At 63.9% G+C, this 406,482-nt stretch carries 372 protein-coding genes, 1 tRNA gene, 1 other RNA gene, 2 pseudogenes and 1 riboswitch; of the genes and pseudogenes, 204 read left to right on the forward strand and 172 right to left on the reverse strand.

Features of this window, described 5'->3' with window-relative positions; genetic code table 11:
* Positions 1-246: 246 nt before the first annotated feature.
* The 5 genes from DEH80_RS05775 to DEH80_RS05800 all read right to left on the reverse strand — a co-directional run bounded on the left by DEH80_RS05775 (position 247) and on the right by DEH80_RS05800 (position 5,119).
* Positions 247-426, reverse strand: a complete 180-nt coding sequence (locus DEH80_RS05775) for a DUF5615 family PIN-like protein (RefSeq protein ID WP_243412772.1) — start codon at positions 424-426, stop codon at positions 247-249.
* Between the two features lie 20 nt (positions 427-446).
* Positions 447-674: a DUF433 domain-containing protein gene (locus tag DEH80_RS05780; RefSeq protein ID WP_109719543.1), complete on the reverse strand. Its 228-nt coding sequence runs from the start codon at positions 672-674 to the stop codon at positions 447-449.
* Positions 674-1,039, reverse strand: coding sequence for a helix-turn-helix domain-containing protein (locus tag DEH80_RS05785; RefSeq protein WP_207774491.1), 366 nt, complete (start codon positions 1,037-1,039; stop codon positions 674-676). The genes DEH80_RS05780 and DEH80_RS05785 overlap by 1 nt, the downstream gene beginning before the upstream one ends.
* A 946-nt stretch (positions 1,040-1,985) precedes the next feature.
* On the reverse strand, positions 1,986-3,221 hold the full coding sequence (locus DEH80_RS05795; RefSeq protein WP_109719546.1) for a multifunctional CCA addition/repair protein: 1,236 nt from the start codon (positions 3,219-3,221) through the stop codon (positions 1,986-1,988).
* A complete protein-coding gene (locus DEH80_RS05800) occupies positions 3,218-5,119 on the reverse strand; it encodes a transglycosylase SLT domain-containing protein (protein WP_165831318.1) in 1,902 nt (633 codons plus the stop codon). The genes DEH80_RS05795 and DEH80_RS05800 overlap by 4 nt, the downstream gene beginning before the upstream one ends.
* Positions 5,120-5,247: 128 nt before the next feature.
* Between DEH80_RS05800 and DEH80_RS05805 the strand changes: the two genes are divergently transcribed.
* Positions 5,248-6,045, forward strand: a complete 798-nt coding sequence (locus DEH80_RS05805) for a sulfite exporter TauE/SafE family protein (RefSeq protein ID WP_207774492.1) — start codon at positions 5,248-5,250, stop codon at positions 6,043-6,045.
* Positions 6,046-6,176: 131 nt separating this feature from the next.
* Entirely contained in the window at positions 6,177-7,466 is a 1,290-nt protein-coding gene (locus tag DEH80_RS05810; protein WP_133249129.1) for a peptidoglycan-binding domain-containing protein, read from the forward strand.
* Between the two features lie 21 nt (positions 7,467-7,487).
* Here DEH80_RS05810 and DEH80_RS05815 read toward each other — a convergent pair whose 3' ends face one another.
* Complete coding sequence (locus tag DEH80_RS05815) at positions 7,488-7,895, reverse strand: DUF1499 domain-containing protein (RefSeq protein ID WP_109719550.1); 408 nt, start codon at positions 7,893-7,895, stop codon at positions 7,488-7,490.
* Positions 7,895-8,872 carry a hypothetical protein gene (locus tag DEH80_RS05820; RefSeq protein ID WP_109719551.1) on the reverse strand — a complete coding sequence of 326 codons (978 nt, stop codon included), beginning with the start codon at positions 8,870-8,872 and terminating at the stop codon, positions 7,895-7,897. Before DEH80_RS05820 ends, DEH80_RS05815 begins: the two co-directional genes overlap by 1 nt.
* A gap of 116 nt (positions 8,873-8,988) precedes the next feature.
* On the opposite strand from DEH80_RS05820, the gene DEH80_RS05825 reads away from it, so the two are divergent.
* Complete coding sequence (locus tag DEH80_RS05825) at positions 8,989-10,134, forward strand: glycoside hydrolase family 5 protein (RefSeq protein ID WP_165831319.1); 1,146 nt, start codon at positions 8,989-8,991, stop codon at positions 10,132-10,134.
* 35 nt (positions 10,135-10,169) lie between these two features.
* On the opposite strand, the gene DEH80_RS05830 is transcribed toward DEH80_RS05825, so the two are convergent.
* Positions 10,170-10,841: a GNAT family N-acetyltransferase gene (locus DEH80_RS05830; protein ID WP_109719553.1), complete on the reverse strand. Its 672-nt coding sequence runs from the start codon at positions 10,839-10,841 to the stop codon at positions 10,170-10,172.
* Positions 10,842-10,882: 41 nt separating this feature from the next.
* Between DEH80_RS05830 and DEH80_RS05835 the strand changes: the two genes are divergently transcribed.
* The 4 genes from DEH80_RS05835 (at position 10,883) to DEH80_RS05850 (ending at position 17,309) form a co-directional block, all read left to right on the forward strand.
* Positions 10,883-13,795, forward strand: coding sequence for a COG1470 family protein (locus DEH80_RS05835; protein ID WP_109719554.1), 2,913 nt, complete (start codon positions 10,883-10,885; stop codon positions 13,793-13,795).
* Between the two features lie 80 nt (positions 13,796-13,875).
* Complete coding sequence (locus DEH80_RS05840) at positions 13,876-15,144, forward strand: metal-dependent hydrolase family protein (protein ID WP_207774493.1); 1,269 nt, start codon at positions 13,876-13,878, stop codon at positions 15,142-15,144.
* 280 nt (positions 15,145-15,424) lie between these two features.
* Entirely contained in the window at positions 15,425-16,945 is a 1,521-nt protein-coding gene (locus tag DEH80_RS05845) for a SulP family inorganic anion transporter (RefSeq protein WP_109719556.1), read from the forward strand.
* Between the two features lie 34 nt (positions 16,946-16,979).
* Positions 16,980-17,309 carry a TfoX/Sxy family protein gene (locus DEH80_RS05850; RefSeq protein ID WP_109719557.1) on the forward strand — a complete coding sequence of 110 codons (330 nt, stop codon included), beginning with the start codon at positions 16,980-16,982 and terminating at the stop codon, positions 17,307-17,309.
* Here the strand turns inward: DEH80_RS05850 and DEH80_RS05855 are convergent.
* Together DEH80_RS05855 and typA are read right to left on the reverse strand one after the other, a co-directional pair.
* Positions 17,273-18,316, reverse strand: coding sequence for a sensor domain-containing diguanylate cyclase (locus DEH80_RS05855; protein WP_109719558.1), 1,044 nt, complete (start codon positions 18,314-18,316; stop codon positions 17,273-17,275). The genes DEH80_RS05850 and DEH80_RS05855 overlap by 37 nt on opposite strands.
* Positions 18,317-18,426: 110 nt before the next feature.
* The gene (typA, locus tag DEH80_RS05860; RefSeq protein ID WP_109719559.1) at positions 18,427-20,244 is read right to left on the reverse strand and encodes a translational GTPase TypA; all 1,818 of its coding nucleotides are present in this window, start codon (positions 20,242-20,244) and stop codon (positions 18,427-18,429) included.
* 153 nt (positions 20,245-20,397) lie between these two features.
* Here typA and DEH80_RS05865 point away from each other — a divergent pair, with 153 nt between their 5' ends.
* From DEH80_RS05865 to DEH80_RS05880, 4 genes are all read left to right on the forward strand, one after another.
* Entirely contained in the window at positions 20,398-21,129 is a 732-nt protein-coding gene (locus tag DEH80_RS05865) for a DUF4197 domain-containing protein (RefSeq protein WP_109719560.1), read from the forward strand.
* A 12-nt stretch (positions 21,130-21,141) separates the two neighbouring features.
* Positions 21,142-22,014, forward strand: coding sequence for a 4-hydroxybenzoate octaprenyltransferase (gene ubiA, locus DEH80_RS05870; RefSeq protein WP_109719871.1), 873 nt, complete (start codon positions 21,142-21,144; stop codon positions 22,012-22,014).
* A 289-nt stretch (positions 22,015-22,303) separates the two neighbouring features.
* The gene (locus DEH80_RS05875; protein ID WP_109719561.1) at positions 22,304-23,707 is read left to right on the forward strand and encodes a class I adenylate-forming enzyme family protein; all 1,404 of its coding nucleotides are present in this window, start codon (positions 22,304-22,306) and stop codon (positions 23,705-23,707) included.
* Positions 23,704-24,921, forward strand: coding sequence for an acyl carrier protein (locus DEH80_RS05880; protein WP_109719562.1), 1,218 nt, complete (start codon positions 23,704-23,706; stop codon positions 24,919-24,921). The genes DEH80_RS05875 and DEH80_RS05880 overlap by 4 nt, the downstream gene beginning before the upstream one ends.
* Positions 24,922-24,924: 3 nt before the next feature.
* On the opposite strand, the gene DEH80_RS05885 is transcribed toward DEH80_RS05880, so the two are convergent.
* The 4 genes from DEH80_RS05885 to DEH80_RS05900 all read right to left on the reverse strand — a co-directional run bounded on the left by DEH80_RS05885 (position 24,925) and on the right by DEH80_RS05900 (position 30,397).
* Positions 24,925-25,680 (reverse strand): class I SAM-dependent methyltransferase, encoded by a 756-nt coding sequence (locus DEH80_RS05885; protein ID WP_109719563.1) that lies wholly within the window; start codon positions 25,678-25,680, stop codon positions 24,925-24,927.
* The gene (locus tag DEH80_RS05890) at positions 25,670-26,434 is read right to left on the reverse strand and encodes an iron-containing redox enzyme family protein (RefSeq protein ID WP_109719564.1); all 765 of its coding nucleotides are present in this window, start codon (positions 26,432-26,434) and stop codon (positions 25,670-25,672) included. The genes DEH80_RS05885 and DEH80_RS05890 overlap by 11 nt, the downstream gene beginning before the upstream one ends.
* A gap of 108 nt (positions 26,435-26,542) precedes the next feature.
* Complete coding sequence (locus tag DEH80_RS05895; RefSeq protein WP_133249130.1) at positions 26,543-27,889, reverse strand: S8/S53 family peptidase; 1,347 nt, start codon at positions 27,887-27,889, stop codon at positions 26,543-26,545.
* Between the two features lie 435 nt (positions 27,890-28,324).
* Complete coding sequence (locus DEH80_RS05900) at positions 28,325-30,397, reverse strand: alpha/beta hydrolase family protein (protein ID WP_207774495.1); 2,073 nt, start codon at positions 30,395-30,397, stop codon at positions 28,325-28,327.
* A 183-nt stretch (positions 30,398-30,580) separates the two neighbouring features.
* Between DEH80_RS05900 and DEH80_RS05905 the strand changes: the two genes are divergently transcribed.
* On the forward strand, positions 30,581-32,182 hold the full coding sequence (locus DEH80_RS05905) for an AbgT family transporter (RefSeq protein WP_207774496.1): 1,602 nt from the start codon (positions 30,581-30,583) through the stop codon (positions 32,180-32,182).
* A 67-nt stretch (positions 32,183-32,249) separates the two neighbouring features.
* On the opposite strand, the gene DEH80_RS17300 is transcribed toward DEH80_RS05905, so the two are convergent.
* Complete coding sequence (locus DEH80_RS17300) at positions 32,250-32,441, reverse strand: phosphoribosyltransferase (RefSeq protein WP_165831320.1); 192 nt, start codon at positions 32,439-32,441, stop codon at positions 32,250-32,252.
* 605 nt (positions 32,442-33,046) lie between these two features.
* On the opposite strand from DEH80_RS17300, the gene bioB reads away from it, so the two are divergent.
* The 8 genes from bioB to DEH80_RS05950 all read left to right on the forward strand — a co-directional run bounded on the left by bioB (position 33,047) and on the right by DEH80_RS05950 (position 40,790).
* Positions 33,047-34,033 carry a biotin synthase BioB gene (gene bioB / locus DEH80_RS05915; protein ID WP_109719568.1) on the forward strand — a complete coding sequence of 329 codons (987 nt, stop codon included), beginning with the start codon at positions 33,047-33,049 and terminating at the stop codon, positions 34,031-34,033.
* Positions 34,018-35,175, forward strand: a complete 1,158-nt coding sequence (locus DEH80_RS05920; protein ID WP_109719569.1) for an aminotransferase class I/II-fold pyridoxal phosphate-dependent enzyme — start codon at positions 34,018-34,020, stop codon at positions 35,173-35,175. The genes bioB and DEH80_RS05920 overlap by 16 nt, the downstream gene beginning before the upstream one ends.
* Complete coding sequence (gene bioD / locus DEH80_RS05925) at positions 35,168-35,944, forward strand: dethiobiotin synthase (RefSeq protein WP_207774497.1); 777 nt, start codon at positions 35,168-35,170, stop codon at positions 35,942-35,944. The genes DEH80_RS05920 and bioD overlap by 8 nt, the downstream gene beginning before the upstream one ends.
* A complete protein-coding gene (locus DEH80_RS05930) occupies positions 35,829-36,416 on the forward strand; it encodes a DUF2244 domain-containing protein (RefSeq protein ID WP_109719571.1) in 588 nt (195 codons plus the stop codon). The genes bioD and DEH80_RS05930 overlap by 116 nt, the downstream gene beginning before the upstream one ends.
* Positions 36,413-37,591: a cytochrome c oxidase subunit II gene (gene coxB / locus DEH80_RS05935; RefSeq protein WP_109719572.1), complete on the forward strand. Its 1,179-nt coding sequence runs from the start codon at positions 36,413-36,415 to the stop codon at positions 37,589-37,591. The genes DEH80_RS05930 and coxB overlap by 4 nt, the downstream gene beginning before the upstream one ends.
* Positions 37,592-37,602: 11 nt before the next feature.
* On the forward strand, positions 37,603-39,243 hold the full coding sequence (gene ctaD, locus DEH80_RS05940) for a cytochrome c oxidase subunit I (protein WP_109719573.1): 1,641 nt from the start codon (positions 37,603-37,605) through the stop codon (positions 39,241-39,243).
* A gap of 114 nt (positions 39,244-39,357) precedes the next feature.
* Positions 39,358-39,915: a cytochrome c oxidase assembly protein gene (locus tag DEH80_RS05945; protein ID WP_207774498.1), complete on the forward strand. Its 558-nt coding sequence runs from the start codon at positions 39,358-39,360 to the stop codon at positions 39,913-39,915.
* 8 nt (positions 39,916-39,923) lie between these two features.
* Complete coding sequence (locus tag DEH80_RS05950) at positions 39,924-40,790, forward strand: cytochrome c oxidase subunit 3 (RefSeq protein WP_109719574.1); 867 nt, start codon at positions 39,924-39,926, stop codon at positions 40,788-40,790.
* 29 nt (positions 40,791-40,819) lie between these two features.
* On the opposite strand, the gene DEH80_RS05955 is transcribed toward DEH80_RS05950, so the two are convergent.
* Positions 40,820-41,065, reverse strand: a complete 246-nt coding sequence (locus DEH80_RS05955; protein WP_109719575.1) for a twin transmembrane helix small protein — start codon at positions 41,063-41,065, stop codon at positions 40,820-40,822.
* A gap of 15 nt (positions 41,066-41,080) precedes the next feature.
* Between DEH80_RS05955 and DEH80_RS05960 the strand changes: the two genes are divergently transcribed.
* Positions 41,081-41,776: an SURF1 family protein gene (locus DEH80_RS05960; protein ID WP_109719576.1), complete on the forward strand. Its 696-nt coding sequence runs from the start codon at positions 41,081-41,083 to the stop codon at positions 41,774-41,776.
* Positions 41,766-42,356, forward strand: a complete 591-nt coding sequence (locus DEH80_RS05965; RefSeq protein WP_109719577.1) for a redox-active disulfide-containing membrane protein — start codon at positions 41,766-41,768, stop codon at positions 42,354-42,356. Before DEH80_RS05960 ends, DEH80_RS05965 begins: the two co-directional genes overlap by 11 nt.
* 18 nt (positions 42,357-42,374) lie before the next feature.
* On the opposite strand, the gene DEH80_RS05970 is transcribed toward DEH80_RS05965, so the two are convergent.
* Positions 42,375-43,256 carry a DMT family transporter gene (locus DEH80_RS05970; RefSeq protein WP_109719578.1) on the reverse strand — a complete coding sequence of 294 codons (882 nt, stop codon included), beginning with the start codon at positions 43,254-43,256 and terminating at the stop codon, positions 42,375-42,377.
* A 186-nt stretch (positions 43,257-43,442) separates the two neighbouring features.
* Here DEH80_RS05970 and DEH80_RS05975 point away from each other — a divergent pair, with 186 nt between their 5' ends.
* On the forward strand, positions 43,443-44,435 hold the full coding sequence (locus tag DEH80_RS05975) for a COX15/CtaA family protein (RefSeq protein ID WP_109719579.1): 993 nt from the start codon (positions 43,443-43,445) through the stop codon (positions 44,433-44,435).
* Between the two features lie 5 nt (positions 44,436-44,440).
* Positions 44,441-45,346: a heme o synthase gene (gene cyoE / locus DEH80_RS05980; protein ID WP_109719580.1), complete on the forward strand. Its 906-nt coding sequence runs from the start codon at positions 44,441-44,443 to the stop codon at positions 45,344-45,346.
* Positions 45,347-45,636: 290 nt separating this feature from the next.
* On the opposite strand, the gene rpoH is transcribed toward cyoE, so the two are convergent.
* From rpoH to thiD, 7 genes are all read right to left on the reverse strand, one after another.
* Positions 45,637-46,503, reverse strand: coding sequence for an RNA polymerase sigma factor RpoH (rpoH, locus tag DEH80_RS05985; RefSeq protein WP_109719581.1), 867 nt, complete (start codon positions 46,501-46,503; stop codon positions 45,637-45,639).
* Positions 46,504-46,673: 170 nt separating this feature from the next.
* Positions 46,674-47,588 carry a permease-like cell division protein FtsX gene (gene ftsX / locus DEH80_RS05990; RefSeq protein ID WP_109719582.1) on the reverse strand — a complete coding sequence of 305 codons (915 nt, stop codon included), beginning with the start codon at positions 47,586-47,588 and terminating at the stop codon, positions 46,674-46,676.
* Positions 47,585-48,277 carry a cell division ATP-binding protein FtsE gene (gene ftsE, locus DEH80_RS05995; RefSeq protein WP_165831355.1) on the reverse strand — a complete coding sequence of 231 codons (693 nt, stop codon included), beginning with the start codon at positions 48,275-48,277 and terminating at the stop codon, positions 47,585-47,587. The genes ftsX and ftsE overlap by 4 nt, the downstream gene beginning before the upstream one ends.
* 50 nt (positions 48,278-48,327) lie before the next feature.
* Complete coding sequence (ftsY, locus tag DEH80_RS06000; protein ID WP_109719584.1) at positions 48,328-49,266, reverse strand: signal recognition particle-docking protein FtsY; 939 nt, start codon at positions 49,264-49,266, stop codon at positions 48,328-48,330.
* A complete protein-coding gene (gene hemL, locus DEH80_RS06005) occupies positions 49,263-50,537 on the reverse strand; it encodes a glutamate-1-semialdehyde 2,1-aminomutase (RefSeq protein WP_109719585.1) in 1,275 nt (424 codons plus the stop codon). The genes ftsY and hemL overlap by 4 nt, the downstream gene beginning before the upstream one ends.
* Positions 50,538-50,539: 2 nt before the next feature.
* Positions 50,540-51,145: a thiamine phosphate synthase gene (gene thiE, locus DEH80_RS06010; RefSeq protein WP_207774499.1), complete on the reverse strand. Its 606-nt coding sequence runs from the start codon at positions 51,143-51,145 to the stop codon at positions 50,540-50,542.
* 8 nt (positions 51,146-51,153) lie between these two features.
* A complete protein-coding gene (gene thiD / locus DEH80_RS06015; RefSeq protein WP_165831322.1) occupies positions 51,154-51,900 on the reverse strand; it encodes a bifunctional hydroxymethylpyrimidine kinase/phosphomethylpyrimidine kinase in 747 nt (248 codons plus the stop codon).
* A 501-nt stretch (positions 51,901-52,401) separates the two neighbouring features.
* Here thiD and DEH80_RS06020 point away from each other — a divergent pair.
* Together DEH80_RS06020 and DEH80_RS06025 are read left to right on the forward strand one after the other, a co-directional pair.
* Entirely contained in the window at positions 52,402-52,638 is a 237-nt protein-coding gene (locus DEH80_RS06020) for a hypothetical protein (protein WP_109719588.1), read from the forward strand.
* A complete protein-coding gene (locus tag DEH80_RS06025; protein WP_109719589.1) occupies positions 52,635-53,318 on the forward strand; it encodes a cyclic nucleotide-binding domain-containing protein in 684 nt (227 codons plus the stop codon). Before DEH80_RS06020 ends, DEH80_RS06025 begins: the two co-directional genes overlap by 4 nt.
* Here DEH80_RS06025 and DEH80_RS06030 read toward each other — a convergent pair.
* The 3 genes from DEH80_RS06030 to DEH80_RS06040 are packed head-to-tail and all read right to left on the reverse strand — an operon-like array spanning position 53,273 to position 57,038.
* Complete coding sequence (locus DEH80_RS06030) at positions 53,273-54,331, reverse strand: ABC transporter ATP-binding protein (protein WP_109719590.1); 1,059 nt, start codon at positions 54,329-54,331, stop codon at positions 53,273-53,275. The genes DEH80_RS06025 and DEH80_RS06030 overlap by 46 nt on opposite strands.
* The gene (locus DEH80_RS06035; RefSeq protein ID WP_109719591.1) at positions 54,315-55,982 is read right to left on the reverse strand and encodes an ABC transporter permease; all 1,668 of its coding nucleotides are present in this window, start codon (positions 55,980-55,982) and stop codon (positions 54,315-54,317) included. The genes DEH80_RS06030 and DEH80_RS06035 overlap by 17 nt, the downstream gene beginning before the upstream one ends.
* A 21-nt stretch (positions 55,983-56,003) precedes the next feature.
* Positions 56,004-57,038: an extracellular solute-binding protein gene (locus tag DEH80_RS06040; protein WP_109719592.1), complete on the reverse strand. Its 1,035-nt coding sequence runs from the start codon at positions 57,036-57,038 to the stop codon at positions 56,004-56,006.
* 252 nt (positions 57,039-57,290) lie between these two features.
* Between DEH80_RS06040 and DEH80_RS06045 the strand changes: the two genes are divergently transcribed.
* A complete protein-coding gene (locus tag DEH80_RS06045; protein ID WP_109719593.1) occupies positions 57,291-59,288 on the forward strand; it encodes a DUF7151 family protein in 1,998 nt (665 codons plus the stop codon).
* Between the two features lie 77 nt (positions 59,289-59,365).
* Here the strand turns inward: DEH80_RS06045 and DEH80_RS06050 are convergent, their stop codons facing one another.
* Positions 59,366-60,001, reverse strand: coding sequence for a hypothetical protein (locus tag DEH80_RS06050; RefSeq protein WP_109719594.1), 636 nt, complete (start codon positions 59,999-60,001; stop codon positions 59,366-59,368).
* Positions 60,002-60,192: 191 nt separating this feature from the next.
* Here DEH80_RS06050 and DEH80_RS06055 point away from each other — a divergent pair, with 191 nt between their 5' ends.
* Positions 60,193-62,187 carry a DUF7151 family protein gene (locus DEH80_RS06055; protein WP_109719595.1) on the forward strand — a complete coding sequence of 665 codons (1,995 nt, stop codon included), beginning with the start codon at positions 60,193-60,195 and terminating at the stop codon, positions 62,185-62,187.
* A 35-nt stretch (positions 62,188-62,222) separates the two neighbouring features.
* Here the strand turns inward: DEH80_RS06055 and DEH80_RS06060 are convergent, their stop codons facing one another.
* A complete protein-coding gene (locus DEH80_RS06060; protein ID WP_165831323.1) occupies positions 62,223-62,822 on the reverse strand; it encodes an LON peptidase substrate-binding domain-containing protein in 600 nt (199 codons plus the stop codon).
* 167 nt (positions 62,823-62,989) lie between these two features.
* On the opposite strand from DEH80_RS06060, the gene DEH80_RS06065 reads away from it, so the two are divergent.
* Positions 62,990-63,775, forward strand: coding sequence for a hypothetical protein (locus DEH80_RS06065; protein ID WP_165831324.1), 786 nt, complete (start codon positions 62,990-62,992; stop codon positions 63,773-63,775).
* Here the strand turns inward: DEH80_RS06065 and DEH80_RS06070 are convergent, their stop codons facing one another.
* Positions 63,776-64,276, reverse strand: coding sequence for a GNAT family N-acetyltransferase (locus tag DEH80_RS06070; RefSeq protein ID WP_109719874.1), 501 nt, complete (start codon positions 64,274-64,276; stop codon positions 63,776-63,778). It lies immediately after the preceding gene.
* Between the two features lie 37 nt (positions 64,277-64,313).
* Between DEH80_RS06070 and DEH80_RS06075 the strand changes: the two genes are divergently transcribed.
* Genes DEH80_RS06075 through tesB form a run of 4 tightly spaced genes read left to right on the forward strand, consistent with a single transcriptional unit; the run spans position 64,314 to position 68,374 of the window.
* Positions 64,314-64,817, forward strand: a complete 504-nt coding sequence (locus DEH80_RS06075) for a L,D-transpeptidase family protein (RefSeq protein ID WP_165831325.1) — start codon at positions 64,314-64,316, stop codon at positions 64,815-64,817.
* Positions 64,814-66,595 carry a monovalent cation:proton antiporter-2 (CPA2) family protein gene (locus DEH80_RS06080; protein WP_109719599.1) on the forward strand — a complete coding sequence of 594 codons (1,782 nt, stop codon included), beginning with the start codon at positions 64,814-64,816 and terminating at the stop codon, positions 66,593-66,595. Before DEH80_RS06075 ends, DEH80_RS06080 begins: the two co-directional genes overlap by 4 nt.
* A gap of 7 nt (positions 66,596-66,602) precedes the next feature.
* The gene (locus DEH80_RS06085) at positions 66,603-67,457 is read left to right on the forward strand and encodes an alpha/beta fold hydrolase (RefSeq protein ID WP_109719600.1); all 855 of its coding nucleotides are present in this window, start codon (positions 66,603-66,605) and stop codon (positions 67,455-67,457) included.
* Between the two features lie 41 nt (positions 67,458-67,498).
* Positions 67,499-68,374 carry an acyl-CoA thioesterase II gene (gene tesB / locus DEH80_RS06090; RefSeq protein WP_109719601.1) on the forward strand — a complete coding sequence of 292 codons (876 nt, stop codon included), beginning with the start codon at positions 67,499-67,501 and terminating at the stop codon, positions 68,372-68,374.
* A 31-nt stretch (positions 68,375-68,405) separates the two neighbouring features.
* Here tesB and DEH80_RS17740 read toward each other — a convergent pair.
* Positions 68,406-68,624: pseudogene (locus tag DEH80_RS17740) on the reverse strand (DUF167 domain-containing protein); the annotation flags it as partial.
* On the opposite strand from DEH80_RS17740, the gene purU reads away from it, so the two are divergent.
* Entirely contained in the window at positions 68,618-69,475 is an 858-nt protein-coding gene (gene purU / locus DEH80_RS06100; protein ID WP_109719602.1) for a formyltetrahydrofolate deformylase, read from the forward strand. The pseudogene DEH80_RS17740 and the gene purU overlap by 7 nt on opposite strands.
* On the opposite strand, the gene DEH80_RS06105 is transcribed toward purU, so the two are convergent.
* Positions 69,472-69,957, reverse strand: a complete 486-nt coding sequence (locus tag DEH80_RS06105; protein ID WP_133249134.1) for a YiiD C-terminal domain-containing protein — start codon at positions 69,955-69,957, stop codon at positions 69,472-69,474. The genes purU and DEH80_RS06105 overlap by 4 nt on opposite strands.
* Before the next feature lie 41 nt (positions 69,958-69,998).
* Positions 69,999-70,745 (reverse strand): SDR family NAD(P)-dependent oxidoreductase, encoded by a 747-nt coding sequence (locus tag DEH80_RS06110; protein ID WP_109719603.1) that lies wholly within the window; start codon positions 70,743-70,745, stop codon positions 69,999-70,001.
* Positions 70,746-70,903: 158 nt separating this feature from the next.
* Here DEH80_RS06110 and DEH80_RS06115 point away from each other — a divergent pair, with 158 nt between their 5' ends.
* The 5 genes from DEH80_RS06115 (at position 70,904) to DEH80_RS06135 (ending at position 78,100) form a co-directional block, all read left to right on the forward strand.
* Positions 70,904-71,662, forward strand: a complete 759-nt coding sequence (locus tag DEH80_RS06115) for a TorF family putative porin (RefSeq protein ID WP_133249135.1) — start codon at positions 70,904-70,906, stop codon at positions 71,660-71,662.
* Between the two features lie 151 nt (positions 71,663-71,813).
* Positions 71,814-72,401: an RNA polymerase sigma factor gene (locus DEH80_RS06120; protein WP_165831326.1), complete on the forward strand. Its 588-nt coding sequence runs from the start codon at positions 71,814-71,816 to the stop codon at positions 72,399-72,401.
* Positions 72,398-73,090 carry a zf-HC2 domain-containing protein gene (locus DEH80_RS06125; protein WP_109719606.1) on the forward strand — a complete coding sequence of 231 codons (693 nt, stop codon included), beginning with the start codon at positions 72,398-72,400 and terminating at the stop codon, positions 73,088-73,090. Before DEH80_RS06120 ends, DEH80_RS06125 begins: the two co-directional genes overlap by 4 nt.
* Entirely contained in the window at positions 73,087-74,391 is a 1,305-nt protein-coding gene (locus DEH80_RS06130) for a S8 family peptidase (RefSeq protein WP_109719607.1), read from the forward strand. Before DEH80_RS06125 ends, DEH80_RS06130 begins: the two co-directional genes overlap by 4 nt.
* Before the next feature lie 184 nt (positions 74,392-74,575).
* Positions 74,576-78,100, forward strand: coding sequence for a beta strand repeat-containing protein (locus DEH80_RS06135; RefSeq protein WP_133249136.1), 3,525 nt, complete (start codon positions 74,576-74,578; stop codon positions 78,098-78,100).
* 73 nt (positions 78,101-78,173) lie between these two features.
* On the opposite strand, the gene DEH80_RS06140 is transcribed toward DEH80_RS06135, so the two are convergent.
* From DEH80_RS06140 to DEH80_RS06155, 4 genes are read right to left on the reverse strand one after another with little or no spacing between them, the layout of a single operon-like run.
* Positions 78,174-79,163 carry a DUF4340 domain-containing protein gene (locus tag DEH80_RS06140; RefSeq protein WP_109719609.1) on the reverse strand — a complete coding sequence of 330 codons (990 nt, stop codon included), beginning with the start codon at positions 79,161-79,163 and terminating at the stop codon, positions 78,174-78,176.
* Complete coding sequence (locus DEH80_RS06145) at positions 79,160-81,010, reverse strand: Gldg family protein (RefSeq protein ID WP_109719610.1); 1,851 nt, start codon at positions 81,008-81,010, stop codon at positions 79,160-79,162. The genes DEH80_RS06140 and DEH80_RS06145 overlap by 4 nt, the downstream gene beginning before the upstream one ends.
* 1 nt (position 81,011) lies before the next feature.
* On the reverse strand, positions 81,012-81,746 hold the full coding sequence (locus tag DEH80_RS06150; RefSeq protein WP_109719611.1) for an ABC transporter permease subunit: 735 nt from the start codon (positions 81,744-81,746) through the stop codon (positions 81,012-81,014).
* Positions 81,746-82,660, reverse strand: coding sequence for an ABC transporter ATP-binding protein (locus DEH80_RS06155; RefSeq protein ID WP_109719612.1), 915 nt, complete (start codon positions 82,658-82,660; stop codon positions 81,746-81,748). Before DEH80_RS06155 ends, DEH80_RS06150 begins: the two co-directional genes overlap by 1 nt.
* Before the next feature lie 241 nt (positions 82,661-82,901).
* On the opposite strand from DEH80_RS06155, the gene DEH80_RS06160 reads away from it, so the two are divergent.
* From DEH80_RS06160 to DEH80_RS06170, 3 genes are read left to right on the forward strand one after another with little or no spacing between them, the layout of a single operon-like run.
* Positions 82,902-83,801 carry an SDR family oxidoreductase gene (locus DEH80_RS06160; RefSeq protein ID WP_243412759.1) on the forward strand — a complete coding sequence of 300 codons (900 nt, stop codon included), beginning with the start codon at positions 82,902-82,904 and terminating at the stop codon, positions 83,799-83,801.
* 6 nt (positions 83,802-83,807) lie between these two features.
* Positions 83,808-84,341, forward strand: coding sequence for a transcription elongation factor GreB (gene greB, locus DEH80_RS06165; RefSeq protein WP_109719613.1), 534 nt, complete (start codon positions 83,808-83,810; stop codon positions 84,339-84,341).
* Between the two features lie 42 nt (positions 84,342-84,383).
* Complete coding sequence (locus tag DEH80_RS06170) at positions 84,384-84,884, forward strand: hypothetical protein (protein ID WP_109719614.1); 501 nt, start codon at positions 84,384-84,386, stop codon at positions 84,882-84,884.
* Between the two features lie 25 nt (positions 84,885-84,909).
* Here the strand turns inward: DEH80_RS06170 and DEH80_RS06175 are convergent, their stop codons facing one another.
* A complete protein-coding gene (locus DEH80_RS06175) occupies positions 84,910-85,968 on the reverse strand; it encodes a PA0069 family radical SAM protein (protein WP_109719615.1) in 1,059 nt (352 codons plus the stop codon).
* Between the two features lie 444 nt (positions 85,969-86,412).
* On the opposite strand from DEH80_RS06175, the gene DEH80_RS06180 reads away from it, so the two are divergent.
* From DEH80_RS06180 to DEH80_RS06190, 3 genes are read left to right on the forward strand one after another with little or no spacing between them, the layout of a single operon-like run.
* Complete coding sequence (locus DEH80_RS06180; RefSeq protein ID WP_165831327.1) at positions 86,413-87,156, forward strand: glutathione S-transferase N-terminal domain-containing protein; 744 nt, start codon at positions 86,413-86,415, stop codon at positions 87,154-87,156.
* Positions 87,153-88,523 (forward strand): class II 3-deoxy-7-phosphoheptulonate synthase, encoded by a 1,371-nt coding sequence (locus DEH80_RS06185; protein ID WP_109719616.1) that lies wholly within the window; start codon positions 87,153-87,155, stop codon positions 88,521-88,523. The genes DEH80_RS06180 and DEH80_RS06185 overlap by 4 nt, the downstream gene beginning before the upstream one ends.
* Positions 88,523-88,708, forward strand: a complete 186-nt coding sequence (locus DEH80_RS06190; protein ID WP_109719617.1) for a hypothetical protein — start codon at positions 88,523-88,525, stop codon at positions 88,706-88,708. The genes DEH80_RS06185 and DEH80_RS06190 overlap by 1 nt, the downstream gene beginning before the upstream one ends.
* Positions 88,709-88,768: 60 nt before the next feature.
* Here the strand turns inward: DEH80_RS06190 and DEH80_RS06195 are convergent, their stop codons facing one another.
* The 3 genes from DEH80_RS06195 to DEH80_RS06205 are packed head-to-tail and all read right to left on the reverse strand — an operon-like array spanning position 88,769 to position 90,551.
* On the reverse strand, positions 88,769-89,116 hold the full coding sequence (locus DEH80_RS06195; protein ID WP_207774501.1) for a rhodanese-like domain-containing protein: 348 nt from the start codon (positions 89,114-89,116) through the stop codon (positions 88,769-88,771).
* Positions 89,117-89,156: 40 nt separating this feature from the next.
* The gene (locus tag DEH80_RS06200) at positions 89,157-89,933 is read right to left on the reverse strand and encodes an anti-sigma factor (protein ID WP_109719619.1); all 777 of its coding nucleotides are present in this window, start codon (positions 89,931-89,933) and stop codon (positions 89,157-89,159) included.
* A complete protein-coding gene (locus tag DEH80_RS06205) occupies positions 89,934-90,551 on the reverse strand; it encodes an RNA polymerase sigma factor (RefSeq protein ID WP_207774502.1) in 618 nt (205 codons plus the stop codon).
* A 132-nt stretch (positions 90,552-90,683) separates the two neighbouring features.
* Between DEH80_RS06205 and msrA the strand changes: the two genes are divergently transcribed.
* Positions 90,684-91,277, forward strand: coding sequence for a peptide-methionine (S)-S-oxide reductase MsrA (gene msrA / locus DEH80_RS06210; protein WP_109719621.1), 594 nt, complete (start codon positions 90,684-90,686; stop codon positions 91,275-91,277).
* Between the two features lie 249 nt (positions 91,278-91,526).
* Here msrA and DEH80_RS06215 read toward each other — a convergent pair whose 3' ends face one another.
* A complete protein-coding gene (locus tag DEH80_RS06215; RefSeq protein WP_207774503.1) occupies positions 91,527-91,985 on the reverse strand; it encodes a YHS domain-containing (seleno)protein in 459 nt (152 codons plus the stop codon).
* A 173-nt stretch (positions 91,986-92,158) separates the two neighbouring features.
* On the opposite strand from DEH80_RS06215, the gene DEH80_RS06220 reads away from it, so the two are divergent.
* The 5 genes from DEH80_RS06220 (at position 92,159) to DEH80_RS06240 (ending at position 100,031) form a co-directional block, all read left to right on the forward strand.
* Positions 92,159-93,316, forward strand: coding sequence for a tyrosine-type recombinase/integrase (locus tag DEH80_RS06220; RefSeq protein ID WP_109719622.1), 1,158 nt, complete (start codon positions 92,159-92,161; stop codon positions 93,314-93,316).
* Positions 93,309-94,925, forward strand: a complete 1,617-nt coding sequence (locus DEH80_RS06225; RefSeq protein ID WP_109719623.1) for a hypothetical protein — start codon at positions 93,309-93,311, stop codon at positions 94,923-94,925. Before DEH80_RS06220 ends, DEH80_RS06225 begins: the two co-directional genes overlap by 8 nt.
* Entirely contained in the window at positions 94,922-96,775 is a 1,854-nt protein-coding gene (locus tag DEH80_RS06230) for a tyrosine-type recombinase/integrase (RefSeq protein ID WP_109719624.1), read from the forward strand. Before DEH80_RS06225 ends, DEH80_RS06230 begins: the two co-directional genes overlap by 4 nt.
* Positions 96,762-97,199 carry a helix-turn-helix domain-containing protein gene (locus tag DEH80_RS06235; protein WP_109719625.1) on the forward strand — a complete coding sequence of 146 codons (438 nt, stop codon included), beginning with the start codon at positions 96,762-96,764 and terminating at the stop codon, positions 97,197-97,199. The genes DEH80_RS06230 and DEH80_RS06235 overlap by 14 nt, the downstream gene beginning before the upstream one ends.
* Positions 97,200-97,262: 63 nt before the next feature.
* Complete coding sequence (locus DEH80_RS06240) at positions 97,263-100,031, forward strand: M1 family metallopeptidase (protein WP_109719626.1); 2,769 nt, start codon at positions 97,263-97,265, stop codon at positions 100,029-100,031.
* Positions 100,032-100,207: 176 nt separating this feature from the next.
* Here the strand turns inward: DEH80_RS06240 and DEH80_RS06245 are convergent, their stop codons facing one another.
* Positions 100,208-101,188, reverse strand: a complete 981-nt coding sequence (locus DEH80_RS06245) for a hypothetical protein (protein ID WP_133249137.1) — start codon at positions 101,186-101,188, stop codon at positions 100,208-100,210.
* Between the two features lie 18 nt (positions 101,189-101,206).
* On the reverse strand, positions 101,207-102,208 hold the full coding sequence (locus tag DEH80_RS06250; RefSeq protein WP_133249138.1) for a hypothetical protein: 1,002 nt from the start codon (positions 102,206-102,208) through the stop codon (positions 101,207-101,209).
* 287 nt (positions 102,209-102,495) lie between these two features.
* On the opposite strand from DEH80_RS06250, the gene DEH80_RS06255 reads away from it, so the two are divergent.
* The gene (locus DEH80_RS06255; protein WP_109719629.1) at positions 102,496-102,942 is read left to right on the forward strand and encodes a hypothetical protein; all 447 of its coding nucleotides are present in this window, start codon (positions 102,496-102,498) and stop codon (positions 102,940-102,942) included.
* Between the two features lie 21 nt (positions 102,943-102,963).
* On the opposite strand, the gene fsa is transcribed toward DEH80_RS06255, so the two are convergent.
* Positions 102,964-103,608 carry a fructose-6-phosphate aldolase gene (gene fsa / locus DEH80_RS06260; protein WP_109719630.1) on the reverse strand — a complete coding sequence of 215 codons (645 nt, stop codon included), beginning with the start codon at positions 103,606-103,608 and terminating at the stop codon, positions 102,964-102,966.
* A 243-nt stretch (positions 103,609-103,851) separates the two neighbouring features.
* Here fsa and DEH80_RS06265 point away from each other — a divergent pair, with 243 nt between their 5' ends.
* A complete protein-coding gene (locus tag DEH80_RS06265; protein ID WP_133249139.1) occupies positions 103,852-104,526 on the forward strand; it encodes a DUF4097 family beta strand repeat-containing protein in 675 nt (224 codons plus the stop codon).
* Positions 104,527-104,564: 38 nt separating this feature from the next.
* Here the strand turns inward: DEH80_RS06265 and bfr are convergent, their stop codons facing one another.
* Complete coding sequence (bfr, locus tag DEH80_RS06270) at positions 104,565-105,065, reverse strand: bacterioferritin (protein WP_109719632.1); 501 nt, start codon at positions 105,063-105,065, stop codon at positions 104,565-104,567.
* Positions 105,066-105,337: 272 nt separating this feature from the next.
* Between bfr and DEH80_RS06275 the strand changes: the two genes are divergently transcribed.
* Positions 105,338-106,114 (forward strand): ferredoxin--NADP reductase, encoded by a 777-nt coding sequence (locus DEH80_RS06275; protein WP_109719633.1) that lies wholly within the window; start codon positions 105,338-105,340, stop codon positions 106,112-106,114.
* 51 nt (positions 106,115-106,165) lie between these two features.
* On the opposite strand, the gene DEH80_RS06280 is transcribed toward DEH80_RS06275, so the two are convergent.
* The 5 genes from DEH80_RS06280 to DEH80_RS06300 form a co-directional block, all read right to left on the reverse strand.
* A complete protein-coding gene (locus tag DEH80_RS06280; protein ID WP_109719634.1) occupies positions 106,166-106,948 on the reverse strand; it encodes a crotonase/enoyl-CoA hydratase family protein in 783 nt (260 codons plus the stop codon).
* Positions 106,945-107,358, reverse strand: a complete 414-nt coding sequence (locus DEH80_RS06285) for a VOC family protein (RefSeq protein ID WP_109719635.1) — start codon at positions 107,356-107,358, stop codon at positions 106,945-106,947. The genes DEH80_RS06280 and DEH80_RS06285 overlap by 4 nt, the downstream gene beginning before the upstream one ends.
* Positions 107,359-107,552: 194 nt before the next feature.
* Positions 107,553-109,997: a penicillin acylase family protein gene (locus DEH80_RS06290; protein WP_109719636.1), complete on the reverse strand. Its 2,445-nt coding sequence runs from the start codon at positions 109,995-109,997 to the stop codon at positions 107,553-107,555.
* Between the two features lie 30 nt (positions 109,998-110,027).
* Positions 110,028-110,954, reverse strand: a complete 927-nt coding sequence (locus tag DEH80_RS06295) for an SDR family oxidoreductase (protein ID WP_109719637.1) — start codon at positions 110,952-110,954, stop codon at positions 110,028-110,030.
* On the reverse strand, positions 110,954-112,273 hold the full coding sequence (locus DEH80_RS06300) for a flavin-containing monooxygenase (protein ID WP_109719638.1): 1,320 nt from the start codon (positions 112,271-112,273) through the stop codon (positions 110,954-110,956). The genes DEH80_RS06295 and DEH80_RS06300 overlap by 1 nt, the downstream gene beginning before the upstream one ends.
* A gap of 101 nt (positions 112,274-112,374) precedes the next feature.
* Here DEH80_RS06300 and DEH80_RS06305 point away from each other — a divergent pair, with 101 nt between their 5' ends.
* From DEH80_RS06305 to DEH80_RS06315, 3 genes are all read left to right on the forward strand, one after another.
* The gene (locus DEH80_RS06305) at positions 112,375-113,319 is read left to right on the forward strand and encodes an AraC family transcriptional regulator (protein ID WP_109719639.1); all 945 of its coding nucleotides are present in this window, start codon (positions 112,375-112,377) and stop codon (positions 113,317-113,319) included.
* Positions 113,320-113,460: 141 nt separating this feature from the next.
* Positions 113,461-116,010 carry a TonB-dependent receptor gene (locus DEH80_RS06310; protein WP_109719640.1) on the forward strand — a complete coding sequence of 850 codons (2,550 nt, stop codon included), beginning with the start codon at positions 113,461-113,463 and terminating at the stop codon, positions 116,008-116,010.
* Positions 116,004-117,155: a DUF819 family protein gene (locus DEH80_RS06315; protein WP_109719641.1), complete on the forward strand. Its 1,152-nt coding sequence runs from the start codon at positions 116,004-116,006 to the stop codon at positions 117,153-117,155. Before DEH80_RS06310 ends, DEH80_RS06315 begins: the two co-directional genes overlap by 7 nt.
* Here DEH80_RS06315 and DEH80_RS06320 read toward each other — a convergent pair.
* The 4 genes from DEH80_RS06320 to gltX are packed head-to-tail and all read right to left on the reverse strand — an operon-like array spanning position 117,152 to position 120,656.
* Positions 117,152-117,958 (reverse strand): SDR family NAD(P)-dependent oxidoreductase, encoded by an 807-nt coding sequence (locus tag DEH80_RS06320; RefSeq protein WP_109719642.1) that lies wholly within the window; start codon positions 117,956-117,958, stop codon positions 117,152-117,154. The genes DEH80_RS06315 and DEH80_RS06320 overlap by 4 nt on opposite strands.
* Before the next feature lie 51 nt (positions 117,959-118,009).
* Positions 118,010-118,420 carry a PaaI family thioesterase gene (locus DEH80_RS06325; RefSeq protein ID WP_109719643.1) on the reverse strand — a complete coding sequence of 137 codons (411 nt, stop codon included), beginning with the start codon at positions 118,418-118,420 and terminating at the stop codon, positions 118,010-118,012.
* On the reverse strand, positions 118,417-119,250 hold the full coding sequence (locus DEH80_RS06330; RefSeq protein WP_109719644.1) for a M23 family metallopeptidase: 834 nt from the start codon (positions 119,248-119,250) through the stop codon (positions 118,417-118,419). The genes DEH80_RS06325 and DEH80_RS06330 overlap by 4 nt, the downstream gene beginning before the upstream one ends.
* Positions 119,247-120,656 carry a glutamate--tRNA ligase gene (gltX, locus tag DEH80_RS06335; RefSeq protein WP_109719645.1) on the reverse strand — a complete coding sequence of 470 codons (1,410 nt, stop codon included), beginning with the start codon at positions 120,654-120,656 and terminating at the stop codon, positions 119,247-119,249. The genes DEH80_RS06330 and gltX overlap by 4 nt, the downstream gene beginning before the upstream one ends.
* Before the next feature lie 102 nt (positions 120,657-120,758).
* On the opposite strand from gltX, the gene DEH80_RS06340 reads away from it, so the two are divergent.
* The 7 genes from DEH80_RS06340 (at position 120,759) to DEH80_RS06370 (ending at position 128,625) form a co-directional block, all read left to right on the forward strand.
* Positions 120,759-121,595: a 6-carboxytetrahydropterin synthase gene (locus DEH80_RS06340; protein WP_109719646.1), complete on the forward strand. Its 837-nt coding sequence runs from the start codon at positions 120,759-120,761 to the stop codon at positions 121,593-121,595.
* Positions 121,596-121,776: 181 nt separating this feature from the next.
* On the forward strand, positions 121,777-124,386 hold the full coding sequence (locus DEH80_RS06345; RefSeq protein ID WP_165831328.1) for a DUF1592 domain-containing protein: 2,610 nt from the start codon (positions 121,777-121,779) through the stop codon (positions 124,384-124,386).
* Complete coding sequence (locus DEH80_RS06350) at positions 124,383-125,702, forward strand: DUF1552 domain-containing protein (RefSeq protein WP_109719648.1); 1,320 nt, start codon at positions 124,383-124,385, stop codon at positions 125,700-125,702. Before DEH80_RS06345 ends, DEH80_RS06350 begins: the two co-directional genes overlap by 4 nt.
* Positions 125,699-126,205: a TlpA family protein disulfide reductase gene (locus tag DEH80_RS06355; RefSeq protein ID WP_109719649.1), complete on the forward strand. Its 507-nt coding sequence runs from the start codon at positions 125,699-125,701 to the stop codon at positions 126,203-126,205. The genes DEH80_RS06350 and DEH80_RS06355 overlap by 4 nt, the downstream gene beginning before the upstream one ends.
* A complete protein-coding gene (locus tag DEH80_RS06360) occupies positions 126,205-126,432 on the forward strand; it encodes a DUF4266 domain-containing protein (protein ID WP_109719650.1) in 228 nt (75 codons plus the stop codon). The genes DEH80_RS06355 and DEH80_RS06360 overlap by 1 nt, the downstream gene beginning before the upstream one ends.
* A gap of 40 nt (positions 126,433-126,472) precedes the next feature.
* On the forward strand, positions 126,473-127,672 hold the full coding sequence (locus DEH80_RS06365) for a DUF3570 domain-containing protein (protein WP_165831329.1): 1,200 nt from the start codon (positions 126,473-126,475) through the stop codon (positions 127,670-127,672).
* A gap of 8 nt (positions 127,673-127,680) precedes the next feature.
* A complete protein-coding gene (locus DEH80_RS06370; protein WP_109719879.1) occupies positions 127,681-128,625 on the forward strand; it encodes an FAD:protein FMN transferase in 945 nt (314 codons plus the stop codon).
* On the opposite strand, the gene DEH80_RS06375 is transcribed toward DEH80_RS06370, so the two are convergent.
* The 16 genes from DEH80_RS06375 to DEH80_RS06450 all read right to left on the reverse strand — a co-directional run bounded on the left by DEH80_RS06375 (position 128,562) and on the right by DEH80_RS06450 (position 152,276).
* On the reverse strand, positions 128,562-130,154 hold the full coding sequence (locus tag DEH80_RS06375) for a CocE/NonD family hydrolase (protein ID WP_109719652.1): 1,593 nt from the start codon (positions 130,152-130,154) through the stop codon (positions 128,562-128,564). The genes DEH80_RS06370 and DEH80_RS06375 overlap by 64 nt on opposite strands.
* A 226-nt stretch (positions 130,155-130,380) precedes the next feature.
* On the reverse strand, positions 130,381-133,533 hold the full coding sequence (ileS, locus tag DEH80_RS06380; protein WP_109719653.1) for an isoleucine--tRNA ligase: 3,153 nt from the start codon (positions 133,531-133,533) through the stop codon (positions 130,381-130,383).
* A 102-nt stretch (positions 133,534-133,635) separates the two neighbouring features.
* Positions 133,636-134,571 carry a 1-acylglycerol-3-phosphate O-acyltransferase, YihG family gene (gene yihG / locus DEH80_RS06385; RefSeq protein ID WP_165831330.1) on the reverse strand — a complete coding sequence of 312 codons (936 nt, stop codon included), beginning with the start codon at positions 134,569-134,571 and terminating at the stop codon, positions 133,636-133,638.
* Complete coding sequence (hemE, locus tag DEH80_RS06390; protein WP_109719655.1) at positions 134,537-135,586, reverse strand: uroporphyrinogen decarboxylase; 1,050 nt, start codon at positions 135,584-135,586, stop codon at positions 134,537-134,539. Before hemE ends, yihG begins: the two co-directional genes overlap by 35 nt.
* Before the next feature lie 36 nt (positions 135,587-135,622).
* On the reverse strand, positions 135,623-136,348 hold the full coding sequence (gene pyrF, locus DEH80_RS06395) for an orotidine-5'-phosphate decarboxylase (RefSeq protein ID WP_109719656.1): 726 nt from the start codon (positions 136,346-136,348) through the stop codon (positions 135,623-135,625).
* 27 nt (positions 136,349-136,375) lie between these two features.
* Positions 136,376-137,788, reverse strand: coding sequence for an FAD-dependent oxidoreductase (locus DEH80_RS06400; protein ID WP_109719657.1), 1,413 nt, complete (start codon positions 137,786-137,788; stop codon positions 136,376-136,378).
* A 59-nt stretch (positions 137,789-137,847) separates the two neighbouring features.
* Positions 137,848-142,308, reverse strand: coding sequence for a glutamate synthase large subunit (gltB, locus tag DEH80_RS06405; RefSeq protein ID WP_109719658.1), 4,461 nt, complete (start codon positions 142,306-142,308; stop codon positions 137,848-137,850).
* Between the two features lie 201 nt (positions 142,309-142,509).
* Positions 142,510-143,655 (reverse strand): deoxyguanosinetriphosphate triphosphohydrolase, encoded by a 1,146-nt coding sequence (locus tag DEH80_RS06410; protein ID WP_109719659.1) that lies wholly within the window; start codon positions 143,653-143,655, stop codon positions 142,510-142,512.
* A 2-nt stretch (positions 143,656-143,657) separates the two neighbouring features.
* Positions 143,658-144,716, reverse strand: a complete 1,059-nt coding sequence (gene aroB / locus DEH80_RS06415; RefSeq protein WP_109719660.1) for a 3-dehydroquinate synthase — start codon at positions 144,714-144,716, stop codon at positions 143,658-143,660.
* Positions 144,713-145,255, reverse strand: a complete 543-nt coding sequence (gene aroK, locus DEH80_RS17690; RefSeq protein WP_109719661.1) for a shikimate kinase AroK — start codon at positions 145,253-145,255, stop codon at positions 144,713-144,715. Before aroK ends, aroB begins: the two co-directional genes overlap by 4 nt.
* A complete protein-coding gene (locus DEH80_RS06425; protein ID WP_109719662.1) occupies positions 145,255-147,264 on the reverse strand; it encodes an Ig-like domain-containing protein in 2,010 nt (669 codons plus the stop codon). The genes aroK and DEH80_RS06425 overlap by 1 nt, the downstream gene beginning before the upstream one ends.
* A gap of 80 nt (positions 147,265-147,344) precedes the next feature.
* On the reverse strand, positions 147,345-149,465 hold the full coding sequence (locus tag DEH80_RS06430) for a type IV pilus secretin PilQ (RefSeq protein ID WP_165831331.1): 2,121 nt from the start codon (positions 149,463-149,465) through the stop codon (positions 147,345-147,347).
* A 12-nt stretch (positions 149,466-149,477) separates the two neighbouring features.
* The gene (locus DEH80_RS06435; protein WP_207774507.1) at positions 149,478-149,999 is read right to left on the reverse strand and encodes a pilus assembly protein PilP; all 522 of its coding nucleotides are present in this window, start codon (positions 149,997-149,999) and stop codon (positions 149,478-149,480) included.
* Positions 149,996-150,634, reverse strand: coding sequence for a type IV pilus inner membrane component PilO (locus DEH80_RS06440; protein ID WP_207774508.1), 639 nt, complete (start codon positions 150,632-150,634; stop codon positions 149,996-149,998). The genes DEH80_RS06435 and DEH80_RS06440 overlap by 4 nt, the downstream gene beginning before the upstream one ends.
* Positions 150,631-151,203 (reverse strand): PilN domain-containing protein, encoded by a 573-nt coding sequence (locus tag DEH80_RS06445; RefSeq protein ID WP_109719663.1) that lies wholly within the window; start codon positions 151,201-151,203, stop codon positions 150,631-150,633. The genes DEH80_RS06440 and DEH80_RS06445 overlap by 4 nt, the downstream gene beginning before the upstream one ends.
* Entirely contained in the window at positions 151,200-152,276 is a 1,077-nt protein-coding gene (locus tag DEH80_RS06450) for a pilus assembly protein PilM (RefSeq protein ID WP_109719664.1), read from the reverse strand. The genes DEH80_RS06445 and DEH80_RS06450 overlap by 4 nt, the downstream gene beginning before the upstream one ends.
* A 163-nt stretch (positions 152,277-152,439) precedes the next feature.
* On the opposite strand from DEH80_RS06450, the gene DEH80_RS06455 reads away from it, so the two are divergent.
* Together DEH80_RS06455 and DEH80_RS06460 are read left to right on the forward strand one after the other, a co-directional pair.
* On the forward strand, positions 152,440-154,950 hold the full coding sequence (locus tag DEH80_RS06455; RefSeq protein WP_109719665.1) for a penicillin-binding protein 1A: 2,511 nt from the start codon (positions 152,440-152,442) through the stop codon (positions 154,948-154,950).
* A gap of 1 nt (position 154,951) precedes the next feature.
* The gene (locus tag DEH80_RS06460) at positions 154,952-155,554 is read left to right on the forward strand and encodes a hypothetical protein (protein WP_109719666.1); all 603 of its coding nucleotides are present in this window, start codon (positions 154,952-154,954) and stop codon (positions 155,552-155,554) included.
* Here DEH80_RS06460 and DEH80_RS06465 read toward each other — a convergent pair.
* Entirely contained in the window at positions 155,551-156,150 is a 600-nt protein-coding gene (locus DEH80_RS06465; RefSeq protein WP_109719667.1) for an anthranilate synthase component II, read from the reverse strand. The two genes, DEH80_RS06460 and DEH80_RS06465, sit on opposite strands and share 4 nt — an antisense overlap.
* A gap of 148 nt (positions 156,151-156,298) precedes the next feature.
* On the opposite strand from DEH80_RS06465, the gene DEH80_RS06470 reads away from it, so the two are divergent.
* Positions 156,299-156,826 carry a hypothetical protein gene (locus DEH80_RS06470; protein WP_133249140.1) on the forward strand — a complete coding sequence of 176 codons (528 nt, stop codon included), beginning with the start codon at positions 156,299-156,301 and terminating at the stop codon, positions 156,824-156,826.
* Between the two features lie 9 nt (positions 156,827-156,835).
* On the opposite strand, the gene DEH80_RS06475 is transcribed toward DEH80_RS06470, so the two are convergent.
* Complete coding sequence (locus DEH80_RS06475; protein ID WP_207774509.1) at positions 156,836-157,690, reverse strand: ion transporter; 855 nt, start codon at positions 157,688-157,690, stop codon at positions 156,836-156,838.
* 86 nt (positions 157,691-157,776) lie between these two features.
* On the opposite strand from DEH80_RS06475, the gene DEH80_RS06480 reads away from it, so the two are divergent.
* The gene (locus DEH80_RS06480) at positions 157,777-158,328 is read left to right on the forward strand and encodes an SH3 domain-containing protein (RefSeq protein ID WP_109719669.1); all 552 of its coding nucleotides are present in this window, start codon (positions 157,777-157,779) and stop codon (positions 158,326-158,328) included.
* Between the two features lie 6 nt (positions 158,329-158,334).
* Here DEH80_RS06480 and DEH80_RS06485 read toward each other — a convergent pair whose 3' ends face one another.
* From DEH80_RS06485 to DEH80_RS06500, 4 genes are all read right to left on the reverse strand, one after another.
* Entirely contained in the window at positions 158,335-158,889 is a 555-nt protein-coding gene (locus DEH80_RS06485; RefSeq protein WP_109719670.1) for a DJ-1 family glyoxalase III, read from the reverse strand.
* Positions 158,890-159,000: 111 nt separating this feature from the next.
* A complete protein-coding gene (locus DEH80_RS06490) occupies positions 159,001-160,344 on the reverse strand; it encodes an HmuY family protein (RefSeq protein ID WP_109719671.1) in 1,344 nt (447 codons plus the stop codon).
* Positions 160,344-162,245 carry a TonB-dependent receptor plug domain-containing protein gene (locus tag DEH80_RS06495; protein WP_109719672.1) on the reverse strand — a complete coding sequence of 634 codons (1,902 nt, stop codon included), beginning with the start codon at positions 162,243-162,245 and terminating at the stop codon, positions 160,344-160,346. The genes DEH80_RS06490 and DEH80_RS06495 overlap by 1 nt, the downstream gene beginning before the upstream one ends.
* Positions 162,242-162,973: a HugZ family pyridoxamine 5'-phosphate oxidase gene (locus tag DEH80_RS06500; RefSeq protein ID WP_109719673.1), complete on the reverse strand. Its 732-nt coding sequence runs from the start codon at positions 162,971-162,973 to the stop codon at positions 162,242-162,244. Before DEH80_RS06500 ends, DEH80_RS06495 begins: the two co-directional genes overlap by 4 nt.
* A gap of 129 nt (positions 162,974-163,102) precedes the next feature.
* Here DEH80_RS06500 and DEH80_RS06505 point away from each other — a divergent pair, with 129 nt between their 5' ends.
* The 10 genes from DEH80_RS06505 (at position 163,103) to DEH80_RS06555 (ending at position 173,681) form a co-directional block, all read left to right on the forward strand.
* Positions 163,103-163,996 carry a heme/hemin ABC transporter substrate-binding protein gene (locus DEH80_RS06505; RefSeq protein WP_165831332.1) on the forward strand — a complete coding sequence of 298 codons (894 nt, stop codon included), beginning with the start codon at positions 163,103-163,105 and terminating at the stop codon, positions 163,994-163,996.
* Complete coding sequence (locus DEH80_RS06510; RefSeq protein ID WP_109719675.1) at positions 163,996-165,033, forward strand: FecCD family ABC transporter permease; 1,038 nt, start codon at positions 163,996-163,998, stop codon at positions 165,031-165,033. The genes DEH80_RS06505 and DEH80_RS06510 overlap by 1 nt, the downstream gene beginning before the upstream one ends.
* Entirely contained in the window at positions 165,033-165,854 is an 822-nt protein-coding gene (locus tag DEH80_RS06515; RefSeq protein ID WP_109719676.1) for an ATP-binding cassette domain-containing protein, read from the forward strand. The genes DEH80_RS06510 and DEH80_RS06515 overlap by 1 nt, the downstream gene beginning before the upstream one ends.
* Positions 165,855-165,877: 23 nt before the next feature.
* On the forward strand, positions 165,878-166,675 hold the full coding sequence (locus DEH80_RS06520; protein ID WP_165831333.1) for an enoyl-CoA hydratase/isomerase family protein: 798 nt from the start codon (positions 165,878-165,880) through the stop codon (positions 166,673-166,675).
* 63 nt (positions 166,676-166,738) lie between these two features.
* Complete coding sequence (gene lipA, locus DEH80_RS06525) at positions 166,739-167,740, forward strand: lipoyl synthase (protein ID WP_109719677.1); 1,002 nt, start codon at positions 166,739-166,741, stop codon at positions 167,738-167,740.
* A gap of 81 nt (positions 167,741-167,821) precedes the next feature.
* A complete protein-coding gene (locus tag DEH80_RS06530; protein WP_109719678.1) occupies positions 167,822-168,793 on the forward strand; it encodes a mechanosensitive ion channel family protein in 972 nt (323 codons plus the stop codon).
* A 107-nt stretch (positions 168,794-168,900) separates the two neighbouring features.
* Complete coding sequence (locus tag DEH80_RS06535; protein ID WP_109719679.1) at positions 168,901-171,090, forward strand: dihydrolipoyl dehydrogenase family protein; 2,190 nt, start codon at positions 168,901-168,903, stop codon at positions 171,088-171,090.
* Positions 171,091-171,554: 464 nt separating this feature from the next.
* Entirely contained in the window at positions 171,555-171,803 is a 249-nt protein-coding gene (locus tag DEH80_RS06540; protein ID WP_133249141.1) for a hypothetical protein, read from the forward strand.
* 522 nt (positions 171,804-172,325) lie between these two features.
* On the forward strand, positions 172,326-172,685 hold the full coding sequence (locus tag DEH80_RS06550) for a hypothetical protein (RefSeq protein WP_109719682.1): 360 nt from the start codon (positions 172,326-172,328) through the stop codon (positions 172,683-172,685).
* Positions 172,686-172,820: 135 nt separating this feature from the next.
* A complete protein-coding gene (locus DEH80_RS06555) occupies positions 172,821-173,681 on the forward strand; it encodes a DUF2726 domain-containing protein (RefSeq protein WP_165831334.1) in 861 nt (286 codons plus the stop codon).
* A 311-nt stretch (positions 173,682-173,992) separates the two neighbouring features.
* Here the strand turns inward: DEH80_RS06555 and purT are convergent, their stop codons facing one another.
* Positions 173,993-175,213: a formate-dependent phosphoribosylglycinamide formyltransferase gene (gene purT, locus DEH80_RS06560; protein ID WP_109719684.1), complete on the reverse strand. Its 1,221-nt coding sequence runs from the start codon at positions 175,211-175,213 to the stop codon at positions 173,993-173,995.
* 143 nt (positions 175,214-175,356) lie between these two features.
* Between purT and DEH80_RS06565 the strand changes: the two genes are divergently transcribed.
* From DEH80_RS06565 to DEH80_RS06575, 3 genes are all read left to right on the forward strand, one after another.
* Entirely contained in the window at positions 175,357-176,466 is a 1,110-nt protein-coding gene (locus DEH80_RS06565; RefSeq protein ID WP_438938290.1) for an S-(hydroxymethyl)glutathione dehydrogenase/class III alcohol dehydrogenase, read from the forward strand.
* An 8-nt stretch (positions 176,467-176,474) separates the two neighbouring features.
* Positions 176,475-177,329 carry an S-formylglutathione hydrolase gene (fghA, locus tag DEH80_RS06570; protein ID WP_109719885.1) on the forward strand — a complete coding sequence of 285 codons (855 nt, stop codon included), beginning with the start codon at positions 176,475-176,477 and terminating at the stop codon, positions 177,327-177,329.
* Positions 177,330-177,532: 203 nt separating this feature from the next.
* A complete protein-coding gene (locus DEH80_RS06575) occupies positions 177,533-179,344 on the forward strand; it encodes a DEAD/DEAH box helicase (RefSeq protein WP_207774510.1) in 1,812 nt (603 codons plus the stop codon).
* Positions 179,345-179,406: 62 nt separating this feature from the next.
* On the opposite strand, the gene DEH80_RS06580 is transcribed toward DEH80_RS06575, so the two are convergent.
* Entirely contained in the window at positions 179,407-180,888 is a 1,482-nt protein-coding gene (locus tag DEH80_RS06580; RefSeq protein ID WP_165831335.1) for a sensor histidine kinase, read from the reverse strand.
* A 154-nt stretch (positions 180,889-181,042) separates the two neighbouring features.
* Here DEH80_RS06580 and DEH80_RS06585 point away from each other — a divergent pair, with 154 nt between their 5' ends.
* On the forward strand, positions 181,043-181,849 hold the full coding sequence (locus DEH80_RS06585) for a UDP-2,3-diacylglucosamine diphosphatase (protein WP_109719688.1): 807 nt from the start codon (positions 181,043-181,045) through the stop codon (positions 181,847-181,849).
* Between the two features lie 48 nt (positions 181,850-181,897).
* Positions 181,898-182,428 (forward strand): NUDIX hydrolase, encoded by a 531-nt coding sequence (locus DEH80_RS06590; RefSeq protein ID WP_109719689.1) that lies wholly within the window; start codon positions 181,898-181,900, stop codon positions 182,426-182,428.
* 18 nt (positions 182,429-182,446) lie between these two features.
* On the opposite strand, the gene DEH80_RS06595 is transcribed toward DEH80_RS06590, so the two are convergent.
* The 4 genes from DEH80_RS06595 to DEH80_RS06610 form a co-directional block, all read right to left on the reverse strand.
* Positions 182,447-183,115 (reverse strand): hypothetical protein, encoded by a 669-nt coding sequence (locus tag DEH80_RS06595; RefSeq protein ID WP_109719690.1) that lies wholly within the window; start codon positions 183,113-183,115, stop codon positions 182,447-182,449.
* Positions 183,115-184,410 carry an ammonium transporter gene (locus DEH80_RS06600; protein ID WP_207774511.1) on the reverse strand — a complete coding sequence of 432 codons (1,296 nt, stop codon included), beginning with the start codon at positions 184,408-184,410 and terminating at the stop codon, positions 183,115-183,117. Before DEH80_RS06600 ends, DEH80_RS06595 begins: the two co-directional genes overlap by 1 nt.
* Positions 184,411-184,713: 303 nt before the next feature.
* A complete protein-coding gene (locus tag DEH80_RS06605) occupies positions 184,714-185,559 on the reverse strand; it encodes a pirin family protein (RefSeq protein ID WP_109719691.1) in 846 nt (281 codons plus the stop codon).
* 35 nt (positions 185,560-185,594) lie between these two features.
* Entirely contained in the window at positions 185,595-186,197 is a 603-nt protein-coding gene (locus tag DEH80_RS06610) for an FMN-dependent NADH-azoreductase (protein ID WP_109719692.1), read from the reverse strand.
* Positions 186,198-186,301: 104 nt separating this feature from the next.
* Here DEH80_RS06610 and DEH80_RS06615 point away from each other — a divergent pair, with 104 nt between their 5' ends.
* From DEH80_RS06615 to DEH80_RS06645, 6 genes are all read left to right on the forward strand, one after another.
* Positions 186,302-187,231, forward strand: a complete 930-nt coding sequence (locus tag DEH80_RS06615; protein ID WP_207774512.1) for a LysR family transcriptional regulator — start codon at positions 186,302-186,304, stop codon at positions 187,229-187,231.
* Positions 187,232-187,329: 98 nt separating this feature from the next.
* A riboswitch (TPP riboswitch) is annotated at positions 187,330-187,422 on the forward strand.
* A 42-nt stretch (positions 187,423-187,464) separates the two neighbouring features.
* Positions 187,465-189,372: a phosphomethylpyrimidine synthase ThiC gene (gene thiC / locus DEH80_RS06620; RefSeq protein ID WP_109719694.1), complete on the forward strand. Its 1,908-nt coding sequence runs from the start codon at positions 187,465-187,467 to the stop codon at positions 189,370-189,372.
* 90 nt (positions 189,373-189,462) lie between these two features.
* Positions 189,463-190,254, forward strand: coding sequence for an SDR family NAD(P)-dependent oxidoreductase (locus DEH80_RS06625; RefSeq protein ID WP_109719695.1), 792 nt, complete (start codon positions 189,463-189,465; stop codon positions 190,252-190,254).
* 61 nt (positions 190,255-190,315) lie between these two features.
* The gene (locus tag DEH80_RS06630; protein WP_109719696.1) at positions 190,316-190,474 is read left to right on the forward strand and encodes a YqaE/Pmp3 family membrane protein; all 159 of its coding nucleotides are present in this window, start codon (positions 190,316-190,318) and stop codon (positions 190,472-190,474) included.
* 356 nt (positions 190,475-190,830) lie between these two features.
* Complete coding sequence (locus tag DEH80_RS06640) at positions 190,831-191,220, forward strand: hypothetical protein (protein ID WP_109719698.1); 390 nt, start codon at positions 190,831-190,833, stop codon at positions 191,218-191,220.
* 37 nt (positions 191,221-191,257) lie between these two features.
* Positions 191,258-192,319 (forward strand): AI-2E family transporter, encoded by a 1,062-nt coding sequence (locus DEH80_RS06645; protein ID WP_109719699.1) that lies wholly within the window; start codon positions 191,258-191,260, stop codon positions 192,317-192,319.
* Between the two features lie 60 nt (positions 192,320-192,379).
* Here DEH80_RS06645 and DEH80_RS06650 read toward each other — a convergent pair whose 3' ends face one another.
* Positions 192,380-192,871, reverse strand: a complete 492-nt coding sequence (locus DEH80_RS06650; protein ID WP_109719700.1) for an Mpo1 family 2-hydroxy fatty acid dioxygenase — start codon at positions 192,869-192,871, stop codon at positions 192,380-192,382.
* Positions 192,872-192,961: 90 nt separating this feature from the next.
* Between DEH80_RS06650 and DEH80_RS06655 the strand changes: the two genes are divergently transcribed.
* Entirely contained in the window at positions 192,962-193,684 is a 723-nt protein-coding gene (locus DEH80_RS06655) for a Crp/Fnr family transcriptional regulator (protein ID WP_109719701.1), read from the forward strand.
* Positions 193,685-193,693: 9 nt separating this feature from the next.
* On the opposite strand, the gene sbcB is transcribed toward DEH80_RS06655, so the two are convergent.
* On the reverse strand, positions 193,694-195,127 hold the full coding sequence (gene sbcB / locus DEH80_RS06660; protein ID WP_109719702.1) for an exodeoxyribonuclease I: 1,434 nt from the start codon (positions 195,125-195,127) through the stop codon (positions 193,694-193,696).
* A 179-nt stretch (positions 195,128-195,306) separates the two neighbouring features.
* On the opposite strand from sbcB, the gene DEH80_RS17305 reads away from it, so the two are divergent.
* Both DEH80_RS17305 and DEH80_RS06670 read left to right on the forward strand, forming a co-directional pair.
* A complete protein-coding gene (locus tag DEH80_RS17305; protein WP_165831336.1) occupies positions 195,307-195,570 on the forward strand; it encodes a ComEA family DNA-binding protein in 264 nt (87 codons plus the stop codon).
* A 120-nt stretch (positions 195,571-195,690) separates the two neighbouring features.
* A complete protein-coding gene (locus DEH80_RS06670) occupies positions 195,691-197,034 on the forward strand; it encodes an adenylate/guanylate cyclase domain-containing protein (protein WP_109719704.1) in 1,344 nt (447 codons plus the stop codon).
* Between the two features lie 29 nt (positions 197,035-197,063).
* Here DEH80_RS06670 and DEH80_RS06675 read toward each other — a convergent pair whose 3' ends face one another.
* Both DEH80_RS06675 and DEH80_RS06680 read right to left on the reverse strand, forming a co-directional pair.
* Positions 197,064-197,399 carry a TraR/DksA family transcriptional regulator gene (locus tag DEH80_RS06675; RefSeq protein ID WP_109719705.1) on the reverse strand — a complete coding sequence of 112 codons (336 nt, stop codon included), beginning with the start codon at positions 197,397-197,399 and terminating at the stop codon, positions 197,064-197,066.
* Complete coding sequence (locus DEH80_RS06680; RefSeq protein ID WP_109719706.1) at positions 197,396-199,297, reverse strand: ABC-F family ATP-binding cassette domain-containing protein; 1,902 nt, start codon at positions 199,295-199,297, stop codon at positions 197,396-197,398. Before DEH80_RS06680 ends, DEH80_RS06675 begins: the two co-directional genes overlap by 4 nt.
* A gap of 106 nt (positions 199,298-199,403) precedes the next feature.
* Here DEH80_RS06680 and gloB point away from each other — a divergent pair, with 106 nt between their 5' ends.
* The gene (gloB, locus tag DEH80_RS06685; protein ID WP_109719707.1) at positions 199,404-200,168 is read left to right on the forward strand and encodes a hydroxyacylglutathione hydrolase; all 765 of its coding nucleotides are present in this window, start codon (positions 199,404-199,406) and stop codon (positions 200,166-200,168) included.
* A gap of 66 nt (positions 200,169-200,234) precedes the next feature.
* A complete protein-coding gene (gene arsC, locus DEH80_RS06690; RefSeq protein WP_109719708.1) occupies positions 200,235-200,585 on the forward strand; it encodes an arsenate reductase (glutaredoxin) in 351 nt (116 codons plus the stop codon).
* A gap of 5 nt (positions 200,586-200,590) precedes the next feature.
* Here arsC and DEH80_RS06695 read toward each other — a convergent pair whose 3' ends face one another.
* The gene (locus DEH80_RS06695) at positions 200,591-201,934 is read right to left on the reverse strand and encodes an NAD(P)/FAD-dependent oxidoreductase (protein ID WP_165831337.1); all 1,344 of its coding nucleotides are present in this window, start codon (positions 201,932-201,934) and stop codon (positions 200,591-200,593) included.
* 220 nt (positions 201,935-202,154) lie between these two features.
* Here DEH80_RS06695 and DEH80_RS17125 point away from each other — a divergent pair, with 220 nt between their 5' ends.
* Together DEH80_RS17125 and DEH80_RS06705 are read left to right on the forward strand one after the other, a co-directional pair.
* Positions 202,155-203,210, forward strand: coding sequence for a sensor histidine kinase (locus DEH80_RS17125; protein WP_133249143.1), 1,056 nt, complete (start codon positions 202,155-202,157; stop codon positions 203,208-203,210).
* A 264-nt stretch (positions 203,211-203,474) separates the two neighbouring features.
* On the forward strand, positions 203,475-204,305 hold the full coding sequence (locus DEH80_RS06705; RefSeq protein ID WP_165831338.1) for a sensor histidine kinase: 831 nt from the start codon (positions 203,475-203,477) through the stop codon (positions 204,303-204,305).
* An 84-nt stretch (positions 204,306-204,389) separates the two neighbouring features.
* On the opposite strand, the gene ppa is transcribed toward DEH80_RS06705, so the two are convergent.
* Together ppa and DEH80_RS06715 are read right to left on the reverse strand one after the other, a co-directional pair.
* The gene (gene ppa, locus DEH80_RS06710) at positions 204,390-204,923 is read right to left on the reverse strand and encodes an inorganic diphosphatase (protein ID WP_109719711.1); all 534 of its coding nucleotides are present in this window, start codon (positions 204,921-204,923) and stop codon (positions 204,390-204,392) included.
* Between the two features lie 30 nt (positions 204,924-204,953).
* Positions 204,954-206,210: a 6-phosphofructokinase gene (locus tag DEH80_RS06715; protein ID WP_109719712.1), complete on the reverse strand. Its 1,257-nt coding sequence runs from the start codon at positions 206,208-206,210 to the stop codon at positions 204,954-204,956.
* Positions 206,211-206,517: 307 nt separating this feature from the next.
* Here DEH80_RS06715 and DEH80_RS06720 point away from each other — a divergent pair, with 307 nt between their 5' ends.
* Complete coding sequence (locus DEH80_RS06720) at positions 206,518-207,069, forward strand: adenylate kinase (RefSeq protein ID WP_109719713.1); 552 nt, start codon at positions 206,518-206,520, stop codon at positions 207,067-207,069.
* An 80-nt stretch (positions 207,070-207,149) separates the two neighbouring features.
* Here DEH80_RS06720 and rnd read toward each other — a convergent pair whose 3' ends face one another.
* The gene (rnd, locus tag DEH80_RS06725) at positions 207,150-208,316 is read right to left on the reverse strand and encodes a ribonuclease D (protein WP_109719714.1); all 1,167 of its coding nucleotides are present in this window, start codon (positions 208,314-208,316) and stop codon (positions 207,150-207,152) included.
* A gap of 70 nt (positions 208,317-208,386) precedes the next feature.
* Between rnd and DEH80_RS06730 the strand changes: the two genes are divergently transcribed.
* From DEH80_RS06730 to pmbA, 3 genes are read left to right on the forward strand one after another with little or no spacing between them, the layout of a single operon-like run.
* Complete coding sequence (locus tag DEH80_RS06730) at positions 208,387-208,920, forward strand: hypothetical protein (RefSeq protein ID WP_109719715.1); 534 nt, start codon at positions 208,387-208,389, stop codon at positions 208,918-208,920.
* A gap of 9 nt (positions 208,921-208,929) precedes the next feature.
* Positions 208,930-210,294: a UDP-N-acetylmuramate:L-alanyl-gamma-D-glutamyl-meso-diaminopimelate ligase gene (gene mpl / locus DEH80_RS06735; protein WP_109719716.1), complete on the forward strand. Its 1,365-nt coding sequence runs from the start codon at positions 208,930-208,932 to the stop codon at positions 210,292-210,294.
* Positions 210,291-211,652 (forward strand): metalloprotease PmbA, encoded by a 1,362-nt coding sequence (gene pmbA, locus DEH80_RS06740; protein WP_109719717.1) that lies wholly within the window; start codon positions 210,291-210,293, stop codon positions 211,650-211,652. Before mpl ends, pmbA begins: the two co-directional genes overlap by 4 nt.
* Positions 211,653-211,690: 38 nt before the next feature.
* Here the strand turns inward: pmbA and DEH80_RS06745 are convergent, their stop codons facing one another.
* Positions 211,691-212,311 carry a mechanosensitive ion channel family protein gene (locus tag DEH80_RS06745; protein WP_109719718.1) on the reverse strand — a complete coding sequence of 207 codons (621 nt, stop codon included), beginning with the start codon at positions 212,309-212,311 and terminating at the stop codon, positions 211,691-211,693.
* 93 nt (positions 212,312-212,404) lie between these two features.
* On the opposite strand from DEH80_RS06745, the gene msrB reads away from it, so the two are divergent.
* Positions 212,405-212,908: a peptide-methionine (R)-S-oxide reductase MsrB gene (gene msrB / locus DEH80_RS06750; protein ID WP_109719719.1), complete on the forward strand. Its 504-nt coding sequence runs from the start codon at positions 212,405-212,407 to the stop codon at positions 212,906-212,908.
* A gap of 3 nt (positions 212,909-212,911) precedes the next feature.
* Here the strand turns inward: msrB and mgtE are convergent, their stop codons facing one another.
* From mgtE to DEH80_RS06830, 16 genes are all read right to left on the reverse strand, one after another.
* Complete coding sequence (gene mgtE / locus DEH80_RS06755; RefSeq protein WP_109719720.1) at positions 212,912-214,270, reverse strand: magnesium transporter; 1,359 nt, start codon at positions 214,268-214,270, stop codon at positions 212,912-212,914.
* 119 nt (positions 214,271-214,389) lie between these two features.
* The gene (gene ptsP, locus DEH80_RS06760) at positions 214,390-216,120 is read right to left on the reverse strand and encodes a phosphoenolpyruvate--protein phosphotransferase (protein ID WP_109719721.1); all 1,731 of its coding nucleotides are present in this window, start codon (positions 216,118-216,120) and stop codon (positions 214,390-214,392) included.
* A 4-nt stretch (positions 216,121-216,124) separates the two neighbouring features.
* Complete coding sequence (locus tag DEH80_RS06765) at positions 216,125-216,394, reverse strand: HPr family phosphocarrier protein (protein ID WP_109719722.1); 270 nt, start codon at positions 216,392-216,394, stop codon at positions 216,125-216,127.
* Positions 216,395-216,406: 12 nt separating this feature from the next.
* Positions 216,407-216,802 (reverse strand): PTS sugar transporter subunit IIA, encoded by a 396-nt coding sequence (locus DEH80_RS06770; RefSeq protein ID WP_109719723.1) that lies wholly within the window; start codon positions 216,800-216,802, stop codon positions 216,407-216,409.
* Positions 216,799-217,653, reverse strand: coding sequence for an RNase adapter RapZ (rapZ, locus tag DEH80_RS06775; RefSeq protein ID WP_109719724.1), 855 nt, complete (start codon positions 217,651-217,653; stop codon positions 216,799-216,801). Before rapZ ends, DEH80_RS06770 begins: the two co-directional genes overlap by 4 nt.
* On the reverse strand, positions 217,644-218,123 hold the full coding sequence (locus DEH80_RS06780) for an HPr kinase/phosphorylase (protein WP_133249145.1): 480 nt from the start codon (positions 218,121-218,123) through the stop codon (positions 217,644-217,646). Before DEH80_RS06780 ends, rapZ begins: the two co-directional genes overlap by 10 nt.
* A 5-nt stretch (positions 218,124-218,128) precedes the next feature.
* Positions 218,129-218,593 (reverse strand): PTS sugar transporter subunit IIA, encoded by a 465-nt coding sequence (locus DEH80_RS06785; RefSeq protein ID WP_109719726.1) that lies wholly within the window; start codon positions 218,591-218,593, stop codon positions 218,129-218,131.
* A gap of 141 nt (positions 218,594-218,734) precedes the next feature.
* Positions 218,735-219,061: a ribosome hibernation-promoting factor, HPF/YfiA family gene (hpf, locus tag DEH80_RS06790; RefSeq protein WP_109719727.1), complete on the reverse strand. Its 327-nt coding sequence runs from the start codon at positions 219,059-219,061 to the stop codon at positions 218,735-218,737.
* Between the two features lie 57 nt (positions 219,062-219,118).
* The gene (locus DEH80_RS06795; RefSeq protein ID WP_109719728.1) at positions 219,119-220,537 is read right to left on the reverse strand and encodes an RNA polymerase factor sigma-54; all 1,419 of its coding nucleotides are present in this window, start codon (positions 220,535-220,537) and stop codon (positions 219,119-219,121) included.
* A gap of 178 nt (positions 220,538-220,715) precedes the next feature.
* Entirely contained in the window at positions 220,716-221,444 is a 729-nt protein-coding gene (gene lptB, locus DEH80_RS06800) for an LPS export ABC transporter ATP-binding protein (protein WP_109719729.1), read from the reverse strand.
* Complete coding sequence (gene lptA / locus DEH80_RS06805) at positions 221,441-221,935, reverse strand: lipopolysaccharide transport periplasmic protein LptA (protein WP_109719730.1); 495 nt, start codon at positions 221,933-221,935, stop codon at positions 221,441-221,443. The genes lptB and lptA overlap by 4 nt, the downstream gene beginning before the upstream one ends.
* Positions 221,928-222,485, reverse strand: coding sequence for an LPS export ABC transporter periplasmic protein LptC (gene lptC / locus DEH80_RS06810; RefSeq protein WP_165831339.1), 558 nt, complete (start codon positions 222,483-222,485; stop codon positions 221,928-221,930). The genes lptA and lptC overlap by 8 nt, the downstream gene beginning before the upstream one ends.
* Before the next feature lie 23 nt (positions 222,486-222,508).
* Positions 222,509-223,009: a KdsC family phosphatase gene (locus DEH80_RS06815; RefSeq protein WP_109719732.1), complete on the reverse strand. Its 501-nt coding sequence runs from the start codon at positions 223,007-223,009 to the stop codon at positions 222,509-222,511.
* The gene (locus tag DEH80_RS06820) at positions 223,002-223,982 is read right to left on the reverse strand and encodes a KpsF/GutQ family sugar-phosphate isomerase (RefSeq protein ID WP_109719733.1); all 981 of its coding nucleotides are present in this window, start codon (positions 223,980-223,982) and stop codon (positions 223,002-223,004) included. The genes DEH80_RS06815 and DEH80_RS06820 overlap by 8 nt, the downstream gene beginning before the upstream one ends.
* A gap of 4 nt (positions 223,983-223,986) precedes the next feature.
* Positions 223,987-224,946 (reverse strand): calcium/sodium antiporter, encoded by a 960-nt coding sequence (locus tag DEH80_RS06825; RefSeq protein WP_109719888.1) that lies wholly within the window; start codon positions 224,944-224,946, stop codon positions 223,987-223,989.
* A 348-nt stretch (positions 224,947-225,294) separates the two neighbouring features.
* Positions 225,295-226,728: a cryptochrome/photolyase family protein gene (locus tag DEH80_RS06830; RefSeq protein WP_109719734.1), complete on the reverse strand. Its 1,434-nt coding sequence runs from the start codon at positions 226,726-226,728 to the stop codon at positions 225,295-225,297.
* Between the two features lie 79 nt (positions 226,729-226,807).
* Between DEH80_RS06830 and DEH80_RS06835 the strand changes: the two genes are divergently transcribed.
* The 11 genes from DEH80_RS06835 (at position 226,808) to DEH80_RS06885 (ending at position 235,869) form a co-directional block, all read left to right on the forward strand.
* On the forward strand, positions 226,808-227,722 hold the full coding sequence (locus DEH80_RS06835) for an ABC transporter ATP-binding protein (protein WP_109719735.1): 915 nt from the start codon (positions 226,808-226,810) through the stop codon (positions 227,720-227,722).
* Positions 227,715-228,518 (forward strand): ABC transporter permease, encoded by an 804-nt coding sequence (locus tag DEH80_RS06840; protein WP_243412761.1) that lies wholly within the window; start codon positions 227,715-227,717, stop codon positions 228,516-228,518. The genes DEH80_RS06835 and DEH80_RS06840 overlap by 8 nt, the downstream gene beginning before the upstream one ends.
* A gap of 14 nt (positions 228,519-228,532) precedes the next feature.
* Positions 228,533-228,760: a BolA family protein gene (locus DEH80_RS06845; protein WP_109719737.1), complete on the forward strand. Its 228-nt coding sequence runs from the start codon at positions 228,533-228,535 to the stop codon at positions 228,758-228,760.
* A gap of 12 nt (positions 228,761-228,772) precedes the next feature.
* Positions 228,773-230,029 (forward strand): UDP-N-acetylglucosamine 1-carboxyvinyltransferase, encoded by a 1,257-nt coding sequence (murA, locus tag DEH80_RS06850; RefSeq protein ID WP_109719738.1) that lies wholly within the window; start codon positions 228,773-228,775, stop codon positions 230,027-230,029.
* Between the two features lie 27 nt (positions 230,030-230,056).
* On the forward strand, positions 230,057-230,686 hold the full coding sequence (hisG, locus tag DEH80_RS06855; protein ID WP_109719739.1) for an ATP phosphoribosyltransferase: 630 nt from the start codon (positions 230,057-230,059) through the stop codon (positions 230,684-230,686).
* Positions 230,676-231,983, forward strand: coding sequence for a histidinol dehydrogenase (gene hisD, locus DEH80_RS06860; protein WP_109719740.1), 1,308 nt, complete (start codon positions 230,676-230,678; stop codon positions 231,981-231,983). The genes hisG and hisD overlap by 11 nt, the downstream gene beginning before the upstream one ends.
* A gap of 186 nt (positions 231,984-232,169) precedes the next feature.
* On the forward strand, positions 232,170-232,763 hold the full coding sequence (gene petA, locus DEH80_RS06865; RefSeq protein WP_109719889.1) for a ubiquinol-cytochrome c reductase iron-sulfur subunit: 594 nt from the start codon (positions 232,170-232,172) through the stop codon (positions 232,761-232,763).
* A 2-nt stretch (positions 232,764-232,765) separates the two neighbouring features.
* Positions 232,766-234,010 (forward strand): cytochrome b, encoded by a 1,245-nt coding sequence (locus DEH80_RS06870; RefSeq protein WP_109719741.1) that lies wholly within the window; start codon positions 232,766-232,768, stop codon positions 234,008-234,010.
* A 1-nt stretch (position 234,011) separates the two neighbouring features.
* A complete protein-coding gene (locus DEH80_RS06875; RefSeq protein ID WP_109719890.1) occupies positions 234,012-234,776 on the forward strand; it encodes a cytochrome c1 in 765 nt (254 codons plus the stop codon).
* A gap of 8 nt (positions 234,777-234,784) precedes the next feature.
* Positions 234,785-235,429 carry a glutathione S-transferase C-terminal domain-containing protein gene (locus DEH80_RS06880; RefSeq protein ID WP_109719742.1) on the forward strand — a complete coding sequence of 215 codons (645 nt, stop codon included), beginning with the start codon at positions 234,785-234,787 and terminating at the stop codon, positions 235,427-235,429.
* Between the two features lie 8 nt (positions 235,430-235,437).
* On the forward strand, positions 235,438-235,869 hold the full coding sequence (locus tag DEH80_RS06885; protein WP_279323115.1) for a ClpXP protease specificity-enhancing factor: 432 nt from the start codon (positions 235,438-235,440) through the stop codon (positions 235,867-235,869).
* A gap of 45 nt (positions 235,870-235,914) precedes the next feature.
* Here the strand turns inward: DEH80_RS06885 and DEH80_RS06890 are convergent, their stop codons facing one another.
* The 3 genes from DEH80_RS06890 to DEH80_RS06900 are packed head-to-tail and all read right to left on the reverse strand — an operon-like array spanning position 235,915 to position 239,517.
* Positions 235,915-237,327 carry an FAD-binding oxidoreductase gene (locus DEH80_RS06890; RefSeq protein WP_109719743.1) on the reverse strand — a complete coding sequence of 471 codons (1,413 nt, stop codon included), beginning with the start codon at positions 237,325-237,327 and terminating at the stop codon, positions 235,915-235,917.
* Positions 237,317-237,682 (reverse strand): YraN family protein, encoded by a 366-nt coding sequence (locus tag DEH80_RS06895; protein WP_109719744.1) that lies wholly within the window; start codon positions 237,680-237,682, stop codon positions 237,317-237,319. Before DEH80_RS06895 ends, DEH80_RS06890 begins: the two co-directional genes overlap by 11 nt.
* The gene (locus tag DEH80_RS06900; RefSeq protein ID WP_109719745.1) at positions 237,679-239,517 is read right to left on the reverse strand and encodes a penicillin-binding protein activator; all 1,839 of its coding nucleotides are present in this window, start codon (positions 239,515-239,517) and stop codon (positions 237,679-237,681) included. Before DEH80_RS06900 ends, DEH80_RS06895 begins: the two co-directional genes overlap by 4 nt.
* A gap of 17 nt (positions 239,518-239,534) precedes the next feature.
* On the opposite strand from DEH80_RS06900, the gene rsmI reads away from it, so the two are divergent.
* The 19 genes from rsmI (at position 239,535) to lpxC (ending at position 259,857) form a co-directional block, all read left to right on the forward strand.
* Positions 239,535-240,395 carry a 16S rRNA (cytidine(1402)-2'-O)-methyltransferase gene (gene rsmI, locus DEH80_RS06905; RefSeq protein ID WP_109719746.1) on the forward strand — a complete coding sequence of 287 codons (861 nt, stop codon included), beginning with the start codon at positions 239,535-239,537 and terminating at the stop codon, positions 240,393-240,395.
* Between the two features lie 201 nt (positions 240,396-240,596).
* Positions 240,597-240,950, forward strand: an RNA gene (rnpB, locus tag DEH80_RS06910) — RNase P RNA component class A.
* Positions 240,951-241,306: 356 nt separating this feature from the next.
* On the forward strand, positions 241,307-241,762 hold the full coding sequence (gene mraZ, locus DEH80_RS06915; protein WP_109719747.1) for a division/cell wall cluster transcriptional repressor MraZ: 456 nt from the start codon (positions 241,307-241,309) through the stop codon (positions 241,760-241,762).
* A 37-nt stretch (positions 241,763-241,799) separates the two neighbouring features.
* Complete coding sequence (gene rsmH, locus DEH80_RS06920; protein WP_109719748.1) at positions 241,800-242,732, forward strand: 16S rRNA (cytosine(1402)-N(4))-methyltransferase RsmH; 933 nt, start codon at positions 241,800-241,802, stop codon at positions 242,730-242,732.
* A 3-nt stretch (positions 242,733-242,735) separates the two neighbouring features.
* Positions 242,736-243,002: a cell division protein FtsL gene (gene ftsL, locus DEH80_RS06925; protein WP_165831340.1), complete on the forward strand. Its 267-nt coding sequence runs from the start codon at positions 242,736-242,738 to the stop codon at positions 243,000-243,002.
* On the forward strand, positions 242,999-244,750 hold the full coding sequence (locus DEH80_RS06930) for a peptidoglycan D,D-transpeptidase FtsI family protein (RefSeq protein WP_109719749.1): 1,752 nt from the start codon (positions 242,999-243,001) through the stop codon (positions 244,748-244,750). Before ftsL ends, DEH80_RS06930 begins: the two co-directional genes overlap by 4 nt.
* A gap of 8 nt (positions 244,751-244,758) precedes the next feature.
* On the forward strand, positions 244,759-246,279 hold the full coding sequence (locus DEH80_RS06935; RefSeq protein ID WP_109719893.1) for a UDP-N-acetylmuramoyl-L-alanyl-D-glutamate--2,6-diaminopimelate ligase: 1,521 nt from the start codon (positions 244,759-244,761) through the stop codon (positions 246,277-246,279).
* The gene (locus DEH80_RS06940; protein ID WP_109719750.1) at positions 246,266-247,612 is read left to right on the forward strand and encodes a UDP-N-acetylmuramoyl-tripeptide--D-alanyl-D-alanine ligase; all 1,347 of its coding nucleotides are present in this window, start codon (positions 246,266-246,268) and stop codon (positions 247,610-247,612) included. The genes DEH80_RS06935 and DEH80_RS06940 overlap by 14 nt, the downstream gene beginning before the upstream one ends.
* On the forward strand, positions 247,612-248,694 hold the full coding sequence (mraY, locus tag DEH80_RS06945) for a phospho-N-acetylmuramoyl-pentapeptide-transferase (RefSeq protein ID WP_109719751.1): 1,083 nt from the start codon (positions 247,612-247,614) through the stop codon (positions 248,692-248,694). The genes DEH80_RS06940 and mraY overlap by 1 nt, the downstream gene beginning before the upstream one ends.
* Positions 248,691-250,022, forward strand: a complete 1,332-nt coding sequence (murD, locus tag DEH80_RS06950) for a UDP-N-acetylmuramoyl-L-alanine--D-glutamate ligase (protein ID WP_207774513.1) — start codon at positions 248,691-248,693, stop codon at positions 250,020-250,022. Before mraY ends, murD begins: the two co-directional genes overlap by 4 nt.
* Positions 250,010-251,194: a putative lipid II flippase FtsW gene (ftsW, locus tag DEH80_RS06955; RefSeq protein WP_243412763.1), complete on the forward strand. Its 1,185-nt coding sequence runs from the start codon at positions 250,010-250,012 to the stop codon at positions 251,192-251,194. Before murD ends, ftsW begins: the two co-directional genes overlap by 13 nt.
* On the forward strand, positions 251,191-252,255 hold the full coding sequence (gene murG, locus DEH80_RS06960; RefSeq protein ID WP_109719752.1) for an undecaprenyldiphospho-muramoylpentapeptide beta-N-acetylglucosaminyltransferase: 1,065 nt from the start codon (positions 251,191-251,193) through the stop codon (positions 252,253-252,255). Before ftsW ends, murG begins: the two co-directional genes overlap by 4 nt.
* On the forward strand, positions 252,252-253,676 hold the full coding sequence (gene murC / locus DEH80_RS06965; protein ID WP_109719753.1) for a UDP-N-acetylmuramate--L-alanine ligase: 1,425 nt from the start codon (positions 252,252-252,254) through the stop codon (positions 253,674-253,676). Before murG ends, murC begins: the two co-directional genes overlap by 4 nt.
* Positions 253,673-254,563, forward strand: coding sequence for a UDP-N-acetylmuramate dehydrogenase (gene murB, locus DEH80_RS06970; protein ID WP_109719754.1), 891 nt, complete (start codon positions 253,673-253,675; stop codon positions 254,561-254,563). Before murC ends, murB begins: the two co-directional genes overlap by 4 nt.
* On the forward strand, positions 254,560-255,504 hold the full coding sequence (locus DEH80_RS06975; protein WP_109719755.1) for a D-alanine--D-alanine ligase: 945 nt from the start codon (positions 254,560-254,562) through the stop codon (positions 255,502-255,504). Before murB ends, DEH80_RS06975 begins: the two co-directional genes overlap by 4 nt.
* Positions 255,501-256,250 carry a cell division protein FtsQ/DivIB gene (locus tag DEH80_RS06980; RefSeq protein WP_109719756.1) on the forward strand — a complete coding sequence of 250 codons (750 nt, stop codon included), beginning with the start codon at positions 255,501-255,503 and terminating at the stop codon, positions 256,248-256,250. Before DEH80_RS06975 ends, DEH80_RS06980 begins: the two co-directional genes overlap by 4 nt.
* A 4-nt stretch (positions 256,251-256,254) precedes the next feature.
* A complete protein-coding gene (ftsA, locus tag DEH80_RS06985) occupies positions 256,255-257,487 on the forward strand; it encodes a cell division protein FtsA (RefSeq protein WP_109719757.1) in 1,233 nt (410 codons plus the stop codon).
* 42 nt (positions 257,488-257,529) lie between these two features.
* Positions 257,530-258,684, forward strand: a complete 1,155-nt coding sequence (gene ftsZ, locus DEH80_RS06990) for a cell division protein FtsZ (protein ID WP_207774527.1) — start codon at positions 257,530-257,532, stop codon at positions 258,682-258,684.
* A gap of 252 nt (positions 258,685-258,936) precedes the next feature.
* Positions 258,937-259,857, forward strand: a complete 921-nt coding sequence (lpxC, locus tag DEH80_RS06995; RefSeq protein WP_109719759.1) for a UDP-3-O-acyl-N-acetylglucosamine deacetylase — start codon at positions 258,937-258,939, stop codon at positions 259,855-259,857.
* Here the strand turns inward: lpxC and DEH80_RS17790 are convergent.
* Positions 259,854-260,420, reverse strand: coding sequence for a DciA family protein (locus DEH80_RS17790; RefSeq protein ID WP_109719896.1), 567 nt, complete (start codon positions 260,418-260,420; stop codon positions 259,854-259,856). The genes lpxC and DEH80_RS17790 overlap by 4 nt on opposite strands.
* Here DEH80_RS17790 and DEH80_RS07005 point away from each other — a divergent pair.
* The 4 genes from DEH80_RS07005 (at position 260,311) to DEH80_RS07020 (ending at position 266,300) form a co-directional block, all read left to right on the forward strand.
* On the forward strand, positions 260,311-261,249 hold the full coding sequence (locus tag DEH80_RS07005; RefSeq protein WP_109719760.1) for a peptidoglycan DD-metalloendopeptidase family protein: 939 nt from the start codon (positions 260,311-260,313) through the stop codon (positions 261,247-261,249). The two genes, DEH80_RS17790 and DEH80_RS07005, sit on opposite strands and share 110 nt — an antisense overlap.
* Before the next feature lie 110 nt (positions 261,250-261,359).
* Positions 261,360-264,146: a preprotein translocase subunit SecA gene (gene secA / locus DEH80_RS07010; protein ID WP_109719761.1), complete on the forward strand. Its 2,787-nt coding sequence runs from the start codon at positions 261,360-261,362 to the stop codon at positions 264,144-264,146.
* A 4-nt stretch (positions 264,147-264,150) separates the two neighbouring features.
* Positions 264,151-265,368: a bifunctional glutamate N-acetyltransferase/amino-acid acetyltransferase ArgJ gene (gene argJ / locus DEH80_RS07015; RefSeq protein ID WP_109719762.1), complete on the forward strand. Its 1,218-nt coding sequence runs from the start codon at positions 264,151-264,153 to the stop codon at positions 265,366-265,368.
* Positions 265,368-266,300: a Nudix family hydrolase gene (locus tag DEH80_RS07020; RefSeq protein ID WP_109719763.1), complete on the forward strand. Its 933-nt coding sequence runs from the start codon at positions 265,368-265,370 to the stop codon at positions 266,298-266,300. Before argJ ends, DEH80_RS07020 begins: the two co-directional genes overlap by 1 nt.
* Here the strand turns inward: DEH80_RS07020 and DEH80_RS07025 are convergent.
* The 6 genes from DEH80_RS07025 to pilB all read right to left on the reverse strand — a co-directional run bounded on the left by DEH80_RS07025 (position 266,297) and on the right by pilB (position 271,861).
* Positions 266,297-266,488: a DNA gyrase inhibitor YacG gene (locus DEH80_RS07025; protein WP_109719764.1), complete on the reverse strand. Its 192-nt coding sequence runs from the start codon at positions 266,486-266,488 to the stop codon at positions 266,297-266,299. The two genes, DEH80_RS07020 and DEH80_RS07025, sit on opposite strands and share 4 nt — an antisense overlap.
* A 32-nt stretch (positions 266,489-266,520) precedes the next feature.
* Positions 266,521-267,309: a cell division protein ZapD gene (zapD, locus tag DEH80_RS07030; RefSeq protein ID WP_109719765.1), complete on the reverse strand. Its 789-nt coding sequence runs from the start codon at positions 267,307-267,309 to the stop codon at positions 266,521-266,523.
* Positions 267,310-267,371: 62 nt separating this feature from the next.
* Positions 267,372-267,992 carry a dephospho-CoA kinase gene (gene coaE / locus DEH80_RS07035; protein ID WP_109719766.1) on the reverse strand — a complete coding sequence of 207 codons (621 nt, stop codon included), beginning with the start codon at positions 267,990-267,992 and terminating at the stop codon, positions 267,372-267,374.
* Positions 267,989-268,858, reverse strand: a complete 870-nt coding sequence (locus tag DEH80_RS07040; protein ID WP_279323116.1) for a prepilin peptidase — start codon at positions 268,856-268,858, stop codon at positions 267,989-267,991. Before DEH80_RS07040 ends, coaE begins: the two co-directional genes overlap by 4 nt.
* 37 nt (positions 268,859-268,895) lie before the next feature.
* Positions 268,896-270,113 carry a type II secretion system F family protein gene (locus DEH80_RS07045; protein ID WP_109719768.1) on the reverse strand — a complete coding sequence of 406 codons (1,218 nt, stop codon included), beginning with the start codon at positions 270,111-270,113 and terminating at the stop codon, positions 268,896-268,898.
* A 20-nt stretch (positions 270,114-270,133) separates the two neighbouring features.
* Complete coding sequence (gene pilB / locus DEH80_RS07050; protein ID WP_243412765.1) at positions 270,134-271,861, reverse strand: type IV-A pilus assembly ATPase PilB; 1,728 nt, start codon at positions 271,859-271,861, stop codon at positions 270,134-270,136.
* Between the two features lie 227 nt (positions 271,862-272,088).
* Here pilB and DEH80_RS07055 point away from each other — a divergent pair, with 227 nt between their 5' ends.
* Positions 272,089-272,340, forward strand: a complete 252-nt coding sequence (locus DEH80_RS07055) for a ComEA family DNA-binding protein (protein WP_109719769.1) — start codon at positions 272,089-272,091, stop codon at positions 272,338-272,340.
* 53 nt (positions 272,341-272,393) lie between these two features.
* Here the strand turns inward: DEH80_RS07055 and DEH80_RS07060 are convergent, their stop codons facing one another.
* Together DEH80_RS07060 and ilvB are read right to left on the reverse strand one after the other, a co-directional pair.
* The gene (locus tag DEH80_RS07060; RefSeq protein ID WP_165831342.1) at positions 272,394-273,800 is read right to left on the reverse strand and encodes a penicillin-binding protein activator; all 1,407 of its coding nucleotides are present in this window, start codon (positions 273,798-273,800) and stop codon (positions 272,394-272,396) included.
* 19 nt (positions 273,801-273,819) lie between these two features.
* Complete coding sequence (gene ilvB, locus DEH80_RS07065) at positions 273,820-275,637, reverse strand: biosynthetic-type acetolactate synthase large subunit (protein WP_243412766.1); 1,818 nt, start codon at positions 275,635-275,637, stop codon at positions 273,820-273,822.
* 156 nt (positions 275,638-275,793) lie between these two features.
* Here ilvB and ilvN point away from each other — a divergent pair, with 156 nt between their 5' ends.
* The 7 genes from ilvN to rimI all read left to right on the forward strand — a co-directional run bounded on the left by ilvN (position 275,794) and on the right by rimI (position 282,154).
* Complete coding sequence (ilvN, locus tag DEH80_RS07070) at positions 275,794-276,300, forward strand: acetolactate synthase small subunit (protein ID WP_109719772.1); 507 nt, start codon at positions 275,794-275,796, stop codon at positions 276,298-276,300.
* Positions 276,301-276,341: 41 nt separating this feature from the next.
* Complete coding sequence (ilvC, locus tag DEH80_RS07075) at positions 276,342-277,355, forward strand: ketol-acid reductoisomerase (RefSeq protein ID WP_207774529.1); 1,014 nt, start codon at positions 276,342-276,344, stop codon at positions 277,353-277,355.
* Positions 277,356-277,406: 51 nt separating this feature from the next.
* Positions 277,407-278,042, forward strand: coding sequence for a phosphatidylserine decarboxylase (locus DEH80_RS07080; RefSeq protein ID WP_109719774.1), 636 nt, complete (start codon positions 277,407-277,409; stop codon positions 278,040-278,042).
* A complete protein-coding gene (locus tag DEH80_RS07085) occupies positions 278,039-278,824 on the forward strand; it encodes a CDP-alcohol phosphatidyltransferase family protein (protein WP_109719775.1) in 786 nt (261 codons plus the stop codon). Before DEH80_RS07080 ends, DEH80_RS07085 begins: the two co-directional genes overlap by 4 nt.
* A 300-nt stretch (positions 278,825-279,124) precedes the next feature.
* Positions 279,125-280,867, forward strand: a complete 1,743-nt coding sequence (gene leuA / locus DEH80_RS07090) for a 2-isopropylmalate synthase (RefSeq protein WP_438938288.1) — start codon at positions 279,125-279,127, stop codon at positions 280,865-280,867.
* A 10-nt stretch (positions 280,868-280,877) separates the two neighbouring features.
* The gene (locus tag DEH80_RS07095; RefSeq protein ID WP_207774514.1) at positions 280,878-281,684 is read left to right on the forward strand and encodes a uracil-DNA glycosylase; all 807 of its coding nucleotides are present in this window, start codon (positions 280,878-280,880) and stop codon (positions 281,682-281,684) included.
* The gene (rimI, locus tag DEH80_RS07100) at positions 281,681-282,154 is read left to right on the forward strand and encodes a ribosomal protein S18-alanine N-acetyltransferase (protein WP_109719776.1); all 474 of its coding nucleotides are present in this window, start codon (positions 281,681-281,683) and stop codon (positions 282,152-282,154) included. The genes DEH80_RS07095 and rimI overlap by 4 nt, the downstream gene beginning before the upstream one ends.
* 4 nt (positions 282,155-282,158) lie before the next feature.
* Here rimI and DEH80_RS07105 read toward each other — a convergent pair whose 3' ends face one another.
* Genes DEH80_RS07105 through ggt form a run of 3 tightly spaced genes read right to left on the reverse strand, consistent with a single transcriptional unit; the run spans position 282,159 to position 285,740 of the window.
* Positions 282,159-283,172 (reverse strand): hypothetical protein, encoded by a 1,014-nt coding sequence (locus DEH80_RS07105; protein ID WP_109719777.1) that lies wholly within the window; start codon positions 283,170-283,172, stop codon positions 282,159-282,161.
* On the reverse strand, positions 283,169-283,960 hold the full coding sequence (locus DEH80_RS07110; RefSeq protein ID WP_109719778.1) for an ion transporter: 792 nt from the start codon (positions 283,958-283,960) through the stop codon (positions 283,169-283,171). The genes DEH80_RS07105 and DEH80_RS07110 overlap by 4 nt, the downstream gene beginning before the upstream one ends.
* 16 nt (positions 283,961-283,976) lie before the next feature.
* Positions 283,977-285,740 (reverse strand): gamma-glutamyltransferase, encoded by a 1,764-nt coding sequence (ggt, locus tag DEH80_RS07115; protein ID WP_207774515.1) that lies wholly within the window; start codon positions 285,738-285,740, stop codon positions 283,977-283,979.
* A 164-nt stretch (positions 285,741-285,904) separates the two neighbouring features.
* Between ggt and DEH80_RS07120 the strand changes: the two genes are divergently transcribed.
* Positions 285,905-287,155, forward strand: coding sequence for a GGDEF domain-containing protein (locus tag DEH80_RS07120; protein ID WP_165831343.1), 1,251 nt, complete (start codon positions 285,905-285,907; stop codon positions 287,153-287,155).
* On the opposite strand, the gene DEH80_RS07125 is transcribed toward DEH80_RS07120, so the two are convergent.
* Positions 287,131-288,129, reverse strand: a complete 999-nt coding sequence (locus DEH80_RS07125) for a ketopantoate reductase family protein (RefSeq protein ID WP_109719780.1) — start codon at positions 288,127-288,129, stop codon at positions 287,131-287,133. The two genes, DEH80_RS07120 and DEH80_RS07125, sit on opposite strands and share 25 nt — an antisense overlap.
* 248 nt (positions 288,130-288,377) lie before the next feature.
* On the opposite strand from DEH80_RS07125, the gene DEH80_RS07130 reads away from it, so the two are divergent.
* From DEH80_RS07130 to DEH80_RS07160, 8 genes are all read left to right on the forward strand, one after another.
* The gene (locus tag DEH80_RS07130; protein ID WP_109719781.1) at positions 288,378-288,995 is read left to right on the forward strand and encodes an alpha/beta fold hydrolase; all 618 of its coding nucleotides are present in this window, start codon (positions 288,378-288,380) and stop codon (positions 288,993-288,995) included.
* Between the two features lie 18 nt (positions 288,996-289,013).
* Positions 289,014-289,157: a hypothetical protein gene (locus tag DEH80_RS17310; RefSeq protein WP_165831345.1), complete on the forward strand. Its 144-nt coding sequence runs from the start codon at positions 289,014-289,016 to the stop codon at positions 289,155-289,157.
* The gene (locus tag DEH80_RS07135) at positions 289,157-289,921 is read left to right on the forward strand and encodes a DUF3450 domain-containing protein (protein ID WP_109719782.1); all 765 of its coding nucleotides are present in this window, start codon (positions 289,157-289,159) and stop codon (positions 289,919-289,921) included. Before DEH80_RS17310 ends, DEH80_RS07135 begins: the two co-directional genes overlap by 1 nt.
* A complete protein-coding gene (locus DEH80_RS07140) occupies positions 289,918-291,261 on the forward strand; it encodes a MotA/TolQ/ExbB proton channel family protein (protein WP_109719783.1) in 1,344 nt (447 codons plus the stop codon). Before DEH80_RS07135 ends, DEH80_RS07140 begins: the two co-directional genes overlap by 4 nt.
* Positions 291,254-291,790: a MotA/TolQ/ExbB proton channel family protein gene (locus DEH80_RS07145; protein WP_243412767.1), complete on the forward strand. Its 537-nt coding sequence runs from the start codon at positions 291,254-291,256 to the stop codon at positions 291,788-291,790. Before DEH80_RS07140 ends, DEH80_RS07145 begins: the two co-directional genes overlap by 8 nt.
* Complete coding sequence (locus DEH80_RS07150; RefSeq protein WP_109719784.1) at positions 291,790-292,476, forward strand: energy transducer TonB; 687 nt, start codon at positions 291,790-291,792, stop codon at positions 292,474-292,476. Before DEH80_RS07145 ends, DEH80_RS07150 begins: the two co-directional genes overlap by 1 nt.
* 4 nt (positions 292,477-292,480) lie before the next feature.
* Positions 292,481-295,039 (forward strand): DUF1329 domain-containing protein, encoded by a 2,559-nt coding sequence (locus DEH80_RS07155; protein ID WP_109719785.1) that lies wholly within the window; start codon positions 292,481-292,483, stop codon positions 295,037-295,039.
* Between the two features lie 129 nt (positions 295,040-295,168).
* Positions 295,169-296,197: a GGDEF domain-containing protein gene (locus DEH80_RS07160; protein WP_109719786.1), complete on the forward strand. Its 1,029-nt coding sequence runs from the start codon at positions 295,169-295,171 to the stop codon at positions 296,195-296,197.
* 22 nt (positions 296,198-296,219) lie between these two features.
* Here the strand turns inward: DEH80_RS07160 and DEH80_RS07165 are convergent, their stop codons facing one another.
* Complete coding sequence (locus tag DEH80_RS07165; RefSeq protein ID WP_133249147.1) at positions 296,220-296,663, reverse strand: DUF6918 family protein; 444 nt, start codon at positions 296,661-296,663, stop codon at positions 296,220-296,222.
* 218 nt (positions 296,664-296,881) lie between these two features.
* Between DEH80_RS07165 and DEH80_RS07170 the strand changes: the two genes are divergently transcribed.
* From DEH80_RS07170 to DEH80_RS07180, 3 genes are read left to right on the forward strand one after another with little or no spacing between them, the layout of a single operon-like run.
* The gene (locus DEH80_RS07170) at positions 296,882-298,243 is read left to right on the forward strand and encodes an ABC1 kinase family protein (protein ID WP_243412768.1); all 1,362 of its coding nucleotides are present in this window, start codon (positions 296,882-296,884) and stop codon (positions 298,241-298,243) included.
* A 41-nt stretch (positions 298,244-298,284) separates the two neighbouring features.
* On the forward strand, positions 298,285-298,782 hold the full coding sequence (locus tag DEH80_RS07175) for a DUF2505 domain-containing protein (protein ID WP_109719789.1): 498 nt from the start codon (positions 298,285-298,287) through the stop codon (positions 298,780-298,782).
* 8 nt (positions 298,783-298,790) lie between these two features.
* Positions 298,791-299,012 carry a DUF2970 domain-containing protein gene (locus DEH80_RS07180; protein WP_109719902.1) on the forward strand — a complete coding sequence of 74 codons (222 nt, stop codon included), beginning with the start codon at positions 298,791-298,793 and terminating at the stop codon, positions 299,010-299,012.
* 12 nt (positions 299,013-299,024) lie between these two features.
* Here the strand turns inward: DEH80_RS07180 and mutS are convergent, their stop codons facing one another.
* Complete coding sequence (gene mutS / locus DEH80_RS07185; protein ID WP_109719903.1) at positions 299,025-301,583, reverse strand: DNA mismatch repair protein MutS; 2,559 nt, start codon at positions 301,581-301,583, stop codon at positions 299,025-299,027.
* Between the two features lie 186 nt (positions 301,584-301,769).
* On the opposite strand from mutS, the gene DEH80_RS07190 reads away from it, so the two are divergent.
* From DEH80_RS07190 to DEH80_RS07200, 3 genes are read left to right on the forward strand one after another with little or no spacing between them, the layout of a single operon-like run.
* The gene (locus DEH80_RS07190; RefSeq protein ID WP_109719904.1) at positions 301,770-302,282 is read left to right on the forward strand and encodes a CinA family protein; all 513 of its coding nucleotides are present in this window, start codon (positions 301,770-301,772) and stop codon (positions 302,280-302,282) included.
* A gap of 13 nt (positions 302,283-302,295) precedes the next feature.
* The gene (recA, locus tag DEH80_RS07195) at positions 302,296-303,327 is read left to right on the forward strand and encodes a recombinase RecA (RefSeq protein WP_109719790.1); all 1,032 of its coding nucleotides are present in this window, start codon (positions 302,296-302,298) and stop codon (positions 303,325-303,327) included.
* Between the two features lie 2 nt (positions 303,328-303,329).
* Positions 303,330-303,782: a regulatory protein RecX gene (locus DEH80_RS07200; protein WP_109719791.1), complete on the forward strand. Its 453-nt coding sequence runs from the start codon at positions 303,330-303,332 to the stop codon at positions 303,780-303,782.
* An 80-nt stretch (positions 303,783-303,862) separates the two neighbouring features.
* On the opposite strand, the gene DEH80_RS07205 is transcribed toward DEH80_RS07200, so the two are convergent.
* The 3 genes and pseudogenes from DEH80_RS07205 to DEH80_RS17560 form a co-directional block, all read right to left on the reverse strand.
* Entirely contained in the window at positions 303,863-304,543 is a 681-nt protein-coding gene (locus DEH80_RS07205) for an SEL1-like repeat protein (protein ID WP_243412770.1), read from the reverse strand.
* A gap of 90 nt (positions 304,544-304,633) precedes the next feature.
* Positions 304,634-304,780, reverse strand: a pseudogene (locus tag DEH80_RS17795) (energy transducer TonB); the annotation flags it as partial.
* Positions 304,716-305,432, reverse strand: a complete 717-nt coding sequence (locus tag DEH80_RS17560) for an SEL1-like repeat protein (protein ID WP_243412771.1) — start codon at positions 305,430-305,432, stop codon at positions 304,716-304,718. The gene DEH80_RS17560 and the pseudogene DEH80_RS17795, both read right to left, overlap by 65 nt.
* Here DEH80_RS17560 and alaS point away from each other — a divergent pair.
* The 4 genes from alaS (at position 305,431) to DEH80_RS07225 (ending at position 309,753) form a co-directional block, all read left to right on the forward strand.
* Positions 305,431-308,046: an alanine--tRNA ligase gene (alaS, locus tag DEH80_RS07210; RefSeq protein ID WP_207774516.1), complete on the forward strand. Its 2,616-nt coding sequence runs from the start codon at positions 305,431-305,433 to the stop codon at positions 308,044-308,046. The genes DEH80_RS17560 and alaS overlap by 2 nt on opposite strands.
* Positions 308,046-309,275, forward strand: a complete 1,230-nt coding sequence (locus tag DEH80_RS07215; protein ID WP_109719793.1) for an aspartate kinase — start codon at positions 308,046-308,048, stop codon at positions 309,273-309,275. The genes alaS and DEH80_RS07215 overlap by 1 nt, the downstream gene beginning before the upstream one ends.
* Positions 309,276-309,384: 109 nt before the next feature.
* Positions 309,385-309,576, forward strand: coding sequence for a carbon storage regulator CsrA (gene csrA, locus DEH80_RS07220; protein ID WP_109719794.1), 192 nt, complete (start codon positions 309,385-309,387; stop codon positions 309,574-309,576).
* Positions 309,577-309,660: 84 nt separating this feature from the next.
* A tRNA-Ser gene (locus DEH80_RS07225) sits at positions 309,661-309,753 on the forward strand.
* Positions 309,754-310,371: 618 nt separating this feature from the next.
* On the opposite strand, the gene DEH80_RS07230 is transcribed toward DEH80_RS07225, so the two are convergent.
* The 5 genes from DEH80_RS07230 to DEH80_RS07250 all read right to left on the reverse strand — a co-directional run bounded on the left by DEH80_RS07230 (position 310,372) and on the right by DEH80_RS07250 (position 317,418).
* Positions 310,372-311,364: a GGDEF domain-containing protein gene (locus DEH80_RS07230; protein ID WP_165831347.1), complete on the reverse strand. Its 993-nt coding sequence runs from the start codon at positions 311,362-311,364 to the stop codon at positions 310,372-310,374.
* Between the two features lie 254 nt (positions 311,365-311,618).
* On the reverse strand, positions 311,619-314,444 hold the full coding sequence (locus tag DEH80_RS07235; protein WP_109719796.1) for an ATP-binding protein: 2,826 nt from the start codon (positions 314,442-314,444) through the stop codon (positions 311,619-311,621).
* Between the two features lie 81 nt (positions 314,445-314,525).
* Complete coding sequence (locus tag DEH80_RS07240; protein WP_109719797.1) at positions 314,526-315,680, reverse strand: translocation/assembly module TamB domain-containing protein; 1,155 nt, start codon at positions 315,678-315,680, stop codon at positions 314,526-314,528.
* Complete coding sequence (locus DEH80_RS07245; protein ID WP_207774517.1) at positions 315,677-316,183, reverse strand: type 2 periplasmic-binding domain-containing protein; 507 nt, start codon at positions 316,181-316,183, stop codon at positions 315,677-315,679. Before DEH80_RS07245 ends, DEH80_RS07240 begins: the two co-directional genes overlap by 4 nt.
* Positions 316,177-317,418 carry an EAL domain-containing response regulator gene (locus DEH80_RS07250; RefSeq protein WP_109719798.1) on the reverse strand — a complete coding sequence of 414 codons (1,242 nt, stop codon included), beginning with the start codon at positions 317,416-317,418 and terminating at the stop codon, positions 316,177-316,179. Before DEH80_RS07250 ends, DEH80_RS07245 begins: the two co-directional genes overlap by 7 nt.
* Before the next feature lie 166 nt (positions 317,419-317,584).
* Here DEH80_RS07250 and DEH80_RS07255 point away from each other — a divergent pair, with 166 nt between their 5' ends.
* On the forward strand, positions 317,585-318,070 hold the full coding sequence (locus tag DEH80_RS07255; RefSeq protein ID WP_109719799.1) for a DUF456 domain-containing protein: 486 nt from the start codon (positions 317,585-317,587) through the stop codon (positions 318,068-318,070).
* Here DEH80_RS07255 and DEH80_RS07260 read toward each other — a convergent pair.
* Entirely contained in the window at positions 318,067-319,401 is a 1,335-nt protein-coding gene (locus DEH80_RS07260; RefSeq protein WP_109719800.1) for an ABC1 kinase family protein, read from the reverse strand. The two genes, DEH80_RS07255 and DEH80_RS07260, sit on opposite strands and share 4 nt — an antisense overlap.
* 169 nt (positions 319,402-319,570) lie before the next feature.
* Here DEH80_RS07260 and DEH80_RS07265 point away from each other — a divergent pair, with 169 nt between their 5' ends.
* The 7 genes from DEH80_RS07265 to DEH80_RS07295 all read left to right on the forward strand — a co-directional run bounded on the left by DEH80_RS07265 (position 319,571) and on the right by DEH80_RS07295 (position 326,828).
* Complete coding sequence (locus tag DEH80_RS07265) at positions 319,571-319,855, forward strand: DUF350 domain-containing protein (RefSeq protein ID WP_438938289.1); 285 nt, start codon at positions 319,571-319,573, stop codon at positions 319,853-319,855.
* A gap of 2 nt (positions 319,856-319,857) precedes the next feature.
* Complete coding sequence (locus tag DEH80_RS07270; protein WP_109719801.1) at positions 319,858-320,709, forward strand: transglutaminase domain-containing protein; 852 nt, start codon at positions 319,858-319,860, stop codon at positions 320,707-320,709.
* A 99-nt stretch (positions 320,710-320,808) separates the two neighbouring features.
* A complete protein-coding gene (locus DEH80_RS07275; protein ID WP_109719802.1) occupies positions 320,809-322,185 on the forward strand; it encodes a YfcC family protein in 1,377 nt (458 codons plus the stop codon).
* 36 nt (positions 322,186-322,221) lie between these two features.
* Positions 322,222-322,773, forward strand: a complete 552-nt coding sequence (locus DEH80_RS07280) for a DUF4287 domain-containing protein (protein ID WP_109719803.1) — start codon at positions 322,222-322,224, stop codon at positions 322,771-322,773.
* Positions 322,763-323,326, forward strand: coding sequence for a GNAT family N-acetyltransferase (locus tag DEH80_RS07285; protein WP_165831348.1), 564 nt, complete (start codon positions 322,763-322,765; stop codon positions 323,324-323,326). The genes DEH80_RS07280 and DEH80_RS07285 overlap by 11 nt, the downstream gene beginning before the upstream one ends.
* A 49-nt stretch (positions 323,327-323,375) precedes the next feature.
* On the forward strand, positions 323,376-324,350 hold the full coding sequence (locus tag DEH80_RS07290; protein ID WP_207774518.1) for an alpha/beta fold hydrolase: 975 nt from the start codon (positions 323,376-323,378) through the stop codon (positions 324,348-324,350).
* Positions 324,351-324,497: 147 nt separating this feature from the next.
* Positions 324,498-326,828, forward strand: a complete 2,331-nt coding sequence (locus DEH80_RS07295; protein ID WP_109719806.1) for a serine/threonine-protein kinase — start codon at positions 324,498-324,500, stop codon at positions 326,826-326,828.
* Between the two features lie 16 nt (positions 326,829-326,844).
* Here the strand turns inward: DEH80_RS07295 and DEH80_RS07300 are convergent, their stop codons facing one another.
* Both DEH80_RS07300 and DEH80_RS07305 read right to left on the reverse strand, forming a co-directional pair.
* Positions 326,845-328,071, reverse strand: a complete 1,227-nt coding sequence (locus tag DEH80_RS07300) for a hypothetical protein (RefSeq protein WP_109719807.1) — start codon at positions 328,069-328,071, stop codon at positions 326,845-326,847.
* Positions 328,068-328,541, reverse strand: a complete 474-nt coding sequence (locus DEH80_RS07305; protein WP_109719808.1) for a flavodoxin family protein — start codon at positions 328,539-328,541, stop codon at positions 328,068-328,070. The genes DEH80_RS07300 and DEH80_RS07305 overlap by 4 nt, the downstream gene beginning before the upstream one ends.
* A 149-nt stretch (positions 328,542-328,690) precedes the next feature.
* On the opposite strand from DEH80_RS07305, the gene DEH80_RS07310 reads away from it, so the two are divergent.
* Positions 328,691-330,556, forward strand: a complete 1,866-nt coding sequence (locus DEH80_RS07310; protein WP_109719809.1) for a DUF885 domain-containing protein — start codon at positions 328,691-328,693, stop codon at positions 330,554-330,556.
* Between the two features lie 93 nt (positions 330,557-330,649).
* Here the strand turns inward: DEH80_RS07310 and DEH80_RS07315 are convergent, their stop codons facing one another.
* On the reverse strand, positions 330,650-332,482 hold the full coding sequence (locus DEH80_RS07315; protein WP_165831349.1) for a S8 family serine peptidase: 1,833 nt from the start codon (positions 332,480-332,482) through the stop codon (positions 330,650-330,652).
* A gap of 299 nt (positions 332,483-332,781) precedes the next feature.
* Between DEH80_RS07315 and DEH80_RS07320 the strand changes: the two genes are divergently transcribed.
* Positions 332,782-333,747 (forward strand): class 1 fructose-bisphosphatase, encoded by a 966-nt coding sequence (locus tag DEH80_RS07320; protein WP_109719811.1) that lies wholly within the window; start codon positions 332,782-332,784, stop codon positions 333,745-333,747.
* A 27-nt stretch (positions 333,748-333,774) separates the two neighbouring features.
* On the opposite strand, the gene DEH80_RS07325 is transcribed toward DEH80_RS07320, so the two are convergent.
* Positions 333,775-334,278 (reverse strand): hypothetical protein, encoded by a 504-nt coding sequence (locus DEH80_RS07325; RefSeq protein ID WP_109719812.1) that lies wholly within the window; start codon positions 334,276-334,278, stop codon positions 333,775-333,777.
* 207 nt (positions 334,279-334,485) lie between these two features.
* Here DEH80_RS07325 and DEH80_RS07330 point away from each other — a divergent pair, with 207 nt between their 5' ends.
* On the forward strand, positions 334,486-335,175 hold the full coding sequence (locus DEH80_RS07330; protein ID WP_109719813.1) for a hypothetical protein: 690 nt from the start codon (positions 334,486-334,488) through the stop codon (positions 335,173-335,175).
* Positions 335,176-335,253: 78 nt separating this feature from the next.
* On the opposite strand, the gene DEH80_RS07335 is transcribed toward DEH80_RS07330, so the two are convergent.
* Positions 335,254-337,398: a S9 family peptidase gene (locus DEH80_RS07335; RefSeq protein WP_109719814.1), complete on the reverse strand. Its 2,145-nt coding sequence runs from the start codon at positions 337,396-337,398 to the stop codon at positions 335,254-335,256.
* A gap of 220 nt (positions 337,399-337,618) precedes the next feature.
* Here DEH80_RS07335 and DEH80_RS07340 point away from each other — a divergent pair, with 220 nt between their 5' ends.
* The gene (locus DEH80_RS07340) at positions 337,619-338,272 is read left to right on the forward strand and encodes a 1-acyl-sn-glycerol-3-phosphate acyltransferase (protein WP_109719908.1); all 654 of its coding nucleotides are present in this window, start codon (positions 337,619-337,621) and stop codon (positions 338,270-338,272) included.
* Between the two features lie 123 nt (positions 338,273-338,395).
* Complete coding sequence (locus DEH80_RS07345; RefSeq protein ID WP_109719815.1) at positions 338,396-340,915, forward strand: serine/threonine-protein kinase; 2,520 nt, start codon at positions 338,396-338,398, stop codon at positions 340,913-340,915.
* Here the strand turns inward: DEH80_RS07345 and DEH80_RS07350 are convergent.
* Positions 340,902-341,588, reverse strand: a complete 687-nt coding sequence (locus tag DEH80_RS07350; protein ID WP_133249148.1) for a lysoplasmalogenase — start codon at positions 341,586-341,588, stop codon at positions 340,902-340,904. The two genes, DEH80_RS07345 and DEH80_RS07350, sit on opposite strands and share 14 nt — an antisense overlap.
* 3 nt (positions 341,589-341,591) lie before the next feature.
* Positions 341,592-344,297 carry a DUF2339 domain-containing protein gene (locus DEH80_RS07355; RefSeq protein ID WP_109719817.1) on the reverse strand — a complete coding sequence of 902 codons (2,706 nt, stop codon included), beginning with the start codon at positions 344,295-344,297 and terminating at the stop codon, positions 341,592-341,594.
* Between the two features lie 127 nt (positions 344,298-344,424).
* On the opposite strand from DEH80_RS07355, the gene DEH80_RS07360 reads away from it, so the two are divergent.
* From DEH80_RS07360 to DEH80_RS07380, 5 genes are all read left to right on the forward strand, one after another.
* Positions 344,425-345,828: an amidohydrolase gene (locus DEH80_RS07360; protein ID WP_109719818.1), complete on the forward strand. Its 1,404-nt coding sequence runs from the start codon at positions 344,425-344,427 to the stop codon at positions 345,826-345,828.
* Complete coding sequence (locus tag DEH80_RS07365; protein WP_109719819.1) at positions 345,825-346,334, forward strand: peptide-methionine (S)-S-oxide reductase; 510 nt, start codon at positions 345,825-345,827, stop codon at positions 346,332-346,334. Before DEH80_RS07360 ends, DEH80_RS07365 begins: the two co-directional genes overlap by 4 nt.
* Positions 346,331-347,794 (forward strand): phospholipase D family protein, encoded by a 1,464-nt coding sequence (locus DEH80_RS07370; RefSeq protein ID WP_109719820.1) that lies wholly within the window; start codon positions 346,331-346,333, stop codon positions 347,792-347,794. Before DEH80_RS07365 ends, DEH80_RS07370 begins: the two co-directional genes overlap by 4 nt.
* A 442-nt stretch (positions 347,795-348,236) precedes the next feature.
* Positions 348,237-349,520 (forward strand): DNA cytosine methyltransferase, encoded by a 1,284-nt coding sequence (locus tag DEH80_RS07375; protein ID WP_109719821.1) that lies wholly within the window; start codon positions 348,237-348,239, stop codon positions 349,518-349,520.
* Positions 349,513-350,322, forward strand: a complete 810-nt coding sequence (locus DEH80_RS07380) for an endonuclease (RefSeq protein ID WP_109719822.1) — start codon at positions 349,513-349,515, stop codon at positions 350,320-350,322. Before DEH80_RS07375 ends, DEH80_RS07380 begins: the two co-directional genes overlap by 8 nt.
* Before the next feature lie 101 nt (positions 350,323-350,423).
* Here the strand turns inward: DEH80_RS07380 and DEH80_RS07385 are convergent, their stop codons facing one another.
* The 5 genes from DEH80_RS07385 to DEH80_RS07410 form a co-directional block, all read right to left on the reverse strand.
* Positions 350,424-351,650, reverse strand: a complete 1,227-nt coding sequence (locus DEH80_RS07385) for a P-II family nitrogen regulator (RefSeq protein ID WP_109719823.1) — start codon at positions 351,648-351,650, stop codon at positions 350,424-350,426.
* Positions 351,647-353,515, reverse strand: a complete 1,869-nt coding sequence (locus tag DEH80_RS17425; RefSeq protein ID WP_207774519.1) for a DUF1538 domain-containing protein — start codon at positions 353,513-353,515, stop codon at positions 351,647-351,649. Before DEH80_RS17425 ends, DEH80_RS07385 begins: the two co-directional genes overlap by 4 nt.
* A gap of 12 nt (positions 353,516-353,527) precedes the next feature.
* The gene (locus tag DEH80_RS07400) at positions 353,528-354,382 is read right to left on the reverse strand and encodes an SPFH domain-containing protein (protein ID WP_109719824.1); all 855 of its coding nucleotides are present in this window, start codon (positions 354,380-354,382) and stop codon (positions 353,528-353,530) included.
* Between the two features lie 73 nt (positions 354,383-354,455).
* Positions 354,456-355,001 carry a hypothetical protein gene (locus DEH80_RS07405; RefSeq protein WP_133249149.1) on the reverse strand — a complete coding sequence of 182 codons (546 nt, stop codon included), beginning with the start codon at positions 354,999-355,001 and terminating at the stop codon, positions 354,456-354,458.
* Positions 355,002-355,121: 120 nt separating this feature from the next.
* Positions 355,122-356,882, reverse strand: a complete 1,761-nt coding sequence (locus DEH80_RS07410) for an alkaline phosphatase D family protein (RefSeq protein ID WP_165831350.1) — start codon at positions 356,880-356,882, stop codon at positions 355,122-355,124.
* A 114-nt stretch (positions 356,883-356,996) separates the two neighbouring features.
* Between DEH80_RS07410 and DEH80_RS07415 the strand changes: the two genes are divergently transcribed.
* From DEH80_RS07415 to arsH, 4 genes are read left to right on the forward strand one after another with little or no spacing between them, the layout of a single operon-like run.
* Positions 356,997-357,329, forward strand: coding sequence for an ArsR/SmtB family transcription factor (locus tag DEH80_RS07415; protein ID WP_109719827.1), 333 nt, complete (start codon positions 356,997-356,999; stop codon positions 357,327-357,329).
* Complete coding sequence (arsB, locus tag DEH80_RS07420; RefSeq protein ID WP_279323117.1) at positions 357,326-358,408, forward strand: ACR3 family arsenite efflux transporter; 1,083 nt, start codon at positions 357,326-357,328, stop codon at positions 358,406-358,408. Before DEH80_RS07415 ends, arsB begins: the two co-directional genes overlap by 4 nt.
* Positions 358,405-358,863 (forward strand): arsenate reductase ArsC, encoded by a 459-nt coding sequence (locus DEH80_RS07425; protein WP_109719828.1) that lies wholly within the window; start codon positions 358,405-358,407, stop codon positions 358,861-358,863. Before arsB ends, DEH80_RS07425 begins: the two co-directional genes overlap by 4 nt.
* The gene (gene arsH, locus DEH80_RS07430) at positions 358,860-359,576 is read left to right on the forward strand and encodes an arsenical resistance protein ArsH (protein WP_109719829.1); all 717 of its coding nucleotides are present in this window, start codon (positions 358,860-358,862) and stop codon (positions 359,574-359,576) included. Before DEH80_RS07425 ends, arsH begins: the two co-directional genes overlap by 4 nt.
* On the opposite strand, the gene DEH80_RS07435 is transcribed toward arsH, so the two are convergent.
* The 3 genes from DEH80_RS07435 to DEH80_RS07445 all read right to left on the reverse strand — a co-directional run bounded on the left by DEH80_RS07435 (position 359,557) and on the right by DEH80_RS07445 (position 362,780).
* Positions 359,557-360,993 (reverse strand): DUF3336 domain-containing protein, encoded by a 1,437-nt coding sequence (locus tag DEH80_RS07435; protein ID WP_165831351.1) that lies wholly within the window; start codon positions 360,991-360,993, stop codon positions 359,557-359,559. The genes arsH and DEH80_RS07435 overlap by 20 nt on opposite strands.
* 198 nt (positions 360,994-361,191) lie before the next feature.
* On the reverse strand, positions 361,192-361,908 hold the full coding sequence (locus tag DEH80_RS07440) for a ZIP family metal transporter (protein ID WP_109719831.1): 717 nt from the start codon (positions 361,906-361,908) through the stop codon (positions 361,192-361,194).
* A complete protein-coding gene (locus tag DEH80_RS07445) occupies positions 361,908-362,780 on the reverse strand; it encodes an MBL fold metallo-hydrolase (RefSeq protein WP_109719832.1) in 873 nt (290 codons plus the stop codon). The genes DEH80_RS07440 and DEH80_RS07445 overlap by 1 nt, the downstream gene beginning before the upstream one ends.
* 223 nt (positions 362,781-363,003) lie before the next feature.
* Here DEH80_RS07445 and mdeB point away from each other — a divergent pair, with 223 nt between their 5' ends.
* Complete coding sequence (gene mdeB, locus DEH80_RS07450; RefSeq protein WP_330408661.1) at positions 363,004-365,661, forward strand: alpha-ketoglutarate dehydrogenase; 2,658 nt, start codon at positions 363,004-363,006, stop codon at positions 365,659-365,661.
* Between the two features lie 105 nt (positions 365,662-365,766).
* Positions 365,767-368,571, forward strand: coding sequence for a hypothetical protein (locus DEH80_RS07455; RefSeq protein WP_109719834.1), 2,805 nt, complete (start codon positions 365,767-365,769; stop codon positions 368,569-368,571).
* Positions 368,572-368,573: 2 nt separating this feature from the next.
* On the opposite strand, the gene DEH80_RS07460 is transcribed toward DEH80_RS07455, so the two are convergent.
* The 6 genes from DEH80_RS07460 to DEH80_RS07480 form a co-directional block, all read right to left on the reverse strand.
* Entirely contained in the window at positions 368,574-368,771 is a 198-nt protein-coding gene (locus DEH80_RS07460; protein ID WP_133249151.1) for a hypothetical protein, read from the reverse strand.
* Between the two features lie 103 nt (positions 368,772-368,874).
* Positions 368,875-369,609 (reverse strand): nitroreductase family protein, encoded by a 735-nt coding sequence (locus tag DEH80_RS07465; protein ID WP_109719836.1) that lies wholly within the window; start codon positions 369,607-369,609, stop codon positions 368,875-368,877.
* Positions 369,610-369,637: 28 nt separating this feature from the next.
* Complete coding sequence (locus DEH80_RS17315; protein WP_165831352.1) at positions 369,638-369,805, reverse strand: hypothetical protein; 168 nt, start codon at positions 369,803-369,805, stop codon at positions 369,638-369,640.
* Between the two features lie 93 nt (positions 369,806-369,898).
* A complete protein-coding gene (locus DEH80_RS07470; protein WP_109719837.1) occupies positions 369,899-370,801 on the reverse strand; it encodes a phosphatidylinositol-specific phospholipase C/glycerophosphodiester phosphodiesterase family protein in 903 nt (300 codons plus the stop codon).
* An 83-nt stretch (positions 370,802-370,884) separates the two neighbouring features.
* Complete coding sequence (locus DEH80_RS07475) at positions 370,885-371,883, reverse strand: SPM autocatalytic domain-containing protein (protein WP_109719838.1); 999 nt, start codon at positions 371,881-371,883, stop codon at positions 370,885-370,887.
* Positions 371,884-371,940: 57 nt separating this feature from the next.
* Positions 371,941-372,366, reverse strand: a complete 426-nt coding sequence (locus DEH80_RS07480) for a helix-turn-helix domain-containing protein (RefSeq protein ID WP_109719839.1) — start codon at positions 372,364-372,366, stop codon at positions 371,941-371,943.
* A gap of 66 nt (positions 372,367-372,432) precedes the next feature.
* On the opposite strand from DEH80_RS07480, the gene DEH80_RS07485 reads away from it, so the two are divergent.
* Complete coding sequence (locus DEH80_RS07485) at positions 372,433-373,272, forward strand: class I SAM-dependent methyltransferase (protein WP_109719840.1); 840 nt, start codon at positions 372,433-372,435, stop codon at positions 373,270-373,272.
* Positions 373,273-373,381: 109 nt separating this feature from the next.
* Positions 373,382-374,782 carry an alkaline phosphatase PhoX gene (locus DEH80_RS07490; RefSeq protein WP_165831353.1) on the forward strand — a complete coding sequence of 467 codons (1,401 nt, stop codon included), beginning with the start codon at positions 373,382-373,384 and terminating at the stop codon, positions 374,780-374,782.
* A gap of 50 nt (positions 374,783-374,832) precedes the next feature.
* On the opposite strand, the gene DEH80_RS07495 is transcribed toward DEH80_RS07490, so the two are convergent.
* From DEH80_RS07495 to DEH80_RS07505, 3 genes are all read right to left on the reverse strand, one after another.
* Positions 374,833-375,138, reverse strand: a complete 306-nt coding sequence (locus DEH80_RS07495; protein WP_207774520.1) for a winged helix-turn-helix domain-containing protein — start codon at positions 375,136-375,138, stop codon at positions 374,833-374,835.
* Entirely contained in the window at positions 375,135-375,683 is a 549-nt protein-coding gene (locus DEH80_RS07500; protein WP_109719842.1) for a hypothetical protein, read from the reverse strand. The genes DEH80_RS07495 and DEH80_RS07500 overlap by 4 nt, the downstream gene beginning before the upstream one ends.
* A 125-nt stretch (positions 375,684-375,808) precedes the next feature.
* Entirely contained in the window at positions 375,809-377,062 is a 1,254-nt protein-coding gene (locus DEH80_RS07505) for a hypothetical protein (protein WP_109719843.1), read from the reverse strand.
* A gap of 295 nt (positions 377,063-377,357) precedes the next feature.
* Between DEH80_RS07505 and styC the strand changes: the two genes are divergently transcribed.
* Together styC and DEH80_RS07515 are read left to right on the forward strand one after the other, a co-directional pair.
* On the forward strand, positions 377,358-377,840 hold the full coding sequence (gene styC / locus DEH80_RS07510; protein WP_133249152.1) for a styrene-oxide isomerase StyC: 483 nt from the start codon (positions 377,358-377,360) through the stop codon (positions 377,838-377,840).
* Complete coding sequence (locus DEH80_RS07515; protein ID WP_109719845.1) at positions 377,837-379,165, forward strand: NAD(P)-binding protein; 1,329 nt, start codon at positions 377,837-377,839, stop codon at positions 379,163-379,165. Before styC ends, DEH80_RS07515 begins: the two co-directional genes overlap by 4 nt.
* Position 379,166: 1 nt before the next feature.
* On the opposite strand, the gene DEH80_RS07520 is transcribed toward DEH80_RS07515, so the two are convergent.
* Positions 379,167-380,585: a M20/M25/M40 family metallo-hydrolase gene (locus DEH80_RS07520; RefSeq protein ID WP_109719846.1), complete on the reverse strand. Its 1,419-nt coding sequence runs from the start codon at positions 380,583-380,585 to the stop codon at positions 379,167-379,169.
* A 191-nt stretch (positions 380,586-380,776) separates the two neighbouring features.
* Here DEH80_RS07520 and DEH80_RS07525 point away from each other — a divergent pair, with 191 nt between their 5' ends.
* From DEH80_RS07525 to DEH80_RS07540, 4 genes are all read left to right on the forward strand, one after another.
* Complete coding sequence (locus DEH80_RS07525) at positions 380,777-382,408, forward strand: alkaline phosphatase PhoX (RefSeq protein ID WP_109719847.1); 1,632 nt, start codon at positions 380,777-380,779, stop codon at positions 382,406-382,408.
* A 38-nt stretch (positions 382,409-382,446) separates the two neighbouring features.
* The gene (locus tag DEH80_RS07530; protein WP_109719848.1) at positions 382,447-383,361 is read left to right on the forward strand and encodes a phosphatase PAP2 family protein; all 915 of its coding nucleotides are present in this window, start codon (positions 382,447-382,449) and stop codon (positions 383,359-383,361) included.
* A 72-nt stretch (positions 383,362-383,433) separates the two neighbouring features.
* Positions 383,434-383,751 (forward strand): DUF6122 family protein, encoded by a 318-nt coding sequence (locus tag DEH80_RS07535; RefSeq protein ID WP_109719849.1) that lies wholly within the window; start codon positions 383,434-383,436, stop codon positions 383,749-383,751.
* 47 nt (positions 383,752-383,798) lie between these two features.
* A complete protein-coding gene (locus DEH80_RS07540) occupies positions 383,799-384,158 on the forward strand; it encodes a hypothetical protein (RefSeq protein ID WP_109719850.1) in 360 nt (119 codons plus the stop codon).
* On the opposite strand, the gene DEH80_RS07545 is transcribed toward DEH80_RS07540, so the two are convergent.
* From DEH80_RS07545 to DEH80_RS07565, 5 genes are all read right to left on the reverse strand, one after another.
* Positions 384,134-384,682, reverse strand: coding sequence for a PaaI family thioesterase (locus DEH80_RS07545; RefSeq protein ID WP_109719851.1), 549 nt, complete (start codon positions 384,680-384,682; stop codon positions 384,134-384,136). The two genes, DEH80_RS07540 and DEH80_RS07545, sit on opposite strands and share 25 nt — an antisense overlap.
* A 124-nt stretch (positions 384,683-384,806) precedes the next feature.
* On the reverse strand, positions 384,807-385,109 hold the full coding sequence (locus DEH80_RS07550) for a hypothetical protein (RefSeq protein ID WP_133249153.1): 303 nt from the start codon (positions 385,107-385,109) through the stop codon (positions 384,807-384,809).
* A gap of 36 nt (positions 385,110-385,145) precedes the next feature.
* A complete protein-coding gene (locus tag DEH80_RS07555; protein WP_109719853.1) occupies positions 385,146-385,868 on the reverse strand; it encodes a crotonase/enoyl-CoA hydratase family protein in 723 nt (240 codons plus the stop codon).
* Positions 385,869-385,969: 101 nt separating this feature from the next.
* Positions 385,970-387,229 carry a hypothetical protein gene (locus DEH80_RS07560; protein ID WP_109719854.1) on the reverse strand — a complete coding sequence of 420 codons (1,260 nt, stop codon included), beginning with the start codon at positions 387,227-387,229 and terminating at the stop codon, positions 385,970-385,972.
* A 154-nt stretch (positions 387,230-387,383) separates the two neighbouring features.
* Positions 387,384-388,703 carry an NADH:flavin oxidoreductase/NADH oxidase family protein gene (locus tag DEH80_RS07565; protein ID WP_109719912.1) on the reverse strand — a complete coding sequence of 440 codons (1,320 nt, stop codon included), beginning with the start codon at positions 388,701-388,703 and terminating at the stop codon, positions 387,384-387,386.
* 487 nt (positions 388,704-389,190) lie between these two features.
* Between DEH80_RS07565 and DEH80_RS07570 the strand changes: the two genes are divergently transcribed.
* Positions 389,191-389,802: a pseudouridine synthase gene (locus tag DEH80_RS07570; protein WP_109719913.1), complete on the forward strand. Its 612-nt coding sequence runs from the start codon at positions 389,191-389,193 to the stop codon at positions 389,800-389,802.
* A gap of 88 nt (positions 389,803-389,890) precedes the next feature.
* On the opposite strand, the gene DEH80_RS07575 is transcribed toward DEH80_RS07570, so the two are convergent.
* A complete protein-coding gene (locus tag DEH80_RS07575) occupies positions 389,891-390,334 on the reverse strand; it encodes a YbjN domain-containing protein (RefSeq protein ID WP_207774521.1) in 444 nt (147 codons plus the stop codon).
* 317 nt (positions 390,335-390,651) lie between these two features.
* On the opposite strand from DEH80_RS07575, the gene DEH80_RS07580 reads away from it, so the two are divergent.
* Positions 390,652-392,979: a PKD domain-containing protein gene (locus DEH80_RS07580; protein ID WP_133249154.1), complete on the forward strand. Its 2,328-nt coding sequence runs from the start codon at positions 390,652-390,654 to the stop codon at positions 392,977-392,979.
* A gap of 206 nt (positions 392,980-393,185) precedes the next feature.
* Here the strand turns inward: DEH80_RS07580 and DEH80_RS07585 are convergent, their stop codons facing one another.
* A complete protein-coding gene (locus DEH80_RS07585; RefSeq protein ID WP_109719857.1) occupies positions 393,186-393,584 on the reverse strand; it encodes a DUF2237 family protein in 399 nt (132 codons plus the stop codon).
* A gap of 286 nt (positions 393,585-393,870) precedes the next feature.
* Positions 393,871-394,659 carry a hypothetical protein gene (locus DEH80_RS07590; protein WP_133249155.1) on the reverse strand — a complete coding sequence of 263 codons (789 nt, stop codon included), beginning with the start codon at positions 394,657-394,659 and terminating at the stop codon, positions 393,871-393,873.
* Between the two features lie 174 nt (positions 394,660-394,833).
* On the opposite strand from DEH80_RS07590, the gene DEH80_RS07595 reads away from it, so the two are divergent.
* Complete coding sequence (locus tag DEH80_RS07595; RefSeq protein WP_109719859.1) at positions 394,834-396,048, forward strand: hypothetical protein; 1,215 nt, start codon at positions 394,834-394,836, stop codon at positions 396,046-396,048.
* Between the two features lie 76 nt (positions 396,049-396,124).
* On the opposite strand, the gene DEH80_RS07600 is transcribed toward DEH80_RS07595, so the two are convergent.
* Positions 396,125-397,528 carry a hypothetical protein gene (locus DEH80_RS07600; protein WP_133249156.1) on the reverse strand — a complete coding sequence of 468 codons (1,404 nt, stop codon included), beginning with the start codon at positions 397,526-397,528 and terminating at the stop codon, positions 396,125-396,127.
* A 223-nt stretch (positions 397,529-397,751) separates the two neighbouring features.
* Between DEH80_RS07600 and DEH80_RS07605 the strand changes: the two genes are divergently transcribed.
* On the forward strand, positions 397,752-398,525 hold the full coding sequence (locus DEH80_RS07605) for an SDR family NAD(P)-dependent oxidoreductase (protein ID WP_109719861.1): 774 nt from the start codon (positions 397,752-397,754) through the stop codon (positions 398,523-398,525).
* Between the two features lie 111 nt (positions 398,526-398,636).
* Here DEH80_RS07605 and DEH80_RS07610 read toward each other — a convergent pair whose 3' ends face one another.
* Positions 398,637-399,422 carry a hypothetical protein gene (locus DEH80_RS07610; RefSeq protein WP_109719862.1) on the reverse strand — a complete coding sequence of 262 codons (786 nt, stop codon included), beginning with the start codon at positions 399,420-399,422 and terminating at the stop codon, positions 398,637-398,639.
* A gap of 132 nt (positions 399,423-399,554) precedes the next feature.
* Here DEH80_RS07610 and DEH80_RS07615 point away from each other — a divergent pair, with 132 nt between their 5' ends.
* Both DEH80_RS07615 and DEH80_RS07620 read left to right on the forward strand, forming a co-directional pair.
* On the forward strand, positions 399,555-400,694 hold the full coding sequence (locus DEH80_RS07615; RefSeq protein WP_109719863.1) for a sensor histidine kinase: 1,140 nt from the start codon (positions 399,555-399,557) through the stop codon (positions 400,692-400,694).
* Positions 400,691-401,338: a response regulator gene (locus tag DEH80_RS07620; protein WP_109719864.1), complete on the forward strand. Its 648-nt coding sequence runs from the start codon at positions 400,691-400,693 to the stop codon at positions 401,336-401,338. Before DEH80_RS07615 ends, DEH80_RS07620 begins: the two co-directional genes overlap by 4 nt.
* Before the next feature lie 46 nt (positions 401,339-401,384).
* On the opposite strand, the gene DEH80_RS07625 is transcribed toward DEH80_RS07620, so the two are convergent.
* Positions 401,385-401,894, reverse strand: a complete 510-nt coding sequence (locus tag DEH80_RS07625) for a Panacea domain-containing protein (protein ID WP_109719865.1) — start codon at positions 401,892-401,894, stop codon at positions 401,385-401,387.
* A gap of 218 nt (positions 401,895-402,112) precedes the next feature.
* Here DEH80_RS07625 and DEH80_RS07630 point away from each other — a divergent pair, with 218 nt between their 5' ends.
* Positions 402,113-402,811 carry a UPF0149 family protein gene (locus DEH80_RS07630; protein WP_109719866.1) on the forward strand — a complete coding sequence of 233 codons (699 nt, stop codon included), beginning with the start codon at positions 402,113-402,115 and terminating at the stop codon, positions 402,809-402,811.
* 149 nt (positions 402,812-402,960) lie between these two features.
* On the opposite strand, the gene DEH80_RS07635 is transcribed toward DEH80_RS07630, so the two are convergent.
* On the reverse strand, positions 402,961-403,887 hold the full coding sequence (locus tag DEH80_RS07635; protein WP_109719867.1) for a M14 family metallopeptidase: 927 nt from the start codon (positions 403,885-403,887) through the stop codon (positions 402,961-402,963).
* A gap of 236 nt (positions 403,888-404,123) precedes the next feature.
* Between DEH80_RS07635 and DEH80_RS07640 the strand changes: the two genes are divergently transcribed.
* The 3 genes from DEH80_RS07640 to DEH80_RS07650 all read left to right on the forward strand — a co-directional run bounded on the left by DEH80_RS07640 (position 404,124) and on the right by DEH80_RS07650 (position 405,914).
* Positions 404,124-405,134: an LpxL/LpxP family acyltransferase gene (locus DEH80_RS07640; RefSeq protein WP_279323119.1), complete on the forward strand. Its 1,011-nt coding sequence runs from the start codon at positions 404,124-404,126 to the stop codon at positions 405,132-405,134.
* A 223-nt stretch (positions 405,135-405,357) separates the two neighbouring features.
* Positions 405,358-405,639, forward strand: coding sequence for a type II toxin-antitoxin system RelE/ParE family toxin (locus DEH80_RS07645; RefSeq protein WP_109719869.1), 282 nt, complete (start codon positions 405,358-405,360; stop codon positions 405,637-405,639).
* Between the two features lie 14 nt (positions 405,640-405,653).
* The gene (locus tag DEH80_RS07650; protein ID WP_109719870.1) at positions 405,654-405,914 is read left to right on the forward strand and encodes a HigA family addiction module antitoxin; all 261 of its coding nucleotides are present in this window, start codon (positions 405,654-405,656) and stop codon (positions 405,912-405,914) included.
* The last annotated feature ends 568 nt before the right edge of the window (positions 405,915-406,482 follow it).

Below are 406,482 nucleotides of genomic sequence, written 5' to 3' on the forward strand. Positions count from 1 at the left end.
TCAGCCGGCGCTACATGAGTGCCGAAAGCCTGCAGGCCAATTGCAACGCCGATGACGGCGAGGCACTCTACCTACCGGCTGCATGAAGCCATGCCTCAGACTGCCAACGGGCTCGGTGGCTTCTTACACCACGTCCGGGGACACGACCGGTATTTGTTGCAGAGAGAGCAATAGGGGACAGACCAAGAGAGAGCAATAGGGGACAGACCACGTTTTCTGGAAGTGCTTTAAACCGTGGTCTGTCCCCTATTTCGCGTGGAAGTCCGAATCCAGCGTCACGATGGCAAAGCCGTTGTCCTTGGCGTACTGCCAGATCGCCCGATCATCGGCGGTATCCAGATTGAGCAGCGCTACCTGACTGGAGCCGGGAAACAGGGGCTCCAGGGCAGGCAGCATCCGGCGCGACAGATTCTGATCCAGCAGCACCTTCAACGAGGACTTTTCCTTTAGCTGCTGTGAATCGCCGTCAACTGATGCTCGCGCTTGGCCGCAAAGGCCAGGCAGGCGCGGATGTCCTCCACGGCCAACTCCGGATAGTCGGCCAGGATGTCGGCCTCGCTCATCCCCTGGGATAGCCAGTCCAGCACGTCATACACGGCGATGCGCAGGCCCCGGACGCAGGGCTTGCCGCCGCGCTTGCCGGGCTCGAGCGTGATGCGAGATTGATAGTCCATCAGGCTGCCTCCGCGCCGTTTTGGGCCAGTAATGGGAAGCGATTCTTGAGGTTCGCCAGGTCCAGAATTTTTTTGGCCAGATGCTCTTCCGGCTCGGTCAGATGATCCAGCGCCTCGAAGCGACGTAAGAATTCCCGATCCTGGATATTGATCGATGCCGGTTGGCCCTTGGCCTCGAAGGCTAGGTCGTCAAGCGTCACGTCGAACACCGCGGCCATCTTGATCAGCACCTCGGTGGGCGGCAGATTGCCCCCGCGCTCGTAGGCGAACACTTGTTTTTGATGCACCCCCACGCGCTCGCCCAACTCGACTTTTGACCAGCGGCGGTCTTGGCGTATCTGCCGAATCCGGTCAACAACTGGCATGGCGCTGCTCTCGGTCATCGAAAAGACAGTTTCGAACGCTCAACTCGCCATATTGCCTTCCTCCTGCTAGGCAGCGTAGCCCTCGACTATTAACGTGTCCAGCGTATCTCCTTAGGCTACACGCGACTCACTTTCTGCCCACCGGCAGGCCGCAGAGGGCAGCACATCGCCTGGATTGAAAGGTTGAAAGGTCGGGGGCAGCGTCGGCTAGCAATAGGGGACAGACCACGTTTTCTGGAAATGCTTTAAACCGTGGTCTGTCCCCTATTTCGGTAATTTCGATCTCGGCGTAAAGTTGCTTATCTTTCTATCTTGACGCCGGCCAATGAATAGTGCCCTGCAAGCACAGAAAAAAATACCGACCTAATAAAGTAAAGATAAAAAAGAAAGCTATACTCTTTTGGCGTCGAAACGGCTCCACTTCTCGTTACATACTGACCTTCAGATATGATGTTAAACGCATGATTCGCAAAATAAAGTGCCACCAGCAGAAAGAATATTTTTAGCGGAACGGCGTAACGCATTGCAATCTTGAACGACAGGATCTTCGTTTTCATTTTAATTGAGCTTCAAGCCTCATCCATGAAGGATTGGTATTCATAGTTCTTGGGGAGCTGGATCAGCGGGAGATTGACTGCCCTCGGCGGCCGAACTCAGAGAATCACGGACGACCGTGTCAGCCAACTCCAGCGGTAAAGGGGGGGCGCCCTTTACGTGGAAGTTGGCTCGGCGTCCCCCCTTGGCGATTCCGGCCAGCCCTGTAAGCCGGAAGTCAACGGGCACAGGAGTTTGTTCTAAAAACCGCACTCTGTCCCCTGTTCCTGCGGATTACCTTGTTCCTCTCGTGACGGCTTTCCCGCTGCCTACAGCCGTTGGTACTGGGCTTGGAGATTGAGATTGCGCGGTGTGGCGCACATGAGCGCCATGAACGGGCGCTGACCCGGGTTCAGCCTGCCGGATAGTCGGCACGCGCGGTTTCGATGGCCCGCTTGCGTCGACGGGACAGCTCTTGACCAAAGGCGGGCCCCTGGTGCCCGGCTTCGGCGATCTCCCGTGTGCTGACGCTGCTGGCGGCATCGAACATGGCGGCCAGGTAGGCCGCCTGCGGGTAGTCCCTGTCCTCGAAGCCGGTGCGGCCGCGTGCATCGGCTTCGCAGGCCTGCATGAACTGTTCGACCCGCTCCGGTCGGCGGAATGCATCAAGACGCTCTAATAGACGCAGAACGGTTTCGGGGCGTAGTTCGAGCGCGCGGTGGGCGTTGAGGTGTTCGCGTGTGACCAGGATAGCCAGGTCGCGGCAGCTGTTGGGAACCTTGAGGCGCTCGCAAAGTGCCCGCGTCAACGGGACGCCGGCGGCTTCGTGGCCGCGGTGGCTGGGCAGGATATCGGCCGGTGTGATGCCCTTGCCTAGATCGTGGCAAAGGGCTGCGAAGCGGACTTCCAACGGGTGGTCCAGCCGGGCGGACTGCGCCAGCACCATCATCAAATGGACGCCGCAGTCGATCTCCGGGTGGTGCTTCGGCGGTTGCGGCACACCGAACAGGGCGTCGACTTCTGGAAACAGCACGGCCAGGGCGCCGCAGTCCCGCAGCGTTTCGAAATAGCGCTGTGGTGCCGGTGACATCAGGGCGCGTCGAGTTTCTTGCCACAGCCGTTCGGCGGCCAGGGTGTCCAGTTCGCCGCTGGCGCTGAGCTGGCGCATGACCTCTCGCGTCTCGTCGGCCACTTGGAAGTCCCAGGGGGCGAGCTCCGCCATGAAGCGGGCGGCGCGCAGCACGCGTAGCGGGTCTTCTACAAACGCGGGCGACACATGCCGCAGGATGCGGGCCTGAAGATCGGCTTCGCCGCCATAGGGGTCGACACGCTGACCGTTCTGCGCCTGGGCAATGGCATTGACGGTGAAGTCGCGGCGGCGCAGGTCCTCTTCCAGTGTCACGTCGGGTGCGGCGTGAAATTCAAAGCCGTGGTACCCCCGACCGGACTTGCGCTCGGTGCGCGCCAGTGCGTACTCCTCCTGTGTCTCAGGATGGAGAAAGACGGGGAAATCCTTGCCAACGGGACGATAGCCCTGGGCCAACAGCGCCTCAGGTGTGCTGCCCACGACCACCCAGTCGCGCTCGTGCACCGGGCGGCCGAGCAGCGCGTCACGGACCGCGCCGCCGACCAGCCAGGTCTCAGTCACTCAGCAACCTCGGTCTCGGCTTCGATATCGCCCAGGCGCAGGCTCACACGCATCGGATGGCCGGTGCGCTGCCAATGGAACCCCGTGGCGTGCTTCAAGACTTTTTGGACATAGTCGCGCGTGGCATTGAACGGGATGTTCTCCGCCCAGATGGCAGTTTCGATGGGGTAGTCCGGCTTCCAGCGGTCGACCCGGTGCGGGCCGGCGTTATACGCCGCCGCAGCCAGCGCCAGGCTGCCGTCGTAGCGTTCCAGTAACTGCGCCAGATAGCGGGTGCCCAGTCGCAGATTGATATCCGGCGTGTAGAGATCATCGACCCCGCCGTAGCGCAGGCCGTCCTTGCGGGCGACTTCGCGGGCAGTGGCGGGCATGAGCTGCATCAATCCGCGAGCGCCGGCATAGGAGCGGGCATCGCGCGCGAACAAACTCTCCGAGCGGGTGATGGCCCAGATGTCCTCTGGGGTGATGCCGAATTCGCTGGCCAGGCGAATGACCTCGTTGCTGTAGGGCAGGGGGTAACGAACATCCAGGTCGGCCCAGTACTTCGACTGGGCCAGGGTGATGATGGCCTGTTCATGCCAGCCCCAGCCGTGGGCGACGAGGGCGGCCTGCATCAAATCCTTGCGCTGCAGGTCTTTGGTGACCGCCTTCCATTCCTGCCGTGCTTCACGTGGGCGGTCGATGAGCCACCACTCGCGTGCGCGCACGGTGCCGGCCAGGCGGCGGAATCGGGCCTGCGCATCGGCGTCTACCGGCGCGCGGACATGGTTCATGGCGTAGGGCAGATCGAGTTCATCGGCCGCCAGATAGCCGTAGTAGCTGCGGTCTTGCGCCACTTGACGGAACCGATTGCGCGCCTGGGCTGCGCGGCCGGTGGCGGCTTCGGCGCGGGCCAGCCAGTACTGCCAGGTTTCGGATTCGCGCTGGTCCTCGGGCATGTCGAGAATCCAGCGGCGTGCCTGGTCCCAGTCTTGATAATAAAGTGCCGAGCGGACGCGCCATTCGCGTGAGGACGGCCCCAGCGTGGACGTGGGCACGGAGCGGAACATCGGGATCGCGCGGGCATCGCGGTCGTAGGCCAGCCCCAGTGCGATGTCCCGTCGGGCACGGACAATGAGTGACTTGCGGTCTTCGAAGACCTGCGAGAAGGCGACAATCTCGTCCCAGGCGCGGGCCGAGTCGAAGCGGGACAGGCGGTTAAAGGCCTCGGCCACAATGGGTTCGTCAGCCTTCGGCAACCGGCCGCTGCGGATGACCTTGCCCAGGTATCGGGCAGAACCCTGACGCATTTCCAGCCAGCTGTTGGCAAAGGCCCGGGTGCTGTCCTTGGCCGGAAGTTGTTTGACCAGGTAGCGCACCAGCCCCGGCTGGCCGGCATCAATGGCCAGCATGATGCGCTTGCGCAGCATCTCGACGGTCAGCTCGCCCTCGTCTTCCAACCAGTCGAAAACCGGGTCGCAGGCGTCTGGCTGACTCTTACCCACCACGTATTGCGCCCGGGCATCGGCCAGCACGGCCGGCTTGGGCTCTAGGCGGATGCGGGCGTGCAGGTAGTGACAGTTGAGCGTGCCGCGCCGGGTGGGCTGGTAGTGCTGATGCAGGCGACCCCATTCTCCGCGCTTGGGCAGACTCATCAGCCAGTCGGCACGGAAATCATCGGCCAGCGGCAGATCACCATGGCGATCCAGCCAGTCGATAATGGCCAGATCGGTCGCATCGCCCGGACTTTTCCAGATCTGCCGGCGCAGCAGTTTTGACTCGAGATACGGGTAGAGCGGGTGCTCCTTGAGCCCGGTGGGCAGCGTTGTTCGCTCGCCTGACTCAATGGCCTCCAATGCTTGCGCAAAGGCTTGTCTGTCGGCATCGCTCACCGCCTGGGCGGTGAGGGGCAGCGCCATCGCGGTGGCCACGGCCACCCCAATCAGTCGCCGTATAAGCCGGTATTTCCGCGGACACGTCATAGACCATCGCTTGCCGCTGACCGGGGTGAACCGGATACTCGCGGCGGGTAAAGAGGGCGTCAATATTGCTCAGCATTCTACTGATCTATTTATTCATGGGTACCGTTGCAGGGGTGCTCGCGGGGCTGCTGGGTATCGGCGGCGGTGCTGTCCTCGTGCCCGGCCTGTTGGCCGTCTTTGCGTTGCAGGGCCTGGATGCACCGGCCATGGTGCACCAGGCCATCGCGACCTCGCTGGCCTGCGTGGTGTTCACCGCATTGTCGTCCATTCGCGCGCACCATCATCGTGGTTCGGTGGATTGGCCGTTGTTCCGGCGATTGGCCCCAGGCTTGTTAGTGGGGTCGCTGGCGGGTGCGTTCATTGCCGACCTGTTCGACGGATTGATGCTGCAGCGCATATTCGGTGTGGCGGCCTTGCTCATCGGTTTTCGCATGGTTGTCCAGCAGCGCCGCGCCGAGGGACGCTTCGCATTGCCGGGCGCCGTGGGTTTGAGCACAGCCGGCGGGTTGATCGGCAGTCTGTCGGCGCTCATCGGGATTGGCGGTGGGTCGCTGACGGTGCCGCTTCTATCCGCCTGTCGTGTGCAGATGGTGCGTGCGGTGGGCACGTCGGCAGCCTGCGGCTTGCCGATCGCCGTCGCGGGCGTGGCCGGTTATCTGGTGACCGGCTGGGCCGAACCGGGGCGACTGCCGCACAGCCTTGGTTATGTGCTGTGGCCTGCGGTGCTGGGCATTACCGCCGCCAGCATGCTGGCAGCGCCCTGGGGTGCACGGTTGGCGCACTGGTTGCCGGCGGCCATGCTCAAGCGTGGATTTGGCGTGTTGCTCTGTGTCATCGGCCTGCGCTTGGCGTTGGCGGGGTGATGCGAACGGGGGCACCCAGTGGCGTTAGTGCGGAACCTCTCGAAGATTCAATGTGTTGTGAACGCTCCGCCGTCCATCGACGGGCTCTGTAGACCTCGCTATAGTCCCCTCAAGTTCATGGAGAACCGCTGATGGCGCGCGTTGAGGCGAGAACAACCCGGTCCTGCCTGATGGTGGTGGGTGGACTGACTGCCAGCCTGCTGATGGGGTGTCAGACCACGGATGGCTGGGAACGTGATGCCTCCGAGTGGAGCGCGGTTGAGTCCGGCTACCCCACCTATGTCACCTCGCGTGATGTGGCCGATCGCTGGCAGCCATCCAATGCGGTGCCCCCACCCCCGGTCTACAACCCCCAGGGTACGGTGGAGGCCTATGAACGTCGCGCATTCCCGAACGAATCGGCAACCTCGGCGCCGGCATTTGAGCCGCAGACCTATGCTCGGCAGCAAGAGGCGCTGACAGCCCAGCGTCTGGCGGAGCAGCAGGCGATTCGTGCGCGCCAGGCGCGTCGCGATAGCTTCTTCGATCGACACCTGGCGGATGTGCCGCGTCAGGTCAGCCAGCCGAGCGCGCGGCCTGTCGGTTATCGCCGCGAAGACATTGTGCGCGAGCCGCGCATGGTCGCGAGTCAGACCGCCTCGACGCCGATTCTGCCGGCAGCAGATGCCGACCAGCGCTACTCCGTGACCGGAATTCCGCCGATGCCCACCGCCCGGGCGGGTGAGTGCTATGCGCTGGTGCGCAAGCCTGCGCGCTACCGCACGGTGAGTCGTCAGGTGGAGACTGCACCCGGCCACGAGCGGTTGGTGACGCAGCCGGCCCGAACCGTGACCGAGACGCAGCAGGTCGTGGTTCGTGAAGCTTACGAAGAGATGCGCACGGTACCGGCCCAGTTCCGCGACGTGACCGAACGCGTGCTGGTGCGTCCGGCGCGCATGGTTTGGAAGCGCGGACGTGGCCCGATCGAGCGGATTGATCACGCAACGGGCGAAATCATGTGTCTGGTGGAAGAGCCTGCCGAATACAGGACCGTGACCCGCCGGGTCATGGTGCAGCCGGCGCAGGTCCAGCGCGTGACGGTCCCAGCCGAGGTTCGCAATGTGCCGGTACAGCGGGTTGTGCAGCCTGCGCAGGCGCAGCGGGTGGCCGTGCCGCCCCAGTACGGCACGGTACAGACCGAGGAGTTGGTCGAACCGGCGCGGCTTGAATGGCGGCCCGTGCTCTGCGAAACCAACATGACCCCCGGCATGATCCAGCGCCTGCAGCAAGCGTTGCAGGCCCGTGGATTCAATCCAGGGCCCATCGATGGCGTGATTGGTCAGCGCACCATGGAGGCGGTGAATGCGTTTCAGCGCGCCAATGGTTTGCCGGTTGATCGCTACCTGAACATGGAGACCGTGCGCGCGCTCGGCATTGCCTGAGGCGGCAACGGGCAAGCCCCGTCAGTCGGTGTTGAGGTAGGCGTCGCGAATCGCCTCGATGCGCGAGCGATTAGCGCCGAGGTCGGAATAGCCCAGCCGCGAGCAGGAGCGTAGGTGGATCACGCCTTCCCCTGGAACCGGCAGGAATTCAACATCGTCGACAAAGCCGAGGAGACGCGTCGAGAACTCCGCGTGCAGATAGCCCGGTTGTTCGGTGATGAGTTCGGCGCCAGGCCACTCCAGTAGCAGATCGGTAATGCGGCGCATGCTGGCCTGCACTGATTCCCGGATCGGCAGTGGCGCAATGGTGTGGCGGCGGCTGGTTGATTGGGACGACACGCACTTCGGCGCACGCGGGCAGGCCGCCAATCGTCCGTCTTGCACGCCGAGATGGTCAGGGCGTGGGGCGGCGAGTCGCAGCAGGGGCATTAGCAATCTCTCCGGCGCATGCCCGGTCCGGACCGACGTGGGCCATGCTCGGTACACGTTGCTTCATCGCGATCGTCCTCGGCCAGATACCAGCGATCCGGTGCGCGCGTCGACAGCCGTAACTCCAGGGCCGCCGGGTCATATTGCGTGCTGTACGTCTGCGTCAGGTCGTCCGGTACCGCAAACCCCCGATCGACCGCCTCTGCCGGGACCGGTAGGCGCAGGGCCTGAAGGTCTTCAGGCGCCAATTGGGGCGTATTATCCGGGCCAAGGGCGGCAATCAGCACCCCGCGCGGCTGACCGTCGACGGACACCATGACCTCCGCCTGGCGGTAGGTGCGTGATGCGCCGCTGCTGGGCATCGGGGTGCTCAAGACCTCGGGCCAGGGCAGTTGATGTCTGCGCGTAACCGGCGGCGGTGCTGCGTCGAGCTCGGGTTCGAGGGCCAGGGTCGGCGCGGCCGGTGCCGGGGCAGGCGCCACGGCCAGCGGCTGGGTCTGGAACCCCGGTGCGCGATCAGGAATCGGTGCCAGGGCCGGCCTGCTCTCAGAGCGGCTAATGCCCGGGGTGCGATGCAGCGCCGTATCGACACCGGTTTGCATCAGCAGCTGGTTGCCCTGGATTTGCGCCCGCACGGCCGGCCGTAACTCATCCACCGGATAGAAAAAGCCCAGTTCCGGGACTGCGTCGCCGGGGCCGAAGCCGAGCCCGGCCAGACGCGCGCCTTCGCCGGAGACGAGAATGTCGTCGTTCGCCGTCATGATGACCTCGGCCTGCCCGCGCAGGCCACCGTTCATCACGATGTCCAGCACGGCATCCACGCGATGATCGCCGCGGCTCGCGGGCAGCATCGGTTGGGCCGGTTGTTCACGAACCGGCTGGTCCAGCGGCTCGTTCAGAATCAGATAACGCCAATCGGCGTGCGCAGGCATCGCAAGGACGGCCGCCGCACCTACAGCCAGGACGATTTGTTTCATGTAATTCAAGCGCTTCCAGCGTTGGATTGCAGTGTATCAGTCGTCTTGGCGGGATGTTGTGCACAATGCCGTGGAGTCGCAAACCCGTGTGTTGCTCCCCCGTCCCCAGGATTCGCATGCTCTTCCATCGTCCGCGTCGTTCACCTCATCGGTTCTGTCACTGGATTGTCCTGCTGCTGGGTGCCGCCTCGCTTGTTGGCTGCGACCGATGGCGCGCAGACACCGCGCCGTCGCCTGCCCTGGTCGCCGCGCTCGCCCAGGGTGTCAACCTGTCGCATTGGTGGACCGGGCCTGCGCCCAATGCGGTGATTCGCTCGGCCCATGCCATGAGCCCGCAGGATCTGGCGGCCGTCAGGGCGCAGGGGTTTGGGCATGTCCGCTTGCCCATCGAACCGATGCGCATCTTCGATCCGGCCCGCCCGTCCGTGCTGCTACAGGACCGGCTGTCGAATCTGCGAGCCGATCTTGATCGCATCATCGCGGCCGATCTGGCGGTTATTCTCGCCATTCAGATGGATTCAGCGGCCAAGCAACGGCTGTTCGCCAGTGGGGGAAAGGCCTCGGTGCTGGCTGCGCAATGGGCTCAGCTGGCCAGCCAACTGTCCGATCTGCCCGTTGACCGGCTGGTCTTCGAGATTCTGAACGAACCCGAAATCGACAACCCCTGGGCCTGGGCGCCGATGCAGCGGCAGTTGCTGGAGACCATTCGCGGCGAGGCGCCACGTCACACGGTATTGGTCAGCGGCGCGCATTATTCCGATCCGGTGGACCTGGCCATGCTGGCCCCGCTGCCGGATCGCAATGTGATCTACGGCTTTCATTTCTACACCCCGCACAATTTCACCCACCAGGGCGCGGACTGGGGTTGGGAGATGTGGCAACGGATGCGAGATTTGCCCTATCCCAGCTCGTTGGACGCGGTTGCAGATGCTGCCGAGCGAGCCGACCCCGGCGCGCGTCCGCATGTCGAACACTACGGCCGGCAGCGCTGGACCCGCGACAAACTGGCGGCTCAGATCGAACTGGTGGCGCAGTGGGCCGGGCAGTACGACCTGGTCGTGCAATGCACCGAATTCGGCGTGATCCAACAAGCACCGGCGTCCGATAGGGCCCGCTGGTTGCGCGACGCGCGCGGGCTGATCGAGGGCGCTGGTTTCGGCTGGACGGTGTGGGATCTCACCGGCACGTTTGCCATTGCCAACCGGGACCAGGGGCAGCTGCGATTCGATCCACAGGCGCTGGAGGCCTTGGCCGCCCGATAGCGACCTTCTGCAGGCGCGATCGGCGCGGGCGGAGCTTAGTCAGAGGGCAGCGTCCGCCCCCAGAACCGCATGGTCTTGTTCGTCGACTGCACATCGCCGATATCCGGCCAGGCGTAGCGGCATTGCAGCGGCAGCGGTCGGTAGCCCCGGTTCTCCCAGAATCGCTCGTTGCCGATGTAGTGGGCGGGTCTGGCCGGGTGGGCGGCCGGACGCTCGACCGCGCAGAACGTGCAGTGCTGCAGGCCCAACGACAGGGCATGCGACTCGCGCTCCGCAAAGAATCCCAGACCGAGCCCCTGGCCGCGATAGGCCGGCAGGACGACGGATTCGCCAAAGTACAGCCATTCGTCCAGCGGGTGTCCCGCCTGCTGAAACGGCGCCTGCATGTCGGGCTCGGCGGCAGCCAGGGGCAGGGCAGTCGACGCACCGACGATCTTGTCGTTGTCCCTGGCGACAAGTACCAGGGCCTCTGCACAGTCGAAGTAGGTGGTCAGGTAGCCGCGCTCATACAACAGGCTGCCGTCGTAGAGATACGGCCATTCCCGAAACACGCGGATGCGGATCTGCGCCAACTCATCAACGAGTTCGCGCGCATCCGGGCCGGCTAGCGATTGGATTTTCAGGCTGCTCACCGCGGTATTTTCGCCGACGGTGCCGTCATGGGCCAGCACCGATGTCCGGTTCAAGCCGCGGTTTACGCATGGCATGGTTAACCCTAATCGTTCGAGATCCAGCACGGAGCGCTTTGATGTTCATCTCTGCCGATACGCGATTCACCTGCGGCCTGATCACCATGGCCTCGCTTCTCGTCTCAGCCTGCGGGGGTGGCGGGGGCGTCTCGGTCGACGACGGGTCGGCTGGCGATGTGCTGGCAGCGCCTCTGGGCGTCGAGACGGCCTGTCCGGCATTGAGTCTGTCGACCGCCCAGGCCGTTCCGGGTGCCCGGATCGACATGTCCGGCCTGCCCGACACCATGGGCGAGGCCAGTATCCGCGTGCTGGGCGAGGATGACGCCGGAGCGTCCGTCGTGAGCGGCCTGCTGCTGACAAGCCAGGGCGACGGATCGGCCAGTTTTGTCGTGCCGCTGCATCCGGCAGGGACCGCCGACGGTGGTGATGTGGCGCTGGAACTGGGGGACGGGCTGATGCACTGCCCGCCGCAGCCATTCACGATCTTGCCGCTACCGCAGGCGCCGGCCGACTATGCGGAGACGGTGCAGGCCACCCTGGCCGACTGGGTGCGTGCCCAGATTCGCGCTCTGGGGCTGGACCCCGACACCCTGGCCGCTGCCGATGCTGATGACCTGTCGGTGCAGGAGCAGGCGCTACAGCTGGGGCTACAGTTTGCCGTCGATGCCGACCAGGACGGCTCCTTTGCGCAGCAGGCATCTGCCGAGTCCGCCGATGGGGACGATCTCTTCGAGCGCTTGCTGATGGCCTCCGGCCTGGAGGCCGAGCTGCAGGCGCAAACCGATGCCGCCAATGCTTTGACCGGGACCAAGCTGCGTCCGGCTGCACCGGTTTGGAAGCGCCACCGGCACGACGATCACAAGATGGAGTGCGGCAGCCTGGAGTTCCCGCCGCGCGATATCCAGATCAACTCGGCCGCAGAACTGGCCGCGCGCATGACGGCGGTGCGCAACAGCACCTCGCGACAGGTGCTGGGTACGCTGGGGACATTGTTCGGCTCCAGCGAAGTCGCCAATGTGGGCGGGACTGGCGGTGCCTTCGGTAAGGGCAATGCGGTGGTGTTTGTCGTCAACACCGTCAACGAGGCCCGGCTGGCCAGCGAGCCGCAAATTTTGGGCCGTATGACCGTCATGGCAGATACCGTGATGACCGAAGACCGTCCGGATACCTCGCCGGGCCAGTGGTCGGCCGAGATCACCGCAAACGGCCGCGCATTCAATCTGGCCAAGGCCAGTGCCCAGGGCATCATCCAGGCCTTGGGGCTGGTGCCGGGGCCGGTGGGCACGGCGGCCACGTTGGGTGGTTTCGCCTTTAGCAACCAGATCAACGCCGAACTGGACCGGGTCACCCAGGACAGTTGCTTCCGGGTGCGGGCGGCCGAGTATGGCCCGGTGGATGTGACCGATGAGCGCTACACGGAGGCGTCGCTGATCGGCTCGACCATCGCCTTTACGCGCCATGATGCCTATGTGCCGGCGGACATCGGCGCCACCGAGCTGCAGATCGACCTCAAGTCGGAGGCCTTTGGCTCGGCGCGGACCATCCGGGAGCTGACGACGGTCACCGTCCGGGAGCAGATCATATCGCTGCTCTCCTCGGTCACGGTTGTGGGGCAGCCGGGCGAGACCGTTGAAATTTCGGCCACCGTGGCCAATTCGGAAGATGATCCGGCCGCCTTTACCGCCGAGACGCTGGGTGGTCGTGGGACCATCACCAACCGCCGATTCGAGGGGGACTTCTTCACCGTCACCGTCGAGACACCGACCGAACGCGAGCGCTACCCGGTGCTCGTGAAGTTCGTCAGTCAGAACAAGACCGTGCCGGCGGGCACCCCGCTGCGTGAGTCCATCGCCGAAATCACCCTGGACCCGACTGTCGAGATCAGTCCGTCGGGGGCCTGTCTATTGCCGGGTGGCAATCTGGCGTTGGAGGCGACGCTCAATGGATTCGATGAAACCGAACAGGCCGTGACCTGGTCCGCATCGGCCGGGCAAATCGTCAACGCGCAGGATTTGACGGCCACCTACGAGGCGCCGGGGTCGACGCAGTCGGTCACGATTACGGTTCGGGCGGATGCAGATCCGTCGGTGGAGGACAGCATCACCGTGACCGTGGGCAGCAGCTGTATCAAGAAGGTCTGGTACCCGGCGGCGGCCGCGTCGATTGCCGGCAACGGCACTTACTCACCCGGTGGCGATGGGTGCCCGGAAGACAACCATGACGAAGACCAGACGATGGAGCTGCTGGTCAATGAAAACGACATTTACACGCCGCCTGATGTGCCCCCCGAAAACGCGTTGTGGGCCAATCGGTCCGAGGGGTTCTCGGCCACCTACGGGCATCAGTCGACACGCTATTCGGTGGATGACCGTGGCAACGACGATCCGTCGGACGATGTGTGTCGAAGCATCAGCCTGACCGGTGATGTGGATGCCGACGTCAATTATCAGGGGCAGTCGGATGGGACGCTGGCTGCATCGTTCAGCCTGACCGGCTCCGGCGAATGCGCAACCTACGCCCACGGCGAAGTGGAATGTGTGAGCCCCGGCCTGCAGCAGGGCTTGCATGGCGTGTTCTACACGAACATCACCGCCGAGACCGACATGCGGCTGCTGGGGGAACTGCGTTGCGAGAACTTCCAGGGCAATACCAGCCTGGGGCCGCTGAATATCGTCATGACGCGATTCGAGGAGGGCCAGACGCCCTTCGAGCCCAGCGAGCAGCGGGGCACGTCGATCCGGGATCGCAATGGCAATCTGCGCAGCCCGCAGTTGTTCTCCGCCCAATGCGGTACGGGTAGCCAGGTTATTCCCATCGATGTGCCATTCACGCTCGACGCCCCGGCGGGCACGGAGGATCTGATCGTGTTCAACATCACCGGGGCGGCCTTCTCGGCCCTGCAGGCGCCGGCCAATGGCCAGTTCTCGGTGGGCGGCGACATGGCGTTCTCGGTGCGGTTCGTCAACGAATAACGCCGACCGCCCCCGCCTGATCAGCGCAGGCGGGGGCGGGTCTGCGATACTCCGGGCCTCACCCGGATACGATGGTTGTCATGCGCAGACTGCTGCTGCTCACCCTGTTACTGCCCTCGCTGGCTTCGGCCGAGACCCTGTTTTGCGAGTCCATGCTCGACGTGCGGCGTGGCCGTTTGGTGGACCAGGTACTCGTGACCATTGATGCGGGACGGATCGCGTCGGTTGAGGTCGGCGCCGAGGCGGGTGATGCCCGCGTGCTGGAGGGTCTGACCTGCCTGCCGGGCCTGACCGACATGCACACCCATCTAACCGCGGAGTTCGGCCCCAGAACCTACCTGGAACGGTTCCAGCTCAACCCGGCGGATTATGCGTTTCGTTCGGCGGTCTACGCCGAGCGCACGCTCATGGCCGGGTTCACCACCGTGCGTGACCTGGGTGACAGCTACAACGTCTCCATCGCCCTCAAACAGGCGATTGCCCAGGGGCTGGTCACCGGGCCGCGTATTTTTACGGCAGGTAAATCGCTGGCCACCACGGGCGGGCACGCCGACCCCACCAATGGGATGCGGGCCGATCTGCAAGGTGACGCCGGTCCCAAGCAGGGGGTGATTAACGGTCCGGCGGATGCGCGAAAGGCCGTGCGCCAGCGCTACAAGGATGGGGCAGATCTGATCAAGATCACCGCGACCGGCGGTGTGTTGTCGGTGGCATCCAGCGGACAGAACGCCCAGTTCAGTGACGAGGAACTGGCTGCGATTATCGAGACGGCCAAGGACTACGGGTTCCACGTGGCCGCTCACGCCCACGGCACCGAGGGCATGAAGCGAGCGATCCGTGCAGGGGTGACCACGATCGAGCACGGCACCTACATGGATGACGAGACCATCGACTTATTCAAGCGCTACGGCGCCTGGTACGTGCCCACCATCATTGCGGGCAAGTGGGTGGAGGACAAGGCGCGTGTGGATGGCTTCTTCCCCGAAGTGGTCCGTCCGAAGGCGGCGGCGATCGGCCCGCTGATTCAGGACACCTTTGGCCGGGCCTACAAGGCCGGCGTCAAGATTGTCTTCGGGACCGATTCCGGGGTGTCCGCCCATGGGGACAATGCCTGGGAGTTCGTCTACATGGTCGCAGCCGGCATGCCGCCTGCCGAGGCGATTCGCTCCGCCACCCTCAGCCCGGCCATCGTGCTGGGCCGCGAGGACCAGCAGGGGGCGATTGAAGCCGGGCTGGTGGCCGACATCATCGCGGTGCCGGGCAACCCGCTGGAAGACGTGGGTCTGCTCAGGGATGTGCGTTTCGTCATGAAAGATGGCGTGATTTACAAATCGCCAGACGCCAGCTGATCGACAGCCGGTGGCGGCCCGCCGCTTCGGCGGGCTGGACGCTGCCCCAGCAATCACCGACAATGGTGCGGCGCACAATCGCGGCGTAACGTGCTCATCAGTTGAGACCCCCGCAGCCACGCAACGGTGGCTGTCCGGGCGGGTCCGGCATCGGATCGGACCAGTACGTGACGTCTTACAGGACGCCTTCGGACGGGGCGGCTTGTCCAATCATCCTGCGGCCGGGCGGTGACAGCTTCACCGGTCCGGCCTGCTGCTGTTTTTCTGCCGGGAGTCTGTCTTGCTCAACCTGTCGCCTGCCGATCTCAAAACCAATTTGCTCAGTGGTCTGACCGTCGCCTTGGCCATGGTGCCCGAGGCCATTGCCTTTGCCTTGATCGCCCAGGTGTCACCGCTCACCGGTCTCTACGCCGCCTTCATCGTGTCGCTGATCACCTCGGCCTTTGGCGGGCGCCCGGGCATGATCTCTGGCGCGACGGGCGCACTGGCTGTCGTGATGGTCGCCCTGGTGGTCGAGCACGGTGTCCAGTATCTGTTTGCAACCGTGGTGTTGATGGGGCTGCTGCAGTTGCTGTTTGCTGCCGCCCGGCTCGGTAAGTTCATTCGGATGGTGCCGCATCCGGTGATGCTTGGCTTCGTCAATGGTCTTGCCATCGTGATCTTTCTGGCGCAGTTCCAGCACTTCAAGGTGCCGGCCGCCGACGGGGGCACCACCTGGATGGCGACCGGGCCATTGCTGCTCATGGGGGGGCTGATCGCCCTGACCATGGCCATTATTTATTTGCTGCCCAAACTCACGCGAGCCGTGCCGGCCACGCTGGTGGCCATTGTTGTGACGTCGGTATTGGTGATTGGCGTGGGCATCGAAACCAAGACCGTGGGTGACCTGGGCTCCATCAAGGGCGGCCTGCCGGACTTCGCAATCCCGGCCGTCCCGATGACGTTGGAGACGCTTAAGATCATCTTCCCCTACGCGCTGATTCTCGCCTGCATCGGCCTGATCGAATCCCTGCTGACGCTGACGTTAATTGACGCCATGACGGACACGCGTGGTCGATCCAACCGTGAATGTGCTGCCCAGGGCGCGGCCAATGTGGTCACCGGCTTCTTTGGCGGCATGGGCGGCTGCGCGATGATCGGCCAGAGCATGATCAACGTGAACAATGGAGCGCTGCACCGGCTGTCGGGCATCGCCACCGCGCTGTTTTTGCTGTCGTTCATCCTCTTCGGATCGGCTTTGATCGAGCGTATTCCGCTGGCCGCCCTGATCGGCGTGATGTTCGTGGTGTCGGAAAAGACCTTTGAATGGGGCAGCTTCCGCCTGTTTGGCAAGGTGCCCAAGCCGGATGTCTTCGTCGGCCTGTTGGTCGCTGGGGTGACTGTGATTGCCGATCTGGCGATTGCCGTGATCGTCGGTGTGATCGTCTCGGCGCTGGTGTTTGCCTGGCAGCATGCCAAGCGCGTTCGGCTGTCCAGTTCAATTGCGCCCAATGGCCGCAAGATCTACGAGGTCGAGGGCACGCTGTTCTTCGCCTCGGTCACGACCTTTGCCGAACAGTTTTCGCCGTCGGATGATCCCGAAGAAGTGGAGATCGACTTCCGCGGTGCGCGGTTAATGGATCACTCCGCCATCGAGGCTGTCAATGCGCTGGCAGAACGCTATGACCGCGCCGGCAAGCGGCTGACGTTGCGCCACCTCAGTCCCGACTGTGTGCGACTGCTGGACAAGGCGCAGAAGATGATCGAGGTCGACTACAAGGAAGACCCGCGCTACTACGTGGCGGATGACGCGCTGGCGTGACAGGCTGGCGCTTGGCCGGTGAGCTGGGGATGGCGTGAGCGCGTTTGTCGATTACCTGCATGAAGTGTTCGCCGAGTTCGGCGCCATCCGCATGCGGCGCATGTTTGGCGGCTACGGCGTGTATCACGCTGATCGCATGTTTGCGCTCATCGCCGATGACACGCTGTATCTGAAAGTCGACGCGCAAACCCAGGCGGATTTCGACGCATTGGACCTACCCGCGTTCGAATTTGCACAGCGGGGTCGTGTGGTACAGATGTCCTATCGGCTGGCGCCAGATGAGATTTTCGATGATCCCCAGCTGGCCGCCGAGTGGGCGCGTCGAGCCTATGGCGCAGCGGTGCGCGCGTCGGGCACGGGTTGATCGATCAGAACCTTGACCGGCGCGAGCGCCCGATTGCGCCCGGCCTGCTTGGCTTCCCGCAGGGCGTGTTCGGCCTGCTGGATCAGGCCTTCATAGCCTTTTCGCAAATCCTGCTGCGTTTCGGCTATGGCGATTCCAGCGCTAACGGTGACCACGCCGAGTTCGGAGCCCGGATGCGGAATGGCCAATGCTGCGATGGCTTGTCGTGCGCGGTTGGCCAAACCTTCGGCCTCTACGCGGTGAGTCAGGGGCATGACGGCAACAAATTCCTCGCCACCATGACGGCCAAGCAGGTGTCGCTGTTCGCGGCTTTGCTGCTCCAGCGCCTCTGCCACCTGGCCGAGCACGGCATCCCCGGCAGCATGGCCATGCGCGTCGTTGAAGCTGTGAAAGTGGTCCATGTCGTAGAGCACTAACGCGACGGGCAGGCACTCTCGTAGCGAGCGTCGCCATTCATAGTTCACGATCTGCTCAAAATAGCGCCGGTTGAACAGGCCGGTTAGCGGGTCGGTGATCGATGCCGAGCGCATGACCAATTCGGCTTCGAGTACACCACGCAAATCCTCCATGGCTGCACGTTCCTGATCGCTAAGCGTGCGGGCGCGTCGGTCGATCGCGCAGATCGTCCCCACCTTGCGCCCCATGGGGGATCGGATCGGGATGCCGGCATAGAACCGAATGCCGGGGTCACCCGTGACCAGCGGGTTGTCGGCAAAGCGATCATCTTCCAAGGCGTTTTCGACGACCATGATGTCGTCCTGGAGAATGACGTGCCCGCAGAAGGAGATGTCCCGCCCGGTTTCACGGACGTCGAGACCCTGGATGGACTTGAAGAACTGGCGCTCGTTGTCCAGCACCGAGAATGCCGTGATCGGCACCTCGGTGATGGTTTGCAGCAGGCGGGTGATCTGCTCAAAGCTGGCCTCGACCGGCTCGGTCGTCAGCCGCAGTCGCTCCACGTCACCCTGACGAATCACCTCGTCGGTCGGTAGTTCGGGCTTTTGCACGGGCAGGCTCCGCGAACCGGATGGTCCGCCCCGGTCGCCGGGATCAATGAAATGTCCCGGTTTAGCGGCCGGAGCCCGCTAAACTTTAGTCGTGGTCTAGCCCTCGCGGTTTATCCCTCACGGCTGGCGCGCTTGCGCTCGTGCTCCTTCAGGTGGCGTTTGCGCAGGCGGACGCTCTCCGGCGTGACTTCGACCAGTTCATCGTCGTTGATCCACTCCAGCGCCTGTTCCAGCGAGAGCTTCATCGGCGGGGTGAGGATGATGTTTTCATCGGAGCCGGAGGCGCGCACGTTGGTGAGCTGCTTGCCCTTGAGTGGATTGACCACCAGGTCGTTGTCGCGGCTGTGCTCGCCGACGATTTGGCCTTCGTAAATCGTCTCGCCGGGTCCGATCATCATCCGGCCGCGTTCCTGCAGGTTGAACAGCGAATAGCCCAGCGACTTGCCGTCGCCATTGGAGATCATGGCGCCCTTGTGGCGCTGTCCGACGTTCTGGCCACTGGCCTCGTCGAAGTCATCGAACACGTGGTAGATCAGCCCGGTGCCGCTGGTCATCGACAGGAATTCGGTCTGGAAGCCGATCAGTCCGCGTGCCGGCATCCGGAATTCCAGGCGCACGCGGCCGGTGGCATCCGGCGTCATGTTCTGCATGCTGGCGCCACGTTCCTGCAGTGCCTGGATCACCGCGCCTTGGTGCTCGGATTCCACATCGACCGTCACCTGCTCCCAGGGCTCCACCGTCTTGCCATCGACTTCCCGGGTGATGACCTGCGGGCGTGAGACGGCCAGTTCGTAGCCTTCGCGGCGCATGTTCTCGATCAGGATGCCCAGATGCAGCTGGCCACGACCCGATACCTTGAACTTGTCGGGGTCGTTCATCTGCTCCACGCGCAAGGCCACGTTGTGCTTGAGTTCGCGCTCCAGACGATCCTTGATCTGGCGGCTGGTGACGAACTTGCCCTCGCGGCCGGCCAGCGGGCTCTTGTTGACCTCGAAGGTCATGCTCATGGTCGGCTCGTCCACCGCCAGTGCGGGCAGGGCCTCGGGATGATCCGGGTGGCAGAGCGTGTCGGAGATATCGAGTGTCTCCAGGCCGCTGAAGGCGATGATGTCACCGGCCGAGGCCTGTTCGGATTCCACGCGGTCCAGGCCCAGATAGGTCATCACCTGCAGCACGCGACCACGGCGTGACTTGCCGTGGCGGTCGATGACGACCACCGGGTTGCTGGGGGCGATGGAGCCACGCTGAATCCGGCCCACGCCGATGATGCCGACGTAGCTGTCGTAGTCCAGCGTGGTGACACGCATCTGGAACGGTCCGTCAGCGTCGACATCCGGTGGCGAGACCTTGTCCATGATGGTCTCGAACAGCGGCGTCATGTCGCCGTCGCGTGCGCCGTCGTCCAGGCTGGCATAGCCGTTGAGCGCGCTGGCGTAGACGATCGGGAAATCCAGCTGCTCGTCGGTGGCACCCAGCGAGTCGAACAGGTCAAACACCTGGTCGATCACCCAGTCGGGGCGGGCGCCGGGGCGGTCGATCTTGTTGACCACGACAATGGGCTTGAGGCCCAGCGCGAAGGCCTTTTGCGTCACGAAGCGCGTCTGGGGCATGGGCCCGTCGACCGCGTCGACCAGCAGCAGCACCGAGTCCACCATGGACAGCACACGCTCGACCTCGCCGCCGAAGTCGGCGTGTCCGGGCGTATCGACGATATTGATGCGGTTGTCGTTCCAGCGGATCGCGGTGTTCTTCGACAGAATCGTGATGCCGCGCTCGCGCTCCAGGTCGTTGGAATCCATGACCCGTTCGCGCTGTTCTCCGCGCTCGGCCAGGGTGCCGGATTGACGGAGAAGCTGATCAACCAGGGTGGTTTTACCGTGGTCGACGTGGGCGATGATCGCGATGTTGCGCAGATTGGCGACGGACATGGGGACAGGGGTGCAGACAGAAAGGCGCGCAATTCTAACGGTGTCGGCATCGGCGCGTACGATTTTGTTGCGTTGCGTCATGCCAAGCGGTTCTCGCCGCGTTCACCTGTTGCGGGGTAAGGTACGCCCGCTCCCCACAACCGAGGCTGGTCCATGCGCCTGATTTTCTGTCTTGTTCTTTCGTTGGTGGCCGGGACGGCCCAAGCAGGTTGGGCGGATTGGCTCAACGACCTGCTGGGCGGCGCTGATTCGGATGCTCCATCAGCGGCGGCTCCGCTAACGGCCGAGACGGCGGCCAAGGGCATTCGGGAGGCGCTGGCCGAGGGCACGCGGACAGCCGTGAACACCCTGGGCCAGACCAATGGCTTCTGGGGGAATGAGCAGGCGCGGATTCCACTGCCGCGCGGTGTTGAACGGCTGGGCGAAACGCTGACCAAGCTCGGTGCTGGCGATCTGGTCGACGAGTTTCACCTCACGCTGAATCGGGCGGCCGAGGCGGCGGTCCCCGAAGCGGCCGATTTGCTGGCCAGCGCCGTGCGACAAATGAGTGTGGCCGACGCCCTGGAGATCGTGCAGGGCACCGATGACGCGGCGACCCGTTACTTTCGAGCCAATGCTGGTGATGCGCTCTATCAAAAGCTGCATCCCATCGTGGTCAATGCCACACAACGTGTCGGCGTGACCCAGGACTACAAGGCCCTGGTGCAAAAGGCCGGGCCATTGATGGCCATGGCCGGGCAGGATGTGCCGGATTTAGATGATTACGTCACCTCGCAGGCGCTGGACGCCTTGTTCACCGAAATCGCGGCGGAGGAAAAGCGCATCCGCGACAATCCCGCGCAGCGGACAACCGACATTTTGCGAGAAGTCTTCGGTAGCAGCTAAACCTTTCCGATGATGCGTTTTGCCCGCCAAAAGCTGCTCGACTACGCCCTGCTCATGCGGCTGGATCGGCCCATCGGCATCTGGCTGCTGCTCTGGCCCACGCTGTGGGCCTTGTGGCTGGCGGCGGGCGGACCACCGGATCGCGATGTGCTGCTGATCTTTGTCGCCGGCGTGGTGTTGATGCGCTCTGCGGGCTGCATCATCAACGATGTGTCGGATCACGATATCGATCCGCATGTGCAGCGCACGGCCAATCGCCCCATCGCCGCCGGACGGGTGAGCCGGCGTGAGGGTGTCATGCTGTTTCTGCTGCTGGCGTTGGTGGCGTTTGCGCTGGTCTGGCAGACCAACTGGCTGACCATGCTGCTGTCTGTCCCTGCCGTGTTGATCGCCGCGTCCTACCCTTTGGCCAAGCGCTGGCATCACCTGCCCCAGGCGCATCTAGGCATTGCGTTCTCGTGGGGGATACCGATGGCCTTCGCGGCGCAAACCGGTACCGTGTCTTGGATCGCCTGGCCGCTGTTTCTGGCCAACCTGCTCTGGACCGTGGCCTACGACACCTTCTACGCCATGGCCGACCGCGAGGAAGACCTGAAAATTGGTGTGCGCTCCTCGGCGATTCTGTTCGGGCGGGCCGACCGGCTCGTGACCGGCCTGCTGCAGTTTGCCACGCTCTGGGTGTTGTTCATGCTAGGGCTGAGCCTGGATTACGGGCTGTTCTACAACCTGGGCTTGGCAGCGGCTGCGGCGATGGCGCTGCAACAGCAATGGCAGATTCGTCACCGCGAAGCGCCGGCCTGTTTTGCTGCCTTCCTGGCCAATCATCGCTTTGGCGCGGTGATTTTCGCGGGCTTGTTGCTGGAGACTTGGCCGGCAGCAGCCTAGCGCTGCATCTCGTAGTGGCTTGCGATAAAGCCCTGTTGGCGTACACGCTCGGATGCGCGCCAGCGCTGAACGGATCATTGCGCCAGCGACCGGTTCTGCCCAGAGCGCACGGTCGGCAGAACCCAGGCGACGGAGCGTCGATCCAGGGCCGGTTGAGCCCTCCGGCTGCTCGTGGATCGGTGCCCGAGGGCAGCCGCTTGTCCGTATTGGCTAGACTCATGCTGGGAGCGCGGTGCAGGGGAAGGGGCGTGCTGGAGTACGCGGTTCAAGCGATTGGGAGGCCGTTGCGATGACACGCGCGACGCATGGTTTGGTTGAACGCGTGTTGGAGGTCGCAGCGTCGGATCCCACAAGGCCGGCGCTGCTGTCGCTGGATCATGAGTGCTCGTATGGGGCGCTGGCCGAGCGGGTGGGTGCCTGCTGTCTGGCGCTGCGACATCGCGGGGTCCAGCCCGGGACGACCGTGGCGTTCCAGTGTGCCGACGAGTTTCCGCACCTGACGTTGAGTCTGGCCCTGATGGCGCTTGGGTGTCGACAGCTGGCGGTGGCGTCGCATGAGTCGGGACAGGCCGGGCAGTCGCTCGCCCTTCAAGCAGGTGCTTCGCTGTTCCTGCAGGACGGGGATGCCGTTGAACTGGCTGCTCACAACCCTGCCAGCCCCGCCTCGGGCGCACCGGCAAACGCCGGATGGCTTTATCTCAGCACATCCGGCACGACAGGACGGCCCAAGGTCGTGATGATGCAGGAGCAGGACCTGGTGGCCCAGGCACCTCGACACATCCTCGGGCCTCAGGAACGCTTTGCCTGCATGGCGTCGGTCGAGCACAACTTTGCCAAACGGCATCGGTTGTACTGCCTGGCGATGGGAGCGACCACGGTGTTCCTGCCGACGGATCGCAAACGGTTCGTGGACGCCTGTCTCTTACTTGGCGTGACCACACTGCATGTGTCCGTATTTCAGGCGCAGGAGCTATTGGGGCTCGATCAGGTGGCGCGGCTGCGCGGTATCCGGCTCAAGCTGGGCGGGTCTCATGCTTCACACGCCTTGCGCCAGGCATTGATCGAGCAGGTCACGCCCGCGCTCTACGCCGGATACGGGACCACAGAAACCGGCGCCATCGGTTTCGCCGAGCCCGACGAGCATGCATCCGCGTCGGTGGGCCGGCCGCTGCCGGGGCTGCAGGTGCAGATTGTGGATGCGCTGCGACAGCCCTTGCCGCAGGGCGAACGCGGTGAAGTTGCGGTCTGCGGTCAAGGCCTATTCCGGGGCTATCTGAACGAGCCGGAACTGACCCGACAGCAGTGCGAGGCCGGCTGGTTTTACACGGGCGATATCGGCGAACTCGATGCGAAGGGGCGTTTGACACTGAGCGGCCGCGCCGATGACATGTTTGTGTTCAACAGCATGAACATCTACCCGCAGGAGCTGGAAGCCGTGATTCGCGAGTTCCCGGGGGTGCAGGCTGCAGCGGTCTTTCCACGGCCTTCGGCAACGCATGGCGGGATTCCCGTTGCCCTTGTGGAGAGCGCAGACCCCGCACTGGACCTGAAAGCCTTGCGTCGGTTTGTTCAAGAGCGGGTTGGATTGCGATGCCCACGCCAGTTTTTGCGCGTTCATGACATTCCCCGGAACTCGGCCGGCAAGATTCGCCGAGAACGGTTATCGGTCATAGCTGGCGGCGGATCGCCATGAAGGTGCTGGCAATCCGGCAGACCATTGCCGAGGCGCTGGAATTCGCCAACGCACTCGAGCATGTCACCGCGCAGGATCTCGCGGCATTCGTGGCCGGCAGCCAGGCGTTGACCATCGAGCAGATCAGACTCGACAGTCTGGCCCGTATGGAACTGCTCATTGCGCTGGAGACGGAGCATGGGGTCGCGGTCACGCCCGCGGCGTTCGAGCGTTTCGAGAGTCTGGCCGCGCTGGCGGATGCCATCGCCACGGGAGCATTCGCAGCCGCGGCGTCGGTCTCGCCGGATGACCCGGCGCCATGGCGACAGGATCGGCGTCAGCCTCGCATCGCTCGACTCTATGAGCGACTGACCCGACACCCGCGGACGGCCAATCAGCTCAATCAGCTACATATTGCGCTGGAGAATCGGATCACCCCTGCGGAGCGCGATGGACTCTGGGCCGCGATGCGGTCTGCGGGCGCGGAGGCAGCGACCACTTGGCTGGAAGGCTTGTGCGAGCAAGCGGGTATTGCAGGCCAGGCGGCGACTGCTCCCGATTTCAGCCGGCAGTCACTTGGATGGGGGCTACGGCTTTATCAGGGGGGCGGAGACCCGGCCGACAAGGTGCTGATACTCGCATTCTCGACGCGGGGCGAGCGGCTGATGATGCCGATGCCGAGCCTGCTGCAACAGCTCGACAGCCAGCGCTTTGACCTGTTGCTGGTGCCGGACCGGAGCCGTTCGAGCTATGAGCGGGGATTGCCGCCGCTGGCCGAGTCCACGCAAACCCTGATTGAGTACTTGGCGCGTCTGCCGGTGTTGAAGGCTTATGGGTCGGTGCGATCAATGGGGTCTAGCGGAGGTGGATACGCCGCCCTGCTGGCGGCCGCGACCTTGGGCTTGGAGATGGGGGTTAGTTTCGCTGGCCGGTTTCCGGCCGGGCGTCACTGGCTCCGTTTGCAGCGTGTCTGGGCACTACGCCAGGCGCGCAGCCGATCCGGCGGAGCCCCGTTGCTCGCGGTATTCGGCGGCCCCAAGACGCGCGATCGCAAGTTTGCTCAGGCTTTCGTACGGGGTGTCGGTGCGCGGTCGCTTGCAATCGACTACGTGGAGGGCGAGGCAGGCCATCTCATCCTGGCCGAGGTGCTGGAGCGCGGTCATCTCGAAACGCTGATCGGGCAGACAATCTGCGCTGAGGCGAGCGCCCACTGGCCGGAGGCACTGCGGTTATAGCCGTCAGCGCTTGCGGATCCGCACGGCCAGATGAAGCGGGATGTCCTGCACGGGGCCGAAGAAATCCGAGTCTAGTGCCATGTGCTCCTGGCGCACACCAAGTTCTCGAATCTCCGGCAGGCAAGAGAAGCCCGCCTGACCGAGGGCCTCGAAATAGTGGCTCAAGGTCTTGTGGACCATTTGCACCGGGAGCCGGGTGCCATCGCGGCGCCAAATTTCACCCTGAAACTGGCGATCGGTCCCGGAGAAGTAGCCGGCATCCAGCGTGTCGAAATAAAACGGGGCCGCGTGCTGCGTGCGAATAAAGCCCAGTGCTGGGTGGGGGACCGAAAATACAAACGCGCCACCGTCGCGGAGTACGCGGTAGACCTCGGCAAATGAGGCTTGCATCTGCTCCGCCGTCAGGTAGTTGTACAAGAACACCGCAGTGACCAGGTCGAAGCCGGCACTGGGCACGCCGGTTAGCGCCACGGCATTGCCTTGTCGATACCGGATGCCTTGCCCGAGGCTGGCTTCCTGCTGCCGCGCGATGTCGACCATTTCGGCCGAGAGTTCGATGCCTAGCATGGAGCCAGCGCCACGTCGCATCAGTTCCCGGCTGCAGTAGCCTTCGCCGCAGCCCAGGTCCAGTACGTCCAGTGCCGTGACGTCTCCACAAAGCTCGAAGACTGCAGGGCGCCCGGTGAAATCCGACAAGCTGGATGGCTTGTTTCGCGCCCACTTGGCGGCGTTGTCATCGTACAGCGACCTAGTGTCCATGCTGGGTATCCTCGCCGATTTGCGCCCGCGCCAGCATCACGTCCCAGAACGCGACGCGCAGATTCAATGAAGAGAACACCCCAAAGCGGACGGCCTCCCGGACGTTGGGGGTGTCACTCAGTTCCTCGGTGATGGCGATCAGGTCCTGGGCGTGCTCGTCATCGCAGTCGATGTGCAGGGAAAAGAAAACATGGTGCTCTTCCGGAATCGTCGTGTGTTCTCTGATCCCCCGCAGAATGTAGCGATAAATGTCAGAAACGAGGAGTTCCGTGGCCAGGCCGATCGCGCCAAGTCCTACGCCTAACTGACTGGACTGACACTTTTGCAGAAACAGGTCGCGCCACACGCTGACGGTCGTCGTTGGCACGAACTGCGCCTCATCAGCAGCACTGACGCCAGTGGCGCGCCGGAATCGATCGAACAACACGGCGTGTGGCGTGTGCTGGCCGTCGACACCCGTCAACCCCTGCTCTTCCTGGAGGTTCTCCGTCAGGACATCGCGATGCCTTCGTTGTGGCAACGAATTGATCACGCCCTGCAAATAGCTGGTGAAGCCGGCGCTGTAGACGGCGTACTGCTGGGCAAAATCACGAACGGCAAAGGCCATGGACGGAAAATCGCCCGCCGCGAAGCGCTCTAGATACTCATGCCGCACCGCGACATGGGCCTTGGCCTCGTGGCGCAACGCAGCCACAAATTCGTTGGGAGAACCCCGATAAAGCAATTCGCGTGATGGAACCGATGGGCCGGCCATCCTGAGCTCCCCTGACGCAAGCCGAGCGGACAGTCTACAAGTTGGAGGCAGGCGAAATCGGCTGCAGTGCGTCCAGTCTCCGGTCAGGCCGCGACCGGGCGAAGCAGATCAGTCCGCGCTTGCCTGGCGCTCATCACAAAACCGGTACGGGTTCGGGGCGGGCACGACTTCTCCCGTTGCCTGTCCGCGCAGGTCGCCGTACGCCTGCCGGCGGCGCATCTGCTGCGCCATATAGTCGCAATAACCCGGGTCCTTGCTGCGTGTGGGTGACCCAAAACCAAGATGGGCCAGCGTTTCGTCCACCACGCCCTTGCTAGGTTCGGTGGTCAGGTGCCCCCACGCCAGTTGCAGCCAGGGTGCGACGGGATTGATCGGTAGTGCGCTGATAGGAAGAAAGTCGATTTCGGGTTCCGGGGCGACATAATCATCCGGGTCGTAATCCACGAATGCGGCTTCTTCCAGCGCGCGGCGCAGGTCCCAGTTGGTGATGCGCAGGTCACCCGCCACGACCATTGCGGGTGCATCGTCTCCAGCGCCCAGGTCGATTCCGCCGCGGTGGCCTACCTGGCGGCGGGCTTCGAGCAGCACTTTAGAGGCCAGGCCCGTGGCATGTGGTGTTGAAATACTCGTGCCGCCGATGGGCACCAATTCCGATTCGCAGTCGTTACAGAACGGCAGGGTGTCGGTGAATCCTGCGATGAAGTCCGGTAGCAGGGCGCCTGTGGACGACTGACCGTTGGCGGCTTCGTCGATGCCAGAGACGCCGATGGTCCACCAGCTGCCGGGACCACCCTGGTATTCCACCGGCACCAGGAAGTTGCCCGCAGCCTGGAACATCAGCTTGCCCAGCTCGACCACCGCCCGGTAGGCCCCCGTCTCGGTAATGGGCAGCCCCAGGTTGTAGCTGAAGGCCATCATATCGACTGCCGGGTGTTCCAGCGCGTAGGTCATTTCATGCGGCTCGGGCTCTGCGCAGGATTCCACGAATAGAATCACCGCTTCCGGATTGGCTTTGAGCACCGAGGCGCTGACGCCCGTGCCGTGTGGGCTCTTGTCCACGTCCGGTTGCAGCGGAACAAACGGTTCTTCACAAAAGGACACAGCCACCACATTGGTGCCTGTGAACCAGTACGGCGTGCCGTGTTCGACGCGGTCCCAGAACGCCGCATCAGCGACCTTGTCGGCGTCGATGTCACCGCTGCGGGTCAGGGTGACATGGTTGTCGGACGCGACGCCGAGTTCCATCAGGACCGCCGGGGTCACACTCGATGGCGCGACACCCGGGTAGATGCTGCTGTCGGCGTAGAAAAAGTCGTGGTAGAGGTTGATGGATGTGTCCACCACGGTGACAACCACGCGGGCGGGCTCGCCCGAGTCAGCGTCTTGTTCGCTGCAGGCAGACAGGATGAGGCCACAGGCAATGGCCAGCAGCGTGCGGAACGTTGAGTCGATCACGGTGAACCCCAAAAAAGAATCGTGCGTCGTCGGGCGTTGACCCAGTAGCAGGAAGTGATCCGGCAAAGGGCGGCCGCAGACAGGTTGCGGTGTCTATGTTTTTTATTGGATGCGCCTGCCCCGCTGGGGATCGTGGCCGACGCCTGGTCATTATGGCTGCCGAATGGCGGGGCGTCGACGGTTGGTGACGAGCCTTCATAGTGCGCATGCGGATTATTCGGCTCGCGGAAGGCCACTTTGCAGCGCTGCGCATGAGCAGCGAACCGTGTGCCCCGCGCGCATCACCCGAATCTGTCGGCATTCGGGTTACAACGCGCATCCATTGGGCCAGGCGATGAATGCCTTCAGGCTTGTTCCGCAAAACACGGCTGCCTGAGTTCGCAGTCGGGCCCAGCAATATCCAGCGCCGTGTCGCGTGTCAGGGCTTCCTGAATGTCAGGGCGCTTCGGCCGTCTCAGGCTGGGTGTCGTAACGGCTAAACCACCCCATGATGTTGTCGGTCTTGGCGATGAGCCGGCTGGGTCGGCTGGCGATGGAGTGGGGGGCTTCGGGAATGCGAATCAGCGCGGTATCAATTTTTCTGAACTTAAGCGCGGTGTAGAACTGTTCCGCCTCCCAGGTCGGGGTGCGCCAGTCCTGCTCGCCAACCATGACCAGCGTCGGGGTGGAGACGTTGCCGACCAGGCTGATGGGGGATCGCTCAAAGTAGGCTTGCGGGTTCTCCCAGGGGTCTTCCCGGATCCAGTGCCGCCACACATAGGCTGCGATATCGCCTGTGAGGGCCTCGGTGAACCAGTTGATCACGGGCTTGATGGTGGCGGCGGCCGCAAAGCGGTCGGTCTTGCCGACGATCCAGGCCGTGAGTACGCCGCCGCCCGAGCCGCCGGTGACAAACAGGCGCTGGGGATCGACATAGTTTTTTGCGATTACGGCGTCGACCACGCTCATCAAGTCGTCGTAGTCATACCCCGGATAAGCGCGGTCGATAGCCTGGGCGAAGGCCTCGCCGTAGCCGGTGGAGCCGCGCGGATTGGCCCAGACGGTGACGTAGCCTTCGGCCGCGTAGCGTTGGATCTCGGCCGCGAACGTCGGCCCGTACATGGTGTGGGGGCCACCGTGAATCTCCAGCAGCAGCGGGAAGCTGCCATCGGGTTTGAAGTCCGGCGGCCGCGCGATCCAGGCCTCGATGGTCTGGCCGTCGTGGTTGGACTCGACCTGGATCTCCTCGACGGTGGCCAGGTCCAGATACGGCAGTACATCGGCATTGAGGGCCGTCAAGGTACGGGTTTGGGTCCGCGGTCCGGTGACCGCAACATCGGCTGGCTTGTCGGGTGAAGCGACGGTGTAGGCGATGACGGGGCGGCCCGCTGTGGTCACGGAGAAGTCGCCACTGGCATAGGGGCGGCCAATGGAGGTGCCGCCCAGGTCATCGGCCACGACCTTGACCCGGCCGCGCAAGGAGATGTTCAGCAGCTCGATATGGCCGGCATTCTCTGCTTGCACGTAGAGGCTGCGGCCATCGGGCGCCCAGACGGTTTTGCCCATGGCCAGATCCAGGCCTGTCTTGAGTTCGCGCTGGTTGCTGCCGTCAGCGTCCATCAGGTACAGGCGATTCTGCTGGTAGGTCAGAACCGCGTCGTCAAAGCCTCGAAAGGCAATGGTCTGACCGTCGGGCGAGACGACGGGGGCAAAGTCGGGGCCATCGCGATCGGTGAACGCCGTGAGGCTGCCGTCGGCCAGGCGCAGGCGGTATAGCTCGCTCTCAATTGGATCCAGGTCGCGGTCCTCGGCCAGGTTGCCGCTGACGATGAGTGTTTCGTTGTCCAGCCAGGCCGGTTCGCCCAGGTCGGCTTGGCCGTGCGTCAGCTGACGCGGCGAACCGCCTTCGGCGGAGAGTACGAAAATCTGGTCCACACCCTCGTCGAGATAACCCTGGCCGTCGAAGCGGAAAGTCAGATCGTCGAATACGCGTACGGGCTGATTCCAATCGGCGCCCTCCGGTGCCTTGGGCGGCTTAGCAAAGCTTGGCGGCTCGCCGGGGACGAACAACGCAAAGGCGATGTGCTGGCCATCCGGGGACCACACGGGGCTTTGGGGTGCGCGCTCGAACTGGGCCAGCGAAAAACTTCGGCCGCTGTCCAGGTACAGCACGCGTAGTTCAGGCTTGCCGTCTGCGCTGCTGCGATAGAGCAGACGCTCGCCGTCCGGCGACCAGGCCGGGCTGCTGGCGGAGGCGCCGCCGGTGACCAGGGGACGGTGCGCGCCGCTGTCGAGGTCGATGATCCAGAGATCGCCGCGGTTTTGGTCGGCGCGTCGGTCCATGGAATGGCGCACATAGACGATGGAGTCGCCATCCGGTGAAATGCGTGGCGCGGCGGCGTACTCGATGTCGAAGACGCGCTCTGCGGTGAAGCGATTCAGGGCGGAGGCGGGTTCGTCGGCGGCACTGGCCAGCGGGGGCAGGCCGATGAGCAGCAAGGCGGCCACGACGTGAAATGCTCGATGCACGGAGAGTCTCTTCGCAAGGTTTGTCCCGGACTCTACCGCCTTCGCTGCGGGCCTGCGTGGCCGCGTGTCGCCGTTGCGAGGGTGGGTGCTGCTGCGGCGTCCGGGTCACCGACGCTTGCCGTCGCCGGTCAATTCCGCTCTGATGCCCCCATCGCAGGTGATTTAACAACAAGGGGCATGCGGGTGAGTCAGACCAAGACCGCAATGAATCAAAAGGGGTTTCTGGGGTTCGTGGAACGTGTGGGCAATGGCCTGCCCGACCCGGTTTTTATCTTCTTTTATCTAATCCTGATCCTGGTCGGGGTTTCCATCGTCTGTGCGCTGGCCGGGGTGACAGCGCCGCATCCGACGCTCACCACCGCCGACGGCAGTCCGCTGCTGTTGCAGGCACAAAGCCTGTTATCGGCCGAGAACATCCAGAAGCTCTGGGTGGAGATGCCGAAGACCTTCACCCACTTTCATCCGCTGGGCTACGTGCTGGTGGTGATGCTGGGTGCGGGTGTGGCCGAGCGCTCGGGGCTGTTTGCCAGCGGCATCCGGCAGGCTGTTCGCAATGCGCCCAAGGGCTTGTTGACGCCTGTGGTGGCGCTGGTTGCGATGTTGTCCAACCACGCGGCCGACGCCGGCTATGTGGTGATGATTCCGCTGGCAGCCATTATTTTCGCTGCGGCGGGGCGTCATCCCATGGCCGGTATCGCTGCGGCCTTCGCCGGTGTGTCGGGTGGCTTTTCGGCGAATATCTCTCCGGGGCAGCTCGATGCGTTGCTGTTCGGGATCACGGAGGCCGCCATGGACGCCTCACAGATCGACGCCGGGTGGTCGATGAACATCGCGGGCAACTGGTATTTCATTACCGCTTTGCTGGTGATTTATCTGCCGGTGATCTGGTGGGTGACCGACAAGGTGATCGAGCCCCGGCTGGGCGAGTGGACGCCCGCCGGCGACCAGGCGGCGGCCTATGGAGACGAGAGCGCACCGCTCACCGATGACGAGCGCAAGGGCCTGCGCTGGGCCGGCTATGCGATTCTGGGTGTCTGCCTGGTCTGGGCGCTGATGACATTCGGGCCCGGTACGCCGTTGCTGAACGATGAGGCCGCGGTGGACGGCCAGCCCTGGTATGTCACGGCGACGCCGTTCTTCCGGTCGCTGGTGGCGGGCTTTCTGGTGTTGTTCCTGGCCGCCGGCTGGGCCTATGGCGCGGCTGCCGGGACTATCAAGACCCATCGCGATCTGGTCGACATGATGTCCGAGGCGATGAAGGACATGGGGTACTACCTGGTGTTGGCCTTCGCAGCCGCGCATTTCGTGGCCATGTTTAACTGGTCAAACCTGGGCCTGATTACGGCGGTGCACGGTGCCGGGGCCATCGAATCCAGTGGGCTGCCGTTGCCGATCGCCCTGGGGTTGATCGTCATCTTCGCCGCCTTCCTGAACCTGTTCGTCGGGTCGGCCAGCGCCAAGTGGGCGCTGCTGGCGCCGGTGCTCGTGCCGATGCTGCTGCTGCTAGGCATCAGCCCGGAGGGTGCGACCGCAACCTACCGGGTCGGTGATGCAGCCACCAACATCATCTCGCCGCTAATGGTGTACTTCCCGCTGGTGCTGATTTTCGCCCAGCGTTGGCAAAAGGATTTCGGCATCGGCTCGCTGACCGCAATGATGATCCCGTATTCCATCTGGATGCTGATCACCGGTGTGCTGCTGGTCATGGGCTGGATTCTGTTCGGCTTGCCGCTGGGGCCGGGCGCGCCCATTGGCTTTGATCTGGGTGCGGTCACCGGCGGGTAGGCGCGGGGCCTGCCCGCGACCGGTAGCGCGTACCGACCTTGGTGGACGGCGATCCCGGTTGGTGGCGTCACTTGGACGCAGTGGTTGAGCTGTTTGCGTTCTGATCGCTGTCCGCATGAGGAGTCCGTGCGGCGGCAATGACCACCACATCCGCTGCGCCGGCTTGGTGCAGCGCATGGGCCAGGCTTGATGTGGTTGCCCCGGTGGTCACGACGTCATCGATCACGAACACTCGGGCGCCTTCGACGGTTTGATTCAAGGCAAACGCATTCCGCAAATTACGACGCCTGGCGGCGGCGTCGAGTCGGGTTTGCGCCGCGGTGGATCGGACACGCCTGACCCCATCTGGCACCAGGGTCCAGCCGCGGCGTCTGCACAGGGGGCGAGCAATTTCCAGCGCTTGGTTAAAGCCGCGTTCGCGGGTGCGCGCGGCATGGAGCGGGACGGGTATCGCAAGGTCCGGCGACCCGATGTCGGGCAAGGTTCGATGCAGCCAATCGGCGAGGCGGCGCCCCGCAGAGATGTCCTGCCGAAATTTTAGAGCCTGGATCGCGGTCGAGACCGGTGGGGCGTACAGCAATGGCGCCAGCACCCGATCAAACGCCGGCATCTGTGTCAGGCAATGAGCGCAGAACACCGGGCCTGACGGCGGGGTTGGAAAGGGCTCGGCGCAGCGGATACAGCCCCAGCGGTTCAGCGGTAGGTCGGCGAGACAGGCCGCGCATAGCGGCCCGGTGCTGCTGGGCCCCCGGCAAGTCTCACAACGGCGAAGCAGGGCGCCCGTCAACCTGCCTAGGCTGCGCAGGTTGACAGCATCCCATCTCGTCGCGAGCCTAGGCCGTCTCATTGGAGGAGTACCGCGACATGACGACCCTGCGTCACGACTGGACCGCCGACGAAGTCCATGCCTTGTTCGACCTGCCGTTTGCCGATCTCATGCATCGGGCGCAGACCGTTCACCGCGAGCATTTCGATGCCAACGCGGTGCAGCTGTCGACCTTGTTGTCGATCAAGACCGGGGCCTGTCCGGAGGATTGCAAGTACTGCCCGCAAAGCGTGCGCTACAACACCGGCCTCAAGACCGAAGCACTGATGGCGGTGGAGCAGGTTGAGCAGGCAGCGCGCACGGCCAAGGAAGCCGGCGCGACGCGATTCTGCATGGGCGCGGCCTGGCGCAGCCCCAAGGACCGCGATGTCGATACGCTGATCCAGATGATCGAAGCCGTGCGCAGCCAGGGGCTGGAAACCTGCATGACGCTCGGCATGTTGAGCGAATCCCAGGCTGAACGCCTGGCCGATGCCGGGCTGGATTACTACAACCACAATCTCGATACCTCCGAGGAACACTACGGGGAGATCATCGGCACCCGGACATACGATGACCGGTTGGAAACCCTGGAGAACGTGCGCAAGTCCGGCATGAAAGTGTGCTGCGGAGGCATCGTCGGGTTGGGCGAAACCCGACAGGATCGGGTGGGCCTGCTGCGTACGCTGGCGAATCTGGAGACCCATCCGGAATCGGTCCCCATCAATCAGCTGGTGGCCGTGCCCGGTACACCAATGGCCGATGCTGATCCGGTGGACCCCTTCGAATTTGTCCGCACGATTGCGGTGGCGCGCATCCTGATGCCGAGCTCGCATGTCCGCCTATCGGCCGGGCGCGAGTCGATGGATGATGCGCTGCAGGCCTTGTGCTTCCTCGCGGGCGCGAACTCGATTTTCTACGGCGAGCAATTGCTTACCACGGGCAATCCGGTCACCGACCGGGACCGTGCCCTCTTTGAACGCTTGGGTATCGAGCCGGAAGGGGCGCAGGCCGTGGAGCAGCGTCGGTCATGTCAGGCCGCCTGAATCACCGGGTCCGCGAGGCGCTCACGGCACTGCATCAGCGGGATCGCCATCGCCGGCGTCGGGTCATCGAGCCGGTCGGTCCGGGTTTGTCGCGCGTCGATGGACAGGTCTGCGTCAATTTCTGCAGCAACGACTACCTGGGGCTGGCCCAGGATCCGCGTCTGCAGGCGACCTGCGGCGCTGCCGGTTCTGGCGCCTCGGCGCTGGTGACTGGCTACAGTCCCGCTCACGCCGAGTTGGAGGCCGCGCTCGCCAACTGGCTGGGGCGCGACCGGGTCTTGCTGTTCCCGAGCGGGTTCTCCGCCAATGTCGGCTGTCTGGATGCCCTGTTGCGTCGCGGTGATCAGGCGGTTTGCGATGCCCTTAATCACGCGTCGCTGATTGACGGCGTGCGCCTGTCCGGCGCGACCAAGGCGATCTATCCGCATGCCGACGTGCAGGGCGCAGAGGCGCAGCTCAAAACGGCCCCTGAGGCCGTGAGCGCCCTCGTCACCGACAGCGTGTTCTCGATGGACGGGGATGTCGCGCCGCTGGAGGCTTTGGCCACGCTGGCACGGAGCCGGGACGCGCTGCTGTATGTGGATGATGCCCACGGTTTGGGCGTGCTAGGCGATGACGGCGCCGGCGTGGCCGCGCAGCATGGTCAGGACAGCATCCCGATGCTCATCGGCACTCTTGGCAAGTCGCTGGGGGCGGCGGGTGCTTTTGTGGCGGGCCCGGCGGAGTTGATCGACTACCTGGAGAATCGTGCGCGGACGCAGATCTACTCGACCGCCTGCCCGCCAGTGGCCGCGCAGGCGGCGCTGTCCGCGCTGCATATCGCCCGGGTCGAACCCTGGCGGCGCGAGCGCATTCGCGAGCTGATCACGCATTTGCATCAGTCACTGGCGGCAGCGGGGCTCCCCGTTCCGCAATCGCAGACTGCCATCCAGCCGATTGTGCTGGGTACGGACGCCAGTGCGCTGCGGGCCTCGCAGGATTTACAGGCGCGCGGATATCTCGTAACAGCGATTCGGCCACCCACCGTGCCCGAAGGCTCGGCGCGGCTGCGGATCACGTTGACGGCGGCTCACTCGAAGTCACAGGTCAGTGGCTTGGTGGAGGCGCTGGCCGATTCGCTGCTGGAGTCGCGCGTTGCCTGAGCCAATGGCGCTGCCCGGCGTTTTCATCACGGGCACCGATACCGAGATCGGCAAGACGGCGGTGACGGCCGCGTTGCTTCGCGATTACGCGGCGCGCGGTGTGGATGCGGTGGGCATGAAGCCGATTGCGGCTGGCGCCGACGAGACACCCGACGGTTGGCGCAACGAAGACGCGCTGGCCCTGCAGGCCGCATCGATGCCTGGCGTCGCCTACGAAGACATCAACCCCTGGTGTCTGCCACTGCCCATTGCGCCGGAGTTTGCCGCTCGCAGTGCGGGGGTGACCTTGAGCTGGCCACCGGTGCGCGATGCCTATGCTCGGTTGCGTGCCGGCGCGCAGCGGGTGTTAGTGGAAGGAGCGGGCGGTTGGCGATTACCGCTGAGCGCCGGTGCGGAGATGCCCGATTGGGTGGAGGCTGCGGGCTGGCCCGTCGTGCTCGTCGTCGGCATGCGTCTCGGCTGTCTCAATCACGCATTGCTCAGCGCGGAGTCGATTGCTCGTCGTGCGCCGTTGCTCGGGTGGATTGCCAATACACTGCCGCCCGTCCAACGCCGTCTGGAAGAGAATCTGGACTGTCTTCGGGCGCGAATGCCCGTGCCCTGCCTGGGTCAGCTGGGTTGCGGGCAGCAACGTCTGGCAACGAATTTGCTGGATGACGCCTTGTTCTGCTTTGCGCGGGAATCGTCGCATCGCATACAATCTGCGGCCGATTCGATGGAGCGCATCTGTCCGGAACCGCGCCGTGGAACCCTCCCCGAATCCATCTGAAACCCGATTCGTCATTCGTCCAAACGGATCCTTGAGCTGGGGACAGGCCATGACGTTCATGGTGTTCATCAGCACGGTTTCGCTGGGTATCGGATTGGCATTCGCATGGATGGGTTTTTGGGTCATCCTGCCGTTTGCCGGGCTGGAGTTGCTGGCGCTGGGCGCGGGTTTGTATGTCAGCCTGCGTGGGAATGATTACCGAGAGGTCGTCACGGTGTCCCAGGGGCGCGTCACCATCGAGTACGGACGAGTCGGCGATCCGGAGCGGATCGTCAGGGAATTTGCGCGCGCTTGGGCGCGCATTCGGCTGGAACCGCCGCAGGGCAAGACGGGACATGCCCGCTTACTGGTCGGTGCCAGCGGACAGTTTGTGGAACTGGGTCGTTGCCTGACCGACGCTGAGAAGCGCCGTTTGGGCCAGCGCCTGCAAAACGTACTGGCGACGCCGGTCGCTACGTGGAGAAGCGAATGAAACGAGCAGTTTGCGCGAGCCTTCTGGGTCTATTGCCCGGGTCAGCTCTGGCCTTGCAATGGAATATGCCGGAGGGCGTCACGGAAATCAGTCGCGAAGTCTATGGGCTTCACATGCTGATCTTCGGGATTTGCGTGGTCATCGGTATTGGCGTCTTCGGCGTCATGTTCTATTCCGTGTTCAAGCACCGGAAGAGTCTCGGTGCCAAGCCGGCCAATTTCCACGAAAGCACGACGGTCGAGATTGTCTGGACGCTCATCCCCTTCCTGATCCTGATCGGCATGGCGATTCCTGCTGCCGGGACACTGATCAAGATGGAAGATGCATCCAACGCCGAGATGACGGTCAAGATCACCGGCTATCAGTGGATGTGGGAGTACGAGTATCTCGATTCCGGCATCCACTTCTACTCGCGGCTGGATGCTGATTCAGACCGCGCGCGCCAGACCGGCGCCGGGGTGGATGTCTCTGCCGTGGACAACTACCTCTTGGAGGTGGACAACCGCGTCGTGCTGCCGGTGGGCAAGAAGATTCGCTTCCTGTTGACCGCGAACGACGTGCTGCATGCTTGGTGGGTGCCCGACCTGGCCGTCAAGAAGGATGCCGTGCCGGGTTTCGTGCGTGAGATGTGGACCAAGATCGACGAGCCGGGTGTTTACCGCGGTCAATGCGCCGAGTTGTGTGGCCGTGACCACGGTTTCATGCCCATCGTTGTCGAAGCGCTGCCGCAGGACGAGTATGACCAGTGGGTCGCAGCTCAAACCGGTGGTGCCACCACTGACGTGCCGGCTGACTCTGCAGCTGCCACGGCCGAGCCAACCGAGGTTGCAATGGCCGATGCGGCCGCTGCCGAGGCGGATGCGGAGCCCGCCGGTGATCTGAGCCAGGATGCGCTCATGACGGCCGGTGAGAAGGTCTACAAGAGCAACTGCACCGTCTGCCACAAGGATGCGGGCACCGGCATGCCGCCGGCCTTCCCGTCGTTGGTCGGCAGTCCCGTGGTGACCGGGGATCCGGCGACCCAGATTGCCCAGATCATCAGTGGTAAGAACGCCATGCCGCCTTTCGGGCACCTGTCCGATCAGGATATCGCGGCGGTCGTGACCTATACGCGTAACTCCTGGGGCAACGACACCGGTGTCGTTCAGCCCGCCGACGTCGCTGCCCAGCGCTAAGAGGACTCAAAATGACTGCATCTGTGGACCATCACGACGACCACCACGGCCCGGTCACGCTGAAGGACGGCTTCGGCAAGTGGGTCATGCGGTGGATTTCGACCACCAACCATAAGGACCTCGGGACGCTGTACCTGTGGTTCGCCTTCATCATGTTCTTCGTCGGCGGCGCCATGGCGCTGGTGATCCGCGCCGAACTGTTCGAGCCGGGCATGCAGTTTGTCCAGCCCGAGTTCTTCAATCAGATGACGGCAATGCACGCTCTCATCATGATTTTCGGCGCCGTCATGCCGGCGTTTGTCGGGCTTGCGAACTGGATGATCCCGATGATGATCGGCTGCTCCGATCTGGCGCTGCCCCGTGTCAACAACTGGGGCTTCTGGATTCTGCCGTTCGCATTCACCATCCTGCTGTCGACGTTGTTTGTCCCGGGCGGTGCGCCTGCAGCCGGGTGGACGATGTATCCGCCGCTGTCGCTGCAGACATCCAATGCGTTCCCGATGTTGATCTTCTCGGTCCATTTGATGGGGATTAGCTCGATCACGGGTGCCATCAACGTCGTGGTGACGATTCTGAACATGCGGGCGCCGGGCATGACCCTGCTCAAGATGCCGCTGTTCGTCTGGACCTGGCTGATTACGGCCTATCTGTTGATCGCGACCATGCCGGTGCTGGCTGGTGCCGTGACGATGCTGCTGACCGATAAGTACTTCGGCACCAGCTTCTTCTCGGCCTCTGGTGGCGGCGACCCGGTGATGTTCCAGCACATCTTCTGGTTCTTCGGGCACCCCGAGGTGTACATCCTGATTCTGCCGGCCTTCGGCATCGTCTCGACGATCATCCCGACCTTTGCCCGGAAGACCTTGTTTGGCTACGACTCCATGGTCTACGCCACGGCCTCGATTGCCTTCCTGTCGTTCATCGTGTGGGCCCACCACATGTTCACCGCAGGCATGCCGCTGGCCGCTGAGCTGTTCTTCATGTTCTCGACCATGCTGATCGCCGTGCCGACGGGCGTGAAGGTCTTCAACTGGGTGGCGACCATGTGGCGGGGCTCGATGACCTTCGAGACGCCGATGCTCTTCGCGATTGCCTTCGTGTTCTTGTTCACGATCGGCGGCTTCTCTGGGCTGATGCTGGCCATCGCGCCGGTGGACTTCCAGTACCACGACACCTACTTCGTGGTGGCGCATTTCCACTACGTGCTGGTTCCGGGTGCCGTCTTCGCCATCATGGCGGGCGTGTACTACTGGCTGCCGAAGTGGACTGGCGTCATGTACAGCGAAACCCTGGGCAAATGGCATTTCTGGCTGACGTCGATTTTCGTCAACGTGACGTTCTTCCCGATGCACTTTTCGGGTCTGGCCGGCATGCCCCGCCGTATTCCGGATTACGCCGTGCAGTTCGCCGATTTCAACATGTGGTCGTCGGTTGGCGCCTTTGGCTTCGGCTTTGCCCAGCTGATCTTCCTGTACATCGTGATCCAGTGCTGCCTGAAGAAGGGTGAGGCTGCCACGTCCCGTGTTTGGGAAGGTGCGCATGGCCTGGAGTGGACCGTGCCCTCGCCGGCGCCGTACCACACCTTTGAAGAGCCGCCGCTGGTCAGCGATGCAGAAATCACTGCGGTGCACGACGAGCCGGCCAAGGCCTGAGCGCATCGCCGTGAGTGATCGTCTGGCCAAAAAGAACATCATCACCGCACTGCTGCTCGCAGCGGTTGCGGTGGGGTTCTACGGCGCCTTCTTTCTCGTGATGAGCTAGCCTCGGTGACGGAGCAGCGAGATAACTCGACGGGCGCATCCTGGTGGCTGGCCGGCAAGTTGTTCGGCATTACGGCCGTGATGTTCGCGTTCGGCTTCGCGCTGGTGCCGTTGTACGAGGTGGTCTGTGAGATCACCGGATTTAACGGCCAGAACGAGGGGCTGACGCTGGTGTCCAGCGTCGAAGAGGCGCCGGTCGATGATCGCGTCGTGCGGGTGGAATTCCTGACCAGCGTGCACAGTGGCCTGGACTGGAGCTTCTCGTCCGAGCGCGATTCGATTGATGTGCACCCCGGTAAGCTCTATACGGTGACGTTTACCGCTGCGAATCACGAAGGGCGTGCCATGGTGGGCCAGGCACGGCCGAGCGTCGCACCGTGGCAGGCCGCCAAGCACCTGCGTAAGACAGAATGTTTTTGCTTTGACCAGCAGCCCATGGAGGCTGGCGAAGAGAAGTTAATGCCGGTTCGGTTCATGGTCGATCCGGAATTACCCGACTCGGTCGATACCGTGACCCTGTCGTATACGTTTTTTGAAGTTCAGGACGTCGCGCAAGCGAACTAGGGGAAGAGATGTCAGCTACCGCCTCTGCAGACCATTACTACGTGCCCGCGCCCAGCTGGTGGCCCTTCGCGATGACCGCAGGCATTTTCGCCCTGCTGCATGGCGTCTTCGGTTACCTCAACGGGTCGGGTTTCGTCACGATTCCGGTCATCATCGGCAGCATCATGCTGATCGCGATGATGGTGATCTGGTTCCGGGACATCATTCACGAGTCCGAATCTGGACTGTACAACCAGCAGGTGGATGCGACGTATCGTTGGGGTATGGGCTGGTTCATCTTCAGCGAGGTGATGTTCTTTGCCGCGTTCTTCGGCGCCCTGTACTACGCGCGGATGATCTCGGTGCCCTGGCTCTCGGGCGACTTGGTGCTGACCAACGAGTACCTGTGGAAGGGCTTTGAAGGTGGCTGGCCCACCAATGGGCCGGCGGCGCTGGGCGGCGAGTTTTCCACCATTCCTGCCTGGGGCATCCCGTTCCTCAATACATGCCTGCTGATCGCGTCGGGCTTCACGTTCGAAATCGCGCATCACGCACTGAAGGAAGACAAGCGCGGCAAGTGTCTTGCGGCCATGGTTGCGACCATTGCCTTGGGCCTCGTCTTCCTCTACTACCAGGCTGCTGAGTACGTGGAAGCCTACGGCCACCTGAACCTGACGCTGGAATCCGGCGTCTACGGGTCCACGTTCTTCATGTTGACCGGCTTCCACGGCATGCATGTGACGCTGGGCGTGATCATGCTCATCGTCATGGCCTTCCGCATCGCAAAGGGTCATTTCACCAAGGACAAGCACTTCGGTTTCGAAGCGGTTGGCTGGTACTGGCACTTTGTTGACGTGGTGTGGATCGGCCTATTTATCTTTGTCTACGTGGCCTGAGGCCGGGTAGATCACCGCAACAACGCCCGCTATGACGCGGGCGTTGTTGTCTGTGCCGCAGGTGGTGCATCCAGCGGCCCACCGTGGGGTTCGATCCACCCCATGAAGTAGGCCAGCACCAGGAACAGAATCAGGGTGATCTGCAACCCGACGCGCCAACTCAGGGCTTTGAACAGGTTGCGCGACGAAGTGCCACCTTCCTTCATCAGGAAGTAAAAACCCACCGCCAGTGATGTGACGATGGCCAGAAAAAACAGCGTCAGAATCCAGTTCATGCGCCGCAGTTTGACATGAAACTACGCCATGTCCTGATCGCTGTTCTGGTGCTGACGCTCTCGGCCATCATGATCAGCGCCTGCCTATGGCAGCTTCAGCGGGGGCTGGCTCGTAGTGCCCAGTTGGAGACGGATGCCGCGGTAGCGGACGCCGACCCAGCACCTATGTCCATCGGCGAGGTACCTGCGACGCAAGGCGATCAGCGTGTTCAGGTCCGGGGCGTCTTTGATGCTGAGCGACAGATTCTGCTGGATAACCAGACCCGTGATGGCCAGTTCGGCTATCGCGTCTGGACCGTCTTGCGAGACCAAGGCCAGGCGCTGCTCGTGGATCGCGGTTGGATTCCTGGGCGGGCCGACCGGCGCAGTCTGCCTGAGTGGATCACGCCTGCCGGCCCGGTGGTTCTCATTGGGCGCTGGGCTTCGCTGCCGCAAGCCGGTTGGGCGACCGCCGGCAATCCCTGCCCGGTGACGCGGTGGCCGGTGCGCCTGAACTACCCGAACCGTGACGACCTGCGCTGCTCGTTGGGGGAAGAGATCCAGCCGGGGCTGCTCCGCCTGGACCCGGCCTCCGATCACGGATTTGCACGATCGGTACAGTCCTACGGGCTGTCCCCGGAACGACACTACGGTTATGCCGGCCAGTGGGCTGGCTTAACCCTGGCGCTTTGGATATTGACCTGGATGGTTTGGAGACGTCGTGAGCGATAAACCCGTAAATCGTGGCCCGTTCCTGTTGCTGGTGGCCTTGTTCTTTGGGCCGATGGTGGTGGCTATGTGGCTTTACTTCGGGACGGATATACGGCCCAGCGGGCAGACGCACCATGGGCACTTGCTGGAGCCGGTCCGGCCCTTGCCGGCCGACACGCAGTGGCGTTCTCCGCAAGGCGAGATCGCCGATGAGCTCGAGGGTGACCTGTGGACCTTGCTGCAGTTCGTTCCCAGCCCCTGTGAGGATGCCTGTCAGAACGACCTGTACCGATCCAGGCAGGTGTGGCTGGCCTTGGACAGGCGGCGCACCCGGGTGCAGCGTATCGCGGTCGTGGCGGATGCAGAAGAGGCGCGGGCGCTGGCAGCGATTGCTGCCGACGCCGACCCCAACCTGAAGCTGCGCATCGTCGATAAGGCCGACCCGCTACGCGCTTTTCTTCGCGACCCGGCCCATGGGCCAGGCACGTTCTACGTGATCGACCCGATTGGCAACTGGGTGCTCTGGTACGACCGCGAGACGAACTTGCGAGATATCCACACCGACTTCAAGAAGCTGTTGCGTTTATCCAAGATCGGATAATCAGGCGCCGCTGTGTCCCTAGTTTGCGACGACGATGAGCACGCCGGCCGCCGCCACGATGCTGCCCAGCCATTGATGCGCGCGGAGTCGTTCCTTGAGGAACAGCGCCGCAAGAATCAGCACGAACACGGCCGAGGTTTCGTTGAGTACGGCGGCAATTGAGGCATCGGCGTACTTGTAGCCGGCCAGCCAAAGCAGCATGGCGACATAGGTACCCATGAAGGAAGCGGCCACCGTACGGGGCCAGGCGCGCGCTCGCCGGAACTCCTCGGTCACGGCCAGCAGTCGGCCTTGAACCAGCATGAGCAGGACCATGCTGGCCACGCCCCCGATGACGCGAATCTGAACCGCCCAGACGAAGGGATCGGACTCGAGCATGGGTTTGGCCATCACAATGCCCGTGGCCATCAAAGCCATGGCGGCAACCAGCGCGATCAGCCCCCGTTTGTCTGCAACCTGCTCCAAGGGGTGAGCGCGGCGCCAGTTGACCAACGTGACGCCCGCAAGCGTGACGGCCGCGCCCAGCCATTGCCAGGCGCTGAGCCGCTCTCCGAGAAACACGAAGGACAGCAGAATCACAAAGGGTGATAACAGCATGCTGCCAATGGCCGTGCGTGAGGGGCCCAGTGCGTTCAGCGCGCGAAAGAACAGGGTGTCGGCCAGTCCGATGCCGACAGCGCCAGACAGCAACAGAATGAGCCAGTGCTCCAGCTCGATCGCCGGCCAGTGCGAGCCGTGCGCAAACACAATGGTCGGCACCAGCAACACCAGCAACAGAACATTCTTGAATAGATTGAGCGAAAAGGGGCCCAGCTGCTGGCCCGAGAGTCGGAACAGGATGACCGCAACGCCCCAGGCAAAGGCGCTGGTCAACGCGAAGCTTTCACCGATTCCGATCATGTTCGGGCTGTGTGCAAGGGGCGCGTAGTCTAGGGCTTTGATGGCGCGGCTGCAGGTCTAGGCCGTGGGCCGAGGAGGGGGCGGTCTAATCGCCTACTCAATCGATGTTCGCTGCAACATTCCTGGCGCTGCAACGGTACAATACGCGGCCGCGCAATCCTCGGTCGTTTCAGGCCGCAAAGCCACATGTTTCGTCACCTGTCTGTTACTGCATTCGGGCTGTGCTTCTGCGTCGTCGTTCTGGGCGCTTTCGTCCGGCTGACTGATGCCGGCCTGGGCTGTCCCGACTGGCCGGGTTGTTACGGCCATCTCGACGTACCGTTGACCAGCGAAGAAGTTTCCGCCGCGAACGAAGCGTTCCCCGAGCGGCCCGTCGAGGCCGGCAAGGCTTGGAAGGAAATGATCCACCGCTACGCGGCGGCCATTCTGGGATTGCTGATTCTGGGTATGTCCCTGCTCTCGGCCATTAAGCGGCGCGGGCGCAAGCTGCCTCATGTGCTGCTCGGGCTGGTCATCTTTCAGGGCATTCTTGGCATGTGGACGGTGACCCTGCTGCTCAAGCCGCTGGTTGTGACGAGCCACTTGTTGGGCGGCATGACGATTCTGGCTTTGCTGGCATTGGTCAATCTCCGCGAGCGGGACTGGATGGCCGGTTGGCCCGTTCCCACGTCGAATCACATGCCCCACTTCGCCGTCGCAGCGCTTTGCATGGTGATCGTCCAGATTTTTCTTGGTGCCTGGACCAGCACCAATTACGCCGCGTTGGCCTGTGTTGACTTCCCGACCTGTCATGGCCGCTTCGTGCCCGAGATGGATTTTGCGCAGGGCTTCACGCTCTGGCGTGGCCTGGGGATTAACTACGAGTTCGGGGTGCTCGATGGCCCGGGACGCACGGCCATCCACTTCACCCATCGCGTGGGTGCGTTGTTGACGGCCATCATCGTGGGCGCGCTCATCGTCCGGCTGCTGCGCGAGTCGGGGGCCTCCAACCGTTGGCGCCGCATGGGGCTGGTATTGCTGGTTGCGCTGCTGACCCAGATCGGTATCGGCATCGCGACCGTCGTGTTCCACCTCCCGCTGGCCGTGGCCACGGCGCATAACGCCGGGGCAGCATTGTTACTATTGGTGATCGTTTCGATTAACTGGGCCGTCTTCAACAGCAGGCGGATCCGGCAGTGAGCAGTATGACCACCACCGCCACGCAGGCCGGTTTGTCCGATCGCCTCCATGACTACTACGAGCTCACCAAGCCTCGTGTCGTCATGTTGATCGTTTTTACGGCCATCGTCGGGATGTTTCTGGCGACGCCGGATCTACCGCCGTTGAATCTGTTTCTGCTCGGTACGCTGGGCATTGCGCTGTGCGCGGCCAGCGCCGCCGTGATCAATCAGGTGGTGGATCGGCAGATCGATGCGCGGATGGCGCGGACCAGTCAGCGGCCGATCGTGCAGGGGCATGTGGGCGTCGCCCAGGCCTATGCATTTGCTGCTGTGCTGGGTGTGCTGGGTGCTGCGGTCCTGGTGATCTGGGTGAACGCGCTCACCGCCTGGCTGACGTTGGCGTCCCTGGTCGGCTACGCGCTGGTCTACACCTTGTACCTCAAGCGGGCGACGCCGCAGAACATCGTGATCGGTGGTGCTTCGGGCGCGGCACCTCCCGTGTTGGGCTGGGTGGCTGTGACCGGCGAGATCCACGCACACGCGCTGCTGTTGTTCCTGATCATCTTCGTCTGGACGCCGCCCCATTTCTGGGCGCTGGCCATTGATCGCCGTGAAGATTACGCCAGGGCCGGCATTCCGATGCTGCCGGTGACGCATGGTGATCGGTATACCCGTTTGCAGATTCTCTGCTACACGGTGCTGTTGACGCTGGTCACCCTGTTGCCGTTTTTGACCGGCATGAGCGGTCTGGTGTATCTGATCGCCGTGCTGGGGCTAAACGGGGGCTTTCTCTGGTATGCCGTGCGGCTTTACACCACGCCGTCCTCGCCGTTGCCCATGCAGACATTCGGCTACTCCATCCTCTATCTGATGGGGTTGTTCACAGCGTTGCTGGTGGACCACTACGTGCCGATTCTCGTGCTGGGCTGAGAGCCGGCTCGGCACGCCCCGACGGCGGGGTTGTTGGTCTGAGTTTTTTTCTTGGGGCAGAAACAAACTGGCCTCCGCAATTGCGGAGGCCAAACAAGACTATCCCCAGTTATTATTATGAATTCATTGCCATGGCACTCGGCATTGCCGTCACGCGCCACTGAAGTTGCGTTGTCGCGACTTCGTCGCCAATGGGAACTTTTTACCGAAACTTGATGCCGGGCGCAACATTTTCTTTACGTGCACAAAAAACCCGGCATGAAGCCGGGCTTTTCGTAGGGTGTTGAGTCTCAGGCTGCGATGGCTTTGCGCAGTTTCTTAATAGCCGCTGCTTCGATTTGTCGGACGCGTTCTGCAGAGATGCCATAGACCTCTGCGAGTTCCTTGAGCCCGGTCTTGCTGTCTTCGGACAGCCAGCGCTGATTGAGGATGTCGCGGCTGCGCTCATCCAGATGTTCCAGTGCAGCAGCCAGCTGCTTGCGCTGGCGGGTGTCCCAGTCCGCGTTCTCCAGTGCAGTGGCCGGGTCGGCATCTTCCGAAGCGAGGTACTGTTCCGGCGCGTACGCCGTACCCTCTTCATCATCGCTGGCCGTCGCCGCAAACGAGACATCTTGCCCGGACAGCCGGCGCTCCATTTGCAGCACGGTTTCGGGTTTGACGCCCAGGTCTTCGGCAACCGCATTGACCTCTGCCTGGTTCATCCAACCCAGGCGTTTCTTGGAGCTGCGCAGGTTAAAGAACAACTTGCGCTGGGCCTTGGTGGTCGCGACCTTGACGATGCGCCAGTTGCGGAGAATGAACTCGTGAATCTCTGCCTTGATCCAGTGCACGGCAAAGGAGATGAGCCGAACGCCGACTTCTGGGTCGAAGCGCTTGACGGCCTTCATGAGGCCGATGTTGCCTTCCTGGATCAGGTCAGCCATCGGTAGGCCATAGCCCATGTAGCCGCGGGCAATGTGTACGACAAACCGCAGGTTGGACATGACCAACTGCTGCGCTGCGGAGAGGTCGCCATCATCGACATAAGCACGCGCAATCGCCCGCTCTTCCTCGGGCTCGAGGACGGGGATGCTGTTCACAGAATGGATGTAGGCATCCAGACTGCCTGTCAGCGGGACCAAATTGGCCTGATTTGAAAGCGCCAGAGCTTGCGTCATGGGGACCCTCCTTGCGGCCGATAAGTTTACCACGCTCACCAGGCTGCGAGCGTCGTTGAATACGGCTCTTCAGACGCTCGCGCGCGGTGAAAAGTTCCCGCCGAAACTGGGGGCTACAGGGCGAAATTCAAGAGCGGTTTGTAGCGACCTGGCCCGACAGCAGGGGGGGGCTAGCGCGGAACGATGGCACCGAGGTGGCGGGCGACGGTCCAGGCGGCGCCAAACCAGCCGAGTCCGATTCCCAGCACTAGCAGGAGCAGGCTGCGTCCGAACCCCAGTCCGCTGATGACGAAACTGGATTGATACAGCGCGGCCAGCTGCCCGGCGGGGCCTGCCATCAGACCCACGCCAATGCCCAGCAGGATCAGGGCCGTGACCCCACCCAGTAGGCCATACCAGAAGCCGGTATACAGAAACGGTCGCCGAACAAAGGCGTCCGACGCCCCGACGAGCTTCATGATCACAATCTCGTCCCGTCGATTCTCGATATCCAGGCGGATGGTATTGCCCACGGTGAGTACGACGGCAACGCCCAGCAGGCCCGCAATCAGTACCGCGGCGCGCTGCACCGTTGCCAGAATCGCAAACAGGCGATCCAGCCACTGATGATCGAGCTTCGCCTGGACGACATCAGGCAGATCACTGATCTCGCGCATGACGGCGTCAATCACCTCGGGTGACTGGGTGGTCTTGAACTGCACGACGATCACCGCGGGTAGCGGATTCTCTTCCAGCAGTTCAAGCGCTTCGCCGAAGCCGGACAGGGCCTGGAATTCCTCCAGGGCCTGCTGGCGGGAAATATATGTCGTGCCGCGAACACTCTCGCGAGCCCGAATTTCCGACGCGATCTGTCGGGCGCGCGACTCGTCGGTGCTGTCTGCAAGAAACAGTGATGCGTTTAGCGTGCCCTCCCAGCTGTAGCCGACGGCATTGATATTCTGAATGACCAGATGCAAGCCGGCCGGCAGGGCGAGCGTGATGCCGATGACCAGAACGGTGAGCCCGGTGGCAACCGGGCGTTGGTACAGCCGCCCGAGCGTAAACACCAGCGTCTGGGCATGGCGTTTGAAATACTCCGCAATCATGACGCGCCACCGGACTCGAACGGCGCGGCGGCCGCTCGATCCAGAACCTGGCCGCTTTGCAATGCGATCTCGCGGTAGGGCATCGAGCGGATCAGCTCCACATCATGCGTGGCGATGAGCAGGGAGACCCCCACTTCGTTGAAGCGCTGGAACAACTCCATGATCTCGGCCGACAGCGCCGGGTCGAGGTTGCCCGTGGGTTCGTCGGCGAGAATCAGCGGTGGTTTGGCCACGATGGCGCGGGCAATGCCCACCCGCTGCTGCTCGCCACCCGACAGCACCATCGGATACTGGCGTTCCTTGTCGAGCAGGCCCACCGTATCCAATGCTGCGCGTACACGTCGGGCAATGGTGTCGCGGGTTTCGCCGCGAATCACCAGTGGCAGTGCGACATTGTCGAACACCGTCCGGTCATTCAGCAGATTGAAGTTCTGGAAAATGACACCGACGTTGCGTCGGTACCGGGCCACCTGATGGCGTCTGACCTGGGCGATGTTCTGGTTGTTGACGACGACCTGCCCTCGGCTGGGTCGCTCGATGAGTGCGATCAACTTGAGCAGGGTGGATTTCCCGGCGCCGGAATGCCCGGTCAAAAAGGCCATCTCGCCCTGCTCCAGGGTGAGTGTCACGTCGTTCAACGCATCGTGACCGCCGGGATAGCGTTTGGAAACCCGGTGCAGGTAGACGATATCACCCATGTCGATTCATCCCTGAGCCTTCCTGGCGTCAGTGCCGAGCGCTAGGCGGCAGGTTCAAACAGCGCGTTGATGAAGCTCTGGGCGTTGAACTCGCCCAGATCCTCTGCGGACTCGCCCACGCCGACGAAGCGGATGGGCAAACCCAGTCGTTTGGCGATCGCAAAGACAATGCCGCCGCGCGCGGTCCCATCGAGCTTGGTCACGGTAATCCCGGTCAAACCCACGGCTTCGTGAAACTGAACCGCCTGATTAAGCGCATTGTTGCCGGTTGTCGCATCGACGACCAGCATCACTTCGTGGGGGGCGTAAGCATCATGCTTTTGCACCACGCGTTTGATCTTGCGCAGCTCTTCCATAAGGTGGCCCTGGGTGTGCAGCCGGCCGGCGGTATCGGCGATGATCACATCAATGCCGCGACCCTTAGCGGCCTGCACGGCGTCGAAAATCACCGATGCAGAATCGGCGTTCTGGCCCTGGGCGATAACCGGGACATTGTTTCGCTGGCCCCAGGTCTTGAGCTGTTCGACCGCCGCGGCGCGGAAGGTGTCGCCGGCAGCCAGCATCACCGATTTGCCTTCCTGTTGCAGGCGCCGCGCCAGCTTCCCGATAGTGGTGGTCTTGCCGGCGCCGTTCACCCCGACCATCAGGATGATGTAAGGCCGGATGAACTCGGGGATGTCCAGCGGCTGTGATACGGGCTCCAGCAGTCCACCCATGACGTTGGCAATCGCCTTACGCAACGCCTCTGCGTTGCGAATACGGCCTGCATTGGCTTCGGCACGCAGGTGGTCGACGATGGCCATCGTCGCCTCCACACCGACATCGGAGGTCAGCAGGCGGGTTTCAAGCTCTTCCAGGGCGTCGTCGTCCAGTCCCTGGCCGGGCAGCAGGTTGGCCAGATCGTAGGTGAGCCACGAATCACCTTTGTTGAGTTTGGCGCGTAGCCGGGTAACAAACCCGCCGCCGTTGTCTGCACTCATGCCGTCCACGCCTCGCGTGCGGCCTCGATGGTCTGGTCGATGTCATCGCGGCTGTGCGAGGCCGAAACGAATCCAGCCTCGAAGGCCGATGGTGCCAGGTAGACGCCGCGATCCAGCATGGCGTGGAAGAAGCGACCGAACCCGTCGGCATCGCAGGCCACCACGTCGTCATAGCTGCGGACCGGGCGGTCGGTCATATACAGGCCGAACATGCCGCCCTGCCAGTCGCCTCGCAACGCAACACCGGCCCCAGCGGCGTGGGTCACCAGACCCTGGACCAAGCGGCTGCTGCGTTCGCTGAGGTCATCGTAGAAGCCGGGCGCCTGCAGCAGTCGCAATGTGGCCAGACCTGCCGCCGTGGCCAGTGGATTGCCCGACAAGGTACCGGCCTGGTACACGGGTCCGGTCGGTGCCAATTGCTCCATCAGGTCGCGGCGACCGCCCAGCGCGCCGACCGGCAGCCCGCCGCCGATGACCTTGCCCAACGTGGTGAGGTCGGGGCGCACACCGTAAACCGCCTGGGCGCCGCCCAGGGCGACGCGAAATCCAGTCATGACCTCATCGAAAATCAGCACGCTGCCGTGGGCATCGCAAAGGGCGCGCAGCCCCTGAAGAAAGCCGTCGTCCGGTTTGACAAAATTCATGTTGCCGGCGATGGGCTCGACGATGATGCCGGCAATATCCTGGCCTCGCGCATCGAACAGTGCACGAACCGAGTCCAGGTCGTTATAAGTTGCGGTCAGCGTATGTTGGGCGATGTCTGCCGGAATGCCCGGTGAACTGGGCACGCCCAGCGTGAGCGCCCCGGACCCGGCCTTGACCAGCAGCGAGTCGGCATGGCCGTGGTAGTTGCCTTCGAACTTGACGATGGCGTCGCGGCCGGTCGCGCCCCGGGCCAGTCGGATCGCCGTCATCGTGGCCTCGGTCCCGGAATTGACCAGGCGGACCTGCTCCATCGAGGGTACGCAGGCACAGAGCTGCTCGGCCAGGTCGCATTCACGTTCGGTCGGCGCTCCGTAAGACAGGCCTCGGCCCGCCTGCTCACGGACGGCTTCAATCACCTCAGGGTGTGCGTGGCCAAGAATCATGGGCCCCCAGGAACCCACGTAGTCGATGTAGCGCTGGCCGTCGGCATCCCAGATATAGGCGCCGGCTGCGCGATCGATGAAGCGTGGCGTGCCGCCGACGCCCTTGAAGGCACGGACCGGAGAGTTCACGCCTCCGGGGATCACGCGCTGTGCGCGTTCGAACAGGGATTCGGATTGCGTCATGACTATCCCAGCAGGGCTTGAAGTGAGTGCACGGCTTGGGCTGGGTCCGGGGCGGCGAAAATGCCCTCCACGGATGCCAGCAAGTCGGCGCCATGCGTGACGAGTTGCGCTGCATTATCCACGGTGATGCCACCAATGGCCGCAACCGGGACCGGCAGGCGAGCCCGCGCGGCGGCAAGAATATCAGGCTGGGCTGGTGTGGCCGATGGCTTGGTGCGAGAGGGGAAGAACCGGCCGAAGGAGACATAGTCCGCACCGGCCTGTATGGCGGCTTCTGCCCGTGCCATATCCGCATAAACCGACACGCCGATGATGGCCTCGGGGCCCAGCGTGGCGCGGGCGTCGGCCACCTCGCCATCGTCCCGCCCCAGGTGGAGGCCGACGCCGAGCCGGCGCGCCAGCGGGATATCGTCATTAATGATCAGGGGCACACCGGCGCGGGCGCAGCATTGCTGTAGTTGCCGGGCCAAGGCCGGGTCGGGAGACGGTTTGGCCCGGTACTGAAGCAGGGCGGGCGCAGCGGACAAGATGGTTTCGCAGGTCGACAGCAGCTCGGCATCAGCCCAGCCGGTCGGGGTGATCGGATAAGCACCTCGGAGCCGGCGCATGGCGGCGTTCACCGGAATCGGCGGGGGATCGACTGGCCCTGTCCGGGACGCAGGGCGCTGGCCAGTGCGCGATCCACAAACTGTTGGGCGCCGAGTGCAGCCTCCGGGACCGAACGGCCCAATGCCAGGCCAGCGGCCAGGGCGGACGCCAGCGTGCAGCCCGTGCCATGAAACGACCCTGCGCGCCGCGGCCAGCGCGTGGTGACGGTCTCGGCGCCGATCAGGTGATTGCACACATCGTGGGTTGGCGCATCCCCTCCGGTGACCAGTGCCCATCGGGCGCCCAGCGCCACGAGGGCGTGCCCCGCAGTCGCTGGATCATCCTGTCCGGTGAGCGCCCGGGCTTCGGGTGTGTTTGGAGTGACAACCGTGGCCCGGGGAATCAGGGCATCGCGTAACACCGGTACCAGGTCGGCCTCCGCCAGCGAGCCGCCGCCGGATGCGACAAGTACCGGGTCCAGTACCACCGGGACGTCCTGCAGGCGGTCCAGCAAGGGCAGCAGCGCCTGCGCGCTGGCCGGGCTGGGCAGCAGGCCGATTTTGATGGCTTGCGGGGGGATGTCCGCCACCACGCGATCCAACTGTGCCAGGAGCTGATCGGCCGGGACTGGAAAGACCGCATAGGCGTTGGCCGTGTCCTGTTCCGTGATCGCGGAAATCGCCAGGGTGGGATGCGCGCCGCAGGCCGAGATGGTTTGAATGTCTGCGACCAGACCTGCGCCCCCGCTGGGATCGTGGCCCGAAATTACTAGCACGTTGGGCGTCATGGCGCGCAGTCTAGCACTAGTGTGCGGCTTGACTTATGCACAGTGTTGCGCTGCAACATGCAGGCGAGGCACCGCGCTGGTGCGCCCGTCTGTCGCCTTTGGGGTGGACAAAACTAACTTGTTGTTTTTACTTGGCCATTTCAGATTGGTTACAAGTTGACCGACGTGGAGGATTGCCTGAAAACAAGCCGGTTTCGGCCACTTGCTGAAGTTCTTTCCACACAGTTATCCACAGCTTCTGTGGGTAGCGCGGAAAATGTTCGTTGTAGCAGTGACTTAGCGCCGTTTTGTCAGGATTTACTTCGAGTTTGTGATGCAAGCGACTTCGCCCATCGGGTTCCACGGCGGTGCGCGGATCGCGCTGTGCTACCGTCGCGCCATGTCGCCGAACCCGTTGTCGTATTCGCATCCATCGCAGGGTCTACCGTCCAGGCAGCCCAGCGTCGTGGCTGATGGCGTCCAGGACTGATCCGGCCGGACCAGACCCGCATGCGTGAAACGCTCTTGATCGTCGGGCTCAGCCTGTTGATGCTTTCGGCTTGCGAGTTGGTCAGAGACGATGTCGCTCGGGCCGAGCGCAACTGTCAGCGCGCGCAGCAGGAGCAGGCCGATGCGCAGGAGAATGAGGGCGCGCCCTCGGCCCGCCGATGTGGCTTGATCCGCGCGACCTGTGACATGGATCGACGTGGCCCCGCCTGCCAGGCCTTGCTGGAGCGTTATCAGTGATTACGTTGGACAGCGTGTACGTCAATCTGGGCTACGGGCTGATGTTGTTGGCCCTGCTGGCCCGGGACATGCTCTGGCTGCGGGCAACCCTGATCGTGGCCCAATCCCTACTGTGCACCTATGCCCTGCATACGGGGGCGCCGAATGTCGCCGCATGGAACGCGTTGTTCGTGGCGATCAACATCATCCAGGTCATCCGAATTTTGATGGAACGCCGCAGGATTATCCTGGCCGAGCCCCTGGCATCCATCCATGCGCTGAACTTCGATGTGATGACCGTGCCGGAATTCCTGGGACTCTGGCGGCGCGCCGAGGAGTGCCGTGATGTCACGGGCGAGTTGCTGGCCGAAGGCGTCGCCAATGAGCGCCTGATTCTGCTGGTAGCTGGCCAGGTGCGGGTGCTGGTGCAGGATCAGGAGGTGGCGCGCCTGGGGCCCGGTCGGCTGGTCGCCGAAATGAGCTACCTGACCCAAGAGCCTACCTCGGCATCGGTGGTCGCGGACGAGCCGGTGACTTATCGAGCCTGGTCGCGCGACACGCTGGATCGCATCAAGCGCAACAGGCCGGCGCTTTGGAGCAAGTTGCAGGCCGCCATTGGTCGCGACCTGGTCCGTAAAATCCGACAGGTCGACGCTCAGGCCGGCACGGCTCCGGCATCCCGTGGAAATACGACTACGTGATCGGTGGCCATGCGAATCCCAATGGGTTCGCCGATTTGGTGATTGTGGTGGCTGGGCACCAGCGAGAGGATGCGGGCCCCACTGGGTAGTTCCAGCGTGTACAGGATCTGGGCGCCGCGGAAGGCCTTGCGCCTGACGATGGCCTGCTGCGGGCTGGCGTCATCGTGGATGATGTCGTCCGGCCGCAGGAGCACGTCCACCTCCTCGCTGGTCGCGCCGACACGTTCGCCGCGCAGGCGCCCCAGTTCGGTATCCACGCCATCGTTGTCCACCGGCCGTCCGGGGAGCAGCACCCCTTCACCGACAAAACGGGCGACGAAGCGATTCGCCGGTCGATGGTAGAGGTTGTACGGCGTGTCCCATTGCTGAATTTGTCCGGCCGACATCACGGCGATACGGTCAGCCACCGCGAAGGCCTCTAGCTGGTCGTGGGTCACCATCAGCGCAGTCATGCCCGCCGCCTTGAGAATTTCACGGACCTCTTGCGACAGCCGCTCTCGAAGCTCCGTGTCGAGGTTGGAGAACGGCTCATCCAGCAGAATCATCTGCGGTTCGGGCGCCAGCGAACGCGCCAGCGCCACGCGTTGGGCTTGTCCGCCCGATAGGGCATGGGGAAAGGCATCGGCGTAGGCGGCCAGCCCGACCAGTTCCAGTGCCCAGCGGATGCGTTGTTCGCGGCTGCGTTTATCCAGATGCCGGAGTCCGAAACCCACATTGCCGGCAACGCTGAGGTGGGGCAGCAGGGCATGGTCCTGGAACACCATGCCGATGCGGCGCTGCTCGGGTCGCATCATCTGTTCGCCGTCGGCCAGCAGATGGTTGCCGCTGGTAATCCGGCCGGTGTCCGGCTGCTCGAAACCCGCGATCAGACGAAGCAGCGTGGTCTTGCCGCAGCCGCTAGGTCCCAGCACACAGCCAATTTCGCCGGCCCCGAGTTCAAGGGTCACGTCGTGTAGCACTGGGGTCGCGCCGTAGCGCTTGTGAACTGCGGTCAGGCTAAGCGGCATGGGCATCGGCCAATGGTGTCAGGGCCGGTTCCTGTTGGCGCTGTGCCGGCTCGGAGCCGCGCACCAGCCAGAACACCGGTATCAGGCCTGCGAGCACGATGCTCAGCCCCGGCACGGCCGCGCGCGACCATTCGCCCTCGGCGGTCATTTCGAAGACACGGACGGCCAGCGTGTCCCAGCCATAAGGACGGGTCATGAGGGTCAGCGGCAACTCTTTCATGACGTCCACGAACACAAGGATGGCGGCGGTTACCAGGCTGCCGGAAATCATCGGTGCGTGCACCCGGCGCGCGATCTGCCAATTGTTGCAGCCCAGGCTGCGGGCCACGTCTTCCATGGCTGGCGACACGCGCATTAGCTGTCCTTCGATGGGGTGGGTGGCGACAGTCAGGAAGCGGGCGACGTAGCCTAGCAGGACCGTGGCCAGGCCCGTGTGCAGGGCGATACGCCACGGGCTGCCGACGGCTTCGACCGCGCTGGTCAGCGTCGCCGACAAGGCTGCAAGCGGCACGAACAATGCCACCGCCAGCACGGTGCCAGGAATTGCGTACCCTGCGGTGGCCGTGCGCCCCAACAGGCGAGTGCCGGGGCGGGGGTCTTGCCGCAGCACCCAGGCCAGGCCGAGGCCGAGCACCGTGAGCAGTCCGGCCGCCATGCCGGCCAGCATCAGTGAATGGGTGGCAAAGCCCAGCAGGCGGGCGTCCACGTCAGCCCGGTGGAGCCATGACCAACTGGCCAGCTGGGCCAGCGGGGCAGCAGCCCCTGCCAGCACCACCAGGCCGCAGGCCGCCGTGGCCGTCCAGCCGCGCCACCCGGCTAGCACTGTTCGGCGCGCGGCGCGCATGCTGGCATCGCCGACGTAGCGTTGGTCGCGTCGCTGTCGCCGTTCCAACGTGGCGACCACCAGCGCGATAGCGACCAATACGGCGGCTAGCGCCAGGGCACCATCCAGTGAGAACAGCGCGAACCAGCTCTGGTAGATGGCGGTGGTCAGCGTCCGGACATTGAATGCGGACACCGCGCCGAAGTCCGCGAGGGTTTCCATCATGACCAGCAATGCGCCGCCGGCGATCCAGGGCCGTGCCAGCGGCAGACCGATGCGCCAAAAGCCGCCGACCGGTCCAAGCCCAAGCGAGGCGGCGACCTCCAGTGCGCGCCGACCCTGCGACATGAATGCATTTCTGGCGAGCAGGAAAACGTATGGGTAAAGGCCCAGGCCCAGGACCAGGGCCGCACCTCCAACAGAGCGAATCGGCGGGACGTTGAAGTCCGCGCCCAGCCAAGCACGCAGACGAGTCGGGACCGGGCCCGCGTAGTCGAACCAGCCGATGTACACCGTGGCCAGCAGATAGCCGGGAATTGCGAGTGGCAGCACCAGCGCCGGGGTTAGCCAGCGCCGACCCGGGAACTCATACAGGCTGGTCAGCCAGGCGCAGGCGACGCCCAGCACCACCGCCAGACCCACGGTCATGACCACCAGTGCGGCCGTGGTCGGCAGCACCTGGGGAAGCATGGTCTGGCCCACAAACGCCCAGACCTGGGCATCCGGTTGCAGCAGCGAGAGCAGCATGGTGCCCAGCGCCGCCAGCACCGGCAGGGCGATCAGCGCGGTGAGTGGGTGGGCGGGCAAACGCCGCCGTCGCAGGCTCGTGGCCATGGAGGTCGCCGGTCCGGTTGCTTAGTGGTAGCCGACTCGCTCCATCAGCTTGACCGCGGCCGGCTGCAGTTTGCCCGCTTCCGACACATTGATGACATTGGGGACAAAGTCGCCCCAGGCCTTGACCAGCGGATCCGACGGCACGGCCGGGTTCGCGGGGTATTCGAGGTTTCCGTCGGCCAGAAGATCCTGTGCCTCCTGACCTGCCATCCATTCCAGAAACGCCCGGGCCGCCTCGAATTGGTCCGTGGCCGCGGTGATGCCGGCGCCGGACACATTGACGTGCACGCCGCGCAGCTCACCCAGTGACTCCGCCTGATTCGGCCAGAACAATGCCAGCGGGATGTCGGGATCCTGACGCTGTAGTCGCCCGAAATAATAGGTGTTCACGATGCCCACGTCGCACTGGCCGGCCAGGATCGCCTCCATGACGGCCGTGTCATTGGAATAGGGTTCGGCGGCCAGATTGTCGACCCAACTGCGCACCACGGCTTCGGTGGCCGGTTCGCCTTGGGCCGAGATCATCATCGCCACCAGTGACTGGTTGTAGACCTTTTGCGAGGTGCGCAAACACAGGCGGCCCTGCCAGGCCGGATCTCCCAACGCGGCGTAAGTGCTCAGCGCATCCGGGTCCACGCGTTCGGTGGAGTACACGATGGTGCGCGCCCGGACCGACAGCCCAAACCAGCGACCGTCCGGGTCCCGTAAATGGGCCGGAATCCGCTCGTCCATGACGTCGGACCGGGCTGGCTGCAGCAGGCCATCGTCAGCGGCTTTCCAGAGATTGCCGGCATCAACCGTGATGAGCAGATCGGCCGGGCTGTCGGCTCCTTCGCTGCGCATGCGCTGTAACAGCGGGCCTTCCTTGCCGGTAATGAACTGAATGGCTTGTCCGGTCTCCGCCGTGTATCGATCGAACAGCGGTTTGATCAATTGCTCATTGCGGGAGGAGTAGATGACCAGCGGGGCATCCGCACCGGTCTGGTCGGAGGATTTCGAGCAGGCGGACAACACAAGTCCGGTCGCAACCAGCAGCAAAGCGGAATGGCGCAGCATGTCGGAATTCAATTGAGAATGATTCTCATATCTTAAGGCATCACCGATCAACTCGCACGAATGGCGTCACCCCCAGCCGGTACTTCTCGCTCAAATCGCGACCTATCCCTCAAATGGCGTAGAGCGCAGCGTCGTAACCGTGCGCAATGTCCGGTTAGTGCAAGAAAGCTCGTCTTAACTGAGGCGGCCACCGACATAGAGGGACATAGGAATGCCCTGGGTGGCCGCGACATTTAATCAGGAGAGGGAATCATGATGATCGAAGTACACCGTCGAGTGCTCACCGGGCACCGCTGCTTGGCGGTCGCAGCGGCGACCGTGTTCATGGTGGGCTGTTCCAGCGACGATGACGCCGAAGCGCCTCCGGCCGAACTCACCGCAACCATTGCGACGATCGCGCAGGAGGATGCGCGCTGTGATTTTGGCGGTGCCATTGTGCGTCGGGGAACAGACACCAATCGCAACGGCACCCTGGACACCGACGAGGTCGAGGCCGAGGAGGTGGTCTGCAATGACTCGGCCGCCGATGCTGCGCCGGCCGCGTTGATCTCCTCTCTGGTTGCCGGTGATGCCATGCCGGGGCCGGGCGAATCCACCACGCTGACGGTGACCGCGGTCGATAGCGCAGGTGGAACGGCCGTGACTTACGCTTGGTCGAACGCGACCACGGAAACAGCGTTTGCCGAGACGTCTAACGTGCTGACGATCGAGATACCGGAAAGCGCCACGGTTGGAGACGAGATCACCTACCGCGTGACCGTGACGGATTCGGCCCAGGTGCAACAGATTCGCGACATCACGCTGACGGTCGGTGAGCCGGCCACAGCCCCGGTGACGACGGCGTCGACGACCAACCACCAGATTTTCCTACCGGAAGGACTCGAAGCGCCTACGGAGCAGCCGACGGGCGACTTCGACGGTGTCGTGTTTTTTGCGGGCGAGGGTTCCGTCGAGTCGCGCAAGCGGCGTTCGCTCCGTGATCTGGCCGGTTTCGGCGCGCAGCGTCGAGCACTTAGCCAGGCGTCCTCGCAATCGCAGGATGAATTCGACCAAATGCGTAACGCGATCAGTTCCGAAGCGGGTTATACGCTAACCAATATTTCCACCGCTTTGACCAATGCCTGTGCGGTTGGGCGTTTTTCACTGGAGTTGGACGCGGGAACCACCCCGACGGATCTGGTCAAAGCATTGCTGGAACTCGTTGGCCGGAGCACGGGTGAGGGAACGCTAGGCAATCTGCCCGAGTCGCTAGAGGACGAACTGGCGGCCCTGCTCTACGAGATGCGCCTGTCGGTGTGCTATTTCTCGCAAGAGGACGTGGTCGTCCTACTGTCGCTGGTGATCGACGACGTCGCCGATCTTTACGAGAACGTCAGCCGCGGTGTGACCGATGGCACCAATGTCGGCGACACCCAGTCCACGCGTGAGCAGCAGACGGATCAGTTCACGGGCACTGGGTCCGGTGGCCAGGCGGACTTCCTGTTCGTCATCGACAACAGCGGCAGTATGGGCAACGAGCAGGAGGCACTGTCCCAGGCAGCCGCCGAGTTCATCAACGTGATCACGAGTTCGGGCCTGGACTTCCAGATCGGAACGATCACCACGGACAGCCAGACGCTGCAAGGCCAAGGCTATACCAACGACACCAACCAGTTCGCGGCGGATGCCAGCCCGGGGACCGGTGGTAGCGGCACCGAATCCGGGGTGTACTTCGCCGAACGCTCGCTGTTGTCGACCGCGCTGGGTGATGCCGAGGACGGTAGCAGCACCACCGCGGGTTATCCGCGTGCCGGTGCCAGCCTGTCGGTGGTGATCATGAGCGACGAGCCAGATCAGTACTCCCGGTATGCTAGCTCGACGTTCGATGTCCAGAACAACCTGTTCGTCGATCGCAGCTACCCCGTCTACGCCATCATCAACGAGGGTAGTCCCGGTGACTATGACGACCTGGCGCTGGCCACCGGCGGTTCGACCGCAAGCATCGCTGATACCAGCCAGTTCCCGCCGATCATGAACGAGATCGCCCGCAACGCGGGAGGCGCTGCAAGCCTGTTCCAACTCTCCGAGGAGCCCATTTCCAGCACCATTGTCGTGGAGGTGGATGGAACGCGTGTCCAGGCCGATGGCATGGATGGCTGGCAGTACGTGGCCGGCAGTAACTCAATCGTGTTTCGCGGGTCGGCGGTGCCGGCCAGCGGCGCCGTGATTGATGTGACCTACCAGTACATCGCCGAAGCTGAAGCACGCTAAGCGGCGTGATCGACCGGGGCCCGGCTGTTGTGAAACGGCCGGGCCTTTTTGATTGGGGCGCTGGCGGCCGGGTGGGCTTATGCGGAGAGCTGGGCGCCTAACGCCTGGCCGTAGAGCATCAACGGCGGCAGCTGCAGCGGAATCAGTAATGCATCCCGGCGCTGCTCGTGGTGTGCGATGGAGTCGGGAAGGCAGAAGCGTGCGATCGCTGGCGCCAGCGCGGCCAGCGCTAACGCGGCCCAGGCGTCGGTGGACGGCCACAGCGAAACCGCAGCCCCGGGACTGATCCAATGAAACAACAAGGCCAACAGCAAGAACCCCTGGAGAGGCAGCACCGCGCCCGGCACACGTTCGAGTGTGGGGAGTAGCGGGAGCAGCATGGAGGCCGCAAAACCCAGATTCAGCAGATGCGACCAGCGCTCATCGGTCTGCAGCACGGCGGCCAGGGGCGGGGCTTGGGACAGGCCGAAGATAGCGGGATAGCCGAGCAGGATGAACGCCAGCACGCAGGCCGATCGTGCAAGAGGCAGCATCACGTGTTGAACGGACCAGGCCGCCCAACGCGGCTGGGCGAATTGCTGCAGCAGCCACGATTCGATGGAGACCAGTGCGAATAACAAGCCCAGGCATGTGATGACGGCCGTCCCCATGCGTGGATTATTGCGCAATGACGCCAGCGGGTGGCCCACCACCGTTCGTCGGTCTGCCAGCAAGATTGGCCCGACAACCGACGGCGGGACTTGATCCTTGCTTCAATCCGCAGGAGGCTGTTCGCTGCTTGACATCGCCCGCTTACGTAACAGTAGCCGTCGGATGGTTTTGGGGGCGCCTGCAGCAGCAGGGCTGCGACCAGGTGTCGGCCATCCGGAGCCTGCGGGCCGGGAATCAGACAGGGAGCATCAGCATGGACAGCAACGTGCAACGCGTCATTTGTCGCGCGGGATTGGGGGTCGGCTTGTCAGTCATGGGGCTGCTCGCCGGATGTAGCGAGTCGGAGGTCGACATCGTGGCCTTTGAACAACTGACGGCCGTGGCGGCGACCATTGCGCCGGAGGATCGGCGCTGCGCCTTTGGTGGCGCGGTGATCCAGACCGGCATTGATGACAACCGAAACGGCACGCTGGATACCGAAGAGGTCGATGACGCTCGGGTGTCCTGCAATACCAGCCTACCGTCCGGAGCCAGTCCGCTGATCTCGTCCTTTGTGGCCAGCAATGGCATGCCTGTGGCGGGTGAAACGGTGACGTTGACGGTGGGTGCCAGCGACAGCGCTGGCGGTTCGGCGCTGACCTACAGCTGGTTCAACGTGACGGAGCAACTGCTGCTGGCCGAGACCGGTGCGGCGCTGACCGTGGTCATTCCTGACACCGCCGAGGTCGGCGACACGATCGTCTACCAGGTCACGGTCACGGACAGTGCGCAGGTGGAGCAGATTCGGCGCATGACATTGGTCGTCAGCGAGACGGTTGTCCGGCCGGTCACCGCTGTGAGCACCGAATCACACCAGATCTTTCTGCCGGATGGCCTGGAAGCGCCGGTCGACCAGCCCACCGGCGACTTTGACGGTGTCGTGTTCTTTGCCGGAACCAACAGCCTGCCGGATGCGCAGAAGATGCGGTCGCCCCGCGACCTCGGTGGCTTTGCCGCGCAGCGTCGCAACTTTGGACGCGGATCGAATGCGCGATCTGAGCTAGACCAACTCCGCAATGTGGTCAGCACCCAGAATGGCTACTCACTGACCAACATCTCCACCGCGGTGACCCGGGCCTGTGCCGTGGGTCGGTTCGCATTGGATCTGGCAGACCCGGCCACACCGACATCGCTGACACGATCATTGGTTGAGCTCATCGGCCTGAACGCCGAGGGCGGACAGCTGACCGCTTTCCCCGCGCCGGTTGCCTCGGAGGGTGAATCCACGGCCTACGAGTTCCGCTTGTCTGTGTGCTTCTACTCGCCGGACGATGTCGTGGTGCTGGTGTCGACGGTCATCGACGAGGTCAAGCAACGCTATGAGGCCGTGACGCGTGGCGTCACCGACGGCACCAATGTCGGTACGGCCGAATCCACCCGCGCTGAGGCGGCTGACGAATTCGTCGGGAGCGGATCCGGCGGATTGGCAGACTTCCTGTTCGTCGTCGACAACTCCGGCAGCATGGGCAATGAACAGGCTGCGTTGTCGCAGGCGGCTGCCGACTTCATCAGCGTCATCACCGCATCGGGACTGGATTTCCGGATTGGCACCATCACCACCGACCGTCAGACCCTGCGCGGTCAGGGGTACACGGCAGACACGATGCAGTTCGAGCAGGACGCCGTGGCCGGTACCTCCGGGAGTGGCCGTGAGTCCGGCATTTACTGGGCGGAGCGTTCCCTGTTGTCCACCGCCCTGGGCGATGCCGAAGACGGTTCCAGCACCCTGGCAGGTTATCCGCGGGCCGGTGCCAGTTTGTCGGTGGTCATGCTGAGCGACGAGCCGGATCAGTACTCACGGTATGCTGGCACCGCGTTCGACCCGACCGACAATCTGTTCATCGACCGGTCGTATCCGGTGTACTCGATCATTAACGAAGGCAGTCCGGGGGACTATGACGACCTGGCATTGGCCACGGGCGGCTCCACGGCCAGCATCGCCGATACCAGCCAGTTCCCGGCGATCATGAATGCCATTGCCACCAATGCCGGCGGCGCTGCCAGTCTCTTTCAACTGGATGAAACGCCCATTTCCAGCACCCTTGTGGTGACCGTCGATGGGGTCGAAGTGCCCGAAGACGTCGACAACGGCTGGCAGTACGTGGCCGGTAGCAACAGCATCGTGTTCCGCGGCACGGCGGTGCCCGGTGAGGGCGCGGCGATTGTGGTGCGTTACCAGTACGTCGAGTCAGGCGAAGCGGCGGGCTAAGGTCCATGCAAGCGACGGCAGGCGCCCGCCTGCCGTCAGCTGCCCGGACGCGCCCGCACCATCTGCTGGACGAAGCAGGCAATCTGATGCAGCCGGGCGATGGGGTCTCGCAGCTCCAGGAGCTGTTGCTTGGCCGACCCGGGGATCGGCAATAGCTCCGTGAGTCGGCTGCCAACCCAGCGCGCGTTCTGTGGCTGCGGGGCATCCAGATCGAAAGGCGGGCCGAGCTCGGTCACCAGTTGCAGGGCGAGGTCGGCGAGGTGTTCATAGGATTCCGGAACCGCGCCGTCTGGCTCGTCGCCATAGGGCGCGGTATCACCCAGCCACAGACCGGCCCGGGTTTGATGCGGCGTCAGAATGCGTACGCGTTGCTGCCCTCGGCAAACAATGCCCAGAAACCCGTGGTCCAGCGCCTCAAAATCGATGATCTCGACATAGGTGCCGATCTCCTGGGGGCGGACGTCTCGCCCGGTTTCCTGGCCGGAGGCCGACAAGGTCACCACGAAGCCGGTGCCGCTGCGCATGCAGTCGCGCACCATGTCGTGATAGCGCGTCTCGAAGATGCGCAGGGGCAGAAGCCCACCCGGCATCACGAGCCCGGAGAGCGGGAATAGCGGAACGTCCGTGGTAACCAAGGCGCCGAGTCCCTCCAGCAGTAACCGCCGGCAGTGTAGAACGTGGGGCAGCACAACAGAAATGTCGCAAAGAGTCGAGTGAGCCGGGGCGGCTGCTGCGGGTTTCGTGACTTTTGAGCAGTCTTTGCCTAGCCTCTGAGCGAACCCTTCCTGAAGGATCCATCGGCATGAACCGCGTTGCCCTCGGCTGGCTCTGGTCAGCGTTGATTGTGGGCCTGACGGCTTGTGGCTCGAAGCCGGCAGAGCAGCCGCCACCGCTGTTTCCGGGCGTGCCGACATTTGAACTCGTCGCCGATGAATTCCCCATCGAAGCGCTGTTCGGCCCCGTTCCAGCGGCTCGTTTCTCAAAGCTGAGCTATTTGCAGGACATCGAATCGCCGGAACACCCGGTGCCAGTCGAACATCTGTTCGAGCTGGTGATTCGGCAGGGGGCCCGGGCGGGGATGCAGCGTGTTCGATCGGAGTACACCTTTGCGGATTCCAATCGCCACGCCATCGAGGAGTCGGTGCAGGTGGCTGACTTGTTCGACTTGTTCACCTACGCCTACACGCCCGAGACCGACACCGCTCCGGAAACCGTGACGCGCAGCTATGTTGCGGAGGTCTCGCAGGTCAGGGGCGTGCTATTCCCGCTGGCGGTGGGCAACCACCTGCAGTTCGAGGCCACGCGGCATTATCAGGTCGAGCGCGATGGTCAACGGGCCGAGGCCCAGACCCTGGAGTTTGCCTACGACCTGCGCGTGGACCGCCAGGTGGCGCCGGGCAACTACAGCGGCGTCGAGTTGCAAGAACCGGTTTGGGTGATTCAGCTGCTGGAGGTTGATCCCGATGGTGTGGAGCATCGTCGGGAGGCGCACTTCTCTGCCGAGGTCGGTATGCCCGTCTTCGACGCCCGCCGCCACGACAGAACCATTACCACCCGTCGCCTCGTGCGCTGGGAACGCGACGCCTGATCAAGACGGCGGCTGCCGCGACAGTGACAGCAGCATCCATCGGTCGCAGCCATGGTGGCCGGTTTGTCCAAGCGGCTGTTGCAGGGGCTGGAATCCAGCCGCGCGATAAAGCCTGCGCGCCGCGGTCATGCTCTCCAGCGTTTCCAGGTAGAGCTGGGCATAGCGCATGGCACGGGCTGCGGACAGACAGTGATCCAGTAAGGCGCGACCCACACCCTGGCCGCGGGCCGAGGCCCGCAGGTACATCTTGCGCAGCTCGGCCGTTTCGCGATCACCACCTGCCAGCGGTGCCACGCCTGCGCCCCCCAGCAGCTGCCCATCCCACTCGGCAACAAAGTAGGCATGGCGTGGTTGGGCATAAGCGCCAGCCAGCGCGCGGGTTTCGGGGTCCTGGCCGGCGAATCCGTCTCCGCAGGCGTCAAACTGCGCCAGCGTGGTCCAGATGATGTCCGCCATCTCGGTGTTGTCGGCGGGGGTGATCGGGCGAATTCGGGCGTCCATGCTGCGTCAGGGTTCGGCTCGGTGTGATAATGCCGTGATGCGTCCCACCATTCATATGCTGGCCCCTCTGGCCGTGTTGTTGGCGGTGCTCTGCTGGCCGCTTGAGGCGCAGGCAGACGCCCAGACCTGGCTGCAAATCGACAAGAGCGCCCGCACCTTGACGCTGTTCGAAGGCGAGCAGGCCGTGTTGGAGTATCCGATTGCATTGGGGCGCAATCCGATTGGTGCCAAGCAGCGGCAAGGCGATGGCAAGACGCCGGAAGGTCGTTACTTCATTCGCAGCCGCCTGCGCGCCAGCCGGTTTCACCTCGCATTGCAGGTGTCCTACCCCTCGCTGGCTGACCAGATGCTCGCTGATGCGCTGGGCGTGCCAGCCGGCGGACAAATCATGATCCACGGTGTCGGCCCGAACGCACCGCCGGCCGCCGCACATCACCCCCTGTCCGACTGGACCGATGGCTGCATCGCCGTGACGGATGCGCAGATCGAAGTGCTGTGGCAACGGGTGCCGGTGGGTACGCCCGTGGATATTCGCCCATGAATCTGCTCCATGACGCCGTGATTTTTCTGGCGGCTGCCGTCGTGGCCGTGCCGTTGGCCCGGCTGTTGGGTGTCGGAGCGGTCATCGGCTACCTCGCGGCCGGGGTGGTCATCGGGCCCGCCGTTCTGGGATTGGTCGGCGATGTGCGCGAGGTCATGCATTTCGCCGAGTTCGGTGTGGTGTTGCTGCTGTTCATCATCGGACTGGAGCTGCAACCAGCCCGGCTCTGGGCGCTGCGACGGCCGATTTTCGTGAACGGCTCGGCGCAGATTCTGATCTCTGCGCTGCCGATTGCAGCCGTGGCCTATCTGGTGGGTTTGCCCGCCACCCCGGCGATTCTGGTCGGCCTGGTGTTGGCGTTGTCATCCACCGCCTTTGCATTGCAGGTCTTGGCGGAACGCGAGGAGCTCACCACCCACCACGGGCGGGCGGCATTCGCCATCCTGCTCATGCAGGATTTGGCCGTCATTCCACTGCTGGCGGTGATTCCACTGTTCGCGCCCCATGGCGATCAGGGTTTCGACCCCATCGCCTTGCTGCGCACGGTGGCCGTCATTGCCGTTGTGATCGTGGGCGGGCGTTATTTGCTGCGCCCGGTGTTGCGGACGGTCTCCGCTGCACGCACCAACGAGATTTTCACGGCCATGGCTCTGTTGGTCGTGACCGGCACGGCGCTGGCCATGGAGTGGGCGGGACTGTCCATGGCGCTGGGGGCGTTCCTGGCCGGCGTGCTGTTGGCCGATTCGGAGTATCGCCACGCGCTGGAAGCCGATATCGAGCCATTCAAGGGCTTGCTGCTGGGGCTGTTCTTCATCTCGGTCGGCATGGGGGTCGATCTGGGGCTGTTGGTTGAGCAACCCGACGTCATTGTCGCGATTGCTCTGGCTCTGACCGCGGTCAAGGCAACCGTGTTGTGGCTGGTCGGCCGCGCGGCGGGGCTGGATCGACGCGGTGCGCGTAGCCTCGCCATCGCCTTGTCGCAGGGGGGGGAGTTCGCGTTCGTGCTGTTTGCCGTCATGGTCAACGAGGCGGTGCTTGCGCCGCAGATCGTCGATCCGCTGATCGTGGCGGTGACCCTGTCCATGGCGCTGACGCCGCTGCTGTTCCTGATGAACGACCGCTGGCTGCTGCGCTGGCTTCCGCCCACCCAGCGTCCCTTCGATCAGATTGCCAGCGAGCACCATCGCGTGGTGATCGCCGGATTCGGTCGGTTCGGCCAGATCATCGGTCGTGTGCTGCGTGCCCGCAATATTCCGTTTACCGCATTGGAGCTGGACGCCGATCACGTCGATTTCGTCCGCCGCTTCGGTAACCGCACCTACTACGGCGATGCGTCGCGCCCCGAACTCCTGCGCGCCGCCGGTGTTGAGCATGCCGATTTGTTCGTGCTGGCCGTGCAGGATGAGGCGGCCTCGCTGCGCATCGCCAAGGCGGTGCGCGATATGGCGCCGTCGCTGCGGATCATCGCCCGCGCCCGCAATCGCAGCCATGCCTACAAGCTGATGGAACTGGGCATCCGCGATGTGATGCGCGACACCTTTGACACCAGCGTCCGCGCCGCTGGCGAGGTGCTGCGCGGATTGGGCCTGTCCGAGGCCCAGGTGCGGTACACCACGGAGACCTTTGCCGAGATGGACGAGCAGCGTCTGTTCGAGGCGTTTGGCTCGCATGACGATCTGGACAAGATGATCGAGATGGCCCAGCAGTCGGCCGGCGAGCTGGAACGGCTGTTCGCCGAGGGCCACCCCAAGGATGGCAAACCACCGAAGAAAGGATGAGCCGATTATGAATCACTGGCCTGTACGCATGCTGGAGACCCAACGCGGTCGGCTGAGTCTGCGCGAGCGTCCAGGCAGCGGGCCTGCGGTCGTCTTTATCCACGGCTGGCCGGAGAGCAGCGCGACCTGGAGCCCGATCCTGCCGTTGCTGCCGGACGACTGGTGGGTGATTGCGCCGGATCTTCGGGGGTTGGGAGATGCCCCGCGCACACCGGAGCCCGCGGCCTATCGCAAGCATGCGTTGGCGCAGGATGTCCTCGCGCTACTCGATGCATTGGGCGTCGGCAGCTTCGATCTGGTGGGGCACGACTGGGGTGGGATTGTTGCCCAGGAAGTGGCGCTGGCCGCAGCCGACCGCGTGCGAACACTGGGCGTGTCCAATATCGCGATCATCAATAATCTGGAAACGAATCGGCGGATCGCGGCCAAGCCCAACCGCTACGTCTGGTACCAGCACTTCATGCAGTCGTCATTGCCCGAGGCGCTGATCCCGGGCAACGAGCGGGCGTTTCTGCAGGAATTTCTGCGGATGGAAGGCGGGCGCCGTTTTCCCGACGAACTGCTGGATGAATACAGCCGTTGTTATGCCATCCCGGGTACGCCGCGCAGCGCCGCTCAGCTCTACCGAACCTATCGCGACGACATCGCACGGTGGAGCGAGCTAAGCCAGCATCGCTTTTCCATGCCGGCCGCCTATCTGTATGGCGAGCTGGATGTGGTGATTACACCGGCTTATCTGGAGGGGGCCGAGGCCTGCTTTGAGGATTTGCAGATTCACCGCATGGATGCGGGACACTTCGTACAGGAAGAACAGCCGGAGGCCTTTGCAGCAGGCGTGCGCGCGCTGGTGGCGCGTGGCTAGTCCTGCCTGCTAATCGCGCAGAGCGGCTACAATCCCGCGCCATGAGTACCGTACTGCAAGATTTTCTCGACCTGTTGAACCTGGAGTACCTGGAAGACAACCTCTTCCGGGGTCAGTCCCGCGACCTGGGGGGGCGCAGCGTTTTCGGCGGCCAGGTGTTGGGCCAGTCACTGGTGGCGGCCACGCGCACGGTGAGCGAAGACCGCCCTCCGAACTCGCTGCATGCCTATTTTCTGCGGCCGGGGGACATGGAAGCGCCCATCGTCTACGACGTGGAGCGGTCCCGTGATGGCGGTTCGTTTAGCTGGCGGCGGGTTAAGGCCATTCAGCACGGCCAGCAGATCTTCTCGATGATGGCGTCATTTCATGTCGAGGAGCCCGGCCTGGCCCATCAGGCGAGCATGCCCGACGTGCCCATGCCCGAAGCGCTGGAAGACGAACAAAGCCTGCGCAAGCGCTGGCTGGAGGACTGTCCGGATCGGCTTCGTCGGGCCTTCTTGCGGGAATCCGCTTTCGAATTCCGTCCGGTGCGGCCGACCAATCCGCTGAATCCGGGCCAGGGTGAGCCGGCCCATTCGGTCTGGTTCCGTGCGTCCGGCACCTTGCCTGATGATCCGATGTTCCATCGCTGCGTACTGGCCTATGCCAGTGACTACAACCTGCTGATGACCGCGATGCTGCCGCACGGGCGTAGCTTCTTGCAGCCGAACATGATTGTCGCGAGTCTGGATCACGCCTTGTGGTTCCATCGCCCGCTGCGGGCCGATGAGTGGTTGCTGTACCACATGGAAAGTCCTAGCGCGCAGGATGCCCGCGGTCTGGCCCGCGGTCTGATCTTTGATCGGCAGGGGACGCTGGTGGCGACGGTGGCGCAGGAGGGACTGATGCGCGACACAACGCTGAAAGCCGGCGCGTGAGCGTGGCGCGATCGCCGGCCACCCGCAGCCGTTTTCGCACCGAACCCGCGCCCCGGGTCACCGTGACCTGGCTCGGCGGCACGTCCAGTGCCTCGGCTAGCAAACGACAAACCGCCCGGTTGGCCTGGCCGCGCTGCGGCGGGGCCGTCACCCGCAGTTTGAGCTGATCGCCCATCCAGCCATCGATCCGGTCGCGTGAGGCGCCCGGTGCGACCTTGACCCACAGTTCCAGGGATTCCTCTGATGTCATGCTCCGCCCGCCTTTTGATCCAGTGTGCCGACCAGCCGGGTATCGTGGCCGCCGTCACGCGATTCCTGTTTGAGCATGCCGCCAATGTGACCCACCTGGATCAGCATTCGACGGAGATGACCGGCGGTCGTTTCTATATGCGGGTCGAGTTCCAACTGCCCGACCTGGAACCACCCGATGCCCGGCTGCGGGCGGCTTTTGACGCCCAGGTCGGACAACCCTTTTCGATGCACTGGTCGATGATCGACGCCAGCGTGCGCAAGCGCATGGTCATTTTTGCGTCGCGCACCGAACACACCTTGCAGGAGTTGCTCTGGCGACAGGCCCGCGGCGATCTGGCTGTGGACATCCGGGCCGTCATCTCCAACCACGCCGAGACCGAGGAGCATGCCCGTCGGTTCGATGTGCCGTTCTGGCACATACCCGTCACGCCGGAGACCAAGGCTGAGGCCGAAGCCCAGGCACTGGAGGTGATCGGGGAGGAGACCGACCTGATTGTCCTGGCGCGGTACATGCAGATCCTGTCGCCTGCGCTGGTGGATCGCTTCCCCGAACGTATCATCAATATTCACCACAGCTTCTTGCCGGCTTTCGTCGGTGCCGACCCGTACCGGCAGGCCTACGAGCGCGGTGTGAAGCTGATCGGGGCCACGGCGCATTACGTTACCTCGGAGCTGGATCAGGGGCCGATCATCGAACAGGATGTCGCCCGCGTGACGCATCGTGATGCGGTCGACGACCTGCGGGCCATGGGCCGGGACATCGAACGTCGGGTGCTGGCGCGTGCCGTGCACTGGCATGTTGAGGACCGCGTCATCGTCTCCGGCCATCGGACCGTGGTGTTCCGCTAGCTGCGATCAGGCAGCCAGGCGGCATAGGCAGCGCGAAGCTGCACGGCGTCCGGGCAATCGTTGCTGCCCACTTGAATGTCCAGCGTCCACCGGGCCTTGCGCCCGGATTGCAGGTCCGCGCGCAGGCGCGCGATCGCCGGGTGCTCGCAGCGGACCTCGGCCATCAGGTCGCCCCGGACCGGCTGCCGAAACCGGGTCTGTACATCGAAGATCGCGCATTGCGCTGCCGCATCCACGCCCGCCGCAGTGCGCTGGGTCAACGCCCACCCGCACAACATGCCCAGCGCTGTCAGGCTGCCGGCGAACGCCGTCTGTTTGTCGTTCTGGTTGCGCGCCAGCGGTGCCGCGAGACGGACATGGTCTTGCGATAGGTGCAGGCAGTCCACGCCGATACCTTGCAGCGCCGGCATGTCCTGGCGCATGCGCGCCAGCAGGGCGCGCGTCTGTTCGTCCTCGTTCATCCAAAGCAGTGTAGGCAACACGTGGCTTGCTGCCGACCCGGGCTGGCGCGCGGAGCCGAGGCCTACCAGGGAATCGCAGCGCCATCCCAGGCGAAGAAGCGGCCGTTATCGTCGCGTGTCACCCCCGCCATAACGGTTAGCAACTGCTTGGCAGCGCGCGCGGGCTCGAACAACCGTTCCGGGGGCACGTTGGCCTGAAACGGCCGGGAGAGGGGCGTGTCGACGGTGCCCGGATGCAGGAGCACGCAGGTCGGATGGCGTCGTCGCCGCCCAAGCTCGATTGCGGCGGTCTTCCACAGCTGGTTGAGGGCGGCCTTGGACGCCCGGTAGCTGTACCAGCCGCCCAGGCGATTGTCCTCGATGCTGCCGACGCGCGCCGACAGCGCGGCGATGAGCGATGGCTCATCATGCGTCAGTAAGGGCAGCAGCGATTGCAGCAGCTGCAACGGGCCGATGGCATTGACCGCGAACGCCTGTTCTAGCGTCGAGGACTTGACCTGATCCAGTGACTTTTCCGGACCATGCGGTGGTTGATTTAGCAGGCCCGTGCAGATCACGACCAGGTGCAAGCGCGGACAATGAGCCGCAACGCTATTCGCCAGATGCTGGGCACTGTCGGGCTCCGCGAAATCGATGGGGTGCTGGGAGTCTGCTGACTCGCAGCGTGAATGTCGGCCGGCGACGGCCAAATGCTGACACTGGGCGTGGGCGTGCAATTGCTCCGCCAGCGCGTGACCAATACCACCGCCTCCAACCACCAGCGCATTGAACCGATCCGGCAGCTGACCAAATTCCAGCGGCTGTTCCATGGCGGGTATTCCTGCAAACCGAACGCGAGTGTCAGGCGGGCTGGGCCTGGTCAACCAGCGCTGTACAGCCACGGGTGGATGACAAACGCCGCTACGACGTTCACATTACCGGTCGCCGAATCCGGCGCACGCGCATCCCGAAGGTCACCCGGCAAGACATGCGATTACCTCTGATCTCCAACATCGTGCTGCTCACGGCGCTCTGCTGTTGCGGTGCTGGGTCGGCGGCGTTCGCCCACCCACCCGCGGTCATGGCATCGACGACACTGACCAGTGACTACGTGCTGCGCGGCACCAGCCAGAGCAGCGGCGAGCCGGCTTTGCAGGCCGGGTTGTCAGCAATCTGGCCGGCAGGGTGGACGGCAACGGTCTGGGGCTCGACCCTGGATACCTCGAATCTGCAGCCCGACACCGGGGACGGGCAGGGCTACGAGCTGGACCTGATGGTGGGCCTAGAGCGTCCGCTGGGGACTGATTGGCGCGGTTCACTGTTGCTGGGCCATTACCAGTACGTGGACACCGGACACCTGCTGGACTACGACCACACGGAAGTCAGCGGTTCGCTGGAATATCGCCAATGGCTGGCGTTGTCGGCCAGTTGGACGCCGGAGGCAACGGACCACACGTTCGAGCAGACGGCGTTGCTGCGCGGCAGTCGCTGGACGGCCGAGGTGCAGGTCGAGCAGGGTGTTGGCGACGGTGTTTGGGTGCATGCCGGGCTGGGCTACAACGCGGCGGGCAATGTGTCCGAAGTCCAGCATCTGTATGGCAGTGTCGGTGTGGGTCTGCAATGGCAGCGCACGGTGTTATCCGCCGCGATCATCGGCACCGACGCCCGGGCACGGGAGCGCTTTACTGACGGCCGCGCGGATACCCGTCTGGTGATGTCCATCAGCCAGGCTTGGCGCCTGCGCTAGGGGATTTCGAGGTCGTTGGCGTGAGCCTCGCTGCGCCAGTCGGCCGTTTGTGTCCCCGGTGGCGTGGCAGGCGGCTGTGAACCTTTTGCGACCGGGCCGGAATCAAGTCACAAGCGGCTTATGCAGGCCGGGTTACCAGGGGTGAGGCATCTTGGGCGGTAGCGGGCAGGCGGTACCACAAACAACGGACACGGCGCTGGAGGCCGAATTGCTGCGTCGTGTGGCCGCTCGGGATGAAGAGGCCTTCGAGGCGTTGTACCGCATTTATCACCGCCGACTCAGTCGATTCTTGATGCGACTGACGCCGGACTACGCGATCGCCGAGGAAGTGATTAACGACACCATGCATATTGTCTGGGACAAGGCGGAACAGTACGACGGACGCGCCAAGGTTTCGACCTGGATTTTCGGAATTGGCTATCGTCGTGGCCTCAAGGCGCTGGAGCGTCAGCGCACCCGAAATCGGTATGAGGAGGCCGCCGCGCGCGACCGGAGCACGATTAGCGAGCCGGTGGACGAGACCGCCCGAGAAGATGAGGGTCAGTGGATCGACCGGGGTCTGCAGCAGCTGTCCACCGAGCATCGCATGGCCTTGGAATTGGCCTATGTCGCCGGTCACTCCTGCGAGGAGATCGCTGCCATCGTGGGCTGTCCGGTGAACACGGTAAAGACGCGGCTCTTCCACGCCCGTAAGCGGCTTCGTGCGCGGTTGCCGAATGATGCGGGTGGGGGCTCATGACCCGCCTGCCGGAGGATCCGATGGAGCAATCCCGAACCCACGCCTGGGCCGAGGCGGCCATGACGGACTGGGTGAACGGTCGGATGGACGCAACGTCGGCTGATCGTATGCGTGCGCATCTGGCGCAATGCGCAGTGTGTCGCGCCGACGCGTTAATCGAAGAGCAGGTGCAGGCCCGCCTGTCGCGGCAGCCCGTTGTCGAGTACGCGCCGCAGGCGTCTTTTCGCAGGCTCATGGACCAGATTCACGCCGGTGAGCCGCCGGATTCGGATGCCAGCGCCGATACCAAGACCCCGCGCCCCCGTTCCCTGCGGCGCCGGGCGCGGCCTTGGCTGAGTCGGGTGGCCGCTGTCGCAGCGACGGTTCTGGTGACCGGCCTGTGGATTCAGCTGGCCTGGTCTCCGGCGCCGGAGTACCGGACGCTGACCAACACCCCGGCCGTTGAGAACAGCTTGCGATTGCAAGTCGTGTTCGCCGAGGGCGCCACCGCGGGCGATATTCGCGCTGCGCTGGGTGAGGTCAACGGGCGGATGATCGATGGTCCGGGCCCCAGCGGATTGTTTACGGTCACGCTTGCGTCTGCTGATGCCGAGGCATCCGTAGCCGATTGGCACGCTGCGGAGCAGCGGCTTCAGCAGCACCCGTCTGTCCGGTTTGTGGCCCTGGTGGGCGAGGCGGGGGCGCCATGATGCAGCGCCTGCTCCTGCTGGCAGGGCTGCTCCTGCTGGGTGGCTGCGTATCGCTGGCCGGTCATACGCCGCGAGGTGCGGCCACGCGCCTCGCCGATCCGGCGTCCATGCTGGTCGTCACGGTCGACAACCCCTTGGCGCCCGGTTCCGCCAGCGTCGGGAGTACGCCGCGGGGCTATGGCCTGTCGGGTGGCTATGCCGTCAGTCCCGTGGCCAGCCGGGCGATGGACGCACTCTCGCGCGAACATCGATTGGAGCTGGTCGACAGTTGGCCTATTCAAGCGCTGGGCGTGCATTGCGCGGTCTTCGCCTGGCGGGATGCGGTGTCCCGTGACGAGATGCTGCGCCGCCTGGCGGCGGATGCGCGCGTGGAATCGGTGCAGCCGCTGCAGGTCTTCCGGAACACTGCGCGCCCGGCGGTCGTCGGGGCCGCCGATCCACATCGCAGTCTGCAGCATGCCGCCGATAGCCTCGGGCTGGAGGCTGCTCATCGCTGGAGCCGCGGCGCCGGCGTACGCGTGGCCGTGGTCGACACCCAGGTGGATGCGAGCCACCCGGATCTGATCGGCCGCATCGCCCAGCGCATGGATTTGGTGGGGGAGGAGACCGTGGCTGCCGAGGCGCATGGCACGGCGGTCTCGGGCGTGATTGCAGCGCTGGGCGGCAATGGCGAAGGCATTTTGGGGATTGCCCCCGAGGCTGAGTTGCTGGGCTTACGCGCCTGCTGGGAACAAGGTGGCGGCTCCATCTGCAACAGTTTCACCCTGGCGCGGGCCTTGTCTGTGGCCCTGGATGCCAGCGTCGACATCGTCAACCTGAGCTTGGCTGGCCCTGCCGACCCCCTGCTCAGTCGTTTGCTGCGGCAACTGATCGTCCGGGGTGTGTTCGTGGTCGGTGCAGAGTCACCTTCCGACCCATCGGGGTTTCCCGGTGGCGTGCCTGGCGTGGCCGTGGCGCGCATGGCCGAGTCGGGTGTCCTGGCCGAAGGTGAGGTCTTGCCGGCGCCGGGGCGCAGCATCCTGACCACGCTTCCCGGTGGCCGCTACGCGTTCCTGGACGGGAGCTCGCTTGCCGCTGCGCATGTCAGCGGTGTGGCGGCGCTGGTCTTGTCCCAGCGGCCGGGGATGGCGCCGGCGGTTTTGCAGGCGACCCTGCAGGCCTCGGTTCGGCCGCCGCGTTCACCCGCCAATCGGGGCGATCCGGCCCGATCGCCCATGCTAAATGCCTGCGAGGCATTGGTCCGCGTCGATGTCGCGACAACCGATTGCCTGCGGCCGACACGGGTCGCGCAGCGTCCGTAATTCAACGCGTCGGGGTGTGGCGGCCTGGCCGTGGACACGGTTGTTGATTCTTGGATCAGGTTGTTAGGGTGATTGTGAGGGAAATTTAGACCAAAGCCCGCTCACCGCTGGTGTGCGGGTCTGCGGCGTTCGCGGGGGCGCGTCGTTCGTTATCTGTCTCAGAGAGGAACAAGGAGCGATCACCATGAAGACATCACATTTCCCAGAACGCATGGCGGGGCGACTCGCCTGCGTCGGGCTTGGCCTGATGATCCCGTTGGGGGCGGCCACTGCAACCGACTACGTTGTGGACTCCGAAGCCGACAATACCGATACCGACGGCGTGATCACGCTGCGTGAGGCGGTCTTGGCCGCCAATACCGATACGGCGGTCGGCGACGCACCGGCCGGTGAGGCCGACGGCGACACCATCACGTTTGACGGCGGCGATCCGCTGCTCGGCGGCGGTGTGGCAACCATCACCCTGGGGTCTCCGCTGGCGGTGACCGATGATGTCAGTATCGACGGCGAGTTGGATGCAATCACGGGTACGACCATCACCATCAGTGGTGGCGATGCGACCCAGCTCTTTGCGGTTGATACGGCCGCCTCCGTGGGGAGCGAGGCTGCGGTCACGTTCAGTAACGCCACCCTCACCGAAGCTGTGGCCGAGTCCGGCGCGGCATTGGACATTGCGGCCGGCGCGACGGTGACGCTAACGGCGGTGACCGTGTCCGAGAGTGAAACCACCGGCGCTGACGCCGGAGACGGCGGTGCGGTCCTCAACAACGGCACATTGACGATCGTCGACGGCGCGTTCACCAATAACGCCGCAAGCGGACTGGCGGGCAGCGGTGGTGCATTGCTGTCCAATGGTCAGCTCACCGTGACAGGCACCACGTTCACCGGCAACACGGCGAACAGGGCAGGCGGGGCTGTCGAGTTGGGCGGCAGTTCGACGAGCACGTTCTCCGGCGTGACGATGTCAGACAACTCGCACGTGGCGCCGAATCCTGGCAACGGGGGCGCGCTGCATGTCTCGGGCGCTGGCGACGTCACCCTCACCGGGGGGACGTACAGCAACAACACCGCGGGCAGCGAAGGCGGTGCCCTGTGGAACAGCATGGGCACCATGACCATCGACGGGGCAGCCTCGTTCACCGCGAATACAGCCGCAGGCAACGACGCGGATAATGGCGGCGGTGCGCTGTTCAACAACGGGGGTACCCTGAACGTCGAGGGGGCGACCATCGATGGCAACAGCGCCACCGGTGACGCCGGCTCCGGCGGCGGCCTCTTCAACAACGGCGGTGTCTTGACCGTGGCTTCGAGCACCGTGAGCAACAACACGGCGGCCCGCGCAGGCGGTGGCCTTGAAGACCGGGCTGTTGAGACGGCCACGACGGTCAATCTGTCTGCAGTCGATTTCACCGGCAACAGCGTGACGGGTATCGACGATGGCATGGGGACGATGACCGCTGGTAACGGCGGTGCCGTTCACATCAGCGGCAACGGGAGTTTTACGGCCTCCGGCGGCACGGTGTCCGGTAACACGGCCTTTGCCGAGGGTGGCGGCTTCTGGAACGGATCCGGCACGATGACACTGATCGGCGTCACCGTTGATGGCAACGCGGCAGAGGGTGACGACGCGACTAATGGTGGCGGCGGTTTGTTCAACGAAGGCGGTGTCATCTCGATGGACGACGCCACGGTGATCAGCAACAACACCGCGCTGGGCACCGCCGGCTCCGGTGGCGGCATCTTCAACAACGATGGGCGCATTGTCGCGGTGGGCACCACCATCACCGGCAATACGGCGAACCGTGCCGGCGGCGGGATCGAGGACAAGATACTTAATTCCACGCCCTCCGCAGACATGCCTTCGGTGCGCCTGACGGCTGTGACTCTGGACGGAAACGGTGCGGGCACCGACAACACGGGGGCGGTGCTGGCAACCGCCAATCCGGGTAATGGGGGCGGGCTGCACATCACCGGTCCGGGGTATGTCCTCGTCTCTAACGGGACGGTCTCGGGCAACTTTGCGGCGCTGGAAGGTGGTGGTTTGTGGAACAACACCGCGCCCAGCACCATCGGCGTCAGCGGTACCGTGTTCGATGGCAACATTGCCAATGGCGTCACCAGCGATTCCGTGGCGGTGGCCGGTGGCGGTGCCCTGTTCAACAAGGGCGGCGTCATGGCCGTGAGCAACGCCACCATCACCAACAATATGGCCGCCGGTGATCCCGGCGGTTCGGGTGGCGGCATTCTTAACCAGGGTGGTCAGCTGGCCGTAACCGCGACCACGTTCACGGGCAATACCGCCGTGCGTGCTGGCGGTGCGCTGGAAGACCGGTCGGTCGAGGGTGAATCCACGGTCAACCTGCTCGACGTCACCATGGATGCCAACGCGGTTGGGCCGACACCGGGTAACGGGGGCGCCGTCCATGTCACCGGTGAGAACAGCACGGTGACCATCGACCGGTCCCAGGTGTCGAACAACACCGCGGCCAACGAGGGTGGTGGCCTGTGGAATTTCGACAACTCGGTCATGCAGGTCTACAACTCGACCGTGTTTGCCAACGAGGCCTCGGGGACCGACGGGGGCGGGCTGTTCAACCGACCCAACGCCAATACCACCTTGCTCAACGTGACGGTGGCATCGAATTCCGCGGCCGGAAACGGTGGTGGCGTGTTCGTCAGCGACACGTCGACGGTTGCTGCGACCAATACGCTCATTGGCGACAACAGCGCCATGGCCGGTGCGGACGTCTTCGGCACGGTGGATGGCGGTGGCTACAACCTCGTCGAGGACACCTCGGATGCCACCATCAACGGGCCGTCCAACATCACGGGTCAGGATCCGGCATTGGATTCCGAAGGCTTGCAGGCCAACGGTGGACCGACCCAGACGGTGGCCTTGCAAGGCGCCAGCCCTGCCATTGATGCCGCCCTGGCCAGTGTTTGTGTCGGCCCGCAGATCAACGGGTTCGACCAGCGCGGTGTCACTGACATTCGCCCCTTTGATGGCGACGGTGACGGGACGGCCGACTGCGACATCGGCGCATTCGAGCTGAACAATGCACCGATCATGGCGGTGACGGCCACGGCGAATACCGATGTCAGTGTCCAGGCCGATGCCACCGGTGTGGTGGCGCTGGGCTACAGCCTGACCAACCAGTCCGACGAGACCGTGACCTACACCGGGTTTTCAGGCTCTCTGGGCGGCACCGGCGATTTCGACACGATTGCGGCGGCCTCCATCGTGCTGGATGCCAATGGTGATGGCGTCGTAGATGATGGCGAAACCACCATCGCCGGCTCCGTCAGTTTCGATGACAACGCCGGGACCTTCACGGCCAGCTTCGACACCGCACGTAGCCTGGACCCGGCCGCCGGCGAGAGCCTGATCGTGACCGTCGACTTTGGCACGTCAACCGCGTTGCTGGGCACGCAGATGCTGGCCGGTGGCGGACTGATGCTCATTGGCCTGGCCGGTTTGGGCGGCTTGTCGCGACGTCAACAGGGCTTGATCGCCGCGATCGCGACGGCAGCAGCATTGGCCGGTTGCGGGAATAGCTCGTCGAACTTTGCACCGGAACAGCCACCGGCCATGTTGACCTATTCGGTCACGCTGACGGCCGTGGCCGCGATTGGCAATGAGTCGGGCAGCCCGGCAGATATTGCGGGTCTGCCGCTTGCCGGGCCGGTGATCACCGTCGACAACCGCTAATTTCACGGGCGGACACAACAAAGCCGGGGTGGGCGACCACCCCGGCTTTTCTTTCGTCCGGACGCGGCGCCGTTTACGCGTCGTCGTCGGTCTCGATCAACAGTTCACGTTTGAGCGTGACATCGTTGAACTTGTAACCCTGTATTTCGAACACTCGACCGGCCACGCGTTCCGCGGCCTTGCGCAAGGCCTCATCCGCGTCATCACCGGCTTCGATGGTCAACCGGGCGAGTTTGCGCCCGTCCTGCTCAACCGCCTCGACCGTCACGACGCTGCCGTCGGCCAGCGTGTACCGCGCCTGTGTCCAGCCGGCCGTGGGCAGGGTTGCATCCGGTGGCAACACATCCTCCAGGCGCAGGTTTTGCAGTACCCGGCCGACACGGGCGAGATTGGCGCCCTTGGCCTGCTCGCCATCCGACAAGGCGTCTAGCGACCAGCTGTCGTCCTCGCGTCGCAGGCTGTAGTCCGGTGATTCGGCGGGCGCAACATCCACGCGAGTCACGTCATCCGGCGGGACATTGATCAGCGCCTTGGCCAGCCACTGCGTGGGGTCGGCGCTGGCGACCAGCACCCGGTCCGCCAACGCACTGGCCTCGCCGGCGATCAACCGGACATAACTGCCCCGCGGCTGGCTGGCCGTCTTGCCCAGGACCAGCCCGGCAATCTGATCGTCGCCGGCCCAGATCAGGATTTGCTTGTTGTCCGCCTCGCCGGTGCCGTAGTCCTGCACGCCCAGACGCTCGTACAGCGCGGGATTGCGGGTCTTTTCTTCCAGCACGGTGGCCTCGGACAGGTTGATCAGCAGTTCGCGAATCTTGCCGACATCTGCCGGGTAGCTGCGCTCGCCGACCTGCCAGCCAGCCTCCACCCGCTGCAGCGTGACCTGATCGTCCGCCTGCCCCTGGATCCGAACCCGGCTGATGTCGTTCAGGGCATCGCCCAACTGCGGTAGCAGCAAGGTGCCATTGTCGACCGCGCCGGGATGCCGGTCGTTGAGGATGACGGCGGTAAAGACGAGCAGGGCGGCCAGGGCCAGGCCGCCGAGAAACGTTGGCTTTTTCATGCGGCTCTCCTGTGGGCGCGACGCCAGCCGATGACCAGCGCGCCGAGGGCGAGCAACAACGGCACGAGGCCGATGTTGATGAACTTGAGGGTGGTTCCGAGCTGTTCGATGTCCTTGTTCAGCTCGTGCTGGACATCACGCAACTGTCGGCGGATGCGAACCTTCTCCTGACGGAACTGCTCGATGGCGTCCTGCTGTTCCGGTGTCAGGATGAAGGCATCGCCTTCACCGCCCTGGCTTTGCAACTCGGTGATCTTGCGTTCGGTGTCGCGCAGCGCGGCCTGCAGCTCACGCTCGGTTTCCAGATACCGGCCTTCGGCCTGGCGCTTGAGCTGCTCGACGACCTCGAAGGGTCGGGAGAAGCTGGCCCGTGCCCGAATGCCGATCAGGTCGGAAGAGCCCAGCAGATTGTCCACGGCGTTCACGACCAGGTCGCCATTGCTCGCGAAGGGCGTGGCCATGGTCTGGCCGAAGAAGTTCTGCACCTGCACCCACAGGTTGTCGCGCAAGACGTCGGTGTCGGCGACGACAACCAGGTTGATGGGGGCGTCCGACTGGCTGCGGTGGGCCTCGGGCTCAACCCCGGCTGGCGGCTGATCGCCAAATGCCGAAGGCGCCGGTCCGCGCAGGCGCACGGCCAGGTTGTAGCGCTCATCGTCTGGCGCGAATCCGCGCCGCAGGTCATTTGGATCCATGCCCGGCTGGATCCGGAACGCCGGAATCAGCGCCGATTCGGCGCTGCTCTGAATCAGCGGTGTGATTTCGAGTTCGGCGCTGTCGGAGATCTTCAGGGCGCCGGCGTAGCCAAAGTTCACGCTGTCCAGGCCCTGGGTGATGACGTCATCCTGGCTTAAGGACTCGCCACCCAGACCGATCAGGCCGAGATGGTAGGCCGGGGCGCCACTACGCGACTGGATGGCCAGCGCATTGGCGCCGTCACCCACCACCTGCTGTGGATCCATGGTCAGACCCCAGGGTTCGAGCAGCGTGGCCAGATCGGAACTGGTTGGTTTGGGATCATCCGCCATACCCATCGAACTTTGGGCTGCCGTTTCCGCGAAGGGATCGACGAAGACCAAGGTGCCGCCGCCGCCGAGCACGAACTGATCGATGGCATAAAGCAGTTCATCGGACAGGCCGGCCGGGTGCACGACCATCAGCGATTCGATGTCCTCCGGCAATGACTCCGCGCCAGCGTCGATTTCTTCAACCAGGAAGAACTGACGCAATTGGTCGAGCAGCATCCACTCCCGTCCCGGCTGCATGGTCTGCGGATTGAAGCTGCCGCCCATGTCCAGCCCGCTGATCAGGCCCAGCGTTGGCTTGAACTGTTGCGAGAGCTGGTAGATCAGCTTGGCCAGGTCGTACTCCAGCAACGATTCCTGGTTGAGCTGGAAGAACGGAATGACCTGGACCTCGTCCACCGAGTTGGTGCCGGCCAGGCCGAAGTACAGCGTTTCTCCAGCATCCAGCGGCACGCCCTGCAGACCGAACTCGGCCGCGCGATCCTCGGCCTCTGAGAACGGTTCCGGGTTGATCTCGGTCAGCCGGACCTTGTCGCCGCCGATGTCTTCCATCTCGCGCAGCATTTCACGCACGCGCGCGGCATAGGTGCTGATGGCCGGCACGTCGCTGGCGGCATCCCGCGAGTAGAAAAAGTACAGGTTAATGGGCTCGTCCAGGTCCCGAAGAATGTTCCGGGCCCCGTCGGACAGGGTGTAGAGCTTGTTTTCCGTGAGGTCCATCCGCACGCCGCCGAACAGCGTGTTGGCCAGCGCAATGATCGCGAGCGCGATCACTGCCACCAGCGCCAGACCCCAACGCGAGAAGAGCTTGGTCTGGTTCATGTTATTCCGCCTTCTTGAGGTCGATCAGAATCGCGCCGGCGACCAGCCAGGCTGCGATCACGACAATGAAGTAGATGACATCGTTGGCTGCCAGCACGCCCTTGCTAATCGCCTGGAAGTGCGACAGGAAGGACAGCGAGGACACCAACTCCACCAGGGCCACCGGAGCCCAGCCGGAGAAGGCATCGAGCACCAGCGGGAAGCCGGCCAGCGTGAACAGCAGGCAGACCACCAGCGTGGCCACGAAGGCGATGACCTGGTTCTTGGTCAATGCCGAGATGCAGGCCCCTACCGACAGATAAGCGCCGGCCATGAGCCAGCTGCCGATGTAGCTGGCGACGATCACGCCGTGGTCGGGGTCGCCGAGATAACTCACCGTGACCCACATCGGGAAGGTCAGCGCCAGGGCAATGCCCAGAAACGCCCAGGCCGCGAGGAACTTGCCCAGCACCGCCTGCCACATGGTCACCGGCAGGGTGAGCAGCAGCTCGATGGTGCCCGACTTGCGCTCTTCAGCCCATAGCCGCATCGCAATGGCCGGCACCAGCAGCAGATAGAGCCAGGGGTGGAAGGTGAAAAACGGCTGCAGATCAGCTTGACCGCGTTCGTAGAAGTTACCGAGGTAGAAGGTGAAGACCCCGGTCAGTGCCAGGTAGATCACGATAAAAACCACAGCCAACGGGGTTGCGAAATACGCGGCCAGCTCGCGCTGGAACAAGGTTTTGACGTGGTTCATTACGCGGCCTCCGTCAGCGAGCGGAACACATCATCCAGCCGTCCCGGTTCCTGGAAGATGGAGTCGGTCTGCCAGCCACGTTCGCGGGCCAGGCGATTCACCGGCTCGATAAGCTGGGCGCCGGGCTTGGGGAATACGGTGACGCGACCCGGGGCGGTGTCGACGTCGGCCACTTGGTCGAGCCCGCGTAGGGCCTCGGCCGCCTCGTCCGTGGCCTCCAGGTGCAGGGTGACCGCATGGTGGTAGCGGGAGCGGGCGCTGAGCTCCTCCGGCGTGCCGTCGAACAGCTTGCGGCCGCGGGCGATGAGCACCGCCCGGCTGCATACGGCCGGCACCTCTTCCAGGATGTGCGTGGACACGACAATCACCTTGTCCTTCGCCATCGACTGGATCAGCTTGCGCACCTCGTGCTTCTGGTTGGGGTCCAGGCCATCCGTGGGCTCATCGAGAATGAGCACCTGGGGGTCGTGCAGAATCGCCTGCGCAAGCCCCACGCGGCGCTTGTAGCCCTTGGACAAGGCTTCGATGGGACGGTCGACGACCGCCTGCAACTGGATGGTCTCGATGACCGACTCGATGCGACTGTCGATCTGACCGGGCGGCAATTCGCGGATCTTGGCGATAAAGCGCAGGAATTGACGCACGGTCATGTCACCGTAGGCGGGTGCGCCCTCGGGCAGATAGCCCAGCGCCCGCTTGGCTGCGACCGGATCGGTCTGGATGTCGTGACCGCAGATACTCGCGGTGCCTGACGTGGGTGTCAGAAAACCCGTGATCATCTTCATGGTGGTCGACTTGCCTGCCCCGTTCGGGCCCAGAAAACCGAGGACTTCCCCGGGCTGGACCTCAAACGACAAGTCGTCGACCGCAACCAGCGCACCAAAGCGCCGGCTCAGCGACTGAACATTCAGCATCCCTGTCTCACTCTTGTGTGTTGTCGAAAGGGCCGGCGCATGCACCGAGGCGCCGGTCGGTTCGAACGCGACCGGCCGACGGCCAGCACGCGTTGCAGCGCTGTTGGGGGCGCTGCACCCGGTTTTCAACCATCTGGCCGTTGCGAATGGTGGATTGGCCGCAACGGGTAGGTGCCCCCGGCCCGGGCTGAGCTACTCTTGGGACAGTGATTGCACCAAGACATTCAAGGAGACAAGACGCATGACCATGAGTACCGGCTCGCTTGCGGGCAAAACGCTATTCGTATCCGGCGCATCGCGGGGGATTGGCCTGGCCATCGCACTGCGAGCGGCCAAAGACGGCGCCAACGTCGCCATTGCCGCCAAGACCGACCAGCCCCACCCGAAGCTGCCGGGCACGATCCACACGGCCGCAGAGGAGATCGAGGCCGCGGGTGGCAAGGCGTTGCCGCTGGTTTGCGATATCCGCGACGAGGCGGCCGTGGAGGCCGCCGTGGCCAAGGCCGTGGAGGCGTTCGGCGGCATCGATATCTGTGTGAACAATGCCAGCGCCATCATGCTGACCGGCACGCTGGAAACGCCGATGAAGCGCTATGACCTGATGCACCAGATCAACGGCCGCGGCACCTATGTGGTGAGTCGCGCCTGTATTCCGCATCTCAAAAAGGCCGAGAACCCGCATGTGCTGAACCTGTCGCCCCCGCTGGACATGAATCCCAAGTGGTTTGCGCCGCACCCGGCCTATTCCATGGCCAAGTACACGATGAGCATCTACGCCATGGCCATGGCCGAGGAATTCAAGCGTGACGGCATCGCCTTCAACACGCTGTGGCCACGCACCGCGATTGCGACCGCTGCGGTGGCGAATCTGCTGGGCGGTGACCAGCTGGTCGCCAAAAGCCGCACGCCGGAGATCATGGCCGACGCGGCCCACGTCATTCTGACCAAGCCCTCGCGCGAGTTCACCGGCCAGCACTGCATGGATGACATCGTGCTGTACGAGGCCGGTGTTCGGGATTTCGCCGGGTATCAGGTCAACCCGGACGAGACCGAGCTGGCGCCGGACTTTTTCGTTCCGGACACCTTGCCACCGCCACCCGGATCGCTGCCGGGCCCCATGGGCGGTAAGCTGGGTCACTAGGTCGCTGTGGCCAGTCCCTACATCACCCCGCAAGGCCATGCGGCCCTGCGGGGTGAACTCGATCATCTGTGGCGGACCCGGCGGCCGGCCGTTGTTCGGGCGCTGGCGGCGGCGGCCGCCGAGGGTGATCGCTCGGAGAATGCCGAGTACATCTACCGCAAGAAGGAGCTGCGGGAGATTGATCGGCGCCTGCGCTATCTCACCAAGCGCATGGACGAACTCAAGGTGGTTGACCGGCTGCCGGATGACACGGGGCGCGTGTTTTTCGGTGCCTGGGTGCGGGTTGCCGACGAGGCCGGCGAGGAGCGGACCTATCGCATCGTCGGCGTGGATGAAGTCGCCCCCGGCGAGGGCTGGATTAGTGCCGATTCGCCGATGGCACGTGCGGTGCGCGGCAAGGCGGTTGATGATGTGGTGGTCGTCCAACTGCCTGCGGGGCCGGCAGAGTTTGAGATCGTCGAAATACACTACGCCGACCCGACTGGGGCGGTGGCAGCCGAGCCGCCATTTGAGAAAGAGCCCGGAACCATCCGGTCTTGACCCTTCAACGCCGCTCCACGTGAGCTTCCAGGGAGTCCGATCATGTCCGCGCCACAGCGCTACCTACCCGCTTTGCTGTCGATTTACATCGCCTTCGTGTTCATCCAGTCGCTGTTCTTCAAGTTCATTGACGCGCCGGAGACACAGTTGATCTTCGGAACACTGGATGCCTGGGCAGCCGGGGTATTCGGGGTCGAAGGGCTGTTCGCGCCCGGTGGTGTGTTCTCCGCCAAGGTGATCGGCTCGCTGGAGCTCGTTGCCGCCATCGCCTTGTTGCTGGGTTTATTCGTGCCTGGCCTGCGGATGCTCAATGCGCTGGGTGCGCTACTGGCGTTCTGCATCATCTCGGGGGCCATCTTCTTCCACCTGTTCACGCCGCTGGGCATTGTCGTGGGCGACGAGCAGGTGGCCGGTGTTCGTCAGGGCGAAGTCGCCACCGAGGGTGGGCTGCTGTTCTTCATGGCGGTCGGCGTCTGGATTGCTTCGGCGATTCTGATCGGCATGGGGCGAGACCGTCTGTTGTCGCTTATCGGCCGCAACTAGCCACCCGACCACACCCCTCAGGGCGTCAGAACAACGCCATTTGTTCCACCGGTGGGCGAAACTGGCCGCAGTCCAGACGGCCGCGTCGCTCGCGGTCCAGGCCATGGCGTCGACGGGCCAACTCGAACCGCTTGCGCAGCAGTTCGGCAAACGGGCCCTGGCCCGTCTGACGGCGGCCAAAGGCGGCATCGTAGGTCGCCCCACCATGCATCTGCCGCATGATCGACAACACATGCTGTGCCCGTTCCGGGCGGTGGGCATGCAGCCATTGTTCGAATAGCGGTGCCACTTCGCGTGGCAGGCGCAGCAGCACGTAACCCGCTTCGCTGGCGCCAGCGTCAGCGCTGGCCTGTAATACGGCTTCGATGTGGTGGTCGGTGAGTGCCGGAATGACGGGCGCAACCAGCACCCCGGTCGGCACACCGCGTTCGGTGAGCGCTCGGATCACCCGAATGCGCCGGGCCGGGTCGGCGGCGCGTGGTTCCAGCGTGCGCTTGAGTGAGCGATCCAGCGTCGGCACGCTCATCATCACGTGGACCAGATTGCGTTGCGCGAGCGCCTCTAACAGGTCCAGGTCCCGCAGGATCAAGGTGCCCTTGGTAACAATCGTCACCGGGTGTCGGCATTCGAGCAGGGTTTCCAGAATCTGGCGGGTGATGCGGAAACGCTTTTCGATGGGCTGGTACGGATCGGTATTCGTACCCAGGCCGATCGGCTTGCAGACATAGTTCGGGTGACTCAGTTCCTGGCGCAGCAGTTCGGCTGTTCTCGGCTTGTAGAACAGCCGGGATTCGAAATCCAGGCCGGGCGACAGGTCGAGATACGCATGCGTCGGTCGGGCAAAGCAGTAGATGCAGCCGTGCTCGCAACCCCGGTAGGGATTGATGGACTGGTCGAAGGGCACGTCTGGCGACTGGTTGTGTGACAGCACCGACTTGCTGAGATCAGGCTGAACAAGGGTGTCGACGCGTTCGACAACGGCCTCCTGCCACCAGCCGTCGGCCTCTGCCTGCACGGTCGATTGCCGATAACGACTGGCCTGGTTGGACAGCGCCCCCCGACCCTTGTATGCCCTGATGTCCATGAGGTAACTGTATAAATAAACAGTTATCGGCGCCAGTCATGGGCTGACCAACGGCCCTGCTGTTGGCGCCCCCTGCCGGGACGACGCCACGCGCCTGAGGACAGGCTTGCCTCGCGCTTGTATCGGAGCTTCCTGAAGGAAGCTCCGATTGATTCGCGCCGCCAAGTTGCTGCCTGCAAACAGGCCAGGCAAGGCGCGAGGAGCGAAGTTTGGTCATTCCAAATGAACGACGAGCAACGCAGTCTGGCCTGTTTGCAGGCGCAATCCTGACGGAACGGGCCGGTTTTCCCGCGATCCTGCGTTGTCGTTCGCTGACTTGGAATGACCAAGCGGCACTCACTCCGCCTGGGCTCGCGGGAAAACCGGCTCCGTCTTGGTGGTGCGAATCAATCAGTGCTTCCTTAAGATGGCGCCCCCGTTTCCCCAGGCTCCGGAGCCCGGCTTATGCGCGACATTCTCGGATCGGTACTGTCCAGCACCCTGGCTGGTTGGCGTGGCACCAGCGCCTTTGGCGTTCAGCGTCAGCCGGAGCAGTTGCTTGAGTTGTTCGAGTTCGAGGGATGCCCGTACTGCCGGCTGGTGCGCGAGGCGTTGACGGAAATGGACCTGGATGTGCTGATCCGGCCCTGTCCCAAGGGCGGGCAGCGCTTCCGCCCCCAGGTGAGCGAGCAGGGCGGCAAGGCGCAGTTTCCTTATCTGGTTGATCCCAACACCGGGACGGCCTTGTATGAATCCGACGCGATCATCCGCTACCTGGCCGAGACTTATGGCGCCCGCCGTCCTCGGGGCGGCGGTCACGGGTTACGGGTGCTGACCAGCCAGCTGGCCAGCCTGCCGCGGCTCACGCGCGGCCTGCGGGCCCGGGCATCGCAGCCGCCCGAGCAGCCGCTGGAACTGTATTCGTTTGAGTCCAGCCCCTATTCAAGGCCCGTGCGTGAACGACTGTGCGAGCTGGAACTGCCCTACATCCTGCGCAACATGGGCAAGGCGCAGAAGGCCGACATGGGGCCACCGATCGTCCGCCGGAAGTTTTATCCCGATGCCGGGATTCGGGGGCGGAATCGTCAGCGGATGCATGCCGAGACCGGCCGCCTGCAGGTGCCGTACCTGATCGATCCCAATACCGACACGCGGCTTTACGAGTCCGCTGACATTCTTCGCTACCTCAACGAGACCTACGCGCAATGAACGCTCCGCTTACTCCGGATTCCAGTCAGTGGTCGCCAACCTCGTGGACCGACTATCAGGCCGTGCAACAAGCCCAGTACCCGGATGCCGAGGCCCTTCAGGCCGTACTGGATCAGCTCAGTCACATGCCGCCGCTGGTCACCTCCTGGGAGATCATGGCGCTGCGCAAGCAGTTCGCCGATGCCGCGGCCGGTCGCAAGTTCGTGCTGCAGGGCGGCGATTGCGCCGAGAGTTTTGCCGACTGCACGCCAGACATCATCACCAACCGGCTCAAGGTGCTGCTGCAAATGAGCTTGGTGCTGGTGCACGGACTCAAGAAGCGCGTGGTCCGCGTCGGCCGTTTTGCGGGGCAGTACGCCAAACCGCGGTCGTCGGATCTGGAAACCCGTGACGGCGTGACGCTGCCCAGCTACCGGGGCGACATCATCAACGCGCCCGATTTCACCGAGGCGGCCCGCGTGCCCGATCCGCAGCGCTTGCTCACGGCGCATGCGCGTTCGGCCATGACGCTGAACTTCGTGCGAGGCCTCATCGATGGCGGCTTTGCCGATCTGCATCACCCGGAATACTGGGATTTGCAATGGGTGGAGCATGCGCCGCTGGCCAAGGAATACCAGCGCCGGGTTGATGCCATCGGCGATTCGCTGCGGTTTATGGAAACCCTGGCCGAACAGTCGATTAGCGAGCTGTCCCGTGTGGATTTCTTCACCAGTCATGAGGCTCTGCATCTGCCCTATGAGCAGGCGTCGACCCGGCGGGTGCCGCGCCAGCCGGGCTGGTACAACCTCTGTACCCACATGCCCTGGATTGGCAAGCGGACAGCGGACCTGAACGGGGCCCATGTCGAGTATTGCCGCGGTATCCAGAATCCGGTCGGGGTCAAAATCGGTCCGGGGATGGATGTGGCCTGGGTGCTGGGGCTGCTGGAGCGCCTGAACCCCGACAACATTCCCGGCAAGGTCGCCCTGATTCATCGCATGGGCGCAGAGGTCATCGCCAGCGAGCTACCGCCGATTCTGGAGGCCGTGCGCGACAGTGGCCGGTCGGTGTTATGGATGTGCGATCCCATGCACGGCAACACCGAATCCGTGGCAGGCGGCGTTAAGACCCGGCGTTTCGACAACATCCGCTCCGAACTGGATCAGGCCTTCGATCTGCATGCCGCAGCCGGAACCTATCTAGGCGGAGCCCATCTGGAACTCACCGGCGAAAACGTCACCGAGTGCATGGGCGGCGCTCGTGATCTAACGGAGACCGACCTGGCCCGGGCGTATCACACGACGGTCGACCCGCGGCTGAACTACGAACAGGCCCTGGAACTGGCCATGCTCATCGTCCACAAGCAGGCCTCGGTGGAGGCCGGCTGATGTCGGCTGCAGCCTGGGTGTTGATCGGGCTGGGTGTGTTCCTGGTCTGCGGGTTCGGATTCATCCTCAAGCGGGTGCGGCTGGCCCGTGAGCAGGAGGCGCGTGCGGACTGGAGCAAGGTGCGCGAGTGGCAGGATGATGAAGACGACGACTGGGGCCAGCCGCCGTCGGGCAAGGCGCCGTGATCTGGCTGTTTGGATTGCTGGCCGTCAGCCTGCTCGGCGCGGGGCTCTGGGTGCGTCGGCTTAACCGGCCGTCGGACCGGTCGTCGGCATCAGCGACTGCAGAGCGCGCCAACCGCCGTTGACGGACACGACGTTGCGGTAGCCCATCTGCGTGAGTGCGTCGGCCGCCAGCGCGGAGCGATAGCCGCCGCCGCAGTAAAGATAAAGCGGCGTTGAAAGGTCGGGATGCCGGGCTTCGATGTCGCGCTCGATCACGCCCTTGCCCAGATGTTCGGCGCCGGCCACATGTCCGGCGGCGTATTCATCGACCTCGCGAACGTCGAGGAGCACCGCGTCGGGTTGTTGCGACAGCTGTTGCGCGAGTTCGTCGGCCTCGATTTCTCGGATGCGTGTGCGGGCGGCGTCCACCAGCCGCAGAAACCCGGGGGCGTGCCGGACCAAGCCTGGCCTACGCGCCGACCTTGCCGACCATGGCAATCCGGCCTTGGTCGGAGACCACAACACCGCCAGGGCGTTCGACGGTAATGGCGAACAGCGTTGGCTGGCCGACCGGTAGCTTGGGATCAATGGGGATCACGACCTCGCCGGCTTCGTTCACATCGAAGACCCCGCCATCCACCGGGTGTTTCTCCCGGGTGCCGTCAAATATCCAGAGCTGGTACTGGGACTGGCTCGGGTCATTTGGCGCCAGATTGCGAATGGTCATGTAGCCGCGCTGATCAGCCTGACTCCAGACCACCGAGCCCTGCGCCTCGTCGCCGGCCGCCGGATCCTCCGTGCCGGCCAGCGCAAACTGCACGACCTCGGGGTCTTCTGCAGCCAGCTGATCCCGGAGCTCGGCCACGGTGGGCTCGGCCGGCACCGGTTCCGGTGCCTGCGGCCACCAGCCGGCGATCGCTGCAATCAGACAGGCCGCTGCTGCAAACCAGGCCAGACCTGCGCTTTGGCTGCGTGCCTGGGCGGATGGTTGCGGCGAGATCTGCGCCACGGTTGCGGGGGCTGGTTCGGCGGCCGGGAGCACGGCCTCGGCGCGGATGCGCTCGGCCAGATGCTCGGGCATGGGCTCGACGGACTGTTCACTCCGGGCCAGGTCGTAGGCTGCCGCCACGGCCTCCAGCTCCGCGAACTCGGGGTCATCGCGGTCCAGACGCAGACGCTCCTCGGCCGTGAGTTCGCCCGAAAGCGCTCTCAGCCAGAGGTCCATGTTGTCGTCAGACTGCGCCATCTACTTCGTTCCCGGCTCGTTGAGCCAGCCCTTGAGCCGCGTGAGCCCGCGCCGCATATGCGACTTGACGGTGCCCAGCGGCATGTCCAGTTTCTCCGCGATCTCGGCGTGGCTGTAGCCATAGACCACACCTAGATCGAGGGTTTCGCGCTCTTCGTCGCGCAAATCACCCAAACGGTCGCGGATGTATCCGGCTTCCGTACACAGCTCGGGGTTGGCATCGGCATGTGGGTTCTCGACCCCGGCCGCCGGCAACTCCTCTGCCGTGGGGTGCCGCGTTTCGGCCCGAAAACGGTCGATAATGCGGCGCTTGGCGATCATGGCGACGAAGACAGTCTCCGATCGCTTGGTCCGGTCGTATCGGGCAGCGGACTTCCACAATTCGAGAAAGACCTCCTGCACCGCATCTTCTGCGTCGGCCGGGCGCTTGAAATAGCGTCTTGCGATGGACCAGACCAGGCCGCCGTACTGCTCGATGCACGCATTGACGGCCGCGGAATCCCCGCGGGCGATGCGTTCGAGTACGGTAAGTTCGGCCGTCGGAGTGGACTGCATGACTGGATTGTTTCGGACCCGAGCGCTGCGCGCAAGCGCGGGGAGCGAAATCATCCCGGTCATTGCAATGTCCACCCGCGCCTCCGTGTCTAATCCCGTACGACCATCAAGTTCGTACCGGGCAAAGGCTTTGGATGCGTGGGAAGCGACCGGTTATCGGCGGGTCTACTCCATCCATCCCTCACGGAAAGCGTCATGACAGGATCGAAAATGGGGCTGCAAGCGCTTGTGCTGCTCGCGGCCATGGTGGTGTCTCCAGTGCAGGCCGAGCAGGCGATATTCGCCAGCGGCTGCTTCTGGTGTACCGAATCGGATTTCGAAAAGGTCGAGGGCGTGCGCGAGGCGGTGTCGGGCTATATCGGCGGAGCGGTTGAGAACCCCAGCTACGAGGCTGTCTCGACCGGGCGCACCGGGCATACCGAGGCGGTGCGTGTCGACTACGACCCGGCTGTGGTCTCCTACCAAACCCTGTTGGATGTGTACTGGCGCAACGTCGACCCCACGACCGATCAGGGCCAGTTCTGCGACAAGGGCTCGCAGTACCGACCGGGGATTTACCCGCTGAACGATGCCCAGATGGAGGCCGCGCTGGCCTCCAGGCAGGCGATTATCGACGCGGGCCGCGTCCAGCCCGTATTGGTGGAAATCGAACCCGCCACAACGTTCTACGTGGCCGAGGACCACCACCAGAACTACTACAAGACCCATACGCTGCGGTACCGCTATTACCGCTTCGCCTGCGGTCGTGATGCCCGGCTGAAAGAACTCTGGGGGGAGCCGCCGTCCTAAGGGCGCGCGGGCTCATTCCGGTCGCTCGGCGGGCTCCAGCTGGGCTGGACGGCCGGGTGCCTTCCCGATTGGACTGCGCCGACAACCTGTTGCTGGACAGATGTGCCGGTCGCGGCGCGCCGGACAGGACAGGGTCTTGGCCCATGGGCGGGCCACGAAGCCTGTGCATCCGTTCCGGTGCGCTGGCCTGCCTGCGCTGCAGGCCGGACTGCGCCGGCCGCAGCGATCCGTTGCTGACCTAGGCCTCGGTTAATCGTGGCCGATCTTGGGCCACTGGGCATCGGCCTGCTCAATGAATGCGGGCCGGCGTGCCTCCCACTTGGCCTGGATGGAGGCGTTGTAGTTGAGGTAGAGCTTGCCATCGACGATGGACCAGGCGTCCGGGTCGATCTTCACCAGGTCACCCTTGGCCACCGCATAGGCGCAATGGCCGCCGTACTGTGGTGCGTAGCGATCCGGCGTGGCTTCGAACAGTGCCTGGTGTTTGGCATTGGCGAATCGCCAGGTCGCGCCTTCCCAGGTCAGCGTGTGGTCCGGCGAGCCTTTGGTGGGCTGGCCCAGCGTGAAATAGGCCACCGGGTCATAGCCCTGGATGGCGACATCGCTGAACCAGCCGGTGTAGATCTTCTGCCCGGCGATGGCCGGCGTGAGCAGCATCAGACCTGCGGCCAGCAGCGCCCAGCGGGGCAGGCGGGAGACATTCGACATGGTGACCTCGTGGCTTGGATGTGGGGGATAAGACCGGGGCAAACCGGGTTTCTTGCTAGGGCGTCGTCCGGGCTGTCGGGTTCGGTACCATGCACCGCTGATCGCATTGTTGACCGAAGGGCATTGTCATGATTCCCGCCGGCATAAGTGATACCTGGTGTTAGATTGGTCGTATGGACCTCTTCTATAGCACCAGCAAGTTCAAGCTCAACGGCCAGAGCTACACAGGTTTCCCGATCCTGATCTCAGAGGAAGGGAAGGTCGTGGGAGAAGCTCTCGACTTCTGTATCACCTACCTGATCAAGCGTGGTCGGGTTGAATCGAAGAAGTCTTGGGTGACCTACGGGAAGGCGCTTTACCAGTTCTTCGGGTGGTGCGAAGCCAATGCCATCGATTGGCGAGATGTCGGCAATGACCGAGAGGCGACCATCTTGGCTGAGTTCCGAGACTGGAACCTGAGCGAAGAGGGTGGAAGTCTGGCGGCAAGGACGGTAAACGCTCGCATGCGGCTGCTGTGTGCGTTCTATCGCTACGCGGCAAATAAGGGCTGGGTTGCGTCTGTCCCGTATGACATGGAGACGATCACCGTGAGGCAGCCCAAGGGGTTCCTCGCCCATGTCGATGCCAGTGGTGGGGAGCGAGTGTCGGCAGACGTGATGCTGAAGACGCCGAGAACCTTGATCCGCGTGCTGACTAAGTATCAATCCCTGGACCTGTTGAACGCCATCAAGAACCCGACGCACAGACTGATGGTGCGATTGGGGCTGACGACCGGACTGCGCCGCGAGGAGCTGGCGACGTTCCCGTTGAAATACGTCATCAACCCCGTCACCTACACAAAGCATCGCTCATTCGTCCGGGTCAATCTTGATCCGAGGGACATGGTGATCAAACGGAATCAGCCGAGAGGGATCGATGTGCCGCGCACGGTTATGGAAGACCTGTGGCAATACGTGATCCATGAGCGGCACCAGTTAGAAAGCCTCTCTGGCCAGGCTCAGCCGACGCTCTTTCTGACGGCGGATGGCCTGCCCTATGCCAACGATGGCGCAGCGTTCCTGGGCATTGTGAAGCGGGCTGGTGAGATTGCTGGTATCCCCTACGTCAATGTCCATGTGCTGCGGCATACCTACGCGACACACACGCTGTACGCGATGATGAAATCCAAGGCTCAGACGCACGCACTGATGTATGTGCGCGACCGGTTGGGTCATGCGTCGGTGACCACGACCGAGAAGTACCTGCACTGCTTCTCCGAGTTGGAGGACGCGCTGATGAACGATTACCAGAACGAGATCGATGTCATCAGCCAGGAGGTCGCCTGTGGCTAAGAAGCCGTTGCGGTCATCCGCGTCCCGGCCCTCGAAAGCGGCCAACGACGACACGTTGGATCTCACCACCCTGCCGCCCGCGCAGACTGTGGTGCGGCTACCAGAGAACGCAAGCGCCTTTCGCAACCTCGACTTCGGCAGGTTTTACGGAACCGGCTGCGATGTCGTGGTGTATGCCTGTCAGCGGACGCTGGAACGCATGGCTGAGGGGAGCGCAAAGAGCGCTGGAAAGACGCTCAGCCCGGCGACCATTAGGTACTACTTCGGTAGCGGCCTGGCAGCCTTCCTGCCGCACTGCGCGACGATGGCTGCCGCGCTGGGGCGCGAGCTGCGGCTGGACGACATAGACCGCGACCTGATCGATCACTTCATTGCCGAGTTGCGGCAATCGGGGGGCACGCTCTCAACGCCGAAAAACCGGTACGCAGCGGCCAAATCGGTGCTGGTTGCCATGGGGCAGTCAGGCTGGATTACCCAAGACATCTTTCCCCGTAACCCCTTCCCGAACTCCAACCGATCGAAGAAGGGTCAGGCTGCACTCAGCGAACCCGAGCGCAAGGCCGTGCTGCGGGCGCTGAAAGCGGATATGCGGGACATCATCAAAGGCAGCGACCCGCTGACCAGTGAAGAGCTGAGCGTCTGTCTGCTGGCGATTGCGGCCCGCACAGGTCTCAATCCCACACCGGCACTGGAACTGCTAACGGATTGCCTGCAACCGCATCCGCTCAAGGCGGATCGCTATGTGCTGGTGAGCTATAAGCGGCGTGGCAACGCAACCCGCATCCAGAGCCTGCGTCGCTCGGCTGACATCGAGGCCATGGTGACGGCTCTGCCTGACGTCGCGCGGGTGATCGATCTTATCCGTGACCGCAATGCTGAGCCGCGTCAGAGTAGCCAGCACCCGTCGTCGCTGTTTGTATATGAATCGAGAGGCCTAAACACCGCCGGGGCGAAATCACGACTGTCGAATAACGTTCTCAGCCATGGAATCACCGCATTCTGCAAACGCCATGATCTGCGTGATGCGGACGGCAAGCCCCTGCGCCTGAACCTGATGCGCCTCCGCAAGACCTTCGAAAACCGCTTGTTTTCGCTCTCTGGCCAGGACCCATTCCTCACAGCAAAGCTCGGAGGGCATACCCCGAAGGTCTCCAACGACCACTACCTGGAGGCTCCGGAAACAGCCGAACGCGACTGGCACTTGATGGGCGAGATTCGTACCGAGCAGCTTTTGTCTCACGGCAAGGTCGCTCCGCTGCCCACACAGAACACGCCGGTGGCCCAGTGTCGGGACACCCTGACTGGAGAGCTTGCACCACAGAACGGCGAGCACTGTCAGCGGTTTCTGGCCTGCTTGCGCTGCAAGTCCTTCGTAGTGACCGGCGACGATTTGTACCGTGTCTTCAGCCTCTATTGGATGCTGGTTGGCATGCGACAGAGGATGGGAGCCAGTGCCTGGAAGCGGGTCTACGGACACATCATCCGTATCATCGACCGGGAAATCGCCCCGCAATTTGACGCCGAACTGGTGACCATTCAGCGTCAGCGCGCCAAGGCCGATCCGCACCCCTTCTGGCGCGATCCGGACCTTCTGGAGGGCGCCGCATGAACGAAGCCGCCTTCCGGGCAGAACAGCTCAAAGCCCTGAGGGGCGCTGAGAGCGGCGAACTCGCCGCCAACGCCGTCATTACTGGCTTTCGCCTCGACGACGGCAGCTATCACGTCCTAAGCCGCTATGGGGATCCGGTCTGGACCTTGCCCGACAGCCTCTTCGCGGCGGGGACCAAGGACAGCAAGAAGAAACTGAACTTCGAGCGGGTGCCGGCGGCCTTCCGGGTGACGATGCGAGCTTGTGTCGCGCGCTACATGCTGGTGGGGATTGAGGGGCGTGTCCGACCCAAGGGAGGGACGATCCGCAACTTCTTCGAGGGCACGTACTCCTATCTGGCTTGGCTCGATGAGCGAGGCATCAAGCGTCTAAGCAGCGCATCCCCGCTGATCGCACAGCAATATGTGGACTACTGCCGGGCGATCACACGCAAGGGCAAGGCTTTGTCGGCAGGCACTTTGATGGGGCGATATGTGGCTGTGGAGACCCTGCATTTTCTCAGCGGTCACACCGCCGACCCGATGCCCCATCCTTGGCCGGAGTCTTCGGCAAAGCACCTCGCAGGCCTGACGGGGCAGAACAACCCCCACCTTGCAGAAGCAAAGACCACCATCATCCCGGATGCGGTGTTGGGGCCGCTGTTTCAGGCCGCCGTGGAGTGGCTGGATCGGGCGGATGAGATTATCGACCGGCGGGATCAGATTGCGGCCTGGAAGGCACAGGGGAGGTCTTGGTACTACATCACGCCGCGACTCAAGCAGGCCGGCTGGACGAAAGGCTCGGTCAATGAGGCGGTACGACATCTGCAATCGGCCAGCATGGTCATCATCTTGGTCACCAGCGGAATTCGCGTCTCGGAACTCTGCTCACTGGAAATCGGGTGCGCCTACACCCAGGTCGGTGAGCACGGCGATCGATTCCACTGGGTGCGGGGTATCAGCTACAAGACGGGAGCTGGCCCTTGCGAATGGCTCGTCGCCGAACTAACCCATCGGGCGATTGCCGTGGCCGAGCGTGTGGCCGAGCCGCTGCGAGCTCGGCTCAAGGATTCCGTCGACGCGTTGCTCGCCGACAATCCGCGCGACCATGACATTACGCGGTTGAGCGAGCACGCCAAGCGGCTGTTTCTGGCTGTCCAAATGCGGAAGAACAATCGGGTCGGGACGCTTTCCAGCATTTCGGTCATTGATCGCCTCAATGCGTTTGCGGCCCAGTGTGGACTCGACTGGCACTTCGCACCCCACCAGTTTCGACGCACCTTTGCCGTGTATGCGGCGCACAGCGCGTTCGGTGACCTGCGCTATTTACGCGATCACTTCAAGCACTGGTCGTTGGACATGACCAGCCTGTACGCGATGAATCGGGAGCAGGACGCCGAACTCTACGATGAAGTGGGTTCTGCGGCGGTGAGCATCAAGACGGATCTCCTGGAACACTGGCTGGAGCCGGATGCGATCCTAGCCGGCGGTGCCTCCGAGCCGGTCCGAGCCTTCCGGGCCAAGAACGAAGCCGTAAAGACCGAGGCGGGCCGTGCCGAGATGGCCAAATCGGTCAGTCCACTGGTGAATATCCGCGCGACCGGTGTGGCGTGGTGTACCGCCGATACGGGCGGCTGCAACGGTGGCCAGGGCGCCGAGAAGACACGCTGTGGCGATTGCGGCAATGCGGTCATTGACGAATCCCGAAAGCCCATCTGGCAGGGCATCTATGCCCAACAGCTAGAACTGCGCGACCTGCCCGATATTGGCCCCGGTGGCCAGGAGCGCGTCGAGCGCGACATCGCACGATGCCGCAAGGTCCTGATCGACCTGGGCGCGGCTGAAGAGGAGCTTGACGATGTCGCAACCTGAGACGAATACACCAACGCGCGGCGAGCTGACCGCAAAAGCCATACGCCAAGCCATCCTGCGCATCCAACAGGGTCGCCCCAAGGTCGTCAAGGCGGGCCGCAAGCTGAGCATTAAATCCGTGGCTGAGGAGGCTGGCGTTAGCCGCGCGACAATTCACAACCTCCACCCTGGTCTGGCTGAGCGCATCCGTGAGGCGGGCAACAAGGACGTCAGGGCACAGCGGGACAAAAAGAACGCCGCACTGCGCGACCTAAGGGCCAAGTACACGGAGCTGCGGCAAGAGCACATCCGTGCCCGTGAACTCAATCAGGACATGGCCTCTGAAATGGCCACGCTGGAGGCTGAGAACCAGCGATTGCGCGCCATTGCGGAGAGCAAAAAAGTGGTCGTTTTCCCGTCGAAAAACTCGAAAAGTGATACATGATGGAAAGTCCTTCAATAACAATCACTTATCCATATATAACATGTTACCTAAGGACGTAATACCATGACGACCAAGATCGGGCCGGGGGGCGGCCCCTTTCGACTGGCTGGCGGGTTCGGCCTGGGGCTGCTGGTGGCCGGCTTGGTGGCCTGCGGGCAGGGCCAGCCGGAGGCGCCGGATACCGAGGTCGTGACCGATTGGGTGCAGCCGACCGCGGAGCTGCCGGTCCGTGAGCAAGACCTCCCGCTGGGGCAGCTCGGCGAAGCCGTGATTCCCACGCACTACGCGCTGGATCTCGAGATTGATCCGGTCCGCGATCAGTTTGCGGGGCGCGTCACCATCGACGTGCGGATCACCGAGCCGGTGGACCGGATTTACCTGCATGGCCGCGGCTTGCAGGTGTCCGCGGCAACACTGACCGCGGGACAAACGCGGATGACCGCAGACTATGCCCAGTTGCATGACAGCGGTGTGGCGTTGTTGACGCTGCCCGTGGCCGTGTCGGCCGGTCAGGCGCAACTCGAGCTGGAGTACCAGGCCGATTTCAGCACCACGCTGGACGGGCTCTACAAGGTCGTCGAAAACGACCGGGCCTATGCCTTCACTCAGTTCGAGGCGATTTCGGCGCGGCTGGCGTTTCCGGGATTCGATGAGCCCCGCTTCAAGGTGCCCTTTGACCTGGCCGTATCGGCCCGGCCCGGCGATGTGGTGATCACCAGCACGCCGGTGCGGCGCAGCGAAACCACCATCGACGGTGCAATTCGCCACGTCTTTGAAACCACGCCGCCGCTGCCCACCTATCTCATTGCGTTTGCGGTTGGCCCCTTCGACATGCGCGAGCCGGGGCCGCTACCCGCCAATGCGGTGCGCGATATTCCGCTGCCGTTTCGGGGCGTTGCAGCAGCTGGCAAGGGGCCGCAGCTGGCCTACGCGTTGGACGAAACCGAGGCGTTGTTGACACCGCTGGAAGCCTACTTCGGCAGTCCACATCCCTATCCCAAGCTGGACATCATCGCCGCGCCCGACTTTGCCTTTGGTGCGATGGAAAACGTGGGGGCCATCATCTACCGGGAGCAGTTGCTACTGCTGGATGCGCATGCCTCACTGGGGCAGCAGCGCAGCTTCGGCATGGTTCACGCCCATGAGCTAGCCCATCAATGGTTTGGCAATCTGGTCACACCGGCCTGGTGGGACGACATCTGGCTGAACGAGGCATTCGCGACCTGGATGGCCTACAAGGCCGCCGACGCCTGGCGGCCTGATCTGCTCCTGCCGCTGCAGGCCCAGCGCCGGGCGCTGGACACCATGGCCACGGATTCGCTGCAGTCCACCCGGCAGATTCGCCAGCCCATCACCTCCAACGACGACATCCTCAACGCCTTTGACGGCATCACCTACCGCAAAGGTGGGGCGGTGCTGTCGATGTTCGAGCGATTCGTGGGCGAGACAGCATTCCGCGATGGTGTCCGTCTGCACATGGAGCGCCATGCCCACGGTGTCGCGACAGCGGAAGACTTCATGCAGTCGATTGCCGATGGCAGCCAGAATCCGGATGTCGTGCCGGCGTTCCGTAGCTTCCTGGAACAGCCCGGTGTGCCGCTGATAGAAACCGGCCTGGACTGTGCGGACGACTCACCCACCCTGACGCTGCGGCAGTCGCGCTACCGCCCGCTGGGCTCTGCGATTGATGCCAATCGCCGCTGGCAGGTGCCGGTGTGTGTTGCGGCGCTAAGCGGCGACCAGCGCGAGCAGGTCTGTCATCTGTTGACCGAGCCGGACGCCTCGATCCCGCTGGGTCGCTGCCCCGAGGCCCTGCTGCCCAATGCCGGGGGTGCCGGCTACTACCGCTGGAGCCTGTCCGCCGAGGGCTGGACTGCTTTGCTTCAGCGCTTGGACCAGCTCACACCGGCCGAACAGCTGTCGCTCATCGACAGCCTCGATGCCGGCTTCCGCGCTGGCGTGGTCCCGTTTGATGTGCTGGCCAATGCGCTGCCCGTCTTGGCGCAGCAGCCAAACTACGAAGTGGCGACGCGGCTTAGCCAGGCCTGGGCCGAATACCAGTCGCAGCTGGTGGACGCGCCTGTACGGGCTGCGATGAAGGCGCGGCTGGCCTCGGTGCATGCTCCGCAATTGAGCGAGCAATTGGGGTTAGACCCCCGGCCGGACGAGTCTGCCAATACGGCGTCCCTGCGTGGCGCGCTGGCGCGCATTCTGGTCGAAGACGCCGATGCACCGGCCTTGCGAGCGCAGCTGGCCCAGCGCGCCGATGCCTATATCGGTCCATCCGATGGCGCCATGGATTTGGAAGCGCTCAGTGGTGATCTCATCGGGCCCGCGTTGCAGGCCGGTGTCATCGAGCGCGGGGCAGCCTTCGCACAACGGCTATGGCGTCGGTTTGACGCCAGCACGGATGCCATCCTGCGTCAGCGCATACTCAAGGCCTTGTCGCGGGCCCCCCAAGCCGATGTGGTGTCCGAGGTGCAGCGTCGCGCCTTGGGTGAGGGGCTGCGGAGCAATGAAGTCATCCAGGTGTTGCGTGAGCAGTTCGAGACCGCAGCAACGCGGGCCCAGGCCTGGGACTGGTTGCGCCAGGACTTCGAGGCGATTCGTGAACGTCTACCCGACTATGCCCAAGACCGTCTGGTCGAGACCGCCGAGCACTTCTGCTCCGAGTCACGACGGGCCGAGGTGGTTCGCTTCTTCGAACCCCGGGTGGATGACCTGATGGGTGCACCGCGGGCCTATGCGCAGACCCTGGAGCGCATCGATCTTTGCCTGGCTTTACGCGAGGCGCGGGCCGAGCAGATCGCAGCGGTGATGGCTGCGCGCTGAACTCGTTTGGGGTGAATCGTCGCGTCGCGCAAGGCCTGGCTCGACTCGCTGGATAAGGCGGCCGTTCGGTGCTTTCCTGGCACGCCTTGCGCGGCGGGCAGGATCACAACCCAGAGCCGGGCGAGTACAACGACGCCGGCCATGCACTCGGCCGGCGTCGCATGCAGCTGACGGGGCTAGCCGCCCGCCAACAGGCCGGAAGCCGGGGCGGCCGTATCGCCGACCAGCTGATCCAGCGGTAGCGGCGCTACGACAAACGCGTCGGTGAGGACCGGCCCGATGGCATTGGGCATGCCCTGGGTGGACCGCAGGGTGATGGCCCGCAGGCGCAGGGCATCCACCAGACCCAGGTCGCGAATCAGCTGACCGTGGAAACGCAGGGGAATCCAGTGCACGCCCGGTGACAAGACCTGGGCTGTCTGGGCAATGGCCTGCGGTTGCCCGGCCAGATCCGCCAGGCTGCCTTCCAGGTGGACACGGCCAGGGGCTGCAACCGTGGCCTCCGCCAGGACCACCAGGTGCCCGTCTTCAATGCGCTGCCTGAATTTGCCGGTGAGCTCGGCGGCCGGGTTGCTGTAGAGAAACCCGGTCGACCCCTTGCGAACGCTGCCGTCCGGCGCCGTGGCGGTGAGTCGCACCAACACGCTGCTGGCCTGGCCCAGCGGTGGGGCCTTGGTGGGGTCCAGCGTCAGCGCCGTGGTGAAGACCCCGTCACCGGCCACGGTATCCAGGCCCCGACCGCTGTCCGTGTAATCCAGACTGGCCAATGGCTGCCCGGCCTCGGTGACCAGTTCGGCCGTAATGGACCAGTCTCCGGTGGCCCCGCGCAGCTGATCCCAGGGAGATTGTTCGGTATCCAGCCAGGCTAGCTGTGCAAACAACTCAATGGTCTCGCCGGGTTGCGCCGCCACGGTAGAGGCCCAGGCCTGCAGGGCGGGTGCCTCACCGTTGGGACCACGGACCGACTGGATGCTGATCTCACGGGCGCTGAGGATGGGATCGCTGTCCACCTGTAGTGGTTGGGACCAGGCTGGATACCGGGCCTGCTCGGCGGCGCTGGCTGCCGCATGTGCAGCCAGGTCCGGCAGGGTGGCCGTCTGGGCGGATGCTGTGGCGGTCATGAGGCCGCCGGCTATCAAGCTTGCGATGATTCGCATGGATGTCTCCTGTGGCGGCTAGTAGAGGATGCTGACGAATTCGGCGGAGGTCATGCTGCTCTGAACCACGGTGTTCGGTGAACAGGCACTTCCGCTGCAGGTCCAGATGCCATCCGGGATCGACCGACGGGTGTCTGAATCCGAGGCGTCGCGGATGTCGGAATGGTTCTCATGGGCCGCATCCAGATTGAAGAAGCCCGAAACCTCCTGCTTGCTGCCGTTGCCGCAGGCATCGCTATTGTCATAGCTGGTTGTGGCCGAGCCGTTGCAGGCGTAGATCGACGCATACTGGACCACGCCGTCATCCTCGCCGGACAGGCAGGCGCTGGCGCCGAAGATCGCTTCATAACCACCGGTGAGATAGACGTTCTTGGCCGGGGCGCTGGAAAACGCGCGGACCTGCACGTCTTCGGAGGAGCGCAGCCAGTAGGTCGCCGTATCGCAGCTTTGAATCCAGCTGGCCGCCCAGTTACAGCCGCCACTGGATTGCCCGCAGACCGCATCGGCGCCTTCGGAGCCGCGATGGGCGCCGGACAGGCTGATGCTCAGGCTGATCCGGCTGGCGACGGTGTCGTAGGGGCCGTTGTAGTTGTAATTGGGGTCCGAGCTGTCGTTGTTGCCGAGGATGAAGTCCATCACCGTGTTGCCCATGGAGTGGGCCACGATCCAGAAGCTGCCTCCTTGGGCGTGGGTGGTGCCGCAGCTGTTGCCTCCGCCATCGGCCGTGCCGTTGGTTGCGGCGACAATCTCATTGGCGACATGGCCGGCCGCATCGGCATCCCAATAGGCCTGGGACCCGTTATAGCCCACCACGTAGTAGTCAGTCGCAAAGTTCTTGGTGGCCGTCTGGATGAAGTCATCGCTGCCGTTCTTCCAGTAATCGCGGGCAGCGGTCCAGCTGGTGAAGGTATTGGTATCGGTTTGTTTGCCGTGGATGAAGATCAGGCAGGGGGCGGCGAAGGCCTCCCAGCTCATGATCGATCCGCAGCACACAAGTAGTGCACCGAGCGTGCGTTTCATGTTGCCTCCATTCGTCTTCCATGAACGTCAACCCGCAAGGCTGACGGGGCGGCGGGGCATCCGCCGCCGCAGCCGTGGGATAGCACGACCACGCGAAGCCTGCGTGAACCCGGCAACGGTCTGTTGGGGCAGCTTGCCAAAGCCGCATCAAACGGGCGTTTTGTGCGCTGCGAGATGCTTTTGCAGTGCAAGGTCAGCCGATTAACGTGCGCAACGTCCTGATGAGCGGCCAGATTGTCTGGCGCGGATGTTGCAGCGCATCACGCCACGTATCCAGGGAGTGGATCATGGCGAAGCAGCCACGGATGACCGTTCGGGTGGGGTGGCGTGATCTGGTTGAATCGCAGCAACGCGGTTTGCTGTCGGCGATGAACAGTCTGGGCCCACAACTGGGCGCCGAGTTCGTGCCGGCCGGTGCGGCAGATGCCGACTTGCTCATCGTTGCGGCTGCCGCATCCGCACCGCCACCCGCGCAGGGTCGCCAGCAGCAGATCACCCTGGCTGATCGCAGAGACCAAGCCCGGGCTGATCTCGTGCGTCCGTTTCGCGTGGCCGAGCTCCGGTCCGTACTGGCAGCGGCCTTGGATCGCCTGCGTCAGGCCCCGCCGTCACCCGCGGCGCCGCGGATGTATCGCGGTGTGCCGGTGGAGTCGTCCGGGCGGGCTGCAGGCCGCGCCGAGGCGGATGAGCGGCCGCGCACCGGCCTGGTCTACCGCGGGTCCCGGGTGGGGTAGCCCGGAACCCGTCGTGCCGGCTTAGAGCCCGGCTTTTTTCCAGTCAGCCAGAAAGCGCTCCAGCCCGCTGTCTGTCAGCGGGTGGTTCAGCAGCTTGTCGAAGACTCCGGCCGGAATGGTGGCGGCGTCAGCGCCTGCCAGCGCAGCCTGGAGCAAATGCTCGGTGTGGCGGATGCTGGCGGCCAGCACCTTGGTTTCAAAGCCGTAGTTGTCGTAGACCTGTCGCAGATCGCGGATCAGGTCCATGCCCGCCTGACCGATGTCATCCAGGCGGCCAATGAACGGCGACACGTAAGTCGCGCCGGCCTTGGCTGCCAGCAAGCCCTGGACCGCCGAGAAGCACAGCGTGACGTTGGTCTTGATGCCGTCATCGGCCAGCGCCCGGCAGGTTTGCAGGCCGTCCCGGGTCAGCGGCAGCTTGACGACGACGTGCTCGTGCAGCGCGGCCAGTTCACGCGCCTGCTCCAGCATGGGTGCGGCATCGGTGGCCGTGACCTCGGCGCTCACCGGTCCACCGACGAGCTCGCAGATGGCGACGACGGTCTCGTGGAACGGACGCCCCGTCTTGGCAACCAGCGAGGGGTTGGTGGTGACGCCGTCTACCAGACCGCCGGCCACGCAGCGGCGCAACTCTTCGATATCCGCGGAGTCGATGAACAGTTCCATGCAGGCAAATTCGCGTGTGGGGGAGGCCTCGCATTGTAAGCGCATTGAACTGCGCGCGACGGTTCGTGCCGGTCAGCCATCCAGAGCGGTACACCGGGGAGATCACCAAATTTCGGTCAGACTGGCCGGAATCAGCAGGGGTTCATGCCTGGCTCGCGTCTAAGTATCTGAATTTCAAAGGGCGCGTGACTGGCATGCGCCGTGCGCAAGTGCCCGGTACCGATGACATGGGAGATGGTTGGAATGAATCAACGGAAGATGGGGCGCTGGGTTGGACTTTGCGCGTTGGTGCTGGCGACCTCCGCCTGTGCCGGCGTCGATGTGGAGCGGGTGAATGACCCCTCCGCCGACTTTGAGCTGATCAACGGCGCCATACGCATCGGGCCGAATAGCCAGGTGGGGTCGCTGGAGACCGTGAATGGTTCGATTGCCGTGGGCGACCGATGCCAGGTGAAGGGCATCGAAGTCGTCAACGGCGCGATCACCCTGGGTGATCATGTGGAGGCCGGTGATATCGAGTCAGTCAACGGCGGCATCACCGCAGGGGCCGCGCTGCGTGTGGACGCAGGGATCGAAAGCGTCAACGGTGACATCCAGCTTGGGCCGGGTGCCCGTGTACGCGGCGGAATCGAAACCGTGAACGGTCAGATCAGCTTCGAAAACGCCCGCATCGAGGGCGGTATCGAGACGGTGAATAGCTCGATCGACACCGGCGCGAACAGCGTCATCGTCGGCGATATCGTCTACGAGCGCCCTGAAGGCCAGCTTCGCAGCGTGCCGCGCCTGGTAATCGGGCCGGGCACACGGGTGGAAGGAGATGTGCGGCTGGATCGCGAGGTGGCAGTGAGCATCCACGAAACCGCCCGGATCACCGGCCGTATCAAGCGCGGCTGGCAACAGGCCGGCATTCAACTCTAGGGAAGAGAGGCGGCCGCTGGGCCGCCTCTTCACCGGATTTACATCGCCGGGTCGGTTTCCTGATTGGGGTCGGTTCCAACCTGGGACTGGGTGTAGTTCTGTTCCCCGAGTTTGCCGATTAGCGACAACTGCGTTTCCAGGAAGTCGATGTGCTCCTCTTCCGACTCGAGAATCCGCACAAACAGCTCGCGCGACACGTAGTCACCCACTTCTTCACAATGGGCAACCGCGTCTTTGTAGAGCGGATGGGCCTGCATCTCGATCTTGAGATCGCATTCCAGAATTTCCTGCACGGTCTCGCCGATGAATAGCTTGCCGAGATCTTGCAGATTGGGAAGGCCGCCGAGGAACAGGATGCGCTGGATCAGTGCATCGGCGTGCTTCATCTCGTCGATGGATTCCTCGTACTCCTTCTTGGCCAGCTCGTGGATGCCCCAGTCCTGCAACATGCGCGAGTGAAGGAAGTACTGATTGATTGCGGTCAGCTCGTTCTTCAGACCGGCGTTCAAGTATTCGATGACCTTGCTGTCGCCTTTCATGGCTATGCTCCTGTGGCCGGCACGTCCGGGCTGTTGATGTGAAGTGGGCGCGAGAATACGCCCCTAGCCGCCGCCCATCAAGCTAAGTTGCTGATTTTTCAGGACAATTTGAATGATTACCGGAAGCGTTCTCATTTGGCCTTACAGCGGCTGGCTGACCTGCATGTCAGGAAGCGTTTGATCCATATAACAAAAGTGGATGTTGCATTGCGGCAGGTGCTTGCCATCCCTATCGTCGCAGGCCCATTCAAGGCGCACAGGCGACAGACACCATGGCCGCAGTAGCTCCCGAAACCGTGCTCAGTGTTCATCACTGGAACGAGACCCTGTTCAGCTTCACCACCACACGCGACGAAGCCCTGCGCTTCCGCAACGGCCAATTCGTGATGGTCGGTATGGATGTCGAAGGCAAAAAGCTGCTGCGCGCCTACTCCATTGCCAGCGCCAACCATGAGGACTTTCTCGAGTTCTTCAGTATCAAGGTGCAGGATGGGCCGCTGACCAGTCGCCTGCAGCACCTAAAAGAAGGCGATCAGATTTATGTCAGTCGCAAGCCCACCGGCACCCTGGTGCTGGACGACCTGAACCCAGGCCGCCACCTGTGGTTGCTGGCCACGGGCACGGGCTTGGCCCCGTTCCTGAGCCTGATCAAGGATCCGGAAAGCTACGAGCGGTTCGAAAAGGTCATCGTCGTCCACGGGGTGCGCTACGAGAACGATCTGGCCTATCGCCATGTGCTCGAACATGAACTGCGCGAGCACGAATACCTGGGCGATCTGGTCGGCGATCAGCTCATCTACTACCCGACCGTGACGCGTGAGGACTTCCACAACCGTGGACGCATTACGGACCTGATCCGCAGCGACAAGTTGACGGATGACCTTGGCCTGGCGCCGATGAGCCCGGCGCATGACCGCGCCATGCTCTGCGGAAGTCCCGGCATGCTCAAGGACACGGCGTCGATTCTGGACGAACGTGGATTCACGATCTCGCCGGGAATCGGAGAGCGTGGGGACTATGTGATCGAACGCGCGTTTGTCGAAAAATAGGTACGGCGGGCGCGTGCACTCGAGCAGAGGCGACTACGCCCGCCGCCGCCCCTATCGGCCCTTGAACTCGGCCGGCCGGCGTTCCACGAACGATTGCACGCCCTCTTTGACATCGTCGGAGGCCATGATCGGCTTCAGGTCTGGCAGGAGTTGCTGGATGGCGGCCTGTTCCAGTGTGGCTTGCTGAATTCGCGCCGACACCAGTGTCTGACGGACGCCGAGCGGGGCCTGGGCCGCGATGGTTTCTGCGATCTCCATGGCGCGGTTAACCACCTGGTCGGGCTCGGCGATCTCCTGGATCAGCCCCATGCGCTGGGCTTCTTCCGGGCCGAACTCATCGCCGGTCAGCAGGTAGCGCATGGCATTGCCCCAGCCGATGTTCTGGATGAACCGGGTGGTGGCGCCGCAGACCGGGTAGATGCCGCGCTTGATCTCGATCTGGCCGAAGCGGGTGCCGGTGGCCGCCACACGAATATCGCCGGCGAGCATCAGCTCGATGCCGATGGTGTAGCAAATGCCGTGGATGGCGTAGACCAGCGGCTTGGAGACGCGACGGTCCGGGTGCAGACCCACGGGATCGCAAAGTCCTGCGTCGGGCTTCGGCCAGGCGCCAGAGGAGAACACCTCCTGCCAGTCGGTTAATTCCAGCCCTGCCGTGAAATGCTTGCCGTTGCCATAGACCACGGCGCAGCGTAGTTCGTCGTCCTGATCCAGTTCGGCAAAGGCTTCCGACAGCTCCCGCCACATGTCCAGATCGAAGGCGTTGTACTTGTCGGCGCGATCAAATCCGATCTTGAGGATGTGGCCAACGCGTTCGGTCGAAATTTTGCTCATGTGGTGTCTCCTGCTTGTTGTGTTTGAAGGGGATCGGCCTGGTACAGCGCGCAGACCGCACCCACCGGGTCCCGAATGACCGCGAATCGCGGGGCTTGCTCGGATTGTGCCGGCCGCAGCACTTCACCTCCATGGTCGAGGCAGGCACGGACCGCTGCATCCAGGTCAAGGACGTGGATGTAGATCAGCCACTGGGCCGGTAGACCCTGGTTTGGGGGGAGGTCGTGACAGATCCCGGCAACCGGGTCGGCGCCGGGCGGGCCCACGGCATAGTCCTGATGGTCGTCGACGGGGACCGCCTCGGCCTGCCAACCCACGACGGCTGCGTAAAAATCCTTAAGCGTGCCGGCGTTTGGGCCGGTTAGGTCGACCCAGCCAATGGTGCCGGGGCGTGCCGATGGCTTACTCATCAAGATGGTCCTGGCCCGTCAGAATGGCTGCCGGCAAGGCGTGACCGGCGGGGGAAGTCCTGGATTATTCGCGCCGCGAATAGATCAGCGTCTCCCTTGGCATTGTGGCGGTTCGTCCGGGTTTCTGCCACGTGCCTATCGTTGTTGCAGGGTGCTCGCGGTGATCGCTTGATCGCAACCCGCTGGGCTTCGGTCTACCGGCTGGCAGTGGGCAGCGTGAGCTCCAGCCTTTCGATGGCTTGTTCGCGAATCGCGGCCTGGCAAAACGGGACTTCCAGCCATTGTTTGTCGCCGTACAGCGCGGTTTGGTCGGCGTGGTAGGGCGAGCTGGGGTCGGGTGACTGCGCGTAGGTGGTGATCGTCGACACGCGGGGGCAGCCCTGTGGGGGGAAGCTCACGACCTGGGTATAGGTATTCCCATGGTAGGGGTTGGCATAGCCCACGGCCGGGTCCCAGTCGATATTCATGATGCTGTACGAGCCCATGCGATCGATGCCGCCATGTAGCGGATAGCGCCGGCCCGCACGTTCGATGAACTGATAGTCGCGCAGGCGGGCGTCGAGCGCGATGCCGGCGTCGTTCAGCTCGGTGACCGCATCAGCCAGGGCGGTTTGCACACTGGGGTGCAACGGGTTCAGCCCGCTGGGTGTGTCGATGGGCGCGTCCGGGTCGAAAGGCGTGAGAAACGCGTGCGTGCCGGGCAACCGGGTCTGGGTGGTGGTGCCGGAGGGCAGGGTCTGGCCTGTGAGTCGGCCGGCGATACGCCGGAACAGCAGGGCACCCGGCGCGTCCAGGTTGGTGGTCAGGTCCCAGGCGGCCAGGACGCTGCAGGCCTCGGAGACATCCACCGGTCCGGCGCTGCCGACCGCGATGCCCAGCGTGTTGCAGAGGCTGACCAGTTCATCCCGCCACAGCTCGCCCAGGTACTGGCGCGAGCCGAAGACCCAGTCCTTCATGATGTCATGGGTGAAGCCGACGCCGGGGTAGCCGTCGGTTCCCGCGAGGCGCTCGCGGATCATGGTCAGGCCCAGGCGTGTGCGCAGCCGCCGCTCCGTGCCTTCTTCGCCCAGAATCCGCGGAAAGCCGGTCAGCGGCTGGTCCGGATGGGTCAGCCAATGCGAATCATTCGAGTTGCTAACGTAGTCCGATCGAAACAACCGGGGCAACCGGTCCGGGCCGAGGATGCCGGGGGCAACCGCATCCGGGTCGTCATCCCAGGCGCAGTCCGATCGACTGCCGTCAAGTATGGGTAGGCCCAGCAGGGGAAACGAGACCAGTCCCGCGGCCGATCCGCAGGCGATGGCCTTGTCGTCCTCAACATTGGCGGCCACGGTGATGTCGCCGTAGAACGCCTCGCCCCCGCGATCGACGGCAATGGTGTTGGCCCAGGGAATGCCCTGCAGGGTATCGAGCAGCGATTCGAACTCGCGCACCGTCCGGACCTTTGCCAGGCGCACGAAGTGATTGAGGTAGCGCATGTTCTCGCGATTCGGATCGGCCAGTGCAAAGCCCAGTGCCGGCGTCCAGGCGAACACCGGCAGGCCGGCGATGTTCGTCACCATCGGGCCGAAACGGGTGGTGTAGAGCGTGCGGTTGATCGTGGTGAGACGGCCGTCGGCCTGTCGGGCTTCCACCGTGAGTGGCCAGGCCTGCATCGGTTCGACCGCGCCGTCGATGACAGTGCTGTACGGACCGGCCAGGGTCAGCTGATAGGGCGTGAACCGAAAAGCCGACGAGGTCGTATGCGACCAGGCCACATCGCGGTTGGTGCCGATCACGATGAACGGCAGGCCCAGAAAGCTGGTACCGGACAGCTCCGCCTCGCCGGGGATACGAAAGCTTGCCTGATAGAAGATGCCGGAGTCGTTGTAGGTCTGGTGCGGGTTGCCCATTAGTATGGGGATGCCGTCCGCGCTGGCCTCGGTGCCGATGGCCACGGCATTGCTGGCCATGTGTCCACCGGGCTGCCAGTCACCGGCCTGGCGCAATCCCGCTATCACCGCCGGCAAGTCGCCGGCACTGGCTTCGGCCACGGGCGCCGCGCCACCAATCCCGTCCACAGACGGTGCCGAACCCGCGAAGATGGCCAGCGTGTAGGCCATGCGAAACACGTCGTCTGTGGTGATCGGCTTGACCCAGTCGGCGCCACGACATGCGGGGTCACTGAGCTGGTCGACGCCGGTGTCCTCCAGGTAGCGGTTATAGCCGGCCACATGCCCGGCGAACAGGTCTCGAATTTCTGGCCCCGGCCCCAGAGGCGGCGGTTGGGCAGCCAGGCGTTCCACCGTCCCTTGGGCGCGAATCAGCTGGAAGAAGAAATCGCTGTTGAGGTTGTTGAAGGTAAAGCCGTTGGCGGGGAACGGGAAATCCGCATCGGCGCCGAAGTGCCGTGATCGCTCGCCTGCCGCGGTGATGTAGAACTCGGCGATCCGGCAAATCGCATCCTTGGCGGCGACGTAGCCATAGCCATAACCCAGGCCAAACCAGTCGGCGGCCTCGATATGCGGCACGCCGCCTGCGGTCCGGGTCACGCTGACCGTGCCGGTGGCTGCGCCGTCCTCGGCAACCTGCGATGCGCCGTTGCAGGCGGCCAGCACCGTGCTGGTCAGCAGGAGGAGCAAACAGCGGGGTGACAACATTGGAGCCTCCCTCAGGCCTGCGCAGTGCTGCTAGCGCTCGGCCCGCTGGTGGTCGCGCCAGTGCAGAAAGGCCTCGCGCGATGACTTGGCGGGCACGTAGCCGAATGCGTCTTTGAGCCGCTGGTTGTCCAGCACCGGCCGGAACTGGATGAACTTGATCTGCTCCGGGGCATAGCGGCTCAGACCCAGGCGGTGACCGATGATCAGCCCCGCCTTGATCAGCGGTAGCGGCAGCTTGAGTACGGGCTTGCCCAGCAATGCGCCCAACTCATCCATGGTCAGGCAGCCATCGCCCGCGACGTTGAACTGGCCGCCATGACCGGTTTCCACGCCGTGGCGAATAATCCCGACGAGGTCCTGGTCCCAGATGAAGACGAACGGCGAGTCATAGCCACGTATCGCAAGCAGGCGCTTCTTCTCGAACAAATTGGTGATGAGATTGCGCGTGCCGGACCCGATCACCGTGCCGACCCGCAGCACCAGCTGGGTCAGTTCGGGATGGGCTTGCCGGTACTCGGCCAGTAATTCCTCGACCTGGCGCTTGTGATCGGCATAGGGCATTTCAACATTGCCGCGTAGTGGATCGGTCTCGGAAATCCATGCCGGGTTGTCGGCGTAATACCCATAGGCTGCGCCGCTGCTGGTCACGGTTAGGTGCTGCACGCCGCCCGCCAGGCAGGCATCGAGCACGTTGCGGGTGCCATTGACGTCGATGTCGTAGTCGCGGGCGCGGTCACCACTGAATTCCAGCACGGCCGCCAGATGGATGACATGGGTGATCTGCTGGTCGATCACCAGGTCCCGCAGCGCCGGATTGCGGATGTCCATGGCGCGCAGGTCGAACCCGGCGTCGCTGTCGCTGCGCAGATCAATGCCGATGACGTGATGCTGCTCGGCGAGCTGTCGGGCCACCTGACGGCCGATGTAGCCGCCAGCGCCGGTGATCAGAATGTTCATCAAGCCGCCTTGGCCGGCAGGTCGGCTCGCAAGGCATCGATATGGCGGGTGAGCACTTTGTTATAGACCTGTTTGTTGACGTAGTAGGCCATGCGGTCGAGCTTGAGATAGGCGTAGCCGCCATCCAGCCGTTCCCCGGCCTGTTCCGCCTTGGCCTGCTGCAGCCGCCGTGCTGATGCGGCCCCGTTGTGCAGTTGCCGGATATACAACGCAACCAGCTCGGCCTGGCGACTGCGCGCCTCCCAGCCCAGCCCGGTGGCTTCGACCATGCCCATCATGAACACATTGTCCGAGTGGGGGTGGAAGCAATTGAGGTAGAGCTCGGGTGCTGCCCCGGTCCAGTTCAACTCGGCCGCGTCGATGAAGGGGTAGTGCAGCTTGTAGCCGGTGGCCTGGACGATGAGGTCGTACTCGCCGCTGTTGCCGTCCTCAAAGGTCACGGTGAGCCCCTGGCAATGCCGAACGTCCTTGCGCACAGTGACATCCCCATGGCCGGCGTAGTGCAGCAACAGCGAATTCAACACCGGGTGGGATTCGTAGAGCTTGTAGTCGGGGTCGGGCAACCCGTAGTCGGAAGGTTTGCCGACCAGGGCCTTGATCACGGCGCCATCGATAAACTGCTTGATTGGCCGGGGCAGGGCGATCTGGCCGGCGCCGAGGGTGTCGATCGGCCGGCCCAGCACGAACTTGGGCAGAAAGTGGTAGCCGCGACGCAGCGACATGTCCACGCTCTTGGCGTGGTGCACGGCATCGACCGCAATGTCGGCCCCCGAGTTGCCACAGCCGATGATCAGGACGCGCTGGCCCGCGAAGTCGCGGGCGGTCTTGTACTCGCTGGAGTGCATGACACGGCCGGCGAATGCTCCGGGCAGTTCGGGCTGGTTGGGTTCGTGCAAGGTGCCATTGCAGAGCATGAGGCCGGCAAACTCCCGCGTCTGCTCCTGGCCCTTGCACCGCGTGGTGATCAGCCAGGGGGCATCGGGGGCCGGGTGTTGACGCTCGGCGCGTACGACTTCGGTGTCGAATTCGAAATGCGGGTACAGCTCGAAATGTCGGGCGTAGTCCTGGAAGTAGCGTTTGAGTTCGCTGTGATGCGGGTACTCGGCCACGTCGTCGGCCATCGGGAATTCCTTGAATTCCGTCATGCGTTTGGACGAGATCAGGTGGGCCGACTCGTACATCGTGCTGGTCGGACTGTCGGCATCCCACAGCCCCCCGACATCATGGTGGATTTCGAAGCCGATGAAGGGCAGGCCGAGCTTCTGGAGATTGCGGGCCATGCTCAACCCCGTGGGGCCGGCCCCGATGATGGCGTACATTAGTGGCAATGAATCTGCGCGAATGTGGGGGAGCCTAGATTACGCGCCGACACGGCCTGGCTCCCGAGCCATTCGGGACAGCACACGAACAAATCAGGACCATGACCGAGCCAACTGTCACCCGGCGATTCAGCCAGGCCCTGCTGGAGGCAGCCACGCGGCTGGGCATCCATCTGCCTGCGCTGGCCGCAGGCGAGGAGCGCATTCGGCTGGATGTGCACGACGCGCTCTGGGCCCAGCTTGCCGCCGCCAGCGATGACCCGCTCATCGGCTTGCAGCTGGCGCTGCACCTGCAGGTCGGGCACCTCGACGTCGCCGGCCTGCTGTTGATGAGTTGCGAGACCTTAGGCGAGGCACTGGAGCTGTATACCGAGTACCACCCCATTGTCAGTCAGGGTGGCGAGGTCTGGTTTCATCCCGCCGGGTCGCAGATGGCACTTTGCTATGCCGGCCACTACGAGGTGTGTCGCGAAGCACGGGCCGAGATGTCGCTGGCCTGCGCCATGCACATCGCGCGCTGGTGTACGGGGGATCAGTTCGAGGCCTCGGCCGTGGAGTTTCGTCATGCCCCCCGTGATGCAGTGAGTCGCTACGGCGAGTTGCTGGGTTGCGAGGTGCATTTCGAGGCCCCCGAGGACCGGGTGTTGTTCTCTCAGGACTTGTTGTCGCGCCCGCTGATCCAAGCCAACCCGGCGCTGCGCGATCAGCTACGAGAATTGGCTGACCAGTCCTTGGCCCGGTTGGGCGATCGTAGTTTTGCCGCCACGGTGGCCGAGACCGTGCAACGGCATCCACAGGCCGGCAAGGAAGAAATTGCCGGGTTGCTGGCCATGAGCGGTCGGCACCTCAATCGCAAACTGGCGGATGAGGGCTTCTCGTTCAAACAACTGCGCGACCGTGAACTGCAGGCGCTGGCCTGTCGCGCCTTGGAACGCGGCGACAAGATCGCAGGGATTTCAGCCGAGCTAGGGTTTTCGGACGAGAGTTCCTTTAGTCGCAGCTTCCGGCGATGGACCGGCATGTCGCCGTCGCAGTACCGCGAATGAGGCCGGCGTCCCGTTCGGTCAAGCGATTGGCCCGAAGGGTCATGCCACATGGCGGCGGTACTCGGTAGCGTGACCTGCTGGGGCGGGCCATCCGTCGTGCAGCGCGGGGAATGACATGACAACCAGCCGATCCTGGGGGCGTTGCTGGTACTCGGCTTGCTGCTGGCCTGGCCGGCTGCAGCCCAGGATGACGAACTCGACTTTCTGTTCGGCGACGCCATCGAAGACGAATCACCATCCGAGCCGTCGGACACGGAGGCCTCCGAGGAAGCCGAAGGCCAGAACAGCGATGCGGGTTCGGACAAGGCCGCAGAGGATCCGGACGCCGCATCGGAGCTGGAGACCATCCCCGTGGCCCCAACGACCGCAGCCCGCGAGTCGACCAGACCGCCGCGTCGGACCATCGAGGAGATCGTGGTCACGGCGCAGAAAACCGAGCAAAGCCTGAGCGATGTGCCCGTGTCTGTGACGGCGCTGCAGGGCGACTTTATCCAGAACAATGCGGTGGGTGATCTGACCGAGGCCTCCACCTACGTGCCCAACGTGCGTGTCGAATCGACCAGCCCGACCTCGCCACAGGTCTTCATCCGCGGCTTCGGGACCAACACCTTCAATCCCAGCTTCGAGCCCTCGGTCGGACTGGTCCAGGATGATGTGTTCTTCGCCCGGGGGTCGTATTTCACCGAATCGATGTTCGATTTGGCGCGGATCGAGGTACTACGCGGCCCGCAGGGCACGCTGTTCGGCAAAAACACCATTGCCGGCGTGTTCAACATTGTCACCCGGGGCGCGCCGGCCTCGGGGGCGGAGGCCAATCTGCGATACACGCGCAACGAGTTCGGAAACGAGCGTGTGGAGGGCGGGGTGGGCGGCCGTTTCGGAGACGCTTTGGGTGTTCGGCTCGCGGTGCTGGAAGATCACCGCGAGGGCCGGCTGCACAACACGCTACTGAATCGGCTGGAGGATCGGTCCAGAAAATCTGCGCAGCGGTTGCGTCTGGACTATTTCACCGACGCTGACCTGGAACTGGGCTTGACGGCGCAGCGCACCGAGACCAAGGTCAATTTCTGGCCGCGACAGCTCTACCAGCTGGACGCCGACACGGCCGGCTACCTGGCGAATTTCGATCCGCAGATCGAGGGCAATCCATACGACTTTCAGACCAGTTTCGACATTCCGGGCGTCATGAATATCGACTCGTGGACGGTCTCGGGCACCGCCGCCAAGGACCTGGGCCCGGTGCTCGGGTTGGAGGCGCTGGATACCACGCTGGTGCTGGCCAGTTCGCGCATGGGCATCACCCAGTTTCAGGACCTGGATACCTCCCCCGCCGACCTGATTCGCCTGTTCGGCGATGCCGAGAACTACACTCAGCATTCCGTTGAATGGCGGTTTACCGGCCTGGGGGCTGCGCCGTTTGGCTGGGGGCAGGGCAGCGAATTCGTCGCCGGGCTGTACGCCCTGCAGGCGGACTACCGCATCGACACGGGCATTGAGGCCGGTGAGGATCTGGCGTCTTACGCGGCATCGGATGCCGGCCTGACGCTGATTAGCAGCGGGGCCATTTCGGGTATTCCGTTTGCCGGCGCCGGTACGGCATCCGGGGCGCTGGGGCCGCTGCTCGGTCCCCTGACCGCCGGTGTCGTTGACCGGGATCGCTACACCTTCGACTTCACCCAGCGCACCCGGACCTACGCGGTGTTCGGCCAGCTGACCTGGGACCTGAACGCGCACTGGTCGATCACGCCGGGTCTACGCCTGAATCACGAGCGCAAGAGCATCGATTCCATCGGCCGGAGCAGCTGCCGTAGCAAGCCGGTGACTCAGCAGTGTCTCGTCCAGCTGATCGTCGGTGCCAATGACTACCAGTTCAATGGTCTCAAACGTGACGAGACCAATCTGTCGCCAAAGCTGTCCGTGCTGTACCGCTTCGATCGTGATGTCAGCCTGTTCGCCACCTGGGCACGGGGCTATAAGAGCGGGGGTGCCAATGCCATCTCGTTTACTGGCGAAGACCTCGAGTACGGAGCGGAAACCGCCACCTCTGTGGAACTGGGCATCAAGAGTCATTGGTTTGGGCGCACGCTTAGCCTCAATGCCACGGCCTACCGGATGGATTTCGATGACTTGCAGGTCTTGGCGTTCAACGGTGTGTTCTTTGATGTGACCAACGCCGGGTCGGCGTATTCCACGGGCGTGGAGCTGGACTCCCAGTGGCTCACGCCCTATCAGCCGCTCAGCATCAACACCTCAGTGGGCTTTCTGGAGGCGCGCTACAAGGCGTACGCCAATGCCCCGGCGCCGGTAGATCAGGGGTTGGACGCACGCCAGGATCTTGCCGGCAAGACGCTGGCGTTTGCGCCGCGCTGGTCGGCCACGCTGAGTCCAACATTGGAGTACCCATTGGGTGGCCTGAATCTGACGCTGGGGCTGAATGCACGCCACCAGGGTGACCAGTACACCGACACCGACCTGGACCCGGCCACCCGCGTTGAGGCGCATACGATTTATTCGGCACGCGTCGGTCTGGGATCAGCCGCCAGCAGTTGGACCGTCAACCTGGGCTGCAAGAACATTACGGATGAGCGCGTGCTCAACCAGGCGCTGGATACGGCGCTGTTTCCCGGCGTGTTTCTGGCGAATCAGCAACCTGGCCGCACGCTTTACGCCAGCCTGAACCTGCAGTGTTAGCGCCCGATACGGTCACCGATGGCATGTGGCTGGTCGCCCAGCTCGGGTTCTTGCTGGGGGTGCCGGCCTGGCTGGCCTGGGCAGAATCGCGGGTTCGCCTGGTCGCGACGTTAAGCCCGGTTGTGCTCTGTTATGCCAGTGGCATTCTGGCGGCGCAGCTACCGGGGCTGCGCTTCGATGCCGGTCTGGCAGGCGGGCTCGTCGCCGCCTCGGTGTTGCTGGCCATTCCCATGCTGCTGTTCCCCGCCGACCTGCGGCAGTGGGCGCGCCTGGCCCGGAGTACCGTGCTGTCCTTTCTGCTGGCCGTGGTGGCGGTTTGCCTCAGTTCGACACTGGTGTTTCTGTGGCTGGGTCGCCATGTGCCGGCCGCAGCCGATGTCTCGGGCATGCTGGCCGCGTTATATACCGGCGGTTCACCCAATATGAATGCGGTTGCGCTGGCTCGCGGTGTCGATGCTGAGACCTTGCTGCTGGTCAACGGAGCCGATGTCATGCTGGGCAGCGTGTTCCTGCTGTTTCTGATGACAGCGGCCAAGCCGTTGCTCGGTCGCTGGTTCCCGGCATTTCAGGCCGTGGGTCCGCGGGCGATGCCGCCGGTTTCGGAGGACCAAGACGTCCGGGCGGGGCCCTGGACTCTGGCCGCCGGTCCGGTGCTGTTGTCGCTGGGTCTCGGCGGCCTCGCGGCTGCCCTGTCCTGGTGGCTGTTCGGAGAGCTGGTCGAAGCATTGATCATCCTGCTGATCACCAGTCTGGCCATCGTCTGCAGTCTGGTCCCTGCGGTGCGTCGCCTGCCGCGGAGTTACGAGACCGGGCAGTACCTGCTGCTGGTGTTCTGCATCACCATCGGTACCCAGGCAGATCTGGCGTACATGCTGCAGGCGGGGTCCGTGGTGTTGTTGTACTGCGGGATGGTGCTGGTGCTGGCAGTGGGCCTGCATTGGCTGGTGGCGCGTCTGTGTCGGATTGATGTCGACACGCTGCTGATCACGTCCACGGCCGCGTACTTCGGTCCGCCCTTTGTAGGGCCGATTGCCAAGGTGCTGGGCAATCGTGAGGTGGTGGTCTCTGGCATGACAGCCGGCGCCTTCGGCCTGGCGCTGGGTAACTACCTGGGCCTGTCGCTGGCCCGGCTGCTAGGTGGCTAGCGCGCGATTTCGCTGGCAAAGCGTTTGCGGACGCTGCGCAGATACTGCCGTGGCCAGATGCGCCACAACACACTCCCCAGCTGGGAGATCCGATCACCGAAAATCCAGGGGCGTCCGCCCTCCATCGCCTGGAGGATGCGCTCGGCCATCCAGTCGGCCCCGCGCATCTTGCCGACCATCGAGCGTCGGTGTGAGGCCGGCTTGCCGTCAGGCCCCAGCGCGTTGTGCTCGATGGGGGTGTCCAGAAAGCTCGGATAAACATTGAGGACACGAACGCCGCGCGGCTCCATCTCCAGGCGCAGCACTTCGAAGAACTGGGCCATTGCGGCCTTGGCTGCGCAGTAAGCGGCCCGCCCGGGCACCGGCATCCAGCTGGCCATGGAGCCCACATTGACGATGATGCCGCGAGCCTCTTCCAGCATCGGCAGGCAGTGGTGGGTCAGCGCCACGGGCGCCTGCCAGTCCACGGCCATGACCCGGTCGAACACGTCCAGCTGCGTGCTGCGGACCGGCGAGCGATGGGTAATACCGGCATTGTTGATCAGGCAGTCCAGGCGCCCGGCCTGCTGCTCGACGATCTGGACGACGTCACGACGAAACGTGGCCTGCGTGAGGTCGCCGCAACAGGTGATGACCCGCTGGGACGCTCCCAGCTCGCGCTCCCGCGTGGCCAGCAGTTCGGCGTTCATGTCCACCAGCACCACGGTGTCGCCACGGCTGTACAGGCGCTGGGTGATCTCCCAGCCCAGACCACTGGCAGCGCCGGTAATCAGGGAGACGAAGGGGGTGGACTCGGCGGTCATGGTCGGACTCCGACAGGGCAGGACATCGGCCCAAGCGTACCCGACGGTCGCCTAGGCCAGTGTCGGCGTGATGATGCTCTTGGTGACACGGGCCGTGGCGACCAGCTTGCCGCCCGATTCCACGCTGACATCCAGAAAGCAGATAGCCCGGCCCAGGCGCCTGATTTCGGACTGCACCGTCACGGTTTGTCCGCTGGGCACGGGACGCAGCACCGAGACGTGCAGGTCGTGAGTCACGGCTTCCTGATTAGGTGCCAATTTGCTGAGCAGGCCGGCGTAGGCACAGACATCGGCCAGGGTGTAGATCACCCCACCATGCAGCATGCCCGCCGGGTTAATCGTCAACCCATCGGCGGTGAATTCCAGTCGGCCGCAGCCGTCCTCGGCCTGGATATCCCGCACGCCCAGGCTTTGGTGCAGCGGGTGATGAATCACCGATTGCAGGCGAGCGTCGAGGCTCACGAAGCCGGCTCGTCGCGCCTGGGCAGCAGCAACTGCGGATCGATGCGCACCTTGCCCCAGTTCATCGACCAGTGCAGGTGGGGGCCGGTGGCCCGACCGGTGGCGCCGACCTTGGCAATCGGATCGCCTTGCTCCACGACATCGCCCTCGGCGACCAGCGTGTCGGAGAGGTGGATGAACGTGCTGGTAATGCCATGGCCGTGATCGACGATGAGCGTACCGCCGGTGAAGTACATATCGGGATGCCAAAGCGTGACCACACCCCCAGCGGGTGCCCGCACCAGCGTGCCGGTGGCCCCGGCGATATCCAGGCCGGAATGCGGCGACTTGGGTGTGCCGTTGAGGATCCGCTGGCTGCCGAACACGCCGGTGACGATGCCATCCACCGGCCAGATGAAGGCCTGGGTGAACTCGGTGCGCGCCGACTCCTGGCCCCGGGCTTCGCGAATCTGGACCACGTCACGCCAGATGCGGTCCTGCACCTCCTGTGAACGCGGCGGTGTGACCTTGTCCTGTGGCAGGCCGTCGATGCGCTGGACGTTGAAGCTGCGCTCGGCCACGGGCAGCGTGAGCTCGGCGGCCTGGCCCTTGGCATCGGTGGCGCGGAGCGTCACCTGGCCTTCGTAGGCACGGGCCACGGCAAAGACGAAGGCGCCTTCCGCGCTCACGGGCAGTGTCTGGCCGTTCATTGTGACGGTGGCACCTGCGGTGGTCTGGCCGCGCACCATGGCGCCTTGGGTCACGGTGTCGCGCACCGACAGCGTCGGCGCTGCCCAGGCCGGCAGCAGCGCCGCCAAGCCCAGTACCAGGGCCAGTCCTTGCCGGATCATGCGGCGTCCCGCGCGGCCAGGAACTCGATGGCCCGGGCGATGCGAGTTTCGGTTTGCTCGCGACCCAGCAGTTCCAGCGTCTCGTCGATGGGAGGAGAAACCGCATCGCCAGACACCGCCACGCGGATGGGCTGGGCCACCTTGCCCAGGCCCAGTTCGCGGCGCTCGGCCACGCCATGGACCACGGCATGGGCGGCGGCGCCGGTCCATTCCGGCAGGGCCTTAAACCCTTCCAGCAAATCGGTGAGCACGGCCTGGGCCTCACCTTTGAACCACTTCTTGACCGCCTTGTCGGCATAGGCCGTCGGCGCCTCATAGAAAAAGCGGCTTTTCTCGGTCATCTCAACCAGCGTCTTGCAGCGCTCGCGCTGGGACTCGATCACGGCGATGGGGTTCGGCCCCTGGGACAGGTCGATGCCGGCCTGGTCCAGATGCCACTGCCAGTGCTTCAGCACCTGGGCCGGGTCCATGGTTTGCAGGTGCTGGTGGTTGATCCAGATCAGTTTGCTTGGGTTAAAGGCGCCGGCCCCTTTCTGTACCTGTTCGATGCGGAAATGCTCCAGCATCTGCTCGCGGGTAAAGACTTCCTGATCCCCGTGTGACCAGCCCAGGCGCACCAGGTAGTTGAGCAGGGCCTCGGGCAGGTAGCCCTCGTCGCGGTAGCTCATGACACCGACAGCGCCATGGCGCTTGGATAGGCGTTTGCCGTCTTCACCCAGAATCATCGGCACGTGGGCGTAGACCGGCACCGTCGCGCCCAACGCCTCCAGAATCTGGATCTGGCGCGGGGTGTTGTTCACATGGTCGTCGCCGCGAATCACGTGGCTAATGCCCATTTCATAGTCGTCGACGACCACGGTGAAGTTGTAGGTCGGCGTGCCGTCTCCGCGCGCGATGATCAGATCATCCAGTTCTTTGTTCTGGAACACGACCCGGCCTTTGATGAGGTCATCAAAGGCGGTTTCGCCATCGTCCGGCGAACGGAAACGCACCACCGGGTCCACGCCTGGCACGGGGTCCTGGCGATGGCGGCAACGGCCGTCGTACATCGGCTTGCGTCCAGCGGCGCGGGCTTCCTCGCGCATGGCCTCCAGCTCCTCCTTGCTGCAATAGCAGTGGTAGGCGTGGCCGCTGTCCAGCAGTTGTTGCGTCAGGGCCTTGTAGCGATCGAACCGAGCGGTCTGGAATACCGGCGCCTCGTCGGCTTCCAGGCCCAGCCAGGCCATGCCGTCGAGAATGGCCTGCACCGATTCGTCGGTGGAACGCTCACGGTCCGTGTCTTCGATGCGCAGCACGAAGCGGCCGCCTTGTTGGCGCGCGTACAACCAGGAGTACAGCGCGGTGCGGGCGCCGCCGATGTGGAGGTAGCCGGTCGGAGAGGGGGCAAAGCGAGTCGTGACGGACATGGCGTGAGATCAAGGGGGAGTAGCGGGCGCGTAGTGTACCAACGCGTTGACGCGCGCAGGCGTCGGCGCGAGGCTGTGCGCCCCCACCTGCGATGCAATGCCATGGCCACGCTGTTTGTCGAGCAACTTGCCAATCTCGATTTTGCCCTGCTGGACCCCGAGCGCGGGCTGGTTGGCGAAACCTATTTGATGGATCTGGAGCTGTCCGGCGAACTGGATGCCCAGGGCATGGTGCTGGACTTTGGCCGGGTCAAGCGAGAAGTCCGGGCGGCCGCAGAGGCGCTGGTCGATCACAAGCTGCTGATCCCCGCGGCACACCCCGCGCTCGACATCCAGCCGGGGCAGGTCGTGCTGGGACTGGTGGGCGGCGGCGAGATCGAGGTCTGCTCACCGGATATCGCGTTCTGTCGCCTGCCGGCCATGGCCGTGACGGTGGAGACCGTTGCTGACGCCGTGTCGGCTGCCGTGCGTGCCGTGGTGCCGGATAATGTTGACGCCGTGCGCGTGCGGTTGCAGCCGGAGGCCATTGATGGTGCGTACTACCACTATTGTCACGGTTTGCGGAAACATGACGGAGATTGTCAGCGCATCGCCCACGGGCATCGCTCCCGGCTGGCCATCACCCGGGCTGGCGAGCGCGACGCGGCGCTGGAAGCTCAATGGGCCGAACGCTGGAACAACCGGTTTCTCGCCACCGTGGACGATGAATTGCCGGCACAGCGACCGGGGCATCGTCGGTTCGGTTACGACGCGCCGCAGGGCCGATTCGAGATCGAGCTGCCTGAGGCACGGATTGACGTGATCCCGGGCGATACCACGGTGGAATGTCTGGCGGCTTACATGGCCAGAACACTGGCCGCGCAGCAGGGGCAGACGATGACGGTGCGCGCCTACGAGGGCCTGCGCAAGGGCGCGTTGGCCTCGGCCGAGCCTGCCTAGGCTGAGACCCTGCGCGGGCCGGGTGGTGGTAGCCCGCCGATAACTGGCCCGGCTTTTGCCGACTGTTTACGTAAAATTTACTGAACGGCCCGGTCAGGGCTGATTCATCGTGATTGGGGAACGCGTAATGCAGGGGTGCCACTTCAACGGGTCAGTCGGCCTTAAAGGCGGTCGCTGGCTTTTGCTCTTCTGTCTGCTGCCGCTGGCAGTGGCCTGCAGTGGTGATTACTCCGGCGAAGCCGATCCGGTCTCTGACGTCGCTGACCCGGTGGGCGGTGGCACAGGCGATGGCGCCGCGAACGATGGCAGCGGTGCGGGCGACGGCGGCGACACAGGCGATAGTGGCACGACTGATCCCGGTGAGGTCGGTGGCGATGACGGGGCCTCAGGTGCGGGACCGGATCTCGACAATGGCAAGCGCCAGTACACACAGCACTGCGCCAACTGCCATGGCGACCGCGGCGAAGGCGGTATCGGCCCGGCGATGACGCCGGCCCAGTGTCCGACCTGCGTGGCACTGGAAACGCTCATCCCCGAGATCCACGACAACATGCCCTCGAGCAATCCGTCGCGCTGTATCGACGCCTGCGCCGAAGACGTGGCGCAGTACATCTGGGAGGGCTTCCCGGAAGACACCAGCGGCGGCGCGGTGGGTGATGGTCAGGGCGGCAGTGGCTCGGGCGACGCCGGTGGTGATGCGGGCGGGGGTGGCGGTGACGCCGGTGGTGATGCGGGCGGCGAGCCAGGGGGCGATACCGGTTCAGGTGACGGCTCCGGCGATGGCGCGGGCGACGACGGGTCTGGCCAGGATGGCACCGGCACCGGCGACGGCGGTGATGGGGGCGAAACCGCGCCAGAGCCGACCTGTTCAGTGGAGATGCGTTTCCAGAGCAACTGGAATGTGGGTTTTGTCACCGAGGTGATCATCCGCAACTTCAGCGGTGCGCCCATCGATGGCTGGGAGGTGGCCTTTACCTTCGACAACGGCCAGCAGATCACCAACGCCTGGAACACCGACCTGGTCCAGTCCGGCGCCGGCGTGTCGGCCCGGCATGTCGACTACAACAGCCAGATCGATGACGGTGCCGAGACCACGTTCGGATTTCAGGGCGAGCACGGCGGCACCAATGACATGCCCAGCGATGTGCGCTTGATTGCCGAGGGTTGCATCACGGCCAACAACAGCGCGGAGCAGGACACAGGCGACGGCGGTCAGGGAGCCGATCCAGGTGACGGCGGCGGCGAGCCCTTGGCCTGTGCCGACAACCCGGGTGCAAGCCGCGTGCTGCGTTTGCTGACGCGCCGTGAGTACAGTCGCAGCATCACCGACCTGACCGGACTGACCACCGATTTCACGGCTGATTTTCCGGTCGAGGCGCGCGTGTCCGGCTATGACAACAATGCGCATGTGGCGGTGGTGACCAGCCGCCATGTCGATCAATATCTTGCCGCCGGCGCGGTCGTGGCGGAGCAGGCCGTTGCCCAGCGTCAAGGCGCGTTGCTGGAGGGCTGCAGCAGTGGGGATGCCTGCCTGCATGCGTTTATCGACCGCTTTGGACGGCGGGCCTTCCGGCGACCGCTGACGACAGCCGAGCGGGATGCCTATCGTGACCTCAACCGCGACGAGCTCACCGGCGGCGACTTCGACACGGCCATGGAACTCATCATCCAGGCCATCCTGACATCGCCGAATTTCCTGTACCGGGCCGAGATCGGTACCGCCGCGGGCAATGGCGTTTACCTGCTGAGCGACTACGAAATCGCCACGGCCATGTCCTACCTGCTGTGGGGCAGCACCCCGGACGATGCGCTACTCCAGGCGGCCGAGGAGGGCAGTTTGTCGACATCATCGGGTCGGCTGGCGCAGGCCGAGCGGCTATTGCAGGACGCACGCGCGCGCGAACAGGTGGCCGATTTTGCCGAACAGTGGATGGGGGCCTATCAGATTCTTGAGCAGTTCAAGGACGAGGAGATCTACCCCCGTTTCAACGATACCGTCCGGGAATCCATGGCCGAGGAGTTCACGCGCTTCGTGACCCACGTGGTGTTTGATTCGGCCGCCGGCACCCTGGATGAGTTGTACACCGCCGACTACGCATTTCTGAACGGCGTGCTGCGGGAGTTCTACCGGCAGCCCGGTTCGACCTCCGACCCCGCGTTCAGCCAACAGACGGTCACCGACGGCACCCGTGGGGGCATTTTGTCCACCGGCGCACTGCTGGCCAGTCACGCGCATTCCAACGAATCCTCGCCGATCAAGCGCGGCGTGTTCGTGCGTGAGCGTCTGCTGTGCCAGGACCTGCCCGACCCCCCTCAGGACGTGGACACCACGCCGCCGGGCCTGGACCCCAGCCTGACCACCCGCGAGCGGTTCCGGCAGCACACGGATGATCCGAACTGCGCGGGCTGTCACCAGTACATCGACGGCATCGGTTTCGGGTTCGAGCGTTACGACGGCGTGGGTGACTACCGCTCCACCGAAAATGGTCAGAACGTCGACGATTCCGGTGAGGTCGTGGACATCGAGGGTTTCCGCACCGGGACCAATGACCCGTTCTTTGGTACGCGCCAGCTGGGCACGCTGTTGGCCAACAGCCCGGCCGCCCAGGACTGCGCCGTCACCCAGTACTACCGCTACGCCCGCGGATACGCGGAGGGCGAGGCCGACGCCTGTGTGCTGGAAGACCTCACCCAGTCCTTCCGCGACAGCGGTTTTGATCTCAGGACGATGCTGATGGACTTGATCGCACATCCCAGTTTCGTGCGCCGCACTGCCGGAGGTGACGCATGATCCGGCGTCCGGTGTCCCGCCGCGGCTTTCTGCGTGGCATGGCACAGGCCGGCGCGGCCCTGCCATTGTCTGCGCTGCTACATCGCTCTGCGCTGGCTGCAGAGGGCGGTGGCGTGCCGCGGGCGCTATTCGTATTCATTCCCGACGGCTGTGCGCCGGAGCTGTGGCATCCCAGTGGGGACACTTACAACTTCACGCTGCCGCGCATGACTGACCCGCTAGAATCGGTGCGTCAGCACTGCGTGTTCCTCAGCGGACTGAACATGTACTCCGGTGGATCGACGCATGAGGGCGGGGTGGCCAAGGTGCTCACCGCCACCGGGGACATCTCCATGGATGTGTTCATCGGCCAGTACTTCAAGGATCAGACGCCACATGCGTCCATCCATCTGGGCGTGGCCTCGAATCATCAGAACGGCTCCGGCTACATGTCCTACCTGGGTTCGGGGCAGCCGATTTCACCGGAGGACAACCCGTTGTCGGCCTACGAGCGGATGTTTGGTCCCCCCGGCGGGGTCGAGGACATCGAGAATCGCCGCAAGCTGTCGGTGCTGGACGCCGCCATGGGTGACCTCAATACTCTGCAGACCCGCCTGGGCCAGGCGCAGCGCCAGAAGCTGGAACTGCATATGGAATCACTGCGTGAGGTGGAGAACCGGATTCTCGCCGCCGACCAGGCGGGTGCCGGGGCCTGTTCCCAGCCGGATTGGAACCGCGAAGGCTGGACCATCCCCGAGGGGTATAACAGCTACCCGAAGTATCACGATCGGGATGATCAGTTCGCCACCGTTGGCAAGTTGCAGATGGACCTCGCCGTGCAGGCGCTCAGCTGCGACATGACGCGCAGCCTGTCGCTGCAGTGGTCGCACCCGGTTAGCCCCACGCATTTGCAACCGGAGACCGGTGCTTCGCAGCGGCATCATGATTCCTCGCATTTCGACGCCAGCAACCTGGCCTCGGCCGAGAATTTCGTGCTCTACAAGCGCTGGTTCACCGAGCAGTTTGCGTACTTGCTGCGTGAACTCGATGCGCAACCGGAGGGTGACGGGACGCTGCTCGACAACACCGTGATCTTCCTGTGTTCTGAGCTGGGTCACTCCTCGCGGCATGACCATCGCAATATGCCGTTTGTGCTGGCGGGTCGCGCCGGTGGTCTGGAGACCGGCCGGGCACTGGATTATTCCTCGGCGCACAATGGCGACGGCGAGACGCATGCCAAACTGCTGGTGTCGATTGCCAACGCGGTGGGCATCCCCATCAACAGTTTCGGATACACCGGCCACGGAGACGGGCCGTTGCAGGGGCTATACGCATGACACGATGGATCTTCGCGGTAATGGGCTTGCTGGGGGCGGTGACCGCCAGCGCGGTGGAGCTGGGTCAGGTGGCGCCCGAGACCCGCGGCGAACGGCTGCTTTACGACCAGACGCTGGATCTGGCGGATCTGCGCGGCAAGACCGTTTTGCTGGATTTTTGGGCGTCGTGGTGCGGGCCCTGCAAGCAGTCGCTGCCCATGCTCGATCAGCTGCGCAGTGACCTGGTGGCTGGCGGCTATCCCGATCTGTTCGAGATTGTCGCCGTGAATCTGGATGAGAACCCCGAGGCGGCACGCCGGTTTCTCAAGCGCTATCCCGTGAGCTATCCGGTGATCACCGACCCGGAGGCCAGCCTGGCCGCGGTTTATAAGATTCCGACGATGCCGACCTCGTTCATCATCAATCCGCAGGGCGTGGTGACCTGGCGGCACGAGGGCTTTCGTCCGTCGGAGATATCGGAGATTCGCAAGCAACTGGTCCAGACCATGAACGGGCAGCCCTGATGCGGTCGCGGTACACCACCGGCGTGACGCTCATGGCAGCCCTGTTCATGCTGGCTGGCTGTTCGGTGACTCCCCTCAAACCCTGGGAGCGAGGGCATCTGGCCGAGCCGACCATGGCCTGGGAACCCGATCCACTGGCGGCGCAGCTGGAATCGCATGTCTATTTCAGCAAGGAAGCCTCCACCGGCGGTGCCAGCGTCGGTGGCGGCGGTTGCGGATGCAATTAGCCGGGCGCCAGCCTGCTCGCGGGAACCGGAGACTCCCAGGATGACCGATCAGAAAAAACGCCCCGGCAGTGCCGCCCTCCAGGCCCTGACCGCGGCGGCAATGACCCTGCCGGCCTACCAGGCTGCGGCGGCCACCCGTGACGAGACCACCCGCGTGTCCTTGCGGACGGCCCTTTACGACGAGGCCGAACTGGACCCGGCGCAGGTGTCTTCCGACACCACCGAGCGCTATGACATCGAGGTGGGCCAGTTTCGTGCCAGCGCCCCGCTGGGCGAGCACTTTGCCGTGGCGCTGGATGTGGCCTACGAAACCATGTCCGGGGCCTCGCCCTGGTTTGTGCAGCCGGATGCCGATGGCCGCCCGGTGCAGGTCATGAGCGGCGCAACCATTGACGACGCGAGGACGGACATCCTGCTGTCGCTGTCCCGGTATAACGAAGCCGGGCGGCGGGTTTCGTTGTCGCTGGGGCAGTCCACAGAGAATGACTACGAGTCCCACAACCTGGGGCTGGAGGTCGAGTGGGAGGATGCTGACAAGATGACCGCCTACACCCTGGGGGGTGGCGTCTCATCCGATCGCATTACGCCCACGGATGCGCAGACCCGTTTCCCCAGTCGGCCCGACGATGAGGACAAGCAGTCGATGACAGTGCTGGGGGGCATCTCCCAGATTCTCGGGCCCAAGACCGTGATTCAGACGGCGTTGTCCGTCAGCTATCTGGACGGTTACCTGTCCGACCCCTACAAGCTGGTCTCGGTCGAGGACGACCTGCGTCAGGACGCGCGGCCCGACGGCCGATGGACGGCTGCCTGGACCACCCGGCTGCGTCGGCGGTATGCCGGCGTTGGCGCCACGGCGCACCTGGATTATCGGCTTTACGGTGACGACTGGAACGTGGTGTCGCACACGCTGTCGTTGGCCTGGTACCAGGGCGTCGGCGAGCGGCTGACGCTGACGCCCAGCCTGCGCTACTACAGCCAGAGCCAGGCTTTTTTCTACCAGCCCTTCTTCCGTGCCCGCCGGGACGACAACCTGTATTCCAGCGACTACCGGCTGTCGCCCTATGGGGCCGTGACCCTGGGCTTGTCCGGCGAATATCGCTGGGAGCAGCTCAGCCTGACGGCGAGCTTCGAGCGCTACGACAGCAGCGGCGACTATGCAGTGGGCTCCGTGGTCACCGAGAACCCGGGGCTGGTCGATTTCACGGTGCTCGCGGTCGGTTTGCAGTACGCATTCTGAGCGTGACCATGCAGGCCGTGGAGTTTCACGCCATGGGCTGTCCCTGCAAGGTGCAGGCGCAGACCCAGGCGGCCTGTGACGCCGCCCGGCGGGTCGTGGACGACCTCGAGGCCCGGTATTCCCGTTATCGCCCCGACAGCCTGTTGTCAGCGGCCAATCGCTCAGCCGGCGCCCCCCAGGGGTGGAAGGCCGACCCGGAAACCGCGCGCTTGTTGGACTTTGCCCAGGCGGCCTACGAGCAAAGCGAGGGCGGCTTTGACATCACGGCCGGCGTGCTGCGTCGGGTCTGGGATTTTCGCAGCGGGCGCCTGCCCACGCCGGATGCAGTCCGAGCCTGTCTGGGTGATGTTGGCTGGAGCCGCGTGGGTTGGGATGGGGACACCCTGCGCTTGCCGGCCGGCATGGAGCTGGACTTTGGCGGTTTTGTGAAGGAGTACGCCGCGGATGCGGCGGCAGCCGCCGCGCGTGCGGCTGGCGCCCGGCATGGGCTGGTCGACCTGGGGGGAGACCTGGCCGTCATCGGGCCGGATGACAGGGGCGCGCCGTGGCAGGTCGGTATTCGCGATCCCCTGGGCAGCACGCAGCCTGTGGCCCGTATCGCGCTGGGACAGGGCGGGCTTGCCAGTAGCGGCATGTATGAGCGCTGCATCCGCGTTGGTGATCGCGTCTACGGGCATGTACTCGACCCCCGCACCGGCTGGCCCCCCGAAGAGGGCCTGGCGGCCGTGTCGGTCCAGGCCGAGAGCTGTCTGATCGCCGGCATTGCGGCCACCGTGGCGCTGGTGCATGGCGCGCAGGCAGGGCAGCGTTGGCTGGACCAGCTGGGCCTGCCTTATGTGACGGTGGATCGGTCGGGCCGACGCCGGTTCGGGCCGGCGTCGGCCTCGGATCAGGGCGCGGGTGCGGCGGGTCCAATCAACGGCAGCGAGAGCGTGCCTTCGACATTGACCTGACCGACCAGCCCCGAGGAGCCCGCATACTGGTCGAGTACGCCGCCCTGGACCGTCAGCAGCAGCTCATCGCCCTCCGCCAGCCGCGCGAACACGCCGTTCAGTTCGATGCTGAACGCGCCGTAGCCGCGCACGGGGCGATACTGGTTTTGCAGGACGACGTCTGTCCCCTCACTGCGCTTGGTCAGCGACAGGAAGAAAATCGGATCGCCCACGCCGGCGTCGCCCAGCAGCGGATCGGTCACCGTGATGTCCAACCGCGGGATGCCGGCGACGACATCGCCGCCCGGCGGCGCCGTATACACCGAGACATGGATGGGGCTGAGCCCCCCGACTTCGCCGGTGGTCACACTCATGGTCTCCAGGGCCACATCGGTGCCGCCGACGCTGACCGCGTTCACCACCACCGCATCGTCACCTGAGCCGCCGAGCATCAGGCAGATCGGCGGAACGAAATCCGCGACATTGGCGCGGCCGTACAGTTTCTCTTCGAACCAGGCGAAGGTGGCGTCCGCACGTTCGATGTCGCCGCAGTGGTCGCCGCCATCGCCATTGTCCACGCCATGGCCCTGGGCCTTGGTGAACAGGCGAACATCGCCGCCCTGCTCGGAGAGACAGCGAAAGTTGTGATAGGCGTCGTTGAAGTTGAACAACGTGTCCTGGGCGCTCTGGGTGATGAAGGCATCGATTGCCGTCAGCCCGCCGGGCGCGGTAAAGGCGTTGTCGCCGTTGCAGTGTGAGGCCGGGCTGTTCTGGTACAGCAGCGCCAGATTGTCCTCACTCAGCATGTTCAGGGTCAGGCCCTCCAGCAGGCCCTGGTTGACCTGGGCATCCTGGGTGTTGGGGGGTAGATTCCCGCCTGCCGACAGCAGCGTGGCCCAGAACGACTTAAAGACGTTGCCCGAGAACAGGCTGTACCGCAGATCATGCCAGGTGATGTCAGGGGCGATGGCATCCAGACGGTGCTTGGCGTCGATGGCGTAGATCAACAGTTGGTAGCCACCGCCGTAACTGCCGCCGATGGCACCGATTAAGGGGTTGCCCTTGCCCAGGCCGGTGTCCAGACCCGTCGGGTCATAGGCCAGCCAATCCAGATTGGCTTCGGCCCAGTCGAGCACCTGCAGCAGGTCTTGGCCCTCCAGGGCCGGATCCAGAATTCGGATGGTGCCGCCGGACTCGTTGTGACCGCGTTCGTCGATGCTGATGACGCCGTAACCGGCATTGAGCAAACGGCCCATGAGGCTGTCATCGCCCGGGCGGGTGGTTTGACGCGAGCCGCCATAGCCGTGGCTATGCAGGATGAGCGGGTAGGTGGCGCCCTCGGTCACGGTCGTCGGTTCGATGAGCGTGATGGCAATGGCTTCGCCATCCACCGCTGAATCAAGGACGATTTGCTCGACGACACCATCGCGGGTTTCGCCGCCGCCGTTGACCGGTCCGGGCGCGTCTCCGCCGCCTCCGCTGCTTCCGCAGGCCGTGAGCAAGCCACCCAGCAATAGTCCGCCGAGCCGAAGATAAGTCGGATAGTTCATGTCTCCCCCAAGGTCAGCCGGGTCACGCCCGGTCGTTATCACAAGCCGGATTGTTGCGGCTTTATGACAGCTTGTGGCGCCGTGGGACGTGGCGACCAGACGACAGGCCGTCACGGCCGCGTGGTCGGTCGGGCGTCGTCAATCGGCTGGGCGGCGGCAGGTCGCAGCGCCCTGCATCAGGAACGCCGCTGCGCACGGTCTCTGCGAAGCAGCGGCGGCTGGTGCATCAAAGCCGCGTGACGTCCAATGTCAGTGTTGCGCCATCCAGGTCGAAGGACTCGCTGATCGCCGCGTCGACATCCCCCGGGGCAAGCTCGGTTGCCAGGGTTTCCCGGGCAATCCAGTCTCCGTGGGTCTCCAGGGCTTCGGCCAGAACGCCATCGGCCTGCCAGCGCACCCGAATGCGGTCGGTAACGGCGAAATCGGCTTGCTTGCGCAGATTCTGGATGCGGTTGATGACCTCGCGGGCCAGGCCCTTGGCACGCAGCTCCGGCGTCATGGTGGTATCCACGGCGACGGTGATGCTGCCTTCACGCAGTGCGGCCCAGCCCTCGGCGCCCTGGGTTTCGATGATCAGGTCGTCGCCAGCCAGTTCAAAGGCTTGACCACCGAGCTCCACGGTAATCGGCTGTCCGTCGGCGGCGGCGTTGATCTGTGACTCATCGAGTTGCTGGATCAGGCCGGCCAGCTGCTTCATCTGCTTGCCGGCCCGCTTGCCCAGGACACGGAAGTTGGGCTTGACCGTCCGCTGGATGAGCTCAGAGCGGCCGTCCACATAGTCCAGCGCCTCGACGTTGACCTCATCGAGGATGAGGTCACGCACCTGCTCGATGGCCTCGCGTTCGACGCCCGGTTCCAGCACAACCGAGACCTGTGCCAGCGGCTGGCGGACATTGAGCTTGTGGGTGTTGCGCAGCGCCAGCGTCGTCGAGACGATCGTGCGCGCCAGTGCCATGCGGTGTTCCAGCGCCGGGTCGATCTCGGCCTGCTGGGGCTCGGGGAAATCGGCCAGATGCACGGAACTGGCCGCCGAGTCATCGGCGAGCAGGGCCTGATGCAGCCAGTCGGCGTAGAACGGGGCGATGGGGGCCATCAGCCGGGCAATGCCCAGCAACACGGCATGCGTGGTCTGGTAGGCCGCACGCTTGTCTTGGTCCGAGATGCCGGTGTCTTTCTTGCCGGCCCAGAACACCGGTCGTGAGCGGCGGATGTACCAATTGGACAGAGCATCGACCAACGACTCGATGGCCCGGGCCGCCCGGGTCGGGTTGTAGGCATCGAGCGCCTCGATCACCTCGGCAGTCGTGCTGTGCAGGCGCGACAGCATCCAGCGGTCCAGTTCCCGACGCTCGGCGACGGGGACCGGGTCGGCTGTCGGGTCGATGCCATCGATGTTGGCGTAACTGGCGAAGAAGCTGTAGACGTTGGTCACCGTCATGAACAGCTTGCGCCGGGTTTCGACAATGCCGGCGTCCGCGTACTTGGTGCTGTCCCAGGGGGGCGAGGCCGCCATCAGATACCAGCGCACGGCATCGGCGCCATGCTGGTCCAGGGCCTCGAAGGGGTCGACCGTATTGCCCTTGGACTTGGACATCTTCTCGCCCTTGGCGTCCAGCAGCAGGCCGTTGACGACCACGTTCTTGTAGGCCACCGAGTCCATCACCAGGGTGGCGATGGCGTGCAGGGTGTAGAACCAGCCGCGGGTCTGGTCCAGGCCTTCGGCGATGAAGTCCGCCGGGAAATTGCGTTCGAACGCGTCCTTGTTCTCGAACGGATAGTGCCACTGGGCGAAGGGCATGGCGCCCGAGTCGAACCAGACGTCGATGATTTCCGGAACACGGCGCATGGTGCCGCCCTGGCCATCCGGCCAGGTGATGTCGTCAACAAACGGGCGATGCAGGTCCAGAGCCTCGTCGCCCGGCCAGGCGTCGCCGGCCTTGGCCTTGAGTTCTTCGATGGAGCCGATCATCTCGACCTGCTCGGGGTCCCGGTCGGAGACCCAGATGGGCAATGGGGTGCCCCAGAAGCGATGGCGGGACAAGGCCCAGTCGACATTGTTCTTCAGCCACTCGCCAAATCGGCCGCGGCCGACATGTTCGGGCTGCCAACCGATGTGCTCGTTCAGCTCGACCAGCCGCTGCTTGACGGCGGTGGTGCGGACAAACCAGCTCTCCACCGGGTAGCTCATCAACGGCGTGCCGCGCCGCCAGTCATGCGGATAGTTGTGCAGATACTGGTCCCGCTTGAAGAGCAGGCCGCGTTCTTTCAGGTCCCGGCAAATCGGCTTGTCGGCATCCTTGAACCAGAGGCCACCGACCAGCGGGATGTCGTCCTCAAAATGGCCATCGCGACGGATCGGGTTGACCATGTCCACACCGAGACGGCGAGCGGTCTCGAAGTCATCGGCGCCGAAGGCTGGCGCGGTGTGCACAATGCCGGTGCCATCTTCGGTGGTCACGTAGTCAGCCGTCGCCACCACGTGGGCGCCGGGATGGCCGACGTAGTGATCGAAAGGAGGGGTATAGCGGGTGCCGGCCAGGGCCTCCCCGGTCATGCGCTCCAGCACCTCGAAGTCTTCGCCCAGCACCTGGGCGGCCAGGGCTTCGGCGACGATGTACCGTCCAGATTCGGTTTGTGCCTTGACGTAGGTGATGCTGGGGCCAACGGCCAGCAGCAGGTTGGAGATCAAGGTCCAGGGCGTGGTGGTCCAGGCGAGAAACGCCGTGCCGGGGTCATCGACCAGCGGGAAAGCGGCGATGACGGCGGGGTCAGCCACTTCCTTGTAGCCAAGGCTGACCTCATGGCTGGATAGCACGGTGCCGGTGCCGGGCGAGTACCAGTGAATCTTATGACCCTTGTAGATCAGGCCCTTGTCCCATAGCTGCTTGAGCAGCCACCACACCGATTCGATGTAGTGGTTGTCGTAGGTGACGTAGGGGTTGTCCAGATCGACCCAATAGGCCATACGCTGGGTGAGCGTGTTCCACAGCTCGGTGTACTCGCCGACGCTGTTCTTGCAGGCGGCGTTGTACTCGGCAATGCCATAGGCCTCGATGTCTTCGCGGGACTTCAGACCCAGCTTCTTTTCGACCTCGATCTCCACGGGCAGGCCGTGGGTGTCCCAGCCGGCCTTGCGGTCGACGCGGTAGCCGCGCATGGCCTTATAGCGACAGAACGTGTCCTTAATCGTGCGCGCCAGCACATGGTGCACTCCGGGACGGCCATTGGCCGTTGGCGGACCTTCGTAGAACGTGAAGGTTGGGGCATCAGCCCGTTGCTCGATGGAACGCTGGAAGATCTGCTCGCGGGACCACCAATCGAGGCGCTCGGCCTCCATGGCCTGGTGATCGAGTTGTCGGACTTCAGGAAAGCGGGTCATGGGCATGCGGGCCATTCTCTGGAGCGTGGTGCACCGAGGCCAGGAACCTGTGGCGCCGATGCTGCGGCGCGTGAGTATAACCAACGCCGGCCCGCTGCCTGCCTAGGGCGGCAGTTCACGGCGCATCGCAGCGATGTCGGCGTCTTTCTCGTCCCACAGTCCATTGATCCAGGCCTCGGCGCGCTGGCGTGAATCGGGGTCTTCCATCGCAAGCCCGGCCGGGACCGGACGCAGACGCATGCGGATGAGCACAGGCTGCTCCGCGCCGGTAAGAAACCGCCAAAAGCCGGGCCCCTCGGGCGTGGGATAGACCACCGTGGTGTCGATGACGCCGGCCAGTTGGTCGCCCATCGCCGACATGACGTAATGAATGCCGCCTGCCCGGGGGCGGAGCAGGTGTTGCCACGGAGACTGCTGCGCCTGATGGCGGGCGCGGGACAGTCGCGTGCCCTCGACATAGTTGATGATGGTGACCGGCGTGTTCCGGTAGCGCTCACAGGCCTTGCGGGCGGTGTCCAGGTCGCGCTGCGCCAGTGCGGGGTTGGCGGCCCGCTGGCGAGAGGAGTAGCGGCGCATGAACGGGAAGTCCATCGCCCAACAGGCGAAGCCGATGATGGGAAACCACAGCAGCTCGCGTTTAAGGAAAAACCGCGGAAACGGAATACGGCGATGGTGGAGGATGAGCAGATAGACGATGTCCACCCAGGACTGGTGGTTGCAGATCAGCAGGTACGTCCGGTCCTGGTGCAACGCACCGTCGACCTCCAGCCGGTAGCCCCCGACGCGCATCCAGTGCAGCAACCGTCCCAGCCCCCCGGAGAACAGGCCCACGACCCGGTCCATGCGTCCGGCTGTCCATCGACGAATCGGCTCGAAAGGCAGGGCCAGCTTGATCAGCGCGAAGGGCAGTAGCAGCCCGAAGCAACCGACCAGCCAGAGAACGGCCAGGGTCAGCGTGACGGCGGCGGTGAGTTGCAGGCGCAGGACCTGCAGCGGCCCGGGGTCAGGCCGATTCGAACGGGTGGCCGTGGACGGCATTGACCAGCTTGGCGACCGCATCCGGACGAATGTCCGGTGTGATGCCGTGCCCCAGGTTAAAGACATGACCCGGCTGTGGGCCGAAGGCGTCCAGCGTGCGGGCCACCTCGCGTTCGATCACGTGATTGTCGGCACGCAAGATGCCCGGGTCCAGATTGCCTTGCAGCGCGACGCGGTGGCCGACTCGGCGTCGGGCGTCGGCCGGATCGCAGCACCAGTCCAGGCCCAGGGCATCCGCGCCGGCGTCGGCGATCTGCTCCAACCAGGGTGCGCCCCCCTTGGTGAAGAGGATGACGGGCGCATCCTCAGGGCCGCGGTCTAGGCCAGCGACGATGCGCTGCATGGGCTCCAGCGACCAGCGCCGGTACGCGTCGTAGGACAACGAACCGCCCCAGGTGTCGAAGATTTGTACGGCCTGCGCCCCGGCAGCGATTTGGGCGTTGAGATAAAGCGTGATGGACTCGACCAGAATATCCAGTAAATGCGCCATCGCATCCGGCCGGTCATAGGCGAGGGTCTTGATGCGGGCAAAGTCGCGCGAACCCTGGCCCTCGACCATGTAGCAGGCCAGTGTCCAGGGGCTGCCGGCAAAGCCGATGAGGGGTGTGCGACCGTCCAGCGTCTTGCGGATCAGGCGCACGGCATCCATCACATAGCCAAGATCATCCTCGGGGTCGGGAACGCCCAGTGCCTGAATAGCGCTGAGATCGCGTACCGGCCGATCAAAGCGGGGGCCCTGTTTTTCCACCAGCGACAAGCCCAGGCCCATGGCATCCGGAATCGTCAGGATGTCGGAGAACAAGATGGCCGCGTCGAGTTCGAATCGCCGTAGCGGCTGCATGGTGACTTCGCAGGCCAGCTCCGGCGTTTTGCACAGGGTAAGAAAGTCCCCAGCTTCGGCACGGGTGGCGCGGTACTCGGGCAGATAGCGTCCGGCCTGACGCATGATCCAGACGGGCGTGGTGTCCACGGGCTGGCGACGCAGCGCGCGGATAAAGCGGTGAGGAGAGTCCATGACGGGAGTCTAAAAGCTTGGGGGCGGTCGCGTCACTCAGGCTGCGCGTTCGGCCAGTCCCTGTTCGATCTCCGCCACGATTGCGCGGGCGGCGGCGGCGGGGTCGGCGGCATCGCGAATCGGTCGCCCGACCACGATATGGCTGGCGCCGGCCGCAATGGCGGCAGCCGGTGTCATCACCCGTTTCTGATCACCGTCGCCTACCGCGTTGGTCGCCGGACGGATGCCCGGGGTCACGGCCAACGCCTGCGGGCCGAGTGCCGCGCGGACGCGTCGGACTTCATGCCCCGAGCAGACCACGCCGTCCAGGCCGGCGTCACGGGCGCGGCGCGCATGCCGCAGGACCAGTTCATCGACCGGTGTGTTGATGCCCAGATCGGCGAGGTCGGCCTGGTCCAGGCTGGTCAGCGCAGTGACGGCAACGACCTGCAGCTCGGCACCGCTGGCCTCGGCGGCGGCCTCCAGCATGGCCTGCTGGCCGGCATGGATGGTCAGCAGGTTGGCGCCGGAATCGGCCAGCCGGCTGACCGCACGGCCGACCGTGGCCGGAATATCGTGCAGCTTGAGGTCACAGAACACCTGGTGACCCTGTTCGCGTAACCAGGCCACCAGATCGAAGTAGCCGGGGTCCATCGCCAGTTCCAGGCCAACCTTGTAGTAGCCGGCCGCGCCGTCCAGCGATGCAACCAACCCGCGCGCGGAGGCCGCGTTGGGTAGGTCCAGCGCAACAATCAGCCGCTGGCGGGCGGTGGTTTCGGTCATGGGGCTCGTCTCGGCTGGGCCAGGCGCCTAGACGCCCAGGTATTCGCAAATCGCGTCGGCGGCCTGACGTCCCTCGAACACGGCCGTGACCACCAGGTCGGAGCCGCGGACCATGTCGCCACCGGCAAAGACCTTGGCATTGTCCGTCTGGAAGACATGACCCTCACCGGCGCGCTTGACCTGCACCCGGCCATCGTCGTGGATGCCGATTTGATGATCGGTGAACCACTCGGCGGGATTGGGACGAAAACCGAAGGCGATGATCACGCGATCAGCCTCGATGACTTCCTCGGTGCCGGGGACCGGCTCGGGGCTGCGGCGGCCGCGGTTGTCCGGCGCACCCAACTGGGTCTGCACGACCTTCACGCCTTCGACACGGCCGTCGCCGACAATCTCGATGGGCTGGCGGTTGAACAGGAACTGCACGCCTTCTTCCTTGGCGTTGGCCACCTCGCGGCGGGAGCCGGGCATGTTGTCCTCATCGCGGCGATAGGCACAGAGGACACGCTCGGCACCCTGGCGAACCGCCGTCCGATTGCAGTCCATGGCCGTGTCGCCGCCGCCAAGCACGACGACTTTCTGACCTGCCATGTCGATGAACTCGCTGGGATGATCTTCCAACGCCAGTTCGCGGTTAATGTTGGAGACCAGATAGGGCAGCGCGTCGTACACGCCTTCCAGGTCTTCACCGGGGAACCCACCCTTCATGTAGGTGTAGGTGCCCATGCCCAGAAACACGGCGTCATACTCATCAAGCAGCGACTGGAAGGGCAGGTCTTTGCCGATTTCGACGCCGAGGCGGAATTCCACGCCCATGCCTTCCAATATCGTGCGGCGATTGCGCACCACCTCTTTTTCCAGCTTGAAGGGCGGGATACCGAAGGTCAGCAAGCCGCCGATCTCGTCGTACTTGTCGAAGACCACGGCCTGCACGCCGTTACGGGCGAGCACATCGGCGCAGCCCAGGCCGGCCGGTCCGGCCCCGACGATGGCGACGCGTTTGCCCGTGGCCACCACCTGGGACATGTCCGGGCGCCAGCCCTGCTTGAAGGCCTCGTCGGAGATGTACTTTTCGACATTGCCGATGGTGACAGCGCCGAACCCGTCATTGAGGGTGCAGGCACCCTCGCAGAGCCGGTCCTGCGGACAGACGCGCCCGCAGACTTCGGGCAGGGAGTTGGTCTTATGAGATAGCTCCGCCGCTTCGAACAGGTTGCCTTCCTCAACCAGCTTGAGCCAGTTGGGAATGTAGTTGTGGACCGGACACTTCCATTCGCAGTAGGGGTTGCCACAGGACAGGCAGCGCCCGGCCTGCTGGGCTGCGGATTCGGCATCGAAACTGGCGTAAATCTCGCGGAAGTCCTTGATCCGGACTTCCACCGAGGTCTTGGCCGGGTCGTGGCGCGGCACATCCAGGAATTGCGTGGTGTTCTTACCCATTTACTGGCCCTTGCAGGGGTGGTCGGCCCGCCCGAAGGCGGGCATGGGGGCGCCTGAAATCAGGCGGCCTGGCGGATGGCGTCGAGCAGATCGCCGATATCGATGGCCTTGGGCTTGATCAGCCAGAAACGGCCAACCCAGTCTCGCCAGTCGTCGAGAATTTCGGCACCCCACTGGCTGCCCGTCACCTTGACGTAGTCGGCAATCAGGTCGCGCACGTAATGCCGATGCCCTTCCATGTGTTCGGCAACCAGCCGGTGTATATCGATGAGCTCGTGATTGTAGCGGTCGACGAAGTGGCGATCGCGATCCAGCACATAGGCGAATCCTCCGGTCATCCCGGCGCCAAAGTTCACGCCCGTCGACCCCAGCACGCAGACCACGCCGCCGGTCATGTACTCGCAGCCGTGGTCGCCACAGCCTTCCACCACGGCCAGGGCGCCGGAGTTGCGCACGGCAAAGCGTTCACCAGCGCGGCCGGCCGCGTAGAGCGTGCCGCCGGTGGCGCCGTAGAGGCAGGTGTTGCCGATGATCGTCGTGTCCTGGGTCTTGAAGGCGCTCTTTTCAGGGGGACGGATGGTGATCCGGCCACCGGCCATGCCCTTGCCCACGTAATCGTTGGCGTCGCCAATCAAATCCAGATGCAGGCCGCCGGCATTCCAGACGCCGAAGCTCTGACCGGCCGTGCCGTTCAGCTCGATGGTGATGGGTGCGTCAACCATGCCCTCGTTGCCGTAGCGGCGGGCAATCTCGCCCGACAGCCGCGCACCGATGGAGCGGTGGTAATTGGCAATCCGGAACGGAAAACGCCCGCCCGACTTGGATTCGATGGCCGGCAGGCAGGTCTGCACCATTTCTTCGGCCAGCTCACCCTTGTCGTAGGGCTCGTTACGGGGTTCGACACAAATATGCGTGCGCGGATCGGCCAGGCTGTCCACCGACAGAATGGGGGACAGGTCCAGCTTGTTCTGCTTGGGGGTGCGGCCCGGGTCGATGTCGAGCAGATCGCTGCGACCGATCAGTTCCTCGACCGAGCGAGCCCCCAGGGCCGCCAGCTGTTGGCGGACATCTTCGGCGATGAAGCGGAAGAAATTCTCCACCATCTCCGGCAGGCCGATGAAGTGCTTGAGTCGCAGCACCTTGTTCTGCGTGGCCACGCCGGTGGCGCAGTTGTTCAGATGGCAGATACGCAGGTACTTACAGCCCAGTGCGACCATGGGGCCGGTGCCAAAGCCGAAGGATTCAGCGCCCAGCATCGCGGCCTTGATGACGTCGGAACCGATTTTAAGCCCGCCATCGGTTTGCAGACGCACTCGGCCACGCAGGTCGTTCATGCGCAGCGTCTGGTGGGTTTCTGCCAGGCCCAGTTCCCATGGTGTGCCGGCGTAGCGCACCGAGGTGAGCGGGCTGGCGCCGGTGCCACCGTCGTAGCCGGAGATGGTGATCAGGTCGGCATAGGCCTTGGCCACACCGGCCGCAATCGTGCCGACACCCGGGCCGGAAACCAGCTTGACCGACACCAGCGCGTCAGGGTTGACCTGCTTGAGGTCAAAGATGAGCTGCGCCAGATCCTCGATCGAATAGATGTCGTGATGGGGCGGCGGGGAGATCAGCGCGACGCCAGGCTTGGAGTAGCGCAGCTTGGCAATCATCTGGTTGACCTTGTGGCCCGGCAACTGGCCACCCTCACCGGGCTTGGCTCCCTGCGCCACCTTGATCTGCAGCACCTCGGCATTGACCAGGTAGTGCGGGGTGACGCCAAAGCGGCCCGAGGCAACCTGCTTGATCTTGGACATGCGCTCGGTGCCGTAGCGAGAGGGGTCTTCGCCGCCTTCGCCAGAGTTGGAGCGACCGCCCAGCCGGTTCATCGCGATGGCCAGGGCTTCGTGGGCCTCGGGCGACAGCGCGCCCAGGCTCATGCCAGCGGAGTCGAAGCGTCGGACAATGGCCGAGACCGGCTCGACATCCTCCAGCGGAATCGGCTCGCCCAGCGGCTTGATCTTGAACAGATCGCGCAGCACGGCGGGTGGTCGTGCACTGACCTGGTCCACGTATTCCTGATAGTCGGCAAAGTCGCCGGACTTGACCGCCTTTTGCAGCGTGAACACGACATCCGGGTTGTAGGCGTGGTATTCGCCGCCGTGGATGTACTTGAGCAAACCACCCTGGACCAATGGCTTGCGCGGGTTACGGGCCAGTCGATCCAGCTCGACCGTCTCCTGCTCGATATCGGAGAACGCGGTGCCCTGCACACGGCTGACGGTGCCGGGGAAGCAGCGCTGCACGATCTCGTCCGATAGGCCGACAATCTCGAACAACTGCGCGCCGCGGTAGCTGGCAATCGTCGAGATGCCCATCTTGGACATGATCTTGTAAAGGCCCTTGTTAATGCCCTTGCGGAAGGCCCGGCCCAGGTCGGCGCGTTCACGGTCGCGAATCTCGCCGGTGCGCAGCATGTCGAACAGGCACTCATAGGCCAGATAGGGATGCACACAAGACGCCCCGAAGCCGATCAGGCAGGCGAAATGATGCGAGTCCCGGGCCGTGGCTGTGTCGACAATGATGTTGGCGTCGGTGCGCAGGCTTTCACGGACCAGTGCGTGATGGACGGCGCCGGTGGCCATCAGGGCATGGACCGGCAGCTCACCGGGCGTCAGGCCACGATCGGTGAGAACGACCACCACCTTGCCGCCGCGGACGGCCTCGACGGCCTCGTGCGTGATGCGGTTGATGGCGGCAGCCAGGCCCTCGTCTTCGGTCCAGGCCAGTCGAATACGTACGTTGGCATAGGCCGGATCTTCCAGCGCCAACAACTGTTCGTACTTGCCGGTGGACAGTACGGGGGAGTCCACCAGCAGGCGTTTGGCGCGGTCTGGTGTTTCCTCGAACACGCTGCGTTCGGCGCCCAGGCAAGACTCCAACGACATGACGATCTGCTCACGTAGCGGATCGATCGGCGGATTGGTGACCTGCGCAAACTGCTGGCGGAAGTAGTCGTATAGCGAGCGATGCTGCTGTGACAACACCGGGAAGGGGGTGTCATCGCCCATGGAGCCCACGGCCTCTTGGCCGGCCTCGGCCAGCGGGCGCAAGACCTGGTCGCGCTCTTCAAAGGTGACCTGGAACAGCTTCTGGTAGGTCGCTAGTTCGGTACGGTCGAAGAACGACCAGGGGTCGGTCTCCGTGAGCTTGGACTCGATCCGGCGAACGCCGTGCTTCAGCCACTGCTTGTAGGGGTGGCGGCCAGCCAGCTCGCGGTCGATGTCGTCGGGGTAGAGCACGCGGCCGGTTTGGGTATCGACGGCCAGCATCTGGCCTGGGCGCAGTCGGCCCTTTTCGACGACATCCTCAGGTGCGTAGTCATAGACGCCGATCTCGGACGCCAACGTGATGACGCGGTCCTTGGTGATCACGTAGCGCGCGGGACGCAGGCCGTTCCGGTCGGTGCCGCAGGCCGCGTAGCGGCCATCGGTCATCACCAGGCCGGCCGGGCCATCCCAGGGCTCCATATGCATGGAGTTGTATTCGTAGAACGCGCGCAGGTCGGGGTTCATCAACTCGACGTTCTGCCAGGCGGGCGGGACCATCACGCGCGCGGCGGCAAAGATGTCCATGCCACCGGCCAGCAGCACTTCCAGCATGTTATCCAGCGACTGCGAGTCCGAGCCGTCCATTGTGACCAGCGGCATCAGCTCTTCGATGTTCTCGAGGTCGCCGCTTTCGAACTTGCGCGCCCGCGCCACCGACCAGTTGCGGTTGCCGCGGATGGTGTTGATCTCGCCGTTGTGCGCCAGGAAGCGGAACGGCTGTGCCAGCGGCCAGCGCGGCAGCGTATTGGTCGAAAAGCGCTGGTGGAATACGCAGACGGACGAGGCCAGGCGCTCGTCGTTCAGGTCCTTGTAGAACACCGGCAGGTAGGCCGGCATGACCAGGCCCTTGTACAGCAGAATCCGGCAGGACAGCGTGGTGACGTAGAAATCCGGGTCGATGTCTGCAATCGCCTTCTCGGCCGCGCGGCGGGCGCGGAACAGGGCGAGTTCGAACTGGAAGATGTGCCAGTCGTCCGGTGCCGTGACGAACACCTGCTCGATGCGCGGCTTGGTCAGCCGGGCCTGGTCGCCGAGGGCCGACTCGTCCACCGGCACCTCGCGCCAGCCGGCCAGCGTCAGGCCTCGGGCCTCCAGCGCCTCAGCCAGCTGGCGGCGGGACTGCTCGGCAACCGCCTCATCCTGCGAAAGGAAGATATTGCCGACGGCGTAATCGCCCTGGCCCAGGGCGATGCCCTGTTCTTCGGCGACTGCGCGCAGAAAGCCGTCGGGCTTTTTCATCAGCAGGCCGCAGCCGTCACCGGACTTGCCGTCGGCAGCCACGGCGCCGCGATGGGTTAGACGAGCAAGTGCGCTAATCGCCGTTTGAACGAGCCAGTGGCTGGGTTGGTCGTCAATCTGGGCGATGAGGCCAAAACCGCAGTTGTCACGCTCAAATTCCGGGCGGTAGAGCCCTTGCTGTGTCATTGCCATACGCAACGCCTGTCCGTGAGGGAGGCACTCCAAGCGGCCGCAGGCGGTTGGCGCTGCAGCCGGTGAGGGCGCTCGTCGAGTATTTGCCGCAGTGCGGCATGCGGACCAGCCATTATAGAAACGGGCCCATGACCGTCAAACGAAGCCCCGTTGCGCAAGGGTTTCCTGCGCCATTTGTGACGCACTGCCGCAAAATTCGGCCTAGCGCAGCCGTCGGGGGTCGAACAGGCGGTCGTACTCGTCCAGGGCGTATCGATCGGTCATGCCGGCGATGTAGTCGGCAATCAGGCGAGCGCGGGTTCTGCGTTCGAGATCTGCCTGCTCGCCGGGGACGCGGTCCGAAAACTTCGGTGGTAGTAGCTTGGGGTCAGCCAGAAACGCGTCGAACAAGGCCTTGATCACCCGGCGCGCCTTGCTGGTGATGCGATAGACCTGATGGTGGCTGTAGAGGTTTTGATAGAGGAACCGCTTGAGTTCGGTGTTCAGGCGCCGGGCCTCCGGGCTGAAGCTGATGAGCGGCTGGCCGGCCTGGCGGACGGCATCGACACTCTTGGGCCCCAGCGCGTCCAGTGCAGCTTGGCTGGTCTCGATCACGTCCAGCACCAGGTAGTTGATCATGCGCCGGATCACTTCATGGCGGATCTGCTTGGGCGTGAGCGATTGATAGCTGTTCATAACCTCGTGGTAGAAACGCGCAAACAACGGCACGTCGACCAGTTGGTCCAGGGTCAGCAATCCCGCGCGCAAGCCGTCGTCGATGTCATGGTTGTTATAGGCAATTTCATCCGAGAGATTGGCGAGCTGGGCTTCCAGCGATGGAAACGAGCCGTCGAGAAAACGCTGGCCCACATCCCCGAGCCGTTTCGCTTTGGCCCGTGTGCAGTGTTTGAGGATGCCCTCGCGGGTTTCGAAGGTCAGGTTCAGCCCCTGAAAGGCGGCGTACTTGTTCTCCAGGACATCGACCACGCGCAGCGACTGAATGTTGTGCTCGAAACCGCCGTAGGGCTTCATGCATTCGTTCAGCGCATCCTGGCCCGCATGGCCGAAGGCGGTGTGACCCAAATCATGGGCCAGCGATATGGCTTCCACCAAGTCCTCGTTCAGCCGCAGTGAGCGCGCCAGCGTCCGCGCGATCTGGGCGACTTCGACGGAATGGGTCAGCCGGGTTCGGAAGAGGTCGCCTTCGTGATTGACGAAGACCTGGGTCTTGTACTCCAGGCGGCGGAAGGCGGCGCAGTGGACAATTCGATCCCGGTCGCGCTGGTATTCCGTTCGATTCGGAGAGCGGGTCTCGCTGACGCGCCGGCCGCGGCTGGTTTCACAACTCGCTGCGTAGGGCGCCAGCATGCTCAGGTCGCGGCCAGCAGGGTTTCGCGCAGGGGCTCAGGTGGCACGTCGCTGGTGATCAGGGCCTGTCCAAGCGGCTTGAGCAGCACCAACCTCAGGCGGTTGTTCAGCACCTTCTTGTCCCGTTGCATCAGGGCGATGAACTGGTCGACCGGGATGTCCGGCGATCGTGTCGGCAGGTCCAGAGCCTGAAGCAGCTTGGACAGCCGCGTCACGTCATGCTGGCTCGTCCAGCCCAGCCGGTGAGACAAATCGGCGGCCATGACCATGCCGATGGCCACCGCCTCGCCGTGCAGCACGGTGCCGTAGCCGCTGGCCGTCTCGATGGCGTGCCCAAAGGTGTGGCCCAGGTTAAGCAGCGCGCGCTGGCCTTGCTCGCGTTCGTCGGCCGCCACGATGCGGGCTTTTGCGGCGCAGCAGCGTTCGACGGTTTCGCTGAGCACGGCGTGATCGCGCGCACGTAGAGCGGCGACCCGGACTTCTAGCCAGGCCAGGAAATCGAGGTCGCCCAATGCGGCATATTTCACCACCTCGGCCAATCCGGCCGCGTATTCCCGGTCGGGTAGCGTCGCGAGCAGGCTGAGGTCGGCCAGCACCTGTCGCGGTTGGTGGAAGGCGCCTATCAGATTCTTGCCGGCGGGGTGGTTTACGCCGGTTTTGCCCCCGACGGAGGAGTCGACCATGGACAGCAGCGTGGTCGGAATCTGGATGAAGTCGATCCCACGGTGATAGACCGCGGCGGCAAAACCCGCCAGATCGCCGATCACCCCGCCACCGAGGGCAATGATTAAGGCATCGCGGTGGAACCCGCCGTCTGCGAGTGCATCGAGGATCACCGCAGCAGACTCCAACGTCTTGTGGGCCTCGCCATCTGGAAGAATGCAGGTGGCCGTCTCGTCGGGCAGCTGGGCAAGCAGGGTCTGCAGGTGCAGCGGTGCGATGGTGTCGTTACTGACGACCAGGCAGCGCTGACCCCGGGTGTCGATGTGCGCCAGTACGTCAGGGCCGATGGCGATGGGGTAGCTGCGGTCTCCGAGTTCCACCTGCAGAGTGCGGGTCATAGCGCGGTCTGGCTTGTATTGAGGTGACGGTGGATGTCCTGGGCCACGGCCTTGGCGGCCCGGCCTCGGGTTTCCACGATGAGGTCCGCGATCTCCCGGTACAGCGGGTCGCGGGTCTGGAACAGCGTGGTCAAGGTCTGTTTGCGATTGCCGGCGTTGAGCAGCGGGCGCCCCTGGCTGTTGCGTGTTCGCTGCAACTGCTGTTCCAGCGTGGCATGTAGATAAATCACATAGCCGCGGCTTGCGAGACAAGCCCGGTTGTCATCCATGAGCACCGAGCCACCGCCTGTGGCGAGGACAATGTCGTCGCGCTGCGTCAGCCGGTCGATCATCTTCGCTTCGCGGCGGCGAAATCCGGCTTCCCCTTCAATCTCGAAGATATAGGGGATATCGACACCGCAGCAGGCTTCGATCTCGTGGTCGCTGTCGACAAATTCCAACGCTCGCAGACGCGCCAGGCGCCGGCCGATCGTGGTCTTGCCGGCGCCCGGTGGTCCGACCAGAAAGATCCGGGTCAGCTGCGCGCTGTCCTGTGTCATCAGTCCTCGGGCGGGGCTACGATCTCGATACGCCGGGTGCTGCAGACCTGTCCGTTGTCGGAGCCATCGGCCGCGATGCGGCGCACACAGGCCTGGACGTCGACTTCACGAATCTCGTCGGCGCCCAGTGGCGGGTTGAATGTCGGCACGAAATAACGCGAGGTGGCAACGCCGCTGGCATTGGTGGTGCCGCCACCGGGGAACACCCGTTCATTCGGGTTGCCCGCATTGGCGGCTGAGGTGATGGTAAACGTCACCTGGGCGCCATCAATCGGCTGGAAGGCATTGTTCCGAACCTCGAATGTCAGCGTCGCCGTCCGCTGGTTGCCGGCATCATCAGGCGAGGTCAGCACCCGTAGCGGTGCCTGCAAATCCACGCAGTTGCGACCGTCGCTTGTTGTCGTGCAGACCTCGTCCTGGAACTGGACGCCCGTGCTGGCCTCAAGCTGCGGATTCGGGTCATTGGCGCATTCGCGATTGTCTTCAGCAATGATGGTGACGAAGCCCGAGCGGTCGGAGTACACGGCGTGGGGGCGCTCGAACACGCCGTTGGCGACTCGGGCGCGGCGTGTCTGGCTGGCCGTCACCGGGTCGTTGTTGATGATCAGTCCAAAGGACGTGCCCGAGGCGCCATCAAACTGCGCGGTGAGGTCGACGCAGCCGGTGACCCCGGCGCCGCTGCCATCTCGCCAGTCGATCTCCAGGTTGACCGCATTGTTCGGGCCCACCAAGGCACCTTCACCGAACTCGGGGTCGGTGAAGCTGAAGGTGTCGGCTTGGACCTGGACCTCGATGCTGTCGGTGCACTGCGCGCCGGTTTCATTACAGAGCGCGAGCGCAGTTGCATCGTTGGCCGTGGCGACGGTGGCGGTCAGGTCGACCGTCTGCGCCGTATTCCCCGAGGCCGCTGGTTCGAAACCGAAGCGCACGACTCCGAAATCATCGGTGACCCCGCGCAGGCCCTCGCTATTGGTCTGAACGGTGAAGCTGCCATCGTCGCTGCTGCTGAGATCGACCTTGACATCGGGTAGCGCGGAGACCGTCTCGTTGCCGTCGGCATCTTCCTGGACCTGCTCAACCGTGGCGGTGTAGCCCGATTGCGTCGTGCCGGCCGGGACCGAGGTCGGGCCGCGCAAGGTAATCCGGGCATAGGGGTCCGGCGGGCCAGGGAGCACGAACAGGGTGTACTCACGTTCGGTGGTGCCACCGGCGGATGAGCCGAAGACCGTCAGCGTGTCTGCGGTGCGTGCATTGACCGTGCTGGGGGCCAGATAATCGAAGACAGCGGTGCCATCGAGCAGGGTTTCCTGGTCGGTTTGGCGGATCACCGAATCGGTGAGTGAAGTCTGGACCTCGACATTGGCACCACGGACCGGCTGTGTCGTGCCGTCGCAGTTTCCGGTCGATGTCACCGTGACCAGAAACTCAGAAGCCAGCTCGCCGGCCTGGACTTCCAGGGAGCCGCTGGGAATCCGGTTGCCGCTGGCCGTATTGATGGGGCCCTGGACCCGCACCGTGGGTGCTTGTTGGGCCGGAACCCGGACCGAGAGTGCATCCTCGCCGCGAACTTCGTCATCGACGACGGCCGTGCCTTCCAGGGAGACGCTGATTTCGGTGCGAATCTCGGTGGGGGCACGATAGGTAAACACCATCTCGCCGTCTTCGTCCGTGTTGGCGCCGCCCACCCGCTGGCGGCCATCGGGCGCCGTGGCGGTAATCGTGCCCGCGGGCTCGTCACCCACCGATGGCTCGATGAGCACAAAGACGTCGGAGACGGGGTCGCCTTGTTCTGTCGTCAGCAATGCCGTGAACGGCTCGCTGGTGGCGCCAGCTGAAACGCAGGTGGGCCCGTCGAGCGTCAGCACGTAGTCGGCGTCCGGATCCACGCCACCGCTGTCCTGCTGGTTCAGCAGGCCTCCGGTGGGTGTGTCGTCGGAGCAGGCCGCCAGAATGGGCAGCAAGGCGATGGCCAGCAGGCCACGCAGGCGCGGGATTGTGTTGTCTGTCATGCCGGCCTTATATCACGTTGGCCGCCGGATCGCGTGCAAAACCCCCAGGAAGCGAAGGGCCCGCTGATGCGGGCCCCGGCTTAGTCGACCTGCAGGGATTCGGTGACGATCTTCGGCGTGATGAAGATCAGGAGTTCGCGCTTGGTCGACACGTTGCGCTTGTTACGGAACAGGGCGCCCAGCACGGGAATATCACCCAGCAGCGGGACTTTGGTCACGAGCTGGTTGGTGGTCTGTTCGTAAATGCCGCCCAGCACCACGGTCTCACCGTTCTCGACCAGCACCTGGGTATTGACCTTGCGGGTGTCGATCGACGGGATGGTGCCACCCAGTACGTTCGCGACCTGCTGGCCGACGCTGTCTGAATTCACCGCCAGGTCCATCACCACGCGTTCATCCGGTGTGATCTGTGGCGTGACGGTTAGCGACAGCACGGCTTTCTTGAACGAGATAGAAGTCGCGCCGCTGGAGGTGGATTCCTGGAAGGGAATCTCCACACCTTGCTCGATGGAGGCCTGCTTGGCGTTGGCCGTGATCACGCGCGGTGAGGAGATGACCTCGCCCCGGCCCTCGGCCTGCAGGGCCGACAATTCCAGATCCACCAGGTAGTCGGATCCAAGAATGGCCAGCGCAAAGCTGCCCGCTGCGCCGGACACCGGCAGGCTGACATTGAAGCGATCCTGCAGGGCGCCCAGCTGGACCGGGAAGCCTGGCGTGGTGTCGGTGAAGTCGTTGACGGTGACGTCGGTGGATTCCAGGCTGCCAGAAGAGCTGATCAGGCCATTGTCGCCATTGGTGGCGACCACCGATGTGCCGAAGCGTGTGCCGATTTCCTTGGTGAAATCCGAGTTGGCGATGACGATGCGCGACTCGATCAGCACCTGACGAACTGGAATATCCAGGCGCTCGATCAAGTTGCGGATTTCGCCCAGCTTTTCGCGGGTTTCGTTGATCAGCAGGGTGTTGGTGCGCTCGTCGACGCTCACGCGGCCCCGCTCGCTGAGCAGCGAGGTGGATTCCGAGGTCAGCAGCGCGGCAATGTCGCCCGCTTTGGCGTAGTTGATCTGCACGATCTCCGACCGCAGCGGCGCGAGTTGCTCTTTCTGCGCCTGGGCTTCCAGCTCGACCCGTTCGCGCTCGGCCAATTCCTGGATGGGCGCGACAAGGATGACGTTGCCTTCCTCACGCATGCCCAGACCCTTGGTACGCAGGATGATGTCCAGCGCCTGGTCGTAGGGAACGTTCTGCAGTCGCAGTGCGATGTCGCCAGAGACCGTGTCGCTAACCACCATGTTCACGCCGGCGACATCCGCGATGATCTGCAGCAGCGCGCGAATATCGACGCTCTGGAACGACAGGGAAATGCGCTCGCCGGTGTACTGCGGTTTGTCCCGCTCACGCTGTTCGATTTCGGCGACGGTCAGCGGCTGCAGTTCCAACGTGAAGACGTTGCCGGACTGGTAAGCCACCTGCTCGAAATCACTGCTGCTGATTGGGGAGACGACGATGCGTGCATGAATGCCTTCCTGCTGGGCATCGATGTACTTCACCGGCGTGGCGAAATCGAGCACGTCCAGGCGGCGCGCAAATCGATCCGGCAGTCGCGTGTTCTTGAACTCGGCGATGATGCGGCCGCCTTCCTCACGAACATCGACGGGCGTCTTGGGGTCTGTCAGCGAGACGATGACGCGGCCCTGGCCGGTTTCGCCGCGTCGGAAGTCGATATTGGTGATTTCCGGCTTGGGCGCAGCTGGCGCGCGGCTGCTCGACGCGCTGCGTGCGCGGGCCGCTTCCGGACGGCCGGCCAGTTCCACAATGATTTGCGAGCCGCGGGTGTCGACCGTGTAGGGCACCAGCTGATCCAGTTCGACCACGACACGGGTGCGGCCGCGGGCCTCGGCTGTGGCGACGCTGGAGACCTGGCCGATGTTGACCTTCTGGTAGCGCTCCGCCATGGCACTGCGGGTGTCGGCAAGATCCAGCGACAACCTGGCCGGCGTTTCCACGGTGAAGGTGCGCGGATCAGGGGCCGGTTCCGACAAGGTCAGCACGATGCGGACCGCGTCGCCGGGCAGGGCGGTAAAGCTGACGTCCTGCAGGGCGCGCGTCGGCCCCTGGGCCATCGCGGTCACCGCGGAGAGCATGAGTGCAACGCCGACGCTCAGGCGGGACGCAAATCGTTTGTTGGCAAATCGAGCCATCTTGCCCACTCCCTAGTTTTCGCTGAGCGCGATCGACGCTGAACGTTTCATGTACCCGCCGAATCCGTCAGGGATAATTTCTTCGAGCTTCACTTCGGCCTCGCTGATGCCGGTGATCTTGCCGTAGTTCTGACCCATGTAGTTGCCCACCGAAACACGGTGAACAATACCGTCTGGGGCACGGATCAGTGCGTAGGTTGCCCGGGCTGTTGTCAGCGTTCCGACCATGCGGAGGCTGTCCAGCGGGAATTCTTCCAATGCTTCGCGATTGCGATTGGCATCCGGGCGGATGCTGTTTTCGGGGCTCGGCCCACTCGGGGCTTCCTGCACCTGCGGCGTGAACGGATCGCGCCGCTCCCCGGGAATATATTCGAAGGGCTCGTACTGCCGGATCTGCGGGATCGGCTCCACCACGGTCGAGGTCCGGGACTTCACTTCATCGATGTAGGCGCGCAGATCGGAATTGTCACGGCTACAGGCGGCCAGGAGCAGGGCGCTAACGACCAGGGCCGTGGGGTGCAGAATTCGCATCATTGCCCCGCCTCGTCGTCTTCATCGAGATAGCGGAAGGTTTTGGCCAACGCCTGCATCCGCAATTCGCCGGGGGCTTCGTTGCCCCGGTTGCGGCGATTACCCCCTGCAGCCGGGCGAATTTCCACCTGATCGATGGTCACGATGCGGGGCAGGGCGGCGACGCCGGAGACGAAACTGCCCATCTCGTGATAAGTGCCGACCACCGTGATCTTGTTGGGGATCTCGGCGTAGAACTCCTTGGTGATCTCGCCCTGCGGCTGGAACAGCTCTTCTTCCAGGCCGCTGGCCACACGGGTCTGCGAAATATCATTCAGCAGGTTGGCAACCTCGGTGCGGTTGGGCAGCTGTCGCAGCATCGCTCCGAATGAACGGCGCATTTCCTCCAGCTGGGCCTTGTAGGCATCCAGATTGGCGATCTTGCGCTGCTTGGTCTCGAAGGTTTCGCGCAGCTGGGTTTCCTGTTGCTCGACCTTCTCCAATTCCGCGAACTTGGGTTTGACCAGATACCAGGTGCCGGCGCCGATGATGGCGGCCATGATCAGGATGATCGCACCGGTGCGAGCGTAGCCAGGCCATGCGCCCGGGTTGTTCGGATCCAGGCCCTGGAGTTCGTCAAATATCTCGCGTGCGTTCAAGAGTCCTCCTCCTGATCGCCGTTGCGCCGGGTGTTTTTGACCTGCAGCGTGAAGTCGCTCGCGCGGCCCGCCCCGCCCTCACCTGCGCGGGTCTTGATGACCACCAGTCGCGGTTGGGCGAACCACTCCGAAGCTTCGAGATTCTTCATGTAGGTGGACACACGGCCGTTGGATTCAGCAACCCCTTCAATGGTCGTGGACTGCCCCTGCTGTCGGATCAGCGTCAGGAAGACACCGTCAGGCAGGGTGTTCACGATTTCGTCGAAGAAGTGGACGGTTTGCGACCGGCTGGCCTGCAACTCCTCGATGATGCGCATGCGTGCCAGCAGATTGGCCTTGACGCGCTCCAGCTCCTCGATCTCCTTGATCTTGCGATCAATGGCCTTGATCTCGGCCTTGAGCATGTCGTTGCGCTGTGTTTGATGGTCAATGGCGCTGTCCATGAACTTCATGCCACCGAACACCGCCAGGGCCGCCACCAGCACACCTGCAATTGCGCCCTGGGCAAACTGCTTCTTGAGCCGTTCGCGCCGTTCTTCGCGCCAGTCGAGTAGGTTGATCTGCTTCATCGCGTATCAAACGCCCGCAGGGCCAGGCCACAGGCCAGCAGCATGCTGGTCGCATCGCGTTCGACCAACTGTGGCTTGGCCTTGGACAAGACGGTCATGTCCGCGAATGGCTGGGCGATGACAACGGGAATATCCAGGCGCTGACTAATCGTCTGGTCCACGTTCGGAATGGCAGCGCAGCCACCGGCCAACATGATCTGGTCGATTTGCTGCGCCTCGCCAGATGAGGCAAAGAAGAACTGCAGGCCGCGATCGATCTGCTGGGCCATGTCCTCAATAAACGGGGCGAGAACGGACTCGGCATAGTCCTCCGGCAAATTGCCGAAGCGCTTGGCCTTGCCGGCTTCCTCCCAGGACATGCCGTAGTGACGCATGATGTCCTCGGTGAGCTGACGGCCACCGAATTGTTGATCCCGGGTGTGAACCACCTCGCCATCCTGCAGCACCAGCGTCGACATGCCGCTGGAGCCGATGTCGACCACGGCGATGGTGCGGCCGCGGCCCTGATCCGGCATCTGCGGGGTCAGGACTTCGCAGGCGTTTTCGAGTACGAAGGCCTCGATGTCGACAATGGCGGGTGTGAGCCCACCCATCTCCAGCACGGTGATCCGCGACTCGACCGTGTCGCGCCGGCAGGCGGCCAACAGCACGTCGACCGTGTCTTCGCTGTGTTCCGTGGGGCCGAGCACCTGGAAGTCCAGGTTCACATCCTCGATGGAGTAGGGGATGTACTGGTCGGCCTCGACCTTGATCTGTTCTTCCATGTCGGATTCGGACAAGGCCGCCGACATGGTGATGTTCTTGGTGATGACCGATGAGCCAGCCACCGCAACTGCGGCGCGCTTGGTCTTGGTGCCCGCGCGTTGCACCGCCTTGGCAATGGCCTCGCCGACGGCTTCGGGTTCGTTGATCTGCTTGTCGACCACGGCGGCCGGCGGCAGTCCCTCAACGGCAAAGGCCGAGACTTCGTATCGCGTGCCGGAGCGACGCAGCTCCAGCAGCTTGATCGCGCTCGAACTGATGTCGATGCCCAAGAGGGGTTCGGGGCCGCGGCCCAAGAGCTTGTCTAGCATCCCCATGTATACTGTGCGCTAGAGCACACCCCCCTTTTGTAGGCGTTCCACCCGACCGTCTGCGACAGGCGAGACAGCTTCGTAACTATAGCCCAGTGTGACTCGGAATCAACAATAAGATACGAGCACAAATACTTGATCCAACGCCCAAACCCTGCGCTCCATGTCTCAAGCTGACGGCTCGCCAAAACGACGTTCGCGTCGAATCATCCTGATTTGTCTGTCGATACTCACCGGCTTAGGGCTGATAGGTGCTCTGGCGGCGATAGGCGGTTTCTACGCCTTGGGTGCCTACTACAAGCCGGGTTTGCCAACCGTGTCCGGTCTTGAGGATCTGGAACTGCAGGTGCCGCTGCGCATTTACACCGCCGATGGTGTCCTCATGCGTGAATATGGTGCCGAGCGGCGGGCGCCCCTGTCCTATGAGCAGCTGCCACAATCGCTGATCGAAGCGGTGCTGGCCGCAGAGGACGATCGCTTCTTCGAGCACCCCGGCGTGGACTGGCAGGGGCTGCTGCGCGCGGTTTGGGTGCTGGCGACGACCGGTGAGAAATCGCAGGGGGGCAGCACGATTACCATGCAGCTGGCCCGCAACTTCTTCCTGACATCCGAGCGAACCTACGAGCGCAAGCTGCGCGAGATTTACCTGGCGCTGGAAATCGAGAAGCAGTTGAGCAAGGAGGAGATTCTCGAGCGCTACCTCAACAAGATCTTCCTCGGGAACCGGGCCTACGGCGTGGGCGCGGCCGCAGAGGTTTACTACGGCAAGCCGGCCGCAGAACTGAACCTGGCCCAGTCGGCCATGATCGCGGGCCTGCCCAAGGCACCATCCAGCTACAACCCCATCGCCAACCCGGAACGTGCGCTGATCCGCCGGAACTACGTGCTGCGCCGCATGCGTGAGCTGGGCTATATCAATGCCAGCCAGTTCGATGCCGCCGTGTCCGCACCGGTCACCGCCGAACTGGCCCGGGGATTGGGCGAGATCGACGCCGACTACGTGGCGGAAATGCTGCGGGCCGACATGGTCGAGCGCTACGGCGACAAGGCCTACACCGGTGGGTTCCACGTGCGCAGCACGCTGGACTCAGGTTTGCAGCGGGCGGCGGATCGGGCGCTCAAGACGGCGTTGCTGGCGTATGACCAGCGGCATGGCTATCGCGGCCCCGAGGCCCGAACCGGTTTCGATCAGGACACCGACTGGGCCGATGCGGACGTCGACCTGGCCTGGCGCGAGCAGCTGCGCGATCTGCCGACCATCCGCGGGCTGCCCAAGGCGGTCGTGCTGGGCTGGGAAGAGGGGGCGCTCAATGTCCGGACGCTGGAGCTGGGCGATCAACAGATCACCGCCGAAGGACTGGAGTGGGCAGACCTAAAGGCCGGCAATCGCCCGTCGGTGGGCGACGTGATTCGTATGGAATCGGTCACCACGGATCAGGGGCACAAGATCTGGCGTCTGGCCCAGATTCCCCAGGTGCAGGGCGCCTTTGTCGCGCTGGACCCGGTGACGGGAGAGGTCAAGGCCATGGTCGGTGGCTTCGACTATTTCCTGGGTAAGTTCAATCGTGCGGTCCAGGCACAGCGTCAGCCTGGATCGGCCTTCAAGCCGCTGTTGTACTCGGCGGCCTTGGCCAATGGCATGACCCCGGCTACGGTCATTAACGACGCGCCCGTGGTCTTTGACGACCCTGCGCTCGAGGACACCTGGCGACCGGAAAACTACACGGGCCGGTTCTACGGTCCGACGCGCATGCGCGAGGCCTTGGTCAATTCACGCAACCTGGTGTCCATCCGACTGTTGCGGCAAGTGGGTATTGATGCCGCGCGTGATCACATCAGTGCCTTCGGCCTGCCCAAGGACCGGCTGCCGCGTGACCTGTCTCTGGCGTTGGGCAGTGCCGTGCTGTCGCCGCTGGAGCTGGCGCGGGCGTACGCGGTGTTTGCCAATGGCGGGTACCTCATTGATCCCTTCTGGCTGGATGCGATTGAGTCGGCGACGGGTGAACCAATCGCCATGCCACCGCGGCGTATCGGCTGCAGCCAGTGTCCGGCGTTGGACGAGGCGGAGCCGGCGGTACCGATCACCGCCGATGCGGGGCAGGAGCGGATGCTGTTCGGTGAACAATCGCCAGAGGACCCGCTGCCGGGCGGGCCTGGTGTGGATGAGCCGATTCTTCGGCCCGCCCCCCAGGTGATTGATGCGCAGAACGCCTGGCTGATGACCAGCATGATGCAGGATGTGGTAGCCCGTGGCACCGCGCGGCGCGCCCGGTCGCTGGGTCGCAGCGATCTGGCGGGCAAGACCGGCACCACCAATGACGAAAACGATGCCTGGTTTGCCGGGTACAACGCCCATCTGGTCGGGGTGGCCTGGATCGGGTTCGATCAAATGCGCCCCTTGGGTCGTGGCGAGGCGGGTGGCCGGGCCGCCTTGCCGATGTGGATCGACTTCATGCAAACCGCACTGGATGGTGTGCCGCCGTCTACGCAGGAACGCCCCCCGGGCCTGGTCACCGTGCGCATTGACCCGGCCACCGGAGAGCTGGCGACCTATGGCACCGAGGATGCGGTGTTTGAGACCTTCCCGGCCGACCTGGTGCCCAAGGCGCCGGATCACTACTCCGATTGGTCGCGGCCCAAAGGTGATTCCAAGAGCGTCGAAGACCTGTTCTGACATGCCTCCGGTCGACCGCGCGCGAGCGGCGCTGGCCAACGAGGCCGCCCGCATCATTTGTGAAACCGGCTTAAAGGACTACCGGCTGGCCAAGGAAAAGGCCGCCGAGACGTTGCCGGCGGAAGCCGCGGCTGGCATGCCTCGCAATATCGATGTTCGAGATGCGGTGCTCGCGTATCAGCAGGTTTTTGGCGGTGCCGCGTTCGAGCAACAACTGGCCGAACTGCGGCGCAAGGCGATTCGGGTCATGCGGTGGCTGGCCGAGTTCCGGCCGCGTCTGGTGGGCGGCGTGTTGACGGGCGCTATCGGACTGGAGCCGCGCCAGCACGATATCCAGCTACACCTGTTCGCCGATGCGGTGGAGGAACTGGATATCCACTTTCTGAATCACGGTATCGAATTCGATACCGGTGCGGTGCGCTTGCAGGTGCGCCGCGGTGTCTACGAGGAACGGCCGGTCTGCGAGTTCGAATTCGATGGCACACCGGTGGCCGCAACCGTCTTCTCCGAGCGGGCGGGGCGCCAGCCGCCGATCTCTTCAGTGGACGATGCGCCGATTCGTCGCGCGACGATCAAGGACATCGAGCGGCTGCTCGCGTCCTAGGCCGCCACCGGCGCTGTCTGCATGGCCAGGAAATTGCGCAGCAGATCATGACCATGCGCGGTGAGAATGGATTCGGGATGGAACTGCACGCCTTCCAGCGGGAGTTCGCGATGTCGCAGTCCCATGATCTCGTCCACGCTGCCATCGGCGTGACTCGTCCAGGCGGTGACTTCCAGGCAGTCGGGCAGGCCGTCGCGGTCCACGACCAGCGAGTGATAGCGCGTGGCTTCGTAGGGTGACGGCAGGTCGCTAAAGACGCCCACCCCGGTGTGGTGCACCGGCGAGGTCTTGCCATGCATGACCTGCCGGGCACGGATCACCCGACCACCGTAGACCTGGCCGATGCATTGATGCCCCAGGCAGACCCCGAGGATGGGTAACACGCCGGCATAACGTCGGATCACATCCATCGACACGCCGGCTTCATTCGGGGTACAGGGGCCGGGCGAAATCATGATGTGCGTCGGCGCCAGGCCCTCGATCTCGTCCACCGTGATCTCGTCATTGCGACGCACCACGACGTCTGCACCCAGTTCACCCAGGTACTGGACCAGGTTGTAGGTGAACGAGTCGTAGTTGTCGATCATCAGGATCATGGACGGTCCGGGGCAGCAGCTGCGACAGGGCCGCGCATTATGGGACAAGCCTGCGCGCGCGGCGAGCATTCACCTTGGCCTTGTCTGGGCAGCGGCCGACTCGCACACTATGCGTCTGGCAGCGGCCGCTGCCACGGGAGGAAAGATCATGGATTTGTTGTCCTGGTTCGGGCGCGGGGGCCGGCTTGTTGCTGGCAACCGGCGACGAGCTGCGAATGAAGAATTGGCGGAACATTTTCGTCAATGCGCCACGCTGGAACTGCTGCATGAGCTCGCCGCGCGCGATCTCGGCCGTGCCGATCGCATTGATCTGACGCACGACTGGGCGCATTTGGCCGCCAAGACAACGCTGCGTCAGGGCGACTTTGCGGCGGCTGCCGGCGTGCTGGTCAAGCGACGCTGCTTGCGTCATGTGGGCGAGGGCATGTTCGAGTTCACGATCTCGGACAACGGCATGGCGGCGCTGGCCTGCTTGCAAAGCGGCGACCGCATCGGACTCGAGGCCATCGTCGGACCGGTGGCTGAACTGGATCCTGCCCGTCGTGCCTCCGCATCACCGGAAACCACCGACGCCCAACGCGCGTTGCAGACCGATCTGGCGCGCGAGTTCGCCGCCGGCTTCGACAGTGTCAGCGAAGCCTCGCGCATCACCTGGCAGACAGACGCTGTCGGCTAGCCGGTCCGGCTAATCGGAGGGCAGTGCCGGCTTGTCGTTGCGCTCTTCGGCGTGTTCACCAGCGGCCATTAATCGGGCCTCCAGCGCATCGATACGCGCCATGAACCGGGCTTCCAAGGCCGCCATGTGCTCGCGGCGGTGGTCTTCGCTGTCGGCCTCGATGGACGACACGATGACCCCGATGAACATGTTCAGCACCGCAAAGCTGGTGATCACGATAAACGGAACGAAGAAGGTCCAGGCCATCGGATACTCGGCCAGAATGGGCCGGACGATGCCGTTGCTCCAGGACTCCAGCGTCATGATCTGGAACAGGCTGTACAGCGACCGGCCCAGCGTGCCGAAGTAGGCCGGGAAATCCTGGCCGAACACTTCGGTGGCAATCACGGCCCCCACGTAGAAGATCAGCCCCAGCAGCAGCACGACCGACCCCATGCCAGGCAATGCACCCAACAGGCTCTGAACCGTCTGCCGCAGGCTGGGCACCACACTGATTAACCGCAGCACGCGGAACAGGCGCAAGGTGCGTAGCACCGACAGCGGCCCCGAGGCCGGCAGGTAGCAAATCGCCACCACGCTGAAGTCGAACCAGAACCAGGGGTCACGCAGCGATGCCTGCGGAATCACCAGCAGTCGCAACGCGATCTCGACCGTGAAAATCGCCAGCGCAATTTGGTCCAGTCGGCCAAGCCAGTCGCCCCAGCGCGTGTTCAGCGTGGTGCTGGTTTGCATGCCAAGGGTCACGGCATTGACGATGATGACCGCGATGATGAAGCGGCTGAAGGCTTCACTGGTTACAAGGTGGCGCAGCCGGGCAATCATGGTGAGTTGGGCCAGGGATTCGGGGCGCGGATTGTTGCCCATTCCGGCAGTTGGTGCATCACGGCATGAGTCGCGGGCAGGCTTCGGGTAGGCTGCTGCTTCAACTTTTGGGGAGGCGTCATCGCGCCATGCATCCAGTCATTCTGATTCTGCTGGCCGCTGTCGTTATCGCGGCGGTTCTTGGCCTGGCATCAATGGCCCGCGGGCCTGCGGGCGAACCCGACGAGGCGCGCATGCGCCGTTTGCTGGTGACGGGGCTGGCCATTCTGCTTGCGATTAACGTCGCCATGGCGGGGTTTGGCTGGTTCACGGTGGTCAATTCCGATGAGACCGACACGTTCAGCACCCTCGCGAACCAGGAGGACGTGCTGGACCGTCTGGCCGTGCTGGAGCTGCGCTTGCAGGCACTGGAGTCGACGGTCTCCTCCGGCGACAGCGCGCCGGCTCAGGGTGATCGGATCGTCGATGCCCTGGACAGTGTCATCGTTCGCCGTAGCCCTGGCGGCGATGTGCTGACGCGCCTGTCTGGTGGCACGGGTATCGATGTGTCCTACTGCATGTCGCGCCGGGAGGCCGGTCAGTACTGGTGTGAAATCCGCACGCCTGAGGGCGACACCGGCTGGGTGCCGCGTACGCTGATCGAACCTCCGCCGGCCTTGTCGGGCGCGCGCGGCGGCTGATTGCGCTCAGGCCGCAAGCATTTGCTGACCGATTTGTTCGGCCGATTCAGCGCTGACCAACGCACCGACCAGGGCCAGCCCGAAAGCGATGGCCGTGCCGGGTCCCTGGCTGGTAATCAGTTGACCGTCGCGCACGACCGGCTCGTCCAGCCAGGTGCCTGAACTGATGCGCTCGGCAAAGGCCGGGTAGCAAGTCACGCGCTTGCGGGCCAGCAGGCCGCTGGGTTCCAGCGCCACCGCAGGGGCCGCGCAGATGGCGCCCAGCACACGGCCGGCGTCCAGTTGTTCGCGGGCCATGTCCATCAGCATGTCGCAGTTGCCGAGTGTTTCGGCGCCGGGCATGCCGCCGGGCAGGGCAATGGCATCGAAGAGCTGGTCCCTGCATGCGTCGATGAGCATATCGGCCTCGATGCGAGTGCCGCGTGCCGCCGTGACCTGCGGGCGACCTGGCATCACGCTGGCCACGGTGACATCGATCTCGGCGCGGCGTAGCACGTCGATGATCGATACGGTCTCAATATCTTCACTGCCATCGGCAATGGCAACCAGTGCAGTCGGCATGGGGGCTCCGTGCGTTCAGTGGCCCTACGACGCTAACAGCCTGAGTCTGTCTGACAAGCCCGCCCGTGCTCCCACGGGCAGGCTGTCGACCGCGTGTTCCGGATGCGCAGCTTAGTTCAGCGGCGCGAACTCAAAGCTGGGGTGTGCCGATGACCCCGCGTCGTCGTAATAGCTGAGCATGCGGAACTTGAAGAACAGGCCTTGCCGGTCTCGCACCACATACACCACGTCGCGCGGTGAGATGTGATGCACGCCGTCGCCATCGTCACAGAACCCGGAGTAGTAGTACCAGCCGAAGTCGCCATTGATGTTGCCGCAGGCCGCGGTGCCGGTGTTCTCGGCTGGTGGGTAGGTGACAAAGGCCAGGGCGTCGTCGGTGTCCTCATGCCACTCGGCATCGGCCGGGACGGTCACCACCGTCGACCAATCTGCCCCGGCCATGTCGTGCAGGGCTGCGGTCGCCGTGCCCGAAGCGCCGCCGTTGAGCTGGATGTCCGTGCGCTTAAACGCCAGGTCCCAGGTGGCGTCGTCACCGGGGTTGACCGGCTCCACCTGCAGCGCGTTACCCAGGTCGATGTACACCCAAGCGTCCTCTGCCGTGGCGTCCACGTCACCGCGCTGTCCATCTGCAGTGGGCGAGAAGCTGGCGGCACCCAGCGGGACCACGCCGTCGGCATCGTCGTTGCAGGCGGTGCCGGGAATTTCCAACAGGTCGAACTGTGGGTGGCCGCGCTCGCCATCGGCGTTGGTGTAGCCGGTCATCCGCAGCTTGAAGTAGCGACATTCGACGCTGCGCACCACGTAGGCCACGTTGGTCCTGGCGGTGACGACCGAACCGGCGACAAACCCGCTGTAATGGAACCAGCCGTAGTCCCCCTCTCCCGTGGCCGGGTTGGCCTGGCTATCGGCTTCGGGTTGCGTGGTCATGACGTAGTCCGAGACAAAGCCACCGGTGATTGGGTCGCTGTCGTCAGTCACATAGTCCACGGCTGTGGGCGGCGGGGCGCCGACCACCGATTCCCAGGGGTAGACGGTTCCGGCGTCTGTCTTGTCCGGATACACCACAACTTCTTTGCCGCTGGGCGGAGCGCCAGAGGTCCCGCCATTGAGCCGAATGTCCGACCCCTGTAGCGCGATGTCCCAGGCAGCGCTGGCTTCCGGGTCCTCCGGGTCGACCTGGGTTTGAGTGTCCAGGTCGAGGTAGACCCAGTCGTCACCCGTGGCGTCGACGGCGGCGCTGTAGAACGCGCCATTGGCGACGAAACTCACGGCATCTCCGCCCGGTCCGGGAAGTTCGACCGCGGGCAGCTCGGGCGTCTGGGCGTTGTCGGTGGGCGCCTGCAGATCATCGGCACAGCCCGTGATCAGACTGATCGTCAGCAGCGCCGCCAGGGCGATGGCGGGGGGCGGGAAGGCCCGCTGGCTGCGGTCATGGGTGGTATGGGGTTGGGGCATTAGAAATCCCTCCTCAGTTCGAGGTAGACGGTGCGGGGTGGGATGGGCAGAAAGCGGGAGTCGCCTTCGTCGAACAAATTCTTGATGCCAGTGGCCAGGTGCAGTGGAGCCCAAGTACGCCACTCCACGCGGGCGTCCAGCAGCGTATAGGCCGCGGCTGTCCCGGCTGCGGTGGGCGGGCCGCCGGAATCCACGTCCACTTGGAAGCGCCGGGTGCTGGTCCACGCGCCACGCAGGCCCAGCGCATAGCGATGCCGGTCCAGGTAGAGCGCCAGATTGGCCCGGTGGCGTGGCCGGCCGCTTAGCGATTCGCCAGTATCGCGGTCTTCGCTGTGCAAATAGCCATAGCCGGCGCGGACCTGCAGGCTGGGCCACGGGCGCCACTGGGCCTGCACATCGGCACCCGTCAGCCTTGCGCGGGCCACATTGCGGTAGCTGTAAATCGTCGGAGGGCCGGGCTCCACCAGCACCAATTCGATCAGGTCGTCCACGCGGTTATGATAGGCCGTTAGCGCCAGGCTGGTGCTGGGGCTGGGCAGCCAGGTGCTGCCGATGTTCAGGCCACGGCTACGCTCGGGCAGCAGGTCGGGATTGCCGTCGACCCGATAACCCACGGCCGTGTTCTCGAAGCGCAGCAACAGCTGCTTAAAGTCCGGGGCCCGGTAACCATGGCCGTAGCCCAGGCGTAGCAGCCAGTGCTGGGTGACATCCATCCGGGCCGCCAACTTGGGCGACCATTGATCGCCAAACAACGAATCCCGGTCGTAGCGCAGTCCGGGGACCAGCGTGAGCACGCCATCGAACAAGGCCAGATCATCCTGCAGAAACAGGGCCTGGCGGTCGCGCTCACCGTCGCCCTCCAGACGGTCGGCTTCCAGCGTTTCGATTTGATGCTCCAGGCCCACCGTGATCAGGTGCCGGCCAGACAGGTGATCGATCTGGAGGCCGAGTTGACCGATCTGGTCCAGGGTTTGCTCGTCGGTGTGATCGTCGCCGTTCTGCTGAATCTGCAGATACTGGTCGAAGTAGCGCTGGTACCCCAGGTCGACGCGCAGGTCGGTGTGCCCACCCAGACGCAGCCGTGGCGTCAGCTGCAGCCGGGCCTCCTCGATGCGCTTAATGGTGTCGTAGCGGCTGCCTCCGGTTCCGCCGTCCAGGCGTTGGGTGTCATCCAGGGAGTAGGCGCCATAGAGGCCTAGCGAAGCGCGCTCGGTGGCCTGCCAGTCCAGCGTGCCGGAGGCGTAACGACTCACACCATCCACGCCGTCTTCTCCGGCGGAGTCGGCGTCCAAATCATAGGTACGCAATCGGCTATAGCCGGCGGTGATCGTCGTGCCAAGCTGCTCGCCGCGCCATCCTCCAAAGGCGAAGAGGTCGCCCTGGTGACGGTCATCGACACGCACTGACGCGACGCCGCCCGTCTCGGGCTCCCGCGTGATGATGTTGATCACACCGCCCAGCGCATCCGAGCCGTAAAGCGCCGAGCTGGGGCCTTTGACGATCTCGATGCGCTGGATCTGCGCAACGCGCAGGCGGGTCAGGTCGATGGCACCGTTAATCCGGCCGATGACGCGCTGGCCATTGATCAGGATCAGCACGTGCTCGGAGGCCAGCCCCTGCATTTCGATGCGGGTGCCGCGACCGGCCTGCCGGCTGACATAGACACCCCCCTCGCGTTCCAGCAGCTCTGCGACATCGCGGGCGCCGCTGCGACGGATATCGGTGTCGGTGATGAGCTGCACATCCACCGGACTGTCGCTGACCCGGTGCTCCGTGCGCGTGCCGGTGATGACCACCGGCTCCAGCGTCTGGACCGTGTCAGGCGTGGGTGGGGCCGCCCAAGCGGCGGGCAGACAGCCCAGCAGCCCCAGCGACCACGTGGCTGCAGGGTGGCGGGTCATGCGCAGGCCTCGGCCTGGGGAGACCAGTACGTCGCCTGGCACATGGCGATGGTGGCTTGGCGCAGCTCATCGAGGTTGGTGACGGGCGTGTTGAATGGCAGGCGGTGGATCCGGTGGCCCAGGCGAAGATAAAGCGCCTCGCCGTCGGCGCCGGCCATGACCGGGTCGGCATCGGATTCCGGCAGGCCGGCGTGGCGGCAGTAACTGCGCAAGGCCGCCTGGTGATCGGCGTTCATGTGCTGCACCGCGCGTGACTCATCTGCCCAGCTCAGCGGATTGGGTCGGATCACTGTGGCCGGATCGAACCAGTGAATCTTTCCGAAGCCACCGATGTAGCGCAGCCGGACCGGGCGCAGGCGCCAAAACGCGAAATCATGGGCCTTGTGGTAGCTCCTCGCGTCGGGAAAAAACGCGAAGTAGCGCTCGCCGATGGCGGCGTCTTCCGCTGGCAGCGGCTCGGCGTCCGCCAGCAGGCACAGACGTCCGGCGGCCTGAACGTCATCGCTCGCCGGTTCGGTCACCGTGAGCGAACACCGCACGTCGGCCTGTACGTTGCGCGTGTGCTGCGCAATCGAAGAAATCAGGATGAGCGGACAGCCGTTAGCGTCCAGCACGAATGGCGTCACCGAGCCCAGCGGATAGCCGGGCTGAGCCACGCTATGCGTGGCGAGCACGCCGTGGGTTGAGCGGGCGAGCAGGGTGCGGGCGGCGAGCGCAGCATCAGACATGACGATGAATTCCTTTTGCGATGACGGTTCACGGCGGCAGGCCTCTGCCGCAGGTGGCGGTCCGACTTGCCGGGCCGCTACTGGACGCGTAACTTAATGCGAACTATTCGCATTTACAAATCGAAGTCCATGAATCCATCCTCGCTTCTGTTGCTCCGCCGCAGACGGCTGCGCCTGCCCCCCGATCGATGGATGCTGGCCCTGCTGGCGGTGGTGTTGTGCATCACTGCCTTGGGCCATGCACCGCCCGCCTCAGCCGCCGGGACCCGGCTGGTGACGATTGGCGGTGCCGTGACCGAAACCGTTTTCGCATTGGGCGCCGGATCGCAGGTCGTGGCTGTCGACACCAGCAGCACCTATCCGGACGCGGCCCAGCAGCGCCCCAAGGTGGGATACGCCCGCACCCTGGCCGCCGAAGGGATCCTGGCCATGCGTCCTGATGTAGTGCTGGCTGCGGCGCATGCGGGCCCGGAGACCGTCTTCACGCAGCTGGCTGCCGCGGGTATCGAGGTCATCCGCGTCGCTGATCCGCGTAGCCCGGATCAAGCCCTGCAGATGATCGATCAGCTGGCAGAGGTCTTGGGGCGCCCGGATGCCGGCGCGCAACTTCGCAGCCGGCTACAGCAGCAGCTCGATCGCCTGGGCGCCACCGCGTTTCCCGCAGAACGCGGGCTGGTGGTGATGGGCGGGCAGGGTGGTCAGCTGCTGGTTGCCGGCCAGACCACCGCAGCCGATGCCATGCTTGGGCTTGTGGGTTTGCCCAATGCCGCCGCCGCGCTGCCGGGGTATCGGCCGGTCGGCGATGAGGGGCTGCTGACGATGACGCCGACCATCGTCATCGTGCCCGACCACGCGCTGGCGGCGCTGGGCGGGCTGGAGGGACTTCGGTCGCGCCCGGCGCTGGTCGGTCTCGACGGATCGCGGTTCATCGTGATGGAGAGCCTCCTGTTGCTGGGGATGGGCCCGCGTCTGGGCGAGGCGGTGCAATCCCTGGCCGCCGCAATCACCCGCACGCAGCCCTGATGGCCACGTTCACCCGTGAACGCCACCGCGGCCTGATCCTGCTGGCGCTGGCCGGCCTGCTGGTCTGCACGGTCCTTAGCAGTCTGGCGCTGGGGCCGTTGTCGATTCCACTGGCGCACACGCTGGATATCACCGCCAGCCTGATCGGCCTGGGCTCGACGACTGCGCCTGCCTACGAGCTTGCGACCATCGAAGCCATTCGCCTGCCCCGGACCCTCACGGCATTGGTCACCGGCGCTGCGCTGGCCGGCGGCGGTGCGGTCTTGCAGGGGTTGACCCGCAACCCGTTGGTGGAACCTGCGCTGATCGGAATTTCCAGCGGTGCGGCGCTGGGGGCGGCACTGGCCATTGTCATGGGTCTGGCCGGCTGGTTGCTGCCGCCCACAGCCTTTGTCGGCGGGCTACTGGCGGCGGTGGCCGTGTTTCAACTTGCGCGGGTCGATGGGCGGATGTCCGCAGCCACGCTGTTACTGGGCGGCGTGGCGATTAATGCGCTAACCGCTGCGCTGCTGGGGCTGATGATTTACGCCGCAGATGATCAGCAGCTACGCACGCTGACATTCTGGATGTTCGGCAGCCTGGCCCGAACAGATGGCGCGGCCCTGCAATGGATGGTGCCGGTGGTGCTGGGCTGCTGCGTCATGATGTGGCGTGAACATCGCGCGTTGGATGCCTTGGCCCTGGGGGATCGCGTGGCGGGCCACCTGGGTGTGAGCGCCGACCGCGTGAGGGGGAGGCTGCTGGCCGTCACGGTGCTCGCCGTGGGTGTTGTGGTGTCTCACACAGGGGTGATCGCATTCGTGGGGCTGGTGGTGCCGCATCTGGTCCGGCTGCTGCTGGGCGCGCATCACCGGCATGTCATTCTGGCCAGCCTGCTGCTGGGCGCCGGATTAACCGCAGCAGCCGATACCACCGCCCGGCTGCTGGTGGCGCCGGCCGAGCTGCCCATTGGGGTCGTCACCTCACTGGTGGGGGCGCCCGTGTTCATCGCATTGCTGGTCTGGCGTCGCCGCGACCATGCGCAGGCACCGGTCTGATGCTCAGCACCCATCATCTGCATCGTCGTGATGCCGGGCACAACCGCCTGCAGGGGATTGATGTGCAATTCGCCCCCGGCCGGTTGCATGGATTGATCGGCCCCAACGGCAGCGGCAAAAGCAGTCTGCTGGCGGCGCTGGCCGGCGATTTGTCGTCCACCGAAGGCCGCGTGGCCTGGCTGGGGCAGGATCTGTCGCACCTGGCGCCTCGACACCTGGCTCGCCTGCGCGCCGTGCTGCCGCAGCAGTTGCCGGCCTCGCTGCCGTATCGGGTGTCGGATGTGCTCGCGCTGGGACGCCTGCCCTATGCCGGCGAAGCGCGCCAGACGCGTGCGACCGCAGTGCGTGCCGCGGCCGAGCAAACCGAACTGCAGCCCCTCTTGGCGCGTCGTTACGATGCGCTGTCCGGTGGCCAGCAGGCGCGGGTGCAACTGGCTCGGGTGCTGGTGCAATTGCACGGGCAGCCGGCGCCGGGGCTGCTCTTGCTCGACGAGCCCACCGCCTATTTTGATCCGCGATGGCAGCATGCCTGTCTGGCGCTTGCCCAGGCGCAGGCACGTGCCGGACATGTGGTGATCTGCGTGCTGCACGATCTCAATCTGGCCAGCCAGTACGCCGACCGCCTGCATTTGATGGATGGTGGCCGGCTGCGTCAGTCCGGGGCGCCGGAGGCTGTGCTGAACAGCCCCTGGCTGGATCGAGCCTACGACATGGCATTCGACCGGGTCGCCGATCCGCAGCACCCCGCAGGGGTCATGTTGCGCGGTCGCCCGGACTTTGCGTTCGCCCAGGCCGCCCACCAGAATGGCGCCCAGTTCTGATTCCTATTTCGATGGAGACGTGCATGAGCGATGACCTGCTGGTCGAGAAAAAAGGCGCCATTGCCTGGCTGACCTTTAATACCCCCAAGAGCCGGAATGCGTTGTCCGATGCCATGGTCGAGATTGGCACCGCCGCGCTGGATGATCTGGCCAACGACCCGGCCATCCGTGTCGTGGCCTTACAGGGTGCCGAAGGCAACTTCATGGCCGGCGGCAACCTCAAGTCGTTTGCCACCACGTTTGCCAAGCCACCGGCCGAGCGCCGTGAGGGTTTTGCAGAGACCATCGGCGCCTTCCATGTGTTCATGGACAAGCTCCGCAATTTTCCGAAGCCGTTGATCGCCTGTGTCGAGGGCGCCTGCGCCGGTGCGGGCGTGTCGTTCATGATGGTTGCGGACATGGCCGTGGCCAAGCAGAGCGCCTTTTTCACGCTGGCCTATATCAATATCGGCACCAGCCCGGACGGGGGCAGCACGTTCCACCTGCCGCGCATTGTCGGCGTCCGCAAGGCCAAGGAAATCGCCATGCTGGGTGATCGCTTCGATGCCGAGACAGCGCGCGACTGGAATCTCGTGAATTTCGTCTACGCCGACGACGAGTACGAGGCCCAGCGCGATGCCCTGCTGGCGCGTATCGCCCGGGGGCCGACCGCAGCTATCGCCAAGACCAAGGGGCTGATCAACCAGAGCTTCGAGTCGGATCTGCCCACCCAGTTGGCCAGCGAACAGACCTGTTTTGCCGATTCGTCGATCACGGCCGATTTTTCGGAAGGCATCACGGCCTTCATCGAAAAGCGCAAGCCCGAGTTCAAGGGCGAATAGGCCAGTGCCGGCCCGGGTGCGCAGCCCTGCAAGCGCCCGGGCCGGAGGCGTACACTTGCGCCCATGAGCGATTTCAAAGGCATTCCTGTCGTCACCAGCGGCAGCAAGTACCGCACCGAGCAGGGTTTCACGGCCATCAAGGATGGCATCAAGCAGCGCGCCAGCGAGGTCGAGCGACCGCCGCGGATGCGCAAGCCCTCGTGGATTAAGGCCAAGCTGCCATCGGGCGCGGGCTATAACGCAGTCAAGCAGAACGTGGATGAGCATCGGCTGGCCACGGTCTGCGAAGAATCCAAATGCCCGAATATCGGGGAGTGCTGGAGCCACGGCACCGCCACGATCATGTTGATGGGCGAAGTCTGCACCCGGGCCTGTCGCTTCTGCTCGGTCAACACCGGTAACCCGCGCGGCTGGCTGGATGCCGACGAGCCCAAGAATTCGGCCGAATCCGTCCGACTGATGAATCTGCGTTACATCGTGCTGACTTCGGTGGATCGCGATGATCTGGCCGATGGCGGCGCCGCCCACTATGCGGCCTGCATCCGCGAGATTCTGCGGGTCAATCCTGAGGTCAACGTCGAGGCCCTGACCCCGGACTTTTCCGGCAGCCACGCCGCCGTCGAGACCGTGGTGGATTCCGGCCTGCATGTGTTTGCCCAGAACGTGGAAACCGTGCGCCGGCTGACGCACCCGGTACGTGACGCCCGCGCGAGCTATGAACGCACGCTGGATGTGCTGGCCCACGCCAAGCGTCACCGCCCAGACGTGATCACCAAGACCAGCCTGATGGTGGGTCTGGGTGAGACCGAGGACGAGCTTCTCGAAACCATGGATGACCTGCGGGCCATCGATGTGGACATCGTCACCTTTGGTCAGTACCTGCAGCCCACACCCAATCACCTGGCCATCGAGCGCTTCGTCACCCCCGACGAATTCGCCCGCTACCGCGAGGCCGGGCTGGCCAAGGGCTTTATGGAGGTCGTCTCCGGCCCGCTGGTGCGCTCCAGTTACCGCGCGGACCGGGTGTTCGAGCAGAACAACGTCGGGTTGCCCGCGGCCTCCTAAGGCGGCTGCACGAACGGGCGGGTGGATCAGGATGATCCCGTCGCCCGGGAACCCTGAACAACTCAGACCATCGGACTGCACATGGATGTGATTCAAGACCTGATTGAGGCCATTAGCTGGGATGTGATCATCGGCACCTCAGTGCGGGTGCTGCTGATACTGCTGCTGGGCTTTGCCCTGATGTCGGCCTTGCGCCTGGTGCTGGGCAAGCTGGAAACCCGGCTTATCGCCCAGAGCAAGAACAGCGGCGAAACCCCGGGTGAGGCGACCAAACGCGTCGAAACCCTGATCCGGCTGGTGAGGCAGGGCATCCGCGTGGTGCTATGGCTCACCATTTTGCTGGTGGTGCTCAAGGAGATCGGCGTGGATGTCGCGCCCATTCTGGCCAGCGCCGGCGTGGTGGGGCTGGCGGTGGGTTTCGGGGCGCAAAACCTCGTCCGCGACGTGATTTCTGGCTTTTTCTTCATCATGGAGAACCAGGTGCGCGTGGGCGATGTGGCCATCGTCAACGGCACGGGCGGGCTGGTCGAGCGCATGAATTTTCGCACCATCACCCTGCGTGACCTGGGTGGAGCCGTGCACGTGTTCCCCAACGGCACGGTTAACACGCTCTCAAACCTGACCCGCGACTGGTCGGCCTACCTGATGGACATCGGCGTGGCCTATAAGGAAGACCCCGATCATGTCATCGACATCATGCGGCGGGTGGGTGCCGAGCTGCGCGAAGACCCGGTGCTGGGCCGACACATGCTGGGTGATATCGAGGTGTTCGGCGTGGACAAGCTGGGCGACTCCGCAGTGATCATCAAGGCGCGGATTCGCACGCTGCCCATTCGGCAATGGGACGTGGGTCGCGAGTATCTCAAGCGGCTTAAGCGCGCCTTCGACGAGGCTGGCGTGGAGATCCCGTTCCCGCATCGCACCTTGTACTTTGGCGAGGCCAGCAAGCCGATTGCACTGGAACTGGCCGAGCGGGCGCGGCAGCAGCGTGAAGACTGGACGCAGGGCGGGCAACGCACGGCCCCGGCCGACAACGTCGATACCGACGGCTAGTCGGGGGCGGGTTTGCACCTGCTGGTGCAGGCCAAAACGCGAAACCCTGTGAAGGCTCTGACATGATGCCGGTCTAGTCTTGTCTCAACGTCTTGCTGGAGCCTCGCATGTCGCGCGCCCGTCTCATCCTGCTGCTGGTGGTGATTGCCGCCGTCGTGGCGTTCTTCGCTCTCGACCTGGGGCGGTTCTTCTCGCTGGAATCGATTAAGGCGCAGCAGGCGCAAATCGATGCGCTCTACCAAGCCAACCCCTGGGTGACGGCGCTGGGTTTTCTGGCGGTTTATATCGCCGTGACCGCGTTGTCGTTGCCGGGCGCAGCCATTCTCACGTTGACGGCGGGTGCCATCTTCGGCCTGGGCCTGGGCACGGTGCTGGCCTCGATTGCATCGACCACCGGCGCCACGCTGGCCTTTCTGATCGCGCGCTTCCTGCTACGCGACACCGTGCAGTCCAAGTACGGCAAGCGGCTGGAGGCCATTAACCGCGGCGTCGAGAAAGATGGGGCCTTCTACCTGTTCGGCCTGCGCCTGGTGCCGGCATTTCCGTTTTTCGTCATCAACCTGGCCATGGGGCTCACGCCGATCAAGACGGTGACCTTTGCCGTAGTGAGTTGGGCGGGGATGCTGGCCGGCACGGTGGTCTACGTGAACGCCGGTACGCAGCTGTCCCAGATCTCCAGCCTGGGGGATATCGCCTCTCCGGGACTCATCGGCTCTTTTGTGCTGCTGGGTGTCTTCCCGCTCATCGCCAAAAAAGTCATGGACTGGATCAAGGCCCGGCGCGTTTACAAGGGCTGGGAGCGGCCGGGGCGCTACGACCGCAATCTTGTCGTGATCGGTGGGGGCGCAGCGGGCCTGGTCAGTGCCTACATTGGCGCGGTCACACGAGCCAAGGTCACGCTCATCGAGAAGCACAAAATGGGTGGCGATTGTCTGAACTACGGCTGTGTGCCCTCCAAGGCCGTGCTGCGCTCGGCCAAGCTGCTGTCGCACATGGCCCGCTCGCAGGAATTCGGCATCCGCAAGGCCGAGGCCGAGGTCGACTTCGCCGAAATCATGGAGCGCGTGCAGCAGGTCATCACCGACATCGAGCCGCATGACTCACCCGAGCGCTATGAGTCCATGGGGGTGGAAGTGATCGAAGGCGCCGCGAACATCACCTCACCCTGGTCGGTGGAGGTCAACGGCCGCACGCTAACCACCCGCTCTATCATCATCGCGGCCGGGGCCGAGCCGCTGGTGCCGCCCATCCCCGGTCTGGATCAAGTGGACTACCTGACCTCCGACACCGTGTGGACCCTGCGTGAGCTGCCGCAGCGGCTGGTCGTGCTGGGTGGTGGGCCCATTGGTTCGGAGCTGTCGCAGGCCTTTGCGAGATTGGGCTCCAAGGTCACCCAGGTTGAGATGGCCGACCGCATCATGGGCAAGGAAGACCCGGATGTGTCCGACGCCGTCACCGCACGATTCAAAGCCGAAGGCATCGACGTCCGCACCGGCCACACCGGCAAGGGCGTGGACGTCGAGGACGGCCAAGCCTACCTGCGGGTGCAAACGCCGGACGGCAGCGAAGAGCGCATCGCCTTCGATCGCATCCTGCTGGCGCTGGGCCGCAAGGCGCGACTTTCCGGCTACGGGTTGGAGACCCTCGGCATCGAGGCAGACCGCACCATCCTCGCCGACGAATTCCTGCAGACCAAGTACCCCAACATCTACGTGGCGGGCGACGTGGCTGGTCCCTACCAGTTCACACATACGGCCTCGCATATGGCCTGGTATGCGGCGGTCAACGCCTTGTTCGGTCAGTTCAAGCGGTTCCGGGTGGATTACTCAGTGGTGCCCTGGGCCACCTTCACCGACCCCGAAGTGGCGCATGTTGGCCACAACGAAACCTCGGCACGTGAGGCCGGAATCGAGTTTGAGGTGACCACCTACGGTATCGACGACCTCGACCGGGCCATCGCCGACTCCGAGGCCCATGGTTTTGTCAAAGTGCTCACCGTGCCCGGCAAAGACAAAATTCTGGGTGTCACCATCGTCGGCGAACACGCCGCAGAACTGCTAGCTGAATACACCCTGGCCATGCGCCACGGCCTGGGGCTCAACAAAATCATGGGCACCATCCACGTTTACCCGACCCTGTCAGAAGCCAACAAATACGCCGCCGGCCAGTGGAAAAACACCCACAAACCCGAAACCGTGCTGCGTTGGGTCGAGCGTTTCCACGACTGGCGCCGCAAAGGCGGCGGCGACGACCGGCCCTCGGTCACCGAGGTGCAGGCAAAGCAGACGCCACACTGAATGCCCGCGACACGGACGAAAAGATGCCCGCTCATGCCATGTTCTCAGAGAGGCGGTTCCTGAAATATCACAACTGACCGGCGATGAGCATTGAAGTGAGTTTCTAACATTCGCGGCAGAACGAACCGATCTACACCACGTGTTATCGTCCTCGTGATGATGACGGAGCCACCATGCAAGTCGATGCCGTTACGTTCGGAAAATCGGTTGTCTGGAAACCTTTGCACAAGATGCAGGCCATGAGTCAAGCAACAGTAGACCGGCATTCGGGCGCTCTCGGTGAGGTTCGCCAGATTAGGCGGCCTAAGCCCAATATTTGCGTTGATTCCGGGCAGAGACTCGTGGCTATCAACTCAATAAGTGATTGTTTTAACGAGGGAAGGTCCGACGTCCAGCAGGCCCGCGTTGGTGGATTAGGTGGCCTCTGTCCATCCAATAAGCGTTAGAACCCTAAGGAAGAATCAGTGGCACACCCGTCCCTATTTAAGAGTGTCCTCTTCGGTTACGTAGTGGGCGCTGGCGCGTTCTTTCTGCCGCTGTGGCTGCTCTTTGCCATGCCATCTATGGCTCAACAGGCCGACATTGGCTGGGCGAAGGCAATAGGCACGGCCGCATTGATACCGGTCATCCTCATCTTCCAAGGCATTATCCTCGGCGGCATCGTCAAGTTCGGCTGGTGGATCATCCGTAAGGTGCAGAGATCACCCTCATGAGCGTTGTAGTTCTAACAAGCAGTTCCAGCCGACAAATTCGCGCTGCGCGCGACTTCGCGGCTGAGCTGCGGCGTTAGGCACCCATGAACGGAACTGACAAGTTCAATCTCTACCCGATGGCAGTGCTCGTTGTCGCTGCAAGAACGTCTACTCTACATATATCTTGGTTACTGCTCGTGATCGGTGGTCCAATGGTGTATTTCAACAATACGTTGTCTCTCATGGGGAAGCTCGTCGTAGTCCTCATCGTATTTATAGCCATCTGGGTCTGCTACTTTCTTCTATGCTGGGCATTTCATCGCCGGAGTCTCCGCAAGGAGGAAAACCTTGCTGCATACCAGGCGCTAAGCGTTACGGAACGCGGACATCAGCTCGGTTCGTGGCTCGAGGATTGGTGACACTGAATGCCTAACAAGTGGTTCCAGGCGACAAAATTTTGCTGCGCGAAAATTTCGTGCCTGAACCACGGCGTTATGCGCCAACCCAGCAATCCAGAGCCGTCTCAAAAGCTAGGAGAAATATATGTCAGATTCAGTCTCAACCTTCTTTGAAGCATGGCAAATCGAAGATGCCAATGCTCGAAAAGAGAAAATTACTGCCGCTGTATCAGAAGGCATCAAGTATGACGACCCTCGCACGCCGGAGACCATTACGGGCATCGAGGCATTAAGCGACTATGACGGCATGTTCAGTGCAAACGCTCCGGGCTGGTCAGCCAAAGTCGTCAAAAGCGACACCATCGGTGGCATCACAAGAAGCACAGTTGCTTTTGGCGGGAAAGGCCCTGATGGAACGGAGCAAGTGCAACTGGGGCAGTATTATTCGGAAACGGAAGGTGGTCTAGTTTCGCGCTTTGTGGGATTTGTCGGCACCGGCGAGTAGCAATAGTCGCTGTTGCAGCTACACATGGCGCATAACAAGTGCATGGAGAGGGACGTTTTTTCCGCTACGCGCTTCGCGCTCCACTCCAATAACGCCCCTCATGCACGGCGTTAGGCGTCAATGGGCGATAGTGCAATGTTGAAGCAGCTGCTAAATCTACCGGAATCAGTTACAGACCAACGGCTCCGAGAAATCTGCGACGATTTCGATGCCACGGTATACCCGAAGGTTCGAGTTGCTGATGTGCTGCCGATTGAGAAAAGCGGCATAGACAATGAGCAGTATCGCTACGCCCTTCAGGCACATTTTGATTTTGTTGTTGCCGATTCGAAGGCACATCCTCTATTCGTAGTCGAGTTCGATGGAAGCTCACACTCAGAGCCAGACGCAAAACGCCGAGATCGACTCAAGAACGCGCTGTGGGAACGATTCAATGTTCCAATTTTGCGGATCAATCGCCGTTACTTGAGTGACAAATTCTCCGATTGGGACTTATTGCGCTGGTTCGCCACTGTGTTTTTCGTGAAACGGTCGTGGGATGAAGATGTTGAGTCGGGCCGTATCCCCCCGGAGGATTCGGTTTTTGATCCTGCATTCGTTTCGGTTCGAACGAAATCAGGTTACCTCGGCCTTGATCTGGAGCGAGGCGCATGGGCAGAGTTTGGGCGTCTCTCTCAAGCTCAGAAAATCCCATGGCATATTCCAAATTGGATTACGGCCCGAGACACTGAAGGGGTTCTAAGGGCCATCGCCTGGATGCCTGTATCAAATGATGAAGCTGTCGTTGCTGAGACGGCAATGCACCCCCACAATCTAGGTGACTGGGTTCAATTTGCAGTCCGGGGCATTGTCCTAACCCACCTAATGAAAAATCTAACGCAGGTGCTCGAAGGAAAAGACGTCGCAAGGCCGCGCGAGGAGATCGTGGGTCGCGCCCGAGAATTCGAATCAGCACATACCGTTATCATGGCCTTCGGCTTGGTGGAGCCTAAGTGATTGTAAACATGGTAGAAAAGACGCCTAACAAATCGTATATGGACTCCTCCCGCAACCGGGCAGTCGAAGACGTCTAGATCGAGGCGATAGAGGTGCGGTTGCGGTCGTATATTCGGCCTGTTGATGGGCTCTTACGGCCCTGGCCTTCATGGAAATCCGCATCGAGTCGTGCCACACGCTGCAGCTGCAACTGAGCTTCTCGCTCTGATTTGTTACCGGCATCTAGACCCGTTTCGCCATGATCACTGTCTTTTCCAATTAATAGGCGACAGACCCCAATTTCGAGCTTGAAGCACGCTGACCAGCGCGTACTACTGGCCTGCCGGCTTCGCCTGCACCGCGTCGCGCACTTTCATCGCACGGGCCTTGACCTCATCCAGCCGGTCGATCGAGGTGCCCAGGGCTAAGGCGACGCCCATACGGCGACGGCCGTTGACGCCGGGCTTGCCGAATAAGCGCAGTTGGGTGCCGGGTGTGGCGAGTGCATCGCCTGCGCCTTCGAACACCGGGGCGCCAAGTTCGCCTTCGACGAGCACGGCGGCCGAGGCTGCGGGCCCGAGCTGCTGTATGGCGGGGATAGGCTGTCCGAGGATGGCACGCACATGCAGCGCGAACTGGCTGAGATCCTGCGAGACCATGGTGACCATCCCGGTGTCATGCGGTCGGGGCGAGACTTCCGAGAACCAGACCTGGTCGCCTTTGACGAACAGCTCTACGCCGAATACGCCGTAGCCTTCCAGGGCATTGGTGATGGATTCAGCGATGGCCTCGGCACGTGACTGGGCCATGACGGTCATTTTCTGCGGCTGCCAGGATTCGCGGTAGTCGCCGTCTTCCTGACGGTGGCCAATCGGGGCACAGAAGCTGGTGCCGCCGGCATGGCGCACGGTTAGCAGGGTGATCTCGTAGTCGAAATCGACAAAGCCTTCGACGATGACGCGGCCGGCACCACTCCGGCCACCATCCTGGGAATACGTCCACGCGGCTTCGATGTCGGCTTCGCTGCGGATGACGCTCTGGCCCTTGCCGGAGCTGCTCATCACCGGCTTGATCACGCAGGGTGTGCCCAAGATCGCGACGGCATCGCGCACCTCGGCCAGCGTGTTGGCGAAGCGGTACGGTGAGGTGGGCAGCTGCAAGGCTTCGGCGGCCAGGCAGCGGATGCCTTCGCGGTCCATCGTGAGGTTGGCGGCGCGCGCCGTGGGCACGACATTCCAGCCTTCCTTCTCGAGCTTGATCAACTCACCGGTGGCGATGGCCTCGATTTCCGGGACGATGTAATCCGGTTTCTCGGCTTCGATGACCGCGCGCAGCATGACCGGGTCGAGCATGTTGATGACGCGGGCGCGGTCGGCCACCTGCATGGCCGGCGCGTTGGCGTAGCCGTCGACCGCGATGACTTCCAGTCCGAGTCGCTGCGCCTCGATGGCGACTTCTTTGCCCAGCTCTCCGCTGCCCAGCAGCAGCAGGCGTGTCGCATGCGGCGTGAACGGCGTGCCGATGCGATCCCCAGATGTTGATTTCCCCGTCATGGTCTTGCGCCAAGTGCTGTTGTGATTGCGGCGCAATGTAGCAAGAGCGGTGGGGGGTTGTCCGTTGCGGCTGTGGAGTGCTTGTGAACTCGCTAGACTCGGACGCCATCAGACGAACATAAGGAAGAAGCCCCATGGATGTGATCAAGACCCGAGCGGCCGTGGCCTGGGAAGCGGGCAAGCCGCTCAGCATCGAGACCGTCGATCTGCAGCCCCCGCAGGCCGGCGAGGTGCTGGTCCGGTTGGTGGCGACGGGGGTTTGTCACACCGATGCCTTCACCCTGTCCGGCGCCGATCCTGAGGGGATCTTCCCGTCGATTCTGGGTCACGAGGGCGGCGGTGTGGTCGAGGCCGTGGGCGAGGGCGTTACTCGCGTGGCCGTGGGCGACCACGTGATTCCGCTGTACACACCGGAATGCGGTGAGTGCAAGTTCTGCACCTCGGGCAAGACCAATCTGTGCCAGGCGATTCGCGCCACGCAGGGCAAGGGGCTCATGCCCGACGGCACGTCGCGGTTTTCCATCGACGGCCAGCCGATCTACCACTACATGGGCACGTCGACATTCTCCGAGCACACGGTATTGCCGGAGATTGCGCTGGCCAAGATCAGCAAGGATGCGCCGCTGGAAAAGGTTTGCCTGCTTGGCTGCGGCGTCACCACCGGCATGGGGGCGGTGATGAACACGGCCAAGGTGCAGCCCGGTGACACGGTGGCCATCTTTGGGCTGGGCGGCATCGGTTTGTCGGCCATCATCGGCGCCACCATGGCCAAGGCCGGGCGAATCATTGCCATCGATATCAACACGTCGAAGTTCCCCATCGCGCAGCAGCTGGGGGCCACCGATGTGGTGAATCCCAAGGACTTCGACAAGCCGATTCAGGAGGTCATCGTCGATATGACCGATGGCGGGGTCGATTACTCCTTCGAGTGCATTGGCAACGTGGATGTGATGCGCTCGGCGCTGGAGTGCTGCCATAAGGGCTGGGGCGAGTCGGTCATCATCGGCGTGGCCGGCGCAGGTGAAGAAATCTCCACACGACCCTTCCAGCTGGTGACCGGGCGCGTGTGGCGGGGCACGGCCTTTGGCGGCGTCAAGGGCGCCACCGAGCTGCCGGGTTATGTGCAGCGGTATCTGGATGGCGAATTCGAGCTGGACACCTTCATTACTCACACCATGCCGCTGGATGAGATCAACACCGCCTTCGACTTGATGCATGAGGGCAAGTCGATCCGCACGGTGATTCACTACTGATGGCGACGATGGACCGCATAGAGACCAAGCTGGTCTTCGGCGGCGAGCAGCGCCGATACCAGCATGACGCGGCGACCACCCAATGCCGCATGACGTTCTCGGTGTACCTGCCGCCGCAGGTCGCCGAGCGCAAGGTGCCGGTGCTGTACTGGCTATCGGGGCTGACCTGCACCGACGAAAACTTTTCGACCAAGGCCGGGGCGCAGCGTGTGGCTGCTCAGCTGGGTATGGCGCTGGTCATGCCCGACACCAGCCCGCGGGGCGAGGGCGTGCCCGATGATCCCGAAGGTGCTTACGACTTCGGGCTGGGGGCGGGCTTTTATCTCAACGCCACCCAGGCGCCGTGGTCCACGCATTACCGCATGTATGACTACGTGGTCGAGGAATTGCCGGCGCTGGTGGAGTCGACCTTGCCGCTAGACGGCCGGCGTGCAATTGCCGGGCACTCCATGGGTGGGCATGGCGCGTTGATGATCGCCCTGCGCAATCCGGATCGCTACATCTCCACCTCGGCGTTCTCGCCGATCGTCAATCCGGCGGGCGTGCCCTGGGGGCGCAAGGCGCTGGGGCGGTATCTGGGTGAGGACCCGGCGGCCTGGGCGGCCTACGACACCGTCGCGCTGGTCCAGCAAACCGAACATCATCTGCCGCTGTTGGTGGATCAGGGCACGGCCGACCAGTTTCTGGAAGAGCAGCTCAAGACCGATCGGCTGGAGGCCGCCTGCGAATCGTCGGGGTATCCGGCAATGATTCGCATGCACGGTGGCTACGATCACAGCTACTACTTCATCGCCAGCTTTATCGAAGACCACCTGCGCTTTCACTACGCGGCGATCACGGCGGGGCAGACGCCGCCGGATTGAGACTCGGCGCGGTGTCGGTCAGGCACCGCCGGTCTCGTCCTAGGGGTCGTCTGGCGTCATTTCACCTGCTGGCAGGCCAAATCGCCTATACTAGGCGGTTCCCCGCGGGATCTGCGCAGCAGCGCTGCCTGCGGAATTGGCGCAGTCGTCGCCCTTTTCGAATGTGTCCCCTGCATTCGCGTTTTCACTCCCCGGAATCCCGCTTGAACACTGAATCTCCCGCGTCAGGCTTTGCCGCGCTTGGTCTTGCCGACGCCATTCTCCAGACCGTATCCGCCCTCGGGTACGAAGAACCCTCGCCGATCCAGGCCCAGGCCATCCCTTATTTGCTGGATGGCCGGGATGTGCTGGGCATGGCCCAGACCGGCACCGGCAAGACGGCGGCATTTGCGCTGCCCCTGCTGACCATGCTGTCGCAGGAGTACGAGGCCGGTCGGCGCTCGCCCTCCGCCTTGGTGCTGGCACCCACCCGCGAGCTGGCTCAGCAGGTGGCCGAGGCGTTTACGACCTACGCCAAGGGGCTGCCCGGCTGCCGCGTGGTTTCGGTCTACGGCGGCTCGCCTTACCCGCCGCAAACCCGTGCCCTGCGCGCGGGTGTGGATATTGTGGTCGGCACGCCCGGACGGGTGATGGACCATATGCGCAAAGGCACGCTGGATGTCTCGCACCTGAAGATGCTGGTGTTGGACGAAGCGGACGAGATGTTGCGCATGGGCTTCATCGACGACGTGGAATGGGTGTTGTCGCACACCCCGGATGACCGTCAGATCGCCTTGTTTTCGGCCACCATGCCGCGGCCGATTGCCCGCATTGCGGCCGAGCATCTGGTCAACCCGGCGGAGGTGCGCGTCAAGCAAGCCACCGCCACGGCCACCACGATTGCCCAGCGCTACGTGCTGGTGCATGCCGGCCAGAAGGCCGAGCTGCTGGCGCGTCTGCTCGAAACCGAAGCCGTGGATGCGGCCATGGTGTTCGTGCGCACCAAGGCTGCGACGACCGAAGTAGCCGATTTTCTGCGTGGGCGCGGTATTGCGGCCGAGGCGCTTAGCGGTGACCTCAGCCAGGAGCAGCGCGAGCAAACGGTGCAGCGGCTCAAGGATTCGCGCATTCATGTTGTCGTGGCCACCGATGTTGCCGCACGCGGTCTGGATGTCGAGCGCATCAGCCACGTCTTTAACTACGACATGCCGGGCGACCCCGAGGTGTATGTGCATCGCATCGGGCGCACGGGCCGGGCAGGACGCGAGGGCGCGGCGATTCTGTTCGTCCAGCCGCGTGAGCAGCGCATGCTCAAGCTGATCGGTAAGGTCACGCGCAGCAGTGTCGAAGCCATGGAGATGCCCTCGATCGAGGCGGTGAATGCGATTCGCCTCAACCGCCTGAGCGAGCGCTTGGCCGCCCATGCCGCTGCGGGGCTGGATCGATACAACGAATTGTTGGAGACCGTGGCCGAGCGCACCGGCCTGGATGCCCCCGCACTGGCGGCCGCACTTTGCGCCGAGCTGAACCAGGGGCAGCCGTTCTTGCTCAGCGAGTCAGAAGCCATCAAGGCACCACGGGCCTCGGCTGACAGGGACCGTGCAGGCAAGCGGGGTGAGCGTCTGGCACGCGGGCAGCAGGCGGTTCCGGCCGGCTATCGTCGTTACTGGATCGCCGTGGGTCGCGAACACGGCGTCAAACCGGGGAACGTCGTGGGTGCGATCGCCAATGAGGCGGGCATTGAGGCCGGCAATATCGGTCGCGTTGAACTGCGTGAGCGATTCTCCGTGGTCGACCTGCCGGAGGGAATGCCGGCCGACATCTTCCAGCACCTCAAGGGTGTTTGGGTCTGCGGGCAGAAACTGTCGATTCGCGAGTTCGAGGAACGCCCCAGCGGCGCGCCGAAGCCGCATCGCAAGGGTGGCGCGCCATCTGGTGGCAAGCGCAAGCCGGGGGGCAAGCCGCCCAAGCGCAACAAATCCGCCGGTGGCAAGCCGGCCGGCGGCAAGCGCAAAGGCAAGCCTAAGACGGGCTAGGGAAACACCGATCTATTCGCGCCGCCAAGACGAAGCCGGTTTTCCCGCGAGCCTAGGCGGCGTCAGGCCGCCGGAAGGTCGATGAAAAAGGTCGTGCCCTGTCCCGGCGTGGACTCGGCCCAGATCCGGCCATCATGCAATTCGACGATCTTCTGGCTGATGGCCAGGCCGATGCCGGTGCCGGGGTATTCCTCGGTGCCGTGCAGGCGACGAAACATCTTGAAGACGGATTCAAGCTGATTGGGCGCGATGCCGATGCCGTTGTCTTGCACGCGTAGCACCAGCCGAGCCGCGCCCGAGGGCTCCGAATCGATGGTGACGCGCGGCTGGGCGCCCGGGGCCTGAAACTTAATCCCATTGGCGATCAGGTTTTGCAGCAGCTGAGTCAGCAGCGCCTCGTCACCGTCCACCTCCGCCTGGCTGTCGCAATGCACCTCGGCATTGGCTTCGTCCAGCGTGCTTTGCAGCTGGAGCTTGGCGTGGTTGACCAGCGTGGCCACGGGCAGGGCCTTGCGCTTGAGGGGCGTGCGATTGACTCGCGACAGTTCCAGCAATCCGTCGATCAAGGCCTGCATGCGGCGGGCGCACTCGTCGACCATGCCGAACAGCTCCTGATCTTCCGGGGTGCTGGCCTTGGCCAGTTTGCGTTGCAGGAGCTGATTAAAGCCGACGATGTTGCGTAGCGGGGCCTGCAGGTCATGCGAGGCCACGGATGCAAACTGCTCCAGCTGCACGTTGCTGGCCTTGAGCGTCTGCGCGTACTCCTTGAGCTTGCGTTCGTCCTGCTTGCGGGCGCTGATGTCGCGCACCGCGGCTGTGGCAAACAGGCCGTCGTCGGTTTCCAGCGGAGACAGGCTGATCTCAATCGGGAATTCCGAACCGTTCTTGCGGCGCCCGCTGAGTTCCAGACCCGCCCCCATCTCGCGCACCTTGGGCCCGCCGAAGTAATGGTCACGGTGCGCCGCGTGGGCTTGGCGCAAACGCTCGGGGATGAGTATCTCGACGGGGCGGCCGATCATGGCTTCCCGTTGGTAGCCAAACAACCGCACCGCCTGGGCATTGACCAGCGCGATCTTGCCCTCGCTGTCGATGATTACCATGGCGTCGGGCGCGGCTTCCAGCAGATCACGGAATTGCCGCTGTGCCTTGCGCCGCGCCGTGGCGTCGCGAATCGCAGCCGCCGCGAACAGGCCGCGCGGTGTGTCCAGCGGACTCAGGCTGATCTCGATCGGAAATTCCGTTCCATCCTTGCGACGGCCGCTGAGGTCCAGGTTGGCCCCCATCTCCCGCACCTTGGGCTCTCCGAAATAGGCGTCGCGGGCAATGGCATGCCCCTCACGGAGCTGGTCGGGGACCAGCTCCTCCACCGGCTTGCCGAGTAGCTCTTCGCGGGCGTAACCGAACAGTCGCTCGGTCTGGCGGTTGACGAGGATGATGCGGCCTTCGCTGTCGATGACCACGAAGGCATCGGGTGCGCGCTCGACAATCTGGCGAAACCAGACCAGTTCGAGTTCCTCAGTCCATTGGGGTTGTTCAGCGCTCATCGCATGCTTGGCCTGGCCAGATGGGTCGTCGGGTGGTGATCGAGCTGAAGCCAGCACGGTAACCCCTGTCACCGAAGCATCACCACCCTGTCGTAAGAATGTCATGTCTGGGGGTAAAGCTTCCGTGATGCCATTTTCTGGAACGGTGCCTCCCATGGCCGACACGCCCCGTACGCATTACCGCACCATCTTTATTTCCGACGTGCATTTGGGCACGGCGGGTTGTCAGGCCGAGAAGCTCACGCGGTTTCTCAAAGGCGCGACCTGCGATGACCTGTACTTGGTCGGCGACATCGTGGATGGCTGGAAGCTTAAGAAGCAGTTCTTCTGGCCGCAGGAGCACACCAATGTGGTGCGCAAGATCCTCACCAAGTCCAAGCGTGGTACGCGGGTGCACTATGTCACCGGCAATCACGACGAGTTTCTGCGCAAGTTTGTCGACTATCGACTGACGCTGGGCAACATCCGGGTGGTGAACGAGGCCGTGCATGAGACCGCCGATGGGCGTCGCCTGCTGATTCTCCACGGTGACTTGTTCGATGTCATCACGCGCTACCACCGCACCATCGCGCTGGCGGGCGATGTTGCGTACGAGGCGCTCATCGCCTCGAACCGCTACATCAATTTCTTCCGCCGCAAGTTCGGGCTGGGCTACTGGTCGCTGTCGAACTTCGCCAAGCACACGACCAAACGCTTTGTGAATCTGATCTCCAGCTTTGAGGATTCCGTGGCGCATGAGTGCCGCAAGCGTGGGTTCGACGGGATCGTCTGCGGGCATATTCACCACGCTGAAATTCGCGACATCGACGGTGTGACCTACTACAACACGGGTGACTGGGTGGAATCCTGCACGGCCCTGGTCGAACACGCGGACGGTCGCATGGAGATTCTTGATTTTTCCTCCGACACGGACCGGCGTAGCGACAAGGTCACGCCCATTCGTGCCGCCGCCGTCGGGTAGGCACCGTCACGGCCGCGAGGCGGACGGCCCAGGATTTATACTGGGTGCATGACCAACACCACACCTGAAGTCCTGTATGCGGGGCGCTATCTGAGGCTGGTTCGCGACGGGCGCTGGGAGTTTGTGCAGCGCGTGATTGCACCCCAGGGCGCCGTGCAGGTGATCGCCGTGACGGCCGAGCCCGCGCTCGTACTGGTCGAGCAGTTTCGCCCTCCCGTGGGCGGGCGCGTCATCGAACTGCCGGCGGGCTTAATCGACGGCGATGGCGGTCCCGACGAAACGGCCGAGGCGACAGCCATTCGCGAATTGGAGGAAGAGACCGGGTTTCGCTGCGCGCGCGTGCGCCAGGTGCACCGCGGGCCGACCTCGCCGGGTAGTTCCAACGAGTTCAATACGTTCTTCGTGGCCGAAGAGCTGGAGCGTGTCAGTGCCGGGGGCGGTCTGGACAGCGAGGACATCACCGTCCACTGCGTGCCGCTTGCCGAGGCGCCGTCCTGGCTGGCGGCGCGACAGGCCGAGGGCCTGTGGGTCGATCCACGGGTATTCATGGGGCTGTACTGGGCCAACACCGGGCCATGACCACGCCCCTTTGAGGGCTTAGAGAAACTGCCGGGGCGAGAATAGCTTGGCGGCGGGCAGCGCCTCGGCCACCTCGATGCCATCGAGCAGCATGCGATCTGCTGCGACCGGACCTGCGGCCTTGCAGGCGGCCTCGTACACCGCCTGGGCCAGCATCTGCATCCGCGCCGTATTGCCCCATTGCACGCTGGCAGACACGCTGCCGCGCATCGCAATGGTCGCGACGGCATCACCCAGCATGGCCGGCAGCTTGCGTGAATCCACGGCCAGTCGCAGCGCGGCGAGAAATGGCTGGCTGACCTGCGGGCCTAATTCGCGCAGGGCATCGCCATAGTGCTGGACCAGGCGCATGAACACGATTTCGGCCGGCGTGCCATCGAGCTGCGGCCGCGCGGCAGGGCTGGGCCGGGTCGTGGCGGCACGTGCGGCTTGGGCCACGGAACCCGCTGCGGCTTGAATCATGCCGCGGTACAGCTCCAGGCGCAGGCCGTGGCGGGCCTTGGATTCCAATGCCTGCACGGCTTCAATCGCATTGACGAACTCGATAATCGGCACCGATTTGCGGCCCGCGTACTGGCGATCCCACAACTCCAGAGCGCGCTGAATGCCAGGTTCATCAATCTGCGAGCTGAGCACCTGCCGGATCACGGCGCGTTCGCGGGCGTGCCGGTCTGTCACCGCCGCCACTAGGACCGGGCTCCGGCGTGGGGCAGGTCTGACTGAAACTCTGGATAGCCAACCTCGGCATGTTCGGTGTAATCCAGGCCGCGCTGCTCGTGCACCGGCTCGGCGCGCAGGGGCATGACCCAGCCAATGACCATGAAGCAAAGCCAGGCCAGTGGGAACGCCCAAAGAAAGGCTGCGCCGATGCCCAGCAACTGGACGACGATGACGTCGATCCGGAAGAGGCCGTCGACATGAAAAAGGCCGGCGGCCAGGGTGCCCCAAGCGCCACAGAAACCATGCACGGGGATGGCGCCGACCACGTCATCGACACGTAGCCGCAGCAGCAGGTCAGCGCCGAACACCGCCACCGGCGCGGCGACGAAGCCGGTCAGCACCGCAAAGCCGGGAGACATGGAGCCGCAGCCGGCGGTAATGGCCACCAGGCCCGCCAGCGCACCGTTTACCGAGGTGGTAATCAAGACGGGCCGGCGCAGCACGGCGAGCAGCAGCATCGTGCCGACCACACCGGCCGCAGCCGCGAGGTTCGTGTTCAGCAGGACCGGTCCGATGCTGGCGTCAGCAGCCAGCGTGCTGCCGCCGTTAAAGCCGAACCAGCCCAGCCACAGGATGAAAACGCCCAAGGCAACGCTGGGCAGGCTGTGCCCCGGAATGGGGCGTACGCTGCCATCCGACCCGAAGCGTCCCAGCCGCGGTCCCAGCACCAGCGCGGCGGCCAGCGCGCACCAACCGCCCACCGAGTGCACGACGGTCGAGCCGGCGAAGTCGATGAATCCACGCGCGGCCAACCAGCCGCTGCCTTCGAAGGCGCTACCCCAGACCCAGCTGCCATAGACGGGGTAGATCACCCCGGTGATGGCGACGGCGCCGATGGCATAGGGCGCAAAGCGCATGCGCTCGGCCACGGTGCCCGAGACGATGGTCGCTGCAGTCGCGGCAAACATCATTTGAAAGACCAGAAATCCGGATTCGCCGCCCGTGAGCGCATCGGGTACGAAATGCGATGCACCGAACCAGCCGGTGGTGTTGTCGCCGAACATCAGCCCGAACCCGATGGCCCAGAATGCGAGTACGCCAACACAGAGGTCGGCGTAGTTCTTCATGATGACGTTGACGCTGTTCTTGCCCCGGACCAGCCCTCCCTCCAGCAGGGCAAACCCGGCCTGCATGAAGAACACCAGGGCTGCACTGACACAGACCCAGATCAGATCTGCGGGGTCGGTCAGCAGATCCTGCGCATGGACGGAATGGGGCATGCACAGCATGCCGACGAACAGCAGACGCTTTCCTGTGCTCAACGTGCAACTCCTTTGCTGGCGTTGCCCGGCGGCATGCGCCGCAGGCCACGCAAAGGCGGCGCAGGTCCAAGCGGTGTCGAGGTCCTCCGGGGCTCCGTCACCCCCGGCTCCAGTGGCCTCTGGAGCCGGGGGATCAGAAGACCGATCAGCCAATCCCCGGTTGTTGGCTGCTCCCCTGGGTCGGCGTCCTTTGCGACCTGCGAAGGACGCCGACCGCACCGCGGCCTGTGCCGCGATTTCCCCGAGCGATGTTGCTCGGGTCCAGGGAACGCAATACCGGGGCCAAGTGCTCAGCCCGTGGGTTCAGGCGGCCAGCGTGCCGTCCCGGTAGTCACGCAGCGCCTGCTCGATTTCCTCACGGGTGTTCATGACGAACGGCCCATACTGGACCACAGGCTCGCCCAGTGGCCGTGCTGCCAGCACCAGCATGCGTACGCCACTGTCGCCAGCGTGCACCCGCAGCATGTCACCTGGGCCGAGCAGGCCGGCTGCGCGGTTGGGCACGGACTCACCGCCGATCTCTGCCTGGCCTTCGTAGGCGTAGACAAAGGCGTTGTGTCCGGCGGGTAGCGACACGTCAGCCGAGGTCCCGGCGTCCAGTTGCAGGTCCAACATCGTGGGTTCGGTGCCGTCGCGCTGCACGGGGCCGTCCAGTGTGCCGGAGGCGTCATGCCAGTGACCGGCGATGACCCGCACCCGTCCACCGGCCAATGTCCGCTCGGGGATTGCCGTGGCGGCAATGTCTCGATAATCCGCCGGTTGCATCTTCAGCCGGGCGGGCAGGTTGATCCATAGCTGGAACCCCCGCATGCGACCCTCGCGCTGCTGCGGCATTTCCGAGTGGATGATGCCGCGGGCAGCCGTCATCCACTGCACGTCACCGGGTCCGAGGTCGCCTGTATTGCCCAGATGGTCCTGGTGCTGCATATGGCCGTCGAGCATGTAGGTCACGGTCTCGAAGCCGCGATGGGGGTGTGCGGGGAAGCCGGCGAGGTAATCGTCCGGGTTGTCAGAGAAGAACTCATCCAGCATGAGAAACGGGTCGTGACGCAGCATCTGGCTGGCGCCCAGGCTACGTCGCAGCTTAACCCCCGCACCATCCGATGCCGGCACTGCGGGGATGACTTGGGTCAGCGTGCGTTCGTTCATGGTCTGGCCTCCTGTCGTCGGGTGGCGCGCTGCTGCTAGGCCGCCAGCTGCGCGATGGTCTGCTCGGCATCCTGCAGGGCTTTGGCGCGGTGATCCGGACCCATCGCCAAGCCTTCGGCATAGACGAAAGACACCTCATCGATCCCCAGGAATCCGAGAAAGTCCTGGACGTAACGCGTCTGTGTATCACGCTCGGTGCCGGCGTAGCGGCCGCCTCGCGTGGCGAGTACGAAGGCACGCTTGCCGGTGAGCAGGCCTTCGGGTCCTTGCTCGGTATAGCGAAAGGTGATGCCGGCCCGCGCGACATGGTCGAAGTACGCCTTCAACGTGGACGGGATGCCGAAGTTGTACATCGGCAACGCCAACACCAGCACATCGCTGGCCTGTAGCTCGGCGATCAAAGCATCGGACTCGGCGACATCGGCTGCCTGTTCCGGGCTGCGTTCTGCGGCAGGGGTTGCGAAGGCAGCAAAGCGCTCGGCCGTCAGGTGCGGAACGGGATCAGTCGCCAAGTCACGGGACACCACCGTGGCCGAACCATGGCTTCGCTGCCACTGTTCGATGAATCGTTCTGCCAGCTGGGATGACTGGGCGGAATCGGAGTGGAGGCTGGCTGCGATGGAGAGAATCTGTGTCATGTCGAGCTCCGTTGACTGGGATGCTCTGCATTAAACAATCATAAAAACAAATTAAAAAGCGCAAAAATATCGGTTAAATTATCTAAAAATTAGATGATATGAGCATGGCAAGAATCTCGCTGGAGCAGTGGCGCGCCCTTGTGGCGGTGGTCGAGGCTGGAGGGTATGCACAGGCGGCCGAGCGCTTGCACAAGAGCCAGTCGTCCGTGAGTTATGCGGTCCAAAAGCTGGAGCGCAGCCTGAACGTCCAGGTCTTTCGCGCGGAAGGCCGTAAGGCGCAACTCACCGAGGTTGGCGCGGCATTGTTGCAGCGGGCCAAGGCTTTGCTGGACGACGCCGAACAGTTAGAGCACGGTGCCCAACAGCTGGCTGCGGGCATCGAGCCCGTGCTGGAACTGGCCGTGGAGATCCTGTTTCCAACCTGGCTGTTGCTGCAGTGCCTGGAAGCTTTTGCCGAGGCGTACCCCAAAACGCATGTTGAGCTACACGAGACCGTGCTCGGCGGCACCGACGAAGCGATTCTGGCGCGCCGAGTCGATCTGGCCATCTCGCCCCGGGTTCCGGTGGGCTTCGCGGGTCAGCCTCTGCTACCCGTCCGATTCATTCCGGTCGCCCACCCGGACCATCCCCTGCACCGGCTGAATCGCGCTTTGACCTTCCGTGACCTGCGGCAGCACCGCCAGCTGGTGATCCGTGATTCGGGCAGCGACCGCGATCGCGACAGTGGTGCGTGGCTAGGTGCCGATCAGCGCTGGACCGTGAGCAATAAGGCGACCTCGATTCAGGCGGTACGCACGGGGCTGGGGTTTGCGTGGTTTGCCGAACACATCATTCAGCCCGAACTGCAGAGCGGCGACCTACGCCCGCTTCCGATGCGGCCGGGCCATGAACGTGAAGCAACGCTTTATTTGATCCTGCCAGATGGCGACTTCGCCGGCCCGGGGGCCACGGCGTTGGCAGAGATCATCCGCCAGCGTTCGACAACTTGTAGCGCCGCACCCGAATCGCCGCCGCCCGACTCGGCGAGGCGGTGACATCGGGCGGCAGGTCCGCGACGCTGACCCGCAAGGGTCATGCTGTGGCGGGTCGCCTGCGGTGCTTCGCCCCTGCGTACAGTTCACGTAAGCTAGCCGGGACGTCCCAGGGGTGCCGGATTCCGGCTGAGAGAGTCCCTTGGAACCTGAACCGGATTGTGCCGGCGTAGGGAGCGGACGAGGCGCGAGATCCCATCGTGCCCGGTCGCTCGCGGTGCCGGCGAGGAGCCCCCATGAGCGCCACGACCAAGACCATTGCCATCGACATTGCCGAGAATGCACGCCGCGTTCGCGACGAGATGCGCGCCCCGTTCACCAAATCGCAGAAGATCTACGTGGAGGGTGAGCAGCCCGGCGTGCGTGTGCCCATGCGTGAGATTCATTGCTCGCCCACTCGGACCGAGGCCGGGCTGGAGCCGAACCCCTCGGTGACGGTGTATGACACGTCGGGGCCTTACCAGGACCCGGATGTTGAGATTGATCTGTTGGCCGGTCTGCCCGCGTTGCGCGCTGGCTGGATTGAGGCACGCGCCGACACCGAGCAGCTTGATGGGCCGAGTTCCGAATTTGGGCAGCATCGTGCGGCCGACCCGGCCACGGCCGATCTGCGCTTCGGACATATTCGTCCACCTCGCAAGGCGAGCGATGGCGCCAACGTGACGCAAATGCACTACGCCAAGCGGGGCATCGTCACGCCTGAGATGGAGTTCGTCGCCATCCGCGAGAACGCCAGACTCGCCGAGCTACGGGCCGAGTATGAGGCGGCGGGGTATCTCCGGCGTCAACATGCAGGGCAGGGTTTCGGTGCCCGGCTGCCGGCGGAGGTGACGCCGGAGTTCGTGCGCGATGAGATCGCCGCCGGTCGCGCGATCATCCCGAACAACATCAATCACCCGGAATCCGAGCCGATGATCATCGGGCGCAATTTCCGTGTGAAGATCAACGCCAATATCGGCAACTCGGCGGTGACCTCGTCGATTTCCGAGGAAGTCGAGAAGATGGTCTGGGCCACGCGCTGGGGCGCGGATACGGTCATGGACCTGTCCACCGGCAAGCACATCCACGAGACCCGCGAGTGGATTGTTCGCAACTCGCCGGTGCCCATCGGAACCGTGCCGATCTACCAGGCGCTGGAAAAGGTCGATGGCAAGGCGGAGGACCTGACCTGGGAATTGTTCCGCGACACGCTGATCGAGCAGGCGGAGCAGGGCGTGGATTACTTCACCATCCATGCGGGTGTTCGGCTGGCGTATGTGCCGATGACGGCGGACCGGCTCACCGGCATTGTGTCGCGTGGAGGGTCGATCATGGCCAAGTGGTGCCTGGCGCATCATCAGGAGTCGTTCCTCTACACCCATTTCGAGGACATCTGCGAAATCATGAAGGCCTATGACGTGGCGTTTTCGCTGGGTGACGGACTGCGTCCCGGCTGCCTGTCGGATGCCAATGATGCGGCTCAATTCGCCGAGCTCGAAACCCTGGGCGAGCTGACCAAGATTGCCTGGGAGCACGATTGCCAGGTGATGATCGAAGGACCAGGCCATGTGCCCATGCAGCTGATCAAGGAGAACATGGACAAGGAGCTGCGTGACTGCTTCGAGGCACCGTTCTATACGCTGGGGCCGCTGGTGACCGACATCGCGCCAGGCTATGACCACATCACCTCGGGTATTGGTGCCGCGCAGATCGGTTGGTATGGCACGGCCATGCTCTGCTATGTCACGCCGAAGGAACATCTGGGTCTGCCGGACAAAAACGACGTGCGCGATGGCCTGGTCACCTACAAGATCGCGGCCCACGCGGCCGATCTGGCCAAGGGTCATCCGGGTGCCCAGGTGCGTGATAACGCGCTGTCCAAGGCCCGCTTCGAGTTCCGCTGGGAGGACCAGTTCAACCTGGGCCTGGACCCGGAAAAGGCCAAGGAATTCCACGACGAGACCCTGCCCAAGGACTCCGCCAAGGTCGCACATTTTTGCTCGATGTGTGGCCCGCACTTCTGCTCCATGAAGATCACCCAGGATGTCCGGGACTACGCGGCCAAACAGGGCATCGAAGCCATTCCGGTGGCGGTGGAGACTGGCATGGAGGAAAAGGCGCGGGAGTTCCGCGAGCAGGGCGGCGAGGTGTATCGACCCGCCTGACAGGTTCGCAGGCGCGTCCGTCTCTGGTCGGGGGAATTCTTGGCCTGAGGACTGTCTGACCGTGTAGTACCGCAATCACGGAGCAGGCCAATGCGAATACAACTGGAAGGCAAGACCGCCATCGTGACGGGTTCGACCAAGGGCATCGGACTGGCCACCGCCAAAGCCTTGGCCGCGGCTGGCGCCAAGGTAGTGATCAACGGTCGGACACGGGACGCCGTGCGAGCCGCCGAGCAAGCCGTGGCCGAAGCGGTGCATGGGGCCTGTCTCGATGGTGTTGAGGCCGACCTGTCCACGGCGCAGGGATGCCAGGCGCTGGTCGCCGCCCAACCGGTGTGTGACATTCTCGTCAACAACGTGGGCGTGTTCGGCCCCCAGGACTTTTTCGATATCCCCGACGAGGAATGGTCACGTTTCTTCGAGACCAACGTGTTGTCGGGGGTTCGTCTGGCCCGCGCCTACGCGTCTGGAATGGCCGAGCGCCGATGGGGGCGGATCGTGTTTCTGGGGTCGGAGTCGGCCTTCAATATCCCGGCCGACATGATTCACTACGGCATGACCAAGACCGCTTGTGTGTCGGTGGCTCGCGGCCTGGCCAAGCGGCTGGCCGGTACCGGCGTGACGGTGAATTCGGTATTGCCGGGACCCACCTTGTCCGACGGGGTGCGGGCCATGATGGCGGAGGCCTTTGAAGACAGTGGTCAGACCATCGCAGAGCAGGGCGCTGAGTTCGTGATGCAGCAACGGCCCACGTCGATTATTCAGCGGGCCGCAACCGTGGATGAAGTCGCCAACATGATCGTTTACGCCTGCTCGCCGCAGGCGTCGGCGACCACTGGCGCGGCTTTGCGGGTCGATGGCGGTATTGTCGATTCGTTATGACTAACCGGTTCGGGTGTCCGCCGGATGACTGGACCCCATTGTTGTCGTCGAGGTGCATGACATGGACGTGATTCGCATACTGCTCGCCATCATCCTGCCGCCGGTGGGTGTGTTTCTGCAGGTCGGGATCGGCCTGCACTTCTGGCTGAACATTTTGCTGACGATTCTTGGCTATGTGCCGGGCATCATCCACGCGGTGTGGGTCATCGTGAAGAAATAGGGGGTGCCCCCGCCACCGCCTGGGCGGCGGGGGGCTTGCCTAGAGGCTTTGACGCTGCGCGCCGTGGCGGCCCTCTTCGATCTCCTCGCGCCTTGTCTGGCCTGTTTGCAGGCAGCAACTTGGCGGCGCGAATAGCTCAGTGCTTCCTTAACTCAACTTGTTCGAAACCGTCGGTGGCAAGAATGGCGACCGGTTTGTCTGGCACATGGGCCATAAGGTCCTCCTCAATGGGTTCGAATTGCGCGCGTCCGATCACGGCCGCGCCAATCTTGCGACAGGCGAGCCTGGGTGGTGTTCCGCCGAGTTCGTGTCATCCCATGGTCCCGCCGGAGCGGTGGACGTGTTGGAATAGGCCCATGAGTGATCACGCCTCCTCTTCAGAGAACAGCCGATCGGCCATCGAGCGACGCTTGGCCACACGGCGCAAGCGTGCCCGGGCCATGGAGCGGGCGCGGGCTCGTAGCACGCACATCATCTTCGTATTGATCGTGGGTGCGGGCCTGTTGATGGTAGCGCCGCGCTATCCGGGCATATTGGTGTTGATCGCGCCGCCGTTTGCCATCGTGCTGGCCTGGTTGATCGGTTCGGGTGTCTGGCGGCTGGGGCCGCTGCGACGGGCCTACATGCGTCGGTTCACGCAGCCGCCGGGGTTTTGGGTCAGCTTGCTGCTTGGCGTGGCGCTCATGGCCGTGCCCATCGGCTGGTGGGTGGCGCTGAGCATGGCTCCGCCCGATACCGCATGGTGAAGCACATTCCGCGGCATCTGGCCGGGGGCGCGTGCTGATGTCGCGCTCATCCGCAGCCGCCCGACCGCGCGCCTCCCGGGTCGAGATCGCCTTATTGGTGATTCTGCTCGTCGGCTGTGTTTATTGGGGGCGCTCGGTGCTGCTGCCGATTGTGCTGGCCCTGCTGCTAAATGTGACCTTGCGTCCGGTGGTGGCGGCCCTTCGACGCTTTCATCTGCCGCAGCCTGCCGCCGCTGCCCTCGTGGTCATGTCGCTGTTGGGCCTGGTCGGGTTATTTGCCTGGGCCGCCTACGACCCTGTGCTGCAGTGGCTGGAGCAGGCTCCGAAGTCGATTGCCGAGTTGCGAACGCAGGCACGCGCGCAGGGGGATTTCTCCGAGGTGGAGAAAGCCAGGGAGGCCGTGGAGCAAATGGCCGGCAATGGGCCGACGTCCGAGGGCCCGACCATCGTCCGGCAGGCCGATGCCACGGCGGCGGCGCGGCTGACCGAAGCGGCCAAGACCGGCGTGGCGACCACCGGCATCACCCTGATTCTGCTGTACGTCTTGCTAGCCACAGGCGATTTGATGCTGCGCAAAACCGTCCAGCTAGCCTCTGGCTTTGCGGCGCAGCGCCGTATTGTCATGACCGCCCGCGCCCTGGAAATCCAGTTGGCCCGCTATCTGGGCACCATGGTGCTGCTGAATCTGGGCGTGGCCTTGACGGTCTGCGCCGGGCTGGCGCTGGCTGGATTCGAAGACCCCATCTTGTGGGGCATGGTGGCCGGTCTGCTGCGGTTCATCCCGTATGTGGGCAACCTCATCGTGCTAGCCATCCTGCTCACCCTCGGCGTGCTGGCCTACGAGCCGCTGTGGCAGATGGTGGCACCGCCGGTGGTCTATCTGGCATTCATCACCATCTACGGTAATGTCTTCGAGCTGTTCGTTCACGGGCGTCGATTGGCGCTCAACCCGGTGATGCTTTTCGTCTTCGTGCTGTTCTGGGGCACGGTTTGGGGCATTCCCGGTGCGCTCATTGCCGTGCCATTGCTGGCCGCGACCAAGGTCGTGGCCGAACAGACACCAGCCTGGGCTCCGCTGGGCCGTTTTATTCGCGCCTAAGCAAGTGGACAGCACGGACCGGCCTGCGGCCAGTCCGTGCCTGGGGGCAGACTGCCGTGGTCAGGCCTGATGGCTGACGCGCCGGTTGCCCAGGGCGCGGTAGACCTTTTCCATGACGAACAGCGGGCCGATCAACAGAAACACCAGATCTTCGGCAAAGGACGGCTTGGCGCTTTCCACTTCGTGGCCGTAGAACTGCAGCGCCCAGGCGGCGATCCACAGGCCAGCGCAGACAGCGGCCAACAGCCAGCCGGCGCCACCCAGCGCCAGGATGCCCACGACTGACAGGGCGAACCAACCGGTCATGACCAGCGCGCTGCGCACCGACAACTTGAGGTAGAACCCGAAGGCCAGCAAACCACCCACGGTGGCGACGTTGACGTACTCGGCGACCTCTAGGGGCAGGCCCAACCATCGGCCGATCTGCAGGCACCAGAGCAGGCCTAGCGTCGAGAACACGATGACGGGAACACAGATCATGTGGATGAGCTGATTGGTCGGGTGCTGATGGTCGCGGCTGTAGGCGGCGAGAAACTCGCTTTGGCTGCGCATGGTCGTCTCCTGGTGATGAACTATGCTGGTTAGTGTGACGGCCTCGGGCGGCAAACTCTGTCGCGCGGATGACAGTTGGGAGGACTTTTCATGCGTCTGGACAAGCAGGCCGCGACGCGATTGATCGAGGCCAGCGAATGGTTTCGTGAGCTACCGCCGGCGGTGGTGCAACAACTGGTGGCATTGGCCCGGGTGCGGCCCGTGGCCGACGGCGAACGGCTGTTTGCACGCGGCGATGAAGCCGACGGCTTCTACGGCGTTATGCAAGGGCAGGTGCGGATCAGCAGTCTGGGTGCGGATGGCCGAGAGCTGCTGGTGGCCGTATTTGAGCCGGGCGCGTGGTTTGGTGAGATTTCGATGTTCGATGACCTGCCACGAACGCATGACGCCACGGCACAAGGCGATGCCGAGCTGCTGCTCATCCCCAAGCTGTCATTCCGACAGCTGTTGGACGATGACCCATCGCTTTATCCGCATTTCATGCGCATGTTGTGTCGCAAACTGCGGCGCAGCTTTGGCTATATCGATAGCGCGGCCTTTCTCCCGCTCAAGGGGCGCTTGGCGTACCGGCTGGTGGAGTTGGTGGATCTACATGGCCAGCCGCAGCCGGATGGTGCCATCACCATCGGCCTGCATCTGCCACAGGAGGAACTGGCCAGGATGATCAGCGCCACGCGGCCCAGCGTGTCGCGGGTGCTCAAGGCGCTGGAGGCCGAAGGCAGTATTGCACTGGCCTACGGCCGGGTGTCGGTTCTGGATCTACCCCGTTTGCGCGCGTTGGCCGATGGTGAAGACGCCGACTCATCGGTTTAGGGCCTGCGCTCAGAGGGTGGCGCGCAGCTGCTGTCCCCAGGCTGACAGGTCATCGAGCAATGCCAGTTTGTCCGGTTCGGATGCCAGGCCCGGCCGCAGCGCGGCAATGGCGGCGTCGTACGCGTCCAGGCTGAGGCCTCCATCGGGCGCGAATTCCAAGCGGTTGCTGCGAAACTGGTTCCACTCGTCGCGTTCGGCCTCGTTCAGCGACTCCGGGTAGTAGCGTCCCCGATAGCGCAGCAGCAGTTCATGCAGGCGCTTGTCGCGGAACGGCAGCTCCAAACCATCGAATTCTGCAGGCGCCGTCCGCAGGATCTGTTGGCAGAGCCGTCGGTCGTCGTCATCGACAAAGCCACCGTAGAGGTCTTGCTCCGGGTCGCCCGGGGCATCGAACTCGGCCATGGCAAACGCCGTGGACACCTTGTCGGCCACGATGTCCAGCGATTCGGCCAGGCGCTTCCAGTGTCGGCGGCATTGTTCCAGATCTAACTGAAGGCGCTCGGCCTGCGCAGGCTTCAGCGTATTCACCGGCACCAGTACAGGGGCGCGGTTGATGTGAATGCCCTTGAGCGCGATCCGATCGATGTCTTCGGGCAGGTCGGCCTGTGGCGTGAAGATGCGCTCATGGACATCGACGGCCGACAGTTCGATCAAGGCCTCGGGATCGTGGCGCAGGTCGTAGACCAGCACCGCGTTCTTGTTGGTCGGGTGCGGGCAAATGGGCATGACCAGACTCAGGCAGCCCTGGTCGGCCGGAAACTTTTCCGACACATGCAACACCGGCACATGCCGGTCCAGGTCGAGCTGGGCCTTGGCCGAGGCCTTGTCCCGGTGGGTCCAGACGAAGTCGTAGAGCCGCGGCTGGCGCGCGCGGATCAGGGCCGCCAGAGCGATGGTTGCGCGCACGTCAGAGACCGCATCGTGGGCGCGCTGTTGCTCCAGGCCATTGGCGGCCGCCAGATGTTCCAGCTTGAAACTGGGGGTGCCGTCGTCGCGGCGCGGCCATTCAATGCCGTCCGGACGCAGCGCGTAAGTCAGCCGCACCATGTCGATGATGTCCCAGCGGGCGCAGCCATTGCGCCACTCGCGGGCGTAAGGGTCGTGAAAATTGCGCCAGGCCGTATGTCGGGTGACCTCGTCGTCAAAGCGCAGGCTGTTGTAGCCCACGCCGATGGTGTCGGCCTGGCCCAGCTCGTTCAGCACGGCTTCGATGAAGGCGGGTTCGGGCAGCCCCCGGGTCTCGGCCTGCTGGGGCGTGATGCCGGTGATCAGGCAGGCTTCGGGGCTGGGTGGCATGTCCATCGGTGGCTGGCAGAACAGCTCGATGGGCTCTCCAATGGGGTTGAAGTCGAGATCGGTGCGAATGGCCGCGAACTGGGCGGGCCGGTCGTAACGCGGGTTCACCCCGAAGGTTTCGTAGTCGTGCCACAGAAAGCTGGTCATGGGTCTAGAAGAAGCACTGATTGGGTCGCACCACCCAGACGGCGGCGGTTTTCGCGCAAGCCTACGTGGTTGCCAGTTCACTTGGAATGATCATGAGCGGCCAGCGCCAACGGCCCATGTCCGGTTTTGCGCTGGAATCTCGTTCTTGCTCAAACATGCTCAGGAGACGGACGTCCTCAATGAACCCGATGCGATCAGGTCTTGTCCTGCTGTTCGCGGCGCTGCTGTTCAGCACGGCGCAGGCGGGCGCTGTCAACATCAACACGGCGGATGCGCAGACCATCAGCCGCGAACTCGACGGGGTCAGCAAGCCGCTGGCCCAGCGGATCATCCAGCATCGCGAGCAGCACGGCCCGTTTCGCTCGGCGCAGGACCTGAGTCAGGTGCCCTACGTCGGCGATGCCTTGTTGCAGCGTAATCAGGCCAACATTCTCTACGACTAATCGCCGGCGGCGTTGCCGTGCCGGGCCTGTGAATGGTTGCGCTGACAAACCGGGGCCGGCAGCCCGGCAACAGGCAGCCACCGGGCGCTCGGGTATGCTGGCGACTGGTTCGGAGGTCGCATGTATCCCCAGACGCGTTACGCACAGTCCCACGGCGGGGATGTCGCCTACCAGGTCATCGGCGAGGGGCCGGTGGACCTGCTCTACTGCGGCGGCCTGCTATCGCATCTTGAGCTGGTCTGGGACTACCCGGAGGCCGAACGCTACCTGATGCGGATGGCGGCCTTCGCCCGCGTGATTCTGATGGACCGCCGCGGCGTCGGGATCTCCGAGGCCCTGCCCAGTGGCGCGTTGCCTTCACTGGACGACTGGTCGGACGACCTGCTGGCAGTGCTGGATGACGTGGGTTCCACCCAGGCGGCAATCTTCGTGGAGCGCGATGCCGCGGCATTGGGGATGACGCTGGCCGCGCGGCACCCCGAGCGCGTCCGCGCGCTGGTGTTAGGCAATGCCACCGCCTGTCTTCTGGCCGATCAGGACTTTCCGGATGGTTTGCCGGCTGAGGCTGTGGATCAGCTCATCGCGATGATTCACGCCGACTGGGGAACCGATGAACTCAGCGGGCGCGCATTGCCCAGCCGGCGCGAGGGCGATCAACGCTTCGCCCAGAAAGCCGCACGGTTTCAGCGGTCGGCCGCCACGCCGGCCACCGCCGCGGCGCAGTCTGCCTATTTCGCCCGTTGTGATCTCCGTGAGCTGCTGCCGCAGGTGCATTGCCCCACCCTGATCGTCCACCACCGCGACTACGCCGTGTTGTCGCCTGCTCACGCTCATTACCTGCGCGACCATTTACCCAATGCCGAGCTGTTGATGCTCGATGGGGGTGACGCCTTTTTCCTGTACCAGGGCGGAGATGCCGTGCTGCGTCGGGTCGAGTCCTTTCTCACCGGGCGGGCGCATCAGTTGCAGCGAGACCGGGTGCTGCAAACCGTATTGTTCGTCGATATCGTCCGATCCACCGAGACAGCCAGCGAGTTGGGTGACGCCGAATGGCGCAACCGGCTCGACAACTTTCACGCCATCGTCGAGCAGGAGCTGGAGCGCCACGGCGCGCGTCTGGTGGATGTTTCGGGCGACGGTGTGTTTGCCACGCTGTCCGGCCCGACGCCCGGCATTGCCTGCGCCCGGGCCGTACGCGATGCGGTCAGGCAGATTGATCTCGACGTGCGGGCGGGGCTGCATTGTGGCGAGTGTGAGGTGTCTGACGATGCCGTCAGGGGGCTGACGGTCCACATCGGCGCGCGGATTGCCGCCGAGGCGGCGCCCGGCGAGGTCTGGGTATCGCGCACCGTGCGTGATCTGGTTGTGGGGTCAGGGCTGATCTTTCGCCATCGCGGGCCCAAGCGGCTCAAGGGCGTGCCCGGTGTGTGGCGGCTGTTCCGGGTGGAGGAAGACGCCGAGTAGTGGTCTTTGGTGATTGCTCGGCCGGCCGCTTATTCAGCGCAGTTGATGCAGTGGGTGGCACCTGGCTGGGCCAGCAGCCGCGCCGCGGCAATGGCTTGATCGCAGTCCACGCAACGCCCGAAGTCGGCCTGGTCGATGCGGGCTAAGGCCCGTCGAATCGCGGTCTGCTGGTTGAGCAGCCGTTGCAGCGCCGCCTGATTCATCGCCTGGGCTTGCAGGGCATCCATCCGCGACAGCCGCCCCTGGCGGCTTTGATCCAGCTCCACCGTGCGCGCACTGGCTTTGGCGGCCCTGAGTTCGGCGTCCAATTCGGTCAGTCGTTCGCCTAGGCGGGCACGCAAACGCTCGCGTTCGTCCGGGGTCATGCCGGGGCGTCTTGCGCCTCCAACGCCTCGGCGGCTTCCATCCACTGGGCTTCGGCTTGGTCCAGCGCATCGCGGGCATCCTGCCGTTTGCGCGCCAACCGTCGGGCGCGGTCGGGCTCGTCCTGATAAAGCGCCGCATCCCCCAGGCTCTCGTCGAGATCGGCCAGCTCACGCTGTAACCGGGCCATGGTTTCTTCGGCCCGGCGGAGTTGCTGGCGCAGCGGTTTGGACAGGGCGCGACGTTGGGCCGCCAGGGCACGACGGTCGGCATCACTGGGTGGTGCCTCGATCGTGGCGGGGGCGTCGGCCGTCTTGCGCGCCTCGTCGCTGGCACCGCTGCGTAGCCAACGGGCGTATTCGTCGAGATCGCCCTTGAATTCGGATTGCCGGCCGTGGGCGATGAGCCACAGCAAATCGCAGGTGGCCGCGACCAGGTGGCGGTCATGCGAGACCAGCACCATGGCGCCTTCAAATCCCTGCAAGGCCACCTCCAATGCGTGGCGCATATCCAGGTCGAGGTGGTTGGTCGGCTCGTCGAGCAGCAGCAGGTTGGGTTGCTGGTAGACGATGCGGGCCAGACAAAGCCGGGCTTTTTCTCCCCCGGAGAACGGGCCGACGGGTTCGAGCACGCGGTCGCCCCTGAAGTCGAAACCGCCGAGAAAGTTACGCAACGCTTGGGTGCTGGCCTTGGGATCGTCGCGCTGTAGGTGCAGCAGTGGGCTGGCCTCCATGTCGAGCTGGTCCACCTGGTGCTGTGCGAAATAGCCGATACGCAGGTACTGATGGCGTTGCACGCTGCCGGTGGACTGTACCGGGCCGTCACACAGCAGATTGATCAACGTGGATTTGCCGGCTCCGTTGCGGCCCAGCAGCCCGATGCGGTCGCCCGGATGGATGTCCAGTTTGAGTCCCGACAACACAGGTGCATCGCCGTAGCCAACGCTGGCCTGGTCGATGCGGATCAGCGGTGAGGGCATGCGCTCGGGCTTGGGGAACGAGAAGGCGAATGGCGAGTCCCAGTGCGCTGGCTCGGACACCTGCATACGCTCCATCTGCTTGAGCCGGCTCTGGGCCTGCTTGGCCTTGGACGCCTTGGCCTTGAAGCGGTCCACAAACTGCTGCATGTGTGCCCGTTGTTTTTCCTGGGCCGCATGGGCGGCCGCCTGCTGCATGCGCTGCTGTGCCAACGTGGCTTCGAAGGTCGAGTAATTGCCGGTGAACAGCGTGGCCTGCTGGCCTTGTAGATGCACGGTATGGGTGCAGGTGGCGTCGAGAAATTCGCGGTCGTGGGAGATGACCAGCAGGGTGCCGGCATAGGCTCGCAGCCACTCCTGCAGCCAGAACACCGCATCCAGATCCAGGTGGTTGGTCGGTTCGTCGAGCAGCAGCAGGTCGGAGCGGCACATCAGTGCCCGACCCAGATGCAGGCGCATCTGCCAGCCGCCGGAGAAGGCGCTGATCGGATTGCGGATGACGTCGGCATCGAAGCCCAGGCCATCCAATAGCCGGGCGGCGCGTGACTCGGCAGCGTAGCCATCCACTGCGTGCATGCGTTCATGCGCGGTTGCAATGGCCTGGACGTCGCCAGCCGCCTCGGCAGCGGCCACCTCGGATTGCACCGCACGAAGCTCCTGGTCTCCATCGAGCACGTAGTCCAGCGCCGAGCGACTGCGGTCGGCGATTTCCTGCCGCACCGTGGCGATCGTGACACCGGAAGGGACCTGGACCTCGCCGGCGTCGGCGTCGATCTCCCCGAGAATCAGCGCGAAGAGACTGGATTTTCCGGTCCCATTGCGGCCGACGATGCCCACGCGCTGGCCCGCTGAAATCATCAGCGAGACGTCGTCGAGCAGTTTGCGAGGGCCGCGACGCAGCGCGACCTGATTAAGGGTTATCACGATAGAAGCCTGGCTGAGCGGGTGGCGCGCTGGGCGCCCGACAGGATTATACGGGCGGCAACGGGCGCGCTAGCATCGCACCCTCGCTTCAACGAAGACGCTCACCATGCTGCAAGTCCACCAGTTTCCTTGTCTGTCCGACAACTATGGATTTCTGATTCGGGATGAGGCGACCGGGGTCGTGGCCTGTGTAGATACGCCGGACGCTCATGCGATTGCTCGCCAGCTCGATGACCTAGGCTGGTCGCTGGATATGATTCTCAATACGCATTGGCACCCCGATCATGTGGGAGGGAATCAGGCGCTTAAAGCACGGTTCGACTGCGAGATCATCGGTCCTGCCGGCGAGCGTGACCGCATTCCGGGCCTGGACCGCATCGTGGGTGAGGGTGATGGCGTACAGGTTGGCGAGAGCCAGGCCGAAGTCCTGCACACGCCGGGACATACCCTGGGACACATCGTTTATCACTTCGTCGATCAGCAGCTGGCCTTCGTGGGCGACACCTTGTTCGCCATGGGCTGCGGGCGGCTGTTCGAAGGCACCGCGGAACAGATGTGGGATTCGCTCAGCCGGCTGCGGCAGTGGCCGACGGAGACCGTGATCTACTGCGCCCACGAATACACGCAGGCCAATGCAAGGTTTGCGCTGAGCGTCGATGGCCAGAACGCCGCATTGCGTCGTCGAGCCGAAGAGGTTGATACGCGCCGGGCTGCTGATGAGGCGACCGTGCCGACGAACCTGGCGCTGGAATGTGCCACCAATCCCTTCCTGCGCGCTGACGATGCCGGCTTGCAATCGGCGCTGGACATGCCCGGTGCGCCGCCGGCCAGCGTCTTTGCCGAACTGCGCCGACGCAAAGATGTGTTTTAGGAAAGCCCTGATATCGACCACCTGCGGCGGCTACACTGCGCCGCAAATCCAATCCTGAATACCCCCATGCCGCTGACGATTTACCACAATCCCCGCTGTTCAAAGAGTCGCCAGACGCTGGAGCGCATCGAAGCCGCCGGGCAGTCACCGACGGTGATTCGGTACCTGGAGACCCCGCCGGACGTCGCGACGCTGCGTGCGCTGGTCCAGCGATTGGGCGTGCCTGTCACGGACCTGATTCGCTTCAAGGAGGCCTTGGCCAAGGAATTGGGCCTGGCGGCCGGCGACGACCGCAGTGCCGACGCGTGGCTGGCCCTGTTGGCCGAGCACCCCCGGCTACTGGAGCGACCGATTGTCGACGACGGCGAGCGCGCCGTGATCGGACGCCCGCCGGAAAACGTCGACGCGTTGCTGTAATCCGCCTATTTGCTAGACGGCAGCTTCACCTGGTGCTTGGCCTGGATGTCTGCGGTCTTGGGGGGATTGCCGGTAATCAGGCGGTCGGCCGAGGTGCCGAAGAAGCGTGACAGCCACTGAATCGTGACGGTCATGCGCTGATCGGGCTCGATAAGCGACGCGATATGCACCAGCGACCAAACCAGCCAGGCAAACGCGCCCTTGACCTTCCAGCCGAAGATCTCGCCGACACAGCGGTAGCGGGCAATAATCGCCATCGAACCCTTGTCCAGATACTTGAAGGGTTTCGGTGGCTTGCCCTTGGCTTGCCGCTTGAGCAGCTTGGCCACGTAGCGGCCTTGCTGCATGGCCACAGGCGCCAGGCCGGGGAGCGAGCCGCCCTTGCCATCCGGCGCGCAGGCCAGATCACCAATCACGTGAATATTGGGATGCGACGGCATCCGTAGCTGTTCGTCCACCACCAGGCGGCCGCGCGGGTCGGTTTCACCTTGTGTGCGTGCGGCCAGCGTGCGGCCGAACTGCGACAGCGTGACCCCCGCCGCCCACAGGACATTGCGGGTCTCGATGGTTTCGGTCTCGCCATTCTTGTGCCTGAGCCTGACGGCCTCGGCCGTGATGTCGTCGGCCATGGCCTGTGTCCGGACCTCGACGTTCAGCTCTTCGAGCATGCGTTTGGCGGCATCGCGCAAACTGTTGTCGTATGGCGGCAGGATGTTGTCCGCGCCCTCGACCAGAATCACGCGGGCGTCACGCGGATCAATCTGGCGGAAATTGCCGACCATCACCCGCTGGGTCAGATCGCCCAGCGCCCCGGCCAACTCCACGCCGGTGGGTCCGCCGCCAACGATGACAAAGGTCAGCAGCTGTCGGCGCAACGCCGGATCGCTGGTTTTCTCCGCTTCCTCGAAGGCGCGGAACAGCCGGTGGCGCATTTCCAGGGCGTGTTCCACCGTCTTGAGGCCGGGGGCGTGTTCACGCCAGTGGTCATTGCCGAAGTACTGGTGTTTGACGCCGGTGGCGGCGATTAGCGTGTCGTAGGGGGCCTCGCCTCCCTCGTAGTACACGATCTGCCGGTCGACATCGATGTCATAAACCGTGCCCAGCAACGTACGAACATTGGCGTACTTGCGCAGGACCACACGTTGCTGTGTCGAGATGTCCCCGACCGTGAGCGTGCCGGTAGCGACCTGGTACAGCAGGGGCTGGAACAGGTGAAAATTACGCTTGTCCAGCAGCGTGACGTCGTAGCCGCTGCGGCCCAAAGCCTGCGCGGCGAATAGACCCCCGAATCCTCCTCCCACAATGACGACACGGTGTTTCTGGACTGCAATGGGTTCGGATTGCGGCATGAATGTGACCTCCAATGTCTCAATGTTGCGGCGCAGCATCCTAGCATGGGCGACTTGACGCGAATTTCAGATCCTCGCGGGTTCGGCCATACGGGCGGGTCAATCGATCCCTCCGTTCGTCGGGCTTGGGCGAATGCTGCACCGCGATTTCACCTTTCGTTCCCCAGGGCCGGCATACGGTGGTACCGCAACGTATCCGTTTGGGTACGAGGAGGACAGCATGACGACAATGCTCAGGATCAACGGCTCGGCCCAGGGCGAGTTGCTTGATCAAGCGGTGATGGAGCAGTGGGGGCTCGAGCTTCCGAGTTCCGGTCATGACGCGCATTTCGGAGCACAAGGTCGCGGTCAGCCCGGCGCGGTGCTCCGGTACTCGGCTCGATTGGGTGAGCAGATGCAGGCGCAGCGGTTACTGCGCTCGAGCGCGCTGGAGGCGGGACAGGTGCTGATCGACACGGGGCGGCAAGTCGCGGCCACGGGTGAGCGGGTGGCGGCGACCCTGGAACGGGTTCGCGCGGCCAGGCGCGGGTTTCAAGCACCGGACGAGACGGTGGGGCTACTGCCATCGGTGTTGGCCCATGACCTGAAGTCGCCCATCGTGACGCTGGCGGGCTACATGGCCTATTTGCGGAAACACGAGCACGCGCAATTGAGTGAGCGGGGTCAATCCTTTCTATCGACCTGCGGGGATTTATTGCGGCAGATGCAGGATCAGATCAGTTGTCTGACCAAGTTGGCCCAGACCAAGCAGGGTCCCACGGCAACCGGCCCGTTGCAGTTGTCCGTGATCCTCAATGACGCGCTGAGCCGAGTGGAGCAGTTGCTGGCCGATGAGGACGCCCACGTGACGGTCGATGAACTCCCCAGCGTACGAGGCGATAGGGCGCAGCTCACAACGCTATTCCAGAATCTCATCCAGAACGCCTGCAAGTATGTCCCGCCGACCCGGGCTCCGGACATCAGAATTTCTGCCGAACGGGAAGGGGCGTGGATCCGGGTTCGAGTGCGTGACAACGGGATTGGCGTTCCCCCATCGATGCACCTTGATATTTTCCGCATGGGTGTGCGGGCGCATGCAGAGGCCGGTTACGAGGGCACCGGCCTGGGCTTGGCACTCTGCGCTCGAATTGCGCAGGAGCACGGTGGATCAATTGGCGTGGAGTCGGACCCGGAGCTGGGGGATGGATCGACATTCTGGGTGCTGCTCAAATCCGTCGCAGCGCCCTGTAGCAAAGACGCTGACAAGCTTGGCGAATCCGCTGCCGGCGGCGTCTGAGCACAGGTTGGTAAGGTGAGCAGGGCGAGCGGGTTGCCCCGGTCTGTGTGCGGTGCGACAGTCTAGCTTGACCGGCCGAGAGCCCCGCGAACAGGCGTTCGGGTGTCGATGTGCGCCTGCGGGTCACGCGCTGTAGACGGTGTTGTCTCGTCTCGTTCCGAAGGACAGGCAGCGAGCGTTTTGCGGCTTCTTGATCATGGGTCCTCCGGTGTGCGGGCTCGGGCGACAGGCATCCCAAAGGCATCGCCAGATAGGATGAGCGACATGACTGACATCAGCATGCTGGAGCGCAAGCTCCAACGTGAGCGCGCCGCCCGCCAGCAAGCCGAAGCGCTGCTGGAGGCCAAGGCGCAGGAGCTGCAGGCACGGAACAAGGAGCTGCGGCGTTCCAACGAGGAACTGGAGCGGTTTGCCTACGCGGCCTCGCATGATCTGCGGGCACCGCTGCGGACCATCGCGGGCTTCTCGGACCTGATTCGCCGCAAGGAGATGGACGGTATGTCGGCTTCCGGGCGCGAATACCTGGACCTGATCCGGGAGGCGATCTCGCAGATGGACCGCCTGATCGATGACCTGCTGGAGTTCTCGCGGGCCAACCGCGTGAAGATGGCGTTCTCGGCAGTCGACCTCAATGCCGTCGTCGCCGATGCCCGCGATGCGCTTCGGGCGCTGGTCCAGCAGCACCACGCCGTGATTCGGGTCGAGCCGCTGCCGGCGGTGGCCGGTCATGCCGGTCTGCTAACCCGGCTATTCCAGAATCTGATCAGCAATGCCTGCAAATTTTCGCAGCCTGACCAGCCGCCGGAGGTGCGTATCGAGGCGGCGGAAGACGCAGGGCGGGTGCGGATCGATGTGCGCGACAACGGTATCGGTATCGCGCCGCAGTATCAGGACGAGATTTTCCAGATGTTCGCCCGGCTGCACAGCCCGGATGAGTACCCCGGCACGGGGATCGGCCTGGCGCTTTGTGCGCGGATCGTCGAGCGCCATGGGGGCGCGATGGACGTGGTCTCTGCGGAAGGGGCTGGTGCCACCTTTCGAGTCTGGCTGCCCTCGGCTGAATCCGGCCCGGAGACGGTGAGCGGCAGGGCTTAGCGGGGCTGCGCTTAGGGCCGTGTGACAAAAAAACCGGAACAGCCGCATGGGGCTGTTCCGGTGGTCGAGGCGAAGCCGGGCTGCTTAGGCCTTCTTGTAGGCTTCGATCGATTTGGTGATTTCTGCCTTGGCCTTGGCGGCGCCTTCCCAGCCCGTCACCTTGACCCACTTGCCTTCTTCCAGGTCTTTGTAGCGCTCGAAGAAGTGCTGGATCTCGTTCTGCAGGCGCACCGGCACATCGTCCAGATCCTGCATGTCGGCGTAGTACTTGGTCGACACCTTGTCGGTCGGCACGGCCAGAATCTTGGCATCCAGGCCAGACTCATCTTCGGTGCCCAGTACGGCCACCGGGCGGCACTTAATGGCGCAGCCGGGGACGATGGGGTGGGGCGTGAGCACCAGCACATCCACCGGGTCGCCGTCGTCGTAAAGCGTGCCCGGGACATAGCCGTAGTTCGCCGGATAGTGCATCGCCACGTTCATGAAACGGTCGACCATCAGCAGGCCGCTGTCCTTGTCCACCTCATATTTCACCGGTCCGGCGTTGGCGGCGATTTCGATCACGACAAAGATTTCGTCCGGGGCCTTGCTGCCCGGTCCCAAGCTGTCAAACGACATGTGCTGCTTCCTGAGGGTTGATGAATGGGGTCAGCGCGGCGGCACCGCGGGGAGCCGTCGGGGCGCGCACTGGAGCCTAAGTTTGACATAGCGCGGCAGGCCGTTGGCGTAAGGGGGTGGCGCCTCGCCCTGGATGAGTGGCTGCAGGTAGCGTCGGCAGGCGTCGGTGATATGCCAGCCATCATCACTGATGTAGGCCGCGGGCAGTGGCCTTTCGCGGTTGGCAATCGCATCCAACGGGCGCCGCCCGGTCTGCCACACATAGGGCTCGTCTGAGCGGCGCTCCAGGCTGATCATGATGTTGCTGGCGCCGTCCAGCGCCGCTTCTATGCCCGCCTCGCCCACCGCGTAGGCCTGCGCCTGGTCTGTGGCCGACACATGGTGCGCGGCCGACCGCATCAGATAGTCCGCAACCGCGACATGGGTCTTGAGCCCCAGCGCCTGCCGGATGTCTGCGGCGATGCGCTGGCCGACCCCACCGAGCTGGGGATGACCAAAGGCATCCCGGCTGGTGCTGGCGGCCATGAGCCGACCTTTCTGGTCGCGCAGACCTTCGGAGACCACGAGCACGCAGTAGCCGTATGTTTGTTCGCAGTGGCGGATCGCGTCCATCAAGCGGTCCAGGCGCAGCGGCCGCTCCGGCATGAGCAGCAGATGCGGCGGCTGGCTGCGGTCATCGCCCGCCAGCGCCGCGGCAGCGGTGGTCCACCCGGCATTGCGACCCAGCACCTCTAACACGAACACCCGGGTGGAATTGCGCTGCATGGCGGCCAGGTCATAGCCGACCTCCTTCACCGCGGTCGCAACAAACTTGGCCGCCGAGCCAAATCCCGGGCAGCAGTCGGTCAGCGGCAGGTCATTATCAATGGTCTTGGGCAGATGGATGGCCTGCAGGGGCAAGCCCCTGGCTTCGGCCACCCGCGCAATTCTCAGACAGGTGTCTGCGGAATCTCCGCCGCCGTTGTACAGACAGTAGCGAATGTCATGGGCGGCAAAGACATCCACAATCCGTTGGAGGTCGCGATCGCCTGCGTCGCCCTGGGGGATGCGGTACCGGCAGGAGCCGAACGCCGCACCGGGGCTTTGGCGAAGGGCGCCAAGGGCATCCGCGGTCAGCTGCCGGGTGTCGTACAAGGCTTCGTCCAGGGCGCCCAGAATGCCGTTGCGACCTGCGTAGACGGTGCCGATTTGGATCCGGTGCCGGGCTGCCGTCTCGATGACGCCGGCGGCGGTGGCGTTGATCACGGCGGTGACACCGCCGGATTGGGCATAGAAGGCGTTGGGCATGCCAGGTCTGGCTCAGAAGCGGAGGGGCTTTGCGCAGCATAGTCCAGCCGCAAGTTGCGGGGCGCGAGGCGGCGGATGCCAAGACCGGTCGGCAGGTCGTTGCACGGGCGTTGGACCCGCAATGTCTTGTTCCTGCAACACATTGGCCGGGATCGATTGCCGTCGATGGCCATGCCGGAGGGTCACGCCCGATTGACGCCTCTCAAAAGCTCAGAGTACCGTTGCCATTCGCCGCCACCGCGCGGCCCGTTGGTGCGCGGCAGCAGAATCGCGCCCAAGAGTCTCATTCGACATTCGGATAACTACCATGCGAATCGTATTGCTGGGCGCGCCCGGTTCGGGAAAGGGTACGCAGGCCGCGAAACTGCAGGAAAAGCACGGCGCACCACAGATCTCCACGGGAGACCTGCTGCGTGCTGCGGTGGCTGAGGGCACCGAGCTGGGTCTGAAGGCCAAGGCCGCTATGGAAGCTGGCGAGCTGGTCGCCGATGACATCGTGGTCGGCATGATCCGCGAGCGCCTGGAAGCACCGGGGAGTGACAGCGGCTTCATTCTCGATGGTTTCCCGCGCAGCCACGCACAGGCCGCGTCCCTGGACGAAATGCTGACCAAGCTGGGCCGGCCGCTGGAAAAGGCGGTGCACCTGGTCGTGGATAACGAGGAAATCATGACCCGCTTGCTCGAGCGCAAGCGTGCGGACGACACCGAGGCGACGATCCGCCACCGGCTCGAAGTCTTCGAAAGCCAGACGCGCCCGGTCGTTAACTACTACGCGGCCCAGGGCAAGTTGGCCACCGTGACCGGCGTGGGTGAAATCGACGAGATTTTCGGTCGTATCGAGCAGGCTGTCGGGGTTTAAGCCCAACGCAGTCAGCGCCCAAACCGACGCGACAACGCCCGCGACTGCGGGCGTTGTGCTGTCTGGTCTTCGCTAGGGCATCAAGCCGTGTCGTCGGGGTGACTGGGGTTGCCGAGCCGGGGTTGGCCTGGACCGCCGCTGACCGTGAGCTGGCTGTCGCCATCCAGAAAGGCCTTTAAAGCCCGGCCGGCGACTTTCGCCCGCCAGCCCTGCAGCAACGCACTGCCGCGATCGCCGGCTGCCAGCTTGATGAGATCGTTGCGGCCGGCAATGGCGCTCGCTGTCATGCCGTGGGCCAGGGCCTGCAGGCGGAGTAGCGCCATGAGCGCATCGACGACAGGTTCGGATTCCGCCGGCAGCGGTCGCTCATCTTTTTCGTTGAGCTCCGGCCAGTGCTGGTCGGCTGCGACCGCCGCCAACATATCGGCTCCATCGCGTTGGATGGCTTTGTCCTCCAGGCCACGAATGCGCCTGAGTTCGTCGGCCGTCTTGGGCTTGCGCCGGGCCATGTCGAGAATCACATCATCCTTGAGCACCCATTTGCGCGGCAGATTGCGGGCCAGTGCTTTGGTTTCTCGCCAGGCGGCCACACGGGCTGCCAGCTGACGCTGATTGGGACGCAGCTTGCGCAGACCCTTGAGCTTGCGCCAGGCGCCTTCGGGCTCCACCGTCCAGCGGCTGGGTTCAACAAGCTGCGCGAAATCCTCGTCCAGCCAGTCCGAGCGACCCAGGCGGTCGAGTTCGGCGCGAAGCTTGGCGTAGGCGCCCTCCAGCCAGATGACATCGGCCGCGGCATATTCCAGGGCTTCGCGCTCGATGGGGCGCTGCTTCCAGTTCAGGCGGGAGAAGGCCTTGGGTAACTGGTGGCCCATGGTGCGCTCGATCAGGGCGCCGTAGCCGATCTGGTCTCCATAGCCCAGCAGGCTGGCGGCCAGCTGGGTGTCGAATACGGGGGCGGGCACCATGCCGAGGCTGTGATGCAAGACCTCCATGTCCTGTCCGGCGGCATGGAACACCTTCACCTGGTCTGGATTGCCCAGCAGTTTGCAGAGGCCCTCGCGGGCGTCGAAGGCCAGCGGGTCGATAACCGCGCACTGCTGATCTGCGCAGACCTGGACCAGCGCCAGTTCGGGCCAGTAGGTGCGTTCGCGCATGAATTCGGTGTCCACGCAAAGCGATTCGGCCTCGTGAACACGGGCCGTGTATGCGGCCAGGGCCTCCGCGTCGGAGATCTCGATAAAGTCCATTCAATGTGCCGTGACGACAGGGAGTCGATAGACTATAGGTTCTCGCCCGCAGGGGTGCCTGTCTCGCACGATGTCACAATTTCTACCAAGCCTCGGCCGTGTCCTGCTGCTGCAGAACGGACCGCAGGATCTGCCTTACTCCACGTCCTTGCTTGCCGGCAGTATCGCCGCAGGCGTCGTGGCCAATATTCTTTCGCTGGGCGTCGGCACATCGACCCTGGTCGCCATTCCGCAAACCTTGCTTGCGACCCTGATCTCGGCGGGCTTTGTCGTCGGCTTGCTGCAGATCCGTGAACGTACGCCCCGTGCGGTCCAGACGCTGACAGCCTTGTTTGCGACCCAGGCCGTACTGGGGGTTCTGGCGTTGTTTCCCCTGAGTGCGCTGGCGCCAGTGTTTCAGCAATTGGCTGAGAACCCGGATGCGGCGGCCACGATCCAGGCCCCGTCAGCAGCGGTGGGAGCGTGGCTCGCGCTGGGCTTGTGGAGTGTGCTGGTCACCGGTCATATCTTCCGGCATGCGCTGGATGTGCACTTGATTGCCGGCATGGGGCTGGCATTGCTGCAGGGCATGCTGATCTGGCTGGTCCTGCTGCCGTTTGCCTGAGTCTTCACCTTGGCCCATGTCCACATCCTCGGTGTTTGCGGCACCTTCATGGCGGGTATCGCGCTCATTGCGCGCGAGGCCGGCCATCGTGTGACGGGGTCGGATGCCAATGTGTATCCGCCCATGAGTACATTGCTGGCCGAACAGGGCATCACCATTTCACCGGGTGATGATCTGGCACAGCTCGATCCGGCGCCGGACATCGTCGTCATCGGCAATGCGCTGTCGCGTGGTCACCCAGTGGTGGAAGCCGTGCTGGACCGGGGGTTGCGCTACACCTCAGGGCCGCAGTGGCTGTCTGAGGCCATCCTGCAATCACGTTGGGTGTTGGCGGTGGCCGGCACCCATGGCAAGACCACGACCAGCTCGATTCTGGCCTGGATGCTGGAATGTGCCGGCATGCAGCCGGGGTTTCTGATCGGCGGAGTGCCCGGTAATTTTCCGGTTTCGGCCCGGCTGGGTGGCAGCGATTTTTTCGTCATCGAGGCCGATGAGTACGACACCGCGTTCTTCGACAAGCGGTCGAAGTTCGTGCATTACCGGCCCCGGACGGTCGTGCTCAACAACCTCGAGTTCGACCATGCGGACATCTTTGATGACCTGGGGGCGATCGAGCGTCAGTTCCACCATCTGGTGCGCACGGTACCGGGCAGTGGCGCGGTGATTCGCCCGGCCCAGGACGAGGCCTTGCAACGTGTGATCGACCGTGGCTGCTGGAGTCAGGACATTCACCTGGGCACCGACTGCGGCTGGCAGATTAAAGCCAAGACCGCCGATTGGTCGTCCTTTGAACTGGTGGACCCCGACGGTCGCTCTGCGCAGGTCCAGTGGTCCATGTTGGGTGCCCACAATGCCCGCAACGCCATGGCGGCAGCCGCTGCGGCCCGGCATGTGGGCGTCCCGGTGGCACAGGCCGCCGCGTCGCTCGGTCGCTTTGAAGGGGTGCGCCGGCGGCTGGAGACGCGGGGCCGGATCGGTCAGGTTACGGTTTACGACGACTTCGCCCACCACCCCACGGCTATCGTCGAAACGCTGCGTGCCCTGCGTGCGCGCGTGGGTGACGAACGGATCGTGGCCATTCTGGAGCCGCGGTCCAACACGATGAAGCAGGGCCATCATCGGGAGGCGCTGGCCGCCAGTCTAAGCGGCGCTGATGCGGTTCACGTGCTGACGCCTGCGCAGCTGGGCTGGAGCCTGTCCGACGTGCTGGCCCCGTTGGGTGAGCGCTTGCGTGTGCATCCCACGGTCTCCGACATTGTGGATACGGTGATGGACGAGTTGAACCCCGAACAACCACAGCACCTGCTGGTGATGTCCAATGGTGGCTTCGGCGGCATCCACGAGCACCTGTTGCAACGCCTGGAGGGCGCATGACGAGTTCACCGACGCAGACCATCGATCAAACCCTGCCGACACCGGATTCGCTGGCGGCCAGCCTGGGCCGTTTGCTGGAGCAGGCCACGCAGTCCGGTGCGACCAGCGCCGCGGCGACCATGTCGATCAGCATTGGCCTCACGGTCACCGTGCGCGGCGGCGACGTGGAGTCTGTGGAGTTTCAGCGCGACCGGGATCTCAGCCTGACCGCGTATCGCGGCCAGCGCAGCGGCTCGGCCAGTTCCGCAGACTGGTCGGAAGATTCGCTGGGTGAGGTGGTTGAGCGAGCGCTGGCGATTTCGCAGCACACCGGAGAGGACCCTTACGCCGGCCTGCCGGATGCGGCGCGCCAGGCGACGGATTTTCCTGATCTGGACCTGCATCATCCCTGGTCCTTGTCGGTGGCCGATGCCATCGATTTGGCACTGGCCTGCGAGGCTGCGGGCTTGGCCGCCGATGACCGGATTCATCAATCCGAGGGTGCGACGGTCAGTACCCATGCGGGCCTGACGCTGCTGGCCAACACGCAGGGGTTCATCGGACACCGGCTGGGTACCTCCCACAGCCTGTCGTGCTCGGTGCTGGCGCGCGACGGCGACGACATGCAGCGCGACTACTGGTACAGCAGCTCGCGTCGCCACGAGGATTTGGAGGCGGCCGAGGCCGTGGGCCGGCGTGCCGGGGAGCGCGCCGCGGCGCGCTTGGGAGCCCGATCCATCCAGACCCAGGCCATGCCGGTGCTCTTTGTGCCAGAGCTGGCCCGGGGACTCATCGGTCATTTCCTGGGCGCGATTTCAGGCGGCAATCTCTACCGCCGGGCCTCGTTCTTGCTGGATTCCGCCGGGCAGCAGGTGTTTGCGCCCGGCATCCGGATCACCCAGCAGCCATTCTTGTCGCGGGCGGCCGGCAGTCGCAGTTTCGACAGCGAAGGTGTGGCGATGACGGACCGCACGCTCATCGACGCCGATGGCGTGTTGCAGGGCTACTTGCTTGGGAGTTATTCGGCGCGTCGACTGGGTCTGGAGACCACCGGTAATGCCGGCGGCCCGGCCAATGTCGTGGTCGAGCCGGGGGCGCTGGATTTCGCCGGATTGCTGGCCGAGATGGGCGACGGACTGCTGGTGACCGAGCTGATGGGCCAGGGCCTCAATATGGTCACGGGTGATTATTCACGCGGCGCCTCGGGTTTCATGGTCCGCAATGGCGTCATCTGTGAGCCTGTCGACGAAATCACCATCGCGGGCAACCTGTCCGACGTGTTCAAGCAGATCCGGGCCGTGGGCCGCGATGTGGATATTCGGGGCAACTGCCGTTGCGGCTCGCTACTCATCGATGGCATGACGGTGGCCGGGCAATAGCATTCACCGCCCGTGCCTCCCACGCCCTGCGTGCGGGGCTATCCCGGTTGTGTCGGCTGGACCGTCCCGAGACCCTGCGCATCAGCCAATGACACGGTGCTGCGTCCCGGGCGTGTTCGTATGCCGCGCTGAAAGAACAGGTTGTTGGGTAGCCGCAGGGTGAGTTCTTCGGTGGTCTCGTCCTCGCGCTTAACCGTCTCGCGCAGCGTCACAAACAGCAGATTCAGGTCCACGACTCGGCCGGCCAGCTTGAAGCCGTTTGCCGGGTCCACCAATTCGATTTCGTCGCCGACGCGAAACGGCGCGTAGATCAGCAGGAGCATGGAGCAAAGGGCATTGGATAACACGCTCCAGACCGCGACAAAGCCGACCGCAATCATGACCAGCACCGCCGACACCGCGGCCCAGACGGTGCCCGTGGAGACGCCGAACTGCTCCAGCAGAAACAACGCCGTGAGCAGCAGAACCAGCACCCGGGAAACGCCACGGAATAGGATTTCTCCTCGGCCCGTCAGCAGCTTGCGATCGATTAGTCGTCGCGTCACCCGGCGCAATAGACGGATCGCCACAATGGCCAGGGCGAGTACGATGAGCACGCGCAAGATGAGCCAGAATTCGGCAGGGGCATTTCGCAGAGGCTCGAGCAGGGACCAGTCCATGGGTGTGTGTCACATCAAAGGTGGGCAAATGAGAATTGTGCGGCCGAACGCCGGTCAGATGAAACAGGACGCCCGAACATTGTTGGAACAGGCATGAATCGACGCGATATTTTGATGGGTGCACTGGCACTGACCGCCGGTGTCACACGACTACACGCCAATGAGGACGAGACCATGGAACTGGATGTCTCCAAGCGCCGATGGCGCGAGATACTCGACGACGATGCCGCGTTCCGGGTGCTGTTCAAAGAGGGCACGGAGCGTCCGTGGAGCAGTGACCTGAACCAGGAAAAGCGGCCCGGCACCTACGTCTGCAAGGCCTGTTACCAGCCCTTGTTCGATGCGTCCATGAAGTATGAAAGCGGCACCGGTTGGCCCAGCTTCTTCGACACCCTGGACGGCGCCGTGGCGACCAAGCGGGACTTCAAGCTGATCCTGCCGAGAACCGAATACCACTGCGCACGTTGTGGGGGGCACCAAGGCCATGTGTTCGATGATGGCCCGGAGCCCACCGGCAAGCGCTACTGCAACAACGGCGTGGCGCTCATCTTCGTGCCCGAGGGACAAGAGCTGCCAGCGCTGCGCCAGGCCGCCTAGCCACTACAGCAGAACCAGGGCCCCCAGGCCGAGGAAGGCGAAGAAGCCGACCACATCGGTAATGGTCGTCAGTACAACACTGCCGGCCAGGGCCGGGTCGATGTTCAGCTTGCGCAGGATGAGCGGAATGCCGAATCCAGACAGCGCAGCAAACAGCTGATTGATAATCATCGCAATCGCAATCACCGCGCCCAGCGTTGGATTGCGGAACCACAGCAGCACAATACCCGCCACCACCAGCGCCCAGAGCACGCCGTTGATCGCGGCGACAGCCAGCTCTTTCTTGAGCAGTGATTGGGTATTGCCGCCGCCGATCTGGCCCAATGCGAGGCCGCGAATCATCAGCGTGAGTGTCTGACTGCCGCTGATGCCGCCCATGCTGGCCACCACGGGCATGAGCACCGCCAGGGCGACGACCTGATCGATGACCGATTCGAACAGGCCCACGACCTGGGCGGCGAGCAGGGCGGTGAGCAGGTTAATGCCCAGCCACACCGCGCGCCGCTTGGCGCTGGCCGCCACGGGCGCGAAGATGTCTTCTTCCTCGTCCAGGCCGGCCATGCTCATGAGGTTGTGCTCGGCCTCGTCGCGGATCACGTCCACGACATCATCGATGGTGATGCGCCCGACCAGCAGGCGGTTGGCGTCGACCACCGGCGCGGAGATCAGGTCCCGGTTCTCGAATTGCTGGGCGACCTCGCGGGCGGGCAGGTCGTCGGCCAGCGGTTCCAACTCGGTGTCCATGGCATCGGCCACGCGCTCGCTGGGATCATGCGTGAGCAGTCGCTCCAGGCTCAGACCACCGATGAAGCGACCGTAGCGATCGACGACATAGATGACGTCCGTGTGGTCGGGCATGGAACCGCGCAGCCGCAGATAACGCAGGACGACATCCAGCGTGACATCCGGGCGGATGGTGACGGTGTCCGTATTGGTCAGGCCGCCGGCGGTATCCGGCGCGTAGGACATGACCTTTTCCAGGGCCTGGCGGTTGGCCAAGTCCATCGACCGCAGCACCTGCTCGGTGAGCGTCTCGGGCAGATCGTCGACGAAGTCAGCCAGGTCATCGATGTCCAGATCGCGGGCCGCGGCGATGACATCTTCCGGCGACATCCCCTGGATGAGGGCGGCCCGGACTTCGTCGTTAACGTGGAGCAGCACCTCACCTTGGTCGTCGACATCGACCACGCCCCAGACGACCTTGCGCTCGTTATGCGGCAGGGATTCGAGCAGCCGCGCGATTTCGGCCGGGTGCAGGGATTTCAGGATCCGGCGAACAGGTACAAGCCGGCCACTGTCGAGGGCGTCGCGTAGCCGTTCGAGCCGTTGTTCCGCGGTTTGTTGCTCAGCCGTCTCGGCCATGCGCGGGCTCCCGAAGATTGGCCGGCATTTTACGCGGCTTCAGGACGAACGGTAGGAAATCTCCACAGCGCAGCGGCCAGTTGCGATGGGGGTCACGCCGCAGGCGGCAACCGGCCGGGCTACAGGGCGGCGATTGCGTCGATGCGCTGCCGGGCCTCGCCCGGGTCGGTGCAGGCCAGCAGTTCATCGGTGCGGCGCCGCAGGTCGCTAACATCGGCATCGCGCACGATGCGCTTGACCTCCAACACGCTGGCCGGGTGCATGGAGAATTCGGTGAGCCCAAGCCCGAGTAGCAACCGGGTGTGCAAGGTGTCGCCCGCCATTTCGCCGCACATCGACACCGGTATCCCTGCCATCTGGCCGGCTTCGATGGTGCGACGAATCAGCTGTAGCACGGCGGGGTGCAGCGGGTCGTACAGGTAATTGACCTCGTCATCCACGCGATCAATGGCCAGGGTGTACTGGATCAGGTCGTTGGTGCCGATGGAGAAGAACTCGCATTCCCGCGCCAGCCAAGGGGCCGCGAGGGCGGCGCCCGGCACCTCGATCATGGCGCCGACCTGGGCGGTATCGCTGAATTCGCGCTGCTCCTGCGCGAGCTCGGTCTTGATGTCGTGAATCAGCTGCGTGCATTGCCGCAGTTCGAAAATGTTGGAGATCATTGGAATCATGATCCGGGCCCGGCCCGCGCTGGCGGCGCGCAGCAATGCCCGCAGCTGGGTGCGGAACAGGCTGCGGTCTTTGAGGCACAGGCGCACGGCGCGCAGGCCCAAGGCCGGATTCGTGGCCTGCGAGATCCGCACGGCCTCCGATTGCTTATCCGCGCCCAGGTCCAGCGTGCGGATGGTCACCGGGCCGTCCACCGCGGCGATTACCTCCCGGTAGGCCAGATACTGCTCTTCTTCACCCGGTGGCTGCTCGCGGTTCATGAACAGGAACTCGGTGCGGTAAAGGCCAATGCCTTCGGCACCCACTTCCTGGGCCTGGGCCACATCGCTAGGCAGCTCGATGTTGGCCATCAGGCGGATCGTCTGACCGTCGCGCGAGCGGGCCGGCTCGTCCTTGAGGCGCAGCAACATGCGCCGGTAGCGGGCATCACGCTGGCGTCGACGGGCGTAGAAATCCAGGGTGATCCGGGCCGGCGCGGCGACCAGATGGCCCGCATGGCCGTCGACGATCAGCACTTCGCCGTCTTCGAGCAGGCGGCGTGCGCCGTGGAGTCCGACGATGGCGGGGATGCCCAGGCTGCGAGCGAGAATCGCGGTGTGCGACAAGGGACCGCCCGATTCGGTCACAAAGCCGGCAACACCCTGGCGGTGGAGCAGGATGATGTCGGCTGGCGTGACATCATCGGCCACCACAATCGACGTGCCCTCGTGCGCGGCCTCGCGGGCGCCCAGGGGCTTGTCATTCTTCAGCAGGATCCGCTGAATCTGCGATACGACATGCTCGACATCGTCACGACGGCTGCGCAGATAAGGATCTTCCATCGCCTCGAATACGCGGATGAGCGTGTCACGCTGGCTTTTCAGGGCCGCTTCGGCATTGACGCCGCGCTCGGTGATCAGCTCTTCCACGGCCTCGGAGAAGGCGCGGTCTTCGAGCATCAGCATATGGGACTCGATGAACGCGGAAATCTCGCCCGGCGTGCCCTTGGGAATGCGTTCCTGGACGTCCTTGAGTTGGCTGCGCGCGCGACGTAGTGCCGACCGATAGCGCCGGATCTCGGCTTCGATCTCAAAGGGTTCCAGCGCGTATTCGGGGATGTCCAAATCGCCGGAGACGATTTTCATCGCCCGGCCGATTGCAATGCCGCGTGCGACCCCGATGCCGGAGAGCCAGAGACTCATGCGGTCAGGCGTCCTCGCCGAACCGGTTGGCGATGAGCTCGGCCACGGCCTGCAACGCCGCATCGGCATCCGGCCCGTCGGTTTCCAGTTCCAGCTCGGTGCCTTGCCCGGCCGCAAGCATCATCAGTCCCATCATGCTCTTGCCGCTGACCTCGCGGTCACCGCGACGCAGCAGCACCCGACTTTCAAATTGCCGCGCACAGGTCACGAGCTTGGCGGTGGCTCGGGCGTGTAGGCCCAGTTTGTTGACGATCGTAACGGTCTGGCTTGGCATAAGGCGGTGTCTTTATTCGGGATGCTGGCAATCGACAATACCCCGGCGGCCGCCTTCGATGGCGGCGGCACTCAGGGCGGAGAGCGGCTGGTCGTGGTAGTTGAACACGCGCAGCAACATCGGCATGTTCACGCCGGCCACCACGCGCGTGCTGTCATCGCTGGCGATGCGGGTCGCCAGATTGCCCGGGGTGGAGCCGAAGGCGTCCGTCAGGATGAGCACGCCCTCCCCAGAATCCAGGCGGTCAATCATGCGTTCGCCCTGACGGATAAGGACTTCGGTGTCCTGCACACGCCGGACTTCGAGGATGTCCGTGTCCAAGGGCAGGTCGCCGATGACGTCGCGCACGGTCGCCAGCAAATGCTGGCCCAGTCGGCCATGGGTGACGAGTAGAAGTCCGCAGCTCATGCCAATTCCGAATGTCTGATTTGTATCGCGCGACCGGCGGCGCGAAAACGCCGGGCCAGGGCTTCCACCAGGTAGACGGAACGATGCCGTCCGCCCGTGCAGCCAATGCCCACGGTGATATAGGTGCGGTCCTGGCCTTCGAAGGCCGGTAGCCAGCGCTCCAAAAAGCCTGCGATGTCGGCTTCCAAGGCTTGGCACTCCGGCAGGCTGGCCAGATACTCGGCGACGTCCGCGTCCTGGCCGGTCTGGGGTTTGAGCGCCGGCTTCCAGTGTGGATTGGGCAGGCATCGCACGTCGAAAACGTAGTCGACATCGTCGGGCACGCCGTACTTGAAGCCAAACGACATGAACAGCACGGTCAGCGGGGCATCCGGGGCCCCGCCAATGCGATGGCGCACGCGTTCGCGCAGCTCATGCACATTGGTTCGCGAGGTGTCGAGAATAATATCGGCGCAGTCGGCGATGGGGTCGAGCAGGCGGCGTTCGGTCTCGATGGCGTCGCGCAGGGTCGCGTCGCTGTCGGTCAGCGGATGCTTGCGTCGGGTTTCGCTGAACCGGCGCAGCAACACCTCGTCATCCGCTTCCAAGAACAACGTCGACGCGCGGAAACCACGTGCTCGCAGCGCGGCAATGTGATCGCTATAGCCCTGGATGTCATCGCGCGAGGCCCGGGCATCGATGCCCACGGCCAGCTTGTTCGGCGCGGCCGGTTTGCTGTTGGCATGGTCGGCCAGCGAATCCAGCAGCGCCATCGGCAGGTTGTCGATGCAGAAATAGCCCTGATCTTCCAGCACGCGCAGGGCCACGGACTTGCCGGCTCCGGACAGGCCGCTGACGATGATCAATTCCATGCGCTGGTCGCTCCGGCGTTTCGGGTGACGAGTGCCACGGCCAGTTCAATCAACTCGGGTGAGGCCGGCGCGCGGTCCACAGGGACTGTCCAGCACGGCAGCGGGATGCCGAGCAGGGTCGTCCGTCCGGGTTGTGAGCCTGACAGCGGCCTGGCGTCGGCTTCGGCCCGTCGACTCAACTGAATGATGAGATCGACCGTGCTACGGGGCTGCAGGGCGTCGGGGCCGTGCAGCGCTTCGAGATTGACCACGCCGACGCCTCGCAGCTGCAGCTTGCCTGCGAGCGCACGGGAAGAACGCCCGATCAGCCGGCCGGACTCGATGCTGAGCTCGGGGGCATCGTCTGCAACCAGTGCATGGCCTCGTCGCACCAGTTGCAGGGCCAGTTCGCTCTTGCCGGTGCCGCTGTCACCCGTGAGCAAGACGCCGGACCCGGACATGGCCACCAGAACGCCGTGGCGGGTCGTCAAGGGCTTCAGGCTTGGGTCGGCAGCTCGGAGACGAGCTGGATGTGCAGGGCCTCGTCGGAGGTGGCTTCCCGCAAGGCCTGGACGAAGCCGTCATCGGACAGGCGCTCGGCAATGGCCTTGAGAATGTCCAGATGGGTCTGCGTGGCATCCTGGGGGACCAGCAGGCCGAAGATCAGGTCAACCTGGGCGCCATCATGGGCGTCATAGTCGATGGCCGACTCCAAACGGACGAAGGCAGCGGCCGGCTTGTCCAGCCCGCGCATCCGGCCATGTGGAATGGCGACGCCGCCTTCCAGGGCTGTGCTGCCCAGTTTTTCCCGGTTGACCAAGCTGGTCAGGACATCGGTGGCGCTCAGGTCGGGTGCAACCTCGACCAGTAGTTTGGACAGCTCTTCCAGGGCGCGTTTCTTGCTGGCAATCGATCCGAGTGAACGGACCTGGGCAGGCGCGAGGAGATCGGCAAGTTCCATCGGGAATCTCCGTGGGATTCGGTGAACGGAAAGGTTTCAGCCGCTAGTGTACCAACCAAAACGACGCGGGGCCGGCGACGTTTTGGCGTCGCCGGCCCCGCTTGTGAGGGCTCCTCTGCTTGCACAGATGACCCGTCCGACTTACTGCAGCATTTCTGCGATGCGCTGCGGTCCCTTGCGATGATGGTCGGTGACTCGTTCCTTGAAGCGTCGGGTCTGGCGATCCAGCTTGTCAATCAACTGGTCGATCGCCACGTACATGTCGTCAGCGACGGCCTCGGCGTGGAGGTTTTTGCCGCTGGCGTGGAGTGTTGCCTCCGCCTTATGTCGAATCTTCTCGACGGTGAGGATGACCTCGGCGTCGATCAGATGATCAAAATGCCGCTCGACGCGAGACAGTTTTTGCGTGACGAAGTCGCGCAGCGAATCGGTCAGGTCGACGTGATGGCCGGAGATATTTAGGTTCATGCGTTCACTCCTGAATCTGAAATCATTCGACGGCCTCCGGAGATGGAAGTCGTCGGGTCAGACCATGCGGCGACGCTCGTGGGAAGGCGGCAGGTCCATCGCTTCTCTGTATTTCGCGACGGTGCGCCTTGCGACCTGAATGCCATCTTCCAGCAGCAGTTTGGCTATGCGGCTGTCGGATAGCGGCTTCTCAGGAGGCTCTTCCTTGATCATGCGCCGAATCATGGCCTGGATCGCGGTTGCTGAGCACTGACCTCCTTCCACGGTTGATACGTGGCTTGAGAAGAAATATTTCAGCTCGAACAGCCCACGTGGCGTGTGCATGTACTTCGAAGAGGTCGCACGCGACACCGTCGATTCATGCACGCCGAGCTGTTCGGCTACGTCCCTCAGGACGAGAGGCTTCATCGCCTCCTCGCCATATTCCAGAAAAGCACGCTGCTGTTCAATGATGCACTGCGCAACGCGCAGCAGGGTTTCATTGCGACTCTTCAGGCTGTTGAGAAAGTACCTCGCCTCCTGAAGATGCTGCTTCATGCACTGCTGGTCTTCACTTTGATCGGCACGTTTCACCAATCCTAAATACTCGGTGTTGATCCGCAGCTTCGGCGTGATGTCCGGGTTGAGCGAGACCGACCAACGGCCGTTCTTCTTGGTGACGAAGACCTCGGGCGCGACATACTCGGCTTCGTGATCGGTGAAATCGGCGCCGGGGTGAGGTTGCAGGCTGCGAATCAGGTCGGCGGATTCGGTGATGACATCCACCGGCTGGCGCAGCGCGCGAGACAATGCACGCATGTCATTGCGGGCCAGCGCGTCCAGGTGCTCATCGGCGATGAGTTTGGCCAGATCCACGACCGGGCCGGCGTTGAGGCCATCCAGCTGGATATGCAGGCATTCGCTGAGCGAACGCGCGCAGACGCCGGCCGGATCAAAGCGCTGAACGGTGCCCAGCACCGAGGTGATGGCGTCGCCGTCGTGGTCCAGTTCCTGCAGGCGGGCCTCGACAGTCGGCCAGTCGGCTAGGTAGCCACGGTCGTCCACGGCATCGATTAGATGGGCAGCGATGTCGGCTTCGGATTCTGAAAAGCCCGCCAGGTCCGCCTGCCAGGCCAGGTGCTCTCGCAGGCTGGTCTTTTTGTGCAGGTTCGCCTGCCGGTATTCGTACCAGGCTTCGTCGGCTTCCCGCGACCGGTGGCTGCCACCGTCATAGATGTCGTTCCAGTCGGCATCAACCGGCAGGTCGTCGGGAATCGCGTCGTCGTTGGCCTTGGTGTCATCGGCGGCCGGTTCGGGCGTGTCGTCGGCCGCGCTGTCCAGCTCGTCCGTGCGCTCCAACATCATGTTGGAGTCCAGGGCCTGCTGGATTTCCTGCTGCAGATCCAGCGTCGAGAGCTGGAGCATGCGGATGGCTTGTTGCAGCGCCGGCGTCATCGCCAGCGACTGACCCATGCGCAAAGCAAGGGCTGGACGCATTACGGTTTGATCAGGTGGTCGAACATGGTTTGAAGATACGCCCCAGTCGCTGCGATACGCAAGCGGATGGCGCTAATCTTGCTTAACCGAAATTTTCGCCTGAATGTGCAAGGGCGCGCCGTTGGATCGGCGCAGGGCTGTGGTTGTGACGCCCGGTGGTGCGGGGTTCTGGGCGGCTTTACAGCTGGAAGCTGTCACCCAGATACACCGAACGCACCTGGGCGTTGTCGAGAATCGTCTCAGGCGCCCCCTCGGCGATCACCTCGCCATCCGAAAGAATATAAGCGCGCGAGCAGATGCCCAGGGTCTCGCGGACGTTGTGATCGGTAATAAGCACGCCGATGCCGCGTTCCTGCAGGTGGCGGATGATTTGCTGGATGTCGCCAACGGAGATCGGATCCACGCCGGCGAAGGGTTCGTCGAGCAGAATGAACTGCGGTTCCGCCGCCAGCGCCCGGGCGATCTCCACCCGACGGCGTTCGCCGCCGGAAAGACTCATGCCCAGCGTGTCCCGAACATGGGTGATGTGCAGCTCGTTGAGCAGCCCATCCAACGCTTCGTTGCGTTGCGCGCGGTTGAGTTCCTTGCGCGTCTCCAGAATCGCCAGCACGTTCTCGGCCACGGTGAGTTTCCGGAAGACCGAGGCTTCCTGCGGCAGGTAGCCGACGCCCAGCCGGGCGCGGGCGTGCATGGGCAGGCGGCTGATATCGCGTTCGCCCAGGGTGATCCCGCCGTCATCGGCGGGTACCAAGCCCACGATCATGTAAAACGACGTGGTCTTGCCGGCTCCGTTGGGGCCCAGCAGTCCGACGACCTCTCCGGCATCCACGTGGATGCTGACATTCTTGACCACCGTGCGCTTCTTGTAGGTCTTGCGCAGGTTTTGCGCCCGTAACGTGATGCTCATGGGCTGTCGGGCAGCTCGGGGGCCGGAATCGTGATTCGGACGCGCTCGGATTCGCCACCTGCGGCGCGCATGCGTTGATCCGTCAGGTTGTATTCGATCCGGTCTGCCGACAGGGTGTCCGCACCCCGCTCGATTCGCGCCGAGCCCTCCAGCGTTAGCACCCGGCTGCGGGTGTCGTAGGTCATGGTTCCCGCCGTGGCGATGACGGGGGCGTCGCTGCCCTGGGGTTGGTGGGTCAGCCGGGCCGGTTCTCCGACCATCGTCGCTGTGAGCGTCTGGGCATCGGGTCGGCTGACGGTGAGCCGATCGCCGGTGAGCGCAATATTTTGCTGGCGCAACTGCACGTTGCCCGAGTAAACGCTAAAGCCCTTGGACTCGTCGAGTTCCGCGCGGTCCGCATCCACGGTCAGGCGGCCGGACTGGGCAAGCGTGGCGGTGGCGAAGAATAACCCCGCCAGCAGGGCGCCCATGTGAGGGATCCACTTATTCATTGATCTGCGCTCGCACCTGATTCAGCAGCCTGACCTGGGTTCCGTCGAAAGACGCCACGAGGCCGATGGCCTGCAGGCGCTGGTCCGGGGTCGTGAGGTCGACCGCGGTGTTGGAGCGTAGCTGCTCGGTTGGCAATTCGACCAGTAGTTGGCTGGTGGTGAAGTCGACCGGGACACCGGTGTCATCCTGGCCATGGACGTCCACCGAGCCGCTGAGCTCGATGCGGTCCTGATCGGGGGGGACCCGGCCGCTGGGTGAGCGCAAGGTCCAGACCCCGTCTTGTCCGCCCACATAATCGAGGCCGACATCGCTCAGCGCCAGGCTGCCGTCAGCAAAGTACGTCGCACGGCGAGCCGCCGCGCGGTAGACCAGTTGGCCCTGTTCGTCGAAGCGTCGCAGGCTCATGTCCGCCAGAAAGGAGCGCGCATCGGGCGGCGGGGCGGTCAGCGGCTCCGGGGTGCTGCGCTCGCCACGCAGCAGAGAAATCCCTACCGCGCCCATGATGGCCACGGCCAGCAGTGGAATGCCGGGCGCGGTTAGTGCGCTCATTCGCAGGCGGCTCTTGCGCTCGCTCATGTCTGCGCGGCCAGGATGAGGTCGCAGGCTTCACGGACCGCCCCGTGTCCACCGCGGTACTGGCTGATCCAGTGCGCGGCGGCTTGCGCGCTGGGATGGGCGTCGGCAACGGTGAGCGCCAGGCCCACGCGCTCCAACAAGGGCACGTCGGGGCTGTCGTCGCCCATGCAGGCGACCTCATCGTCCTGCAGTTGCAGGGTCTCTAGTAAAGCCTCGTAGGTCGGCAGTTTGACCCGGGTCGACAACACAATATGTTCCACACCCAGCGAGCGGAGTCGATTCTGATAGGCCTGCGACGGCCGGCCGCTGATGACCGCGACCTGAATGCCGGCGTCCAGCAGTAGCCGGATGCCCAGGCCGTCCCGGACGCTGGAGGTCTTAAGCTCGGTGCCGTCCGGGGCGAGGTACAGCTTGCCGTCGGTGAGCACGCCGTCGATATCCAGCACCACCAGCTTGATGCGCGCGGCGCGCTGCTGGATGTCGTTGGGCCTAGACAACGCCGGCTCTCAGTAATTCATGCATGTGGAGCAGCCCCGTTACCCGGCGTTGTTCGTCGCAAACCACCAGGGTGGTGATACTGAAGTCTTGCATGATCTTCACGGCTTCCGCGGCCAGGGTGCCGGGTGCGATGGACTTGGGATCAGCTGCCATGACCTCCGTGATCGGCGTGGCGTGCACGTCCAGTCCCCGATCCAGGGTGCGGCGGAGGTCGCCATCGGTGTAAATCCCCAGCATGTGGCCGTCGGCATCGTCGACCACGGTCATGCCCAGGCCCTTTTGTGTCATCTCGACCAGGGCCTCGGCCACGGTGACCGTGGCGCCCACGCGCGGGATCCGCTCGCCGGTATGCAGCAACTCGTCAATCTTCAGCAGCAGGCGACGACCCAGCGAACCGCCCGGATGGGACAGCGCAAAATCGGACTCGGTGAATCCACGGGCTTCCAGCAGGGCCACGGCCAGTGCATCGCCCATCGCCAGGGCGGCTGTCGTGCTGGCTGTGGGGGCCAGGTTGAGCGGGCAGGCTTCTTTTTCAACGCCGACATTGAGATGCACGTCGGCCATGCGGGCGAGCGTGGATTCCGGTTTGCCGGTCATGGCGATTAATGGAACACCCAGGCGCTTGATCAGCGGCAGGATGGCCGTGATCTCCGCTGTCTCGCCCGAGTTAGACAGTGCGAGCACGACGTCGTCGCGGGTGATCATGCCCAGATCGCCGTGGCTGGCTTCACCAGGGTGGACGAAGAACGCCGGTGTTCCGGTGCTGGCCAGCGTGGCCGCGATCTTGTTGCCGATATGTCCCGATTTGCCCATGCCCACGACCACGATGCGGGCCGAGCAGCCAATGCAAAGCTCGCATGCCCGTACGAACGCTTCGTCGATCCGGTCGACCAGTCGCTCGATGGCGTCACGTTCGATTCGCAGTACCGAGACGCCCAGGGCGCGAATCTGATCTGGATGCAGTGTTGTCATCAACCTATCCCGCGATCAACAAGATGGATGTATAGCCGACGAAGGCCAGCAGCAGCAGGCTGCCTTCCAGTCGCGTGACCCGCCCGGGGCCCCGCCAGCCAACGCACATGAGGTAGAGCACAGCGGTCAGGCCCAGCATGACGGGTAGATCGCGCGTGAGCACGGCGGCTTCGACAGCGCCGGGCGCGATCAGTGCTGGCATGGCCAGCACCACCAGCAAATTGAACATGTTGGAACCGAGGACGTTGCCCAGCGCGATCTCGGGTTCGCCCTTCAATGCGCCGGCGACCGAAGCCGCAAGCTCCGGCAGGCTGGTGCCCAGCGCCACAATGGTCAGGCCGATCACCAGGTCGCTGAGGCCAAAGGCATTCGCCAGGTTCACGGCGCCCCAGACCAGAATCTGTGACGACAGGGGCAGGGCGATCAGGCCCACCACCGTCCACAGGACGGCGCGGCCGATGGGTGCCTGTTCCGGCACATCCAGCGCCATCTCATCATCCAGTGCCGTGCTGGTGCCACTGCGGGCCATGCGAGCCATCCAGACCAGCGTGCCCAGCAGGCCAACGGCCAGCACGCCGCCGTCTACCCGGGTAAGGTCGCCATCGGCCATCAGCACGGTCGCGCCGACGCAGACCAGCGAGAGCACCGGCAGCTCGCGCTTGAGCACGGAGTTCTGCACGACCAGCGGTGCGACCAGGGCGGTGACGCCAAGAATCAACGCGATGTTGGTGACGTTGGAGCCGATCGCATTGCCGATTGCCAGGCCGGGTTTGTCTTGCAGCGCGGCGACACCGGCGACGAACATTTCAGGCGCCGAGGTGCCGAGTCCGACAACGGTGAGGCCGACTAGCAGCTTGGGGACGCCCAGATCTTGCGCCAATGCGGCGGCGCCGGCGATGAAGCGGTCGGCGCCCCAGATCAGCAAGACGAATCCGACGACGATGGCGCCAAGGCTAAGCAGCAGGGTGGGGTCCAATCGAGAGCCGCGCGGTACAGATGGGCGGCGAATGATAACGGACCGCACCCGGGCAGCGCTGTGCAGTTTCGGCTGTAGGGTTTATTTACTATGTCCCTGGTCGTAAGTTCCGTTCACACTGCGTAGCACAAACACAAGGTGCGGCCGACAGAGCTGGCACGAGGAGACGGCGACCCTGAGGGCGCCTTGTCAACGGCTGGGAGTCCAATGCCGTTTGGCGATTGCTGACACGACCGGGGATCGCGTCAGCGGGGGATTGCATCCGCTTTCCCGATGCGCCGCCGATTCCGTTCGGCGGCGCTCTTGTTTCTGGCATTCGCGCACTCGGCGAGCGTGCTAGCCCTTGATCTTGTCGTAGGCCGCCAGCGCGGCCTGCCGGCTGGATTTCAGATCGACGATGGGCTGCGGATAGTCTTTGCCGATGCGTACACCCGCACGGCGAAGCAGGTGGTCCGGCGCAGTCCAAGGAGCGTGGATGTGGCGATCGGGCAGTTTCGAGAGCTCGGGCACGAACCGGCGCACGTAGTGGCCCTTGGGGTCGAATTTCTCTCCCTGGGAAACCGGGTTGAAAATGCGGAAATACGGTGCCGCATCGGCGCCGCAGCCCGCAATCCACTGCCAACCCAGCGTGTTATTGGCCAGGTCAGCATCGACCAGGGTGTCCCAGAACCACCGGGCACCGGTCTGCCAGTGATGGCGCAGGTTTTTGGTCAGCAAGCTGCCCACGATCATGCGCACGCGATTGTGCATCCAGCCGGTCTGCCACAGCTGGCGCATGCCGGCATCGACAATAGGAATGCCCGTTTGGCCCTGCTGCCAAGCATTAAGGTCGGTGTCGCGACCCGCCCACTCGAATCCACGAAACCGCGGGTTCAAGGGTTGATCCAGGGTCTCCGGGTAGTGGAACAGCAGGTGGTGTGCGAATTCCCGCCAGGCGATCTCCGACAAGAATTTGTCCGCTTGCTGGGCGCTGCGTGTCCGGCCATCGTCGGAACTGGCGGCATCGACCGCCGCCACCACCTGACGCGGGCCGATCTCACCGAAGTGCAAATGCGGCGACAGCCCGGAGGTCGCGTCCAGGTCCGGGCGGTTGCGCCCCTCGTCGTAGTCGTCCAGCGCATGCTGCAAGAATCGTTGCAAGCGCTGCTCTGCACCCGCGCTGCCGGGTGTCCAGTGGGCGCCGAAGCCGTCTGCCCAATTGAGGCGTGGGTGTAGCTGCAGGCTGTCGATTGACCCGGTGTCGATCTCCGGTGCAGGCGGTAGGGCCGGCGTCGGGCAGGGGGGCACGGCACCCACCTGTTCGCGAATCGATTTCCAGAAGGGCGTAAACACCCGATATGGGCCGCCACTCTTGGTCTCCACAGTCCAGGGTTCGTTGAGTAACGCGGCGTTGAAGCTCCGGACTTCGACGCCATCGGCGCGCAGCGCGTCCTTGATGTTCCGGTCGCGCGTCCGGGCCATGGGCGTGTAGAGCCGGTTCCAATAGACGCTATTGGCTCCCGTGGCCTGAAGGCATTGCCGTATGACATCGAGGCTGTCTCCGCGCCGGACTACGAGTTGGCTACCGGCATCGTCCAGCTGCCGCGACAACGCCTGCAGGCTGTGGTGTAGCCACCACTGGCTGGCGGCGCCTGCTGTCCACGGGGCGTCCTCGTCCGGTGCGTGGATGTACAGCACGAGTAGACGCTCGGCGGACTGGGCAGCCCGGTGTAGCGCTGGATTGTCTGCGAGGCGCAGATCGCGCCGGAGCCAAACGATGCGGGTGGTCATGAGCCAGCGAACTCCTCGTTCAGGACAGGAACTATCAGGCCCGTATAATGCGCGGCCTTTTCCACGCTAGCCGAGCGGAATGACCCAAGCGATTCGTGTCGAGGACGTGCATAAGCGATTCGGTTCGCTGCACGCGCTAAAAGGCGTCAGTTTCGGGATAGAGCAGGGAGAGTATTTCGGCCTGCTCGGCCCCAATGGGGCCGGCAAATCCACCCTGATCAACATCACGGCGGGACTGGTCCGCGCGACGGCCGGTGCGGTTGCGGTGATGGGGCACGATGTGGTCGGCGCGTTCCGCCCGGCCCGCCAGTCGTTGGGTGTCGTGCCGCAGGAGATCGTTTACGACCCGTTTTTTTCGGTGCGCGACATTTTGCGAATCCAGGCTGGCTACTTCGGATGCGGCAAGAGCGTCTGGCCCTGGGTGGACGAACTGTTGGAGCGGCTGGACCTGACGGACAAGTGCGATGCCAGTATCCGGCAGTTGTCGGGTGGCATGAAGCGCCGGGTGCTCATTGCTCAGGCGCTGGTCCACCGGCCGCCCGTGGTCATCCTAGACGAACCAACAGCCGGCGTGGATGTGGAGCTGCGACGCACGCTCTGGGCCTTTACCCGCGAGCTACACGCCGCAGGCCACACCATCGTGCTGACCACCCATTACCTGGAGGAGGCGGAGGCGCTTTGTGAGCGCATTGCCATCATGGACCGCGGGGAACTCCGGGCATTGGAGCGGACGGATGACTTTCTCAAGCGGCACCCGTTTCGTTTCCTGCGTCTGAGCATCGATGGGCCGGGCAGTTTGCCTCAGGGCATCGAGTCGCTGGTCTGCGAGCGCCAGGGCCCGGAGTTGGAGCTGCGGCTCACCCGGGGCCAGGACTCGGTGGCCGATGTGCTTGACGGCCTGCGCGATGCTGGATTCCGGGTCACCGACGTGCACACGCGAGAACCCAGTCTGGAAGACATCTTTGTCGAATTGACAGGAGATCAGAGTGACTGAGCGCGCCCAGCCCATGCAGGCCCAGGATCGCCGTTTTAATCCCTTGGGTACCTGGACGTTGTTCCAGAAAGAAGTGCGGCGTTTCATGAGCGTGATTGGCCAGACCGTGCTGGCGCCGGTCATCACCGCCGTGTTGTACCTGCTGGTGTTCCAGCACGTGCTGGAAGACCGCGTGAATGTTTACCCCGGCGTTGGATACACGGCTTTCCTGATCCCGGGGCTCATCATGATGAGCATCATTCAGAACGCCTTCGCGAATACCTCGTCCTCGCTGACGCAGTCCAAGATCATGGGCAATCTGGTGTTCCTGCTGTTCGCGCCGTTGTCCGCGGTTGAAATTTTTGTCGCGTTTGTCGGTGCGGCCATTGTTCGGGCGGCCTGCGTGGCCACCGTGCTGTACGCGGTGGGCTGGCTGTTCATTCCCTTGCCCCTACAGGCGCCGGCGGCAGCGATTGGCATGCTGGTGCTCGCGGCAGGCTGTCTCGCCGTATTCGGATTAATCGCGGGCATTCTGGCGCAGAAGTTCGATCATTTGGCCGCATTCCAGAACTTCTTCATCATGCCGTTCTCGTTCTTGTCTGGTGTGTTCTACTCCATACATTCGCTCCCTGAATTCTGGGAGCAGGCCTCCCGATTCAACCCGTTTTTCTACATGATTGATGGGTTCCGGTATGGCTTCTTCGGTGTGGCAGACGCGCCGATTACTCACTCGCTGGTCGTCGTGGCCGGCTTTTTCCTATTGCTCTCGGTCGTGGCTCTTTGGATGCTGCGCGCCGGGTACAAGATCCGCAGCTAGGCGCGGGGATACCCATGGATGCACTCACCATCAAAACATTGATTGAAGCCGGCCTGCCTGACGCCCAGGTCGAGGTGCTGGGCGATGACGGTCAGCATTTTCAGGCGACGGTGGTTTCACCGTCCTTTGCCGGGCAGTCGGTCGTGGCCTGTCACCGGCAGGTTTATGCCGCGCTGGGTGACCGGATGGGGACCGAGATTCATGCCCTGCAGTTGCGCACCCGCGCTCCTGACGCAAGCTAGGCGGGGCTCGACATGGACAAGCTTGCGATTACCGGCAACGGACCGCTGGATGGTGAGGTGCGTGCGTCGGGCGCCAAGAACGCCACATTGCCGATTCTGTGCGCGGCACTGCTGACCGAAGAACCCTTGATGATTCACAACGTCCCGCATCTGGAGGACGTGACGACCACCAACCGGCTGCTGGCGCGGCTGGGTGCCGACGTGACCATCACCGATCAATATGGCGTACGGGTGCATGCCGAAACCCTCGAGTCGCACGAGGCGCCGTATGAGTTGGTCAAGACCATGCGGGCCTCGATTCTCGTGCTGGGTCCCTTGTTGGCGCGCCACGGTGCGGCGCGTGTCGCCCTGCCGGGTGGCTGCGCCATCGGTACGCGGCCGGTGGATATTCACATCGCAGGGCTGACGGCCATGGGCGCGCAAATCGACGTCGATGCCGGGTTTATCGATGCGCGGGCGGGCCGCTTGAAGGGGGCGCGCATCGTTATGGAAACGGTGACGGTAACCGGCACCGAAAACCTGATGATGGCGGCCTGTCTGGCAGACGGGGAGACCGTGCTCGAGAACGCAGCCCGTGAGCCGGAGGTGACGGATTTGGCGCGTTGCCTGCAGGCGATGGGGGCACAGATCGACGGGGCCGGGACGAGCACGATTCGCATTCAGGGCGTGGATCGCCTGCATGCCGCAGAACACCGGGTGCTGCCGGACCGCATCGAGACCGGGACCTTCCTGGTGGCCGGCGCCATCTCGCGTGGACGGGTGCAGGTACGCGATACCGATCCGAGCCTGCTTGACGCCGTGTTGCTCAAGCTGGAGGCGGCTGGTGCCCGCATCGAAACCACCGAGTCAACGATTACGCTGGACATGCAGGGCCGCAGGCCGCAGGCGGTCAACGTGCACACGGCCCCGCATCCTGCGTTTCCGACCGACATGCAGGCGCAGTTCACAGCGCTCAACTGCGTGGCCGAGGGCGTGGGCACGATTACCGAGACCATTTTTGAAAACCGCTTCATGCATGCGCAGGAATTGCAGCGCATGGGCGCCGACATCAAGCTGGAAGGCCATACCGCGATCGTGCGCGGCCGTGATCGGCTGCGCGCCGCGCCCGTGATGGCGACCGACCTGCGTGCTTCGGCCAGTCTGGTGATTGCCGCACTGGCTGCCGAGGGCGAGACTGTCGTCGATCGCATCTACCACATCGACCGCGGCTACGAGTGCATCGAAGAGAAGCTCTCGCAGCTGGGCGCCATTATTCGCCGCATTTCCTAACGACCAGACCAACACCGGGCCCGCCCCATGCTATCGATTGCTGTCTCCAAAGGCCGGATTCTCAAGGACACGTTGCCGCTGTTGGCGGCCGCCGGTATCGAGCCCATCGAGGATCCGCATACCAGCCGCAAGCTGATATTCGAGACGCGGGCAGGCACCGCAAAGCTCATCGTCATCCGCGCGTCCGATGTGCCGACCTTCGTCGAACACGGGGCGGCAGATGTCGGCATCGCGGGCAAAGATATCCTGATGGAGCATGGCGGCGACGCCGTTTACGAACCCCTGGACCTGGGCATTGCCCGGTGTCGCCTCATGGTCGCCGGGCGACCGGGCTGCCTCGATGTGGGGCAGCGCCGCCTGCGCGTGGCCACGAAATATGTTGAGACCACCCGTCGATTCTTTGCGGCGCAGGGCCGGCAGGTGGAACTGATCAAGCTCTACGGGTCCATGGAGCTGGCGCCGCTGGTGGGTCTAGCCGACGCGATCGTCGATTTGGTCGACACCGGCAACACCCTGCGGGCGAATGGCCTGGAGCCCATGGATCCGGTGGCCGAGATCAGCTCCCGGCTCATCGTCAACAAAACGGCGATGAAGATGAAGCATGCTGAGGTGCAGCAGCTCATCGACGTATTGGCGAGGGCGACCGATGGCGCTTGAGATTCAGCAGTTCACGTCCAGTGACCCGGATTTCTGGTCCCGGGTGGACGCGCTGGCAACCAGCGATGCGGCGGAGCGTCCCGAGGTGCGCGAGGCGGCGGAGTCGATTTGCCGCGATGTGCGGACGCGCGGCGATGCCGCGGTGCTGGAGTACACGCGGCGATTTGACCGGCGCGAGGATGTGGCCGACATCGACGCGCTGCGGTTAAGCCCTGATGCCATGCGTGCGGCCTATGAGTCGCTGGATTCGGCTGCACGCAGCACCTTGACCCAAACGCATGATCGGCTGGTGCGATTCGCCGAGCAGCAGGTCGCGACCAGCTGGCGCATCACGGACGAGCTGGGCTGCGAGTTGGGTGAGCAGGTGACGCCGCTGGACCGTGCGGGACTGTACGTGCCCGGGGGCAAGGCCAGCTATCCCTCGTCGCTGCTGATGAACGCGGTGCCGGCGCGCGTTGCCGGCGTTGGTGAGTTGATCATGGTTGCGCCGACGCCGGATGGCGCCATCAACCCCTGGGTGTTGGCCGCTGCGCATCTGATTGGTGTGGATCACGCATTCTGCATCGGTGGCGCCCAGGCCGTCGCAGCGATGGCCTACGGGACCGAAACGATTCCCGCCGTGGACAAGATCGTGGGGCCGGGCAATGCCTACGTCACGGCCGCCAAGCGCTATGTGTTCGGGACGGTTGGCATCGATAAGCTGGCCGGTCCGTCGGAGATTCTGGTGATCTGCGATGGGCAGACCGAGGTCGACTGGACCGTGTTGGATCTGTTCTCACAGGCCGAGCACGATGAAGATGCACAGGCCGTGCTGGTCTGCCCGGATGCCGATTATCTCGCTGCCGTGCGAGATCGTGCCGATCAGCTGGCCAGCGCCCAGCCACGCGAGGCGATCATCCGCCAGTCACTGGCTGCCCGAGGGGCCTTGGTCCAGGTCGACGACCTAAGCCAGGCGGCTGCCGTGGCCAACCGGCTGGCGCCGGAACATTTGGAACTCTCGGTCGCCGATCCCGACGCGCTGCTGTCGCAGATCCGGCATGCCGGCGCGGTTTTTATGGGGCGTCATACACCGGAAGCTTTCGGTGATTACTGCGCAGGCCCCAATCATGTTCTGCCGACCGGGCGTGGCGCGCGTTTTTCGTCGCCGCTGGGCGTGCATGATTTCCAAAAGCGAACCAGTCTGATCAAGGCGGGGCCAGAAGCGGCGGCGGCATTGGCGCCGTTGGCGGGGCATTTCGCCGACGTGGAGGGCTTGACAGCCCATGCGCAATCCGCGCGCCTGCGAGGTGGTGCGTAGCGCTTGGGCAGCGGCCGGATTAGAGAGGTCGCTGTGCTATACTCGCGCACTGCCTGAGCGAACCGGACTCTCCGGGTGTGCGCGCCGCACTGCGGTGCGTCAGTCCACGCCGCCAGGCGCCACATTCGTGGTCAATCCAACGTTGTCAATTCAAGTTGTCAATCAATTAGGGGCAGCATGAGCCAGGTGAAAGACGAGGGCGTGGACGCAGGCAAGCGTCGATTCCTCACGCTTGCAACCTCGGTGGTCGGCGGTGCAGGTGCCGCGGCGGCCGCCGTTCCATTCCTCGCGAGCTTCAAGCCGAGCGCGCGCGCCGAGGCGCTGGGTGCGCCGGTCAAGGCCGACGTCAGCAAGGTCGAAGACGGTGCACGTGTGACCTACACGTGGCGCGGCAGTCCCGTGTGGCTGGTCAAGCGCACGCCGCCGATGCTGGAGACGCTGCCGGCGCTTAGCGGCAAGCTGGCCGACCCGGATTCCGAGCAGCCGCAGCAGCCGGCCTATGTGGACCCGGAAACGAGGTCGATCAAGCCGGAATTGCTGGTGATGGTCGGCGTTTGCACCCACTTGGGCTGCTCGCCGCTTTATCGCCCGGACCCCGCCGCGGCCGACGTGCCCGGTGAGTGGATGGGCGGCTTCTTCTGTCCTTGCCATGGCTCCAAGTTCGATCTGGCCGGTCGTGTGTACAAGGGCGTACCGGCACCGCTGAACATGCCGGTGCCGCCGCATCGCTATGAATCCGACACGGTCATCGTGATCGGCGAAGACACGGAGGTCGCATAATCATGGGTATCCAGGCGAACCCCCATAAGACGACGGGCTTTCTGGGCTGGATCGACGATCGCTTCCCGCTCACGAAGATGTGGAAGGATCACGTCTCCGAGTATTACGCCCCGAAGAATTTCAACTTCTGGTATTTCTTTGGCTCGCTGGCAATGCTGGTGCTGGTCAACCAGTTGCTGACCGGCATCTTCCTGGCGATGCACTACAAGCCGGATGCCGACCTAGCGTTCGCGAGCGTCGAGTACATCATGCGTGATGTGCCCTGGGGCGACATTATCCGGTACATGCATTCCACGGGTGCGTCGGCGTTTTTCATCGTCGTCTACCTGCATATGTTTCGGGCGATGCTCTACGGTTCGTACCGCAAGCCGCGTGAGCTCATCTGGATCTTCGGCTGCCTGATCTACCTGTGCCTGATGGCAGAGGCCTTCATGGGCTACGTGCTGCCCTGGGGTCAGATGTCCTATTGGGGTGCGCAGGTGATTTTGTCGCTCTTCGGTGCGATCCCGGTGATCGGCGCCGATTTGGTGATCTGGATTCAGGGTGACTACGTCCCCTCGGATGCCACGCTCAATCGCCTGTTCTCGCTGCATGTGGTGGCGCTGCCCTTCGTGCTGGTCGGGTTGGTTGTTGCCCACCTGATGGCCTTGCATGAAGTCGGTTCCAACAATCCCGATGGCGTCGAGATCAAGAAGGTCAAGGACGAGAATGGCGTCCCGAAGGACGGTATCCCGTTCCACCCGTACTACACGGTGAAGGACATCATGGGGGCCGTGTTCTTCATGATCCTGTTCTCTGTGGTTCTGTTCTTCATGCCTGAAGGCGGTGGCTACTTCATCGAGGCACCGAACTTTGACGAGGCCAACCCTTCGGTGACGCCTGATCACATCGCGCCGGTGTGGTACTTCGCGCATTTCTACGCCATGTTGCGAGCGGTACCGTCGAAGCTGGGTGGGGTGATCGTGATGTTCGGCGCGGTGCTCATCCTGTTCTTCCTGCCCTGGCTGGATCGGAGCGACGCCAAGTCGATTCGCTACAAGGGTCCGCTGTACAAGCTGACGCTCACCATCTTCACGGTGGCTGTGCTGATGCTGTTCTGGCTGGGCACCGAAGCGCCGACCACGGTGAAGACCACGCTGGCCCGGATCGGGACGGTGATCTACTTCGCCTTCTTCCTCGGTCTTCCGCTGATTTCGAAGATCGATTCCACCAAGCCTGTTCCGGATCGTGTGACCGATGCGCATTGATATGAAGCGAACCCTGTCACGGACCCTGGCCTGCCTGGCGCTGGGCCTGTCCGCACCGCTGTACGCAGCTGGTGGCGGTGCATTGCCGTACCACTACGATCCGGAGCTGCGCAATGACGCATCTCTGCAACGCGGCGCGAAGTTGTTCATGAACTACTGCGCTGGCTGCCATGGTCTCGAGCTGCTGCGCTACAACCGCATGGCCGAGGATCTGCGCATCCCCGAGGATTTGCTGACCGACAACCTCATCTTCACCAGTGCCAAGCCGGGTGAACACATGAAGACGGCCATGCAATCATCCGATGCCGAGCAGTGGTTCGGTGTGGCGCCACCCGATCTCACCCTGACGGCGCGCTCCAAGGGTCCGAGCTGGATTTACAGCTACCTGCTGACGTTCTACGTGGATGATTCGCGTCCCATGGGTGTCAACAACCTGGTGCTGCCGGGTGCGTCCATGCCCCATGTGCTGGCGCCTCTGCAGGGCTATCAGGCGCTGGATGAGCACCACGCTGAAGACGACCACGGTGAGTCGGCCGGCGGGCATGGTGCCAGCCATGAACCGGCGTTCATCGAGGTCGAACCGGGTTCGATGAATACGCGTGAGTACCGCGCAGCCGTGGGGGATATCACCAACTTCCTGAGCTATGCGGCGGAGCCTGGCAAGCGCGATCGTCAGGCGCTTGGCTTCAAGGTGATTGGTTATCTCATCGTGTTGTTCATCCTGACCTGGCTGCTCAAGCGTGAATACTGGAAGGATGTCCACTGAGGCCCCTCATGAGTGATAGTGCCGTCCTTGCCAATCGTCGCGCCTACCTGACGATTTTTTCCCGCCCTTCCGGTTTGCTGTCGCATCTGGTCCGGGTCGTGGTTCGCGAGAAGAATCTCGCCAACGTCAACATCGAGTTCCTCCGTCCTGGTGACGAGAACGAGGATCTTGTGCACCTCAAGGTCGATACAGCCAGCGAGCTGCCTGTGCTGATCGACCGTCAGCTAGTGCTGACCGACGTGCGGACCATTCTCGAGTACATCGACGAGCGCTTTCCTCATCCGCCACTCATGCCGATCGATCCGGCCGAACGTGCGGCTGCACGCCAGGCAATCGAGGAGATTCGGGGCGAGTTCTACAAGATGGCGGATATCATCGAGAACGGCTCTGCGGCCAAGGTCCGTGCAGCTCGTAAGAGCCTGATTTCCGGCCTGACCGGGCTGGCGACGAGCATGGGGCGTCGTAAGTATTTTCTTGGCAGCGAAATCAGCTTGGTGGACTGTGCCATGGCGCCGGTGCTGTGGAGGCTCGGTGCGCTGGGCGTGAAAATGCCGGGTTCGGCCGAAAACCTGAACGAGTATGCACAGCGACTGTTTGCTCGGCCCGCGTTTAAGGCCAGTCTCACGGAAATCGAAGAGGGCCTGCGGGTCTAGGCCGCATTGTGACCACCTCACGGCGCCCGTATCTGATCCGGGCCATGTACGACTGGCTCGTCGACAACGATTTTTCGCCACATTTATTGGTGGATATCGCGGTCGAGGGTGTGCAGGTGCCGCCTGGCTATGCACAGGATGGCAAGATCGTGCTCAATGTCAGCCCGACAGCCGTGCGTGGCCTGAGTCTGGAGAACGACGGCATCTCCTTCGAGGCCCGCTTCAGCGGTCGCGCGATGACCGTCTGGGTGCCCGTGCACGCGGTGCTTGCAATCTACGCACGCGAAAACGGCGAGGGGATGATGTTGCAGGGACTGGATGACGGCGATACGCCGCCCGATCCGAATCCACCCACTCCGCCAACGGATGGACCGCCTGAGGGGGGTGACGACACGCCGCCTAAAGGCACGCGCCGCGGTCACCTCAAGGTCGTCAAGTAGTCGAACAACGCAGCCCAAGGGCTGCGTTGTCGTGTCTGACGGGGCTTAGGCGGTTCGATCGGGCAACATCTTGCCCGGGTTCAGAATGCCCTTGGGGTCGAATACCCGCTTCATCTCATACATGACATCCAGGCTGGCAGCGGGAATCTCCCGCTCGATGAAGGGGCGCTTCTCAATCCCGACGCCATGCTCTCCCGACAGCGTGCCGTCCAGCCGCAGCACCAGATCGAACACGTCGTCCAGGCAGCGGTGCATACGATCCATATCTTCCGGTTCGCCCAGCAGATTGGTGTGCATATTGCCGTTGCCGGCATGTCCAAAGTTGACGATATGGACGTTGTGCTGTGCAGACAGTTCGTCCAGGCCTGAGATGAGCTCGGGCAGGCGAGAGACCGGTACCACCACGTCCTCGTTAATTTTCTTGGATGCGATGTGCCGCAGGGCCGGTGAAAGCGCCTTGCGTGTGGCCCACAGGGCGGCGATCTCCTCAGCGCCGGTGGCCTGGCGCAGTTCCACCAATCCGTCACCGCTGGCCGCTTCAGACACGGCGTCAATCGCCGCCTGAAGAGCATGGGGGCTGCCATCGACCTCGATCATCAGCATGGCGCCCGCATTGTCGGGCAAATCGACCTGCGTGCCGCGCGCACCTGCACGGATCGCGGCGATCGCATTTCTGTCGATGAACTCCAGCGCACAGGGCGTTTCTGGCTGCGCCATGATGCGCGCAATCGCACGAGCGGCTGGTTCGATGCCATCGTAGATTGCGCGTACCGTCGCCTTGGCTGCAGGCACCGGCGTCAGCTTGAGCACGGCGGACGTGATGATCCCTAGCGTCCCTTCCGAGCCGACAAGCAGACGCGTCAGGTCATATCCCACCACGCCCTTGGTCGTGTAGACACCGGTTTTGAGCAGGCGGCCCTGTCCGTCCACGGCGGTGATCCCCAGCGTGTTCTCGCGGCAGGTGCCGTATTTCACGGCCCTGGGCCCCGAGGCATTACAGCCCAGATTGCCCCCGATCGAGCAGTAGGCCGCGCTGGTTGGATCCGGCGGCCAGAAAAAGCCGTGTTCACCGGCAATCTTCTGGAGATCGGCATTCAACATGCCGGGTTCGACCTCGGCATACCGGTCATCTGCAGCCATGCGCAGCAGCCGGTTCATGCGTTCCATGGACAGGATGAGCCCCTGTTGCACCGGCACGGTTCCACCCACGGTATTGGTCGCTCGACCCCGTGTCGTCAATGGAACCTGGTGATCGGCGCAGGCCCGCACAATGGCCTGAACTTCGGATTCCGACGTCGGGATGGCCACGGCCTGAGGCAGCATGGTCCGCCGGCTGTTATCCGACCCATAGGGCAGGCAGTCAGCCGGGTCCGTGAGAAAGCGGTCTGCCGGCAAGGCTGCACCACAGGTGTTAAGAAACGCTTCCGACAAGGGCGCTTGGGTTGCGTCATTCGGCATCGAATGCACCTTTAATCCAATGTATTTGGGGTTGTGGGGCTGGTCCGTCCAAGGCCAGCACGTCGAAACGGATCACACGTTCGCTCTGATCCGGATGGCTGCTAAGCCACCAGCGCGTGGCGGCGACAATGCGGCGTTGCTTGTGTCGCGTGACGCTGGCTGCGGCGCCCCCGAACGCGGCGGATGCACGCTGTTTGACTTCGATAATGGCGAGGATTTCGCCATCCATCATGATCAGGTCCAGTTCACCGAGCCGGCAACGGACGTTACGTGCCACCGATCGCAGGCCTTGTCGCCGAAGCCACCGTTCCGCCTGCTGCTCCGCTCGCTTGCCGCGGGTCAGTGCCGTGATCAAGGCTGCTCGGCAGGCGTGGGCACGCCACCATCAAACCGGGCCCAGCGCATGCGGTGGCCGACCGTGCCATCCGGCCTGACATACAGTTCGCCGGTGGCGGATTCGATGAGCGGGCCGGAGGCAATGCCGTCATTGGCGAGCACGGGCAACAGGCGATAGGCATCGAACCCGAATGCGTAGAGCCGTGGGAACCGGGCATGCGTCGCCGGCCACAGCCGACTGACGTCCTCCCGGACCTGGGCAATCGGGCCTGTCTCATCGAGAACCCACGGCATCTCTGGATAGAGGATGTCTTCCAGATCCGCGTCGCGTCGGGCATCGGCTGCGCCGTCGAAGACCCGCGACGTCGCGATGACCGGGAGGTCGCTGGCAAAGTGGAACCGGAGCTGAGGCTTGATCTGACGGGCTGTCGACGCCGGCGCGGCCAGAAAGACAAAGTCCACGTCATTGCGGCGCCGCGGTTGGAAATGCGGTCGCGTGCCGAGGGCGCGGGTGACTTCACGGTGGCGATCCCGGCTTGCATCCAATTGCAGCACATCCCGGATAGGCCCGGAGAAGTCGCGTGCCGTGGGGTCGTAGGTGCGTGAGGCCAGCACACGGCCCCCTCGCGCCTGCAGGCGTTCCGCCATGGCCAGCATGGATCGCGCACCCCAGTCGGATTCCGGAACCAGCGCGATCACGCGATGCAAGCCCATGTCGTAGGCTCGGTCCGCAATTTGGCGGGCTTCTTCCTCGGGGCTGAGCGCGAACTGGTACATCCGCGTACCGCTCATGGCCTGTTGGCTGGCCTGATTCAGCGCGAGTACCGGGACACCGTCGGTGGGCATGCGGCTGAGCTCGTCGACCAGCTCCCGGCGCAGCGGACCAACAATGATGTCGGGTGATTGGGCCAGCGCCGCTTGGACTGTCCCGAACAGCTCGCCTTGGCCCGTGTCGTAGACCTGGATCTCACCCACACCGCCCGCTTGCATCCAGGCGGCCATGAACCCATCCCGAACCGCCTGCCCAGGGGCAGCGTAGGGCCCGGTCTGTGGCAGCAGCAGCGCGACCCGTGTCGGTGGTGTCACGGCCTGCGCCGCCTGACCGATGGCATCCGCGAGAAAGCCCTCGGCCCCCGGATGCCCGAAATACTGCTCCCGCCAGCCTGCTGCCGCCGTTTGGCGTGCGGCGTCATCGACCCACACGGACCGGGCTAGGCGAGCCAGCTCTAACCAGCCCCGTGTTGTTGCGTCGAGCGCCTCGGCGCGTTCAAACATGCTCGGCGCCAGCGGAGCGTCTAGCAGGCGTGTCCACAACTGCTGCTGATTCTCCTGAATCGCTTCGGCATTGGGCAGAAACGCTTCACGCAGCACCAGGGCCTCGACGGCGTAAGGGAGATCGCCAATCTGGAACAAGCCCTCGGCATAGGCGGCCTGGATACGCGCATTCTGCGCGTTGGAGAAGTCTGCCGATGGTGCCGGCAGAATATTCAACGCGGGCAAGGGATGACCTTGGGCCAATGCGAGCTCCGCACGCAGGATGGCCGGGAGCACGCGCTGCTCGGCAGGCAACTGCTCTGGCTGAACGCCGCGCAGTGCACGGACGGCAGCTTGGGTTTCGCCGAGTTCCACATACAGTGCTGCCGCCTGTAATCGCAGACGACTGCTGTCGGCAGGGCCGGCGCCGGATGCTTGCTGCATGAGCGCGTCCGCCTGTTCAAGCGGGCTGCGCTCCTCGACGGCCAAGGGGGCGGGTGCGCTGGGTGCGGGCGCCGGTGTCGGCATGGACGAACAGGCGGCCAGCAGGCCACAGGCCAGAGCGGCCGGAACAATGGGGTAAGGTGCGCGCTGATTCATGGGGTGAAGTGTAACCAGTGAGCGATGATTTCGCCGTTGTACCGGGTCGCCTGTATGTCGTGGCCACACCAATCGGTCATCTGGGTGATCTTTCGCCGCGAGCGGCTGCGGTGTTGCGCGGGGTCGATTTGATCTGCGCCGAAGATAAACGGACCAGTCAGCGCCTATTGGCACATATCGGTTCCAAAGTGCCGATGCGCGCCCTGCATGATCACAATGAGCGGGAGCAAGCTGAGGCACTGATCGATCAGATGCTGGCGGGCCAGGCGCTGGCGCTGATCTCTGACGCCGGCACACCGCTGGTCAGCGACCCAGGCTTTCGTCTGGTCCGCGCCGCGCGCGAGCGTGGTGTGGAGGTTGTACCGGTTCCCGGCCCCAGTGCTGTGTTGGCCGCCCTGGCCGCTGCCGGCCTGCCGACGGATCGCTTCGTCTTCGAGGGCTTTCTTCCCGCCAAGTCCGGCGCGCGCCGGGCGGCTCTCAATGCGCTGGCTGCGGAGCCTCGAACGCTTGTGTTCTTCGAAGCTCCACATCGAATTGTCGCCGCGGTCGCGGATTTCGCCGACTTGTTCGGCCCGGATCGACCTGCCTGGCTGGCGCGCGAACTGACCAAGCGATTCGAACAGTTCGTCGGCGCCACGCTGGGTGATGTGTTGGCGTGGTCGCAAACAGCTGGCGACCAGCTGCGCGGAGAGATGGTGCTTGTGGTCGGCGGATGCCCGGACGCGCAGCGCCCTGTGGAGGTAGATGTCCAGCAGTTGCTACAGCAGCTACTGCCATTGATGCCCACCAAACAGGCCGCACGCGTGGCCGCCGAGCTCACCGGCCAGCCTCGCAACGCGCTGTACCAACAGGCGCTGACGCTGAAGTCTTCCGAGTAAGCGACGCTGTAGCGAGCCCTCGCGTCGCAAGACAGCCGATCTGCGCGACAGAGATCCGGCCCGGTAGCGCCAGGGATGGGGCAGCCACGCAGTGATCGTGCGTGATCCGTGCGCGAATTGGCGCGGGCAGATGGGCAGCGCGGGGCGTTGATCGGGGCGTGCAGACGCCGGGCTGGTCGTGATTTCTGTACCATGCGCGCGGGAGTCGGCCAGGCAATCGCTGCACGCATGCGTGTGGAGGAAAGTCCGGGCTCCATTGGGCAGGGTGCCAGGTAACGCCTGGGCGGCGCGAGCCGACGGCCAGTGCAACAGAGAACAGACCGCCGATGGCCCACCATGTGGTGCACAGGTAAGGGTGAAACGGTGCGGTAAGAGCGCACCGCGCGACCGGCAACGGAAGCGGCACGGTAAACCCCACCCGGAGCAAGGCCAAATAGGGGAACAACAGGCGTGGCCCGCGTCGTTCCCGGGTAGGCTGCTTGAGGTCCGCGGTGACGCGGATCCCAGAGGAATGATTGCCCACGACAGAACCCGGCTTATCGGCCGACTCCCTCTTTTCCCCTAATTTGCTGGTCCATCGGCCGAGCCACGGCCCGATTCCCCACCCGTCAGCCGCTTGTCGGAAAAAATCCCCACCTTTCACCACCTCGCCGCCACGATGGCCGGTGTTGCTGCTGCAAACTCACATGAGGTATGTCTGTTAAGTCATTGTTTTACGACTTAACTGTGGTCTTGCGTGCCTTGTGATCCGAATGCGCTAAATATCTGTTTTGACTGTGGTTTCAGACAGGTGTTTGACCGAAATTTCACCTTGACTGTGCCGGGGGTGGCTCCTATAGTCCCGCAAATGGTTCGAAGTGGGGAATTGTGGGGTAACAATTCCTCCCGGCTTCCGGGACGAGGGCAGCGCAATGATCAGCTTCAGCGGGACCGACCTGCTGACAATGGACACCAAGGGGCGCGTCGCCGTACCGGCACGCTATCGCCAGCCCCTGTCCGAGCTGTGTGGTGCCCGCTTGAAAATCACCGTGCCTGCCAAACCGACCGATCGCCTGCTGGTGCTGTACCCGCTCCCCGAGTGGGAAAACGTCCAGGCCCAGCTCAAGGCCTTGCCGTCCACCGGGCCTTACGAATTCCTCAAGCGGCGCATCGTGGGTCATGCCAAGGACATCGAACTCGATAAGCAGGGCCGCATGCTGGTTCCGCCGGAACTGCGCGACGCCGCGCAACTCGAGCAGCGCATCGCGATTGTGGGCCAGATCAACAAGCTGGAAATCTGGTCAGAGCCGCTATACCGCGAGGCCATGGCGCCGGAGCAGGTGTCCTCAGAAGATCTGGAAGCTGCATTGGCAGAGGTCAGTCTGTGACATGGGCGTTGCAGCAACAGCTGGAGTTCCTCGGGTGATGGCGGCTTCCCATCACCACACGTCGGTGCTGTACGACGCGGCCATTGATGCACTGGCCGTGCGGCCGGATGGCGTTTATATCGACGGCACCTTTGGCCGGGGCGGTCACACCGCCGGGTTGCTCGAACAGCTCGGACCTGCGGGGCGGGTCATCGCATTCGATAAGGACTTGGCGGCTTGTCAGGCCGGCTGGTCGCGATTCGGCGCGGATGGGCGTCTCACGCTGGTCCACGCCGGTTTCGAGACGCTGGGTCAATGGGTGCGCGACGCCGGATTGATGGGGCATGTGGACGGGCTGTTGCTGGACTTGGGTGTGTCCTCGCCTCAGCTGGACAATGCCGAACGCGGATTCAGTTTCATGCGCGCCGGCCCGCTGGACATGCGCATGGACGCGACGGCCGGCGAGACGGCCGCGGACTGGCTTGCCCGCGCGGATGCCCGTGAAATCGCTGACGTGCTCTGGCGCTACGGTGATGAGCGGCAGTCGCGCCGCATTGCCGCCGCGATTGTCCGCCAGCGCGATGCCGAACCTCTGACGACGACGACACAGCTGGCGCAGCTCATCGAATCGATTGTGCGTCGCACGCCGGGTGGCTCGCATCCGGCCACGCGCAGCTTCCAGGCCATTCGTATGCATATCAATGGCGAAATGGCTGCGTTGGAAGCGGTGTTGGACCAGGCGATGGAGGTGCTGGCTGATGGCGGTCGCCTGGCGGTGATCAGCTTCCATTCCCTGGAAGATCGGATTGTCAAGCGGTTCATGCGCGGCTATGCCCAGCCGCCGCTGCCTCCGGTGCCGGCAGCGCCGAGACCACCGGCAGAGCTGGATATCGTGCTGCGTAAGTTGCGTCCCGGCCCCGACGAGGTGGCCACCAACCCGCGTGCGCGTAGCGCCACCCTGCGAGCGGCCGAACGCCGCCGGCGGAGGTGAGCCATGCGAAGAGTTCTGGGTTCTGCCGTGATCGCAGCCTTGATTGCGACCACGGCCATCGCCGTTGCGGTGAGCAAGCACCGTAGTCGCGCGCTACTGGACGCTCAGCAGGAGCTGAGCTGGGAGCGCGACCGCCTCAAGACCGAGTGGGCGCAGCTTCAGTTGGAAGAAGCTGCGCTGGCAGCGCACGGCCGTGTCGAGCGCGTGGCTCGCGAACGTCTGGACATGCGTGAACCCACGGACTTCGTCGCCGTGCAGGAGGCACCATGAGCCGCACGGGCAACCAACGTCTGATCGAACTCGAACCCCAGCCCGTGAGCCCCTGGCGCGCGCGCGCCATTCTTGGCGTGTTGGCGTTGGGCATGGTCACGCTGGTCGGACGTGCATTCGAGTTGCAGGTCCGCGATCGGGATTTCCTGGAGGCCGAGGGCGCCAAGCGCTTTGAACGCAGCATCGAGGTGCCGGCGGGGCGCGCGGCGATTCGGGATCGCCGGGGCGAGCCGCTGGCGTTGTCGGCGCCGGTGGAGTCGCTGTGGGCCGTGCCTGAGGACCTGTTGGCGGATACCGAGGCGCTGCCTCTGGTCGCAAGACTGTTGGGTCAGCGGACCGATGAGTTCCGCGCATTTCTCGAGGCCCGCGCAACCCGCCGTTTTGTCTACCTGCAGCGGCACATGGCCCCCGCGGATGCACGCCGGATCAAGGCGGTTGGCGCCAATGGCGTGTTTCTCCAGCGAGAGTACCGGCGGTTTTATCCGGCGGGTGAAATCGCCTCCCAGCTGGTCGGTGTGACGAACATCGACAACCGGGGCCAGGAAGGGATGGAGCTGGCCTACGACGCCTTGCTTCAGGGCACGCCAGGCAGTCGTCGTGTGATCCGCGATCGGACGGGACGCGTGGTCGAGGACCTCGCCGAATTCACGCCGCCGGACCCTGGCGAAGATCTCTACCTCTCTATCGATCTGCGCCTGCAGTACGTGGCCTACCGCGAGCTAAAGGATGCCGTGGAGCGCACAGGGGCCCGGGGAGGCCTCGTGCTGTTGTTGGATCCGCGCAGCGGTGAGGTCCTGGCCATGGCGAGCCAGCCGGGGTTCAACCCCAACCGGCGTGAGGAGCTGGGTGGCGCCGGCGTGCGCAACCGCGTCATCACCGACACCTTCGAGCCCGGCTCGACCGTCAAGCCCTTGCTAATTGCGCATGCGATGCAGGCGGGCGTGATCGACTGGCGCACGCAAATCGATACCGGCGTGGGCTTCTACAAGGTGGGGCGGCTAACCGTGCGCGACATCAACGGCTACGGACGGCTCGATCTGGCCGGTGTATTGCGCAAGTCCAGCAATGTCGGAGCCGCCAAAATTGGCTTGAAGCTGGGGCCGGAGGGCATCTGGTCGGCCTATCACAGCTTCGGTCTGGCCGAGCCCGTGGGCTCCGGCTTTCCCGGTGAGGCCTCGGGGGTCATGCGCCACTTCACCGAATGGGGGGAGATCGCCACGGCGACCTCGTCCTACGGTTACGGTTTGGCCGTGTCGGCCCTGCAGCTGGGCCGAGCGTACGCTGCCCTGGCCAACGATGGGCAGCTGCGTCCGCTGTCGCTGGTCCGGCGAGACACGCCTCCGGAGACCGCGCGCCAAGTGGTGGCCGCGGAGCATGCGCAGCGTGTTCGACACTGGCTCGAGGGCGTGGTGGCGCCGGACGGAACGGCGCGGCGTGCGGCGGTGCCGGGTTATCGCGTGGCCGGCAAGACCGGCACGGTGCGCAAGGTCAAGGCTGATGGCTACGCCGAAGACGCCCATATGGCCATGTTTGCCGGCATGTTGCCGGCCGACAATCCTCAGGTCGTCGGTCTTGTGGTGATCGATGAGCCACAGCGTGGCGGTTACTACGGCGGCGTCATCGCCGCGCCGGTGTTCGCCAATGTCATGAAAAGTGCGGCCCGGCTGCTGCGTATTCCGCCAGCGGACTTTGAGCCGTCGGCGCCGGAGGGGCTCACGGCCTCGGCGGATGGAGCGTCACCGACATGATGGTGCCCATGCCTCAACGGCCTTGTGAGTTGGCCCGCCTGGTCGATGGTCTCGTGGACTCTGCCGGCGATCTGAGCGTTTCCATCCACGGAGTGGAGAGCGACTCGCGGCGGGTCCGTGACGGTAGCTTGTTCCTGGCCTGCAGCGGATTCGAATCGCATGGCCTGAACTATCTGCCGGAAGCGCTGCGGAATGGTGCGGCCGCCGTGCTGTGGGAGCCGGAGCCGGGCGTGGAGCCTCCGGACATCCCGATTCCGGCGTGGCCGGTTCCGCAGCTTCGGCGCCATGCCGGAGAGATCGCGGCGCGTTACTACGAACGGCCGTCGCGGGAACTGTTCAGCGTTGGCATTACCGGCACGGATGGCAAGACATCTACGGCGTATCTGCTGGCGCATGCCCTGACCAAACTGGGTGACCCGGCGGGATACCTTGGCACGCTGGGTTACGGCCCGGTCGATGCACTGGAGCTGGCAACCCACACCACGCCCGATGCCGTGCGCATTCAGCGATGGATGCGACGCCTGGTCGATGATCGCGCCAAGGCCATGGTGATGGAGACCTCGTCGCATGCGCTGGACCAGGGGCGGGTGGCCGGCGTGGAGTTTGATGTCGGCATCCTGACCAATGTCGGTCGGGATCACCTGGATTACCACGGCGATTTGGAGCGGTACGCAGCGGCCAAGCGGCGGCTGTTCGATATGCCGGATCTGGGCCTGGCGGTATTAAACCGGGACGATGACCTGGGTCGCGCGTGGGCCGAAGAACTGAGCCCGGCGTTGCCTGTTTGCACGTATGGCATCGAAGGCGACATGCCCGAACAGGCTCGGTACGCCATTGCCCGCGATGTGCAGCTGGCGACCCAGGGCCTGCAGTTTCGGCTGCAAACGCCCGCGGGCTCGCGCGTCGTCCAAAGCGGATTGCTGGGACGCTTCAACATCTACAACTTGCTCGCGGCCGCCGCGGTTCTGGAGTTTCGTGGCTATGCGCTGGACCGGATCGCCGAGGTCCTCGGCAAGTTGGGGACCGTTCCGGGGCGCATGGAAGGGTTCTCCGCCCCGGGTCTGCCCTTGGCCGTGGTTGACTATGCCCATACGCCGCAGGCGTTGGCGCATGCGCTGGAGTCGCTGCGTCCACACTGCGAAGGGCGGCTGATCTGCGTGTTCGGCTGTGGCGGGGACCGCGATACCGGCAAGCGCCAACTCATGGGCAGTGCGGCAGCCCGACTGGCCGATGCGGTCGTGGTCACCGACGACAATCCACGTAGCGAGTCGCCCTTCGACATCGTCGCGGCCATCGTGTCCGGAATGGGCGACCGTCGGCATGTCCGTGTCGAACATGATCGTGAGGTGGCGATACGCACGGCGATCGAGCAGGCGCGAGCCGGCGATGTTGTCCTCGTGGCGGGCAAGGGGCACGAAACCGAACAAATTATTGGTAGTGAGCGCCGGCCGTTCTCCGACCGGGGTGTGGTCGCAGCCGTACTGCAGACGCTCGGCGGGCAGCCAGGAGGTCGTCATGGCGACGCTTGACTGGGTGGCCGAGGCCACAGGTGGCCAGCTGATCGGCGCGTCCGCACCGTTTACATCGGTGACCCAGGACACCCGGAATTTGAGGCCGGGTGGGTTGTACGTGGCGCTGCGTGGCGAGCGCTTCGACGGTCACAGCTTCGTGCGTCGCGCCGCGTCGCTGGGTGCGGCCGGTGCGCTGGTGGCCGAAGCCAGTGATAGTCCGCTGCCTCAGGTGCAGGTGACCGACACGCTGGCCGCATTGCAGGTCATGGCGCGTCGCTGGCTGGAGCGCTTTGACGTGCCCGTCGTCGCCGTCACCGGTAGCAATGGCAAGACCACGGTCAAGCAGATGCTCGCCGCCATTCTGGGCGGTGTCGGACCGACATTGGCGACGGCCGGCAATTTCAACAACCACATCGGCTTGCCACTGACGCTGATGCGTCTGGATGGCTCGCATCGGTTCGCGGTGTTGGAGATGGGAGCGAACAAGCCTGGCGACATCGCTGAGCTGGTCGCCATTGCGCCACCCCGGGTCGCTCTGATTACCCATGCCGCCGCGGCGCACCTGGCCGGATTTGGTGGACTCGATGGCGTGGCTCGAACCAAGGGTGAGATCTATGGCGGCCTGCAGTCTGGCGGCACCGCCGTGATCAATGCTGACGACCGTTATGCCGCGCAGTGGGCACAGACGGCCCAGGGGGCTTCGCAGATCCGTTTCGGGCTGGATCAGCCTGCGGATGTGACGGCCTCCGATCTGCAGATGTCGCCCGCAGCGACACGGCTGACGTTGCAGGTCGCGGGTCGCTCCGTGGCGCTGGAGCTGCCGTTGTCCGGCCGCCACAACGTCATGAACGCACTCGCTGCCGCCGCTGCGGCGCACGCACTGGGCATCTCGTTGCCGCAGATTGCCGATGGACTGGCCCGGCTGGAACCAGCACCTGGGCGGCTGACGCCGCGGACAGCCGACTGCGGAGCCGCCCTGCTAGACGACAGCTACAACGCGAACCCGACCTCTTTGCAGGCGGCGCTGGCGGTCTTGGCCCAGGCCGATGGCAAGCGCTGGCTTGCCCTGGGGAACATGAACGAACTGGGGAGCAATGCCGTGGAGGCACATGTCGAGGCGGGCCGTCAGGCGCGCGCTGCCGGAGKAGAGCGGCTGTTCTTGCTGGGTGATCTGGCGGCCCATGCCGCGCAGGGCTTTGGCGAGGGTGCCGAGATCGCCGATTCGATGGATGTGCTTTGCAAACAGGTGGCCAGCGAGATCAGCCCGCAGGTCTGCCTGCTGATCAAAGGGTCGCGCGGTGCGCGCATGGAGCGGCTGGTCCAGGCACTGACCACAGGGGAGGCTGGCTGATGCTCTACCACCTAACCGATGCGCTGGAGCGGCTGTACAGCGGCTTCAACCTGTTTGACTACCTGACCGTTCGCGCGATTCTCGGCGTGCTGACAGCGCTGCTGGTCTCGCTGCTGTTCGGACCGGTGCTCATTCGCCGGCTCACATCGCGCCAGATCGGCCAAGTCGTTCGCGATGATGGCCCCCAAAGCCATCTGGTCAAGGCCGGCACGCCCACCATGGGCGGCCTGCTCATTCTTGCCGCCGTCATCATTGCCACGCTGCTCTGGTCGGACCTGAGCAATCGCTTCGTCTGGATTGCGGTTTTTGTCACCTTGTCTTTCGGGGTGGTCGGCTTTGTCGACGACTATCGAAAGATTCGCTACGGCAATTCCAAGGGTTTGTCCGCCCGGGCCAAGTACTTTTGGCTCAGTCTGGCGGGTTTTATGGCGACCGGTGTGTTGTATGCCACCGCGACATCGCCGACCGAAACCACGTTGTTCTTCCCGTTCTTTAAGGATCTCGCGATTCCGCTGGGCGGATTCTTCGTGTTCTGGGGATACCTGGTCATCGTCGGGACCAGCAACGCGGTCAATCTGACCGACGGGCTGGATGGGCTGGCGATCATGCCCTGCGTGCTGGTGGCTTCTGCGCTGGGGGTCTTCGCCTATGCCACCGGAAACGCCGTGTACTCGGAGTATCTGGGCATTCCCTATGTGCCAGGCGTGGGTGAGTTGGCGATCTTCTGCACGGCGATTGGTGGCGCCGGGCTGGGTTTTCTGTGGTTCAACACCTACCCGGCCCAGGTGTTCATGGGTGATATCGGCGCCCTGGCCTTGGGAGGTGCACTGGGCGTGGTGGCCCTCATGGTCCGGCAGGAACTGGTGCTCGTGGTCATGGGCGGGGTCTTTGTCGCGGAGACGGTGTCGGTCATTCTGCAGGTGGCCTCATTCAAGCTGACCGGGCGTCGCATTTTCCGCATGGCGCCTTTGCACCACCACTTTGAACTCAAGGGCTGGGCCGAGCCGAAGATCATCGTCCGTTTCTGGATCATTACGCTGGTGCTCGTGCTCATCGGCCTGTCAACGCTGAAGATCCGGTGATCGACGTCGGCAGACAACATTGGCTGGTGGTTGGCCTCGGTGTCACCGGGCAGTCGGCAGTGCGCTACTTGCTCGCCGAAGGCGCACGCGTGCGCGCTGCAGACAGCCGTGTCGATCAGGTTGTGCATGCGCCATGGCAGGCGCAGGTTGACCTTCGACTGGGGGCGTTCGACGTAGACGCCTTGCTGGATGGCGTGGACGCCGTGCTGGCTTCCCCGGGTCTGCCGTATGACGAACCGCTGTTCGAGGCCGCGCGTCAGCGCGGCTTGCCGGTGGTCGGCGACATCGAGTTGTTTGCCCGGGCCTGTCGCCACCCCATCATTGGTGTCACCGGTTCTAACGGCAAAAGCACCGTCGTGACCCTGCTGGCTCGTCTGCTGGAAGCGGCTGGCCGGCGCGTTGCGCTGGGCGGCAACATCGGCACGCCCGCGCTGGACCTGCTGGCGCAGCCGGCGGATGTGGTCGTGTTGGAGCTGTCGAGCTTCCAGCTGGAGCTAACCGAGACACTCGCCTGCGAAGCCGCCTGTGTGCTGAATCTTTCGGCGGACCACATGGATCGCCACGGCAGCATGGCGCATTACGCGGCGGTGAAGGCAAAAATCTATCGCAACGCTCGCTGCGCCGTGGTCAATCTCGATGACCCTCATGTGGTTGCGATGCCGACCGGGGATGTCCGGCGTAGCTTCAGTGTGAGCCAGGCTGCGGATTGGGCGATTCGGCAGGTCGATGGCGTGTCGACGCTGTTCCGCCAGCAGCGGCCCTGGTTATCCGCAGCTGAGTTGCGGCTTGTCGGTGCACACAACCTGGCCAATGTGGCGGCGGCACTGGCGTTGTTGGAGTCCATTGGTGTCGATCCGGAGTCGGTTCGCCCGGCGTTGCTTGCGTTCGAGGGGCTGCCGCACCGCTGTCAGTGGGTGGCCGAACAGGCCGGTGTGACCTGGATTAACGACTCCAAGGGCACCAACGTCGGGGCGACGCTGGCGGCATTGGGCGGCGTGCAGGCACCGATCGTCCTGCTTGCCGGCGGGCTGGCCAAGGGCGGGGATTTCCGTCCTTGGGGGGCGCCGTTGGCGGCAGTGGGCCGGGCCGCGGTGCTGTACGGCGAAGATGCCGGACTGATCCGGAATCATCTGGACGGCGTGTTGCCGATTCATGTCGAGCCGGACCTGGCGGCGTCGGTCCAGCGCGCCCGCGTCCTGGCCCAGCCTGGCGACACCGTGCTGTTGTCACCCGGCTGCGCCAGCCAGGACCAGTTCCGCGATTACATCGAACGTGGGGAAGCATTTATTCGCCTGGTGAAGGATGGGGAGGTCGCATGTCCCGCCTGAATCTGGTGATGCTTCGGCCGACGCTGCAGGGTCGTTACACCGATCGTCTGCTGCTTGCTGTCGCCGGCCTGCTGTTGGTGTTCGGCCTGGTCATGGTGGCGTCGGCGTCGGTGGCGGTTGCCGAGCGTCAAACCGGGGACATGCTCTACTACTTCAGGCGCCAACTGATGTTCGCGGTGCTCGGACTGGGCGCGGGCGTGTTTATGTACAGCGTGCCGATGCGTCACTGGTCGAATGCCGGATTCCCGCTGCTGGGATTTGGCTTGGTGCTGCTGATGCTGGTGTTGATTCCCGGCGTGGGCCATGAGGTCAACGGCGCACGTCGCTGGCTGAATCTGGGGCCGGTGAATCTGCAGGCCTCCGAAGTCGCCCGGCTATGTTTCATTCTGTATCTGGCCAGCTACGTCACCCGGCATCGTGCTCAGGTCCAGACCCGCATCCGCGGGCTGCTGCGTCCCATGCTCCCACTGGGACTGGCCTCGGTGCTGTTGCTGGCCGAGCCGGATTTCGGGTCGACAGCTGTTCTGCTGGCGGTGGCTGCGGTGATTCTGTTCCTCGCCGGGGCCAAGTTGCTGCACATGGTTTTGCTCGGGGCCGCGGGCATCGGGACGCTGGCCATGCTGCTGGTGTCGTCTCCCTACCGGCTAAAGCGGCTGGCCAGTTTCCGCGACCCCTTTGCTGATCCCTTCGATGGTGGTTTTCAGCTGACCCAGTCGTTAATCGCCATCGGTCGCGGCGAATGGACGGGGGTCGGGTTTGGCAACAGCATTCAGAAGCTGCTGTACCTGCCCGAGACGCACACCGATTTTCTGTTCGCTGTCATTGCTGAGGAACTCGGACTGGTCGGCGTCGTGCTCCTCATGCTGCTGTTCGGCCTGTTGGTCTGGCGCGGTTTTGCGGTCGCGCAGGCAGCCTCCGCGCGTGAAGATTACTTTGCGGCGTATGTGGCCTGGGCCATCTCGGCCTGGGTGGGGCTGCAGGCCTTCATCAACATGGCCGTGAACATGGGGCTGCTGCCGACCAAGGGGCTCACGATGCCCTTCATCAGCTACGGGGGCAGCAGTTTGTTGGTGACCTGTGCGTCGCTGGCCTTGCTGCTGCGCGTGGATCGTGAAAACCGTATGGCCGCCCGAACGGATGGCCCGACCCGGTCAGCGGGGGCGGCACGATGAAGATTGCCATTGCAGCTGGCGGCACCGGTGGCCACGTGTTTCCCGGCTTGGCCGTGGCCGAGCAACTCATGGCCTTGGGTCACGATGTCGTGTGGCTGGGGACCGAGCAAGGTTTCGAGGCGCGCGTGCTGGCAGACCGGCCTATTGCTGCGCGGTGGATTCGCATTGCCGGCGTCCGTGGCAAGGGTGTCTCGACCTTGCTGGCGGCGCCGCTGCGGCTGTTGCGCGCCATCTCCGAATGCTGGTTGGCCCTACGCGCCGAGCGGCCGGATGTGCTGCTCGGTCTGGGCGGCTTTGTGGCGGGACCAACGGGGTTGGCAGCATGGCTGCGACGAATCCCCCTGGTCATCCATGAACAGAATGCGGCGGCCGGATTGACGAACCGGGCGTTGTCGCGGATTGCGACCGTCAACCTACAGGCATTCCCAGGTGCGATAGCCGGCGCGGAGGTGGTGGGCAATCCCGTGCGCAGCAGCTTTGCCGACCTGCCTGACCCGGCCGTGCGCCAGAGTGACGAAGGTGAACCCGTGCGCCTGCTGGTGGTTGGTGGCAGCCAGGGTGCCAAGGCCTTGAATCAAATCGTACCGGCCGCGCTGGCGCGGCTGCCGGCGGCATTACGGCCGCGAGTCACCCACCAGGGTGGTCGCACGGTGGCGGTTGCCGAGGCCGCTTATGCCCAGGCGGCTGTCGATGCGGACATCATTCCCTTTATCGATGACATCGCCAGTGCCTACGCAACGGCTGATCTGGTGGTCTGCCGCTCCGGTGCACTGACGGTGGCCGAACTGGCAGCGGCCGGCTGCGCGTCGATTCTGGTGCCATTTCCGGCTGCGGTCGATGATCACCAGACGGCCAATGCGGCGTATCTGGCAGATGCTGGCGCCGCCCTGCTCATGCCCGAGGCCACACTGTCTCCGGAGCGGCTGGCCGAGGCGCTGCGCCCGCTGCTCACGGATCGTGCCCGGCGTCTGTCCATGGCCCAGCAGGCGCGAACACTGGCATGGCCGGACGCTTGTCAGCGGATCGTGGATGTCTGTCTGCAGGCAGGGGGGCGGGCATGAAGCATCAAAGTGCAGTGAGCCAGCCCATGCGTCGCGTCAGCCGCATCCATATGATCGGAATTGGTGGCGTGGGCATGGCCGGTATCGCCGAAGTGTTGCTGAATCTGGGATACCAGGTGGCGGGCAGCGACCTGCGTGTCTCGCCCACCGTCGAGCGCCTGCGCTCACTGGGCGCCGAGATTGCTGTGGGCCATGCGGCCGAGCATGTGGCCAACGCCGATGTGGTCGTCACGTCGACAGCGGTCGACCCGGAGAACCCCGAAGTCGCCTATGCCCAGGAGCACCGGATTCCGGTGGTCCGGCGCGCCGAAATGCTCGCCGAGCTGATGCGTTTCCGTTATGGCATCGCGGTGGCCGGAACCCACGGCAAGACCACCACGACCAGCCTGGTCGCCGCGGTCCTGGCCGAGGGCGAGCTGGATCCGACCTTTGTGGTCGGCGGGAAGGTGCTGTCGGCGGGTGCCAACGCCCGGCTGGGCGATGGCCCCTACCTAGTGGCCGAGGCAGACGAATCCGACGCGTCATTTCTGCATCTGATGCCGCTCATGGCCGTCGTCACCAACATCGATGCGGACCACCTGGAAACTTACGGCGGCCAATTCAGCCGTTTGAAGCAGACCTTCGTCGAGTTCATTCACCAGCTGCCGTTCTATGGGTTGGCGGTGCTTTGTGTTGACGACCCCGTCGTGGCGGAGCTGTTGCCGGAGTTCAGTCGCCCCTACGTGACCTATGGGCTGGGCGAGCAGGCTGATGTCCGGGCCACAGATTTGCGTGTCGACGGCCGGGGTAGCCATTTCCAACTGCATCTGCCGGGGCGCGAGGCACCCGCCCAGGTGCATCTAAACCTGCCTGGCCGGCATAACGTGCTCAACGCCTTGGCAGCGGCGGCCGTGGCCCACGAACTTAAGGTGAGCGCCGAGCATATTGGTCGGGCGCTGAGTCGGTTCGGGGGCATTGGCCGGCGCTGCGAGCGGATCGGCGAGCTATCGATCGACGGCGGTCGGGTCACGCTGGTCGACGACTACGGACACCACCCGCGGGAAGTCGGTGCCACGCTGGCCGCCATGCGTGCAGCCTGGCCACAGCGACGCCTCGTGGTGGTGTTCCAGCCGCATCGCTACACGCGGACCCGCGACCTGTTCGACGACTTCTGCAATGTGCTGGCAGACGTCGACACACTGGTCCTCACCGAGGTCTACGCGGCCGGTGAAGCCCCCATCGCAGGCGCGGACGGACGCGCCCTGTCAGCCGGCATTCGTGCCCGCGGCAAGTCACAGCCGGTGTTCGTCGATGGCATCGAGCAGGTTCCCGACGTGCTTGCCGATGTGCTGCGACCGGATGATGTGCTGCTAACGCTGGGAGCCGGCAATGTCGGCAGCCTGCCGGGCCTGCTTGTCCAGCGATTCGGGGTGGCGACATGAGCCTGTCTCACCTGCGCGGCGAACTGCGCATCAACGAGCCGTTGATGCGCTACACCAGTTGGCGGGTCGGCGGACCCAGCGACCGCTATTACAAGCCGGCTGATGGTGAGGATTTATCCGAATTCCTGCATCGACTTCCCGAGCAGGAGTCGATTCTCTGGATGGGCCTGGGCAGTAACCTGCTCATCCGTGACGGCGGATTTCGAGGGACCACTGTCAGCGTCCACGGCGTGCTTGATCAGATCACCCGCCGCGACGGGACCCGCGTCTTTGTCGAGGCTGGCGTGCATTGCGCCCGCCTCGCGAAGCTGGTGGCGAGCTGGGGGCTGGCTGGCGGCGAGTTTTTTGCCGGTATCCCAGGCACCTTGGGCGGCGCCCTGGCGATGAACGCCGGGGCCTGGGGCGGCGAAACCTGGGCCGTGGTCGAGTCCGTCCAGGTGATCGATCGCAGCGGTGCCGTGCGCAGTCTGCCGGCCAGCGCCTTCGAGACGGGTTATCGCAGCGTGATCGCGCCGGAGCCCAACCTCTGGTTTGTAGCGGCGGAACTGTCATTTGCCCCGGACGCCGATGGGAAGGCGCCGGAGCGCATTCGTCAGATGATTGCCGAACGCAAGGCCTCGCAACCGGTGGGTAAGCCGTCCTGCGGCTCGGTGTTCCGTAATCCCGAGGGCGACCATGCCGCGCGTCTGATTGAAGCCGCTGGTCTGAAGGGGCGCCGCATCGGAGACGCCGAGGTCTCGACCAAGCACGCCAATTTCATCATCAACCGCGGCCATGCGCGCGCCGCGGATATCGAGTCGCTGATCACGTTGGTGCGGAACACCGTGCGCCGCGAGGCGAATGTCGACCTGATCCCGGAAGTGCGCGTCGTTGGGGAGCCCGCATGAACCCGGCTGCTCAATCGCCAAACCGGTTCGGACGTGTCGTCGTCCTGATGGGTGGATGGTCAGCGGAACGTGCGGTGTCGCTGGAATCCGGACGCTGTGTGCTGGAGGCCCTACAGGCCGCCGGCGTGCAGGCCGAGGCGCTGGATCCCACGCCGGCTGACCTGCTGACGCTGAAGGCGCGCGGATTCGATCGGGTCTTCAACATTCTCCACGGCACGCCGGGCGAGGATGGGATTCTTCAAGGCGCCTGCGCTTTGCAAGCGCTGCCGGTCACAGGCAGCGGTTTGCAGGCCAGTGCCAATGCGTTGGACAAGGGGGCAACCAAGGCCTTGTGGCAGCAGGCCGGCCTGCCGGTAGCCCGCGACGTGTTGCTGCGTGATCCGGCGGACGCCGATCCCGCGGCTATCGCCGCTCAACTGGGCCTGCCCCTGTTCGTCAAGCCGGCCTGGCAGGGCTCCAGCGTCGGCGTGGCCCGCGTGGTCGATGTCGAATCGCTGCGGCAGGCCATTGCGGACGCCGCGCGGCATCCCGGTCCGGTGTTGGTTGAGGAGGCCATCGAGGGCGGTGAGTACACCATTGCCGTGGTTGGCGATGTCTGGCTTCCCGCCATTCGTATCGAGGCGGCGGGTGGCTTTTACGACTACGAGGCGAAGTATGTCTCGGATGACACGCGTTATTTGATTCCCTGCGGTTTGGACGCGGCGACCGAAGCCAGGCTCAAGGAGCTCGCACGTCGTGCCTACGCCGTCCTGGGTTGCAGCGGCTGGGGGCGGGTGGATCTGATGCTGACCGGCGACGGCGAGCCGCGGTTGCTGGAGGTCAACACCACACCGGGGATGACCACGCACTCGTTGGTGCCCAAGGCCGCGGCTGCGCTGGGTTGGTTGATGGAGGACCTGGTGCTGCGCATTCTGGCGACAACGCTGGAGGGCTCCGCATGAGTGTGGCCATTGACGCATTGCGCCCGGTGCGCGCCGTGGCCAGCGAAGCGCCGCGTCGCCCTTGGTTCGGCACGCTGGTCCTTACCGCGGTCACCGCCCTTGTCGTGTTCTGGGTGCTGGCCAGTCAGGCAGGACCGCTCAACCTTGAGGTGCACGGCGTGCGTTCATCGGATCCCGCTGCACTTCGCCAGGCCACGTTGGGCTACCTGGGGCAGGGCCTGTTCCAGGTGTCGCCGCGAGAGGTGGAGGCCAGCCTGGCTGCGCTGCCCTGGGTCGCCGATGCGCAGGTCTCGCGGCGCTTCCCGGATCGGCTCCTGGCGACGGTGGTCGAGCACGAGGCCGTCGCCCGGTGGGGCGATGAGGCACTGATCTCAGCTCAAGGTGCAATCTTCGCGCCGCCGGCTGAGAGTTGGCCGGCCGATCTGCCCCGGCTCGACGGCCCCCCTGAGCTACGTATGGACATGCTGGCCCAGTGGTCCCTGCTCAGTCAGACCCAGGGACTTGAGGACCTCCGGCTTGCCGCGCTCGCGATTGATGAGCGCGGATCCTGGTCCGCAGAACTGTCCGATGGCGTACGCCTGCGACTGGGCCGCCATGACATCCCGGAGCGCATGTCGCGGTTTGCCGGGCCGGTCCGCCGCGCGCTGTCCGACCGCTGGCCCCAGGTTGCGACCATCGATCTTCGCTACACGAACGGATTTGCAGTGGGATGGCGCGAGACCGCGCAGTCCCCGGAGAGGAACTGACGTCATGTCGAGAAAACCAATGAAAGATCTCATCGTCGGATTGGATATCGGCACCTCCAAGGTGGCGGCCATCGTTGGGGAGATCAACGACGAGCGGGTCATCGAGATCATCGGCATCGGCACCCACCCATCCACCGGCATGAAAAAGGGCGTGGTGGTGAATATCGAGTCCACGGTGCAGTCGATCCGGCGCGCGGTGGAAGAGGCCGAGCTCATGGCTGGCTGTCGCATCCAGTCGGTGTATACGGGCATCTCGGGGAGCCACGTCAAGAGCCTGAACTCCCACGGCATCGTTGCGGTACGTAGCAAGGAAGTCAGCGAAGCCGACGTGGATCGGGTGATCGACGCGGCCTGTGCAGTGGCCATTCCCGCCGACCAGAAAACCTTGCATGTGCTGCCGCAGGAATTCGCGGTGGATGACCAGGAGGGCATTCAGGAACCCATCGGAATGTCCGGCGTGCGCCTGGAAGCCCGTGTGCACATGGTGACCGGCAGCGTGTCGGCGGCGCAGAACATTCACAAGTGTGTGCTGCGTTGTGGTCTGGACGTGGACAAGCTGATTCTGGAGCAGTTGGCGTCCAGCTATGCGGTGCTTACCGACGACGAAAAGGATCTCGGCGTCTGCATGGTCGACATCGGGGGCGGAACCAGTGATATCGCGGTGTTTCACAAGGGCGCGATTCGTCATACCGCGGTGATCCCGATCGCTGGCGATCAGGTTACCAATGACATCGCCGTGGCCCTGCGCACACCGACGCAGCATGCCGACGCCATCAAGATCAAATACGGGCATGCATTGCCCGAGATGCTGGAGCGCGACGAACAAATTGAGGTCGACAGCGTGGGCGACCGTCCACCGCGTCGCCTGTCGCGCCTGACGCTGGCCGAGGTGATCCGACCGCGTTACGAAGAACTGTTCCTGCTGATCCAGCGTGAACTGCGTCGATCCGGTTTCGACGAAATGTTGGCCGGCGGCGTCGTGCTGACCGGTGGCAGCAGCAAGATGGCAGGCGTGGTCGAGCTGGCCGAGGAGGTCTTCGACCTGCCGGTGCGGCTGGGCATGCCGCACACCGTACAAGGGCTGACCGACGTCGCCCGCAACCCGCAGCACGCAACAGGCATCGGGTTGCTCATCTTCGGGCAGAGAAATCTCCCGCACTACACCGGACAACCCGAAGGGTCCGGTTTCGCACAAGTCTGGGAACGCATGAAGAGCTGGTTCCAAGGCAATTTCTGATCGACATTTTTGGGGCAAACACGAGGTAACACCATGGCTGAGATCTTTGAACTCATCGAACACCAGCCGAATCGTCCAGTCATTAAGGTGATGGGCATCGGCGGCGGCGGCACCAACACGGTCAACCAGATGGTTGAGGCCGGAATTCAGGGTGTCGAATTCATCTGCGCCAACACGGACGTGCAGCATCTGGACGCCTGCTCGGCCGACACCATCCTGCAACTGGGTTCCACGGTTACCCGGGGCCTGGGTGCCGGAGCCGACCCTGAAGTGGGGCGCGCGGCAGCATTGGAAGATCGCGAGCGCATTCGCGAGACGATCGAAGGCTCCGACATGCTGTTCATCACCGCCGGCATGGGCGGTGGCACCGGTACCGGGGCGGCTCCGGTGGTTGCGGAAATCGCACGCGAACTGGAAATCCTGACCGTTGCGGTCGTCACCAAGCCGTTCCCGTTCGAGCGCAAGAAGCGCATGGACGTGGCCGGTCGCGGCATCGAGGCACTGGAAGATCTGGTGAACTCGCTGATCGTGATTCCGAACGAGAAGCTGCTGTCCGTGCTGGGCAAGAGCGTGACCGTCAAGAACGCCTTCAAGTCGGCCAACGATGTGCTACACAACGCGGTCCAGGGTATCGCCGAGCTGATTACGGCAGGCGGCCTGATCAACGTCGACTTTGCCGACGTGCGAAAGGTGATGTCCATTCCGGGCATGGCCATGATGGGGATCGGTCGCTCCAGCGGCGAGGATCGCGCCCGGGAAGCCGCCGAGACCGCGCTGGCCAGTCCGTTGCTGGACGAGCTGACACTCACCGGGGCCGAAGGCGTGCTGGTCAACATCACCGCTGGCGACGATTTGACCATGTTCGAATTCCAGGTGGTGAACGAAGTGATTGGCGAAATGGCAGCCGACTCGGCCGAGGTCATTGTCGGTACCGCACTGGATCCGGATATGGGTGATGAACTGCGGGTGACCGTGGTTGCCACCGGTCTTGGGGGTAACCAGAAGGCCCAGTCCTTCGAAGATCACGAGGTGGTCACGCCCATCAGTCGCGACGGGGGCGGGCAGGTCAAGTACAACGACCTTGAGAAGCCCACCTACATCCGCCGCGAAAAGAAGGCGCGTCGCTTGGATGATCTGTCGGATCTGGACATCGAGGTGCTGGACGTGCCGGCGTTTCTGCGGAACCAGGCGGACTAACCGCCTGGCCCGTTTCGTGCGCGGTCTGGAACAGGGTTGGCAGCGGTCAGGCGTCCAGGTGCATTCGGTCCGGCGGGACTCTGTGGTAGAGTGCCGCGTTTGACGGATGCGCCGGACCATGCTTGCCGGCTGCAGCGTTGTTCCAGAATAAGAATCGCGGGGGCTGACGTACCGAACTTGTCCATCGATGGCCTGTCTCAGGCTGTCCGCTGGCGCATGGCAGTGTTCGGGCACAGCCACTGAGGTATAGAGATGTTGAAGCAACGAACTGTGCAACACCCGATTCGCGCCACCGGCGTGGGTTTGCACACGGGCAAAAAGGTGTACATGGCGATCCGCCCCGCCCCGGCGGACTTCGGCATTGTGTTTCGGCGCGTGGACCTCGACGGCGCGCCGGAACTCAAGGCAGATGCCCATGCAGTGACCGACACGACGCTGAACACCACGCTGGAAGGCAACGGCACCAAGGTGTCGACTGTCGAACATCTCATGTCAGCCCTCGCGGGTCTGGGGATCGACAATGCGCTGATCGAATTGTCGGCTCCCGAGGTTCCGATCATGGACGGCAGTGCAGGGCCTTTTGTTTTTCTGGTCCAGTCCGCCGGCATTCTCGAACAGGATGCGCCCAAACGATTCATCCGCGTGAAGAAGCCTGTCCAGGTCACAGAAGATGACAAATGGGCGCGCTTTGATCCGCATGATGGTTTCAAGGTCAGCTTCGGCATCGACTTTGAACATCCCGTGTTCGCGTCGAGTCAGCAGCACGCCACCATCGATTTTTCCACGACCTCGTACGTCAAAGAGGTCTCCCGCGCGCGGACCTTCGGTTTCATGCGCGACGTGGAGTACCTGCGAGCCAATAATCTGGCCCTGGGTGCGAGCCTGGACAATGCGGTGGCACTGGACGAGTACCGCGTCCTCAATAACGACGGACTGCGTTACCAAGATGAGTTCGTGCGGCACAAGATTCTTGACGCCATCGGGGACTTGTACCTGATGGGGCACAACCTGATTGGCGCATTCACCGGCTACAAGTCGGGGCATGCCCTGAACAACAAATTGTTACGCGGGTTGATCGCGCAGCCAGATGCCTGGGAGATGGTGACATTCGAGCGCCCGGAACAGCGTGCGCCCATCATCTATTCACCGCGTCCGGCAACGGCTGCGGCTTAGTCTGCGTTTTCGAGCTGTTGGACCAGTCGGCGCAATGCGGCGGCGAGTTTGGCATTGCTCGTGCTTTTGGAGAGCCGGCGCATCGTGTCGATGTGCCGGGTTTGAGTTTTGACAGGTTCGTGACTCGGCCGGATAGCGGCTTGCACCGGAATGATGCAAAGTCGTATATCTGTGCAGGGGCGACCCAACGACGATTCGACGATGTGCCGCAATGCAGCGCGGTGCTGTCGGATGCGGGTTGCCCAAGCGGGTGAAGCGACGGCCAGGACGGCTGTCGTCTGATCCATGCGAACGAATCTGACGCGGCTGGCTAGCGACGCGGGGAGGCGTTGTTCCAGCTGATCCTGAAGATACGAGGTCTGCACGGCAGACCGAGACCAATCCCGAAGGGGGGAACGGTCGGACCGGATGCGATCCGCAAGAGATCGGGCGCGACGACCGAAGCGGTAAGACATGGAACTAATTGTAATCGACAACAAGCTGGGCCGGTCACGGCGCTGGCAATTTGATCCGCGTAGTCCGTGGCTGGCGGCGGCGCTTTGTGCCACGGTGACCCTGTTCATCGCGGCGGGCGTCGGCATCGGCCGGCTGACCGCTCCGGTGGCGACCACCCAGGCCAACCTGCCGGCCGAGGTGACTGCCGAATGGCAGGCGGCCATTGACGCAAATCGTCAGCAAGTGGCGGAAGCGCGTCAGCATCTCCAGGAAAACGCGCAGGCGCTGGCCCGTAAGGTGGCCATGCTGCAGGCAGACATGATGCGCCTCAACGCCGCCGGCCAGCGATTGGTGGAAGTTGCGGATCTGGATGAGGGCGAATTCGCGTTTGATATTGCCCCGGCGGTCGGTGGGCCCGAAGTCGAAGTTGAGGGCGAATTGCCTGGTCTGGGCGATGTCAGCTCAACGCTGGGTGAATTGGACCGCCAGATTGCCGCGCGTGAACGCGAGATGCGCGTGCTCGAAGATCTGATTCTGGCGAGCCGGCTGCAAAGCGAGGCGCATCCCGAAGGGCGTCCGATTCTCAGTGGCTGGATCTCTTCGCTATTCGGTGTGCGCACCGATCCATTCACCGGTCGCCGTGCCCACCACTACGGAATGGACTTCGCCGGTCGCGAAGGGTCCGAAGTGGTGGCAGTGGCCAGTGGGGTGGTGACCTGGTCCGGGCGTCGGTCGGGTTACGGCCTCTTAGTCGAGATTAACCACGGCAACGGTTACGTGACCCGATACGGCCATAACAAGGTCAACGAGGTGAAGGTTGGCGATCGTGTGGCCAAGGGCGATGTCATCGGTCGCATGGGCAATACCGGGCGTTCGACCGGTCCGCATGTGCACTTCGAAGTGCTGCGCAACGGCAAGGTGGTTAATCCCGCCCGCTACATCCAGGCACAGAGCTAACAGGGTCTGGCGGGGCGTCTGCGGGCGCGTCAATAGTCGTGCGTTACAATGCCGCCGCCGCATGTCGACGCGGACGTTGATTCCCTCATCGCAGTCCCCATTCTGAGCTCATGGCGAATACCTTTCTAAGCCGGCTGTTCGGTAGCCGGAACCAGCGCGTTTTGAATCGCAAGCGCAAGTTTGCAGACCAGGTCAACGCGCTCGAGCCCTCGCTGGAGGCGCTGGACGACGCGGCGCTTCAGGCCAAGACCCAGGAATTCCGGGAGCGACTCGACAAGGGCGAGTCGCTGGATGACATGCTGGCCGAGGTGTTTGCAGTCGTCCGCGAAGCCGGAAAGCGCACGCTGGGTATGCGGCATTTCGATGTCCAGCTCATCGGCGGCTCGGTGCTGCACGACGGCAAGATTGCCGAAATGCGTACCGGTGAAGGCAAGACGCTGGTAGCGACGCTGGCCACCTACGCCAATGCCCTGTCCGGCAAGGGCGTACATCTCATCACGGTCAATGACTACCTGGCCAGCCGCGATGCGGAGTGGATGGGGCGTTTGTACCGATTCCTGGGGCTGAGCGTCGGGGTTGTGCTGTCCGGGCAATCACCGGATGAGAAGCGCGCTGCTTATGCCGCCGACATTACCTACGGCACCAACAACGAATTCGGCTTCGACTATCTGCGCGACAACATGGCCTTCTCCGCCGAGGACAAGGTCCAGCGTGGATTGCATTTCGCGGTGGTCGATGAGGTCGATTCGATCCTGATCGACGAGGCGCGTACGCCGCTGATCATCTCCGGTCCGACCGATGATGATCCAAGCCTCTATCAGAAGATCAATTCCATCGTGCCCCGTCTGGCTGCCCAGCAGGAAGAGGACGGCCCGGGTGATTTTTCCGTCGACGAGAAGGGCAAGCAGGTCCATCTGACCGAGGACGGCCACGAGCACGTCGAGCAGTTGCTCAGCCAAGCAGGGCTGCTCGCCGAGGGTGAGAGTCTCTACGACGCGCAGAACATCGTGCTGATGCATCACCTGAATGCAGCGCTGCGGGCACATCATCTGTTCAAGCGCGACGTCGATTACATTGTTCGCGGCGGCGATATCGTCATTGTTGACGAGTTCACCGGGCGGACTATGCCGGGACGACGCTGGTCGGACGGGCTGCACCAGGCGATCGAGGCCAAGGAAGGGGTGGCGATCCAGCGCGAGAATCAGACGCTGGCATCCATTACCTTCCAGAACTACTTCCGTCTGTACGACAAACTCTCGGGCATGACCGGTACGGCCGATACCGAAGCCTTTGAGTTCCAGCAGATCTATAGCCTGGAAGTGGTGGTCATACCGACCAACAAGCCGACCCAGCGCCAGGACCTGGGCGACCTGGTCTTCATGACGGCGCGGGAGAAGTTCAACGCCATTGTCGACGACATTGTTGCGGCCCGGGAGAAGGGTGCGCCGGTGCTGGTGGGTACCGCGTCGATCGAGACATCCGAGCTTCTGCATCAGCTGCTGACCGAGCGCAAGGTCGAGCACGAGGTGCTCAATGCCAAACAGCATGAGCGCGAGGCGGACATCATCGCGCAGGCGGGCCGGCCCGGTGCGGTCACCATTGCGACCAACATGGCCGGTCGTGGTACCGATATCGTATTGGGCGGGAGCCTGGACGCCGAACTGGCCGCTGTACCCGAGGACGATGCCGAGTCACGGGCGCGTATTCGCCAGGATTGGCAGGCGCGACACGATGCAGTGATCGAGGCCGGCGGCCTGCATGTCATCGGCTCGGAGCGCCACGAGTCCCGTCGCATCGACAACCAGCTGCGTGGGCGATCCGGGCGTCAGGGCGACCCCGGTGTCACCCGCTTCTATCTGTCACTCGAAGACACGCTGATGCGGATCTTCACCCCGCCACGCATGCGCGCCATGCTGCAGCGGCTGGGTATGGAAGAGGGCGAGGCCATCGAGCATCGCTGGGTGTCTCGCTCGATCGAGACCGCCCAGCGTAAGGTCGAATCGCACAACTTCGATATTCGTAAGCACCTGCTGGAATACGACAACGTTGCGAATGACCAGCGCAAGGTGATTTACGGCCAGCGCAACGACCTGATGGAAGCCGAGGAGATCTCGGCGCTGGTCGAGACCATCCGTCCCGATGTCGTCGCCGGTGTGGTTCAGGCCTACCTGCCGCCGGGCTCGCCGGAAGAAATGTGGGATGTGCCGGGCCTGACCGAGGCCCTGCGTGCCGAATTCGGGCTGGATGCCGATGTGGCGCAGTGGCTGGAATCTGACAGCTCCCTGGATGATGTGGGGCTGCGCCGTCGCGTGCAGGAGGCGCTGGAGACCAGTTATGCCGACAAAAAGCAGCGCGCCGGCGAGCAGGTGATTCAGCACTTCGAGAAAGCGGTCATGCTGCAGACGCTGGATCGCCTGTGGCGGGAGCACCTGGCGGCCATGGATTACCTGCGCCAGGGGATTAATCTGCGGGCCTATGCCCAGAAGGATCCCAAGCAGGAATACAAGCGAGAAGCCTTCCAGCTGTTCAACGACTTGCTGGCCCGCTTAAAGCATGAAGTGATAGCGACCCTGTCCAAGGTCCGCGTCCAGGCCGAGGCTGATGTTGAGGCTGTAGAGGCCCAGCGACGTGCCCAGGCGGAAGCCTTGCAGGCCCGCGGCCAGGCCAGCCATGCAGAGGCCGATAATGCGCTGGCCGCTGGAGAGGCGCCGCCTCAGTCGGGTGCGCAGGCGCCGGCTGGCGCGCGCCGCATTCAGGCCGGACCGGCGGGGCGCCCGGCAGCGCCGCCGCCGCGTCCTGCAACCGTTGAGCGCACGGAACGCAAAGTCGGTCGTAACGAGCCTTGCCCCTGCGGATCGGGCAAGAAATACAAGCAATGCCACGGCCGGGTCGCCTGATCCCATGGCCGTCGGTCTGTCGGCACCCCAGACCCTCCTGCCCGTTCCGGGCGTTCGGCTCGCAGCCGTCGAGGCGGGCATCCGCTATCGCGATCGAGATGACCTGGCGCTGATCGAACTGGCCCCGGGGGCGCGGGCCGCGGTGGCGCTGACCAATAATGTCTTCGCGGCTGCACCCGTTCGGCTTTGTCGGGAACACCGTGGCCGAACCGGCCGAGCACGCGCCTGGCTGATCAATAGTGGCAACGCCAACGCCGGAACCGGCGAGGCGGGTGTGCGGGCAGCCCGCGATAGTTGTCAGGCCGTCGCCAGCGCCCTGGGTTGTACCGTCGAAGACATCTGGCCGTTTTCCACCGGCGTGATCGGTGAGCTGCTCCCCGGAGATCGCATCACCGCAGCCATTCCTGCCGCCGTCCAGCAGTTACAGGCCGATGCCTGGCTGCCGACCGCGCGGGCCATCATGACCACGGATTCGTTGCCCAAGGGGCTGAGCCGCACGGTTTCGCTGCCGGACGGTCGTCATTTCACGGTCACGGGAATCGGCAAGGGCGCCGGGATGATCCGCCCTGATATGGCGACGATGCTGGCGTTTGTTGCCACCGACGCCCCCCTGTCCCAGGCCGCCGTCGAGCAGATTCTGTCCCGCGCCGTGGACGCCAGTTTTCACTGCATTACGGTGGACGGCGATACGTCGACCAACGATGCCTGTGCGCTGGCCGCAACCGGCCCGGGCGCGCAGATTGAAATTGGCTCCGCAGCGTACCGCCTGTGCCGCGATGCGATCATCGAGGTGTGTCAGCATCTCGCCCAGTCCATGGTCCGAGACGGCGAGGGCGCGAGCAAGTTCGTGACGGTACGGGTCGAAGGGGGCCGCTCGGTGGATGAAGCACGCAAGGTCGCCATGACCGTCGCCCACTCTCCTCTGGTCAAAACGGCCTGGTTTGCCAGCGATCCCAACTGGGGGCGTGTGCTGGCCGCTGTCGGACGCAGTGGCCTGGAGGGGCTGCGCATTGATCAGATCGGCCTCTGGATCGACGAGGAGCGCGTGCTGGAAGGTGGGGAGCCCGCGGCCGGTTATGCCGAATCACGGGCCTCCGAAGCGATGCAGCGAGACGCCTTTACGGTCCGTATCGACCTTGGGCGTGGGTCTGCGCAGGCCGTGATCTGGACCTGCGATCTTGGGCACGAGTACGTCAGGATTAACGCCGAATACCGGTCCTGATGCTGCATATCGCGGTTGGCGTGCTGCGGCGCGGGTCCGAGGTGTTGATCAGTCAGCGCCTTGCGGGTAAGCCGGGGGCCGGCCAATGGGAGTTTCCCGGTGGCAAGCTCGAGCCGGGCGAAACGGTGACTCAGGCGCTACGTCGGGAACTGGCCGAAGAGCTGGGCGTGGAGGTGCTTGATCACCAACCGTTGATGCGGCTGGTGCATCAATATCCTGACCGTACTGTGCTGCTCGACACCTGGCTGGTGAATCGATGGAAACAAGAACCGTCAGGTCGGGAAGGGCAGGCGACGCGTTGGTGTCCGGTGGAGGCCTTGTCGACGGCGGGCCTGCTTGCAGCTGATCAACCTCTGGTGGCTGCCCTGCAATGGCCCGCGTGCTACGCCTTCACCCCTGATCACTGGTCGGCAAACGACCTGCTGTCGATTCGACAGCAGCTGGCCACTTCGGCCGTGCTGACTCGGTTGCGCTTGCCTCGGCTAAGCGATACGGCATATCGCGATCTTGTTCTTCGGCTGCTGGATAGCGGGGTGCAGCGGCTTGCCGTCGACCGAACGGAAATCGATTGGGCAGCGGCGGCCGCAGCCGAGCGATTGATCTTGCACTTGCCAGGCCATGCCCTGGAGAGCGCCGGCAGCCAGGCACCTGCCTGGGCCGGTGGCTGCGTCGTGTCTTGCCATGACCAGAAGACATCTCAGCAAGCGGCTCAATGGGGCGCGCAAACACTGGTGATCGGCTCTGCTCGGCGCACGGCCACCCATCCCGACCGGTTGCCTGCCGGCTGGTCGGAACTGCGCCGGTTAGCGGATGGTGCCGGGCTGCCCTGCTATGCGATCGGTGGACTGACACCGCGTGATCTGTCGGTGGCTCGCCGGGCCGGCTGCTTTGCTGTCGCCGGCATTCGTGGGTTCTGGCCGCGTTCGGCCTAGGACTCGTCAGAGGGCGCGTTGTCCGGGTCCCCAGGGGGGCCGGGAATACGATGGTCCTCGTCTAGCCAGGCTCCGAGGTCGATGAGCTTGCAGCGACGGCCGCAAAACGGACGCCATGGGTTTTCGGGCGTGGCCTTGGCCAGCTGGCCGCAGTGAGGGCAGCGAACGAGACGAGCGGGTTCGGGCATGGTGACGGTTGTACGATTTTCGGGGCGGACGCCTAGCCAATGCCACAGCAGGCGAGCTGGAACTCGATGTTCTCGCGGACCTGATGGCTTCGGCTGCTGGTTTCGCGTGTTTCCATGAAGCGCACGGTAAATCGATGCTTGCCGGCGCTGATTTCGGGGTGGACCCGTTGTTGCGCTGCGACGCCAATACGCAGCATCTGCCGCGGGCCGTCCAGCGACTGAACGTGAATGCCGTCCTGGGCGATGACGGTGCGCGGCACAGCGCTGCCACGGATCAAGTCGAGATCGAGGTCGATGGCGCGTTCAAAGGCGCCGATATCGGCACACCAGGCATCGAGATCACGCGCGGACTCTTCCAGCGGACGTCGTAGCCAAAGCTCAAAGTTCGGTAGGTCGAACCCGGTGGTCCCCCCGGGAATGGCAATGCGGTTGGCAATGCTGACGAGAAAATCGTTATTTCGCAGCGCCGCCCCAGCAAACTGAGTCGACAGGCCCTGAATGGAATGAATCGCGTGGTCGATTTTCTGCAAGACATCCGTCAAGCGGTCGTCATTCACGCCGGGTCGCGCCTCGAGTCGTCGGAGGTGCGCGTGCTGCTCCCCCAACTCCTTGGTGATGTCACCCTTGAGGTCGCTGCGGCCGAGCAGCAGGAAAATATCAAGCAGAGCGCCAACCGCAGCCCGTCGCCCCCAGTAACTGGCGTCGCCCCGGTGATGGCGTAGGCGTTTGAACAGGAACTCCAGACGCAAGTAGGTCCGCACCCGTTCATTGAGTGGCTGTTCGAACCAGATCGTATTGTTCGTCGGTTCCTGACCTGTCATCCAAGCAAACGCCCTGCGTTGAACCGGCATTGTAACGAGATCGTGAAGGCTTGCTCAGGCATTTATTGCGGCGCCGTCATGGGCTTGCCACCGGCCAGCTCTAGATAGCGTTGATGCAGGGCGTGGACCTGTGGCGCTAGCGCCTCATAAGGGCCCGAGTTGTCGATGACGTCATCCGCGACTGCCAGGCGCGTATCGCGATTGGCCTGAGCCTGGATCATCCGATCCGCCAACGGACCGTCGATATCGTCTCGCTGCATGAGCCGCTGACGCTGCAGCGCAGGCGGCGTGTCGACCAGCAGCACCCGGTCCACCATGGCTTGCAGCCCGGACTCCACCAATAACGGAATCGCCAGCACACAGTACGCCGCGCTCTGGCGAGCGCGCCAGTCGTTCATTGCGGTGCGGACGGCCGGGTGCACGATGGATTCCAGTACCTTTCGGTCGGCGGGTTGATGGAACACCCGGGTCCGTAATGCCGCACGGTCCAGTGCGCCCTCTGCGGTCAGAATATCCTGGCCGAAGTGCTTGATGATCGCGTCCAGCGCAGGGGTGCCGGGCTCGACCACATCCCGTGCAGCCTGGTCGGCGTCCAGTACGGGGACCCCCGAGGCGATGAGCAGATCCGCAACGGCTGTCTTGCCGCTGGCAATCCCCCCCGTCAGCCCGACCGTCCAAGTCATCCTGTCTGCAGGCCGGCGAAGGACAGATAGGATTGCCAGATCGCATCGCCCCACAGCATCGCAATCCAGCCAGCAGCGGCGATAAACGGACCGAACGGCATGGGCTGATCGCGACGCAATGCACCGGAGGCCATCAGCACGCCACCCAGCACCGCGCCCACGACGGACGACAGCAGAATAATCAGCGGCAGGCTGTCCCAACCCAGCCAGGCGCCGAACACGGCCAGCAACTTGAAGTCGCCATGCCCCATGCCTTCCTTGCCGGTGAGCAGTCGAAACGCATGAAACACCAGCCACAGTGACAAATAGCCCGCTGCCGCGCCGATGATGGCATCGGCAGGTGAAACCCAGCCACCAAACACGCTCAGCAGCAGGCCGGCCCACAGCGCGGGCAGCGTCAGGCTGTCCGGCAGGAGCTGGTGATCCAGGTCGATGCCGGATAGCGCCACCAGGCCCCAGGTCAGCGCAATGGCCGCACCGCCCATGAGCCCGAAGCCCAACTGCCAGGCCACGAGTACGCTGAGCACGGCGGTGAGCAGTTCCACCAAGGGATAACGCAGGCTAATCGACTGATCGCAGCCCCGACAGCGTCCACGCAGCAGCAGGTAGCTAACCACCGGGATGTTGTCGTACCACGCGATGGGACGCTGACAACCCGGACAATGCGAACCGGGGCGTAGCAGCGACACCGACGGCGCAGGGGCTTCAGGTAACTCCAACAGCAGGTGACACTCCTGTCGCCAGCCGGCCTGCATCATCTGCGGTAGCCGATGAATGACCACATTGAGAAAGCTGCCAACCAGCAGGCTGAGTACCCCGACCGTCGTCATCCACAACGCCGGTGAGGATTGGAGCAATTCGATCACAGGGGTGTCCGTTGGCGGAGCCGGGGTTGAGCGTTGTTCAGACCACCGACCCGAGCTTGAAGATCGGGAGATACATGGCGACGACCAGACCACCGACCAGCACGCCGAGCACCGCCATGATCAGCGGCTCAAGCAGGCTGGACAGGTTGTCGACCAGGTTGTCGACCTCTTCCTCGTAGAAGTCCGCCACTTTTGCGCACATGGAATCGAGTGCACCCGATTCTTCCCCGATCGCAATCATCTGAACGGCCATGCTCGGGAATAGTGCGACCTGGGCCATGGTCACCTGAAGCTGCTGGCCGGTCGATACTTGGTCTTTCATCTGCAGCACGGCTTCTTCGTAGACGATGTTCCCGGCAGCCCTTGCAACGGAATCCAGCGCGTCGACCAGTGGCACACCGGCGGCAAACATGGTCGATAGTGTCCGGGCGAAGCGCGCCACGGCCGACTTGTTGAGGATGTCGCCGACCACCGGCAGGCGCAGCATGATCCGGTCCTGCGCGCGGCGATATCCGCGGAACCGCCGATGGCATTGGACGTGGGTGACGCCGATGGCAATCAGAATGCCCAGCACCATCCACCATTTGGTCTGTACGAACTGGGACAGGCTGATGATCATTTTGGTGAAGGCCGGCAAGTCGGCTCCAAAGCCGACGAACAGGTCCTCAAACTGCGGCACCACGAAGTACAGCAGAATGCCCGTGACGATGAACGCCACGACAATCACAGCGGCGGGATAGGTCAGGGCTTTCTTGACCTTCTTCTTGATGGCCTCGGTCTTTTCTTTATAGGTCGCGATCTTGTCCAGCAGGGCTTCCAGGGCACCGGAACGCTCGCCGGCATCGACCAGGTTCACGAACAAATCGTCGAAATACTTCGGGTGCTTGGCCAGGGATTCGGCAAAGGTTGATCCCCCCTCGATCTCGGTTCGGATCTCACCGATCATTTCGCCCATGGCGGGGTTTTCATGTCCCTTGCCGACAATATCCAGCGCCTGAACCAGCGGCACGCCGGCCTGCATCATCGTCGCCATCTGTCGGGAGAAGATGGCGATGTCGCCGGATTCGATCTTCTTCTTGCGCTTGCCGAACAGCTCGGTTTTCTTGCGCACGCTGATCGGGTTGATGCCCTGCTTGCGCAGCTGGACCTTGACGAGGGCGTCGCTTAGCGCCTCCATCTGGCCCTTGACCCGGGCGCCATCGCGATTCGTACCCTGCCACTGGAAGGTGGCTTCCTTGACTGCCGCTTTTGCCATGGATGTGCTGTCTCGTGCTGCTAATCGACGGTGACGCGGTTGACTTCGACCAAGCTTGTCACGCCTTGCATGACTTTCTCCAGGCCGGAGCGTCGCAGGTCATTAATGCCTTGCTGCTCGGCCAACTGGGCCAGCTCCATGGCGTTCGAGCCTTCCATGATTGCGCGGCCCATGTCTTCATTGACCGGCATGACCTGATAAATGCCCACACGGCCCTTGTAGCCGGTCCCGCTACAGGCATCACAGCCCTTGGCATCGAACAACGTCAGCTTGTCGAGATCGGACTCCCGGAAGCCTTCCTTGAGAAGTTCCTCCTTGGGAATCTCCACCGGCTGCTTGCACTGCTTGCAGAGCCGGCGAGCCAGACGCTGGGCAATGATCAACGAAACCGACGAGGCAATGTTGTAGGCAGGCACGCCCATGTTGAGCATGCGGGTCAGGGTCTGCGGGGCATCGTTGGTGTGCAGTGTCGACAAGACCAAGTGACCGGTCTGCGCGGCCTTGATCGCGATTTCGGCGGTTTCGAGGTCTCGAATCTCACCCACCATGATCACGTCGGGATCTTGGCGCAGAAATGCCTTGAGGGCAGAGGCGAAGGTCAGACCGACTTTTGGATTGACATTGACCTGGTTGATGCCGGGCAGGTTGATTTCTGCCGGGTCCTCGGCCGTCGAGATGTTTCGATCCGCCGTGTTGAGTATGTTCAGGCCGGTATAAAGCGACACCGTTTTACCACTACCCGTCGGGCCCGTGACGAGAATCATGCCGTAAGGCTTGTTCAGGTATTTGAGGTACAAGTCCTTCTGGTGCGGCTCGTAGCCCAGGGCATCAATCCCCAGCTGCGCGCTGGACGGATCGAGAATACGTAGCACGATTTTTTCGCCGAACAGTGTCGGGCAGGTGTTGACGCGAAAATCGATGGCCTTGGTCTTGGACAGGTTCAGTTTGATGCGCCCGTCCTGGGGGATGCGTCGCTCGGCCAGGTCCATCCGCGACATGACCTTGAGTCGTGCTGCCAGACGCATGCCGAGCTGCACGGGCGGCGTGGCGGCCTCCTGCAGGATGCCGTCCTGGCGATAGCGGATGCGGTATTTCTTTTCGTAGGGCTCGAAATGGATATYCGAGGCGCCCCGATTAATTGCATCGAGCAAGATTTTGTTGACGAAACGGACGACCGGGGCTGATTCGGTATCGGCGCGGGTGATGTTGTCGTCGTCGGCCTCGTCTTCTCCATCGCTCAGGTCGAGGTTTTCAAGATCGTCATCGCCAACATCCAGCGAGGCCGCCTCGATGGCGTTGAGGACGGTCTCGATGGTCTGGTCGAGCTTGTCGTCCTCTACCAGCACGGGCTCGGTCGCCAGACCGGTGTTGAACTTGATTTCATCCAGACCCTGAAGATTCGTCGGGTCGGACGTTGCGACGTAGAGTTTTTTGCCTCGCTTGTACAGCGGCAGCGCGCGGTGCTTGCGAATCAGCGTTTCACTGACATCGCCTGTGGGCGCGTACTCCATGTTCATGGCGTTGAGGTCGAGTAGCGACAGCCCGAATTCCCGGCTTGCCGCCATGCCGACATCGACGGCAGAGGCCAGCTGATGCGAGACAATCCAATGCACCAGCGGCATACGCTCCTTGGCCGCTTTGGCCTGGGCGTCGCGTGCGGCGGCATCGGTCAACAGCCCCTCATTGATCAGGCGGCGGGCCAATCCCCCGATGTATCCCACCTGAACGGTCTGATCTCCGGCTGTCACGACGGTCTCCTGCGGCTAAGTCGTTCTCAACCTGCTGGATGGTAGTCCATGCATGCAGGTGAACCAAATGCTTCGAGGCCCTAGTCACGCCCGCGCGCACCAGGGCAGAGAGCGGGCTGCGCCCGACGAACGGTTGCGGGTGGCTGTCCTGATTGTTGTTTTCTCTGCGTTTTACACGATGTGGGTGCTGAGAGCCCACAAATTCACATCAAACACGGAGAACTACAATGAAAGCATTGATTGTCTTGCTCGGTTTGTTCTATTCGGTCGTCGGCTTCGCCGGGCCGGTCAATATCAATACGGCGGATGCCAAGACCCTGGCGTCGGAGCTGGATGGCGTGGGGCCTGTCACGGCAGAACGCATCGTGGCGTATCGCGAGGAACATGGGGTGTTCAAGTCTGCCGAAGAACTCAAGGCCGTCCGCGGCGTGGGCGACAAGACCTATGCCAAGAACGCCGAGAACATTTTGCTGAAATAGCGGGTTTTGCGGGGAGCCGTTTCGGCTCCCCGCTGTTGTGCTGGGCCGCGGGGCTACAGCCTGTTGCAATCGGCGCGCCGTGCAATACGCCCGCCTACATCCTCGGATAATTGGCCGGTCTGCCCGTCGATGGATTGACCGCCGGCCAGCGAGCCGAGTTGGCTCGCCAGCGTGAAGGCATCGTGTCCCAGGGCGTAGAACTGGGGAAATGCACCATCGCCGGTTCCGCTGCCGCGCGGTCCACAAAGCAGTACCCCATCGAGGTCACGCTCGGCTTCGGTGTTGCTGCGCCCTCCCAAGGCGGCATCGGGTGCGTAAATTGGCAGGTCCACCGCATGATGAAATCTGAGTAGCGGCACGATCAGCCGCGCATCGCGCGATTTTGCCGCCAGAAAGAGCAAATCGATTTGCCGAGACCCTTGCAGACGATCCGGCCGCGTGTCCTGCCACAGCGGTCTGTGGGTGTCGGGTTGCAGCAAGTGCCGGACCGCGTCTTGGAGATCGGCGCCTCCAGGCCAGAACCGCGTTTGACGCACGATGTGGCCGCCCAGTGCCTCGAATCGGTCGAGAAAGCCGAGACCCACGCGTCGCCCCCAGTCATCATCGGCAAACAAAACGGCGGCCCTGCGCATGCCGCGGGCAATGGCCTGTTCGGCGGCTGCAGCCGCGTCGTCCTCTGGGGCCAGCCCGAACTGCCAAAGATTCGCCGCCCCCCAAGCGCTACGCGGCCCGTAGTTCAGCGCCAGCGTGAGTACCGACAGGCCACTTTGCTGCGCCAGACGCTCGACGGCGGATTTATCCAGTGGGCCGATAATCAGGTCAGGGCGGTAGCCAGCGGCGGCCTGGTAAGTGGCCATGCCGCCGGACGGGCCACTGTCGAAGACTCGCAGGCTGATATCCGGGTAGGCGCGCGACGCATCGAGCAAACCATCGACCAGCGCTTGGCCGGCCCCGCCCAGCGCGCCGCTGGTCGGGGCGACAACGGCGATGCGCTGCGGCCGCGGGGCATAGCTGTGGGCGCGGGGGTGCGTCGGTCGGTGCAGGGGCAGGTCGACCTGGAGCGTTCGCAGAATGGATGCACGCGCCGGATGATCCGGGTATTGCCGCTCCCATTGCCGCAGCGCCTCGGCAAGGTCCCAGTTCGAACCGGCGGCTTGGCGATGCGTCCGCGCGAGTGCCCACCAGCCCTCGGCAGTCCACGGTGTGGCCTGCGGCGGCCGGGCGAGCGCTGTTGATGGCAGACGTTGCAGCAGGCGCCAGATCTGGTGCGCGTTATGGTCGCGATGCTCCAAGCGGCTCAGGGCCGGGTGGGCCCACAGGCGCTCGACAATCGCGGCCGTGAACTGACCGCGATCCTCCAGGGTGCCGGCACTGGCCAGGCGCTGTGCGGCGTAGTCAGACTGGGCGCCGAGAGCTGGCGGCAGCGCGACGAGTGCAAGGCAGAGCAGCCGGAGCGCCACGCGCTGCCGGCTGGAATGACTAGAACATCTCCGACTGATCGGCCTGCTCCGACGGTGCATGACGAGACGGAATGTGGTCACCGGTGATCATCTGCGCATAGCTCATGCCCGGGCCGACCATCGGATAGACACCGGCTTCCGGATCGATGATGACCTCAAGAAACGCAGGGCCGTCGAACTCAACGAAATCCTTCACGACAGCGTCGATATCCGCGGTCTGGTCCAGGCGTTTCGCCCAGGGGAATCCGTCGGCCTCGGCGGCCTTGACGAAATCCTTCTTGTGCAGCGATTTGTCGGAGAAGGCGAAGCGACCTTTAAAGAACAGCCGCTGCCACTGCTTGACCATGCCGTCGCCGTAGTTGTTCAACACCACGACCTTGACCGGCAGGTTGTAGGTCGTGACGGTTTCCAATTCGCCCAGGTTCATGCGGATGCTGGCGTCGCCGTCGATGTCGATGACGATTTTGCCGGGCTGCGCGAACTGTGCGCCAATCGCCGCGGGCAGGCCGAAGCCCATGGTGCCCATGGAGCCCGATGTCAGCCAGAGCCGTGGTTCGCGGAAATCAAAATACTGGGCTGCCCACATCTGATGCTGGCCGACGCCGGTCGCGATGACCGCCTCGCCTCCGGTCAGCCTGTTAATGGCTTCCAGGACAGCATAGGGCTGAATCAACTCGCTCTCGCGGTCGTAATTCATGGCGTAGGTCGACTTCAGTTCGGCGATGTGGCTGTGCCAGGCCGAGAAGTCGGTTTGCAGCTGCCGGTTCTGGCCGAAGCCCAGCAATGCTTCGAGTGCTGGCGCCAGGCGACCGACATGATGCCAGTGCACCGGTTTGACCTTGCCGATCTCCGATGCGTCGATATCGAAGTGCGCGATGTGCTTGGCCTTGGGCGCAAAGCGGTCGGGCACGCCCGCCACGCGATCATCGAAGCGTGCGCCCAGCGTGATCAGAAAATCACAGTCGTCGACGGCATAGTTGGCGTAGGCCGTGCCGTGCATGCCGAGCATGTGCAGCGACCTCGGCTGGGTGGTGTCGTAGCTGCCCAGGCCCATCAGGGTCGTGACCACAGGGATCCCGTAGGCATCTGCGAATGCCCGCATGGCCTGGCTGGCCTCGCTGGAAATCACCCCCCCACCCGCGTAGATCAGCGGTCGTTCGGCCTGGTTGAGCAGGGCGAAGAAATCCTCGCAACGTCGTTCGGACAACTGGGCTGTCTCCACGGCGCGCAGGCGCTGCCGATAACCAGGGATGGGAAGCTCGCCGGCGCCGCGGTACGGGCCTGTCCAGTTCTGCACATCCTTGGGCACGTCGATGACCACCGGGCCGGGACGTCCGGTCCGGGCAATCTCGAACGCGGATCGCACGGTGGCTTCCAGGCGCTCGGGTTCGGTGACCAGGAACACATGCTTGGCGCAGTTGCCCATGATGTTGGTCACCGGGGCTTCCTGAAACCCATCGGTCCCGATGGCGCCGGTCGGAACCTGACCACAGATCACCACGATGGGGATGGAGTCGGCCATGCAGTCGCGGACCGGGGTGACACAGTTGGTGGCGCCCGGTCCGGACGTGACCATCGCCACACCCACCCGACCCGAGGCGCGCGCATAGCCCGCAGCCATGAATCCGGCGCCCTGCTCGTTGGCCGGTACGATCAGCGGCATCGCGTCGGCGTGGTCGGCGTTGTAACGAAAGACCGCGTCGTAGGTGGGTAGAATCGCACCACCGGAGTAACCAAAGATGACGTCGACCCCCTGCTCAGCCAGGACGCGGACGATGATCTCGGCACCCGACAGGGTCTCCGGTTCACGTCGCAGGGCAGAGTCGGCTGGGTTCACGGGCGCGCTCGTCATCAGAAGTCACAAGCTGTGTGGGGTGGAACAGCTCAGTTTATCGGAGGCCGGGTTGCGGTGCAGCATTTTCCGCCCGAATTCGCTTGATTTTCGGGGGCGGCCTGATTACCGTGCGCGACTCTTTAAAACCCGGGCCGGGCGTTGCGACACATCATCTCGATCTTGCTGCAGAACGAATCAGGCGCGCTGGCTCGCGTGGCCGGGCTGTTCTCGTCACGTGGCTACAACATCGAATCGTTGTCGGTTGCCCCGACCGATGACCCCGCCGTGTCCCGGTTGACACTGGTCACCACGGGGACAGACCAGGTCATCAATCAGATCAACAAGCAGATCTCCAAGCTCATCGATGTCGTGGACCGGGTCGAATTGACGCGTCGCGGCCATGTTGAGCGTGAATTACTGCTGGTCAAAGTGCGTTTCGTGGTGACATCCAAGGACCGCATGACCGAGTTGCTGGAGCGTTATCACGCTGAAGTCGTCGATCAGGCTGACGGGCTCCGTGTCATCGAAATGACCGGAACCGGCATCGAAGTTGATGACTTCCTGCGCGAATTGCGTGAATTCGTCGAAATTCACGAAGTCGTGCGTAGCGGCGTGGCCGCCATCGCCAGCGGCGATCAGATTCTGGCGCTACGGCATACCGCCTAGCCGCCCTCTCTTTCGACACAGACCGGAGAAACCCCGTGGCATTGAACGTCTACTACGACAAGGACGCTGACCTATCCCTCATCCAGGGCAAGCAGGTGGCGATTCTCGGTTATGGCTCCCAGGGCCATGCCCATGCGTTGAATCTGCATGACAGTGGCGTTTCCGTCACCGTGGGCCTGCGAGAAGGCTCCGGGTCTTGGAAGAAGGCGGAGGCCGCCGGCCTGACGGTTAAGGCACCCGGCGACGCCGTGGACGGCGCCGATGTGATCATGCTGCTCGTGCCCGATGAGCATCAGCAGGCGCTGTACGAGTCCGTGGTGGACCGGATCAAGGAGGGCGCCGCCCTGGCGTTTGCGCACGGGTTCAACATCCACTTCGGCCTGATCGAGCCCCGTGCCGACCTGGACGTCATCATGATTGCCCCCAAGGGCCCCGGTCACACCGTGCGCTCGCATTACAGCAACGGCGGTGGCGTGCCCTGTCTGATCTGCATCCAGCAGGATGCCACCGGCACGGCCAAGGACGTGGCGTTGGCCTATGCATCAGCGATTGGCGGCGGTCGCTCCGGCATCATCGAAACGACATTCCGTGAGGAAACCGAGACCGACCTGTTCGGCGAGCAGGCGGTGCTGTGCGGGGGTGCCTCCGCACTGGTTCAGGCTGGGTTCGAGACGTTGGTTGAAGCCGGCTACGAGCCGGAAATGGCCTATTTCGAGTGCCTCCATGAGCTCAAGCTGATTGTCGACCTGATGTATGAGGGTGGCATTGCCAACATGCGCTACTCGATTTCGAACACCGCTGAATACGGTGACATCACGCGCGGCCCGCGTGTCATCACCGATGAAACCAAGGCGGAGATGCGCAAGATCCTCACCGAGATTCAGAAGGGCGAGTTCGCGCGCGAGTTCATTAACGAAACGCGTACCGGCAGCACCGTACTCAAGGCCACCGCGCGCCACAGCGCCGAGCACCCGATCGAAGCCGTGGGCGCCAAGCTGCGTGGCATGATGCCGTGGATCGCGGCCAACCAGTTGGTCGACAAGACGAAGAACTAGACCGACCGGACGCCGGCGGGCCTGGCCCGCCGGCGGCTCGTCGATCCCGCCATGCGCGTTCGCACGTTTCTCCATATCCCTCATGAAGGCTGGCTGGTCGTGGCCGGCCTGGTGCTGTGTGTCTGGCTGGCCGTGCACGAGCAGCACTGGGTCATCGGGGCCACGCTTTCGATGGCCTGCCTGTTCGGCCTGGGCTACTTCTACGATTCGGAGCGCACGCTTTGTTCCAGCCCGCTGGCGGTTGTGGCTCCGGTCGATGGTCGGGTGGCATCGGTCGAGCTGGTGCATGACGACTATCTGGACCGAAACGCCGTCCGTATTCGCGTGCGGACGGCAGCGCTGGGAGCCTACTGCCTGCGTGCGCCCATCGAAGGCAAGCTCCGGGAGGCCCGCAGTCCTGAGGGAGACCCGAGCGAGCATGTGTCCTGGATTCAGTCGGACGAGGGCGACGACGTATTGATCGCCGCCGGGCGGGGTGGACTCCTAGGCCAGCGACCCTGCATGGTGTCGGTGGGCGAGCGCGTCGGCCACGGTCGGCGATGTGGGCTGAGACGCTTGGCACGGCATATCGATGTTTACGTCGACGAGTCGGCCCGGATCAAGGTCGGCCCGGGGCAGCGAGTCCAGGCCGGGCAGGACGTGCTGGCCACACTGGTCCGCAAGAGCACGGCGACGGAGACGACATGAACGAAGCAGACGACGGCAGCGTAGACACACCGGACCGGCAACGTCGCCGAGGTATTTACCTGCTACCCAATTTGTTCACGACGGCCACGCTGTTCGGGGGGTTCTACGCGATCATCGCCTCTTTGCGCGGCGAGTTTGTTCCAGCGGCCATGGCGATTTTTGCCGCCATGATTGCAGACACCCTGGATGGCCGTGTCGCGCGCCTGACCAACACCCAGACCGACTTCGGCAAGGAATATGACTCGTTGTCGGACATGGTCACCTTTGGCCTGGCCTCGGGTGTAGTGATCTACATCTATACCCTGCATGCCCTCGAAGGGACGATTCCCTACGGTGGCAAGCTGGCCTGGTTGGGGGCGTTTGTCTACACCGCCTGCGCCGCACTTCGGCTGGCGCGTTTCAATGTCTCCACACATCTCACCGGTGGCAAGGGGTATTTCTTCGGTCTGCCCAGTCCGTCCGCGGCCGGCGTCACCGCTGGATTCGTCTGGGTGTGCGCGGCCATGGATGTGTCCGGCGAGTCGCCGCTGGTGGCCATCGTCGGGTTTGTGCTGACGATCATGGCGGCCCTGTTGATGATTAGTAACGTGCGCTTCTACAGCTTCAAGGATCTGAACCTCAAAGAGCGCGTCCCGTTCATTTATATCGTCGCTGTCGTCGGGCTGTTCGTGCTGGTGTCCTTTGATCCGCCCAAGGTCGCCTTCGCCGTGTTTCTGACCTATGCGGTGTCCGGACCGGTCATCACGCTGGCCCGCCGGCGTCGCAAGCGTCTGGCAACGTAGCCAGAGCTCAAGTCCGACCCAGATCCGCCGTTGACGTAGTGAGCACGGCGGATACTCCGCCGGTTGGCTTGAACATTGTGAGACTGACGCTATAGTCCATGACCATGAAGCCAAGCATCCTGACGTTTGATGCGCATCGCGCCGGCCGCAAGGCCCTGGCGCTGCTTTCGGCTGGGCATCGACTTCTGCCTTCGGGCAGCTAATCGATCCGCGGACGGCGACCGCATATTCGCCGAACTCCAGTCTCTCGCGCGCCACCCCATGAATGGTCAATAGACCTGAGCCCGTGGCCAGCGCATCATGCAGTACGCCGTCGCGACGCGACGCTCCGAACGTCAGGAGGCCATCATGGCGATGATCCAAGACCCCTCAAGCAAATACCGTCGATTCGACCCGGTTGGTTTGACCGATCGGACCTGGCCCGATCAAGTGCTCACCGCACCGCCCATCTGGTGCAGTGTCGACCTGCGCGATGGGAACCAGGCCCTGATTGAACCGATGGATCGCGAGCGCAAGCTCGAGATGTTCGAGTTGCTGGTTGCGGTGGGATTCAAGCAGATCGAAGTGGGTTTTCCCTCGGCGTCACAGACCGATTTCGACTTTGTCCGCGATTTGATCGAGCAGGATCGCATTCCTGAAGACGTCACCATCCAGGTGCTGACCCAGGCGCGCGAGCCGTTGATTCGTCGCAGCTTCGAGGCGCTGGAAGGCGCGCCTCGTGCCATCGTGCATTTCTACAACGCCACCGCGCCCGTGATGCGTCGCGTGGTCTTCAAGATGGAGCGCGAGGAGGTCATCGAGCTGGCGGTTACGCATGCCCGCATGATTCGTGAACTGGCCGACGCCCGCCCCGCGACCGACTGGACCTTCCAGTATTCACCGGAGATGTACTCGGGCACCGAGCTGGATTTTTCACGGGATATCATCGATGCCGTGGTCGAGGCCTTGGGCAGCACGCCAGACAATCGCTGCATCATCAACCTGCCGTCCACTGTCGAGCGGTCCATGCCCAACGTCTTCGCCGACATGATCGAGTGGACGGGGCGACATCTGCAGCATCGCGATTCGGTGATTCTGTCCGTCCATCCCCATAACGATCGCGGCACCGGCACGGCTGCTGCCGAGTTTGCGATGCTGGCCGGAATCGAGCGCGTGGAAGGCTGTTTGTTTGGCAATGGCGAGCGCACCGGGAATGTGGATATCGTCAATCTGGCGCTGAACCTGTACACCGATGGTATCCATCCGGGGCTGGATTTCTCCGACATCGATGCGATTCGTAGTCGGGTCGAGTATTGCAACCAGCTGCCCGTCCACCCACGGCATCCCTATGTGGGCGAGTTGGTGTACACCTCGTTCTCGGGCTCGCACCAGGATGCGATCAAGAAGGCGTTTGCCGCCCGCGAGGAAGGCGCCATCTGGGAGATGCCCTACCTGCCCATCGATCCGATGGATGTCGGTCGCTCCTATGAAGCCGTGATCCGGGTGAACTCGCAGTCCGGCAAGGGCGGCGTGGCCTACCTGCTCGAGCGCGAGCACGGGCTGGATTTGCCGCGTCGGCTGCAGATCGAGTTCAGCGGTGTGGTGCAGTCGGTGACGGATGCCACCGGACGGGAGATTACGGCGGCAGAACTGTGGAACATCTTTAACGACGAGTACCTGGGCGAAACCGGTGACTACCGGTACCGCGCCCATCAGCTGGTCGAGGACTCGGCCTCGGGACATGTTGATCTCAAGGTGCAGGTCGATGTGAATGGCCAGACCAGAACACTTTCCGCCCAGGGACGCGGGCCCATCGAGGCTTTCGTGTCGGCCTTGTCTGAGGAACTCGGCGAACCCGTGACCGTGGTCGATTACCACGAACACGCCATTGGTGGCGGGGCTGACGCCCGTGCGGCCACCTATATCGAGCTCAAGCTGGGGGCTGGACGTACCCTGTTCGGAGTCGGGATGAACGGCAACATCGTCACGGCGTCGCTGTCGGCCATCATCTCCGGTATTAACCGGGCGCTGGCGGCCCAGCGAGCTGATCGCAGCGCAGCCTGAGGCGTCTGTCTTGACCCGGAACCGGTCTGATTACCTGGCCCTGCTCGGTCTGACCGAGTGGGTGCGTCGTGATGCCTCCGGCGACCACCGCGAAACGGTCGAGCCGGACCTGGAGCGCGCCGTGCCGGTGGCATCGGCCGGGCCGGAGCCGGAGGCCGCGTCGCCGGTGCCGCCCCCTGAGGCGACGGCTTCGGCCGTCGTTTCACGCCCGCCGCCCCCGGTGGCTGCTACGCCGGTCGAGCGCGAACCCGTGGCCGAAGACTGGGAGGGGCTGGCCGCGCAGGTGGCGAGCTGCACTGCCTGCGCGCTGCACGAAACACGGACGCAGGCCGTGTTTGGTGTCGGGCAACGCCAGGCCGAACTCATGCTCGTGGGTGAAGGGCCTGGCGAGCAGGAGGATTTGCGCGGAGAGCCCTTTGTGGGTGCCGCGGGCCAGCTGCTGGATCAGATGCTGGCGGCGATAGGGCAATCCCGGCAGTCGACGGTTTACATCGCCAATGTCGTCAAGTGCCGGCCGCCCGGTAATCGCAAGCCGCATGCCGCGGAAGCCGGAGCCTGTCGCGATTTTCTGGAGGCCCAGATCCGGCTGGTGCAGCCCAAGCTGATCGTGGCGCTGGGCCAGGTCGCAGCGGCGGGTTTGCTGGGTGAGGATGCTCCGGTCGGCCGGATGCGCCAGGGCGCACATGTGCATGCGGCAACGCAGACGCCCGTGATCGTGACCTACCACCCGGCGTACTACCTCCGCCAGCCGCTGGAAAAGCGCAAAGGCTGGGAGGATCTCAAGCGCATACGCGCGCAGCTGACCGCATCGACATGAATGCCGTCGCCAGCGCGTTGAGCTGGACCATCCGGCCGATGCGCCCCGCGGATGTTCCGCGCGTGGCCGCCATCGATCAGGCGGCTTACCGGTTTCCCTGGACCGCCGGCATCTTCGATGACTGTCTGCGCGTGGGGTACAGCAGCTGGGTTGCCCAGTCGGCCAGCGATCGCATCGACGGCTATGCCTTGATGTCGATGGCGGCCGGTGAGGGCCACATCCTCAATATCTGCGTGGACCCCGTGGTTCAGCGAGGTGGTTGCGGCCGGCAGCTGGTTGCGCACTTGTTAGATATCGCGCGAGCGGCCGATCTGCGCATCGTATTCCTGGAAGTCCGACCGACCAATGCAGCCGCGTTGGCGCTTTACGCCGGTTTCGGATTTGACGAGATCGGGCGCCGGCCCAACTACTACCCGGCGGATCAGGGACGCGAGGATGCCATCATGCTGGCCTGGGAGCCCGCCGTCTAGGGCGTCAGTTCGGCTCGCCCTGATTCGGTAGGGCTTGCAGCTCCACCCACTCCGCCGTGCCGAGTGTGCCCGTGTTCAGATGCGCTTCCAGACGCTCGGCGTAGCTGATGGCTTGCTGATAGATGTATGGATCGGCCTCGGCCCGGATCACGTCCGGCAGGTGATCTTCCGGTCCGCAGTTGGCCCAGATGCAACGAATCTGCGTGGATTCGCCCATGGGCGAGCAATCCATCCCCAGCGAACAGGCCGCCAGGGTCCATGCCAGTTCGCTGATCGCCTCGTTAACCTGGGGCGGCTCTGGCGTTTGCAGGGCCAGCAGGCGCGGGGCTGTGGCCAGGGCGTCCGGGTGACCGGATTGCACCAAGGCGATGACCTGCGCGCGGCTGGGTGCGCCGATGTCGGCATCCATACGCCGGTCCAGCCAGCTTTTCATTCGGGCCGCCGGGTGGCCGGCTTCGGCCGCGAGCGTCTGCCAGATCTCGGCGTTCTCCAGCGCCTCGGGCGTCTGGACAAAGCCCTGGCAACGCTCGAACTGGCGTCGATGGTAGACGGCCGAGTTCGGCGGCATGGCCGAGATCACGGTCTCCAGGCTGCGCCGAGCCTCACCTGGCTGATGGCCGGAGCCATATTTCACCGCCAACAGCTCACAGCTGTCGTAGATCCGGCCCAATGTCCACATGGCTTCCGCATCGCCTTCAATGGCCTGTGTCCGAATCGTCTCGGCCAGCTGGTAAAGATCCCGGCTGGCTGTGAACTGCTGCGCCAACGGCCAGTCAGTGCGCCGGGGAGGGGCGGCTTGAGTTGCTCGATTGTCGGGCCCGGTCGGGCGAATGCGGGATGACGTCGGCTTAGCACCAGCTGCCAGCGGTGGGTCATCGACAGCCTCAGGGCCGGACGACGCGAATGGATCGGGCTGCTGGCTCGGGTCAGCCGGGCGGGTGGGTGTCGTGGCTGCGACCAACCACCACACCGCGATAGCCAGGACGATTGGCAGCCCGGCCAGCGCCGCGAATTTCATGGTGTTGGCGCGTCGTCTCGCGGCTTGCGGCGGGCCAGGGACCGTTGGTCTTCGCGGGCTCGCACAGACAGGCGAATCTGCTCGATGTTCTCATGCAGAATGTCGGCCACCAGCCGATCGGTGCGCTCGTTTTGCAGGAACTCGATAATGACGCGCTGCGTGACCTGCGTGCTGGTCGAGACGATGGCATCGAAAAACGGTAGCCGTTTGAGTCGTCCCAGATTCGGGTCGGCGTAGACGGTTTCACGCACGGCGCTTTCGATTTCGTCGGTGTGCTGCTCCAACGCCCGAGCCACATTGCGCGTGTAGGTGCCCTTGTGCAGCACGTCGGCCACCTCGTCGAGCACGTAGATGGTGACGGCGCCGCCAATGAGATTGACCACCCACTGACGCAGCCGGTTCAGCAGGTTATGGGTGAAGGTCTCGCCGAATGCCCGGTCTGCGGCCATGCCGAAGCGTGACAGCACGATCAGGATGCGAATGATGCGGAATAGCCGGAAGCCCCGAATTGCCGGATGCGAGACCGGAATCATGCCGAGAATTTCGTACCAGTTGACCAGCACGAAGCGCCGGCTGAAGCCAAAGGAACGCCACCGCCAGATGAACTCGGCGGCGAAGATTGCGCAGATCGTCACGTCGGCCGCAATGATCATGGCGCGGATGTCCTCGTCGGTCACCCACCAGGTTTCATAGGCCAGCAGGCCGATTGAAACGACGGCCAGCAGCAGCATCAGCCAGTCGATTAAGCGGATGCGGTGTTCCGGGTCTCTGGATTCGGCAATCACCATGTCGTCTGCAATGCCCCTAGTATCCGGCCGCCTGGCCGTCCTTGCGGGACTCCGATGCGCCGAAATACACACCGGTCTCTAAGTCTCTGAGGATGGCCTGGTAACCACCATATGGTCCCCTGGCGGAATCGACGCGATGTCCACGGCCCATGAGCTCACGGATGACGGCGTAGTCGAACCCCGACTCCAGGTACAACCGACCGCCATCGGTCATGGTTGGACCCGTCGGGCTGGAACTGCCGTCGTGGTAGATCCGGGGTGCGTCGCCGGCTTCCTGCAGATTCATGTCGAAGTCGATCAGGTTGGTGACGATTTGCGCATGGCCCTGCGGCTGCATGGCGCCACCCATGAGCCCGAAACTCACCCAGGGCTCGCCGTTGCGGGTGATGAACGCTGGAATGATGGTATGGAACGGGCGCTTGCCGGGTTCGAATCGGTTGGCGTGTGTCGGGTCCAGCGCGAACAGCTCGCCCCGATTCTGCAGGATGAAGCCCAGCCCCGGTGGCGTCATGCCGCTGCCCATACCGCGGTAGTTTGACTGGATCAGCGACACCATATTGCCGGCCGCATCGGCCACCGTCAGGTAGATGGTGTCGCCTTGTTGCAGGGTGGCCGGGTCGGGATAAGCCTTGGCTGCGCGTTCGGGATCAATGCGTTTGCGCTGCTTGGCCGCGTACTCCTTGCTGAGCAGACGATCCAGAGGGGCCTGGGCGAATGCCGGGTCGGTGTAGTAGCGCGCCCGGTCTTCGAAGGCCAGCTTCTTGGCTTCGGTGAACCAGTGAATATGGTCTGCGCTGCCGAAGCCGGCGCTGCGGAGGTCAAAGCCTTCCAAAATGTTCAGGATTTGCAACGCAGCGACACCCTGGGTGTTGGGTGGCAGTTCCCAGACCTCATAGCCGCGATAGTCCGTGGACACCGGCGCCACCCATTCGGAGCGGTGCTCGGCAAGGTCTTCCACGCTGAGAAAGCCGCCCTGGGCCTGGACATAATCCGCCATGGTCTGCGCCATCGGCCCCCGGTAGAAGGCATCGCGTCCACCGCCGGCGATCTTGGCCAGGGTGTTGGCCAGCCAGGGGTTACGCCAGATCTCGCCCTTGCGCGGCGCGCGCCCGTCGATGGTGAACTGCTCCGAAAAGCCCGGGTACTGTGACAAGCGGGGCACGGAGCGATCCCAGTAGTAGGCGATCAGCTCAGAGACCGGGAACCCCTCGCGGGCATAGCGAATGGCCGGGTCCAGCAGTTCGGACATGGGGCGCGACCCGAAGCGGTCATGCAGCTCGAACCAGCCATCCACACAACCGGGGACCGAGACCGGCAACGGGCCATAGGCGGGGATCGCGTCGTATCCCTGATCCAGGAACCACTGCAGGCTCAGGTCCCGCGGTGACCGCCCGCTGGCGTTGAGCCCGTATAGGGCCTCGGTGTCAGCATCCCAGACGATGGCGAATAAATCACCGCCGATGCCATTGCCGACGGGCTCCATCAAGCCCTGTACCGCGTTGGCGGCAATGGCGGCATCCACCGCGTTACCGCCAGCCTTCAGCACATCCAGCGCAACCTGTGTGACCAGCGGCTGGCTGGTGGCGACCATGCCGTGGCGGGCGATGACCTCCGAGCGTGTGGCGAAAGGCAGGCCGGTGACGCGGTCGCCCCCCAGGGCCGTCCAACTGGTCATGGCCGTGCTCAAGCCCAGTGCGAGCAGGGCGCAGGCCCGCGTCGCCAGCGGCTTGCGTCGGTGTCCCTGCGGTCGAAGTTGGGAAGCGGTCGTCGCATCATCCATAGGAGTCCTGTCGGTGTGAGGCGGGCCTGTTTGGGCTGCCCGCGTCACGTTAGCCGCTGATGGGCGCGTGTTCCAGCAGGCTAGACGCTCGTTAAGTCCCCATGCAACGATGCCACAGGAACCGGGCCGAGCGGCACCAGGGCCCGCCGGCCAATCAGGTATCCGTGAACACCACAGACAACCCAGCATTGACACCAGAGGCAGAGAACCGGGCCGAGCTGCCCGAGTCGCTATTGCTGGCCCAGCTGGAACGGGGCCTTGGCGAATTGCAGTTTGTTCCCGCGCTGGAGCGGCCGTTCCGGCGTTATCTGCGATCCCGTCTGATCAACCACCTGCGTCTGGCCTGCGTCGCCGGCCTGGTGCTGATCGCCGCGACGCAACTGCTCAGCACCTGGGTGCTCGCGCCGCCTGCCGGCGCGCTGCAGTGGCAGGCGGTCTTGCTCTGCGGCGTGCTCGCGCCGGTGCTCGTGCATGCCATCTGGGTGCTGAACCGACCCAGCGGCCTACGCTGGCTGGACGCGGTGGCGATGGCTGCGGTTGGGGCGCTGGTGCTGGTGGGGCTGGCGTTGCCCGCGATTTATCAGCAGCACGGCGCCGTGTTTCCGTTTCCGTTCACCGAGCTGGCGGTGGTCGTGATCCCGATTCTCGCCGCGCGACGCTTTCCCGTGGCGTTAGGCTGCGTCTTGCTGGTGCTGTTCGCATTGGCGCTGCGCGACCTGCTGCTTCAGCGGTTCGGTGTCGGGACCATGCTGCAACTCTTCAATCTCACGATGTTTGCCTCGGTCGCCCTGGCGGGCGGTTTCGTCCAGGAATGGGTGCTACGTCGTCACTTTCTGTCCGAGGGGCTGTACCTGCTGCGCTCAGTGCGTGATCCCCTCACCCAGCTGCTGAACCGACGTGGCTTTGATGCCGAGGCCCGGCGCATCTGGGCGACCGCCCGGCGGGAACAGCAATCGGTCGGGGTGGCGATGATCGATATCGACCATTTCAAGCAGTTGAACGACGCCTGGGGACATGCGGCCGGAGACCGGATGCTGAGTCGGCTTGCCGAAGTCTTGCGTTCGCAGGCCGCACGCCGGCCCATGGACCTCGTGGGGCGGCTGGGTGGAGAGGAGTTCGCGGTGCTTTGGTACGACCTGCCAGCCGACACGGTGGCCGCACAGGCCGAGCGCGTGCGCCAGGCCGTGGAGGCATTGGCGCTCGACCATCCTCAGCATGCGGCCGTGACCATCAGCGTGGGTTGTACGCAGCTGATTCCACGGGGAGACCTCACCGTGTCGGACGCGCTGGCAGTCGCGGATTCCGCGCTTTATCGCGCCAAGTCCGGGGGACGCGACCGTGTCGAATATGCCGCGCCTCCGCGGGCGTTTTCCGCCGGTGGCAGCGGGTGTCAGCCGGCGGCCGCCAGCGATTGACGCAGTTCGGCGGGTGCCAGGAACTCGGCAGGCTGCCGGCCCTCGCGCATGCGGATCATGGCCACAAGCTGACTGTTGACAGGGGTGTCGATGCCGCTGAGTTCGCCCAAACGGACGATCTCGCCATTGAGCTGGTCGATCTCCGTGGGGCGACCCTGCACCATGTCCGCCACCATCGACGGATAAGCATGTGATGACGCGGTGCGGTGAAATGCCGAGGCGCGTAAGGCCAAGCTGGGCGCCCGGTCCAGCAGTAGGCGAAATGCAGGGTAGGGCATCGAAGCGGGTAGCCGGTAGGGCGCCTTGGCCGCCTGCAGCACGCGCACCGCTTCATCCAGTGCGGAGGTGAAGCAGGTCTTGAGGTCATCGTTGCTCACCACGTCATGAAAGCTGCTGTGGGTGAGTGCACAGATGGCATTGGCCAAATTCAACAGCAGCTTGCCCCAGGCCGCGCCTTCGCCGCGTACCCGCCGAACGCGTAGCCCGCTGCCGTTGAACAGCGACAGCAGGTCCGGGTCGCCGCTACGCAGTAACAGCGTGGGCTCCGTCGTGACCCGCGCATGGAGTGGTTGCAGCGTTTGTGCATTGAACATCACGGTCGCGGCCACGGGGTCCGATGCAGGAAAACGCTGGCGGATACGCTGCGCCGCGCCGACGCCGTTCTGGCATGGAATCAACGCGCAGCCCGAGGGGATGGTCGGGCCCAGTCCGTCGAGGACAGAGCGCAAGTCCGGGTGTTTGACGCAGATGAACGCGGCGTCCACGTCATGTAGATCCATGCCGGTGGACAGCGGGGGCTTGTCCACGGTGAGCGGCGGTCCACCCGTGACCCGGTCCACGCGCAAATGTCGAACGCTTTGCATGCTGGGCAGATCGGCCTCGCGGATCGATAGCCGGACCGCATGGCCTGCGCGGACCAGATGAGTGGCCAGCACTGTTCCGACGGCTCCTGCCCCGATGACCCTGATACGCATGCCGATGGACCCAAAGAAAAATTCTGCGCTCTAGTGTGGCGACATCCCCGCGGCCTGCAAGCCTGAACGGTGATGGCCCCGCACGACGATGGAATTCGGGATAATGGAGGTTTGATGCCGCATGGCGCACCCAATGGCGCCGCCCGACCTCCGTCGCTGGACGCCGGTGGTCCGGACACAAGCGGCGCGTCGGTGCGATATCACGGGTGGAGGCCCATGCAGCACAGTCAACAACCCGGAGCCGGGTCATGAAGCGCGATGTGGTCCTCATTCACGGCATGTGGTGTCGCGGGGAGCATCTCGACGCCGTGGCCACACCACTGCGTGAGGCCGGGTATCGCGTGCACCAGCCCACGCTGCCTTTCCATGATCAGTCCGATCGCGAAGACATGCGCGAGGCGTTGGGCCGCGCCAGCTTGCTGGACTATGCCGATTACTGTCAGGGCGTGATTCACCAACTGAAGTTCGCTGAGCCGCCGATACTGATCGGCCACAGCATGGGTGGCCTGATCGCGCAGATGCTGGCTGCGCGCATGCCCGTGCAGGCCCTGATGCTGTTCACCCCCGCGCCCCCCGCAGGCATCTTCGCCGTTTCGCCCCGGACGCTGCAGGTGTTCTGGCGCCGGCTACTGAGTTGGCGGTTCTGGCGGCAGCCGCACAAGCTCACGGCTGAGCAGGCCCGTCGGTATGCATTCAATGGTCTCGACGCGGGCCGGGCCGAGCAGCTCTACCCGACCCTGGGGTTGGAATCTGGACGCGCCTTGTTCGAAATCGCCTGTTGGCCGCTGGACCGACGACAGGCGGCACGGGTCGAGGCCAGCGCCGTCAGCTGTCCTGTTTACGTGCTGGGATGCGAGGATGACTGACTGACGCCGGCTGAGACCGTGCGCAAGGTGGCCCAGCGGTATCCGCAGGCCACACTGGAGATCGACCCCAACCGGGGACACTGGATGATTGATGACGACCGCACCGCCCAGACCATGGCACGGTGCATCGACTGGCTCGACAAGCACCTGGAGACCGCCTGATGCGGCACATTGTTTTCCTCTCTCTGCTCTTGGCCTGGCTGCCATTAACCGCCCAGGACCGAATCGAGCAGGCCATCGACACCAGCGAGCAGACCACGCGTGAGGCGGTCCGCTCGCAGAACCGGATCGACCGGCTGGATGACGAAACCCGTCGCAAGCTGGAGGCCTACCGGCAGGCGATCTGGGAGCGGCAGCAACTGGAGGTGTACAGCCAGCAGCTGGACGAGTTGCAGCGCATCCAGACCGAGGATGTGACCCGCTTGCGCGAAGAATTGGCGGAAGTCCCGCTCAGTGAAGATGACCTGATGCCGCTTATGCTGCGGATGGTCAACGCCCTGCAGCGCTTTGTCGACGCCGACCTGCCGTTTCTGCAGGACGAGCGGCAGCAACGGCTGACGTCCTTGAAACAAATGCTGGGAGACGCCGAATTGTCGGTGTCGGAAAAGTATCGACGGGTCATCGAGGCCTATCAGGTCGAACTGGACTACGGCCGTGGTCTGGCCAGCGAGCGCACGGAGCTCGAGGTCGCCGGGCGTCGTGTTGTGGTCGACCTGCTGCGCGTCGGCCGCGTCGCCATGTATTTCCTCAGCCTGGATGGAGGCACGGCTGCGATTTGGGATCACGCCCTGGGCCAGTGGTCGGAGTTGCCGGCCACGCATCGCTCCATGATTCGCCAGGGCATTCGCATCGCGCGGGAGGTCGCCGCACCCGAGTTGCTGGAGCTGCCGGTGCCGGCCCCGAGTTCAGAGGAGGCGCCGCGATGAGGTCATGGATGCTGTTAATCGCACTGGCTCTGCCCGCTGCGGTCCACGCCGACGCACTGGATGACTTGCTGGAAGATGTCCGCAAGAGCCAGCAACAGTCGGCCGAGATCAACGAGGCCCGTGAGGCACGTTTTCTTGCGGAGCGGGATCAGCAGGATGAGCTGTTACGCCAGGCGCAGCGAGACCTGGCTGCGGTCAAGCGCCGGGTCGACGCCCAGAAGGCGGAGTTTCAGAAAACGGCCAAGGAAATCGCCGAACTCAAGGCCGAGATCAAGGAGCAAACCGGCGAGCTGGAGCAGTTGTTCGGCACCATTCGGACGGCTGCAGGCGACACCCGGGCGATTGTTCGTGATTCGCTGACCAGCGCCCAGTTCGCAGACCGCCTCGACGAGCTGAACCGTCTGGCCGATGGCGAGCGTCGGATTAACCTGGGGCAGCTGGAACAGTTCTGGTTCATCCTGCAGCAGGAGATGATCGAGGCGGGTCGCGTCACCACCTTTCCGGCCGATATTGTCGATTCCGACGGTCAGGCGACTGCGGCGGCCGTGAGTCGTGTCGGCGTGTTCACGGCCGTGGCCGATGGCCAGTATCTGGACTATCTACCCGAGGCGCAGCGCCTACAGGCCCTGGCGCGACAACCCGGTGGTGGCGCGCAGGATCTTGCACGTCAGTTCGCTGCGGCCGAGTCCGGTCCTGTCGACATGCTCATCGACCCGACCCGCGGCAATCTCCTGGCCTTGCTCACCGAGCGTCCCAGCCTGTCCGAGCGGATCAACCAGGGCAGTGTTGTGGGTTACATCATCATCGCGCTGGGTGTGATCGGTTTGCTGCTGGCACTGGGTCAGGCCGGCTATCTGCTGGTGGTGGGGCGCCGTATGCGACAGCAACTGGGCGACATTGACCAGCCACGCGACGACAACCCACTGGGCCGATTGTTGGGTTCTTTGGATGCCGCACTCACCGCGGGCGAGCGCGACCTGGAATCCCTGGAGCTGAAGCTGGATGAGGGCGTGATACGCGAGACGCCGCGTCTGGAACGGGCCCAGAGCATCGTCAAGTTGCTGGCCGGCGTGGCGCCACTCATGGGATTGCTGGGCACGGTCACGGGCATGATCGCGACCTTTCAGGCGATTACCCTGTTCGGTACCGGCGACCCCAAACTGATGGCGAATGGCATCTCGCAGGCACTGGTGACCACCGTGCTGGGCCTGGTTGTCGCCATTCCGCTGCTGTTCCTGCATTCGCTGCTCGCCGCGCGCTCCCGCTCGTTGACCCGTGTACTGGACGAACAGGCGGCCGGGCTGATCGCGCGCCGGATGGAGTCGTCACGGCGTGACTGAACTGCTGGCCTGGTGGCAGGACACCTGGACACCGATCCGCAGCTTTATCGACGCCGGCGGCCCGGTGTTATGGGCGCTGCTGCCCCTGACCGTGCTGCTGTGGACGCTGATTCTGGAGCGGTTCTGGTACCTCGGTTTCCGGCACGGGCGGGTTTTATCGGCGTACCGCGCCGAGTGGCAGGGCCGGGCCGAGCGCAATAGCTGGGAGGCTCGACGCATTCGCGAAGCCATGGTGTCCCAGGCCAGGGATTTGCAGGACCGCAGCCTGCCGGTCATCAAATCGCTCATCGCGCTCTGTCCGCTGCTGGGTTTGCTGGGCACCGTTACGGGCATGATCGAGGTATTCGAAGTCATGTCGTTGCGGGGGACGGGCGATGCCCGTGGGATGGCCGGAGGTGTGTCGCGGGCGACCCTGCCCACCATGGCCGGTATGGTCGTGGCGCTGTCGGGTCTGTTCTTCGCCAACCGCTTGACGCGACTGGCCGACAAACGCACCCATGAGTTTGCGGACTCGTTGCGGTTTCACTAATGCGTTTTCTTGCCCTCCCACCGCTGGCCTTGCTCATTGCCATCGGCCTGTTCTGGTTCATGCAATGGCTGACCGCACCACCTGAGGTGCCGCTGAAACCGCCGGTCCCGGATCGTCGCGTCGAGATGGTCAAGCCGCCCGAGGAACAGGAACAGCCCGAGCCTGAGCCCACCGAGTTGCTGGAGGCAGCGGCGCCGCCGTCGTCACCGCCGTCCATGTCGGCCATCGACTTGCCGACGACCATGAACCTCACGGCGGACAGCCAGCCGGGTTTGGAGATGAATCTGCCGAATCTCGACGTGCCGGTGAATTTCGGTGGCTCGTCGGGCTTTGGTGAGGCCTTCGGCGGGTTCGGCGGCCGCGGCAGCGGCTCGGGCGCCGGTGGGTTCGGCAGCGGGCGTGGTTTCAAGGGCGAGCGTCTGGTCCCGTTGTCGACCGCTCGCCCGCAGATTCCCGAGTACGCCTACAAGCAGGGGATCGAGGGCTGGGTGGAAGTGGTGTTTGTCGTGACCACCCGAGGCACGGTGGAGAACGTGCGCGTCATCGACGCCGACCCCAAGGGCGTGTTCGAGGCGGCCACCGTTGAGAGCGTGTCGAACTGGCTGTACGAGTCCACCTCGCGGCCGCGAGAGGTTAAGCAGAAAGTGTATTTCCGCCTTGAAGATTACCAGTACAACTGGCGTTGACGGGATGCGCCAAACCCTCTTCGCCACAGCTTGCGCGTGCCTGCTGCTCCATGCCGGAGCAGGTCTGGCTGCGCAGTACGAAAGTGAGGTGCGGGTGCTGGATGAGGTGCCCAAGGTCGAGCAGCCGAAGAATGACCAAGCCTTGATCGACTCGGTGGAAAATGACCCCTACGCCCTGGCGCTGACACTCCGTGAACTGGCTGCGCGGGCGGCTCGGTCGGGGGATGCCAAGCAGGCGGCGGCGTATCTGCAACGCGCGTTGGACCAGAACGCCCTGTCAGCTGTGGTTCAGGATCAGATGCGGCAGACCTTGGGGCAGCTGTACCAGAACAGTGGCGAGTACCAGCGGGTCATCACCACCCTGGCGCCTGATTTGCGCAATCGGTCGGATGCCGATCCCCAGTTGCTGCTAACCGTTGCGGCGGCTTATGCGCAGCTCAATCAGCATCGCCAGGCGCTTCCGTTCATCCAACGGGCGGTCGAGGCCGAGTCCGACCCCTCGCGCGAAATGCTACAGGTGTACGCAGCCGTGCTGCTGGCCCTGAAGCGCTACAACCAGGCGGCTCCGATTGTCGAGCGGCTGGTGCGTGCGGACCCATCCGATCGACAGGGGTGGCTGCAGCTGGCGGCCTTGCATGCCCAGCGCAAGGATTTCGATCGGGCGGCGGCGGTCATGGAGCTGGCGCATCGCCAGGGCATGCTGGAAACTCCCGAGGAGCGACGCCAGCTGGCAGGCCTGTTCGTCCAGGCCGGCGCGCCGTACGAGGCCGGGGCGCTGCTCAATCGCTGGATTGAGCGCGATGAGCTGCCCGCTGACGCCGCGACCCTGGGCATGCTTGCAGATGCCTGGAGTGCGGCCCGGGAGACGCCGCAGGCCATCCGTGCACTCAATCGCCTGAATCAGGTTGCGCCCAGCAGCCGCAGCTGGCTGCAGCTGGGCCGGCTGCAGATGGAGCAGGCGCAGTGGGCCCAGGCCGAGCAGTCGCTGACGCGGGCACTGGCCGAGGCCGAAGACATTCCCACGGATCAGACCTTGGTGGCGCTGGGCCTGGCCCGCTATCAGCAGGCAGATATCGATGGTGCGCTCCGGGCCTTCCGTCAGGCTGCCCGCTCCGGGCGGGTGCGGCGTGCGGCCGAGCAATGGGTGGGTTTTCTGGAGTCTGGCCGCGCTCGCGAACAGGCGCTGGAAGCCACGCGTGAGCTGGTCGCGCGGCGTGGTGAGGGTGAGGTGGCCAGCCGCTTCAGCGGCATGGAAACCCGCGAAGCGACCCGCCCGGGTATGGAGGGTGTCGACCCGGACCTGCCCCCGCTGACCGAAGTTGGCGCCTTGCGGGCAGGGACCGCAGACGGCCGCATACCGCCCTGGACCGGCGGATTGACGGCCGATCAGCCGGGCCTGCGCCGTGTCGACGGCCAGCCGGTCAATCCGTATGCCGACGATGCCGTGATCAGCACGATCCGGTCGACCAACTACACGCAGTACGGCGAGGCCTTGTCCGAAGGGCACAAGGAAATGCTGCGCCGCTTCAACGACTATGAAATGCGGGTGTACCCAAGCCGCCGGCCCGTGGTGTATCCGGAGCCGATCCGCCAGGCCTCGGTGAGTAACCGTCAGACGGCCCGGTTGTTGGAGTCGGATTCGATTTCCGGTGCCGACCTGGGTGTGCCGTTCGCCGAGCCTCAGACCGGTGCCGAGGTCATGTGGAACCACAGGGTGCGCTACCGCGGTCGTACCCAGGACTTCTACACCGACGAGATGGTCGTGTTCTCTGATGGTGACCGGCTCCAGACCTCACGTCGCGAACATGTGTTGTTCGTGTACGGCAATCCGGCGCGGGCCGGCGAGGTCGATGACAGCAATATGCTGCTGTACTACGTCGGTTCGGTGGACAACGTGCCGATTGTCGGTCGCGCGATGGCGATTGTTCACGAGACCGCCAACCAGACGAAGGAAAAGCGTCGTATCTGGATTTCCGCCGGACAAACCGGCCGTGTGCGGCGTATCCCGCCGGTTGGATTCGACTTTCCTCGGCCGGGGTCCGAGGGGCTGAGCTTTGTCGACCAGATCGATATGTACAACGGCGGATTCCAGCGCTATGTCTGGAAGCTGCGCGGGCGACGTGAAATGCTCGTGCCGTACAACAGCTACGACATCAATAGTCCGGCACAGCGATATGACCAGCTGCTGGGGCCGGGTCACCTCGATCAAAGCCAGGCGCGCTACGAATGGCATCGCGTCTGGGTGGTCGAGGCCACCGAACGGGCGCCGGCGCGGCACAAGATCGGCAAGCGGGTGTTCTATGTGGACGAGGACTCCTGGACGATTTTGATGGTGGATGTCTACGACCAGGCGGGCAACCTCTGGCAGCTGCAGGAAGGCCATCTCTATTTCGACTGGGAGTCGCAGGTGGCCGTGTCGGCCCCCATCGTCCACTACGACTTCAAACGGAACGCCTGGTACGCCAACCGATTGCTGAACGAGGCCCGAGGTGTGGTCTTCAACCAAGGTGATTACGCCCCGCCGGACTTCAGTCCAAATCGTGCGCCGCGAGTCTTCCGATAATGCGGTCGCCGTGCCAGAGGGCCGAGGGCCGAACGGGCTTGGGGTTTGCGTACAATGCGGGTCAAACGTGCTGATTGCGGTCGATCATGCCGCGCAGCAAGATTTGAGGCTGGCCTGTAGGAGGCAGCCATGAACGGGGCTACTGTGTTTACACGAACGCTGGATTCCGAGTCATTGCACAAGTTTGCGGCAGTTGAGGGGCTGGGCTCCCTAACCGCCGAGCCGTTGGATGTCCGCCTGGAGCGGATCACGCGTCTGGCGCGTCGCGCGCTGAACGCGGGCGGTGTTGTTGTCAGCTGGAAGGGGGACGACGGCCAGTGGATGCATTGTGGCTCCGGGCCCATCGAACGTGTCACCAGCAACGGTGATGCACCTGTCTGGTTGGAGCCGCTGCAGCAGCAAGACCAGTGGGTCCAGCGCGATGGTGACGTCGTGCCCTACCTCACGGCCATTCGCCTGGCCAGTTCGGATCGTGAGCTGGTTGGCGCACTCGTACTATTTGACGATGCGGCCAAGCCACGCGGCAAGCATGACCATGATCGCATGCGTGATTACGCGTCCTGGGTGGAAACCGAACTGAGGGTCCAGCATCTCTACCGCGGCCAGGAGCGATTGCTGGAAGAGCTGTACATGGCGCGGCATCAGGCGCTGAAAGATCAGCTCACGCGGCTGTGGAATCGCCACGCCATGGTTGAATTGATGTCACGAGAACTGCAGCGGGCCGAGCGTCAGGTGATCGGTACCGGGCTGCTCATCGCAAGCCTGGACCAGATCGATGCGGGCGCAGAGCCGGAGACCGCGCAGGCAGATGCCATGTTGAAGGCCACGGCAGATCGCATGACGACGGCGGTCCGCCCGTACGATGCCCTGGGTAAGTTCGGCGGCAATGAGTTTCTGGTGATGCTGCCGTCCTGTCCGGCCGGTGCCGTCAATGATGTGGCCGATCGCATGCTGCTCAGTGTCAGCGTCGAGCCCTTCGATACCAACGAGGGACCGATCCAGCTGAGCCTGAGCATTGGCACCGCCCACGCTGGGCCGAACGCGCGACTCGATCCAGAGGATTTAATCCGCGCTGCTGATTCGGCCCTTAGCCGGGCGCGCGGCGCCGGCGGCAATACCGTTGAGGAAGCCGTTCCGACGGACTACGACCCGATTTAGCAGCCGGGCGCCGGCCTGCCGTTTACGCCGGGAGTCGGGCCTGGACCAGCGCCGCCAGCCTGGGCAGGATGGCCCGCACCTCTTGACCGGCCGTGCCGCGCAACTGGCGGTACATTTTCTTGAAGGTCTTGTTCTGGCTGTGCTCGGCGCGGGCGTCGGTGACCGACAGCATGGCCTCCTGGATATCCTCCTCTCGTTGGCTGACAAACCGCGGGAAATCGGTTTCGTCACTGGCGAGAAAGGCTTGGAAGTGCGGTTCGAGCGCTTCGCAGAAATCCGGCAGCAGGCGGTTGATCACCACCGGCAGAATGTCGGGCCGGTTGGCCTTGGCCATTTTCAATGCGGTGCGGATGCCCGCGCCTGACAGACCCTTGCGCTTGGCGATCTGGTCTTCGACCACATCGCTCACCTGCGCGACAACCGTGTCGCGGTAATCCTCTGCCAGTAGAATATCTGCAAGCTGCATGTCGCCGTTGATCTCCGTCAGAACGTGATGCGAGGCGGCGCGACGGCGAAATGGGTCACGGAGTTCGTGAATCGCCAATGCGGTTTGTTAACGTGACAGCCCGCTCGTCCCGGGTCGGCAAAGTGCCGGCGTCAACGGTCGAGCGTCGAGCATCGATAACAGCTGCGCCACCAAGGATTCGGATGAGTGAAAACGGCGGCAAGCCTAGCATACGGCGGTTGAAGACCCGCCCCCGCGATCGCAACTGGGCGATGACGCGGATGGGACTGTCAGCAGGTGCCCATTTTGCAGCCCATTCGGTGGGTAATTTCTTCCGTTCGGGCTCGGATCGAGACGAGCGCAACCGGCAGTTCTATCAACAGCAGGCCCAGTTTCTGGCCGAGCAGCTGGGCGAGCTGAAGGGCTCGGTCATGAAGGCCGGCCAAATGCTGTCGCTCTACGGCCAGTACTTCCTCCCGCCCGAGGCCGTGGATGTGCTGTCCGGCCTGCAGGATGACACCACGCCGGTGGACTGGTCGTTTCTCCAGCCGGTGATCGAGGACCAGCTGTCCGCTGCGCGTCGGGCCGAGTTGGAGATCGACGAGCGACCGATTGCCGCGGCTTCGCTGGGTCAGGCTCACCGGGCACGTCGCAAGTCCGACGGGCTGGAGCTGGTGATCAAAATTCAATACCCCGGCGTGGCCGATGCCATCGACAGCGACGTCAAGACCATCGTCCGGCTGCTGTGGCTGTCCAAAATGGTGCCGCGTGAGTTGTCGCTGGACCCGGTGATTGCCGAGGTGCGGGACATGCTCCGGCGGGAAGTGGACTACGAGCATGAGGCGCGGGCGACCCAGGCCTTCGCGGCCAAGCTGGCCGATGACCCGCGTTTTGTCGTGCCCCGAATCCTGCCCGAGTACTCCGGCCGGTCGGTGCTCACCATGACCTACGAGCAGGGCGTGGCGTTGCGATCCGAGCAGGTGCGCAACCTGCCGCAGACGCAGCGCGCTGAACTGGGTCGCTCCTTCATCTGGCTGTTCCTGCGCGAGTTCTTCGATTGGAAGATGGTCCAGACCGACGCGCATTTCGGGAACTACCGTGTACGTCTGTCAGAGGGGCAAGCGCCACAGCTGGTACTGCTGGATTTCGGTGCAACCCGACACTTCTCCTCGGCATTCGTGGCCGGCTATCGCGAGGTCGTGGCCGGCGCGGTCGAACGTGATCAACAGCGGCTTGTCGCCGGTGCCGAGTCGATTGGATTGATGAGCAGCGGGTTTCCGGCCGACACGCTCAAGGCGTTTGCCGAGCTGTGCTACACCATTGTTGAGCCGTTCATGATCGGGACCGACCATCCACCACCGGCTGCCCTGGTCGGGGATCTCGGGTACCGCTACGGCCAGACGGACCTGCCGCGCCGCGTCACGCAGCTGATGTCGCGCGCGGCGCTTTCGCGATATTTTCGAATCCCACCGCGTGAGATCGTGTTTCTACATCGCCGCATGGCGGGTGCATTCATCGCCCAGACCGTGCTGGACGTGGAGTGGGATGCCCGCGAGCTGGTGCTCGACGCGCTGGGGGCGGCGGCCGACGAGGCCACCTGAAAGCGCACCATCACAACAACAAGCAGAGAACGGGAGAGAGCATGAAATTTCAGCAATCGCTGCAGTACAACAAGCCATCGGACGAAGTCATCCAGCTATTCGGTGACCCCAGCTACTTCGAGCGCAAGTTCCAGAAGCTCAATGCGCTGGCCTTCGACGTGCTGGATCAGTCCAGCACCGGTGACCAGTTCTCGATCAAGATGAAGCTGACGTTCCCGCTGAGTGTGCCGGTGCCGGGTTTCGCCAAGAAGGTGGTCGGTGACACCACCACGCTCATCGAGCAGGACAGCTGGGATCTGGCCGCCAAGACCGGCACGCTGTCGGTCGATATTCAGGGCGCTCCGGTCAAGGCGGTCGGGCAGATGAAGCTTGTCGACCAGGCCGGCGGCTGCGTCAATGAAATCAGTTGGGATATCAGCTGCTCGGTGCCGCTGATCGGCAAGAAGATCGAAAAGCTCATTGCCGATGACATCCAGGCCAAGGGTGCTGACGATGCACGTGTCACCAATGAACTATTGGCAGACAACGCCGGCGCATGACGGAATCCATGCCAAGCGCGCAGGGCGACGATGCGCCGCCAAGCTTCTGGCAAACCGTCGGCAGCGTGCTGGCGGCGTTCTTCGGCGTACAAAGCTCGCGCGCACGCAAACGTGACTTCACGCGCGGCCAGCCCTGGCACTACGTGGTGATGGGGCTGGTCGTGACCATCGTCTTTGTTGCCGTGCTGGCCGGCCTGGTGCGGCTGGTGCTGACCGTCGCCGGTGTTTAGACCCGTGTTTCCCTAGCCGTCTGCCTGACTGAGCTGCTTGAGCTGATAAAGCGCGTCCAGCGCCTGGCGCGGAGACAAGGCATCCGGATCGAGGGCCGCCAGGGCATCAAGCAGCGGCTGATCCGGGTGCTGCTCGGGCGCTGGGGTGGCCGGTTGCTGTGACGGTTCGAATAAGCCGATCTGCGGCCCACCGGCGCGATGGTGCTCGGCTTCCAGCTGCTTGAGGTAACGCTGGGCCGCGCGCACGACGGGCCGAGGCACGCCGGCCAGCGACGCCACCTGCAGTCCGTAGCTTTGGTTGGCCGGGCCGGGCTTGACCCGATGCAGAAACACCAAACGCCCACGGTGCTCGGTGGCGTCTAGATGCAGATTGACGGTGGTGGGCCACTGCTCGGCCAGTTCCGTTAACTCGAAGTAGTGGGTGGCAAACAGCGTGAAACTGCCGATGTCGGTGGCCAATGCTTCGGCAGCGGCGCGCGCCAGTGACAGGCCATCGTAGGTGCTGGTGCCGCGGCCGATTTCGTCCATGAGCACCAGGCTGTTAGGCGTGGCGTTGTTGAGAATGTTGGCGGTTTCCTGCATCTCGACCATGAAGGTCGAGCGACCACCGGCCAGATCATCCGCCGCGCCTATACGGGTGAAGATGCGATCAATCGGGCCGATCCGTGCGGACTCCGCAGGGACATAGCTGCCGGTATGGGCCAGCAGCACGATTAATGCAGCCTGGCGCATAAAAGTGGACTTGCCGCCCATATTCGGGCCGGTGATCACCGCGAGTCGCTGCGTGTCGTCCAGGTTGAGGTCATTGGCGACAAAGGGCTCCGTGGTGGTCTGCTCGACCACCGGGTGACGCCCCGCGCGGATATCGACTCCCGGCTCGTCGTCCAGCTGCGGTGCGGTGAAGTGCAGCGCGTTGGCCCGTTCGGCCAGGCAGAGCAGGACATCCAACGTGGCCAGGGCCTGTGCCGCCCGGGACAGTGGCTGCATGTCGGCGGCGATGCGCTCCAGCAATTCGGCGTACAGCTGCTTTTCGCGTGCCAGCGCGCGTTCACGCGCCGAGAGCACCTTGTCCTCGAACTGCTTGAGCTCGGGTGTGATGAAGCGCTCGGCGTTCTTGAGTGTTTGCCGCCGTGTGTAGTCGTCTGGTGCTGCGCCCGACTGCGAGCGCGGCAACTCGATGTAGTAGCCGTGCACGCGGTTGTATCCCACCTTCAGGCGGTCGGCACCGAGTCGCTGCCGCTCCCGTGCCTCCAGGTCGCGCAAATAGCCGTCCGCGTTGCGAGACAGGCCGCGTAGCTCATCGAGCTCGGCATCGAAGCCTTCGCGAAGAACGCCGCCGTCTCGAATCAGCAGCGGGGGTTCATCAATGATGGCGCGCTGCAGCAGGTCTGCCAGCACGTCATGCCGGCCCAGTGCCTGGATACAGGCCTGGGTCAGCGGGGCTTGGCACACCGACAATGCATCGATGAGTTCGGGCAGGCAGGCCAATGTGGTCGACAGGCCGGTCAGGTCTCGTGGGCGGGCGGAGCGAAGCGCCACCCGGCCGAGGATCCGTTCCACGTCGGCCACCTGACGCAGGAGATGCCGCGCGGTGTCGGCGGCCACCCCGGGGGCATCTGCCCGCATGAAGTCGCCGATGGCGGCATGGCGGTCACGCAGCACGGCACGGTCACGCAGTGGCCGACCCAACCAGCGCCTGAGCTCGCGGCTGCCCATTGCGGTCTTGCACTGATCCAGCAAGCCCACCAGGCTGAACTTGGCGTCACCGGCCAGCGACTGCTCGATCTCCAGATTGCGTCGCGTCACGCTATCCAGGAGCAGCGCATCGGAGGGCTGTTCCAGGCTCAGGCCCGACAACAGGGGCTGTGCATCGCGTTGGGTCTCGGCGACAAAGTCCAGCAGCGCGCCGGCCGCTGCCACAGCAGCGGTGCAATCCTCGCAGCCGAACCCGTCCAGGTTCTTGACGCCGAAAGCGCTGCAAACCCGATCGCGTGCGGCATCCGGGTCGAAATGCCACGGTGGGCGGCCTCGGCAGGTGGCCGTCGTGTCGACCTGAACATCTTCCGGTAACAGCAGTTCGGCCGGGTTGAGCCGGGCCAGCTCGGCCTGCAAGGCTTCAGTGGTCGGTGGCTCGCTGAGCACGAAGCGTCCGGTGGATAGCTCCAACCGGGCCAGGCCCCATCGCCCGTCCAGTTCACAGGCAGCGGCGAGCAGGCTTTCCCGTCGTGCATCCAGCAACGCCTCGTCGGTGAGCGTGCCGGGGGTCACGATCCGCACCACCTTGCGCTCGACCGGGCCCTTGCTAGTGGCCGGATCTCCGATCTGCTCGCAGAGGGCGACCGACTCGCCCAGTCGGACCAGCCGCGCCAGGTACTGCTCGACCGAGTGATGGGGGACGCCCGCCATCGGAATCGGTTGTCCGGCCGACTGGCCGCGATTGGTCAGCGTGATGTCGAGCAGCTCGGCGGCGCGTCGCGCGTCGTCGTAGAACAACTCGTAAAAATCGCCCATCCGATAGAACAGCAGCAGGTCGGGATGTTGCGCCTTGAGCCCGAGATACTGCTGCATCATCGGCGTATGGGCGGTGCTGGACTTCGTCACGTTGGGTCTGGGCTGGCGATCAAACGCGATATGCTAGGGCAACGCTGATCGATCCGCATTGCCTCGGCGGCCGCGGGTGCTGGCCGACCCCGCGTTGCAAGGCACGATCAGTCGATTGCAAGCTGATGTCCTTTGTCCCGACTCCGGATGTTCCGCATGCCAATCACTTCCGCGATGGGCGCTCAGGTCGCGACGCTGGCCGCCCTGCTGCAAGCCCGACGAGCGACGCTGGCGACGGCCGAATCCTGCACGGGCGGTTGGGTGGCCAAGGCGCTCACAGACCGTCCAGGCAGCTCGGCCTGGTTTATGGGCGGCATCGTCTGCTACTCGAACCAGGCCAAGCAGGATTTGCTCGGCGTGCCTGCGGCGATGCTGGCCGAGCATGGTGCGGTGAGCGAACCGGTGGTGCAGGTGCTGGCGGCCGAGGCCCGGCGCCGCTTGGGCGCCAGCCTGGCGGTTAGCATCTCCGGCATTGCCGGGCCGGGTGGGGGCAGCGCGGACAAGCCTGTCGGGCTTGTGTGGTTTGGCTGGGACGATGTGTCCGGTTCCAGCACGGAATCCCGTGTGTTCGAGGGAGGCCGCGAAGCGGTTCGGGAACAAAGCGTGCGTCACGCGCTGGCGGGTTGCATCGCACGCGCAGAATCTATGGCACAATGCGCCGACTACTGACGGAATAAACAGTATGGATGAGAATCGTAAGAAGGCTTTGGCCGCCGCGCTAACCCAGATCGAGCGCCAGTTCGGTAAGGGGTCCGTGATGCGGATGGGCGATGCCGGTGCATCGCGGGATATCGCCTCGGTCTCCACCGGCTCACTGACGCTGGACGTGGCCCTGGGCATAGGTGGCCTGCCACGTGGTCGCGTCGTCGAAATCTACGGACCGGAGTCTTCCGGTAAGACCACGCTAACGCTGCACTGCGTGGCCGAGACACAGAAGGCCGGTGGCACGGCCGCGTTCATCGATGCCGAGCACGCGCTGGACCCGCAGTACGCCGCCAAGCTGGGCGTGAATGTTGATGACCTGCTGGTCAGCCAGCCCGACACGGGTGAGCAGGCGCTGGAGATTGCCGACATGCTCGTGCGTTCCAACGCCGTCGACATCGTGGTCGTCGACTCGGTGGCCGCCCTGGTCCCCAAGGCGGAAATCGAAGGCGAGATGGGTGATTCCCATGTCGGCTTGCAGGCACGGCTCATGAGCCAGGCGCTGCGCAAGCTCACGGGCAACATCAAGCGCTCGAACACCATCGTCATTTTCATCAACCAGATCCGTATGAAGATCGGTGTCATGTTCGGCAGCCCGGAAACCACCACCGGTGGTAATGCGCTGAAGTTCTACTCCTCCGTGCGCATGGATATTCGCCGCATCGGTTCGGTGAAGAAGGGCGACGAGGTCATTGGCAACCAGACGCGCGTGAAGGTCGTCAAGAACAAGATGGCCCCACCATTCCGTCAGGCGGAGTTCGAAATTCTCTACAACGAGGGTGTGTCCCGCCTGGGCGAACTCATTGATCTGGGTGTCGCCAACAACATCATCGACAAGTCCGGTTCCTGGTACAGCTACGGCAGCGACCGGATCGGCCAGGGCAAGGAAAACACCCGCGTGTACCTCAAGGAGCACCCGGAGATGGCCGAGGAAATCGAGGCCAAGGTTCGCGCAATTCTGCTGCCCAAGCAGAACCCCGAGCTGGCAGAGGCGGAAGCCGCCGAAGGTTGAGCATGACGGCTGAACCCGCAACCGCTGATGTCGTACGCGACAAGGCGGTTGCGCTGCTGGCGGCTCGCGAGCATTCCGCTCGCGAGCTGCGGCAGAAATTGCGAAAGCGCTACCAGGATCACGACCTCATCGATGAGGTGATCCAGCAACTCGTGGAGGCGGGCTACCAGTCCGATGCCCGCTTTACCGAAGCGCGGGTGCGGGCCTCGCTAGCCAGAGGCCACGGGCCGATGAAAATACGAGCCTTGCTGCGCGAAGCCGGTATCGATAGTCACCTGGTTGATGCGGCCATTGAGGAAGCGGCACCCGACTGGCGAGACTTGGCCCGCGAAGCGCTGCTTTCCAAGTTCGGACCATCGCCGGCCAGTGACCAACGCGAGACCGCTCGACGTGCCCGGTTCCTGGCCAGCCGGGGGTATCCCTCCAGCGTGATTGGCGACCTGTTGCTGGGGTAGGCCTGCCGGGGGCGGTGGTTGGACGTGTTTAGAGCGGGACGACGACGCGCGAGGATGTCTTTGGCGTGGTTGACCGTGCGCTAGTAGGGCAGGCTGTCTAACGGCAGGCGTAGCGCGCGCTGATTCTCATAGGCTTGCAGCCGGTGGGTGGCGTCATCGGTTGGAATCCCTAGTTTATTCAGCTGCTTGATCGCGGATTGTTGGGCTGCGATGGCAGTCCGCCACTGGCCCGTTTCTGCTAGCGCAGCGGCGTGAATCTCGTGCCAGGCCGCTTCGTCAAGATAGCTCTGCTCGATGGAGTTGATCAGGTCGAGCGCGCGACGGCCCTCGCGTGCGGTGTCGTCGTCAATCGTCGCCAGCAGCCATGCGAGTCGTGCTGTATCCGTTGGGCGACCGCCCAGCGCGCTTGCGCCGCGTATGTAGAAGATCGCCTCAGCGGGTGAATCCGATCGAGCGGCCTGCGTGGCGAGATCGCGCAGGGCGTCAGGCTGTCCGTGTGCGGCTGCGATGCTGCGCCACCGGTCCGCCTTGGTCGGGTCTGCCTTGCAACCCCGGCCGCTCCGTAGGCGCTGACTGACGTCGTACATGGCGTCGCGCAGGCCGTGGACTGCAGACGAGTAAAGCCACTGCAGTGAGGTGCTATCGCTGAGCGATGCATGATCGGTCGGTAGCGATTCAATGGCCCATGCCAGTCTGTACATCGCGGTGACATCACCCTCATGGGCCTGTTCCTCGAGGTGCTGAATGACATCCGCCAACATGTGCTCGTGACGAGCACTACGGTTATTGCTGAAGTTGAACCGCTGTGAATACGTCCGCGTGAGGCCGGTACGGCGAAGCGTGAATGTCCAGTGTCTGAGGGCATCGGCCGCCGCTCTGGCAAATTCGGGTTCCGTACTTGCAATCAAGCGCAAGTCTCTCGGATGCCCGTGATCAGGCAGCAGAAACTGGATTTGGGCCCAACCCTCGACGCCACGACTGGCGAGTCGGGGGGGGATAGCTCGGCGCGGTTCGCTCGATGGCCGTGAGATTGCGAAGACTCTTCCAGTCTTCCGAATCGGCATCCGATGTCTCATAGTCGGGTTCGATGCTCTGCATGACCGCCCGCTCCGAGAATTGAGATGTCCAGGATTCAGCCAGTTTGTGAGCGAGCGCCAGTTGCGCGGAATCCTTCAGCAGCGCTTCCGCTCGTGCTTGTAACGCCTGGGCCTGCGAGTCGCCTTGCGAGGCCGCCACAGTCAGCCAAGCGTAGGCGGCGGGCAGGTTGCGATCACCTCCCTCGCCCTTGACCAGCATGACCGCCAGATTTCTTTGGGCAGACGCCTGCCCAAGATGCGCCAAGTCTTCGAATCGTGCCCTGGCGCTTTCAAACGCTTGATTGTTATAGGTGCCGAGTGCGAATTCGAACGGCCCGCCAGGGCTGGCTGCTGGGGCTGACGGGCTTGCCGAGACGCGCCCCGCGCATGTCAGCAGGACGAGCCCGATGAAAACGCCGGCTCCACCCTGGCGTCGAGTGTGATTTCGTCGGCGGACAGGCATTCGGGTAAAGGCGCGCATCGTATCCATCCGGAATGGTCGAAGTTTGGGATTTGCTGCTGTCCTACCGTATCCTTTCGCGCCTTTTTCACCTAGCCAACACCGGCCGAGCATGATCACACTCGCGCAAATTCGACAGCAGTTTCTCGACTACTTTGCCGAGCAGGAACACGCCGTCGTGCGGTCCAGCTCGCTGGTGCCGGGCAATGATCCGACCTTGTTGTTCACCAATGCAGGGATGGTGCAATTCAAGGAAACATTTCTTGGGCAGGAACGTCGGGACTACAGCCGTGCTGTGAGTTCGCAGCGCTGTGTCCGTGCCGGTGGCAAGCACAACGATCTCGATAACGTCGGCTACACCGCGCGGCACCACACGTTCTTCGAAATGCTGGGTAATTTCAGTTTCGGGGATTACTTCAAACGCGAAGCCATCCACTTTGCATGGACCTTTCTGACCGAGAAGCTGGGTTTACCGCCCGAAAAGCTTTGGGTCACGGTGTTTGAAGAAGATGACGAGGCTGCATCCATCTGGCTGGACGAGCTGGGAGTTAGCCCCGAGCGCTTCTCGCGGATCGGCGCCAAGGATAATTTCTGGACCATGGGCGATACGGGGCCCTGCGGTCCCTGTTCGGAAATCTTCTACGACCATGGACCCGAGGTTCCAGGCGGCCCGCCGGGAACGCCCGAAGAAGACGGCGACCGTTACATCGAGATCTGGAATCTCGTGTTCATGCAGTACGACCGGGCGGCCGATGGCACGCTGGCGCCGCTGCCAGCACCGTCCGTGGATACCGGCATGGGCCTGGAGCGTTTGGCCGCCGTGCTCCAGGGCGTGCATTCGAACTACGAAATCGACTTGTTCCAGGCCTTGATCCGGGCCGCCGGCGCGATTGCCGGCCAGAAGGATCTGGAGCATCCCTCGCTCAAGGTCATCGCCGACCATATCCGGGCCACCGCATTCCTGATCGTCGACGGCGTGCTGCCGTCCAATGAGGGCCGTGGTTTTGTCCTGCGGCGGATCATGCGTCGGGCGATCCGGCACGGGTACAAGCTGGGGATCGACGAGCCATTCTTCGACAAGCTGGTCGCGCCGCTGGTGGAGCAAATGGGCGCGGCCTACCCCGAATTGGCCAACGCCGCATCGCATGTGGAGCAGACCATTCGCCGCGAGGAGCAGCGCTTTGCCGAGACCCTGGCCCAGGGCATGCAGCTACTGGAAAGCGCGCTGGCCGAGGTGGACGGCCAGGTGCTGCCGGGTGAGGTGGCCTTCAAGCTCTACGACACCTATGGATTTCCGGTCGACCTCACCGCCGATGTCTGCCGTGAGCGCGATGTCACCGTGGACATGGCCGGTTTTGAGTCCGCGATGGAAGCCCAGCGCCAGCGTGCACGCGCGGCCAGCCGTTTCGGCGCGGCGGAATCCGCCGTGGCGGTGACCGAGGCGACCGAGTTTGTCGGTTACGCCGAGGTCGAGGGCCAGGGTCGGGTCACAACGCTCATCGTCGACGGCGACATAGTGGAATCCATCCAGCCGGGACAGTCGGCCATTGTGGTGTTGGATTCGACACCGTTTTACGCCGAGTCGGGCGGCCAGGTGGGCGATACCGGCGAACTGCGCTGCGGCGAGACCGTGTTCCGTGTCACCGATACCCGCAAGCAGCCGGGTGGGGCCTTTGGCCATCACGGCTCTGTGACCGGGGGGCGCCTCGCCGTCGGTGATGTGGTGGACGCGCGTATCGATAGCGCGCGGCGGGCGGCCATCATGCGCAACCATTCGGCGACGCATCTGCTGCATGCGGTGTTGCGCGAGACCCTGGGCGAACACGTGGCGCAGAAAGGCTCTCTGGTCGCTCCAGATCGTCTGCGCTTTGACTTCTCCCAGCCGGAGCCGGTCACAGCCGAGCAACTGGCCGAGATCGAACAGCGTGTGAATGCGCGCATTCTCACCAACACGGCGGCGCAGACCCGCGAGCAAAGCTATGACGATGCCATCGCCTCTGGCGCCATGGCCTTGTTCGGAGAGAAGTACGGCGACAAGGTCAGGGTGCTCCAGTTCGGCGAGTTCTCGACCGAACTCTGCGGCGGCACGCATGTCCAGCGTTTGGGTGATATCGGCCTGTTCAAAATCACCTCGGAATCGGGCGTGGCCGCCGGGGTGCGCCGCATCGAAGCCGTCACCGGGCTCGACGCCCTGGACTGGGTTCGTGGTGCGCAGGCGCGGCTGGACGGCATCGCCGGGCTGGTCAAGTCCTCACCGGATGAAGTGGAAGGCAAGGTGGCCGGTCTGGTCGAGCGTAGCCGCCAACTGGAGAAGGAGCTGGAGCGACTCAAGGGCAAGCTGGCGTCGTCACAGGGCTCCGATCTGGCGAGTCAGGCCGTAGAGCACGGCGGCGTCGCAACGCTGGCCGCGCGCCTGGATGGCGCTGACGTCAAGACGCTACGCGACACGGTCGACCAGCTGAAAAACAAGCTGGGTACCGCCGCCATCGTGCTTGGAGCGGTGCAGGGCGAGAAGGTCTTGCTCATCGCCGGCGTGTCCAAGGACGCGACCGCTCGCGTGAAGGCGGGCGATCTGGTCAACATCGCGGCGGCTGAAGTCGGCGGGCGTGGCGGCGGCCGTCCCGACATGGCGCAAGCAGGTGGCAGCCAGCCGGAGGGACTCGACACCGCGCTGGATGCCGCGCGGCGATGGCTGCAAACCCAATTGGCCACGGAGGCAGATGCCTGATGGCGTTGTACGTACAGAAATTTGGCGGGACATCCGTCGCCACGGTCGAGCGCATCAAGCATGTCGCCAGCAAGGTGGCGGCGAGTCGGGCGCAAGGCCACAAGGTGGTGGTCGTGGTGTCGGCCATGTCCGGCGAGACCGACCGGCTGATCGGCCTCGCCCGCGAGGCCAGCGCCCAACCTGAGCCGCGTGAAATGGACGTGCTGCTGTCGACCGGCGAGCAGGTCACCATTGCGCTATTGGCCATGGTGCTGGAGCAGATGGGCGTGCCCGCGCGGTCCTACACCGGCGGGCAGGTGCGCATCGTCACCGACGAAGCGCATGGCAAGGCCCGTATCCAGTCCATTGATCGTGAACGGATCGACGCTGATCTCGAAGCCGGTCGCATCGTGATCGTGGCGGGTTTCCAGGGCGTGACCGAAGACGGAGACATCACGACCCTGGGGCGCGGAGGCTCCGATACCACGGGGGTGGCGCTTGCCGCCGCGCTCAAGGCCGACGAGTGCCAGATCTTTACCGACGTGGATGGGGTGTACACCACCGACCCGCGCGTTGAACCCCGCGCCCGCCGTATGACCCGCATCACCTTCGAAGAGATGCTGGAAATGGCGAGCCTGGGCTCCAAGGTGTTGCAGATTCGCGCCGTTGAATTCGCTGGTAAGTACCGCGTGCCCCTACGCGTGCTATCGACCTTCCAGGATGGTCCCGGCACGCTGATTTCCCTCGATGAGGAAGACGAAATGGAACAACCGCTGATCTCCGGGATCGCGTTCAATCGGGATGAAGCCCAGGTCACGGTCAAGGGCGTGCCCGATCAACCCGGTATTGCCTCCTCGGTGCTGTCGCCGGTCGGACAGGCGAACATCGAAGTCGACATGATCGTGCAGAACGTGGGTTCCGACGGGACCACAGACCTCACGTTTACCGTGCATCGCAATGACTACGAGCGCACCCTCGACGTGCTGCGGGCGGCCGCCGAACGCGTGGGTGCAGGCGCGGTGCTCGGCGCCGTGGATATCGTGAAGATTTCTGTGGTCGGAGTGGGTATGCGCTCACACGCGGGCATCGCCGGACGCATGTTCGAGACGCTGGCGCATGAGGGCATCAACATCCGAATGATCTCGACCTCCGAAATCAAGATCTCGGTTGTTGTTGAAGACAAGTATCTCGAACTCGCCGTGCGAGCCCTGCACGCTGCGTTCGGATTGGACATCGAAACCGCGATCTAACACGCCGCCGGCGTTCTGATATTCTCGGAAGCCTTGGCAAGGGGCGTCACGAGACGGCCCAAAGGGACCTTGGGACGGCAACATTGCGGTCTGTACATGGAGTACAAGCATGCTCATTTTGACCCGACGTGTCGGCGAGACAGTCATGATCGGTGACGAGGTCACCGTCACGGTTCTGGGCGTCAAAGGCAATCAGGTACGTCTTGGCGTCAACGCACCGCGCTCGGTCGCAGTGCACCGACAGGAAATCTACGACCGAATCCAGAAGGAAGAAGCGGCCAACGAGCCCGTCGACGAATAAGCGGCTGGCCCTCAAGCGCCGCGCCGCGTACAATCACGCCCGCTTTGGCTGGCGCGACACCCGCGACATCCAAGCCAACCCTACGGAGAAGTGGCCGAGCGGCTGAAGGCGCTCCCCTGCTAAGGGAGTATGGGGTTTATAGCCTCATCGAGGGTTCGAATCCCTCCTTCTCCGCCAAATGAGAAAGCCCCGCGCCAGCGGGGCTTTTTCGTTTGGTGGGGAAGGGGATTTGGATGAGAGCCCCCGGTTCGACGATTGGGCCAGGACGGCCCAATCGGACGCGGGAGCGCAGCGACGGCGCCGCGCAGCGGCGAGGGCCAGGATGGCCCGAGTCTATCCCTCCTTCTCCGCCAAATGAGAAAGCCCCGCACCAGCGGGGCTTTTTCGTTTGGYGGKGAAGGGGATTTGGATGAGAGCCCCCGGTTCGACCGATCTGCCGGGAGCAGATCGGCGCGAGCGCAGCGAGTCCGCAGGACGCGGCCCAGGGATGGGCCGCGCAATCCCTCCTTTTCCGCAATGATTAAGCCCCGCACCAGCGGGGCTTTTTCGTTTGGTGGGGAAGGGGATTTGGATGAGAGCCCCCGGTTCGACGATTGGGCCAGGACGGCCCAATCGGACGCGGGAGCGAAGCGACGAGGGCCTGCGCGGCCCGAGTCAGCTCTCCGTGCGCCGGGGAGTCGCCTTGCTGTTCAATCATGCGGGAAGGGTGCCGGAGCGAGCGCCTCGGCTCGGACAGCGGCGTCAGTGCGCCGCTGCGCGGTCTAGCCCTCAGATGGTGGCAGGCGAGCGGTCCTTCTAGGTGCTTGCGTTTGTGGTCTCAGGCCGCTCCAGGGTCGATCCGACGCAAAACCGGTTCCGACCGTCCCGCTTGGCTCTGTACATCGCTTGATCGGCTTGGCGCACCAGCGTCTCGGCTTTGGCCTTCATGTCGCCGCTACGGAAGTCTTGTGGGCTGGGCTGGAATCGCACCACGCCGGCCGAAGCTGTCAGGCGGCCATCGATGCCATGGGGGTGTGCGAACTTGGCCTGTGCCAGCTTCAGCATGAAGGATTCGAGTCGCTCCGTCCCTTCGTTGGGCTGGGTTTCCGGATGAAAAACCAGGAACTCTTCGCCGCCCCAGCGCACGACACCGTCACTTGCGCGCTTGTACACCTCGCGTAGCAGCCGGGCGGTGAGTTGCAGCGCTTCGTCACCCGTGTGGTGCCCCGAGGAATCGTTCAACTGCTTGAAGTGGTCCAGGTCGATCATGGCGATTACGAACGGCTTGAGCGTTCTGATCGATCGAGCCAGGTCCTTTTCCAGCAGCTCGGCGCCGTGCCCCCGCTCCAGCGTGTCGGTCAGGTCATCAGTTGTGGCGTCGCTCATCGTCCCTAACCAGGAGGCCGCCAACTGCGCCGCATGCCGCGCCTGTCGGGTCTGGTCTGGGGTCAACAGTCGGGATGCGCTGGAGTAAAGACACAGCTGACCCGAAAGCTCGCGGTTGCCGTCGACATCAACACGCCACGAGGAGAAGTGCCGAAAGCGCCGCGAGCGCCCGGCGGCCGTCGTGCCACGAAATTGCCTGGCGCCGCGGATACTGGGCGCCTGGAAACTCTGGGCATTGAGAGCCAACGTCAGCTCGCTGAGCTCGCGAATGTCATCGCGATCCGCCGGTTCGAGCATGAGTCCAGGCTGCGTATCGGTTTGAGGGCGCAATGCGTGACCACGCGGTTCAAAGTGCGCGACCTCCACATCGCAGGCAGCGCGAACCAAACCCAGCAACCAGCCCATGCTTTCTGACGCGCTCATTGGTTGTTGTGCGCTTTGCTGGGCGGTAACGGTCGTCGGGTTCGGTTTCATCTCGGGTCAATTCAGAATGGAGGGAGACACAGCCGCAGGCTGACTGCAGCAATGCACATCCAGAACAAAAGTTCGGAGGCGCACGGCTACTGGATTCAAGCCCTCATTCGGGTCGAGCACGCAGCATGACTGCGCAAGGATACGCAAGGCATTGTCTGCCGGACGCGTTGGCCCGATAGGCGGACGATTTTCGTGGGTGAAGTCTAGAGGTTGTCCACGAATTGTTCCGTGGCGACGAAGACCTGCTCGACGTCTGTGAACCGTGCGGAGATGCTTTGATCCTGCGTCTTGGCCGCCTCGCCGAGGGCTTCCAGGGCTTGGCAGAGTTGGGTGGCGCCCGCTGTTCTTGCCGAGCCCAGTATCCGGTGAGTTAGTGCCTCGATTTGTCGCCAGTCACGGCGGCCAATGGCAGGGGATAACTCAGACAGCGTTGCTCGGTTGGTGTCAATGAACAGGCGCAGCGTGCTCCGCAATTGTCCCGGGTCTTCTCCCAGCTCTTCGATCAGATAACGGGTGTCGATGGGGACGTCATGCCGCCGAATGTCGGTGGACGTGGTGGCAGGGATGGTGGTTGCTGAGTCCAGGATACGGCTGAGCGCCGCATTCAGTCCCTCCAGGCGGATGGGCTTGATCAGATAGTCAGTGGCGCCGGCTTCCATGGCATGTTCGCGATTGAAGCGTTGCGTATGCGCAGTGGCGACCAGAATCGGGATGTGCTGATTGACCGTGCCCTGAGCTCTGACGGTGCGACAAAGCGCGAGACCGTCCATCCCCGGCATTTCCAGATCCGTGATCATCAGCGCATAAGGCCTGGTGCGGAGGTGCTGCAATGCCGCTTCGGCGCACTCACAGCTTGTGACCTGATACCCCAGTCGCTCCAATTGCCGGGTCAGCACGGTACGGTTTACCGGATGGTCCTCAACCAACAGAATGCGGTGCTGCTGTTCCTCGATCAGCGCTCTCGAAGCGGTGGACGTGGCGGGAGGGCTGCTGGTGTTGGTGACGGCCAACAAGGCCTCCCGCAGCTGGTGTCGACTAACAGGGCGTTGCAAGCTGGACGTGGCTCCGCTGGTCGCGCGGATGCAAAGTTGCCGGAGGGCTCCGGGCGCTTCTTCAATTTGCAGATCGGCTGCCTGCGTCGTAACGCGCAGCTGCTCGGCTTCCAAATAACTCTCCAGAATCGATTGCTCGTCCGGGTTTTTCAGCTGAGCAAGGTTGATGGTCAGCGGCCCCAGGCCGAGTGGCAGGCTGCCGCTCTTGACCGGCTTGAGCGGCAACTGCATCGAAAAACAACTGCCATGACCTGGATGGGAGTCTACGCGAATGGTTCCGCCCATTAACTCAACAAGCCCTCGGCAAATCGACAGCCCCAGTCCGCTCCCGCCGTACTGACGGCTGGTGGAACGACTGGCTTGGGCGAAAGGCTCGAACAAGCGTTCCTGGGCCTCCGCTGCGATGCCGATGCCCGTGTCTTCAACCGCGATCATCACGCCCTGGTCGGTTGCCGGTGTGACACGAATCAACACCTGCCCCTGCGACGTGAATTTCACGGCATTGCTAATCAAGTTGAGCAGGACTTGGCGGAGTCTTGAGGCGTCCCCCAGGTATTCGGTCGACAGTTTCGGGTCGATGTAGACCAGCAGCTCCAGTCCCTGTTGCAGGGCGCGGACCCACCAGGTGGTCGCGGCTTGATGGACAACATCGGCAAGCACGAACGCTGAGGATTCCAAATCGAGCCGCCGTGCCTCGATTCTCGAAATGTCCAGAATGTCGTCGATGACTGCGCGCAGGGCCTCTGCAGAGTCCAGTGCTACGCGGACTTGCTCACGCTGGCCCGCGGTCATCGGGGCGTTCCAGAGCAGCTCGAGCATGCCGAGTATGCCGTTCAGCGGCGTGCGAATTTCATGACTGGCCATGGCCAGATACTCGGACTTGGCCTCGCTTTCAGACTCGACCTCCGCCAGCGACTCCAGCCGGTCGGCAAGCCATCTGGCGCTTTGCTTCAGGGCGTCCACCTCGTCGGTGGGGGCCAGGCCCGCCGGTGCTGCGCGGCCAATGGTCTTGCGCGCGGCATCGAACGCGTTCTCCGCCAACAGTGGTAGCGCCGTGGTGACGTTGCGGAGTCGATTCAACGTCGGCGAGATCAGCCACATCACCGCCAATAGCGAAACCAGCAGGCCCGCTCCAGACACCAGCGCTGTACGTCGGCTGGCTTGTTGTACCGCAGCCTGGTAGTCGCTGACATCCATCGCGAGCACGATGGCGGCTTCGCCCGTCTGCTGCCAGCCGATGACCTGAGAAGACAGCACCCAGTGGGTGTCATCGGCGCGAACGCGGAGGGCCGTCTGGTCTGGGGCCTGCAAGCTGGCTTGTGAGAATACCTGCAGCCAGGGCTGCAAGAAATCGGCTCGGCTCATCGCCAGCACGTTGCGCCCAAACAGGCGAATCGGGCCATCGGATTGGGAGGCGGTGAGGATCAGATCGATACCGAGCACCTGATGCATGCGCTGGAGCACGACCACCAATGGTTCGCTGATACGAGCGACCCGAATCGCACCCGAATGATGAATCACCGGTAGCCAGACTTCGATTCGACACGCGTCCGCGCATTCCAATGAGCGTTCTGGCGCCCCCCTGTTCACGGTGTCTTGCACCTGCTCCCTGCGCTCGGACTCGGAGAGTCGAACCACCGGGTCGTCACCCCAGCTGGCCAGTTCGGATCCCCGCTCATCGTAGAGGTGGAATGAGCCGACAGAAGCCAGCAGCTCGGCCGCGATGGCCTGTTCAACCGCGCCGGGGCCGCCCGCATCTTCTGGGATGGACGCAGCGATCTGCGCCGCGAGTTGCGACAAGGCATCGACTGCGGCATCCAGCTGCGGCTGTAGACCGAGCGCCGCGCGTTGCAGCTGCTTGGTGATGAACTGGTGGTTGGCCTGCGTGGTCGCCCGGTATTGATGCAGGCCGACGCTGGTTTGGGTGACGCCCAGTACCAATACGAGGATGCCGAGCAGCTTGAATCGTAGGCCCAAGCGTTGTGTCGGTGCCAGGATGGGCCGTCTGTGCTGATTGCGATGTCGCACGGGGCGTTGGCCTAAAGGCTTGCGCGGCGGTTAGAAGCGATAACCGGCCATGATCAGCAGGGCGTGCCAGGGTGACTCGCGATCACTGTCGGGGTTGTCCAGCGCCGGTACGGTGCCGCTTCCGTTGATGGCATGCCATTCGCCTGAAATGCCCCACTGGGAATCAATTTGCCAACGCAAACCGGTTGCGGCGGCGCGTCCATAGCGTGTGTGTGCCGGCAGTCCTGTGGCGCTGGCAAAAGCGGATCCGTCGCGGTCGTTCCGATCCAGAAATCGCGCGCCGAGCCGCGCGAAGCCGGTCAGGCCAGGTGAGAACCGGTATTCGCCTTGCAGATAACCGCCATCGGATCGGGTGGTGGTCTCCCCGGAAAACGTGACCAATGAGTACTCACCAAACAGGCTCAGCCGCGCAAGATTCCAGCGTGCAGAGAACAGTGCGATGCTCGCATCAAACATTTGTGGCGGCATGCCCTGGAGCGAAAGATCCAAGCGTGCCGTGAGCAGCGTGGCCGCTGTTCTGAAGACGCCGGCCTGCCAATCCGTCATGGCCCGTGTGACCGAATAGCGGCTGACACGGACATCGCCCGCCGGGGGTGTGCCACCAAACAGTTCGCGTTTTTCGTCCTCGGACAGCGTGAAGTTCAGCGCGTAATTCATGGTGACCTGGGTGAAGTGCGCGCCGTGATCGAACTGCCCATAGAGCTGCACTCCGTCCACGGAGAACAGCAAGCTGCGCAATCCTTCGCCGTCGTAGTAGATGGATTGCGGCAGCAGGATGCTCGGGCGCGCGAAGACCACATCGCGTGTTTCGTTGAACAGTCCGAACGGGTTCTTGACGCGACCGAGGCGCAGTCCGACCTCGCGGCCGTCGGTGGCCATCTGCTGCAACGCTAGGTCTGCAAACAGAAAGTCCACCCGCGGTGAGCCGTCATCGACGGCGCCGGCCCGGCGCGAGAGCAGCTGGCCTGAAATACCGAACCCGTTGAGAGGCTGCCACTGCGCGTTGATGCCCATTTCCCGCAGATCGAAGCTGCCATCCTGGCTGTCGCCGAACAGGTTGTTGCCATCCGTCAAGACGAAGCCCTGTGCGGCAAAGCCATGCACCTGATAATCGGGGCGAAGCTCGGCCTGGCCAGTTGTGGCGGCCAGGCTTGCAATGAAGGCGATCAGGCTTCGATTGATCATGGAGTCTCCCCGTCGGTAGCGGGCTGGGTGTCGGCCAGCAGGCTGACCGGTCCCTCGATGTGCTTCCTGCGGTGCACGATGTATCCAATGGCGCCAGGCGTCTGGCGCACGCGCCGGCGCATTTCTTCTGCGCTTTGAACTTCAATGGGCGCAAACCCGGTGCCGGTGAAGACCAAGCGGTCCCAGATCGCCCGAAGTACGTAGGGGAATGTGCCGAGCATGTGCTTGCAGAAGTGCTGGTGATCCCGACTGTGGTCGGGAAACACGAAGACCTGCACGCGTTCTCCGTCGGGCCAGCTGCGCTGGCGCATCGAGAACAGGGCGCGCAACGTGTCTTTCTTGAATCCGGCATCAACGCGTTGCGGATGCGTGATGATCTCGATGTCCGGATCGGAGTCACCGTCTTGCGTCCACGATGTGCCGGGCGCCAGCAGGATCAGGCTGCCCAGCAGTACGCCCAGCGCCCCCCGCGTCCGTGCGACGATTCGCAGTGCTTTCAGCACGCAGAGGGGTGGCTCACACCCAAGGCTGCGATGGACTTGTGTTGCTGCGACCAGTCCAGCAACTGGCCAATGGGCATGGGCTTGGCGATGAGATATCCCTGGACCAAATCGCAGTCCAGTTGTCGGACCATCTGAAGCGTCAGCGCATCCTCAACCCCCTCGGCCACACAGCGCAGTTCGAGGCTGCGTGCCAGGCGGCAGCTGGATTCCACGATGGTTCTGGCTTCAGTGTCTTCCCGCATCGATGCGACAAATGATCGATCGAGCTTGATTTCCCCGAACGGAAACTGGCGAAGCTGGCTGAGTGTGGCCTGTCCGGTTCCATAGTCGTCCAGCGACAAGGTGACACCCGCCAGGTAAAGGCGGGACGCGACATCGAGCGCCCGGGTCAGGTCGTTGATCACGTCAGATTCAGTGAGCTCGAAAACCAGCTGATTCGGGTTGACGCCTCGACTTGTACAGAGGTCGATCACGAACTCCGGCAGATCCACTCGATGCAATGTACTCGCCGCGATATTGATCGACGCCGTCAAAGTCAGGCCGTGCTCATTCCATGTGGAGAGCGCGTTGATCACCTCGGTGATGACGTGTTCGGTCAGTTCGTTGAGCAGTCCATGCGTTGTCGCAAACGGGATGAACAGATCAGGAAACACCGGCCCGTATCCGGGCAATGTCCAGCGGCTCAGCGCTTCGACGCCGACCAGCTGTCCCGTGTCCAGTGCACATTGCGGCTGCACATGGACCTGGATCTCGCCGTCACGGATGGCGGCGCTCAGCCGGTCCACGCTGAGCTGGGCCTGCGGGCGATCGATACTGGGTCGCGGGCCTTGATTCCAGGCCACCAAGACCTGGTCGAAGTCATGGGTTGTGAGCGGTTTGCTCAGCGTGCCCAGCAGCCAGAGACCATGGGCGGACACCAAGTTACCAACGACGCGCAGCAGCTTGTCGCTAATGGCCGAGATGAGCACGATGCCGCATTCCGCGTGCTCTGGAGACAAGCCCCGTAGCAAGGTCACGCCATCTTCATCCGGCATGCCCAGGTCGCAGAAAATCAGGTCCATGCGCGCGGAATCCGACAGGCATGTCCGGGCCTCCTCCACCGAACCCGCGGTGAGGACGGTCGAGACTCCAAGACGTTCAAGCCGACGCTTGACCACGTCGCATGTAAACGGGTCGTCGTCGACCACAAGCACGCGTTGCGGCAACCGAGACTCCAGGTTCTGCGCAGTTGTCATCTTGCTCCACACATGGTTTCGCAGAACGAGAGCTTACCCACAGGCCGTCAACGCCGTGTGAAAACCGGCCCGTTCCGTCTGCAGGCAGCAACCGGGCGACGCGAATCGATTAGTGTTTCCCTAAACTGGTGGCCCGCCTGCTCTTCCACCTGCGACGTTCGAGCCAATGCCCGTTGAAATCCTGATCTGGAGTGGTGCCGCCCTGCTGCTGATACTCGGTGTGGTGGGTCTGGTCTTCCCGGCCATCCCCGGCCCACCGCTCATGTGGGGCGGGATGGTGATGGCGGCCTGGGCCGAGCAGTTCGCCCATGTGGGGACCAAGACGCTGGCGGTGCTCTTTGTCCTGATGCTGATCGCCGTTGCGCTGGATTTCATCGCGGGCGCACTGGGCGCAAGACGGTTCGGAGCCTCGGGTTGGGCGGTGTTTGGCGCCACGGTGGGCGCCATTGCGGGCATGTTCTTTTTCCCCATTGGCTTGATCGCCGGGCCTTTCATCGGGGCTGTGGCCGGTGAGGTGATCGCCGGTCGTAATCTTGATGCGGCAGGCCGGGCGGGCATTGGTGCCACCATCGGTTTGCTGGTCGGCACCGTGGCCAAAGTGGCCTTGGGCATCATCATGATCGGGGTGTTTGTGGCGGTGCGGTTCTTCTAGGCCGGTGGGGTCGCCGGTACGCGAACGGGTTGAACCGCCTGGCTCAGGGTTTCATCGAGCAGCGCGCGTAGCGGGACCGTCGCCTCGAGCTGCCGCAACATCCAGTAGTAGCCACTGAGCGTGCGGCCGGCGAACAGCAGGTCCGGAACACTGCGAAAGTCGCGGATGTGTCGGAAGTGCAGCGGGGCCAAGGCGCGCATGCGCTCATGAATCTCGTCTTGCCCGAAGTCATAGTCGGGCTCGGCCAGCAATCGTCCCAGCGCGGCCTCATGCGTGGCTTCGTACAGCGGACGCAAGGCGTCCAGGCGCTGCGCACCGCTGGGTGTCAGGGCGCCTAATTCGATCAGCAGCGCGTGCAGCTCCGACCAATCGCTGGCGATGCCGTGCTGCAAACCGACACGCAGCTGCTCGACCAGACCGGGTGGCAAGGCCTTGATGCAGCCGAAGTCGTACAGCACCAGTTCTCCGTTGGGCAGAAAGCCGAAATTGCCGGGATTGGGGTCGGCGTGGATCAGCCCTGTGGTCAGCAGTTGATGCAGCAGCCAGCGGCTTAGGGTCAGCGCCCATTGCTCACGTTCGATCGGCGATGCCTGAACCGCGTCGCTCAGTCGCCGGGCTGGGTGTTCGGTGAGCACGAGAACCGATTCGCCGCTCAGCGCATCGATGGCCTCGGGCAGATGCACGCCGGGTACGCGGGTGTCGGCGCTAAAGCGCGCCAGATTCTGACGCTCGATTCGATAGTCGGCTTCCTCATGGAGTCGTGCCCGAATCTCGGCCAGGCTGCCGTCCAGGGAGGCGGCGTCGATCTGGAGGACGCGGGCACTTTTGATAATGCGAGCCAACTGGCGCAGGTCGTCATCAATGGCCGCCCGGACGCCGGGGTAACGGACCTTGACCACCACCGCGCGGCCATCGTGCAGCCGGGCGCGATGCACCTGCCCCATCGACGCGGCAGCCAGTGCCTGTGGTTCGATCCACTCGAAGTGCGCATCCAGCGGCCCGATCTGGTCTTCCACGATCGGTTGGATGCGGTCGAAGGGAAGCGGTTCGGCCTGTTGCTGCAGGGCTTCGAGCTGGTCGACGACGGGATCGGGCAGCACGCCGCGGAGCAGCGACGCAAACTGGCCCAGCTTCATCGCCGCGCCCTTGAGCTGACCCAGTGTCCTGACCCAATCGGCGCCCAGTGCCTGCAGCGCGGCGGCACGGTCAGACTCGCCGGGTAGCAACGCCCGTGCGCCCATCCACGCGCTGCGGGCAGCCGTGCGCATACCCAGACCTAGCAGGGTGCGTCCGCGGCGTCCGCCTGTCTGGGTGCCAGATTCGTCGTTCATGACCTGCAGTGTAGTCGGCGCCCCAGGGTGGAGTGCCTGTTCAATGGCGCGTCGGTCCGTCGGGCCACCGCAGGGCCACGGCTGTCGTAAACTCCGTGGCGGGGATGACCTGGGGCCGCGCCCAATTGCTTAGTCGGCAGATTCGTCCGCTGCCCGAGACGAGCCGCTGTTGCCTGCGTGCTCAGTCCTGGGTTTTGAACTCATCACGTACCGGATGCTTCGCATGTCCTCTGATTTTCTGATCGCCACTTTGTTCAATCTGGGCATCAATTTGCTCTACACCATTGTTGCGCTGGTGGTGGCCGTGGTGGCGTTGTTGTGGGTGGATCGCAAGATGATGCCGTCGATCAGCTTTGAGGAAGAGCTGCGCAAGGGCAATGTTGCCGTGGCGATCTTCGCGTCCTCGCTGATGTTGTTCGTGGCCCTGATCGTCACCTTTGGGTTCAAGGGCTAACGGTGATCCGGCGGCGGCGCGGTGGCTGGCTGACACCCCTGATGGTGGTGGTGGCCTTGCTGGCGCTGCTCGACCAGTTCGCGCGGTCAGCCGTTGAGGTGGCCGTACCGGACTACGCACGCGATCAACCCTTCGCCGAAGACCTGGATGTTGCCGTGCGTGACCTGCGTACCCGCGGGCCCAGGGCGGCGGCGGACGGCTGGCTGGAGGTGCTGCATTCCGGTCGGCAGGTGGCGGCGGCGGATGTGCTGCGCATCGCCGGCGCGCGCGGCCAGCCCAGCGCATTCTTTACCTATGACATCGACGGGCGTGATCGCGCCACGGCCAGCGCCATGGGGACGGACTGGCGTCATCACATCGTGAACGGCTACCTCGTGGGTTATCGGCCCTACGAGGCCAGCAATCTGCTGGAGCCCCTGCAGGTGCTGGCGCTACGCAAGCGATACCAATACGACCATTTGCAATACGCCGGGCGTCAGGAAGTCTGGCAGACCAGCGAGCAGGCCTTCGTTGCGCCACGGGGGGATTGCGAAGACCATGCGCTGGCCCTGGCTGACTGGCTGATCGAGCAGGGCGAGGACGCCCGTGTCGTGCTCGGCCAGTACCGGGGCGGGGGTCATGCCTGGGTGGTCTTGCTACGGGATGGACAGGCTTATCTGCTGGAGGCCACACGCAAGCAGGGCGTGACGGGCCGGTTCCGCTACCCGCTTGCGCGCTTGGAGACCGATTACCATCCCGAAATGATGTTCAACCGTCACGCCTTCTGGGTGAATACCGGCTCACGGTTGACGACGGATTACCAGGGGCCGCGTTGGCAGCGGCGCAGCCAGTTCACGCCTGGCGCGACGTTTTGATGATGGCCTACCGACGCGGATCGACAATCCGCCAATGACGCGCCGGCTGGCACGGTTTGTGGACCGGCTGGCCCGCCTATTTCGAGAAGCTCAAGACCCATGTCTCAATTCCGTGTTCCTCATACCCTGGTCCTGCTCTACGGCATGACTGTTCTGGCTTTTGCGCTGACCTGGTTGCTGCCCGCCGGCAGCTACGACACCGCCATCAACGAAGATGGGCGTGAGGTGGTGGTGCCGGGCACGTTCCAAGTCATTGAGGATGCGCCCGAAGTGCCGGTTTGGAGCCTGGTCACGGTCATTCCGCGGGCATTGGAATCGGCGCAGGCCATCATCTTCTTCGTGCTGATCATCGGTGGGGCACTGGGGGTGCTGCAGTCCACCGGTGCGGTCGATGCCGGCATGGCGCGACTGCTCAAGCGTTTCGATGCCCGACCGGGGCTGCTCGTCGGCATGGGCATCCTCAGCTTTTCGCTCGGCTCGTCCAGCATCGGTATGGGGGAGGAGTACATCGCCCTGGGCGCCATTCTTGCGGCGCTGTGCCTGGCCCTGCGGATGGATGCCGTCGTCGCCGCGGCCATCCTGATCATCGGCAATTCCGTGGGCTACGGGGCCGCCGTGCTGAATCCGTTTACCGTGCTCATCGCGCAGGATATCGCCGAACTGCCGCCCCTCAGCGGCAGTGGCTACCGAATCGCGTTGTTCCTGCCGCTGATGGGGTTGGGCATCTGGCATGTGTGGCGTTACGCCCGCAAGGTGCGGGCTAACGCGGCAGAATCGCTGGTGATCGATATTCCAGAGGCCCAGGTGGCGTTGGCCGACGATCCGCCGGCACTGACCGGGCGCTTGCAGGCCACGCTGTGGGCCGCGCTGGCGCTGCTGGGAATCGCTGTCTGGGGCATCGTCACGCAGGGCTGGTATCTGGTGGAACTCAGCGCCACGTTTTTTGCCATGGCCGTGGTCTGCGGACTGGTGGCCGGCCAGTCGGTGAACGCGATTGCCAAAGAATTCAGCACTGGCGCCGCCGCGCTGGCGGGCACCGCGCTGATGATCGGCTTTGCACGATCCATCGAGGTCATGCTCACCGACGGGCAGATTCTTCACACCATCGTTCACGGCCTGTCGGCCCCGCTGTCCGCAGTGGGTTCGGCAGCCTCGGCCGTGGGCATGTTTTGGATTCAGTGCGGCATCAATTTCTTTGTGCCTTCCGGTTCGGGGCAGGCCTACGTCACCATGCCGCTGATGGCGCCCATCGCCGATGTGCTGAGCCTGCCGCGACAGGTCGCCGTGCTGGCTTACCAGCTGGGTGATGGCCTGACCACGATGCTGAATCCGGCAGATGCCGTGCTCATGGGAATCCTCGGCGTCTGCGGCGTGCCTTACGGCCGCTGGGTGCGATTTATCTGGCCGCTGGCGCTGCAGGTGCTCGTTTTCGGCAGTGTCGCGATGGTCGTGGCCGTGCTCATCGGGTATTCATAGTCGGCAGTTGCCCACCCGCCAGATCAGGAGTCCTGCATGAGCGATGCCGCCGCCACGATGATTGCCAACCTTGAGGCCAAGACGGGCCGGAGCCTGGCCGAGTGGGTAGCCTTGGCCCGAACCAGCGGCGCCGAGAAGCACGGTGCCCTGGTCAAGTGGTTGAAGGCTGAACAGGCGCTGACCCACGGCTACGCCAATCTGGTGGCCCACGAAACCTTACGCAGTGCTGCGGCGCATGCTGAGGCCGATGATCTGGTGGCGGCGCAGTATGCCGGCAAGAAGGCGGCGCTTCGGCCACATTACGATGCGCTGATCGCTGCTGTCCGCGGCTTTGGCCCCGACATCGAAATTGCACCCAAGAAGGCCTATGTGAGTTTGCGTCGCAGCAAGCAGTTCGCACTCATCCAGCCGTCGACCGCCAGCCGGATGGACCTGGGGCTGGTGCTCAAGGGTGAGGAAGCTGGGGGGATGATCGAGCCCTCCGGCAGCTTCAATGCCATGTGCACGCACCGCATCCGCTTGCCGGTGGACACGCCGATTCCTGATGAGGCCCTGGCTGCGCTCAAGCGCGCCTACGATGCCGCCTGAGCAGGCGACCGGGGCCCGAGTCGCCGACGGCCCCAAGCTGTTTTTGCGACAGGCGACGTTCGACGACACCGCCTTTGTCCGAACGTTGGTCACGCAGCCCAGCTGGAGCCGTTATATCGCGCCCTCCGGTGTGGCGTCCGAGCAGGATGCGCGGCAGTACATCCAGACGCGCTTGCTGGATCGCTACGAGGCGCAGGGTTTCGGGCTTTGGCTGGTGTCGCGACAACAGGATGGTCAGCTCATCGGTATGGCCGGGCTGGTCTGCCGCGAAACGCTGCCTGGCCCCGACCTCGGATTTGCCCTGATGGATGCGTTCGTCGGGCAGGGCTTCGCATTCGAGGCGGCTTCGCTCGTCATGCAGGTGGCCCGGGCGCAATACGCGCTCGCCGAGCTGTACGCCGTCGTCAAGCCGGACAATCAGCGGTCGATTCGATTGCTGCAGCGCCTCGGCTTCGTCTACAGGCACGCGCAGATGGGACCCGATGCGTTGAGATGGCAGATCCATCACCGTTCGCTGGCGCAGGGAACCCAGGCAGGGCTTGCGCCGTCCTAGCCAGACCGGGCACGACGCCCCGTTTCCTCATCGCCACAAGGAGGATCGCGTGACTTCAATTTTCCGATTCGCTTGCTTGGCCCTGGCTTTGGTTATGGGGCCCCAGGTGCTGGCCGCACCGCCGAGCTACCCGCATCCACTCAAGGCATTCGAGGTCGAATCACAGCAGCAGACCTTGACCATGCGCTATATGGATGTGACGCCCGCGCCGGATGCCCCGCCGCGTGGCACGGCTTTGCTGCTGCATGGCAAGAACTTCTGCGCCGATTACTGGGTCGACAGCATCGAACTGCTGCGGGCATCCGGCTACCGCGTGGTGGTCCCTGAGCAGATCGGGTTTTGCTCCTCGGATCTTCCGCGCCGCTATCAGTACAGCTTCCATCAGCTGGCCAGTAATACCCGCGCACTGCTCGACCATTTGGCCGTGGATGAGACGCTGGTCATCGGCCATTCCATGGGCGGCATGCTGGCCACGCGCTACGCGCTGAAATACCCGCAGCAGGTCACGCGGCTGGTGCTGGTGAATCCGATTGGGCTGGAGGATTGGGTCAAGCTCGGCGTGCCGCATACGCCGATTGATGCCGCCTACGCAGCCGAGCGGATAAAAAGCTTCGCATCCATCAAGCGGTACCAGATCGAGAATTACTACGACGGTGACTGGTCTCCGGCGTACGAACGCTGGGCACGCCGGCTCGCGGCCCTGTACGAGGGGCCCCGCGGTGACGACATCGCCTGGAGCCAGGCACTGACCTACGACATGCTGCAAACCCAGCCAGTCGTGCATGAATTTGAAGCGCTGCAAGTCCCGACGGTGCTGATCATCGGCCTGCGTGACCGGACGGCGCCCGGTCGGGGTCGCGCGCCCGCCGAGGTGGCCCGGCAACTGGGCAACTACCCCGTGCTGGGACGGCAGACGGCCGCAAGCATTCCCGACGCTCAGCTCATCGAGTTCGAGGGCCTGGGTCATCTGCCGCAGATCGAGGACTTCGAGCGCTACGCAGCGGCGCTCAAACCGCTGCTCTGAGGGAATCGGCGCCCGTGCTGGGCTGCCGACCGTTGCCACTGTGGGCTGGGTCGCAACCCGTCTGCAGTCCAGGGTGTGGTGGGCCGACCGGATTCGGCATCATGCGTAACGCATAGGCTGCCCGTCGGCGGCACAGGTTTCGCAGATATGAACGAGTCCACGGCGTCTCCGGTGCCGGAGCGTATCGGGCCCTACCGCATCCTCAGCGAGCTGGGGCAGGGCGGAATGGGGCGGGTGTTTCTCGCCGAGCAGCAGGATCCGCAGCGCCAGGTTGCGCTGAAGGTCTTGTCGTCGACGGGGCCGGATCTTGAGCGCCGTTTCCGACGCGAGTCGCAGGTGCTCGCCGCACTCGAACACCCCAACATCGCGCGGCTTTACGACGCCGGCGTCGCGACCGTGGGTGCGGTGAATGTGCCGTATCTGGCGATGGCGTATGTTGACGGGCCGACACTGACCGACTACGCCGAGCAGCAATCGCTAGACACCCGCCAGCGCATGGCCTTGATCGGCAAGATCGCGCGGGCCGTCCATTTTGCGCATACCCGCGGGGTGATTCACCGCGATCTGAAGCCGGCCAATATTCTGGTCGACGCCCGGGGCGAACCCAGAATTCTCGATTTCGGCGTGGCGCGCGTTGTGACCGAGGACAGCGCGACCCGCGTCACGCACGCAGGCGAGATCATCGGCACGGTCCCGTACATGAGCTGGGAGCAGCTGGTGGGCGATACCAGTCAGGCTGACCCGCGCTCCGATGTGTATTCGCTGGGGGTCATCGCTTACGAGTTGCTGGCCGGCCATCTGCCTTACGAGGGATTGGAATCCGGCACGCTGGTGACGGCCTTGGAGCTGCTCTCGCGTGCCACGCCACGCCGTGTATCCGCCAGCCAGCCCGCCGCCCGGGGTGATCTGGAGACGCTCGTCCACAAGGCCATCGCCCGGGATGTGGACCAGCGCTACCAATCAGCCGCGGAGCTGGCGGACGACATCGACCGCCTGTTGGACCGTCGCCCCATCCAGGCGCGTCCACCGTCGATTGGCTATGTCACAGGATTGTTCGTGCGACGCCACAAACTGGCGGCGGGCGCGGCGCTGGCCATCGTATTGTCACTGGTGGTGGCCACGGCGGTCTCCGTTCGATTTGCCGTGTCGGAAGCCCAGGCGCGCCTGGTGGCTGAATCGCGATTGGCCGAGCGCGAGGCGGTGAACACCTTTCTGAACGAAATGCTGGTGTCGGCCGATCCTGAGCGCACCCTGGGTGAACGCCTGGCCGTGGTCGATGTGCTGGATGTGGCCAAGGCCGAATTTGCCTCCAACGAGCGACTGAGTCCGGCCGTGCAGGCACAGCTGGGCCGAACGCTGGGCAATACCTATGTCGCGCTGGGTCGGTATGACGAAGGCATTGGATTGCTGGATCGCGCCCTGGAAGCGGCCCGTGATTCGGCGGCCCGTGATCGTCTGCTGGTCGACAAGGCCAGCGCCGAGGTGATTGCTGCGCGGCTGGATGCGGCGTCGACCACGCTGGATGCGATTAGCGATGCCGCCGATCAGCGGATCGGGATCGAGGCCGCGTTTACGCGCGGCCGCATCGACCTGGAAGCCGGGCGCAGCGATGAGGCCGTGACCGAGCTGCGGGCCACTTATGACCAGGCCCGCGCGGCGCTGGGTCCGGATGACGATCTCACCCTGGCCGTGGGGCAGCAGCTCATGGTGGCGCTGGTGCGCATGGGCGACAACGAGGCCTCGCTGGCCGTCGGCACCGACGTGGCGCAGCGGCTGGAAGCGCGCCTGGGGCGGGATAATCCGCGGACCGTCGTGGCCTGGGATGGGGTGGCGCTGAACTATCGCGACCAGGCGCGTTTCGATGAATCGATTGCGTTGCTGGCCGAGAACCATGCGATTTACGAGCGGGTGCTGGGGCCGGAGCATCCCCAGACGCTGATGACCGGCTGTTCGCTGGCCGCCGTTTACGCGATGGCGGGTCAGCCGGAAGCCGGTGTCGCACTGGTGCAAAAGGGGCACGAACAAATGCGTGCGCTGCTAGGCGATGAGGCCGAGGTCGTGCGGACACTGGCCAGCCTGCGGGGTTACGTGGCCTCCGAAGCCGGCGACTACGCGCAGGCGGTCGAGATCAATCGCCTGCTGGTCACACAAAGTGAAGCCAAGCCAGGCGGCCCGGAAATCAACGATCTGGTCGACTACAACAACCTGGGCAACAACCTGCGCAAGCTGGGCCAGTCGGCCGAAGCCGTGCAGGTCTTTAATCGCCTGCTGGAGCTGGCTGGCGGCAAGCTGAGCCAGGACCATCTGCACTACGGCTTATTTGCTGGGAACTACGGCAAGGCCTTGATCGAACACGGCGAGGTTGATCGGGCCCGGCCCGTCCTGGAACGCGCCTGCGATGTCGTGGGGCAGCATCTGGGCGCCGAGCATCCGCGGACGCAGGCGGTGTGCACGAACCCGGTGCTCGCGGAGGGGTAGATCAACGGAATTCGGCTTATGCGTCGGCAGCAACGGGTAAACCGGTGAGCTGGCCCAGCTGGGCAGCAGCGGCCTCGACGGCTTGCCGAGACTTGAAACCGTCCCCAATGCGCAGGGGTTTGCCCAGGCGGTGATGGACGGCCAGTGCGTGCCAGACCGCCGTCTGGCGTCCGCTCTGCGTGGTGCCCGTGCGCTGCCAGCCCAGGTGCCTGACCGCTTCTCGTGGCAGGTGGCGGGTCGTGATCGGCCAGCCGAAACAGAACACCCGCGTGGCGACCTGATCTGCGTCGATGAGGACAATGCGGCGATGACCGAGCGTCCAGAGTCCACCTAGCAGCATCCCAGTGCCGACGAGCAGGAAGACGCCAGCCATCAGGCCGGGGACCAGCTCAAAGACCGAGCCGACACCCGCCTGGGTTGCCAGGAATCCGCCCGATGCGATGCTGCATAAACCGAATAACAGTAAGGGCAACGCCAGCACCCAATTGCGGCCAGGCCTGAAGTCCAGCGTGACCCGGTCCCCACTGCGGTAGATGTTCATCAGCCGGGACAGGGCCGCTTGCAGTGGCTGTGTGTCGATGCGTGTGGCTTGCTCCGCTGTCCGGTTGCGGGCCGGACCGGGCAACACGGGGATGGCGTACTGGCGTTTGAGATCAGCGCCGGGCTGGGAGACATCCAGCGTCAGACGCCAGACGTGGTAATCGCGGCCAGCCGGTTCGCTGGCCGGCAATTCCTCCGGCACCTTGAAGTGAAACCACAGCTGCTGTTCGCCGCGCTGCATGGCTTGCAGGTCCAGTGCATGGCTCCAGACCGGACGCGTGATGGTCTTTTTATGCCCGCGCCGGCGGGACTCGCAGGTCAGCTCAACCCGGATGCGATGGTCTGCGGCCAGCGGGCGACGCAGCTTGAAATACCCGGCCACGTCGCCACCAATCGCGCCCGGCCAGGGGTCGAGCACGGCTTCGACTTCGCCGAAACGACGCCAGGCCAGCCATTCGCGTAGCGCCAGCAGGCCCAGGCCGGCGCCCAGTGCATCGAAGAGCAGCACGGCCAGTATCGGCCAGTTGCCGCCGCGCAGTTCCTCCGGGATGGCCAGCGTGCCGGGCAGGGCCAGCGCAAAGACCACGGCCGCCATGCCCAGCAGGAGCCAGTGGTTCGACCCCGCCTCACTGCGGATGGCGTGATGCCGCCATCGCTTGTCACGCGTCCACCAGTCGGGCGCTGCGGGCGAGGGGCGGCTCACAACACACCGGCTGCCAGACCGGCGGCCATGGCGGCGCCCAGTTCATGGCAGTTGTCGACAAACTCGGGCTGGAACTCGCCTCGGCAGATCAGCGCATCGGCCACCGGTTTCCAGCGTAGGCCGGTGACAATCCGCTCCACGCCGGCCACGGTACCGCTGCCATCGTTGCCCGCACGCACGACGAGCGCGTAGGGCAGCCCCTGCTGATGATCCAGGGTGGGGTAGTAATTGCGATCGAAGAAGTCCTTCATCGCACCACTCATGTAGGCGAGGTTCTCCGGTGTCAGCAGCAGGATGCCGTCCGCCGCCAGCACGTGCTCGGCGTGGGTCTCGAAGGGTGACAACGACACCAGCTTCACCTGGTCCTCGCCGCCCGCTTTGGCGCCTGCGCGCAATGCCGCCAGCAGACGCCGGAGATTGGGTGACACCGCGTGGGCCACGATGAGTAGCGTCTTCTGCTCCGCGTTCATGCTGTCCCCCTGGGTGGTCGGCTCAGTCAGGCGGGTGGGCCGGGCGTGCGATACTCCGCGCCATGGCACCGAACCTGCTGTTCGTTGTCCTTGATTTGATGCATCCGCCGGTCTGACGCCGGAGTGGATTTTCGCTTTTAGGAGTTCCGATGCGTATCACGATTGTATCGCTGCTGGCCGCCTTGCTTGCAGCCTGCGGTGCCCCCTCGACCGACAGCAGTTCCTCGACCGAGGACAAGCGCGAGGCCACGACCGAAACCGCGATGAGCGAAACCGATCGCCTCAACGCGTGGTTCGAGGAGAAGTTTGAGGAAGAACTGCAGTTCAGCCCGATCCAGATGACCTTTCTGGGCCGCAAGGACCGCTATGGTGAACTGGGTGACTTCTCCGAGGCGGGCGCAAAGGCGCAGCTGGAGTGGCGCAAGACCGTCACGGAAGAGATGAAGAGCGCATTCGACTACGAGGCGCTTAGCGATGAGGCCAAGATGTCCTATGACATCTGGGTGTACGAGACCCAGCAGGCAGAAGCCGGTTGGCCCTATCGTTTCAACCAGTACCCCTTCAATCAGATGCAGGGGATGCACACCTTCCTGCCGACCTTCCTGATTAGCTTCCACAAGGTGGAATCAGCCGAAGACATGCAGGCCTATATCTCGCGTGTGCGTGAGCTGCCGGCTGCGTTTGGCGAGTTGATCAAACTGGCCAAGGCCTCGGCGGACAAGGGCATTCGTCCGCCGAAGTTCGCCCATGAGGCCGTGATCAAGGAGTCCAAGAAGCTCATCGCCGGCGCACCGTTTGCCGATGGTGAGGACGCTTCGATCTGGACGGATATGCAAACCGAGATCAGCAACCTGCTCGACAGCGAGGTCATCGACGCCGAGCAGGCCGACACGCTGAAGGCTGAGGCCAAGGCGGCGTTGATCGATAGCTTCAAGCCGGCGTACGAATCCGTGATTGCCTGGGTGGAATCCGATCTGCCGAATGCGGCGGTTAACCCCACCGGCGTGGGCGGCACGCAGCCCAATGGCGAGGCGTATTACAAGCACCGCCTGTGGACGCAGACCACCACGGATATGACAGCTGATCAGATCCACCAGATCGGCCTGGACGAGGTCGAACGGCTGCTGGGTGAGATGACGGCGCTGAAGAATCGGGTTGAGTTCGATGGCGATTTGAACGCTTTCTTCGAATTCCTGAACACCGATTCGCAGTTCCGCTTCCCGAACACGGATGAGGGCCGCGAGATGTACATCGCCGAGGCCACCGCCGCCATCGACACCATCAAGCAGTCTCTGCCTGACTACTTCGGCCGGCTTCCCAAGGCCGATCTGGTGGTCAAGCGAGTCGAGCCCTTCCGTGAGCAGGACGGGGCGGCCCAGCACTACTTTCCGGGTACCCCGGATGGTTCGCGGCCAGGCACCTACTACGCGCATCTCTCCGACATGGAGGCCATGCCGATTCCCGAACTGGAAGTGATTGCCTACCACGAAGGTGTGCCAGGCCATCACATGCAGATTTCCATTGCGCAGGAACTGGAGGACGTGCCCACCTTCCGCACCCAGGCGCGTTTCACCGCCTACATCGAAGGCTGGGCCCTGTACTCCGAGTGGCTGGCCAAGGAAATGCCCGGCACCTACGAGGACCCTTACTCAGAGTTTGGTCAGCTGTCTTCGGAAATCTGGCGGGCGATTCGCCTGGTTGTCGATACCGGCCTGCACGCCAAAGGCTGGACCGAGCAGGAAGCGGTCGACTACTTCGACAAGAACTCGCCGGTGCCACTGACGTCGATCAAGTCCGAAATCCAGCGTTACCTGGTCATCCCCGGTCAGGCGACCTCGTACAAGATCGGCATGCTCAAGATTCAGGAGCTACGCCGCGAGGCCGAGGCCGAGCTGGGTGACGCCTTCGATATCAAGGGTTTCCATGACACCGTGCTCGGTGGTGGGGCGCTGCCGTTGGAGCTGCTCGAACGTCGCGTCCAGCGTTGGGTCGATAGCCAGAAGCCAGCCGCGTAATCAGACGCACAGTGCATGAAGAAAGCCCCCGGTGAGTGACTCACCGGGGGCTTTTTTGCGGGCAGACGATCGGCGGTCTGCCGTGATCGAGCCTTACTGCGGCGTGGCGGTCAGGACGTAGTCGCCCGAGCCGCTGTACGACAGCACCACCCAGCGATATTCGCCCGAGCTGGCGTTGTAGCTAATCGACTCATCCGACGTGGCCGTGGTGGAACTGGCCACCCGCTGCCAGCCGCTGAACAGGAAGCTGGTGCTGTATCGCTGCAATTCCAGATCAAAGTCGGCGTTGCCCGGACCTTCCAGCACGCCGGTCAGCGTCCCGCCGGCCCACTGGAAGCCGCCCTCGGGGTGAATGTTCTCGTCATTCGTCCCGCTGAGCGTTCCGGTGTACACGGTGCAGCCGTTGCAGCCCGCGGTGCCGTCGCTGACGGTCACTGTCTGCGTCAGGGCGTCGGTCTGGCCGATGCTGTCCGTCACGGTCAGCGTCACATCGTAGTCGCCCGCAGCCGCATAGCTGTGGACGGGCGCCACGCCCGTGGCCTGGCTGCCGTCGCCCAGGGTCCAGGCATAGCTGGCAATGCCGTTGTCATCCGTACTGGTCGAGGCATCAAAGCTGCAATCCAGATCCGTGCAGTCCACGGAGAAGCTGGCCGCAGGAGGCTGATCAACCGGCGTGCTGCCGCCGGCGTTGTCGACATACAGCAGTTTGTTCGGCGAGGCGGTATTGGCCCCAACGACCACACCTGGAGTGGTGTCTGCCAGCAGGGCGCTGGTCAGCTGTGCGGGTGTCAGGTTCGGGTCCAGCCCGAGCAAAATGGCAGCGGCGCCGGCCACATGGGGAGAGGCCATGGAGGTGCCAGACAGCGTTGCCGTGCCCGTGTTGTTTGATGCGCTGGCCGATACGATGTTCGAGCCGGGTGCATACAGATCCAGGCAGCTGCCGAAATTGCTGTACGAGGCTTGGCCGTCGTCAATGTCGGTGGCGCCGACGGTGACGGCCGTCGGCTCGGCGGCCGGCGAGGTGTTGCAGGCATCGGTGCTGTCATTACCTGCGGCAACCACGGGCAGAATCCCGGCATCGTACAACCCACGGGCTGCGTCTTCCTGAGCCTGGCTGCGACCATTGAGCGTGCCCAGTGACATGTTCACAACCGCCGGTAATTCGGCATTGTCGGCCACCCACTCCATGCCCGCGATGATGTCCGAGCCGGAGCCCGTGCCCAGGCAATCCAGCACCCGGACAGCGTGGACCGTTGCCTGCTTGGCGATGCCGTACTGCGTGCCGGCCGTGGTGCCTGCGACATGGGTTCCGTGACCTTCACAATCGTCCCAATCGTCCGGATCCGGCGCGAAAATCACGCCCGAGGACACAAAATTGCGACCCTGTCCCACGCGACCGGAAAACTCCGTGTGGTCGGCATTGATGCCGGTGTCGATCACGTAAATGTGCACGCCATTGCCGGCTGCATTCGGGTAGCTGTAACTGCTGTCCAGCGGCAGGTTTCGCTGGTCAACGCGGTCTAGGCCCCAGACCGGGCTGGATTGAGTGGCTGTGGCCACAACCAACTGATCCGGCTCGACCGATCGGACTGCCGGCAACGCTGCCAGCGTGCCGGCGACATCAGCCGGCATCTTGGCGGAAAAACCGTAGAGCACGGTGTCGTAGCTGTGCAGCAGCGTACCGCCGCCAGCCTGCTCCAACAGCGATTCAGCCAGGCTGCGAACATCTAATGCCAGCTCGGGCTGGTAGAGCCGAACTATGTATTGGTCGGCAATGGCGTCAGCGCGCTCGGCGAGTTGGGTGTCTGTCGTGACCGCATCCCCAGCGGTCTCGATCGCGGTGGTATCCGGCGCCTGGGAACAGGCGGAGATCAGGCCGGCACTTGCAGCGGCCAGAACAAAACGAAAGCCAAGACGGTGTCTCACGAGCAAAGCTCCTTGGGTGATTGCGGAACGGATCCGTGGAACCCGTAACCCTAGAGACTTGGCCATCCTGGGACTATCAGACCACGCCATGACGCGCGTGTAGGAAAAATCCTACAACGTGGGATTCTCGGCCCAGTTCTGTCGTTGTGCTGGAACGGGGGGGCGACTCGTTGCAACTGATGACGGATTTGCCGATGGGGCCTGCCAACCCAATCGACAGGCTGCTGCAGTGACACTTGCCGCACCCCTGTGTCAACGCGGATGGCATAATCCCGCGACTTTTCACACCCAGACCCTTCATGTCGCATCCGATTCTGAACGACCAACTCCAGTCCCTCGATGATCAGGGCCTCGCCACGACGCTTGCTTGTCTGGCGGACACCTGCAAGACCATCAGTCAGCAGCTCAAGCGGGGGGAGCTTGCCGGCATCCTCGGTGCCGCCGGCAATGAGAACGTGCAGGGTGAGGAGCAGAAGAAACTCGATGTGATCGCCAACGACCTGATCAAGAGCGCGCTGGGCGCTTGTGAGCCGGTTCGTGGCATTGCCTCGGAAGAAGAGGACGATGTGGTGGGCCTGCGCGAGTCGGCCGGTTTGCTGGTGACCTTCGATCCGCTGGATGGCTCGTCCAACATCGACATTAACTCGATGGTCGGCACGATTTTCTCGATTTTGCCGGGCCAATCCACGGGGCCGGTGACCGAAGCCGAGTTCCTGCAGCCGGGTCGCAACCAGGTGGCGGCAGGCTATGTGCTGTATGGCCCCTCCACCATGTTGGCGCTGACCACCGGCAATGGTGTCGACATGTACACGCTGGACCCGGTCAGCGGTGATTTTCTGCTGACGCGTGAGGCGAATATCCCGGAGGCGACGAAGGAATTCGCCATCAACATGAGCAACCAGCGGTTCTGGGCACCTGCGGTGCAGACCTATATCGCCGAGCTGCTACAGGGTGCTGAGGGGCCACGCGGCAAGAACTACAACATGCGCTGGGTGGCGGCGATGGTGGCCGATGTCCACCGCGTGCTGTGCCGGGGCGGTGTTTTCATGTATCCCTGGGATCAGCGCGACCCGAACAAGCCGGGCAAGTTGCGGCTGATGTACGAGGCCAACCCCATGGGTTTTCTGGTCGAGCAGGCCGGCGGCCAGTGCTGCACGCCGGAAGGCCCCATTCTGGACCTGCAGCCCGAAAAAATTCACCAGCGCGTGCCGGTGATTCTGGGCGCTGCCGAGGAAGTCAGCCGCTGCGTGGGTATGCACAGCTAAACCGCTGTGAGGGCGGCCCGGGCTCGATCAGCCCGGGTCGCTTGAGGTGGTTTGCGTGGTCGCCGCGCCCAGCGCCGGCCGCGTGACCCGCCGGACCAGCTTGGTCAGGCCCGATTCCGAATCGGCCACATGCGCTTCGGCGTCGCGGATCGCGCTTTCCCAGGCCGGTGCAAAACCGGGTGCCCGCTCCAGCAGCAGGTGGACCGCACGGTCGTAGACCTGCAGCAACCGCGCCTCTGCCTTGCCAGGCTTTTGCTGCAAGGTGGCGATGGACACGCGCAGGTTTTCGTTCTTTTCTCGCAGTGACGCCAGTTCGGCGTTCAGCGCCTCGTTGCCGCTGGCGGTGATCTTGAGCTGCTGGCCGAGGTGCTTGTTCAGGTCGGTGAGTTCGGTGTTCAGGCGTTTGATCTCGCGTTTCTGCTCACGGCGTGCAATGGCGCCGGTCCGCCACACCACCAGACACAGCACCAGGCCGGCGATGAGTCCCCAGGTGAAGCTGTGCGACAAGATGGAAAGCAGAAAGTCCTGCATGGGGGCCTGCCTTGCGGTCGTTAATGGATTCACCGATAAGACTGGCGGATCGCGCCGCGGTTCAGTTCAAGCCCGGCGACGGGTCGCGTCGCGCCGCTGACCGGTGGCGCTGTCGTCGGGTCTGGGCAGACTGACCTCGCAATCAGTCGCATCACGCCGCGCCGACGTTATAGGCTCGAGTCGAATTCGAATCCGTCGACTACCGCGATGCCCGCAATACAGGCACACGCCGTCGCCGCGCTGGCCTTGTATGCCCTGCGCTGTGCTGCCAACTCGACCAGGGCGCTGGCCGCGGACATCAGCGTCGGGGCACAAAGCCGTTACATCACCGAGGGTCGTGACAATCTGGCGCGCGGCGGTCTGGTCACGGCTGAAGCGGGCGGGACCTGGCGGGCGTTGAGCGCGGGGCTGTGGCTCGGCGTGGCGGATTCAACGGCGTATCGCGAGATCAACGCCAGTTTGTCGGCCACGCGGCAGTGGCTGGGCAGCGAGTGGACGCTGGCGTGGACACGGTTGTGGTTTGAACCCGACGACAGCACCGATCGTGAATGGTCCCTGGCGTGGCGCGCACCGCTGGCGAGCCGTTGGGAGGCCAGCGCCGTGGCCGTTCAATCCGTGGTTGCTGATGGTGTCTTTGTGGAGCTGTCGCTGTCGCGTGGCCTGTGGCAAGCCAACGGGCAGCGGCTATCTGCGGTTCTGACCCAGGGCGCAGATTTCGGCTACGCCACCCCGCAGTACGACGGACTCAATCACAACGGATTGGGCCTACGCTACGTGAACCGGCTGGCGTCAGGGTGGCAGCTGGGTCTGGCTGTTGATCACAACCGGGGCGGGCCCGATGTGCGGCGTAGCGGTGGGGGCGACGTCACCTGGCTGAGTGTTTCGCTGTCACGCTAGGCCCGCAAGCCGGCGTCGCAAAGCGCATGCTTGCGCAGGGTCCTGCGAGCCGGCCTGCGCCCAAGGGGCCTGAATGCCTCAGCGCTCGTCCAGCTGCGCCAACATGAAGCTGTATTCCAGCGCGACTTCTTCATAGCGCCGATACCGCCCTGACTTGCCACCGTGGCCGGCATCCATGTTCATGTGCAGCAGCAACGTGTTGTTGTCTGTTTTGCGGTGTCGCAGGCGCGCAACCCACTTGGCTGGCTCGAAGTACTGGACCTGCGAATCCCACAGCCCGCCGGTGATCAGCATGGCCGGGTAGTCCTGCTCCGCCACATTGTCGTAGGGCGAGTAGGCCAGCATGGTCTTGTAAGCCTCGGGCTCCTTGGGATTGCCCCATTCATCGAACTCATTCGTCGTCAGCGGGATGCTTTCGTCGAGCATGGTGGTCACCACATCGACAAACGGCACGTCGGCCACGATGCCGCGATAAAGCTCCGGCCGCATATTGGCCACGGCTCCGACCAGCAGCCCACCGGCGCTGCCGCCGGCGGCAAACACCTTGTCGGGCGCGCCGTAGCCTTCGGCGACCAGATGTTCTGTGACGTCGATGAAGTCGTTGAAGGTATTGATCTTGTGCTGCAGCTTGCCGTGGTCATACCAGTGCCGGCCCATCTCCTGGCCGCCGCGAATATGCGCAATGGCGAAGACAAAGCCGCGGTCCAGCAGAGACAGTCGCGACACGGACAGATAAGGGTCCATCGAATAGCCGTATGAACCGTAGCCGTAGACCAGCAACGGGTTCTTGCCCGGCTCACGCAGGTCCTTGCGGTAGACGATGGAGATCGGCACCTGGGTGCCGTCGCGTGCGGTGGCGCGGATGTACTCCGATGTATAGGCGTCGGGGTCGAAATCGCCCTCCACCGGCTGGACCTTGAGCACGCGTTTTTCACCCGTCACCAGGTTGTAATCGATGGTGGTCGTCGGGTTGGTCAAGGTGTCCAGGTCATAGCGCATCCACGGCCAGTCGTATTCGGCGGACCCGATCAGACTGGCGGCATAGGTGGGCTCGTCCGCGTCGATGGTCCGGCTGTTGTCACCGGTCCAGTCCATGACGCGGATCTTGCGCAGTCCGTCACGCCGCTCGTTAACGGCCAGGTGGTGTTTGAAGACTTCCACCGATTCGATCAGCACATCATCGCTGGCAGCGATCAACGGGGCCCAGGTGGACTTGTCCGCGCTGGTGGCCACGGGCGCGGTCATCACACGGAAATTCTTGGCCTGCCAGTTGGTGAGAATGACGAAGCGACCATTGTGATCGGTGACTTCGTACTCGTGCCCATCTTCGCGCGGCAGCACCGGCTGGAAGTCCAGCGCGTCATCGCCTGCATGGGCGTAGCGGTACTCGGTCTGCTCCGTGCTGTAGAGGCCGATGTACAGAAAATCGCCCGACTTGCCGCGGCCAATGCCCATATAAAACGCATCGTCCGGCTCTTCGTAAATCAGCCGGTCGCCGTCGGCGGGCGTCCCCAAACGATGCTGACGCACCCGCTTGCCCAGCAGTGTGGTCGGGTCTTTTTCGACGTAGAGCACCGAGCGGTTGTCGTTGGTCCAGACCAGGTTGGCGTTGAGGTTTTCCACCTGGTCGTCGAGCCATTGGCCGGTTTCCAGGTTCTTGATACGCAGGCTGTATTGGCGGCGGCCCACGGTGTCTTCCGCAATGGCCATCAGCCGGTTGTCCGGGCTGATTTCGTAGTCGCCCAGCCGATAAAATTCGTGGCCCTCCGCCCGGGCGTTCTGGTCGATGAGCACCTCTTCCGGGGCATCCATGCTGCCCTTGCGGCGGGCGATGATTGGGTAGTCGCGGCCGGTTTCGAAGCGTGAGTAATACCAGTACCCATTCTCGAAGGTGGGCGGGCTGGCATCGTCGCTTTTCAGGCGGGCCACGATTTCGTTGTAAATGGTTTCGCGGAGTTCAGCGTAGGGCGCGAGCTGGGCTTCGGTGTAGGCATTCTCGGCTTCGAGATAGGCCAGCACATCCGGGTCTTCGCGCTCGTCGTCTCGTAGCCAGTAATACGGATCAACGCGATCTCCCTGTGGGGAGCGAACAATATGCTTGCGGCGTTCGGCAATCGGCGGCATGGGTTCGGAGGCAGCCTCGGTCTGGGACGGTGGGGTGCTGGCACAACCCGCCAGCAGGAACACGGGCAGGCAGGCCCGTAGCGCAATGACTCGAAGCATGAAGATCGTATCCGGACGGAAAAAATCAATGGGGGCGGCGCAGCCGCTGTCTGGCAGCGACAGTGCCTGCGCACCGCGACCGCGGCAAGCCTTGGGATGTGATTCACGCGGCCGTCACGAGAATTCGCGCATAATCGCGGGCCAAAAATCACAGCATGCCGCGCAGGGTCGCGGATCGACGCCGGCCTGGGCAGAACGACCGCGGCGTTGCGGAGACAGCATGACCGAATTGACCTCGCATGATCTTGGGCCTGCGGTGCCGCGTCGCGGCAATCGATTCACGCGCTGGCTGGGGCGTCGCGTCCTCGCCGCCATCGGCCTGAAGGTCACCGGCGAACTGCCGAACTTCCCGAAAATGATGGTGATTGGCGCGCCGCATACCTCGAACTGGGATGGCGTCATGGCCATCGGCATGGCGCTGGCGCTGTCCATTGATGTCCGCGTGGTGGCCAAGCAGGCCCTGTTCCGCTGGCCGTTCGCCGGCCTGTTGCGCTGGATGGGCGTGATCGGCATTGACCGCAATGCCGCTGGCGGCGTCGTCGGCGAACTGACCCAGCTGTACAACGATGCCGACCAGCTCTACATCTGCATGTCGCCCGAGGGCACTCGAGGTGGCGCCACGACCTGGAAAACCGGTTTTCACCGCATTGCCCTGGCGGCCGAGGTGCCGGTGCTGGTCCTGGTGTTCGATTGGGGACGTGGCCGGATCGATGTGGCGGACTGGTTCCAGCCCAGCGAGGATATCGAGGCCGATCTCGATCGTGTGCTGTCGAATTATCATGGGGTGCTGGCCCGTAATCCCTCGCGGTTGTCGGGACCGATCAAGGCCCTGGCGGACCAGCCGGATAGCGCCCCCGTCGATCGCGCGGCCTGAGGCCGCAGCGGCAGCATCTTGCGCGGCGTCAGCCCGGTCTGACGTCGAAATCCGCCGCTGACCAGATGCGGTCGACGATGGTCTTCCCTACGCTTAGACGTGGATGCCACGGGGAGTACAGGGATGTCAGGCCAGGGGACGACTGCAGAGCGCTGGGCGCGCGTATCGGCATTGTTCGATGCCGCCTGGGAACTGCCCGAGACCGAGCGCGAGCGCTGGTTGCAGGCACAGGTGGGTGACGACCCGGAGCTGCTGGATGAGTTGCGCGTGCTGCTGGCCGAGGCCGACAGCCAACGTGCGGGCGACGACTTGTTGCTCACCGGCGCCGCCCAACGCGAGGCGCCGGTCTTCCAACCCCTGCAGCCGGATACGCGCATCGGTCCCTGGTCGGTCCGCAGCCTGCTGGGGCGGGGCGGGATGGGTGAGGTCTACGAGGTCCAGCGGGTCGACGGGCATTTTGAACAGCGCGCGGCGCTCAAGGTCGTCACGCTGCAATCCCCCGCGGCCATTGTTCGCTTTCACGCCGAGCGTCGCATTCTCGCCACGCTCGATCATCCCGGCATTGCCAGCATTCTCGATGGCGGCGCGCTGGAGGATGGCCGGCCCTACATGGTCATGGAGTATGTGCAGGGCGAGCCGATCACGCAGTACTGCGCCCGGCGCGGTCTTGATCTACGACAGCGCCTCGCCCTGTTTCTACAGGCCTGTGATGCGCTCACCCATGCGCACTCGCGGCTGATCGTCCATCGCGATATCAAGCCGGGCAATTTGTTCGTCACCGAAGCCGGGCAGGTCAAGCTGCTGGACTTCGGCATCGCCAAAGTGCTGGGCGACGCCGTCGATGAACAGACCCGCACCCAGCTGGTCCTGACCCCGGTGTATGCCGCGCCCGAGCAGCTCGCAAACCGGGCCGTGGGCACGCCAACCGATCTGTATGCGATGGGCGCGCTGCTGTATCACCTGCTGGCCGGGCGGCCCCCGGCTGACGTCGATACCAGCTCGGTGTCGCGGCTGATTTCGCAGGTGCTGGAGGGACAGTTCCCCAAGGCGTCGACGGTGACCCGCCCCCCGGATGGACTGCCGGCCACGCAACTGGCCGGCGATCTCGATGCCATTCTTGCGCGCTGTCTGCGCCGGGAGCCCGATGCGCGCTATCCCGGCATGGACGCATTAGCCGATGACCTGCGGGCCTTTCTTGCCCACCGCCCGGTGAGTGCGCGGGCCGGCAGTCGCGGCTATCGAACGCGACAGTTCTTCCGCCGCTATGCCTGGCAGACCGCGGCGGTCACTGCTGTCATGCTGGCCCTGGTGGCCGGAACGCTGACCAGCCTGTGGTTTGCACGTCAGGCTCAGGTGGCACTCGTGGAGCTGCAGGCGGCCAATGCCGCCACCGAAGATGCCCTGGCGCGGGCAGAACGCGCCGCCGCTTCGGCGCGGACCCGCGCCCAGCTGCGCACCCAGCTCACCGAGGCCTTTGTGCGCCTGCTGGGCGACGCGCAGACCGCCGAGCAAGGCGGTGAGGAATTGCTGGCCTTTCTCGATGCGCAGCGCCAGGCCGCGATGGCTCGGCAGGCGGAGGGCTCTCGGGATGCCGAGGCCCTGCTGATCGCGCTGGGCGAAGTCTTTGTTCAGCGCGGAGACGCGCCCACCGTGGTCGCCACGCTGGAAGCCATGGCCAATGACCCGAATGTGCTGCCCCGAAACCGGGCCGGCGCCAATGCCTTGATGGGGTCGGCCTACGCCAACATGGGCGATCTGGAGGCGGCGATCGGTCCGCTGGAGATCGCGTTGGCGTTCTACGAAGAGGAACCGGGCTTCGAGATCGAATACGCGCAGCACCTCGGATTGCTGGCACACGCCCGGCGGGATCCCGAGACGCGGCGCGAGGCCAACGCCGCCATTCAGCGTGTTTTGGGTCCGGCGTCCGCGCCGAATCCATTGGATCCCAAACTACGCGGCTTTTTGCATTCTCAAGTGGGCTTCAACTTGCTGCGTTTGGGCGAGTTGGCGCCGGCCGAGGCCGAGATGCAGCGGGCCGTGGCCGCTTATGAGTCGGTGGAGGGGGTCACGCCGACGGAACTGGGCATGATTCTGACCAACCTGGGTGGGACCCAGTACCGGCTCGGCAAGCTGGAGGCGGCCGTGGAAACGTTCCGCCGGTCTATCGCCTTTACCCGCGAGACGGCCGGCGCCGGACGCTCGTTGGCCAATGCCCAGCGGTTTCTGGCCAGCATGCTCATCAAGCTGGGCGAGCACGCCGAGGCGCTCGAGCTGTTGGATGAGGTCACCGCGCAGCTGGACCAAGCCGGTCTGCAGGCCAACCAGCTGTACTTTATTGCACTGAACACCCGCACCCGGGCCTTGCTGGCCAGTGGCCAGGCCGAGGCGGCGCAGGCGCATGCTCGCGCGGTCATCGAGCGTATCGAAGAGCAGCGCCCGGATGATGCCGCCAATGTCGGGTCCGCGTACTACGAGCTGGCGAATGTCCAGGCCAGTCGGGGCGACTCGGCAGCGGCCCTGGCCACACTGGAGCGCTCCGACGCCATTTTCCAGGCGCTGGGGGAACGTCGGGGGCAGGCGATGGCGCGCAACAACGCGCTGCGCAGCCAGCTGACGGGCAGCGCAGACATTAACGGCGGATAGGATTGCGCGGCGGCAACGCGCGCAGCGTGCCGACCGTCAGCAGAATCAACGCCGCCCAGTAACTCAGCAGGATGAGCGTTCGCGCCGCGTCAAACGGCGCGAGAAAGCGATTGATTGCAATCAGGCTGTCGCTACCGGCGAACAGCAGCGCGCCAGCGATGACCGCCCAGGCCGGGCCATTCGGTAGCAGCACACAGGCGGCACGCCACACCATGACGCCGATGACCAGCATGTAGATCGCGACCGGAATCAGCATCGGTCCCAGGCGGGGCAGCAAGAGCACAAAGAACGGCACGGCGTACAGCGCAAACGCAGGCAGCGGCCAACGCCGGCGCCGCCTGGGCAACTGCAGAAACAGGCCGATGAACAGGCCATGGGCGACCAGAAAGCAGCCCAGTCCGATGGCAAACCACGGCACCGTCGACGCCGGCGCCGCATAGGCACCTTCCAATGTGACATCCCCACCGGCGCAGGCCAGCAGCGCGGCGACCAACAGCCGGTGCGGCCATGTCGTGCCATGGTGCAGCGTGTACAGCGCCAGCAACACGGCGGGCGCCCACTTGCTGGCCAGCACCCAGCCGGTCTGGTCGGCCTCCACCGCCCAGAGGCAGACGCCGGCGGCCAGCGGCAGCAGGCAGCAAACCGCAGCGCGGACAGTCATTGGGGTGAGCACGGATCAGACCTCTGTTGTGTTGGTACGGGGCGGGATGGGCCAACGCCAGCCAGCAATCAGCATCAACGCACCGACCCCCATGAAACTGATGACACGGGCGAGGGTGCCTGAGTCGGCGAGGTCGATGACGAATAGCTTGACCACCACCGCGCCCAGCAACGCTGCGGCAATCAGCCAGATCAGTCGATCGCCTTGGCGACGAGCCAGCATCATCAGGCCCAGCGCGGCGGTGCTCCAGCTGAGTGAGATGGCGGTTTGCACCACCATCGAATCCATAAGCGCCCCGGCTTCAAACGGGACCGCGGCAAAATGATGCATGGCACGTCCCACCATGACGGTGAGCTGTAGCAGGGCCGCGCCCAGTAATGTGGCGGGCACCAATCGGTGCGGCCATCTCGATAAGGGTGACCAGGCGATGCGGGCCATGCGCAGCCACCAGCTGGCCAGGCTGATCAGAATGCAGGTCTGCGTGAACTCAACCGGATTCAGCAGAGGGACAAACAACGGCTCGACTGCAGCGCCCGCGGCGAAGTGCAGGCCCAGCCAGCAGAGGCCGATGACCGGAGCCAGCAGGGTCGGTAGCCAGGCCCCGTACCCGTCCGGCCAGACCCGGAGCGGCCAGACTTCCAGCAGCCGGTCACGCGCAGCCGGGAGCGACAACGCCAACATCACGGCCACCGGCGGCAACATGGCGGCCAGGGCCAGCCACTCCAGCCGGCCTCGGCCCGAGTCGGCAATCTGGGTCACGACCCACATGCCCTCGACGCTAACTACCGCGATGAGCAGCAGCGCGGCTCCGAGATGAGTGGCCCGGATGACACGCGGCGAGGCGGGCAAGCCACGGGCCAGCAGCCGGTAGCACCCAGCGAAGGCGGCAGGCCAGACTATCCAACCGAGTCCGGCGAGCAGGTGGTGCTCGGGGTGACCGGTCCAGCCCAGCCAGGCGAACAGGCCCATGGCGGGCAGCCACATGAGCCGCATGCGATCCAAGTCCTGCCAGTGCTCTCCCGCGCCCAGGGCATGACGCCCAAGCCAGCCCAGCGCCGCGAGACTGAGCAGCACCACGGCCAGCGTCAGGGCGGCGACGGTGTCGGGGGCGGCCACATGGGCCAATTCATGCACCCAGGTGATAAACCACCAGGCTGAAAACCAGCCGACGAGCGCGCGTTCCAGCCGATACTCCAAACCGTGCCCGACGCGCTCGCGCCGCTTGCGATAAAGCCAGGCACTGACCAGCCCGGCCAGGGCAACGGCGAGTTGCCCCGCAAAATCCGGCCCCGCCGGGGCATGTTCCGCGCCGGTGCCGCCAAGCAGCAACACAACACCGCCGATGGCCTGCAGCAGGCAGCCGGAGACCCGTGTCCAGCGCCGCTGCTGCCGGCAACCGACCCAGACCATGGCCATGCCTTCGATGGCCCAGGCCACGCCGGTGCCGGTGGGGCCCAGGGCATAGGGCACGGCAATGGTTGCCGCCGCGATGGCCAGAATCGCAAAACTGGTGGTCAGGTCCCAGAGCGTGTCTCGGGCGTGACGCAGCGCCAGCCAGGTCAGGGCGGCGTAGAAACCGGCCATCAACAGCGCGGCGATGGTCATCCCGCGAGGGGTGGCCGTCAGCAGCTGGCTGAGCGCGGCAAGGGTGGCGATGGGGTTGCCGAACGTGACGCCTGCATCGACAGACCCCTGGACCCGCCCGGCACGCTGGCCGGGTGCCCGCGCGGTGCGGATTGCGAACAGGGCCGTAGTGCCCACGTAAATCAGGAAGAACAGCACGGTGAAACAGACCGCGCTGAACCGATCAGCGGTTTGATAATCCAGCACACCCCAGGTCAGCCCAATGCCTGCAGTAAAGGCCAGACCCAGCACGTTCAGCTCCCGCCAGGCCCGGTAGATCGCGGTGGCGAGCACGCCAAGATTAAGCACCGCAAAGTAGCTGAACAGGGCGATATGACTGCCCTCGCCCGTGGAGGCCAGAATCGGTGCAAGAAAGCCACCGACGGTGGCCGTAACGGCGAGTCCTCGGGCGTTTTGGAGCAAGGCCAGCGCGAGCGTCAGGGCGACCAGCAGCGTCATGCCGGCCAGCGTGATATTCAGGCTGAGCAGGCCATAGAGCCGGCCTGCCGCGTATAGCGTCAGGTACAGACAGGCCAGTCCGCCTCCTTGCAGTATCCACGCAGCCTGCGGCCGTACGCGCCGTTGTTGCCAGCCAAAAATCGCGAGCCCCAGCCCCACGATGGCGACGATACCCAGGCGCATGTGCAGCGGTAACAAGCCTTGGTCGGCGGCGTACTTCACGAGGAAGGCGAGCCCGATGAACAGCACCAGCATGCCCACGCGCAGCAGGCTATTGCCGCCTGTGAGCCATTGCAGGCCGCGCGCCCACAATCGTTCGAGTACGCGGTCGAGCCATGCGGGCCGCCGGGGTTCGGCCTCCGGGGTGGGCGCTGCGGATGGTGGAACCGGGCGATCCGCGCCCTCCGTGGCTTCGGGTGGCGGTGAGGCTGACGGCGCGGAGGCATCCGTCGACTCCGAGGGGAGGGTCGGCGAAGCGGCGCTCAGACGCTCATGCTCGAGCCTGCGCAGACGAGCCTCCAGCTGGATTTGTCGACCGAGCAGCAACCCGATGAATGCGCCCGCGATCGCCAACCCCGGCCCGCGATGATCCAACCCGAGCCCGATGATCGCGAACAGCGCTGCCAGTATCCAAGGCATGGTCCATCCTCCCTGTTCGCCATGCTACGGCCTGGACCGTTGCGGTGACAGTCTTGGTCGCGGGGGCTATGGTCGGGGCACCCTGGCGCAGCTGCGCCAGTCTGACGGCCATTCAGGAGGCCCACTCATGCAACAACTGGTTCTGACCCTCATCGGCCTCAGCACGCTGATCAGCGTGGCGACAGCCAACGAGCCCCGCTCACTCATCGATCTGTACCAGCACCTGCACAGCCATCCCGAGCTGTCCTTCCATGAAGAGGAGACCGCCGCGACGCTGGCGGCCGAGCTGGAGCGATTGGGCTTTGAGGTCACCACCGGCGTGGGCGGTCACGGCCTGGTCGGGGTGCTCGAAAACGGTGAGGGGCCGACGGTGTTGCTGCGCGCCGACATGGATGCGCTGCCGGTACGCGAGCAAACGGGCAAGCCCTACGCCAGTACCGTCACCACCACCGATGATGCCGGCAAGACTGTGCCGGTCATGCACGCCTGCGGTCACGACGTGCACATGACCAGCTGGGTTGGGACGGCCCGGGCGCTGGTCGAGCAAAAAGCGCAATGGGCCGGTACGTTGGTGATGATCGGCCAGCCAGCTGAAGAGCGCGGTGCCGGGGCGCGGGCCATGCTCGCCGATGGTTTGTTCGAGCGCTTCCCTCGGCCTGATTTCAACCTGGCCATGCACGTGTCCGCGAACCTGCCGGCGGGCACGCTGGGCTATACCACTGGCTATGCGCTGGCCAGCGTCGATTCGGTGGATATCACCGTTTACGGTGTCGGCGGCCATGGCGCTTACCCGCACACCACCAAAGACCCCATCGTGCTCGCGGCGCAAATCGTCACCAGCCTGCAGACGCTGGTGTCGCGGGTGATTCCGCCGGTCGAGCCGGGCGTGGTCACGGTGGGTTCCATCCACGGGGGCACCAAGCACAACATCATTCCCGATCAGGTGGATCTGCAAATCACCGTGCGCGCCTACAGTCAGGCCACGCGGGATGCCCTTATCGACGGCATCCGCCAGATCGCCCAGGGCCAAGCCCAGGCGGCCGGGCTGCCAGAGGACAAGTGGCCCGAGGTCACCGTTCAGGACGAGCACACCCGCTCCACGTTCAACAACCCGCAACTGGTTGATCGCCTGGTGCCGGTGTTCGAGTCGGCCCTGGGCGAGGCGCAGGTGCAAGCCGTGCCGGCCGTGATGGGCGGGGAAGACTTTTCCGAATACGGCCTCACCGATCCCAAAATCCCCAGCCTGATCTACTGGATGGGCGCGGTGGAGCCCCGGACCTACCAGGCGTTCCAGAGCAGTGGCGAATCACTGCCGTCACTGCACTCGCCGTTCTTTGCACCGGACGCGCCACTCACCATCGAAGCGGGGGTCAAAGCCATGACCGCTGCCGCGTTGGAGCTACTCGGCGAGCCGCCGGCACCGGACGACACCATCGCCGCCCAGCCTGATGCCGGAGAAGCAGAGACCCTCGCAGCAGAGTCTGCGGCTTCTAGCCCCGCCCCGGCAGAGGCGACCGCCGCAGCGCAATGACGCCAACCGTCGGCTTTGGTGGCGGCTGCCATTGGTGTACCGAAGCGGTGTTTGAGTCCATTGCCGGCGTGACGCAGGTAGAGCAGGGCTGGATCACCTCCGTGCCACCCGATGAGGCCGAGTCTGAAGCCGTGCGCGTGCAGTTCGACGCGGCCGTCATCGACCTACGCGCCCTGATGCGCGTGCATCTGCAAACCCATGCCAGCACGTCAAACCACACGCTGCGCTCGCGTTACCGCTCGGCGGTTTACACCACCAGCCCAGCGCAGCAGCAACAGGTCACCGATCTGCTGGCCGAACTGCAGGCCGAGTTCCCCGCGCCATTGGTGACACGGGCGTTGCCGCTGGCCGCGTTTCGCAGTTCGCCGCCGCGGTATCGGCATTACTACGCGCGCCGCCCCGAAGCGCCGTTCTGCCGGCGTCATATCGCACCCAAGCTGGAGCAGGTCGCGGCGGCGGTCCCCACGCGACCTACATTTCCAGCTCCATCGGATCAAAACGCATGAAAGCGCTCATCAAACTTGCCCGTGGGCTGATCTATGGCCTGGCTGGCCTGGGCCTGCTGCTCTGGCTGGGCGTGGTGTTGTCCCGCTCGGTCACACTGCCCGATGGGCTGGCCATGCGTGCCCCGCCGCGCCTGCTCGAAGACCCGCAGCTGTTGGTCGACACCACTTTCATCAACGAAGCCGGCGAACGGCAAAGCGATCAACAGATCTTCGATGCCATCTTCGCGCTACTCGAACAGGCCCGCGAACTCATCGTGCTCGACCTGTTTCTGTTCAATCACTTTGCAGGCCCCGAGCCCGAAACCACCCGCGATATCACCACCGAACTGACCGAACAGCTGATCGCCGCGCGCGCTGCCAATCCGCAGTTGCAGGTGATTCTGATCACCGACCCCATCAACACGGTATATGGCGGTCAGCCGGCGCCGCACCTGGATCGGCTGCGTGAGGCCGGTGTCGATGTGGTGATCACGAATCTCACCGCCCTGCGCGACAGCAACCCGAGCTACAGCGGTTTGTGGCGATGGACCGCCCGTTGGTTTGGCAACAGTGAGCAGGGCGGCTGGCTGCCCAATGCACTGGGCGAGGGCAAGATCACCCTGCGCAGCTACCTCCGGTTGCTGAATTTCAAGGCCAACCATCGCAAGACCGTCGTGGCCGACAACGGCCAGGGCCAGCTCCAGGCCATCGTCACCTCCGCCAACCCCCACTCGGATAGCAGTGCCCACAGCAACATTGCATTGCAATTTGCGGGGCCTGCTACGCATGACCTGCTGCGCTCGGAACAAGCCGTGCTGGACTTCTCGTCCAACACCGTCCGCATTCCCAAGCGCTGGCTCACCCCACAAGACGCCACCCCAGCTCCGGCAGCCACCCAGCCGCAGATCGAAGTGCTCACCGAACAGGCCATCAAGCGCGAAGTGCTCAGCCGGCTGGCGGCGACTGCAGCCGGCGACAGCGTAGACCTTGCCATGTTCTACCTGGCCGACCGCGACATCATCCAAGCCCTCATCGCCGCCCAGCAGCGGGGCGCGGCCGTGCGCGTCTTACTCGACCCCAACCGCGATGCCTTCGGCCGAGAAAAACAAGGCGTACCCGCCCGCCCCGTGGCTGCAGAACTGGTCGCCGGCGGAGTCGACGTACGCTGGTGCGACACCCACGGCGAGCAATGCCACTTCAAGGTGCTCATCGTGCGTCAACCCGACCGCGTACACGCCGTGCTCGGCTCCGCCAACTTCACCCGCCGAAACCTCGACAACTACAACCTCGAAACCGACGTCGCCGTCCACCTGCCGGCCGACGCCGCCTTGGCGCAATCCCTCACCGGCTGGTTCAACGGCCTTTGGAACCCACCAACGGAGCGGGAATTCTCGGTGCCCTACGCGGTGTATGCCGATGAGCGGAACCACCTGCGATGGGCTTACCGCTTCATGGAAGCAACAGGCTGGTCGTCATTCTGATGCACGCGTGACTCTGGCCGTGCCGAGAGAGCACCACAGAGGGTGCAGCTTGTGACGGTGGCGGCACCGGCAACGTGCACGCCGCGACGGTTGTCCGCTTTTTAGCGGGGATCTCGTACTGAAGATGGATGCCCCTCGCATCGAAATCGACATGACCACGTTGGCAAGAGGTAGGGACCGTGTATAACCGAAACACCGCAAGACATGCCGACATCAGTCGGCGCTGTCTGGCAATGCGGTGGCCTGTGCGGAGTCGATTGCAGGGGCTGCAGGTCGCTCATACGTTGACCGGGCGCAACTCACGCGGCGCCGGTTCAACCACCGCATGCTGGGTCGCAAAGATTTCCGGCCACTTTGGTGTGTCGCTTGCCGTTGGATTAGGCGGCCTTTGTCCATCTAATAAGCGTTAGATGCCCTCATCACCGACCCGTATAATCGGCCCATGACAACGACACGCCCCCTTGCCATCGATCTCTTCGCGGGCGCGGGTGGGTTGAGCCTAGGCTTCGAACAAGCGGGCTTTGATCTACTTGCGGCCGTTGAAGTCGATCCCGTTCACGCCTCCGTGCATAAGTACAACTTTCCGGATTGCGCGGTGTTCCCACGATCAGTCGAGAAGATTTCTGGCGCGGAACTTTTGAGGTTGGCTGGAGACCGGAGCATCGACGTCATCGTGGGTGGCGCTCCTTGCCAAGGGTTCTCTTTGATTGGTCAAAGGGCGCTAGATGATCCGCGGAACTCGCTAGTGAAAGAGTTCATTCGTATTGTCTCCGAGGTTCGTCCGCGATATTTCGTGTTTGAAAATGTCAAGGGTCTTACTCTCGGCAAGCATCGCAGATTTCTGGAAGAGATCGTCGAAACTCTTCAAGGCGAAGGGTATTCTGTTCGACGGCCATGGAAAGTATTGAATGCTAGGGACTATTCGGTCCCACAGAATCGCGAAAGGTTATTCCTAATTGGCTGCCTTGATGGTGAGCCTCCTGAATATCCAAACCCGCATGAATCATTGGTTAGTTGCGAGGAGGCATTGGGTGACTTGCCTGATGCTGAATCGTTTGCGGAGCTCGAAAGCCAAGACTACGTAGCCTATGAACACGCAACCAACTTGTCGGAATATGCACGGCATATGCGCTGTCTTGGCCGTAACGGTTGGGACTTCGGTTATAGGAGAAGCTGGAACCCTTCGCTGCTAACGTCAAGCTTGCGAACATCTCACACCGAGATTTCCCGACGTAGATTTGGCGAGACGCTCGAAGGGAAAGTTGAGCCAATTTCACGATTCTTCAAACTTCCTTCCGACGGTCAATCTAATACCCTTCGTGCAGGCACCGATTCAGCACGAGGTGCGTTCACAAGTCCGAGACCCATTCACTACGCGTATGATCGGTGCGTAACGGTTCGCGAGATGGCTCGCCTTCATGGTTTTCCTGATTGGTTCCGGTTCCACGCCACGAAGTGGCATGGGGCGAGGCAAATCGGAAATGCCGTGCCGCCGCCTCTCGCAAAGGAAATTGCGGCACAAATCATCGGTGCGATGGGCGTGAGCCCGGCGAGACCGAAGCGAACTCTGAAGCTCGGTGATCCTGACTTGCTGGAAATGGATATGTCTCAGGCTTCCAAGTTTTGGGGAATTGAGGTGCCTATTGGGAAGCGGAATCGCAAAAGCGGTGCTAAGAAACGGTCGCAGCTAGAAGTTGAACACTCGTTGAGTCTTGCCGATGGCTAAGAAACCTACAAATCGGTACCAAATGTTGGTAGAGAAAATCTTCTTCGACAATTTTGAAGAAGGCTCGGAAGAAATATTTTTCGTTCGCGAGGATTTGGAATCAGCGGCAAGTGATCTCGATATCGGCCTCCCGAAGAACCTAGGCGATGTCGTCTACGCTATGCGCTATCGAACTCCGCTTCCTGCCTCAGTGGAGGCTACACAACGCGAGGGAAAGGAATGGATTATCGAGGGCGTTGGGCGCGCCAAGTACGCTTTTAAACTTGTAAAGATCAACCGGATTACGCCCAACACCGAACTCATTACGATCAAGATTCCCGACGCAACGCCGGAAATCGTCTCTGAATATGCTCTGTCTGACGAGCAGGCGCTCCTGGCAAAAGTGCGCTACAACCGTCTCATCGATTTGTTTCTGGGCGTAACTAGCTATTCGCTGCAAAATCATCTACGAACAACTGTGAAGGGCGTCGGGCAGATCGAGATCGATGAGATCTATGTCGGCGTTGATCAACACGGCGTTCAGTATGTCGTGCCAGTGCAAGCCAAGGGCGGAAATGATCAACTTGGAGTTGTACAGACCAAGCAAGACATTCTTTGTTGTGCCGAGAAGTACCCTGATCTTATTTGTCGCGCGATTTCCACGCAGTTCATGGCAGATGATCTGATCGCAATATTCGAGCTAACGGTACAAGACGACCAAATTCGCTTGGTGCAGGAGAAGCACTATAAGTTGGTGCCAAGAGATCAGATTTCGTCGTCTGACATTCGTCAGTATCGTGCGTTGGCGCGGCCGGGCATCTAACAAGTGACTATGGTCAGAAGTCAATAAATCCAGGCCAAATCCGGATTCCAATGCTGCCCGGTTTAGCAGCGTGCTGATGGCCACCTAGCCACCGGCATGCTTCACAACTCCAGAGGCGCACCCCGATAGGTACGAACAGGGCTTTGCGGCGTTTCGACGGTTTGAGCTTGGTAGGTCACGACGCAGGTGACGGGCTGGCCGAAGACGCAGACTTCGGTGATGTTTTCAGCCTCGGCGCAGGCGACGACGGCGCCGATCACCGATTGTGCGATGGGGGTGGGGACGACGGTCTGGACCCAGCTGCGTTCGCGGTTCAGGCGTCGGCCCATTGCGACCTTGGACTCAGCCTCGACGAACCGGGCGGACAGGACATTGGCCCCGGTAGCCCCTGCGGCGACGGCCGCATCCAGCAAGGGTTGCATGTGTTGGCCGCTGGAGATGACGGTCACACGGGTATGGGGTTCAGCCCCCTGGGTGATCTCGGCGGCATCCAGGTCCACGCCTGCCGCATGGGCGCCGGTGCCCAGGCGCACGACCTGTCGCCGCCGCCAGTCTGAATGCCCCAACAGCTCGTCGAGTGCTGCGATGACCTGCTGCATGTCGGCCGCGTGGTGGGGATGGCCCACGGTGGTGGCCAGGCTGACGATGCCTTTTTGCACGGGCATGCGGAATAGATAGCCACGGCCGGGCATGGTCAGTCGGCCGGCCTCGGTCATGGCCTGGACGACGGCGTCGGCATCGGCGTTGTCGACGATGACCAGCATGACTTCTTTGGTGCGCTTTTTGGTGATGCGCAGCCAGCCCAGGCGGTCCCGCAGGCCGCGACCCTCGCAGTAGTACACCACCGGGCCGTGAGCGCCGGCACGCATCGCAGCCCTGGCCACAGTGTCGGTGTGTTCCGGCTGCAGAATGCAGGCGATGGCCGCGAGGTTTTCGCGCAGGCCAATGGAGGCGTCATCGCCGGTTTCCCCTGCCTCCAGGCCCTCCCAGATCGGGAAGTCCGGCGTGTGGATCACATCGTCGCAGGGCACGGAGTACACCGCGCCGGAACCCGGATAGCGCAGGCCGGCCTGGTCGGCGATATCTCGGATGACGCTATCGACCTGAGCATCCGGCACCAGAAACTGGAGGATCTCCTTTTCCGGGCTGATCAGCGGCAGAAACCGCTGCAACCATTGCTGACGGATGAGGGTGCCACGGGCGTTGGTCACAAAGGCGTTGCGCTCCCCTGCGGCAAACAGCCGTTCGATCACCGGCTTGACCGATGATGGCGGCAGGATGGCCGTGACCAGCGAAACCTTGTGCAGAATTTCAAAATGCTGGCTCATGCGACCCCCAATTCGGGGTTATTGCGGGCGCGCGACACCACCCGGCCGACCAGCAAGACGGTGATGATCGGCCCGACCGAGGCCAGCGCCAGCACGCCGAAGCCGTCGATGACACCGGGCACGTTGCTGCCGATGCCCAGGCCCATGGCCAGCACCAGCGGCACGGTGATGGGGCCGGTGGTCACCCCGGCGCTATCCCAGCCGAAGTTCACGAACTCCTCGGAGGAGATCGCCGTCAGCAGCAAGAGCAACAGATAGGGCGGAATCAGCAGGTATTCCAGTGGGATGTTGAAGGCGATCTTGATCACGCCGACAGCGATCCCGGCGCCGACGCCGAGGGCCACCGACTGCATGAGCAGCGATTTGCGAAAGGCGCCGATGGTGATCTTTTCGACGGTCTCGCCCAGGGCGTTGAGCGCCGGTTCGGCCAGCGTGGCGCCGTAGCCGAGGAAGAATCCGAAGATGGCCGCCACGATCTTGCCCGTGGTCGCCGAGTCGAACAGCGGCTGCTGCAAGCCCTCTGCGCCCCAGGGCACTAACGTGGCGAAGCTGAGCGGCACATTGCTGCCAAGCTGGGCGCCCAGCGGGGTCAGGCCCAGCGTGATGCCCAGCATGAACAGGCTCATGCCGACGACGGAGAAGCCGATGCCGATGAAGATTTCGTCGCGGTTACGCAACCGCTCCGGCAAGACCAGGCGTAGGGTGATGAGCAGGAACAGGCACAAGGGCACGATGGCGCGCAGGGCCGCGGCCAGACCGTCGCGCAGCTCGTCCAGAAACTCCACCGAAGGGTCCCACACCGCCTGCGAGACCACCTTGGATTGCAGCTTGGGCTGCTTTTCCAAAATCAGCGTGGCCTCGTCCATGACAATGCGGCCATCCACGAGCTGCGGGTCGCCACCTGCGAACTTCAGCGTGTAGTCGTCCGGTGGCGTGCCGGTTTGCAGAAAGCGATCAAAATCGTCGACATCAAACCCATCGGGCCGATTGCGGGGCGTGGTGTCTGATGCCGCCTGCCGGTCGGCGACGGCGGCGGGCTCACCGGCGTAATGGGGCTGGCCGTAGTAATCCTGCTGCTGAACATGCCACAACCCCAGCATCAGAACCGCCAGCACGGGGAACAGCGAGGCCAGCGTGACGATGCCGAAGCCGGCATTACCGGCATCGCCATCACCGACAATGCGGCAGACCCCAATGCCCAGCGCTAGCACCAGCGGGACGGTGACCGGCCCGGTGGTAACGGCACCGCAGTCCCAGGCCAGGCCCAGCACCGGCTGCAGGGCATCGTGATGATGCGCGTAGAGCGTGAGCGCGCATAACCCACCCACCAGCGGCAGGATGAACCACTTGAGCGACCAGCCGAGAAAGAAGCGCAGAATGCCCAGCAGCACCGCCACGCCCACGCCAATGCCGACCACCATGACCAGCTGGTTGGCGAAATCATTGAGCAGTGAGTAGAGCAGGGGCGCTTGCTCCGGCTGCACCCCGGCGCCCGCGCTGCGCAGGACGGCGATGGCCGGTTCGGCAAAGGTGGCGCCGACCCCCAGCAAGAAGGCAAAGCCGAGAATAATGGGCAGCGACGAATTACGCGGCAGCACTGCGCCGATCGTTTCGCCTAGCGGCATTAACCCCAGCCGCAGGCCTTCCATGAAAAACATCAGGCCGATGGCCACGATGCCGATGCCGGCGCCAATCATCAGGGCGTGCACGATGGGCAGGCCCAGCACCAGAATCTGGAACAACAGCAGATAGGCCACGATGAACCAGATTGCGCGCAGCTGTTCCTTCAGGTTTTCCAGCACATAGGGCGTCAGAATCTTCAGCGTGTCGCCAAAGCTCAGTCGAACGCGTTCTGTCGCTGTCATGCGCAGTTGCTCCTAACGGCCGGTGGGGACAACCGGCGTTGCGGCGCCGCCGCCGGCTCCGATGATCACCGAGACTTTCTCCTTGGTCTTGACCACCTCGACCATCTCTTTCTGAATTTCCAGACTGCGATAGGTCAGGAACTGATCGGGATTCAGGCCAAAGGCTTCGGCGTAGGCCTTGTCGGCCAGGGCCTTGTTCTTCTCGGCGTCGGCGCGCGACAGCTCTGCCCGGGCCCGGGCAATTTCGGTGCGTGTGCGCTGCTCCTGTGCGGCCGTGCGTGCGGTTTCCTCCAAGACCACCGGCGGAGGTGTTACGCCACCGATCACCACGCGATTAATGCGTACGGGCAGCGATTCCTCCTGCACGTAGTCGCGAATGGTTTCCAGAATGGCGACCTCGCCCTGTGAGGTCACGGTGGGGTCGGTGGTCAGGTCGAATACCCGCTGGCCGCGAGCAAAATCGCGCAGCGCCGTGCGGAAGACTTCCTGCACCTTGGTCCGGTACCACTTGGGGCCGAAGCGTTCGTGAACAACCGGGGTTTGCCCGGCTTCCAGCTGCACCAACAGGTAGGCCCGAAAATCCACCGGTACGTTGTCCGCCGTCACCAGGTCATCGAACTTTTCGTTGAACTGCTGGGGGCGGATGTCGTACTCGACCAGGTGGGATGTCCACCAGAGCCAGTGCGTGCCGGTGGCGCGTGGCTGCGGCTCAACGCCGGGTGTGCCGAAGAACCAGGGCTGATCGACCTGCACCCCCTCATGGCCGGCATCCACGGACTCGGGGCCGTAGATGCAGCCCGTACTCCCCAGCAGCATCAGCACCATGGCCCCCCATGTGCCGCTGCGTCCACTCAAGATTGCCCGCATGTTGCTCTCCCTGGTGATGCCCTGATTATGGGTGCATCACCAACTGCAAGAACAGGTCTGGGGCGATCGCGGGTCAGTCTCCCGTACAGAATTCGTGGATCTGATAGGTGATGTCACCCGTTGAAGTGGACTGTGTGTGCGCCAGCTCGGCTGCGTCGAAGGCCGAGGTGGTCTCCAAAAAGTATTGATCGCGAGCCAGTCCTCCACCGCGCACACCATTAATGCCGGTGAGTTGCCGGCTGTCGCCCGTGGCGGTGCCATCGAGGTAGGTCCTCAGCTCCACGGTGTGACTGGTGGCCTCACCGTCAAACACCGATTCGGCGAACACGCTCAAGCGCGTGCCGGCCGCATAGACCACCCCATCCTGAGCAATTGCACGCAGGTGCGTGGTGCCGGAGCCGGCCGTTTCGACGACCAGCGTCGCCGCACTGGCGAGGTTGCCATCAATGGCCAGACGGGGATTTGAGGCGGTGCAACCGGTGCAGGTGCCGGGTGCATCCACCTGGGTGGCCCCACCCGCAATCGCGTTGCAGGTGGGGGTTCCATCCGAACTGCCGGAGCAGCCGGCCATGATGAGTGTCAGTGCGGTGATTCCGGCGGGCATCCAGCGTGGGGTCATGTGGTGTCTCCTCTCGTCCTGCAGAGAGAGTACGGAGTGTGACGGCTAATCCGGACACCCAGCCGGATCCCTGGCGGGGGGGCTGCATTTCGCCTGGAGGTTGGCGCGGACAACTGAGGTTCAGGGAGCCAACGGCGGCGGGTCGGCCGGGCCCGATGACGGCAGGGTGGCCGGCGTCAGGCGTTGGCTGCCGGCGACCGACTGCAGCATGACCGGGTCCATGGATTCGGCAATCGTCGGAGTTTGCACGGTGGAGTAGTACCACTCGCTTTGCACCCGCTCGGCCGTAAAGTCCATGAGCATGTAGCCGAGGTTGGTTTCGTTGGCGTGTTTCATGTGCGGGTTGAAGCCCGAGGTCATCAGGCCGGTCCAGACCGGGACCGGCACCTGGGCCACGCCCCCACAGCACAGCTCCACACCCAGGCTGCCGTCGCCAGTCAGCGGGTTGTAGCTGGCCGTGTCGTTGGGATCGCGCGGCAGATCGCAGGCAATCACCGCATGGATGTCGCCGAAGATGAATACGCTGTTCTCGATGCCGTTGGCTTCGATGGTGTCGTACACGGCCTCGCGGTCGAAACGGTAGCCATCCCAGGCATCGGCATTGACGTAGCAGGGGTCTGTCGCAGGTGCGCTTGTCGTGCAGCCCGTCAGCGGGTTGGCCGGGCCTGCGTTCAGGGGGGCGAAGGTCGTGCCGTTGCCAATGATCTTCCAGGTGGCGGTACTGGCTGCCAGTTCCTGCAGAAACCACTCGCGCTGCTCGGCCCCGAGAATGGTTTGCGCCTCATCTAGCACGAACTCCGGATTTTCGGCCACGCGCCCGGACAGCCGCGTATCGAGCATGAAGATATCGATCATCTCGCCGTAGGGAATCTTGCGCCAGATGCGGCCCAGGCCGTTCGGGTCATAGCCGGTCTGGCCTGTTTCCAGTGCGGGCTCGCCATCGGCAGGCGCGTCGAACCCGGTGCCGTTCTCCCGGATCGGCATCCATTCGAAGTAGGCACGGATGGCCCAGCCCATGCGCTCGGCCCAGTAGCCCTCGCCGGGTGCATCGGGGTCGTCCGGATCGCCTTCGGTGTGGTTGGAGGCACCGGTGGAGTAGCTGTTGTTGGTTGTTTCGTGGTCATCCCAGGTGGTGATCCAGGGATGCTGGCGGTGGGCCTCCTGTAGATCCGGATCGGTCTTGTACTGGGCGTGGCGCTGGCGGTAATCGGCCAGGCTGATGATCTCGTAGTCGGGCTCATGGGCACGCACCTGCGAGCCGCCGCCTTCGTAGATGTAGTCGCCAAGGTGGATGAACAGGTCCAGATCGGCGCGCTCGCCGACGCGGCCAAAGGCGTTGAAGTAACCAAAGGTGTAGCTGTTGCAGGCGGCAGAGGCAATGCGTACCTGCGAAACATCATCGCTGCGAGAGGGCGCGGTCTTGGTGCGGCCGATTGGCGATTGCACCACGCTGCCATCGGGCTGGGTCACCGAGAACTGGTAGTAGTACGTCGTGTAGCTGGCCAGCCCGGTGGGGTCCACCTTGACGGTGTAGTCACGGTCGGCTCCGGTGATGAAGCGGCCCGTTTTCACGGTGTCGGTCATCTCGGGCGTGGTCGACAGCACCCAATCCACCGAAATGTCGGCTGCCGTGGGCTCTGCCGGGGTGACGCGTGTCCACAGAATGACCCGGTCGGTCCGCGGGTCTCCGCTGGCAACACCGTGTAGGAACGCCAGAGTGGTTGAGGCTGGAGCCGGACCCGATGAGCTGGATGAACAACCGGCGCCGGCACCCATGGCAAAGGCGCCCAACGAAGCGCCACCAAAGCGCTTAAGAAACGTGCGTCGATTAATCGGCAGGCGGGGAATGGCGCGAAAACGCCGGCGGTGAAAGTCGCTCATGAGTGGTCGGTGCTGAGGCCAAGGTTGGGAATCATATCCCGTGCCTGTTGCCGTCGGATGACGGTGCATCGGCGTCGGATTGCCTTGAAGTGATAATTCTAAAATAATGGAACTATGAATGAATCAACCGCTACGCAACGTCTCGCCTCGCTGGCGCAGGACACCCGGCTGACCATTTTTCGCACGCTGGTTCAGGCCGGGCCGCAAGGCCTGAATCCCGGGGTGCTGGCCGAACGATTGGGCATTGCCCAGGCCACGCTGTCCTTTCATCTCAAGGAGCTGCGGCATGCCGAGATGATCGTGTCCCGGCAGCAGGGGCGGTTCATTTTCTACTCCGCCAATTTCGGAGCGATGAACGAATTACTGAGCTACCTCACGGAAAACTGCTGCGCCAGCAGCGACGAGGATTGCGTGACCGTGCCCTGCTGCGAGGAGGCCCTGCCATGACCGCGGCGCAAGCACCGTCCACCCCGGAGGCATCGACGAACGTGACGGGCATGTCGATGTTCGAGCGCTATCTCACCGTCTGGGTCGCTGCCTGCATTGTGGTCGGGATCGGCCTCGGACACTTCGTCCCCGGTGTGGCGCAGACGCTGGGCGAGCTCGAGGTCGCACAGGTCAACCTGCCGGTGGCGGGGCTGATCTGGTTAATGATTATTCCGATGCTGGTGAAGATCGACTTCGCTGCGCTGTCGCAGGTGCGCCAGCACTGGCGGGGCATCGGCATCACGCTGTTGGTGAACTGGGCGGTGAAGCCGTTTTCGATGGCTTTTCTGGGCTGGCTGTTCATCGGCGTTCTGTTTCGGGATTGGCTGCCGGCCGAGCAGATCGATTCCTACCTTGCGGGCTTGATCCTGCTGGCCGCCGCGCCCTGTACGGCCATGGTGTTCGTCTGGAGCAATCTCACCAAGGGTGAGCCGCATTTCACGCTGAGTCAGGTCGCGCTGAACGATGTGATCATGGTGTTTGCATTCGCGCCGCTGGTGGGGCTGCTGCTCGGGCTGGCGTCGATTACCGTGCCCTGGGATACGCTGCTGCTGTCGGTTGGCCTCTACATCATGGTGCCGGTGCTGTTGGCCCAGTGGATTCGCCGCAAGTTACTGGCGCGAGGAGGGCAGGCCAGCCTCGATTCGGCGCTGGCTGTGTTGCAGCCGCTGTCGATTGTTGCCCTGTTGGCCACGCTGGTGCTGCTGTTCGCATTTCAGGGCGAGCAAATCGTGCGTCAGCCGCTGGTCATCGCCTTGCTGGCCGTGCCCATTCTGATCCAGGTCTATTTCATTGCCGGGCTGGCCTATGGGCTGAACCGTTGGAGCGGAGAGGCCCATTGCGTGGCGGCGCCATCGGCCCTGATTGGCGCCAGCAATTTCTTCGAGCTGGCGGTGGCGACGGCCATTGTGTTGTTCGGGCTGGAGTCCGGTGCCGCACTGGCCACGGTGGTGGGCGTGCTGATCGAGGTTCCCGTGATGCTCTCGGTCGTGCGCATCTTCAATGCGACCAAGCCTTGGTACGAGCGAGGCCTGATATGAAAATTCTGTACATCTGCACCCACAACCGCTGCCGCAGCATTCTGTCTGAGGCGGTCACAAACCATCGGGCCGGCGAACACATCACCGCTCGCAGCGCGGGCAGCCAACCCGCCGGCGCGGTGCACCCGCTGTCGCTGCGCTATCTCGATGAAGCGGGGTATCCGACCGCGGGCTTGCGTAGCCAGTCGTGGGACGAGTTCGAAGACTTTGCACCGGACGTTGTCATCACGCTTTGCGATTCTGCGGCGGGCGAGGCCTGCCCGGTCTGGTTCGGTCAGGCCATCAAGCTGCATTGGGGGCTGAGCGACCCGTCCAAGCTGGAGCCCGAACAGGCCGCCGATGCGTTCCGCCAGACCATTGCCCAGATCGAGGCGCGGGTGGATGCGCTGACCCGGATCGCCCACACGGACCGCGGTCTGTGGCCGGCCGCACTCAAGGAGCTGACCGCAGCATGAACCCCACCGATGACATGCCGGCGCTGGACGCCGAGCAATTCGCCAAGCCCGAGGCCGAGCGCTTCAGCCGAACCCACTCGCAGCATGCGCCGCGCATCCTGTTGCTCTATGGCTCGCTGCGCAAACGCTCGTTCAGTCGTCTGGTGATCGAGGAGTCCGCCCGGCTGCTGGAACGCATGGGCGCGGAGGTCCGCATCTTCAACCCGCAGGGGCTGCCGCTGCCCGATAGTTGCGAAGCCGATCACCCCAAGGTGGCCGAGCTGCGCGAGCTGGTGACCTGGTCCGAAGGCCAGGTCTGGTGCTCCCCCGAACGACACGGGTCGATGACCGGGATCATGAAGGCGCAGATCGACTGGATTCCGCTGTCATTGGGGGCGGTGCGGCCCACCCAGGGCAAGACGCTGGCGGTGATGCAGGTCTGCGGTGGTTCGCAGTCCTTTAATGCGGTGAACCAGCTCCGGGTGCTGGGTCGCTGGATGCGGATGATCACCATTCCGAACCAGTCCTCCGTGCCCAAGGCGTTTCTGGAGTTCGGTGACGACGACCGCATGAAGCCCTCGGGCTACTACAACCGCATCGTCGATGTCATGGAGGAGCTGGTGAAGTTCACGCTGCTGACGCGGGACAACAGCGACTATCTCACCGACCGCTACTCCGAGCGGGTGGAAAGTGCCGAGGCGCTGATGAAGCGCGTCAACCAGCGCGCGCTGTAGTCGCTTTCAGGCGCTCGATCGCGCCGGCCAGTTCGCGCTGGATTCGCGTCTGGTTGCGGATTAAATCCAGTTGCGGCCAGGTGGCCCGTTCGCCCAGCAGGATGTAGTGGTGCAGGTCGTCCACCGAGGGGTTGCTCAGCAGCTTGCGATACATCCAGGCATTCATCGGTGGGTGGATGTTGGTGTCACCCCGGTAATCCTGCTCGGCCAGTAGCCGGGCGTGCTCCAGCACGTTGTGCAGACCGTCGCGCTTGACCCGCGCCTGCAGCACCTTGAGCGTTTGCACCGCCTGCACCCGGGTGCTGGAGAGCATCAGGTCGGCCGCCAGTGCCGGCAGACTGCGGCCACCCCGGCTGGCCAGAAACGGCACGGCGTGCGGGTTGACCTGACTGACGATGAAATGGTTCACGTTGTAGAGCCGACCCAGACGTTTGGTGGGCAGGTCGCCTTGAAAGGTGCCATCAACCCAGCGTTCGTCAGGCAGATACGGCGTGATCTGCCCATTCGGCTGGCGGGCCTGCAGCATCACCGGCGGGAACAGCCCCGGCACGGCCGAGGAAGCGACCACCGCATCGCTGACCAGGACATCCGGCGCAGTCTTGTCGCTCAGCACGCGAGGTTTTTGTCGCGCACGGCTGGGGGAGACGCTGATGCACAGGGCGCGGCCTGAGCGTGCCCGGGCCTCGGCGAAGGTGGTGTCGCCGATATTCTCCAGTGCGCAGCGCCGGTACTGGGCCTGGTCGAGCAGCCCGCCATCGCGCCAGGCCCGGCGTGGCGGCAGAAAACGAATGCCCAAGCGGTAGACCGCGTCGAGGTCGCCGAACAGCGCCTTGAGTTCGGCGTCGCTGCGATTGCAGACCGCCGCAGCCACCATCGAGCCGATGCTCGACCCGCAGATCACCTCCGGCAGCAGGCCCTGGTCCAGCAGCGCCTTGATGACACCCAGGTGGAAGAACCCCATGGCGGCCCCACCGCTGAGCAGCAGGGCGGGCTGCCCCAGCGTGAACTGCGCGGCGGTGAGCAGGCGCAGGCGGCTTTCGGCATCGCTGGGGCTGTCCGCGGCCTCGGCATAGGCCGTCAGCGCGGCGCCAACGGCTTCCAGGTAGTCCTCGACAATCTGCTTCGTTCCGGAGCGTGCAACGTTGTAAAGATGCGGCGCGGTGAGGTCGCCCTGGTGGCGGTAAATGCTCTCGTGCAGCGTCTCCGCTAGCGCCGTCCAGTCCCGCCGGCGGACCAGCGCATCAATGCGGGCGATATCCCGGCGTAGCAGGTCGGCCGCCAGTTCCGGGCTGTCGTCTTCGGCCCGCCAGTCATCGGCTCCCGTGGCCGCATCCAGTGCATGCGCGGCCTCGCGCCACTCCGCATAACTGGAGGCGTCGGCAAGCGCGTTTTTAAGACGACGAATCTGGCGGGGCATGTGCGACAAGCCATTGGAATCGGCGGCACATGATGCCACCCGAGGCGAACGGTTGAAGCCGATGAGGTCCGCGTCACCCGTGGATTGCACTCGGCAATCACCTGTTACTGAGGCGGGGGCGGTGCTCGCTGCGCGGGCCGACGCAGGCTTGGGGAAGACCCGGGGCATGCCGTTCGGAGCCACGCGGCGGTCGCCTCCTCAACCCGTTAGTAGGAGATGCCCGACGAGCCCCAGGACAAATCCGGCCACGGCGCCCAGCGGCGGTGACCAGCGGCGTTCCAGCCGCGCCTGCGGCGCAATGTCCTCGAAAATCAGATAGAGGATGCCGCCGCTGGCGAACAGCATGAGTCCACCCATGAGGCTTGGCGCATCGGGTAGCAGAAAGTAGCCGGATAGGGCGGCGGCCGGTCCAACGAGCGCGAGCAGGGCGAAGACCGCCAGAATGCGTTCGGGTGAGCTGTGTTGCCGGGCGTCGAGTTCTTCAAAGGCATTAAAGCCTTCCGGAATGTTTTGCAGCACGATCAGCAGCGCCAGCAGAACACCCGTTTGCTCGCCGGCTGCAAAGGCGGCGCCGAGGGCGATAGCCTCAGGGATGAAATCCGACAACATCGCAACCATCTGGCCGGCTGCGCTTTGTAGCCGCCCGAGCCAGATATCCAGCAAACAGAAGACGATGCCGCCAGCCCCGAAGCTCAGCGCGGCCAGCCAGATCGGCAGCTGTTCAGCGCCGTCGGGCACCAGCACGAGGGCCACGGCGGACAGCAATGCGCCACCCCCGAACGCAACGATGAAGTGACGCCAACCGGGCCCCAGCACGGCCGGATGCAGGCGATCCCAGCGTGCCAAAGCCGCGCCAACCGGCATGGAGGCACCCGCCAACAGCGACAGCGCGAGCAGGGTGGCAAGCGTGTCCATCAAGCCGGCTGGATCAGCGTCCAGTGGTGATCGCGGTGGTGGACCCGTTCATCGTCCACCAGCTTGTCGAGATGCGCGATGAGGCTGCGGGCGGCGAGCGGATGCAACGCGGCGGGCACGTCGGCATAGACCACCGGAAGCAGAGCGTCCAGCGTGGCAGGCTCGCCGAATTGCTCCAGCCCGGCGATGACCTTGGCTTCGCGGGCCAGCCGATGTGCGATGACACCGTCGATGATGTCGATGGGCGGGCTGAGCGGGTTGCCGTGTGCCGGGAGAATGCGCTGGATCGGCTCTTCGCGCAGGCGGCGCAGCGAGGCGAGGTAGTCGCCCATATGGCCGTCGGGAGGGGCGATCACCACGGTGCCACCGTCCATGAACTGGTCGCCGGCAATGAGGTCGCCGGTGGCTTCGTTCAGATAACAAAGGTGATTACAGGCGTGGCCCGGCGTGTAAAGCACGCGCAGTCGCAGGCCGTCGCCCTCAACAACATCGCCTTCATCCAACAGCTGATCTGGCGTGAAATCGGCGTCGCGGGCGCCCTGTAGCTCCGCATGATGGGAATAAATGCGTGCTCCGGTGGCTTCGGCCAGTTCCCGCGCGCCGGGTGAGTGGTCGGGATGGGTGTGCGTGAGCAGTATCCAGCGAATCCGCCCTTCAGCCGCCGCGAGAATGGTGTCGAGATGCCGCGTGTCACGAACGCCGGGGTCGATCACCGCCACCGCCTGTTCGCCCACCAGGTAGGTGTTGGTGCCGGGGCCGGTGAGCGGTCCGGGATTGGGGGCCGTGATTCGCTGCACCCCCTGTCCGAGGTCGCGCAGGGTGTAGGGCGGAAACGCCTCGCGCACGGCGGCGCTGTTCCACGGGGCCGTCATATCTGTTGTCGCCGACAAAGCGTGGTGTTCAAGCCGGGGCGTTGCAGCATGGCGCGGGTTGTCGTCGGAGTGTGGCCGCAGCTTACTGGATGCGCGCCCGGCAACTCACCCCCGGCGGGCCGGGTCGTCGCATACACTGGGTGTCGAACAAGAAACGAAGCAGCCGTGGCGACTGGCGACCGTGCTGCGCGATGGCGGGGAGAGACCGATGAGCAGGCAGGCAATGCGGCCGAAGCTGGGCGCGGGGGATGTGGAAGCAGCCGAGTGGCGCGATGCGCTGCTGTCACTGTTGGAGGCCGACGGCCCGGAGCGCGTTCGCGCCATGCTGGATCTGCTCCAGGATGTTGCCGAGCGGGCCGGCGTGGGCTGGCGGCCGGTACTGGGCACGCCCTATGTGAACAGCATCTCCGTGCAGGAGCAGCCGGAGTTTCCGGGTGATCTGGCCATGGAGGAGCGCCTGGCTTCGATGATGCGCTGGAACGCCCTGGCCATGGTCGTGCGCGCCAATCAGGCCTATGGCGAACTGGGTGGTCACATTGCCAGCTATGCCAGCGCCGCCGACCTGTTCGAGGTGGGCTTCAACCACTTCTTCCACGGCGCCGAGCGCGATGGCGGCGATCTGGTGTTCTACCAGCCGCATTCGGCCCCGGGCGTCTACGCGCGGGCGTTTCTGGAAGGGCGTCTGAGCGCGGAGGATCTGGCGCATTACCGGCAGGAAATTACGGCCCGACGTGACGGCGCACAGGGCCTGTCGAGCTATCCCCATCCCTGGCTCATGCCCGACTTCTGGCAGTTCCCGACCGGGTCCATGGGCATCGGGCCGATCAGCTCGATCTACCACGCTCGCTTCATGCGCTACCTGGCCCATCGCGGTCTGGCGGACACGGCAGGCCGAACGGTCTGGGGGGTGTTCGGCGATGGCGAAATGGACGAGCCCGAGAGCATGTCCGCGCTAACGCTGGCGGCGCGTGAGCGCCTCGACAATCTGGTCTGGGTGGTCAACTGCAATCTGCAGCGTCTGGACGGCCCGGTGCGCGGCAACGGGCGGATCATCGACGAGCTGGAAGCCTTGTTCGCCGGTGCCGGCTGGCGCGTCATCAAGTTGGTCTGGGGTTCGGATTGGGATGGGCTGTTTGCCCGCGATACCGACGAGGCCCTGATTCAGGCCTTTGCCGACACGGTGGATGGTCAATTCCAGACCTTTGCCGCCAAGGACGGGCGATACAACCGCGAGCATTTCTTCGGCCAGAACGAGGCGCTTAAGCGGTTGGCGCAAGGGCTGACCGACGAACAGATCGACCGGCTGCGTCGAGGCGGGCACGACCTCGTCAAGATCTACGCTGCCTACGCGGCCGCGGCTGCCCACACGGGCCAACCCACCGTGATTCTGGCCCAGACCAAGAAAGGCTTCGGGATGGGGGAGGCCGGCCAGGGCAAGATGACCACGCATCAGCAGAAAAAGCTGGATCGCGACGCGATTCTGGCGTTTCGCAACCGCTTCAATCTGCCGCTGTCGGATGCGCAGGCCGAGGCCCTGGCGATTTACCATCCGGGCGAGGACAGCCCCGAGCTGCAGTATCTGCATGCGCGGCGCCAGGCGTTGGGCGGCTACCTGCCGGCACGTCGCAGCCAGGCCGATGCTCTCAGCCCGCCTGCGATTAGCAGCTACGGTCGCTTTGCGCTGCAGGCCGAAGGCAAGTCCATGTCCACGACCATGGCCTTTGTCCGCATGCTTTCGGGGCTGCTCAAGCACAAATCATTCGGCCCACGTGTCGTGCCCATCGTCGCGGATGAGGCGCGGACCTTCGGCATGGCCAACCTGTTCAAGCAGTTCGGCATCTATTCCAGTGCGGGGCAGCAGTACGAGCCGGAAGACATCGGCTCCATCCTGAGCTACCGCGAGGCGCTGGACGGCCAGATTCTGGAAGAAGGCATCAGCGAGGCGGGCGCGCTGAGCAGCTGGGTGGCCGCTGCGACCAGTTACTCGGTGCATGGCGTGCCCATGCTGCCGTTTTACATCTACTACTCGATGTTCGGCTTCCAACGCGTGGGCGATTTGATCTGGGCGGCCGCCGACCAGCGGGCCCGCGGGTTTCTGCTGGGGGCAACGGCCGGCAGGACCACGCTGGGCGGCGAGGGTCTGCAACACCAGGACGGCCACAGCCATCTGATGGCTGCCACGGTCCCGAATTGCCGGGCCTATGACCCGGCCTTGGCCTACGAGGTCGCGGTCATCGTCGATCATGGCATGCAGGCCATGCTGCACCGTCAGGAGGACGTGTTCTATTACCTGACGCTGACCAACGAAAACGTCGACAACCCCAGCCTGCCCGAAGGCGTAGAGGCCGACATCATCCGGGGGCTTTACTGCCTGACGGGTGAGAACACGGCGGCCGTCCGGCTGCTGGGGTCGGGCTCCATGCTCGCCGAAGTCCAGGCGGCAGCCGAGCAATTACGCGACGACTGGGGGGTGGATGCGCAGGTCTGGAGTGCAACCAGCTACACCGAACTGGAGCGCGAAGCGCGGGCGGTGCAGCGCTGGAATCTGCAACACCCCGATCAGCCGGCGCGCAGCGCGCATGTCGCTGCCAGCCTGGATGGCGAGGCCCCGGTAATCGCGGTCACCGACTACCAGCGGGCGCTTCCGCAACTGGTTGCCGCACATATCGCCGCGCCGTTTGTCGCGCTGGGCACGGATGGGTTTGGGCGCAGCGATACGCGGCCGGCGCTGCGCGATTTCTTCGAGATCGACCGTCGCCATATTGTCTGTAGCGCACTGGCGACCCTGGCGCGCGAAGGCCGGGTGGAGGCCGCCGTCGCCATGCAGGCGCGACAGCAGTACCGCCTGGATGCCGAGGCGCTGCCGCCCTGGCAGCGATAACCGGCCGGGCATCGAATGCCCGTGACCTGATGTCCGAATGACCTGACGGAATCCGCATGGAGTGAGTAGGCCAGTGCTGGCCGGATGATCGTCAGGGAGCGAGACATGACAAAGGCTGTGCGAAACGGGCCCAAGGCGCTGTATGCGCTCACCCTCGGACTGGTGCTGCTGACCGGCTGCGGTGGCCCGGCGTCCATGGAACTCACCGATGTGCCTGCCGATGATCCGACCGGCGGCGCGGGTGACCCCAGCACCGACCCGGGCACCGGGATTGCGACCCTGACCGCGCTTGAGGGCTGTCAGGCGATCGCCCCGCATGGCGGCTCCAGCTTCGTGCCCGGCGCACAGGTCGAAATCTCGGATGTGCCCGAAGGCATCGATGGGTTGTTCTTCGAACTGCGCGAGGCGTTTAGCGAAGACCCTTGGGTGTTTAGCGGCCCGGTTGATCGGGTGCGCCTGGACGTACCACGACTGGATGATGGCACCCCGGTCTTCCCGGGGCCCGACACCCGGGCGGCGCTCATCATGCCCATGGCCGCGGATGGCGACCCGGAGGGTGGGGTGCTGGAGCTGCGACTGCGGACCGAGACGGCTGCCTGTAACCCGTTCACGGTGGAAGCCCTGGCGCTGCCTCAGCCGCAAGGCGACGAGGCGCAGCGTCTGATGAGCGACATGGGGCGCGTGTTCGATCAGTTCGCGGCGATTTATGGCTTTCCGTCTTTGCAGGCCGTGGTCGAAACCGATTTGCAGGACATCTCGGTCGATCTGCAGCCGCTGGCCATTGAACTCAAGTTCCTGGCCATGCTGTTGGGCGTGACGGCCGATGGTGTGTCACCGGCGCCGGACAGCCTGGCCGCTCGCCTGGCGTCCATCGATGCCGATGGGCTGGAGCTGTTGCAGCGCATGCTGGCAGCCACCCGCCTCAATGAGCAGGTGCAGTCCGTGGCAGATGGCCTGATGACGGCGGTGCCTCCGGCCAGCACCGCCCGGCGATCCGGACCAGCCGGTCGCAAGATGGACAACTTCGGAGGTTGTCGCGTCGTCTCGCCGCCCGCACCCACGATTAGCACCACGGAGGGCCTGAGCACGGCGATGCAGCTCGCCCACGAGGCGGGTATCACCAATCTGACAGGCAACGCCACCACCGGACTCCAACAGGCCGTGGGTTTGCTGGGCGCCGCCAAAGGCCCGACGGGGACGGTCTTCGGCGCCCTGGGCGACGTCTCGTTCGTGCTGCTCAAGGTGTCGGAGATGGCCGAAGGCTTGCTGCCTTCACAGTTCGGGCCGCTGCATTACGACTTGCTGCGACCGGAGCTGCTGGAGGATGACCGCGATGCCGGCCGCCTGCTGACCTGGGATAACGCGCGTGTGACGGCCATGAGCAAGGGCTTGCGCATCACCAAGGCCATTGTCGATACGGCCGTGTTTCTGCTGGGTAAAAAGTTCGATGAGGTGGCCATTTTTGCGACCGTTTTCCAGCCCCAGCTCAATACGCTTTACGACCAGTTGAACGAGTCCGCCTGTCTGGCCATCGAGCCGTTCGAATACGGCGAATTTGAGATCACCGACGAACGCTGGACCGAAGCCACGGCGGACAACCGCCTGTTCACCCAATCGGAGCATCAGGTGTTTCTGCCGGCCCAGGTGGGTTCGGGCCTGCTCCGGGTCAGCACGCGGCGCGATGCATTTCCGGTGGACCTGGCGCAGATGAGCATGCCCCTGAGCGTGCTGCCCAAGGAGGTCTCGGTGACGCCGGTGTCCCAGGCCGGCGGGCCCAGCGAGCCGCAGACGGTTACGGCAACCGTGCACAACACGCATTTCCCGGATCATGTGGCGTTTCGTGTCACGGCCGGCCAGGCCTCGCCGATCGGACAGCCGCGTTTCGACGGCACCTCGGTGACACAGGATTTTGCGGTCGGCGGAGACCCGGCCGATTTTCCCGTTCACATAGTGGCCGAGAGCACGACCACAGCCCTGCAGGGGCAGGCGCAGGGGCAATCCATCATCCGCTTTGAGCGCGATCTTCGGATCGAGGGGCCGGGCTGTGTCGAAACCGGAGAGACGGTGCAGCTGGTCGCCTTCGTCGATACAACGTCGATGCGCCCCGAGGACATGGCGCTGAACTGGCACGCCGATGCCGGTGCGCTCAATGTGCTGCCCGTCACCGACCCGGCACGCCAAGTGGCTGAGTTCACGGCGCCGGCCGATCGGGCGTTGCGCTTGGAGGTCTCGGCAGCATTCACCAATGCAACGGACGTGATGGCGACGCAGGCGCTGATGATCGGGCGCTGCGACAGCGTGAATCCGCTGTATCTGTTTGCGACCGCCAGCGTGGACGTACGCAACGATGACGCGCGCGTGACCGACAGCCTGCCGCTGCCTTCACCGGATTGGACCGGCCTATCGACCTCGCTGTCAGCGGAGCTTAGCGGCGGGCGCAGCGACTTCGGGGTGCTGGTGGACGAGGCGCAAACCGTGGCCGGATCGGTTGGGCTGGATGCCAACAGCCAGACCATCAGCGAGTTGGGTCTGACCCTGCGTTACATTCGGGGGGCGGTCACCCGGCCCGGTGTCTACCGCTACGGACTGGAGGTGGCCTGCGGCGAGGGCACGCGTTCGCAAAGCGGTTCGTTTGTCATCATTCGCAACAGCTTTTACAGCGATGCCGACGGTGACTTGCAGGCGGCCGTGATCGGCAATCCGGGTGAGGGCCGGGTGAGTGAGTGCGAAGGCGGGTTGGTCCGCTTCGAGTTTCCCATCGAGGTGCCGGCAGGCACGGCCAGCGATGCCGAGCCGGGCTTCCTGCAAACCGACGTGATCATGGAGTTTGGCCTGGGTGCGCAGGACGTCCCCCAGCGCACCGACCATCAATTCGATATGCGCTACCTCGGACGTAGCGACCTGCCCTAAGGTCAGTCCCGGGTTCGGGCGGCTTCGGCCGCCCGCGCTGCGGGGCGATACAGCCGGGGCGAGTGTTCTTGCGCGGCCAGCCGTCCACAGACACGGTCGCCGTAATAATCGTCCCGGTAGTTACAGCGCACCGGGACCAGTGCAGGTTCCGGTGCCGCGGGGCGCAGCCACTGCGCCAGCCAGTTACTGATCTGCTGCATGGTGTCCTCTTTGCCACAAGTGATGACCTGATCATGCGTGCAGCTGGCCAATAACAAAAATGAATTATTTATTGGCTGGCGATTGCTAAAAACAATGGTCTGCTCAGACTTCGTGGACGAAGCGCTTGCGGTCGAAGCGCATTTGTTCGTGGTAAATCCCCTTGGGATGGCGGCGGCCGGCGGCAATGACCATGACGGTGAACTCGTGGCGGCCATAGCCGCAGATTTCCCGGACGCGGGGTTCGTCAAAACCTTCCATGGGGCATGAATCAAAACCGTAGGCGCGCAGGGCCAGCATCAGGTTTTCGCAGGCCAGGGCGACGGATTTGGCCGCCCAGAGTTCCATGTCGGCATCGGTATTGGGGGTGCGCATCATGGGGCGGACGAGACCGATGGCATCACGCACCGTCTTCTTGGCGCGGGCACCCAGGCCCAGCATGTCCATGGGCACCGAGCCGTACATAAACTGGGCCAGGCCACCGTAGTACTGGCGGACCACCTTGGGCGGCTCGCCCGGCCACCGCGCCAGGATGTCCTTGGCATGTTGGCGCCAGTTGCGTGTGTGGCCGGTGCAGACGATAAGCTCGGCTGCGGTTTTGGCCGCCTTCTGGCTCATGCAGGCCTTGATCAGTGCTTCGCGTTTCTCCGGGGTCGTGACCCGGTAGAAATTCCACATCTGCAGGTTGGAGCTGTTCGGCGCCATGAGGGCCAGATCCAGGCAGTCCTGCAGGACATCCTCCGGAATGGGTTCACTGGTGAACTGACGCACGGATCGGCGCGTGGTCACCGCTTTGCGGAACTCTTGCGGGTCGATGCTGGGCAAGCTGTCTTCGGTCATTGTCTCTTCCTGGCGATCTTGAATCTTGCTAGTCGCGCGGCTCTTCCTGGCCGGTGACTTGGAACTTGAAGGCGCTGGTTTCGCTCGCATCTGCGCCGGCGCGGTCGCCGTTAAGCACCTGGCGGCGGGCTTCGTCCAGCGCCTGGTCAATGTCATCGATGGTGCGGCCTTCCAGGGTAATGGCAACTCGGAGCATGGCGGGGGTTGTGTGCAATCGGCGGGGCGCCATGGTCCCATAGCCGCCGGTCCAGCAGAACCGGAGACGCTCTGTTCAAGCGTCGCAGTCGTGTCAGGGCGCGCTCGCGTGTTGTGGGTGCTGGCGGCTGCGCAGAAACGCTTCCAGCCCCGCCAGGTCGTCGGTGTTGAGATGGTGCACGCCGGCGTCGGCCAGCCGGGTCCAGACCGCGGTGCGAGCTTCGCCTGGTGAGTCTGGTGTGGCCCAGAAGCGAATGCGATAGCCCAGTGAATGCGCCTGCTGCATGATGCCGTCGAGTCGCTGCGATTCCTCGGCGGGCATGGCGCCATCTCCGGTCCAGCTGAAGTGGTTGGTCCAGTTGTCCGAGATCAGCGGGAACAGCTCCACCGGTGGTGCGTCATCCAGATCGGCAAGGCGGCCGTCGATGAAGGCAAGGCGGCGACCCGCCGCGGCAAGCGTGTCGATCGGGCGGTTGCCGGAAATGACCACGGTCACGGCACCGGGGGTTACCAGACCATTCTCGTAGCGAGACAACATGTCGGCGTAGGGCTCTAGCTCTGCTTCCAGCGCGGCCCAGGTCGATTCGGCTTCGGTCTTGAAATCGATGAGTAGCTGGAAGGGCTGCTGTTGGTTGGGCTGGATCACCGCCTGGTCCAGGTACAGCGCGTAGAGCGGGTCCAGATACAAGCTGGCCAGTGTCCTGCTGGGGTCGATATCCTGCGGATCGTGCGCCACGTAGAGATCATCACCCAGCCCCGGTCGGGCAATGGGTGACACGTAAACATCGGCCTCCGCGCTCATAAACCCATGTTCGAGGGCGTCGAATAGCGGACGGTCATGCTCGTAGTCGTTATGGGCATGTGCCTGATCTAGCGGCTGCCATCCGGTGTCAACGGGCGGCGTGGTGGGGGCCACATCGTCGGTCACGGGGAGCGGGCTGCTGCCGCAGGCAGCGAGTAGGAGCGACAGGGCGGTCAACGCAGTCGAACGGAGCATGCGCGGGCGGGGCGGTTTGGGTGGACGAGCAGGCTAGGGCGCGGAGATTGCGCCGCGATGGCAGCGGGTCCGGACCGCGGCGGTTACACCCGGAAATCCAGCTGTTGCACGGTGCCGGCCTGCCCGTTGTCACCAACCCAGACGCCTGTTCGCCGTAACTGGCCCGCAAGCTCGCGGGCCTCATCGGTGAGCTGGAACAGCGTCGCTGCCGAATCGGTGGACAAGGCCCCCACCACGCTGTTCTTCAGCGCCTGGATATCGTCTTCGCCCGGACGCCAGAGTCCGAGCTGGTCGAAGGCTGCGTCGCCGGCATCCACGAAACCGTTGCCGTCGTCGTCAAGCTTGCGCAGATCGCCGTAGGCGTCGCCGCTGAGCGCACCCAACACCTCTCGGCCATCGTCGATCCGTCCGTTGCCATTGCGATCGATCACCACCAGCGCATGCCCACCGGCCAGGCCAGGGATGTGGTCGAGCACCCCGTCGGCATCCAGGTCAAACTCGAATCGATCCTGCGTCAGCTCCGCAGCACGGCCATTGAAGTTAATGACCAGCGGGTCCTTGAGCTGCGGCGCACCGCCCACGGTTAGCTCCAGGCTGCTGCGCTCCACCACCGATCGCTGCATGGCCAGATTGATCTGCACGCTGATCTGCTGCCCGTCCTCGGTCTGGATGACCCCCTGGGCCGCGAAGGTCACCTGTTCGTGTTCGCGGTATTCCTGCACCGCGCGCAGGGTGACGCTGTCGCGCTCGATGTCGGTGTCGGGTGCCGATGCGGATGCCTCGGACGTCGTGTCCAGTGAGGCGTCGTCAAACAACTCGAACATCCGGCCGAGCAGCGATTCGACCAGGTCCTTCATCAGTCGCAGCTGGGGCGGGATGCTGTCGCCGTCTGAGACGGCTGTGGGGTCTGCTGACGGACTGCCCAGGCTATCGGTTGCGGCGCTCGCCGCGGCCTCTGCAGTGGGCCTCGCTGCCGGTGTTGCAGCCCGGGCGGGGCCCCGCTCCAACTCCACAACCGTGCGTTGGCTGCTGCTGTGCTGATGGCTGGATGCGAGCTGAAGATTTGATTGCTTGACGATCATGCTGGACGCCTTGGCGGATGGACCCTGCAACGGGCATCGGCCGGTGCGGCCAAGACTTTAGGCGTCTGATTCAGCGGCGGCTGTCCGCGAGCGCTGGCCACGGGTGGCCAGGTTCATCAGCCGACGGAAGCTGGGGCACTCCAGATGCGAGGGCGCCGGACATCGCGCGGCATGGCGCAGGCCATCACGCAGCGCACCGAGGCGCCGGATTTGATGATCGATGGCATCCGCGCGGGCCTGCAGGCGGTCGCGGTCGATGCGTGGCTCACCATCCGGCGCGAACATCCGGCCGATCTCGTCCAGCGAAAAACCAGCGACCTTGCCCAACGCGATCAGTGCGAGCTGATCCAGCACGGATGGATCGTATTGTCGGCGCAGCCCCCGGCGACCGACCGAGGCGATCAAACCGCGCTGCTCGTAGTAACGCAAGGTGGCCGGGGCCAGCCCGCTTTGAGATGCCACCGCACCGATATCCAGATCCACTGGGCTTGACCTCAAGTTGACTTTAAGTGGCACTCTGCCGGCTGACCTTCGGTGAGACAAGTCGACATGACGCAGACCAACGGGCAGGACGCTCAAACTCAAGTATGGAATGGGGCGGCAGGCGAGGCCTGGGTCAGCTTGCAGACCCACCTCGACCAGCTTTTTGCCGGCTTCGAAACACGACTGGCAGAAGCCGTGGCGCCGCAGGCCGCCCAACAGGTGCTCGACGTGGGCTGCGGCACCGGGGCGACCGTGCTGGCCACAGCGCGGCGGCTGGGCGCTGACGGTCATTGCCTGGGGGTGGACTTGTCTCGGGCCATGATCGAGCGGGCACGGCAGCGGGCGGCCTCGGCGGAGCTGCCTGCTTCATTCGAGATCGCCGATGCGCAGGCGATGCCCCATCGGGCGCAGCGCTTCGACCGCATTCAGTCCCGATTTGGCGTGATGTTCTTTGCCTACCCCGTGGCGGGGTTTGCCCGCCTGCGGAAGCTGGCGCGACCCGGCGGTGAGTTGCATGCCATGACCTGGCGCGAGCGGGCGGACAATCCCTTCATGACACTGGCCAATCAGGTGGCCGCGCCCCTGGTCCCCGAGCTGCCCGTGCCGCAACCGGGAGCGCCGGGACAGTTCGCGCTGGCCGACCCAGTGCTGATCCGCAATGTGCTGGCCGGGGCCGGCTGGCAGCAGGTGTCGGTGGAGCGGCTTGACCAGCGCTGCACGATGCCGGCTTTCGCGCTAGAGACTTATGTCACCCGTATGGGGGCGTTGGGTCGCGTCTGGAACGGGCTGGATGTCGCACGCCAGCAGCGCCTGCGCCAGCGCTTGCTGGAGGCCTTTGAGCGTTTCGTCAGCGGCGGTCAGGTGCAGTTCACGGCTGCATGCTGGGAGATCAAGGCGCAGGCCTGATTCGGGCGCCGCAGATCAGCTCGTTGAGCCTGAACAGCGACGATTGTCATCATCCGTCAAGATTCACTGAATACAATGTCGGGCTGAACTACCCGAGATGTCACCTGCTATGAACCCGATATTGGAAAACGCGCTGGAGCGCGGCCTGGATCGACGGCGTTTTCTCCAGAACATGCTGTTCTGCGCCGGCAGTGTACCGGCGGCCTCCTGGCTGACCGCCTGCGGCACCTCCAGTCCGGCTCGCGGGGTCTCAGGGGTCATGGATCCCGAATTCCGCAGCCAGTTTGCCGACATCGGTCCTCTGCAGGCGGCGAATGCCGATGGCATTCAGTTGCCGGAGGGGTTTAGCTCGCGCGTGGTCGCCGTGAACCGGCAGCCGCCGATTGCCTCGAATCCCGGCTACCTGTGGCACACCGACCCGGATGGCGGTGCCTGCTTCCGCACTGACGACGGTGGCTGGATCTACGTGAGCAACGCCGAGGTTCGTGATGCCTCGGTGGCTTTGTCCCGTGAAGCGGCCGAGTTGCTGGGTGGCTTTCGCGGCGGCGTCGGAGCCTTGCGGTTTGATGCCGACGGCAATCTCGTCGATGCCTACGCCATTCAAACCGGGACGACAACCAACTGCTCCGGCGGCGCCACCCCCTGGGGGACCTGGATCAACGGCGAGGAGATCCGCGACGGCTTCATGTTCGAGTGCAGTCCGCTGCGGGACGGCGGCGAGGCCGTGCGTCTGGACCGTTTCGGTCGCAAGGCGCATGAAATGGTGGCCGTGGACGCCGACGGCCGTGCGATCTACCACACGGAAGATGTGACGGGCGACGACCGCTTTTATCGGACCATCTTCTCCGAGGCCGCTTGGCCCAATGGCAGCCGGCCCGACATGGACCAGGGCATTCTCCAGGTTCTGCAGGTTCCGGCCGGACTGGAGGCCGCGCGAGCAGGCCCCACCCCGGTGAACTGGCTAAATGCCGTCGACGATGGCACGCCGCAGCCGGAGGTTTACCTGGAAGAGAGCACCATCTTCGCTGGCAACGAGGGCGTGTACTACCTCAATGGTTTCGTGTTCTTCACGACCAAGAGCGACGACAACATCTGGGCCTTGGATCTCAGCGCCGGGACCATCGAGAGCATTTACAACCCGGCCGATGGCGTCATCGGCTCGCCCGTGGACGAAAGCGAACCGGCGCTGGCTGGGGTCGACAACATCACCATGACGCTCGATGGGGAAATGCTGGTGGTCGAAGATGGCGGCGACATGCGTTGCATGGTGCTGTTGCCCGATCGCACGACCATTCCGCTGCTGCGCCTGCCCGGTAGCCCCGATGTCACCGAGGTGACGGGCGTGGCCATCGCGCCCACGGGCGATCGGCTGTACGTCTCCAGCCAACGAGCCGGGTTGCAAGGGACACCGGCCGCGTTCGGCCTGGGCGGCGTGACCTACGAGATTACCCTGCCGTTTCGTGTGCGGGTCAACCTGCCGCTGGCGCAACCGATGCCGAGCGCCGGTTAGCCGCGCGGGGGTCGTCTTGGCTGCCGGACCGTGTCCGGCAGCCGTTCCGCTTAGCCCTCTAGCAGTTGCTGCAAAGCGGCGACATGCGCCTTCAGCGCCGCGCGGCCCTGGTCGGTCAACGCATACCAGCTGACCGGCTTGCGATCTTCAAACTGCTTATCGACGGCGACGTAGCCGGCGTCTTCAAGCTTGCGCAGCTGCGCGCCAAGATTGCCGTCCGTGGTGTCCAAGACCTGCTTAAAGCGGGCAAAGTTGATGCGTTCATGCTGTCGCAGCAGCACGGCGATGGCTAATCGCATGCGATGCTCAAACAGCTTGTCCAATGCCTCCAGGGGCAGGCTCGCGTCACTGCTCATGCGGCGGCGCGACGCCCCGAGATCACGAGGCTGATGGCAATCAGCACGGCCGTGACCGTCCAGGCATAGGGCAGCAAAGCCAGTTTGATCACCAGATAGCCGACCCCCAGCAACACCGCGGGTAGTGCCAGGCCACGGTCCAGATGCAGCGCGGCCAGACCGTAGGCCAGCGTGGCGACCAGCAGCATGCCCTGGCCAAACTCGGCCCCGGTCATGCCGCCTGCCCCTGGGATGCCCGCCAGCACAAAGCCCGCACCGCATATCAGCCAGTGATAGCCGTAGCGTGCCGCCTGGCTACGGTCATCCACGCCGCTGCGGCGGGCGGCGCGTGCCCCCAGGTACCAGCTGAGCAGGCCACCTCCCGGACCGGTGATGGCCCAGAACAGGCCGGCATGCTGAGGTGCGAAGTCGGGTAGGGAGAAGCCGATACCGATGAGCAGGGCCCACAGGTAATAAATGGCAGGTACGCCGCGTTCGATGGATTCGCCGCGAACCACATTGGCGACGTAGTTCAGGTCATCTTGCAATCCGGAATTCTGAGTCATGGATCTTCCTCTGGTTGGCAGTCAACTCTAAAAATCAGAGTATCAGGTTGGTGTTCTGCGTGGTGCGCTTGTGGAGTGCTCTAAAGCTTAGAGTATTAAGGGCGACGCGTCAACCTTGGGACGGTCTACTTGGATTGTGGGCCGTTCGGATTGACCTGATCGAGGTCAAAGTCCAGCCGATTGGTGTGGAACATCGGTTCTTCTGGCGCGATTTCGCTTCCCAGCGTTTGGATCACCGACCAATCAATGCCTGGGTCATCATGGCGGTCGCGGTACAGCGCCGCGGCCAGCTCGACAAAGGCATCGCGTTGGCCGGCGAGGGCGTAGTTGCGAAGCAGGCGCAGCAGGTACGAGGCCCGCGTCTCTCCCTGTTCGATAGAGGTGCGCAGAATGCGTGCGGCTTCTTCATGCTCGCCGTAGACCTCGTGTAGATGCGCTTCGTCTTCGACTTGCAGGGTGTCCAGCGCCCAGTTGCCGGGATTTGCAGCATCCGTGTCAGGGGTGCTCCCGCCGTCGGCTTGGTCCCGGGCCGACGCTCCAGCAGATGACCCTGAGGTCGGCGCTGCGGGCTCCGGCAGGATGACAGTGGCTTCGGTGAGTCGTGGCGTGGAGGGGAGAATCACCGTACGGGTGGGCGTTTCTGCCTCCGGTGGCGGCACCTGCACGGTTTGAGCGCCATACCGCCTGTACAGCAGCCAGCCCAGCCCCAATCCCGCGATCACCAGGCCCGCCAGTTGCCAGTGTCTCCAGGGGCGTGGCGCGGAGGCGGCCTGGGTGGGCTGCGGTGTCGCAGCGGACCCAGGCCCGAGGGGTGCTGCAGCGGCAGCAGACGCGTTGGGGGCCGGTTGTGCCGTGTCCGTTGGCTCGGTGCTCTGGGCTGCCGCTGCCTGCCGCGCCCGGAGTCGCTCCAGCGAGGTCATCGCGGATGCTTCGGGGAGGGGCGCCGGTGTGGCGGCAGTCTGTGTTGCCTCGGTAGACGGCGATTGCGGCTTCGGCGAGAACCGCAGGTCAGACATTCGGCTCTCACGCTGCGCATCCGTCCAGACATCGACCCGCAGGGCCAGGGCCCGCAGGCGCAGCGCGGTGGGCGTTGTCAGCTCCAGCAAGATGTCCGCGCCGCGACGGCGGGCTGAGAGCGTGGCAATTGCTTCCAGTTCCGGGTGGTCGGGGAACCAGACCGCTGCCTCTAGCGCGCCCTGGCGATCTTGCTCGGTGAGCTGGATGGGGACCACAAGATGCAGCGGTTCGTCGAAACGACTGTCCAGTTCCGGTGCCCCAATGTGCAGTCCCCACAGCGGTGGGCTACATAGCAGCAGTACCAGCACCCAGGCCAGGGAGCGGCGGTGAACCAGATGGATGATCGGTGAACCGGATCGCATACCTCGAGGCACCTCTGCCCGTACTCTAAACCTTGCTGCCCTGCCGACAGCATGGCTCGGGAGTATAAGCCCCGCTGCCACCCGATCTCGGTGCTACAAGCAGATCAATTCGATCAGTTCTTACTGTTTGGCGGCGCGACGCTGCCCGCAGTGCATGTGGAGCCGCCATCGGGCCGAGCGGCTTTGAGTGATGTGTGCAGGTGGATTGACCGATCGGTCAAGCTGGCGCACTGTCCTGTCCAGGGAAGTCCGCGCAGTGGGATGACGCGGCCCCATTGGTGCAGGGAGTATTGCAATGGAAGCGTTGACTCGTCGCATGATCGGCCATGGTGCCGTCGTCATGTTGTTCGCACTGGCCGCCGGGTTCGGGCTCGCCATGAGCCTGATCGGTGGCTTTGAAGTTCTACCCGGTTGGATTATCGGGTTTACATTGCCCGGCGACGCTGAGGCCTGGGCACGGACGCACGTGGGCGGGTTGCTTAACGGTTTGCTGGTGATGGTGGGTGCGCTGGTCATCGCCCACCTGCGTCCGCCCGCGCGCACGGCGCGGAATCTGGGCTGGATGTTGGTGGGCACGGGCTACGGGAATACGGTGTTCTACTGGTTCGGAATGATTGCGGCGAATCGCGCCCTGACATTCGGCGATAACCGGTTCGGCCCCTCCGATTGGGCCGGGGTGCTGGGGCTGATTCCCGCCTTGGTCTTTGCATTCGTCAGCATGGTGGCGATGGTCATGATCATTCGCCACGCCTGGTCAGCCGGTGAGTCAACTGCGTGAAGCGCATCGAGACTGACTACCTCATCATCGGCGCCGGGGCCATGAGCCTGGCCTTCGCCGACGAGCTGCATCGCAGCCAGCCGAATGCCCGCATGGTGATTGTTGAGCGGCGCTGTGCGCCGGGTGGGCACTGGGTGGACGCTTATCCGTTTGTTCGCCTGCACCAGCCCGCGCTGGCGTATGGCGTCAACTCGGCTGCCCTGGGCCGGGGCGGGGACGATTTGTCATCGCGGTCCGAGATCCTGGCTTACTACGAACGGGCGTTACGCCGTCTGACCGATAGCGGGCGCGTGACCGCGTTCTTTCGCAGTGAAGTGGACGAGGCTGGCCAAATCGTGTCGTTGTTGGACACGCGTGATCCGGTGTCGGTGACGGTCAAAAAGCGCGTTGTGGACGGCGGCTACATGCATGTCGAGGTTCCCGCCACGCACCCGCCGCGCTTCGAGATGGCGCCGGGCGTACGCGTACTTCCGCCCAATGCGCTGGTCGATGGCGGCAATGGCATTTCACCATTTGTCATCGTGGGCGCCGGAAAGACCGGAATCGACGCCGTGTTGTACCTGCTGGGCCACGGCGTGGCGGCCGACCGCATCCACTGGATCCTGTCCAATGACACGTGGCTGTGGAATCGCGCGCATGTGCAGCTGCCGGGTGTCGGGGACGAACTGCTGAGTTTTGTGCAGGCCATCGCCCAGGCCAGTGATCTGGACGATGTGTTTACCCGGCTGGAGGCGCGGGGCAGTTTGCTGCGCCTATCCGAGACGGTGACGCCTAGTCGCTGGCGCTGCGCTACGGTCTCCCGTGAGGAACTGACGGCTCTGCAGACCATCCGCCAGGTGATCAGGCTCGGGCGGGTGCAGAAGATCGAGCCGGGCCAGATCGTTCTGGACGAGGGCACGGTCACCGTCCCCACCGACGCGCAGTTCATCAATTGCACGGCCAACGGCCTGCGGGCTCGCCCAGCACGGCCCGTATTCACACCGGAGCGAATCACGCTGCAGCCGCTGTTCATGTGCCAACAAGTCCTCAGCGCCGCGGTCATCGCGCACATGGAGGCCCAGGGCATGGACGATGCCAGCGCCAACGCCCTTTGGGAGGTCGTCCCCCATCCAGATCATGCCAGCGACCTGCCCGACCGGATGGTGACCACCATGCGTAACCTGCTGCGTGCCCAGCCCCGCATGGGCTGGTGGTTGCGCCGGTCGCGGTTGAACATCCTGTCGCACCTCAGCTGGCCGCGTTATCTGAGCGCGGCCCTCAAGGCGCGGCGCTGGCTGCCGCGTGCCGAGGCCAATCTAGGCCGTCTGCGTCCCAGGGGCGGTTGAATCATTCCGCCGGGTCTTGCGCGCGGAAATTCACATCGGTGTTGGCGGCAATCCAGAGAAACACGGCGTAGGCCGCGACGTTTTGGCGCAGGGCCTCGGGGTCGATCTTGTCGAAGGTGTCGTCCGGCGTGTGGTGTAAATCGAAATAGTCGGTGCCGTCCTGTAGCAGCCGGAACGAGGGCAGGCCGAGATCATTCAGCGGAGACAGATCCGGGCCACTGCTACCCGTGTAGTCACGGGCGGTCTGGCCCACGCCCAGAGGCGCCAGCAAGCGCAGCATGGCGTCGACAACCGGGTCGGCTGCGGCCGGTAGGTCGGCGCCGATGTTGTAGACCCGCCCCGCGCCAAAGTCACTTTCCGAACCGAGTTGGTGCCGGTCGAGTTCGTCGGCATGCGCCTCGGCATAGGCCTTGGCACCCAGCAGTCCGACCTCCTCGGCGCCCCAATGCACCAGGCGGATGCTGCGCCGCGGCTGCAGGCCCGAACGCCGAATCAGATCGACCGCGGCGGTCGTGATCGCGATGCCCGCGCCATCGTCAACGGCGCCGGTGCCCAGGTCCCAGCTGTCCAGATGGCCGCCGGTGATGATGATCTCATCGCCGCGATCACTGCCGGGCAGGTCAACAATGAGGTTGGCACTGCGCGTCTTGCCGACGAATCGCGGCGTGGCCTTGATGGCGACCTGGATGGTCTCGCCGTCAGCGGCCATGCGTTCGAGCTGGTCGGCGTCGGGCTGCGACAGCGCAAGAGCCGGAATGGGTGTCTGACCTTCAGGCCACTTGGTTGACCCGGTGTGAGCCATACGATGCGACTGCGTGCCGACGGATCGAATCATGATGGCCTTGGCGCCCTTGCTGGCCGCGATGCCGGGGCCATCAAACCGGGTTTTGCCGAAGTAGGCGTAGGAGCTGCCGTCCTGGGTCTTGCCCATCGCGTGGCTGACATAGGCGATCTTGCCGGTTAGCGCACCTTCGGTCAGGGCCTCGACGTCTTCGATGCTCTCGAACAGGACGACCTCTGCTTCCACCGGAATCGGGCCGGTGGAGCCGGAGTCACCCAGCGCGGTTACAACCAATGGCTGGGGATAAGGCGCGGTGACGCGGGCCCATTCCTCACCGCGAACCCAGCCATCCAGTTCGAACCGCTCGATGCGAATCTGGTCACGATCAAAACCCAGTTGTTGCAGGGCGCGCACCGACCACTGCCGTGCGCGGGCCTCGGCCTCGGTGCCCGCCAGGCGGGGCCCGACCTGGGTGGTCAGGTCGCGCAGTAGGGTGTAAGCCGTGTCGTCGACCAGGGCCTGATCGCGTAGCTGCTTGGCCTGCTGCAGGATTGCATCGGGAACAGGCGCCGCCTGCGCGAGCAGGGGCAGACAGCAAAGTGCCAGCATCCAGCGGGCAAGAGCCAAAGATTGGGTCATGGTGGGTCCAGCGTTTAATCGACGAAGGGCGTAGCGCCCGGTAGTGGGTTCGAAGGCGGCGCAGGGTGGCTGTCGCAAGCAACAGGCCACGGCGGTACCGGCCAGCTCGGGCTTGCCCGGTGTCTGAACTGACCTTCATGTCAGTGTCACGGGCAGGGCCTAGTCTAGCGGGTTCCCTGGGGAGGAATCCGATGCACGAACAAACACCATCATTTACTGAACGGTCGCAGGCCTTGCTGCCCAAGGTGTCGCGACGCACTGTCCTGCAGGCGGTCTTCATGGGGGCGGCGGCGGCCTCGGCGCCTCGCTGGCTGGCCAGCGCAGCGCATGCGCAGGCGGCGGGCAGCATCAATCTGCCCACAGGGCCGTTGGCGAATATCGGACCACTGGAGAAGAAATCCGTCGGTGGATTCACGATCCCGGGCATCGACGAGCAGGTGTACGCGCCCGCAGGCTTTGAGGTGCGCGTTGTTGCGCGGGCAGGGCTGGACCCGCTGATCAACGAAGCGTCGCTGTCGGGTTACAACTGGCACATTTTTCCGGATGGCGGCGCGGTGTTTCCGTCCGAGTCCGATGGCGGTTGGGTTTATGTCTCCAACTCCGAGTTGCCGTCGGGCTTCGGTGGGGTCGGTGCTTTGCGCTTTGATGCCGAGGGCCATCTGATCGACGCCTACCCCATTTTGCGTGGGACCAGCAGCAACTGCGCGGGCGGCGCCACGCCCTGGGGCACCTGGTTGTCTTGCGAGGAGAATGGAGCGGCGGGCCAGGTCTACGAGTGCGATCCGTTCGGGACAGCGGCAGATGCGGTCGTCAAACCGGCACTGGGGTCCTTCAATCACGAAGCGGCGGCCATCGATCCGATCCATCACGTGGTCTACGAGACCGAAGACGCCGGCGACGGCCGGTTCTACCGGTTTGTGACCGACCCGTCCGATCGCACGGTCCTGGACAACGGTGTGACCCGCCTGGCGATGGAAACCGGGCAGCTCGAAGTGATGAATATCCAGGGGTTTGAAGCAGGGGCCTATCCCGAGGCCGCCGACATCCGCAGCCCGCTGCCCGTCAGCTGGTCGCCCGCTGGCGATGGTGCGGGGACCCGGTTCGCCGGCGGCGAGGGGCTTTGGTACTACGAAGTGCCAGAGCATCTACGCAGCGTTCCTCCTGGCGGCAGCGTGAACACCCGCGGGGTGATGTTCTTTGCGACCAAGGGTGACAATCGCGTCTGGGCGCTGGACATCGAAAATCAACTGGTCGAGCTGGTCTTCGACAATGACAACATGCAGCTCGATGTGGGCTTCGACGATGTCGACAATGTGACCGTCAGTCCCTTTGGTGATGTGCTGGTCGCTGAGGATGGTGATGCCATGCGCCTGGTGGTCATCGTCCCCAATGGTGAGGCCAAGGTGCTGATGCAGATCACCCGCGGATTGTCGGAGATTACCGGGCCGGCGTTTACCCCCGATGGCTCACGGCTGTACTTCAGCAGTCAGCGCGGTCCGACACTGCCGGGGCTTCAGGTCCCCGGTGAGGGCGAAGGGGGTGGGGTGACCTTCGAAATGACCATACCGGAGGCGTTCCGCGTACTGCCCGCGGCGCCGCCCGCGCCCGAGCCCGAGCCCGAGCCCGATCCGGAGCCCGATCCGGAGCCGCCCGCGCCCGATCCGGAACCTGCACCCGAGCCCAATGTCACCATCGAGGAAACCCAGGCCGGCTCTGCCACAGTCGGCGGCTTGCTCGGCGGTGCAGCGGCCGCGGTACTTCGGCGCCGTTGGCTTGCGTCGCGAAACGACCAGACCGATGAGCCATCGGGTGACATCGGATAGAGTCTGCGCCCTGATGTTTGGCTCTGACTGCATGGACGATGTCATTCGGTACACCCTGGCTGTTATTGGCCGCTCTGGCCGCTCTGGCCGCCCTGGCGACGCTTCTGCTCGTCTTGCGCCTGGTCACCGGCTGGGTCTGGAGCGGTTTACGGCATAGCCCTCGGCTGCTGCGGCGGCTGGGCGAGCATTCAATGTCTCGGGCCGTCTGGTCCTGGCTGAGTCACCGTTGGCCTCGGACGACGGGGTGGCTGGCTGCGCGTTTGGAGACCACGCGGTTTCCCGGCCTGCCGCTGACGCTGCTGATCCTGTTGGCGCTTTATCTGGCGAGTCTGGGCTTCGGATTACTGGACGATCTGGCTGAGGGTGATGACCTCATCGCGCTGGACAGGCAGTTCAACGAGGCGCTAGGCGTCGTGCGCGCCGAGCCGATCCTGCATGTCTTAGGTTGGATCACCGCGCTGGGTAACACCGAGACGCTGGTCGCGGTCACCTTGGTCGCCATCGGGTTCTTGTGGGTGCATCGCCGATCAAGCTTCATTCCGGGGCTGCTGCTCAGCATTATCGGATCGCAACTGGTGACCTGGGCGGGCAAGTTTCTGATCAACCGGCCGCGCCCGGATTTCCTGACCTTTGCAGAAGCCAGCTCGCCGTCGTTTCCCAGCGCCCATGCCACGGGTGCGATGGCCGTTTACGGCTTTATTGCCTATGCGCTGGCGCGGGACCTGCAGCGCGCAAACCGGCGGTTCGAGCTTGCATTCTGGGCAACCGTACTGATCGGACTCATCGCCGCCAGCCGTCTGGTGCTCAGCGTGCACTACACCAGTGATGTCTTGGCGGGACTGTTGGTGGGCGGGTTCTGGCTGCTGGCGGGATTCACGCTCACCGAATGGTTGCGTCATCATCAGGGCCAGACTCTGCCGGGTCAGGCCGTCAGCTTGCCGAACAGCGATTGACGCCCTTGCGAGCCGGTGAAACGCCGGCCTGTGCGGGCCTCTGGGTCCCCCGAATCACTGCTTGTTGCCACCATGTCATTTGCGCTGCTGCATTTACCGCTGCACTTCCTGCTGCCTGGCTTGGTGGCCTGGCTGGGCTTCCGGCCTCGGTGGCGGCGGGCCTGGCTGATCATGGTGGCCACGATGCTGGTTGATCTCGACCATCTGCTGGCCGATCCCATCTACGATCCGGGCCGATGCAGCATCGGCTTTCATCCGCTGCATCAGGGCTGGGCTATCGGCTTGTATGTCGCGGCGCTGGTCGTTCCGATGCTTCGGGTGGCGGCCACGGGCTTGCTGATTCACATGGGGCTGGATGGTTTGGACTGTGTGGTGCCTTCAGTTTCCTAACCGCCTGCCGATGGAGCAGGACGTTCGTCCCGCCTGTCTTGCCATTCATGAAACCGCTTACCCTTCGCCTGCTTTGCGATGACATCCTTCGTACGTTTCAGGCCCAGCAAGTCGACGGTCAGCGACCGCTGGCTGTGCGCAGCATCTACCAGCATTTCGATAACGGCGATCTGTTGCTGGAGCAATTTGGAGACGCTCTCGGCCAGTTGGTGCGTGAGGGCGTCTTCGAGTCCGTGCTGCAGGATGGCGAGTTGTATCTGCGTCTCACGGACCGGGGTCATGCGCGCAGCTTGGCTGTGACAGGTACGCCGCCGTTACTTCATCGCCTGCTCAGGCAGGTGTTCGCGCTGCAATACAAACTGCAGGCGCCGGTGGGGCCGGTTCAGCGGCGGCGCGGGCGCATCTGATAAAGCGCCGTACTGCGAGCAACGAGTGCTCCGTCGCTGCGGCGTAACTCTCCATGCAGCGTGAACTCCGCCTGACCGTGGGCAAGGGTCTCGGCTTCCACGCGCGCGATTTCATCTGCTGACATGGCGAGCTCCACCGTGACATCGCTCTTGGCAACCTTGACGAATTCCATGCGCAAATCGGTGACGATGGGGATAAACCGCGTGATGCCGTAGGTCGCCAACATCAACGGACCGCCCGGGAACTCCGCAAGCGTGAACAAAGCGCCGGCGTACATGGTGCCGATGTGATTCACATTGCCCTTGATCGGCATGCGCGCCACCACCCGACCCGGTTCTAGTTCGACGACCCGGACCCCGGTGTTGCGCACAAAGGGAATCACCCGTGGCGACAGCAGCTGCACCAAACGAGGGCGGATCGAATCGGCAAAGAGTTGCTCGGCGCCCTCAACGGGGAGGCCGGCCTGGCGGGCCCGATGCAGGGCTGTGCGACCAAAGGCTTCGATGGGTTGGCTCAGGTTCATGCGTGCTCGGATGGGTCGGTGGAGCGCACAGCATAACCAGCCTGGATGCCGGGAGGCGTTTGCACTTCGTCGGCTTGGGATTGACAGCCCAGATGGCGCCCATCGCTGCGGGTGGCCGAGGGCGTTAGCGAGTCGGCGGGTCCGCGTCTTCGAGAAACCGGTGTGCCGCCTGCAGCGTGACATCGAGAAACCAGTCACCCTCGCGGGACTTCGGTACGACGATGTTGTCGTCGACCAGCTGCCGGATGGCTGCAGCAAACACCCCGTCATCGACGCCGCTCAATCCCTTAACAGCGGCGTGGAGTGACCGTGCGTCCAGGCTGCTGTGTCCGGCCAAGACCGCCTCTCGGATATGGTGCAGCAACTCGAATAGCAGCGGTGTGGCGTGCCGAGTTCTGCTGGAGGGGACGCGAGCAGTCTTGGACATCCCGCGGATTCTATACGTCGGCTGGGTTCGGGGCGGTTAGCGTTTCTGCCGACCCCGCAAGCCCAGCAGCACGGCATCTGCCAGGTCGAGTTTGACCTGGCGGCGGATCCCCTTGATCAGATCGTGGCGGATACGTCGTTTGGTCGCGGCATGGGCGCGCATGTCCAGACTGGCGAATTGGCTGGCAAGCGCCCGTGCTGTCGGCATGAGTTCGTGGCTGTCCACGAGCTGGTCAAAGAAGCCGGCCTGGAGAGCCGAATCAACGTCGAAGAATTCCGAGAGGTTGACCGCGCGTTGGTAGGCTGCGGGCGTGAGGCGATGCCCGAGCATGGCGGCGCCGACTCTCGGAATGGTCAGGCCCAGGGCGACTTCATTGGCGGACACCTTGAAGTCACCACGCGTGCCGATGACGTAGTCGCAGGCCAGCATCAGAAACACGCCCATGGCCAGGACGTGGCCGTTGCAGGCAGCGATAACCGGGTAGGGGTACTCGAGCACCCGGGCGCTGAGCAAATACCCCAGGCGCAGCATCTTGAGCGTTTGCGGACCACCAGACTTCATGACCTTGAGGTCGAAGCCGGCCGATAACACGGTGTCGCGCCCGGTCAGAATCACCATCGCCTGATCCGCTTCGGCCCGGTCTAAGGCGGCTTCGATGGCTTCCAGCATGGCTGGCGACAAGGCATTGCGCTTGCCGTCGTCCAGCGTCAACGTGGCGACGCCATCCTGCAGTTCATACGTGACGAGCGTGTCGGACATGGGCGGGCTGCTTTGAGAGTGTGGAGGGCATCGTACCCAAGGTTGGAGCGGCTGCGAGCCGGCGCGGATCAGCGGCGATCCGGCCGGCTGCAGCCCATGGCCTAGAACAGGCCGGGGTAGCGGACTCGCACGCCCACCAGATACGGGCTGCGGGACGGACCGGACAGCGATTCGCCCAGTTCGAAGCGCCAGGTGCCCGGCAGGCTGTCTTCCGTATAGCCCAGGTACTTCGACGGACGGAAGCTGATGCAGTCACAGCTGGGATGCAGGCTGGCCTGGCTGCCATCGGGGCGGTACGCCGTGGCGCTGGCGGCGTTGCCGATGTCGAAGTTGCCGCGGAATCCGGTGCCCAGGTTGATGTCCAGGCTGCGCTCACCAATCTGAGAGACGACAGGTGTGACGACGGCCGTGTCTGCGCCGCTATTGGATTCCGACCAGGCGACGTTGTCGTTGCCTTGGGTGGACAGCCAGGTGACCGGGCGGTCGGTCCAGACGCCAAGGCTCAGCCAGGGGTCGTCCTGGCTCAGTGCCACGATGTAGCGCACGTATCCCTGGACGGTGCCTTGATTGCTCCAGGCGGTGAGCATCGAACCGGTGAGTTCGACATCGCCGACCAGGGGACCGATGACGTCAAAGCCCTCCAGTCCAATCGGGGTGACGGTGGTGCTCGTGCCGCGTCCGCCACCTCGGACACCCACACCAAAGCCGCCGGGCTTCTGGCCATCCAGCTCCCGCTCGGTGCTCAGGGTGCCCCAGTAGGGTTGGTCCCAGTTAAGCGAGCCCTGCAGTCGGCCCTGCAACAGCAGCTGGGTCGGCTGGGACGCATGAAGCTCCAGCACAATCCAGGACTGGTTGCGGGTGTTGATCACCGTGCCAAAACCTGGAGATACCGTGACCCGAAAGCCGTAGTCACCCAAGGGGGCGCCGTCGCGGATCGGCTCGGCCTTGAGATACCAGGTGCCGGTCTCGTGCACGACGACTTCGGCGATCTTGCCGTTGTAGGCGTTGCCAGCCAGCAGCACGCCTTCCGGCTCCAGCTCGATCGCCTGGCCAGCCGGCGAGAGCAGTTTCATCACGACGGTCCGAAGGCCCAGCTGGCCGTAGTCACTCAGATGGACGCGGAGTTTGTCGCCCTTGGTGAGCGGCAATTGGTACCAATCGAACAAATCCCCAGCTGTCGAGAGCTGGGCGCTGTGATAGCCGGTGGTGACCGGCGTGGCTTGGTCGATGGTGTCGCCAGCATCGCCGCCGCTACCGGCGTCGTTCTGGAAGAGGGCAACAGCCTGGGCGGATGTGGCGAAGCCAAGGCTGAGCAGGGCAATGGACAATACTTGTGCGGCACGCGCGTGCAAACGTCGCATGAACGGGTTCCCTTATGAAGTCTTGATCTGATCTGCCCGCTGCAAGCGGGCGCTCCGGAGTGTGGGTTCAAATGCCCACCGCTTCATAAGATGCCAGAAACTGACTAATGCGTCAGTTTTCGCTGGCCATTGCCTCAGATCGCGGTGCCCAGCCTTAGTCGGACGCCGCGGCGCTGTCGGTCGGCCGGTCGATCAGGCTAAGGCCCGCGCGCTTGAGCGCCCGACCCCGGGCCAGAGACAGTCTCAGCTCCCTGGCGAAGTAGCGCAGGTATGCCGTGAAGATTGAAACCGTGTTGGGGACGGCGCGGCCCTCAGCCAGATCGATGATTTGCTGGTAGAACCAGGACACCGCCGCCTGGGAGTTAAGCAGGCGGACCAGTTGCGTGGAGGACTGTGGTCCGAGCGGGCCGCGGCCCAATCGCAGCTGGCGCTCGGGTTCTGGCAGGCGGTGGTGGCTGTCGGCGCATAGGCGCTGGCCGGCATCGGGCTCCACACAGGTTGGCCGTGCCAGGCCGATGACATCCACGGCCTGGTCGGCGAGCGCGGCATCCATGGCACCCCGGCTGCGAAATCCGCCGGTGATGGCCAGTGGCAGCTTCACGGCCGCGCGGATGTCACGGGAGTATTCCAGGAAATAGGCTTCGCGTTGCTGAGAGCTGCTGGCCTGGCGCGTCGAAGCCTCGACGAACTCCAGCTTTTCGTAGGTCCCCCCCGAAATCTCCAGCAGATCGACGCCCTCGGCTTCCAGCCACTGAACCACCTGGCAAGACTCCTCCAGCGTGAAGCCGTTCTTTGAGAAATCGGCCGAATTCAGTTTGACCGCAACGGGAAAGTCGGGCCCGACCGCCTGCCGCACGGCACGTACCACCTCCAGCAGCATTCTGGCTCTGTTCTCCAGCGGACCACCCCAGGCGTCGCTGCGCTGGTTGGTACGCGGCGACAGGAACTGGCTGAGCAAATAGCCGTGGGCACCGTGGACTTGCACACCGGTAAAGCCCGTCGCCTTGGCAACGCCGGCCACGCGCGCGTAGTCGGCAATGGCGATGCGAATGTCGTCTTCAGTCATGGCGCGTGGGACGGCGAACAGCCCGCCGCCGCTCAGCCCGATGGCCGACGGCGCCAGCGGGCGTCGATTGGACATGCGGGTGCACTGCCGGCCAGGGTGGCTGATCTGCATCCAGAACTGATTGCCGGCCGTGGTCCCCGCCTGAGCCAGTCGGGCCAGGGCGTCCTCACCGCCATTGCGGTCGATCACGATATTGCCGGGCCGTTCCAGGTAGCGGTAATCCACCATGACGTTACCGCTGACCAGCGTGCCCACGCCGCCTTCGCTCCAGCGTCGATAAAGGGTGTCATGACGCGCTGTGGCCTGTCCCATCGGCGTCGCCAAGCCCTCGGTCATGGCCGATTTGAGCAAACGGTTTGGCAGCACAACGCCGCAGGGCAGGGTGAGTGAATCGCTAATCGCTGGCATGGGCATCCGTCTTCGTTTCGGGTGTGTTTGATGGGCGCCGCAGGACGCTAGGGAAGCACTAATCTATTCGCGCCGCCAAGACGGAGCCGGTTTTCCCGCGAGCCCAGGCGGAGTGAGTGACGCTTGGTTATTCCAAGTCAGCGAACGACAACGCAGGATCGCGGGAAAACCGGCCCGTTCCGTCAGGATTGCGCCTGCAAACAGGCCAGACTACGTTAGTCGGCGCATCCATGCGCCTCCCCCGGTGGGCCCGCCTTCGGCGGTTTCAACTCGCTCTCGGCGAGTGGGTGCTCGTCGTTCATTTGGAATGACCAAACTTCGCTCCTCGCACCTTGACTGGTCTGTTTGCAGGCAGCAACTTGGCGGTGCGAATAGATTAATGCTTCCCTCGCACGAGCTACCGGCAAGGCGGACTACCCGAACCCTGAAGCTGGCCGGCACAATGCGGGGCCACCTGACTGCGGGCGGCGCGATGCGCCGACCTGAGATGCCCCGGAGCCGTCCTCATCCAACGCGTCGTCGTGCCCCGGGCCGCCGCGCTCAGGCCGCCGAAACGCCACGGCTGATCGCGCTGAACAAGCCGTTCGGCGTGCTCAGCCAATTCTCCGATGCCGATGGCCGGCAGACGTTGAAGGATTTTGTGCCCATTGCCGGGGTCTATCCCGCGGGTCGGCTGGATAAGGACAGCGAAGGCCTGCTGCTGCTGACCAACGATGGTCGGTTACAGGCGCGGATCGCCGATCCTGCACACAAATTGGCCAAGACCTACTGGGTGCAGGTCGAGGGCGAACCCAGTGCCGAGCAATTGGCTGCGCTGGCGGCCGGCCCTGTGCTCAAGGATGGTCCGACCCGCCCGGCGCAGGTGGAGCGATTGGCCGAACCCGATCTCTGGCCGCGCAACCCGCCCGTCCGATTCCGACGCCACATTCCAACCTGTTGGTTGGCGATTAGCTTGCGTGAGGGCCGGAATCGTCAGGTGCGCCGTATGACAGCCGCGGTGGGGCTGCCGACGCTGCGCCTGGTGCGTGTGCGTATTGGCGAGTGGGGACTCGAGGGGCTGGCCCCTGGGCAATGGAGAGAGCTACCGCCGAGGCCTTAGGGCAGCGCTCATCCTCGCCTGCTGTCCACTCGCCCAAGCAAGATCGCCCCGCCGCAAGCAGAGAAACCGCGGCGGGGCAGTCGGGCGATTAGTTCGAGATGAGGTCGACGAAGTCTTCCAGCGAACCCTCGTAGGTTTCAATGAACGTGGTGATCGTCGAGAAACAAACGCCGCCCTCGAAGTCGAGGTCCGATTCCAGGACCGGGTCGCCGTCCTCGTCAATGTAGGCCCGGCTGAACCGGTATTCCAAGTTCCATTGATTCATTTCCTCCAGCCCGACGTCGCTGCCGGTCCAGGCGCCGTAGAGCGTCAGTGCCCGCTTGGAGATGATCAGGTAAGTGACATGCCCGTCGATACTGAGTTCGTAGTCGCCGTCCTCATCTAACTCATGCGGAATTCCGCGCTGTTCCAGGGCCGCAGACAGATCCGCCTGATGCGTGAAGTAAAAGGTGTCTGTGCATTGTTTGCTCGCGACAGCAGTCAGTGGAGCAGTGATGAGCAACAAGCCAGCGAGCAAGCGAAGTCCGGTCACGTGGAGTCCCATAGCCGTGTGAAGAAGAGAGCCTGGAACGCTACCGGCAGGGGCCTGCGCTGTCCACGCTTACGGCTATTTAGCAGGTGGAAGGGCGGGGGCGTTCGATAGAGAGTTGGCCGCAGGTCTGCTGAGGGGCAGGGGTTGGGGTCATTGCTTGACGGGCGCGAATGTCATAGGTTCGAGATGTAAAGCTGGCGTAAAGTCAGCGACTGCATCGTCGTGCTGGGCAAGGACGTCCGACTTGGCATAACAATCGCGTAGCGCCCGGGACCGGCGCCATGCGCGCTCTCTGGGGACATTTCAACGTGACTTTCTTGACTCGACTTTCTCGAGCCGGGCAGACGATTGCCCGATCGCTCGTTTCTGCTCGTGCCATCGGCGCGACCGGCCTGACCACGCTCGCCTTATCCAGTGTCGCGATGGCGCAGACGCCGCTGGCACTCAATGATTCAGACGCACCGCGGGTGGTGGTGTCTGTGGTCGATAGTGCCATCAACCCGTACCACGAATTCTTCTATCAGCAGGAGATTCGCGTCTCGCAAGCGCTGATTGATGCGTTCGATGCCGAGGTTGTCACCCTGACGCGCGAGCACGCCACCTACGCTGAGAACCGGGCAGCCGATGAGGCGTTCTGGAGCAGCGTGGTCCGCGGCCAGTCCTACTACTTTGCGGGGACGAACATCATTGCGCGCTCGGAGGCCGGTACGGGCCTGGCTCCGCTTGATCCCATCGCGGACAAGAGCCCTCATGGTGTTGGTGTGACCTCGTCGGTGCTGATGGCCAATCCCGATGCCGTGATCCTGTTCATCGAAACGGAAGGGGCGCTGGGTAATGCGAACGCTGAGGGCTATGCGTTCACGCATCCCGAGATCGACATGGTGAATACCAGTTATGGCTATCAGGTGCCATTGATCGGCTTCCCGTTGCCGCTGCCGTTTATCTCGGAGCCGTCGTATCAGGGCGTGGTCGAGAACGGCAAGCTGCATTTCAGCGCGGCGGGCAATGGCTCGGGTTTCACCCCGGGTGATCCAGGTGCCGGTTCCTGGTGGGGAATCGGCGTTTCGGGCATTGAGGAGTACAGCTCCGAAGGCGATACGCAGATCTTCTCCAGCAACGCCGCTGATTTTGTCGCGGACTACACCCAGCAACTGCCGTATTGCATGGAGTGTATGTCCGGGATTGATGATTTCGTGGCCGGCACGAGTTTCTCCTCGCCTCAGGCCGCAGGCGTCGCGTCCCGCGTGCTGCTCGAAGCACGCCAGATGCTGGATTATTCCGGCGGCATTGAGTTTGTCGACGGTACGCCGGTCATGGCCTCTGGAGCCGGCATTAGCATCACCAACTGGTTCCTGCGCAGGGCGCTGGAGCAGGCCGCCCGGATTCCTAGCGCGTTGGACTACGATCCGATCGAGGGTGTGTTCGACCTGGGCGGCGTGCCGGTCAATCCGCTGGCACCCTGGTTGCAGATCGGTTGGGGTGATCTGAGCTACAACCCGGACTACGGTGTCGTCGATGCCGCGTTGTCGCATCTCAACCTGCTGCCCGCCTCGTTTGCGCGCAGCAAGGGCCTGGGCTACTGCGAGTTCCAGACCATCGTCATGGAATACCGCTGGGAATACTGGGGCTTTGTCGCAGTCGACAACCCGGATCAAAGCCCAATCGTGTATTGCGGCGATGCTTTCGGCATTCGTGCTTCGAATGATCCCGGCGGTCAGCCCGTGGATACCGACGATGATGGGACCGTCGATGCGCTGGACGAATGTCCGGACGACGCGACCAACAGCTGCGGCGAAACGCCGCCCGATACCGACGGCGACACCGTGCCGGATAGCACGGACAACTGTGTCGATGTGGCCAACCCGGATCAGACTGACAGCGATGGCGACGGAATCGGCGATGCCTGTGATTCCACCCCGAATGGAAGTGGTGGTGGTTCTGGCGACATCGATGCGCAGCTGACCGCCAATGGCCAGTCCGACACTCTGGAGGCGGAGGCGCCGCTGACGGTCGAATTCGACGCCAGTGAATCCGCCTACGCCGATGGGGCTGCGGGAACGTTCCGTTACACCTTCGTTTTCGGCGATGAAGCCACGGCTGAAGACTTCGCGGCCCCGAGCGCAGACCCGGTTGCCTCGCATACGTATGACGCTGCAGGCACCTACACGGCCTACGTGATCGTGTCGGATGATCAGGGCAATGCCATGCGCTCTGACGACATCACCATCACGACCACAATTCGTATTGAGGTCGAGGGTGATAACGGCACGGTGGCGCAGCTACGTGTCGACCGCACCTCTGGTGGCGTGCCGCTCACGGTCAACTTCGACGGCAGTCTCTCGTTTGCCGGAGAAGGGGAGACCATCGACGAGTACTGCTTCGACTTTGACGATGGTGAGGTGCAGTGTGGCAGTAGCCCTACGGCACGCCACGTCTACACCCGGCCGGGTAGCTACGAGCCCTCGCTGACCGTGACGGCCAGTGATGACAGTACCGCGACGGCCAAGGTGACCATCGGAGCCTCGCCCGAAGCGACGCCTGAGCAGCCGGCTTCGGCCGCCTCCGGTGGTGGTTCAGGCGCATTGTCTGGCTTGGCTCTGCTGCTGTTGCTCGGCCTGGGCCGACTCGTCGGCGTGCGTCGTTAGTCTCGGCATCCGTTGAGTCAAAAGGCCCGTCCGATTGGACGGGCCTTTTTTATGTGTTGTCGCACGCAAACGGGGCAGAGCGGCTGGCGCTTGTCGCCTCGGTGCCAATCGCGGCCCTCGGCTGTCGCCTCGTATGGACGGCCGATCGGGGAAGGCCCCGGTGCCGAGCGCGTAGGCACACAGGGTTGTACAGCGCGGTCTGGCGACTAGGACAAATCGACGGCGTGTGCCTTCAGGTCTGCCAATGTGCAGGTCTGCAGTGCCAGGGCGTCCGTGGCCGCGAGCACCACCCGCGGCGGGCAGCCAGCCTCCAGGGCCTCCTGCCAGCGGGCCGCGCACAGACACCACTGATCGCCCGGCTTGAGACCAGGAAACCCGAACTCGGGCCTGGCGGTTCGCAAGTCGTTGCCGCGGCTGGCGGAGAATTCGAGAAACGCCTCGGTAACCCGGGCGCAGACGACGTGGCGTCCGGGATCGCGCGGATCGCCCCTGCAGCATCCGTCGCGGAAAAAGCCGGTCTTGGGGGCATGGCTGCAATCGGCCAGCGGTTCGCCAAACACATTGCGTGGGCCGTCGGGTCGTCCGGGTGTGGCATCCAGGGCCATGCAAGGCTCCTTGTGTGATCGAGTCGACCAGACCGAGCAGACCTGATCGCGCCCCGGGCTGCAAGCGAGCGTCGATTGCAACGGCATGCGCGGGGTCAGAGGTGCTCGAATGCGCCGGAGACCTGCGCTGCATGACGCGCGGCCCGCGCTTCCAGGCGCTGCTCGTCACGGAGTTGCGCCTCAACGCGCCGCAGCTGTCGGATCTGCTGGCGGTTGTCTAGTGGTGCTGCCCTGCATGGAGATGCGCCTCGCCCCGGTCGATGCCTCGCGGACCCGGGTCCACTGGCTACTCGGCCGTGACCGGATCGTTGGCGAGTAGCAAGGCCATGGCAGCGGCGACCAGTGCCCTTTGTTCGGGCAGGTCCAGTCCGGGGTGCAGGCGCAGCGCGCCGCCGTTGATGCGTTGCACCAGCGCCCGGGTTTGCTCGCCAAACCGCAGATAAAAGCCAGTGGTTTCGCCCAGTTCAAACGACTGACTGGCCTGGGTTCCGATGACCGAATAACTGCGTTCAGCCAGCCGCAGTACGCCGAAATAAGGTCGGCCGTCCCGCGCGGCCACGTGCAGTCGCCAGGGCTGCCAGTGAGGGGCGATGGCGGTCGACTCGCAGACCAGCTCGCCCACGTAGTGGTCGTTGGCGCTGACCTCAAAGCGTTCGGTGGCGTCCTCGGCGTGGGCGATAAAAACGCCGCTGATATCGAGAACCTGTCGGCATTGGATGCGGGCCAGTGGCGCGCCGCCCTGGTTCAGCACAAAGCGATAGGCAGAGTCGTTGCGGACTGTCTCCGTGCCGCCTGACAGACCCTGGTCGGGATCACCCAGCGTGGTTCGCGACCGGGTCGGCGCCGTGGCCCAGAGCGAATAGACCAGTTGATCCGTGCTGTAGTCGCCGATGGTCAGCGGTCGTTTCATCAGCCGCGAAAAGTCGCCGTGACCCTCGACAGCGGGTGCGGCCCAGTTCTGCGTGGAGACGCCCTGTGGGGTGGGAACCGTGAGTGTTTGAGCCGCGCAACCGGAGAGCACCCAAGCTGTCACCACGAGCAACAAGATCCGCTTCAAGGCCATCAACCGAGTCATGTGGAGCTTGCTTATACCGCATGGCTGGGTATTGGCGCCGTGAACACACTGCAGAACTGGAGGGCGTGCGACCACCATGTGGCGTGCGCCGGGCCTCTGAGTCGCAGACCGGATTCGTTGATATGGTTCCGGACCCAATCGACAGGCGGCGGGTCTAGCCCGCTCCCACGACACATGCGTTCATTTCTATTACTGCTGGTGTTCATCACGGGTGTGGCAGGCTGCTACATGCTGCCTCGTCAGGCTGACTCCGCCGCACCGAGCCAGGAACGCCCCGCATTCACCCTGTTCTATACCGCCTGGATCAAGCCGGACCCGGGCATTGCCACGGTCAAGCTCCGAATCTCCAGTCACCCGGACTGGGTGAACTGGATGCGGTTCTACGTTGATCCTGAGCGCCATGAGAATTTTCTCCACAGCGGTGAGCTGGTACGCGAAGGCGATGAGCTGCTTTGGACGCCGCCCGATGACGATGCCTGGATCCAATACGACGTGAAGATCGAAAGCCGGCGCAGCAATGGGCGTTACGACGGCTACATCACCGAAGATTGGGCGCTGTTCCGGGCCGACGATCTCGTGCCTCCGGTGCGCACCGATTTCAGGGATGGCACCCAGTCCCGAGCCAAGCTGGAAGTCCACCTGCCCGACGGCTGGTCCATCGCCACCCGCTACCCACGCTATACCAGTGGGCGCTACAAGGTTGATGACCCGGATCGGCTGATCGACCGGCCGACGGGCTGGTTGGTGATGGGCCGGATTGGTACCCGCAGGGAGACCATTGGCGGCACCAAGGTGACGGTCGCTGCGCCGGTGGATCAGGGGGTCAAACGCATGGACATGATCGCGTTTCTGCGCTGGACCCTGCCCACCATGCAGTCGCTGTTCCCCGACTTTCCTGACCGGCTGCTCATCGTGAGCGCCGACGACCCGATGTGGCGTGGCGCGTTGTCGGCCCCCAACTCGCTGTATCTACATGCCGACCGCCCGATGATTAGCGGCAACGGCACCAGCACGCTCATCCATGAGTTGGTGCATGTGGCCATGAGCGCTCGCAGCGGGCCGAAGGCAGATTGGATTGTCGAGGGACTGGCCGAGTACTACTCGCTGGAGGTGTTGCACCGATCGGGTACGCTCAGCACCGAGCGCTACGAGAACGCTCATGAAGAATTGGCCGAGTGGGGCAAGGACGTCGAATCACTCGATGTCGAGCGTTCGCACGGGCCGATTACCGCGAAGGCGGTTGGTCGGCTGCGAGCGATCGACGCCGAGATTCGCGAGCGCAGCCGGGGGCGGCATAGCCTGGACGATGTGGTGCGCGAACTGGCCACGATTGACGGCGACATCACCGTAGAGGGATTCGAGCAACTGGTCGATCAGATGATGGACTGAACACCACCGGCCCGAAGAGAAGCGAGCGGGCGACTGTTGAGTGATCAGCCTGCCCGGGCGTATTCAGGCAGCGAGTTCACCACTCGGGAGGCGGGATGTTTTCACGCCAGTACTCAACCACGATGTGGCTCCGCCGGCTGTGTAGCGGTTGCTCACCAAAGCGCAGCGAGATGCCGTGATCGTAGCTGGGACTCGCGCCGTCGGCCCGGATAGAGGCGTGAAAGGACAAGGCATCCGAGACCCAATTCGGCGTTTCGAAGTCTGTCGAGCTGATCTCAGACGGGATTGAGGGGATTCGTAGCACGTTTTGAGTACTTGGAAAATAAAGAATCCAGCGCCGATAGTTCGAATAGTTCTCGTCAAAGAGATCGACCGCGACCCGTGCCAAGGGGCCGGCCGCAGTTAAGTCACCTGTGAATATCAACTCTCTTGAAGCTTGGTCATGCTCCACATTCTCGATTGCGAGTGGCGGCATCTCCAGGTGAAGCGGTTGCGGGAACCGGTTCGAAAGCTGTCGGGCATAGGTCGTGCGAGTGAGAAAGCTCTCGTAGTCGTCGCTCTCCACTGCAACAGAACTTTCGCCGCCATGGCCTGCGAGTAGATAGGTCGGAAGGATGACTTGGTCCGCAAGCACCGCGGTTCCGGAGCGCGCGAGTCCTGCTGCACCGGTACCGCCCCCGCCCAAAGGAAAGTACCGGTTTGCGTGGTCGTACCCGATCAGTTCGATAAAACTGATGGGCTCGCTCGCAGTCCACGGCAGGCCAGAAAACGCCCTGTCGCGGTTAATTACGATCAAATCGCCATCACTCGGGAATGGGATTTCGGCGAATCCATAGAGCGAGCCCGTGGCCTGAGCATAGAATGGTTGATCAGGCGGCCCAGTGTTGACGTAGCCATCTCGGATATAGATGGGAACGCTGCCCTCATTGTTCTTTTGATTTCCGCATATGCCGTACGGTTGAAACTCAACCGATTCGTCGTCTTTAACGACTTGGCTGGAGAAAACGGGATAAGCGAGAATATGCTCACCATCGTTGGTCTGCGAGGTGAGTGCGACTTCACGATAACCTTCACAACGTGCCCCTGGGACGGGTTGGCTGTTCTCAGCTGGGGCGACCCTTACAATGTGCTCTCTCACCGCAACGTCGACCTGCGTGAATCGAAACGCACCGTTGATAGTGGTAACGGTGACGCGATCCCGGTCAACCTCTCCTAAATCCGCGACCCCGTTCGCATCGCTTTCCACCATCTGCTCCACAGAAACGCCGTCTGCCCCATGGAGTACAACGTCCACGCCGTTGACGGGCGTCAGGCGGTCGTCATCGCGAACGGTTCTGATGACCAAAGTAGGGGGTGCATTGATGATGGGCCGTTCGGAACCAGAGGAGCGCGAGTCGGATCCGCTGCCACAACCGGCTAACAAGAGCGCAGCCAAGTTGGCGGCGAAGACAATAGGCAGGAGCGAGCGATGCTCAGGCATCTTTTACTTCTGTAAAAAAGGTGACGTGAGCATAGTCCGGCCGCGTGCGCTTCGGCGCAAGGGGCGGCGAGTTACGTGACTCACCTACAGTGAATAGCTAGGACCGCGCAAAGACCTGCTGGTCGGGGCCGTGTTCGAATCGCATGAGTTCGTCCGGGTCATCAATGAATGCCAGAATCCATGCGATCCACTCCTCGCCGGCGAACGATTCGCCTCGTTATTTATGAGCAAAGACAGAATTTCTGGTCGTAAGATCCTGATTACAGGAGCCTCCAGTGGCATTGGGCGTGCAGGTGCCATCCAGCTTGCGGAGCGAGGCGCGGAGGTCTTGCTCATGGCTCGGCGCGCGGAAGAACTCGATGCGGTGGTCACGGACATCACGGCAGCTGGCGGTAAGGCGTCCGCTTTTCCGATCGATCTCACCGATGCCGCCGCGGTTGATACGTTGATGACCTCGATTCACGCGACTCACGGCAAGATCGACGTGCTGATCAACAATGCTGGGCGCTCCATACGGCGTTCGGCCACCCAGTCGCTGGAACGACTGCATGACTACGACCGCTGCATGCAGATCAACTATTTCGCACCGTTGCGACTCATTCACCATGTGCTGCCACCGATGCTGGAAGCGGGCGATGGCCATGTGATCAATGTGCTGACCTGGGGCACGTTGATGCCGGCGGCGTATTTCTCGGCCTATACCGCCAGCAAGTCAGCGCTGGGGGCGGCAGCCCAGGGCATGGATGCGGAACTGCGCAGCCAGGGCGTTGCGTTCACGGGGCTGCATTACCCCTTGGTGCATACCGCCATGAGTGCCCCGACCGAGCACTACAAGTCCATGCCGGGCATGAGCACCAAGAAAGCGGGCAGCTGGATGGTCAAGGCGGTCAAGAATCGCCCGGCTCGCATTGCACCGCCCTACGCGGTCGCCGCTGGCTTGGGCAATACGCTGCTGCCGGGGCCTTCGGCCAGTGTGGCGGGACGTTTGAAGTTCTAGGGTGGTGGCGGCCGGTCGTGCCGCCGTTCTTTTGAGCGGCCTGGGTCGATGACGCGCGCCGTTCGCCAGCTTCCCCGTGCCGCCCGAGGCGCCGTGACCCAGCTGCCCTGACTAGGGTGACGTGGGGCGGGAGCGACCCAGGTGCTGACCCACGACAGGGGCAGTTTGTTCGGCCCGGCGGTAGCGCCGGTTCAGACGGATGATGGCCACGGTGCCAATTGCTGGTGCGATCACCCAGGCCAAGGTTTGCCATTGGCCCGGGAGCAGATCGGCGAAGAAGCGTGCCCCGCCGAAGGCAAAGAATGCGGTGTGGGCGCCGATGCCAGACCCGATCAGGCCGCCTAGGTGTGCGATGGTGCGTTGGGTGGCCGTCAGTCGTTGTGGTCGGGTCTCGCGCAACATGCTGATCGACACCACCACGGAGATGCCGCCGAAGATCTGCAGCAGTACGTTGGCGAAGTTCAGGCCGATTCCGGTGACCACCAGACCCAGCACGCCGAGCGCCACCAGCAGGCCACGATGCGCAGTGCTGCGCAGCACGCCAGGTTGTTGCCGTTCCCGCAATGCGAGCAGGCCATGGCGCACGCTCGCGAAGGTGAGCACCGCCAGCATCAGCAGGAACAACCCGCCCATGCGGGCGCCGCGCGCCACATTCGCCGCGGTTTCGGCATTCAGGGTCAGGCCGGGTCGGCGAATACCCACGGGGTCGATCAGCACGAGCAGGCAGCTGAGTAGCGCCGACAAGGCCACCGCATACATGGCCCAGGCGTAGTAACGGCCGACCAGGCGGTGCAGCCGGCTGCCTTTTTTGGCAGCAACCGGCAGCCAGAATAGGACCAGCGCCACCGCGCCGAACAAGATGTGCGTGTAGACCAGCAGCGTGTGGATCAGAGGCATGATCGACTCCTTCGTGGGATGCGACACAGCGTAGAGAGGCCGGGCTGCCGGCGTGAGTGCCGGCGGTCATGACTTTGACGCGTGACTTTTGGCCTATGGCGCTGCGCGCATCGCAGGAGACACAATCGCGTCATGACCAACGAAGACCCTCTGGTATCGCTGCAAATCGGGGCTGCCGTGGTGACCTGGGTCGTGGTCACCGGGTTTGTCCTGTACCTGGCCCATATCAATGCGGCGCTGGGTGTCCAGGTCCCGGCCTTTAGCGCGTTGGCGGTCATCAATCTGGTGACCACCCTGCTGGCCTGTCTCGATCGTCACATCCGGCTGCGGCGCCGCCAGGCCCTGCATGCGCTGGGCGGGGCGGCTGTTCTGGCCGCCGGCTGGGTGGCACCGGTGAGTTTCATGCCCATTTACACCATCGTCTGGTTGGCGGTGGCCTGCAGCCTGTACCCGCCGCGGATGTTGTGGTGGCTCTTGCTCGGGATGGTGGGGGCCTGGTACAGCGTGATGCGGCTGGCCTGGGAGGAATCGGTCACCAGCGCCCTGATCACCGCCGTGCTCTACGGCACGTTTCACCTGTTCGCGCTGCTGACCTCGCGCAGCGCCGAGGAGGCTTCCCGTGCCCGGGATGAGGCGCAGTTTCTCAACCGCGAGTTGCTGGCCACACAGCATCTGCTGTCCGAAGCGTCGCGGCAGAGCGAACGCACGCGTATCGCCCGCGATCTGCATGATCTGCTGGGCCACCATCTCACCGCGTTATCCATCAATCTGCAGATAGCCGAACGCCTGGCCGACGGCCCGGCGGCCGACAAGATTGCCGAGTCCCGCGCGCTGGCCCGGTTGCTGTTATCCGATGTGCGCGAGGCAGTCAGTACCCTGCGTGGCAACAGCCGGGTGGATTTTGATCAGGCGATACGTCTGCTGGTGGATCAGGTGCCGCAACTCGCCATTGATCTGGACATCGCCCCGGATCTCGCCATCGATCGTGTTGAAGTGGCCGAGGCCCTGTTGCGCTGTGTGCAGGAGGCACTGACCAATACGCTGCGCCATGCACAGGCCAAGCAGAGCTGGATTCGGCTCTGGCGAGGGGATGATGCACTGCACCTGGAGATTCGGGACGACGGGTTGTGCCCCGGTCGCGTGGTCGAGGGTCACGGGCTGCAAGGCATGCGTGAGCGGTTGCACCGGCTGGGGGGCGAGCTGCAGGTCGATCTGAGCGGGCAGGCGCTGAGGCTGCAGGCGCGGATTCCAACGGCCGAGCCGGCCGCATGAGTATTCGTGTAGCACTGATCGACGACCAAACGCTGGTGCGCCAGGGCATTCGCGGGCTGTTGGAATTATCTGACCGCGTGACCGTGGTCGCCGAGGCGGATGACGGTGACCAGGCACTGCGGGTCGTGACCGAGGCCCGGCCCGATGTCCTGCTCATGGACATGCGTATGCCGCGCATGGATGGCGCTCAGGCCACGGCGGCGCTGGCCGCCGCCGGCGAGTCGGTGCCTGTCATCATCCTCACCACCTTCGATGACCACGAACAGGTCCTGGCCGGCATCCGCGCCGGAGCCAAGGGTTACCTGCTCAAGGACGTGTCGCTGGACAACCTGATTCTTGCCATCGAATCGGTGACGGCCGGCCAGACCATGATCCAGCCCGCGATCACCGAGGCGTTGCTACGAGGCCTGGCCCGGCAACCGGAAGGTGGCTTCGCGGCCAGCGACATGCCCGAGCCGCTTACCGCACGCGAAACCGAAGTGCTACGCCTGATGGCCGGCGGCTACAGCAACAAGGAGATCGCCCAGGCGCTGAGCAAGTCGGACGGCACGGTCAAGAATCATGTCTCGCACATCCTGGCAAAGCTCGGCGTACGCGACCGCACGCGCGCGGTGCTCAAAGCGATCGAACTCAACCTGATCTAGGGAAACACCGGCCCCGTCTTGGTGGTGCGAGTAGATCAGTGTTTCCCTAGCGTTCGAGGTCAGGGCTGGGGCTTCGGCGGGTGGTTAGGTGTGCGCGGGTTGTTCGAGAGCGGGCATCAAAGCTACGGCGAATTCTGCGGCCGAATTCCGTCAGGATCAGGCTGTCGTCTATGACCGGAAAGTCGGTGACATCCCCCAGGTGTCGGTCCATGACCGTCCGCCAGGCCGAGCCTTCGCCGGTGGTCATGCTGAGCAGTACGGGGCGCTGGACCCGCGCCAGTGACACCCAGGTTGACTCGACAATCCACGTGACCGACGCGGCTTCGGTCTTGCGACGGCCGGCAATGGGTGGGCGCGGCCGCTCCGTCCACTGTCGGGGCATCGGGCCGATCTCGCTGGCCACGATGCCACCGTCAAACAATCGGCTGCCGCGATTGGCCAATGTCCAGCCATAGGCCCAGTACAGCAGCAGCGCCATGTGCTCCTGGCTGATCTCGCGCTCGGAATCGCTGGCACGATCCCGCAGGGCCCGCTCAATAATGGTGACGTCGAACATCGCTTCCTCGCTCGCAACCCGAACGGGCTTCAGCCCCTTACGGTAATCGCACCCCTGTCACCCTGTCTCGGTTGTGCAGGGCGGTTTGTTGTGAGGGACGTGCAGCAAAATGCGAGCCAGTCGGTGACGCCGCGCGGCACGCATGACCCCCCCGGTTGCTGTACCGGCCCGTAGACGAAACAATCGGCAGGTACCCCCGCCCGCTGGAACACCTGCACATGACCGACCCCAGACAGCCGCTCTCCGATACGGAAATGCACGAGTTGGATGCCTGGCTGGAGGCGCGTGCCGAACGGATTGTCGCGGAGCAGGGCGAAGATGTGGACCCAGGGGTTTGTAGCCTGAGTGAGCTAGACGGCTTTCTGACTGCAATCGTCAGCGGACCCAATACCGTCCTGCCGTCAATCTGGTTGCCTGCGATGGCCGCGGGGCACGACTTGCAACCGGATGACCAGGCCGATGCACAACACGTGCTGGAGCTGATCATGCGGCACATGAACGGGATTGCGGGGACGCTCATGCAAGCGCCCGACAGCTTTGATCCGATCTTCGATGAGTTCGAGGAGCTGGACCAGCCGTTTGTCTTGCCCTGGTGTGCGGGCTACGTCCGCGCGCTGGATCTGGATGAGGGCTGGGACACCGGGGACGACGAATTCGCACTGGCGCTGCTGCCTATCCTGGTGTTTGGCGCGGAGCTAGACGATGAGATCACCGCCGACCTGGACGACCCGGACCTCGACCTCATGGCCGCGCAGATTCCCGACTGCGCACGGTCCATCCACGCCTACTGGCTGGCACGCAGAGCACCGGGTCACTCGCCCGTCGAGACCGCCGTGCGCGAAGCGCCTAAGGTCGGCCGCAATGCGCCTTGCCCATGCGGCAGTGGGCGCAAATACAAGCATTGTTGCCTGCACTAGGGAAACACTGATCTATTCGCGCCGCCCAGTTGCTGCCTGCAAACAGGCCAGGCAAGGCGCGAGAATAGATCAGTGTTTCCCGTCGCTCATCGCGAGCACCGCGCCGTGGGGAGGCGGTCCTCAGCTGACCAGGCGACGACGCGGCGGGCTTACGCCGAGGCCGCCAGCGCAAAATCGATTGCCGCGGTCACGGCCGCCACCTGGGCCCGGATGCAGGCTTCCGCATCGGTGCGCGGGCTGTCGGGGTAGACCTCGGTGGTGGTTCGGTAGCGCGCATCCGTCATGCCGGCGCAGAGCTGCAGCGCGCCAAGCGGGTAGCGAATCACGCCGGGGGCGACCATCGGTGAGCCGATGATTTCGCCCTGTGCATCGGCCTCGGCGATATGCGTAACCGCCGCCACGGCTTGAATCACGGCGTTCTGGAACGCCGGCTGCGGCCGCTCGGTGTCGTCGACCAGATAAAACCCGTCCGGAATTTCGCCAGGCTCGAAGGGTTTGCCGTCGCGGGCGGCCAGGGCGGGCCTGAACTCGGTTTCGTCCGTGTCCGTGGTCTCATGCAAGTCGATGTGCATGACGATGCGGGCCCGTAGCGGCCGCACCAGCGCCCACAGGGCGGCGGCCTCCTGCGACGGGCTGTTGTCGCAGAACGAGCGGTTCGGATCGACAGCGGCATGGTTCCAACGCTGGATGCGCTCGTATCCCCAGGGGCTAACGCAGGGCGCCACCAGCAGATTGGCCCGGCCGTCGTAGGCCGCGGCCGCCTCTTCGAGAAACCGCAGTGCCCCCAGCACCCCGCTGGTCTCATAACCATGGACGCCGCCGGTCACGAGCATCGTGGGCAGCGTGTCGTTCCAGTCCTGGCTGCGCAGCGCGTGCAGCGGGTAGCGCGCCGGATCAACCGCCAGTCGGCCGTATTGGATGTGGTCGAAGCGCTTGGCCAGTTGCTCCACGACTGACTGCACATCGTCCGCATAGCTGCGTTGGACGGTCTGCTGCCGGCTCCATTCGCTGACTTCGGACTCGCGCCAGGGTTTGCCGGGGGTGCCGATGGGGTAGGGCGAGCTGTGATTAGACATGGTGGGGTCGGGCCAATGAGCGGATGGTCGGGCGGAGTCTACTGCGCGGTATCTGCTGATGCAGTCTGGCAAGGCGTTGCGGCTCGGGGCGGGCTTCAAGCCCTACGCCACTATGAGCTTTCGTGGCGCGACGGAGCTGTCTTTGGGATCCGCCGCTGCAGGGGTGTGATCGTCAGCACGGCGTCGATCTCAGCAGGCCGGCTGGCGAACCGTACATGGGTGAACTTCTGGCCTCGATGCGGCTGCGCCCGCGCCGATTGGCCCGGGCCGGCGAGAAGTCAGTAGACTCTTGCCCCCTTCCTATCGCTTGGATAGTCGGCAGTTTGAGAAAGCCACGCCCCCAGATCACCCTTTTAGAGTCCCTGCACCCGCGCTATTGGGGGGCGTGGTTGTTGCTCGGATTCATGTGGCTGCTGGGGCACCTGCCGCATGCAGCCCAACAGCGCGTCGGGCGATGGCTGGGCAAGCTGGGTTACGCCGTGGGCGGCAGTCGCCGGAAGATGGCCAACGCCAACATCCGCGCCTGTTTTCCAGAGCGCTCTCCCGAAGAGCAGGATGCGCTGGTCCGCGACACCTTTATCGCCAACTCCATTGGCATGGTCGAGTGCACGCGCAGCTGGTTTGGCGACATGACCCGTTACCGGCGGGACCTACGCATCGATGGCCTGGAGTTGCTTCAGGCCGGGTTGGACCGGGGTAAGGGTGTGCTGCTGTACGGCGGGCACTTTTCAATTCTCGATTTCGCGCTGCCACTGGTCGATGCGATTCACCCGGTGGCCTATATGTACCGGCCCAACCGCAACAAGCTGCTGGATCGCGTCATCGAGAATCGCCGCGCACCGTACCGGCACGATGCCTTCTCCAAGCGCGAGCTGCATGCGCTCATCGCTTACCTGCAAGCCGGCAACCTGGCCTGGTATGCCTTCGATCAAGACCTGGGTGCCAAGCACAGCGTCTTCGCGCCGTTCTTCGGGGTGCAGACCGCGACGCTCAAAACACTCGGCTGGCTCACGCGCGAATCCGGCGCGACGCCGCTGTTCCTCTCGCAATGGCGAGATGACCACGACGGCCACTACCGCCTGCGCTTCCGGGAGATTCCCGATGAATTTCCATCCGATGATGACGTGCAAAACGCCACCATCCTCAACGCCATGATGGAAGAAGAAATTCGTCGCGACCCGGCGCAGTACCTCTGGCTGCATCGACGGTTTAAAACCCGCCCGCCGGGCGAGGCGTCGATTTACTAGGGGCTAGGGGCGTCGTCGGCACTCGGGGTCGCCGCAATGTGCTGACCTCGGGTGACAACCTGTCCAAGCGGTCAGGCAGCATGTTGTCGCTCAGATTGCTGCCAGCCGTTCAACCGTATCCGGATAGCGCTCGACCATCCGGATTCACACGGTTGCTTTCGCGTTCGGTGTCCGGAAGTCATAACGGATTGCGTTACGTAACGCGTCGCGTTATGGTCGATTCATGATCCGTAGCTTTCGGTGCGCTGAGACGGAATCGATTTGGCGGGGCGTGAGATCCAAGCGCTTGCCGCCCGAGATGCAATCCGTTGCCAGGCGCAAGCTGCGGATGTTGAACAACGCGGTTGATCTGAATGACCTGCGCGTGCCGCCAGCGAATCGCCTGGAAGCCTTGAAGGGCGAGCGCAAGGGGCAGCACAGCATTCGCATCAATCGCCAGTGGCGTATCTGCTTCGTGTGGCGAGATGCCAATGCCGAGCAGGTCGAGATCGTGGATTATCACTGAGCGCGGAGCGACGAATGGACAAACTGCCCAACGTGCATCCTGGCGAAATTCTGCTGGAAGAATTCCTCGAGCCGGCGGGCCTGAGTCAAAGCAAGCTGGCCCGTGAGATCGGTGTGCCCCCGCGGCGGATCAACGAGATCGTGCTCGGTAAGCGCGGTGTGACGGCCGACACTGCGGTGCGGTTGGCTCGCTACTTCGAAACCAGTGAGAAGTTCTGGATGGGGTTGCAAGCGGACTTTGATCTCGAAGAAGTTCACCGGTCGTTGGCCGCTTGAGCAATCCGTGACTGGATGTGTCTACGCCGAAATGCTCGATTAATGAGCCTCGTGGCTAACACTCTGACGGCGTTTCTTCTGAAAAAGGTCGCGAGTGTGCGAACGAGATCTAGTTCAAGCTACCTGTTCGAGCTGGGAGATGGGGCAGTTCTCGCAAAATGACACCCTCACGCTAATTCACAGCGTCGAACAGCACGACTAACCGCCGCATAGTGAACCCCGCAATGGTCGGCGACCTGTTTCATCGTGTAGTCGCCTGTTGCAATGCAAGGCCTGATCCGGGCTTGCACTGGGTCATAACACTAGTGCACACGCTGATTGGCACAGCGACCAACGCGGCGGATGTAACCCAAACCAAACGCCCTGCTGCAAGTGCAGGAAACCCAGGCCTACTGTGATTCTTGCTTGAGAGGGCTTTGACCCTGAGGGTTCCCCACATCTTTCCTTGCGTAATCAACCGCTTGAGGTGTAGCTTGCGGTGAAAACAGCGCGTGCACGACGAGTTTTTTCCTCGTTTCCGACAAGAAGCGAGGCTCGCCATGCACGCCACGAGAGTATTGCAGAAGCT

The sequence above is a fragment of the Abyssibacter profundi genome, from assembly GCF_003151135.1.
Lineage (GTDB): Bacteria > Pseudomonadota > Gammaproteobacteria > Nevskiales > OUC007 > Abyssibacter > Abyssibacter profundi.

Coding starts and splice junctions, on each gene's coding strand:
- DEH80_RS05780 (WP_109719543.1), bottom strand. CDS start 674: ATGGACTATCAATCTCGCATCACGCTCGAGCCCGGCAAGCGCGGCGGC.
- DEH80_RS05785 (WP_207774491.1), bottom strand. CDS start 1,039: ATGCCAGTTGTTGACCGGATTCGGCAGATACGCCAAGACCGCCGCTGG.
- DEH80_RS05800 (WP_165831318.1), bottom strand. CDS start 5,119: ATGGCGCTGCCCCTCACCGCCCAGGCGGTGAGCGATGCCGACAGACAA.
- DEH80_RS05810 (WP_133249129.1), top strand. CDS start 6,177: ATGGCGCGCGTTGAGGCGAGAACAACCCGGTCCTGCCTGATGGTGGTG.
- DEH80_RS05815 (WP_109719550.1), bottom strand. CDS start 7,895: ATGCCCCTGCTGCGACTCGCCGCCCCACGCCCTGACCATCTCGGCGTG.
- DEH80_RS05820 (WP_109719551.1), bottom strand. CDS start 8,872: ATGAAACAAATCGTCCTGGCTGTAGGTGCGGCGGCCGTCCTTGCGATG.
- DEH80_RS05825 (WP_165831319.1), top strand. CDS start 8,989: ATGCTCTTCCATCGTCCGCGTCGTTCACCTCATCGGTTCTGTCACTGG.
- DEH80_RS05830 (WP_109719553.1), bottom strand. CDS start 10,841: ATGCCATGCGTAAACCGCGGCTTGAACCGGACATCGGTGCTGGCCCAT.
- DEH80_RS05835 (WP_109719554.1), top strand. CDS start 10,883: ATGTTCATCTCTGCCGATACGCGATTCACCTGCGGCCTGATCACCATG.
- DEH80_RS05840 (WP_207774493.1), top strand. CDS start 13,876: ATGCGCAGACTGCTGCTGCTCACCCTGTTACTGCCCTCGCTGGCTTCG.
- typA (WP_109719559.1), bottom strand. CDS start 20,244: ATGTCCGTCGCCAATCTGCGCAACATCGCGATCATCGCCCACGTCGAC.
- DEH80_RS05865 (WP_109719560.1), top strand. CDS start 20,398: ATGCGCCTGATTTTCTGTCTTGTTCTTTCGTTGGTGGCCGGGACGGCC.
- ubiA (WP_109719871.1), top strand. CDS start 21,142: ATGCGTTTTGCCCGCCAAAAGCTGCTCGACTACGCCCTGCTCATGCGG.
- DEH80_RS05875 (WP_109719561.1), top strand. CDS start 22,304: ATGACACGCGCGACGCATGGTTTGGTTGAACGCGTGTTGGAGGTCGCA.
- DEH80_RS05880 (WP_109719562.1), top strand. CDS start 23,704: ATGAAGGTGCTGGCAATCCGGCAGACCATTGCCGAGGCGCTGGAATTC.
- DEH80_RS05885 (WP_109719563.1), bottom strand. CDS start 25,680: ATGGACACTAGGTCGCTGTACGATGACAACGCCGCCAAGTGGGCGCGA.
- DEH80_RS05890 (WP_109719564.1), bottom strand. CDS start 26,434: ATGGCCGGCCCATCGGTTCCATCACGCGAATTGCTTTATCGGGGTTCT.
- bioB (WP_109719568.1), top strand. CDS start 33,047: ATGACGACCCTGCGTCACGACTGGACCGCCGACGAAGTCCATGCCTTG.
- DEH80_RS05920 (WP_109719569.1), top strand. CDS start 34,018: ATGTCAGGCCGCCTGAATCACCGGGTCCGCGAGGCGCTCACGGCACTG.
- DEH80_RS05930 (WP_109719571.1), top strand. CDS start 35,829: ATGACGCCTTGTTCTGCTTTGCGCGGGAATCGTCGCATCGCATACAAT.
- coxB (WP_109719572.1), top strand. CDS start 36,413: ATGAAACGAGCAGTTTGCGCGAGCCTTCTGGGTCTATTGCCCGGGTCA.
- ctaD (WP_109719573.1), top strand. CDS start 37,603: ATGACTGCATCTGTGGACCATCACGACGACCACCACGGCCCGGTCACG.
- DEH80_RS05950 (WP_109719574.1), top strand. CDS start 39,924: ATGTCAGCTACCGCCTCTGCAGACCATTACTACGTGCCCGCGCCCAGC.
- DEH80_RS05955 (WP_109719575.1), bottom strand. CDS start 41,065: ATGAACTGGATTCTGACGCTGTTTTTTCTGGCCATCGTCACATCACTG.
- DEH80_RS05960 (WP_109719576.1), top strand. CDS start 41,081: ATGAAACTACGCCATGTCCTGATCGCTGTTCTGGTGCTGACGCTCTCG.
- DEH80_RS05970 (WP_109719578.1), bottom strand. CDS start 43,256: ATGATCGGAATCGGTGAAAGCTTCGCGTTGACCAGCGCCTTTGCCTGG.
- DEH80_RS05975 (WP_109719579.1), top strand. CDS start 43,443: ATGTTTCGTCACCTGTCTGTTACTGCATTCGGGCTGTGCTTCTGCGTC.
- cyoE (WP_109719580.1), top strand. CDS start 44,441: ATGACCACCACCGCCACGCAGGCCGGTTTGTCCGATCGCCTCCATGAC.
- rpoH (WP_109719581.1), bottom strand. CDS start 46,503: ATGACGCAAGCTCTGGCGCTTTCAAATCAGGCCAATTTGGTCCCGCTG.
- ftsX (WP_109719582.1), bottom strand. CDS start 47,588: ATGATTGCGGAGTATTTCAAACGCCATGCCCAGACGCTGGTGTTTACG.
- ftsY (WP_109719584.1), bottom strand. CDS start 49,266: ATGAGTGCAGACAACGGCGGCGGGTTTGTTACCCGGCTACGCGCCAAA.
- hemL (WP_109719585.1), bottom strand. CDS start 50,537: ATGACGCAATCCGAATCCCTGTTCGAACGCGCACAGCGCGTGATCCCC.
- thiE (WP_207774499.1), bottom strand. CDS start 51,145: ATGCGCCGGCTCCGAGGTGCTTATCCGATCACCCCGACCGGCTGGGCT.
- DEH80_RS06020 (WP_109719588.1), top strand. CDS start 52,402: ATGCGTGAAACGCTCTTGATCGTCGGGCTCAGCCTGTTGATGCTTTCG.
- DEH80_RS06030 (WP_109719590.1), bottom strand. CDS start 54,331: ATGCCCATGCCGCTTAGCCTGACCGCAGTTCACAAGCGCTACGGCGCG.
- DEH80_RS06035 (WP_109719591.1), bottom strand. CDS start 55,982: ATGGCCACGAGCCTGCGACGGCGGCGTTTGCCCGCCCACCCACTCACC.
- DEH80_RS06040 (WP_109719592.1), bottom strand. CDS start 57,038: ATGCTGCGCCATTCCGCTTTGCTGCTGGTTGCGACCGGACTTGTGTTG.
- DEH80_RS06045 (WP_109719593.1), top strand. CDS start 57,291: ATGATGATCGAAGTACACCGTCGAGTGCTCACCGGGCACCGCTGCTTG.
- DEH80_RS06055 (WP_109719595.1), top strand. CDS start 60,193: ATGGACAGCAACGTGCAACGCGTCATTTGTCGCGCGGGATTGGGGGTC.
- DEH80_RS06065 (WP_165831324.1), top strand. CDS start 62,990: ATGAACCGCGTTGCCCTCGGCTGGCTCTGGTCAGCGTTGATTGTGGGC.
- DEH80_RS06070 (WP_109719874.1), bottom strand. CDS start 64,276: ATGGACGCCCGAATTCGCCCGATCACCCCCGCCGACAACACCGAGATG.
- DEH80_RS06075 (WP_165831325.1), top strand. CDS start 64,314: ATGCGTCCCACCATTCATATGCTGGCCCCTCTGGCCGTGTTGTTGGCG.
- DEH80_RS06080 (WP_109719599.1), top strand. CDS start 64,814: ATGAATCTGCTCCATGACGCCGTGATTTTTCTGGCGGCTGCCGTCGTG.
- DEH80_RS06085 (WP_109719600.1), top strand. CDS start 66,603: ATGAATCACTGGCCTGTACGCATGCTGGAGACCCAACGCGGTCGGCTG.
- tesB (WP_109719601.1), top strand. CDS start 67,499: ATGAGTACCGTACTGCAAGATTTTCTCGACCTGTTGAACCTGGAGTAC.
- purU (WP_109719602.1), top strand. CDS start 68,618: ATGTCATGCTCCGCCCGCCTTTTGATCCAGTGTGCCGACCAGCCGGGT.
- DEH80_RS06110 (WP_109719603.1), bottom strand. CDS start 70,745: ATGGAACAGCCGCTGGAATTTGGTCAGCTGCCGGATCGGTTCAATGCG.
- DEH80_RS06115 (WP_133249135.1), top strand. CDS start 70,904: ATGCGATTACCTCTGATCTCCAACATCGTGCTGCTCACGGCGCTCTGC.
- DEH80_RS06125 (WP_109719606.1), top strand. CDS start 72,398: ATGACCCGCCTGCCGGAGGATCCGATGGAGCAATCCCGAACCCACGCC.
- DEH80_RS06130 (WP_109719607.1), top strand. CDS start 73,087: ATGATGCAGCGCCTGCTCCTGCTGGCAGGGCTGCTCCTGCTGGGTGGC.
- DEH80_RS06135 (WP_133249136.1), top strand. CDS start 74,576: ATGAAGACATCACATTTCCCAGAACGCATGGCGGGGCGACTCGCCTGC.
- DEH80_RS06140 (WP_109719609.1), bottom strand. CDS start 79,163: ATGAAAAAGCCAACGTTTCTCGGCGGCCTGGCCCTGGCCGCCCTGCTC.
- DEH80_RS06145 (WP_109719610.1), bottom strand. CDS start 81,010: ATGAACCAGACCAAGCTCTTCTCGCGTTGGGGTCTGGCGCTGGTGGCA.
- DEH80_RS06150 (WP_109719611.1), bottom strand. CDS start 81,746: ATGAACCACGTCAAAACCTTGTTCCAGCGCGAGCTGGCCGCGTATTTC.
- DEH80_RS06155 (WP_109719612.1), bottom strand. CDS start 82,660: ATGCTGAATGTTCAGTCGCTGAGCCGGCGCTTTGGTGCGCTGGTTGCG.
- DEH80_RS06160 (WP_243412759.1), top strand. CDS start 82,902: ATGACCATGAGTACCGGCTCGCTTGCGGGCAAAACGCTATTCGTATCC.
- DEH80_RS06170 (WP_109719614.1), top strand. CDS start 84,384: ATGTCCGCGCCACAGCGCTACCTACCCGCTTTGCTGTCGATTTACATC.
- DEH80_RS06175 (WP_109719615.1), bottom strand. CDS start 85,968: ATGGACATCAGGGCATACAAGGGTCGGGGGGCGCTGTCCAACCAGGCC.
- DEH80_RS06180 (WP_165831327.1), top strand. CDS start 86,413: ATGCGCGACATTCTCGGATCGGTACTGTCCAGCACCCTGGCTGGTTGG.
- DEH80_RS06185 (WP_109719616.1), top strand. CDS start 87,153: ATGAACGCTCCGCTTACTCCGGATTCCAGTCAGTGGTCGCCAACCTCG.
- DEH80_RS06190 (WP_109719617.1), top strand. CDS start 88,523: ATGTCGGCTGCAGCCTGGGTGTTGATCGGGCTGGGTGTGTTCCTGGTC.
- DEH80_RS06200 (WP_109719619.1), bottom strand. CDS start 89,933: ATGGCGCAGTCTGACGACAACATGGACCTCTGGCTGAGAGCGCTTTCG.
- DEH80_RS06205 (WP_207774502.1), bottom strand. CDS start 90,551: ATGACCGGGATGATTTCGCTCCCCGCGCTTGCGCGCAGCGCTCGGGTC.
- msrA (WP_109719621.1), top strand. CDS start 90,684: ATGACAGGATCGAAAATGGGGCTGCAAGCGCTTGTGCTGCTCGCGGCC.
- DEH80_RS06215 (WP_207774503.1), bottom strand. CDS start 91,985: ATGTCGAATGTCTCCCGCCTGCCCCGCTGGGCGCTGCTGGCCGCAGGT.
- DEH80_RS06220 (WP_109719622.1), top strand. CDS start 92,159: ATGGACCTCTTCTATAGCACCAGCAAGTTCAAGCTCAACGGCCAGAGC.
- DEH80_RS06230 (WP_109719624.1), top strand. CDS start 94,922: ATGAACGAAGCCGCCTTCCGGGCAGAACAGCTCAAAGCCCTGAGGGGC.
- DEH80_RS06235 (WP_109719625.1), top strand. CDS start 96,762: ATGTCGCAACCTGAGACGAATACACCAACGCGCGGCGAGCTGACCGCA.
- DEH80_RS06240 (WP_109719626.1), top strand. CDS start 97,263: ATGACGACCAAGATCGGGCCGGGGGGCGGCCCCTTTCGACTGGCTGGC.
- DEH80_RS06245 (WP_133249137.1), bottom strand. CDS start 101,188: ATGCGAATCATCGCAAGCTTGATAGCCGGCGGCCTCATGACCGCCACA.
- DEH80_RS06250 (WP_133249138.1), bottom strand. CDS start 102,208: ATGAAACGCACGCTCGGTGCACTACTTGTGTGCTGCGGATCGATCATG.
- DEH80_RS06255 (WP_109719629.1), top strand. CDS start 102,496: ATGGCGAAGCAGCCACGGATGACCGTTCGGGTGGGGTGGCGTGATCTG.
- fsa (WP_109719630.1), bottom strand. CDS start 103,608: ATGGAACTGTTCATCGACTCCGCGGATATCGAAGAGTTGCGCCGCTGC.
- DEH80_RS06265 (WP_133249139.1), top strand. CDS start 103,852: ATGAATCAACGGAAGATGGGGCGCTGGGTTGGACTTTGCGCGTTGGTG.
- bfr (WP_109719632.1), bottom strand. CDS start 105,065: ATGAAAGGCGACAGCAAGGTCATCGAATACTTGAACGCCGGTCTGAAG.
- DEH80_RS06275 (WP_109719633.1), top strand. CDS start 105,338: ATGGCCGCAGTAGCTCCCGAAACCGTGCTCAGTGTTCATCACTGGAAC.
- DEH80_RS06280 (WP_109719634.1), bottom strand. CDS start 106,948: ATGAGCAAAATTTCGACCGAACGCGTTGGCCACATCCTCAAGATCGGA.
- DEH80_RS06285 (WP_109719635.1), bottom strand. CDS start 107,358: ATGAGTAAGCCATCGGCACGCCCCGGCACCATTGGCTGGGTCGACCTA.
- DEH80_RS06290 (WP_109719636.1), bottom strand. CDS start 109,997: ATGTTGTCACCCCGCTGTTTGCTCCTCCTGCTGACCAGCACGGTGCTG.
- DEH80_RS06295 (WP_109719637.1), bottom strand. CDS start 110,954: ATGAACATTCTGATCACCGGCGCTGGCGGCTACATCGGCCGTCAGGTG.
- DEH80_RS06300 (WP_109719638.1), bottom strand. CDS start 112,273: ATGTACGCCATCATCGGGGCCGGCCCCACGGGGTTGAGCATGGCCCGC.
- DEH80_RS06305 (WP_109719639.1), top strand. CDS start 112,375: ATGACCGAGCCAACTGTCACCCGGCGATTCAGCCAGGCCCTGCTGGAG.
- DEH80_RS06320 (WP_109719642.1), bottom strand. CDS start 117,958: ATGACCGCCGAGTCCACCCCCTTCGTCTCCCTGATTACCGGCGCTGCC.
- DEH80_RS06330 (WP_109719644.1), bottom strand. CDS start 119,250: ATGATCCGGCAAGGACTGGCCCTGGTACTGGGCTTGGCGGCGCTGCTG.
- gltX (WP_109719645.1), bottom strand. CDS start 120,656: ATGTCCGTCACGACTCGCTTTGCCCCCTCTCCGACCGGCTACCTCCAC.
- DEH80_RS06340 (WP_109719646.1), top strand. CDS start 120,759: ATGGCCACGCTGTTTGTCGAGCAACTTGCCAATCTCGATTTTGCCCTG.
- DEH80_RS06350 (WP_109719648.1), top strand. CDS start 124,383: ATGATCCGGCGTCCGGTGTCCCGCCGCGGCTTTCTGCGTGGCATGGCA.
- DEH80_RS06355 (WP_109719649.1), top strand. CDS start 125,699: ATGACACGATGGATCTTCGCGGTAATGGGCTTGCTGGGGGCGGTGACC.
- DEH80_RS06360 (WP_109719650.1), top strand. CDS start 126,205: ATGCGGTCGCGGTACACCACCGGCGTGACGCTCATGGCAGCCCTGTTC.
- DEH80_RS06365 (WP_165831329.1), top strand. CDS start 126,473: ATGACCGATCAGAAAAAACGCCCCGGCAGTGCCGCCCTCCAGGCCCTG.
- DEH80_RS06370 (WP_109719879.1), top strand. CDS start 127,681: ATGCAGGCCGTGGAGTTTCACGCCATGGGCTGTCCCTGCAAGGTGCAG.
- DEH80_RS06375 (WP_109719652.1), bottom strand. CDS start 130,154: ATGAACTATCCGACTTATCTTCGGCTCGGCGGACTATTGCTGGGTGGC.
- ileS (WP_109719653.1), bottom strand. CDS start 133,533: ATGACCCGCTTTCCTGAAGTCCGACAACTCGATCACCAGGCCATGGAG.
- yihG (WP_165831330.1), bottom strand. CDS start 134,571: ATGCCGTCCACGGCCACCCGTTCGAATCGGCCTGACCCCGGGCCGCTG.
- hemE (WP_109719655.1), bottom strand. CDS start 135,586: ATGGACTCTCCTCACCGCTTTATCCGCGCGCTGCGTCGCCAGCCCGTG.
- pyrF (WP_109719656.1), bottom strand. CDS start 136,348: ATGACCGAAACCACCGCCCGCCAGCGGCTGATTGTTGCGCTGGACCTA.
- DEH80_RS06400 (WP_109719657.1), bottom strand. CDS start 137,788: ATGGGTAAGAACACCACGCAATTCCTGGATGTGCCGCGCCACGACCCG.
- gltB (WP_109719658.1), bottom strand. CDS start 142,308: ATGGCAATGACACAGCAAGGGCTCTACCGCCCGGAATTTGAGCGTGAC.
- DEH80_RS06410 (WP_109719659.1), bottom strand. CDS start 143,655: ATGCTGGCGCCCTACGCAGCGAGTTGTGAAACCAGCCGCGGCCGGCGC.
- aroB (WP_109719660.1), bottom strand. CDS start 144,716: ATGACCCGCACTCTGCAGGTGGAACTCGGAGACCGCAGCTACCCCATC.
- aroK (WP_109719661.1), bottom strand. CDS start 145,255: ATGACACAGGACAGCGCGCAGCTGACCCGGATCTTTCTGGTCGGACCA.
- DEH80_RS06425 (WP_109719662.1), bottom strand. CDS start 147,264: ATGACAGACAACACAATCCCGCGCCTGCGTGGCCTGCTGGCCATCGCC.
- DEH80_RS06430 (WP_165831331.1), bottom strand. CDS start 149,465: ATGGCTCGATTTGCCAACAAACGATTTGCGTCCCGCCTGAGCGTCGGC.
- DEH80_RS06435 (WP_207774507.1), bottom strand. CDS start 149,999: ATGATGCGAATTCTGCACCCCACGGCCCTGGTCGTTAGCGCCCTGCTC.
- DEH80_RS06445 (WP_109719663.1), bottom strand. CDS start 151,203: ATGAAGCAGATCAACCTACTCGACTGGCGCGAAGAACGGCGCGAACGG.
- DEH80_RS06450 (WP_109719664.1), bottom strand. CDS start 152,276: ATGCTAGACAAGCTCTTGGGCCGCGGCCCCGAACCCCTCTTGGGCATC.
- DEH80_RS06455 (WP_109719665.1), top strand. CDS start 152,440: ATGTCTCAAGCTGACGGCTCGCCAAAACGACGTTCGCGTCGAATCATC.
- DEH80_RS06460 (WP_109719666.1), top strand. CDS start 154,952: ATGCCTCCGGTCGACCGCGCGCGAGCGGCGCTGGCCAACGAGGCCGCC.
- DEH80_RS06465 (WP_109719667.1), bottom strand. CDS start 156,150: ATGATCCTGATGATCGACAACTACGACTCGTTCACCTACAACCTGGTC.
- DEH80_RS06470 (WP_133249140.1), top strand. CDS start 156,299: ATGGATTTGTTGTCCTGGTTCGGGCGCGGGGGCCGGCTTGTTGCTGGC.
- DEH80_RS06475 (WP_207774509.1), bottom strand. CDS start 157,690: ATGGGCAACAATCCGCGCCCCGAATCCCTGGCCCAACTCACCATGATT.
- DEH80_RS06480 (WP_109719669.1), top strand. CDS start 157,777: ATGCATCCAGTCATTCTGATTCTGCTGGCCGCTGTCGTTATCGCGGCG.
- DEH80_RS06485 (WP_109719670.1), bottom strand. CDS start 158,889: ATGCCGACTGCACTGGTTGCCATTGCCGATGGCAGTGAAGATATTGAG.
- DEH80_RS06490 (WP_109719671.1), bottom strand. CDS start 160,344: ATGCCCCAACCCCATACCACCCATGACCGCAGCCAGCGGGCCTTCCCG.
- DEH80_RS06495 (WP_109719672.1), bottom strand. CDS start 162,245: ATGACCCGCCACCCTGCAGCCACGTGGTCGCTGGGGCTGCTGGGCTGT.
- DEH80_RS06500 (WP_109719673.1), bottom strand. CDS start 162,973: ATGTCTGATGCTGCGCTCGCCGCCCGCACCCTGCTCGCCCGCTCAACC.
- DEH80_RS06505 (WP_165831332.1), top strand. CDS start 163,103: ATGAATCCATCCTCGCTTCTGTTGCTCCGCCGCAGACGGCTGCGCCTG.
- DEH80_RS06510 (WP_109719675.1), top strand. CDS start 163,996: ATGGCCACGTTCACCCGTGAACGCCACCGCGGCCTGATCCTGCTGGCG.
- DEH80_RS06515 (WP_109719676.1), top strand. CDS start 165,033: ATGCTCAGCACCCATCATCTGCATCGTCGTGATGCCGGGCACAACCGC.
- DEH80_RS06520 (WP_165831333.1), top strand. CDS start 165,878: ATGAGCGATGACCTGCTGGTCGAGAAAAAAGGCGCCATTGCCTGGCTG.
- lipA (WP_109719677.1), top strand. CDS start 166,739: ATGAGCGATTTCAAAGGCATTCCTGTCGTCACCAGCGGCAGCAAGTAC.
- DEH80_RS06530 (WP_109719678.1), top strand. CDS start 167,822: ATGGATGTGATTCAAGACCTGATTGAGGCCATTAGCTGGGATGTGATC.
- DEH80_RS06535 (WP_109719679.1), top strand. CDS start 168,901: ATGTCGCGCGCCCGTCTCATCCTGCTGCTGGTGGTGATTGCCGCCGTC.
- DEH80_RS06550 (WP_109719682.1), top strand. CDS start 172,326: ATGTCAGATTCAGTCTCAACCTTCTTTGAAGCATGGCAAATCGAAGAT.
- DEH80_RS06555 (WP_165831334.1), top strand. CDS start 172,821: ATGTTGAAGCAGCTGCTAAATCTACCGGAATCAGTTACAGACCAACGG.
- purT (WP_109719684.1), bottom strand. CDS start 175,213: ATGACGGGGAAATCAACATCTGGGGATCGCATCGGCACGCCGTTCACG.
- fghA (WP_109719885.1), top strand. CDS start 176,475: ATGGACCGCATAGAGACCAAGCTGGTCTTCGGCGGCGAGCAGCGCCGA.
- DEH80_RS06580 (WP_165831335.1), bottom strand. CDS start 180,888: ATGAGCGCTGAACAACCCCAATGGACTGAGGAACTCGAACTGGTCTGG.
- DEH80_RS06585 (WP_109719688.1), top strand. CDS start 181,043: ATGGCCGACACGCCCCGTACGCATTACCGCACCATCTTTATTTCCGAC.
- DEH80_RS06590 (WP_109719689.1), top strand. CDS start 181,898: ATGACCAACACCACACCTGAAGTCCTGTATGCGGGGCGCTATCTGAGG.
- DEH80_RS06605 (WP_109719691.1), bottom strand. CDS start 185,559: ATGAACGAACGCACGCTGACCCAAGTCATCCCCGCAGTGCCGGCATCG.
- DEH80_RS06610 (WP_109719692.1), bottom strand. CDS start 186,197: ATGACACAGATTCTCTCCATCGCAGCCAGCCTCCACTCCGATTCCGCC.
- DEH80_RS06615 (WP_207774512.1), top strand. CDS start 186,302: ATGGCAAGAATCTCGCTGGAGCAGTGGCGCGCCCTTGTGGCGGTGGTC.
- thiC (WP_109719694.1), top strand. CDS start 187,465: ATGAGCGCCACGACCAAGACCATTGCCATCGACATTGCCGAGAATGCA.
- DEH80_RS06625 (WP_109719695.1), top strand. CDS start 189,463: ATGCGAATACAACTGGAAGGCAAGACCGCCATCGTGACGGGTTCGACC.
- DEH80_RS06630 (WP_109719696.1), top strand. CDS start 190,316: ATGGACGTGATTCGCATACTGCTCGCCATCATCCTGCCGCCGGTGGGT.
- DEH80_RS06640 (WP_109719698.1), top strand. CDS start 190,831: ATGAGTGATCACGCCTCCTCTTCAGAGAACAGCCGATCGGCCATCGAG.
- DEH80_RS06645 (WP_109719699.1), top strand. CDS start 191,258: ATGTCGCGCTCATCCGCAGCCGCCCGACCGCGCGCCTCCCGGGTCGAG.
- DEH80_RS06650 (WP_109719700.1), bottom strand. CDS start 192,871: ATGCGCAGCCAAAGCGAGTTTCTCGCCGCCTACAGCCGCGACCATCAG.
- DEH80_RS06655 (WP_109719701.1), top strand. CDS start 192,962: ATGCGTCTGGACAAGCAGGCCGCGACGCGATTGATCGAGGCCAGCGAA.
- sbcB (WP_109719702.1), bottom strand. CDS start 195,127: ATGACCAGCTTTCTGTGGCACGACTACGAAACCTTCGGGGTGAACCCG.
- DEH80_RS17305 (WP_165831336.1), top strand. CDS start 195,307: ATGAACCCGATGCGATCAGGTCTTGTCCTGCTGTTCGCGGCGCTGCTG.
- DEH80_RS06670 (WP_109719704.1), top strand. CDS start 195,691: ATGTATCCCCAGACGCGTTACGCACAGTCCCACGGCGGGGATGTCGCC.
- DEH80_RS06675 (WP_109719705.1), bottom strand. CDS start 197,399: ATGACCCCGGACGAACGCGAGCGTTTGCGTGCCCGCCTAGGCGAACGA.
- gloB (WP_109719707.1), top strand. CDS start 199,404: ATGCTGCAAGTCCACCAGTTTCCTTGTCTGTCCGACAACTATGGATTT.
- arsC (WP_109719708.1), top strand. CDS start 200,235: ATGCCGCTGACGATTTACCACAATCCCCGCTGTTCAAAGAGTCGCCAG.
- DEH80_RS06695 (WP_165831337.1), bottom strand. CDS start 201,934: ATGCCGCAATCCGAACCCATTGCAGTCCAGAAACACCGTGTCGTCATT.
- DEH80_RS17125 (WP_133249143.1), top strand. CDS start 202,155: ATGACGACAATGCTCAGGATCAACGGCTCGGCCCAGGGCGAGTTGCTT.
- DEH80_RS06705 (WP_165831338.1), top strand. CDS start 203,475: ATGACTGACATCAGCATGCTGGAGCGCAAGCTCCAACGTGAGCGCGCC.
- ppa (WP_109719711.1), bottom strand. CDS start 204,923: ATGTCGTTTGACAGCTTGGGACCGGGCAGCAAGGCCCCGGACGAAATC.
- DEH80_RS06715 (WP_109719712.1), bottom strand. CDS start 206,210: ATGCCCAACGCCTTCTATGCCCAATCCGGCGGTGTCACCGCCGTGATC.
- DEH80_RS06720 (WP_109719713.1), top strand. CDS start 206,518: ATGCGAATCGTATTGCTGGGCGCGCCCGGTTCGGGAAAGGGTACGCAG.
- rnd (WP_109719714.1), bottom strand. CDS start 208,316: ATGGACTTTATCGAGATCTCCGACGCGGAGGCCCTGGCCGCATACACG.
- DEH80_RS06730 (WP_109719715.1), top strand. CDS start 208,387: ATGTCACAATTTCTACCAAGCCTCGGCCGTGTCCTGCTGCTGCAGAAC.
- pmbA (WP_109719717.1), top strand. CDS start 210,291: ATGACGAGTTCACCGACGCAGACCATCGATCAAACCCTGCCGACACCG.
- DEH80_RS06745 (WP_109719718.1), bottom strand. CDS start 212,311: ATGGACTGGTCCCTGCTCGAGCCTCTGCGAAATGCCCCTGCCGAATTC.
- msrB (WP_109719719.1), top strand. CDS start 212,405: ATGAATCGACGCGATATTTTGATGGGTGCACTGGCACTGACCGCCGGT.
- mgtE (WP_109719720.1), bottom strand. CDS start 214,270: ATGGCCGAGACGGCTGAGCAACAAACCGCGGAACAACGGCTCGAACGG.
- ptsP (WP_109719721.1), bottom strand. CDS start 216,120: ATGAGTCTCTGGCTCTCCGGCATCGGGGTCGCACGCGGCATTGCAATC.
- DEH80_RS06765 (WP_109719722.1), bottom strand. CDS start 216,394: ATGCCAAGCCAGACCGTTACGATCGTCAACAAACTGGGCCTACACGCC.
- DEH80_RS06770 (WP_109719723.1), bottom strand. CDS start 216,802: ATGAGCTGCGGACTTCTACTCGTCACCCATGGCCGACTGGGCCAGCAT.
- rapZ (WP_109719724.1), bottom strand. CDS start 217,653: ATGGAATTGATCATCGTCAGCGGCCTGTCCGGAGCCGGCAAGTCCGTG.
- DEH80_RS06785 (WP_109719726.1), bottom strand. CDS start 218,593: ATGGAACTTGCCGATCTCCTCGCGCCTGCCCAGGTCCGTTCACTCGGA.
- hpf (WP_109719727.1), bottom strand. CDS start 219,061: ATGAACCTAAATATCTCCGGCCATCACGTCGACCTGACCGATTCGCTG.
- DEH80_RS06795 (WP_109719728.1), bottom strand. CDS start 220,537: ATGCGTCCAGCCCTTGCTTTGCGCATGGGTCAGTCGCTGGCGATGACG.
- lptB (WP_109719729.1), bottom strand. CDS start 221,444: ATGAGCATCACGTTACGGGCGCAAAACCTGCGCAAGACCTACAAGAAG.
- lptA (WP_109719730.1), bottom strand. CDS start 221,935: ATGAATAAGTGGATCCCTCACATGGGCGCCCTGCTGGCGGGGTTATTC.
- lptC (WP_165831339.1), bottom strand. CDS start 222,485: ATGAGCGCACTAACCGCGCCCGGCATTCCACTGCTGGCCGTGGCCATC.
- DEH80_RS06820 (WP_109719733.1), bottom strand. CDS start 223,982: ATGACAACACTGCATCCAGATCAGATTCGCGCCCTGGGCGTCTCGGTA.
- DEH80_RS06830 (WP_109719734.1), bottom strand. CDS start 226,728: ATGACCACCCGCATCGTTTGGCTCCGGCGCGATCTGCGCCTCGCAGAC.
- DEH80_RS06835 (WP_109719735.1), top strand. CDS start 226,808: ATGACCCAAGCGATTCGTGTCGAGGACGTGCATAAGCGATTCGGTTCG.
- DEH80_RS06845 (WP_109719737.1), top strand. CDS start 228,533: ATGGATGCACTCACCATCAAAACATTGATTGAAGCCGGCCTGCCTGAC.
- murA (WP_109719738.1), top strand. CDS start 228,773: ATGGACAAGCTTGCGATTACCGGCAACGGACCGCTGGATGGTGAGGTG.
- hisG (WP_109719739.1), top strand. CDS start 230,057: ATGCTATCGATTGCTGTCTCCAAAGGCCGGATTCTCAAGGACACGTTG.
- hisD (WP_109719740.1), top strand. CDS start 230,676: ATGGCGCTTGAGATTCAGCAGTTCACGTCCAGTGACCCGGATTTCTGG.
- DEH80_RS06870 (WP_109719741.1), top strand. CDS start 232,766: ATGGGTATCCAGGCGAACCCCCATAAGACGACGGGCTTTCTGGGCTGG.
- DEH80_RS06875 (WP_109719890.1), top strand. CDS start 234,012: ATGAAGCGAACCCTGTCACGGACCCTGGCCTGCCTGGCGCTGGGCCTG.
- DEH80_RS06880 (WP_109719742.1), top strand. CDS start 234,785: ATGAGTGATAGTGCCGTCCTTGCCAATCGTCGCGCCTACCTGACGATT.
- DEH80_RS06890 (WP_109719743.1), bottom strand. CDS start 237,327: ATGCCGAATGACGCAACCCAAGCGCCCTTGTCGGAAGCGTTTCTTAAC.
- DEH80_RS06900 (WP_109719745.1), bottom strand. CDS start 239,517: ATGAATCAGCGCGCACCTTACCCCATTGTTCCGGCCGCTCTGGCCTGT.
- mraZ (WP_109719747.1), top strand. CDS start 241,307: ATGATCAGCTTCAGCGGGACCGACCTGCTGACAATGGACACCAAGGGG.
- rsmH (WP_109719748.1), top strand. CDS start 241,800: ATGGCGGCTTCCCATCACCACACGTCGGTGCTGTACGACGCGGCCATT.
- ftsL (WP_165831340.1), top strand. CDS start 242,736: ATGCGAAGAGTTCTGGGTTCTGCCGTGATCGCAGCCTTGATTGCGACC.
- DEH80_RS06930 (WP_109719749.1), top strand. CDS start 242,999: ATGAGCCGCACGGGCAACCAACGTCTGATCGAACTCGAACCCCAGCCC.
- DEH80_RS06935 (WP_109719893.1), top strand. CDS start 244,759: ATGCCTCAACGGCCTTGTGAGTTGGCCCGCCTGGTCGATGGTCTCGTG.
- mraY (WP_109719751.1), top strand. CDS start 247,612: ATGCTCTACCACCTAACCGATGCGCTGGAGCGGCTGTACAGCGGCTTC.
- ftsW (WP_243412763.1), top strand. CDS start 250,010: ATGTCCCGCCTGAATCTGGTGATGCTTCGGCCGACGCTGCAGGGTCGT.
- murG (WP_109719752.1), top strand. CDS start 251,191: ATGAAGATTGCCATTGCAGCTGGCGGCACCGGTGGCCACGTGTTTCCC.
- murC (WP_109719753.1), top strand. CDS start 252,252: ATGAAGCATCAAAGTGCAGTGAGCCAGCCCATGCGTCGCGTCAGCCGC.
- murB (WP_109719754.1), top strand. CDS start 253,673: ATGAGCCTGTCTCACCTGCGCGGCGAACTGCGCATCAACGAGCCGTTG.
- DEH80_RS06975 (WP_109719755.1), top strand. CDS start 254,560: ATGAACCCGGCTGCTCAATCGCCAAACCGGTTCGGACGTGTCGTCGTC.
- DEH80_RS06980 (WP_109719756.1), top strand. CDS start 255,501: ATGAGTGTGGCCATTGACGCATTGCGCCCGGTGCGCGCCGTGGCCAGC.
- ftsA (WP_109719757.1), top strand. CDS start 256,255: ATGTCGAGAAAACCAATGAAAGATCTCATCGTCGGATTGGATATCGGC.
- lpxC (WP_109719759.1), top strand. CDS start 258,937: ATGTTGAAGCAACGAACTGTGCAACACCCGATTCGCGCCACCGGCGTG.
- DEH80_RS07005 (WP_109719760.1), top strand. CDS start 260,311: ATGGAACTAATTGTAATCGACAACAAGCTGGGCCGGTCACGGCGCTGG.
- DEH80_RS17790 (WP_109719896.1), bottom strand. CDS start 260,420: ATGAACAGGGTCACCGTGGCACAAAGCGCCGCCGCCAGCCACGGACTA.
- secA (WP_109719761.1), top strand. CDS start 261,360: ATGGCGAATACCTTTCTAAGCCGGCTGTTCGGTAGCCGGAACCAGCGC.
- argJ (WP_109719762.1), top strand. CDS start 264,151: ATGGCCGTCGGTCTGTCGGCACCCCAGACCCTCCTGCCCGTTCCGGGC.
- DEH80_RS07020 (WP_109719763.1), top strand. CDS start 265,368: ATGCTGCATATCGCGGTTGGCGTGCTGCGGCGCGGGTCCGAGGTGTTG.
- DEH80_RS07025 (WP_109719764.1), bottom strand. CDS start 266,488: ATGCCCGAACCCGCTCGTCTCGTTCGCTGCCCTCACTGCGGCCAGCTG.
- zapD (WP_109719765.1), bottom strand. CDS start 267,309: ATGACAGGTCAGGAACCGACGAACAATACGATCTGGTTCGAACAGCCA.
- coaE (WP_109719766.1), bottom strand. CDS start 267,992: ATGACTTGGACGGTCGGGCTGACGGGGGGGATTGCCAGCGGCAAGACA.
- DEH80_RS07045 (WP_109719768.1), bottom strand. CDS start 270,113: ATGGCAAAAGCGGCAGTCAAGGAAGCCACCTTCCAGTGGCAGGGTACG.
- DEH80_RS07055 (WP_109719769.1), top strand. CDS start 272,089: ATGAAAGCATTGATTGTCTTGCTCGGTTTGTTCTATTCGGTCGTCGGC.
- DEH80_RS07080 (WP_109719774.1), top strand. CDS start 277,407: ATGCGCGTTCGCACGTTTCTCCATATCCCTCATGAAGGCTGGCTGGTC.
- DEH80_RS07085 (WP_109719775.1), top strand. CDS start 278,039: ATGAACGAAGCAGACGACGGCAGCGTAGACACACCGGACCGGCAACGT.
- leuA (WP_438938288.1), top strand. CDS start 279,125: ATGCAGTACGCCGTCGCGACGCGACGCTCCGAACGTCAGGAGGCCATC.
- rimI (WP_109719776.1), top strand. CDS start 281,681: ATGAATGCCGTCGCCAGCGCGTTGAGCTGGACCATCCGGCCGATGCGC.
- DEH80_RS07105 (WP_109719777.1), bottom strand. CDS start 283,172: ATGAAATTCGCGGCGCTGGCCGGGCTGCCAATCGTCCTGGCTATCGCG.
- DEH80_RS07110 (WP_109719778.1), bottom strand. CDS start 283,960: ATGGTGATTGCCGAATCCAGAGACCCGGAACACCGCATCCGCTTAATC.
- ggt (WP_207774515.1), bottom strand. CDS start 285,740: ATGGATGATGCGACGACCGCTTCCCAACTTCGACCGCAGGGACACCGA.
- DEH80_RS07125 (WP_109719780.1), bottom strand. CDS start 288,129: ATGCGTATCAGGGTCATCGGGGCAGGAGCCGTCGGAACAGTGCTGGCC.
- DEH80_RS07130 (WP_109719781.1), top strand. CDS start 288,378: ATGAAGCGCGATGTGGTCCTCATTCACGGCATGTGGTGTCGCGGGGAG.
- DEH80_RS07135 (WP_109719782.1), top strand. CDS start 289,157: ATGCGGCACATTGTTTTCCTCTCTCTGCTCTTGGCCTGGCTGCCATTA.
- DEH80_RS07140 (WP_109719783.1), top strand. CDS start 289,918: ATGAGGTCATGGATGCTGTTAATCGCACTGGCTCTGCCCGCTGCGGTC.
- DEH80_RS07150 (WP_109719784.1), top strand. CDS start 291,790: ATGCGTTTTCTTGCCCTCCCACCGCTGGCCTTGCTCATTGCCATCGGC.
- DEH80_RS07155 (WP_109719785.1), top strand. CDS start 292,481: ATGCGCCAAACCCTCTTCGCCACAGCTTGCGCGTGCCTGCTGCTCCAT.
- DEH80_RS07160 (WP_109719786.1), top strand. CDS start 295,169: ATGAACGGGGCTACTGTGTTTACACGAACGCTGGATTCCGAGTCATTG.
- DEH80_RS07165 (WP_133249147.1), bottom strand. CDS start 296,663: ATGCAGCTTGCAGATATTCTACTGGCAGAGGATTACCGCGACACGGTT.
- DEH80_RS07175 (WP_109719789.1), top strand. CDS start 298,285: ATGAAATTTCAGCAATCGCTGCAGTACAACAAGCCATCGGACGAAGTC.
- DEH80_RS07180 (WP_109719902.1), top strand. CDS start 298,791: ATGCCAAGCGCGCAGGGCGACGATGCGCCGCCAAGCTTCTGGCAAACC.
- mutS (WP_109719903.1), bottom strand. CDS start 301,583: ATGATGCAGCAGTATCTCGGGCTCAAGGCGCAACATCCCGACCTGCTG.
- DEH80_RS07190 (WP_109719904.1), top strand. CDS start 301,770: ATGCCAATCACTTCCGCGATGGGCGCTCAGGTCGCGACGCTGGCCGCC.
- recA (WP_109719790.1), top strand. CDS start 302,296: ATGGATGAGAATCGTAAGAAGGCTTTGGCCGCCGCGCTAACCCAGATC.
- DEH80_RS07200 (WP_109719791.1), top strand. CDS start 303,330: ATGACGGCTGAACCCGCAACCGCTGATGTCGTACGCGACAAGGCGGTT.
- DEH80_RS07205 (WP_243412770.1), bottom strand. CDS start 304,543: ATGTTGGCGGATGTCATTCAGCACCTCGAGGAACAGGCCCATGAGGGT.
- alaS (WP_207774516.1), top strand. CDS start 305,431: ATGATCACACTCGCGCAAATTCGACAGCAGTTTCTCGACTACTTTGCC.
- DEH80_RS17560 (WP_243412771.1), bottom strand. CDS start 305,432: ATGCTCGGCCGGTGTTGGCTAGGTGAAAAAGGCGCGAAAGGATACGGT.
- DEH80_RS07215 (WP_109719793.1), top strand. CDS start 308,046: ATGGCGTTGTACGTACAGAAATTTGGCGGGACATCCGTCGCCACGGTC.
- csrA (WP_109719794.1), top strand. CDS start 309,385: ATGCTCATTTTGACCCGACGTGTCGGCGAGACAGTCATGATCGGTGAC.
- DEH80_RS07230 (WP_165831347.1), bottom strand. CDS start 311,364: ATGAGCGCGTCAGAAAGCATGGGCTGGTTGCTGGGTTTGGTTCGCGCT.
- DEH80_RS07240 (WP_109719797.1), bottom strand. CDS start 315,680: ATGATCAATCGAAGCCTGATCGCCTTCATTGCAAGCCTGGCCGCCACA.
- DEH80_RS07250 (WP_109719798.1), bottom strand. CDS start 317,418: ATGACAACTGCGCAGAACCTGGAGTCTCGGTTGCCGCAACGCGTGCTT.
- DEH80_RS07255 (WP_109719799.1), top strand. CDS start 317,585: ATGCCCGTTGAAATCCTGATCTGGAGTGGTGCCGCCCTGCTGCTGATA.
- DEH80_RS07260 (WP_109719800.1), bottom strand. CDS start 319,401: ATGAACGACGAATCTGGCACCCAGACAGGCGGACGCCGCGGACGCACC.
- DEH80_RS07275 (WP_109719802.1), top strand. CDS start 320,809: ATGTCTCAATTCCGTGTTCCTCATACCCTGGTCCTGCTCTACGGCATG.
- DEH80_RS07280 (WP_109719803.1), top strand. CDS start 322,222: ATGAGCGATGCCGCCGCCACGATGATTGCCAACCTTGAGGCCAAGACG.
- DEH80_RS07285 (WP_165831348.1), top strand. CDS start 322,763: ATGCCGCCTGAGCAGGCGACCGGGGCCCGAGTCGCCGACGGCCCCAAG.
- DEH80_RS07295 (WP_109719806.1), top strand. CDS start 324,498: ATGAACGAGTCCACGGCGTCTCCGGTGCCGGAGCGTATCGGGCCCTAC.
- DEH80_RS07305 (WP_109719808.1), bottom strand. CDS start 328,541: ATGAACGCGGAGCAGAAGACGCTACTCATCGTGGCCCACGCGGTGTCA.
- DEH80_RS07310 (WP_109719809.1), top strand. CDS start 328,691: ATGCGTATCACGATTGTATCGCTGCTGGCCGCCTTGCTTGCAGCCTGC.
- DEH80_RS07320 (WP_109719811.1), top strand. CDS start 332,782: ATGTCGCATCCGATTCTGAACGACCAACTCCAGTCCCTCGATGATCAG.
- DEH80_RS07325 (WP_109719812.1), bottom strand. CDS start 334,278: ATGCAGGACTTTCTGCTTTCCATCTTGTCGCACAGCTTCACCTGGGGA.
- DEH80_RS07330 (WP_109719813.1), top strand. CDS start 334,486: ATGCCCGCAATACAGGCACACGCCGTCGCCGCGCTGGCCTTGTATGCC.
- DEH80_RS07335 (WP_109719814.1), bottom strand. CDS start 337,398: ATGCTTCGAGTCATTGCGCTACGGGCCTGCCTGCCCGTGTTCCTGCTG.
- DEH80_RS07340 (WP_109719908.1), top strand. CDS start 337,619: ATGACCGAATTGACCTCGCATGATCTTGGGCCTGCGGTGCCGCGTCGC.
- DEH80_RS07345 (WP_109719815.1), top strand. CDS start 338,396: ATGTCAGGCCAGGGGACGACTGCAGAGCGCTGGGCGCGCGTATCGGCA.
- DEH80_RS07355 (WP_109719817.1), bottom strand. CDS start 344,297: ATGCCTTGGATACTGGCAGCGCTGTTCGCGATCATCGGGCTCGGGTTG.
- DEH80_RS07360 (WP_109719818.1), top strand. CDS start 344,425: ATGCAACAACTGGTTCTGACCCTCATCGGCCTCAGCACGCTGATCAGC.
- DEH80_RS07365 (WP_109719819.1), top strand. CDS start 345,825: ATGACGCCAACCGTCGGCTTTGGTGGCGGCTGCCATTGGTGTACCGAA.
- DEH80_RS07370 (WP_109719820.1), top strand. CDS start 346,331: ATGAAAGCGCTCATCAAACTTGCCCGTGGGCTGATCTATGGCCTGGCT.
- DEH80_RS07375 (WP_109719821.1), top strand. CDS start 348,237: ATGACAACGACACGCCCCCTTGCCATCGATCTCTTCGCGGGCGCGGGT.
- DEH80_RS07380 (WP_109719822.1), top strand. CDS start 349,513: ATGGCTAAGAAACCTACAAATCGGTACCAAATGTTGGTAGAGAAAATC.
- DEH80_RS07385 (WP_109719823.1), bottom strand. CDS start 351,650: ATGAGCCAGCATTTTGAAATTCTGCACAAGGTTTCGCTGGTCACGGCC.
- DEH80_RS17425 (WP_207774519.1), bottom strand. CDS start 353,515: ATGACAGCGACAGAACGCGTTCGACTGAGCTTTGGCGACACGCTGAAG.
- DEH80_RS07400 (WP_109719824.1), bottom strand. CDS start 354,382: ATGCGGGCAATCTTGAGTGGACGCAGCGGCACATGGGGGGCCATGGTG.
- DEH80_RS07405 (WP_133249149.1), bottom strand. CDS start 355,001: ATGACCCCACGCTGGATGCCCGCCGGAATCACCGCACTGACACTCATC.
- DEH80_RS07410 (WP_165831350.1), bottom strand. CDS start 356,882: ATGAGCGACTTTCACCGCCGGCGTTTTCGCGCCATTCCCCGCCTGCCG.
- DEH80_RS07415 (WP_109719827.1), top strand. CDS start 356,997: ATGAATGAATCAACCGCTACGCAACGTCTCGCCTCGCTGGCGCAGGAC.
- arsB (WP_279323117.1), top strand. CDS start 357,326: ATGACCGCGGCGCAAGCACCGTCCACCCCGGAGGCATCGACGAACGTG.
- DEH80_RS07425 (WP_109719828.1), top strand. CDS start 358,405: ATGAAAATTCTGTACATCTGCACCCACAACCGCTGCCGCAGCATTCTG.
- arsH (WP_109719829.1), top strand. CDS start 358,860: ATGAACCCCACCGATGACATGCCGGCGCTGGACGCCGAGCAATTCGCC.
- DEH80_RS07435 (WP_165831351.1), bottom strand. CDS start 360,993: ATGCCCCGCCAGATTCGTCGTCTTAAAAACGCGCTTGCCGACGCCTCC.
- DEH80_RS07440 (WP_109719831.1), bottom strand. CDS start 361,908: ATGGACACGCTTGCCACCCTGCTCGCGCTGTCGCTGTTGGCGGGTGCC.
- DEH80_RS07445 (WP_109719832.1), bottom strand. CDS start 362,780: ATGACGGCCCCGTGGAACAGCGCCGCCGTGCGCGAGGCGTTTCCGCCC.
- mdeB (WP_330408661.1), top strand. CDS start 363,004: ATGCGGCCGAAGCTGGGCGCGGGGGATGTGGAAGCAGCCGAGTGGCGC.
- DEH80_RS07455 (WP_109719834.1), top strand. CDS start 365,767: ATGACAAAGGCTGTGCGAAACGGGCCCAAGGCGCTGTATGCGCTCACC.
- DEH80_RS07460 (WP_133249151.1), bottom strand. CDS start 368,771: ATGCAGCAGATCAGTAACTGGCTGGCGCAGTGGCTGCGCCCCGCGGCA.
- DEH80_RS07465 (WP_109719836.1), bottom strand. CDS start 369,609: ATGACCGAAGACAGCTTGCCCAGCATCGACCCGCAAGAGTTCCGCAAA.
- DEH80_RS17315 (WP_165831352.1), bottom strand. CDS start 369,805: ATGCTCCGAGTTGCCATTACCCTGGAAGGCCGCACCATCGATGACATT.
- DEH80_RS07470 (WP_109719837.1), bottom strand. CDS start 370,801: ATGCTCCGTTCGACTGCGTTGACCGCCCTGTCGCTCCTACTCGCTGCC.
- DEH80_RS07475 (WP_109719838.1), bottom strand. CDS start 371,883: ATGATCGTCAAGCAATCAAATCTTCAGCTCGCATCCAGCCATCAGCAC.
- DEH80_RS07485 (WP_109719840.1), top strand. CDS start 372,433: ATGACGCAGACCAACGGGCAGGACGCTCAAACTCAAGTATGGAATGGG.
- DEH80_RS07490 (WP_165831353.1), top strand. CDS start 373,382: ATGAACCCGATATTGGAAAACGCGCTGGAGCGCGGCCTGGATCGACGG.
- DEH80_RS07495 (WP_207774520.1), bottom strand. CDS start 375,138: ATGAGCAGTGACGCGAGCCTGCCCCTGGAGGCATTGGACAAGCTGTTT.
- DEH80_RS07500 (WP_109719842.1), bottom strand. CDS start 375,683: ATGACTCAGAATTCCGGATTGCAAGATGACCTGAACTACGTCGCCAAT.
- DEH80_RS07505 (WP_109719843.1), bottom strand. CDS start 377,062: ATGCGATCCGGTTCACCGATCATCCATCTGGTTCACCGCCGCTCCCTG.
- styC (WP_133249152.1), top strand. CDS start 377,358: ATGGAAGCGTTGACTCGTCGCATGATCGGCCATGGTGCCGTCGTCATG.
- DEH80_RS07520 (WP_109719846.1), bottom strand. CDS start 380,585: ATGACCCAATCTTTGGCTCTTGCCCGCTGGATGCTGGCACTTTGCTGT.
- DEH80_RS07525 (WP_109719847.1), top strand. CDS start 380,777: ATGCACGAACAAACACCATCATTTACTGAACGGTCGCAGGCCTTGCTG.
- DEH80_RS07530 (WP_109719848.1), top strand. CDS start 382,447: ATGTCATTCGGTACACCCTGGCTGTTATTGGCCGCTCTGGCCGCTCTG.
- DEH80_RS07535 (WP_109719849.1), top strand. CDS start 383,434: ATGTCATTTGCGCTGCTGCATTTACCGCTGCACTTCCTGCTGCCTGGC.
- DEH80_RS07540 (WP_109719850.1), top strand. CDS start 383,799: ATGAAACCGCTTACCCTTCGCCTGCTTTGCGATGACATCCTTCGTACG.
- DEH80_RS07545 (WP_109719851.1), bottom strand. CDS start 384,682: ATGAACCTGAGCCAACCCATCGAAGCCTTTGGTCGCACAGCCCTGCAT.
- DEH80_RS07550 (WP_133249153.1), bottom strand. CDS start 385,109: ATGTCCAAGACTGCTCGCGTCCCCTCCAGCAGAACTCGGCACGCCACA.
- DEH80_RS07555 (WP_109719853.1), bottom strand. CDS start 385,868: ATGTCCGACACGCTCGTCACGTATGAACTGCAGGATGGCGTCGCCACG.
- DEH80_RS07560 (WP_109719854.1), bottom strand. CDS start 387,229: ATGCGACGTTTGCACGCGCGTGCCGCACAAGTATTGTCCATTGCCCTG.
- DEH80_RS07565 (WP_109719912.1), bottom strand. CDS start 388,703: ATGCCAGCGATTAGCGATTCACTCACCCTGCCCTGCGGCGTTGTGCTG.
- DEH80_RS07570 (WP_109719913.1), top strand. CDS start 389,191: ATGCCCCGGAGCCGTCCTCATCCAACGCGTCGTCGTGCCCCGGGCCGC.
- DEH80_RS07585 (WP_109719857.1), bottom strand. CDS start 393,584: ATGGCCCTGGATGCCACACCCGGACGACCCGACGGCCCACGCAATGTG.
- DEH80_RS07590 (WP_133249155.1), bottom strand. CDS start 394,659: ATGACTCGGTTGATGGCCTTGAAGCGGATCTTGTTGCTCGTGGTGACA.
- DEH80_RS07595 (WP_109719859.1), top strand. CDS start 394,834: ATGCGTTCATTTCTATTACTGCTGGTGTTCATCACGGGTGTGGCAGGC.
- DEH80_RS07600 (WP_133249156.1), bottom strand. CDS start 397,528: ATGCCTGAGCATCGCTCGCTCCTGCCTATTGTCTTCGCCGCCAACTTG.
- DEH80_RS07605 (WP_109719861.1), top strand. CDS start 397,752: ATGAGCAAAGACAGAATTTCTGGTCGTAAGATCCTGATTACAGGAGCC.
- DEH80_RS07610 (WP_109719862.1), bottom strand. CDS start 399,422: ATGCCTCTGATCCACACGCTGCTGGTCTACACGCACATCTTGTTCGGC.
- DEH80_RS07615 (WP_109719863.1), top strand. CDS start 399,555: ATGACCAACGAAGACCCTCTGGTATCGCTGCAAATCGGGGCTGCCGTG.
- DEH80_RS07620 (WP_109719864.1), top strand. CDS start 400,691: ATGAGTATTCGTGTAGCACTGATCGACGACCAAACGCTGGTGCGCCAG.
- DEH80_RS07625 (WP_109719865.1), bottom strand. CDS start 401,894: ATGTTCGACGTCACCATTATTGAGCGGGCCCTGCGGGATCGTGCCAGC.
- DEH80_RS07630 (WP_109719866.1), top strand. CDS start 402,113: ATGACCGACCCCAGACAGCCGCTCTCCGATACGGAAATGCACGAGTTG.
- DEH80_RS07635 (WP_109719867.1), bottom strand. CDS start 403,887: ATGTCTAATCACAGCTCGCCCTACCCCATCGGCACCCCCGGCAAACCC.
- DEH80_RS07640 (WP_279323119.1), top strand. CDS start 404,124: ATGCGGCTGCGCCCGCGCCGATTGGCCCGGGCCGGCGAGAAGTCAGTA.
- DEH80_RS07645 (WP_109719869.1), top strand. CDS start 405,358: ATGATCCGTAGCTTTCGGTGCGCTGAGACGGAATCGATTTGGCGGGGC.
- DEH80_RS07650 (WP_109719870.1), top strand. CDS start 405,654: ATGGACAAACTGCCCAACGTGCATCCTGGCGAAATTCTGCTGGAAGAA.